A 461373-nucleotide genomic window follows, 5' to 3' on the forward strand; every position below is an offset into this window, starting at 1 on the left:
TGCCATCTTCATGTCGTAGGCTTCAATCTTCTTGCCAATGTATTCGGGCGTACGACCGATCATGAGGCCGGCGATAAACACCGCAAGCAGCGCAAAGACCAGCATGCCGTACAGGCCAGAACCAACGCCTCCGAAGACGACCTCGCCGAGTTGCATCATCAGGATGGGTACCAGACCTCCCAACGGGGTAAGCGAATCGTGCATGTTGTTCACAGCACCACATGACGCAGCGGTCGTCGCCACAGTGAAGATGCCCGAATCGGCAATGCCAAAGCGAACTTCCTTGCCTTCCTGATTGCCCCCTGCCTGCATAGCGGACGCACTCTGGTCGACATTTAGCGATGCAAACATCGGGTTGCCCGCCTGCTCTGCCGAAATCTCACTCCAGCAGGCTACAGCGAACGCGATTGTCATCGCGGCAAGCACTGCGTATCCCTGCCGCCGGTCGCCTACCATGCGACCGAAGACCATGCAAAGCGCCGCGCCGATCGATAGCATCGTGACAAGCTGGACGAAGTTCGAAAGCGGTGTCGGGTTCTCAAACGGGTGCGCCGAATTCGCGTTGAAGAATCCGCCACCGTTGGTACCAAGCATCTTGATTGCTTCCTGCGACGCGACCGGTCCCATCGCGATCGTCTGCCGGTCGGCTTTGACGTCCTGCATCACCGGGTTACCCTTGGCGTCCTTCACGGCATTGCCCTGTGCATCCGTTTTCGGAGTCTGGTACGTCGTGACCTGGACCGTCGAGACGTCCTGGTATGCCTTGAAATTCTGGATCGCTCCCTGGCTGACGAAGAAGATTGCAAGCAGGAACGAGATAGGCAGCAGGATATAGAGTGTCGTGCGAGTCATGTCGACCCAGAAATTGCCAATCGTCTTCACCGAGTGACGGGCAAAGCCGCGGATCAAGGCGACAACGACGGCAATCCCGGTCGCTGCAGACATGAAGTTCTGCACGGTGAACGCAAGCATCTGGGAGAGATAGCTGACAGTCGATTCGCCCGAGTAGTCCTGCCAGTTCGTGTTGGTCACAAAGCTCACCGCCGTATTGAACGCTGCATCCGGTGTCATCGGCCCAAAGGCCTGCGGATTGGCGGGGAGCCATTGCTGCACGCGCAGGATCACGTACACAGCGAGTGCGCCGAGCGCATTGAACAGCAGCACGGCGACCACGTAGTGCTTCCATGACATTTCCGATTCCGGATCAACCCCCGCCACGCGATAAAGCAGATGCTCTAGCGGGCGACCGATCCGGCGCACGACGACCGAAGAGCCGTCGAGTACTCCTGTCATGTAACGACCGAGCGGAATCGCGATCGCGATCAGCACGACGATAAACAGGACCATCTGAAACAGGTTGCTGGCATTCATTCGAGCACCTCAGCACGAAAGAGCGCGTACGCCAGGTACACGAGAAGCAATCCGGTAGAGCCCCCGGCGAGCCACAACATCCAGGCGTTCATGCCCGACCTCCTGACGTGCGGCGATTCAGTTTTTCGCAGCCGGTGGCCAGTGCCAGGCACAGCGAACAGAACGCGACAATGCCGGCGATATAGATAACGTCCATGCTTGGAATCTCCAGTAACGGATCAAACGCGGCTAGGAGAGTAAGAAAAATGGCGTAAACGCGGCGCATAGCCGGAGGGGGTTTGGGTAAAAACGGTGTAAACGTGAAAATGGCAATCCCGCAACTGTGGGGTTATCTGTGGCGAGCACGGTTTGGGGCGAAACGTCCAACAACAATGCCCAGCACTGTCACCACGGTCGCAGGCCGGAGCAATGTCATGTAAGATGCGTGCATGGGTGTCAGCTGCATGTCGCGGCATGACAGGTAAATTGCGCTGGTCGGGCCACCACGCAGGAGTACCTATGCCCACGCAATCAAACTCATCCACATCCTCCCCGTCAGTTCCACAGCGCATCGCGCACAAGGCCTTCACCGCGCTGGAAAACTTCCTGCGAGTTGAAGCGGCCAGTGGCATCGTATTGCTGATCGCTGCTGCGGCCGCACTACTCTGGGCAAATTCACCGCTTTCCGATAGCTACCACAGGCTGTGGGAATGGCCGCTTGTGTTTGGCGCCGGTGATCTGGTGTTCGCAAAGCCGCTTCACTTCTGGATCAACGACGCGCTCATGACCATCTTTTTCCTGGTGGTTGGCATGGAGATACGTCGGGAAATGCACGAAGGGGCGTTGAGCGACCTGAGACAGGCGGTGCTGCCGCTGGCAGCGGCAATAGGCGGCGTAGCAGTACCGGCGCTCATTTACGCCACAATGAACCGCACGCCTGATGCCATTCATGGCTGGGCCATCCCGACCGCCACGGATATTGCTTTTGCTGTTGGGGTACTGGCACTGCTTGGACGCTCGATTCCCGGTAGTGTGCGTGTCTTCCTGCTAACGCTTGCGATTGTCGACGACATCATCGCAGTGCTCGTCATCGCTTTTTTTTACTCGTCTGGATTCGACTTCGCTGGACTCGCCGTTGCACTTGCCGGCATTGGACTGGTATTGGCCATGCAGCGCGCGGGAATTGGCACTGCCCCAGCCTACATCGTTCCGGGCGCCATTATCTGGGTGGGCCTGCTTGTCAGCGGCGCGCATCCTACCCTCGCTGGCGTCGCACTCGGGTTGCTGACGCCGGTTGTCCCGACGCACAGACGTGAACGCGCGCTGGTGGAAATTTCGCGTGCGACGAGCGACGTGACGGGGCCAACCATGGCAGCTACCGTCGACATCAACCGGTTGGCCAAACCTTTGCAAACCCTGCGCCTGGCGCAACGTGAACTGTTACCCCCGGTTGTTCGCGTCCAGTGGGCACTGCACCCCTGGGTCGCATACGGCATCATGCCGCTGTTCGCATTGGCCAACGCCGGGGTGACACTGGGTAGCGTGGATCTATCACGGCCTGAAACTCTCTGGATCGCGGCTGGAATATCGACTGCCCTTGTCGTCGGCAAGCCGGTAGGTGTATTTCTTGTCACGTGGTTGCTGGTCAGGCTCAAACTGTGCCGCCTGCCACCAGGGGTGTCATGGAGCGGACTCGGGCTGATCGCGCTTCTCGCGGGAATCGGCTTCACCATGTCGATCTTCATTGCCACGCTGGCGTTCAATGACGAAGGTGCGTTGAACGTTGCCAAGCTCGGCGTGCTTGCCGGATCGTTTGTCGCAGGAGCACTAGGGCTTGGGTGGGGCATGATCTGCTCACGCTTGAAAATCGGGGATCGTAACCCGGCCGTCCAATAGGGCACCCGCGTTGTCCCGTCCTTCAACGAATCAAATAGGGCACCCGGGTTGTCCCGTCCTTCAACGAATCATCGTGATCGGGACCCCACTCAGACGCGACAGCCGGGCGAACAAACCCCACTTCCGGAAAAAACCCAGACCATTCGCATCAAGCACCATGACATCGGCGCCGTGAGATTTCGCATAGGAAGCGATGGTTTTTCCCGGCGGGCCGAACACGCGCTTCCACGTGTAGGGCACGCCGGCATCCTCAAGAACGGCGCAGGTTCGTGTCAGTGCGTCGCGCATCAGCAACTTCTCATGGCGTCTTAATGCGGCACGCGATTGAAACGCGGCCGCGCGGCCCTCGCCGGTTTCTTCCAGCACCTCAAGCAGTTCGACCTGCGATACGCATTTCTCACCAAAGAGAAAGGCTGCGTGACGCGCGGCTTCAAGCGAGCCAGTCCGGCAAACAACGGGAATAAGCAGCTTTAACATCTTCGGTTTCGCGCAGGAGGATTCGATACACCTCATTACAGTACGTGGCGCATCAAGAAAACGGAAAGCTCCTGATCGACCGTGTAAAAATTGTGTCAATACGGAAGACACGCGACGTGGGTTGCGGCCCCGTCACTTTGCTCAAAATGTGCAGATGCGATCGGGCGCCTTACTGCCAGCGTTGCCGCGATAGGCAAACAGCGTTGCGCAGTATTGTTCAAATGACGCGAACGACCGAGACACACCGAATATTCGCCATATTCCTCGATCGGACGAACGACGCCTCATGGCCGGACAGCGTCCAAGCACGGTCCGGCCGTTGGCCGCTCACACCTCTGTCTGTTCAGCCATTTCGAGCGCGTCGTCAACTTCGATGCCGAGATATCGAACTGTGCTTTCGAGCTTGGTATGGCCGAGCAGCATTTGTACGGCCCGAAGATTTTTCGTCCGGCGGTAGATCAGCGATGCTTTGGTACGGCGCATTGTGTGCGTTCCATACGCGGTGTCGTCGAGTCCGATCGACCGCACCCATCCGTGCACGAGGCGGGCGTACTGACGCGTCGAAAGATGCGGTGAGTCATGGATCCTCCCGGGAAAAAGGAAGTCCGAAGGCGTCAGCCCCGCTGTCCTGATCCAGGTTTCCACGCTATCCCGCGTCTGCTCCGTAATCTCGAACTGCACCGGGCGCTGGGTCTTCTGCTGCATGACTGTCGCTCGAGGCGCCACGCGTGAGCCAAGGCAGACGTCGCTCACCCGTAACCTAGTCAGGTCGCAAGCACGTAGCTTGCTGTCGATCGCGAGATTGAACATCGCAAGATCACGCGTTTTCGCCCCCAGTTGCATGCGGATTCGAATCGCCCAGATTTCCCTGAGCTTCAGCGGTGGCTTCTGCCCGGTTAGCTTGTCCTTGTTCCACGGCACCCGGGGCACGCGGTTGCTCATCGTCGCTTCCATGATGACTCTCCTTTCAAAGGAAGGGAGAATCAGTCTGCGCCCCGCGCCAATGGGCGATGCCCGACCCTTCTGGGACATCGGGTCGCTGCGAGCGAACGGCGGCTCTCGGTGGTCAACAAGACATTGAAGCTCCGATGCTCTTTCTGTCTCACCTCATTTCGTCAACGACTGAAGCAGTCTGGTCAGATCCTGAGGCTGGACACGAATGATCCCGGCGCGTGGGCTATCAATATCCGCGATGAGTGCCAGCGATAACGCGACCGTCACAGGCAGGACCGCAATGAGCAAACCTCTGCGCAGCTCGCCCCTTGTACAGTAACCCTGCAGGACGCAGCCAAAAAGGGCGATGAGGATCATGAGAAACCACGCGCCAGGCGGGATGTGATTGATCCGCGCGGCCTCGGAATAATCCTGCGAGTTGAGCACGTCATTCATTCCTGCAACAACAAGCGCGCCGATCGGTGTGGGCTTCTCCTGCGCTACCTGCGTTGCGAGTCGCCATAGCTCGGACTGGAGCGCCGCCGTATCGCGGCGAATGCGTTCGAGTTCTTGCCTGTCTCGCGTGCGGAAACCGGCCAGTCTCAGTTCAGTGTAGCGGATCAACCCGGCTTTAATCTTCGCACCGACAAGTGCATCGGCCAGATCGGCTCGTGCGTACTCCGTTCCTATCGCGTTAGCTTCGCCTTCTTCAAGGTTCTTGCGCTGGTCGTAGCGACCTACCGCCATTGAGAGGCAGAAGCCGATCAGCAGCGCGAGCAATGTTAGCGTGGCCGTCCGGACAATGTTGAAATCCTCGCGGTCGTCCTCCGGCAGCACGGCAACGCGTCGTAGTGCATAGGCGCCGAATGCTACCGCCCCCATGAACAGTACGAGAAGCACCATAAACACGACAGCCGGATGAGCGACGAACGCAGCCATGCAAGCCTCCAGTTGCAGCGGGTTCATTTCGACCGCGGCGGAAGCGGTCCGAAGAACATCGTCTTGAGTTTATGGTGGCCAATTACCCGGGCCAGCTCCGCGATGACGCAGTACACAAAAATCAGGGTGACGAGGAGAATCTGGACGGCCCAGAACCGCGGCCAGTTCATAGCGGCTAACAGCTGGTGATTTGCGGCCGAAATGCCAGGCGCCTCTTTCCAGTACTCGTAGAGCCGCTCGAGGTAATGCACGACGAGCGCGACGATCGCATAAATCAGTGTCTTCCAGCCGACATTCCAGATCAGCGGTCTTTCCGGAAAGCGGTTGATGAACGGAAGCATGTCCGACACGAGCACCGACTTGCCGGGCACGAGCGATGCGATCAGCACCGATGCGGTCACCGGAACCGGCGCACCGCAAGCCGCTCTTCTCATTCCGACAACTCCAACGATCGCGTCGCAAATCCGGCTAGCCTGTCTTAACCGGTTCGAGAAATCCGACACGCGTGACCGAACTCGTTGACAAGTCCTTGAATTCTGAGGACGCGTAGTCTAGCTAATTCCGCTCCCCTGCACTCTTGTCGGGAAACTGATTTTATTGGGCTGGCGCGCAGTTGGCTAGACTCGAAAGGACGGAACTAACTGGATTACCGAAAAACGCAAGAGCGCAGGACCGCATCGCGGCGCCAATCCGTGTTCCTAGGGCTTTGCTGATGGAGGGCGAGAGACGCTTGGCGACCCAACTGAGACATTCGCGATACGCACGGTGTAAGTCCGGTTTTGAGACGACAACGGTCGTCTACTTTCTACGCTAATTGCTGAATTGAGTCGACGATCGTCTAGATACAACTCGCCACTCTCAAAGTTCAGCCGGCAAGTTTCCGATCTGCGCGGAGGCTGGCTTCGCATCACGATCTCAACGCGCCATCAAGTCTCACTGACAGGCTGAAAGTCTGCATCATCTGAACGCCTGTCTGCGACAGTCGTGGACTGCTGTCGCTCGGCGCGCTACATCAAGAATGCGTCGAACCGTTCAGTCGAGCCTCGTCTACGTTACCGTGCCGTACCGACTGCTTCACAACGGTTATGGCCATCAGCGATGGCTTTGTCGGTGTCCATCGCCCGGTCGCCCCGTATTCGAGTGGCTGCGGCTGTGACGCATCGCGAAGGCCGGTCGGAAATCAACGTGTCGATGCTCTGCACAAGCACCGAGAGCTCCGCTGGTTTGCGAAAAGACGTGGACCAGCACCGAGCGTGTACAGTCGGCTTCCGCTCCGCCGATAACAGGACGATGGAAAAATCAGGGAATGCCGGCCGGCACCGCAGCCGGCGGCGCAACTCGGCAATGCTCATTTCCAGCATCCTGAAGTCCGACAGGATCAGACGCGCAGGTGCACTCGTAAGTTTGTGCGGCGTCTGATGCCCGCTTCCCGCGAGTACGGTGTTGCGGCCGTGCACTTCCGGTACCAGTTGAATGGACCATCGGTTGTCGGGACTGTCGAGACCAGATGTACAGTTGACATGGCGCGGAACTCGATCGAGTCGCGCGTCATGAGTTTATCTGTGAGCGCTGCCCCGTTACGGACCATGCAACGGAATCCCGTGATAAATAACGAAGTGGTGTGCGTTCGCGTGTATAGTGGGACGTGCCATCGGCCGGCAGTTTGCTCGTGTCCGGTTTCGGATCGGGTCCGTAGCCAGTCTTTCCGGGCATAGTTCGCCGGACTTCGCGCAGCAGTTGTCCATGCCGCAGTAGCCCCCCGACGATGACCTACACCGTCTTTGTTTTCATCAGGCGTGCGTGGATGGAACATCGAGGGATATTTATCGAAATGAAAATGCCTAAAAGCACGTGGTATCGAATGCCGATGATCGGCAGGTCGCTCGACGACCGCAAGTGCGGCGTTCAGATGCGTAACGATGAGTCAGGTGTGCTTGCCCGGTTTATCCCGGACGGCGAGCGTCCTATCCAGCTGGAAGGTTCGTTTGCGGACGAAAGCGCGGCGTATGGAGCAGTGATCGCTGAGGTGGGCCGGTACTTTAACGGGGACTATCCTCGCATGGAATCTCGCTTGACGCCCGCTTGAGCCGCACCGGTATGTATCCGGGCCTCCGCGGCCAGAGATTAACGGGTTGCGCAGAACTCTCGGCGGCTCACATTTTTCGGTCTCGTCGACGTCAACCGAGGTGGCCGACCCGCCTATCCGGATTCGGATTTCTGCCGGCACCGCTTACGGCGCAACGCCAATATCCCACTCGCGGGAATCCGGCCCGTCATCGCCATGTCGAGCGGCAGCGACGAACTGTCTGTAATCTTCCGTATCCTGAATGGCGTCGCACTCGTATGGTCTACCGCGTGCATCAAATGAAATAGTATGCACTTCGTAGCATCCGGTAAGCGCGCGGACCATCTGGTCGATAACATATGCCTTGTGTTGCGATGCGTCTATGCTACCCAGGCGCATCGCAAGAACCAGCGCCCTGCGGATCCTTCTGGTTGCCTCTGTCGCAGTCAGCTCCATCTCCATCTCACTTTTCAGTATCCTGCGTGAAAAGATACATCGGGATGTCTGTCGCGAATGCAGCAGCTCGGAGGCCTGCATCCAATCGCAACAGACCGTTTCCGCAGACACCAGATGAATGTCGGAGCAGGCGTTCGAGGCGTCGTCGCCATGGCTCGGCACGTCGCGCGTCAACTATATTTACGACGCCGTCTCGGCACGAGCGGCAACCGGGCCGGCAGCAGTGGCAGCGGTTGTTCATGTTACTACCCGATGACGGGCATAGGCCCGCACGAAACCGAGCGATCGCGTGTCGCACCTTCAGATTCGCTATCGAATTGATTCGAGCTAGTCCGGACACGTTTGACGCAACTCTTCAGAACGCTGACACCCCGAACGTTCAAGTGCGGGCCGAACGGGAGATCGCATACGTCTGCGAAACGGCCCCTTCACCGAACGCGAGCCACACCTCGACGAGGACTAAAGACCGGCCGGCATTCGACGGCGAGGAATTCAGAGCATGGGTAAAACGACGGTGCTGAAGCGGGTTCGCGCCTGCCAGCGTGGATTTGCGATCCGGATCGGCAAGCGTTTGCACGGCCGACATTCGACTTATGGCTCACGACGCGCCTGCGGCATGCTGGGCTCATCGCAGGGGCGCCGAAGAGACCCGCGAGTCATTGGAGAAGGTAGGAGGCTGGCGGCCGGTGTCAGATCAACTGAAATGCTGAGAGCTGTGATCCACTTTCTGGACTTCGAGGACTACCATACGCTCGCGTGCACCGTCGGTCAATTCAATTCGACCGATTGTGCACCGCCCTGCGTTTCCTGTTCCAGAGTATAGTGGGCCTCCTCTCCTCGCGGACTGACCAAGATGACGACACGCGCACTGCTTCTCTATAAGGGGTACGAACTTCATCCTCTCGTATTTCTGCGCACATTCAATCGCTTTGACGGGCATTCGCGTTATGCTGAAGGCTACGACATTGCAGTACGGATCTCTCGTCCAGCCGCGATAACCAGCTCCTCCGAAAGCCGCGTTTTCCGCATCAACGAGCTGCACACGTTCTCCGATCTCGGTATGGCAAGACGCGCCGCCCGGCAGCGGGGAAAAGACATCATCGACGGCAAGGTGGTCGGAGCTTCAGTCGTCGGCATGTGAAAAGCGCTGCTCGAGCGGGTGGCGGCTGAGCTACTGAGCGGCGTGCTGGTCTCCTTAATCGTACCGGGACACGGACAACGTTCCGGCACAGAATCCACTTCTCATTCCGTGCTGGCGGGGGCGGGAACTCGTGCGCTGATCCGCGCTACCGAAAGCGGACGCCGGCACGTCCGTCAACCGGCATATATGACACCATCTACAATGGCCTTATTTGCGTATCGATGGATAATCACAGCGGGCTCCAAATTGGCGTCTCGCGTTCCGCGACGTGACCGGTGAGGTTACTCGATCTCGACCGACTTTCACCGCCTTCAGGCGAACAGGTAAGATCAGTTATTGCCGTTACCATACAGAAGACGCGTCAGGCATGTGCGTCACTGAGAGCATCTGAACAGGCTTGTGAAGATATACATTCCCAAGGCTTATTGCACCGCGCTCAAAAACGGGGCGGCCGGTCAGCCCATACCTCGTCGCACGAGCGAGATAACGGATGCATGTTCTGGATTTGGATCGCTGGTCGGCAACCAGAGGAACTCAATCCGCCGCGGCGAAGCCGATCACAACGGAATAGACGTCGGACACGTCATCCATTGCGACGCATGACAACGAGTGTAAACCGACAGGAACGGAGGATGACGATGAACACGGTGAAGGTATATCGCTTCGAGAAATATGACGTCAACTGCGACGAATGGCAGACGTCGAGACGCTGGGCAACGGAGGAAGCCATCAATGCAGTTGGCGGGCGGCGCAAGGGAGACCCGGTAGAAGTAGACTCCACCATGCTTGGCCAGGAGATCGACGGAATGACCGACAGAAGCTTCAATCCTCACGCTTCACACGGATTTCAACGCACGGTGATGCGCTAGTTTAGTCTTACTGCCCACTTCAAGTCCTGTCCAGCGGCGCTGACTCCTGGTGCTAAAGGATTACTCATTTTGAGCCTCGTCTCGCGGGCGGGGCTTTTTAATGCCGCCTGCATTGCACCTTCGATCCGCCCTGCGCAAACAGTGGACGTCCTCTAATCGACCAACAGAAAGGAGTGACGCGTTGAAAGTTTTATTTGACTTACATGTTGCATCTCTATCGTCGACGCCGCATCCAATCATCCAATCGATATCACATGAAAAAGACAATGCTTGCACTGATTTACCTCGGGACCGCCTCAGCATTTTCGCAAACACTTCACGGCGGCTCGCACTTGAATTCCCCGTACGGAAACCCGATCTTGATGTAATGGCAACGACGAAACGATGAACGGTTACACCCGCAGCAATGGCACCTACGTCCAGCCGCACGACCGCACCGCTCCCGACTCGATTCCAAACAGCAGTTATTCAACGCAAGCAAACCGTCAACCCGTACACCGGTAAGATTGGATATAAGCAGTCTGCGTTTAATGGCGCAAGCGTTCCTTCGCCGCGGGCATCAGCGAAAGCGAAGATGTCGTACGTCCTATCGTCGCACGCACATCGATTTCCGACGCGGGCCAGCGACGGCAACGACAGCGTTGCAACAGAGATTCGCGGTGAAACGACGCGGTGAGGAGACGTCAAGACAAGACATCCAACCTCAAGCGCGCCGACGCCATTGACGACAGCAGGTAGAGCAGATGCATCAGGTCAATGCAAAGCGCACAACGTCCGGGGCTCGACACCGCAGGAAAGCAGAACTGCCGTTTTGCCGTGTCGCGGGGTAAGCGCCCGCCGTGTCGTTGCCTTTTGCGAAGCGACGCCTTTTCATCAGTACCGCCGCTTGTAGTGCCCCTCTCGCCAGAGCGTTGCGCCGACCGAGGTCAGCAGCGCAATTTCCTCTTCGCCCAGCCGGTCCCATGCGCCGGCCAGCCATGCCGCTAGCCCGGCGCACGCGTGATCGAGGTCAACCGTTGCACGTCCTTCCAGGTTGAGTTGTTCGAAAACGGCGGTCACGTCAGTTGGCGTCACGGTGGCTCCCCATTGTTCACCTCGGTCTACTAGACCAGCTTCTGTCGTTGCGTACAGATTGTCCATTTGTTGACCGCGCTTCGGGCTATATCGTACCGCTACTCGAGTCGCGACGAGCGCCATTTTCCATAGGTCCAGCCTCGTCTTCCCGCGGGGCCGTTTTTGATCCGGGTGCCCTGTGTTCGTTACGAAGATTCGACGGCACGCGTAGGTATCCGGCCGGATGTTCGTACAACCAGTACTGGCACGCCGCCGCATGCGATGCAAAGTCGTCTCCGCGCCCGCGCAACACCTCCGCCCAATGTCGAACATGATCGACCGGCACGGTGCCGGGCGCGCTGCTCCATAGCGCAGCCACGAGGAATCGATCAGCTTCTTCAGGGCTATCTGACAGGACTTCCGCAGGTTGTAGCACAAAACGAAAGTGGGACGCCATCGTCAGTCAGAAGAAGATTGAAGGTCAGGTAGTGGAGTGTAGCCAGGACGGCGCCGTAACTGTCGCGATTCGACATTTCAATTTCGCCTGCGCTCGCCTTATTCGATATGCGGTAGCAGGGCGCGCCCCGTTGACCGGATAAACTGGGAGTGCAATGAGTGGAAGCGGCACGGAGCAAGGAACGCGGGGGTCAGTGAACTCCTGCTACCGCAGCGTTCTCCGGCAGCGAGCGTCGCTGCAACGTCTCGATGCTATGGGGCGCGGACGCCACGCTCGCACTGGAGATACTGGAGCGATTGGAAGTACTACCGAGCACTTTCGGACATTCGGGCGACCCGTTTGCATGCGGCCGACGGAAGGTCTTTGCTGCAACGCAAGGTTTTTCGGACATCGGCAGAGGTCGTATTGATTGATGCGGGTCGTCAGGCGCCGAAACTCGTTTGTCGCTTGTAAGCAGGAACGAGGAATGCGGGGTTACCCGAAATAACCGGGATCCCCAGATGTCATTAATTCTGCTTGTGGGCGACGCCGAAGACAACATACGACCACTTCAACTTGTGATGGGCGCGGCCGGTCATCGTCTTCTCAGCGCTGAAAACGGCGAGATCGGCTACGGTATCGCTTCCCGGGAGTACCCTGATCTGATCGTTACTGACTGGGACATGCCCGTCCTGGACGGACGTGGGATGTGCGCACGGCTTGCGCTGCACCCAATCCTCTCGCAAATACCTGTCGTTGTAGTTTCGGCCATGGAGGTTGTCGCTTCGCGTGACATTCGCTGGAACGCCTTCCTTCGTAAACCGGTGAACCCGCTGCAGCTGATCCGGCTGATCGCGTCACTGCTGACCGGTCGTATACCGGTGTCCACGAAGCTTGTGGACGGCATGAAAACGCTGTCATCGAGGCGCCCGGCTGTCAATCCAAAGTGCTGGCCATAAAGCGGAAGCCGGTTACTCAAAAAAACGGCAGCGAGACGAGGCCAGCTAGATCGATCACTTCACGCGCCTGACCTGAACCGGATTCCCGCCGATGGCGCCGAGCCGTTTTCTGTTCCGGCGTCCGGTCCGACCTTTTGCACTTCGCGGCAACCGACTGTCACTTGTCGGCAAGGCGTTTCCAGATGGAACGGCGCAGCAGCTGCTGGCACACACTGAACATTTCTCCCACGATCGGCGATCGGTAGTCGAGACGTCCGCCGTCAGTGAACAGTTGCGCGAGTGTCGCTGCGTCGCTCAGCGCTGGTGCGTTCAGAAAGCTGGGCGCGAGTTCCGCAGACACGCGAGCCAGATGTGCCCGCTCAAACCAGCTGCAATTGGCGCCGTTACTCGCGAGCCAAATTTGCGCTGATTCGACGAGATGGGTGGTTTCGAGCCATACGCCTGTACGCGCCCTGGCGACGAGCTGTCCGGCCACCAGGTAGGTCAGCAGTTCAGCGCGGGCCTCGTCGTCGAGATGCTCGGGGCGTCTTGCAGGATTCATTTGGCGGTTACCGTGGCGAGGGTGCAGAGAGCATACGCTGCAATGCAACATCGCGTGGATATTTTCCAGACGGCTGCGCCTCGCAAAGCTTCTTGTACGCGAAGATGTGTGCGCGTACAGTGATTGTGCTCGCTCTCGTTCCCCGTGGCGAGTAACTCCATAGGCTCCGCCTGCCTTCGCGTACGCGGGGCTGTTTTTTGGCCGCAGTCGTCAGGACGCAAATTCGGAGCGCACCATGGCGCCAGGTGATGTGATCGCCATGTTCGAACAACTCAACCTCGAAGGGCGCGCCACAGTCGACCTCGATCATGCACGCGCGGGGTTCGCCGGATGGCTAGCTGGCGCATGGGATCGGTTGGACTAAGAGGAAATTGCGTTGCTGACGTCGGTCGGCGCAACGCTGTGGCGCGAGGGCCACTACAAGCGGCGGCACTGACGCTTGCGCACAAAGGTTCCCGGCAACGATGTGGGGCCAAATACTGTGCGCGCGTATCAGCTAGGGCCGGGATCGGCCCACGTGCCCATCGGATCCTGCTTGTCATTGTTCTCCGCACGGTCCTGCCCGGCCGATGTCACGCGTACGTAACCGTTCGCCTGGATTTCGACGAGGCCCACGGGCTGTAATAACTGGACGTGGTAGTAGACCTCGGAATCAGAGCATTTTTCTTCAAGCTTGGCGGTCAGCGTATTGATACTCATCGTCCCGCTTTTGTCGTGCACCAGCGTCCGCAGAATCTCTATCGCCAGTTTTTTGTCGCGGCGCATGGAGGGCCTCCGCGTAATTCGAGGACCTCAACGATAGCAGTGTTTTTGCGATCTGATCGAAAAAAAGCCCCGCCGCGAGGCGAGGCCGAACCTATGGACAACTGTTGCGCTCGCATGGTCGGCGAACAACTGTACGATAGGACGCCAAGGGCGGCGCGGCAAGGTTAGCTATCGCCAGACGTGAGGCGCTTGCGCGACTACATAATCCGCTGTGCAAGCGGAGGTCGGATACTGCGGTCCGCAAACGTCGCACCCTCTTCGACGTAGTAGGGCCGGCCCACTTTGACCGGCGGCGGATAGATTTCCCTTGATTGATCCACAGGCGTGCCGTGCGAATTGCCGGCGGTGGATCGAACTCGCGCTTCAGCCATTCATCAAGACGGATCTTCGTATGAAATTTGCCTTGGTCCGAGAGTTAGCTGATGTTCGCGAAGAAACTAGCCGCTGCGCGCTTCACCAGATAGCTTTGCAATGCGGCCGCATCGACCTCAGGCTGCGGATTCCGGCGAACGTGATCACGCTTTCCGCCGGATCGTGATCACGGATTCCGAATGATCGTGATCAGCGGTTCCGGTTGATCGTGATCGTCGATCACAGGTTTCCGAAACGCGTGATCACGATGCCGGAATGAGCGATCACGGGACCGAAACGGGTGATCACGTAACCGGAACGTAATCCGGGTTTGAGTCTGGCGGTGGCGTTGCGCATGTATTCACCGGCGGCGTTAGCCTGCTCCCTTTTTTGCGGGAGAGGCGCTGATGCCGACACCTCGGATGAGCATGCGCAAATTGAAGGAAGTCCTGCGACTGAAGTGGGCGTGTGGCCTGACGCATCGTCAGATCAGCCGGGCCATCGGCATCAGCGTCGGGGCCGTGTCGAAGTTCGCAGCGCAGGCCAACCAGGCGGGACTCGACTGGGCCGCAGCCGAAGCGCTGTCCGACGATGAACTGAACGCGCGCCTGAGGCCTGCGGCAGCCGATGCCACGGCGACAGCGTTGCGACGCATCGAGCCCGACTACGCGGCATTGCATCGCGAACTGCGACGCAAGGGCGTGACGCTGCAACTGCTGTGGGAAGAATACGCTGAAGCGAACCCCGGCCAGCGGACCTACCGCTACACGCAGTTCTGCCAGAAGTACAAGGACTGGGCGAAGTCGATCAAGCGCTCAATGCGCCAGCAGCACCGCGCCGGCGAGAAGCTGTTCGCCGACTTCGCGGGCGCCACCGTGCCGATCCTCGCGCGCAATGGCGGCGTCGAGTTCGAGGCGCACGTGTTCGTTGCCGTGCTCGGCGCATCGAACTACACATTCGCGTGCGCGACGCGCACGGAGACGATGGCGGACTGGATCGGCAGCCTGTGCGACGGGGGGTGCGGCTAAAATCTTGGACTGGTTATGCCAAGATTCCAAGAGTTTCCCGGTATTCAAGTGGGCTGAGAGAGCCGAGCGAGACCTTGATCCGGGTTGCGTTGTACCAGCGGATGTACGAGTCGAGGACTTCAATGAAGTGATCAACGGTCGTAGCCCGCCAGTCGCGAGAATAGAACAGTTCCGTTTTGAGCCGTCCGAAGAAGCCTTCGCAGGCCGCGTTATCAGGTGAACATCCTTTGCGTGACATCGAGCGAACAAGCCTGGCATCGCGCATACGGGATAGCCATCCCGGCCAACGATAGTGCGCACCGCGATCGGAGTGGACCACCGGCCGATCACCGCTATCAGCCACCGCCTCGATGGCCGAATCCAGCATGGCATTGACGAGTTCAGCATCTGGCCGTGTGCCGATTGCCCAGCTCACAACGAGCCCGTCGAAGCAGTCTATTACCGGCGACAGATACACCTTGCCGGCAGGGATCTGGAATTCGGTGATGTCGGTGAGCCATTTCTGATTCGGGGCGACTGCACGGAAATCGCGATTGATGAGATTCTCCGGAGCGGGGCTGATTTCTCCACGATAGGAGCCGTAGCGACGTCGTTTCGTTGTGGCAGCGGCCAAGCCTTCCTGTCGCATCAAACGTCGCACGACCTTCTCTGAGATAAATACCTGCTGCCTGCTCAAGGCTGCCCGGATTCGACGATAGCCGTAGCAGCGGTAATTGCATTCGAAAATGTCTGCAATGACGCGACGCGCGCCAGCATGCCTGTCAGCGACAAGCAGACGTGCACGGTGATAGAAGTAGGAACTGCGGGCTAGCCTCAGGACGGATAACAGATCTGGCAACGGATAGGTTTGCTTCAGGGCATCAACCAGCATCGTCTTCTCCCGGTTGCTCAGGAGCTGCGGGTCGATGCCCATCCCTTTTTTTACCAGTTCGTTCGCTTTCTTGAGGATGTCGCGCTCAAGCTCCAGCTTCCGGATGTCGCGTCGAAGCGACTCGACCTGCTGCTCCAGTTCCGCAATCTCAAGGTTCGGAGCTGGCTTCTTCTGGCGTCTCATGGATGCTGGAGCCTCCCGACCGAGGAGCTGGTTCTTCCAGTTGTACAGCAGAGGCCTGCTCACGCCTGCTCTCTGGGCAACCACGCTTGCGCTTTCATCCCTGGTGCACAGATCAATGACCGCTGCCTGCCTGGCCTCGCGCGATTTCGGAACGCTGCCGGCTACTCTGCCCACCATACGCTTTCCGATCTCGGGACACAATTCTTCGATCCATTTGGCAAACGTTCCGCGACACGGATAGCCTAAAGCCTTCAAGGTCGCAGCAGCACATCGGTCATGGCTCAGGAAGTGATCGACGGCAGTCTGTTTCTGTTCAGCCGAATACCTTGGCGCAGCGCGAATATAGCCGGTTCGCAAACCATGACACTGCTCGTATTCGCGATGCCAGGCCTTCAGAGAATTCTTTGTCGGGTAACCCAGCTGTCTGATGGTCGCCCTGATGCGCTTGCCCAACTTCAAATAAAGCTGAACTGCTCGAATGCGGTCTTCGTACGAGTACATGGACTACCTCCAGGTAGTCCAGGATTTTGTCCGCACCCCCCCTGGGTCCGGATTCCGTGCAAAACAACATCGATGACATCTGAAGCCTCGTCCGGATCGCCCAGATTTCGCGCAGCTTCAACGGGGGCTTCTGGCCAGTCAGCCTTCCTTTGTTCCAAGGTACCCGGCGAGTGCTGGAGGAAGAATTACGCGTTTCCATGTCGACCTCCTCTTCAATGAAGGGAGATCGATTCTGCGCGCTGCGCAGCGGTCGCTCCTCGACCTTTCTCCAGCACATCGGGCATAGGTAGCTGCGCCTCCAGCGCCCCCCCGCGACGGAATGGCTACCATCGCCGGTGGGATCGATCACGACCAGTGCTACGCACGAGACGCCGGTGATGTTCATAAGCTGCTTCACCACATCGTTCACCGTCTCGCGGCCCGGAGCGGTTGCGACGGCCCTTTCGCAGGGACGACAGGCGTTACCAGCTGAACCGGTAGCCCGCCTGTCCAAACACATTGCGGCGATATTCCCCGCCCCAGCTGTGTTCGTATTTCACATTCGCGTACGCCTCGGAGTGCTTGCCGATGCTGCCCGTGATCCCAATGCCGATGTCATACCAGGTCTTCTCGAGTTCATTGCCGAATGACGTGCCGCCAACGGTAGTCTGTCCCGGCGAGAAGAAGTCATGCAGTACGTCGGCCGTGAAATACGGCGTGACGCTCGATGTCTTCGAGTCGTTGCCCAGGTTTGCCTTGAACAACCTGAATCCCAGACGTCCACGCAAGCCGTTCGTCGTATTCGAGCTGATCGGCGAGACGCCGTCATCGAAGCTGTTCAGATGCAGGTATTGGTAGAGCAGTTGAGCTTGCGGCTCGATCGCCACGCCGGTCGAGCCGAGTGCGAACGGCTTGCCGATTTCGCCTGACACACCCGCGCCAAAGCCGTTCTGGCTGCTGCTGTCGCCGAAGATGTCGCCGTAGCGGTTCTGGTAATGCGTCAGTTGTCCGACGCCGTCGAAGTAGCTGCCGTCGGGCAGATACCTGGTCCAGTAACCGCCGATCGATTGCCCCTGCGTTTCAACGGTGCCCGTTGAATCGGATGTGCCGGGTATGTTTCGCGCGCTGTCGCTGAAGTTCGCGGACGTGGAGCCGAATGCCAGCGTCGCACCCGCATGCGTGCTGCCGCCGCTCGCGTCGTGCGACAGCGTCCAGTCCTTGCCGAACTGCGCGAAGAACGTGTGTTCGTCGGCCGAGAACCGGTCGTTCGCGTCGGCGCTGAGATTCTGTCCGCCAATGCGGCCCCACACGCCGTTGTTGTGCGCCGGTTGCGTGGAATCCGCGTTCGGAATATCGCCGACGCGCTCGTGCAGGCGGCCGAGGAGGCTAAAGCCGTAGTCCGCGTTGAGCAGCGGCGTGACGGAATAGCCGACCACCGCCGGGCGATAGGCAATGGGTCCCGTCGCCGCTGCACTGGCCGGTGGCGGAGCCGTCGGGTCGGACGTGTCGCCAGGCGCTGTCTGGGCCGCGAGTTGCGAGCGCAGGTACCAGTCGTTCACGTCCGTCGCACCGCCCTGGAATAGCATGTACTGGAAGGCGCCGGCCTGGACCGGACCTGCCAGATGGAAACTGTTCGCGGCCGAAGTGCCGTTCACCTGCACGAGCTGGATACCATCGCCAACGGTCTGCGCGCCCGCACCCGACTGATTGAGCTTGATGGTCGTCGTGCCGCTTACGTTACCACCGACCACGAGCCTGTCGCTTTGCGATGCCGGGCCGCCTTCGTTGAGCAGCGTGTTGAGCACGACCTGGCCGTTCGTGCCGGTGTAGTTGCCGGCGACGTTCAGCACGTTGCCGATGCGGCCCGACGCGGCTGCGAGATTCACGATACCAGCGTTATTCAGATTGCCGCCGATACTGAAAGCGCCAGTGTTGCCCGATGCAAACGGCGACAGCGCATTCGCTGCCGCAATCGTGCCGCTGTTGTTCACCGAACCCGACACGGTGCCATAGCCACCCAGCGTCGCGCCCGCAGCGACCGTCGTCAGGCCCGAGCCGATGGTTGCATTGGCATGCGCTGCATCGCCGACAGCGAGCGTGCCGGCCAGCACGTTCGTGCCGCCCGAATACGTGTTCGCAGCGGTGAGAACAGTGATGCCTGTGCCCACCTGATTCACCGAACCTGTGCCGCTTACCAGATTGCCGAACGTGAATGCATCGCTACGATTGAAGGCGAGCGTGGCGTTATCGGTGATGGCGCCGAGAACGCTGCCGCTCGTGCCGCCATTGCCGATCTGCAGCGTGCCCTGCTGGATGAACCATGGGGTTGCGGCGGTGCCGGTGCCCGTCAGCGCCCAGGTGCTCGTGCCGGTTTTCTGGAAGACGTTGAAGTTCCGATACTGGGCGGCAGAGCCGATCGAAGAAACATCGAAGACATCATTTGCGGTGCCACCGAGCGTCAATGTGTTGGCGCTTGACGCAGTGTTGGCAATGACGTTGCCGACGATCGTCGAACCTGCCTGTAGTTCGAGCGAGAGTGCACCCGTCCCACCCGTGAACTGGATCGCGTTGGCCTGGCCGGCGCCCGCCTGGAGGGTCCCGCTGTTGATGAGGCTGATGGCCGCATTCCCGCTGACTGCGGCGGCGCCGTTGCCGCCCACGATCGTGCCCGTGTTGACGACCGGCGACGCACCTGCCCGGAGGAAGATCCCTGCGCCGCCCACGTTCGCGCCTGTCAGATCAGAGCCGCCGCGGATCGTGCCGTGATTGATCAATGTCCCGCCGCCCGGCCCCCACGTCACGCCGATGCCGACCGCACCAACGCCTCCGTTGGTGTTCCCACCGAGGATCGTGCCGCTATTGGTTAGCGCTGCGCCATTTTCTACCTCTACACCGGGTCCAGGAGCTCCGGTAGTTAAAGAGCTTCCCCCGCTGATCGTGCCGTTGTTCGTTAGTGTCACCCGGGTCCCGTTCAGCAAGATGCCGATCCCTCCCGTTTGGCCTGCGCCAGCGCCGCCACCGGTCAGAGACCCATTGTTGACGAACGGCGTGCTGCCTGACGGGCTAGTCAGCTGAAAGCTGGCTCCGCCAACGTTGTTCGTCCCTGAACTGACCACTGTTCCGACAATGGTTACCGGCCCCGACCATACGTCGCCGGAGGTCGTTAAAGTGAAGCCCTGCGTATCAAGCGTGATGGGCTTGTTGGGCGTCGTCAGGTTACCGGTGACCTGGAAGCCGCTGCCGAACCGGATGGTCGAACTGGCGTCGGTGGATGAGTTGATCGCGGCAATCGCGTTGGCCAGATCCGTCTGGTTGTTCACCGTGATATCCAGCGCCCACGCCGATTTTGAACGCGTGCCGACAAACGCCAACACGACGCTGAAAGCAGTGAGGAGTACGGCTCGCCTCGCACGCCCGGCAGCGCCCGCCCCGTGTTTCCTTCGTGTGCCGCTGGTTGTCGACGCCGCTCCATCGGCCACCAACAAGTTGGGAAGGCTCCTGCTTACCAGCCGATTTGCTCGATCATTCATTCTTATTTTCTGACGTGTCCGGTACCGCGCGGACGGTACCAGAACTACGCATCTGGATTGTTAGCAAATGTGAATTGCGGCGGGGAAACAACGATCGACGCGCGATGACCCGTTAGCGTCATAAAGCGGTCGTCACCGGCGGATTGACGAACGTCGGAAATTGGCCGATAGTGTTGAAAAACCCTGCTCGGATGGCGATCGTAGTGCCCGTCAGCGCGCGGAGAGGCATGATCGTGTTTCGGAGCATTCAGACATCGAGGGGCTTTCGCCCCTCGCTTCAAGCTAGACAATCATCGCAGCTCTTTCTGTTTCGAGCGGTGCCAACCGCCTGGCCATTCGTCGCAGGTTCTGGGCTGTTGCTGCCAGCAGGAATTCGTCCCGCGCACCACTTAGGCCCCGCAATCGAAGTCGATCGAGCTTCAGAATTCGCTTGAGATGTGCGAACAGCATCTCGACCTTCTTCCGCTCTCGACGCGAGCGTCTGTACTCTGGCGTTGTCGATATCTTTCGCGCCACATCTCGCGCATCTTCATGAATGCTGCGGGCAATCTTGCGGAACGGCATGTTAGGGCAACACTGTTCCTTCATCGAGCAGCCGGTGCAATTGCGCTGGCTCGATCTATAGATGATGGTGTCGGCCTTTGTAATGTGGGTTCGCGGGTTTGCGTATGCTCGCCAATCGCTGCGCATTGCGTGTCCAGCGGGGCATCGATACTCGTTGCGTTGTTCGTCCCAGTGGAACTTGTCTCTCTCGAACGTGCCATCGCGCCGGGTCTTCTCCCAAACCGGAACGTGAGGCGCGATCTTCTTCTGCCCGACCATCCACGCAAGCATCGGTGCCGTGCCATAGGCCGTGTCGCCTACCAGACGGCGAGGCTTTATCGCCAGACGCTGTTCAACCCGGTCCACCATGGTCTTTGTCGATTCCACTTCTTCCGCCCGATTCGCCGGTGTGGCCTCCACATCCATAATGATCCCGGCGTGCAGGTCAATCAGATAGTTGGTCGAATAAGCAAAGAAGGCTGGACCGCCAGGTGCTGCAGTCCAGCGCGCTGCAGGGATCGGTCAGTGAAATGCTCTTTGGCGGAGGTACTGCTTCGACCCCGGTCAAAGCATTACCGCAGGATTGATTGGCCTCGTCCAACGCGGCCAGGTACTCACGTACAGCGCGACTCGGGCCATCACCTTTGCTCCAGTCGACAGTCTGACTTCCCGGTACTGCACGGCTTCGATTCGCGTCGGCTCTGATGACGCTTGCATCAATGGCAAAGCCTTCGCCTTGCACAAGTCCCTCCGCCATGCAGCGCCGCAGGACTGTCTCGAATACGTGGCGCAACACTTCACTGTCACGAAAGCGACCGTGTCGATTCTTGGAGAAAGTCGAGTGATCCGGAATCGGGTCTTCAAGGCCGAGGCGGCAAAACCAGCGATAGGCCAGATTGAGATGGATCTCTTCGCACAAACGTCGTTCAGAACGAATACCAAAGCAATACCCGACGATGAGCATGCGAACCATCAACTCGGGATCGATCGACGGCCGGCCCGTGTTGCTGTAATACGGCGCCAGGTGTTGGCGCAATTCGCTGAGGTCGAAAAACGGATCGATACGGCGCAGCAGATGATCTGAAGGCACATGATCATCGAGGTTGAACGAGTAGAAGAGCTTCTCCTGCGAACCACCTCGTTGACCCATCATGGCTGGCGCCCTCGTTGATTGCTCACATCCCAGGATAGGCGCTCACCACCAGATTTGCAGGGTTTTTCAACACTATCGGCCGACTACTGCCTGATGTCGTCGGCCGTAGCCGCCCCATAAGGGATCGTCGGCTTTCCGCGAAGCGGACATCCGGAGGTCCTGCTAAACCGCGTAGAAACAGTAAAACTGCTCGATTGGGGCTTCTACCGCGAGCGCCTGAAGCGGGAAGCCGCACACCAAGTCTTGAAAATCCGCTGCGTACGATAGCTGTTGCATGAAATATTCCGCGGCACCAACTCTGACGGCGCCATGGCGATCCAGAAATTGCCCCCACAGAGGCATGTTGCGGAATCGCGATTCCGCGACCTTGGCGCTCGCCACGTATCCATCAGGAACACACCGTTGATAAGCGCGTAGGTTATAGAGCCACGAAGTCCCTGCAACGCACGTCGCTTCTTGATGGTTGTGCCTCATGTGATCGAAAAGCGAGCGGAGTTCCGCAAGCCGTACAGGTAAGCGGTCGATGCCCAACGGAGAGGTCGTGGCTGGCTCAATATTCTCGAAGTGAATGCGTACGCATCTCGCATCCTGCATCGCATATGAAAAGCAACCGACCGTCGCGAGCTTGGACTGCGTCTTGGGAACTTCCGTTCTCGCGAGATAGAACCGATATGTCCAATCGCACAAATCGACCGATTTCCTTAAGCCGTCTGTATAGCACCGCCAGATCGGATGGTGTTGGTCAAAGGCACGACCGAGCGCGAAGCGGACGTAGATATTCGTATAGTCGAGCAACGCCTTCTCGATCGGTATGTCAATCAGAGCGGCGACGGTTTGTGCAAACCGGATTTGCAGGTCGAAAAACTCCTTGCTGTATCGCATCCTGGTAGCCTCTTGAGGCGACGATTGTCAGCGAGCCAGCCTGCTATGCGAATCGTCTGCGCTTGGCCCGATCGTTACCAGGCCAGTTTTTCGTAGAGCGACCAGACATAGCCGCTGGCTTCGGACTCTGCATGCTGCCTAACGCGGATAAATGCAAGCGACTCATAATAGGTGCATAGCTTTACGTTGTGGACAGCGCAATCAAGTCGGATAAACGCCGATCCAGGATGCTAAGCTTGTCGCCACACCAATCCAGCATAAAGCTGCCAAGTCCGCGTCTGTGGAAGCCTTTCCGCACGCAAAGCGCATGCACGTACCCGGCTATCGGTTCTTGCGGCCCCGTGCTTTTCATCATCGAGATCGAGCACAAGTGCCGACCGGGTCGCCGTCCAAGTCGACGACATACACGGTTTTTTCAGAGACGTTGTTTCGCACCCACCTCTCAGAGAATCCATCTCCTTCTTTTCCCCAAGCGTAGTCGCGGTGAGTCAGCTTCGTTTCATGTGCATCGTTGCGAATCTGTGTGAGTAAAGACACCTATCTGGAAAATTTTCACGCCTGCAGCCAACTTTTTTGCGACCTTTAGTAAAGGCTTGCCAGATAAGATCGACAATGCTTTGCGAGGGGTGCTCGGTCAAGTATTTTAAGAACTCACAGGGAGCGCGGTGGATCTTCAGTCGATCCTCAGCGGTTCAACAAACAGCAGCGCTGTGCAAGAAACTCAGCTTGACGCAATCGGTTTGGCCATCTCCGTCGTGCCGCTCCACCCGAGGTTCGCGTAAAGATCGCGGCCCGCATCGGTCGCATGAAGAATCGCGTACTGCACGCCACGTCTCGCGAATTCCGTTTCAGCCCGTTGCATCAGATCGCGTGCGAGCCCGCGTCGGCGATACGCGGGCTCGACGAAGACGTTGAGCACATAACCGCGCCGGTCCGATACCGGATGAGACGGATGCGGCGGCCAGTCGATCAGCATCAGGCCGATGCCCGCAACCGGTTCACCCGCTGCGCACAGCAGATAACCGAAATACGTACGGTCGTGGAGACGCGGCCGCAGCCACTCGCGAAAATGCGCGGTCATGGTTTGCAACACGGCTTCGTCGCGGCCGGCCTCGCGAAACATCTGCTCGCGATGACGGCACACGAGTTCGAGATCCGCTTCTTCAAGCGCACGCACGTCCATTCGATGGCTTCTCCCCGATCCCGGCATTCAGAAGGTTCACGCTTCGCGCGGCGTCGCGCTTTCGATCAGTTGTTCCGCGAGCAGATGCGCATGCGGCGTGAGCGCGGCGAAATCGCGCGCGCACAGATGCAGCCGCCGCGCGGTCCACGGCTCCGATAACGGCACGATCGACAGACCGGGCCGGCGCAGCGTGTCGGCCGACGCGAGCGACAGGATCGCGATGCCGATGCCCGCTTCGATCAGCATGCCGATATCGTCGAGACCGCGCATCTGAATGCGGTATTGCAGTTGTTTGCCGAGACGCGATGCGCGTTCGGCCAGATGCGTTTCGAGCGCCGCGTCGGAGAGGCCAACAAACGGTTCGTCGAGAATCTCCGCGAATGCAACCGATTCGGCGCTGCCGATACGATGCGACCGGCTCGCGACGACCACAAGCTGATCCTGCATCAGAAGATGCGTCTGCAACGAACCGAGGTCCGCGATGTCCGCGCCGATGCCGAGATCGGCGCGCCCTTCCGCGAGCGCGGGCACCATCTCCGAAGTCGGCCGTTCGTCGATATCGATCGACAGATCGGGAAAACGCGCGAGAAAACGGCATAGATGCGGCGGCAAAAACGTCGCGAGCGCCGCCGTATTCGACATCAGCCGGATACGGCCTTTGAGGCCGGTCGCATACGGGCGCATTTCGCCGCGCATCTGTTCGACCTGGTCGAGAATCGCGCGCGCATGCCGCATCAGGACGACACCGGCCGGCGTGGCCTGCACGCCGCGGCGATTGCGTTCGAGCAGCGGCGCGCCGAGCGCGGCCTCCATGCCGGCGATACGCTCGCTGACCGATGCGAGCGCCAGGTGCATGGCCTGTGCGCCTTGCGTGAGGCTGCCGCGTTCGACAACCGTCAGGAAAAGCCGCATATCGGTCAGGTCAAAACGCATGCGTTAGCTCTCCTGTGATTGCGGGCGCAGCCATGCCGCGTGCCCGCTTCGGTTTTGCCGAAGTCTAGCATTGGAAATGCCAGATTGTGAGGGCGTCACTTCGTCGTTAGGATCGCGTTCATGGATTCGCGCCGCCTGCTGCAACGCTGAGCGGCGCGGTCGCTCGACCTTTCTCTACGTGAGGAGACCAGGATGTCGGTCCTGCTCGATACGATCGGCTCGCTTGCCATTCTTGTCAGTGTTGCGATGCATCTGACAACGGTGCTGCGCGGGTCGCGCCGCGGTTAGCCAAGCCGGTTTCAAGTTTCGCCGTCGCGCGCCGATATAGGTGTTTAACGTGGCCCGCCGCTTTAGAATCTTCGCGAACTTTCGTGCTGCTTTCGCGAATGGTTCACAGCGAGCGCCACGACTAAACCCGCACCCGACCGCGCATGATGCAACCCACGCATGCACCCCGCGCGTTGCAGCCTGCGCATTGAAATCGGTAACGAAACCCGCGTTCGACCCGGCACTTGAACCCGCGCCCGACTCCAGCCAACACCGCGACGCGTCGCCCGATCGCGCGAGCGCTCGACACCCTGCTTCTGTGCGCGGCGCTTTTCATCGCACTTTGCGCGCCCGCCGCATCGGCTAGCGACGCACACGACGTTCCGCCCGCGCCGCTCAACGAAACCGTCCTGACGGTGCCGGTCGACACGTCGCCGCCGGTGCGCCTGAAAGTTACGCTCTATATGCCGTCGCGCGGCGGACCGTTCCCGCTCGCGCTCGTCAATCACGGCGCCTCGCACGACCCCGCGAATGCGCCGCGCGTCGCCGACGAATTCATTCCCTACTACTTCCTCTCGCGCGGCTACGCGGTCGCGATGCCGATGATGCGCGGCTATGCCGGCTCGGGCGGCCATCTGCGGCCGCATGGGTGCGACGTGACCGCGATCGGACTCGACGCCGCGCGCGATATCCGCAAGGTGCTCGATGTCGTCAAGCAGCAGCCGGGCATCGACGCATCGCGTATCGTCGTGGCGGGCAAAAGCATGGGCGGCTGGAACACGCTCGCGTTCGGCTCGATGAACCCGACCGACGTAAGCGACGTGAAGGGGCTGCTCGATTTCGCGGGCGGCGTGAAGGAAGGCGACTGCCAGACGCCCGATGCGAGTCTCATCAGCGCAGCCGGACAGTTGGGCGCGCGCACGCGCTTGCGCTCGATCTGGTTCTACGGCGAAAACGACCAGATCTTCTCGACCGCGACGTGGCGCCAGATGTACGCGCAATACACCGCCGCGGGCGGCCGCGCGGAACTCGTCGACTACGGCGCGTTCCAGAAGGACGCGCATGCGATGACGGCATCGGGCGCCGGCTTGCCGCTGTGGGTGCAGAAAGCCGATGCATTCCTGCGCGGCATCGGCATGCCGGGCAGCGAGACGTACCCCGAGTATCTGCCCGGCAACGCGCCGAAGTCGACCACCTTTGCGGCGCTGAACGACCTCGCTGCCATTCCGTATCTGACCGACGACCAGAAGGAAAAACTCTATCGCGGCTTTCTGGCCGCGCCGCTGCCGCGCGCGATCGCCATCGGCATGTCGAACGGATCATGGGCGTCCGGCGGCTTCGATCCGGCGAGCGCCGCGCTCAAACGGTGCTGGCAGACCGCGCAGTATTGTCAGTTGTATGCCGTCGACAACACGGTGGTCTGGCCGCGGCTCGCCGATGCGCCGCCGGCCACGGCATTCGCGACGCTCGCTAACGCGTCGGCGGTGCCGTATCTGAGCGCCCAGGGCCGGCTCGCCTACTCGAAATTCCTGACGATGCCCCGGCCGCGCGCCTTCGCGATCGCGCCGGACGGCGCGTGGGGCGCGTCCTCGGGCGTCGATCCGATCAGCGACGCGCTCGTTCAATGCGCGAACGGACACACGAATTGCCGGCTCTATGCGGTGGATGGCGACGTCGTGTGGAGCGGAGCGGACGGCAGATAAAGCGCCGTGTGCGCAAAAAAGACGAAATCGAGCGCTGTGTTTAGTGGATTTCGCGCAAACCGCAGCGCGGTGCGCGCCATCGCCAGCGATTTTTATCGAGGCACTTGACCTTCCGTCATAGGAATGATCGACACTTAGCGTTGAGGCGGCCGCGCTCGACCACGCAGTGGACATGTTCGCGTGCCGCAATCTTTACTCAGCCGAGTACCTCGATGAAATCTGGCTTTTTCCGTCGATTCAGCGTCTGTGCAGTCACGCTGGCATTGACGTTCGCCATGGCGGACGCAGCCGCCGGCTCGACGAGCCGGCCCGCGGCCGATGGCGCAAACAGCACATTCATGTCGTCGTTCAGATGGCACATGCACCGGGTCATGCTGGCCATCAGCAACGCGCCGTACGTCGGCGATATCGACGCCGGCTTTGTTGCTCACCTGGTAGCGCATTTCGAGGCAAGAAACCGATCGGCGCACGATCACGACGCACGCCTGCGGCACATTGCCGAGCAGATTGCCGACGGACGAACGAATGAAATCGATGCGATCAAAAAAGTGTCGGTTCCACCGTACGAGGCGGCGAAAGCACCTGTTCGATAGATGACGGGCAACCGCAATACGACGAGGCGCCGCTCAATCGACGTCGACGTCGGCGTTGTCGATTTCCTTGCGCTCGCGCCGCTCTTCATTGCCGCGACGCGCGCGCAGACGCTGCCGCGACAACCGGGCGATGACTTCGCCGGTGCTCGCGCCCGCGGGGATCTCATTGCGAATGACTTTCGGGACCATCGGTAAGCCCTGGCGTTGCCTGCGCAGTGCCTTCGCGATTGCCGCGCGGCACTCCGAGCCATGGCAGTCCCATTCGTCACGAATTTTTTCGCAGTAAGGGCACTTGTTCATAGCCCACCAGTTTACCCGTAAACCAGGATCGCTTTCTGGTGCGCCGCCGCGGGCGCGCGCGTGCATTCGCCGGTTGAAAGCCGGTGCATGCGCACCGTCGCATCCGATATATGCCGTACTGAACAAATCACTGTTTGTGCGTTCCGCATCAATTCCCCGCGGCCGGCGCGGCAACACCTGTTGCCGCGGGCCAGCGCTGCAATCACGCTACCTGCATCAGCCCGTCAGCCCCACAAAATCATTCTTGTCACGCTTGTCAATGATTGACTATAGTACTGCATCGCACGGCGCTGCAATCTCGCGCCGGCGCTTCCGATACCGATCAAGGAGATGGCAGCATGACCCCCCAACCCATAAACCGGCCCGACCAGAGCGCGGTTCCGTATCAACTCCCGCAACCGCCTTTCATGTCGGGCGATCTCGTGCACAACGGCGCAATCAAGGACTGGCTCGAAGACGACAAGCTGTGGGTGCCGAGCACGCCGACCGTATCGTTCAAGCCTTTGATGTTCAATACGAGCCAGGGCTACTTCATCAATCTGCTGCGCGTGCGCAAGTCCGGCATCGTGTCGCGGCACCGCCATGCAGGCGCGGTTCATGCCATCGTGCTGAAAGGCCGCTGGTACTACCTCGAGCACGACTGGGTCGCCGAGCAGAATTCGTACGCGTTCGAGCCGCCCGGCGAAACGCATACGCTGTACGTCCCCGAGGATGTCGACGAGATGATCACGTGGTTCCATGTCACGGGCGGCTACGTATTTGTTGATCCGCAAGGCGTCGCGCTCGGTTATGAGGATGTCTTCACCAAGCTCGAAACGGCACGCCGCCATTACGAAGCCATCGGGCTCGGCGCCGATTACGTCGAACAGTTCGTCCGTTAAACGCCGCACCATTCAGTAGGAGAGTTGAACGATGACGATTGAACGGAAATCTGTCGACGTCGATGGCGTCGCGGCAAGCTATCTGACCGCCGTCACGCGCAGCGAAGCGGCGCCCGTGGTCCTGCTGCTGCACGGCACGTACTGGAGCCGCGTCTGGCAACCGGTGCTCGAAGACCTCGCCGCCGCGGGCCTGCGGCCGATCGCGGTGGACCTGCCCGGGCTCGGCCGCTCGGCCGGCGAACTCGACGTCGACCATGCGTCGGTGCCGGCGCTCGCCGCATGGGTCGTGCGCTTCGCACAGGCGCTTGGAATCAGCGGCCCCGTGTATCTTGCCGGGCACGACATCGGCGGCGGCATCGCGCAGCAACTGCTCGTCGACGGCCAGCTCGAAGTGAGCCGGCTCGCGCTCGTCAACGGCGTGATGCTCGATTCATGGCCGGCGCCGGCCGTCGCGCGGTATGGCGACCCGGCCGTGGCGGCCGTGACGACACCTGCCGATATCCTCGCCGCGCGCCGCATCTCGGTCATCGCGGCACTCGCGCGCCCGGCATCGGAAGAGGAAATCGCTAAGTATCTGAACCCGTGGACCGACCCGCGCGTCGGGCGCTCGTGGCTCTCGCTGGCCCGCGCGGCCGACGCGCGTTACACGCTCGACCTCGTACCGGCGCTGCGCGCATCGGCGGTGCCGAAGCTGCTCGTATGGGGCGAAGACGATGCATTTCAGCGCGTCGAGTTTGCGGAGCGCTTCGCCAGGGAGATTCCGCATACGGTACTCGTGCGCATCGCCGCGGCCGGCCACATCCCGATGGAAAACAACCCGCAAGCGGTCGCGCGTGCGCTGATCGGCTTCTTCACCTGAGGTCGGGCCGCATCGATACCGCCTGCGCGGGCATCCGCGGACAGGCTCCATCTCTCTACCCCGCTATCGGGATGCGCTATGATCTTCGCCGCAGGCATGAGAACGCGGCACACCGTGACGCATTAGCAGCGCATAAGCCGATAACGGGGAGTGAGAATGACAAAACGCAACCCCGCGTTGCACCGCATTCAGTCCGCAGAACGAATGACGCCCGCGCGCCGGTGGACGCTGATCGCCGTCGTGCTGATCGTGCTCGTGGCGCTGATCTGGGCGGCGTGGTCGTTTGCCGAGCCCGCGGTCCGCAGCCGGATTGTCATCACGACCGGCGCGGACGGCGGCATTTATCGCGGCTTTGCCGAACAGTACGCGCCTCTGCTCAAACGCAAAGGCATCACGCTCGATATCCGACCGTCGTCGGGCTCCGTCCAAAACTATCAGCGCCTCGTCGATCCGGATAGCGAATACGAGATCGGCTTTATCCAGTCCGGCACGATCCACCCTAAGGACACCGACAATCTGCAGACGATCGCCGCGGTTTCGTATGAACCGATCTGGGTGTTCTATCGTGGCGCCGAAACGGTCGACCGGCTGATGCAACTGCGCGGCAAGCGCATTTCGATCGGCGTGCCGGGCAGCGGGTTGCTTAACGTGTCGCAAACGCTGCTCGGCCTCGCCGAAGTGACGCGCGAAAATTCGACGCTCGTCGAACTGGCTGCGGACGACGCGTATCACAGCCTCGAAAACGGCACGCTCGACGCCTCGTTCTTTATCGGCCGCCCCGATGCGCCGATGCAGCAAAAGCTGCTGAACAGCGACCTGAAGCTGATGAGCTTCGCGCTCGCCGACGCGTACGTGCAGAAATTCCCGGCGCTCGCAAAGATCACCTATCCGCGCGGCGCGACGAGCATCGCCCAGGATCGTCCATCCGAAGACGTCACGCTGCTTGCCGCGACCGCGCAACTTGTCGCGAAAGATTCGCTGCATCCGGCACTCGCCTTCGTGTTGCTCGAAGTCGCGAAAACCGTGCATGGCGGCGAAGACTACTTCACGACAGTCGGCGCATTTCCCAATCTGAACACGGCCGAATTTCCGGTTTCCGACGAAAGCGCGCGCTACTTCAAATCGGGCCCGCCGTTCCTGCAGCGCTATCTGCCGTTCTGGCTCGCGAGCTTTATCGAACGGCGCCTGCTGATACTCGTGCCGTTTCTCGCGGTGCTCGTCGGTCTGCTGCAGGCCTTGCCACGCATGCTCGAGGCGCGCGTCAAACTGCGCCTCGTCGTCTGGTACCGCGAGCTCAAGTCGCTCGAAGACGAGATCTGGCGAACCGCCCAGCCGACGTCGGACCAGATCGAACTATGGCGCGAGGAAATCGAAGAGATCGATGCGTACGCCGGGCAAATCCGCATGCCGCAACGTTACTTTCAGGACGTTTACGCATTGAAGCAGGCGATCGCCGTGGTGCGTAGCCGGATTGTGCAGATTGCCGCGCATACCTCACACGCCAACATACCCGACTGATCGTTTGGATAGTTTGACACCATTGTTCACAAATCGGCGATTGTGATTTGCGAACTACCGAGTTTCGTCACCACCCTGAACTGGCCTACATTGAATCCAACGCCGCCGCGCCCGCTAACCAGCGCCGCGAGGCTGGTAAGGATCGTAGGGATCAACAGGAAGAAGAGGTGATGCAATGGTCAAATATGTCGAAGCGATCGGGCTGATCGGCGCAGTCGTGGTGTACCTCGTGCCATCGCTCGAAGCAGATGCGCGCGAACATCGTCACGCGTTCGCCATCACGATGATCAATGTTTTTCTTGGCTGGACCGTGATCGGCTGGTTCGCCGCGTTGCGTGCGGCACGGTCCCCGGACGGCGGCGCACGGCTTGCGCAGATCGCGCGTTCGGCCCGTATCGCGATCGCGCGCGGCACCATCGACAAGCTTGTCAGTCACGCCCAGCATTGCGCACCGTTCAGGCCGCGGCTTGCTGAAGCGAGAATCGTCGAAGTGCATTGCGTGAATCACCATCACCACGTGAAGAAGAGTCACCGCACGCTGCGGTAAGCAAGCTTCGCGTGCCACGCAACGCAGTATTGCGGAGATTGCGCGGAGGAGACAAGCGACGGCCGAGGAGTCATTTCTCCCGGCCGCTTTTTCGTGCGCAGCTTTCTTGAAGCTTGCAAGGTTCCTGTACGGCAATCAGCAGAGAATCCGTGCATTGACGATAATCGGGTGCCTTGTCTTCCCCCGCCGCCCGATATTCGATGCAACCGTCCTCCGGCACGCCGCGCACGTCCGCCGCATTTTTACTGCTCGCGCTCGCGTTCGTCATCAACATGATGGGCACGACGCTTCCCACCGCCGTCTACCGCTACTACCGCATCGCGTACGGCTTCACGCCGGCCACCATCACGGTGATCTACGCGTGCTATGCATTCGGTGTGCTGGCCGCGCTGCTGATGGTCGGCAACTGGTCCGACCAACTGGGCCGCAAGCGGATGCTGACCTATGGGCTCTGCGCATCGGCCGCGTCGGGCGTGGTGTTTCTCACGAGCACGAGCCTCGCGGGCCTGATGGCGGCGCGCCTGATATCGGGCGTGTCCGCCGGCATTTTCACCGGCACCGCGACCGTCGCGGTCATCGAAGCCGCACCGGCGAAGTGGCGCAATGCCGCGACGCTGGCAGCCACCGCATCGAACATGCTGGGCCTCGGCTGCGGACCGGTGCTCGGCGGTCTTATCGTCGAATATCTGCCGGCGCCGATGCGCGCGCCTTTCGCGGTGCATCTCGTGCTTGTCGTCATCGCGCTCTGCGCCGTGCGCAGCGTGCCGGAGACGGCGCGCATCGCCGCCCAGGCAAAGTTGCGCATGCAACGGATTGCGTTGCCGCGGGCCGTGCGCGGCGCCTTCGTGCCCGCCGCGCTGTCGGGCTTCGCCGGTTTCGTCGTGGTCGGATTTTTCGCGGCAGTCTCGCCGCAGTTGATGCGCAGCGAGCTCGGCTTCCATAGCGACCTCGCGATCGGACTTGTCGTATTTCTGCTGTTCGGCTCGTCGGCATGCGGACAGGCCTTGCAAGGCCGGTTCGCGCCGCGCTGGAGACAACCGGCCGGATGCATCGGCCTGATCGCGGGCCTTGCGCTCGTGGCGCTCAGCAGCGTGTGGGACGCAAAGAGCGCGCTGCTCGCGGGCACCGTGCTCGCTGGCCTCGGCCAGGGCGCGAGCTTTCGCGCCGGGCTCGGCGAACTGACCGCGCGCAGCCCGGGGGATGTGCGCGCCGCCATGACGTCCGCCTATTTCGTCGTGCTCTATGTCGCGATCTCGCTGCCTGTTATCGGACTCGGCATCGCGACACAACGAACCGATATCCGTCACGCGACGCTGCTGTTCGCGGCGGTCACGATCGTCGTCGTGATCGCGGCGCTCGCCTTTCTCGTCGGCGGCAAGCGCGATGCGCAGCCCGAGGCCCATGCAGCCGGCGAATAAGAATCGGCGGCGCACGTCGGCACATATAGCGCAAAACGGCCCGATCTCACCGCGCCGAGGGAATAGCGCGCGCATTCGAACGTTCTCGTGAGCATCGGCGGACCATCGCACGGCGCGGCGCCCCGCGCCGGCGCAACGCGATGGTCCGTCATCTGCCCTTGCAACCGTTACCGAGCATTCCTATGAACCTCGCCGACTTCGCCACGCCTTCGTTTCTCGCGAACCCGTACCCCGTCTACGACGCCCTGCGCGAAGAAGGTCCGCTCGTTCCGGTCGGTCCGAACCAGTTCGTCTCGGGGCACTACGACATCGTCGACAAGCTGCTGCACGATCGTCGCATGATTCACAACTTCGAGTCATCAGTGCGCAAACGCTACGGCGAGGAAGGCGCGCAGCAACCGGTCCTGCTCGGCTATAGCCGCATGTTCCTGCTGATGAATCCGCCGGTGCACACGCGGCTGCGCGGCCTGATGATGAAGGCCTTCAACGCGCGGCAGGTCGAATCGATGCGCGATATCGCCCGCACCAGCGCCGATCGTCTGATCGACAGTTTCGAAAGCGACGGCAGCGTCGACATCATGGCCGCGTATGCGATGCCGTTTCCGATCGAGATCATTTGCCGGATGCTGGACGTGCCTGTCGAACATGCGCAGAAGCTCGCCGATGCGATCCAGCACGTGGCGAAAATGCTCGACATGACGCCGGTCGATGACGCGCAGCTCGCCGTGTCGAACGACGCATATCGCACGCTCGACACGTATTTCTCCGAAGTGATCGAAGCACGCCGCAGGCAGCCCGGCACCGATCTGATCTCGATGCTGCTCAAGGTCGAGGAACAAGGCGAAACGCTCACGCACGACGAGATCGTCGCGAACGTGGTCCTGCTTTACCTGGGCGGCCACGAGACTACATCGCACATGATCGGCAATGCGCTGATCTCCCTGCAGCGCCACCCGCAGCAATTCGATGCGCTGCGCAAGGATAGAGCGAAGCTGCCGAACGCGATCATGGAATGTCTGCGTTACGAGGGCTCCGCGCAGCTTTCGGGCCGCACCGCGAGCGAAGACATGGACATTGCCGGCGTGCCGGTGGCGCGTAACTCGATCGTCTATCTGTCGCTCGGCGCGGCCAACCGCGACCCGGCGAAGTTCGATCATCCGGACCAGCTCGATATCGGCCGCGACCTGCCGCGCGTGCTCACGTTCGGCGGCGGCGTGCATCACTGCCTCGGCTATCGGCTCGCCCTGCTCGAACTCGAGACCGCGCTCGGCGCGCTGCTGACACGCCTGCCCAAACTCACGGTCGACGGGCTCGACAATCTGCACTGGAACGGCCGCAGCAGCCTGCGCGGCGTCGAGACGCTGCGGGTGCACTGGTAACCGTTAAAAGCCGGCCAGCGGCGAGCGGAAGGCATCAGAAAGGCAGCCGGGCGATAATCCGTCGTTCATGACCTTGATGGACCTTCACAGCCCTTTCGGGGGCCCTTCCTTCGCGCCCGTTCCGCTCGCCCATGACGTCATCCGATTCGCCGCGCAACGATGCGCAACTGCTGCAGGCCGCCGTCCTGCTCTATACGAACAAGCGCTTCGCCGACGCGCTGACGGCCCTGCAACCGATCCTGCAGCAGCGCACAGCAAGCGCGACGCGCGCGGCGGCGTTCAATCTCGCAGGCGTCTGCGCGCAAAATCTCGAGCGGCTCGCCGATGCCGAACAATTCTGGCAGCGCGCGATCGAGGACAAACCCGACTACGCCGAACCGCATTGCAATCTCGGTAGCCTGTTCAAGCGGCTCGACCGGTTGCCCGACGCCGAAGCGAGCTTTCGCGCGGCCATCGCGTGCCGGGCGGACTACGTCGAAGCGCACTACAACCTCGGTCTGCTGCTGCATCGCGCAGGGCGTCCGCGCGACGCGGAGGCGGCCTATCGCAAGGCCATCGAGCTGCGCCCGAATCTCGCGGCCGCGCACAACAATCTCGGCGTGCTGCTGCACGACGAAAAGCGGCTCGACGAAGCGCAGGCCGCGTACGTGCAGGCGCTGGCCGGCAACCCCGAGTACGGCGAAGCATATTTCAATCTCGGCAAACTGCAGGTCGACCGCGACAAGCTGCGCGAGGCGGAAGTCATGTATCGCGCGGCGCTCGTCGCCGAACCGAACCTCGTGCAGGCGCATCATCATCTCGGCTCGCTGCTGAATCTGCTCAAACGCTTCGATGAATCCGAGGCGTCGCTGCGTCACGCGCTGACGCTCGCGCCGCATCTGCCCGACATTCATACGAGTCTCGGCAGCACGCTGATCGAAACCGATCGTTACGTCGACGCCGAAGCGGCATGCCGCACCGCGCTCGCGTTTCAGGACGACAGCGCAAACGCGTTGCATACGCTCGGCATTGCGCTGTACCGGCAGGGCCGCACCGACGAAGCCGAAGCGGCGTACCGCCGCGCGCTCGAGATCCATCCGGACCTGACATCGGCGAAATTCGGGCTTGCCGCGCTATTGTTGCAGGCGCAACGTTATGACGAAGGCTGGCCGCTGTACGAAGCGCGCCACGAACGCGGCGACGGCCAGAAGCGCGCGCAGGCGCCCGATGTGAGCTGCCCGCGCTGGCAGGGCGAGCCGCTCGCCGGCAAGTCGCTGCTGATCTGGCGCGAGCAGGGTTTCGGCGACGCGCTGCAGTTCGGCCGCTATATCGCGACGCTGAAGGCGCAGGGCGTCGCGCGTCTCACGTTCGCGTGCCCGCCGGCGTTGAGCCGGCTATTCAGGAGCGTCGAAGGCGTCGACGAGGTGTTCGATACGCTCGCGGCCGTTTCGCAAGGCCAGTACGACTACTGGACCTTTCTGCTCAGCGTGCCGGGCCTGCTCGACGACAAGACGCTGCCGCCCGCGCAATTCATCACGCCCGACCCGGGTCTCGTCGATGCATGGCGCGGCCGGCTGGCGGGACTTGCGGGCCGCAAGATCGGACTCGTCTGGAAAGGCAACCCGAAGCATGTGAACGACCACAAGCGCTCGCTGCCGTCGCTCGATACGCTGGCGCCCTTGTGGGACGCGCCGAATGTGAGCTTCGTGAGCCTGCAAAAAGGCGCCGACGAAGACGAAGTGAGCTACGCGCCGGACGAGCGGCCGATTCTGCCGCTCGGCGCGGACCTCACGGATTTCGCCGATGCCGCGGCCGTCGTCGCGCAACTCGATCTCGTGATCAGCGTCGATACGGCGATCGCGCATCTGTCCGGCGCGCTCGGCAAGCCGTGCTGGGTCATGCTGCCCGCCACCGATAACGAATGGCGCTGGACGCATGCGCGCACCGGGCCCGCGTCGCCGTGGTACGCGGACACGATGCGCGCGTTCCGGCAAACGGAGCCCGGCGACTGGGCGCGGGTGGTTCAGGCAATGCGGGCGGAGCTGGACGGGCGCTGAGACGATGCGTGCCGGCATCCTGGATGCTGCGCCGCCGTGGCCTCCTGGAGGCGCGCGGCGCGCATCGTGCCACGACAGGTGGCCGCTGCGCACGTGCTCCGGCCACCGGTGCCGTCTAGTGCACGCGACGCGTCCGCCCTCCTCGTCCGACCCGCCAATCACCCGCCTGACTGACCGCCGCGCCCGCCACCCACATTGCGCTCCATCTCGTCGCGCAGACGCGCTTGCCGGTCGTGCAACTCGGGCGTGAACGTGTCACCGAAATCGGACATCTCGTAGAGCGGGCGTATTTCGATGTCCGAGTCGCTATTCATCGGGTTCGGGCAGCGCTTGACCCATTGCACCGCTTCGTCCATCGATGCGACCTGCCAGAGCCAGAACCCGGCAACGAGCTCGCCGACCTGCGGAAACGGCCCGTCGCTGACGGTGCGCGAACTGCCCGCGAAGCGCACGCGCTTGCCGCGCGAGCTCGGCTGCAGGCCGTCGGCGGCGAGCAACACGCCGGCCTTGGCGAGTTCCTCGTTGAAACGGCCCATGGCCGCGAACATTTCGGTGTCCGGTAGTTGGCCGGCTTCCGATTCGGGCGACGCTTTGACGATCACCATGACACGCATCTTCGTTCTCCTTGACGGGTTGGGGCAGACCGAGGCGCCGGCGCCCGATCCGGCGCGTGCACTGCGGCTTCATCTACGCGACGAATCGACGTGGCCGAAATCGACATCGCGCGCGACAATTCTGCGGGACGTAGGCTGAGCGACGGATTTCGACGGGCCGCGCGTTAAAGGGTAAACGAGCCGATACCCGCCCATACCAACAGGGAGCGAACAGGATGCGCAGCGCGCAGCACACGATCACCCGGCACATCGAACAGGACGCCGCGCATTGAACGACGCCGAACGCGGCCCTGATGCGGGCTCTGACGCGGACCCTGATGCGGGCTCTGATGCGGGCTCTAAAGTGCCCTCTGAAGCAGACCCCGACGCGGCCCTCCTCGCACGAGTCGCCCGCGCCGAGCCTGCCGCGGTGCGCGCGCTCGTCGCGCGCAAGCTGCCGCGGCTGCTCGCGCTTGCGACACGGATGCTCGGAGACCGTATGGAAGCCGAAGATATCGCGCAGGAAGCGTTCGTGCGGATCTGGAAGCACGCGCCGCGCTGGCGCGAAGGCGAGGCGCGCTTCGACACGTGGCTGCACCGCGTCGCGCTGAACCTCTGCTACGACCGCTTGCGCGCGAGCCGCGACGAACCCGTCGACGAACTGCCCGACAGCGTCGATCCGGGCCCGCTGCCCGATGCGCGCCTCGAAGCGCACGCGCGCGACGCAAATGTGCGCGCCGCGCTCGCGGCCCTGCCCGCGCGGCAGCGCGAGGCGATCGTGCTGCAGTACTACCAGGAACTGTCGAATCTCGACGCGGCCGCCGTGATGGGCATCACGGTCGAAGCGCTCGAGAGTTTGCTGTCGCGGGCGCGGCGCAATTTGCGCGCGTCTCTGGCCGCGGCGCCCGCTTCGATGCCGGCATCGCCGGCACAACCGGCCGCGCCACACCTACCCAACACACGCCCAAGGACATCCGATGACACCTGACCGATTCCGCGCGATCGTCGATGCATACGGCGCCGATGCGCGCCACTGGCCAGCCGGCGAGCGCGCGGCCGCGCTCGCGTGGGCCGACGCGCATCAAGACGAAGCGCACGCGCTGCTCAGCGCTTCCGCGCAACTCGACGCATGGCTCGCCACCGACGCGCCGCCGCAACCGGACGCCGCGTTGACACGCCGCATCATCGCCTCCGCCCCGGCATGGGCGCCGGCGCCGCGCGGCCTCGTATCACGCGGTGTGGCGGCGCGCTCGCCGCGCGCACGCGTCTGGTGGTCCGGCGCCGCCTTGATCGGCGCGGGCCTCGCGGGCGTACTGGCCGGCGCGTTCGTCGTCTCGTTCGCGCTGCTCGCGGGCGGCCCGCCGCACGGCACGACGCCCGCTACGGCGTCGGACGCACCGTCGCTCGCTACGAGCTTCGACGGCACCACCGCCGATTGGAGTGGAGAATGAACGGACATTCACTGAAATGGACGCTTATCGCGTCGCTCGTGCTCAACATCTTTCTGCTCGGCGCGATAGCGGGCGGCACCTATCAATGGTTCGCGAGCCGTCCTCACGCCGCCGCGGGCGCCGTCCAAACGCAGGTGCAGACGCAGCAACACGCATTGCGCTTCGCCGCCGCCCAGCTCTCCGACGAACGCCGCCAGCAATTCGCGCAGGACTTGCAGCAGGCGCGCCGCGACGGCCGCACCTATGTGCGCTCCGGCCGCGAAGGACGCCGCGATGTGCTGCGTCTGCTCGGCGAGCCGGAGCTCAACCGCCCCGCGCTCGACGCCGCGCTGGCCCGCACGCGCAATGCCGATGAAGCACTGCGTGCGCGCGTCGAGCAAGGCGTGGCCGATTTCGCCGCCTCGTTGTCGCCGCAAGAGCGCGCGCAGTTCGCGGATAGCCTGCGCGAATACGGTCAATGGCGGCAACCTGCGCCGAAACAACAACCGGCGTCGAACGCGGCCAGCCGATAAATTGTCGAGCGCGGCGACGGATCGGCGCGCGGCTCCCGTTTAACGGACATAGTCGACGCTTCCAGAGGATTGCCGATGAACGATTCAGCTGACGCACACGCCGCTGCCATCGCGCTGAACCGCTTCGGGCTCGGCGCAAAGGCCAACGAGCCCGTGCCGCCCGACCCGAAAGCGTGGCTGCTCGCGCAGTTCGACCACTACGATCCACGGCCGCCGGCATGGTCGCGCGAACCCGATTCGGCAGCGCTGATCGTCGACTACGTGCAGCGGCGTCGCGAAGTGCGCGACATGCGCAGAACCGGAAAGGACGCGGCGGCCTCGGGCGCGATCAGTATGGCGAACAATATGGGAGGCGGCGCGCAGACAGCACAAACAGCGCAATCCACGCAGTCAACGCAAGCGCCACAATCAGCATCCGCGAACGCCGGTGCACCGACCACCGAGGCCCAACAAGCGCGCAAAGCCCTGCGCACCGACATCGTTACCACCTACCGCGACGCGGTCAACGCACGCGTACTAAGCGCGCTAAACACGCAAACGCCGTTCGTCGAACGCCTCGTTCACTTCTGGGCGAACCACTTCGCGATCTCGACGGAAAAGCCGCAAGTCGCCGTGCTGGCCGGCGCATTCGAAGCCGAAGCGATCCGCCCGCATGTGCTCGGCCGCTTCGAAGACATGCTGGTCGCCGTCGAACGCCATCCGGCGATGCAGTTTTTTCTCGACCAGACCAACTCGGTCGGTCCCGACAGCATCGCGGCAATGCGTGCCGCCGAGCGTAATCCGACGCGCCCGCGCGGACTCAATGAAAATCTCGCGCGCGAGATCATGGAACTGCATACGCTCGGTGCGCGCAGCGGCTACACGCAGCAGGACGTCACCGAATTCGCGCGCGCGATGACGGGCTGGAGCGTTGCGTTGCCGCCGGTACGCACAGGCGGCGCAAATGGCGCGGGCGGCCGCGCCAACGCAGCCGAACCGGGCCGCTTCGTGTTCCGTATCGCCCAGCACGAGCCCGGTACGCGCACCATCATCGGCCGCCAGTACGATCAGACCGGCGAAGCACAGCCGCTCGCTGTTCTGCACGACTTCGCATCGTCGCCGGCAACGGCGCATCACGTCGCCGACAAACTCGCGCGCCACTTCATCTCGGACACGCCGCCGCCCGACGTCGTCTCGCGCGTCGCGAACGCGTTCACGCAAAGCGGCGGCGATCTGCCGACCGTCTATCGCGCGTTGATCGAGTCTCCACAAGCATGGTCGCCGGCGTCCGCCAAATTCAAATCGCCGTGGGAGTGGACGATTTCGGCGATGCGCGGTCTCGGCTGGCAGGACCTCGGCGATCTGCAAACTGCGCCGCTCTTCACGCAGCTGGGCCAGCCGATCTGGCGGCCGGGCTCCCCCGCCGGCTACGACGACGTCGCGGCAAGCTGGGCATCGCCCGATGCGCTGCTGCGTCGTGTCGAGCTCGCGCAGCGGCTCGCGTCGCGCGTCGGCGACCGGCTCGATGCGCGCACGCTCGGCGACCATCTGTTCGCGGGCTCGCTCAGCATGCCGACGGCGACGGCCGTGTCGCGCGCCGAAAGCGCATCGACGGCGTTTGCGTTGCTATTCGTGTCACCCGATTTCCAGCGGAGGTAAGCATGGCGATTTCCCGCCGACGTTTTATTCACGTTGCGGCCACCGGCGCGGGCGCGTTGCTGATCTCGCCGCTTTCGATACCGAATGTCGCCTTCGCGCGCGCCGATACCGAACGCCGCTTCGTGTTCGTGATCCAGCGCGGCGCGGCCGATGGACTCAATATCGTGATGCCGTACGGCGACCCCGCGTATGTGCCGCTGCGCGGTTCGCTCGCAATGGATCAGGCGAACACGGTGAAGCTTGACGGCATGTTTGCGCTGCATCCGTCGCTCGCCGAGACCGCAAAGATGTATGCGGCACGCGAAGCTTTATTCGTGCACGCAGTCGCGTCGCCGTATCGCGATCGCTCGCATTTCGACGGACAGAACGTGCTCGAAACCGGCGGCACAACGCCGTATCAGGTGAAGGACGGCTGGCTGAACCGGCTCGCCGGACTGCTGCCGCATGGTCCCGATGCGATCGCCTTCGCGCCGTCGGTGCCGATGGCGCTGCGTGGCAGAACGGCGGTCACGTCATACGCACCCTCCGCATTGCCGCCCGCGCAGGACGACCTGATGATGCGCGTCACCCAGCTCTATCAGCACGACGCGCAATTAAAACCCCTATGGGAAGCGGCGACGGCGACGCGCGCGATGGTCGGCGATTCGGGCACGCGCGCGCGTCAGGACGCCGGCACGCTCGGTAAATTCGCCGCGACGCTGCTCGCACGCGACGACGGGCCGCGCATCGCGATGATCGAAACCGCCGGCTGGGACACGCATAGCGCGCAAACGCAACGTCTCGCGACCACGCTAAAAGGCCTCGATGCGCTGCTCGCCGCACTGCGCGACGGGCTCGGCCCGCAATGGGCGCACACAACCGTGCTGGTCGCCACCGAGTTCGGACGCACCGCGGCCGAAAACGGCACGGGCGGCACCGATCACGGCACCGCATCGGCAGCGATGCTGGTTGGCGGCGCCGTGGCGGGCGGCCGCGTGATCGCGGACTGGCCGGGGCTGCGCAAAGCGGATCTGTACGAAGGACGCGATCTGAAGCCGACGGCCGCGCTCGATACGTTAATTGCGGGCGTGGCCGCGGATAGTTTGCGGCTCGATCCGCAACGCACGGCGGCGGCGCTGTTCGGACAAACGGTCGCGCAGCGGCCGATCGCGGGGCTCGTGCGCGCGTAACAGGCGGCCGCCATCGCATTGCCTGGTGTCGCGCCGCGGCTTTTTCTGGCTGGTTAGAATCGGGCACACCGAATTTGCCCGCACGACCCGCGCCCATGAGGCGCGACCGTGTTACCCGAACCGCGCCCCCCCAACCAGAGCCCCCGCCGATGAGCACCTCGTTCGACTGCAGCTGGCTACTCGCCGACCCTGGAACCGTGCCCGCGCAAGCCGACATGCGCATGACCGTCGAAGCCGGCCGCATTGCCGCGATTACGCCGGCTCCCGACCCGTCCGCATACGCGCAGACACGGCGCGTGGCGCTGCCCGCGCTCAGCAATGCGCACGATCACGGCCGCTATCTGCGCAGCGCGAGCGTCGGCGCATTCGACAAGCCGCTCGAAAGCTGGCTGCCGTTCATGGGTCTCGCACCGGGCGCCGATCCGTATCTGAGCGCCGCGGCCGCATTCGCCCGATCGGTGCGTCACGGCGTAGCGAATCTGATGGTGCATTACACACGCGTGCAGGGCGGCATGCCCTATCTCGACGAAGCACGCGCGGTCGCGCGCGCTGCCCGCGATATCGGCAATCGCATCGGCTTCGCCGTAGCGATGCGCGACCGGCAAGGCATCGCCTATTGCGACGACGCGACCGCGCTTGCCGCGTTGCGCCCCTCCATTCGCAGCGCGGTGGCCGCACAGCTCTCCGTGAAGCCGGTGTCCGTCCAGCAGCAGCTCGCGCTCGTCGACGACCTCGCGCACCTGATCGACAGCGAAGGCTACGGCGAGCATGTGACGGTCCAATACGGTCCGACCGGCGTCCAGTGGTGCTCGACGCCGCTGCTCGAGGCGATCGCGCGCGCGTCGGCCGACCATGACCGCCCGATCCATTTGCATCTGCTCGAAACACGCTATCAGCGCGAATGGGCCGACCGCGCGCATCCGGAAGGTATCGTTCGCTATCTCGACGAACTCGGCCTGCTGAGTCCGCGGCTCACGCTCGCGCATTGCGTCCACGCGCGTCCCGACGAACTCGCGCAGCTCGCCGAGCGCGGCGTGACGATCGCCGTCAACACCAGTTCGAATCTGTATCTGAAATCCGGCATCGCGCCGGTGCCCGACATGGTGCGGCACGCTTGCCAGATCGCGCTCGGCCTCGACTGCACGGGCGTCGACGAAGACAACGACGCGCTGCGCGAGCTGCGCCTCGCTTACCAGCTGCACCGCGGCTGGGGCTTCGACGTGACCATGACGCGCGCGCAGCTGTGGGCGTTCGCCGCGCAAAACGGCCGGCGCAGCGTGCTCGGCGCGCGTGCCGGCGCGCTGCCCGGCGGGCGGCTCGAGCCCGGCGCGGCCGCCGATTTCGTGCTCGTCGACTGGGACGCGCTCGACGACGACGCGCTGTTCCCGGTCGAGCCGTTCGAGCTGTTGCTCGCGCGCGGCAGCGGCGCGCATATCGATACAGTGGTGATCGGCGGGCGCACCGTGGTCGCCGGCGGCCGCCTGCAAGGTATCGACGAGGCGGCGTTGCGCGCCGAACTCGTCGGTCAGTTACGCGCGCGCATCGCCGCGCAACCGTCGGTGCATGCATGGCGCGAGACGCTCGACGCGCTGTCCGAGGATCTCGGCCCGTTCTATCGAACGAGCGCCTGGTTCGGCTGCTGCTGACCGGCAAGGCGCCCGGCCCAGCGGCGCGCAGGCATTGTGCACGGCGCGCGGCGTTCACCGGCACACCCGTAAAACGACGATTTACGCGCGCCGGGCTAGTGCCTCGCCGGCCATCGCGCGCGCGATCGTCGGCTGATCGGTCTCGCGCGCGGGCGCGTCGTACACGATGCGTCCTTCGCTCATGACTGCAATGCGGTCCGCGAGTTCGAGAATCTCGTCGAGGTCTTCCGAGATCAGCAGTACGGCCGCGCCGCGGTTGCGCTGCTCGACGATGCGCGCGCGAATCTCCGCCGCGGACGCGAAGTCGAGACCGAAACACGGATTCGCGACGATCAGCACGTCGACCTCACCGGACAGCTCGCGCGAGAGGATCGCGCGCTGCACATTGCCGCCCGACAGATTGCCGATCGGTTCGTCGGGCGACGCCGTCTTCACGCGATACGCGGCGATCCGGCTCAGCGCATGCCGGCGGATGCGCGCGGGCGACAGCCAGCCGCAAAAGCCGCGCAAACCGGGCTCGTCGAACACGCGAAACGCGATGTTCTCGGCCACCGTCATATGCGCGACCGCGGCATTGCGCAACGGCTCCTCAGGCAGGCAAAACACCTTGCCGGCACGCATCTGCGCGCGGCGCGGCCGATACGCCTTGCCGTCGACGAAAATCCGGCCGCCGCTTGCCGCACGCTGCCCCGACAGCACTTCGACGAGCTGCGCCTGGCCGTTGCCCGACACGCCGGCAACACCGACCACTTCGCCGGCATGCACGGACAGATCCACATCGCGTACCGCGGGTCGGCCGTCGTCGTCAGCCGCGCTCACGCCCTCGAGTTCGAGCGCGACCGCATGCTGCGCGACATCCCACGCGCGCCGCGGCGCGGCTTCGCGCAGCACCGCGTCGCCGACCATCATGCGGCTCATCGCATCGACCGACAATGCGCCGACCGTGCCGGCGCCCGCCAGCTTGCCGCGCCGAAGCACGCTGACTTCGTCCGCGTATTGCGTCACCTCGCGAAACTTGTGGCTGATCATGATGACCGTGAGCCCGTCGCTGCGCGTGAGCGAGCGCAATAGCGCAAGCACCTCGTCGGCCTCGCCGGGCGTCAGCGCCGAAGTCGGCTCGTCGAGTATCAGCAGGCGCCGCGCGAGATAGAGCTGCTTCAGGATTTCGAGCTTTTGCCGCTCGCCCGCCGAAAAGCTCGCGACGCTGCGCTCGAGCGGCAGGCGAAACGGCATGCGTTCGAGAAAGGCGAGCAGATCGCGCTTTTCCGCGCGCCAGTCGATCAGCGATGGCACGTCGGAGCGCGCCATCACCAGATTCTCCGCGGCGCTCAGCGAAGGCACGAGCGTAAAGTGCTGATAGACCATGCCCATGCCGCGCCGGTGGGCGTCGCGGATGCCGTCGATCGACACCTCGCGGTTATCGAGCAGAATCTGTCCGCGCGTCGCTTTATGCTCGCCCATGATGCACTTGACGAGCGTCGACTTGCCCGCGCCGTTCTCGCCGAGCAGCGCGTGAATCGTGCCCGCGCGCACCTTGATCGATACATCGTCGAGCGCGACGTGCGCGCCGAAATGCTTCGCGATGCCGACCGTTTCGAGCACGATCCCGGAACGGCCGGGCGAGTCGCCGGCGAGCGGCGCAGTGGATGCGGCGGAAGATTGCGTCATGGTCGACACCTGGAAAACTCAACGGTATTTCGGAGCGCGGGCGCGTCGGCGCCAGTCCGTTTCATCGGCGCGTAATCGACAGTTCGGCCGGCGCGCCCTTGAGATTGCGGCGCGGCGACGACGAGACGATGAGCACGACGAGCGTCAGCAGATAAGGCGCCGCGTTGAAAAAGTAGTAACCCGACGTCACGCCGATGCTTTGCAACGCGGGGCCGAGCGCGCCCGCCGCGCCGAACAGCAGCGCGGCACCGACACAGCCGAGCGGATGCCAGCGCGCGAAGATCACGAGCGCGACCGCCATCATCCCCTGCCCCGACGACAGTCCCTCGCTCCAGCTGCCCGGATACGACAGCGAGAGAAACGCGCCGCCCACACCGGCCATAAACCCGCCCAGTGCGGTCACCGCGAGCCGCACACTGTCGACCCGATAACCGGCCGCCCGCGCCGCGCTCGCCGAATCGCCGCACATGCGCACGACGAGTCCCCAGCGAGTGCGCCGCAGCGCCCATGTGAACCCGAATGCCAGCGCAATGCCGATCGGAAACAACGGATTGATCTGCAGCGCCGCCCGCACCTGCGGCAGCGCCGACCAGGCGCCAAACGCGAGCGACGGCAGATGCGGCGCATCGGGCTGGATATACGGCTTGCCGAAAAAGAACGCGAGGCCCGTGCCGAACAGCATCATCGCAATGCCGATCGCGATGTCGCTCACGCGCGGCAACCGGCATATCGCGCCGTGCAAAGCGCCGAATGCCGCGCCGGCAAAGCCGGCGCATAGCGTGCCGAGCCATGGAGAATGCGTGTGGAAGCTCACGGCATAGGCCGCCATCGCACCGAACACGAGCGTGCCCTCGAGACCCAGATTGATACGGCCGGACTTCTCGGTCAGACATTCGCCAAGGCTGACGAACAGGAATGGCGTCGAGACGCGGATCGCGCCGGCAAGCATGGCGAGCGGCACCGCCCAGATGCCGATATCGGTCGTGACCATCATGGCTTTCCATCGATGTCGGGCACGCCGCGCGCGGCAGCCCGGAAAATCGCGAAACGCCCATAAAGCGTTTCGCTGACGAGCAGCACCACGAACAGCGTGCCTTGCAGCAGCAGCACGGTCGCATCGGGCAGATCCAGCCGCCGCTGGATCAAGCCGCCCGACGCCGAAATGCCGCCGACCAGGATCGCAACCGGCACGATCGCAAGCGCATGATGGCGTGCGAGAAACGAGACGAGAATGCCGGAAAAGCCGTAGCCCGCCGCAAGCGATGCATTCGCACGGCCCTGCACTGCCGCGACCTCGAAATAACCGGCGAGCCCCGCGCACGCGCCGGCCAGTGCGCAAGCCGCGACGATCAGCCGTCCGACCGGCAGCCCCTGCGCGCGTGCGGCACGCAGGTTGCCGCCGGTGAGCCGCGCCGCGAAGCCGAACGTCGTGCGGCGCATCAGCACCCAGGCGGCAATCGCGAGCACGACGCTTGCCGCCAACCCCCAATGCACGCTCGTGCCGGGAATATTGCCGACCATGTTCGCGTCGCCGATCGGCCGCGTCGACGATTTGATCGGACTGGCCGGATCGCGCAACGGTCCTTCGACGAAGAAGTTCAGGATTGCGATCGCGAGATACGACATCAGCAGGCTCGAGATGGTCTCGTTCACGCCGCGGAAATGCCGGAGTGCGCCAACCGCGCCGATCCACGCGGCGCCACTCGCGAGCGCGGCGGCAACCATCGCGATCGTGACGAGCGCGGGCGCACCGCCGCCGCCGAACGGTAAGGCCGCGCACGCAGCCGCAAAGCCGCCGAGCACGAGTGCGCCCTCGCCGCCAATTACGACCAGACCGAGCTGGGCCGGTATCGCGACGGCCAACGCGGTGAACACGAGCGGCGCAGCCCGCACGAGCGTGTTCTGCAGCGAGAACCACGTGCCGAAGCCGCCACGCCACAACAGTTCGAAGAATTCGCCGGGCGCCACGCCGAGTGCGAGCAGCAGCACGGAAAAGATCGCCGCGGCGCCGCCCACCGCGAGCGCCGAAATCGCCAGCATTTCGGCGCTCTGGCGCACCGGCATGAACCGGTCGCCACGGTCGTGAAGGCCGGCGGCAGTCGCCGGCGACGTAATGGATTGGGTCGACTCGCTCGCCATAACCGGTTGCACAGTGAATGAGAAGCGGGCGTCGATCAGGCGATCGAACCGACCACACCTTCGACGAGGTAGTTGGTCTGGTCGAGGAACGGATCGTAATTGCCGTACGTCCTGTCGATCACGATCTTGCCCGTGTTGCTGCGGATCGGACCGACATAGATCGGCTTGCCCGCTTTCAGATCGGCGATTGCCGCGAGCGCCGCGTTGCGCGCCGCCGGCGTCGCGCCCGCGCCGAACGGCGTGCTCGCGACCAGATCCTTGTCGTATCCCCCGTACAGCGCATTCGGCAGCTTGCGGCCCGCGGCAATATCGGCCGCATAGCCCTTGTACGCGGTGTCCCACTTCGCCTCGGCGCCGGTGATGAAACCTTTCGGCGCGAGCGCCGCCTGCGACGTGTTGTGGCCGCAGCTCTTCACGCCATGCTGCTCCGCCGTTTCGACGACCACCTTCGGACTGTCGACATGGCACGCGATCACATCGCAGCCGCCGGCAATCAGCGCATTGGTCGCTTCGGCTTCGCGCACCGGCAGCGTCCAGTCTCCGGTGAAGATCAATTTGACCGATGCATGCGGATTCACCTTGCGTACGCCAAGCATGAACGAGTTGATCGTGCGCAACACGATGCCGATCGGCTTCGCCGCGACATAGCCGATCTGATTGGTTTTCGTCGACAGGCCAGCAGCCACGCCGTTCACGTAGTGCCCCTGGTCGCGATAGGCGAAATAGCCGCCGAGGTTGTTCGGATGCTTCGCCGGATCCCAGAGCCTGCTCGCGTGGCGGAACTGTACGTCGGGATAGGCGCGCGCGAGCTCCACCATGTAGGGATCGAAGTAGCCGAACGACGTGCCGAGAATCAGCGACGCGCCGTCGAGCTGAACCATCGACTCCATGCTTTTGCGCACGGCGATCGTTTCGGGCACGTTCTCTTCTTCGACCACGTTGACGTTCGGCAGCGACCGCAGCGCTTGCGCCGCAAGCGCATGCGACTGGTTCCAGCCGAAATCGTCGCGCGGCCCGACGTATACGATGCCGATCGTCAGTTTGTCCTTCGCGGCCGCGAGTCGCGGCATCATGCCGGTGGCAAGGCCGACCGCCCCTGCGCCGGACAGCGCGAGAAATTGTCGTCGATTGATCTGCTGCTTCATCTGCGTTCGCTCCAGGCGTTTATCCGATTGGCTCGGTGAGTGTGTTCAGGCGTGTGTGAAAGTAAGGTTGCGTCGCGTAAGACCGGCGCACGGCCTCATGCGCTTCCGGCTCGCTTCGCGGACCGCTCGCGCGCCGCGCGCGGCTTGCGGGCGCCGGCCCCCGCGCGTGCCGGCGACTGGTCGGCGGGCGCAAAAGCGGCTGAATAGCGCCCGAGAATGTCGACGATGTCGGGCCGCGCCGCCTCTGCGCGATCGACCAGCGAACGCGCTTCGAGCGCTTGCAGATGGTCGCTCATCAATTGCTGCGCAAGCGCGACGTCGCGCTTGCGCAGCGCCGCGATCAGCGTGCGGTGCTCGCGCATGCCGCACTCCTGCGACGGCTCGTGCCCATGCACCGCGAGAATCAGCGAGCAACGCGACACGACCTCCGATACGTAGCGCTCCATCAACGCGTTGCCGCTCAGTTGCGCGAGCAGCATGTGGAATTCGCTCGCGACGCGCAGTTCGAGCTTTGCGCCCGCGCCGCGCGCCGCCTCTTCGCGGCGCACATGTTCATCGAGTAACGCGACGAAGGCGGGCTGCCAGTTCTGGGCCACGAGACGCACGACCTCGACCTCGAGGCAGCGGCGCACCTCGAACACCGCCTTCGCTTCCTCGCGGCTGGGCCGCGCCACGGTCGCGCTGCGCTTGTTGCCGGTATCGATCAAGCCTTCGTTCGCGAGCCGCGCGAGCGCCGCGCGAATCAGCGTACGGCTCACGCCGAAATGCGCCGCGAGCGCATCCTCCGGCAGCTTCGTGCCCGGCACGAGCGCCTGCTCGACGATGGCTTGCCGCATCGACAGATAGGCGACATCGGCTCGGCTGACTGACGTCATGAAAGAGATCGGTGAGAGAGACGGGACCGGCCGCGCATTGCGTTGCGCCGGAAAATGGACGCGAAGGATCGCAACATGTATGCCAGATCGATGCGTTTCGTATGCAAGACGTTCTGCAGCCTGATGCGCTCTGCGCGTGCCGTGTACGTCGCATCGGCTTGATCGACGCCGCGATTGCGCCGTATCGGTCGCATCGCGCCCGCTGTTAGCGCGTGAATGCGCCAATTCGGCGAATCTTCACCCCGTTTTGGACCACCTTTTTGACTGCTTGATGGATACGATAAAGCGACGTATTGTCGACAGCGTTTTTCGGGCAAACGCTCAGGACAACCGATCCCGGCGCGGGCGATTTCTTGCGCCGCACGATCCTTGTCACAATCGTCAAAAACATGAAAGAAACCTTCGACGTCCCCACCGCCGGCACGGCTGAGATCGGTCCGCTTGCGACACACGGCCGCTTTTCCTATCGCGCGATCACCGATACCGACACGTTCAGCTGGCCCGGCGACAAACGGCTCGCCGTCTATCTGGGCTTCAATATCGAGCACTTCGCATTCGGCGGCGGTCTGGGCGCCGCGCTCGGGCCGGTATCCCCGGAGCCCGACGTGCTCAATTACAGTTGGCGCGAGTATGGCAACCGGGTCGGCGTGTGGCGCTGCCTCGAGCTGTTCGATCAGCTCGACATGCCGGCCGGCGTGCTGATCAACACCGCGCTGTACGACCATTGTCCCGAAGTGATCGACGCATGCATTGCACGCGGTGACGAACTGATCGGCCACGGCCATACGAATTCACAACGCCAGGGCACGCTTGCGGAAGCCGACGAGCGGGCGCTGCTCGCGCATTGCCGGGACCGGATCGCCGCGCATGCGGGCACGCCGCCGGCCGGCTGGCTGTCGCCATGGATTTCGGAGTCCCACGCAACACCCGATCTGCTTGCCGAGACCGGCTACCGCTATACGCTGAACTGGTGTCACGACGATCGCCCGGTGCGCATGGCCACGCGCAGCGGCCCGCTCTGGTCGATTCCTTATCCGCAGGAACTCAACGATCTGCCGATGATGATCGGCCGCCATCTGGACGGCTGCGCGTTCGCCGACATGATCATCGATCAGTTCGACGAAATGCGCGAGCAGGTGCAGGCGAGCCGGCACCCGCAGGCGCTCGTCATGGGTATTGCGCTGCATCCGTACCTGGTCGGCCAGCCCTACCGGCTGCGGCACCTGCGGCGAGCGCTAAAACATATCGCGGCAGCCCGCGCGCAAGGCGACGTATGGATCACGACGCCCGGCGCGATCGCGCGCCATATGGATGCAATGGAAAGCGCCGGTCTCGTGCGGACAGACGTCAGGCCACGCTAAAGCGCTGCGCGATTCAGCACGAAATCGAACTCGAGCGTGTAAAACGGCGTTGCCATCCGCGTCCCATCCGGCGCCACGCCTGCCTCATGCTGCAACCACGGCGCGATCAGCGACGACCGCACGCCGAACACCGCATCCGAGTCCAGATACGGGTCGCCTTCGCGGAACACATGCGTGACGAGCCGTTCATAACCGGGCGCCGTGATCATGAAATGCAGATGCGCGGGCCGCCACGGATGGCGGCCCAGCGCATCGAGCATGCGGCCGACCGGCCCGTCGTGCGGAATAGGGTACGGCTCGCCGACAATCGAGCGGAAGTGGTAGCTGCCGTCCGCGCGGCTGTGCAGCACGCCGCGGCCGCGATGCTCGCCGTCGTCGGGATATTGAACGTCGTAGAGACCATCGGCGTCGGCCTGCCACACTTCGATGCGCGCATTCGGCACAGGCTCGCCGTAGAGGCCCCTGATTTTCCCCGACACGAAACACGGCACACCCGTTGCGCCGTTCGCGACATCGGCGCCGTTTTCATACTCGGGTGCGCCTTCGACAAAGAACGGGCCGAACACGGTTGCCTCCGTGCAGCCGGCAGGTTTGCGGTTCGCCATCGCGACCACCAGCGTCGACAGGCCGAGCGTGTCCGAGAGCAGGATAAATTCCTGGCGCTTCTCATCGGTCATGTGACCGACGTCGGTGAGAAAGCGAATACCCTGTTCCCATTCGCTTTCGGTGAGGTTCACTTCGCGTGCGAATGCATGCAAGTGACGTACAAGGCTGCCGGCAATCTCCGTCAGCCTCGCGTTGCCCACGTGTTCATGCCTTGCGAGCACGGCATCGGTGATCGTGTTTTCGTCCAGATTACGCATGATGCGTGCCCCTGTGTGAGAAGTGCTTGAGCGCGAACTCAGTGTGGATTGAGCGTCAACCCAGCGTAATCCGATCATGACACAGGCATGGAAGCGCTGCCGGCAACCTGAAACTCCGGTATGCGAAGCAATGTAGCGCCGACGCGAAGTGCTCGCGCCGGCGGCTACGTATCACGTCGACTTAAAAGCGGCCGCGATCGAACTGCGGCAGCACCGGCGTGCCTTCGAGCGCGACCGAATGCAGCAGTTCAGGCTCGAGGCCGAGCACGCGAAGAATGGTCGGCGCAACCTGGGTGGTCAGTACCGGCGCGTCGATCGTGCGGCCCGCATTGTGCGCGCCGTGCGTACCGTGCGCATCAGGCACGTAGACCACCAGACCGAGGTGGCTGTCGTCGGGCGCATTGCCGCCGTGCTCTTCGTCCTTCGACGTGCTCGACGTATAAATCACGCCAGGATTCGGCTGCACGATGATGTCCGGCGTACGGCCAAGCGCCGGATTGCCGAAGCGCGCGGCCAGTTGCGGACCCGACAGGATATAAGCCTGCGGCCCGTCCGCGCAGATGCCCGGCGCGTTGCAGCTGAGGTTGTCCTTCAGCGTCTTCACGACTGCTGCGCGCTGGCTCTGATCGCGCAGCCAGATCAGGCCGACGTCGTCGGTTTGCACGAAGCCGGTATCGACAAGACCGGTACCGTCGTTCAGATTGCCGCTCTTCGTCGCGGCCTGGCCGAAGTTGCCGTTCGGGTCGAGAAAGTTATTCGCTTCGAGCAGCTTCGTCAGCGTGTCGCCGTTTTTCACGAGCTTCGTGTGATCGGTCGGCGACTGGCCGTGCTTCGACGTCACGATGATCGCCGTCGAGGCATACAGGTCGCGCTGTTTGAGTTCGGCCACGACGCGGCCCAGCGAATTATCAATGTAGGTGATCGCCGCGCTCACTTGCGGTCCCGGCGTGAAATCGGCATCGAGATATCCGCCTCCGCTCGCGACCGTCGCCTTCTGCGCCACGCTCAGGGTCTGGAAGTCGGCGCCGAACACGGTGGGCACGGCTGCGCCCGTCTGCCCCGTCGAATCCTTGCCGTCGATCTCGTTGAGCATCTCCTGCACGTGGAAATTATCGAAGGTTTCGGTGTGCGTGAAGACGTCCGTGTAGTCGCTCTTCGTGGCCGGATCGATCGAGTTGATCTCGGTGCGCGCGAGATCGTCGACGCCCCTGCCCGACGGCCCGTTGAGCCAGTCATAACCAAACGCGTGTTTGTCGGACCACGCGGTACGCGCGCCGCGCATGTTTTCTTTGACCACCTCGAAAAGCGTATTCGTCTTCACGTAATTGTGCGGAAACACTTGCACACAGGCGCCATTCACGCGCGCGTGCGGAATCGCCTGCGGGTTGAACGCACCGCCGCCGTCGAGGTGAATCAGCGCCCCGCCGTTTTCCGCGTCGATACCCGTGGTCTCGTCGAACACGACGTTCCACCCCTGCTTGCCCGTGCACTGCGTGTCCGACGGCGCATACAGCGTGCGGTCGTACGACACGTCGTAAAAGAGCCCGGCCGTTTTCGGCGAACCGCCGGTCACCAGCGCGGCAAGACCCGGAAACGAGTCCGACAAACCGGGCGTGTGCGCGTTCGTGTAGGTGGTGCCGTCTTTTGCGAGCAGCGCGAGATTCGGGCAGGCATTCGCGGCGACACAGCGTGCGACGTCCTGTTCGTGCAAGCCGTCGAAGCTGATCAGCAGCACGTGCTTTACCGCCGCGCCATGATGGCCGTTGCCTTCGCTGCCTTCGTTGTGTCCGTTGTGATCCTGTCCGTTGCCCATCATCATCGCAGTACCGGCCGCCGCACCGGCCGTATGCATCGCCGCAAGCGAGACTGCAATCGCGCCAACCATGTACCGCACACGCATCGATTTCCTGATCGTCTTCATGTCTTCGTCCTTTCAGGTGGTGAAGTAATACTTGGTAATCGATGGCGAATGTGAAGGCCGATCAAGTCGTTTCCGTGATTTATCGCTTTCATCTCGCTGAATTGCGCCAATGCACTCGAATATCGAAGCATTTGCGCAACAGCATTTTTTGCTTAAGGTTCTGTTAACCGACAGGCGCGATGCATCGCCTGCCTCTCATGTGCAGTCGCATTGCTGTCGAGGAATTCGCACCTCGTCGAAGCGTTATCCGTATATGTGACAGCGAGGACAACTTATGTGCGGTATTGCAGGATGGGTTGATTACGGACGCAACCTGAAAGACGAGCAGCCCATCGTTCAAACGATGACGGACACGATGGCCTTACGCGGCCCCGACGCACGCGGCATCTGGATCGACGCGCATGCGGCGCTCGGCCATCGCAGGCTGTCGGTGATCGATCTCGAAGGCGGCGCGCAGCCGATGCGCGCCGTCGAAGACAGCAAGACCATTGCGTGCCTCACGTACAGCGGCGAGGTCTACAACTACGTCGAACTGCGCGAGACGCTGAAACGGCATGGACACACGTTTCGAACGAAAAGCGACACCGAAGTCGTGTTACGCGCGTATCTCGAATGGGGCGAAGCGTGCGCCGAGCGATTGGTCGGCATGTTCGCGTTTGCAATCTGGGACGTACGCAAAGAGCAGTTGCTGCTTGTGCGCGACCGGCTCGGCGTCAAGCCGCTGTTTTACCAGCCGTTCGGCCGCGGCGTGCTGTTCGGCTCCGAGCCTAAGGCGATTCTTGCGCATCCGCAGATGCGCCCGCACGTCGGGCTCGACGGGTTGCGGCGCGCGCTCAGCGTGACCCGTATGCCCGGCGACGCGATTTACGACGGCATGCGTGAAGTGAAACCCGGCCATATCGTGCGCGTATCGCGTGATGGCTTGAACGAGCGCTGCTACTGGAAACTGGAAGCACGCGAGCATACCGATTCGCTCGACGTCACGATCGACACCGTGCGCGCGCATCTCGAACGGATCATCGAGCAGCAAACCGTGACGGATGTGCCGCTATGCAGCCTGCTGTCGGGCGGCCTCGATTCATCGGCGGTCACGGCGCTTGCCGATAAGCGCCTGAGGCAGCGCGATGGCCACGCCTTGCGCACCTACTCGGTCGATTTCCCCGAGCGTGGCGTGCCGTTCGGCGCGGATCACTCGCGCGATTCGCGCGATACGCCGTTCGTGCGCGCGTTTGTCGAACAATTGCGCACGCAACATACGGAAATCGTGCTCGATACGGCGCAGATCGCCGCGCCTGAAGTACGGCGCGCAGTCGTCGACGCCTACGATGCGAACTGGAAAATCGGCAGCGATATGTGTCCGTCGGCGTATCTGCTGTTTAACACGGTGCGCCGCGACTCGACGGTTGCGCTTTCAGGCGAAGCGGCCGACGAAGTGTTCGGCGGCTATCGCTGGCACCATCAGCCGCAATTTCTCGAGGCAAAGACGCTGCCCTGGAAAATGGGCCTCGCAGACCCGGCGCGTGTGCTGACGCCCGAGCTTTGCAATGCGCTACGTGTGCCCGAATACTGGGCCGATACGCACGATCAGGTCTGCCACGCAACACCCACGCTGCCGGGCGAAACGGCTCTTGCCCAACGCAGACGCGAGCTTTCTTTTCTCGGCCTGACCTGCTGGCTGCCGAACCTGCTCGATCGCAAGGATCGCCTGAGCATGGCAGTCGGCCTCGAAGTGCGCGTGCCGTACTGCGATCACGAACTCGTGCAGTACCTGTTCAACGTGCCGTGGGAAATGAAAAGCTTCGACGGACGCGAGAAGAGCCTGTTGCGCGCCGCCTGTCGGGACCTGCTGCCCGACGCGATTCTGCAGCGCAAAAAAAGCGCGTATCCGGCGACGCAGGATCCGGCTTATGAACGGATGCTGCAGCAGAGAATGGCCGATCTGCTCGCGAATCCTTCGCCTCGCGTGCAGCAGCAATTCGACCGCGATGCCATGCGCAGCCTGATCGATAAACCGGTGGGGGAATCCAGTATCAACTGGCACAGAGTCGACGTCGATCACACGCTTGCGCTTGTGGATTGGCTCGAGCGCCACGACGTCGAAATCATCGTGTGAGCTTGTCGGGGACACTCGCGTGCGCCGCTCACCGGCGCGGGCCACGCCGGCCGGTGAGCGGATTCGCGGATCAAACTACACGCAACGCGGGGGAGCGAGCGTGTCTACTTCAGCGTACCTAAGTGCGTACCTGAGCGTGTGCCTCAGGCCTTCGCCTTCAGCTCGAGACGGAACTTGTGCAGCAGCGGTTCCGTATACCCGCTCGGCTGCTCACGCCCTTCGAACACAAGCGCGCATGCGGCCTTGAATGCAAGCGACGCATCGTAGTTCGGCGCCATCGGCTGGTAGTGCGAATCGCCGGCATTCTGCTGATCGACCATCTTCGCCATGCGGCGGAACGTCTCTTCGACCTGCTCGCGCGTCACGACGCCGTGATGCAGCCAGTTCGCGATGTGCTGGCTCGAGATACGCAGCGTCGCGCGGTCTTCCATCAGGCCGACGTTATGAATGTCCGGCACCTTCGAGCAGCCGACGCCCTGGTCGATCCAGCGCACCACGTAGCCGAGAATGCCCTGCGCATTGTTCTCGATCTCCTGGCGGATCTCGTCGGCGCTCCACTGCGCTTTCTCGACCACCGGCACCGTCAGCAGGCCGCCCAGCAGTTCGTCGCGCACGCTCGCGTAGTCGGTGCGCTCGAGCTGCTGCTGGACCGCCTGCACGTCGACCTGGTGATAGTGCAGCGCATGCAGCGTCGCTGCGGTCGGCGACGGCACCCACGCCGTGTTCGCGCCGGCCTTCGGATGCACGATCTTCTGTTCGAGCATCGCGGCCATCAGGTCCGGCATGGCCCACATGCCCTTGCCGATCTGCGCGCGGCCGCGCAGGCCCGCCGCCAGACCGACCAGCACGTTGCTGCGCTCGTACGCGGCAATCCATGCGGTCGACTTCATATCGCCCTTGCGCAGCATCGGGCCCGCCTCCATCGACGTATGCATCTCGTCGCCGGTGCGATCGAGGAAGCCCGTGTTGATGAACGCGACACGCGCCGACGCCTGGCCGATACACGCGAGCAGGTTCACGCTCGTGCGGCGCTCCTCGTCCATGATGCCCATTTTCATGGTGTTGCGCGCCAGACCGAGCACGTCTTCGACGCGGCCGAACAGCTCATTGGCGAATGCGACTTCATCGGGGCCGTGCATCTTCGGCTTCACGATATAGATCGAGCCCGTGCGCGAATTCAGCTTGTGCTTGCGATCGTGCAGCGCGCACAGCGTCGTAATCACGCCGTCGAGTATGCCTTCCGGAATCTCGTTGCCGTCGCGATCGACCACGGACGGGTTCGTCATCAGATGGCCGACGTTGCGGATAAACAGCAGCGAGCGGCCGTGCAGCGTGAGCTTCGAGCCGTCCGCACGCTGGTATTCGCGATCCGCGTTCAGGCGCCGCGTAAACGTCTTGCCGCCCTTCGTCACTTCTTCGGTCAGCGTACCGTTCATCAGGCCGAGCCAGTTGCGATAGAGCTCGACCTTGTCGTCGGCATCGACGGCCGCTACCGAGTCTTCGCAATCGATGATCGTCGTCACGGCTGCTTCGACGAGCACATCTTTGACATGTGCGGCATCGGTCTTGCCGATCGAATCGGCTGCATCGATCTGGATTTCGAAATGCAGGCCGTTATGCTTGAGCAGCACTGCGGTCGGCGCCGCCGCGTCGCCCTGGAAGCCCGCGAATTGCGCCGTATCGCGCAGCGCGCTGCTGCCGCTCTTCAGCGTGACGACAAGCTTGCCGCCTTCGACCGCATAGCGCGTCGCATCGGCGTGCGAACCGTTCGCGAGCGGCGCCGCCTGATCGAGGAACGCGCGCGCGTAAGCAATCACGCGTGCGCCGCGCGCCGGGTTGAAGCCGGCCTTGCGTTCGGCGCCGTCGGTATCGGGAATCGCATCGGTGCCGTAGAGCGCGTCATAAAGACTGCCCCAGCGCGCATTCGCGGCGTTCAGCGCATAGCGCGCATTCGACAACGGGACGACGAGCTGCGGGCCCGCCTGTTCGGCGATTTCGGTGTCGACATGGTCGGTCGTGGCCTGCACGCGCGCCGGCGACGGCACGATATAACCGATGTCTTCGAGGAACGTGCGGTACGCCTTCGCGTCGCGCACCGGTCCCGGATGCGCGCGGTGCCACGTGTCGAGCTCGCGCTGCAGGCGCTCGCGCTCGGCGAGCAACGCGCGGTTTTTCGGCGCGAGGTCGTGCACGAGCTTGTCGAAGCCGGCCCAGAACGCGGCGCTTTCGACGCCGGTGCCTGGCAGCGCTTCCTTTTCGATGAACTGGTCGAGATTGGCGGCCACTTGCAGGCCGCCGCGCTGAATCATCTTTGGCTGAGTCATTATCGCTACTTCCTGTCTGCTGTTTCGTTGGGGCGAGTGGGATACCGCTTGTTTACGGCTTTGCTTCCGCTTTATTCCGCTTTGATACCACTGAATTACGCTAACTGACCGCGCGCGGGCTGGGCGCGCGATCCGTCAGCCGGCAACGCTCTGTACGCCGGCGCGGGCGATCTGCGCGTCTTCGGGCGCCTTCACGCCGGACACGCCGACGGCGCCGACCACCTGGCCGTCGACCACGATCGGCACGCCGCCTTCGAGCGCGCCGGCGAGCGGCGCGGACAGAAACGCGGTGCGGCCGCCGTTGATCATGTCCTCGTACTGCTTCGATTCGCGGCGTCCGAGCGCTGCCGTGCGGGCCTTTTCAGTCGCGATATAGGCGCCGATCGGCGCGCAGCCGTCGAGGCGCAGCAGCGCGAGAAGATGGCCTCCGTCGTCGGCAACCGCAATCGTGACGGCCCATTTGTTCTTCTCCGCTTCAGCGCGGGCTGCGTCCAGAATGCGCGTCGTTTCGGCGACGGAAAGCGTGGGCTTGCTCAACATATTCGATTTTCCTTTCGATTATAGATTTGCACTATTTACCACAGGCAATGGCCGTTCCCGGTCAATCACACCGAAATGCGGCCGAAACGCGGGTTCGGGGGCGAGAGTACCACTTTGAAATGCGTTTTGTGTATCGAGCGGGCAGTCGAAAGCCGGCCGACAGCGCGCGACGTCGGCCGCTTGATAGTCACTTGATGGTCGCCTGGTGGCCGGATTGCGGCCGGGTGCCGCCGATTGTTGCGCGAATTTAAAGCAACGAATGCGGCCTGCCCGGGTCTATCGTGAGCATTCGATGCGCACGCATCGGATCAACGCCGCGCGCGATGCAGCTCGCTTCGCGCACTGAACGGCAACCCCTCAGCCAAAGGTGACCACGCATGAGTACGACCCAACAGTATTCGCTTTTCATCAACGGCGACTGGATGCAATCGAAGGGCGGCGAACGCCTGACGATACGCAGTCCAGCGACCGGCGAGACGATCGCCACCGTAGCCGATGCCACCGACGCCGACGTCGATCGCGCAGTTGAGGCGGCGCAAGCCGCGTTTCCCGCATGGAGCCGCCGCACCGCGCTCGAGCGCGCCGATTGTCTGCTGCGCCTCAATGAACTGATGCAACGCGACCGCGAGCACCTTGCGCGCCTGCTCACGAAGGAAGTGGGCAAGCCGATCCGCGAAGCGCGCGGTGAAATCGACTTTGCGATCCAGCTGAACCGCTTTGCCGCTGAAAACGCGCGCCGCATCGAAGGCGATATCGTGCCCGGCAGCCGCCCCGGCGAAAAAATCCTGATCGAAAAGCTGCCGCACGGCGTGATCGGCGGCATCACCGCGTGGAACTTCCCGGCGGCGCTGCTCGCGCGCAAGGTAGCGCCCGCTATCGCGGCCGGCAATACGATCGTGCTGAAGCCACATGAGCTCACGCCCATCACGTCGCTCGAAATCGGCAAGCTGATCGCCGAAGCCGGCATTCCACCGGGCGTCGTCAATATTTTGAGCGGCGGCATCCGCACCGGCGAACGGCTCGTTACGCACCCGGCCGTCAAGCTGATCACGATGACGGGCAGCACGCGCGCCGGCAAGCAGATCATGGCCGCCGCCGCGCCGACGCTGAAGGAAGTTCGGCTCGAACTCGGCGGCAAGGCGCCGTTTATCGTGCTTGCCGATGCGGACCTCGAGCTCGCGGCCACGGCCGCCGTCGAAGCGCGCTTTCTGAACGCGGGCCAGGTGTGCACCGCGAACGAGCGCACGTATGTGCACGAAGCCGTCTATGACCGCTTTCTCGAACTCGTCACAAAGAAGATCAAGGCGATGAAAGTCGGCGACCCGGACGACGAAACGACCGACATGGGCCCGAAGGTCAGCAAGGTCGAAGTCGAAAAGGTCGATGCCATGGTGTCGAAAGCCGTGCAGCAAGGCGCGAAAGTGCATATCGGCGGCGGGCGCCTGACGGGCGGCCTGTACGATCAGGGGCATTTCTATCAGCCGACGCTGCTGACGGGCGTCACGCACCAGATGGAGATCGTGCATGCCGAAGTGTTCGGTCCCGTCGTTTCCGTGCTGAAAATAAAGAACTTCGACGAAGCACTGGAATTCGCGAACGATTCGAACTATGGGCTCTCGGCGTATCTGTTTACGAAGGACATCGGCGTGCTGATGCGCACGTCGGCTGAACTGAACTTCGGAGAGATCTATGTGAACCGGACGAATGGCGAAGCGCCGCAAGGCTTCCATCATGGCTATGGCGATAGCGGCCTCGGCGGTGAGGACGGCAAGTACGGTCTTGAAGCGTATGTGCGCACGAAGACGATTTATCTGAATGCGTGATGTTTGACCCTCGGCGTGACGCTTCGGTGTGACGCTTCAATGCGACCCTTACGTCACACCCATTTGACAATTCGACAGCTTTGCTTCGCCCGACGCAGACTGCCGCGCATGTGCGGCAGTCTGCGTCAGATCAAGAAATGGCCGCGCAATGCGGTCGAAAATTTGCGAAGTGCATCCTATGATTAGTAACTCGTCCAGCGTCGCGAGTCCCGCGGCGGCGCTGCCCGCCGTCATCCGCGACGCATTGCCGCGCGTGCCCGCGTCGCGACACACCGCACACGGAGTCAAACGCCATGGCCGACGACACTCCTCTCGCCCCCTCCCCGCTGCAGTCCGAAGAATTGCGCAACATGGACCGCTACTGGCGGGCCTGCAACTATCTGTCCGCCGGCATGATTTACCTGCGCGCCAACCCGCTGCTGCGCAAGCCGCTCGAGGCAGAACATATCAAGCGGCGTCTGCTCGGCCACTGGGGGTCCGATCCAGGGCAAAGCTTTTTGCTCGTGCATCTGAATCGTGTGATCAGGCAGCGCGACCTGAACATGATCTATATTTCGGGCCCCGGACACGGTGCGCCGGCGACGCTTGCGAATAGCTACCTCGAAGGCCGCTACTCGGAAATCTATCCGGACCGAAGCGAAAACGAGGAAGGCATGGAGCAGTTCTTCCGGCTGTTTTCATTTCCAGGCGGCATCGGCTCGCATTGCACGCCGGAAACGCCGGGATCGATTCACGAAGGCGGCGAACTCGGCTACAGCATTTCGCATGCGTACGGCGCCGCTTTCGACAACCCGGACCTGATCGTGACCGTCGCGGTCGGCGACGGCGAAGCGGAAACCGGGCCGCTCGCCACGTCGTGGCATTCGAACAAATTTCTGAATCCTGTACGCGACGGTGCGGTGCTGCCGGTACTGCATCTGAACGGCTACAAGATCGCGAACCCGACGATCCTCGCGCGCATTCCGCACGAAGAACTCGAAGCGCTGATGACGGGCTACGGTTATAAGCCCTATTTCGTGGAAGGCGACGACCCGCCGACGATGCATCAGAAGATGGCCGCGACACTCGACCGCTGCCTCGACGAAATCCACGCGATTCAACATACGGCGCGCACACAAGGCATCCGCAACCGGCCGCGCTGGCCGATGATCGTACTGCGCACGCCGAAGGGCTGGACCGGGCCACGCGAGCTCGGCGGCCATCAGGTAGAAGGATCGTGGCGCGCGCACCAGGTGCCGATCGCCGATCCGGCGACCCATCGCGAAAGCTTGCGCGCGGTCGAAGCATGGTTGAAGAGCTACGAGCCCGACACGCTGTTCGACGAGCGAGGGCGCCTTGTCGAAGAACTGCGCGCACTTGCGCCGGTCGGCGAGCGCCGCATCAGCGCGAACCCGCATGCAAACGGCGGCGCGCTATGCAAGGCGCTCGATCTGCCGCTGTTTCAGGAATACGCGGTGCCGGTGAAGAAGCCGGCAAGCGACTACGTGTCGACCACCGATGTGCTCGGCAAATTCCTGCGCGACGTAATGCGCCGGAACATGACGAACTTCCGCGTGTTCGGCCCCGACGAAACTGCGAGCAACAAGCTCACCGCGATTTACGAAGTATCGAAGAAAACCTGGTTAGCCGAACTCAAGGAGAGCGATGCGGATGGCGGCGAACTCGCCGTCGACGGCCGCGTGATGGAAATGCTCAGCGAACACACGCTCGAGGGCTGGCTCGAAGGCTATACGCTCACGGGCCGCCACGGGCTTTTCGCGACCTATGAAGCGTTCGTGCATGTGATCGACTCGATGTTCAACCAGCACGCGAAATGGCTTGAAAAGGCCAAGCGCGAGTTGCGCTGGCGGCAGCCGGTGCCGGCGTTGAACCTGCTGATCACATCGCTCGTCTGGCGCCAGGATCACAACGGCTTCACGCACCAGGACCCGGGCTTTCTCGATGTCGTGACGAACAAGAGCCCCGACGTCGTGCGCATTTATCTGCCGCCCGATGCGAACTGCCTGCTTAGCGTGGCCGATCACTGCCTGCGCTCGCGCGATTACGTGAATGTGATCGTCGCGGACAAGCAGCCGCATTTGCAGTACCTCGATATGAACACCGCGATCGCCCACTGCACCAAAGGCATCGGCATCTGGCCGTGGGCCTCGACCGATCAGGGCTTCGAGCCCGACGTCGTGATCGCGTGCGCGGGCGACATCGCGACCATGGAAGCGCTGGCGGCCGTCGAGATACTGAAAGGCTGGTTCGCGGACCTGAAGATCCGCTTCGTCAACGTGGTCGACCTGTTCCGGCTGATGCCGGACACCGATCATCCGCACGGCCTGTCGTCACGCGATTTCGATTCGCTGTTTACGACGAACAAGCCCGTGATTTTCAACTTCCATTCGTATGCGTCGCTCGTGCACAAGCTCACCTACAGACGCACGAATCACGAGAATATTCACGTGCACGGCTATGCGGAGAAAGGCAACATCAATACGCCGCTCGAACTCGCGATGATCAACGGCATCGACCGCTTTACACTGGCGATCGATGCGATCAACCGCGTGCCGCGCCTGCGCGGCATCGGCGATCACGCGAAAGAGCGGCTGCGCGATCAGAAGATCGAGCACCTCAATTACGCGCACACCGAGGGCATCGATCGCGAAGAGATTCGCGACTGGCGCTGGAAGGGGTGAGCGCGTTTCAAGGGGCGTGGGCCTGTGTTCTCAGCGTTGCTGGGTCGCGTGTGCGGAGAACGCGTGGGCGTAGTACGCGCGGCCCGCTTCCAGATGCGAGTCGAACGCAAAGCCGAGCGAAAGCATGTCGTGCATATCGGCGGCGGTGATTTTCATCACATAGCTGTGCTCTGTTGCCACGAGGCGGCAATCGTTCGGCGCCTGATCGGCGCTGAACCACTTGCCGGGGTCCGCGTGGCCGGCCGGGTACGCGCGGCCGTCGGCTTCGATCTGCCAGCCGCCGTCGAGCAGAATCCAGATGTCGTCCTTGTGCTCCGCTGTGGTCGTTGCGCAATCAACGATCACGCTGCCGATCTGTGCTTCCCATTCGCGCGAGTGATCGATGGTCCAGCGCAGTTGCGCGTCGTTCAGCGCAGTAAAGAAAGGCGTTTTGCGCAACAGGTGAAGATAGGTGGTTGAGGGTTTCATCGTACGGTTCTCCGAAGTTTGGACTTGTGCGTTGGCGCGACGGTCGAGGCTGTCGCAAACGACGGCGACGGCAACGAGGGCCAGCGTGGCAACGCAAGCGAAGTAAAAAAATCTGCTCATGAGCGTGGCGCCCTCGCGAAAGGGTTCGCGGCGGCGCTTGCGCTTTCAGATTCGACGGTGGGGGGCATGAGCGCGTCCTTTGAAGAGGTGACGGCTCAATCATCGGCTATTCCATCGCGATGATCATTACCCACGAACGGCGAAGATAATTCCATCGTCTTTAACAACCGCCCCCGCGTAGAACCGGGCGACATTCAAACGGGCGACGCCTCCAGTAGCGAAAACGGCGTCGTGGCTTTCGATGGCATGTGATGGATGAGCCCGTGGTACGAAATGAGGTGAGAAATGAATGCGCCGGTTCCGCGTTGATTCCCTTTCTTAAGCTTGCGTCTCATTGCGTGATCTCTGGCAAAGGATAGGCCTGAACCGGCCTTATCTATAGTGCCGGATGCGACATTTTTCGCATCGTTAGCGTCACACACTCCGTCACACGCCGCGCTGCTCTCATGACCACTCTGCATTTAACTTTACGCATCAGTGCATATGCATGTATAACGGGACCTGGTATCGATTTTTGATGTGTGGTCATGCACAAACCCATCTCCGATTTTCATCGCTCGCTGGTCCTCGGCACGATCATGCTCGCAACCTTCATGGTTTCGATTGAAGCGACGATCGTTGCAACCGCCATGCCGCGCGTGGCCGGCGAACTCGGTGGCTTCTCGTACTACAGCTGGGTGTTCTCGGCTTTTCTGCTCGCGCAGTCGGCAACCACGCCGATCTATGGAAAGCTTTCGGATATGTTCGGCCGCAAGCCGGTGCTGATGGCAGGCATCGTCGTGTTTCTGGCCGGCTCGTTACTGTGCGGCTTCGCCTCGTCGATGCCGTCGCTGATCGCGTTCCGTGTGCTGCAAGGACTCGGCGCGGGTGCGATCTATCCCGTCGCGATGACGGTCATTGGAGACCTGTACCCGCTCGAAGAACGCGGCCACGCACAGGGCATGATCGCCGTTGTCTGGGCCGTTTCGGCGGTCGTCGGGCCGCTCGCCGGCGGCATCATCATCGGCCGGTTCTCGTGGGCGTGGATCTTCTGGGTCAATTTGCCATTCGGTGTGTTCGCGATCGCCGGTTTCCTGCTGCTTCTACGCGAGCAGATCGAGCATCGTCGCGTCGGGATCGACTATGCGGGTGCCGTCCTTTTTTCGGTCGCGATCATCTCGCTGCTGGTCCTTCTCACGGAAACGGACGCGTCCGGCTGGGTGCTCGCCGGCCTCGCGGGTCTGTTTATCGTGACCGGAGCCCTGTTCATCGCCCAGGAGCGGCGCGCCGCTTCGCCGATTATTTCGATCGAGCTCTGGACACGCCGCCTCATCGCGACGAGCAATACCGCAACGCTGCTCGCCGGCATGGCATTGATCGGCCTGACGACGATCCTGCCGATCTACGTGCAAGGTGTGCTCGGCTTTTCACCGATCGTCGCGGGTACGACGTTGACGGCACTGGTCGTCGGCTGGCCGCTTGCCGTGATGCTTTCAGGCCGGTTGTACAAGACCTTCGGCATCCGCCGCAGTGTGCGCGCAGGCAGCCTCGTTTTTCCTCTTGGCGCCGCGGTGCTGCTGTTCCTCACGCCGCATAGCCACCCTGCTGTGGCAGCCGTCGCGTCGTTCCTGATGGGCTTCGGCATGGGGCTCGTCAGCATCACAGGCATCATGCTCGTGCAGGAAAGCGTGGAGTGGTCGATGCGCGGCAGCGCGACCGCGTCGATCATCTTCTCGCGCAGCCTCGGCAACACGCTCGGCGCCGCCGCGCTCGGCGCGATTCTGAATGTGGGCATCGCGCATTACGGCACGGGAGAGCTGGCCGTCAAGCTTCGTCGGCTTCTCAACGAGCCCACCGGGCTTGCTCAGCTGACTGGCCAGCAGGACGTTCGACTGGTTTTATTCCATGCGCTCTACTGGAGCTTCTGGGGCGTCTTCGTGGTCGCGCTGCTTGCGGTGCTGAGCTCGTGGCTCATTCCGGTGGCCACCGGGGTCAACGATGCGTCCGCGCGGGATGAAACGCGTGTGGCACCGCGCGACAAAGTCGATGCAGGCGGCTGAGCGGATTCCCAGCACCGGACTGCGATCATCCGTCAAGACGCCCAACGATCGCAACGCATCGCCATAGCCCTAATCGAGGGCTTGCGCGAAGCTCTTCAGATACTTCATGCCCGTGTCGCACATGATCGTCACGATGGTGGCATTCGGGCCAAGCCGTTCGGCAAGGCGCAACGCACCTGTCACATTCGCGCCCGTGGATGTGCCGCAGAACAGCCCTTCCTCGGCGGCGAGGCGAAACGCCATGGCTCTCGCTTCATCGGTGGAGACGGGTTCGAGTTCGTCGGCAATTCCGTCATGCCAGAGCGGCACGACGTAACCGGCGCCGATCCCGTCGATCTTATGCGCGCCCGTCGGACCGCCCGACAGCACCGCAGACTCCGCCGGCTCGACGCCCACCACATGAATGTGCGAATCGTGCTCGCGCAAGCGGCTCGAAATGCCGCGCAGCGACGCGGCCGTGCCGACGCTTTGAACAAAACCATCGATGCGGCAGTTCGCCTGGTCCCAGATCTCGTCGGCCATCTTCGTATAGGCCGCGAGCTGGTCCGTGTTTTCCATTTGCGCCGTGATGTACGCGCCCATCTGATCCGCGATGCGGTGCGCCTCGTGGATCATGTCCTTCGTCAGTTTTTCGGTTTGCTTGCCGTTGTCGCTCGGGATGATGGTGAGCTTCGCACCGAGCAGACGCATGTGATCGAGCTTCTCCTTCGAGAAGGCATCGGACGTTACGAGATGCAGCGGATGCCCTTTGACGCCGCAAACCAGCGCCAGCGACACGCCCGTGCTGCCGCCCGTGTATTCGACCACTGCGCCGCCGGGCTTCAGACGTCCGTCGCGTTCCGGCGCCTCGATCATCGCGAGCGCGATGCGATCCTTCATGCTTCCAGTCGGATTCTGGCTTTCGAGCTTGAGCAGGATACGCGCGCCATTGGACGGCACGACATGACGCAACTGCAACAGCGACGTACTGCCAATCGTGTCAAGAATGGTGGACGGTGAAGATTTCATCGGTGCAGGCTCCATCGGATGGCAGGCTCCGGCACGCCTATCGACGCCCGGATTGCTTCGCAGTCTAGACGGGCCGCGGGGCGCGCACTATAGTCACAAATGACATTAATAGCGACATTCGCGACATTCCACACCTCATGAAACTGGTTCTCTTCGTGCTTGATGAAGTGTTCGACACCGGCATGACGGTGCTGCTCGATACGTTTGCGACAGCGAACGAACTGGCGGCCGCGCAAGGAATCGACATCGCGCCTTTCGAGGTGAAGCTGGTCGGCACGCGCCGGCGCGTGCGCACGGGGTTGGGTCTTTCGGCGGTGGTCGAGCCGTTGAGCGCCGTTCATCGACCGGACTGGGTGGTCGTGCCGGCGTTGAACGCGAAAACCCCGGAGCGTCTGGAACAAACGCTGCTGCGCAAGGACGTGCGGAGTTCGCTTGCCCATTTACAGAACTGGCACGCCGCGGGGATCAACATCGCAGCGGCCTGTACGGGCACATTCGTCCTCGCCGAAGCCGGGCTTCTGAACGACAGGGACGCCACCACGACATGGTCGCTCGCACCGTTCTTCAGGCAGCGCCATCCGACTGTCAGGCTCGACGATTCGCGCATGGTGGTTGAATCGCGCGGCGTCGTGACGGCAGGCGCCGCGATGGGACATCTCGATCTCGCGCTCTGGCTCGTTCGTCGCGCGACGCCGGAACTGGCGGAAATCGTTGCCCGCTTCCTGCTGATCGACAAACGCTCGTCTCAGGCGCACTACATCATTCCCGATTTTCTCGCGCACAACGATCCGCTTATTTCGAAGTTCGAACGATGGGCGCGGGACAATCTCTCCAAAGGCTTTTCGCTGGCCGATGCAGCCGGCGCGTTAGCGGTTCATTCGCGCACGCTGCAGCGCCGTACCGAAGCGGTGTTGGGCAAAACGCCTCTGGAGTTCTTTCAGGACCTTCGCATTGAGCGCGCGCGGCAGCTCGTTTCGGCGGGTTGCAACCTGGAGATAGTCGCAAGCGAAGTGGGGTATGCGGACTCGGCAACTTTGCGGACGTTATTGCGTCGCAAGCTTGGGCAAGGTGTCAGAGAGCTTCGTGCAGGAATGCTGTAGAAATTCCGTTGATGCAATTGACGGGTCTTTAGTAATTCCACGTTTCTCGCATCACCTTTCTTAATATTCGTAATTCTTCATTCACTGGATTGACACCGATAGTTCGTAGCTTGTGTCGCGCTATACCGGCAGTATTCACTGCCATTATTTCATTAACCTTCGTTTAACCTAATAAACGACAATGAAAGCGACGCTCAGGTTACTTCCTATTGCAGTTATCGTTTCAGCGCTGGCCGGTTGTGGCGGCGACGACCCCAGCTCGCCGCCCGCCAGTACCGGCAGTACCGCGCCTACTCCGGTCAGCAACTTCACGCCGGGCAATCTGCTGGTTTCGCGCTCGTCCTACGATCCGGCGAATGTCGTGAGCGGCACGCTGCCTTTCAACGCGACGCCTGAAACCACGAATTCCGCGCCGATTACCGCTGTCACGCCCGGCACCTTTCCGAATGTATTCACCAACGTCGCGAACGACGCAAACTTCGGCGTAACGTCCGAGGTGCTGCTCGATCAATGGGCACCGGGTGCGACCAGCCCCGCGCAAACGACCGACATTACATCGGTGGCCGCAAAAAGCCAGACCAGTTTCGCGACGAGCTTTTCGTCGAAGTCTGAACTCGCATTGAATGTTTCGCTCGATCACAAATCGTTGACGCTGGTCGCTTATAACAGTCCGATCGACCAGCTCGATATTTCCAATAGCAATACGCCGGGTGTTGTCGATCCAACCAACAACGACGTTTCAACGCCGACTTTCCGTACCGTCGCGCAATTGAATTTCGCCGACAGCAGCATGTCGTTTACCAACACCAATGCTTACAGCGGAGATAACGGCCGCGCGGCGATTCTCGCCAATGGAACGTACTACCTGGTCGGCAATGCCGGTGACTCCGGAAAAACGCCGAAGCCCACCACCGCGCTGCTCGATATGTTGACGACCGATACCGGCGTGCAAAGCATCGCCCAGGGCAGTGCATGTCCGTTTACGCAGGTCATCGGCGCGTTTCAGTCGAGCAGCGGCGGCAGCTATAGCGTCGCACCCGCGGGAACGGCATGTTCGCTCGCGACCATGGGCACCATTACCGGCGGCAATTCCACTGGCGACCAGTTCGGCTTTTCGGTCACCGGTATCGGCCAGCCGGCTGACAAGACGGGTAAGGACGACAACTTCCGTGGCGTGTTCGTGGGTCCGGACGGCACGATGTTCATCACCAAGGGAAGCGGCGGTAACGGTGTGAACACCGTCTATCAGGTGGGCGCAACCGGTGCCCTGGCCAACGGCGGACACTTGCCGCAGAACGCCGCGATTACCATCGTTCCGGGCTTTCCGACGGCATTGGCTGCCAATACACCGCCCACAACGATCACGGGCGTTGAGTTTCCTTTCAGCGTCTGGATTCCGGCGTCGAACCCGTCGATCATGTTCGTCTCCGACGAAGGCGACGGCACGGCGGGCGATCAGGCGTCCGGCAGCGGTGGTCTATGGGTGTATCAGAACCAGAACGGCACGTGGACGCCGATCGCCCATCTGACGACAGGTCTCAACCTTGGGGTCGCCTACGCGGTGACGGATAGCCTTGGCCTGTTCGGCACGACCGGCGCAAGCTACACCACGACACCTGACGGCCTTCGCAGCATCACCGGCGAAACCAATAGCGACGGCTCGTTTACGATCTTCGGGACGACGTCGACGGCCGGCAATAGCCTCGGCGCCAACTTCGATTCGGGTGCCGATTCGAACCAGCTGGTCAAGATCACCGTCAGCGTGAATGGCGCAACCGCCACGTCCGCATCCGGATTCAGCGTGATGCAGACGGCGCCGTTCGGTCAGGTCGAGCGCGGTGTGACGGTTGTTCCGGCGTCCTGAAGCACTTGATCCGCAACCGATCGCCCGGGATAGTCAGCAGTCTCGAACCCAGACGATCATGAAGCGATTGCGTCAGGCCGGCACGCGATACACGGCGCAGAGTTTGTTGCCATCCGGATCGCGCAGATACGCAAGATAAACTCCACCGGGCGCGGCGCCCCGCCGGCCCGGCGGATCCTCGACCGATACGCCGCCATGGGCCAACCCGGCGGCGTGCCAATTCATGACCTCATCGGCAGACTTGCAACTGAAGCCGATCGTGCCGCCGTTCGCGCACGTGGCAGGCTGCCCGTCGATTGGCTGCGTGATGTAAAAGGTTCCCGTGCTCGTGCGATACACATAGCGACGGCGCCGTTCGTTATGGTCGCTGCGTCCCTCCGCGACACCGAGCGCACCCAGCACAGCGTCGTAGAAACGTTTCGCTTTTTCGAGGTCGTTGGTGCCGACCACTACGTGGTTGAACATTGCCTTGATTTTCCTTCGCAAACAAAAGTTCTAACAGGCGGCGCCGCTCAAGCGTCGCTTGAGACCGCGCTACGCATCTCGACCGCAGCGCCGGCAGTTCTTTGCCAGGGCGCCGTCGCGAGCAAGGAGGCTAACACCATCAGGCCGCCTCCGCCCCAACCCCAGACCGTCAACTGCTCACCGAGCCAGGCGTACGCGAACAGCGCGCCAAACGCCGGCTCGCTTCCCATCAGCAGCGCCACGCGCGTCGGGCTGCTGCGCTTGACAGCGAAATTTTGCGCGAAGAATGCGAAGAGCGTGCATGCAAGCACCAAATAAACGACGCTCACCCAGAAGGCACCATGCCCGGTTAGCGACGGCAGTGAATGCCACTGCTGCGATCCCGATACGAACCCGGACATGAACGCCGCGACGAGACTGCCGAGCGCCACGGTGCCGGCCTGAATCGCCGTCACCGACAACGGAGCGAGCGTCGATTCGCGCATCACGCGTCTTGTCACGCACACCATCAGCGCGCGCAGCAGTGCCGCCAGAAGAATCATCGCGTCGCCCACGGTCGGAATGAACACGCCGCCGCTAACCATCACAGCGCCCGCCAGCGACAACACGACGGCCATCCACTCGACACTCGACGGCTTTCTGCGCAGCAGCGCCCATTCGACGAGCGGCGTCATCACGACACACAAACTGATCAGGAATGCTGCGTTCGACGCGCGTGTCAGCGATATGCCGAACGTCTCGGCCATCAGGATGCTTAACAGAAGGCCCCCTGTGCCGATCGCACCGGCTAGTGCGGACGGCTTGACGTGCCGCAGCGAACGCAACGCCGGCAGCAGCACGACAAACGTCAGACCAAACCGCAGCGCGAGCAGCCCTAACACGGGGTAGAACGCGAGCGCGACTTTCGCGACGCCATAGCTCGTGCCCCACACGATTGCCACCGCGAGCAGCATCAGGTCGGATATCCAGAGCAGACGTTTTTGTGTCGACATGGCGAACCTTCGATCTCTCAATTCGAAAGGCTCAAATTGTCGACTATTGCATCCAAAACTATAATCATGGCTCGCGGAACATCTTTTATGTTCCCAGCGCACAAATACCGCGACCCGGCAAACACGACGACGATGAATCCCACTGAGCTTTTTGCGTTGTTGCCGGATATGGCGACCTTTGCCCGCGTCGTCGATGCGGGCAATTTCTCGGTGGCCGCGCGCCAACTGGGCACCACGCCTTCGACGGTCAGCCGGCAGATCAAACGCCTCGAAGAAGCGCTCGGCACGCGCTTGCTGGAGCGGTCGACGCGCAGTGTCCGCGTCACGGATTCGGGCGCGCAAATCTACCGGTATTGCCGCGACATGGTCGGCGCGGCGTCGGGCGCGGTCGACATCGCCGGGCAAGCGGTCGGCGAGCCGCGCGGCAAGGTCAGCGTCAGCGCGCCGATTGCCTTTGCGCGTAACGTGATCCATCCGCTGATCCCGGCGTTTCTGCGCAGCTGGCCCGACGTCGACGTCCAGCTGGTATTCGAGGACCGCGAGATCGATCCGTTACGCGACGATGTCGACATCGTGATCCGGCTGACGCGCTCGCCTCCGCTGGGCCTCGCCGGCCGGCAACTGGGCTCGGCGAAATGGCTGCTTTGCGCGTCGCCGGCTTATCTCGACGCGCACAGCACGCCAGCCGAGCCGCGCGATCTCGCGCGCCACGAATGCCTGTATCTCGGCGAAACGGTCGACGACAATCGATGGCATTTCCGGCGCGGTACGGAGACCCAGTCGCTGGACGTGAGGGGCCGCTATATCGCGAATGATGCGGGCGCACGCCTCGATGCGGCGCTGCAGGATTGGGGCATTGCGAGCTTGCCCGACTTCGCGGCCGCGGATGCGCTGCGGCAAGGCAACCTCGTTCAGGTTCTCGCCGACTGGGAGTTCGAGGCTCGCACGTACATGGGGCCGGTGTGGCTGCTTTATCCGCCGAACCGCTTTCTTCCGTCGAAGGTGCGGGCGCTTATCGATTACCTTGCAATGCACCTGAGCGGCGCCGCAGCCGCGTAACGGTTCAGCCGCCCGTGGCATTCACGTCGGAACAATGCCTCGCGGTTTACGCCTCGATTGCATATAGTCCACAAGCGCCTGCTCCCCTGCTTCGGCATCTGCCGCGATCCATCGCACCGCATGCGACTTTTTTCACCGCGCCTGTCCATCCGCATGCGGTCCGCGCGTCATTGAGACGGCGGCGCATTACAAGTACCGCCTCAACCCCAAAAACGGAGGCTCATATGCAATACCTGTTGCTGATCTATTCGGAGGAAAACCGCTGGAACCAGATGACGGACAGCGAGCGGCAGCAAGGCGTCGCCGCGTATCAGGCGTATACCGAAGCGTTGCAGAAAGCGCAGGCACTGGTCGGCGCCAACCGGCTGCAGCACACGAACACGGCCACCACGGTGCGGCTCGTCGATGCCAAACCGCAGGTGCTCGACGGTCCGTACTCCGATACGAAGGAGCAACTCGCCGGCTACTACCTGATCGACGTCCCGAACCTCGACGCAGCGATCTCGTGGGCGTCGCGTTGTCCCGGCGCGGCGCACGGCACCATGGAAGTGCGCCCTGTCTGGACCGCTCCCAAGGATGCGCGGGCCGCATGAGTCCGGCATGAGTCCCGCATGAGTCCATCCGGTGGCGGCCGCGATACTGACGGCGCCGCGCATGCGATCGCCGAAGCCGTCGCGCGCCGCAGCTACGGCAAGCTCGTCGCGCTGGTGGCGATGCGCACGCGCGACGTCGCCGCGGCCGAAGACGCGCTGGCCGATGCCTTTGCGACCGCGCTCGCCGACTGGCCGGCGCGCGGCTGCCCCGCGAATCCCGAAGCGTGGCTGATGACGGTTGCGCGCCGCCGGGCGATCGACGGCGCGCGCCATCGCCGCGTCGGCGACGACGTAACAAATCAGCTCGCGATTCTCGCCGACGAAATCGACGAGCATGAAGCAGGCGGATTGCCCGACCGCCGGCTTGCCCTGCTGTTCGCGTGCACGCACCCCGCGCTCGAGGCCGCGGTTCGAACGCCGCTGATGCTGCAGGTCGTGCTCGGGCTCGACGCGAAGACAATCGCATCCGCGTTCCTGACGTCGCCTGCCGCGATGAGCAAGCGCCTCGTGCGCGCGAAAAACAAGATCCGCGAAGCGGGCATTCCGTTCTGCGTCCCCGAGCGCGAGGAGTTGCCCGGCCGGCTCGCGGCCGTGCTGGAAGCTGTCTACGCGGCATACACCGAAGGATGGACCGACCCGGTCGGCAGCGACACCGAACGGCGTGATCTCGCGGGCGAAGCGCTGTTTCTCGCGGACATGCTCGCTGAGTTACTGCCCGAGGAGCCCGAGACGCTGGGTCTTTTCGCGCTGATGCTGTACGCGCAGGCCAGGCGCGACGCACGACGCGACGCGGCCGGCGACTACGTGCCGTTGTCAGCCCAGGACCCGGCGACATGGAACACAGCGATGATCGAGGCAGCCGACACATTGCTGCGGCGCGCGAGCGCTTTCAACGCAATTGGACGCTTCCAGCTCGAGGCCGCGCTGCAGTCCGCGCATATACATCGCTGCAGGACACATCGCGCGAACTGGGACGAGATCGTGCAACTCTACGATGCGTTGCTCGATATCGCAGCGTCGCCCGTGGTCGCGGTCAACCGCGCGCTAGCCGTCGCGGAACGGGATAGCCCGCAGGCCGCACTCGACGCGCTCGCTCCGTACGCGGACGATCCGCGCCTGACCGACTATCAACCGTATTGGGCCGCGCGAGCCGATCTGCTTGCACGTGCCGGCGCGACGGCCGAAGCATTCGGCGCGTACGATCTCGCGATCGGTCTCGCCAGCGATCCGGCGGTGCGCCGCTTTTTGCAGCGCAAGCAGACGGCGCTCTGAGCGTCCGGCATCGGGCATCCGGCACGTGGACGGACGCGAAGCGTCCGATGCACAAGCGAAAAAGCGCGTCCTGATCAAGGTTGATGAGACTTCCAGGTCATCGAGCCGCTAACGCAAGGAACACGCCCCTCGCCACCTGCTGCGTTGGCAGAAACGGATCTGCTGTTGGTAAAACCGTCCCCTTACGCCCCTATCGCCGCCCTTTCATACTTCGTCGCATCGTTAGGTCTACCCTGAAGGTGACGAAATGACAGCAGCTTCTACTTCCAGCATTGAGGCAGATCGTTATGGCCGCTGCATCGCGGCTTCCAAACGCGTGCGATGGGACATCGATCAGGACGTTATCCGTGCGCGCTCGTTCGATACCACGCAAAAATTCCTGCCCGACGGCTTGACGCTTCTCGCTGACGTGGATTGGCTATCGGCGGACGACAAGCGGTACCTGAGCCAGATTCAAGGCCGCACCTACGCGAATATGTTTCGCCTCGTCGAACGCTTCGTCAACGCGAAAATCCTCGAGATCACCAACGATCATTGGCTCGGCAATCAGACCGCGCTCGAATCGCTGGTCCGCTTCAGCGACGAGGAGCTCAAGCATCAGGAATTGTTTCGTCGCGTCGAATTGCTGATTGCCAAAGACATGCCGCCGGGCTATTCGTTTGCATGGAATGCAGACGAGATCGGCAAGGTGGTTTTAAGCAAAAGCACGTGGGCGGTGCTTGGGCTCACGCTGCTTATCGAGCTGTTTTCCCAGGTTCACTACCGCCAAAGCATCGAACCCGATGGCAGCCTGTCGCCACTCTTCAAGGACATCTTTCTTTTCCACTGGAGAGAGGAAAGTCAGCACGCCATTCTCGATGAACTCGAATGGGCGCGCATCGATTCGACGACGACCGACGCGGCGCGCGATATTGCGGTCGGCGAGCTGATCGAGCTGATCATGGCGGTCGACGGCGTCGTGCAGGGACAGGCGTCAGCGGATTGCAGCTACTTCAAATTGAACTGCACACGCGCGCTCAGCGACACAGAGGAAAAAAAGCTGCAGGCGCTGTTCCTCCATGCCTACCGATTCCAATACATCTTTTCGGGCGCAAGCCACGCCGAATTCGTCAGCGTGCTGAATCGCCTGACGACGCGCGAACAAAGCGCGCGTTTTTTCGCGGCGGTCGACACACTCCGGTAGCCGTTGGCTATCGGCCAAAGTGCGCCGCCGGTTCGTTTTTCATTCATCACGGAGACAATTGAACATGACCGTTTCAGGCCACCCTACGCAAGGCGACGTCGTCAACGGAATCAACGCCGACGACGTCCGAACGCTGATTGAGGATATAAAGGCCAATCCCGGCCAGGGGATGACGCACTGGCGAGTGAGCAGCCGCTGGCAAGGCGGCACGCGCAGCCAGGCCAGGGTCGATTCGTTCGATATCGGCGGCAAGATGGTGCCGCGCTCGTTCAGTATCGACATCGACGAGCCTGCCGAACTCGGCGGCACCAACACCTATGCGAACCCGCAGGAGTACCTGCTCGCCGCGCTCAACGCATGCATGACGGTCGGATACGCCGCGGTTTGCGCGCTTCATGGGATCAGCATCCGCAAGCTCGAAATCGTCACCGAGGGGGACATCGACTTGCGCGGTTTCCTCGGAATCGCTAAAGATGTCGCGCGAGGCTATGAATCGCTTAAGAGCCGCGTCACGATACAAGCCGATGCCAGCAAGGAACAGTTGCGCGAGATTCACGCGATGGTGTTGGCAAGCTCGCCCAACTTTTACAACATCACGACCGCAGTGCAGATGGAACCGACGTTGGTGGTCGAATAGCGGGTAAGTATCCCGTCGCTTCCTCATATTTTTCGTCTTCTTTAAAGACCGGGGGAACCTCGCTGCCGAAGTCGAGTCTGGACGAAAGTCTCACTTCGCGCGCGAGCGCTTTTCTTTTGTCGGAGCAGTAGCGTATGGCGAAACGCCCTAACGGTCCGGTCAGCGCCTTGATTGTTGCGGTGCCCGAGACGGCTGGGTCGGCACTCTACGGCATGGTCGACGTGCTTTCGGTGACGGGCAACCTTTGGGAAGTGATGAATGGCACAGGCGACGAGCGCAAGCTGTTCGACACGCATATTGTTGCGCGCTCAACCGAATCGTTCCTGTGCAGACACAGCATTCCGGTTAAGCCTGACGTATCGATCCACGACGATCCCTCCGCCGATATTGTGATCTTGCCGGAGATCTGGCTACGCCCCGAGGATTCGATCAAGGGGCGATACGACGACCTGATGGAATGGCTGCGTGCGTGTTATCGCCGGGGAACGTCCATTTACTCGGCTTGCTCCGGGTCGATCATGCTGGCCGAGTCGGGATTGCTGAATGGGCGCCATGCGACATCGCACTGGGGCTATGAGGAACTGTTTCAGCGCGAATATCCGCGCGTGAAATTCGAGTCCACACCGAATATCTGCTTTGCCGATGCAGAGGGGCGCATTGTCACGGCGGGAGGCGTCATGTCGTGGCATGACCTGGCCATCCATATCATTGCGCGGCATTGCAGTCCCGGGGAAGCGGTCAACATCGCCAAGGCGTATCTGCTGAAGTGGCACGGCGAAGGGCAGCTTCCGTACACGAACCTGATGCGACGCCGTCATCATACGGACTCCGTGGTTCGGGTCTGCGAAAGATGGCTGGAGAAGAATTTCCGGTGCCAAGGGGCCGTTGCGGCGGCGGCGCGCGAATCCGGCATTCCAGAGCGCTCGCTTAAGCGGCGATTCCTTGCGGCGACTGGCGTGACGCTGATGGAGCATGTTCAGAGGTTGCGGATGGAAAATGCGAAGCGGCTGCTTGAAACCAGCGCGAAGTCGATCGATGAGATTAGTACCGAGGTCGGATATAAGGAGACGGCGTTCTTTCGGCGACTGTTCAAGCGAAATACGGGGCTGACGCCGACGGAGTATCGGAAGATGTTTACGCCGGATGAGGTCAGTGCGGGGCTCAGGCGAGGCGAGCAAGGGAATGCGTAGCAACAATGTTAGAGGAGGCGCCAATCGGCGCCTCCTCTTCATTCGGACACCGCAGCCACCGGCCGAACTCCTGAATCTATCCTCATCCAACTTGCTCCACCTCGGACGAATCCAGGCCGACGACCTTCGATGTCGGACCAGCGACTGAACCAGATCTTGTGAACAAGCAACCGGCCGGCGCCGCACCGACATCGTCAAATAACGAACCAACTCAAAACGCTCACTCCATCAAAATCTGCACCTTCACATCGGTCGGTTTCCCACTCGCCGCTTCCTCAAACGCCTTGATGCCCTCCGCAAACGGGAACGTTCGCGAAATAAACGGCTTCACATCGATGCGCCCCGACGCGATCAACTGAATCGCACGCGGGAAAATGTTTGCATAACGGAACACCGATTCGACTCGCGCCTCCTTGATCTGCAACGCGACGACATCGAGCGGCACCGGATTCTGCGGCATGCCAACCAGCACCAGGCATCCGCCCGGGCACAACAGATCGATGATCCCCTCGAATGCCCTGGCGCTGCCGCTCGCTTCAAGCACAACATTCGCCCCCCAGCCGTCGGTGAGCCTGTTCACCACATCCTTGACAGACGTGTTACGAATGTCCACCGTCGTGACGCCCGGCGTGTTCCCGATCAACTCGAGCTTCTCCGGCACCAGATCGCAAACAATCGCGCGGCTGCATCCCCCCGCGAGCGCGCCAAGCGCACACATCATGCCGATCGTGCCCGCGCCGAGCACAACCGCCACATCGCCGGGCTTGATTGCCGCTTTCTTCGCCGCCTGCAAGCCGATCGACAACGGCTCGACAATCGCGCCTTCCGCAAAACTCACGTTATCGGGCAGCTTGTACGTAAACGCGGCCGGGTGCACGACAAACGGCGCAAGGCATCCGTGCACAGGCGGCGTCGCCCAGAAGCGCACTTTCGGATCGAGGTTGTACATGCCCTCGCGCGACGCGCGCGACTCCGTATCCGGCACGCCCGGCTCCATACACACGCGATCGCCCGGTTTCAGGCTCGTCACTTCGTCGCCGACCTGCACGACCGTACCGGCCGCCTCGTGCCCGAGCACCATCGGCTCCGTCACCACGAACGGCCCGATGCGGCCATGCTGATAGTAGTGAATATCGCTGCCGCAAATGCCGACCGTGTTGATGCGGATGCGGACATCGCGCGGTCCGACCGCCTGCGGCAAACTGAACGGCCGCAAGCTGATGCGCTGCGCGCTTTCGAGAACCAGAGCTTCCATCGTCGTTCCTTTGCAAGATAAGTAAACCGCTTCAAGCCACTAGCAATCCGCCGTCGACGATCATGCTCACACCATTCACCATGCTCGATTCGTCGGAGAGCAGATACGCAATCGTGTTCGCCACCTCTAGCGGCTGCACAAAACGATGCAGCGGAATACGCGCCAGCACCGGTCCCGATTTGGCCGGATCGCTCCAAGCTTTCTCGCCCATCGGTGTCATCGTGACGGTTGGATTGACCGCGTTCACGCGTATGCCGTGCTCGCCCAGTTCGATTGCCATCACGCGTGTCAAACCGTCGAGGCCTGATTTCGATGCGCAATACGCCGCGTGCAACGGAAAGCCGATTTGAGCCGATACGCTCGACACATTGACAATCGCGCCTTTCACGCCGCGTTCGATCATGCTGCGCGCGCACTGCTGCGAAACAATCAACGCGGCGCGCAAGTTGACGGCGATCGTCCGGTCGAATGCTTCGACAGTGGTGTCAAGAAACGGCTGCAGCTCAACCATGCCCGCGCAATTCACCAGCAGATCGACCGGTTGCGCGGCGCGTGCTGCTTCCAGTGCTGCGGCTGCGTCGGCCAGGTCTACGCATAGCGTTTCACAACCGGTCTCTTCCTTTAGCGTATTCAAGTCGTCCGCCGCGCGGCTTAGCGCGATCACGCGCGCGCCGCGTTGCGCCAGCAGCTTCGCGGTCGTGCGTCCGATTCCTTTGCCCGCGCCGGTGATCAGCACTGTCTTGCCGGCGAATTCCCGGCTGCGATCGAGCTGACCGTGCTCGCCCGGTCGGCTTGCATCGATATCGGACATGATCGTCGCTCCCGTCTCTTCAGTTCATCTCAAGGCTCATCGCACAAACGCCGCGCCGTTTCCTCATCAGTCACCAGCACCGACGCATACCGCCCGCGCAGCGCCGCGCGCGTCACATGAAACTTCTTCGCACCACCCGAAACAAGCACGACATGATCGATATTGCGCAGATCATCGAGCGTAATCGCCACCGTGCGTCGATTCAGCGGATGATCGATCGGCTCGCCGTCCGCATCCATAAAGTGGCCAAGCAGATCGCCGACCGCGCCGGCCTTGCGCAGCATGCGCAATTCGTCGGGCTTGCTGATGCCGTACGTCACGACAAGCGACTCGGTCAGATCTCCGCACGTCAGCAGCGCAAGGTCCGAATGCCGCGCAAGCTCGTACGTGCCGCGTACCGCGTCTTCCTGCAGGATCATGTCGCGCGCTTTCTGACTGCCTACATAAATCGGAGCGGCGAACAGATAACCGTCCGCATGACACAGATTCGCGAAATCGGACACGATGTCGAAAGTATTGATACTCGGGCAATGCGAAAGCCCGCCTTGCAGCGACACCGCGTTCAAGGCGCCGTACGCGCGCTGCGGCATCGCGCGCAGCACCGCGCGAATCGTGCGGCCCCAGCCGATGCCGATCGTGCTGCCGTCTTCGATGCGTGTTGCAAGATAGCCGGCCGCGCCGATGCCGAGCCCCGCCATATTCGCTTCCGCGTTCGCGCCGGTCGGCACGACCACCGCCCCTTCGAGCTCGAATTGCTCGACCAGCTGTTCTTCAAGCGCAATGCACGGCGCGATCCGGCTATTGATCGTGATCTGCACGAGGCCCGATTCGCGGCTCGCCGCCAGCAGCCGGTTCACGCGCACGCGATTACTGCCGATGCGCTGCGCGATTTCCTGCTGCGTCATATTGCCGATGTAGTAATGCCAGGCGACGCGCGCCTGTAACTCCTCTTCGGAATCGATCGCGCCGTCGGACTCAAGCATCATCACGGGCGGGGCCGTTTTACTCATGGGGAATATCGCCTCGAATGAAAGTGACGGGGGCCCTTATACCAGAACCGGATCGCTCCACCGCATCACTTCACCGCGCCCATCGTGAGACCTTGCACGAGCCGCCCCGACACAAGCAGCGCGAACACGACCATCGGCAGCACGATCAGCGTGCCCGTCGCCATGATTTCGCCCCACGGCAGCTCGTAACCGCTCATATAGCTCGTTGCCGCAACCGGCGACGTCACCGCGTCGGTGCGCGTCAGCACGAGCGCATACAGCAGGTCGTTCCACGAAAAGATAAACGCGAAGATCGCCGACACCACAATGCCCGGCATCGCGAGCGGCAGATTGATGCGCCAGAAAATGCGCAACGGCGAGGCGCCATCGAGGCGCGCTGCTTCGTCGAGCTCGACGGGAATATTGCGGAACTGATCGGTGCAGATCCAGATAACGATCGGCAAGCAGAACGTGATGTAAAGCAGGATCAGCACGAGATGCGTATCGACGAGGTCGAGCTTCGTCGCGATCAGAAAGAACGGCACCGCCAGCACGACTGGACTCACCATGCGGTTCGAGATAAACCAGAACCACAGGTCTTCCTTGCCGCGGAATTCATAGCGCGCGAGCGCATAGGCGGCCGGCGTGCCGAGCAGAATCGACGCGACCGTCGTGCAGCTCGCGACGATCAGCGAATTGATCAGGCTCGCGCCCACCTGATGCTCGAAAAGCGCATCCGTGTAGTGCTTGAACGTCGGATGAAACAACCATAACGGCGGATAGGCGAGCGCGTCGGCCTGACTCTTGAGGCTCGTGCTCACCATCCAGTAGAACGGAAATACCGATGACAAAAATACGACGACGAGGCCGAGGAAATGCCAGCCCGTCGCGTTGCGGCGCGCGGCACGCGCACGGCGCGCACGCGCGGTGAGACCCGTAGCGCGCGCCGCGGCGCCGTTTGCAGGTTGCGTCGATGGGGCGTTCACGTAGCCTCCCGATACACGAAGCGGATATACAGGCGCGACAGCACGATGGTCAGGATCAGCAGCAGGATCGCTTGCGCCGACGCCATGCCCTGATCGAACAGCCGGAAGCCGACCCGCTGGATATACACGCTAATGAATTCAGTCGCGGTACCCGGGCCGCCGCGCGTCATCGTGAAGACCGCATCGAACATCTTCAGCATGTCGGCCGAGCGCAGAATCAGAATCGCGGTAAGCCCCGGCAGCAGATACGGCCGCTGCAAGTGCCACAGGATCTTGCTCCACTTCGGCGTTTCGAGCCGCGCGGCCTCCTCCGCCTCTTTCGGCACCATCGCGAGACCAGCCAGCATGATCAGCGCGCAGAACGGCGTCCACTGCCAGATATCCATGATCATCACCGAGACAAACGCGAGCGTCGGATCGGCGAGCCAGTCGAGCGGTTGTATGCCGACAAGGCTCGTGAAGTAATTCGCCACGCCGAACTGCCGGTTGAAGATCAGGCGTCCGATCAAACCGACCACCGCATACGTGGTCGCCATCGGAATCACGAGACTCACGCGTGCGACGGCGCGCATCCACGGCAACTCCACGCGATGCAGCATCAGCGCAGCAAAAAGGCCCAGTGCGACTTCGATCGGCAGCGTCAGGCACAGGAATAGCACCGTGCGCCCGAGCGCGCCCCAGAACGACGGATCGGTCAGCGTCGCGATGTAGTTGTCGAACCAGATAAACGGCGTTCCCGAGCCGAGATTCGCGAGCTGGTACTGATGAAACGAGTTGTACAGCGCGAGCAGTGTCGGGTAGATGCCGATCGCCGCCAGCGTGAAGATCGCCGGAATCAGGAACCAGAAAGCGGGCGAACCGGGCAAACGGAATCGCGCGCGAGGGGCGGCGCGCGGCGCCGCGCGCGCCGCCCCCTGTTCCCGTCGAACCGCATCGTTCAGCATCGGGGCTCCTTCTCCACGTCGCCGTTACTTCAGCAGCGGCTTCTTGCCGCTGTAGTAGCCGGCTTTGTTGAGAATATCTTCGGTTTTCTGACCGATGGTCTGTGCGCCGTCCTTTACCGATACCTGGCCCAGCATCATCTTCGTGCCCCACTCGCCGATCACTTCGGAAATGGCAGGCCACTCGGGGAAACGCGGACGGTAGTCAGGCACGCCGCCCTGCCACGACTCCACCATCGGTTTCACGAACGGGTACTTGTCCTGAATCGCCTTGTCCTGATAGAGCGACGTGCGCGCCGGCACACCGCCCGCCTCGAGATAAGGCTTCGCCATTTCCTCGGACGTAATCCACTGAATGAACAGCCACGACGCGGCCTGCTTCTTCGCATTCGACTTCGCGTTGACCGCAAGCGAGAAGCCGCCGAGCGCCGGCTTCAAACCGGCCGGCCCGCGCGGTTCGGTCGTGATGGCAAGGCAGTTGCCGATCTTCGATTTGCTCGGATCCGTCAATGTCGGATAGAACGCCGACCATTCGGTAATCATCGCGACCTGCCCTTGCGCAAGCGCGTTGACCGCTTCCGCGTGATCGAAATCGACGATGCCCGGCGGCATGTACTTCATGAGCTTCTGCCGGTATTCGAGGCCCGCCTGCGATTGCGGCGACATCAGGTTCGATTTGAATTTCGCGTCGAGCAGCGAGCCGCCGTTCGGCCACAGCACGCGCATAAAGCTATCGGCCGATTGCGTTTCGCCGCGCCGCGATTGCAGCGCGAACGCGTACTGGTTTTTGCTCGCGTTCGTGAGCTTCGGCGCGTAGGCGGTCAGGAGTTCGTCCCACGTCTTCGGCGGCTCGTTGAAACCGGCGTCCTTCAGCATGCACTTGTTGTAGAACATGAGGCCCGAGTAGTTATCGAATGGCAGGCCATAAGTAACTTTGTCCCACGTGCCGAACGAATCGAGCAAAATCGGGAAGAAGCCCGGCAGATTCAGTTTCGGGTCCGCGAGCTTCGGGTTGTCGGTGAAGGTCTTGATCGGCACGAGCCACTTGTTGCTCGCGAATTCCCCAATCCACACGACGTCGACGAGCACGACATCCATATCGCCGCCGCCAACGAAATTGAGCACTTCCTTCTCGCGGGTGCTCTCGTACGGAATCACTTCCCACTTGACGTTGATGCCCGTCTCCTTCTCGAACTGCGGGATCAGTTTTTCCGCGGCCTTATAGCCGGGACGGTCGAGAAAGATCGCCTTGATCGTCGTGCCCGAGTAAGGCTGCGCGGCCTCCTTCAAGGTCCACGCCTGTGCGTTGGCGGCCGCGAAAAGCGACGCCGTTGCGATCGTCAACGCAATGGCGGTGGGCTGCAAGAAGCGTTTGTTCATGCTTGTCTCCGGTGTTGTTTTTACGCGTACTGTGCTTCGTCGAATCGTTCGATTCCCTCGGCTTTGTATCACTTGTAATTTGCGTTTTACAAATGTATATTTTGGCGCACACCTGTTGTCAAGAAGAAAATGACAAGCACTGCATGTTGCAACGCGGTGCGACAGCACAAGGACAACGGGTCTTGCGCATGCATCCGGTAACAGGCATCGCATACGAAATCAGGAGACAACGTATGAGCGCCGTTCATCTGCAGCAGATCCGCAAAACGTTCTCCGGCACCGAGGTGCTGAAGGGTGTCGATATCGAAGTCAACGAACACGAGTTTCTCGTTTTCGTCGGGCCATCGGGCTGTGGAAAGTCGACGCTGCTGCGCAGCATCGCGGGCCTCGAGCGCATCGACTCAGGCCAGGTGGTGATCGAAGGCGAGGACGTCACGGATCTCGAACCGTCGGCACGCGGCGTTGCGATGGTGTTTCAGTCGTACGCGCTGTACCCGCATATGTCGGTGTACGAAAATATCGCGTTCGGGCTGCGCATGATCAAATTGCCCGAAGCCGAGATCAAGGAACGCGTGCATCGCGCCGCGGAAATCCTGCAGATCAATCAGCTGCTCGAGCGCCGGCCGCGCGCGCTATCGGGCGGCCAGCGCCAGCGCGTGGCGATCGGCCGCTCGATCGTGCGCGAACCGAAAGTGTTTCTGTTCGACGAACCGCTGTCCAATCTCGACGCCGCCTTGCGCGTGCAGATGCGGCTCGAGCTGATCAAGCTGCACAAGCAGCTGAACGCGACGATGATCTATGTCACGCACGATCAGACCGAAGCCATGACCATGGCCGATCGCATCGTCGTACTCAATCACGGCAAGGTCGAACAGATCGGCTCGCCGCTCGAGCTCTATCGCAACCCGCACAATGCGTTTGTCGCGGGCTTTATCGGCTCGCCGAAAATGAATTTCCTCGATGTGCGTGTGGCACGCGTGGAGGCGGCGGGCGTCACGATCGAACTGCCCGGCCATACGCCGGGCACGCCGCTGACCGTGCCGTTCGCCGGCGACGGCATCGAAGCCGGCCAAAAACTGATGATGGGGATACGCCCGGAACATTTCGTCGAGGCCGCTGGCGGCGACATCGATAGCGGCCTCACCGGCGAAGTGATGGTGATCGAGCACCTGGGCAGTGAGACGCTGCTGCATGTGCGTCTGGCCGACGACCGCGTGATTCAGGTCAAAGGCTCCGGCGAATCGACGGCCGTCGAAGGGCAGCGCATCAACGCGGGCTTCAGCATCCGGCACGTGCATCTGTTTCGCGAAGACGGCCGCGCGCTCGAGCGCATGCGGCCGATTACGGAAACGATCGGCGCGAACTGAATCGGTGACAATAGTCTCTTTATAGTTTTTCCGGTTCGAGCGCAATGCGTTCGCCGTCATAAGGCGTGACGGTGGACGGCTCGACCGCGCGCAGAATGCGCCATTTTCCCAATTCGAACGCAACACGTATTTGATGTTCGCTCGTGTCGTTTGCGCCAAGACGTGCGCACACGGCGTCATGAGGCAACGCATACGCGCGATAGCCCCAGCCAAAGCCATAGACGGAAAACCAGACAGCGGCGTTCCGGGAAAGAAGCGGCGCAGTCATATGAAGCGGCGACTCGGTCATGGTGTGCACATCCGCGAGAGAGGATCGTGAAACGGCGGGCGGTCTGCCCTGCCTCATTTTATAAGGACGGCCTGCGCTTACGCAGCGAAGCGTTCATCGAAAACCGGCCCTCGCCTATAGCATGCACCGGATACATGGAGGAAAGATTAATTACAGCACCTGTAAGCAATCTGCGTAGATTTCTTAATGATCAGATGATCGAATTGCGCCCGCCACCGAACGATTGACCTTGGTGTCAAACAAAACGTAAGGGATAAGCGAGAGCCGCCCAAGGATCACGCAATCGTCACAGGGGACTGCGGCGCATCGGTACGCGCCGCTCGAACGCGCAGGAAATCGGCCAGTGCGCTCGCTGTCAGTGCCTTGGCGAAGAGCCACCCTTGTCCGTACTGCACGCCGCGCAGCAGCAGATAGTCAACCTGCGCTTCGTGTTCGATTCCTTCCGCGACAATCTCGAGGCCAAGCGCATGCGCCATGGCAATAATGTGCGGCGCGACGATACTCGATGCGGCTTCCTGCGCGATCGTGTCGATAAACGATTTATCGATCTTCAGTACATCCACGCGAAAGTTCTGCAGGTACGCGAGGCTCGAATAGCCGGTTCCGAAGTCGTCGATATAAATGGGGTGGCCCGCGCTGCGAAACGCGGCAATAGTTTGCCGGGTCGCTTCGGCGTCGAGAAAACTGCGCTCGGTGGCTTCGATGCGCAACTGTTGCGGGTGGATATTCGTGCCCGTGAGCCGGGCACGTAGCACATGCAGGAAGCGATCGGTTTGCAGATCCGCGCTGCCGACGTTGATCGATACATAAAACGCAGAGTCGGCCAGCAAATGCGCACCGAGCTCACGCAACACTTTGTCGAGAACAAGGTCGGTTAGCGGCTGAAGCAGTGCGCGTTCTTCGGCAATCGGCACGAACACATCCGGCGCTATGACCTGGCCGTCGAGCTGCCATCTCGCAAGCGCTTCGACACCGACGCATGCGCGGTCGCGCAACCTGACCACCGGCTGGTAATGCACATCGATTTCTTCGCGCCTTATCGCGCGTTCGAGCAGCACCGGCAACGAGCGCTCGCGCGACAACAGCCTTAACGTAAGCCACCCGAGCGTGCCGCCGACGACAATGCCGGCTGACAGCCATACCGCGAGCAGCGTCGTCCATTGACCGAAGAGCCGCGGCCGCGGCGATCTGGCGACAACGCCGAGCGGCCGCGTCGACGAACGCGCAACCGAATAGAGCCAGTGCGGATCATCGAACTCGCCGGCACGCCGCCACGCATTGAGCATCTCGTCGGCGTCGGCGCCTGACGATACGGCAAACACCTTGCCGACATCGACGTTGACGGCAGCGATCGAGCGGCCCGCCGGATCGATCACGTCCACATACGACTGCGGGTCGAGCGTCACATAGTTGCCGCCGCGGCCGATCACGATGGTGTCGCGTGCGACGTCGAGCGGCAGGGTTTGATGGAACCAGACCTGAAAGCCGTCCTTGCTGCGCCAATCCGGTGCAGGCAGCAGATGCGCTCGCGCGGAGACGTCGCCGAGCAACGCGGAACAACGATAGATGCCGTTGCCGTATACGCCGGCGTCCTGCACATAGCGGTAGCTAAAAACAACGCGTCTTAGCGCGTCGGCTTTGTCCGGAGAACAGGCATTGCCCGGTATGCGCGCGATATCCGCGATTGCGGCAAACGCCTGGTAGCTGACGAGTTCCGAACGGATCACCGCCTTTGCCGCGAACTGATGCAGGTCGCGCTGCGCTCTCGCGAGCGCATCCTCGCGTGCCGCATAAAGGCTCGTCAGCACCGGCGCGACGGTGGCCACGCAGGTCAACGCGATGTAAGCAGACGTGACGGTAAGACGGCTCATCGAAGGACCATCCTGCGAATCGTAAGCGGTTCGTGGGCCGCGCTGCCGGTGACGGCCAATTTTTACGATGATAGATCAGGACGCGTATTGGCAATGACCTGTTAGATGGGACGGCAAATGCGGCGAATGCGCTTTGCCTGGCCGCGACCTTCAATCCAGTTAGTCAGGCGGCGCGGCGTTCGCCTGTTCGAAGCGTTTCGCAGCCCAATCCATAAAGACACGCACGCGCGGCGACAACTGCCGCGAACGCTGGTACACGAGCGACACGGGCATCGGCGGCGGTGGCATATCGGCCAGCAACGGCACGAGTGCACCGCTTTTCAGATCTTCTTCGATATGAAAGCGCGGCACCTGCGCGAGCCCCAGGCCAAGCCGTATCGCAGTCAGATAGCTCTCCGTGCCGGTGACCGAGATCGCCGCGGGCAACACGACCGTTTGCGTTGTCGCGCCAACGGTGAAGTGCAGCGGATTCACGTTGCCGCTCGTGATCGAACGTATGCCGACCATCCTGTGTGCCGCGAGCTCATCGAGGTTCGTTGGCAATCCGTATTGCTCGAGATACGCGGGCGTCGCGCAAGTCACATGTTCGAGCATCGCCACCTGCCGCGCGACGAGTTCGCTGTCGCGCAAGTGCCCATAGCGGAGCACGCAATCGACGCCTTCCTGAACGATATCGACCCAGCGGTCGCTCTCGCTCATCGCGATTTCGATCTGCGGGTACTGCGCGAAAAACTCGGGGAGGCCCGGCATCAGAAAGTGCCGCGCAAGCGTGCCCTGCACTTCGATGCGCAGCGTGCCCGTGGGTAGCGCACCGCTAAACGCGCCTTCCGCGTCCTCGATGTCGTCGAGTATCGCGAGGCAGCGCCGGTAATACGCCTCGCCGTCGAGCGTCGGACGCACGACGCGCGTGGTTCGCTGCAGGAGCCGCACGCCGAGACGCCGCTCCATCTGGTGGATCACCTTCGTGACCGTCGAGCGCGGCACTTCCATGTCGTTGGCCGCCAGTGTGAAGCTGCGGCGCTCGACGATGCGCGTGTAGAGACGCATCGCATCCAGTCGGTCCACGCTTTCCCCTTTGTTTCCCTGATAGAAACAGTGCTGGTCATTTGCGGACGATTATATCCGCTACGGGAAAGTACATAGTTCGTTCCATGCCGAGCGCAATCAATCAACGCGAAACGGCGACCGCAATCGAGATACCGGAGAACGGACATGAACACAACGAATCACCCCAAAATCGCGCTCGTTACGGGCGCATCGCGCGGCATCGGCGCCGCCATTGCACGGCAGCTCGCCCGCGACGGCTTTATGGTGCTGATCAACTACGCGAACAATGCGCGCGAAGCGGAAGCGCTCGCCGCGCAAATCGACAAGGCAGGCGGCCATGCGACCACCGTGCAGGCCGACGTCACCGATCCGGCCGCCGTGAAGCGGATGTTCGACGCGGCGGAAGCGACGTTCGGCGGCGTCGACGTGCTCGTCAACAACGCCGGCGTGATGCGCCTCGCTGCGATGGCCGATAGCGACGATCGGTTGTTCGACAGCCAGGTGGCGATCAACCTGAAGGGAACATTCAACACGCTGCGCGAAGCGGCGCGGCGTCTGCGCAACGGCGGACGCATCATCAACACGTCGTCGAGCGTCGTTGGCCTCTATCAACCCACCTATGCGGTTTATGCGGCGACGAAAGCCGGCGTGGAAGCGATGACGCACATCCTGAGCAAGGAAATGCGCGGCCGCAACATCACCGTGAACACCGTGGCGCCCGGCCCGGTCGCGACGGATCTCTTCTTCGAAGGCAAGCCGCAGTCGGTTATCGACCACCTCACCAAACTGACGCCGCTCGAACGATTGGGTAAGCCCGAAGATGTGGCGAACACCGTCGCATTTCTCGCAAGCCCTGCAGGCGGTTGGGTCAATGGACAAACGCTGCGCGCAAACGGCGGCGCGATTTAAGCACGAAGCTGCGGGATCCAAAGCGAATCGTTTACTACAGCGACGTCAATAAAGCAGTTCGACGCAAAACCCTGAACATCTCAGCGCGCATTGGCGCGCAAAGGAACCATCATGAGCAAAGTTATCCTCATTACCGGTGCTTCAAGCGGCTTTGGCCGTTTAACTGCGGAAGCACTTGCCAAGGCTGGGCACACGGTCTATGCATCGATGCGCAATACCACTGGCCGCAATGCACCGGTCGTCACGCAAATGACGGAGTTCGCGAAGGCGCACCACGCGGATCTGCGCACGATCGAGCTCGACGTGCAATCGCAGCCGTCGATCGATGCCGCAGTCGAGCAGATCGTCGCGCAAGCCGGCCGCATCGACGTATTGATGCACAACGCAGGACACATGGCGTTTGGACCCGCCGAAGCCTTCACGCCTGAACAGTACGGACAACTTTATGACGTGAACGTGCTTAGCACGCAACGCGTGAACCGCGCGGTGCTGCCGCATATGCGCAGCCAGGGCAAGGGTCTGCTTGTGTGGGTATCGAGCAGCAGCACAGCCGGCGGCACGCCGCCGTATCTCGCGCCGTACTTTGCAGCGAAGGCCGCGATGGATGCGATCGCCGTGCAATATGCACGCGAGTTGTCGCGCTGGGGTATCGAGACATCGATCATCGTGCCTGGGGCCTTTACGAGCGGCACCAATCACTTTGCCCATACCGAGAAGCCGGCTGACGAGGCGCGTTCTGCCGAATACGAGGCAGGTCCTTATGCAGGCTTCGGCGAGCAGATCCAGCAGGCCTTCAGCGCGATCGTGCCGCCCGATGCGGATGCAAGCCTCGTGGCCGACGCAATCGTTAGCGTCGTAAATGCGCCATTCGGCAAGCGGTCATTCCGTGTGTATATCGACCCAACCGAAGACGGTGCAGAAGTTGGGTTCACCGTTGTCGATCGTGTGCGCGCAGAGATGCTGCATCGCGTAGGCATGTCGGACCTGCTTAAGCCGAAAATGACTGCATAAATGTCCGAATAAGATGTGGCGCTTAGCAGCGGTTCGTGCGATACGTGCCGCTGTTTCAGCGCTTATGCGTAGCATTCGAGTTTGTTTAACGATGCAAAGTGCAAGGGTCGATAACACGCTTCTCCAAATTAGCATATAGTCCAAACTGATTTTGATATCAGATCCGGATGTCGCACTTTGGCGTATGTCCACACGTCCCTCACTCGCTACTTCGACAGATGCGCAGCATTGCACTTCTTATTTTTCCGGGCGTACAGGCCCTCGACGTATTCGGCCCGACCGACGTCTTTTCGGAAGCGAACGTTTTCCTTCCGTCAGAATCGCAGTACCGGCTCAAGCTGATCTCTACCGAACGCGGTGCGTTGCCCTGTTCGAGCGGCTTGCGCATTCACGCGGACGAACACTTTAGCGAAGCGGATCCGCATCATGATCTGCTGCTCGTTGCAGGTGGTCCGGGTATTGTCAGCAAGCCGCTCGAAGACGACGTGCATGCCTGGCTAAGAGAAGCGAGCCGCCATTCACAACGCTTCGGTGCTATCTGCAACGGCACCCTGACACTTGCGCGAGCGGGCCTGCTCGATGGGCGCAACGTCACGACGCACTGGAGCAGTGCAGCGATGCTGTCCTCGCTCTGCCCGACTGCGCGCGTCGAGGCCGACCGCATTTTTATGCAGGACCGCGAGCTTTATACGTCAGCTGGCGTCACCGCGGGCATCGATCTCTCGCTGTATCTGCTGGCACAGGACCACGGTCCCGAGCTCGCCTTACGCGTGGCAAAGCGCATGGTCGTGTTCTTGCAGCGCGCGGGCGGCCAGTCACAATTCAGCCCCTATCTGACGCCATACGCGGAAGACTCTTCGCCAATCGCTCAAGTGCAGCAGTACGTGCTCGCGCACCTTGCGGACGACCTCAGTATTTCGGTGCTCGCGTCGGTCGCGAGAATGAGCATGCGCCACTTCTCGCGCGTATTCGCACGCGATGCGCGCGCGACGCCGGCCGAATTTGTCGAAAGCGCACGCATCGATGCAGCGCGTGTGATGCTCGAAAACAGCTGCTCGCCGTTGAAGACGATCGCGTACCGCTGCGGGCTGCGCGATGCGCACCACCTGCGCGCGGTATTCAAGCGCCGGCTTGGCATCACGCCGCAGCAATACCGTCTGCATTTCGGCACGCCAGAAGCGGGCGCGCAGCCGCCGGAGATCGATGACGAATCGAGCCTGACCGAGACGGCCGGCATAGGCTGAAGCGTTGGAAAACAGCCGCGTCGATGCGTCGTTTTCGATCGCGCGCGGTCTGCTGGACGTTTGGATAGCGCGTTTAGCGCTAGCGTTGCGATGAGCCTTAGCGGCTTGTTTTAGCGTTTCTTTAGCTTTTATTTATCTTTAGGCGATTTTCTTTAACGTCGCGTTTACGCATTCGCGAGAAAAGGACGCCGTTGTCGATAAAGAGAACAATGCGATCGGCTCGAATCGAATCGCCTCTTATACCCGTGCGCCCTGTTCGGTTCCGTCATGCATGACAACGCAGTTTCGCCCTTTGCGTTTTGCTTCGTATAACGCACGGTCGGCCGACTCGATCAGCGACGTCATCGCCGAACCGGCAGTCGGCACCGTCGCCGCGCCGCCGATACTGACCGTCACATGTTGCGCGGCCAACGAGTTGCGATGCGGCAACGCAAGCGCTTCGATCTCGAGCCGGATCTTTTCCGCGAGCAGCCTGGCGCCGCCTGCCGCCGTGCTCGGCAACACGACGAGAAACTCTTCGCCGCCATAGCGCGCGGCGATATCGCCCGCCCGTCCGAGGCACTTTTCGACCGTCGTCGCGATGCGCTTGAGCACTTCGTCGCCGGCCACATGTCCATACGTATCGTTGTACTGCTTGAAGTTGTCGACGTCGATCATCAACATCGCGATTTCCGCATGTTCGCGCGCGCTGCGCCGCCATTCGGCGCTCAGATATTCGTCGAGATAGCGGCGGTTCGACAGCCCCGTCAAACCATCCGAATGCGTGAGACGGCGCAGTTCGAGATTCGCTTCGAGCAACTGCTGCTGCGATTGTCTGAGCGCGCGATACGCTTCATCTCGCTGCAGCAGGTTCACGAACGAACGCGAGTGATAGCGCACGCGTGCGACGAGTTCGATCCGATCGGGCAGCTTCACGAGATAGTCATTCGCGCCGGCTGCAAAGGCGGCGCTCTTGATCACCGGCTCTTCCTTCGCGGACAGTACGATGATCGGCACATCGCGCGTGGCCGGCGTGCTCCGGTAAGCCTTCACGAGCGTGAGACCGTCGACGCCCGGCATCACGAGGTCTTGCAGAATCACGGTCGGCCGCGTGTAGATCACGGCCTTCATCGCCTCTTCGGCTTTCGCGCAGTAGTGAAAGTCGATGCCTTCTTCGCCCGCGAGCGCCTGCCTGACCGCTTCGGCGACGATTGCCTGATCGTCGACGAGCAGCACCATCGCGGGCACGTCCGCTGCGGGCGGCGTGTCGAGCGTGGCGCGTGCCGCTTCGAGGGCGGCATCGGCTTCGTCGGCGACGGCTCGCGGATCGTGTGAGCCGTTGTGATTCATTCCCATATGTGTACCTGTCTAACTGGATTTTCCGTGCGTGGTGCGGTATTCGGTTGTGGTTTTCCGTTGCGGCTGCGGTTGCGGTTGCAGTTACTGTTTCCGTGCTGCCTGACGGCTAACGATGAACGAGCCCGACAAGCTCGCCGGCAATGCGCTCGAGCGCCAGGATGCGCCGCGCCGCGCCGAGCGCGGCCGCCGCTTTCGGCATGCCGTACACGGCGCTCGTCGCTTCGTCCTGCGCGATCGTCTCGTAGCCTTTCGCGCGCATGGCCTTGAGCCCCAATGCGCCGTCGCGCCCCATGCCGGTCAGCAGCACACCCGCTGCTTCGCCATCCCAATGGTCGACGACACTCTGAAAAAATACGTCGACCGACGGCCGGTAGGGTGTCTCGACCGGTTCGCGTGTATAGCGCAACGAACCGCCGCGCGTCAGCAGCAAATGATCGTTGGTCGCCGCCAGCAACGCTTCGCCGGCGCGCGGCCGGATGCCGTCGTGCGCGATGCGCACCGGCAACGGCGATTGCCCGTCGAGCCACTCGGCCATGCCCTGCGCAAAGGCCTTGTCGACGTGCTGAACGATCACAATCGGCGCGGCAAAGTCAGCGGGCAGGCTGCCTAGCACGGCCGCTAGCGCGGTCGGCCCGCCCGCCGACGCGCCGATTGCGATCAGCCACGGCGTGCTCGCGCCGCGCGCCCTGCCCGCGTCGGGCGCCGCCGCGGGCATCAAACGGTTCGCAAGCTGGTAACCGATCTGGTCCAGTTTCTCGAGCAAAGCGTGTGCCGCTTCGCCTGCGTCGTTGCCGCCCGCGAGGGTCGGCGTATCGACCGCGTCGAGCGCGCCCGCGCCCATCGCCTCATAAACGCGCGACGCATTCGCGCCGACGCTGCTCGTCACGACGAGAATCGCACACGGCGCGCGCGCCATGATGCGGCGCGTCGCCTCGACGCCGTCGAGCTTCGGCATGATCAGATCCATCAGCACGACGTCCGGCGGCTGTGCAATGCAAAAATCGACTGCCTGCTCGCCGTCCTCCGCAACCCACAGCACACGATGCTCGGTGCGCCTCGCGAGTGCGCGGCGCAACGCTTCGACAGCCAGTGGCAGATCGTTTGCAATGCCAATGTTCATTGGTTCGCCTCGCCGATCAGATCGCGTACCGCGTCGAGCAGCGCCTCGTCGTGGAAGCTGCCTTTCGCGAGATAGTAGTCGGCGCCCGCGTCGAGCCCGCGGCGGCGATCCTCGTCGCGATCCTTGTACGACACGATCATCACCGGCGTCGACTTCAGTTGCGCATCGCGGCGGATCATCGTGACGAGCTCGATGCCGTCCATGCGCGGCATATCGATATCGGTCACCACCAGGTCGAAGCTCGCGCCTCTTAGCGCATTCCAGCCGTCCATGCCGTCCACCGCGACGGTCACCGCGTAGCCGCGTTTTTCGAGCAGTTTGCGTTCGAGCTCGCGCACCGTGAGCGAATCTTCGACGATCAGCACCTGCTTGCGCTGCACGGCGACCGCGCCCGACGACGCGCGCACGCGCGCAAGCTGCCCCTCGCGCACGAGCTTGTCGACCGAGCGCAGCAGATCTTCGACATCGACGATCAACACCGCTTCGCCGTTATCCATCAACGCGGCCGCCGCGATGTCCTTGATCTTGCCGAGCCTCGCATCGAGCGGCTGCACGACGAGCATGCGTTCGCCAAGGAAACGCTCGACCGCGACGCCGTACGTGCCCCGCTCATCACCGAGCACAACCACCGCGACTTCCTCGGCCGCTTCGCCCGCTTCGAGCCCGAGCAGTTGATGCGCGGCAACGAGCCCGACGCGCTTGCCTTCCAGCGAAAAATGTTGCTGCCCCTCGAGCATATCGATGTCGCTGCGCGCGAGCGCAAGCGTGCGATGCACAGCACCGAGCGGAAACGCATACGCTTCGCCGCCCACCTCGACAAGCAGGCTGCGAATCACCGACAGCGTGAGCGGCAACTGCAGCACGAAGCGCATGCCGGCGCCCGGCTCGTTGACGATGCGCACGGTCCCACGCACCGCTTTCACCATGTCGTGCACCGCATCGAGACCGACGCCGCGCCCCGATACATCGGTCACCTGAGCACGCATCGAAAAACCGGGCAGCAGCAGAAATTCGAGCAGTTCCTGCTCGGAAAGACGCGTGACAGTCGGTTCATCGGCAAGGTGGCGGCGCACGATGGCGGCGCGCAAGTCGGTGAAATCGATGCCGCGGCCGTCGTCGCTGACGCTGATCAGCAGCTTGCCGGCGCTGTGGCGCGCTTCGAGCGTCAGCGTCGCCTCAGCCGGTTTGCCTCGCGCGACGCGCTCGCCCGGCGTTTCGATGCCGTGATCGAGCGCATTACGTAACAGGTGACCGAGCGGCGCATCGAGCATGTCGAGAATGTCGCGATCGACCTGGGTGTTTTCGCCGACGATCGAAAATCGCACCTGTTTACCAAGCGATCGCGCGAGGTCGCGCACGATGCGCGGATACACATGCGTCTCGTCGCCGAACGCGCGCATCCGGCATTGCAGCGCTTCGTCGTACAGCTGTTGCGCGAGATTCGTGCTGCGCCGGTCGTAGCGGTCGAGTTCGTCGATCTGGGTCGCGAGCTGCTGCTGAATCGCGCCGAAGGCGTCGCGCACGCTGTCCAGTGCGGCACTGGCGCGCGCATCGAGTTGACCGTCGAACACCTGCGCAAGCGATTCGTAGACCGTATCGAGCGCGCGGGCGGCTTCGCGCTGCGTGCGCTTCACGCGCAGCATCGAATCGGCAAACGGCTTGAGCCAGCGCGATTCGACGAGCGATTCGCCGGACAGGCTCAGCAGCCGGTCGAGATTGTCGGCGCGCACGCGCAGGATGCGGTCGGGGTCGCGTTGTGTGTTGAGGCCGGCGCGTGCGGGCGATGTCGTCGGTTGCGTCGGTTGCGTCGGTTGCGTCGGTTGCGTCGGTTGCGTCGGTTGCGTCGGTTGCGTCGGTTGCGTCGGTTGCGTCGGTTGCGTTGCGTGCGCAATCGCTTGAGCCTGCGATGAAGCGGCCAAAAGATCCGGCGCGGCGTTCGGCTCGGCTTGACGAAGCCGGGCTTCGCCCGAGTTCGCGGACGCCGGCGGATCTTCGGGCGGCGCGCCGTGCTCGGCTAAAGCAATTGTTTCAGCTTGCGGCGCTGAAGCCGTTTGTGCTTGCGCCTGCAGCATAGCGATGGCGGCGTTGAGCAGCGCATCGGCTGAGTCTGCTTGCGCCGCGGGCGGCGCATCGCCACTCGTGCGCGCGGCCGCATCATGCAAACCCATCAATGTCGAAGCACCGACAAAACCCGCTAACTGTGCGACACATGCCTCGATCTCCGCACGGCTCGCGCGCACCGCCGGTTGATCGTCGGCAACGCGCAGCAACAAGTCGACACCGCGCAGCAACGCATCGATATGCACCGCCGTCAGCGCGAGCGTGCCGTGCTGCGCGGCGACGAAGCACTCCTCCATCGCGTTCGCGATATCGACGCCGTCCTGCAGGCCGATGATGCGTGCCGCGCCTTTGAGCGAATGCGCGGCGCGCATGCATGCTTCGAGCGCCAACGCGTCGGCGGACGCACGCTCGAGCGTAAGCAGTCCATCGGACAGCACGCGCGTCTGCATATGCGCCTCTTCGCTGAAGAGCGCGAGCAGTGACTGGCGGCTCAGATCGTCGTCGGTACTCATTGGAGGCTCTGTGTCAGTGAGGCGAATACGCGCGCGGCATCGAGCACGCCGACCGTTTTACCCTGCCACGCGAGCACGCCAGCCGCATGCGCGGCACTCGAGCGCGTCAGCGTGTCGGGCACGGGCCTGAGCGCGCCGGTCGCATAACGCACAACGCCATGCACTTCGTCGACCGGGAACACCACGGGCTCGCAGTCGTGCGCGACGACGAGCATTCGTGCGTAACGGCCGCTGCGCGACGCGTGCACGCCGGACGCGGCGCCTGGTCTTTCGTTCGAAGCCGCCTTCGCGGCGGCAGTCCGATCGAGACGGAGCAGTTCGCCGAGCGACACGACCACCGTCAGCGCACCGCGCACATTAACGAGGCCCAGCACGACGCGATTGCGCCGATGCGGCAGCGAATGAACCGGCCGCAGATCTTCGATCTGCTTTAACGCTTCCGTAGGCAATGCGAGCCATTCGTCCGCGACGCGGAATACAACCGCCGAATGTGTTCCGGATGACTGAGCGGATTCATTCGAACCCGCGTTGCCCGAACCGTTGGCTTTCGCCATGGCGACCGGTGCATCGCCCGACTGCTCCAGCGAAGCTGCACGCTGCACATGGGCAGCAACCTCATCCATTGCACCGGAGATCGGCCGGTCGAGCAAACGCGCCGCGGCACGCTCGAACACCGGGCAATTGAGGCAGCGCGTCCACTCCTCGAGCGCCGGACACGATTGGTCGCCGCGCGTGCCGATGCGATTCCAGCAGTCGTCGATGCTCGTTTCGATATCCGGAAGATCGTCGACGCGGTCAGTCATGGAAGCCTCGCGTCCGGTTCACGTGATTCACGTGGGTCGCTTTCCGTTCCGGCGCATCGCGCCGCCCCTGCGCCGCACGTTCGGCGCGACGCGTCAGGCGCTCGGCACCGGCCGCGTCGCCCGTCATTTCGAGCAGGGCCGCGAGATGCGTAAGCGCCTCGTAGTGGCTGGGCTCCAGATAAAGCGCCTTGCGGTAATAGTCACCCGCATCGGCGCCGCGGCCGCGTGCGTCCATGATCAAGCCCAGCAGATAGAACGCCGAAGCATCGGGTCCGTGGATATTGACGCACTGGTTCGCCACGCGTTCTGCGTGATCGAACCGGCCTTCGTCGGCAAGACGCGATGCGTCGGCGAGCAAGGCTTCGCGCTTCGTGGGCGCTTCCGACGATGCGGAAGCAGTACGCGTCGCATCGACTTTCGAAGCGGTCGCACGCGCCGCCGCGGCCTGCTTCGCAAATGGCTGCCGCGCGGGCGGAACCGGCCGGATCGGCGGAATCGGCGCGATCGGCGCAATCGGTTTGACCGGCGCCACCGCAATCGCAGACGCGATCGGCGCCGGCCTCGGCGGCCTTGCCTCGTCGGCGGGCGCGCGCGCGAACGCAAACGCTAGCGGGATCCGCGCGGGATTGTACGCATGCCGCATCATCAGGCCCGTCTCGGCGGGTCCGACAAACATCATGCCGTCCTGCGCGAGCCGCGCATCGAGCAGGCGAATCGCGCGATCCTGCGAATCGCGGTCGAAGTAGATCAGCACGTTGCGGCACAGGATAAAGTCGAAACGCGCATCGGCCGGATGCGGCGCGTCGAACAGATTGGCCCGGCCGAAGCGGACAGCATTGCGCACACGTTCGCTGAGTACATAGCGGACATCGCCGGACGCTGCGCCCGCCGCATCGGCTAAGCCCGTATCGTCCGCACAAAAACGGGAATCGGAGCCCGCCGCGCCTGATCCGGCGACCGTGAAATGCCGCTCGCGAAACTCGAGCGCGCGTCCGCGAAACGAATTGCGCCCATATACGCCAGCGCGCGCAATGTCGAGCGCGCGCTCGCTGATATCGATCGCGTCGATCGAAAAGCGCTCCGGCCCGATACCCGCATCGAACAACGCCATCGCAATCGAATAGGGCTCCTCGCCCGTCGAGCAGGGCGCGCTCAGCACGCGCAATACATGCGACGCGTCGCGCACCAGCCGCTCGTTCGCGAGCCGCGCAAGCGCAACAAACGCTTCGCGGTCACGGAAAAACCATGTCTCGGGCACGACGATCAGTTCGACGAGCGCTTGCCGCTCGTCGTGCGATGCATTGAGCAGCTGCCAGTAAGTTTCGAGGTCGCCTTCCGATGCAGCCTCCTGCGTCGCACGCACGCGGTCCCACACCGCGCGCTCGAACGCATGCGCGCCGAGCGTGGGCGCGCTGATGCCGGTCTCGCGCAGGAGCCAGCTTTCGAAGCGTGCGTCGATGCGGGGTTCCGCGTTCATGACGTCGATGCCTGTGCGTGCGATGTGGGCGATGCGTGCGCTACGTGCGATTCCCGCGGAAACAGCAAGGTCTTTACGTCGTCGGTCAGCATGTGCCGCACCTGAACCCATTGCACGAAGCCCTGCCCGTCGTTCGCGACGGGGCCGAGCCAGCGCGCGTGCGGCGTCGCGACACCGGTATCGGCGAATTGCTCGCGCGCGATGCGGCGCGTCTGCGTCGCGCCTTCGACGATCAAGCCAAGCCGATGCGGTGCCTCGGGTGCCTCGCTCGATGCCTCGCTAGCGCGATACTCGACGATCACGAGGCGCGTCGACAGCAAGCGCCGCGCCTCGCGCCCGAGCGCAAGGCGCGGCACATCGATGACGGGCAACGGCTCACTGTGCCGCTCGGCGACACCAGCGACCCAGGCGGGCGCGCCGGGAATCGGCCGTGCCGGCTGCAGCGCGAGCACCTCGACGATCTGCGCAGCGTCGAGCGCGTAACGCTCACCATCGAGGTCGAACAGAAGGAAAAGCATCGCCGTCAAACCGGTTGCGTCGTTTATATGCGGTTGTAAAACTATTATCTGTGGGTATAGCCGGTTACCGCCGGATACCGCTGCTTACCGTCGTCGATCACGCCCCGGCGCGCATCACGCTTCGATCTTGAAGCGCGACACACCCGTGCGCAACTGATTCGCAACCAGCGTCAGATCGTCGATCGCCTGCGACGATTGCCGCAGCGATTCGGCCGTCTGCTGCGCCGCCTCTGACAGCTGCGACAGCGCCTGCGTAATCTGTTCCGCGCCGTTCGCCTGCGTATGCATCCCTTCGTTGACCGCCTGGAAGCGCGGCGCGAGCGCCTGCACCTCCAGGATGATCTGCGAGAGCTGGCCGCCGACCTGCTGCACATCGTGCATGCCGCGGCGCACCTCCTCGGAAAACTTCTCCATGCCCATCACGCCCGCGGACACGGCCGACTGGATTTCCTTCACGGTCTGCTCGATATCGTAGGTCGCCACCGCGGTCTGATCCGCGAGCCGGCGGATTTCGGTCGCGACCACACCAAAGCCGCGGCCGTATTCGCCGGCCTTTTCCGCTTCGATCGCCGCATTCAGCGAAAGCAGATTGGTCTGGTCGGCGACCTTCGTGATCGTCGCGACCACCTGATTGATATTGACCGCCTTCTCGTTGAGCACGGCGAGCTTCGCGTTGACCGAACCGGCCGCCTCCATCACGCTGCGCATCGTGTCTTCCATGCGCGACAGGCCATTCTGGCTCGTGCCCGCGAGCGTCGCCGATTGCTCCGCGACGCGCGACACTTCGTTCATGGTCTGCAGCAGATCGCGCGAAGTCGCGACGATTTCGCGCGACGTCGCGCCGATTTCGGTGGTCGTCGCCGCTGTTTCCGCCGCGGTGGCCTGTTGCTCCTTCGACGTCGCCGCGATCTCCGCCACGGAGGTCGTGACCTGCAACGACGACTTCTGCGCCTGCGCGACGAGACTCGTCAACTCTTCGGCCATCCGGTTAAAGCCGTTCTCGAGCGTGCCGAATTCATCTTGCCGCCGCAACGCAAGACGCTGCGCGAGATTGCCGGTGCGCATCACATCGAGCACGTCGACCACCCGCGCCATCGGCACGGTCACCGCGCGATACAGTGCAAAGCCTGTGCCGAGCGCTACCAGCAGCACGATGCCGAGCGCGACCGCAAGCGTAATTTCGGCCTCCTGCGCGGACTGGCGGATCAGATGCGCCCATTCGTCGGCCTGCGATTTGTCTTCGTCGACCATCGAATTGGCCGCCCGCGTGACTTTTTCCCATGCGGGACTCATCGCGAGCAAAGCACGCTGCGCGTCGGCCCGCGAACCTTGCGCCATACGCAATACTTCGTTGAACTGTGGCAGCGCGTCGGCATAGGCGGTGCGGAATTCCTCGAAACGGGCGGCGTCTTCGGCGCCGTCGACGGTTTGCGGATATTGCGCGACGAGCTTGTCGATCTGCTTCAGCGAAGCGTTGACCTTGTCCAGATCGCTGCGCGACGCGCCTTCATCGCCGTCGACGAAGAGCGCGCGCTGTGACGTCGTCATACTCTCGCTCGACGCGGCGCGGATCGACGTCGATAGAAAAATGCCGAGCACCGACTGACGCTCGAGCTTGTCGGCCTCTTCGTTGATCGCGCGCAGACGCGTGTAGGAAACGATCGCGGTGATCAGCATCAGCAGAAAGATCGCCCCAAAACTGAGCAGGATGCGATTACCGAGCGAAAACCTGTTCAGGGACGCCGTGCCGCTCAGTGAAGCATTACCGCTGCGTGAAGTCGCGATACTCATGGTCCCGTCTGCGTAGAAAGTGATGGATGCGATAAACCGCCCCGGCGCGCATGCGGCTCGCGCACGGCCGATTCGACGCGCAACAGTACCAGTAATGACGCAATATTGTCAGCAAACGTTTCGAGCGCTGTTGCGCCGCGTGCACCGCTTGCCAGCCTTGCGTCTGCGCCGCATTTGCACTGCTTTTGCGCCCCGGTTCGAAGTCGCAAAAGCAGACCATTTCGGTATCAATACAGCAGTGGTTGTTTTGAAATGGAATAAGGGTTTTCGATCATAACCCGCTACAAACCGCGACACGCGCGACTCGTTATGCGAAGTCAATATCTGGCGGTAAAGATGGCAATGGAAGACAGCGTCGCCGGCTCGTCATTCGGTCGATTTTTTCGCTTTTTGTTTTGACCGCTATTGGATTGTTGCGCCAGCGCAGCACGCTTCACGGAGCAACGGGTGCGCGGGACGGCCATTGCGGGCAGCGGCGCCTCTTCAGGCCTGAAAGCGATGTTTGAATAAGCGAGTAATTTTTTCGCTACGGTTACACAATATCCGGCAAGTTTTTATAAATCCGCCGATCGAAACACAGGTATTTTCATGCGTATTTTTCCGGCCATTTAGCCGACCGGGCCGAACCCCGCGCCTGTAAATGCGGCCACTGAACGGATGGACAACTGGCCGAAGTGGAATGGCGCTTAGCCGATAATCGCCTGCTCCGGCTTTTCGCGCGCTTCATCCGCTTCACGGGTGTCACGCTCGACCAGCGCCTTCGCGCGCGGCAGCACCTCTTCGGCAAACAGGCGCATCGACGCTTCGAACGGCTGGAACTGCAACATGAAGAGCTCGACGCCGGCGCGATGAAATCCGGCGATCCGGCGCGCGACCGTATCGTAACTGCCTACGAGCCCCGCGGCTGTGCCGCCGTTCGAGCCGACGCGCGGCGTGCGCGCGTAGGTATGGAACATCACCGCCTTCGGATCGATATTCGCTTTCTGCTTCTCGCGTTGCGGCGCATCTTTCGCCGCCAGTGCAAACAGATGCTCGAGATGCTGCTGGGCGGCTTCGTCGGTTTCGGCCGCGATCACGAACGCGGAGAGCCCGAAGCGCAACGGCGGCGCGCCGGCGGGACGCGGCCGCGCGGCCACATCGGCGATCAGCGCGGCGACGTCGTCGAGCGGTTGTCCGTTGATAAACCACACGTCCCCGTGATCGGCGACGAGCGCGCGCGCCGGCTCCGACTCGCCGCCCACATAGACGCTGGGCCGCGCGCGAAACGGATCGGCGGGTCGCAATACGTAGTCGTCGACATGAAAGTGCCGCCCGTGAAAATGCGTGCGCTCGCCGCGCAACAACGCGTCGACGACGGTGATCCATTCACGGCCGTATTCATAGCGCGCGTCGTGCTCCGCAAAGCCGATGCCGGCGCGTTCGAGTTCAGGCCGGTTCCACGCATTGACGAGATTCAGCGCAAAGCGTCCGCCGCTGATGTGCTCGATCTGTTGCGCCATTTTCGCCAGCACGACCGGGTGATACAGATAAGGCTTGATCGCCGCGATGATCTCGATGCGCTGCGTGAGCGCGGCGAGCGCGGCCGACGCGGTCCATGCTTCGAGCTCATCGAGGTTCTCGTCGTAGGGGTTCATCGTGTGCTGGGCGACCAGCACCGAGTCGTAGCCCAGACGTTCCGCTTCGAGCACGAGCGCGCGATTGCGCGCCCACGAAGCATCGAACGGTTCATCGGGGTCCTGCAATGCGGCGCGGCTGCCATGCACGAGCGCCCAGATGCCAAAGCGGATGGGGGAAGACATCAGCGCAATCTCCTCGCGGGTTCGACGATGCGAACGGCGATGATGCCGCAGCTGGTGCGCTAAAACGCGTGCCGGCGATCTAATTTGTCGCGATATCGATCGATGCAATCGAGCTTTGGCGTACTGCGATGCCTCGCTATAGTCCGTAGCTCATTCGCATCGGGGGCCTGGCCAATGAATGTCATTGCACTTCCCGCGCACCGTCTGTTTCAGTGCATATTCCGGCGTTATCGCGCAGCCGCTTTAGCGTCGTGGTTAGCGCTTGCCGCGCTGTTCGTTGCCAACGTGCTTTGCGCCGAACCGGCGGTTGCGCGCGAGACGGTATCGATCAGCTATCAACGCTCGTCGACCTTGCTGATCCTGCTCAAGCGCACCGGCGACCTTGAAAAGCGCCTGAATGCGCTCGGTTATGACGTGAGCTGGCACGAGTTCACGAATGGTTTGCTCGAATCGCTGAATGCGGGCAGCGTCGATTTGCATGCGGATGTCGCCGACGCTTTCGCGCTGTTCACACAGGCCGCGAACGCACCGCTCACCTACTATGCGGAAGAGACGTCCGCGCCATCGGCACAGGCGATTATCGTGCCGCCGAACTCGCCGATTCGTACGGTCGCCGATCTGAAGGGCAGGCGCGTGGCGGTATCGAAAGGCTCAGGTTGCAATTTCCTGATGCTAGCGGCGCTTAAGCAAGCGGGCATGACGATCGACGATATCCAGGTCCGCTATCTCGAACCGCCCGACGCGCTCGCCGCCTTTCGCGGCGGCAATATCGATGCATGGGTGATCTGGGATCCGTTTCTCGCGGCCGAACAGCGCGACGCGAATGTGCGAGTCATCGCCGACGGCAGCAGCGGTCTCGCGCAATACAACCGCTTCTATACGGCAACGACCGCATTCGCCGACCGGCATCCGGAAGTGCTGCGAGTCGTATTCGACGAACTCAATCGCACCGGCAAATGGGTCAAGGCGCATCCGCAGGAAGCCGCGCAAATTCTGAGCCCGCTATGGGGCAATCTTCCACCGCAGACCGTCGCGCTTGCGAACACGCGCCGCAGCTACGACATCGTGCCCGTGCAAAGAGACCGGCTCGGCGACCAGCAGCGCATTGCGGACACCTACTATGCGGCGCATATGATTCCGAAGACGCTAAAGGCCACCGACCTTCGTATCTGGACGCCGCCGTCCGCGACGTCGCAGCCGTAGGCCTTGATCCGCGCATCATGACGATGCGCGGCCCGCGCGGGGCTCGATATAGTTCGAGCCCCGCGCGGCATCAGGGCATCCGCTCAAGCGACCTTGTCATAGTTCGCCGAGGCGAAATCCCAGTTGATCAGCTTTGCGGTCAGTCCTTTCAGATAGTCGGGACGGCGGTTCTGATAGTCGAGGTAGTACGCGTGCTCCCACACGTCGACGGTCAGAAGCGGCGCCTTGCCCGACGTGAACGGCACATTGGCATTGCTCGTCTTCATCACCGAGAGCTTGCCGTTCTCAACGACGAGCCAACCCCAGCCGCTGCCGAATTGCGACGCGGACACTTTCACCAGTTGTTCATGCAGGTTATCGAGCGAGCCGAAGTCGCGCAGGATCGCGGCCTGCAGCTTCTCGCTCGGCTGCGTCGGCGTCGGGCTCATCGACTTCCAGTAGAAGTTGTGATTCCACGCCTGGCCTGCGTTGTTGAAGATGTCCTCATGCTGCGTGTCGCCATACGTCTTGACGATGATCGTCTCGAGCGTCTGGCCCGCGAACGGCGTGCCGGGGACCAGCTTCGACAGATTCTCGAAATACGCGCGGTGGTGCTTGCCATAGTGCAGGCCGATGGTGCGTGCCGAAATCACCGGTTCCAGCGCGTTCTCGGCGAAAGGCAGCGGCGGCTGCGTTTGCGGTGAAGCGCCGAGATAAGCGGGCACCGCGGCAGAACTCGCAGCCAATGCATCAACGGGCAGTATGCTGGCAGCCGTGCCGGCAATGCTGGCCACGACCGCGCTAGCGGCACCTTTCGTTGTTCTTGCAATAAAGTCGCGTCGTTCAAGGGAGGCGGCAGTCATCAGTTAGCCTTGAGAAAGAGAGGGAGTGGAAACACGCCATACGTGCAGGCATTGCCGCTTTCAATCGAAGCGTCGTCGATCAGATAAACGCAATAGCCGCTCCTTAAAACGGTCGACTCAACCGCGTTATTCCATAACGCGACGGCAAGCTATTCCTCGCTCTCTCTTTACGACTTTAAGTCAGTTATGTGAAAACGCCTGCGCTAATGCATTTGTCAGGATCGCTTTTGTTCAATAGCGCTTCGCATTTGCGCGCCTGAAATTAGTGCATCGCACGGCGCGTTGCACTTCATGCATTTGCGTATGCGGATGGTTTAGCGCGGCGACGGTTCGTCGAGGAAGTTCTGCACCGCATCGAACAGCTGCAATCGGTTCTTCTCCATCAACACGGTATGCGTGCCCTCGCCGATCATGTCGTATTGCTTCCACGGCGCCGCGGTCAATAGTGGAAACAGCGCTTGCGACATATAGGGCGGCGTGTCCTGGTCCCACTCACCCTGGATCAATAGCGTGGGCGCCGTGATCTTGCCCGGGTCGTAGGTGGGCTTGCCCAACATGTAATAAGCGCGAATGTCTTGCGTAACGCCGTTCGGTGCGCGCAGCGCGGGCGGATTCGACGATGCGGCTTTCGGATCGGTCGCCCACGTCGCTTTCTGCCAGGTGTCGAACCATCCCGGCGGAATCAGTTCGGCACGCTTATCTTCCGGTACGCCTTTGTACCAGCGCTCCTTCGCCTGCTCGATCGTTACATGACGATAAGCGCCGAGCCTTGCTTCATCGCCGGTAGGCGGCTTCTCATGCGAGAGCCACACCGGCGCATACAGTACGAGCCGATTGATCTTCTCCGGGTGCTCGGCCGCATAACCGCCCGCGATCGTCGTGCCCCACGACCATCCCATTGCATCGAGCTGGCTCAAGTGGCGACGCGCCAGCACCCAGTCGACCACAGCGCCATAGTCGGCTACCGCCTGCGCCGTGGTTTCGACGGGCTTGCCGGCATCGGCCGGGCCGTTCATGGCCGCAGGACGCGTCGAATGTCCGTAACCGGGCAAGTCGAGCAAGTAGACGTCGTAACCGCGGCGCGCGATGTAATCCATCCACGACATGCCATTCAGTTCGAGATCGAATGACGTGCTTGCCGGATAAGTCGCACCATGCACGAACACAAGCGTATGCGCGGCATCGTAGATCGTCTTGTAGGCCGGATGCTTGTTGCGCACATAGATCCTGATGCCTGGCTGCGGCGACGCGACCATCGCCTCCTCGGTCATCAGCTTGACGGGTGCCGCATGCGCCGATGTTATCGGCGTGGCGCCGATCAGCAGGGAAATGGCAAGTATGGCTAAGGGAGTCGAACGCGAAGTCACGTGAGCAGTAAGCATCTGGATACGCTTCGTTTATGTTTCTGTATGCCGGATGACAGCCGGCGGTCCGGGTGTTCGCCCTTACTGTAGCGCGAGTTCGCAAACGGTGTAGCCGGACGCTAGGTCGTCGCGATCAGAAACTCTTCGCCGCTGGAAGGCCTCAGCCCATCGCTACGGTTCGCGAAGTAATGGTCGATCATCATGCGCGTCGACACATGCTCGCACTTGCGGAACCCCTCCGCTTGCGCGAGCGAGAGCATTTCCGCGGGGCTAAAGAAGCTCACGAACGGCGTGCCGGCCGCCTTCGCGCGTTGATAGACCATCTGATGCTGCGCGCGGTCTTCGGTATCGACAAGGTCGAGCGGCAGCAGGAACGTCATCGCAAACGTGGACCCGTGCGCGAGTTGCGCGACCTGGCGCAGCGTCGCGATGTTCGACTCCCGCGTCAAATACATCGACACCCCGGTCGATGCGACGACGGCCGGCCGGCTCGCATCGAAGCCGGCCGCCGTCACCTGGTCCCACCATGATTGCCCTGCTTCGAAGTCGACGGGTACGAGTTGCAGCTGTTGCGGCACGCCGTAGCCGCATTCGATCAGTCGCTGCCGCTTCCACGCCTGCGCCGCGGGCCGGTCCACTTCGTAGATACGCATCCGCGACGCGGCCTCCGGTCTGCGTTGCGCGAATGTATCGAGGCCGGCGCCGAGAATTACATACTGCGTAACGCCTTGGCTTGCCTGTTCGACCACGAGATCTTCGATCAAGCGCGCACGGCCGACAATTGCCGCGCGGTACCCGCTGATCGCGCGCGGGTTCATGTCGGGGCGCTCACGCCAGTTCACATCGGGTGCGGCCAGTTGCAGGCCGATTTCGTCTTTCAGCACGGACGGTTGCGCATCGATCTCGACGTGCTGCGCGCGCCATAGCGCAACGCGCACGGCCGTGCTGTCCGGCGCTGCGGTTCGCTGATCGTCCATACTGTCTCCTTCTGTGGTTATCGACGTCAGCGCAGTTTACCTTTCGCGACAGGTATTTTCCGCCGTTCGGCGCGCCGCTAGCCCGAACTCGCTGCGCGCCCGGCCACCGGCGTGCGCCGGACCTCCGACAGATAGATCAGAATCAGCGACACCCAGACGATGCCGTAGAGGAACATGAAGCACGTCGAGCGCACCTTGAAGAAGTCGAGCAGGATACCGAACAGAATCGGCAGCAGAAAACCGCCCAGGCCGCCCGCAAGGCCGACAATACCGGTTACCACGCCCATGTTGTCGGCGAAATCGTCGGCCACGTATTTGAAGGTCGACGCCATGCCGAACGCGAACACCGCGCCGAGCACGAAGGTCAGCAACACGAATCCGATCACCGATACGCGCAGATGCAGGCTCGCCGTGCCGTCGATCGTATGGATCACGAAATCGGTCGGCGGATAAGAGAGCAGGAACAGGCAAATCCATGCGACCCATAGCCCCCACCACGTCACGCTATGCGCACCGAAACGGTCCGCGAGCCCACCGCCGACCGCGCGCAACACGGAACCCGGCAGCGAAAAGCCCGCTGCAAATGCCGACGCCATGACGAGCGACATGCCGTATTCGGCCTTCAGATATTGCGGTATCCACAGCGACAGCGCGGTAAAGCCGCCGAACGTGATCGAGTAGTACTGGCACAAGCGCCAGACGTGCGGATCGCGCAGCACCTTGAACGAGTCGAGCCACGAGCCCTTCGACTGCCCCGCACCGGGATCGCGCGCCGATGCAAACCAGAAAATCACCGCGGTGACGATCAGCGCGACCGCATAGACACGCGGCACGAAGCGCCACCCGTAGGCGGCCTGCAACGACGGCGTGACAAACAGATTCACCGCGGCGCCGGCGGTGCCCGCGCCGAAAAAGCCCATCGCGAAGCCACGTCGCTCCGGCGGAAAGAATCGCGCAACATAGGGTGTACCGACCGCGAACGATGCACCGACGCAGCCGAGAAAAAGGCCGATCAACAGAAATTGCCAAAACGCCGTTGCGAAGCTGACGATATACACCGGTATCGCGCAAACGACGAGCAGCGTCGTCATCACGATGCGTCCACCGAAGCGGTCGGTCCATGCGCCGAGCGGCAGGCGCATCAGCGCGCCGGTCAGTACCGGCGTCGACGTGAGCAGGCCGAACTGCGTGCTATTGAGCTGCAGATCCTCGCGCAACTGTACGCCGAGCACACCGAACATCATCCAGACGACGAAGCAGACGAGGAACGCGAGGGTGCTCGCGAACAACACGGACCACGCCTGCGCATTCACAGCCGGCGCCGCGCCGGGAATTTTCAGATTGCCCTGTACGCTCATGATGGGGTCCTTATCTATTGAACCAGCGGGCCGTTCGTTTCCCCGAGGTCGACGCCTTCGATCCGCGCGCGCGACGCGAGCACCGATACGTATTGCTGCATCGCCTTGTGCATGACGCGCTCGCCAAGAAAACGCGCGATGTCCGCTTCGACGGCTTCGAACGGCAACTGCTCGCCTTCGACACGACGATCGATGCGCACGATATGAAAGCCGAAGCGCGTATTGATCAGTCGCGGCAGAATGCCGAGGTCGGGCGTATCGAACAGCGCAAGCTCGAACTCCGGCACGCTGTCGCCGCGCAGCAATTGCCCGAGGCTGCCGCCCACGCCAGCCGACGGACAGTTCGACACTTCTTTCGCGGTGCCTTCGAAGGTCTCGGGCGCCGCAAGCACGCGGCCAAGCGCCGCTTCCGCTTCGTGTCTGAGCAGCGCGAGCGGCACGCGGCCTGTCACGGCGAACAGGATATGACTCGCGTACACGATGTCGTTGCGCCTGAAGCGCGCGAGATGGCCTTCGTAATAGCGCTGGCAATCGGCACGCGTCGCGCTCGGCACGCTGAGATCGCGCGCAAGCAGGCGGTCGACCGCTGCGTCATCGAGTGCATCGCCGTTATCGCCCACCAGTTGCAATTCAACCGCGCGCTGGCGCAGCAGTTCGCGAATCGCCAGCGACTGACGCGCGACGGCGATCGGATCGTCCACGTCCGTGTGCAGTTCGGCTTCTTCCCGAATCGACGCTTCGTCGATCGCGATGCCATTGACGCTGACCGCGCCGCCCTGCTTTTCCAGTTCGATTTTCTCGACGGTGCTCACCGATCCCTCCTCAACGCTTGCGAACCAGCTGATACGGCCGGATCAGATACGCAATCGACGCGATACCGCTCCAGATATGCACGAGCCGCGTAAATGGCGTGACCAGGAAAATCGTGAAGCCGAGCGCGATATGCACCTGATAGGTCAGCGGCACGCCGATCAGCAGGCTCGCATTGTTCGGCCGGAACGTGACCACGCCCTTCACATAGTCGGTGAGCTGTTCGAACATCACGCCGTCCATATGCCGCATCGACAGCACGACGGTGCCGAGCCCAAGCGCAAGCTGCGCCCAAAGCATGAACACGACGAGGATGTCCGATGCACGGCTATTGCGGCGAATCCGCACATCGCCAAGGCGCCGGAAGATCAGGATCGTCAGGCCGATAATCGCGACGAGGCCCGACGCGCCGCCCGCGATCATCGCCGCCAGCTGGTGTCCCGACGCTGACAGGAACGGCGACACGAGCCAATGCGGTGCGAGAAAGCCAGCGAAATGACCGAGCACGACAATCAGCACACCCCAGTGAAACAGATTGCTGCCGAGTCTCAACGCCCCATGCCGCAGCATTTGCGACGAATCGCTTTTCCAGGTGTACTGCTCGCGGTCGAAGCGGACGAGACTGCCGAGCAGCAGCACGGCAAGGCAGATATACGGATAGATGCCGAACACGAACTGATGAAAGTACTCACTCATGGCCATGCTCCCGGTTGCGGTTCTTGGCTGCCGGCGGGACCGCCGCGCTGCGGCGGCTGTCGTAGAAGTGAATCGGTGCTTGAGCAGGCGTCTCGGCGCCGACGAAGCGTACGGGTTCGTCGGCCCACGCGGCATCGAGCGCGCGATAGTCATCGTGCGAAGGCGGCGACTGCGCATCGTCGTCGCCGAGTTCATGCGGCGTGCCGCTGCCAGCCTTACCGGCGCCCGCAAGCGGCAACAGCGCGCCGACGACGAAGCTATACGGACTGCCGCGTTTGGCCAGTTGCGCCGTGATCGATTGCAGGATCTCGCCGGTCTCGGCAAGCAGCGAGCGCGCTTCGGCAGCAGGCAGCCGCGACAGATATTCGAGGAACACGGGCAAGTAATCCGGCAGTTCCCCCGCGCCGAGATGCAAGCCGTGCTGCTCATACATCTGCAGCAGGTCGATCATCGCCTGCCCGCGGTCGCGCGATTCGCCGTGGACATGCTCGAACAGATAGAGCGACGTCGCGCGGCCCCGATCGAACAGCGCGACATAGTTCTCCTGCAGCGTGAACAGATCGCGCTCGCGGCAATAGTCGAAAAAACGCTCGAGCCCGGCGCGCGCGTCGCGCGTCAGCGCGCGCTCGCCCTGTAGCCGGTCGCGCGCTTCCGGCAACGCGTCGATCAACGGCTGCTCCGGATAACTGAGCAACGCGCCGAGTACCGCATACAGCATGCCCTGCGTTGCACCAGACGGGTTGGCTGGGTTCGCTGCCATATCAGAACTCCTGGCGAATCGGAATCTTGCGGTTGCTCTTGCGCGTCGTGAAAAGGCTCGCTTCGGAGCGGCCGTCCGAACAACCGTTACCGAACGAGAAGCCGCACGACGAGCGCAAATCGAACGCGTCCTCTGCATATTCGCGATGCGAGGTCGGGATCACGAAACGGTCCTCGTAGTTCGCGATCGCGAGATAGCGGTACATGTCTTCGACTTGCGCGATGCTGAGCCCGGCCTGCCTGAGCACACCCGGCGCGTCGATCTGGTCGACGTGACGCGCACGCATGAACGCGCGCATCGCGAGCAACCGCTCGAGCGCAAGCTTCACGGGCGCTTCCTTGCCCGCAGTCAGCAGATTCGCCAGATAGCGCAGCGGAATGCGCAGCGATTCGACATCGGGCAGGTAACCGTTCATGCCCAACTCGCCGCTGTTCGCCGCGGCATTGATCGGCGAAAGCGGCGGCACGTACCAGACCATCGGTAGCGTGCGGTACTCGGGATGCAGCGGAAACGCGATCTTCCAGTCGATCGCCATCTTGTAGACGGGCGAGCGCTGCGCACCGTCGATCCACGCCGCCGGCACGCCATCGCGTTCGGCCTGCGCGATCACTTCCGGATCGTGCGGATCGAGAAATACCGATAGTTGCGCCTCGTACAGGTCGGTTTCATGCTCGACGCTGGCGGCTTCGCTGATGCGATCGGCGTCGTACAGCAGCACGCCGAGATAACGGATACGGCCCACGCAGGTTTCGGAGCAGACGGTCGGCTGCCCGACTTCGATGCGCGGATAGCAGAAGATGCATTTCTCGGCCTTGCCGCTATGCCAGTTGAAATAGATCTTCTTGTACGGGCATCCGGAAACACACATGCGCCAGCCGCGGCACTTGTCCTGATCGATCAGCACGATGCCGTCTTCCTCGCGCTTATAGATCGAGCCCGACGGGCACGCTGCGACGCACGCCGGATTCAGACAGTGCTCGCATAGCCGCGGCAGGTACATCATGAATGTGTTTTCGAACTGCCCGTAAATTTCTTTCTGGACGTTCTCGAAGTTATAGTCCTTCGAGCGTTTTTCGAATTCGCCGCCGAGAATCTCTTCCCAGTTCGGCCCCCATTCGATTTTCTGCAGCCGCTCGCCGCTGATCAGCGAACGCGGCCTCGCAACGGGCATTGCCTTGGCGTCGCCCGCATCCTGCAGATGCGCATAGTCGAACGTGAACGGCTCGTAGTAATCGTCGATCTCGGGCAGATGCGGATTCGCGAAAATCTGCGCGAGCAGACGCCACTTGCCGCCGAGGCGCGGCTCGATGCTGCCGTTCGGCTTGCGCGTCCAGCCGCCGCGCCAGCGGTCCTGGTTCTCCCAATCTTTCGGATAACCGATGCCGGGCTTCGTCTCGACATTGTTGAACCATGCGTATTCCATCCCTTCGCGGCTCGTCCAGACGTTCTTGCAGGTCACCGAACACGTATGGCAGCCAATGCATTTGTCGAGATTGAGCACCATCGCGATCTGCGCACGCACTTTCATGAGGTTTCTCCTGCACGTTGCTTGTGCTCGGTGGCGGGGTTCACAGGGTCGGCCGGCGCATCGTCGAGCCAGTTGACCTCTTTCATCTTGCGCACGATCAGAAACTCATCGCGATTCGAGCCGACTGTGCCGTAGTAGTTGAAGCCGTAGGCGAGCTGCGCGTAGCCGCCGATCATATGCGTGGGCTTTAACGACACGCGCGTGACCGAGTTGTGAATGCCGCCGCGTGTGCCGGTGATTTCCGAACCCGGCGTGTTCACGATCTTTTCCTGCGCGTGATACATCATCACCATCCCATGCGGGATGCGCTGGCTCACCACCGCGCGTGCACATAGCGCGCCGTTGGCGTTGTAGCACTCGATCCAGTCGTTATCGACCACGCCGATCTGCTTCGCGTCCGTTTCGGATAGCCACACAATCGGGCCGCCGCGCGACAACGTGAGCATCAGCAGATTGTCCGTGTAGGTGCTGTGAATGCCCCACTTCTGATGCGGCGTAATAAAGTTCAGCACGATCTCGGGATTGCCGTTCGAGCGCGCGCCGAGCATCTTTTCGTAGTTGCCGGTTTCGATCGGCGGCTTGTAGACGCACAGCGATTCGCCGAATGCGCGCATCCACAAGTGGTCTTGATAAAGCTGTTGCCGGCCGCTGATCGTGCGCCATGGGATCAGCTCGTGCACGTTCGTATAGCCCGCGTTGTACGAAACGTGCTCGGATTCGATGCCGCTCCACGTCGGTGAAGAAATGATCTTGCGTGGCTGCGCCTGGATATCGCGAAAGCGGATTTTCTCGTCGGCGCGCGCGTCGGCAAGGTGCGCGTGTTCGATGCCCGTGATCGCCGATACGGCTTGCCACGCTTTAACCGCGACCGCGCCGTTCGTTTCAGGCGCAAGCGAGAGGATGACTTCGGCGGCATCGAGCGCCGTATCGATACGTGGCCGCCCTGCCGCCGTGCTTGCAACCGCGCCGCCGACCCTGCCGTTGCCTTTGCCATTGAACCGGCCGCCGGCGCTTTCGCCTTCGCTTTCCCGGTCGTTATCCGGCACGCGATAGTTAAGCTCGCCAAGCAGCTTCACTTCGTCTTTCGTATCCCAGCTGATTCCCTTGCCGCCGTTGCCAAGCTTGTCCATCAGCGGACCCAGCGATGTATAGCGATCGTAGGTGGCCGGATAGTCTCGCTCGACGACAACCACCGACGGCATTGTCTTGCCCGGCAGCGGCTCACATTCGCCGAGCTTCCAGTCCTTCACATCGAAAGGCTGCGCGAGTTCCGCGGGACTATCGTGCGCAATCGGCGCGAGCACGACGTCACGTTCCACGCCAAGATGCCCGACGCTCAGTTCGGAAAAGCGCTTCGCGATGCCCTTGAAAATCTCCCAGTCGCTTTTCGATTGCCATGCGGGATCGACCGCCGCGGAAAGCGGATGAATAAACGGGTGCATGTCGGACGTATTCATATCGTCCTTCTCGTACCACGTCGCGGTGGGCAGCACGACGTCCGAGTACATGCAGGTAGTCGACATGCGGAAGTCGAGCGTGACCAGCAGATCGAGCTTGCCGCGCGGTGCTTCGTCATGCCACACCACTTCTTCAGGGCGCGGGTGTCCGCTCTTGACGACTTCCTCGCCTTGCACGCCGTGCGTCGTGCCCAGCAGATGCTTGAGGAAATACTCGTGGCCCTTGCCCGACGAGCCCAGCAGATTCGAGCGCCAGACAAACAGATTGCGCGGAAAATTGGCGGGGTTGTCGGGGTCTTCGCACGCCAGCCTCATGCTGCCGGACTTCAGGTTCGCGGCAATGGCGGCAGCCGCTTGCGCGGGATCGTTAAGGCTGCGCCCCACTTCAAGCGGATTCGTGCCAAGCTGCGGCGCCGACGGCAGCCATCCCATGCGCTCGGCACGTACGTTGTAGTCGAGCGGCGTGCCATGAAAGCGTGACTTGTCTTCCAGCGGGGAAAGCAGGGCGCTCGGGTCCATCGGGTCGTAGCGCCATTGATCGGTATGCGCATAGAAAAACGACGTCGAATTCATTTGCCGTGGCGACCGGTGCCAGTCGAGCGCAAAGGCAAGCGCGGTCCAGCCCGTTTGCGGGCGCAGCTTTTCCTGGCCGACGTAATGCGACCAGCCGCCACCCGACTGCCCGACGCAGCCGCACATAATCAGCATGTTGATGATCGCGCGGTACGACATGTCCATATGGAACCAGTGATTGATTCCAGCGCCGATAATCACCATCGACTTGCCGTGCGTCTTGTGCGCGTTCTCCGCGAATTGCCGCGCGACGTTGATCACATCGGCGCGTTTGACACCGGTGATCGCTTCCTGCCAGGCGGGCGTGTACGGCAGATCGTCGTCGTAGCTCGTGGCGACGTGCTCGCCGCCTAAACCTTGATCGAGCCCATAGTTCGCAACGAACAGATCGTAGACAGTCGCGACAAGCATGTCGCCGTTGCGTGTCGCAATGCGGCGCACACCGATTTTGCGCGACAGTTCCGATGCATGCGACGTGTGATTGAAATGCGGATGTTTGATATTGCCGAAGTACGGGAACAGCACGTCGACTACTTCGTCGTGTGCATTGGTAAGCGAGAGCCTCGCCTCAATCGACGCACCGGTCGAGGCCTCCTCCTTCAGATTCCACTTCCCTTTGTCTTCGCCTTCTTTCTGTCCCCAGCGGAAACCGGCCGAGCCGACGGGCACGACAACCTGATTGCTCGTTGCGTCCACAACGACCGTCTTCCAGTCCGCGTTGTTCGCCTGCCCTAACGCATCGTCGAAATCGGACGCGCGTACGAGGCGCTCCGGCACATAACGGTCGCCGCGCGCCACGAGCCGCACAAGACACGGCATATCGGTAAAGCGGCGGCAGTAGTCGACGAAATAGTCGCTCTTGCCCGCAAGATGAAATTCCTTGAGGATCACATGGCCCATCGCAAGCGCAAGCGCGGCGTCGGTGCCCTGCTTCGGATGCAGCCAGATATCGCCGAACTTCGCGCCTTCCGCGTAATCGGGAAACACCGATACGATCTTCGTGCCCTTGTAGCGCACTTCGGTCATGAAGTGCGCGTCGGGCGTGCGCGTCTGCGGAACGTTGGACCCCCACATCATGATGAAGGTCGAGTTGTACCAGTCCGCGGATTCGGGCACGTCGGTCTGCTCACCCCACGTCTGCGGCGAAGCCGGCGGCAGGTCGCAATACCAGTCGTAGAAGCTCAGGCACACGCCGCCGATCAGCGACAGATAGCGCGAGCCGGCCGCGTACGAGACCATCGACATCGCGGGAATCGGGGAAAAACCGATCACTCGATCAGGCCCGTGACGCTTCACCGTATAGACGTTGGCCGCCGCGACAATCTCGTTCACTTCGTCCCACGTCGAACGGATAAAGCCGCCGAGACCGCGCCGGGTCTGATAGCTGCGGCGTGCCGCTTCATCTTCGACGATCGATTGCCATGCATCGACGGGCTCCATCGATGCGCGCTTTTCGCGCCACAGTTTCACGAGCGCGCTGCGCACAAGCGGGTATTTGAGGCGATTCGCGCTATAGAGGTACCACGAGTACGACGCGCCACGCGAGCAGCCGCGCGGCTCGTGATTCGGCATGTCGGGTCGGGTGCGCGGATAGTCGGTCTGCTGGGTTTCCCAGGTGACGATGCCGCCTTTCACATAGATCTTCCACGAGCATGAACCGGTGCAGTTCACGCCGTGCGTCGAGCGCACGATCTTGTCGTGTTGCCATCGCTGACGGTAAGCGTCCTCCCACTTTCTGTCTTCGTCTGTTACTGCGCCGTGGCCGTCCGAGAACTGTGGGCGGGTCGTAGAAAAGTAACGCAACCTGTCCAGAAAGTGACTCATATGAGATCTCGTATCTGTCTGTGGGGGCTGGTCCAGACATTAAAGGATGTGAGCGTGAATAAGTAAAGTTGACACATATTTGTGGGGCGAACGTTGATGCCGGTCAAACAGCATGCGATTCGCATACAGTCCGTTATCAGTGAGTCTGCGTTCGCCGCACCGCGCTGCTGCAAATCCGCAGCAGCAAAACATCACGCAAAAGAATTCTTGACTGTCTACCTAGTAGTAGATAAAGTACGAGCCATGGACACGACAGCAACAGTTCGCGAGCAGATTCTCGATCACGCCATCACGCTGATGATGCTGCATGGCTACAACGGGTTCAGCTATCGCGACCTGTCGGAGCTGGTTGGCGTGAAAACGTCGAGCATTCACTACTACTTCCCGTCGAAGGAAGACCTGGCGCTCGAAGCGGTGAACGAGTACAGCAACCAGATATTCGGCCTGCTGCGCGCGGTCGATGCATCGTTGCCGGCTGATGTGAAGCTCGCGCGGTACACAAAGATGTTTGGCCGCACGCTCGGCGACGGCAATCAGATCTGTCTGTGCGGCATGCTCGCCGCCGACATCGGGTCGCTGCCGGACAATATTCGCGCGGCTGTGCAAGCGTTCTTCAAGACCAACGAAAGCTGGCTGGCGAAGGTGCTGGCGCAAGGTCTCAAGGAACGCACGCTGGTCGTCAACGGTAAGCCGGAGAGCGCGGCGCGCGCGCTGTTCGCCGCGTATCAGGGCAGTGGTCTCGCGAGCCGGTTGTTTCAGACAAAAACGCGGCTCGAGGAAATCGAAGCTTTGTGGAAGGTGTCAAAGTAGTACCGATTCAGCTAACGCAGTCAATGCAGTTGCAGGTCGAGCGGTTCGCCGCTCTTTAGTAGCGCCGGCTGTCTATCTTCTAGTAGATTGAGAGCCGGGCAGCGTGAAGCATTAAGCTGTAACGGGCTTTGGCCAGTCGTCGGGTTGCATCGATAAGCCCACCGTCTAACCCGCTAGCAGCTCCATTTAATTTAACGTTCATCAGGAGTTCATCATGTCGATCGAAAATGTGCTGTACCGCGCTCACGCTCACGCTACCGGCGGCCGCGACGGCCGTGCAACGGTGCAAAACAGCACGCTCGATTTCAAGCTGACCACCCCGCGCGAGCTCGGCGGTGGTGGCGGCGACGGCGCGAATCCGGAGCAGCTGTTCGCAGCCGGCTACAGCGCCTGCTTTATCGGCGCGATGAAGTTCGTCGCGGCGCGCGACAAGATTTCGATGCCGGCCGATGCGTCGATCGATAGCAGCGTCGGTATCGGTCAGATTCCGAATGGCTTCGGCATCGAAGTGGAAATGAAGATCTCGCTGCCGGGCATGGATCGCGCCGCTGCGCAGCAACTGATCGACAAGGCGCACGTCGTGTGTCCGTATTCGAACGCTACGCGCGGCAATATCGACGTGACGCTGACGCTCGTTTAAGCGGTTTTTTCAGGTCTCACACTGAAAGTGCTTCAAGCGCCCGGCACGATCCACGCAGCTTCGATCGTGCCGGGTGTTCACTGCCCGGCTTTATATCCCTCGTTTTTCATTCCCTTATACGCGTTGCGTGACGGAGCGCAGATCATGAGAAGAACCTTGACCGCGTGGCTGCTCGTCGGCGGCGCCAGCCTCACAGCCATTGCACTGGTCGCCGCGACCGCCGCGCTAAGTGCGCCGCAGTTCGCGCCCGAGCTTGCACACGAAGGCGGCGCGGCGCCCGTCTCGCTTAACGCCGCCGCTTCTCCAGCGTAATCGTCTCGAACAGTTCGTAGTTCGGCGTCGGCGTCTGATCCGCGCCGGGCGCGTGATAGTAGTTCATCGTCATGGTCGTTTTGCCGCCGTGGTCGCCCGGGTCGACATCGAATACCGCGATGCCGTAACCGGTGCCCGTATCGCGCTGCGCAGACCAGATCGCATCTTCTAACGCATCCGCGGTGGCGCGCACGAACGTGCCGGCTGTGGTGCCGGGCATGGGCCGGTTCGGCTTCGTGAACACCTGGGCCTGCGGATTGCCGTTGCCCATATCGATGCCGTACACATCGAGCGGCGCGCTCGTGCCGCCGCCGCCAAGAATCAGGTGAATCGTGCCGTGGCTCGTATCGAACTTCGTCGTATCGGCATGCGCATGCGGAACCGGCCGCGGTTGCAGCGTATCGACCGCCTCGCCCGTCTTGACGTCGATACCCGCGTGGCGATTGCAGCCGCGCACCGGATAGCTGCGTTCGTAATCGTGATCGTGGCCGCACACGACGAGGTCGACGCCATAGCGGTCGAATAGCGGCAGCCACGCTTCGCGCAAGCCCTTGTCCGAGCCATTGCCGGTTTTCGACGAACTGAGCGCGTCCTGATGCATCTGCACGACGATCCAGTCGATATCGCGATCGTCGGCCGCGCGGCGCAGCGTTCTTTCGAGCCAGCGCGTCTGCTCGCCGTTGCTGTAGCCGCGCACATAGAACGACGTGCCGGGCGGAATCGGCGCATGGCCCGTGCTCGCGGCCGGCACGAGCGGCGTCGGGCCCGCGACGAACGCGGCGGCGTCCTGATAGACGACGTCGTCGGCATCGAGCGAGACAAACAGCACCGAGCTGACCTGGAAGCTATACCAGCGGCCCGCGAAACGCGAGCCGTTATCGGGCAGCGTATAGCGCGTCAGATACGAATCGAGGCCTTGCGCGCCGTTGTAAAACTCGATCTCGTGATTGCCGGGGCACGGCATCCACGGACGGTTAGCCGACGACGTCTGATTGTTGTTGGCGAAGTCGCGCCACACGTCGGTCTGATGCGTCGGATTCAGATTCGCGTAGCAAAGATCGCCGTTCAGCAGATGAAACAGCGGCTGGAAACGTTCGACCGCATCGACCGCGAAGCGGCTTTGCGGCGACGACAGCACCCACCCTGTATTCGGCGTTGCGAGGTCGCCGTAGCTCGTGAAGCGGAACGGCGCGCGGCCGCGCGGCGCCGTCGTGAAGGTCGCGCTAAACGGCGAGCCTGCCCGGCTGTCGTTGTCCGCGGTCACTTCGTAACGATAGGTCGTTGCGGGCTTCAGGCCGTTGAGCCGCGCATGATAGGTAAAAACGACGACACCGGTCAGCCCGTCGGTATAAGTGCGCTGCACCGCATGCACCGTCTCGCGATGCCCATGATCCGCGCTGATCAGCACGCGCGGCTTCGACGAGGCGGCAAGCGACGCCCACGACACGACCACTTCGCTCGTCGGATCTTCGCCCCACGTCAGATGGATTTGCTCAGGTGTGCCATCGGGTGCCGATGCCACAGCCGTGTCGGCTTTGGCCGCGCCGGCCAGCGCGCCAGCCGCGCTCGCGAAGCTCGACGCGCCGGCGAACTTCAGGAAGCCGCGGCGCGAGACCATCGGCGCGGGCGTAGCGGCTGTTGTTTCAGTCGTGGTGATGGAGTCGGTAAAAGATGCGTCGGGGAGGTCTTTCTTCGTCATGTCGGCTCGCCTCTCGAATCGTGAAGACGACGCATGAGCGCATCCGCCACGCATCGTCGGGAAGCGCGGTGGCAGTCACGCATCGTTGGGGGTGGGTTCACGCGAAACGATGGCGTGTCCTGATGACCTCAGGATGACATTGCGATCGGCAAAAAAAATCGATTACCGCGCTTCAGGCGGCATGCCGCCACGAATCCGGCTGATCTCGATCGCGACATGTTCGAGACGTTCGCGATGGGACGGCACCGTTGCCTGCGATTTCAGCGCGTCGACGCGGCGCTCCCAGTATCCGATATCGACGCGGTAGGCAACGGACAGCATGCGGACCACCTGCTCGAGATGAGCGATGTCCCCTTCAATGATCTGATCCGTTGGATTCATCTACGCTCCGCGAGTTGCTGGGTGTCCTCCATTACCCGGAACAACATTCGCAGGCTAGCAATCGCAACCTTAAGGGAAGCTTAAGGAAAGCTTAAGCATGCGCTGACACGTGCGTTATTAGATGCGTGCGCAACGAGTTTCGTCATAAGTGAATCGGAACGCTAGACGACCAGATAACCGCCGTCGACCGGCAGTACCGTGCCGGTGATAAACGACGCTGCCGGCGAGCATAGAAACGCGACAGCGGGACCGATATCGTCGGGCGTGCCCCAGCGCTTGAGCGGCGTGCGATCGAGTATCGCCTGCGAGCGCGCATCGTCGTTCTGCAGCGCCTGCGTGAGCGGCGTCGCGATCCAGCCGGGCGCGACTGCATTCACGCGAATGGGGTCTGCCGCATAGGCAATCGCCAGCGAACGTGTCAGCTGCGCGACGCCGCCCTTGCTTGCGCTATAGCCGGGCACGAGACCGCCGCCGAAAAAGCTCAGCATCGAAGCGGTATTGACGATCGCGCCGCCGCTTGCGCGCAATAGCGGCCGCGCCGCGGAGCAGGCGCGCATCGTGCCGGTCAGGTTCACGTCGAGCACCTGCGCGAACACGTCCGGGTCGAGTTCTTCGCCGCGACGAATCACGCCCGCGCAGTTCACCAGCACGTCGAGCGACGCGAGCGAGTTGAAGAGCGCATCGACACTCTGCCGCGACGATACATCGAGCGGCGCCGTTTCGATGCCGTCAGCGGCAAGCGTATCGCGCTGCGTCTGCGTCGGTGTGAGCGCGGCGGCGATCACGCGCGCGCCGAGTGCCGCGAACTGCCGCGCGACACCCTCGCCGATCCCCTGCGTGCCGCCCGTCACGACGACGGTTTTGCCGGCGAACAGGTCGCGTTGAAACGTCGTTACAAACGCTGTATTCATGACCTTGTATTCACGAATGAGTCGCCCGTGCCTGAGCGGCCGCGCCAAGGTCGACCGTATCGGCGATCGGCACGCGCACGACGAACATATAAACGAGTGCCGCCGCAAACGATACGGCCGCGCTGATCAGAAACGCATTGACGAACGAATGCGTCCGATCGACCACGACACCCGTGACGAACGGCGCAAACGACCCGCCGAAATAGCCGCCGAAGTTCTGGATGCTGCCGAGCGAAGCGACCAGATGGCGCGGCGCCGATACGCTGACGAGCGCCCACGCGGCGCCGCTCGCGAGATTGACGAAGTACATTGCGGCGGACAGATAAACGAGCGCAAGCGTAAGGTTCGGCGTATAAGCGGCTGGCACCGTGAACAGGGCCGCACCGATCAGCCCGGTGCAGATCGGCCACTTGCGGCTACGCATCGGCGCCATGCCGCGCGCCATCAGACCGTCGGCAATGAATCCGCTCGACAGCATGCCGAGCGTACCGAACAGATAAGGAATCGAGACGATCCAGCCGGTCTTCGCAATCGTCAGATGCCGCTCATGTTCGAGATACGCGGGCAGCCACGTCAGATACAGCCACACCATATAGATCACGCCCATAAAGCCGAAAATCATGCCCCACGTGGTCGCCTTGCCGAACAGGCCGCGCCACTCGGCAAAGGTCATCCGGCGCTCGGCGCGCGCAAGCGGCTCCTCTTCGGTCAGATGCCGCACTTCATGCGCGTCGAGCGTAACTTCCGCGCGATTACGATAGATCAGATACCAGCCGATCGCGACGGCAATGCCGAGCACGCCCATCACGACGAACATCCAGCGCCAGCCGAACCCGAGCAGCAGCACGGTGAGAATCGGCGGCGCAAGCGCGGGGCCGATGGTCGACGAGGTCGTGAAGATTCCCGTTGGCCGGCCGCGTTCGCGCAACGCATACCATTCGCTGACGACTTTCGCACCAGCCGGAAATTGCGGCGCTTCGCCGATGCCGAGCGCGATGCGCGCTGCCAGAAACTGCGGCAGCGTCTGCACGAGACCGCCGCATAGCTGCGCGCACGACCAGACGAACATGCCGAGGCCGAGCATCAACCGCGCGCCGAATCGATCGAGCAGCGCGCCGACCGGCAACTGCGAAAATGCATACGCAAACGAAAACGCCGATAAAAGCAGGCCCATTTGCGATGCGCTCAAGCCCAATTCGCCGCTGACCGAATGATTGGCGATCGACAGCGTACTGCGATCGAGATAATTGACGATGCCGGCAAGCGTCAGAAACGCGATTGCGATCCATTGAATGCGCCTAAGACGCGGCGTCTTTGCTTCCATTGCTTTGTCTCCCCCTGGGTGCTCTTGCGAGTCTGTGCGGGTGATTCGCTTCGGGTGATTCGCTCTACATCGCGCGGCTTTCAGCTAGCGGACGAACTGGTCGACATAATCCGCACCGAGCCCGACCTTCTGATAATGCTCGCGGCACATATCGAGCTTGGTGAACACGTCTTCATAGCCGGTGTACTTGCCATGCGGATCGCAGTAGTACATCACGCCGTTCACCTGAAAATACGTGATCATCTCTTCGACGTCTTCAGGCACATAAAGCGTATGCGTCTCGCCGGGCGGCTCGAACACGTAGCTGCCTTCGTTGGCGATCCAGTCGTGTTCGAGATAGAGCCAGCGGCCCTTGAGCACGAAACCATGCACCGCTTGCGGGTGACGATGGCGGCTTAGCACCCCGGACTTGCGCACGCGCAGCAGGTTCATCCAGTAGCCTGACGACACATTGAGGCATAGAGGACGGAACCAGACGTTCTCGGCTTGCGGCACCCACAAGCGCTCATCCTGTGGAATCGCGGAATCGACGACGATCTCGCGTAACGCCTCCGGCGGATTCGGAAGCTGATAAGGCGTCATGGCAGCGGCGTCTTTGGCGGGGGCCGGCATCGTGTCTCCTTGATCGTTCGCGCTGCACATGTTGTGCAGCGGTGTCCAGATTGTGAACAGCGTGTCTTCTATCGTTCTTATGAATGGATGGTTGACCCGTTCACGTCCTGTGTCAAGTTACGCGGCGCGCATCGCGCATCAAAATCTGGCGCAGCCAGCCTTGCCCGTTCACCACGATCAATCCGATCAGCACGAACACCGAGCCCACCATAAAGGCAATCGACACGCGCTCATGCAACAGCACAATGCCGAGCGCGACGCCGAAGAGCGGCGTCAGAAACGACAGCACGCCGAGCTTCGCGGCGAAGTATTTCCGCAATAGCCAGAACCACGTCAGATAGCTCAAGAACGAAATCACGACGGACTGGAACGCGAGGCTTCCCCATACGAGCGCCGTGCCGTGAAAATGCGTATCGCCGATCGCGAATGCAAACGGCAGCAGTAGAACGAACCCGACCGCAAGCTGATAAAACAGCGTCTGCGCCGCCGGCGCCTCGCTCAGGCGAGTCGTGCGAATCACGACGGTCGTGAGTCCCCACGATGCGCCCGCGCATAGACCGATGAAGTCGCCGAGCAGCCAGTCGCGCGACGCGGCATGCGCGTCGCTGCTGCCGAAGGCCGGCGCAAGAAAGGCAACGGCAAGGCCTGCAAATGCGAGACCGATGCCGACCCATTGCAGCAGCGTCAAGCGTTCGTCAGGAATCCGCAGATGCAGACCGACGGCCGCGAACATCGGCGCGGTGTAGATCAGCACCGCCATATGCGATGCATTCGTGCGGCGCAGTCCTTCGGCGATAAACAGGAACTCGAGCGCAAACAGAATGCCTGCCACGAGGCCCGAGCGCAGCGCAAGGCCCGGCAACCACCGCTCGCGCGCAACGAGGCGGCTGAAAACCCAGACGAGCAGCGCCGCGATGCCGCAACGCACGGCCACCTGCAGCATCGGCGATACGTCCGCGATGACCGCCTTGATCGCGACCTGCTGCAGGCCCCAGGCGAGGCACAGTACGATCATCACTGCCGCGGCGAATCCGTCGATCGGTTTTCTCATGCTCGTGGGTACCCGTTAACGCTGTTCTTGTCAGGAGGGAGAGTCGAAGCATAAAGCTTACGCGCGCGCAACGCGATACGCGGCGCAGCGCGCTTGGGACCTCAGGCCGTCCCGAACTTCTGCGCATACAGCTCGCAAAGCCAGTCGACGAACACGCGCACGCGCGGCGACAGCTGCCGCCGGTACGGATACATCGCGGACACGACCAGCTCGCGGCTCGTCCATCGCGCCAGCACTTCGACGAGACGCCCCTCGCGCAGTTCGTCCTCCACATGAAAACGCGGCACCTGGATCAGCCCGCAACCGCGCAGCGCACAGACCACATTGTTTTCCGCGTCGTTGACCGACATCCAGCCGCCGATCGCGTACTCGCGAATTGCGCCGTCGACGGTCAATTCGAACGGATAGTCGCTGCCGCCGCCGCTCGCAAAGAATCGCACCGCCTGATGCGCGGCAAGTTCTTCGGGATGCCGCGGCGTGCCGTGCCGCGCCAGATAGTCGGGGCTCGCGCAAATCACCTGCGGCATCGACGCGAGGCGCCGCGCCACGAGACTCGAATCGCGCGGATTGCCGGCGCGTATCACGCAATCGACGCCTTCCCGCACCAGATCGACAAGGCGGTCGCCGCTGCTGACGACGAGTTCGACATTCGGATAGCGGCTGCGAAACTCGTCGATGCGCGTTAGCACGATGCGCGTCGCATGCGTGCCGTGCATATCGACGCGCAATACGCCGCGTGGATTGGACGCGACATGGCGTAACGACGCTTCCGCATCGTCAAGTTCGCTGAGCACCTGCACGCAGCGCTCGTAAAACGCCTGACCGTCTAGCGTGGGCCGCACCTGGCGCGTGGTCCGCTCGAGTAGACGCGTGCCGAGCCGGGCCTCGAGTTCCTTGATCGCGTAGGTCGCCGTCGCGCGCGGAATGTCGAGCATGTCCGCGGCGCGGCTAAAGCTCTGTACTTCGACGATCCGGGTAAAGAGCTGCAGTGCGTCGAGTCGGTCCATGGGGGTCTTTATTCAGTCGAATGGAATGATGGTGCGCAACTAACGCCTATTTATCACATTCGTAGAATTTTTTCCCGAAAGCACGACTCCATTATTGAGTCTCATTGAATTTAATTGCCAATCGACGGCCATTTATCCTGACCGGCTAAATGACAACAATGCTCATCAAGCAGACACCATCCATATCACTTGAGGAGCAGACATATGTCCACCACCACCCAGAAAGTGGCGATCGTCACCGGCGGCTCGCGCGGCATCGGCCAGGCCATCGCCATCCGGCTCGCGGCTGACGGTTTCGCCATTGCCATTCACTACGCAAGCAACGGCGCCAAGGCGGAAGAAACCGTCCACGCGATCCGCACGGTCGGCGGCACGGCGATCGCGATTCAGGGCGACGTCAGCGACCAGCACGATGTCGCGCGCCTGTTCCGCCAGACCATGCACGAGTTCGGCCGCATCGACGTCGTGGTCAATAGCGCCGGCGTCATGCCGATGGCGAAGATCGACGTCGATAACCTCGGCACACTGGACAAGACGGTCACGACGAACCTGCGCGGCGCGTTCAACGTGATGGCGCAGGCGGCCGCGCATCTCGACGACGGCGGCCGGATCATCGTGCTCTCGTCGAGCGTCATCGCGAAGTCGTTTCCCGGCTACGGCCCATACATCGCGAGCAAAGCCGCCGTCGAATCGCTCGTGCCGGTGCTCGCGAACGAGCTGCGCGGTCGCGCGATCACCGTCAATGCGATTGCGCCGGGACCGGTCGGCACCGACCTGTTCCTCGAAGGCAAGTCGGAAGAGCTGATCACGTACCTCGCGAAACTCGCGCCGCTCGAACGGATCGGCAAGCCCGACGAGATCGCCTCGGCCGTGTCGTTCCTCGCCGGCCCCGACGGCGCATGGGTCAACGCACAGGTCGTGCGTGTGAACGGCGGCTATGCATAAGCGCTCGTATCAGAACGCTCACACTCGAAAAAATGGGCAAGGCGCCGAAGCGGGAATAGACCCACGAGAGCCGCGACCAGACCAGAACCGCACGTTCCCGCATAAAAAGAAAATTGGCCGTGCTTACGGAACATGCTAGAAATTTGAAAGCAGCATACTGGCGCTCCATCTGGCGGTCCGGCGGCCAGGCGCTCCGGTGCTGCTTTGCCTTCGTTCGCAGGATGCTTGCGCCGGCGGATTTACCTTTCCCACAATAAGCTTTCACGGAGGTCGCTCAATGTCGTCTCCTGGTCCGTCGCGCAAGCCTAACCCTCATCCGCTTCCGGCCTTAGCCGCCATCGCGCTTATCGTCGTCGTGCTGTTGCTGCTGTTCGCATGGGCAGGCGGTTGGCTCACGCCGAACCGCACGAGCGGCTCGACCCTCGTCAACATCCTTCAATTCAATGCCGGCAGGATCTATCCGGGTTTCAGACGCGCGCATGCGAAGGGCATCTGCGTAAGCGGTCACTTCGAGTCGAACGGCGCGGGCACGGCCCTCTCCAGCGCCGCGTTGTTCACGCAGGGCTCGGTGCCCGTGATCGGCCGCTTCAACACCGGCAGCGGGGTGCCGACCAGCAACGACGACGAGCAGATCTTTCACGGGCTCGGCTTGCGCTTCCAGTTGCCCGACGGCGAGGAATGGCGCATGGCGCTCGACCAGACGCCGATTTTCATCGTATCGAAGCCGGCCGACTTTATCGCGCTGCAGGTCGCATCGAAACCGGACCCGGCCACGCACAAGCCCGATCCGGACAAGATGAAGGCGTTTTTGTCGACGCATCCTGAGACGGTGCGCTTTCTCGACTGGCTCGGCAAAAATCCGATGCCGTCGAGCTTCGCGAACGGCACGTATCACAGCATCAATGCATTTCGCTTCACCACCGGCACCGGCACGATCCGTTATGTGCGCTGGCAGTTCGAACCCGAACAGCCGTTCACGGCGCTCGACAAGAGCAAGGCGAGCGCGCTCGGGCCGAACTTCCTGTACAACGACCTGCTGCAGCGCGTCCACAACGGTCCGGTGAAGTGGCACATGATCCTGATACCGGCCAACCCCGGCGATCAGACCGACAACGCGACGATCGAATGGACCCCTGATCATCAGCGCATCGATGCCGGCACGCTCGTGTTCGATCAGATCGCGACGGAAGAAGACGGCAACTGCCGCGACTACAACTACGATCCGCTGATTCTGCCGAAGGGCGTCGCGCGTTCCGAAGACCCGCTGCTGCCCGCGCGCTCGGCCGCTTACTCGGCCTCGTTCAGGCGCCGCGCGGCCGAAGGTCCGCGCCCTGATGCCATCACCATCGAACTGCAGAAAAACGGAGGCGCGCAATGAACACGCCGAACAATGTCTCGCGGCAGGCTCCCGTCTCGCCGCCCGCCCCCGCCCGCCGCCTCGAAGGCGAGCGCTTCGTGCTGCCCGCGCGCATCCTGCACTGGCTGATGGCGATCCTGATTCTCGCGATGCTTTATGTCGGCGCGGGGATGGTGTCGACGGTCAGCGCCCGTTATCCGGAGTTGCTCGCGTGGCACCGGCCGCTCGGCATCGCGGTGCTGATTCTTGCGCTGATCCGTCTCGGCGTGCGGGTCACGCATCGCCCACCGCCGCTGCCCTCCGATCTGCACCCGGTGCAGGCGGCCGGAGCAAAGGCGTCACACTACCTGCTCTACGCACTGATGATCGCGATGCCGCTGATCGGCTGGGCGATGCAGTCCGCGGGCGGATACCCGGTCATCATGTGGAAAGGCTTCGAGCTGCCGCCGATCCTGCCGCACGATATCGTTGTCTACGGTCAGTTGCGCCGTGCGCACGGCTTGCTCGGCTATGCGTTTTTCCTGCTGATTCTCGGGCATATGGCCGCCGGGCTGATGCATGCCTGGGTTCGCCGCGACGGTGTGTTCGAGAGCATGGCCGGCGGCGGCGATTCGTAGGATCTCCGTACCGCGCCTGAGGGCTCGTGCGCGCGCTGCAACCTTGGCCTGTTCGGCCGCGCGGCGGCGCATATCTTCGGTGGTTTCTCCGTTGCCGTCGGGCAGCCAGCCCGGCGGCCGGAAGATATGTTTCAGCGCGACGCCCACATTCCGCGCGTTCACCACATCGCGCACGAGCGACGTCCAGTGCTCGAATTCGACGACGAACGGATTGCGCGAATGCGTCGGCGTGACGAGGCCGTAGCGGCACGGCAGGTCTTTACGCTCGCCCACATACGTGCCGAACAGCCGGTCGAAAATAATCAGTACGCCGCCGTAATTCGCATCGAGGTATTCGAGATTCGATGCATGATGCACGCGGTGCGCGGACGGCGTGTTGAAGATGTATTCGAGGAATCCGAGCTTCGGCGTCCACGTATTGTGAATCCAGAACTGGTACCAGAGGTTGATCGACAGCACGAGCATGGCGATATGCGGCTGCACGCCGAGCCAGACGAGCGGCACGAAGAAGAGTCCCATGCCGGAGAAGTTGGTCGTCCAGCCAAGCCGGTAGGCCGTCGCGAGCGTGAGCTGGTTCGGCGAGTGGTGGACCGCGTGGGTCGCCCACATCAAACGCACGCGGTGCGCCGTGCGGTGATACCAGTAGTAGCAGAACTCCTGCGCGAGAAACACGAGCAGCAGCGTCGGGACCGAATGCATTGCGACCGTATGGATGCGGTGGCGCCATGCGAACGCGAGCATCGGCGCCGCGAGCGTGAACGGCACGAGGTCGATCAGCTTGCGGCCGACGATGTCGATCAGCGACAGCCGCATTTCATTCCAGTCGAACCGCTCGCCGCCGCGGTGCTGATGCCGCCATTGAAGCACGAACGCCTCGATCAGCGATATGCCGACGAAGACCATCGTGACGATGTAAGTGAGCTTGAGAGTAGGTGCCATGATCGTAGAGAGAGCAAACAGTTTCAGGGCCGGGAAAGTCGCGTCGGCTGGCTGAATTGCTGCGTGCGCGCCGTCGCGTCCCACACCGGCACTCTAGAAAGCGAAGCGGTTAAAAACCATCGACAAACTATGTCGAGGTGTGTCATGGCTTGGGCGCTTACGGGCAGGGGCGATGGCGCGGACATGGCGCCGCCGCGGCGACCATACGGCGACATACGGCGACATAAGTTTTGCGGCAACGGGCGGCCGCTCACGCGGTCGCCGCGATCTGCGCGACCGCGGCGACGGTATGAACTGATGAATGGGAAGTAAAGCGCGGGAAGCCTGAAGAAGGCCGAGGGAAAGCGAAAAGAAAGCGTGCTGCCGGGGTCAGCGCAACGATGCTGGCAGCAGATTCCACTGCCGTATCGCGCGAATATCGCGCTCGAAACCGAGGATGCTGACCGACGCGGTGTCCAGGTATAGATGCGCGCCGAATCGGACCGAATTCGCGACCCAGCATCCTGCCAGCGAGCGCAGGAAATGCGAATGCGAGAAGAGCGCGGTGCGCCCCGGCATCGCGAGCAGGCGCTCGATCAGCGCGCTTGCGCGCGCCTGCACCTGTTCGGCGCTCTCGCCTTCCGGAATCGGCGAATGCCAGACGGTCCAGTCGGGCGCGCTTTCGCGAATCTCTTTGGTGGTGCGTCCTTCGTAGATGCCATAGTCCCATTCGCGCAAGTCGGGCTCTATCTGAACGTGCTCGCCAAGCCCAGCGAGATGACAGGTGTCGAGCGCGCGCGAGCGCGGGCTCGAAAAAACCGAGTCGAAATGCACGTCGCGAAGCAGCGGGACAAGCGCGCGCGCCTGCTCGCGCCCATGTTCGGTCAGCGGAATGTCGGTGCGACCGGTGTGATTGCCATTGCGGCTCCACTCGGTTTCGCCATGACGGATCAGCCAGATCTCGCGGTGGCTGGTCGACTCGTGTTCATGTTCTGCGGCGGTGTTCATCGTTTGACTCCCTGATTCATGGCTCATTCGCGTACCGCATTAGCGTAATGCCGGTGTGAGCAGGTCGAAGGGGCAATCTCGCGGTGTTCGATTTTATGTCAGCGGCGCAATCGCCGCCTCCGCACGGGCGAACGCCTGATGGGCATTGGTGCGGACTCACCGTGCAATCTTTTATTATCGAGGAGGCGTCCACTTTAACGGGTGTGCTTCATGCGAAGCGGATCGACAGGATCGTATCGACGTTGGGCCGGTCTTTGCCAGTGCGGCGGCGTGTGCCGCTGCGGGTGCGACCACCGGATTACGCAGCAGATCTGCACGCGCCTGACCGAACAGATGTCGCGGCGGTCGGTGCTTCGAGCGCTGGGCGCGAGCTTCGCCGCTGCGGCAATGGGATGGGCGCCGGCGGCACTCGCACAGCCGGCGGCGCGTCCCATCCTCCTCAAAGGCGCGCGCCTTTTCGACGGCAAAGCGGCCATGCTGATCAACGGCCGCGACGTGCTCGTGGAAGGCAACCGCATCACCGCCCTGGTGCCGGCGGGACAAACTATCGACAACGCACAGGTCGTCGATTGCACGGGCACGGTCATCATGCCGGGCCTGATCGACGTGCACTGGCATTCGCTTCTCGCGGCCATTCCGCTCAACGTCGCGATGACGTCCGACGTCGCGTATGTGCATCTCGTCGCCGCGCAGGAGGCGCAGCGCACGCTGATGCGCGGCTTTACGAGCGTGCGCGACGTCGGCGGTCCGTCGTTCGCGCTCAAGCGCGCCGTCGACGAAAACCGTTTGCCGGGGCCGCGCATCTATCCTTCGGGCGCGATGCTCTCGCAGACCGCGGGCCACGGCGATTTTCGCTTGCCCAGCGATTTACCGGGCAGCGCGCTGTGTTCGCTCAGTGCAGCCGAAGTGGCCGGTGTGTCGTCGATCGCGGATGGCGTGCCCGACGTGCTGAAACGCACGCGCGAGCAGCTGATGCAGGGCGCGAGCCAGATCAAGATTATGGCTGGCGGCGGCGTGTCGTCGATGTTCGATCCGCTCGATTCGATCCAGTACACGCCGGCCGAAATGCGCGCGGCCGTCGATGCAGCCGCCGATTGGGGCACCTATGTGTGCGCGCATGTCTACACATCGGCCGGTATCGATCGTGCGCTGACGTGCGGCGTGAAATCGATCGAACATGGCCAGCTCGCCAACGAGGACACGGTAAAACGCATCGCCGATGCGGGCGCCTGGTGGAGCATCCAGCCGTTCCTCGCCGACGAGGACGCAAACCCGAAGTCGAACCCGATACAACAGGCGCAGCAGCGCGAAATCGCGCAAGGCACGGTGCGCGCATTCGAACTGGGCCAGAAGCACAAGGTGAAGATGGCCTGGGGCACCGACATTCTGTTTTCACCGGCCGGAACGGCCACGCAAGGGCGGCAGCTCGCGAAAATCGCGCGCTGGTTTTCGAATGCCGACGTGCTGCGGCTCGCGACAAGCCGCAATGCGGAACTGCTCGCGCTATCGGGAGCGCGCAATCCCTATCCGGGCAAACTCGGCGTGATCGAAACGGGCGCGCTCGCGGATCTGCTGGTTATCGACGGCAATCCGCTCGAGAACATCAATCTGATCTCGGACCCCGAGGCCCATATGAAGATCATCATGAAAGATGGCCGCATCTATAAAAACACGCTTGCGGCTTGATGACGGAACGAAAGGAACGGCCGATGTCACCCGGAAATGGTCCGTGCGGTTTCATAAACGACGACTGCATGGAACGGCGACACTGCTCGTTGATTCGACGCATCGACCCGCAAACAGGACATTGAATGGGTCATTCAAAGGAGTGCAAATATGCAATCGAAGACCAAACCGCATTCGACTATTGCCGCATGGGCGGCGACGCTTCTGCTCACCCTATCGGGTGATGCGTTCGCGCAAAGCGCCGGATTGCCGCCTGTGCAAACGCAAGGCGACATCAGTTATGTCTCGGGCGGCATCGGCCACGACGAGGCCGAAGCGCTGCGCCACGATGAAAACCAGTGGCCGCTCGCAATCGGCTTCTTCGGCCCGACCGCCGACTATCTTGCCGACGTGCACGTGCGCATCGCCGATTCCAAAGGTACCGAACTCATGCAGGCCGATTCGCGCGGACCTTATATGCTGGTGAAACTGCCTGCGGGCAGCTATAACGTTTATGCGCGCTACAAGACCGAAGAGAAGCATCAGATGGTCAATGTGTCGGGCAATGGGCACCAGCGCGTGTCGTTCCGCTTCAGCATCCAATAATGCGTTCTCACGGCGTGGACACGGAGGGCATCATGCGGCTCGATTCGATCAGAACAACAATCGCTGTGGTCGTTTGCGGCGCGCTGCTCGCCGCGTGCGCGTCCCAGCAGGAACGTGCGAGCGCAAAGGACGACATGCTCGCCGCCGCGGGCTTCACGATTCTGCCGGCCAACACGGCTCAACGCAGGCTCGAATTGCAGACCTTGCCGCCGAATAAGGTCGTACAGAAAGTTCAGGGCGATAAGGTCGTGTTCCTTTATGCGGACCCGTATGCGTGCGGATGCCTCTATATCGGCGATCAGGCCGCGTGGAATACCTATCGCAAGCAGCAGTTCGAGGCGAACCTCGCGCGCGAGCAGCAGATGACCGCGCAGATGAACGAACAGGCAGCGTGGGATTGGGGCCCGTGGGGACCGGGGTGGTGGCGGTATTGATGCAATGCGCCGCGGTGATGCGCGTTTGATGCGCTGGGCATCGGACGCGGTGCTCGTACGCTTAAGTGCGCAGTCGCGGTGCGAGCGACGTGAGATAAAGCGTTATCGCGGCGCAATTGCGATTGCGCCTCTGACGAACGCATGCGCCAGCATCACGCCTCCGATCGCAACGACGACCACGCCGATCATGCGTGCAACACGCCCGCCGTTCGGCGCGAGCCGTTCCGCGGTAATCGCCGCGGTGACGGCCGCCATCACACGCAGATCCATCATGCCGGCTGCAAGCAGAACCGCCGTCGAGCCCGCGCAACAGCATGCGCAGTGAAGACCGCGGCGCACTCCATGGCGCCATGCATGTGCGACATCCGCTGCGGCGGATGACCGCCCCCGCCCCTGCTCTACCACGCAATGCGACGTATCCCGGCAGCACGCCAGATGACGCGCCCTCCATGCACTGAACTGCAGCATGCCGGCAATCAGCACCGCCGCGCCAATCGCCACTGGAACACTGCGCGCAAACGCGGGCCACTGCATCGCGAGCCCGGCCAAGGCAGCGCCCGGTGGAAACACGGCAGCGCCGAGTGCGGCCCAGACCATGAAGTAGCCCAAGCCGACGCAAGCCGTCAGACGCCCCGCGCGTGAATGTCCCAGACGGCCGGCCGTCTCGTGATAACGCCACAGCATCGGCGCAAGCGACGGCAGCATCATCGCGACCATCATCACGATCCACATGCCGATAAACGATGCCGCCGCGCGCGGCCACGTCTGTCCGCACATCCGCGACCACGTCATCGACATCGACCAGCCGCCGGGCATCGGCGTCTCGCCCATCGCCGACATCGAAACGCATGCGATTGCCATCAGCGCCGCGCTCGCGATAAACAGCGAGGCGCAGACGCCGAAGAACAGACGCCGCGAAGCCGCTGTCGACAACGACGTGGTCGAACCTTCGCTGCCGCCCGAGGCGGCGGTGGTGTCAATGGCGGCGACATGCCATTCAAGCCGCCGCGCATCGGTTGTGCGGACAACGTTCACGATTCACCCCACCGCTTTCCCTTGGGTTCCGTGCCGATTTCCTTGTTTGTCACGCGTGTCATTCTTGTCGTATTTGTCGTATTCGTCGTGCCGGCGCCACCAGACGCCTGTTTCGTTGCGCCCTTTCGGCGCACGGTCGAGCCACTGATACATGCCCCACACGCCGTCCACGCCACGCGCGTAGGTCGAGTAAGCGTGATAGACCACGCTATCCTCGAGCACGAAAGTACTGACGCCCGGCCGGTCGAGCGAGTAAGTCGCCGCATCGGTGCCGCAGCGCGCGGCGAATTCGGCGACGGGCGCGGGCGGCGGCGTGACATCCATCGCATGGCCGCCGCGTTCGTAGTTGTAGTCGACGCTCCCCGAGCGCTGCTGTTGTTCGGTGAACGACACGTTGAAGTCGAAGTTGAAGTCGCTGTCGACCGACGAGGCCCACGGGAACGACCAGCCCATACGCTGCCGGTAGGCATGCAGTTTGGCGAGCGGCGCGCGCGACACCGCGGTCAGCATGACGTCGTGATGCGCGAGATGGACCGCGATGCCGTCGAAGCCATCGGCCACCGCCGAGCACGACGGGCAGCCGGCCTTGTAGTCGGGCCCGAACATGAAGTGATAGACGATCAGCTGCGAGCGCCCTTTGAAGAGCTCGGGCAACGTGACCGTTCCGTCATCGGTGTCGAAGCGATAGGTCTTGTCGATGCGCACCCACGGCAGCGCCTGGCGGCGCCGCGCGAGTTCGTCGCCGCGCCGCGTGTATTCCTTTTCCGCTTCGAGCAGATCGACGCGGGCCGCGAGCCATTGGTCGCGCGTGGCGGTTGCATGTGTCGTCATTTTGCGTTCCTCCTTTCGGTATCCTTCGTCAGATGTTCGGCTAACGAAACAGCGGAACCAGCGTGGCGCCGATGTCGTGATGCCAGACTAATGCGCGCAGCCGCCATGGAGGGAGTGACAAGTGTGTCGGGATTCGTATAGATGGACTCGCTGATCACCTCGGCGGCGCGCGCCCTCGCCGCCGGCGACCCGCTCGGCGCGCTCAATCGCGTTGCATTGCGCGACGACGCGCCGGCGCTCGCGCTGCGCGGCATCGCGATGGCACAACTCGGCGAGTTCACGCGTGCACGAGTGCTTGTGCGCAGTGCAGCACGCGCCTTCGGCGCGCGGGAGGCAGTCGCGCGTGCACGATGCGCGGTGGCCGAAGCGGAGATCGCGCTCGCGTTGCGCGATCTGCACTGGCCGACTAAAGCGCTCGACGCGGCCTGCGCGACGCTCGACGCGCACGGCGACCGCGTGAATGCGGCGCATGCGCGATATCTGTCGGTCCGTCGGTTGTTGCTGATCGGCCGCCTGCAGGACGCCGCGCGCGCGCTTGGCGCGCTCGATCCTGCCGCGCTGCCGCCGGCGCTCCGTGCCGCGCATGAACTGATGGTGGCTGGCCTTGCGATGCGGCGGCTGCAAAGCGAGCCGGCCCGTGCGGCGCTCGCGCGCGCCCGGCAGGCTGCGCGCGAAGCCGGCATTCCCGCGCTGAACGCGGAAGTGGCGAGCGCGACGCGGTTGCTCGAGGCGCCCGCCGCACGGCAAATCGTGCGAGGCGAAGAACGGCTGCTATTGCTCGATGAAGTGGAAGCCGTGCTCGAATCGCCGGCGCTGGTCGTCGATGCGTGCAGGTACGTGGTGCGCGATGCGCATACGGTGGTGTCGCTGGCGCGGCGGCCGGTGCTGTTCACGCTGGCACGCGCGCTTGCCGAAGCATGGCCCGCCGACGTGCCGCGCGACGTGCTGATCGCGCGTGCGTTTCGCACGAAGCACGCGGACGAAACGCATCGCGCCCGGCTGCGCGTCGAGCTGGGGCGCTTGCGCTCGATGCTGCGGACCTTCGCCGGCATCGACGCGACGCAGCGCGGCTTCGTGCTCGCGCCGCGCGGCCCGCGCGAGGTAGTCGTGCTCGCGCAGCCTGTCGAAGGCGAGCACGCGGCGCTGCTCGCGTTTCTGTCCGACGGCGAATCGTGGTCGAGTTCGGCGCTTGCGCTCGCGTCGGGCGCGAGCCAGCGGACTGTGCAGCGCGCGCTCGAGCAGCTTGCGCAGACGGGCAAGGTGCAGTCGTTTGGGCAGGGACGCGCGCGGCGCTGGATGACGCCGGGTGTGCCGGGGTTTTCGGCGATGTTGTTGTTGCCGGCGTTGCTGGAGGGTTGAACATCCGCCTGCAACGTAGCGCCTGCAATCCAGCCAAACATCTCAATCCGAGATACACCAAATCACATCAATTCATTTTTTAAGATACGGGTTTACGCCTATCCTACGTTGGACGTCAGTGCGGCGAGCAAAACGCAAGCGCGTGACAAGCATTCATTGATATTGATGTGATTAAACGTCGTGTGTCGCCGCACCATGTGAACCAGCGGCGAGCCGCACCCCAACATGAAGGTTCAATGGCTCTTTCCGTCAACACCATGAAGCAGGCACCCGTGCCGCAGCCCGCACCCGCCAGCTACGTCGTGCGCAACCAGTCGTACTGGAAGCGCAATCTCGCCGTCTGCGTGTTCGGCTCGTTCACCACGCTGGTGAGCCTCTCGATGCTGCTGCCGTTTCTGCCGCTCTATGTCGCGCAGCTCGGCGCGAAGTCGCCGGCCGCGGTCGTCCAGTGGTCGGGCGTCGCGTTCGGCGCGACCTTTTTCGGCACCGCGATCACCGCGCCGGTCTGGGGGCGCCTCGCCGACCGCTTCGGACGCAAACCGATGCTCGTGCGCGCCGCCATCGGCATGGCCGTCGTGATGTCGCTGATCGGCGTCGCGCACAACGTTGCCGAGCTCGTCACGCTGCGTCTGATTGCCGGCCTGGTCGGCGGCTATGCGTCGGCATCGATCGTCATGATCGGCACGCAGGCACCGCGCGAGCGCGCCGGCTGGGCGCTCGGCGTGCTGTCGACGGGCGCCTTGTCGGGCAACCTGATCGGGCCGCTCATCGGCGGCTTCCTGCCGGACCTCGTCGGCATTCGCGGCACATTTTTCGTCGGCGGCGCGATGATTGCCGTCGCCGCCGCCGCGACGATTTTCCTCGTCCGTGAAGACTTCGACCGCCACGCCGATACGAAGCCCAGCGCACATTCCGCCGGCGCGCACAATCCAGCCGCGCATCGCCTGCTGATCGGCGTGCTGCTCATCACCGCGATGATGGTGCTGTTCGCCAATATGTCGATCGAGCCGATCATCACCGTCTATGTCGGCCAGCTCGGCGTGCCGCACGAGCATCTCGCGCGCATGGCCGGCATCATCATGGCGGCGGCCGCATTCGGCAGCATGCTGACCGCGCCGCGTCTGGGCGCACTCGCCGATCGCATCGGCAGCTGGAACGTGATCATCGGCTGCCTCGCGGTGACCGGCCTCGTCATGCTGCCGCAGGCGTTCGTCACGCAGTGGTGGCAACTCGCGCTGCTGCGCGGCCTGATGGGCATGACAATCGCGGGCCTGCTGCCGTCAATCGCGAAGATGGTGCGGCATCTCGTCGACGAAAGCCATTCCGGCAAGACGCTCGGCTATCTGCAATCGGCGCAGTTCTCGGGCCAGGTGATCGGCCCGCTCGTCGGCGGACAGATCGGCGCGCATGTCGGCATTCATCAGGTGTTCTTCGTGACCGGCACGCTGCTCGTGCTGTGCGCGGGGCTGAACTACTGGGTGCATAAGCGGGACGCGTGAGGCGCGGCGCGTAGATCGCGGGCCGCACACCGTGCGGCATCGGTCGTCGCCTCCCGGTGAATCGTGATTCACGGATTCAAGCATTCAAGAATTCACGACGGTCTTGTTACTCCCCTGCTCCGCTGTCGAACGGCTAGGATGCGTGCATCGACCATCCACATCGGCCGCACAACCGAGGAGCCCGCCATGAAACGATCACCCGCCGAAGTCGTTCACGAATACGGCCCGTTCCCCGGGGTCGACAAGGTGCACGGCGTCACGTACGACGGCACGCGCGTCTGGATCGCGGCCGGCGCATCGCTCAAGGCATTCGATCCCGCCAGCGGCAACACGCTGCACTCGATCGACGTCGCCGCCGACGCGGGCACCGCCTTCGACGGCCGCCACCTGTTCCAGATCGCCGACAGCCGCATCCAGAAGATCGATCCGCAAACGGGCCGCGTGCTTGCAACGATTCCGGCTCCAGGCAACGGCGGCGATTCGGGGCTGACGTGGGCCGAGGGAACACTGTGGGTCGGCGTGTACCGCGAACGGAAGATCCATCAGATCGATCCGCAGACCGGCGCGATTCTGCGCACGATCGAATCGAACCGCTTTGTGACGGGTGTCACGTGGGTCGATAACGAGCTATGGCACGGCACGTGGGAAGGCGACGAGAGCGAATTGCGGCATATCGATGCGCAGACCGGAGAGGTGCGCGAAAGACTCGACATGCCTGAAGGTACCGGTGTGTCGGGGCTCGAATCGAACGGCGCCGACCTGTTTTACTGCGGAGGCGGCGCGAGCGGCAAGGTGCGGGCGGTGCGCAAGCCGAAGAAGTAAGCGCCCCGTCGCCCCCGCCCGCGGCTCGCTCAATCAGAAGGGCGCATCGCCTTCGATCGTCGTTCGATACATTTTGCGCCGCAGATGGTCGGGCGTACCCGCCGCAAGATGCATCAGCGAGCGGTTGTCCCAGAACACGATATCGTGTGCGCGCCATGCGTGGCGATAGAGATGTTCCGCCCGCACGCTGTGCGCAAACAGCTCATCGAGCAGCGCACGGCTTTCGTCTTCGGGCAGGCCGACGATGCGCGTCGTAAAGTGCTCGCTGACGAAAATCGCCTTGCGGCCCGTTTCCGGATGCGTGCGAACCACGGGGTGCACGACCGGCTTCACTTCGGCGATCTGTTCCGGTGTCAGGTTCGGGCGCCACGGGCTGCGCGCCTGCAACTCCGCATAGCGCGCGAGATACGTATGCTCGGCGCGCAGTCCAGCGACCGCTTTGCGCAGATGCTCGGGCAGCGAGTCATACGCCGCGTGCATGTTCGCGAAGAGCGTATCGCCGCCTTCGGCCGGCAGCTCCTGCGCATGCAGCAGCGAGCCCATGCTCGGCTTTTCCTTGTACGACAGGTCCGAATGCCAGAAGTGGCCCGCATCGCCGAGGCCAATCGGTTTGCCGTTCTCGACGATGTTCGACACGATCAGCACTTCCGGATGGCCAGGCAACGCGAACTGGCGCAGCACGTGGCTCTGCAGCGGGCCGAAACGGCGGCTGAACGCAACGTGTTCGTCGGGCGTGATGCGCTGGTCGCGGAACACCAGCACGTGGTAGTCGAGGTGCGCGCGATGGATGCGCGCAAAGTCGATATCGGAGAGCGGTTGGGACAGATCGAGACCAATCACTTCGGCGCCGAGCGGCGCGTCGAACGCAACGATGTCGAAGTCCTGCTGAAGCCGGGCGGATGGATTCGCAGACTCCGCGGCAAAAGCGGGAGTGGACACGAAAGGTGCTCCGTCGAAAGAAAACCGTGAATCTACGGCGGTGTGTTGCTGTGCGTCAACGAAGCAAAAGGGATACGTTTATACGCGGATGTCATAAGGGCGTAAGAACGTAAGGGCGCGCGGGGCACGGCAACGGCGAACGAACCGCCGCTTTCGAACAGATTTTGTCGCACCGCCCTGTCATTCCCTCGCTCCAGCAACGACCAACACATGCCCATCCTCATACGGAGTTCGATCATGTTCCGTCGTCTGTTCACCAGCATGGCCGCTTTTGCCACGTTGCTTGGCGCACTGCCCGCTGCAAACGCCGCAACGCCAGCATCAGCAGCACCCATAACCCGCCCCGTCGTCGTCGAACTCTTCACCTCCGAAGGCTGCTCATCCTGCCCACCGGCCGAAGCCTTCCTCTCCGAGCTCAGCCATCAACGCGACGATCTCCTGCCGCTCGCATTTCACGTCACTTACTGGGACGGCCTCGGCTGGAAAGATCCCTATTCGCTCGACCTCGCGACGCAGCGTCAGGAGGCCTACACCCGGCAGTTCGGCGACTCATCGTCCTATACGCCCGAGATGGTCGTCGACGGCGCGGTCGGCTTTGTCGGCTCGAACCGCTCGACAGCGGAAGTGGCGTTTCGACAGGCAAAAGATGCGGGCGCAACGGCCGCGACGGTAACCGGCGTGCGCCACGGCAACGCGATCACGGTGACGGTCGGCGGCGGCGCGGGTAGCGCGCGCGTCGTGCTGGTCGGCTACGATCCGCAGCATGTGACCGCGATCGGCCGTGGCGAAAACGGTGGACGCACGCTGACCGAGTCGAACGTCGTGCGCTCGCTCGAACCGGTCGGACAATGGTCGGGCAAGCCCGCCGTGTTCAATCCGCCCGCGCCCGCCGGAGAAAAAACGGCGGTATTGCTCGAAGCGCCCGATGGCCGGATCGTCGGCGCCGCGCGCGTGTCGGATGCACAGTAGATGCGCCGGCGCACATCCACACCCGCACGTCCACACCATAAACAACTGGCTATATCCAGCCAAAGTTTGTTTAATTATTCCTGACCGGGCGCACCACCCTACACTCAGGAGATTCACGTCCGGCGGGCCCGTGCAACCGAGTCCCGCCGGCAGCAGGCACAGCCTTCGCTACGCAGCTTCAGCCGCATCTCAAGCTGCATCCCCTCAAAACCTCTCCAACGCAAAGGAGATGATGCCGGCCAGCCCGGACATCAGCCCCCATGTCCCCGACCCTCATCTACACGCACGACGCCTGTCTGAACCATCAACCGGGCCCCGGCCATCCCGAGTCGCCTGAGCGCCTGAAAACCGTGCTGCGCACGCTGCGTGCGCCCGGGTTCGAAGCGCTCGAATGGCGCGAGGCGCCGCTCGGCACGATCGAACAGGTCGAACTCGTGCATAGCCGCGACTTTATCGATGAAGTGGCCGAGATCGCGCCGAAACAGGGCTATGTGCCGCTCGATGCCGGCGACACGGTGATGTCGCCGGGTTCGTGGGATGCCGTGATGCGCTGCGTCGGCGCCGCGTGCGCGGGCGTCGATGCGGTGCTCAACGGCGATGCGCGCAACGTGTTCTGCGCGACGCGCCCCTGCGGCCACCACGCGGAACCGTCGCGCGCAATGGGCTTTTGCATCTTCAATCAGGCGGCGATCGCCGCAGCCTATGCGTATGAAGTGCATAAGCTCGAGCGCGTCGCTGTCGTCGACTTCGACGTCCATCACGGCAACGGCACTCAGGCCGCGTTCTTCGATCGCCCCGAACTGTTTTATGCGTCGAGCCATCAATCGCCGCTTTATCCCGGCACGGGCGCGGCCTCCGAAACCGGCGTCGCACATAACATCGTCAATGTGCCGCTGCCGCCCGGCTGCGATTCGGCGAATTTCCGCGCGCGTATCGCCGCCGCGATGTTGCCCGCCGTGCGCGACTTCAATCCCGAACTCATCATCATCTCCGCGGGCTTCGATGCGCACCGTCTCGATCCGCTCGCCGGCCTCGGTCTCGAAGACGACGATTTCCACTGGGTCACACGCGAGCTCGTCAAGATCGCCGACGAAACCTGCGAAGGCCGTGTCGTGTCGATTCTCGAAGGCGGTTACAGCATGGAAGGTCTCGCCAACGGCACGCGCGCGCATGTGCTCGCGCTAATGGGCGAGGAGGCATAAGTCCCCGCGTAGTCTCGCGAGGACCGTACCGGGGTGCCCGACGTGGATCGCCGATTGCGGTGATACTCACACCTTCGCCAATCAACATCGCGAGGGCACCTTCATGGCATTCGATTTCAACGGAAAGCGCGTCGTCGTTGCAGGCGGTTCACGCGGCATCGGCCGCGGTATCGCACTTGCGTTCGCGCAGTCCGGCGCCGCGGTTTCTGTGTGCGCGCGCAATCCCGACAGTCTGAAAGCCATCGATGCCGAATTGCGCACGCACGGCCATCCCGTTCATACCGCGACGTGCGATCTCGCGGTCGCCGAGCAGATCGCCCGGTATATCGCCGCGGCAGGCGATGCGCTCGGCGGCATCGATATCCTGATCAATAACGCATCGGGTTTCGGCGGCGGCGATAGCGAAGCCGGCTGGGAGGCGGGCTTTAATGTCGACCTCATGGCGACCGTACGCGCGGGGCACGCCGCGCTGCCGTTCCTGCGGCAATCGGAGAGCGGCGCGATCGTCAATGTGACGTCGATTGCGGCGCTTCACCCAAGCACGCGAACCACGTCGTATGCGGCAATCAAGGCCGCGGTCGCGCACTACACGGCCTCTCACGCGCTGGCGCTCGCCCCCGATCGGATTCGCGTGAATGCGGTCGCGCCGGGTTCGGTCGAATTCCCGGGCGGCTCATGGGAACAACGCAAAACCACCGATCCGAAGCTCTACGAAGGCACATTGCGCCACATCCCTTACGGGCGCTTCGGCACGCCCGACGATATCGCCAACGCGGTGCTGTTTCTCGCGAGCCCCTACGCGGGCTGGGTCACCGGTCAATCGCTGGTGGTCGACGGCGGACAGACGCTGACGTAATTTATACCGCGGCCGCAATCTGCTCACGCAGCCATTGATGCGCCGGGTCGCGATGCGAGCGCTCATGCCAGAGCATCGTCATCTCGTAGCCCGGCACATCGATCGGCGGCGCGCACGCCTGCAGCTGACCGGTGTCGCGCACGAGCCGCGACGGCAGCATCGCAACGAGATCGCTCCCGGCCAGCACCGACTCCACCACCAGAAAATGCGGCACCGATAGCACTACGCGGCGCTCGAGCCCAACCGCGGCGAGCGCATCGTCGGTGACACCGTGAAAGGCGCCGCCGCCCGGCGAGACGATCACGTGCTCGAGCTTGCAGAACTGCGCAAGCGTGGGCCGCCGTTTGAGCTTCGGATGGCCCGCACGGCTGACCAGCACGTACTGCTCCTTGAATAGCGGGCGCGCGCGCAATTCGGGCGGCGCGTCGTCGGTCGTATGAAACGCAAGATCGAGTTCGCCCTGTTCCGCCTGCTTCGCGGTGCGGCCCGGAATCAGCGGCAGCACCGCGAGCCGCGTACGCGGCGCCGCGCGACGTATCGCATCGAGCGCGGGTAGCACGATCGTCATTTCGCCATAGTCGGCCGCGCCGACGCGCCAAGTCCGGTCGGCTGCGGCGGGATCGAACGGATGCTCGGGCGCGATTGCGCGCTCGAGCGATTCGAGCGCCTGCCGCAATGGTTCGCGCAGCGAAAGCGCGCGCGCAGTCGGCCGCATGCCGCGCGGGCCCGGCAACAACAACGGGTCGCCGAAAATCTCCCGTAGTTTCGCCAGATGAACGCTGACCGACGGCTGCGAAAAATTGAGCCGCTGCGCCGCGCGCGTGACGTTGTGCTCGGCGAGCAGCACGTCGAGCGTGACCAGCAGGTTGAGGTCGAGACGCCGTAACGTATTGTCCACGTATTACTTTCTCCAATACCTCAAATTCGTACAATTCATTTCAAATATACCTGACGAAGGCCTACGCTGCGTGCATTGATCATTCACTTATCGAGGTCTTCGTCATGAACGTTCTGATCGTCTATGCCCATCCTGAGCCGCGCTCGTTGAACGGATCGCTGCGCAACTTCGCGGTGCAGCGTCTCGAACAGGCCGGCCACACAGTACAGGTATCGGACCTGTATGCGATGAACTGGAAAACCACGCTCGATGCGCACGACTTTCCGTCGCGCGACGCCGACGCGCGCTTCAATCCAGCGGCCGAGTCAGGGCATGCCTACGCCAACGGTCTGCAGCGCGAAGACGTCGCGCGCGAACAGGACAAGCTGCGTTGGGCCGACGCGGTGCTGCTGCAGTTTCCGCTCTGGTGGTTTTCGATGCCGGCGATCCTGAAAGGATGGTTCGAACGCGTCTATGCGTATGGTTTTGCTTATGGCGTCGGCGAGCATTCCAATCAACACTGGGGCGACCGTTACGGCGAAGGCATGTTCGCGGGCAAGCGCGCGATGCTGATCGTCACGGCCGGCGGATGGGAGTCACACTACGCGCAGCGCGGCATTAATGGCCCGATCGACGACATCCTCTTTCCGATCCAGCACGGCATGCTCTACTACCCCGGCTTCGACGTGCTGCCGCCGTTTGTCGCCTACCGTATGAACGGAATCGACGACGCGCGGTATGCAACGGTGCGCGACGCGCTCGGCGAGCGTCTCGATGCACTCTTCACGCACGCGCCGATTCCGTATCGTCCGCAAAACCGCGGCGCATACGATATTCCGGCGCTGACGTTAAAGGCCGATATCGCGCCGGAGAAAACCGGGTTCGCGGCGCATCTGCAAGATCAGATCACGGCGGATCGCGCCGCAACGGATCGTGTCACGGAAGAAGTCGAATAGTCGAGTAAGCGCGCCGCAACCGTGCACGCGAGCCAACGATCGACGCGAGGCTGAGCCCAGCGCTCAACCCGCGTTGATCTCTTCGAGCACCGTGTCCAGCACGATCTCGGTCAAACGGCGCACGACCAGGCTCGCGTCCTGATCCTTCCGGTGCAACGACAGCGGAATCGGAGGCAACACGGGCAAGCCCGTTGCCAGCGGATCGAGCACGGCGAGCGTGCGCGGCATCGCGATTGTCGTGCGCACGGTGATGCCGAGCCCCGCCTCGGCAGCGGCCCAGAGCCCGGACAGGCTTGGACTGGTAAAGACGAGCCGCCATGGAATGCTCGCCTCGTCGAGCGCGGCAATACCTGCCGAACGAAACGAGCACGGCGGCTCGAATGCGACAAGCGGCAGCGGATCGGCGCCGGCGCTGCCGCCAAGGCTGCGGACATTGCCCGAGTCCGGCAATCCCACCCACGCGATTGCCAGATTCGCGACCCACTCCGCGAACGGCGTGCCACTGCTGTTACCCCATGCGAGCGCGACGTCGAGATCGCCTCTCAGCGTCTTTTCGATCAGCCGCGCACTCGCGTCGACCTGCACTTCAACGCGCACCTTCGGATGCGCCCTCGCAAAGCGTCCGAGCACCGACGGCAAAAACGTATCGGCAAAATCCTGCGGCAAACCCAGACGCACCCATCCTTCGAGGTCCGCGCCGCGGATCGTCTCCACGGCTTCGTCATTGAGCTCGAGCAATCGCTTGGCATAGCTGAGCAGCGATTCGCCGGCCGTCGTCAGCGCGAGGCCGCGGCCCGACTTCTGCACGAGCGGCGTGCCGATCTGATCTTCGAGCTTGTGCAATTGCGCGCTCACCGCCGATTGCGAACGGCCGAGACGGTCCGCCGCCCGCGCGAAGCTACCGAGTTCAAAGCCCAACACGAAGGTGCGCAGCACATCCATGTCGAGGTTGGTGCGAGCCGCCATAGTTCGATTTTTCCGATGCGATAGTTTGAAAGTTTGCGATTTTCGCGAACCGTGTTCTTCCGTATTCTCGATGCAAGGCAAGGCTCGCGTAACCGGCGCAAGCGAACGCGGCGGTTTGGCGGGCTGATGTGGGCGGCGCGTGACTGTCGTCGCAGCGCCGTCGCATCGCCGTCGAGCATTGTTTGCATTGTATGCGCAGCAGATGATCCATTCGGCGTTTGAGTGCGCAAAGCTATTGCTGTTCGCGAACGGAGACTGCCATGCCGCTTGTCCGAATTTCGTTGCAGAAAGGCCGGACGCCCGCGCAGTTGCGCGAGATCGCCGACACCATTCATCAGGCTTTGGTCGATACCTATAACGTGCCGCCCGACGATCGATTCCAGATCATCGAGCAGCGCGAGCCCGCGGAGATCATTTACGACGCACACTACCTGGGCATTGAACGGACCGACGGCCTCGTGTTCATTCATATTGTGGCGGGCCGCTGGCGCGATACGGAGACCAAGCAGGCGCTTTATCGCACACTCGCCGCGCGGCTTTCGGCCAATGTCGGCATCCGGCCCGAAGACGTACAGGTGGTGCTGTCGCCGAACGACAGGGACGACTGGTCGTTTGGAAACGGCCTTGCGTCATATGTGAAGGAAGCGTGAGCCGTTGCAGCGTTGCAAGGAGGCAACTATGTTCATCATGCAATATTCGATCGCGCTGCCCGCCGAGTACGACATGCAGGCGATCCGCGCGCGCGTCGCGAGCAAGGGTCCGGCATTTGATACGTTAGACGGGCTCGGCCTCAAATGCTTTCTGATTCGCGAACGCGGCCGGTTCGGCGCGCAAAGCAATGAGTACGCGCCGGCGTATCTGTGGCCGCATATCGACTCGATGTGGGGCTTCCTGGCCGGCGCCGGATTCGCCGGCATCAAGGAATCTTTCGGCACGCCGCCGGTTGAGACATGGCCAGCCCTCGCCTATGCGCGCTCGGCGCGGCTGACCAACCCGCGCGCCATCGTTGCGCTCACACGCGAAGACGAGACGCTGGGTACCGACGCGAATCTGGTCGAACGGCGCGAGCGGGAAACCGATGCCGCGCTCGATGCCGTCGAGCGCACGCCGGGTCTGCTTGCCCGTGCGGTGGGGCTCGACCCGTCGAACTGGCGGCTTGTCCGCTTCGACTACTGGGTGCTGCCGCAACAAGAACTACCCACGCAATCGCGCAGCTATGAGGTGCTGCACGTTTCAGCTCCGGCGTTCGCCGAACTGCACGCATAAGCGTTCGCATATTCGCGCGGCGTCACGCCGTACTTCTGCCTGAAAAGACGGCTGAAGTGCGCGGCACTCGCGAACCCGCATCGGTTTGCAACGTCCTTGATCGCGAGATCCGGCGTTTCGGCAAGCAGCCGGCCCGCGTGTTCGAGCCGCAGCGAGTACGCGTAGCGCATCGGCGACAAGCCACGCTGCCGGAACGCGCGCGTGAGCGAACTGATCGACAGATTGAGCTGGCCTGCAAGGCTCGCGATGCTCAAGTCCGGATCGGCCAGACGTCGGGTGATCAGCTGCGCGGCGCGCGCGACGACCCATTTCGCGCCGCGGCCTGTTTGCGTCGCGCCGCTGTGTTCGAGCAACACGTCCATCAAGTCGAGAAACTGATGACCGACCCGCTCGATCAATGCGTCGCTGGCGTTGTCGACATGGGCCGTGAACGCCAGCAACAGCGCACGCACGGCGGTGACGTCGCCGTTTTCGTGAACCGGCTGGCAGGCGCTTGCAAATTGCCACGACAATCCGCGCTCCCTTAGCGCCCGCTTCGGGATATGCACGACTGAAACCTGCGTGGGCTCGCGGAACGAACGGCTGAATGCATGCGACGGCTCGACGAGCAACATGTCGCCCGGATCGAAGATCCGCGTTTCTCCGTTCTGTTCGATTGTCATCCGGCCGCGGCGGACGATCTCGAGCCTTAGATGGCGCCCATCGTCGCGCCATCCGTGGCGCTTGCCTGCGAGCGCTTCAAGCGGTGATTCCGGTGAAGACTCAAGTTCACCCATCGGGCCTTCGCCACCAAGTTCGACATGGGTGATAAAGATTTTCCCTGAGCGCCCGCATGAAGCAGCGCCCGTGCCGGAACAAAGGATGCCTGAACGGCGCGACTTGCCTGACTCTCGCATTTTTCGATCCGTGTCTGCCGATCGAAAAATCTGCGCCGCCGCGAGCCTGTTGAGCTGGGTGAAACACGTGCATCATTTCGACGAATTCCCAAGACGTTTTGAATTCATCGCCGCCCCTCGAGTGTTGACGGAGTTTCGCTGCTCTAATGAATTCGGGTTACCCAATCGTTAGCGTGGTAACTCACGTTAGTATCTTCCTGAGAAGATATTTCGTCAAGAAAACACACTGATCTGGCAAGCGGGACAATACCGATGCCGACGCACGAATCCGCGGCAGGGGCGCCGGCTATCGATCAAACCGGTCAGAACGCCACCGACAGAATGCGCCTGAGGTAGGAGTCCGCCTCGCTATACTCGTCGTCGCTCATGCCGATCCCCTCGCGCAATACGCCGAGCCCTTGCGCAATATGGTCCATCCCCGCATCGGCCGCTTTAACGCCTGCCTGGGTGAGCATGATCCTCGACGAACGGAGATCCTCATCGTCGGGCATGCGCGCGACGAGCTTCGCGCGCTCGAGCCGGTCGATACGCTTCGTCATGGCACCCGAAGTGACGAGCAGCGCCCGGAACAGATCGGTCGGACGCATTGCATACGGCGCACCGACGCGGCGCAACGCAAGCAGTACATGCAATTCGCCGACATCGACGCCCACCGATTGCGAAATCATCGTGAGGCGACGCTCGTGCATGTAATGCGCCTGTTTGATTCGCATGAACAGGCCCATGAGGCTCAGATCGAGGTCCGGACGTTCGCGCGCCCATGCGAGCGCGACCTCATCGAGCTTGTCGGTCTGCACGCGTTTTTTCGGACGGCTTCGTTTGATGCGCTGGCTCAGTTCGTCCGCCGCCGTGCCGTAGCCCTTACCCAACCACCAGTCGTGCGAACGTTCGATCGCCTGCCGGTAATCGAGTACCGCGAGACCATCGGCGCGCGCGTGATCGTCGGCCTTGCCGAGCAGGATTTCCTCATACCTGCCTGATCCGACGAATACGCGCGCGTGCCATGTGCCCGAACGCGCGCCCTTGTAGTAGCCGAGATGGCGGCCCGTATCGACCGCGTGCCAATACGGCTTGCGCCGCGGCGCAAGCGCCGCGCGCGCTTCGCGCGTCGCGAGCCATGCATCGCTTGCGGGTTCGGCGCCCGCCAGATCCGGCGCCACCTGCTCGTTGCTGTCCATGCTGTTTTGCCTCAAATCGACCTATCGCTGGCTTCCCATATTACCCAACTTACCCAATTTCTTCAAATTCGCCGTCCGTCTCGCGCGAGTTCATGGCGGTTTCGATGCGTGCGTATCGCACTGCTTAACCGATCGTATAAACGGTAGATATGATGATGTCCCCGCATCTTCCGATCGTCCGATAGCCGAGTTGCCTCTACGTTTTTAACATCCACCTCAATGCGCATGACGGCCGAGCGCCTCGTGCAATCGCGCAGCATTCCGAACCACGTATTGAGGTTGAACATGACAAATATGTCGAGACGCAGGGCAATGATCGGCGCGGCCACGGCCGCAATCGCTGCAGGCGTCGCTGTTACTGCAAAGGCTGCATCGTTTGGCAATCCCGATGGTCCAGGCGAAGGCGCGATCAACGCGCGCAATCCACAGGATCTGACGGACCCGGGTCCGCAAAACCCGGCACTGGCAAACCAGTTCCCATCGATCCAGAATCCGCCCGCCACCGACGTCAACGGTATGCCGCTGTACTGGTCGTCGTTTAACACCGCACACAAGCGCATCCAGAACGGTGGCTGGGCTCGCGAAGTGACGCAATCAGACTTCGCAATTTCGACGGAAATCTCCGGCGTCAACATGCGCCTTTCCGCAGGCGGCATTCGCGAGATGCATTGGCATCAACAAGCCGAATGGGCCATCATGCTCGACGGCAATTGCCGCATCACGACGCTCGACGAGCAGGGCCGGCCCTCCGTACAGGACGTAAAAGCGGGCGACCTCTGGTATTTCCCGGCGGGCCTGCCGCATTCGCTGCAAGGCATCGGCAGCACGGGCGCCGAATTTCTGATCGCATTCGATAACGGCACGGCGTCGGAATTCAACACGCTGCTTCTCACCGACTGGATCGCGCATACGCCGCTCGACGTGCTCGCCGCAAATTTCGGCGTGCCGGTTGAAGCGTTCAGGAACATCCCGCTGCACAACCTGTGGATTTTCCAGGGCAAGGAGCCGGGCGCGCTGGCCGCCGACCAGCGCGCAGCCGCATCGAAGAAAGGGCCACCCGCCATGCCCGTGATCTTCTCATTGGCCGGTTCAAAGTACGTGCGCCAGACGCGCGGCGGCCACGTGCAGATCGCGGACAGCACGAACTTCCCCATTTCGAAGACGATCGCAGCGGCGCTCGTCACCGTGCACCCGGGCGGCATCCGCGAAATGCACTGGCATCCGAATGCCGATGAATGGCAGTACTACATCAAGGGCAAAGGCCGCGTGACCGTATTCGACACGGGCCCGAAGGCGCTCACGGCCGACTTCGGCTCAGGCGATATCGGTTACGTGCGTAAAGGTCTTGGCCACTATGTGCAGAACATGGGCGACACGGACCTGATCTTCCTCGAGGTGTTCAGGAGCGACCATTTCGCCGAGGTCTCGTTGTCCGACTGGCTCACGCATACGCCGCCCGAGATGGTCATGCAGACGCTGAACATCAGTGCGGAAACGCTCGCGCAATTTCCGCGCGACCGGCCCGATGTGATGCCCGAGTAACCCGGCAACGGCAAGCGGAGCACCCCCCCATGCAGACCCTCTCCACCACGCGCGACGGCGTAGCGGCCGTTGCCGTCAATCTCACGCAGCGCACCGAATACTCGGTCCGCGCCGCACTCGAAGGGCGCAGCACAGGCCTCGGCGCATTCCTGCCGTTCGTCGGACCTGCGCTGATCGCGTCGGTCGGCTATATGGACCCGGGCAACTTCGCCACCAATATCGAAGCCGGCTCGCGATACGGATATGGTCTGCTGTGGGTCGTTTTGATTTCCAGCGCCGTAGCTATGCTGTTTCAGGCGTTATCCGCGCGGCTCGGCATCGTGACGGGGCTCAATCTCGCGGAGTTATGCCGCGAGCACTTTCCGCGTCCCGTCACGCTGGCGATGTGGGTCGCATCCGAAATCGCCGCTATCGCAACGGACTTAGCCGAGTTTCTCGGCGGCGCACTCGCGCTCGCGCTGCTGTTTCACCTGCCGATGCTCGTCGCGATGGGCGTCATCGCCATTGCGACCTGGGCGATCCTGTCGTTGGAAAAACACGGCTTCCGGCCGCTCGAAATCGCGATCGCCGCGCTCGTTACGGTCATCGGCGCCACCTATCTTTGCGAGCTTTTTATCGCCCCGCCCGACTGGCCCGCGGTGATCGCGCATACGTTCGTTCCGCATCTGCAGGACAGCGGCGCGCTGACGCTCGCGGTCGGCATCGTCGGCGCGACGATCATGCCGCATACGCTTTATCTGCATTCGGGGCTCACGCAAAAGCGCGTGGTCGCGCGGAGTACGGACGAACGCCGCAAGCTGATCCGCTTTTCGAATCGTGAAGTGATGATCGCGCTCGGCGCGGCTGCGTTCGTCAATCTCGCCATGGTCGTGATGGCGGCAACCGTGTTTCATCACACGGCGCCGGACACGAGCGATATCGGCGCGGCCTACCGTACGCTCGTTCCGTTGCTGGGCACCGGTGCGGCCGGCCTCTTCCTTGTCGCGCTACTGGCAAGCGGCGTATCGAGTTCGGTGGTCGGCACGATGGCCGGGCAAGTGATCATGCAGGGATTCGTGCGCTTCCGCATTCCGGTGACAGTGCGGCGGCTCGTGACTGTTGTGCCTTCGTTCGCGGTGGTCGCGCTCGGTTGCAACGTCACGCACGCGATGGTCATCAGTCAGGTCGTGCTGAGTATGGCGTTGCCGTTGCCGATGGTTGCGCTGCTGATCTTATCGGGCAAGCAGTCTGTTATGGGCGCGTTTGCAATCCGTAAAGGGACGATTGCAATTGCCGGCGCGGCGGCGCTGTTGATCGTCGCGTTGAATGTCGTGCTGGTTTATCAGGCGATCGTGTGAGCACAACGGATGTTCGTGAGACGGCAGCTGATTTCTCTCGCGATTCGCCCTTTCGCCTTTCGCTTCGCCGCAACGTCAAGGATGTTCAGCATGCACCGCCGGACGGCGGCCGCTTCACGCTTCTACGCACCACGGCAAAGCTGATCGGCACCGCGCCGCGTGCCGTGGTGCGTTCGGGTTCGGTCAGCTGCTCGAAATCGTCATTGCGTGGCGCAGACGTCGTCAACGGACGGTACAGCGAAGGACGCCGCGCCGTGCGCCAAAGCTGCACAACGCGCGCATTGGCGAGCGCAAGGTCGATGTCGACCGAGACGATGCCGCGGCAATCGATCGAATCGGCAAGCACTGCGCCGTGCGGGTCGACCATCATGGCGGCGCACTTGCCGCCGGACTTACGGTTAAGCGCATCGTCGCGCCCTGCCACTAATGCGATAAACGTGCCGTTATCGAGCGCGCGCCCCGGCAACGCACGACGCAGCGATTCGATCGAGCCCGCGCCCGCGAGTTCGCACCGATACGGCGCAAGCAATAGCGTCGCGCCCATCAATGCCGTCACACGCGCATTTTCAACGAGATCATTGTCAGCGCCGATCAGAATGCCGACGCGTACGCCCCATTGCGTATCGAACACAGTGAACCGGTTTCCGCTGCCGAGCGGGCTTCCGTTTGCGTGCAGCTTGCGGTGGCAATGGCGCGCACCATGCGGCATGCAGACTACGTAGCTGTTGAAGAAGCGCCCCTCGGCGCTGCGCTCGATCCAGCCGACGCCCGCCGCGACACCGGTTCGCTCGACCGCCTGCGCGACGGCATTGATCGACGGACCATCAAGTGGTTCGGCGATTGCGCGCAGTGCTTCGCGTGGGGATGTTGCATCCCCGGATGCACCACTCCCGGACGCGCCACTAATACACAGTTCAGGAAACACCGCGAGCGCAACGCCCGCGCGTGCAGCCTCTTCAAGCAAAGCAACGATTCGCGAGATGTTATCGCGCACCTCGCCGTCACGCGAAACAAACGAAATAGCGGCGACCCGCAGCGTCGAACCGGAAGGCGATGTCATGATGCACTCCAACAGATAACGCACCCATTGAACTCCCACCGCATCAATAAGTAAAATGAATGTTTTGACGCATCCGATCGCCTTTTGGAATGGAACTTCGCCTGCTTCGCGCGTTTGTCACCGTCGCCCGCATGAAGCACTTCGGCCGCGCGGCCGATTCGCTTGCGCTGAGCCAGCCCGCGCTGAGCAAGCAGATTGCCGCGCTCGAAGAAAGCGTCGGCGCGAAGCTATTCGAGCGCGGCAGACATGGCGCCGAACTGACCGTATTCGGTGAGACGTTCCTTGCGGACGCCGAAATGCTGGTCCGCGATGCCGATAACGTACTCGTGCGCGCACGCGAAGCAAGCAGCGGCAAACGTGGGTTTCTGCGGGTCGGATTAGGGTTGTCGACACTCACGGTCGCGCCACGGCTGATCGCCGAGTTCCGCCAGCAGCATCCGGATATCAGCGTGACCTTGCACGATTTGTCGTCGGTGGAACAGACGCGGCGGCTACTGGGCGGTCAGCTCGAGGTCGGCTTTCTGCGCTTGCCGGCCGATCACGGGCTTTCCACGTTTCGCGTGATCGACGAGACGCTCGCGCTTGCTGTGCCCGAGCACGTGCACTGGAAGCGCCTGCCGTCGAATCTGCAGGCGCTAAACGAGCTCGGTTTGATTGCGCTGTCGCGGCGTCAGGGCCCGGGGCTCGCCGCGCAAATCGATCAGTGGTGCAGCGAGCATCAATTCGTGCCGAACATCGTGCAGCAAGCAGACGACATCCAGTCCATTCTGGCTGCAGTAGCGGCTGGCGTCGGCGCGGCGTTTCTGCCGTCACGCACGCAATATCTGCTGCGCGACGCGCGGATCATTCCGTTACGCGATGAATCCGCACGCTGGCAAATCGGCCTCGGATGGCAAAGCGATCGCGACAACGCGGTGGTCAGACGCTTCGTCGATTTCGTGCGCGCCGATCTGGCGCGCACGGCACAAGCTAAAACAGTCAGCGCGCCTCGAACTTCGCAATCGCGGCGTCCGTCATCCCCGCCGCGCGCGCCGCGTCGATAATCTGCGTCCAGCTCGTCAGATCGACCGGAATGCCCTTCGCGGTGCGCTCGCGGCGTATCGCCTCTTCGCGTTCGCCCGGCAGCAGCACTTCGTCGACGCCTTCGACGCGCCGCGTCGCTTTCAGCCAGTCGACGAACGCATCAGCTTCCTTATCCTTGTTCGGCGCATCGAATGCGGCCGGGTCGATGATGACCGACAACATGCAGTTGACGATCGCATTGCTCGTCACAATCGTTTCGGTTCGCGAAGTAAAACCGCCGCTTAGCGCGCCCGCGAAAATCTCGCACATCGCCGCGAGCCCCGATCCTTTGTGTCCGGCCACCGCGCCGCCGAATGCGAGCAGCGCGCCATGCTGGCCTTCGCTGAACAGTGCGCCGGGATCGCGCGTCGGACGACCGTCGACGTCGATCAACGCGCCCGCGGGCGTCTCGATGCCCTTGTTGAACGCGACGCGCACCTTGCCGGCCGCCACCGCGCTCGTCGCGAAGTCGAGCACAAGCGGCGCGCGCCCTTCGCGCGGAAACGCCGCGCAAAATGGATTCGTGCCGAAGCGCCGGTCGATACCGCCGAACGGCGCAACGAGCGGATCGCCTGCGACGTTCACGAAGTGAAACGACACGAGCCCCGCGCGCGCGCATTGTTCGGCCCAATGTCCGATACGCCCGATGTGATGTGCGTTACGCAGGCCGACGGCGCAGATGCCGAGCTGCTTCGCGCGTTCGATGCCGTGTTGCATCGCTTCGAACGCGATGACCTGCCCGAACCCGCGGCCGCCCTCCACGGTGAGCACGGCACCCGCATCGCGCACGAGCTGCGCGTGCGCGTTAAGCTTCAGTTCGCCTTCTCGGCATGCGCGGATATAGCGTGGAATCATGCCGACGCCATGCGAATCGTGGCCTGACCGGCTCGCTTCAACGAGATGGTCGGCCACGAGCGTGGCCTCGCGCGGCGCGCTGCCCGCCGCCTGCCAGATCGACACGACGAGCGCATGCAACGCGTCCACGCCGACGATTACTTCGGAATACGATGAGGCGTCATCTTTCGACATGGTCAGCACGCAAAGGTGAACAGGTGGCGCGCAAAGCCTGCGCGATGACATGAGGTATGCATTACAGCGTTACTGCATGACTGCGCAATCGCGCTACGTATGGCGCGCGTACGTCTCGTGCTCGACCGCATCGGTACGCTTCGTATCCAGCGGTTCCACCCGGCCCACGATAAACAGATAGTTCACCGCACCCAGCACACAGAATACGCCAGCCACCACGAGCGGAATCGTGAACGAGCCTTTGGTCAGCTGCAGCATGACGCCCGTGAATGTGGTCAGCGCAATGCCGGCGAGATTCGACGCGAAATTCTGGATGCCCGCCAGAGACGCGACATGCTGCGGCGTCGGCGCGACGTCCGCCGGCAGCGACCAGATGCTTGCGGCCGCGGCCGCGAGACTGCCGTAAGCGACGGCGAAAAGCGCAAGCATCTCGTAGATGCCGGGCACGACCGCGGTCAGCGTGATCACCGAAGAGAGCAGCATGCCGCCGACGATGCAGGTCTTGCGCGCGGCGGTGGCGCTCCAGCCGCGCTTCACGAGGGTATCGGAGAGCCAGCCGCCGAACCACCCGCCCGGAATCGACGCGATCGCGGGCAAAGTGCCGAGTGTGCCGAGCGACTTCAGCGAGAAGCCGCGCACCTCGACGAGATAGCTCGGGAACCACGTGATAAAGAAATAGATGACGAAGTTCAGGCAAAAGAAGCCGAACATCATGCCCCACACGGTGCGATAGCGGAACAGCGAGCTCCAGCGGATCGCGGGTACGGCAGGCGCGGCGCCCGATTGCGCGGCGACATGCTCAGCCGCCGGCTTGCGCCGCTCGAAAGCCGCATTCGCGGCGGGCTCGCGATACAGCGCGATCCAGCCCAGAATCCACACCGCGCCAAGCACGCCGGTAATGACGAACGATGCCTTCCACCCTAAAGCCGCGATGATCGCGGCGACGATCGGCAACGACAAGGCGGAACCGGTGCGCGAGCCGCTATCGTAGATGCTCGTCGCAAGCGCCCGCTCGTCGCGCGCAAACCATTGGCTCACGAGCTTCGCACACGACGGGTAAGCGCCCGCCTCGCCGGCGCCGAGCATCAGGCGGCAGCCGAACATCGCGGCAAAGCCGCTCGCCACCGCCGTTGCCGCGGTAAAGACGGACCACCATCCAACCGCAAGCGGCAGCGCGATGCGCGCGCCGATCCGGTCGATAAACCAGCCGAACGGCAACTGCATGACCGCATAGGTCCAGAAAAAGCCGCTTAGCAGCAGGCCCATGCCGGCTGGCCCGATGCCGAGATCCTTCATGATGTGAGGCGCAGCGACCGCGAGATTCGCGCGATCGATGTAGTTGACTGCGATCGCCAGAAAGCAGAAGAAAATCACCAGCCAGCGGGCCTTTTCCTTCATCGCATCGTCTCCTCCTGAACCCGGCCTGAGCCCCGGTCTGAGCCCATTCATGTCGTAGCCGCGTGCGCGCGGTCAATGCCGATCTCGCGGCATGCGTGCCGCATGCGCCATGCCATGATCGTTTGGCTCAAGGTCGATGTCGAACCGACCCCGAGCAGCGCCAAACGAAATTAAACGACCGCTGCAACGCGGTCAACCGGGTAATCCCTGGCACAGCAGTGCATGGCGAAGAGGATTTTTGACGCGCGTGAGAAGTATCGCGCCGAACAGAAACCGGGCGTCAGGTGCCGCTGGAAAGCTGATCGTAGGCGTCCATCGCGCGCCCTGAGAAAGCGAGCGCTGCACCCGCGTTCATCGCGACGGCCACGCCTAGCGCCTCTGCGAGCTCCCCTTGCGTGACACCGAGATCGATCGCCTTTTTCACATGGTTCGCGATGCAGCTGTCGCATCGCGTCGTCACCGCTACAGCCAGCGCGATCAACTCGCGCGTTTTCGGATCGAGAAGTCCGCTCTCCGTTCCGGCCTCGTGCAACAGCCGATAGCCGGCGACAGTGTCCGGCGTCAGTTCCTTGAGTCCCTTCATGCTTTGCCCGATCTTCGGCAAAAACGCCTTCCAGTCCATCAACATGATTCGCTCCCCGGGAAAAAGTTAACGTGAATGCGAGACGTATAGCGCAACGCGCAGCAAAGCGAGGTCGCCGGAAACCCGGCGACCTCGCTCGCAACTACGCACAATACGTTAACTTCGCGCTCAGAACGAATGCTGAATGCCCGCGTACACGCCCGACTGGCTATGCCCGCTAAGCGGGTTATCCGTCGCAACCGTATTGCCTGCGTTGTTCGCGTTCAGGCCGAAGTTCGCCGTGCTGCTGTTCTGCACCGTGGCGACCTGGAAGTCGAGCAAGGTCCGCTTCGACAGGTTGTAGCTGCCGCCTACCGTATACAGCGTCGCGTTGCCGGCGCCCTTGTTCGCGTTCACGTGATACACGGCTGCGATCAGCGCGGCCGCAGGCGAAATCTGCCACGTCACGCCGCCCCATTCATGATCGAGCGAAGTCGGCGATACGCCCGAGGTGGCCGGCGCACCCGACGTACGGATCGCCTGATACGCGCCCTGAATCTTGAACGGGCCGAAGAACAGGTTGACCGCCGCCGTGTACTCGCGCGACGCCGTGAACGGATCGTCGAGCAAGCCGTTCTGCGAATCGCGGATTTCGTCGTAGATGCCGCGCACCTGCACATGCGCGGTCGTGTACGTGAGTTGCAGCCCGTCCCAACGGCCTTGCGGCGTCGTACCGTTGCCGTTGAAGTTGGTCGCGTTCGAGAGCGCGTACTGGCCGAACGCATCGAAGCCCGAGAGGTTCGGCGTCTGGAACGAGATCGTGTTGCTCGAATGCAGCCAGTTACGGCCGCGCACCAGCGACGCCGACGACCAGTTCGACTGACCGAACGGATCGAAGTCCCATACACCGTTCGAGATAAACAGTTCGCGGCCGAGCAGCAGCGTACCGAAGCGCTGGCTCGCAATACCGACCGTCGCGTAGCGATCGAAGAGCCCGTCGGTACTGCCGGCGCCGGTCATGGTGTTGAACGCGCCTTCGAGGTGGAAGACCGCGGCATAACCGCCGCCGAGGTCTTCGGTGCCCTTCAAGCCCCACAGGCTCGTGCCCCAGTCGCCGCTCTCGGCGCGAAACCGCGAGGACTCGTGAGTCGCGACACCGTTCGGACCCGAGCCGGCCGGGACGCCGTTCATATACTCGAGGCCGGAGTCGATCCGGCCATACAGCGTGACAGAAGACTGCGCGTGAGCAGCCGATGCGAGAAGCAAAGCGAGAACGCCGAATGCCGCGTTCTTTTTCATAGTTGTCTCCTAAGCGCGAAGGCTTATGGATGTTTTTTGGTCCAATACCACCGCGCAATGCGACCTTGAAAGTGGTCAGTTCCTTTAACTATACGGATTACAAGTTATTTGTAACGTTCGGCTCAAATATTGGTATTTTCGTCTGGCGCGAAATGACAGCCCAATTAAATGGGCTTCGAATTAAAACAAGTCGGAATTCTACACATTTGTCGGCGTAATGCGAGATGAATTAAGCGATTGTCCGAAAACCGGACAAAATTGGAAAATCGCGAAGCTTTGAAATGAGCGCGTTAAAAGAACGCGCGGCGCACACTAACGCGTTCAATTAGTGGGACGCCAGGGAGGCACCCGCGGACACGCCGCGTCAGTGAGACTGCATAAGTGACGCTGCATGAGCAGCGCGCTTATCGCGCCTCGCGGGCGGCGGGGATTTCCTGCGTGTAATCGGCGCCCGGCAGCGGATCGATCATCCGTTCCTCGATCATGATTTCCTGCACGAATTCAGCGAATGCATTGACCGCGCGCGGGATGTGCCGGTGCGTCAGGTAGACGAAATAGATGCGTACGTCGCGATACGCGTAGCCGGGCAGCACCGCCTGCAACTGGCCGTCGCGCAGACACGGTTCTGTCATGAACGCCGGCACCAGCGCGATGCCGAGCCCCGCGAGCGCGGCGTTCAGTTGCGCGCGCGCCGTGCTCACCTGGAAGCGGCCGCGGACCGCGAACTGGTCGCGGCGGCCGTCCGGGCCGTCGAGCTTCCATAGCACGGGCGCGCCGTTCGCGCCCGGCGAGACGATGCATTCGTGCGAGGAAAGATCGGCGGGCGTGGCGGGCGCGCCATGCGCGCGCAGATAAGCCGGGCTGGCCACGAGCGTCTTGTGGGTCGAGCCGAACTGACGGGTCACCAGCATCGGCTCGTGAATCGGACCGGTGCGGATCGCGATGTCGATATTGCGGTCGAGCAGGTCCACGTACGCGTCGCCAAGCTCGAACTCGAGGGCGACCTTCGGGTAATCCGCGAGAAATCGGGCGACGCGATCGAGCGGAAACCAATGGAAGAAATCGGCCGGCGCCGCGACGCGAACGCGTCCGCAGACCGAGCCGCGAGCGTCGAGCATCTGCTTCGCCGATTCCGCCAGGGCATCGACCTGTGCCGCGCAACGCTGAAAGAATTCCTGCCCGGCGCCGGTCAGCGCCAGGCGCCGCGTCGAGCGCTGGATCAGCCGCACGCCCAGATCGCGCTCGAGCTGCTGGATGCGCCGGCTGCAGGTACTGGGCGGCATACCCAGACGGCGCCCCGCTTCCGCGAGGCTACCGGCACGAACGACTTGCACAAATAAGGAGACGTCATTGAGGTCCATCGTCCGTTATTCCCGGTTAGCCCGATCCGGACACATGCAGGGTGTCATTGCGGGTCACATCCGGGTCTCATTCTATCGCCGGGCGGGAAAAAGCATCGGATCTCTAACATCCGATCAATTCAGTGCGTCCTCGTGCTCCGGATCGACATATAGGAAAGCCGATTATCCAGATGCAAAGGAATACCTAAAATAAGCAATGCGAGGTGCGAAATAAATAATCAGCCGGCGATTATCAATCCGGCGCCCGGGATTATTTGACCGATTCGCTCGCATTTCCCAGTCAAACGCCATTTATCTCTGATTTAATCCGGCTTCGCTTCTGGAGCCGATTATTCCGACCTGTCGGCTGCCCGCCAGAACCGTTTGGTGAAATAGACGCCTCGCCTGAAATTCCCGGAGGACAATTCGGATGCAACAGCGGACATGGCTAGGCAGTCTCGATGCTTATCAGAAAGGAACGATCGAAATCGTCAACGGCAGCGCGGAGCATTTCGCGATGTCCAATGTGTTTGAAGTCGCGAGCGGCGCGCAACCTTACGAGAAGATCGTCGTCGGCCGCAATCTGGACTATGTGATCGAGGCGCTCAAAGCGCATCGCACCTCCACATGGTTTGCGGCGGCGCATGACGAATTCGCGATCGTGCTCGACGGCACGATCGACGTGCAGTTCGTCAAAGCGGCCAAAGCACCGCTCGTCGATCCCTCCACAAAGGGCAGCGTGCGTTTCGATGAACAACCGCAAGGGCAATCGATGGGCTACGTGCGCTTGCGGCGCGGGCATCAGGCGTTGCTGCCGGCGGGCGCGGCCTATCGCTTTGTCGCCGTGCACGACGGCGTGCTGCTGTTGCAGACGATGCTCGGGCAGCATTCGGTGCAGAAGTGGGACGAAATCTGCATCAGATAGCGTTCTCGGCCCACTGCATCAAGCCACGCTTTGCCGCGCAATACAGCACGGCCTCGCGCGATTCCAGCATCTTTTCCGGAGCTCACGATGAGCAGCAATCCTACTTTGTCCAACGCCGGCGTCGACGCGAGCGAGCCCGACACGGCGACCGGCTATCGCGCGTTCAAGCTAGGCGATTTCGAATTCAGCCGCGACGCCTATTTCGCCACGATCCGCTGGCACGCGAACGGCGCACGCCACTCGCATCAGATGCGCGTCGACGACTTTCTACGCGCGACGATGCGCGACGTCGCGTGGGATTTCTTCTACGGCTGGGTCAATTTCGACGACGTGATCGGCACGCGCAACCACTATGGCAGCGTCGATCTGTTTGCGGGCGCGTATAACGCGAGCTACCGGCACGCGCGCATCGACCACACGCAGCGCTTCGACACGCCGCACATCCTCGCCACTTTCAAGGCAATGCTGCGGGACTGGGTCAACGAGGGCTTCGATCCGTTTGCCGCGCCGGAAGAAACGGGCTCCGCCTTCGGCCCGAAGCGCGGAGACAACATCGCGGCGATCGAGCGCCGCCGCATCGGCACCACGCGCATGCCCGGCATGCCCGGCGACTCGCCTCTGCGCGACGCACTGCCGATCAACCGTCAGTTCGCCGACATCGACCAGGACGAGCCGGAAATTCACGCGCAGCCGGGCTTCGAGCACGAACTGCATGCGTTCAATCTGTTCAAGTATCTGTCGCGCTCGGACGTCACGTGGAATCCGTCCGTGACTTCCGTCTGCGGGCATAGCCTCTTTTGCCCGACTACCGAGGAATTCGTGCTGCCGGTCTTTCACGGCAACGACCGTGTCGAATGGTTTCTGCAGCTATCGGATCAGATCGTCTGGGACGTCGCCGACAAGAACACGGGCGAGCCGCGCGCCCGCATCACGATGAACCCCGGCGATATCGCGGCGATGCCGGCCGATATCCGCCACAAGGGCTATTCGCAGAAGCGCTCGATGCTGCTGGTGTGGGAAAACGTGACGCCCGAACTGCACAAACGGTACGAATGCGGCGAACTGCCGCCGCATCCGATCCGGTTTTGAACGCGGCGTAAGCCGCGAAGGGACTTGTCAGTCTGATCGCCCAGCAGAATAGCGGCGCGTCAGCCTTCTTCGCTGGCACTGCCACCGCGCCGCTTCAGCATATACGTATCCATGATCCACCCGTGCCGCTGCCGTGCGTCGGCACGGGTGCGCTCGATTTCGTCCATCACGTCATGCAGTTTCCCGGCGATCAGAATTTCGTCAGGCGTACCGACATACGCGCCCCAGTACATGTCGAGATCTTCGCCGGCGACCTGCTTGTACGCGTTCTGCGCATCGAGCATCACAACAACGCTATCGACGTTCTCCGGAAAACCTTCGGCAAGCGTGCGTCCGTTCGTGATCTGTAGCGGGCGGCCGATCGCATTGAGCGCGACGCGGTGCTTCGCCGCCAGCGCCTGCACGCTGCTGATGCCCGGAATCACGTCGTATTCGAACGCGTGCCGGCCGCTTTGCGCAATCGCCGCGACGATGCGCATCGTACTGTCGTACAGCGACGGATCGCCCCAGACGAGAAACGCGCCGCACTCGCCGTCTTTGAGCTCTTCGCCGATCAGGCGCTCGAAAACCTGCTGCTTGTCGCGGTTCAGATCTTCGACCGTGCGTACATAGTCGCTTTCGGCGAGACGGCGCTCGGGATTCGTCGCCTCGACGATGCGGTAATCGCGATCCTTCACATAGCGCTCGATAATCTCCTTACGCAACGCAATCAGCTTTTCCTTCGCCGTGCCCTTGTCCATCACGAAAAAGACGTCGACCTCGTTGAGCGCGTTGACCGCCTGAATCGTCACATACTCGGGGTTACCGGCTCCGATGCCGATGATCAATAGTTTTTTCATGATCTGTAAGAGTTCTTTCCACGCTAGCGGGAAGCCAATATCGAACGATATCGAAAGAGTACACGTTAAGCCAATCCGGTTCGACATCGGCGCAGGCAGGCGCGGGCCGCTTTACTCGACGGCCGGCCGGACAGTACACTGAGACTCGCGACTACCGGGAACGCCCATGAGTGACGACGCCATCAACGCTTCCGCTCCAGCACCCTATCCTATCCAGCATATCTTCGTGCTGATGCTCGAGAACCGGTCGTTCGATCACCTGTTCGCACTATCGGGTATCCCCGGCATCGTCGCGGCCACGTCCGCGAATACGAATAGGTACGAAGACATCGTTTATCGGTTCGAGAGCGGCGCGCCGGAGCAGCTGCCGAGCGACCCCGGACACGAATTCGCCGACGTCGTCGAACAGCTTTGCGGCGAAGGCGCGCAATTTAGTAAAGGGCGACCGTACCCGCCCATCGACAATTCAGGCTTTGCCGCTAACTACGCGACCTCGCAAACCGAGGGCCCCATCCCACCGCAAGCCGATATCGGCGACGTGATGCGTGCCATCGATACGCGTACACAGGCGCCGGCACTGTATGCGCTTGCGACCGAATTCGTGCTCTGCGACGGCTGGCATTCGTCGATGCCGGGACCGACGTGGCCGAACCGGTTCTTCCTGCACGGCGCGTCGGCGGCGGGCCTCGATCACACGCCGACCGATAGCGAACTGGCCGAATGGGAAATCTTCGACGGCTTCACCTACCCGCGCGGCTCGATCTTTGACGCGCTCGGCGAAGACGCCTGGCAGCTCTACCAGGATCAGACCGGCGCGCTATCGGGCCGCATACCGCAAGTCTCGTCGCTCAAGGGCATCGACTTCTTCGACGTCGACGACCTGTCGCACTTCGAAGCCGATCTGGCGCAAGGCTATACGGCCCGCTATACGCTGATCGAGCCGAACTACGGCGACATGATTCACCAGACCTACGAAAACGGCACCTCGCAGCATCCGATGGACAGCATCGCGGCCGGCGATCAGCTCGTTGCGCGCGTCTATAACGCGATCCGCCAGTCGCCGCTGTGGGACAAAAGCCTGTTCGTGATTCTGTACGACGAACACGGCGGCTTGTACGATTCCGTCAAACCGGGCACCGCGCCGCCGCCGAACGACGGCGACGGCGCTTCGGCGAAACTGAACGCATCAGGCTTCGCTTTCGACGTTTATGGTGTGCGTGTGCCGGCCATCGTCGTGTCGCCATGGGTCGCGAAAGGCTATGTCGACCACACGGTGTACGATCACAGTTCCATACTCGCGACCATCGAACGCCTGTTCGGCATCGCACCGCTGACCGATCGCGACGGCAAGGCGCACGACCTGCTGCCGCTTGTCACCACAAGCTTCCGCACCGACTGCCCGGGATGGATCGGCTCATGACCAATACGACGCACAAGGCTGCAGACCCACGCGACGCGGAACCCGTACGCGACGGCTCGAGGCTGATGGTCTTCCTGCATGTTCTAAGGAAAGCGCATCGAGCACTGGTCGGCGAAGTCAAAGCGCGACAGCGGTTCGCGAAGATCGTCACGTGCGGCGAAGCGAGGCGGTACATCGAGGAAGTGATGCCGGAATTGCTGCGCGAGCGTGAGAAGCGCCGGCAGCAGCGACGGCGCCGCGCTCACGGCAATCGTTCGACATGATGAACCGATCGAGCCCACGTTTTTCTCGCGCAAAGCTTGCGGCATCGTGCATCACGATTGCCGCGTCCGCTGCGTCGCTCGCTTCGTGCGGCGGCAGCTTCTGCGTCGGCGTGGATGGATGTACGGGCCCGAATACGCTGCCGAACGTGACCGTTTCCGGCACGGCAGCGACAGGCAGCGCACTGGCGAGCGCGAACGTCTTCGCCAGTTGCGCGCAAGGTTCGGGCAGCGTGCTCTCGGACGGCGGCGGAAACTACCGCCTCACGTTCAATGCCGCGCTACCGTGCCTGATCACCGTAACGTCGGGCAACACGGCGCTGCATTCGGTCGCTTACTCGAGCGGCACCTTCAATACGACGCCGGAAACCGACCTGATGCTCGTCTATCTCGTGGCACAGCTCGGCACGAACGAAAGCGGCCTGATTGCAGGCTTTCAGACGAATGGGACGTTCCAGCAGGCGCTCGCGAATCAGAACAATGTGCTTGCCGCACAAGCGGCCGTCGTCACGAATCTGCAGCAGCGCTACGCGATTGCGATTGCAACGCCGACGTTTCTGACCACGCCATTTGTGGTCGGGCAGCCGGGCGTCGATAGCGATCTCAATGCACTCGCCGCGGCGGGCGCAATCGACGCGAACGGCATGCCGGACCCGGCTGCCGTTTCGCTGCTCGCGGCGGCCGGTAGCTCGCGTCCGCTTGGTCAATAACGCGGCTAACGATCGGCCGCAAGCGCCGTATCAATCAATATCGTCAGCAGATCCGAATATTCGATTCCGCCAGCCTTCCAGATTTGCGGATATTGCGACATCGCCGTCATGCCGGGCATCGTGTTCACTTCATTGACGACGGGCACCACACCGCCGCTGCCGTCAGCCTCAGGCCTCAGAAAGAAATCCACGCGCAGCATGCCCTTGCAATCGAGCGTGCGAAACACCTCGATCGCAAGCTCATGCAGCCGTTCGGTGAGTTGCGGATCGAGCTCGGCCGGAATCCGGAACTCGACAGCGTCGTTCTCGTACTTCGCGCCATAGTCGAAGAAATCGACCGAGCCGGGCAGCACGATTTCGAGCGGCGGCCCTGCGACCAGCGTGCCATCCGGATACTCGAGCACGGCGACATCGACTTCACGGCCCGGCACCGCGCGCTCGACGAGCACCTTCGAATCGCTCTCGCGCGCCAGTTCGAGCGCCGCATCGAGATCGGACCAGCGATTGACCTTCGTCACACCAAAACTGGACCCGCTGCGCGCCGGCTTGACGAACACAGGCAGCCCGAGACGCGCGCGCGTGGCTTCGTCGATCGCGGTATCGCCGGGCCCAAGCACGACGCCGTCCGCTACCGTCAAGCCATCGGCTGCCAGCAGGCGCTTCGTTTGCTGCTTGTCCATACCCGCTGCGCTCGCGAACACGCCGTTGCCGACATAAGGCACGCGCGCCAGTTCGAGCAAGGCCTGCACCGTGCCATCTTCGCCATAACGGCCATGCAGAACCGGAAACACGACGTCCATCCGCGCGAGCGATGCAACGGCGGCGGCGACGCTCGCGCCGACCGATGAAGCCGCACGGCTTAGCTCGTCGCGCGTCGAATGCAGCAGATGTGCTTCGTCGATCACCGTGCCCTGCTCAGATCCGATCTCTTCTCCGACAATCCACACGCTCTCGCGCGTAATGCGAACCGGCGTCACGCTAAACCGCTCGCGATTCAACGCGCGCACGACATTGGCCGCCGAATGGCACGACACGTCGTATTCGTCACTCGGGCCGCCGAACAGCACGGCCACGCGCTGCCGCGCGTTTGCATTCACGGACATAAACTGGTGTTCCTGTGCGATTAAACAGACGCGATCAGCACGGTGCGCGCAGATACTGCCTTGCGACTCGCGCACCGACTCGTGTCAAGACTTCATGAGGATTGGTCTGCGCCCATTGCGCCCAATCGGCGGCGGTAGGCTCGCCGTCGTTGCCCGGGCCGAACAGGATCGCGGTGTCGCCGATCCGCACGCGTGCATCGCCCACGTCGACCACAAACTGATCCATGGCGATACGCCCCGCGATCGGATAGCGCACGCCACCGATGGCGACGCTCGCTTCGCGCCACGTGCACCGCATGACGCCATCGGCAAAACCGAGCGGCACGAGCGCAAGCGTCGTTTCGCGCGGCGTCGCATAGGAGAAGCCGTACGACACGCGTGTGCCGGCGGGTACACGTTTGGTGAGGATGACCTGCGCCTTTAGCGTCATGGCGGGGCGCAGTCCGAAGCGCCGTCCCGCTACCGGTTCGATGCCGTATAGCGCGATGCCCGCACGCGTGAGATCGAAGCGTAGTTCGGGCACCTGAAAGAGTGCGGCGGAATTCGAAATATGGCGCATCGCGGGCGTGATGCCCGCCTGTTGCGCGACCTCGAGCGCGCGTTGATAAGCGCGCGCCTGTTCGATATGGTGCGGATCGGACGGATCTTCGGCATTGCCGAGATGCGACCAGATGCCGGCGATGCGAAGCACGCCGCGCGCCTCGAGTTGCCGCGCCGCTTTCACCAGCACCGGCCAGTCGCCGGGCAATGCGCCGCTGCGCGACAGACCCGTGTCGACTTTAAGATGCACGGCCGCGGCACGCCCAGTTCTGTAGGCTGCATTAGCGACGCATTGCAGATGAGGGATCGACGCAACCGATACGTCGATATTGGCCATCACCGCATTCGCTAAATCGTCGCCCGGCGCGTAGAGCCACATCAGCATCGGCGCATCGATGCCTTCGTTTCTGAGTTGCAGCGCTTCCGCTTGAGTCGTGACACCAAGCCACGATGCACCATGCGCGAGCGCGGTGCGCGCGACCTGCGCGGCACCATGGCCGAAACCATTCGCCTTGACGACGGCCATCACACGGGCATTGCCCGCGGCCTTTGCGATAAGTGCGGTGTTGTGGGCGATCGCCGCGAGATCGATGGTGGCCACGCTTAGGCCTTGCATCGCAGTGGCCGCCGTGTCGTTATCGACAGGCGCGTGATCGCGATGACCGAATGTCCTCTTCGTGCCGTTCGCGCTGCTCGTGCCGTTCGTTAATGCAATGGAATCGCAGACGGAAAACCTGGGCTGAGCATGCATGCCGCTACTCACTGTATTGACCGTTTTTCTTGAATGACCTTTCGGGACAATACCGCAGTGCTGACAAATAAATGATTAAATTTGGCAGGCATTTGGTTGTGCTTCTAATGATTAGTGCCACGCCAATGAATTGGATACGCCGTTTTGCGCCAGCGAGCAGGCACTTGCGTGTGCGGTGAGCGCTTTACCGATAGCCTCGATTAGAATTTTGATTTTTCTTTTATAGCGTTAGCGCGAGCGCCAAGCATTAACAACGCGTGAGATTTACATCGGGCAATTCATCAACGTTTCTGCCGCAACGCAAGCGCAACCCCGCTCAACGTCAGCACCATGGCGAGCGCCGTTCGCAGTCCAAGCGGTTCTCCAATCGACAGCGCCGCCGCGACAATGCCAAGTACAGGCACGAGCAGCATGCCGATCGACGCCACTTCCGCGGGCAACCGGCGCAGCGTTTCGAACCACGCGATATAGCACACGCACATCGGCACAAGCGCCATATAAACCATCACAGCCCAGCCGTCCGCATGCAACGCGGCAAAGCGCGGATGCTCCACTGCAAGCCCATACAGCACCATCGGCACGCAGCCGATCACAACTTGCCATGCGACGAGCGCGAGCGGCCCCATCGGTATCGGCTCGCGATTCGCGACCGTGCCGAACGCAAACAGCACTGCGGCCAGCAGCGCGCAAACGATGCCGACAAGCCGGTCCGCGTCGACTGAAATGCCATGGCCGCCAAGCAGCACGACGACGCCCGCGAGACCGAGCGCGAGCGCGCAGAATCCGCCCACCGACGGACGGCGCGACAGCATCGGCCACGCGAACAGCATCGACCACAACGGCATCGTATAAACGAGCAGCGCGGCCTCGTTGACCGGCAGCCACACCATCGACATCGTTGACAGGCCCATCCACGCGAGCACATTCGTGCAAGCGGCAAGCAGCAGTCTGGGCAGCCATTTGCCGGGAACGCGGATCGATTCGCCGCGTAGCCACGCGAGCAGGAACAACAGCAATGCCGCTGCACAGCCGGCGACGCCGCGCGAAAACAGCGGCGGCCACTCGCGCAGCAACATCTTCATCGCGGGCCAGTTGATGGCCCAGCCGACGGCAGTGGTGAGAAGAAAAAGAAAACCTGACAGACGTGACGATGCGTGTGTGCTGGACATGCTCGGTTGAGGCCGCGGCAGCGCCTTGTTTCCGGCAGTTTGCGCGACCGTTCTGGATGCGATGCTGCGATGGTGCCACAGGCAGGCCACACCTTGCTGTCATTGCATGATTTTCGACGCTGCCGCGGTCAGCCGTCATTGCTTAATCAACGCGAGCAGATCCGCCTTCATCTTGCCGGCGTGTGTCGCACACATGCTGTGCGGCACGCCGGTCATGCACGATCAAGTTTCGACGTCGTCGAGACTGAAGACTTCCGATTGATCGTTATACGAAAAAATCTCGCCGTAGCGCCCCCAGTTGATCACCGCGTCGAGCGTTTCTTCAGCGGCGCTATCAGAGAGGAAGTCTTCGAGTTCCTGCTCGAAGCGCACGCGCGGCGCGCGATGTCCCGGCCGTTCGTTGAGCACCTTCTTGATCCGCGCCGCGAGCGGCACATGCTTGAGCAGGTGATCGGCGAACATCAGCTTGCGCTCCTGCGTGCCGAACTCGGCGAACACGCGCGCCGGCGGTGTCAGGAAAATGTCGCCTTCGCGCACATCGGCAAAGCCCAGGTTCTGCAGCACTTCGGCGATCGGGAACAGATCGTCCACCTCGAGATGCAGCGTGCGCGCGATTTCCGGCATGTCCGCGCGGCCGCGGTACGGCGCGGCAGCGAGGGTTTCGATCAGACCCGCCATCAGGTTCGTCGACACGTGAGGCAGCCGGCTATGCAGCTCGAGGCCCTTGCGCGTGGTCTCGCCGGTCTGGCGCGCGGTCATCTTCGCGTAGATGTCGTCCACCAGCTGGCGGAACGCCGGGTCGAGACGGTTGCGCGGATGCTTGAACGGCACCTTGATCTCGGCAATCACGCGCCCCGGGTTCGACGACAGCACCAGAATGCGGTCGCACATGAACACCGCCTCCTCGATGTTGTGCGTGACGATCAACACCGACTTGATCGGCATGCGGCCCTGCGTCCACAAATCCAGAAGGTCGGTACGCAGCGTTTCGGCGGTCAGCACGTCGAGTGCGGAGAACGGCTCGTCCATCAGCAGCAGCGTCGGGTCGACCACGAGCGCACGCGCGAAACCCACGCGCTGACGCATGCCGCCCGACAACTCGCGCGGATACGCATTTTCGAAGCCATCAAGACCGATCAGGTCGATCGCCGCAAGCGCACGTTCGCGCCGCTCGCGTGCCGGGACACCCTGCGCTTCGAGCCCTGCTTCCACGTTCTGCAGAACCGTCAGCCAAGGAAACAGCGCGAACGTCTGAAACACCATCGCGACGCCTTCGGCCGGCCCTTCGAGCGGCTTGCCCATATACGTCACTTCGCCGTCGGTTGGCTCGATGAGCCCCGCGATAATACGCAGCAACGTCGACTTGCCCGAGCCCGAGCGGCCGAGCAGGCCGACGATTTCGCCTTCGCGCAGCGACAGATCAACGCCGTCGAGCACGAGCTGTTCGCCCTGCATTCTGTTGAAACCGTGGCGTGCGTGGTCGACGCGCAAGACTTCGACGCCGGCTTGCGGCGCCTGGTCGACCGCTTCATTCAATAGCAGTTCAGCATTCATTTCGAACCTCTCTCAATCGAGCCGGAGTCGGGACTCGGCGTAGGCATAGAGCGGGCGCCACAGCGCGCGGTTGAATAGCGTCACGTACAACGACATAACGGCAATGCCGAGCACAATCTTTGGAAAATCGCCGTCGGCCGTGGTCTGCGCGATATACGCGCCGAGGCCATGCGCGGCCAGCTTCGTGTCGCCCCATTGCACGGCTTCGGCAACGATGCTCGCATTCCACGCGCCACCCGATGCGGTGATCGCGCCCGTGATGAAGTACGGGAAGATGCCGGGCAGCATGACGCGGCGCCACCATTGCCAGCCGCGGATATGAAAATTCGCCGCCGCTTCGCGGTAGTCGTTCGGATAGGCGCTCGCGCCGGCGATTACATTGAAAAGGATGTACCACTGCGTGCCGAGCACGAGCAGCGGCGAAAGCCACACATCCGGGTTCAGCTGCCAACGGACGATCACGATGACGAACACCGGAAACAGCAGATTCGCCGGGAACGCAGCGAGAAACTGCGCAAGCGGCTGGATCTTTTCAGCCAGCTTGGGGCGCAGCCCGATCAGCACGCCAAGCGGCACCCAGATCAACGACGAAAGTACGATCAATGAAAACACGCGCAAAAGCGTGATCGCGCCGAGTACGAACACATGGCCGACATCGCTGGCCGTGACGCCCGTGCGCACATAGCTGACCACGCGAAACAGCGCGTACAACGCGGCAGCGAACACGAGGACCGACCAGACCGCGTCGCCGAGCTTCTTCGCGTCGCGGCGCGCGCCGTTTGCTGCCATCGCGGGTCGTGGCATCAGCGGCGGCGGCATGCGCAGCGGCCAGCGCGCCGCGTTCGCGAGCAGCACGCCCGCCGGCAACAACATGCGGTGCACGAGCCGCGTGCTGCGGATCAGGTCGAGCAGCCACGACTGCGGCGCGTCGCTCGAGCGCGTCGTTTCCATGCGGAACTTGTCCGACCACGCGACGAGCGGCCGGAACAGAAACTGGTCGTACACGAGTATTACGACCGTCATCGCGAGAATCGCCCAGCCGACTGCCGCAAGATTCTTCTGGCCGATCGCTTGCGCGAGATACGCGCCGACGCCGGGCAAAACGATCGTGTTATTGCCGACCGTAATCGCTTCCGACGCGACGACGAAAAACCAGCCGCCCGACATCGACATCATCATGTTCCAGACGAGGCCCGGCATCGAGAACGGCACTTCGAGCTTCCAGAAACGCTGCCAGCCGGTCAGATGAAAGCCGCGCGACACTTCGGTCAGATCGCGCGGCACCGTGCGCAGCGACTGGTAGAAGCTGAACGTCATGTTCCACGCCTGGCTCGTGAAGATCGCGAAGATGGTGGCGAGCTCGGCGCCGAGCACGCGGCCCGGAAACAGCGCGAGAAAGAACGTGACCGTGAACGAGATATAACCGAGCACCGGCACCGACTGCAGGATGTCGAGAATCGGCACGAGCACTTTCTCGGCGCGGCGGCTTTTCGCCGCGAGCGTGCCGTACACAAGCGTGAATACAAGCGAGGCGGCCATCGCCGCCAGCATGCGCAGCGTGGTGCGCAGCGCGTACTCGGGCAGGTTCGCGGGATCCAGCGACACCGAATGGTCGTGCAGCGTCGACATCGGTGCCCACGTCTGATGCAGGCCGCTTGCCGCCATCGCGATCGCGCAGAAAATCAGCGGGAACGCGACAAAGTCCCAGCGGTTCGGCAGCATGCGCGTGGCCGATGCGGCGAGCGTCGGGTTCGTATGGAGTTTGAAATTCATCGTGCGTCACCGGACACTGTTTTTTATGCGGGAGAAGCAATCCGATGTTTCGCTCAAGGCCTGCGCGGGTCGGCAAAACATCGGTGCGGGGCACGGCGCCGCTTTCGCGGCGACGGCAGCGTGACGAACGGGAAGGACGTCGCCGGAGGTGCGTCGCCGGACCGGCGCCGCGCCCGCATGACACGAACGGCTTCGTGTCAGCGACCGCCCGATTTCAGCCGCCGCCAGAAGGCGATCAGCCGATGGGCCGCGCGCGGCCGCGCAGCGGGCATCGCGTCGAACGAGTCGTGCGACGCGAGAATGTCAGGCAATTGAGGCAACAGAAGAGCGAAGTTCATGAGGTTTCTCCAGCGTCCTGCGGACGCAACATGCCGAAGCACGCTCTGACGGAGACCGCGCACCTCACTTCGCTGAGGCGAGGTGAACGTCTACCGGGTGGCTTCGGCCAGACACAAACGGAATGTGAATGGGCTCAATGAGCGTATGGGATAACTGTCACTGTCTGGCATTTCGACATCCTTACCGATGAGAGTGGGCATACAGGCTTAAGCACGACGCCGCTTAATGCTAACGGCGACCGCGTAAAGCGGACATAAATATTCGGCCCATGCAAAGGAAACCGCGGGGCCACTGCAGGGCCACACTGCGAATGCGAATTCGCAATGACCCGTCATCCGGACGTGCGAAAGCCACGTCCGAATAGACTCAACAGGTGCACGGGGAGATATTGCAAGACGCGCACCGCCTGCCTGAAGGCAGAACGGCGGCTATGAAACTGCTGGAAGCGAAGCGCGGACGTTCTGTCGTTCAGACCGGAAAACTGTTCGAAGATCGACTACTGCTGGAGTCCAATGACGGCCCCTTTTGTGAAGACTCGCGGATTTTAATCAGGCGGACATTGCCGAGTCAACCTTATCCTCGAGCGAATGTCCGATAAACCACTAAGCCTTCAAAGCTTACGGCGCTCAAGCGGCCCGCCCAGCTGGACGCGCCTCGGCGAGACGCGTTTCGTTCAACGCGGCCGCGTGGTATTGATCGCACACGTTGACGAAATTTCTGCTTGCGGCTTTAGCGCGGCCGTGAATAAAATCCGCCCGCTTGCGGTTCCGCGCGCCTGCTTTGTCTGACCGTTTCCGCAAGCTCCCCATGACGTGGAAATGGCCGCGTTTCGACGTCACCTGTCCGCAACGGACAAGCTGGACAGAGGTGTCTATGTTCACGAAGAAGCGCAAACCGCGCGCCTGGTCCCTGAAATTCGGTCGCACCTTCGGCTTTGCGATGCCGTTCGCGTTCTGCAGCGCGCAGGCCATCGCGCAGTCCGACGATGCGAGCCCCGCCGTGCGGGCACCGGCACCGCCTTCCGCACAAACCGCGCCGCAAAATGCCGCGCAAAACGCGGCACCTGACTCAGCGCCGGCTGCGGTGCCGACGGACCTCTGGAATCGCGCAACCTTGTTCGGCGATATCGGCGGGCTGCGCCCGTGGCTTGGCCGGTACGGCGTGTCCTTCGGCTTGCAGGAAACCAGCGAATATCTGAACAACCTCTCTGGCGGCACCGCGCGCGGCGGCGCCTATGACGGACTGACCGAATTCAGCCTTGGCGTGGACACGCAAAAAGCGTTCGGTCTGCCTGGCGGCATCTTCAACGTGTCCGGCCTGCAGATTCACGGTACGAACCTGAGCACGCGCAATCTGCAGACCTTGCAGTTCGCAAGCGGCATCGAGGCCGATGCGTCGACGCGTCTGTGGGAGCTCTGGTATCAGCAGTCGCTCGCGGGCGGCCGCGTCGATATCAAGGTCGGCGAACAAAGCGTCGACCAGGAATTCATGACGAGCGAATACGCAAACACGTTCATGAATGCGACGTTCGGCTGGTCCGCGCTGCCGTCGGTCGATCTGCCCGCCGGCGGCCCGTCGTATCCACTCGCATCGCCGGGGGTGCGCGTGCGCGCGACGCCGAGCGACAAGATCACCGTGCTGGCGGGTGTATTCGGCAGCAATCCGGCTGGCAACGGCACGGGCGACCCGCAGCAGCTGAACGCGCATGGCACGAACTTCAGCCTGCGCGACGGTGCGTTGATCATCGGCGAGATCCAGTACGCGTTCAATCCGCCGCCCGCCAGTTCCGCAGACCCGGCCGACGCGCAAGCCGCGGGCTTGCCCGGCACATGGAAGCTTGGCTTCTGGTACGACACGCAGTCGTTCGACGATCAGGGCATTGCGAGCAACGGCGTATCGCTCGCGAGCCCCGCAAGCAGCGGCATACCGCTCAGCCATCACGGCAACTGGAGTGTCTATGCGGTGGCGGACCAGATGGTCTGGCGCGACAGCAACGGCGGCCCGCGCTCGGTCGGCGTGTTCGCCCGGCTCATGGGCGCGCCTGGCGATCGCAATCTGGTCGACTTCGGCATGAATGCCGGCGTTACGCTCAAGGCGCCGTTCAAAGGACGCGACAACGATGTGGCCGGCATCGCAGTCGGTTATACGCATATCGGTTCGCATGCACGCGATCTCGCGAGCGCTACCGCACAAACCACGCCCGGTTTTCCGTCGCGCAGCGCCGAAACGGTGATCGAAGCGACGTACGATTATCAGATCGCGCCGTGGTGGCAATTGCAGGGCGATGCGCAGTACTTTTTCCGGCCGTCCGGCGGCATTCCGAATCCGGACAATCCGCCTGAGCGCATCGGCAACGAGTTCGTGATCGGCGTGCGCACGACGCTGACGTTCTAAACTGGTGAGATCCGATCGCACTTGCGCGCCGCTGCGCGACTCGCGCGATCGTGCGATTTCGCCAATCCTGCGCGCATACGCTAAGTCTGCGCTCATTGCGATGTCCGATCATGGTGCCGAGGGTGACGAGGGTGCCGCTGGTGCCAAGAATGCATCAGGGACCGGAAGACCGGCGAAACGACAACAATCGATGCCGCGCGATGCGACCCATGACGCCGCTCCCGCCACCATCCATTCAACCGGAGCCGTCTACATGACCACGATCGCCAAGCCTCCCGCTACCAAATCGCCCGCCGCCAGAGCGTCTGTTATCAGTTCATTGGGTTCGAATCCCTACGGCGTCTTCGTCTGCCTGATGGCTGCGCTGGCCGGGCTGCTGTTCGGGCTCGATATCGGCGTGATCTCCGGCGCGCTGCCGTTTATCGCGAAGCAGTTCATGCTCAACGACCACGTGCAGGAGTGGATCGTCAGCTCGATGATGGTCGGCGCGGCGATCGGCGCAATCGGCGCCGGCTGGCTGGCGTGGCATATCGGGCGCCGCTATGCGCTCGGGCTCGCCGCGGTGCTGTTCGTGATCGGCTCGCTGTGGTCCGGCTTCGCGGGCAACCCCGATCACCTGATCGCCGCGCGGCTGGTGCTCGGTCTCGCGGTCGGCGTCGCCTCGTTCACGGCGCCGCTCTATCTGTCGGAAGTCGCGCCGCGGCAAGTGCGGGGCGCGATGATCTCGACCTACCAGCTGATGATCACGGTCGGCATTCTCGCGGCCTTTCTGTCGAACATCGGACTTTCGTATGTGGCCGACTGGCGCTGGATGCTCGGCGTGATTGCGATTCCCGCCGTGCTGTTCCTGCTCGGCGTGATCGCGCTGCCCGATAGCCCGCGCTGGCTCATGGCACGCGGCCGCATGCCCGAAGCGCAGGCGGTGCTGCAACGTCTCTACGACGACCCGGCCGATGTCGAAGCCGAAATTCGCGAGGTCACCGAACAGAATGCGCAGCCGAAGCAGGGCTGGGGCCTGTTGCGCGTGAATTCGAATTTTCGCCGCTCGGTCGCGCTTGGCGCCGTGCTGCAGATCTTCCAGCAGCTTACGGGCATTAACGTCGTGATGTACTACGCGCCGCGCATCTTCGGGCTTGCGGGTTTTGCGACGCACGAGCAGCAGTTGTGGGCGACGGTCGTCGTCGGGCTTGTCAATGTGATTGCCACGTTCGGTGCGATCGCGTTTGTCGACCGCTGGGGCCGCAAGCCGATTCTCTATGCCGGTTGCGCAGTCATGGCGGCCGGGATGGGTGTGCTCGGACTGCTACTGCATATCGGCATTACGAGCACGGCCGCGCAAGCTGTCGCTGTCGCTTCGCTGCTGCTCTTTATCGCGGGTTTCGCGATGTCCGCGGGACCGCTCGTGTGGATTCTGTGCTCTGAAATCCAGCCGCAGCAAGGGCGCGACTTCGGTATCGCCGTGTCGACGTTCGTAAACTGGGCAGCCAATATGGTGGTGGCCGCAACCTTCCTTAGCTTGCTCTCGTCGCTTGGCGAATCGAATACGTTCCTGCTTTACGCGATACTGAATATCGCGTTCGGCGTCGCTGTGTTTCTCTACGTGCCGGAAACGCGCGGCGTGTCGCTCGAGCGGCTCGGTCGGAATCTGCTCGCGGGCAAGCGGCTGCGCGACCTCGGCAAGATCGATTGACCCCATCCAATCCATGCATATGCGCGACGCGTGAAAACGCGCTCGCGCTCGCGCTTGCGCTGCGCACGAACCGGAAATACGCTCGATCTCTCGTTACACAGGATTGACCTGTACGACGAAAGTTGCAACCATCGTCGCGGTCATCCATTGACGGGGGGACGTTCGATGAGAGCGCAGCACACGCTGTTCTGTCCATGTTGTACCGATCCTTCTCAACGCGGCCTCGATTGGCACATCACACGACGGCAATTCCTTGCCGCCGCTGCCGCGCTCGCCGCCGCACCGGGTCTTGCAAGTGCGCAGACCGTTCCTTCGATTTCCTACGAGTCGGTTCCCAATCCGGTCACGCTGCCGAACGATATCTACTTCGGCGAATGCTCGGGTGTCGCGGTCAATTCGCACGGCCACGTGTTCGTGCTGTCGCGCGGCAACTCCATCGGCCCCGCCTATGGCGCCGCGGCCGCGCAGTTGCTCGAATTCGCGCCGAACGGCAAGTTCGTTCGCGAGATCGGCCATCACCTCTATGCATGGTCGTTTGCGCATACGGTCAAGATCGATCGTCACGACAATATCTGGGTAACCGACAAGGGCTCGGACATGATCATCAAGTTCACGCCTGAAGGGCGCGTTGCGATGGTGTTCGGCCGCAAGCAGGAAGCCTCCGATGAGGAAACGGCGCCGCTCAAGCATCCGAATCCGCCGCTGCCCGCGGAACCGGGGCGCTTCCGCCAGGTGACGGACGTGGCATGGGACTCGTCCGATAACACGTACATCAGCGACGGCTATATCAACTCGCGCGTCGCGAAGGTGGACAGCAACGGCAACTGGCTTAAATCATGGGGCGATCGCGGCACGGGGCCGGGACAGTTTCATACGCCGCACAGCATCGCCGTGGACCGGAACAACCACATCTACGTGGCCGATCGCAGCAACCGGCGCATCCAGGTGTTTGACACCGATGGCAACTTTCTGCGGCAATTCACGATCGACGTGCCCGTGCCTTCGGGCGCGCGCCCTGCGATCGGCAATATTCCGAGTGAAGCGGAAGTCGCGGCCGGCACGTTCGCGCCGGGCTCACCGTGGGCGATCTGCATCTCGCCGGGGCCGAATCAGGTGCTCTATAGCGCGGACGCGTGGCCTGGGCGCATCTACAAGCTGACGCTTGATGGTCAGTTGCTTGGCGTACTGGGCGAGTCCGGCAAGCAGCTCAAGCAGTTCGGCTGGATACACGAGATGGCGTGTCCATCCGAAAACGTGCTGTGGGTTGGCGAGCTGTTGAACTGGCGCGTGCAGAAGCTGATTCTGCACGCGTGACAAGTCACGCTTTGCAGGCAGGCGAACGCGCTCGCGAATGAGGCATTGGTACGGACGCACGACCGTGGACGCACCACCGCGGAAGCGCCACTGCTGCAGCGCGATTGCGGCAGTGTTACTGCACGCCCGGCTGGGTCGGCGCGTGGTGAGCGGGCGGCGTGAACCGCGTCGATTCCCTCACCAGTTGCTCGGTCATCGCTGCGGCAACCGGATTCGCGCCACCGTGCGACGATGTATTCGAAGCATCGTTTACCGAAACGGACTTCGACATATCGGGCGGCGGCAAATTCGGATCGAGCACCGCCGACTGCCTGACAAGCGCCTCGGTCATCGCAGCGGAAACCGAGTTTGAGCCTGAATTTGAGCCATTGTTCGAACGTGCATCGACCGCGGGTCGCTCGCGACGCGAAGCGACACTCGTTTTTGTATCGGCGGATTTTTGCGCATTCGTCACGTCGACGGTCTTGACCGCTTGTTGACGCACGGCAACGCGCTGCTCGCTCGCATTGCCCGTGGCTGCATTGCCCGGCACGCCAGGCGCCGGAGTGGGCGCAATTTGAGGCGCGGCTGCCACCGCTGTCGAGGTGGATTTGCCGTCGAGCAGCACATTCGGAACCGCGACAGGTTTCGGAGGCGGTACCGCTGCAATACGACTCGCATTCGATGCTGCGGGTGGCGGCGCCGTTACAACACGCCCCGCACTCGTTGTTGCGGCTGATGGCGCCGTAACTGGTGGTGCTGTAACAACGCGTCCGGCATCCGATGTCGAATTCGGCGTGTCGGAGTCGGCCATATTGCCCGCAATTGAACCCGACGCCACCTGCGGGCCTTTGCTTGCATTCGCAATCACACCCGCTTCAAGTTCGGCTCCTTTTGCCGCTGCCTCTGCGGCGTCGTCACTTTTACTGCGTGAATGCTCGGTTTGCGGGGACATAATGTAAAAAACGAACGCCAGGTCCACCGCGACCAGCACTCCGATGAGCGTCTTACCTACTTTCGTCATATCTGCACCTACGGACGACGGCCCTTTGCAAACGATCCTTTCATGATAGCCGACGCTTTCCGCAAACACGCCTTTTGGCGCCGCGGAAAAAAATTGCACGATACCGACGATTCAGTCTGAAGAAAAACGAAAAATATCGCGGAAATAAAGGGGGAATATCGTTTTGCCGAACTCAGGACGCCGTGCGCATCGCGCGATATTCACGCCGTACGATGTCCATCAGCTCGGCCACCGATGTGCTCGCCGCCTCGCGTTGATACGTGACGCGGCCTCGCTGCATCAGCATCACGCGATCGGCAATGTCGAGCGTCTGCGCGTAGTTGTGCATGATCATGATGATCGACAGATCGCCCTTTGCCTTCAAACGCAGGATCAGATCGATGATCAATCCGGCTTCGCGCGCGCCCATCGCCGCAAGCGGTTCGTCGAGCAGCAGGATCTTCGCGTTCGAATGAACCGCCCGCGCGACGGCAATCGCCTGCCGCTGCCCACCCGATAATTGCTCGACCGGCAGATCGACCGACGGCACATGCACGCCGATCTCTTCGAGAAACTCCGCCGCGCGGTTACGCATCGCGCGATTGTTGAGCAGCGGAATCGGTCCGCGATGAATGATCTCGCGGTTGAGGAACATGTTGTGATAGATGCTCAGCGAATTGGCGAGCGCGAGATCCTGATACACGCACTCGATACCCAGCGCGCGCGCGTGATCGACCGAGCGCAGCATCGTTTCGACGCCGTTCAGGAACAGCTTGCCGCTCGTCTGCTGATGAAACCCGGTGAGAATCTTGATCAGCGTCGACTTGCCGGCGCCGTTGTCGCCGAGTATGCCGAGAATCTCACCTTTTTTGAGGGTCAACGATACGCCGTCGAGCGCGGTCACCGCGCCGAACCGTTTGACGATATCGTCGCCGCGCAGCGCTTCGACCGACGCCGCATCGGGTGTGGCGACCGGCACCTCAGGCACGTCGGACATCAGAGCTCTCCCTTGCGTGCCAGCCGGACCACATGGATATTGAAGATCATCGCCGCAAGAATCGCCGCGCCGAGAATCATATTGAATGTGAACGCGTTGATGCCGATCAGCGTGAACCCGTCGCTGAGAATACCGAGCACCGCGGCGCCGATCAGGCCGCCGATAATCGTGCCCGAACCGCCCGCGAGCGGGGTGCCGCCGATCACACCCGCGGCGACCGCGAGGAACATGATCTGATTACCGCCCGCTTGAGGATCGATCGATGCAATGCGATGGCATTCGAGAATGCCAGTCAGCCCGGCCAGCATCGCGGCAATCACGAAGTTGCCGAGTTTGAGCCGCTTGATACGAATACCGGCTTCGCTCGAGCCAAGCGGATTCGCGCCCGATGCAACCGTGTGCAGGCCCCAACGCGTGTGCCTGAGCAACACATGCATGATCGCCGCGAGCGCGACGGCCCAGATGATCTCGCTATAGCCCCACTCGCCCATGAAGTGGGCGAGCCATGTACCTTGCGGCGACGGAACCGGCGTGCCCTGCGAAATCGTCAACGTGAAACCGTTCACGAAGAACAGCGTACCAAGCGTCGTGACAAACGACGGAATGCGCAGATAGACCGTTACCGCACCGTTGATGAAACCGACCACGCCCGCGGCGGCAAGACCCGCGAGTATCGAGAGCCAGACCGGAAAGCCCGCCTCGATGCCGAAATACATGATGAACGGCGCGAACGCAAACACCATCCCGGCGGACAGATCGATCTCGCCGCCGATCATCAGCATGATTTCGCCGAACGCAATGAGTGCAACCGGCGCAATGTATTGCGACAGGTTCTGCAGGCTGGCGCTCGACAGCAGAAAATCGTGATTAACGAACTGGAAGTACGCGCACAGAATCAGCGCGACCACGAAGATGCGCACTTCGCTCGAGCGAATCAGCGACCGCGATAACAATCGCGGTCGCCGGCGAGCCTTATGTTGATCCGCGACCGAAGACGTCACCCTTTAATCGCTCCCGTGCGTGGAACAATTTGCGGCTTCGTGCTCTTGCCTTCGTAACGCGTCGACGTCGTCAGATACGGATCGACGGAGCCCTTGGTGACGAACTTGAGGCCGGTATTGATATTGGCCGGCCCGACCAGTCCGCCCGATGCGAGATACGTAAACGCCTCGACCACCGTATAGAAGCCCTGCACGTAGGGCTGCTGATCGATCGTGAAATCGAGGAAGCCGTCGTGAATCAGCTGGACCGTGGTCGGCAGCAGGTCGAAGCCGCCGCCATGCACGCCCTTCGACGGGAGATTGTTCTCCTTCATCACCTGCGCGACACCTTGCGTGCTGCCCGCGTCGACCGCGAACATGCCCTTCAGGTCCTGGTGGCCAAGGTAGAACGATTTGATCTTCGACAGTTCTTCGTTGACGGTCGCACCGGTCGCGATGGTCTGCACGTCGATCTTCTTGCCGGACTTCTTGATCGCCGCTACAGCGCCGTCGAGGCGCGGCTGGATATTGAGCTGGCCCGGCGTCGCGATAAACAGTGCAACGAGACCGCTATCGACGAGACTCGCAATGCGCTCGCCCATCTGATAGCCGGACAGATAGAGGTCCTGCCCGATATACGCGAGGCGCGGATTGCTCGAGCCCTGCGGGGCGTCGGCGTTGTACGAGAACACCGGAATGCCCGCGTCAAGCGCAGCCTGGATCGGTTTATCGAATGCTTTCGGATCGACGATCGGCACCGCGATCGCGTCGGCCTTGGCGGCCACCGCGGCGTTGACCGCATTCACCATCTCGCCGATATCGGCGTTGGCCGAACCGGTCCACTGGTAGTCCATGCCGAGCAACGCGGTGGAGTCCTGAATGCCGTATTGCGTCGGCACGAAAAACGGGTTCGTCGTCACGTGATTGACGAAGACGATTTTCCAGCGCTTGTGACTTGGGAACGGCGCGCCTTCCGCGGCCTGCGCCGGCGTGATTGCTCCCCCCAGCAGCGCCAGTGCGGCGCCTAAGCCTGCACCTTGCAACAATCCACGGCGCATTTCCTGCACTTCTTCCCCATCGCGTTCCGGCTTCCCGGCCATGTCATCCTCCAGTCTCTTAGTTATTGACTTGCTGTGTGCATGACGGCGCAGGCCAGAAAAGCGCCGGAGCCGGACATCAATACACCTTACAAACGACGACGGCCCGCATGCGTTGCATGCGTGTGCTTCTGGACAACTGCGGAAAATCCTATAACACGGCCTCTAGCCGAATAATCAATGTATACCCTAAAGTAGTCCGACTATTGGGATGCGGCGTTTCCGCAGCGTCTGCCGGGTTAGCCTGGCGGGCTAGTTTTGCGGGGTTAGTTTTGCGAAGTGAGCTCCCCGCCTCAACTTCCCTGATAGATGTCGCACGACAATCCGACGACGCAGCGTGCTCCGTTCCTGCCGCGTCCGCTACCGCTCGATCCACCCGGCTGCGGACCCGTCGCGTCGCTTTCGTAGCGGTTCGTTCGAGATGGGTCGGTGTTCGGCTGCGACATGGTCGAGCCCGGCGCGGCTTGCGGATCGGCATTGGCGGGCGACTGCCATGTCTGCGAAAAAGCGACACCGGAAATAGAAAAAAGCGCGGTTGCCGCCAACACTGGAACATAAAGAGCTTTCATTTTCTTCACCTGCATCCGGAATGCAATCCGCCTTCATCCGATAAGGATGTCAAAGCGAATTGCCTGGGTTGAAAAATGAGTCTAAAAATAAGCTGGAGAGTGATTGGGAAAAACAGCCACTGAAAGCATTTTGTATCGACGAAGCTGCTGCTTGCCAATTGCAGAAAAGAGGAGTCCGCACCGGCCAGGCCCAAGATGCGCTCCTGAAGCGGCGGAACGCGAAAGCACGATGAAAGACGGTACGTGTCAGGCAGATACGTACAGCGTGGCCGGATTTCTATAATTAATGCACGCACCGGAGAGCCAATAATGAAGCTCTATTCATGGAAGCCGTTTGTTCTTTTTTTAAGGTTATAGGCCTGTGCCGGTCGAAAATCCAGCCGCGCATTTAAAAACCGGATATGCGGCTTACTCGCGAGGCTCGATCGGCCGCGCCAACGCGGTTACGCTTTTTCTTCGGCAAGGATTTGCCGCAACGCCTGCTCGAACGCTTCGACCGGCTGCCCGCCGGACACGAGATAGCGGCGGTTGAAAATGATCGCGGGCACCGAGTGGATGCCCATCGCCTGGGTTTCCTGTTCGTCGGCGCGCACCGCGTCGGCATAGTCATCGCTCTGCAATATGCGGCGCGCTTCCTGCGCATCGAGCCCGACCGATCGCGCGGCTTCAACCAGAACATCGTGGTCGCTCACGTCGTTACCGTTGCCGTGATAGGCCTGCATCAACGCTTTCTCGAGCGCGAGTTGCTTGCCAGGCTGCTCGCCTTGCTGTTTGTCTTCTTCACCGGCCCACTGCAGCAGACGGTGCGCGTCGAACGTGTTGTAGACGAACTTGCGCTCACCGAACGCAAAGCCGACGCTCGCGCCGCGCTCGCGTATCACCGCCTGCGTCTCGGCGATCTGCGCCGGCGTGCGGCCGTATTTATTGCCGAGGTACTCGACGATGTTCTGGCCTTCCGGGCCCATCTGCGGGTTCAGTTCAAACGGGTGCATGACCCATTCGGCGCGAACCTCGTCGTTGAGGTTGGCAAGCGCCTGTTGCAGCGACGCGAGGCCGACCGCGCACCACGGGCACGCGATATCGGAGATGTAGTCGATTCGTAGCGGAGTCATCGTATTCCTGTTGAGGACATCTGTTTCAGGCGCCGCCGTTGACGTTTAAAAGCGGCGCTAGCGAAACAGGTTAACGCGATTCGAAAAGTTCTGCTCTGCATACACACAATGCGCAAACCGTCGAATTCGGCGACACTCGAACTAATGCCGTCTGTCGACCGCGCGCGTGCGGTTCATATGACGTATGACGCTACCGCATGGAACAGTCCGTTATTTTACCGGTTACCGGTTACATCATTACAAGGAGGAACCGACATGGGACTCTCATGGCAACAAGGCCCGCTCGCGTCCGGAGCGATCGGCCGCTTTCTCGTCCCCGATCCGCTACCCAAGCGCCTGCTCTATGCCGAGCCGCTGCGCCGCCGCATGCGCGTGCATTTCGGCGGCAAGTGGATTGCCGATAGCGAAAACGTCGTGCTGCTTTTCGAACCGGCGCGCTACCCGGTGGCGTATTTCCCGGAAAGCGATATCGCTGCCGGTGTGCTCGAACGCCTCGAGCATACGACGCGCCACCAGGACCTCGGCCCGACCACATGGTTCGCGGTACGCGCAGGCGAACAGGTCGCGCAGCGCGGCGCGTGGCAGCACACGGGCTTACCGGAGCATGCGAATGTGCTCGACAATCGCGTCGCATTCGCATGGCGCATGATGGACGCGTTCTATGAGGAAGACGAACGGATCGTCGGCCACGCGGCGGACCCGTATCACCGCATCGATATTCGCGAGACGTCGCGGCACCTTGTGGTCCGTCACCACGACCGCGTGATTGCGGATACGATGCGGCCACTTGCGCTTTACGAATCAGGCTTCGCGCCGCGCTGGTATGTACCGCGCGACGATATCGACCTATCCGCGCTGACGAGCGTCGAAACGAAAACCTTTTGCCCGTACAAGGGCGTATGCAGCTACTACGACATCGGCGATGCGCGCCTTGCCGCATGGACCTATCCGGAAACTTATCCGGAAGTGAACCGCGTCACGAACTACGTGTCGTTCGAGCCCGATATCGTCAGCGTGCATCTCGACGGCAAGGAGCTTCATCTCGAGCCGGGGCAAACGGTGATTCCGCATGGCGTCGATCGCGAGCTCACGGTGCACGAAGTGCAGTTGCGTGAGCGGCCATCGGCCTAGACGCAGCAACGCTCAACATCGATGCGGAGAGGAAACATGGGTCGGCTACTATCGGTCAACGTCGGAATGCCGCGCAATATCGAATGGAAAGGCCGCACCGTGTACACCGGTATCTGGAAGGATCCGGTGCAGGGCCGCTGCCGCGCGAGCCGCCTCAATCTTGCCGGCGACGGCCAGGGCGATACCGGTGGGCATGGCGGCGAGCAGCGCGCCGTGTTCGTCTATCAGATCGAATCATATCGCCACTGGCAGCAGCAATTGAATCGCAGCGATTTTACGTATGGGCAGTTCGGCGAGAACTTCACGATCGAAGGGTTGCCCGATTCCGACGTCTGCATCGGCGACCGTTATCAGATTGGCGACGCGTTGTTCGAAGTCACGCAGCCGCGTGTAACCTGTTATCGCGTCGGTATCCGGACCAACGAACCGCGTATGGCGGCGTTGCTCACATCGAGCGGCCGCCCCGGTTTTTATCTGCGTGTGTTGCAGGAAGGCGAGGTCGGCGCCGGCGACGAAATCATCAAGGTCGGCGAGGCCGACGACCGGATGACAGTCGCCGAGATCAACGCCCTGCTCTATTCGCCGCATCATCCGCGCGACAAACTCGAGCGCGCGTTGCGGATCAAGGCCCTGTCGCCGGGCTGGCGCTGGTCTTTCGATGCGCTGCTGCGCGAGCAGTCTGACGGCAAGCCGGACGGCACGAAGGGCGGCAACGCGGGGCTTGCGCCAGCCGCCGCGTCGCATCCGGTTGCGCCGGGTTTTCGCTCGCTCGTCGTGGCCGCACTCGATCAGGAGTCGGCCGACGTTCTGTCGATCACGCTGGAAAGCACCGACGGCGAACCGCTGCCGATGGCACTGCCCGGTCAGTATGTCGTGCTGCGTTTGCCGCGTCCCGACGGCGGCTCGCCGTTTTTTCGCAGCTACTCGCTCTCCGGCGCGCTTTCGACGCAGCGCTATCGGATCAGCGTCAAGCTCGAACCGAACGGTGCGGGCGGCATGTACCTGCATCGGCAGCTGCACGTCGGCGACAGGCTCGATGTGAGCGCGCCGCGAGGAAGCTTTGTTCTGCAAGCGGGCGACGGTCCGGTGGTTTTGCTAAGCGCCGGTATCGGCGCGACGCCGGTGCTCGCGATGCTGCACGCGCTCTCGGCGGCTCAGTCGACGCGCCGCGTATGGTGGCTGCATGGCGCTCACGACGGGCGCCACCATGCATTCGCAGACGAAGCGCGGCGTCTGTCTCGCGCGCTTGCGCACGGCAAAAGCTACGTCTGCTACAGCAAGCCCGATTCGAACGACCATCCCGGTGAGCATTTCGATGCGGTAGGCCGCCTGTCGCGCGCCGTTTTCGAGGAAGCCGGTATCGAGCGCAATGCGGATTTTTATCTGTGCGGGCCGGCTCGCTTTATGGCGGAGATGAAGGACACGCTTGCGGCGATGAACGTCGCGCCCGGCAGGATCCATGCGGAAATTTTCAACGGCGGCGAATCGTTGAACCCCGGTATCGTCGGCGCCAAGGCGCGCGCGCCGCATCTGCCGGAAGACGATGCGAAGACCGGCGCACTGGTTTCGTTCGCGCGCAGCGGCATTGCCGCACACTGGAATGCGGCCGTGTATCCGAGCATTCTCGAGCTTGCCGAGGCGTGCGACGTGCCGGTCCGGTGGTCATGCCGGACCGGCGTATGCCATAACTGCGAAAGCGGACTGGTGTCGGGAAACGTCGCGTACGGGCCGGAGCCGCTCGACAAGCCCGCGGATGGCAACCTGCTTATCTGCTGCTCGCAGCCCGTCGGCGACGTGGTGATCGACCTTTGAGTGGACCCTTATGTGGACCCTTAAGCGGGCCCTTAGCGGACCCTCGTGCGGCTGCTTAAGCGGCCCCTTAAGCGGCCTTGTTCAAGCGCGTCAATCAGAACGTGTGACGCAGCCCCAGCGTGACCGCAACCTGATTCGGCGTCGTCGACGCGGCCGGCAAGCCGCTGATAATCGCGCCGAGCGGCAGCCCGTCCTGCGCGATGTGCTGATACTCGGTCTGCAGATAGACCTGTGTGCGGACCGAGAGTAGATACGCGGCCTGGACATTGACCTGATCCCAGTGCGGCCGTGCCGCGTCGATGCTGCCGTCGGTATGCACGTAGCCGACGGCAATCGTCCACGGCGAGCCGAGCGTATAGCGTCCATTCACTTCGTAGTTGTTAAAGCGCGCGCTGCCGCCGTTCAGGCCGAACCCGCCCGATACGCCCGACTCTCCCGCCGAAATGCCGAGCGCGTTGTTGAGCAGCGTCGTCGTATAGACAAAGTCTGTCGTGAACGGACCGAACGAGTATTTCACGCCGGCGCCCCAGATTCTTTGCCGGCCGGCAAAAAAGGTCGCGTCGCCGTTGAGCGCTCCATTCGTGTTCGAGATCGACGCGGTGGTCAGGTTCTGGTTGATCTGCAGATAGGCCGCCGCGACCGTCACGCCTTTGAACGCATACGATGCGCCGAAGCTGTACGCGCGATTGTTGGCGAAGTCGCCCGCATCGTTCGAGAAGCCATACAACGCGCCGGCCTGCAGTCCGCGGAAATTCGGGCTTTGAAACTTGACCGAATTGTTGACGCGAAAGTCGTTGTCGAGGTTGTCGTTATCGAACGGGTGCGCAAAGAAAGTGCCGCCGTACTGCGTGCCCGTCAACGCGAGCGGGCCGAGATAATCGACGACGCTATCGTATTGCCGACCTAACGTGATCGTGCCGAATTGCGACGACGCGAGCCCGACGTACGCTTGCCGTCCAAACAGACGGCCGCCCTGACGCAGGTTGCCGTTGGCCGCGCTAAAGCCGTTTTCGAGCCGGAAAATTGCCTGAAGTCCGCCGCCGAGATCTTCGTTACCGCGCAATCCAAAGCGGCTCGTATTAATTGCGCCATCGGTTTCCTGCCAGGTGCTGTGCCCGGCCTGGTTATTCGTATAGGTGATTCCTTCGTCGATGATGCCGTACAACGTGACACTGCTTTGGGCATAGGCGTGACCGGCAAATGCACCGGTCACCGCGAGAGCCGCCGTCATCTTCTTCATCTTGTCTCCAAAGCGCGAAATGAAATGTCAGGCCATGCGCGTCCTGTACGACCCGACGGGCGCGACATGTCGTGAACAGGCTGTAGGGGGATTTCAAGGATCAGGAGGCGCGTTGAAAACATCGACGGTGCGACGCCGCGACGAGGTGACGCGCTTCTTGACCGCAGGCATAGAGCAGAGCATTGCAAGCGGGTTCCGGGCGTTCCGCCCGCCTCCCGCTTTGTAAGCCCGGGCAACTTGACTGCGCCGGTTTGCAGTGAGGCGTCAGATGCTTGATTTGCTTGAACTAGTTATGCTTCTTTGTCTCTGGTGTTCAAGATCGAAACGGCGATGGCTTTCAACGGAAACATCGCTTTGATAGTCACGGCTGCGCATCGCGCTGAATGCGTTTTGTTGATCGTCCGTGTCCTTTTCGCTTTTAGAGAGATCCATGCGCCGTTTACGCACGAAATCGAAATGTAGGCGATGCCGGTCGCAGCAAACACGTCCGCTCTTGACGGTCTGTGCGGCCGGTCACACCAGCGGTGCGAATCCGCCTGGCGCGAAACCGCTGACCGACACTTCACCGATAAACTTCGTCATCCGTATAAACGCACGAGGCGGGTCACCGATGCTTTGCATTACGCAGGATGCCTGAAGTAAAGCCAACATCTTGCGATGGTGGCGCAGCGCACATACACGGCTTGCGACGCCATTATTTTTCTGTACGGACGTACGCGCACTACCGGTTAAAATTCTGCATTTGCCTTTCTGCTTCTTTTCAGACGAATGAGCAGGCCCGCCGAACGGAGCGCCGATGCCGGCCGCGACCGGCCGGCCATGATACGGAACCCCGGAATAGTGAAACCGATTTACCACCAGACAGGCGGCATACGAGCAGTCGCCACCGGCCGGCGCATCGCGCTCGCCATTGCGTCCCTCGCCTGCGTAGCCGGGCTGTGCGCCGTGCCGTCGGGCGCGGCGGTTGCCGCTCAGGATTGCCACACCGAAATACCCGCAGCCCAGTTTTCGGGCTCGGGCGAGTATCGCTTTCTCGGTTTGCATCTGTACGATGCGCAATTGTGGAGCGCGCGCCTGCCGGTCAGCTTCGATAACCGCTTTGCACTGCAATTGACGTACACCACGTCCGCCACGCGCGAACGCCTCGCCACGCTCGGTCTGAACGAGATGAAGCGGCTCGCGCCGACGCCTTTGTCCGATGCGCTCGTCGCGCGCTGGCGCGACGACATGTTGAAGGCGTTCGTCGATGTCGCGCCGGGCGACTGGTTGTGCGGCGTGTTTTTGCCGGGCACCGGCGTGCGCTTCTTTGCGAATGGCGAACCGACCGCGACAATCGAAGATCCCGAATTCGCGCGCGCGTTCTTCAATATCTGGTTCGATCCGGAAACGCGTGCGAAGACGCTGAGAGCCAGGTTGCTTGGCGGCCAGGCAGGCAGTTAAGCGATTCTGGCTGAGCGTGCCACTTACGAGCGCGGCGCCGTTGCGAGCCGCGTACCCGCAAACGGGTCCTTGCTCCAGTCGACAGCCGGCTGACGTTGCGTCTGCGTAGCGGGCTTTTCCGATCCGATCACGGCAAAGTGCTGCAATGATTGCCCGGCGCTCGTGGCCTGCTGCAGCCATTGCGGCATGGCGCCTTTGCCGTCCCACGCATCGCCGAATGCGTTGCGATAGCGCACCGACCGCTGACGCAACTGATCTTCCTTGAGCGCGGCTGCAATGTCGGCCGCCTTCATTCCCACCTTGGCCATGCGGCCGCGCAGATAGGCAATCATGCTTTCGCGTTTACGCTCGTCCATTTTCGTTACCTCCAGGTTTCTTTTCTGATCGACTTGTCGCGCCGTCGTGGTGAGGCGCTTGTGCCGTGAGGAAAGTATCGCTATCCGCAACGGCTGCGTCGAGTTGCGTTCGCCAAAAACACTGTTGCTGCAGGAACATCAGTCGGTGCTAGCGCTGCAATGCGCCGCGGCGTCGCGCATTGCAGCAATTGCCCATCAGTGAATATGGAACCTGCCGCTAATGCCGACGCTAACCGGCGGCCCGTAGTAGTAGCCCGGCGCATAGCCGTAATAAGCGGGCGCGGGATAGCCATAGCCGTAACCGTAACCGGGCGGCGCAACGACGCAGCCGCACAGGCCGCTAATCAGAGTGAAAGCAATGAGAAGGCGTGTCATCGGCTTGTCCCGCCAATTGAAATAGACAGTTCAAGTCTAGTGCCGCGCCTTCTTTGGCAGGTTTCGCCTGCACTTACACGTGTTACCTGGTGTGACTGCTGAAATGTTGCCCAGCAAGGCGCGGCCGGGTGCGGCCGGGTGCTGCTTCGCAGCAAACTTCTTTTCCGCCAATTGCATGCGCGCGCCGCGCTAACGGTTTCCTCAAACTCGCTTTCATTCAAGTTTCGGGTAAAGCCGGCCGTTAGTAACAATGTTGAATGCACGCAGACCAATAAGCGGCCACTAACGCAGGGCCTCGCAAGAGTGTCCGGCTTCGGGCGTCGCCCCTATTCCGACTGCCACGATGACCACCATCTCCTCGCTCAATACGGCGAATGCGTTCGCTTCGCTTTATGACACAAGCGTGACAAAGAAGCCGACGTCCGCAGACGATACGCCGGCGGCTTCGACCACGCAGCCTTCGACGGCCGTTTCGATCGGACAGTCCGTCAGCATCACGCCCGTTTACGCGCTTCCCGGTATCGCGCCGGTCGAGGCAGCGCCGGTTTGGGAGGGGGCGACCAACAATGCGGTGTCGTTGCTGATGGCCGGCAACTTTGCGGCGCTTTCGGGCGCTCAGCAGTTTCAGGGACTCGGCGCCGCGCTTCTGAATCAGATTGGCGCCGGCGGCGGCGACTACTCGCAGTCGGTGCTGACTCCCGGCGCGAACGCGAGCCCGACCGCCGTCGCGAATGCGCAAGCGCGGCTGCACGGTTCGGCCTCGAATCAGATCACGCTCGAGGTGACGACGACGTCCGGCACCCAGGTCGAAATTTCACTCGACAGCAGCTCAAACGGACTAGCCGTCTCGATCGACGTGAAGAACGGCACGCTAAGCGCGTCGGATCGAAGCGCACTCAACGACCTTTCTAAAGCATTTCAATCCGCGATCGACGGACTGACATCGACCAGCAACCCGACGCTCGATCTGAGCGGACTCGAGCAGTTCGATTCGAGCGCGATCGCGTCGATCGATTTCCATGCCAGCGTGCCTGGCGACGGCGGCACACAGACCGTCGACTTTCACGTTGATAACCAGGTGCGCAAGCTCAGTACGAGCGGTCCCGATGGCGCGATCAACCTGACCGTGAATACGGCGGACACGATGATCATCGGCGACGCGCAGCAACAGCAGAATGCGATCACCAGCTACCTGCAGCAGTTTCAGAACGAACAGAAGCGCGGCAACGGCAACGAAGCGTTGATGTCGATGTTCGAAGGCGCGTTCGCCGCGTTGAACAGCAACTACAACGTTGCGACGCCGCAGGAACGCAGCCTCAACGCGATGCTCTCGACCATTCCGGCCGCCGGCCAGAGCCTGATTACCGGCCTCGCCGATTTTTCGGCCTCCGTGGTGCAAACGAAGAAGTACAGCAATCCGTATCAGCCCGGCGAGGTCGATTCGTTCTCGTATCAGGTGTCGCAAACCTCCGAGGTCGACAATTCGAACCCGTTGAATCTCTCCGTCACGCAACGGCAGAACTCGCATCTGACGGCGAGTTTTCACAAGGCATTGCCCGGCCCCAATAGCACCCTCCACCTGACGAAGAACATCGAATCGCAAAACTACGATTACTTTCAGATCGACGACTCTGCATCGAGCGCCGCGCAAGTCGGCTATCACAAAGGCCTGCTGGTGAAGGCAACCTTGACACATTCGGCCAGCCAGTCGACGCACAAGCAGGAGTACGTGCAAGGCGTAAAGACCGAAGACACGACAACGCCGGCCGAGCAGTCGTGGTCGAAGGATTTTCTGCCGCTGCTGGACACTGCGCAGCTTGGCTCCCGATTTGACACGCCGAAGTCGGTCGAACGCGCGCAACTGACGTTGCAGGCCATCAACCGGCTCGTGGTTCTGCAGATGGATCCGCAGGCGGTTGAATCGACGGCCGGGCGGACCGTGCAATAAGCGCGAGATGCAACCCCATCGGCAGCCGCGGTCGCGCGTTCAGGCCTCGAGCGTGGCCGACGCGCGCGCCGGCAGAACAAGTGTGGCGATCAGGCCGCGTTGACCGTCGTGCCGGTTTTCGAGCGAAACGGAACCGCCATGCTTCGCCACCACCGACTTCACGATCGATAACCCGAGGCCGCTGCCTTCGACCGTTTCGGCATTCAGCCTGAAAAAGCGGTCGAATACGCGGCCCAGCGCGTCCTCCGGAATGCCGGGGCCCGTGTCGGTCACGCGCACGATGGCGCCCGCCTGATCTTCGAATACATCGATATCGACGCTGCCGCTTGCAGGCGTATAGCGCAGCGCGTTTTCGACGAGATTGCGCACCGCCATGCGCAACTCGCCCGCATGCGCCTTCACATGCGCGGCTTCGAAACGCTTGACGCCAAGATCGATCGAACGCGAATCCGCAACGGGCAGCAGATCCGCGACCAGCGCCTGAACCATCTGACGCACGTCGACGCTGTCCGATGCCGCGCCCGGATCGGGTTGCGCGTCCGCGCGGGCCAGTTCGAGCAGCTGCCGGATCATCGTGGCCGTGCGCACGATCGCTTCACGCAGCTCGCGCAGGCGTTCGCCGCGCGCGTTCGTATCGGGCGCATTTTCGAGGTTATCGATGCGCAATTGCAACGCCGCGATCGGCGTGCGCAGTTCATGCGCCGCATCGGCAATAAAGCGCTTTTCGCCGTCGATGCCGACCTGCAGACGCCCGATCATGCGGTTGATCGAATCGGCAAACGGACGCACTTCATCGGGCACATGCGATACATCGAGCGGCGTCAAATGGCTGATACCGACGGCCTCCGCATCCGAACTCGCGCGCCCGAGCGAAGCGAACGCCGCATTGACGACGATCGGAATCGCAATCCATACGAGCACGATCAGGCACACGGTCGGCACGAGGCTTTCGATAGCCGCGCGTTCCGCGGTCTGCTCCCGATAGGAAACCGGTTGGCCGACCTGATAGATCAAACCGTCGGCGTCCTTTCTTAGCGTATAGATGCGGTAGTGATGGCCGTTGATCAGTTCGACCGAGTAACCGCCCGGCTCGTTGCGATTGAACGTGACTTCGGGATCCGTATTGTCGGTCGGCGTGGCGCGCCCTGCTTCCCAGATTTGCCCGACGAAGCCGTCGATCGAATGTTGCGGCGGCCCGTTCGTGCCGATCGTGCCGACCCTGCCGGCCGCGAGCCAGACGGCCGCGCCCTGCAGATGCACGTCGAGCAGTTCGTCGATATGCCGCATCGACAGCCAATACGTGATGCACGCGTCGACCACGCCAACCGCGGCGAACAGCACGATCAATGTTCCGATAATTCGGCTCTTAAGCGATTTCATGCCGGACGGCTCCGCTGACTGGTTCGACCGCTATCGATGCGGCCAGACGATTTTCCATACGTTGTCCGACTCTTTGACCACGTAGTCGCCGCCGGTAAAGCGGCCGGCTGCCGCAGCGTCGACGAAGCGCCGAAAAATGACACTCGTGTCGACGATCACGCTCGCCACAACGTTGCGATACCGGTGCGAGGCATCCGTCATCCAGCCGATCGCCTTGACGTGCCGGCAACGCGAAGCGGCGGCGATCACCGTGTCGTTCGCGTCGGCGACAACGATATCGGCGCCCGCCCGAATCTGTCGCTCGGTCAGTTCCCTCGTGCGCTTGCGGTCGCCCCAGTCGCCGGTCCAGTCGATCAGCACTTGCGCATCGGGCGCTGCATCGAGCACGGCTTGCCTGAAGCGTTTTGCCTCGACGCCATCGACCGATTCAACGCCGCCCACGAAGCCGACGATCTTCGTCGCGGTCGTGCGCGCGGCGACCTGGCCCGCGAGCGCGCCGCCAAGCGGCTCGCAGTCCACACAGTAGTTGATCACGTTGGGGCCGCGCGCCGAGCCCGCTACCGTGGCGAAAAATGCGTCCGGATAGCGCGCCGCCGCGGCCGTCGTCGCTGCGCTGAGTTCGGAGCCGGCCAGAATGAAGCCGCGCGCACCTGCTGCATAGCGCTCGCCGATCGTCGCAAGCATCTGACTCTCGCTCAGGCTGTCCGCATCGCGGACCACGTCGATCCGGTAGCCGTCGCGCCGCAATGCCGCGTAGCCGCGATAAGCGGCTTCGCTAAAGCCGAGATCATGTTCGCCGAACGGAATAAAGAGCACGGTGCTAAAGCCATGCGCGGCCTGGTATTTCGCGGCGTCCTCGGAACGCGACGCCGCGTGGCTCGCCGCGAGCGCGCCGAATGCGGCAAGGCCGATCAGCGCATGCGTGATGCGCCGGCGCGAAGCGCGATGCCGCGGCTGGCCATCGCCCATGCGCTTTGGATAGCCACCGGTCATCGCTTCGCCTCCGCTCTAGCCCAACGGCTTAACGCCGATCAACCATCCATGCAGAAAGAACACAAAGATGGCCCATGCAATGGCGCCGGCCACGACGGCCTTCACATCGCTCGACAAGGTTCCCTTTGGATATTCGATCTGTGCGGCACGATCGCGCCGCCGCGCGGCCGCGAAATCGACGATCGCCCAGACCAGAAACGCGCCAAACAGCACAAGTGCGTTTAGCGTTCCGTTTGCAACCAGATGTGCAAACGCCCAAAGCGCGACACCGATTACCATCGGGTGCTTGAGCGCCGATTTGAAGTGATTGCCCGGCATATGCGCGGCCGGAAAGAGGATGAACGCGATCAGCGTGAGCAGTGCGGCAAGGTGCGGCGCCCATATCGGCGGCGCCCACAGCACGGTCGGCTCGCGCCGGGCAATGCCGTAGCCCCAGATAATGAGCACGAGTCCGACAATCGATGCGATCGAATACGCGGCTTTCCAGCGCTTCTCGCCCATCTGCGCGATGCGGGCCTCGCGCCAGTCTTCCGCGAAAATCCGCACCGAGTGCGCACCAAGAAATATCAGCAACCCCAGGACCAATACCGTCATCGCAGGCTCCATGTGTCTAATGCCGACAAATCGCCGCGATTGTCTCGCATGATGGCAGTTATGCCAATACGCCTCGCGGCGATTCAGGACGGCCTTGTCGTTGCTTTGTCCGCTTCGTTGTTATAGCTGCGCTTCGATTGCGGCTTTGTCGATCACCGACCAAACCTGCACAATTTTCCCCGCCTGAAACTCGTAAAACACGTTCTCGCTAAAGGACACCCTTTTCCCGTGAACGGGCAATCCGAGAAACATGCCTTCAGGCGTGCAGTCGAACTGCAAGCGGCTTGCCACTAATGGCGGCTCGGTAACGAGCAACGCAATCCTGAAGTGAAGATCGGGAATCTCGCGGAAGTCGCGCTCCAGCATCCGTCGGTAACCCGACAGGCCGATGCGCTGGCCATTGTATTTCACGTCGTCGTCGACGAACTGCGCCAGCGACGGCCAGTCCTGTCCGTTCAGACACGCAATATAGCGGTGGTAAACCTCAGCGAGACCGATCTCAGCCATGGCGAGCCCTCCTCTTTCATAACGCAATCATGGACCAATTCCAAATGCTATTCATGGCTCTTGGACCCCGGTCATGCGGTTTGTAGACTGACTTCGGATCCGCCAGCCCGCATCGCATATTTTCCGGCCCAAACTTTGGGCACCTTGATAACAACATCGGCAACCGCGCCGGCGGCAACGCAACACCCCCTACCGGATACACGATGAAGATTCTGCATGTTAGCTGCAGCCCTCGCGGGTCTGCCTCCGAGAGCCATCGCCTGTCTCTAAAGATCGTCCAGCATCTGCTTTTGAAGCACCCGTCGGCGCAGGTCATCCGCCGGCACCTCAGCGACGAAGCGATCTCGCACATCGACGAAGATTTCGCGATTTCAATGCATTCGCGTAGCGACCGCTCGCAGGAAGGTTCGGCCGCACGGTCCAACGCGCTGATTCGCGAACTGGACGGTTCCGACATCGTAGTCATCGGGACACCGATGCATAACTTCACCGTGCCCTCCGCGTTGAAGGTGTGGATCGATCATGTCGTGCGGGTTCGCCGCACATTCAATGTGACGCCGCAGGGGAAAGTGGGCACGCTGCGCGACCGGCCGGTGTTTGTCGCCATCGCTTCAGGCGGACGGTTTTCAGGCGACCATGCACGTCAACCGGATTTTCTGACGCCCTATCTGAAAGCCGTGTTCGGTATTATCGGCCTGCATAACCTGACCTTCTTCTCCATTCAGGGGACTGTGTTGAGCGAAGAAGTGGTCGCGGAAGCAAGGAACAAAACGCACGAGGCAATTGAAGAATATTTCTCGACGTACCGCTTCCGGGAGCCGGTTAATGAGCCCGGCGGGCAAGCACGTCTGCAACCAGACGTAAAGCTCGGCGTCGTACAATAAAGTCTTAAAGCCGAAGGAATTTGATGATCAACGCGATCTGCGTATATTGCGGCTCCGCACCCGGCGCGCGGCCTGTTTTTGCCGACGCTGCGCGCGCGTTAGGCCACGCGCTGGCGCAGGCGAACATTGCGCTAGTCTACGGCGGCGGGCGCGTCGGCCTGATGGGTCTGATCGCAGACGAAGTGCTTGCACACGGCGGCCGCGCGCTCGGCGTAATTCCCGAGCTGCTGCTAAACAGGGAAGTCGGCCATACGGGCCTCACCGAATTGCACGTCGTGCCCGACATGCATGCGCGCAAGAAGAAAATGGCAGACCTGGCGGACGCGTTTATCGCTATGCCGGGCGGCATCGGCACCTTCGAAGAGCTGTTCGAAATCTATACGTGGGCCAAGCTCGGCTATCACGAGAAGCCGATTGCGCTACTCGACGTCGATGGATACTACGATCCGTTGCTCGCCATGCTACGACGGACCGTCGACGAGGGTTTCATGTCGCGCGTCTATCTCGACATGCTGCACGTAAGCGCGCAGCCGGCCACGCTGATCGACAACATGCAGCGATCAGCGCCGACCACGCACGACAAGTGGACGGAAGCGCGCGACGCTGTGTGAGATCAGCTTGCATCGGCTGCGGCTTTGTCGGCTTTAGCCACAGCGGCAGGTTTCGGACGAAATGCCACTCCGAGCCGGTTGAACGCATTCATCAAGCCGATCACGTAGGTCAGGTCGGCGAGTTCCTTGTCGTTGAACTCGGCCGCGGCGGCGTCATAGTCGGCATCGGGAATACCGGTCTCGGCCACCCGCGTGACCGTTTCCGCCCACGCGAGCGCGGCGCGTTCGCGAACGGTAAATACCTTGCCCGCTTCATGCCAGACCGGCACCAGCACGAGCTTGTCGACGTCGAGTCCCGCCTTCAACAGGTCTCGCGAGTGCATATCGATACAGAACGCGCAGCCGTTGATTTGCGAAACACGCAGGTACACAAGGTTGATCAGCGTTTTCGGCAAACCGCATTTCTGTAGCGTGACGTGCACATTTCCCAGTGCCTCGTAGCCTGCGGGCGAAGCTATTGCGTAGTCGATCCGGTTGCTCATAGATAGTCCTCGAATGGAACAGTGAAGGACTCCATGGTGCAAGAATATGGCCTGGCCGTTAAGAACCATGATCAGGCTTTGATGCCAGGCCATGATCAGCCCGCTAAAGCGCGGCGGCTCTCTTGGCCACAGCGGGCCACAGCGGGCCACAGCGGGCTACAGCAGCTTCAGGATGCGCGCCGCCAGTTGCTCCGCGGTATGCTCCGAATCGATATTCGTAAAGCCGACCAGCACGGCCGACATCGCCTCGCCATCCATCGTCCAGTCGTTCAAGGCCGAGGCAAACAGGCCGTCTTCCGCCATGCGCGCCGCCAGACGGCGATCCGACCGCCGCCCGTTCAGGCGCAGGACCAGGTGCATGCCGCCCGGTTGGGCCTCGACCAGCACATGTTTGCCGAGCACGGCGGCAAGCCCCGCCGCTGCTGCTTCGCGCCGCTCCGCATAGAGTTTGCGCATGCGTTGAATATGGCGCGCGAAATGCCCTTCCTTGATGAAAGCGGTCACGATAGCCTGCGTCAGGTCCGGACCGCCGCCGGAAAGCGCTTGAATGGTCTGCTCGAAGTGCTCGACCTGCGCGTGCGGCACGACGAGATACGCGAGCCTCAGGCTCGGAAAAAGCACCTTGCTAAAGGTGCCTGCATAGAGCACCCGTCCGTCGCGGTCGAGGCTTTTGAGCGCAGGTAAAGGGCGGCTCACATAGCGGTACTCGCCGTCGTAATCGTCTTCGATAATCCAGGCGTTGTTTCGCGTTGCCCAGTCGAGTAGCGCGACGCGCCTCGGCAAGGATAACGACACGCATAGCGGGCTTTGATGCGCGGGCGTAACGACCGCCGCGCGCGCCCGAGGCGCCGACTTGAGTGCCTCGGCAACGACGATGCCTTCGGCGTCCACGCGCACCGGCACGGCGGCCATATTCAATCTGCGCAACAGTTCGCGCGTGGGCGGATAGCCGGGGTTTTCGAGCCACACCTTGTCGCCCGGCTTCAACAACGCATAGGCAATCAACTCGAGCGTGTGCCGATAACCCGAGGTGACGAAAACCTGCGATGGCGAGCAGTTGATTCCGCGCGAAACCTGAAGATAGGCCGCGATCTCGGTGCGTAGCGCCTGCAGACCGGCATTCGACGGATGGTCCATATCGACGGGCTGCATCGCCCGGACACTGCGTGCGGCAACGCGCGCCCAGATCTTGCGCGGAAACTCATCGAGGGCCGGCAAGCCCATCTGGAACGGCAAAAGCGCATTGAAGTGGACGCCGGGCGGTGCCATGGTGCGGCGAACCTCAGGCAGCGCATTGGAAGCCGGCAAACGCGGCTTGAGGCCCGGCGTCACAATCGTGCCGGCCTGGCCACGCGCGACGATATAGCCTTCCGCGGCCAGCAGGGAATACGCGGCTTCGATGGTGCCTCGCGCGAGACCCAGCTCTTTGGTCAGTGCGCGTGCCGATGGAATGCGATCGCCCGGTTTCAGTACGCCACTTGCAATGGCGTTGCGAAACCGGTCGTAAATCTGGCGGTAAAACGGGACTGCAGCCGCGGGATCCAACGGCGAAATGGGACTCGCAGGCGGGCTGGCGATCGGACTGGCAAGCGGGCTAACCTTTGCGACGGTCGTCGACGGGTTCATCTGGCGGGTGCATAGCGAATAATCCCGTCATATTGACCGACACTTACGGCTCATGCAAATCGGGTAAAGATCAGCGAGGGATCAGCTCCTCGGTAAAGCCCATCGCGCGAGCGAGCAGCCCCTGGCTAAAGTAAAAACGCTGCGCGTGCGGCATGTGCAGGCCCGTGTCGAGCACGAACTGGCGACAGCCTTGTTCCCGTGCGTAATCGCGCGCTGTGGAAAGCAGTCGCGCGCCGATCCCGTGGCTGCGGAAGTCGTGATGCACGACAAGGTCGTCGACAAATACGAAGGTGCCGTACAGCAGGTTTTCCTGCAGCCGGTAACCAATCGCACCAATCACGCGGTCATTGATCCACGCGGCAGAAAGACGATATCCGCGGTCGCGCTGACGCATCACCTGCTGGACAAAGCAGTCGACATCTTTCAGATGCGGACGCAGTTCGGCCATGACCTCATAGCAGGCAGCAATATCGTCGGCCTGCTCGATTGATCGAATGTCGATTTCCTGACTCATGAAGACTCCGTTGAGGCGAACGACGTAGCGCATTCTGCACGGCTATTCCCGAACGGCTCGTGGTTTGCCTTAGTTAGTTTGGCAAATTTAACCGGCCTATTCTTCTGCAGGGTGACGGTATGACGGAAGATCCAAGATCGGACTTGTTTTTTGGGCCATGATTGATGCGGCCGCGCTTCGTGAGGTGAAGCGCGGCCGCACACGGACCGCGTGCTAGCCGGCTGGGTGTTACTTGCCGGTCGGCGGGCATGCCAGGACGCGCTTGACTCACGCTCGCCGAAACGTCTGCAATCAGATCGCTTTGAGCAAGTGCGCGGCAACCCTCTCCCTTCAGGGGGAGAAAGGATAGCGGGGACGCCAGCGGCGTCCTTCCAGGGCCTTAGTGCGGCGTCTGCTGCTGCTCGATGTAGCGGCGTATCACGTCGATTGGAGCGCCGCCGCACGAGCCCGCAAAATAGGACGGCGACCATAGCGCACCGCCCCACAGCTTGCGCCGGATGCCCGGATAGTTCTTCTGGCGAATCATCCGGCTCGAAACACCCTTCAGGCTATTCACGAGCGCCGAAACGGCGACCTTCGGCGGATAGTTTACGAGCAGATGCACGTGGTCGTGCTCGCCGTCGAACTCAACGAGTTCCGCTTCGAAGTCGCGGCAGACGTTCGCGAAGATCACGCGCAGTTCATCGATCACTTCGCCAGTGAAGACCCCGCGACGGTATTTCGTAACGAAGACCAAATGCACGTGCATCATAAAGACGCAATGCCTTCCATGCCTCAAGTCGGGGTCCGTGCTGCGTGGACGGCCCATGATTTCCCCTTGCGGTAGTTTCAAAGGCCAAAATATACTACGGCCACCATGCAACGACTCCAGGCCTTCCGATTCGAACTCATGCCGACCGGCGAGCAGGCGCGCAAGATGCGCCAGTTCTCGGGCGCGTGCCGGTTCGTCTATAACAAGGCGCTGGCGTTGCAGCAGGAAAATCACAAGGCTGGCGGGAAGTTCATCGGCGGCTTTGCGATGAAGAAGCGCTTCACCGAATGGCGCAGCAGTGCGCAGACGCCGTGGCTTTCGGATGCGCCCCGCCATCCCTGCGACGAGGCAATACTCGCGCTCGACCGCGCCTTCAAAAACTTCTTCGAAGGCCGCATGTCGTACCCGCGTTTCAAGCGCAAGGGTCAGCGCGACGGCTTCACGTACCCCGACAGGAAACAGATCAGGCTCGACCGCGAGAACGGCCGCGTATTCATGCCGAAGCTCGGATACGTGCGATACCGCAGCAGCCGCGACGTGCCCGGCGAAGTCCGCAGCGCGACCGTATCGCTGCGCGCGGGCAAGTGGTACGTGTCCATCCTCACGGCGCGCGAGGTAGATGCGCCGGTTCCGCAAGGCCCGGCAGTCGGTATCGACGTGGGCGTGGCGCGCTTCGCCACCATGAGCGACGGCACGTATATCGCGCCGCTCGCCAGCTTCAGGAAACACGAGCAGAGGCTCGCGAAGCATCAGCGCCGCATGGCCCGAAAGGTCAAAGGCAGCAGCAACTGGAAGAAAGCGAAGTCCCGCATTCAGCGCATCCATGCGCGCATCGTGGACGCTCGCGCAGACTTTCTGCACAAGGCTTCGAACAGCATCAGCAAAAACCACGCAATGATCGCCGTCGAAGACCTGAAAGTCCGCAACATGACGAAGTCGGCCAGTGGCACGGTCGCAGCGCCGGGGCGCAATGTCCGCGCGAAGTCGGGGCTCAACAGGTCCATCCTGGATCAGGGATGGGGCGAGTTCCGTCGCCAGCTGGAATATAAGACGGCGTGGCGCGGCGGCTATTTCGTCGCCGTAGACCCGAAGAACACGAGCAGGACGTGCCCATGCTGCGGCCATATCTCGGCCGGGAATCGCAAGACACAGGCGCTTTTCGCCTGTATCAGGTGCGGGCACGAAGCGAATGCCGACCACGTCGGCGCACTCAACGTTTTAGCGGCAGGACATGCCGTCATTGCCTGTGGAGGGATGGCGCAGTCGGGCCGCCCGTCGAAGCAGGAGCCCACCGAAGCGCAAGCCCTCGCGGCCTAAGCGCAGTAGGCATTCTCGGCCTTCAGGCCGGGGAGGATGTCAACAAGCCCAATTGCGTGAGCGCAGTGACCCCGTCGTCGAGACCGATCTCTTCGGCGATCTTCCCGTCCTTCAAACGCAGCACTGTCGTGCCGGTGAAGTGCATCTTGCGGCCCGATGCCGCGGGCAGCATGCCCGCGCGAAAATCCGTGAATGCCGAACCGGTATGCGTGCCGCCGCCCTCCCATTGACCAACCACGTAGTCGCCCTCGGCGATCAGGTCCGCGACGCCCCAAAAGTTGAGATCAGGAAAGGCCGCACGGAAATCGGTCATAAACGACTTGATGTCCTCGCGGCCGCGGCGCGGATCGTGCAGCGAATATTTGAGCAGCATGTCCGGCGCCGCGATCTCGTCGACGATGCTCAAGTCGCACTGCTCGCCCCAGAAGCGCGTGAACCAGCGGCCCACGATTGCCTTGTTGTCCTGTTCCTTCGACATGTTCAACTCCTTGCTGATTTCGATGGCCGGCGAAGCGGAATTGCTTCACCTGGAACCCACGTTATCAGCCGGGATGCCGCGCTGATATCCGTTTCTTGCGGTGAAATCTTGCGTGTGCGGTAGTGCAGCGGCGAGGCTCGAAGCGCACGGCTAGCGTCGATTGACGTAGCAAGAGACGGGGTTTTTTCCGTTGACTAACTAACTAGCATGACTCGAATGACAAACGAGGATCGACCCATGCAACTGTCTCTAAGCCATCTGCAATCGCCGCTCGGCGACATGCTGCTCGCCACCGATGCGCAGCAAACGATCCGTGCGCTCGAATTCGCCGATCACCAGGCGCATTTTCGCCGCTGCCTGCGCGAGCATTGCGGCAGCGTCGAACTCACCGACGCACCGGCGCCGGCCGCCGTCGCGCAGGCGCTTGCCCGCTACTTCGCGGGCGAACTGAATGCGCTCGACAGGCTGCCGACGGTCACCGCCGGCTCGACGCTGCAGCGCCGCGTATGGGCGGCGTTGCGTGAGATACCGGCCGGCACCACGACGACTTACGGCAAGCTCGCGAAGCAATTGGGCTTCGACGATCCGCGTGCGGCTATCGATATCGGTGCGGCCAACGGCGCGAATCCGATTGCGATCGTCGTACCGTGTCATCGCGTCATTGCAAGCAACGGCGAACTCAAGGGCTATGCGTGGGGCCTGCAGCGTAAGCGCTGGCTGCTCGAACATGAAAAGGCGATCGCGCCCAGGGCCGATGGCGGTTCGCCGACGGCAACGCTTCCGGGATTTTGATGCGCCGCGAGAACACATGTAACGACAGCACATGTAACGGCTGATGAAAGCACCCGCGTGTGCGAGGTAAACCCTTCGAACATCTGGTTGCCTTGCGCACTGCCGGCACCTACATTGTTTAGAGATCGCCGCCAAAGTCTTTTGCTTCCCACCGCTATCGCGCGCGCTTGCGCATCGTCATGGTCGAGTTCATTCAGCCGTTACGGAGGAATGCATGTGCCCTGTCATCGTCAACGTAACGGAGCAAAACCGTTTGAACGAAGCGCGCGAAGCACACGTGCCGTGGAAAAAGTGGGGGCCCTACCTGAGTGAACGTCAGTGGGGAACGGTCCGGGAAGACTATAGCGATAACGGCGACGCGTGGAATTACTTTACGCATGACCATTCGCGGTCGCGCGCCTACCGTTGGGGCGAAGACGGGCTCGGCGGACTATGCGACGACCATCAGCGCCTGTGCTTTGCGCTCGCGCTATGGAACGGGCGGGATCCCATCCTCAAAGAGCGCCTGTTCGGCCTCACGAACAGCGAGGGCAATCACGGCGAGGACGTGAAGGAATATTACTTCTACGTCGACAGCACGCCTACGCACTCGTACATGAAATACCTGTACAAGTACCCGCAACGCGAATACCCGTATCGCGATCTCGTCGAGACCAATCAGCGGCGCTCGCGCGACGAGATGGAGTACGAACTGCTCGACACCGGCATCTTCAACGACGACCGCTATTTCGACGTCTTCGTCGAATACGCGAAGGACACACCCGACGACGTGCTGGTGCGCATCACCATCCATAATCGCGGTCCGGAAGCCGCGCCATTGCATGTTCTGCCGACGCTGTGGTTTCGCAATACGTGGTCGTGGGGTGAAGAAAACTACAAACCGTCGATGCATGAAACAGGCACAGGCGTGATTCGTGCGGAGCACGCCGCGCTCGGTGAACACTGGCTCTATTGCGAAGGCGCAGCGGAATTGCTGTTCACGGAAAACGAGAGCAATGCGCAGCGTTTGTGGAATCAGCCGAATCCGTCGCCTTACGTCAAGGACGCATTTCACGCGTATGTCGTCTCCGGACAGCGCGACGCAGTGAATCCCGCTAAAACCGGGACCAAGGGCGCAGCGCTCTATGTGTGCGATGTCCCCGCCGGCGGCAGCGCCACGATCCGGTTGCGCCTGACCGCATCGCAGCTCGCCGACGCGTTCGGCAGCTTCGACAGGACGTTCGACACGCGTCTCGCGGAGGCGAACGAATTCTACGAACACATTACGCCTGCCCACCTTACCGACGACGAGCGGCGCGTCCATCGCCAGGCGCTTGCCGGCATGCTATGGGGCAAGCAGTACTACTACTTCGATCTCGAACTATGGCTGCGCGAACACGGCAGCCACCCGCTGCTCGATCGCAACCGCGGCAACGTGCGCAATACGGAGTGGTTTCATATGCTCAACGCCGACATCATCTCGATGCCGGACAAGTGGGAATACCCATGGTATGCGGCCTGGGACCTCGCTTTTCATACAGTCGCGCTCGCGCTCGTCGATTTCGATTTCGCTAAAGACCAGCTGCTGCTGATGCTGCGCAGCCTGTATGTGCACCCGAACGGCCAGCTTCCCGCATACGAATGGAATTTCGGCGACGTGAATCCGCCGGTGCACGCCGCGGCGACGCTCTGGCTATACAAGTATGAAAAAGAGTTGGGACGCGCCGACCCGCGTTTTCTCGAGCGCTCGTTTCAGGGCTTGATGCTCAATTTCAACTGGTGGGTCAACCGCAAGGATCCGATGGGCCGCAATGTATTTGCCGGCGGCTTTCTCGGTCTCGACAATATTGGCGTATTCGATCGCAGCGCGCCGCTACCGAATGGCGGTTCGCTCGAGCAGGCCGACGGCACTGCGTGGATGGCGTTCTACTGCCAGTGCATGCTCGAGATGGCGATCAACCTGACCGAATACGACCCGATGTACGAGGAGGTCGCGTTCAAGTTTATCCAGCATTTCATGTGGATCACCTATGCGATGGATCGCCGGGGCGAGCATCACGACGAGATGTGGGACGAAGAAGACGGCTTTTTCTACGACCTGCTGCGGCTGCCCGACGGCCGAACGATGCGTCTGAAGATCAGGTCGCTGGTCGGCTTGCTGCCGCTGTGCGCATCGACGGTGTTCGAGGCGCCATCCGTGGCGCGCTATCCGAAGCTGATGGAATTGATTGTGCAGTTTCGCACGCGTTATCCGGAGCTGATCGAACAGGTCGCACCGACTGACGGCAGTTTCATCGGTTACAACGGGCGCCGGCTTCTATCGGTGCTCAACAAACACAAACTCGAACGGGTGCTCCGCTATTTGCTCGATGAGAACGAATTCCTTGGACCGCACGGAATCCGTTCGCTATCCCAGCATCATTTGAGGCATCCGTATTCAATCGACGTCGGCGGGCACATCTACACGGTCGACTATTTGCCTGCGGAGTCGAATACGGGCATGTTCGGCGGCAATTCGAACTGGCGCGGACCCGTGTGGATGCCGGTCAACCTGCTGATCGTGCGCGCGCTGCTGAACCTGTACAGCTTTTACGGCAACGACTTCAAGGTCGAATGCCCGACCGGGTCGGGACGACAGATGACGCTGTTCGAAGTGGCGCAGGAAATCGTTCGCCGCCTGACCTCCACTTTCCTGCGCGGCGCCGACGGACGCCGGGCCGTCTACGGCGGAACCGAGAAATTCCAGAACGACCCGCACTGGCGCGATCTCGTTCTGTTCTACGAATATTTCCACGGCGACAATGGCGCGGGCCTCGGGGCTAGCCACCAGACTGGGTGGACGGGCCTCATCGCACCGATGATCGATCTCTTCGGGCGAATCGACGCGACGTTCGCGCTCGAAAGCGATCGCAGCCGCGTGGTGGGTCAGATGGGCAAGACGCAAGTGAGCCCGGAACCGGCCCGCGCGGCATAGGCCGTTCGCGTAAGCGCTGCCCCTCGCCAGACCTGACACCGCGCCACCCTCGAATTCATTTTGCCGACGGCGTCCGTTGCGAACGGACGTTCGTTGCGGCTTCGCGCCTTTCAAAATCCCGCTGCAAAGCTTCCACTTCTCAACGCAATCCAGCCCCTTTTTTCTGGTAGTTAAACCGCAAATTGCCTGTCGGCTGCCATTTCTATCGCGTTATGGTCATTTTCTTCGCATTACAGGCCATCATTTCGCCTTCAAATTTTTACAGTTGCAAATGACAACGATTCGCAACTAGAATGCGGTCTCAATTTTTACGGAAACATTCCGTAACTTTCCGCGCCCCCGCGCGGACCGCATTCGATGAGCGAAGGAACCGGGAAATCATGGCTTTAGCTGGATTACGCTGCGCACCGATTGGAAAACTGACTCCTTACGCGGCAGCGGCCGCCATTCTGTTCTTCGCCATGCCGGGCGGCGCCTTTGCGGACGACGTCACGCCCCAGAAGGAAGCCACCGGCTCGAAAGACGACAAAACGACGGTACTCGATCCGATCTCGGTGTCGGGCGACTGGCTCGGCTCCGGCCTGCAGAACAGCGTGAAGACATTCGCGGGCGCGCGCGACATCGTCGACAGGAAAGAGATCGAGCAAAGCGGCGCGACCAGCATCGGTGACGTGATGCGGCGCATTCCGGGCGTGCAGGCGACCAACAACTCGGGCACCGCGGGCAGTTCGATTTCGTTGAGCATTGGCGTGCGCGGCCTGACCGGACGCTACACGCCGCGCTCAACGGTGCTGCTCGACGGCATACCGCTCGCGTTTGCGCCGTACGGCCAGCCGCAGCTTTCGTTTGCGCCGGTGAGCCTCGGCAATATCGAATCGATCGACGTCGTGCGTAGCGGCGGCTCGGTGCGTTACGGGCCGCAGAACGTCGGCGGCGTGATCAACTTCGAAACGCGCTCGATTCCGAACAAAGCCGGTTTGACCGCCGATGCTTCGGTGCGCGAAAACATCTACACCGAAGGCGGCGGCGCCAATACGCAATACAACACGTTCCTCGGCACGCAACTCGACAATGGTCTCGGCGTCGCGCTGCTCTACTCCGGCCAGCAGGGCCGCGACTGGCGCGAAGGCAGCAGGGACTGGTACAACGATCTGCAGCTCAAGTACCGCTACGAACTGACGCCGACATCCGAGATTTACGGCAAGTTCTCATACTACGACGTGAAGTCGCGCACGCCGGGCGGCCTCACGGTCGCGCAGTTCAATCAGGATCCGTTCCAGAACACACGGCCGACCGACTTCTGGCAAGGCGATCGCAAGGCGTTCGATATCGGTTACCTGAACACGATTTCGTCGACGCAGGAATTCGAAATCCGCACCTTCTACAACGAGAGCTACCGCAACAGCGTGCTGATCAATTCGACAGCCACGCAATTGCAGCACCAGCCGCGCAATTACTCGGTGTTCGGTATCGAACCGCGCTTCACGCAGCGTTTGCGCGTCGGACCGACCACCAATGACGTGACGGTCGGTTACCGCTATGTGCGCGAACGCGGCGACGACGCGAGCTTCAACCAGTCGATCGCAACCGGACTCAACGGACCGAGCGCGAAATTCGACAATTCGACCGATGCGAGCGCCGTGTATATCGACGACCGCATTGCATACGAGCGCTGGCGCATCACGCCGGGCATCCGCTTCGAGCATATCGAATCGTCGCGTATCGAGGACGCGACCAACCGGTCATTCGACAACAACAACAACCGCGGGCTGCCCGCGATCAGCGTCGCGTATCTGCTGACGCCGGCGCTGACACTGTTCACCGACTACGACACCTCGTTCGGTCCCGTGCAGAACCTGCAGCTCAATTCGCTATCGGCGACGAACCCGCTGCAGCCGGAAGTCGCGAAGACCTATGAAGTGGGCGCGCGCTGGTCGAGCCGCAACCTGCATGCCGAAGTGACGGCATTCAACCTGCACTTCGATAACCAGATCGAACAGATCGCGGGCACGCAGCCACCGCTGTTCCAGAACGTCGGCGAGACGCGCCACCAGGGCGTCGAAACGGCGATCGACTATCAGTTCAGCGAAGATAGCGTGCTGCGCGGCTTCGATGCTTACGCGAACTTCACGTATACGAAGGCGATTCAGCTACAAGGCATCAATGCCGGCAAGGACGTGCCGTTCTATTCGCGCATCACCGATACGATGGGACTGCGCTATACGCTCAACGCGTGGACTTTCAATGTGTCGACGACGCACCAGAGCTCACAGTATTCCGATGCCGCGAATACGGTGGCCGAAACGCCCGATGCGCGCGTGGGACGGGTGCCGGGCTTCCGCGTCTGGGATCTGCAAGCCGACTGGAAAATTCCGAACTGGAAAGGCAGCGATCTCGCGGTCGGCATTAACAATGTCGCCGATAAGCGGTACTACACGCGGAATGTGGACGGCAACGCCGGGCGAATGGTCGGTGCGCCGCGGATGGTTTATGTGCAGGCACACCTTGTTTACTAATGCTTGCTGACGCGGAATGCGGAATGTGAATTTAACGGTGACTTCTTTTCACTTCACGGTGTGCGCGCATGATGCGACGACTGCGTGATCTCTGGCTTGGCGCGCATCGATGGTTTGCCCTAAGCCTCGGCTGGGTGCTCGGCTTGATGGGGCTCACCGGGGCGTTGCTCGTCATAGCGCCGCCGCTCGATGAACAGTTGCATCCGCAACTGTTCAAGGTCGTCACGCACGATGCTTCGGGTATTGCCGACCATCGTGCGACGTTGCCGCTCGAAGCGATCCGGAGCAGGCTTGGCGCCGAGTTCGGCAAAAAAGCGGGTTTGTCTTTTTTGCCGCCGCGCGAAGCCGACGACAGCCTGTCCGTGCTCGTGCGCGGCGGCGCGTGGAAAGGCACCGTTTATATCGATCCGCTTAGCGGCGCTGAACTTGGGCGGCGTGGCGAGAACGAAGGCATCGTCAACTTTCTGTTCAAGCTGCACAGTTCGCTGTTTATGGACGACGTCGGCCGATCGGTGCTTGCCGTCATCGCGCTGTGTTATCTGCTGCTGCTCGTCACAGGTCTGATCCTGTGGTGGCCGCGCGCCGGACAGTCGGGATGGCGCATCGAGTTGCGCAAAGGTCTGGTTCGCAGCCTCTTCGATTTGCATCGCGTGGCGGGCGCGACGCTTGGCGTGCTGATCGCGATTTCTGTCGCGACCGGTGTCTATATGGCGTGGCAGCCGCTAAGAGGATTCGTTACGACGCTAAGCGGTGACAAACCGATGCGCGCGCCAGCGTTGCCTTTGGCGTCGCGCGGCGCCGCTGGCGCGAGGCTGCCGCTCGATACGCTCGTCGATGCGGCGCGCGCGGAGTTTCCGCAAAGCCGCGTTTATCTCGTGCAAGTGCCGGCTAAAGCGGATCTGCCCGTGCACGTACGGCTGCATGTTCCCGACGATCCGCATCCGAACGGGCGCACATTGGTCTGGGTCGATCCTGTGACCGGGAAGGTTTTGGCGGCGCAGCGATGGAACAAGCTCGATATCGGGGCGCGAGCCGTGGCGGTCGTTTATCCGCTGCATACCGGGGTGCTTGGCGGACCGGTGCTCGAGGGCGTCGTGATGGTGAATGGCGTGACGCTCGCGGGGATGGCGGTGACAGGGTTGTGGCTGTGGTGGCGCCGGCGTGCGATGCGCAGCGCGCGGCGCGTGAGTCGGGTTGCGGCGGGTGATGGGCGGAATGTGCGTTGATGGCCGAGATCGCTGTGAGGCTGCTTATAGGATGGAAACTTGCAGCGCCCCAAGCGCTATGTCAGCTCGAATAGCGACGCCCCACAAATCGCTCAACCTGCGCCTTTAGCCTCGGGCCGGCATCGAAGCTAAAGCCGACTGCGCCCGCTGCAGCCATTCGCGATTGTGTTCCTTCGCGTGGCGCGGCCAGTATTTGGCGTCCTGCACGATATCGGCGTACAGGCTGCGCGCCCTTTCCCGGTCCGCCTGATCGGCCTGCTTGAGAAGCCAGTCGGCGAACAGACACCGCGGTGCCGCATCGCTTGCGCATTTGAGCGCAGCCTCATAAGCCGCGCGCGTACCGGCCGCGCCGAGCGCATCGAGCGTGCGCGCGTAAAGCAACGCAGGCTCGCCCTGATTGCGCGCCTGCGGATTGGCTGCGAAAAGGCGCGTCAAAGTAGCCTCCGCGGCTGAAGCCTGGCCGACCGCGAACTGCGCTTGCGCCAGGCCGAGCAACAGGCCCGGATCGTCGGCAAACGGGCCGTTGGCTGCCGCCTGATACTGTTCGAGCGCCTCGCCGGCACGGCCGGCCTGAAGCAACGCCGCACCGAGGCGCATTCTGTGCTGCACCGTCGGCGCGCGCTCGAAATCGGCGCGCGCCTCGCGCAACGCGCGATCGGGGTCGACCAGTTGCGAGATCGCCCGCGACGCCGCATAGCCGCCGCGCGACTGGCGCATAGCCGGCAGGCAGACGGCAAAGAAATAAACGAGGCTGCCGAGCAGCGGAAAGGCAAAAAGAATAAAAAGCCAGTAAATATTCTGCCGCGTATGCACGGCGTGGATCGCAAAGCCGATTGCGATAATGACGTGTAAACCAATTCCGAAATAGGACATAGAGATTCAACTTTGGAGCCCGTCATCGAATGCGACAGGCTCGCGGTGTTGGGACGAGCGTCATTTTACTGCGTTGCTCCGATGCTGCCAGCGAATAGCCGGCGCGCCGCTCCGCACAATCGTGCGCGCGTCGATGTGCGTTGTCGCTACTCGCGTAGAATAGCCGCTCGCATCCGGCATGACCCGCCGCCGCATCCATTCATCGCCTCGCTCACCATCCGTATGAACTCAACACCTGACTCCTCGCGCGACACGACCGGCTCGCACGACACTGCCGACACCGATGACGTCGTCCACGAAGACCGCCTCTGGCGCGATAACGGCTGGACGTGCCGCGTGATCAAGAACGAAGAGGACGACGGCTGGGCCGTCGAGATGACGAAGGAAGGCGAGGCGGAACCCGCCCTCGTCGGCCCGTGGACGATGGGCCGCGACAAGAAAAACCCGAAGCCGCTCGACGTCTCGGCCTTCAACACGCTCGTGAAGACGGCATCGGAAGTGTTGCGCCGCCACGAGCAGCAGTTGCATGCGCAACTTCACAAGCAGGTGTGGGTCGATACGGCCAACGACCGCATTAGCGTGACGCTCGATATCGTGCCCGACGAAGACGACCCGCATGCGCTGCTCGCGGCCGAAAACGCGTCCGGCGAATCCCTCGCAAAGATACGCGTCGCACCGACGTTCAAGCTGTCGGTGCGCAGCGCATCGGAGTGGATAGAAAGCGGCTATGCGAAGCCGCGATAACCGGCTTTACGCGATGCTTTCCCATGCGCCCGTTTGAGCGGAGCGGAAAACCGCATCGATCACGCGCATGTTCGCGCGTGCGTCTTCGAGCGGAATAGCCTGTTGCCCGCCGCTCAAGATCGCCTCCGCGAACACCGTGGCCGCCACGCCATATTGATCGCACACCGGAATATCGATCCAGCGCTCATTCGCGGTTCCATCGCTCGCCACCTCGCTGACCAGCAAACGCGTCGGCCGATCGTTCGGCGCATTGAACGGAATTTCGACTTCGATCCGGCCTTGCGTGCCATGGAACTGCATGCGCTGATAGCCGTGGAGCTGCGTCGAGTAGAAGAAGTTCGCCTGCACGCCGTCGAAATCCATCAACACTGAACCCACGCGGTCAGTTTTGAAGTTCGGGTCGCGCTCGAGCATCGCCACCACTCGCCGCGGCTCACGCCTCGTGACGAAGCGCGACGTGGTAATCGGGTAGCAACCGATATCGAGCAGACCACCGCCGCCAATCGCAGCCTGATTGCGGATATCGTTCGGGTCCGTGTTGCTGTAGGTGAAGCCGCCCGATATGGCGCGCAGTTCGCCGATCACCCCCTCTTCGATCAGGGCGCGCACTTTCAGCCATTGCGGGTGCGTGCGCACCATAAACGCTTCCTGGATGTACTTCCCGCTCTTGTCGCGGACGGCGATCAGGCGTTCGGCCTGCGCGGCATCGAGCCCGATCGGCTTTTCGCACAGCACGTGCTTGCCCGCTTCGACGGCCTTGATCGTCCATTCGACGTGAACGTGATTGGGCAACGGAATATAAACCGCGTCGATTTCGGGGTCGGCCAGCAGTGCCTCGTAACTGCCATACGCGACGGCAAGACCATATTTCGCCGCGGCGCTTTTCGCCTTCTGCGGATCGCGTGACGCGATGCCTTTTACGCGGCACTTAGGCGCCTTGTGCATCGGCACGACGACCTTGTCGTTGATATTGGCCGCGCCGAGCACTCCCCAGACAATCTCATCTTTTGCCATGACGTTCCCTTTCGAATTCCGTATGTGAAAAATGGACCGGACGAGAGCACCACGGGACCGCGCGCTCCAGTGGCCCCAGTCTACACCGCGCACCGGCGCAAGGCGGCACTGAATTTAACGCGATATTAGCGAAACACGCTGACGATTTTGCAAGGCCGAAATGCGCGAAATGATGCAATGAACGTTGCAGCGAAGAGGCTTGGAGAGGCTCTGTTGCAGCGTTCATTCGAAGCGAGGTCGGTCGACCGGTTCCGTATTGCGGGTGCGGTAATGCGCGAACCGCTTCGAATGCTTTTTCTTCGCACCCCTGTCAAGGTTCGCGTATTGTTGCGTCCCGAATGGCCCGTGCATGCCGATGCATGCGCGGCTGAACGTTATCGCGCGATTGCAGACGATATCCACCGGCAAGGCTGGTCGGATCAGCCGCACTTCCTCTCTGCGGCGCTGACGCGCGCGCTCGAAGCGGAATGCCGCGCGTTGGCTCACGCTGGCGCGCTCTCGGCCGCCGAAGTCGGCCGCGGCGCGGCCCGCGCGTGCCGGCCCGACGTGCGCGGCGACCGCATCTGCTGGATCAAGGCGCGGCAATCGGCGGCATGCGATGCGTGGCTCGCGCAAGTACGCGCGTTGCGGCTCGCGCTGAACCGCGAACTCTGCGCGGGGCTCGGGGACTACGAGGGACATTTCGCGTGGTTCGCGCCAGGCACCGCCTATGTGCGGCACCGCGACCGGTTTCGCAACGACGACAGCCGCGTCATGACGGTGATCGCTTACCTGAACGATCGATGGCAACCCGAGCATGGCGGCGCGCTGCGTTTGCATCGCGACGATCAGGGCGTTCACGATATTGCGCCGGCCGCCGGCCGCGTCGTGGTGTTTCTGTCGGCCGATATCGAGCATGAGGTGCTGCTCACGACGCGTAACCGGTTATCCATCGCCGGGTGGTTTACGCGGCAGCGTGTGTGATGCGTTACGTCGCTTTAGCTAAAGCGCTCGCACGAGAACATCGAAAGATCGACGCCGCTCTCGCCTTTCACGATACGCTCGGCCAATGCGTTGCCAATCGCACTAGCGAACTTGAATCCGTGCCCCGAAAAGCCCGTTGCGACATGCACGTTCGGGCAAGCGGGTATCCGGTCGATGATGAAGTCCGTATCGGGCGTCACATCGTATTCGCAAACCTTGCCGATACGCAGTTTGCCCGCTGCCGGCAAATGCAATTGCAGGAAGCTTTGCAGGTCGGCCAGATCCGATGCTTCGTCACCGAACGGTGCAAGCGCCGCGTCTTCAGAGACGGGCTGGCCTTCGTCGTGGCGCCCGATCTTCAGGCCGCTGCCGTCGAGGTCGGGAAAGCCATAAAACTGGCCGACCGCCGACTCGGCAATGAAACCTGCAAATACGCCCGGCGCAAAGACCTTCTGCGTGGATTCAAACCACGCGAAACACTTGCGAAGCCGGGTAACGGGCACATCAAGGCCTAAAGGCGCAAGCAACCGGCGGGTCCGCTTACCGGCACATACGATGATGTTGCGCCCTGTGAACCGCTCGCCTGTGTCGGTCAACACACTGACGTTGTCCTGACCATGCACTTCGATGCGCGTGACCTGCGTATCCGGCAGCAGCGTCGCACCGAGCGCGGTCGCGAGCTCGCGATAACTGCGGATGGCGCGCTCGCAAAACAGCACACCGGCATCGGGTTCGAAGCACACCAACTGCTCGCTGGAAAGTCGCCACGCGGGCCAGCGTTTGCTCGCCTCAACACCGCTCAGCGTTTCCAGATGCAAGTCGTATTGCGTTGCGCTCTGCTGGACCTCTTGCAGAAATGGGTCGCTCGCCAGACCGATGTTCGTCACGCCAGTGCGCGTAAAGACGGTTGTGCGCGCCTGCTGCTCCAGTTCGTGCCAAAGCTGTTGCGCGTGCAAAGCGAGCGGAACGTACGCTGCGCCCTCTCCGTACGCGTGACGGATCAGACGCGTGCTTCCGTGATGCGCGCCGCTATCGTGAGGCGGATTTGCGGCGTCGATCAGCAGCACCTTGTTTCCCGCTTTACTGAGGTAATAGCCGGCTGCCATGCCCATCGATCCCGCGCCGATGATGAGCGTGTCGAACGTGCCATTGCTCGCGCTTGAATTCTGCATGAAGTCTGTCGCCTGTCGTACGGTCAAGTGCTTCGATTGTCCGCAATTCGCGCGGAACTGTCGATAGCGGGCCGCACGCCGTACGCTTTCATCGCCGATTCGATCTGCGCCGCCTCGGATGTCTGCGGATAGAGCCGATAGCTCGGTGCAACGATCGGCTCGACGGACATGACAGTGACAACGAATAGAGACGCAAACGGAAACCGCGGGCCGGCCATTTGCGCAAGCGGATCCGCGAATTCGCTAAAGCTATCGTCGGCTGCATGAACGAGCCGCGCCGATCCTTTGATTTTGAATCCCTTCTGCACGAACGGATCGACAAAGCTCACGCATACTGGAGCATGAGCGGCGACGTTGCGTGCACTGCCCGGCGATGCAATATTGGCGATCAGAAGTGTGTCGCGCCCATGCGCACAGAAAATCTCTTTAGGCGTGACGTTGGGGCAACCGTCCGCATCCACGGTTGCCAGCCAGCACAAGACGCTCTTTCGCATGGCCGCAAGGACCGCATCGTCCAACATGTTGGGATCCCCCGTTTTGATCGAAGCCTGAAGGCTCGATTGTTAACGGTTTTTCCCAACGCGTCGAATGATTGTGTCCCGTGTTTCGCCGTAGGGAAGCCTATGCGGGCGGCATGTGCGGGCTGGGGCGACGTCGGCGTCTATTGCAACGTGTACCCGTTATCGACAACCAGATCCTGACCGTAGATGCCACGCGCCGCATTCGACAGCAGGAAGAGAATCGCATCGGCAATCTCAGCGGGCTCAAGAAAGCGCCCGGGCAACAAACGCTGGCTCACGCGTCCTGCCACTTCGGAGAGCGTTTCGTCCGGCAAGCCTAGCGACGACCAGATCGGCGTCGCGGTCGGGCCCGGCGAGACCACGTTGATCCTGATCTGCTGCGCGGCCAGTTCCACCGCCAGCGTTTTCGCATAGGTCTTGAGCGCCGCCTTCGATGCGATATACGCGGCCAACCCGGGGAACGTGGTCTGCGACAGAAACGTGCCGATAAACACCACCGAGGCCGGCTTCGCGAGGAGCGGCCGGATAGCCGACAAGGTGTTGAGCGCTCCCGTCGCGTTCACGGCCGCCTGGCGCTCGAAGGCCGCCGTTTCCATACCGTCCGCGAGTTGTGCAATGCCCGCATTCGGCACCAGAAAATCGACCGGGCCCAGTTGCCGCGCCTGCGCGGCAAGTGCCTCGAGGTGAGCGCGTTGGGTCACATCGCCGGCCATCCATATCAGCCGCTCGCCGTGCTGCGATTGCACGCGGTCGAGCTCGCCGAGCGTGCGGCTCATCGCGAGCACACGCGCGCCGTTCTCGAGCAAACGACGCGTCGTTTCCAGGCCAATGCCCGAGCTCGCTCCAGTCACCACTGCAACGCGATTTTCAAATTCATGAAACATAGAGAGTGTCCTTGTTGATGGATCCGTTTTCGCCGCACTCGCCAGTCGGCGGTCGTCGCGACGCAAATCCATAGAACAAGAATCAAGCCAGGCCGACGGTCAGTGATTTTTCAACTACTTAGGATTACCACGCGTGGATTCGACCTGAGTCGGCATGACTGCATCGCAGTCGCATCGACGACGCATCACATCGCGGCGCACCCATCGTCGCGCGTCAATCGGCCGCACGGCGATACTTCGCCACATATCGCGCCTGCACGATGATCTTCCCGTGCATCTGATAGGCAACGAGCGCGGGACTCGACTTCTTCTCGACGTCGAGGTGCGCAACATCGAGTGCGGAGACGGTCACGATGTATCGATGCGATGTGCCTTGAGGCGGACAAGGTCCACCGTATTTCGATTCGCCGAAATCGGTCAGCGTCTCGATAGCGCCCGCCGGCAACCTCCCTGCGTTGCCCGATGCGCCCTTTTCAAGCGACGCTTGCGACGCCGGTATGTTGACGACTTCCCAATGCGTCCAACCTAAACCACCGGTCGGCGCATCGGGGTCGTAGATCGTCACGACAATGCTCTTTGCAGCAGCCGGAGGACGACTCCATGAAATATGCGGCGAGACATTGTCGCCGTGACATCCGAATCCGCCGTACACCTGCTCGTTGGCAAAGCGCCCATGAGCGAGATTGCCGACCTTTACTGTGAATGGCTCCGCGTGAGCGACGACAGACGTCATCGTCATCGTGATAACCGCGGAGATAAGGAGTGTGCTTCTTAGCGTGTGCGCCGATCGCATGGTTCGCTCCGTCGTGGAAAGAAACGTGTGCCTCGATCGGCACAATAGGTTTCAACGAAGCACTGCGGAAGGCGCCCTCACGAATCAGCGCGTTGTCTTTCGGGCAACGCGATAGGCAAGGACAGAGCGGTTAACGACGAACGGAGCTGAGACCCCGAATGGGACCATCAACTCCGCCATGGTGATGCATATCCGTATCGGCAATCAGGCTTTCGCGCGAGAACGCTTGAACCATTCGTCGAAGCCGATGCGTCCAAGGCGGGCATCGCCTAAAGGCACCAGCGATTGATCGTCGACGAGGCCGCCGAAATAACGCGCGTCGGGGTCGCGCACGACTTCGCGCGGATCGCCGACCGCCTTCAGATAGCGTGCGACGATTTCGTTGAACGGCCCGCGTTCGGGGCCTCCGATATCGATGATGCCGTTCTTCGGCGATGCGAGGGCCACGTCGGCGACGATCGCAGCGACGTCGTCCGATGCGATCGGCTGGAACAGACCCGGCGAGACCCTGACCTTGCCGCCGTCCATCGCACTGTCGGCGATGCCGCCGAGAAATTCGAGGAACTGCGTCGACCGGACGATCGTATAGGGGATGCCCGAGCGCTCGATCAGTTTTTCCTGTGCGACTTTCGCACGGAAATAGCCATTCTCAGGCGTCCGTTCGATTCCGACAATCGAGAGCGCGACATGATGCTTCACACCGGCAGCGGTTTCCGCCGGCAACAGATTGCGGCTCGACGTTTCGAAGAACTCGAGCACGGCCTTGTCTTCAAAGGATGGCGAATTGGCAAGATCGACCACGACCTGGGTGCCGGCCAACGCGTCCTTCACGCCTTCGCCCGTGATCGTGTTGATACCGTTTCGAGGGGATGCGGCGAGAACATCATGGCCGCTTTCACGCAGAATCGTGACCACCTTCGAGCCGATCAGCCCGGTGCCGCCGATAACGACAATTTTCATGAGTAGCCTCTTTTGTCGAAGACTGGGCCCTTGATTGCAGCCCATTGGTTGCGGTGCATAAGCTGGTTTTTCAGCATAGGCCGAATACCGCCAAATGCAAGGCTAAAGAAAGTAATGCGGTAAGCGTCATCGTAGGCAGGCGACGCGGCGCGCAGTAGACACACGAACCGGCTCGCGGTGTTGTCTTATATGCACCAATCCAGAATGCAAGCGCGAGCGCGGCCCCTCAGAAAGGGACCGCGCTCATGCTAACTAGTGCTTGAAATGTATTGCCCGCTCACGCCTGCTGGAACGACCGGAAGCTTTCGCGAACTTCCGCTGTAAATTCCACGGGCTGTTCCCAGGCGGCAAAGTGCCCACCCTTGGGCAGACGGTTATAGTGAATCAGCTTTGGATACGCCTTCTCGGTCCAGCTGCGCGGCGCCGCATAGATCTCATCGGGGAACACGCTCACGGCAACCGGAATCGCGACATGCTTCGGCGCAAAGAAGTTCAGCTTGTTTTCCCAGTACAGCCGAGCCGATGACACGCCTGTGTTGGTAAGCCAGTACAGCGTGATGTTGTCGAGAATGTCGTCGCGCGAAAGGCCCTCGGTCTGGCCGGCGAAAACCCGCTGGATCAGGGCCTCGCTCGCCGCGTCGTGATCGATCATCCACGCGGCAAGGCCGATCGGCGAATCTTCGATGCCATACAACGTCTGCGGACGGTTCGCCATTTCCTGCGCATAACCAAGGCCATGCTTATAGAAGTAAGCGAGCTGATCGAATGCGTGCTGCTCGTCGGGCGTGAGACCGGCGGGCGGCGGATTGCCGTATTTGAGCGCCTCTGCAATATTGTCCGGCACCGTGGCCGGCATGTTCGTGTGAATGGCCAGCAGCTCCGGCGGCGCAATCAGCGCCATCTGCTCGGTCACCGCGTTGCCCCAATCGCCGCCCTGCGCGACATAACGCGTATAGCCAAGACGCTTCATCAGCGCGACCCATGCGTGGGCAATGCGCTGCGGATCCCAGCCGGTCTGAGTCGGTTTGCCGGAGAAGCCGTAACCGGGCAGTGACGGAATCACGAGGTCGAACGCATCCGATGCACTGCCGCCATGCGCGGTCGGGTTCGTCAGCGGATCGATGATCTTCATCTGCTCGATGATCGAGCCGGGCCAGCCATGCGTGACAATCATCGGCAGCGCGTTTTCGTGCTTCGAGCGCACATGGATGAAATGGATGTCGAGCCCGTCAATCTCCGTGACGAATTGCGGCAGCGCGTTCAATCGCGCTTCGACCTTGCGCCAGTCGTAACTGGTGCTCCAGTATTGCGCGAGGCTTTGCATCGTCGCGAGCTGGACGCCTTGCGATGTATCGGTGACGGTTTCGCGCTCAGGCCATTTCGTCGCTTTGATTCGTCTGCGCAAATCGGTTAGTTGAGCTTCCGGCGCATGCACGCGCAAACGGCGAATCGCTGTTTTATCGCCGCCCTTCGGTTGCGCCACTTCAGCGATCGTCTGATTCGTATCGGCAAACGCGAGCTTGCTCAATGTGCCCGCTGCAACAGCCGCCGCCGCCACACCGAGAAAGCGACGGCGGGACGGGACCGAGGGAAAGGTATCGTTAGACATTTCTGCTCCTTAACATCGTTGTCTGCAAACGGTAGTTCACAGAAGATGGCGTGATTGTGCGTACACACGCGAGGAGCGTAAATGCATTCAGTTGAACATCACTTGTACCTTACAGGTAAAAAACGTCGACCTATGTGATGGCCGGTTCGAGATAGCCGGTGAGGATCAGCGCCGCCTGCGCCGCGCCGAACAGCACGATAACGAGTGCACCTGCTACCGCGAACACACGTTGCGCCGTTTTCATTTTCGAACGAATGCGAATGCCACGCGCGCTGATCAGGCGATTCGCACCGATCGCGCCAAGGCCGAACAGCGTCACCGTTAGCGCGACGCCAGCACCGATGGCGAAGGTCGCCGCGATGCCGACAAACGGCGTGTGTGCCGCAATCGCGGCGATCAGCACGAAGATCGATCCCACGCATGGCCGCACGCCCGATGCGAACCCGGTCGCGAGAATTTGCGAGGCGGTCGAGCGTTTGGAGCGCGCGAACATGCTTTGGCTTGAGGAGCGCCGCGCGTGGAACTGCAGTTTATTGCCCAGATACGCCGGTTCGTCGAGCGACTCGGCGCTTTGCGACCTGATAGACCGCTCATCGGGCACGAGCTTCAATGTGCCGGCATCATCGCAACAGTCGTGGCGCGCAAGCGTCGTGTATATCGTCCAGCCGCCTGCAAGGCAGAGCAGCAGACAACTCGTCACGTCGAGCGACGCCGCATTCGAAAGCACATTCGACATGCCCTGCTTCGCGAACCATGCGGCGCCGAATACGAGCACGATCGCGCTCATCGCCTGCACCGTCGCGGTCCATGCCGCGAGCGAAACCGCTTCGGCGACGCGCGTATTGCGCGAGCCGAGATACGTGCCGGTGACGAGCTTGCCGTGCCCCGGTCCGACCGCATGCAACACGCCATAGGCGAATGCGAGGCCAATCAACGTGAGCCACGTGAATGCCGTTGATGAACGATGCAAGTCTGCAGCGGCATCGGCGAGCCTCGCGTTAAGTCTGCCCTGCCAGACAATCGAGAAGGCCAATACCTTGCGAGCAAATTCAGGCAGCACGAACTTGTGTGCGGGCTCCGCGACGGGCGTTGTGCCGGTCGTACTCGACGCATTTGAATCGTTCGCCGTCGCGGACGTTGACGGCGCTTGAACCGGGCGGCCGAATACATCGACGTGCGATGTTGCCGCAATAGATGTTGCCGCATTAGCCGGCGTAATCCACGCAAAGGTTATTGCCGCAATACACAGCGCGAGCAGAACGCCCAGCATCGAGCGATTGAATGTCAGCATGAGATCGCCATCGCCTGTGGCACGACGATGCCGTTGAAAATGGGATGTGCGTGATCCGTGAACGGCTTCGCGGTACAGGTCGCTGCGGCGTGTCCTTCGATCGTGACGGCATTCGCACCATCGGGCTCGTAGTCGACAAAGAACGAATCGTCCCAGATGCCAAGCGAGACTTTGTGTGCCTTCACGTCTATGGGCATCTTTAGCGGCAATACGAACGTATAGACAAGCTTGCCATGATCGACCGATACGCGAAAGCCGGTGGGGTCGCCGAAATCCAGCGCTTGTCCGTCTGCAAAGAGATGGCTGAAGTATTGCGCGCCCGCGAGCGACGAAAAGGCCTGTTCGCGGAAAATTGCGGTCTGCTTTGCGTCGAGTGGCCCGTTATCGGGCAACGCATCAACGCCGACCAATTGAACGGGAAAACCTTCCGAAAAGCGCCACATTTCCGCTATTGAAATCACGCGCGTGCCTTGCATTTGCACACGCGCCGCAAACCGGATCCACACATGCGGATGCGCGACAACCGTGCCCGACACAAGCAATATGGCAATCGACAACAACAGCCGGATGACGCGCGGATTCAACATCGCATTCGCTTGCTGGTTCAATCATGACGCGGCATTCTCGCATGACTGAGAAACGGTGCGGAACGCAATGTGGTGAAATCGCGGCTATGCGATTTCATTAAATTTTTACGCGCGCCGATTAGATCGCCATTGCAAACGTTTGCGCTATCACTTAGTAGCCTTGTCGGAAAAGAATCTTGTTTGTATGATCGACGCGGCGACGGTCATAAGAAGTCAACCTATTACAACACCTCGCCAAAGACTGCTCACCTGAGAGCAATGACGGTATGCATTGCCGCCGCCATGTAGAGCTGAAAGCTGAAAACAAAAATCGAAAGCATAGAGCGGCGAGCATGCCATTGGCATAGCACACAGCGACATCAGTCGCACGGGGGCCGATATGGAATCAACGGACAAGTTGCTACGTGGCATCTACGCAAAGGCAGACTGGCTGATGCTCGCCATCGTGTGGTGTCTGGTGGGCGTCTCAGCGGTGCTTGCGACTTATAGCTTCACGTGGTCCGCAGTCATGTGGGTTGCACTGCCTACCGGGGTCATCGCGTCGGCCATGGTGTTCTGGTATGCAGGCGCACTCGTCACACGTCTCGTTCTCGCCGCCAGCCTCATGACGCTGGCCGCATTGCAGATTCATCAGGCGCGCGGGCTCGGCGAACTGCATTTCGGCGTATTCGTTTTGATGTCTTTTTTGCTCGCGTATCGCGACTGGCGGCCCATCGTCTGCGCGGCCGCGGTGATCGCCGTGCATCACTTCACGTTCAATTATCTGCAGCTTGCCGGCTTCGGCGTGTACTGCTTCACCCAGCCCGCGTTATCGACGGTTCTGTTGCACGCCGCCTACGTGATCGCTCAAACGACTCTGCTCGTCTTCATTGCATTGCAGATGAAAACCGACGCGCGGGCGGGACGCGAACTCGCGATGCTTGGCGAAAGTCTGTCGCGCGAAGAAGGCCGTTTCGATCTGCGCTTCCCGCCGATGACGCTCAAGGGCGAAAGCAGCCGCACCTTCAAGAGCACGCTCGACGCGATCCATCACGTGATGCGCGAAATCACGCTGACGATCGACCGGATAGCCGCTTCGTCGGAAAACATTGCTTCCGAAAATCAGACGCTGTTGAACGATATCGCCACGCAAGCGAACGGGCTCAAGTCGACGAACGTCGCGATGGCGCAGATCGCCAAACGCGTGCGCGCCAGCGCCGAGCACGCGGCCAGTGCCGACCGCCTCGCGAAACAGACGTCGTCGGTTGCGCAGCAAAGCGGCGCGACCGTGGGTGAAGTCGTCAATACGATGACCGAGATCGACGAAGCGGTGAACCGCATGGGCGACATGATTGCGACGATCGAGGGCATTGCGTTTCAAACCAACATTCTTGCGCTGAATGCGTCGGTCGAAGCTGCGCGCGCGGGCGAACACGGCCGAGGTTTCGCGGTCGTGGCTGATGAAGTGCGCAAGCTCGCACAAAGAAGCGCCGGCGCCGCGCACGATATCAAGGCACTGATCACCGATTCTCTGCAGCGTGTGCAGCGCGGTTCTTCGCTTGCCACGCAGGCCGGCGACGCGATGCGTCATGTGGTCGGACAGGTCGAGAATGTAGCGGAACTGATTCAGCAAATCAGTTCGACCAGCGACGAGCAGAGCCGCGATGTCGACCGGTTTAGCGAAGGCATCGACAATATGGACTCTGCGCTCGGCGGCAATGTCGAGCACGTGAAGGGCGTTGTGTCGGCATCGGGCAGCTTGCGCGAGCAGGCGAAACAGCTGCGTGGCGCGATGTCGGCGTTTCTGGTTGAACAGGGTTGCTAATCGCGGGGCTTCAGGTCGACCATCGAACTTAAGCCGCCGTCAGCTCTAAACCCTCGTCGAGCCAACCGGTGATCCCGCCGATCATCACCTTCACCGGCCGCCCCAACTTCGCCAGTTGTATCGCCCCTCGGGTCGCGCCATTACAGTGAGGTCCAGCGCAGTACGTTACGAAGAGCGTATCGAGTGGATAACCGCTGAGCTTCGACGCGACGATCTTTCCGTGAGGCAGATTGATGGCACCGGGCACATGACCTGTCGCGAACATCGTCGGACTGCGGACGTCGAGCAATACGAACCCCGGCTTACCGCTGCGGAACGCTGCAGCGACATCGGAGCAGTCGGTTTCGAGTCGCAGCGACGCCTGGAAATGAGCGAGTGCGGCCGCGCTGTCTGCCGCGGCCATCGAGGTGACGGAGTTGAGTTCGTTGATGGTCGACATGTTTGACGTCCGATAAACGTGAGGGTCGTGGAGATTCTGGCGAAACGATTCAGGCGTTCTTATTTTGTCTACTGACCGTTCGCACGATAAGTGGCGCAATCGCCAATCTCCGGTAACATCGCGCCATGAACAATCATCTTGTCGTGGCGCTGGCTTACGACCATCTCTGCACGTTCGAATTCGGCTGCGTAACCGAATTGTTTGCGCTCGAGCGGCCGGAACTTGATGTCGACTGGTATCAGTTCGCTGTCTGCGCAATTGAACCCGGACCGCTTCGCGCGGCCGGCGGCGTCACGATCTCGGCGCCCTACAAACTCAAGTTGCTTGAGCGCGCGGATACAATCGTAGTGCCCGGTTGGCGTGATATGAACGAACTGCCACCCGAGCCTCTGCTAAAGAAGATTCGCGCCGCTTATCAACGTGGCGCACGGCTTTGCTCGATCTGTTCCGGCGTATTCGTGCTTGCTGCGGCGGGTGTGCTCGACGGCAAAACCGTCACCACCCATTGGCGCTATGCCGCCGCCTTGCAGGAACGCTACCCGCATATCCGCGTGCGGCCCGACGCTCTTTACGCTGACGAAGGACAAGTCATCACATCGGCCGGATCAGCCGCCGGACTCGATATGCTGCTTCATCTCGTGCGATGCGACTATGGCAGTACCGTGGCGAATCGAGTTGCACAACGCCTCGTGTTACCGCCCCATCGCGAGGGCGGTCAAGCCCAATTTGTCCCCCGCCCTATGCCGCAGGATGAAGGCGGGCGTCTCGCGAAATTGATGGACTGGGTGCGCGAGCATCCCGCATTGCCGCACACACTTCGCTCGCTTGCCGATCGTGCGGCGGTTAGCCCGCGCACACTGCAACGGCAGTTTCACGATGCCACCGGCATGGCGCCCTATGAATGGCTGATACGTGAACGCGTTGGCGTCGCCCGTGAATTGCTCGAAGGAAAAGCGTCCTTGCCTATTGCCTGCGTTGCGGAGCTAGCGGGCTTCGGGTCAGAGGAGTCTATGCGCAGACACTTCCGCCGAATAGCATTTACCAGTCCGGTCGCGTATCGACAAAAGTTCGGCAACCGCGCGATTCCTTAACGCTCACGTTCGCCACAAGCGCGAATACCGTCCCGCTCAATCGCGCGCATGCGTCTCTCAAGTTCCGCAAGATCGCACGCACACGAAAGGTAATCGACGCAGCGGCGTTCGTGCGCCCGCCCGATCCACTCACCCAGCTTTTCAAGTAAAAACGCAAACATGATCTACTCCAACGCATAAAAAACGCCCGGCGTCCCGTTGTCAGCGGAAGCTTTGCCGGATGTTCGTACTATGCGCCGTCGTTAGCCATTTATTATCTGCGCCGAATCGCCATCACCTTTCCATTCACAAAAATAATGGCAAGGCGAGACCGGCGAGAGATATCAGCTGCTGAATGCGTCGAGCTTCAATTCATATGATTGACCGATCCAGATTGCAGCATCGCGATGGTCGCTCAGCGAATCTCCCGTGTTCGGATGGATGAACACGTCAAGCGCACCATGATTGAGCGTCAGCCACGACACGATCGCGGCGAAGCGCTCAGGCGCGAATGCAAGTTGATACGACCACTGCGGATGAGGTCCGACAGGCCGCTCATGAAAACGCCCAAGCTCGATGCCTGCGCCAAGTTCCTGCTCGATTACTTGCCGCAAGACCCAGGCTGCGTCGCGGCTATCGGCATCGAAATAGACATGAGCGTGCCAGCTTTTGATCACGCTCGTGCTGCGTGTAGACATAGCAGTGTCCAAAAAAAATGACCCATATGGTCCCTGAAACTTCGACCGTCACCGGCTCATTATCGCGCTGCTAGCAGATACACGCGCTCTTGCGGCCGAACTTCTCCGCAAGAGCGCGACGGCGCTGGCTTCCTCAGGGAGACCCGCGCCGTCGCCTTATCGACCCACCTCAAGCGGCATTGGCAATACGCACCAACTTGCGGTTCAGGAATTCACCCATACCGTGTTCGGACAGCTCCCGCCCAAAGCCGGAATTCTTCACGCCGCCAAAAGGCAAGCCCGGTGAATCGACGAAGCACGAATTGATGTACACCATGCCGGCTTCGATAAGAGACGCAACATGCTGCGCGTGCCCGATATCGGCAGAGAAAACGAACGCACCCAAACCATATTTGGTCGCGTTGGCTAACTTGATCGCCTCTTCTTCGCTGTTCACGATATAGAAGGACAGCACCGGTCCAAACGCTTCCTGCTGATGAAGCGGATTGTCCACTGCAATATCCGTGACGATTGTCGGCTCGAGAAAGAACCCCGGGCGATCGACACGCTTGCCGCCATGGACGATCGTCGCGCCCGCTGCCCTGGCTGCCGCAACCTGGTTAAGCAGACCTTCAAGCGCGCGCTCGCTGACAATCGGGCCAAGCTGCGTCTTTTCGTCGGTCGGGTCGCCAACCCGGATTGCCGCGAACCGCTGCTTCAGTTCGGCCAGCATTTTTTCGCCACGCGCCTTGCCCACCACAATTACGCGCTTGATATTGACGCAACCCTGCCCTCCGTTGAACGTGCGGCCCATCACGATCTGTTCGACCGCATGGTCCATCGGCGCGTCTTCGAGAATAAGCGCGGGGTCGCTGCCGCCGAGTTCGAGAATCACCTTCTTCAGATTGCGTCCTGCACGTTCGGCCACGGACGTCCCTGCTCTTTCGCTGCCGGTCAGTGCAACGCCGCGCACGCGGAAATCGTCGACGAGTTTCGCAACCTGGTCGATGCTGATGAAGAGGTTCGTATAGACGCCCTCCGGCGCACCCGCTTCTTCGAACAGCCGCGCGAACGCGAGCGCGCATTGCGGCACGTTTTCAGCGTGTTTCATCATCACAACGTTGCCCGCGATGATTTGCGGCGCGGCGACACGGGCCAACTGATAGTACGGGAAATTCCACGGCTCGATCGCGAGAATGACGCCGACCGGCTCCGACACGACAGTGGCGCCCGGCTCGCCAGGCACCGGCTGCGGCCGGAGGAATTGTTCCGCGTTTTTCGCGTAGTAGTCGAGAATGTCGGCGACGAGATCGACTTCTGCGTAACTTTGCGCGGTGACCTTGCCCATCTCGAGGGTCGGATATGTGGCGTATTCGTCGCGCTTCTCGCGCAGAATTCGCGCGGCGCGCGCGACGATCCTTGCCCGCTCGGCGACCGGCCTGTGCCGCCAGTCCTCGCGATAACGCTGATCCGCGGTGGTCAGCGCGTTGAAGACCTGCTCGTCCGATTGAAGCGGAAATTCCTTGACTACCTTGCCCGTTGCCGGGTTGACAGTACTAAAGCTCATGATCTGCTCCTTGAAGCATCCATCTTCTCAATGAAAGGAAAGTAGCAATCGGCCTTTCGAAACCGATTTCGCTAGAATATACAAACTAAGTTGAGATTCTTCAAGAAGGCTGCAGAACATGACTTCGAAATCGTTTTTTCAAATTTCCAGACAATCGAGCGAATCCTGCGAGCGCAGGCGGTCTTTCGCTGCCGCGACGAAGTGAAACGCGCCGCCCTCCGCATAGGCGAACTCGCCGGTACTGAACCAGCCGCCTATCGAGAAAACTTGAGATGTCGCCTTCGGGTCGTGCAGATAGCCGGCCATCACGTTGTAGCCGCGCAGTTGCAATTCACCTTGTTGCCCGTCGGGCAAGGCGGCGCCGCTTACGCGATCGACAATTCGAAACTCGATATCTGCGGAATCGAGCGCACCGCTGGGCACGCCGCATTGCAACGCCTCATCCTCGCGACTACACATGACTGGCATCGCCAGGCATTCGGACATGCCGTATAACGCAGTGAGCTTTACGCCCCGCGACTTCCATGCCTGAGTGGCAACACGACGCCCAAGCCCCCCGCGCTCGCGGAATGCCCCACGCCGCCAACTGGCGAGCGGGTAGTCGCCAACATTGAGTACCGCGTCCATCATCGTGTCCGAGCCAAAGAAATGCGTAACACGGTGCCGCTCGATCGTGGCGGCTATGTGCTCGGTCCGGCATGCCGGCATTAACATGCAGGCAGCACCGGACGCCAGCGCCGTCATGACATGCGCAAACCCGAGCGCGTTATCAAGAGGGAGCGCGCAGAGCGCAACATCTCTCTCGCGCATGTCATTGAACCGCGCGAGCGTGTGCGCGTGCCGCGCAATGCCGCCCGCGGTGTGAACTGCAAGCCGCGGTGTGTCATTCGTTTCGCACGTAGTGAACGCACATAGCAAATCGGTCTCCCGGCCCTCCCGGCGGGAGTAAGGCTTCAACGAACTCCATTCGAAGCTGTCGAACCGCGCGACCTCGACGATGTGCTGCAAGGTGATACACGAAGCCTTGATTTCTTTCGCAGCACCAACGTAGTCGAAATCGGAAAATTTTTGCGGAACCATGAGTGCGCGCGCTTTCGCACGCTTGACGACGTGCAGCACCTGCTGTGATTGAAGCCGTGCGTTCACAGGCACCATCAAAATGCCGAGTTGCGCAGCCGCAAAGAACAATTGCATCCACACGGCGCCCTCGGGTAACCATACCGCGACGATATCGCCTCTCCCCAACCCGAGCCCGCGCAGGAAAGCGGCAGCACGCCGCGATTCGGTTCTTAGCTCGCCGCGCGTAAATGTCCGGTCGCCATAATGCAAGGCAACCAACCCAGCGTTGTGCGACTCGAGCAGGTCAAAAGCCATCGCGATCTACGTTCGCGGCGACCGCCGGGCGCAGCAGCTGAAACATTTCACCGATCTGCGCGTAGTCGGCGACGTAACCGGCGCGCAATATCGGCTGCGCGGCATGCGTGTCGAACAGGCCATCCTTCAGATACGCCTTCTGAATGTGCACGCCCACCACCTGCCCTAGTGCAAGCCAGTTCTCCGTCAGTTCGCCGCCGAGGTCACGCAACTGAATGATTTGCAGCAACCTGCATTCGAGCGCCGCCGGCGATTCGCCAACGCGCGGTACCGACACGTTGCGCCCTTCAACTGGTGTAAGGCCGGCCAGCTTGAACTCATCGACATCAGGCGGGACGGACGCCGCCGTCAGGTTCATCTGCTCCGCAAGCGGGCGCGTGGCAAGGTTCCAGACAAACTCGCGTGTTTGCTCGACATTGCGGATGCTGTCTTTGAAGCCTTCACTGCTAAAGCCGATGATTGACGGATAGGTCGCGAATGCGCCGCAGAAGCTATAGGGCGCGAGATTTGGCTGCCCCGCCGGCGAACGCGTCGATATCCACCCGATGAGGCGCGGCGCGACGATCGCCTTGAATGGGTTGTAGGGCAGGCCGCAGCCTGCGGCCGGGTCGTAGAAGATCGCGCCCGAGCCGAAGGCTTCGTCTGCCGGACTACTTGTCATACTCATCTCCGGGAGATCACTGAATCGCTATCCGAAATCGATTTCGACAAAAGATAACAGCGATTCCAACAAAATTCAAGGCGACACCTTTCGGAATACGACTTGATCATCGAAGTAAAGCGAAATCGCCGCGCATAATTGCACGGCTCGCCGCTTTTTTACCGGCACGACGGCGTAGAATTCACGGAAAAATCGTTTTCGAAAAAAATGTCCGATGGGGGCCCCGGAGAAGACACCGCATGAACATCCACGAATTCGCGACAAAGCTAAAGCTTTCCGTCAGCACCGTCTCCAAGGCCTTGAACAATCGGGAAGATGTGAGTTCCGCGACGCGTCAACGTGTACTCGACGCGGCCGACCGGTTTGGCTTCTGCCCGGACCCGGCTGCGCGCCGCTTGCGCCGGCAGGCATCGGATACGATCGGGTTCGTCGTGTCGGCGCCGCAGACATCGTTCGCGCATCCGTTCTTTCTGGACATGCTGATTGGTGTAAATGACGCCCTCGACGAAAGCGGCTATCAGGTGATCGTCGCATCGGCGCGAAGCGTCGAAGCCGAAATCGATCTGTTCAAACGCCTTGCCGAGCGCCAGCGCGTCGATGGACTACTCTTCGGTCGCACACGCCGGCACGACGAACGCATCGCCTATCTGCTCGAACGCGATATCCCCTTCGTCGCTTTCGGCAGAAGCGAGACTTCGAACGACTACCCTTACGTCGATATCGATCATCGCGTGCTGGGGCGCACCGGCTGCGGGCGGCTTATTTCGCTGGGGCATCGTCGGATCGCGCTGCTCCATGCGCCCGACTATCTGATGTTCAGCCACTTCGAGCGCCTCGGGTATCGCGAAGCATTGCGCGCCGCGGGCATTCGCTTCGACAGCAGTCTTTGTGTCGAAACGACAATATCGGAGGATAGCGGCGCACAGGCCGCTCATCGGCTGCTTGAGCTCGCGGATCCGCCCACGGCTATCCTCTGCGGTCACGACCTGATCGCGATGGGCGTCATGCGCGGCATCGCGGAAACAGGCAAAGCGCCAGGCCGCGATGTCGCCGTGATTGGCGGCGACAATCATCCGTTCAGTCGCTACGTCCAGCCTGCTCTCACCACCTTTTCCGCTGACACGCATCGCGCGGGCAAGCGCATGGCCCAAATGCTGCTTGATCGTTTAGCGGGCAAACCCGCCAGGGAGCTCCAGGAAATCTGGGCGCCCGAGCTGATTTCCCGCGCCTCGGATGGTGCCCGGCGCGACGAGCTAGCCGCTCATCGCACGCCTCTTTCCACCCGTCATCTGGCCGCGTTCTGAACTGCCGCATCCGATGCCGGCCGTTGCGGCCAGCCGCCCGCGAGTGCCCGGTACAGCGAAACCGCGGCATTGGCGCTACGCGTACGGCCATCGGCGAAAGCGTCTTGCGCCTGCAACATCTGCCGTTCGGCATCGAGTACTTCGAACAGGTCGATAAGGCCTTCCTGATAGCGAATGCGCGCGAGACGCGCGGCCTCCTCACCATCGTTTGCGGCGCGCTCGAGCTGTTTGTCTTCTGCCTGGGCGCGCGCATAGATAATCAGCGCATTCTCCGTATCTTCGAGCGCGAGCAACACGGTCTGCTGATATTGCGCGAGCGAACCCGCAGCATCGGAGCGCGCGGCGACGATGCGCGCGCGCACACGCCCCACGTCGAGAAACGACCAGTCGACGCCGAACGCGATCAGGCTCGCCTGGCTGTCCGCAGTAAATAGCGAGCTTGCGGCAAAGGCCTGTGTGCCGATCAACCCCACGATGCTCAGGCGCGGAAACAGATCGGCGGTTGCGACGCCGACACGCGCCGTCGCGGCGTGAAGACGGTATTCCGCTGCGGCGACATCAGGACGTCTACGCAACAGGTTAGCGGGCGTGCCTGGGTCGATCGATGCCGGCAACGCGGGCAATGGTTTAGGCGCATCGAGTCCGGGCAGCGTGCCCGGCTGATTGCCGGTTAGCACCGCAAGGCGATGTTCGTCGACGGCAATTCGGGCCTCGAGCGCCGGAACGCGCGCTAACGTCGATTCGTATTGCTCGCGCGCGCGGGCAATATCGAAGTCGGAGCCCCTGCCGGCATCAAAGCGCTTTTGCACGATCTGCAGGGTCTGCATCTGGTTGTCCGCGTTTTCACGCGCAACGCGCAAACGCTCCTGCGTGCCTCGAAGATCGACATACGTGCTTGCGACCTGCCCGACAATCGCTACTTGTAGCGCGCTAAAGTCTGCAGCGCTTGCGCCAGTTTGCGCACGCGCCGCTTCCACGCCGCGCTGTACGCGCCCGAACAGATCGAGCTCCCATGTTGCATTGGACTGGAGGCTAAACGTATAGGTATTGCGCTCGTCGAGCGGTGCGCCAAACGCCTGATCCTTGCTCAAGCGTTGGTGCCCGGCCTGACCGCTTGCCGTGACGATCGGATACTGCTCAAGCTTTGCCTCACGCAGCAGCGCATTCGACGCATCGTAGTTCGCGAGCGCGGTTCGCAAATCGTTGTTTGCGCCGAGCGCGCGCTCCACGAGTTCCGTCAGCTGCGGATCGTTAAAGCTTTGCCAGAATGCCTGATCCGAAGCAGGTTCGGCAGTCGCGGCACGATTCGCTTCGCCATGTGCCTCGTCACGCGCAAAATGCGACGAGGTTTGCGTCACCGGCGCCTCGAAGTCCGGCCCAACCGCGCAGCCGGTAAGCACGCCTGTCACCACGAGCGACGTAATCAGCTTATTCATGGTGCACCTCTGCCGCGACCTCGCTACCCTCCTGCGTGACCTTGTTGCCTCCAAATCCCTGCGACAGCTTGCGGATCACGACATAGAACACGGGCGTCAAAAACAGTCCGAATAACGTCACGCCTAACATTCCCGAGAAAACCGTTACACCCGTGGCTTTACGCACTTCGCTGCCGGCTCCATGACCGAGGAGAAGCGGCACCGACCCGGCGATAAACGCCACCGATGTCATCACAATAGGACGCAAGCGAAGGCGACATGCTTCAAGCGCCGCCGCAACCGCCGTTTTGCCCTGCATTTCAAGCTCGCGCGCGAATTCGACAATCAGAATCGCGTTCTTGCATGCAAGCCCCATCAGCACGACAAGCCCCACCTGAACGAACACGTTGTTGTCTCCGTCCGTGAGCCACACCCCTGAAAGCGCCGCGCACATGCACACGGGCACGATCAGGATGACCGCTAGCGGTAACGACCAGCTCTCATAGAGCGCCGCGAGCACCAGATAGACGAGCATCACCGCCAGCGGAAAAACGATCATCGCTGCATTGCTTTGCTTCACCTGCTGATAGCTAAGATCCGTGTACTCGAGCTTGATGCCGCGCGGCAAGACTTCCCTGGCGATCTCGTTCAGCTTGTCGATGACTTCGGCCGAGGACAGCACGCGGGGGTCCGCGTCGCCGATGAGGTCCGCGGCCGGATAGCCGTTGTAGCGCATGACCGGATCGGGACCGTAAGTCGGAACGATCGTCACCATCGACCCGATCGGCACCATTTCGCCTCGCGAATTACGCGTGCGCAAGTTCGCGATATCGGCCGCATGCTGGCGGTAGCCGGTATCGGCCTGTGCCATGACACGATAGACGCGTCCGAATTTGTTGAAGTCGTTCACGTACATCGAGCCGAGATACGTCTGCAACGTATCGAACAGATCGGATAGCGCCACGCCTTGCGCCTTGGCTTTGACGCGATCGACCTTCACCTCCAGCTGCGGGATATTGGCCTGATAGGAACTGACGGGATACGTCATGCCCGGCGTCTTAGCGACAGCCGCGCGGAACGTATCGAGCGCGTTTTGCAAGGCACCGTAGCCTAGACCGGCGCGATCCTCGAGGTACAGCGAATAGCCGGAGCCATTGCCGAGCCCTTGAATAGGCGGCGGCATCAACGCGTAAGCAAAGCCGTCCTGAATCTGCGCGAACTTCTGGTTCAGCTCCGCATTAATTTGCTGCGCGCTTCGTTTGCGTTGATCGAACGGCTTGAGGATGACGTAAGACGCCGAGAGATTGGGCGTATTGACCGTCTGCAAAGCGTTAAAGCCAACGTAGCCGGGCACGAGTTCGACGCCGTCGACGCTATGCGCGATATCGGACATCTTGCGCGCCACGGCAACGGTGCGCTGAAGCGATGCACCTTCCGGCAGTTTTGCGCCGGAGAACAGATACAGCTTGTCCTGTGTCGGTATGAAGCCGCCTGGCACGTTGTGAAACAGCAGCGCCGTCATTCCGAGTAATGCGGCATAAACGACAAAAACCGCACCGCGACGTTTGAACGTCTTTTCCACCGCATGCTGGTAACGCTCGGACGATCGGTTGAAAAAGCGGTTGAATGGGTGGAACAGCCAACCGAGTGCTTTGTCGAGCGCAAGTGTAAGCACGTCGCCACGGCTTTGATGGCTTCTGAGCAGCTTCGCCGCCAGCGCGGGAGACAACGTCAGCGAATTGATCGCCGAGATGACGGTGGATATGGCGATCGTCACCGCGAACTGCTTGTAAAACTGGCCAGTAACACCCGTCAGAAACGTCATCGGCACGAACACCGAGCACAGCACGAGCGCAATCGCGATGATCGGGCCCGAGACTTCGCGCATCGCCTTATGCGCGGCCTCACGCGGTTCGAACCCCTGAGCGATGTACCGTTCGACGTTTTCGACCACCACGATCGCATCGTCGACGACGATACCGATAGCGAGCACCAGGCCGAACAGCGTCAGCGTATTGATCGAGAAGCCGAGAATGTAGAGCCACGCAAACGTGCCCACCACCGAGACCGGCACGGCCACGAGCGGGATGATCGACGCGCGCCACGTTTGCAGAAACAGGATGACGACGAGCACCACCAGCACGACTGCTTCGAACAGCGTCTGTTGCACCTCGCGTATCGAATCGCGTACGAATACGGTCGGATCCCAAACGGCCTGATACGTGATGCCCGGCGGGAAACTCTCCGACAGCTCCTTAAGCTTCGCGTAGACGGCGTCCGCGACAGCCAGCGAGTTGGCTCCCGGCGAAAGAAAAATCCCGACGGCCGCTGAGTTCTGCTGGTCCTTCAACGTCAGCATCGTGTAGTCGCCGGCGGCCAGCTCGATGCGCGCGACATCGGACAGATGCACAACCTGGCCCTGTTCGCCATCCTTGACAACGATGTTGCCGAATTCCTGTTCGGATTCAAGCCGCCCGTGCACGTTGATCGAGACGAGCAGATCGGTACCTGCCGGCGACGGTTCCGCGCCGAGCTGACCGGCGGACACCTGCACGTTCTGCTCGCGAATCGCGTTGACGGCATCGCTTGCGGTTAGCCCGCGCGAATTGAGCTTGTTCGGATCGAGCCAGACGCGCATCGCGTACTCGCCCGAACCATACACACCGACGTCGCCGATCCCCTGGATACGCGACAACTCATCCTTGACATGCAAGATCAGATAGTTACGCATGTAAAGCGAGTCGTAGCGGCCGTCGGGCGAAGCGAGATTCACGTACATCAGCGGCGTCGGCGACTGCTTTTGCGTCGTGACGCCGTACTGGCGCACCTGATCCGGCAGGCGGCTCAACGCCTGGCTCACGCGGTTCTGCACGCGCACGGCGGCGGTATCGGGATCGACGCCGGGCAGGAACGTCACGACCACCTGCAGGCTGCCGTCGGAACCCGACACCGACTTCATGTACATGATGCCCTCGACGCCGTTGATCGCTTCTTCAAGCGGTGTCGCAACGGACTCTGCCGTCTCTTTAGGGTTAGCGCCCGGATAGGTTGCATGCACAACCACCGTCGGCGGAATGACTTCCGGGTACTCGCCGGACGGCAAAAGCGGAATCGCAATCAGCCCGACCGCAAAGATGATGATCGACAGCACCACGGCGAAGATTGGCCGGTCGATAAAGAACTTCGAGAAATCCATCTGGGAGCCTCTATCAGTCGACCGTCGTTTCGCGCGTAGGTGCAGCATTCACGCTTGCGTGCGTTGCATCGGCGGTAGCCGCGGGCTTGCCCATCGATGCGGGTGTGGGCTTGACCGGCGCGCCGGGGAAATAGACCCTTTGCAGGCCCGTCACGATGACCTTGTCGCCGGCGCTGAGACCCGACTCGACCACGCGAAGGCCATCAATCGTCCGGCCGAGCGTCACGTCCTTGCGTAACGCTTTATCGCCGGGCCCCAACACGTAGACGTACTGGCGGTTCTGGTCGGTGAGCACGGCCTTTTCGTCGATCAATAGCGCACTGTACTGATCGCTTCCCGGGAATTGCACATGCGCATAGAGGCCCGGCGTCAGAATGCGATCCGGATTCGGAACTACTGCTCGCGCGCGTATCGTGCCCGTCGCCGCATCGACCTGGTTGTCGAGAAAGTTGACGGTGCCGGCGTGCGGGAAGCCGTCCTCGTTGGCAAGGCCGACTTGCACCTTTTGAGCGGCGCCGTGCCGGCTGCCGCCACCTGCTTTCTTCGCACGCTCGAGATAACGCAGATAACTGTGCTCATCGGCGTCGAAGTAGACGTACATCGGGTTTTGCGACACGACGGTGGTCAGTAGCGACTGGTCGGCCTGCGCGAGATTGCCGATGGTGAGCATCGCCCTGCCCGCGCGGCCATCGATGGGCGAACGCACTTCGGTAAAGCCGAGATTCAGACGGGCTGTCGCAACGGCAGCTTCAGCAGCTTGCACGTCCGCGTTCGATTGTTCGAATGTCGCGTGGCGCGTTTCGACTTCTTCGACAGAAATGGCCTTGCTTTGAATCAGCGTTTGCGCACGACGGTCTTGCGCGAGTGCGAGCGCAGCGGTAGCGCGCGCGTGTGCAAGCTGCGCTTCGGCACTTGCTAGAGCGTCGCGATAAGGCCGCTGGTCGATGATAAAGAGAACGTCGCCCTTCCTGACATCGTCGCCTTCCTTATAGACGACGCGTTCAACATAGCCGCTGACGCGAGGACGCAGCTCGACGGTATCGATCGCACTGACGCGGCCGTTGAACTGATCCCATTCCTGCACGGTTTTGGGCATCACGGTCGCGACGCCTACTGTTGGCAGGGGCGGCGCGGAAGCAGCGGATCCTTCCGGGTTTCGACATGCGCTAAATACGAGAGCGATTGAGCCGATAGCGGCGAAGCGGAGCATTTGTGCCAAAGCGCGCGGCGGCGTGAGCGTGGGCGCGACAGCAGTAAACGGCGTTTTTTGTTCCATGGTCTTCATGGTTTCGAGGGCAATACGGGGCCAGGCCGCCGGTTGCCGGCAGCTCACGTCGTGGTTTCGGATGTCCTTCAGGACGCTTTCGAAATTGATTTCGCAGGCACGATACCATTAGTTATAAATTTATGCTCTAAGGGTGCAAAAAGACCCCGAAAACGTTGCGTGAGAGTTGTTGAGGATTGGAGATGAAATGGGGCGCCGCCGGGCAGAGAAACGCGAGACGGGCTGAAAAATGCCATGAAAGCGTCCGCACATTGCGTGCGCAACGATCGACGCTATGCTTTCAGGAAGGCTAAGGGAGATAAGTCGGGTGCAAACGCATCCGGAACAGGCACAGGCTTAAGCGGCAGCATGGGCGCCCTGGGTGGCACCACTCACGCCGCCGACGACCCCGCATCGCTCTGCGCCAGTTCCACGCGATTCCCACCGCGCGCCTTAGCGCTGTACAAGGCTTCGTCCGCAGCGGACAAAAGATCGGCGAGCGTCGAAGCTTCGCGTCCAGACTGCGCGAGGCCAATACTGACCGTGGCGCGCACGCCCACCCGATTCGAGCCCTGCGTAATCGTCTCGGCGAAGCGCCTGACCACCGCCTCGCCCACCACTTTCGCATCGCCGCTGTCATGGTCAGGCAGCAGCGCGACGAACTCTTCGCCGCCGATGCGCGCGACGATCGCGTCGGACCCCACGCCACTGCGTACCACGTCCGCAAATGACCTGAGCACCGCGTCCCCTGTCTCGTGGCCGTATTGATCGTTAATTGTCTTGAAGTGGTCGAGGTCGAACGCAAGCAGCGAGACCGGACGCGATGTGCCCGCATCGCGCATCACTCGCGCACCCTCTGCGAAAAACCATCTGCGATTGCCGAGCCCGGTCAGATAGTCCGTTTGCGATTCCCGCAGAAGCTGGCCATGCGCTTCCTCACGCACGAGTTTGAGCAAAGTCATCGGGAGAACGACCGAATACAGCACGCCCTCATACATCGTGACGACGCTCGACGCCATCAGCGCGTCTTTGCCGTATCGGACCCCGAGCCACGGCAAGATAAACGCCCTGAAGGCATAAAAGACGGCATGGATACCCGACACGATCGCCGCAATGTACTGCGACTGGAGGCGTTTCCGACCGTTGTCGCGCAGCAGTTCAAACGCCGTGAGGCCCGACACCACCGCAATCGGCAATGCGCTGACGTAGGCCCACATCGTCTCCTGCCAACGCGTGCCGGAGATCGCCCATGCGAGCGCATTGACGGCAAGCAGGACCATCGAAGCCGCTCCGTATCGCCTGCCGTTTAGCGAGGCGACGCCGTGGAGGATCAGCAGATAGCCGGTAAAAATGACGAGATTGCTAAGCGCGGAACCGATGACGCCCGGCACGCTGTGACGGTACAGGGCCGCCGCGCAGCCAATGGCTAGCGTCGCGTACGCCGCCGCCAGTATCTTCAGCTCCTTGCTGCGCGTCGAATGGGCGCGTTGCTCCCACACCGTCATCGCCGAGCTGGCGAGTAGCGTCCCGACCGCAAGAAGGTAGAGAGTGATTAGGTCGACATGCATCGATAGCGTAGCGGCACTCCGCCGGCACACATCGCGGCGGGAGTCGCATTTTACGCTGAAAATAAGTCGCTTCCGGACGGAAACGTTTGCGAGTCCACGTCGGCGTTGTCGATCCGGTCACTTTTACACGTCTATCATTCAGCGAGCCGAAGCATTCATCGCGACCACAACATCGAGCGCGCCGCTCACCATCTGCCGCACAACCGGTTCGACCTTCTGCGCGACGTCCGGCAAATAATCGAACGGAGCGTCTTCGCTCATATACGTCGATTGGCACATCTCGAGTTGCACCGCATGAATGCCGTCGTGCGGCGCGCCGAAATGGCGCGTGATAAAGCCGCCCTTGAAGCGCCCATTCGCGATCCACGTGAGCGGGCCCGCGGCCGCCGCCTGTTTCACCGCGTCGAGCACCGGCGCGGCGGCCGTCCGGCCATCCTGAGTGCCGATATTCAGATCGGGCAGTTTGCCGTCGAAAAGACGCGGCAGCACGCTCGCGATCGAATGCGCTTCCCATAGCAGCACATTCGCGTGCTGAGTGCGCAGGTGTTGCAGCTCCGCTCGCAATGCATCGTGGTATGGCTGCCAGAAGGTCGCAACGCGTCGCTCGCGCTCGGCTTTGTTCGGCGCGTGTCCCTCGCGATAGAGTGGCTCCCCGCGAAACGATTCGGTCGGACACAGCGACGTGGTCGTTTGGCCCGGATACAGGCTTTCGTCGTTCGACGGCCGGTTCAGGTCGATCACATAGCGCGATACACGCGCGCCGAGCATTGTCGCACCCAGCGCCTTGCCGAACGCGTAGAGGCGATCGAGATGCCAGTCCGTATCGGCGACCGTTAGCGCGATATCGGTGTACTGGTCGCGCATCGCATCGGGAATGCGCGTGCCCAGATGCGGAATCGAAATCAGCAGCGGCGCCGTGCCGCGCTCGAGAAAAAACAGTTCGCTCATGGGGTAAGTCTCCGTTCAGGTGATAGCGCGTTCACGCGCCGCTAAGGAGATGCGAGAGCGCCTTACGATAGTCCGCATAGAGGCGCGCTTCATCGCGGTGGCGGCGCTGATGCACCACCCGCTCGCCGCCCGTATAGACGTCGAGAACCTGCGTTTCGCCGTGCTCGCCAAACACGATCGAAGAAAGCCACGTCTCCGATGTCTGTTCCGCGAGGGTCGGATGCTGCGCGTCGAGCACGAGCCAGTCGGCGCGCGCGCCGCGCTTCAATGCGCCGACCGCGCGGCCGGTCGCCAGTGCGCCGCCCGTAAGCGCGCCGTGAAAAAGCCGGTCTGCGACGTGCGCCGTCTGCGACGACGCGAGAACATTGCGTTGACGCCGTGCAAGCCGCTGCCCGTATTCGAGCAAGCGCAGTTCCGAGCGCCAGTCGACGCCAATATGACTGTCCGAGCCGATGCCGAATACGCCGCCCGCGTCGAGATACTCATGCGCGGGGAAGATGCCGTCGCCAAGATTCGCTTCCGTGGTCAGGCACAGACCGGCGACTGCGCCGCGCTTTGCAAGCCCGGCCGTTTCATTTGCATCGATATGCGTCGCATGCACGAGACACCAGCGCCCCGTCACATCGAAACGATCGAGCAGCCATTGCACAGGCCGTGCGCCTTCGGCGGCAAGACATGCGTCCACTTCCGCAGTCTGCTCGGCGATATGAATATGCACGGGCGCATCGGGCGATAGGGCGTCGAGCCCTTCGATCAGCGCCCGCAGCGATGCGTCGGAAACCGCGCGCAACGAGTGCGGTGCGACGCCATAGCGCAGCCCGCCATGCTCGGGCCTCGCTTGCCTTAGTGTTTCGAGAATCGAAAGAAGTTGCTCAGGCGTATTGATAAAGCGCCGCTGATCGTCGCGCGGCGGCTGCGAGCCAAAACCGCTGTACTGGTACGAAACAGGCAGCATTGTCATACCGATGCCGGTCTCGCTCGCCGCATCGACGACGCGTTGTGCGAGTTCCGCCGGATTCGCGTAGCGCTGTCCGTCTGCCGCGTGATGCACGTAGTGAAACTCGCAGACCGACGTGTACCCTGCCTTCAGCATTTCGACGTACAGCCAGCGCGCGATCGCGCCCAGCGTGTCGGGCGTGATGCGCGCGGCGAAGCGGTACATCAGGTCACGCCAGCTCCAGAAGCTGTCGGTCGGATTCGCGCGATATTCGGTCAGGCCTGCCATGGCGCGCTGGAATGCGTGCGAATGAAGATTCGGCATGCCCGGCACGATCGGACCTGATGCCCTGGCGACATGTGCCGGCACTTCATGCACGTCCGGCGTGACGTTGAGCAGCGCGCCCTGCTCGTTCCATTCGAGCAGCACGTTGCGGCGCCATCCATCGGGCAGCAAGGCGTGCTCGGCAAAGATCGCGCGAGTTGATTGATTCATGGTCGCTAACTCCAAAGACTGGCGCACGTCGAATGATTGAACGGCGTGCCGCATTGCATCAGCATGGCATCGGCATGGCGCCTGGACACATCATGCGCGCGACAGCACCGCCTGCAGGAACGTCCTGGTGCGCGGCTGCGACGGCGCCGAAAAAATAGTCGCGGGCGGACCTGCCTCGACAATTTCACCGCCATCCATCACCACAACAACATCGGCCACTTCCTTCGCGAAGCCCATTTCATGCGTGACGACAAGCATCGTCATGCCTTCCGATGCGAGCAGCTTCATCACCTGCAGCACTTCGCCGACGAGTTCGGGATCGAGCGCGGACGTCGGTTCGTCGAAAAGCATCACACGCGGCTGCATCGCCAGGGCACGTGCAATCGCAACGCGTTGCTTCTGTCCGCCGGAAAGACTCGCGGGCATCGCATGGGCCTTGTGTTCGAGCCCAACTTTTTTCAGCAGCGCGAGCGCGGCCGCATCGGCATCGGCTTTCGATGCACCGCGCAACATGCGTGGCCCGACCGTGATGTTATGCAGCACCGACAAATGCGGAAACAGATTGAACGATTGAAACACCATGCCGACTTCAGTGCGCAATGCATTGAGCGCGCGGTCTTTCAGCATCGCGCCCTGATCGACGAGGCGATGGCCGCAGATATCGACCGTACCGCTTTCCGGCTGCTCGAGTCCATTGCAACAGCGCAGGAAGGTGCTTTTTCCTGAGCCGCTCGGCCCAATCACCACGACCACCTGTTGCGGCTGAATATCGAAGTCGATGCCGTTCAGCACGCGATGCGCGCCGAACGATTTCATGAGTCCGCGAATGCTGACGATAGGTTCGGTTGAGCCGCTCACTGGACCATTCCTCCTGCGCGCAAACGGCGCTCGACGCGATGAAGCATGTAATTGGTCGCCTGCGTCAGCACGAGATAAACGAGCGCGATAACCAGATACACCTCAAGCGAACGATACGACACGCTGATGATCTTCTGGCCTTCGTGCATCAGGTCGTCGATAGTCAGCAGCGACACAAGCGCGGAGTTTTTGATCAGCGCGATAAACTCGTTGCCGAGCGGAGGAATCATGCGCACGATCGCTTGCGGCAAGATGATCGCCCGCATGGCCTGCGGCGCCGACATACCGATCGAGCGCGCTGCTTCCATTTGCCCGCGATCCACGGATTGAATCGCGCCGCGCACGATTTCGGACACGTAAGCGGCCGAATAGAGCCCGAGCCCCAACATGCCGCACACGAAAGCCGGCAGCAGAATGTTGAATTGCGGCAAGCCGAAGAACAGCAGGAATAGTTGCACGAGCAACGGCGTGCCGCGGAAGAACACCAGATACGCAGTGCAAAAACCATAGATCAGTTTATGCCGCGGATTGAGCCGGCCGATACCGATCAACAGGCCAAGCGCGCAGCTCAGCACCAGCGCGGCGGCGGTCACTTCGACGGTGACGAGCGCGCCGTGCGCGATGTCGGCCCAGCCGGCGAAGGCCGGCGTGAAGTCGAGTTGCATAGGTCAGATCCGCGCGGTTACTTCGCGGTCGTGCCGAACCACTTCTGCACGATCGCAGCGTAAGTGCCGTCCGCCTTGATCTTCGCGAGTGCGGCGTTCAGCTGATCGCGCAACTGCGGCTCATCCTTGCGCACCGCGATGCCGTACTCTTCCTTCGTCAGCTCCTTGTCGAGCACACGGAAGCCCGGACGCGTACGCGCGAACTGATAGGCGGCCGGCTTGCCGGTCACGGCCGCGTCGGCGCGGCCGATGCCGACCAGATCGAACATCTCCTGATTCTTTTCGACTTCGACGCGCTGCACTTGCGGATAGTTGTCGCGCAGGAAGTTGACCGACTTCGTGCCGACCTGCACCGTGACCTTCTTGCCGTTCAGGTCGGCAGGCGCCTTGATCGAAGAGTCGGCCTTCACGAGCACCGACAGACCGCCCGCGAAATACGTCTGCGTGAAATCGACCACCTGGCTGCGCTCCGGCGTGATGTAGATGCCCGAGATCGCCGCATCGAAGCGATGCGCGATAAGGCCCGGAATCAGGCCTTTGAAATCGATATCGGTCCATTTGACCTCTTTGCCCATCGCTTTGGCGAGCGCATTCATCAGGTCGATATCGAAGCCGGTGCGCTGGCCTTTGTCGACGAACTCCATCGGCGGGAACGTCGCGTCGGTGGCGACGCTCAGCACATTGGAGTCTTGCGCGGCGGCGCTGCCCGGTGCAACAGCGCAAGCCATCGCGATGCTCACGCAGGCGGCTGAAAGGACTTTGTGCAGTTTGATCATCGGTGGTTCCTCTTCCCCAAAGTGGTTTGCTGGTTTGCGTCAGGCGTTGCGTTGGAATGATTCGGCTTGCAGACGGACTGAGATGCTTTGTGCGGTGCGCACGGTCCAGTCGGCGAGTTGCTGTTCGCGTCCCGCGGCGCGTGAAGAAGGCGCCATCAGCGTGATCGAGGCGCTTGCTGTTGCACTTGCATGCCCGTTCGTACCGCGCGCGGCACGGCGGAAAACAGGAACGCTTACGCCCCATACGCCCGGGTCGACTTCGCTATCGCTGACTGCATAGCCGCGGCTGCGGATCTCGTTCAATTCGGCTTCGATGGCCTTGCGGCCTGTCGGATCGTTCGCGAATTGGCGGTCTAGTGTGTCGTTGCGTGCTTTGTCGGGCATGAAGGCAAGCAGGGACTTCGCGGAAGCGCCAGCCCTTAGCGGCACCGCGCGGCCTTTTTCAAACGAGCAGCGTAGCGAATGCGTGCTTTCGATCATCTCGAGGCAGATCACCTGATCGTTGACCGCGACGACAAGGCCGACGCTTTCCTGCGTGGTGCGCGACAGTTGCGTCATGCCGTCGCGGCTCGACTCGACGAGTAACGAATTGATGTCGAAGCCGACGGCGAGCTGCAGGCTCACGGGTCCGGGCGCGTAGTAGCCGGCGTCTTCGGCGACAAAGCCCCAGCGCTTGAGCAACGCGACCTGGCGATAGAGCGTGCTTTGCGCGAGGCCCGTGACAGCCAGCATGTCTTTAACCGACATGGCTTTGCCGTGGCTCGCCAGTGCGGTGAGCACGAGAAGCAACCGTTCGGCGCCGGTGACGCTTGGGTCTTGGTTCACGGTAAGGGCTTAAAACTGGGGCAATGCGAGGAGCATGCCACGATATTCCCGGCGATCAAAAAACCGATTCTCAATCAGTGGGAATAACCGACCAGGGTTTTCCCCCCCGCCGATGTTCTTCGCGTGATGTCAGGCGAGCGCGCTGGACAGCGCGTATTGACGTATCAGGTGTGCGGATCGCAAGAGGTGCGGATAGTCCGCGAGCACTTCGGGCGGCACCGCCTTCCCTTTTGCAAGCGCGCGCAGAACGGCCAGCCGGTGCGCCGCGCGCGCGGACGCGAGCCCTGCCGCGGAGTAGCATCCGCCGCAAAACAGCTGCTTCGAGGCCAGATGCAGTTGCGGCACCTCGGAGAATTTCAGGGATGCGCGCAGAACGCGAGTTGCAAGCAGCAGGTCTGCAGAAAGACCGTTGCCTCTCAGTTCGGGCGCCAGCGTGACAAGGTCGCAGCCCTCTTGCCTGCGGACGACAAAGCCGACACGGCTATCGCCGTTCCGCAATACCGCCACCTGACGAATATGGGGAACCCGCGACTTCAGCAAATGGACGGTAAGCTCTGATTCACCCGGAAGTTTGACCGCCGCGAATGGGTCGATCGGAAGCCACTGAGTTTCTTTTTTAAGCTGCTCAAATGGTTCGAAGTCCGGCAGGATCGCGTGACGCGTGCCGAGGAAGTCATCGAGTGTGACGCACCACGCCTCTGCCACCTCTTGCCATGAGTACGGCATGACAAGTTCCAATGGGCATGCCCGCCCTTGTGGTTAGACGGCTAGCGTAGGCGCTTCCGCATAAACTCCATGCAAAATTATGGCCGACGGATGAAAAACATGTGTAAAGCGCACACATCGCTATCCCGTCACACCCATCATTCTCGCAGCGAATCAATTCCTTTAAGTCGCCCTTAAAAAAAGCAAATTTATTTGAGAAATGATCTGAAAGCTTCTACGATGTAATCGCTTTTAAATCATTAAATCTTTTGCATCAAACACCGCCAATAATCGATGTAAATCGCATAGACACTCAACCGGAAAGCTGGGGACAAGTTAATTGAATCCAATAGCTAATACACGGGTACGGCATGAGGCCTATCGGCGCTGCGAAATTGACTTTCAACTGGAACTCGCCCGGGGGACGTCATTTATTGCCAGCAGCATGTGTGAAGCGACGCTCCGCTGCCTGGTGGACGAAACGGTACGTGACTTCGTGCAAGCGCATGGCTCAACCGCGGCAGTTGCATTTTGCAACGTACTGTCAGATCGCCTCGTCAGGCGCCAGCGACCTGATGCCGCCGCGGCTGTCATCACATCGCTCGTAGAGGCAACGTCGGCGTCCAGACCGGTTTCGCGTGGCCGTTCCTGAGCCGATCCCCGCGCGCAAATTCGCATCGGATTGCCCGATAGCGAGTCAGGCGTCGCGCGAGTCGCGTATCAATGCCGGATTCTGAATAGATAAAACGGCTCGCTCGCAATCGGACTCCGGCTCGGTAGGGTATCCGAATTACATTTATATTCCGCTAGCAACGTGCAGAATCGTCGCTCATCGAAATCGTTAATTGCCCTCCGATGGTCGGTGCGAACGAATTACCCGCCCAGCGCGATAATCGCCATTGTCAGCAGAATACCAAGCACAGCCATCGCGAAGCCCGCTTTCATTGCACCTGCGCCTGTGTAGCGTCCGAGCGCAAAGCCTGCGATGAAAAGTATCGCGAGTGTCAGCACGCGCGAGGCGATGAGTGCCGCTCTGACATCGTCGACGACGAGAAACGGAATGGCGACCGGAAAGGTTCCGAGGACAACGAGTAGAAAGATGCCCAGCGCCCCGACGAAGTCGCCACGCACCAGATTCGCGCGAGGAGGCAGCGTCGACACAGCCGAAAGACGAGCACGAATCCGCGCGAGGTCAGCGTCTTCGACGAGTTGTCCCAGCCTCTCGGGCAAGGCGTCACGCAGAGCACGCACGGCGATGGTCTCGTCCTGCTCCCGCTGCACGGTCAGCGCGAGCTTCAGCCGCTGTCCCCGCTCGGCGAGCGTGCGCACGAGATACATCACGGCGTCGGCAAGGCCCCACGCGAGATTGCATCCTAACGCGGTGACGAACAGTTTGTACCCGGCGTCTTCGCCGGCGGTAGCCGCCTTGACAGCGCCGACAAACGTCAAAGCCATGAACAGACCAAAACACAATTCGCAGACGCGGTCGACGGTATTGAGAATCCGTTCCCGTTGTGCGGGTTCTGCGTGTCCGGCCGGTGTGATCGTACTCATTTAGCCGCGACTCAGGATAGACACGCGACGTTGTGCTTAACGTCCGCGTGGATGGTCGGTATGAGCAGTATATGAAACAGATGAGGGATTGGCGCCCTTGTTTTGATCCATCGGCGGCCGACCGGCGGACAGCGGACGTGTGCCGCACATTGTCGGCTTCGGTTACTCGACCACGCCGATAAGATGGTCGATTTCCTTCTGTATGCGGGTTCGTGCCTCATGTATGGCGTGCTCGCGGGTCGTGGCAACCAGCGGAAGCATCAATCCCGAGCCCTTGTATTCGGCCTGAAATTGCACCCAGGCCGCGTAAGCGTAGATACCCGAATTCTTGCGCGTGACGTTGAGCGTGACATCGTATGTGCGACGCTGGCCGTGACCACGGGTGTACTGAAAGCGGCTTACTTCAGGCATATGCATGGCGTTCCTCCGTTGAGCGGTTCAAGGTTGGCCTTCGGGTCGGCGCTATTCCACAGCACATTGCTTCCAGCACAAGCAAAGCGGCTTGCCCATGCATCCGCTCATTGCCTTTCGGGGTCGGCGCAGAACGGCTTGCGAGGCAACGGTTTGCCATCGACGAAAGCAGTCGCGCAACGCAGCGCGAACGCATAAGCGCAGCTGCGGCTTGCGAACTGCCCGAGATCTTCGAGCGATACGGGTTCACCGTCGTCCTTCAGAACGCAAGCGTGGGCGACGAAGGTGTTGCCGCGTCGGGTGCTGGAGGGCCAGATTGCAGCGCCGCAGTGATATAGGACCATTTGCTCGTCGGGCAATTTTTAGTGAAAGGTGATTGTAATTTCAAGATAGCTTTTCTGCCCGACTGTTACGTTTCTGCAAAAGCCGCTTAAATCTGGCAATTGAGCGGCAGCGGCGCGTCGACAACCTCGAGTCAGTCAGCGATCGAGCCATCGATATTGAACCGCGAGGGAAATGGCCTTGTAGTCCCCTCCGGCCCGCACAACCAGCCCCTTCGACAGGGCCAGCTTGGCCGACCAGTTGCGCGTAATGGGTACGGACAGCGTGACGCCGTAGCGAATATTGTTTTGCCGGTCGTCATTGGCAACGCCGTTGACCGTGGTCACGCCGCCGGAATAGAAGCCCACATCGCCGGCAAGCCACAGGCCCGGACGGAAGGTATACCCACCGTGAAGCTGAAGCACGGGCATGGGTGCCTGGCTGCGGTGGGCATTGCCGAGAAACGCCGTGTTGTCCGTAAAGAGCCATACACCGACGGCCATCTCGGCAAACCAGTTTCCAATCGGCTGGGAAATGCCGAACTCAGGCTTGAAGGCCCATCGGTTGGCGCCGATGTTGATCAGCCGGCCCGGCACATACTGGCCGGTAGGTGCGACGACCGTGAGACTCGCGCCGACGATCGTTTGCGGAACCAGTCGCGCGAATTCCTCCGGCGTAAGCGCCGGTCCCCCAAGCAGATCAATTGCGAACCGGAATCGCATGTCGCCGAGACCTGCCCGATATACCTGATTGGGCGCATCGAAAACCTTGCCGGACACATTGCCGCTTGCAAACGGCGCCACCAGACCAAGCGACGCGCTACGACCGCCCAGATCGATGACGCGTACATATCCAAGCGCGAACGCATTGATCACCGCATGGATATCCGTGACGGGTAGTGATGGATCCGTGAGAACCTGGCCGTCCAGGCGCGAATAATTGGCCACCAGAAAATTGGTCCCTGCGGGCGCGGCGGAATACGCTCGAGGTTCAAGTTCCTGAGCGTCCGCGTCGTGGAGGGCGAGGACATACACGAGCAGCAGAGGCCGGAAAGCGGCCGCAAAAGCGCCGCGCTTTCCAGCGCGCCCCGCGCGGCCCGAATCCGCATGACGCCGGATATGAAAAGCGGAATGCTTTGCCTGCATTTGCCGCTCGTCTCCATGGCACTGCGCTCGATGCCGGCATTCTGTTTAGCGCGTTAAAAGCGTGCGTTAAAAACATTAAAGGCAGCAGCGATTGAAGTTGCAAACAGGCTTTTGCACCGGCGTTATGCAACTGACGCAAGCCGGCCCGGGCACCGCAGTGCGTTCGCCAGGCAATTCATTCGCATCGACGATTTGATCTGCACATACGCTTTGACAGACTGTCGCTTTGCCCGTTGGCATCGGTCGAAGCGCCGACGACGCCGGGTTCGTTGAACTGTCCGTGCTGGGAATCCATGTATAGCGATTTGCCGAACCGGCGGCGCCGGAATTTTCTGTCGCTTCTTGGGCGCACGGCTGCCGTTGCGCTAGTGCCAGCGGCGGCACAATCATCTGCAGTCGAAGATGCGCCGGGAAATGTCCTCTGCAGTGCATCGCCTCTTGACCAAACGTCCCACGGCGACGCACTCGTTGATCCGCCGCAAATACGCAGCAAGCGCGGCACGCTCGAAACGACGATCACTGCGGCGATCGGTCAAGTACAGCTTGGGCCGTTTTCATTCGCGGGGCGGCTGTACAACGGTGAGTACATCCCCCCTGTTCTCCGCGTCGGGTTGGGCGACACGTTGAAGATCCGGTTCAACAATCGTCTTCCAGACCAGCCGAGCAATCTCCACTTTCATGGCATGAGCGTCTCGCCACGCGGACATAGCGACAACGTCTTTATCCACGTCCATCCGGGCGAAACTTTCGACTACCTCGTGAAGGTCCCGGCGCACGACCGGCAAAGTCCCGGCATGTTCTGGTATCACCCGCATGCACATGGTGTAGTGGCGCCTCAGATACTCGGCGGCATGTCGGGAGGACTCGTCGTGGATGGCATCGACGAGCGTTTCCCGATTCTGAAAGCGATGCCTGAGCGCATGCTTCTGATCAAGCACGTGGAGCACGAGAAACATGAGGTCGTTTCAATCAACGGACAGATCAATCCGGTCATTTCAATCAGGCCCGGCGAACTCCAGTTCTGGCGCATCGCGCATATCGGAGCGACGCTGTTCGTCAAATTCGCACTGGATGGTCTGCCGTTTTACGTGGTCGCCACGGATGGCCACGCTTTGTCGAGTCCGCGCCGCACGACCGAATTCTTCATGGGTCCAGGGCAACGCTACGACGTCATTGTTGTCGGCCCGCCGGCGGGCGAGTACACGATGCGCACCGTCTCCTTCCAGAATGAAGCGTGGCTCGCGCCAGAGCCTGCCCAGCAGATTGCGACGGTCATCTCTTCAGGACCGGCGGTGCAAGCTTCGTCGATTGAAGAGCACGTGCTTGCGCAGAAGATAAACGGACCGCGCTGGATCGACGACGTGCGAGGCGCATCCATCGCGCGGCGCCGCACGCTCGACTATTCGCGCACGCCGGACCGGAAGATGTTCATGATCGACGGCCGCACGATGGACGAAAACCGTGTCGACCAGACGGTACGGCTCGGCGACACCGAAGAGTGGACGATCGTCAACACCGATCAGCAATTCCACAGCTTTCATATCCATCAGACTGCGTTTCTGGTCACGGAAGTCAATGGCGTGGCGCAGCACAGGGACAGCTTGCACGACACGTATTCCATTCCGCCCGCAACCGATCTCGGACCCGGTTCACTCAAGGTCGTGATTCCGTTTACCGATCCGGTCATCGTCGGCCGCTTCGTGTACCACTGTCACTCGGTCAATCACGAGGACAAAGGCATGATGGGAATCGTCGAGGTCGTGGGCTAACGCGTACCGTACCCGTCAAACCGGCTGGAACGCATGACCCCGTTCGGCCTCGGCGTCACTATCTCCGGTCCGCAAACGCCTGCGTGACCTCGTGAGCCATTGCGACAAACGCGCGCACCGCCGCCGACCGATACCCGCCGCGCCGTTGCAGCAACGCCGCGTGCCGCAGTTCGAGTTCCGGCCGAAACCTCACCGTAGCCAGTTCGGCGTCCGCAATGTTCTCCGGAAGGATGGTCGCCAGACCCGTGTGCCGGATCACCTGCATCAGCGCGAGCAGAGAGTTCGCTTCCACCGCAACCGTCGGATGCAGACGCCGGCTTCTGAAGTAGCGGTCCACGAGCCTGCGGGTCGAGAACGACGTGTCGAGTAACGCGAGCGGCATCGCCGCCACCTCGGCGGCCGTGACGGCGGCCTTGTTCGTGAGCGGATGCCCCTTTCCGACGAGCAGCGCGAGCCGCTCCTTGTGCAGCAGCGTCGCTTCGATGTCTTCCGCGGGCAAGTCGCCGAAACCGATGCCCAGATCCAGTTCGTCGTTTCTAAGCGCGGGCTCGATCTCCTCTTCCTGCGCCGCGACGCGAATCGACAGCGTGATTCCCGGATACGCCGATCTGAAGCGCTGCAACAGCGGGCCGAGCAGATAGGCCGCCACGCTCGGCGTGACCCCGAGCCGCAGCGACCCGGCCGAAAGATCCTCGACGTCGCGCACCGCGCGCGCCGCTTCGTCCAGTTGCTCGAGCACGTGAGAGACATAACGCAGATACACGGCGCCGAGATCCGTGGGGCGGACCTGGCGGCCGCTGCGATCGAGCAGTTGCGCGCCGAGACTCGCTTCGAGTTCCTTGATCTGCTGCGACAACGCCGGCTGCGACACATGCAGCATCTGCGCGGCCCGTGTGAAGCCGCCCTGGTCGACAACAGCCTTGAAATACCGGATATGGCGGAGAAGCATCGCTATAAGCCCTGCTTATGGGAAGCATCGGAAATGAGTCTTTGAAGCTTATACGTTCCGTTTCTATTCTGCTGTCAGACGCGCGACGCATTGCGCTGATTCCGGGATGGCGGAAGGATCCATCGAATGGCTGACAAATGGCTAACCTCCGCGACAGGAGCCATGTGCAGCCGCAAATCAAGGAGCGTTGAAATGCAAAAGTTTGCCCGAGTTCTCGTGAAAGACCATGCCGTTCCCGTCATCATCGTCGGCGACGAACATCTGGACCTGCGCCCGATCGTGGCCGACATCACGCCTGATGCCATTGCCAGCGGCGTTCTGAACCACGTCGATACAAGCGCGCTCACGCCGCTGCAAGGCGCATTCACCTACCTCGCGCCGATCGAAGGTGTCCGGCAGATCGCGGCGACCGGCTTCAACTACCGGAAGCACATCGAGGAGTTCAAGATGAAGCCGCCGACGGAACCCGAAGTCTTTCTCAAAGCAGTGACGTCGCTCGCCGGACCTAACGACCCGATCTCACGCGGCCCGAACCCCGACGTGAAACTCGATTGGGAGGTCGAACTGGCGATCGTCGTGAGCCGCGAGGCGCGTGATATCGCAACGGCCGATGCAGCCGGCTATATCTTCGGCTTTGTCTGCATCAACGACGTCTCGAACCGCACCACTCAGGTGGACGCGGAAGGCCAGCAGCATCTGGTGCGCGCGAAATCGCGGCCGGGCTACTCGCCGATCGGCCCGTACCTCGTCACCGGCGTCGACGGCATGAAGCTCGATCTGTGGACGAAGCTGAACGGCCGGCTCGAGCAGCAGGGCAACACGAGCGATATGCTGTTTTCGGTCGACGAGATGCTCGCGTATTTCTCGGCTCATATGACGCTGCTTCCCGGCGACCTGCTTGCGACCGGAACGCCGCCTGGTGTGGGTTTCGGCAAGAACCGCTTCATGCAGGAAGGCGATGTGCTCGAATGCGGTATCGAGCATCTCGGTAGCCAGCGCCACGAGATCCTGCGATGAATGCCCTGACGGGCTTCATGCCGTCCAGGCACGCGATGTGCAACGGCTTGGCATCGGAACGCGTGCATGGAGCCCGCCTACATGATGTTGTGGAAGAACTGCCTCGCCGCTGCGCTTTACGCCGCTGCCGCCGCGTTTGTGCCTGCGAGCGCGCAGACGCAGGTCGAGGGTGTGGTGCAGCCCGCGGTTCGGCCGGCGCCACCCGCTCCGGCCTCGCCACCGGTCGTACATGCCGTTCCTTTGCACCCGCCCGCGTCTGCTCCACAGTCCGCTCCTCAGAAACCTGCGGAACAGACTACTGAAAAACCTGCGGAAAAGCCGGCTGCAACGCCGCCTGAAAAGTCCGCCGAGAAGCCGCCTGAGAAAGCCGCTGAAAAACCGGCAACAAAGACGCCTGAAAAGCCTGCTGCAAAACCTGCCGCAAAGTCCGCAGAAAAACCCGTTCATAAGCCCGCGCGTAAGCGTGATCGTGATCGTGAGCATGAGCCCGCTTACAAGGCCGCTCCGCCGCCCACCGCGCAACCAGCCCCGCCGCTACTCCCCGTTCCGGCGCCACAGCCGCAGCCCGCGGAGCAGCAGGCGCCCGCGCCTCAGCCCTATCCACAACCAGCGCCGGCCCCGCAGCCCTACGCGCAACCACAACCGGCGCCGGCCCCGCAGCCCTACGCGCAACCACAACCGGCACAACCAACGCCCACGCCGCTGGCCCCCGCGCAGCCGACACCAACGCCTGCGCCCGCCGCACAGGCCGGTGTGCCGACCGGCACGCAACCCGTAGTCAACTGGACGCTGCAGGTGATTCGCGATGGTCAGGAGATCGATTCATTCGACGGAACGACCGCGGTCGGCCAGACCCGGACCGACAAGCATCACAAGGTCGTCACGCACAACGTCGGCTGCAAGAACGAACCCGCGGGCAGCATCGACCTGCAGCGCACGATCACGGTCTCGCCGGTGCGGGCCAATTCGGGCGAGGTGGTTCTCGCCATCGACGCGCAGGATACGGTCGAAAGCAATACCACGCGCAAAACCCGCAGCGGCTGCAGGCTGCCGCCGCAGCCGAGCCAGGTGAACGCGAAGCATCCGGGGCTGATCGTTCCGGCGGGTCAATGGGTAAGCTGGCAAATCGTCAATCAGGATCCTTCGCTGTCGTACCGGGTGCGCGCAAGCCTCGCGCCGTCGTCCGCACAGCCGTGATCGACGTCTAGGATTCGGTCCCGCGGCGCGGCGTGCCGTGAACCGCGAGGAACCGATCGAGTTGACTCGCGAACGCTTTGCTGTCGCGCGTGCTGAAGGGCGCGGGGCCGCCCGTATCGATACCCGCGCTGCGAAGTTGATCCATCACATCGCGCATCGTCAGGCGTTCGCGGATGTTTTCAGGCGTGAACCACACTCCGCGCGGATCGAGCGCATGCCCGCCCTTGTCGAGTACCGCGGCAGCGAGCGGTATGTCCGCGGTGATCACGAGGTCGCCCGACGCAACCAGTTCGACGATGCGGGCATCGGCCGCGTCGAAACCGGCCGGCACCTGAATCGCCTTGATAAACGGAGACCGCGGCGTACGCAAAAACTGGTTCGCGACCAGCGTCACCATCACTTCGGTACGCCGTGCAGCCCGGAACAACATGTCTTTGATAACAGCGGGACACGCGTCGGCATCGATAAAGACTTGCATGAAGGGCATTCCAGTTCATTGAGCGGCAACGATCATATCAAGAGGTGCGTAATGGCCATTGCTCTTCGCACCGCGTTCGATTGCTGTCACACCTCGTACAATACGGCGTCACCGATTCCAACCGCGAGATCCCGTCACATGGCAATGAAAAAGACCGACCTTGAAAAGAACAAGGCGCTCAAACTCACTCACTCGATGAAGCAGGCGCACTCGGAGCGCTTCGGCAAAGGCACCGCTGACATGCCGCTCGACCGGCGCGAGCAACGCAAGCTCGATCAGGCTCAAGGACTCGTGCCGTTTGCGTGCAAGCTCAACAGCGAACTGGTCGAAGCGCTCAAGGCGCGTGCGGCCACCCATCCTGCGGGGATGACCGGCCTGCTCGACGAGTTGCTGCGGCGCGGGCTCGCCGCCAACGACTGACTGACGCTTGCGCCTGAACGAAGCCCGCTTGAACACGGTCCGCCGGGCACCGTTACCTCGTCCCAAAACAACCGCATAAACGACCGACGCGAGGTGCATAGCCGGGAATAGGATTACCCCTCTTTTGAGCACGCGTCGCGGACGCGATGGTTTTGTCTACTTGTCTCGACCTATGAGTGGGTGTCTCGGCGCTGCGTGCCCGGCTTGCGGCGCGATATTCATCGAAGATGAATGGGAAGTCCTGCTGGAAAAAGTGGTTCACTCCATTGCCTGCCACGCGTGCCGCAGCGTCGTGCACGCCAGCTGGTTCGAGTGCGAAGCCTGCGTGGCTGACAACCTGATTGCATCGCTATCCGCACAGGACTGCCTCGATCGCACCTGCAGACAGTGCGGGCACAGCCCGGACGACGCCGGCGCCTCGTGACTTTTCGTGCAAAACGCCGTCGCGCCCTGTCATAACTCACGCGCTGATCCGACCAACGCGTTGTCTTCCACCCGACGTACCGGGGAAACAACGCCATGGTCAAACCCGCCGATGCTTCACAGCAGAACGATGTCGAGCACGCGCTTCGGGCACTGCTGAAGCGATCGTTCGACGGCGATCGCGCCGCGTACCGCGCCTTTCTCGAGGCGCTCGCGCTCCATTTGCACACTTACCTGCGCCGGCGACTCTACCCCGTCCTCGACGATATCGACGACCTTGTCCAGGAGATCATGCTCGCGGTCCACAATGCGCGCGCCACCTACCGGTGGAGCGAACCGCTTACGGCGTGGGTGTACGCGATCGCGCGCTACAAGCTAACGGACTACTGGCGCGCGAAATCGCGTTGGGCCGCGCTGCATCACATGCTCGATACCGGTGACGAACTCCACGGCACGTCGGACACCGAACGCGCCGATGCCAGGCGCGACATCGAAACCATGCTCGGGAAGCTGCCACGCAAGCAACAGGTCCTGATTGTGTGGATCAAGCTGCAAGGCCTCTCGGTCATCGAAGCCGAACAACGGACGGGCTGGTCGCAAGCGGCCATCAAGGCCAGCCTCAATCGCGGCATGAAAAGCCTGACGAGACGGATGGAAGCGTCACACGCGCCATCGGCAACGAGCGCGTCATAAGTCGGTTGGGAAGAATTCCATGTAGCGCTCATGCGCTTGCGTCAGCGACGACGACACAGCGTAGTGCGCTTCGATTGACGAGAGCGCGTCTACGGTGGCTCGCCGGTTCGAAACGAACTGCCATTGCGAGGCAGGCAATGCGGATATGTCATCGCCCTGGAGGCGCTCGAGCGCCTTAAGCATCACGTCGCGCTCGAACGCATAGATCACAAAGCCTTCGTTAGCGAGCGCCGCATGCGACACGCCGAGATACGCACAAAGGCGTTCCTTGAGCGGCGCGTCCTGTGCGGCGGCAGATCTCGAGGCCTGGATCACCTCGACGGTTTCCGCATCGGTCACGCGTCCGTCTGCAAAGAACACCGGCTTGTCCGCAGCCCATGCTTCAGGCGGGCAAGCTTTTGACACAGGTGTCAACGGAATGAAAGGATTGACCTCGGCCGGATAGATCCGGCAAACACGCGGCCGCTGCTCATAAGCGCCGCAACGTCCATCGGATTGCAAATTCGGGCATGCGCCGTCGAACGCGGCCACGACGGTGACGACCACACGGATCGGCAATGCGCCGCACGCTACAGGAAAGGAAAGCCTGCGTTTGTGCATTGCCTGCGCGTCGCTTTCCGGCGGCTCGTCGGGCCACGGAATCGCTTCGCAAAACAGCTCGATATCGCCGCCCCGTCGAAGCCATGCTGAAGCTTCCGCGAGGCTCAGCGGAAGCCTCAGGTTGTGACAGCACTTGCCGCATTGGGTACAACTGAAGTGAATCGTCATCGGATCTCGTCGATGTTTCGTGAATGCTTTCAAATACGTAACCGGTAAAACGCCTGATTCCGGCGGACCGAGACGGTTCGCACATAGTATCCGCCCCACTGCTAATTCGCACGAGACGCGAATCAGGTTGCAGTTATTTTTCCGCGCAACAGAAGATGTAGCGGCGCGTCAGTCTTTGCTTGGCAGGCTCATATCCCGCAGCTTAAGATTGCCGCTCCAAAATATAGGCGGCGGGACGATGACGGGGTTGGCTCATGAGTACGATAACGAAATCGTCTATACGCATGGCTATTGCGACGAACTGAATCCGCTGCGCGCGAGGCTGCCGCTGCTCCATGCGGGGTTCGACTATCCGGTCATACGCAATGCATGCGAGCTGGGGTTCGGCTTCGGTGTCAGCGCGAACATTCATGCGGCCGGTTCGGACGTTCATTGGTACGGCGTCGACGCCGACCCAAGGCACTCCGCTTTCGCGCAGCAACTCGCGGACGATGCGCAAACGCCCGCGCATCTCTTCCCCGGACGTTTCGCCGAGTTTTGCCGGCGCGACGATTTGCCGGATTTCGAATTTATCGGCCTGCATGGCGTCTGGAGCTGGATCCCCGACGAAGACCGCGCAACGATCGCCGGCTTTATCAACCGCAAACTGAAACCCGGCGGCGTGCTGTATATCAGTTACAACACGCAGCCTGGATGGGCCGCGATGATGCCGGTTCGCGAGCTGATGCATGGTCATTTCATGGCGAGCCGCTCACATCACACCGGCGGCAACGCACCGGACGAGCGGCACGCCACCGAGCGCATCAAGGCTGCCGTCGCGTTTGCACAAAAGGTGATGGCTGCACGGCCCGGTTACGCACACGTCAATCCTTCGGTGATCGAGCGTGTGAACCGTTTGTGCGAGGAGAACCCGCGCTATCTTTCGCACGAGTACTTTGCGCACAACTGGTATCCGGCGTCGTTTCTTCAGGTTGCGCAGGCGCTCGAGCCGGCCGGGGTGACTTACCTTGCGTCGGCGGACTATCGCGATCACGTCGATTCGATCAATCTGCTTGATGCGCAGCGCGACCTGCTTGCGGACATCGACGATCTGACATTGAGCGAGACCACTCGCGATCTGTGCATCAACCGCTCGTTTCGCCGCGATTATTGGATCAAGCAGCCGCGCGCGCTCGAACCTAATGAACGGCTCGCGGCGCTACGCGCGCATCGCTTGATACTCCCGGTGCCGGAATGGGCGGTTTCGCTAAAGATACGAGGCGCCCTTGGGGAAACCACGCTGCCGGAAGCGGTGTATCGACCCGTTCTGCAGGCGATGGCCGACGCTCGCGTGACCACCCTGGGCGCGATTGAACGCGAAGTCAGCAAGGCGGGGATCACGCTCGAGCAGGTGATTGAGGCAGTCAAGCTGCTGATTGCGGCGGGCCCCGTGCTCAATGCGCAGGATGAACAGCAGATACAGGTGGCTCAGAGTTCCGCAAGACGGCTAAACACGGTTATTTGCGAGCGCGCGTACGACAGTGACGCGCTTCAGTTTCTGGCCAGCCCGGTGTCGGGATCAGGCGTTGCCGTTCCGCATGTCGCGCAACTGTTTTTGCTGGCGGCAATGCGCGGATTCAAGGAGCCGCGGCAATGGGCTGAATTTGCCCAGTCCGCGCTAAGCGGTACCCAAGCAAACGACGGCGCGGCAAATATGCCCGCCCCGCTCACGCCCGACCACGAACTGGTTGAGAAGGCGGTTCGATTTGCCGAGGTCTTTGTGCCGGCGCTGAAGATGTTGCTCATTGGCGAGGTCGACTGACGGCGGCCAATCCTCATTTGTAATTTTTGAAATGTGCAGTTACCAACTGCATCAGTTATTTCTTAGCCGCTTGCTTACGATGATTTCCATAGACCCGTCAAACGGGGAAACGGAGAGTCATCATGAAACGCGCAGCACTTGTCTTGTTGTTAATCGGTAGCTTGTCGGTCGCTCAGCAGGCATCGGCGCACGGGCGCGGCGGCTGGGGCCATGGTCACGGCCACGGCGGCGGCAATGGCGGCGCCATCGTGGGCGCGCTGATCGGCGGCGCGGTGCTCGGCGCGCTTGTGACGTCGGTTGCCAGCGCGCAGCCCGCTTACGCGCAGCCGGTCTATCAGCAACCCGCTTATGCGCAGCCGGTTTATCAGCAACCGGCGGCGGCGGCCTGCTACGACAGCTATCAACGCGCCTATGTGCCTTGCCAGGGCGGTTACGGGTATTGATGGCAGTTGAAGCGCGCGGTTAAAGATCGCAGTTAAGGCGCGCAGCGGTCATCAATGAAAAAGCGCCGCGGTCACTTCAGAAGTGACCGCGGGCGCTTTTCTGTTCAATGCGTGCCTCGCTTACTGCTTGAACTGCGCGGGCACTTGCGTCATATCGATCTTGACGATCTCGCCGAAGTCCTGGGTCTTGCCGTCCGGCAGGAACTTCTCGCTAGGCGGGAACGGATTCGAGGCCGTGGCCATCGGCACCGTGGCGGGCTCGTCCGTAATGCCGAAGTCCGAATCGTTCGAAATATAGATCTTGGTCGGATCGGCCGGATCGACGGCCACGCCTTCCACCTTGTCGTGGCCGAAGTACATGCCCTTCGGATCGATGGAGGTAAACAGCGCGGCGTAGTTGAGGAACATGCCCTCGGCGCCGACCGCGAGGCCCGCGGCGCTAAGCGCTTGTACGGCGGCCGGGGCGTCAACGGTGCCCGCAAGATCCTCAATGGTCTTGCCGCCCACCGTGAGACCGTTGTTCGAATCGTAAGCGACTACGCCGCCGGCGATGGTGGTGCCGATCAGCGGCGATTTCGGACCGACGTCGGTGGCGTGAGTCAGATCGAGCTTCCACAGATTCTTGTCGGCCTTGGCCTTGCCGCTCGCGGTGCCGTCGCTGGTGCCCTCGAAGTTGCCGTCGCGCTCGTCGACGATAAACGTACCGTCGGGCATCGCGGTGATCTCGCTGACGGCCTGACCCTCGGGATTACCGGCGCCGTTCGTGTGCAGCGAATAGAGGTATTCGTGCACATCGTTGGTCGGGTCGGCGAGCGATACCTTCACGACCCGCGTAATGGCCGCCTTGCCGGAGGCAACCGCAGCCGAGCCGTTCTTGTCCAGCGGCGACTGCATGATGCCGACGAGATACTTGCCGTCGGGCGTGAGCGTCAGGCCTTCCATACCCTTGTTCGGCTTGCGCTTCTTGAGTTCGCCGGGCAGCGCCACGTCGTTGCCCGACGTCGCGGTGGAGTACGGATTGAGCCGCGAGATTTCCTTGCCGGTCGCGTCGAAGTGCACGATGTACGGGCCGTACTCGTCGGAGACCCAGAAGGTGCCGTCGGCCATGGCGACGAGGCCCTCCGGATCCAGACCCGCTGCGCTCGTGGACAGCACGTTGCCGTCCACGTCGTAGATGGTCTCGGCGGTGTTGGCTTCGGGATTGACGCGGCCGTTCATCGGCGTGCCGTCGGCCAGCGCAAGACCGATCACCTTCGAAACGTTGGCCTTGCCGTTGACGAGCTGGAACAGCGCGATGGCCGGCTGGAAAGCGAGGAACGGCTCGATCTTGTTGGTGCCGTCGGGCGCGGTGACGTTGGGGCCGCGATCGGTCATGCCGTAGAAGAAACCTGGCTGATTCGGTGCGGCCGCCAGCGCGGAACCGAAGCCTGTGCCGACGATCGGCACGTTGCCCCAACTCGTGTACGGCGCAATAGTCTGGCTGAAGAGCTGGGTGCCCTGCTGCGTCTGGGGCGCGGTGTTACCCGTGTTGGCGGGCGTGGAAGCCGCGGGCGGATCGTCGCCGCCGCAGGCGGCGAGCGCCAGGGTCAAAGCGAGGCCTACGCAAGTCTTCTTGTCGAGCATTCTCCAGTCTCCTTTTTATGTTGCGTTGTTTGAAGACCGGAAAGCTTATATTTAGAAAATGAAAAGTTTGTGGCAAGGAATTCGTTTGTCAATTGTTGGGATGCAGGCCGACGCAGGGAGCGGTTGCCCTTCAAAATAATTCTGGGCTAATTGCGCGGCGCTATAGTTCGCGTGCTCATTTTGGCGTGCTCATTTCCGCGTTCCTAACGGGCTCACGGCGGAGTAATGTCAGTCATGCATTCGCTCAACAACGCTTCCCTCGTTCGTCAGTTCTCGAACTACGCAGTGCCAACCGTGCTCGCCGCATGGGCGTACTGCATGCACTCGGTCATCAGCGGCGTATTCATCGGACGCTACGTCGGCGCCGATGCGCTGGCCGCATTGAACCTGCTCGTCCCGTTGCTTTACCTGCCTTACGCGTTCAGCGTCATGATCGGCGTCGGCGGATCGACGCTGGTGTCGCGATTGCTGGGAGAGCGGCGCGAGCGCGATGCCGCCGCGGCGTTCACCCAGGCCTTGTATCTGCTTGGCTTCTGCGGCGTCGCATTTGCACTGGCAATCCATTTCGAAGCCGACACGTTCGTGCAATGGACCGGCGCGCGCGGCGAACTGGCGCGCCTCGCAAAAGACTTTCTGCACGCCTATGCCCCGTTCGTGCTGTTCCCGACCGCTTGCTATGCGCTCGAACTCTTTCTACGCATCGAAGGCGCGGCCAAATTCGGACTCGCCTGCCTTGTCGCGGGCGGCATTGTCGATGTCGGATTGACATGGTGGATGGTGAGCCACCTGCATTGGGGTATGCGCGGTGCGGCGCTCGCCTCGGGCATCAGTCAGGCGCTCGCATGCATACCGATGCTCGCTTATCACTTCGTCAAGGCGCAACGCGTGCGTCCGATCGCGCATGCCTTTGCGCAGCTCGATCACGCGTGGCGGATGGCCTATAACGGCAGCTCGGAGTTTCTCGGCGAGATTGCGCCGAGCGTCACGATTTTCGCGTTCAATCACGCGATATTGCGCTTACTCGGCGACACGGGTCTGGTCGCATTCGCGGTGGTCGAATATATGTCGATGATCGCGTCGGTCACGATGATTGCGCTCGTGCAAAGCATGCAGCCGATCGTGAGCTTCGAGCGCGGCGCGGGCAACGGGCATGCCGTGTCACGCGCATTCACGCTCGGCATCGCGGTGACGGCGGGATTTGCGCTTTGCACGGCCCTGGTGACGCTGACTGTCGCGCATCCGCTCGGCACGCTGTTCGTGCCCAACAGTCCGGCCGCGCAAGCGCTGTTGCGCGTGGCATTGCCATGGTGTGCGCTGGCGTTCGTGCCCGCCGCAATCAATCTGGCGATCAGCGGCTATCTAACGGCCATCGAGGCGCCGCTCGCATCGTTGATCGTCGCCCTGCTGCGCAGCTGGCTCCTGCTGCTCGCGATGCTCTGGCTTCTGCCCGCATGGCTCGGGCCGCACGGCATCTGGATGACCGTCGCCGTGACCGAACTGACGACGCTCATTGCAAGCATCGTGCTCTATCGCACGCGAGGGCGTCGCCTCGAACTGTCCACGCCCGCGATCAAGCGGTCCGCGACATTGAGCTAAACAAGGCAAGCTCGGCGACGTTTTAATTAACGCTGCCGTAGAGCGGCAAGACGCTGGATTCGAGCATGGCGATCGACTGGACGGCGAGTTGCGAAAGCGTGTGCTTCGTACTCGTCGCGATCGCGAGCCGGCTGAAGAGCGTCGGTTCCGAGATGCGCAGAATGCGGAAGTGCTGATCCTGCGCGGTGCCCGATGTCGCCTTCAAAGGCAGCACCGCATAGCCGATGCCTTCCTTGACGAGATCGAGTATCGACGCGACGGCGTCGACTTCGAGCGCGATGCGCAGGCGCACGCCCTGCTCGGCCGCTGCGGATTCGACCATGCGGCGGATCGCGTGCATCCGTCCGGGAATAATCAACGGATATTTCACGATGTCGCGCAGCGGCACCATCGACGGACCGGCGATGCACGGCTGATCATCCTGACTATCGTTATCGCCCGTGCGAGGACCAATCAGAAACAGTTCCTCGGTGTGCACCGTGCGCTTGTCGATAAGCGGTGTGTCGAACGTGTCGTAAAGCACCGCGACGTCGATACGGCCCATCATCAGCCATTCGATCAGGTGCGTGGATAAGCCTTGCGCCACCGATATCGTCGCCCCCGGAAACGACTCGCGAAAACTGTGCACGAGCTTGTTCGTGGCGACCTTCGCAAAACTCGGCGTGACCCCCACGCCGAAATGCCCGCCGGACGTGCCGCGAAGTTCGTCGAGGTCCTGAGACGCGCGCTGCACCTGCTGCAGAATGCCCTTCGCGTGCGACAGCATGCGCTGGCCGGCTGACGTCAGCGATACGCCGCGTCCATTTCTTTCCAGCAGGTTATGGCGCAATTCAACTTCGAGTTGCCGCACGAGACGGCTTAACGCCGGTTGATTGGTGTCGAGCGTAATGGCCGCTCGCGTAAAGCTGCCCAGCTCCGCGACATGCACGAACGCCTCGAGTTGTTTCAGGTCCATTCGATCAATCTATGTGAAATTCACATATCAGCTAGTTGGGTATGACGATTGTAGGCGAACAACCGAACTCTCACAATTCAATCCGCACACTAAGATGCGTCCCGCAGCCCGCGCGGATGCCGCTTCAAGCTGAGACAAGTCATACCCCGATGAAATCCTGCCTGCCTCCCGATCCCAATCCCATCAAGCCGTCCCATCAACTGCCTGCCGGCGCCTGCGACGCTCATTGCCATGTTTTCGGGCCCGCCGACGTGTTCCCGTATTCGCCGGATCGCAGCTATACGCCGCCGGACGCGCCGTTCGAACGTCTCGTTGCCCTGCATGATTTCCTCGGGCTGAGCCGCGGCGTGATCGTCCAGGCGAGCTGCCACGGCACCGACAACACCGCGATGCTCGACACGATTGCGCGCGGCAACGGACGGTATCGCGGCGTGGCGATCGTCGATGGCGACGTGACCGACGAGCAGCTTGCCGATCTCGATGCGCAGGGCGTGCGCGGCGTGCGCTTCAATTTCGTCGCGCACCTGGGCGGTGCACCCGATCTCGACGTCTTCGATCGCGTGCTCGAACGCATTCAGGACCTGGGCTGGCATGTCGTGCTGCATCTCGACGCACAGGACATCGTGCAGTACGCCGAACGGATTGCCCGCATCAAGGTACCGTTCGTGATCGACCATATGGGCCGTGTGCGCGCGGAAGCCGGCGTCGACCAGCAGCCGTTCCAGCAGTTGCTCGAACTGATGCGCAATCCGCTCGCATGGGTCAAAGTCTGCGGTTCGGAGCGGGTGTCGCGCGGCAAACGCCCGTTCGACGACGCGATTCCGTTCGCGCGCACCTTGATCGAAGCTGCGCCGGACCGCGTGCTGTGGGGCACCGATTGGCCGCACCCGAACATCAGCAAGGACATGCCGAACGACGGCGAGCTCGTCGATCTGATGTTTCAGTTCTGTCCTGACGCCGAGTTGCGCGACAAGCTACTCGTAAGGAATCCGGCGAAATTGTACGGCTTTTAAAGCCGGCAACGTTTAGGTCCAGAAAATTTAATCTGGGCCTCGCGAACCCGGCATAGAAAGAAAAGGTCAACAAGAACCGCCCTGAGGCGGCCCCGCTTGTGAAAAGGAGACTACGAAGATGTACACAATTGATCATACCTTGCTGTCGCGAGACGCATCATGAACGAGACGGCAGTCATGAGCGCCTCCGCCCAGCGCCGCGTGAAGAAGCCTTTCTATCGCGCACTTTATTTTCATGTGCTCCTCGCGATTGTGCTTGGCGTGCTGCTCGGGCATTTCGATCCGTCGCTCGCGATCAAGATGAAGCCGCTTGGCGACGCATTTATCAAGCTCATCAAGATGGTGATCGGGCCGATCATCTTCTGCACCGTGGTGACCGGCATCGCCGGCATGGGCGACATGAAGAAGGTTGGCCGCGTCGGCGGCAAGGCGCTGCTGTACTTCGAAGTGGTCTCCACGTTTTCGCTCGTGATCGGTCTGATCGCAGGGCACATTTTCAAGCCGGGCAAGGGCTTCAATCTGAACCCGGCGACCATCGATACGAAAGAGCTCAGCGCCTTCACGACGGCGGCGCACAACATGAGCGCGGTCGATTTCCTCGTGCATCTGATTCCCGAAACGGTCTCCAGTGCCTTCACGACCGGCAACGTGCTGCAGATCCTGCTGGTCTCGGTGCTGTTCGGCGCGGCGCTGGCCGCGCTCGGTGAACGCGGCGCGCCGCTGACGAAGATGATCGATCAGATCGCGCACACGTTCTTCGGCATCGTGCACATCATCATGAAAGTGGCGGCGATCGGCGCGTTCGGTTCGATCGCCTTCACGATCGGCACGTTCGGCATCGAAGCGGTCATTCCTCTGCTCAAACTGATCGGCTCGTTTTATCTGACGCTCGTGATTTTCGTGCTGGTCGTGCTCGGCGCAATCTCGCGTGCGCTCGGCATCAATATCGTGCGCTTCATGGGTTATATCCGCGAGGAAATCCTGATCGTGCTCGGCACGAGTTCGTCCGAAGCCGCACTGCCGCAGATGCTCGAAAAGCTCGAGCGCATCGGCTGCTCGAAGTCGGTCGTCGGTCTCGTGATTCCGGCCGGTTACTCGTTCAACCTGGACGGCACCAACATCTATCTGTCGATGGCCGTGCTGTTTATCGCGCAGGCGTTCAACGTCGAACTCACGCTGACCCAGCAGTTGACGCTGGTCGGTGTGGCGATGCTGACCTCCAAGGGAGCGAGCGGCGTGGCCGGTGCGGCTTTCGTCATGTTGACGTCGACGCTGCTCGTATTTCCGATCATTCCCGTGTCGGGCATGGTGCTGATTCTCGGCATCCACCGTTTCATGGGCACCGGTCTCGCGATCGCCAACACCATCGGCAATGGCGTCGCAACGCTGGTCGTCGCCGCATGGGAAAAGGAACTCGATCGCTCGAAGATGAACGAGGTCATGTCGCAGCAGCGCGCCAACTAGTCACGCGCTAATCAACCGCCAATCAACCACTAAATACTCATCACTCGTTTCAGTCTGCGTGGCGTAAGACCACGCAGCGGGGACATTTTCGCGCCAAAAAAACGACAAGTCTGGAGACTGCCTTGAAATTCAGAACAAACAAATCAACGCGAGCGATGGTGCTTCGCGGCTTCTGCGCGACGTGCGTCTGCGTGGCGGTAACGCATGGAAACGCCTACGCCGGCGACTCCTCGCAGGCTGCGGCCGGCGCGGCGCAGATGGTCACGCCCGGCGTGGAAATGTACGGGCTCATCGGTCAGTACATCGATAGCACCAAACTCAGCTCGACAGCGAAAAGCACCGTGCAGCAAGGCGGCGGCGGGATGACGACTTCCTTCTGGGGCATCCGCGGCCGCGAAGACCTCGGCGGCGGCTATGCCGCGATATTCAGCGTCGAGAGCTTCTTCCGCCCCAACACCGGCCAGCTCGGACGCAACACGACGGACGGCCTCTTTTCGCGCAATGCCTATGCTGGCCTGACCGGCCCGTACGGCACGGTCAAGCTCGGCGAACAGACCAACCCGACTTACCTGAACCAGCAGTTCGTCAATCCGTTCGGCTCTTCGGTGGTGTTCTCGCCGCTGATCGTCCAGTCGTACACGGCGGCCTTCAGTAACACGGAAATTGGCGACACCGTGTGGCGCAATGCGCTCGAATACGTGTCGCCGAACTTCAGCGGACTGACCGCGGCGGTCATCTATGGCGTGAGCGATACGACCGGGCACCAGGGGCACGACAACCTCGGCGTGCACCTCACGTACATCCACGGACCAATGACGGCCGTGTTCTCCGCGCAGCGTGTGCGGTCGTCGGTCCTCGCGCCGGTCGTGGCGCCGCAGAACCTCTACCTGCTGGGCGGCGCTTACGACTTCAGAGTGATCAAGCTGTACGCCGCCGCGCAGATGACGAGCAACAACAACGCGGAAACCGGCTCGCACACTTACGAGGCCGGCTTCACGCTGCCCATCAATGCGGTCAACGACATCCGGGCCGAATGGGCACGCACGAATCACACTGCCCCGCGCGATACCGGCAACGTGCGCAACACCGGCACCGTCGCCTACGACTACATCCTGTCCAAGCGGACTTACGTCTACGCCTTGTACATGTACGACAAGCAGTCGGCTAAACCGTCGGGCAGCACCTTCGGCGTGGGCATTCAGCACACCTTCTAGTTCACGTTATCAGCAAGGAAGCGCTCTTATGACGATCGACATTCACGGCCCCTGCGCGACCGCGCTCAAGGCGCTAAAAGCGTGGCGCAACCGCGCGATGCGCAAAGCGGATGTAAGCGGAGGGTCGCGCCATGTCGACTGAGCGTGTACTGACCGGCATTTCATCGATGGCGACGCGCGGCTTGCTCGCCGATCTGACCGCGCTGTATCAGCGGGAGACGCAGCAGCGCGTTGCGATCGAATCCGTGGGCGGCGTCGAAGCGGCCAAACGGGTGGAAAGCGGCGAGGCATTCGACATTGTCATGCTTGCATCGGACGCATTGGCCCGTCTCGCGGATGCGGGCCATGTCGCGCGCGATAGCCTGGTGGAGGTGGTGCGCTCGTCGATTGCCGTGGCGGTCAAAGCCGGCGCGGCGGCGCCCGATATCGGCAGTGAAGCAGGCCTTCGCGAAGCGGTGCTGCGCGCCAGAACGGTGGGGTATTCGACTGGACCAAGCGGTGCGCATGTGCTGCGGCTGCTCGAACAATGGGGCGTTTCGGGTAACGAAGGGCCGCGCGTTATTCAGGCGAAGCCTGGCGTGCCGGTCGGCTCGCTGATTGCAAGCGGTGAGGTCGAGATCGGCTTCCAGCAGCTGAGCGAACTGATGCACGTGGAAGGGATCACTGTGCTCGGAACGCTGCCTTCCGCGATTGCATCGATTACGGTGTTCAGCGCGGCCATCACGTCTGCTTGCGCGAATCCCGGACTCGCTGCGTCTTTTCTTGCCTTCATCACGTCGGACAAAGCGGCAAGCTTCGTGCGCCGTCATGGAATGGAACCGGCCTGATCGACGCCGGTTCGACTTGAAGCGGCCTTGAATCGCTCTTGAGGTGGCGAGCATCACCTGCGGTTGGATGTCCGCAAGACGCACGCTTGCGGACTTTCAATCGAGGCGCTTTTCGAACCAGTGATGTGCATAGGGCTCTGCGTTGAACGCATCGACTTCGACGTATCCCGATTGCCGGTATAGCGAAATCGCCTCGCGCAGTGTTCGATTCGTCTCGAGGCGAATCACGGTCAACGCTGGGCTGACCTATCGACGCAGCGCGAGGCTTTCGCCGATAATGGCGTTCATTCACGGGCAGGCGCCGTGCGCCGGCTTGGGCATTCGATCGTCACGGGGGGTCGTTATGCATCTCGCCGGCACCATACTTCCGATCTTCGCGATTATCCTGGCGGGATGGCTTGCCGGCGTCTCCGGATACCTGCCGCGAGAGCTAGCCGCGCCGCTGATGCGCTTCGCGTATTACGTCGCGATGCCAGCCTTAGTGTTCCTGACGATCGCCGACGAGACGCTTCACTCGCTACTCGACTGGCGCTTCGTGGCTGCGTTCGGCGGCGGTTCGATGCTCTGCTTTGCGGCTGTCATGCTATTCGAGCGCATTGCGCGCGGAAATAGCGCGCGCAACAGCGCGATGCTGGCCGCCGCTGTTTCGATGACCAACACCGGTTTCGTCGCCCTGCCGATTCTGAAGACGCTGTTCGGCCAGCCCGGCGTGCTCGCGGCGGCCATCGCGACGATCTTCGTCGGCGCGGTCCTCTTTCCGGTGCTGGTCGTGATTCTCGAAATCGATCGCCGCGGCGCGTCGCGCGGCGTGAGCGGAGCGGCACTGATCCGGCAGATCGCCACCAACCCCGTGATTCTCGCGACACTTTGCGCACTGGCCTGGTCGATCGTCGGCGTGAGGTTGCCGGGACCGGTCGTGTCGTTGCTCACGATACTCGGCGAAGCGTTGACGCCTTGTGCGCTTTTCTCAATCGGACTCGATCTGACGCTCGGCGAGCTGCGCGAACGCGTGCGGCTCTACGCGCTACTCACCGTGCTCAAGCTCGCGATCGTGCCGCTCGTCGTGTACGCGTTGTGCCTCGCGGCGCGGCTCGATCACACGGCAACTGTCGCGGCGGTCGTGTGCGCCGCCGTGCCGACCGCGAAAAGCGCCTATGTACTGGCCGTGGAATACGATGTCGAAAAGCCCGTCGTGAGCGGCGTGATTTCGATGACCACGCTGTTCTCAGTCGTCACGCTGCTCGGCTGGTTGCATATTCTCTAGCGGCCCTTCGCTATCCGTTAATACGATCCCGAACCACTGCCTCGCACGGCAGAATCCGGTCGGCCTCGTCAAGCTCCGTCGCGTGATGGATTCCCCATTCGATCAGGGAATTCAGCACGGGCCGCAGGCTTTCGCCCAGCGCAGTCAGCCGATATTCAATTCCCTGACTATCCTGCGCCCGCGCTTGCCGGCTCACCATCCCATGCTCCTCCAGCGCGCGCAGTTGCTCGATCAGCACTTTCTGCGAGATGCCGACGATGCGGTTCTCCAGTTCGCACGTGCGTTGCGGGCCGTCCAGAAGCACATAAAGGATGACCGCCTTCCAGCGTCCTGAAACGACGGCTAGCGCACGCTCGACCGGCAAGCCCGGCAGCCTGTTGATGACCTTCATCGCCAACTCCTGAGCAAAGCGTATGGGGATGGAAAAGCCTATGGTAGACCTGTTCGAAGCTTCCCCGCTTGCGAGCGGTGTCAACGGACAAGCGATCCGCACATCCACGCCCATGCAGCCCGCACGCGTCGGCCGCGGTCTTCGAAGAGCCAGGAGGCGGTGAGCGCCAGCAGGCCCGAAGTCACGCCTGTGACAATCGGCTCGGCAAACACGAAGCCATAGTGACTCGTATGCGAGTAGGCATCGCCGAGCATCGTGAGGAAGCCCACGATAAGCGCATTGCCGTAACGGTTTGCGTAGAGCTTCGCAGCGGGTGTGAAAGTCAGCAGCACAGCCAGAATTCCGGTGGCCACTCCGGTATGAAGTGCGACTGCCCAATGGGCAAGGCTTGGAAAATTGGCCCAGCTCCCGGGCATGCAGGTCATGCACGCGCAGGTGGGCTGCCAGAGACGCTGGACAAACAGTCTGACGCGGCCTCTCCAGTCGCTCGGGTTCATGTTTCCCCCAGACGTTCGTATCACGCGACGCGTGAACGGTTCTGCCCGCAAATCTCCGGGCACCTGCGCGCGGCGCGTTGATTCAGTTTAGGTGATCGGTGCGGTTTGTTTTATGACGAGACCGACCATATGCCTCGCGTAATACTGGCCCAGCGACTTCCCAGCGCACCCCCACCTGGCGTTAACCCTATCAAGACAACAGCGCCCACTACCCCTATTCTTTGGATACAGAGTTCAGAACACGAAACTCGGAGTGCGACAAGGAACACCACAACTTGATCGCACCTCCCCATCAATCATCGGAGAAAGGACATGAGCATCAAGTCGGAGAAGATGGACGAGCAGAAGCACACGGGCGGCGGCTCTACAACCGTTGCGAAGAAGCTGATCCCTTACGGCGGGTATTACACGAACAAGGTGCCCGACCACGATCCAGAACTGACCGAAACCGGTCCCGGCACGCCGATGGGCGAATTCATGCGGCGTTTCTGGCAGCCGGTGTGCATGTCCATCGAGCTCACCGACACGCCGCGGTTTCTGAAGATCCTCACTGAAGAACTCGTCGCGTTCCGCGACAAGAGCGGCCGCGTCGGCGTGCTGCATGCCCACTGCGTGCATCGCGGCGCATCGCTCGAATACGGCGCCATTCAGGAGCACGGCATCATGTGCTGCTATCACGGCATGGTGTTCGACGTCGACGGTACGTGTCTGCATGTGCCTTTCCCGAAAGGCGAGGAAAAGGAAGCCGAAAAATTCGCCTGCTCGATCCGTCAAGGCGCCTATAAGGCAGTCGAGCGAAACGGGCTCGTGTTCGCGTATATGGGTCCGCCGGAAGAAGAGCCGCCGTTCCCCGAGTGGGAGGGCGATTTCACGGTGATGGAAGGCGACGAGCTGGTTCCGTATAGCAATTTCCAGCACTGCAACTGGCTGCAGGTGCAGGACAACGCCGCCGACAACTACCACCCCACTGCCCTGCATGCCGGCAAGAACGTGGTGGACGGCCACTATCAGGGCACCACGTTCGACGAAGTCGGCGCAGCGTCGATGGAAGTGGCGCCGGACATGAATTTCGTGCCCGTGCAGGGCGGCCGCAGCCTCGCCTGCGCAGGCGCGCGGCGAGTCGACAAGGACAAGCTTTTCGTGCGCGTCCAGCATCAGGTCCTGCCCAACCTGAGCCTGCACGCCTACACCTCCGAAGACGGCTCGCAAAAGAAGCTGTTCAGCCGCTTCCACATCATTCGCTGGACGGTGCCGGTCGACGACGAGAACAGCAAGATGATCGGCTGGCGCGTCATGGGCCCGGGCATCGATACGCGTGGCGTCGGCAATAAGGCGCTGGTGGGCTACGAGACCATCGACTTTCTCGAAGGCCAGGTCGCGATGCGTCGTCCCGAACGCTTCGGTCAATACAAGCTGGAAGATCTGCCGCCTATCCCGTCGAACCATCGCGAGCGGGCGAACTACAAGGACACGCAGTACGCACCGGGCGACTACGAAGCGATCATCAGTCAGCGGCCGATCGCCGTTCACGCGCTCGAACATCCGACACGGTTCGATGCAGGCCTCTACCAGTTCCGCAAGATGCTGCGCGACGCGGTGCGCGGCACCAACGCCGCCGCGTCCGCCCAAGGCTTTGCCGAGTGGTTCCGTGCGCTCGGCGGTTCACCGAACAGCTACTGCTCGGGCAATGTCTTCGAGGTCGCGGAAGGCGAAACGGTCGAAGAGGAAGTCACGCGGCGCCGCAAGGTGCTCAAATCGGTCGTATCGATCCTTACCGAAAGTGAAGCCTTGAAGGGCAAAGAACGCGCTGAGTTTGTGCGCGGCAAATTCGACGAGCTCGAGCAGTCGATGAAGAGCCGGAGCTAACGATGGAAACCTCGCTGGAAGCAGAAGAGGCCGTTCAGGATATCGAAGCAGGCACGCTTGATGTTCGCGTGAAGCAGGTGCGTTACGAAGGCAAAGGCATTCACTCGTACGAGTTCACGAGTCTGACGGGCGAGCCGTTGCCGCCTTTCGAAGCGGGCTCGCATATCGATATCCACCTGAAAAATGGCGTGATCCGTCAATACTCGCTGTGCAATTCGCCTGCCGAGCGCAACCGCTACGTGATTGCGGTGCTCAGGGATGAAGCCGGTCGCGGCGGTTCGCGCGCGATGCACGATGAGGTGGCGGCGGGAAGCATCGTCACCATCAGCAGGCCGCGCAACCACTTCGCGCTCGATGGCAACGCGAAGCGCGTCGTTCTGATTGCAGGCGGTATCGGCGTGACGCCGCTCAAGGCGATGGCTCACGAACTCGACACGCACCACGTCGAGTTCGAAATGCACTACTGCGCACGCAATCGCGACGCTGCCGCGTTCGGCGAAGAATTTTCCGCGATGGAACGCGATGGCAGATTGCACTATCACTTCGACGACGGCGCGAAGCACAACCAGCTCGATATCGCGAAGCTGCTTGCGCGGCCGGCGCCAGGTACGCACGTCTACTACTGCGGCCCCGCGGGTTTTATGAAGGCATGCGCCGATGCGGCAAGCCACTGGCCGAAGGGCACCGTGCATTTCGAGCATTTCAAGGCGCCGGAGCAACCGAAGCGCGCACCGGCACCGGTTAGCACGGAGTCCACGGGCGGATGCGACGTGACCATCGCCAGCACCGGTCAGGTGGTCCATCTGAGTGCGGATCAAAGCCTGGCCGATGCACTCAACGCGGCCGGCGTCGAGGTTCCGACCTCGTGCTGTGCGGGCCTCTGCGCAACCTGCAAGGTTCGTTACCGCGAAGGAGAAGTCGAGCACAACGACTTCATCCTCAGCGACGAAGAACGGCGCGAATACCTCACGACGTGCGTCTCGAGGCCGATCGGCAAGACGCTGGCCCTCGATCTGTAACCGCCTCTGGCCAGCGGCGCACTGGTCAACCGCTCGAAAAACTGACGTTCAATTCACGCCACTCAAGGCTTTTTAAATTCCCACTCAATATGTAGGAGGACTGGCATATGTCTACCGCTATCGCAGAACCTTTGGCCGAATCGATTGTGAAGCCCGGCAAGGTTTCCATCTATCAACCGGATCAGGAAGGGCTGATCTTCCCGGAGTTGCCGCAGTTCACCTCGGCGGAAGCGCATCGTCAGCACCTGAAGGAACGGCTCGTTGCAGCCTGCCGCGCGTTCGCGATCGAGGGCTTCGATTACGGCTTCGCCGGTCATTTGACGATTCGCGATCCGGAGCGGCCGGGCCTGTACTGGACCAACCCGATGTGCGTGCATTTCGATCAGGTCAAGGTGTCGAACCTGATCTGCGCGGACCATAAGGGCAATGTCGTCGAAGGCAAGTACGCGATCAATCGCGCGGGCTTCGTGCTGCATGCCGCCGTGCATGAGCAACATCCGGATATCGTCGCGATGTGTCACGCCCACACGGTCTACGGCACCGCGTTCGCTTCGCTCGGCAAACCGCTCGCGCCGATCTCGCAGGACGCCGCTGCGTTTTACGAAGACCACGTCGTCATTGGCGACGAGGCTGGCAAGGTCGCAGTCGAGGTTAAGGGCGGCAACAAGGTGGCAAACGCATTCGCCGGCGTAAAGGCGGCCATCCATCAGAACCACGGCCTGTTGACGGCCAGCCGCCACAGCATCGACGCCGCCGCATTCTGGTTTATCGCGCTCGAACGGTGCTGCCAGCAACAACTGATGATCGAAGCCACCGGCATCACACCGCGGGAGGTCACACCGGAACGCGCACGCTACAGCCGTGAACACGTCGGTAGCGAATATATCGGCTGGCTGCACTTCCAGACCATCTGGAACGACCTCGTGGCGACACAGCCGGACATGTTCGACTAAACATCGCGTCGGACTCGCCTGCCGCGGCGACCCAAACGGGAACCGCGGCAGGTTACTAAAGGGTGGGCATAACAGCATAACGACGACGCGGCCCCCACTTCAACAGAAGGCCCCCAGGAGACAACCCAATGAGTTCCCACAGTCCGGCCGTATATCTTGAGGAAAGCGAATCGTCCGCATTTGCGAAAGCAGCGTGGCGGCTTATCCCGTTTCTTTTTCTCTGCTATCTCTCCGCCTACCTCGATCGAATTAACGTCGCTTTCGCCAAGCTACAGATGCTAGGCGATCTCGGCTTCAGCGAGGCGGTGTATGGATTCGGCGCCAGTGTCTTTTTCGTCGGCTACCTGCTCTTTGAAATTCCCAGCAATCTGATTCTTTTGCGTGTCGGTCCACGCCGGTGGATTGCACGCATCATGGTGACCTGGGGCGTGATCTCGGTCGGCATGATGTTCGTGAAGACGCCGACGGCGTTTTACATCATGCGCTTCCTGCTAGGCGTTGCCGAAGCCGGTTTCTTCCCCGCCATCGTGCTTTATCTGACCTACTGGTTTCCGGCGTCGCGCCGCTCGAAGATGACCGCGCTCTTTATGACGGGCATTCCGATGTCCGGTGTGATCGGCGGTCCGCTGTCCGGCTGGCTGATGACCGAGCTTGCGGGCGCGCATGGAATGGCGGGCTGGCAATGGCTCTTTTTGCTGGAAGGATTACCGACGGTCGTTTTAGGGGTAGTGGCCTACCTGTACCTCGATGACAAGGTCCAGGACGCGACGTGGCTAAGCGACGAGCAAAAAGCCGTCATCGAGCGAAAGCTCGAAGACGAAAAACCAGCGGACATGCTGCATTCCGTTAAAGACGGGCTGTTCAATCCAAAGATTCTGCTCGTCAGCGGCGTCTACTTCTTCTACACGATGGGGCTGTACGGCGTGAGCTTCTGGCTGCCGACGCTGATCAAATCGAGCGGTGTCTCGGACACGCTGCACGTCGGTCTGCTGACGTCGATTCCGTATGCCGTCGGGGCTATCGCGATGGTGCTTGTCAGCCAGAGCTCGGACCGGACCGGCGAGCGGCGCTGGCATCTGATCGTGCCGGGCCTCGCGGGCGCGTTGGGCCTCGCGCTGAGCGTGTGGTTCTCGCATTCGACCGTTCTGGCGATGATTGCGCTGACGATTGGCACGATGGGTGTCATGACGACCATTTCGCAATTCTGGGTGCTTCCGCCCGCCTTTCTGGGCGGCGCGGCGGCCGCTGCGGGGCTGGCCTTTGCGAACTCGGTCGGCAGCATTTCCGGGGTGGTCAGTCCGTCGCTGATCGGCGTTGTCAAAGATGCGACCGGCTCCGCGGGTGCGGGCGTGCTCGTGCTGTCGGTGAGTCTTTTGATTGCAGGCGTGCTTGTTCTGTTCGTGCCGCCAACTTTGGTTAACCGCAGACGCTAGCCGGAACGGAAATAACAAATGGAAACGCCGCTGCAATGTGACGCAGCGGCGTCTTCTTTGGCAACCCTTAGCACTATCCGAAGCACTACTCGATCGGCTACCGGGCTCGGCGCTCTAACGTGCTCACGTCGGGAAGCGCCTTAGCCATATTCTCGACAAGATTCTTCCGCGCAAATTCGGTGTGCTGCAGGCTAAGTTTCGCAGCGAGCTCTTCATCGCCTTGAGCGATCGCATCGGCAATCGCCGCATGTTCGTCCCAGACGCTCCTGCGTTGGCCAATCACCTGATGGACCGCGCCCATCACGCGCCGCAAATGCATCCAGTGAAGACGCGCTGATTCCGCGATCAGCGGATTGCCCGAAGCTGCGTAGATCGCCGTATGGAACGCCATATCGGCTTCGATCATCGCGCGGATGTCATTGCCCTTGGACACCTTGCGGCCCGTTGCGACGAGCGACTTGTCGATCTTGACCTGTTTGCGTGCTGCAAGGCGCGCGGCGAGGCTGTCCAACGCACCCCGAAACTCGTACAGGTGACTGACACGCGCCGCGTCGAGCGGTGTGACCTGCAGACCGCGCCCGGGCGCGTCTTCGACGAGGCCGTCCTTCTTGAGCAGCCGGAACGCTTGCAGAACGGGCGAGCGCGACACGGACAACTGTTCAGCGATCTCTTCCTGGACAATCCGCGTTCCGGGGGCGATTGAACCCTCACTGATCGCATCGAGCAGGACCTTATAGACCTCGTCGACGTAGTCGGTCCGCGACTGAATTTTAAGGAGGTTGGCTGCCATGGCTGGGAGAAGCTGTGGATACTGAATACTATCAAGCTTACCAGCAATCACTAACACGCTTGAGAAAAGGGGTATCAGAGGGTTTCCGGGTTACCTGATCGCTCACGCCTTTTCCAGAAGGCTCGCAAGCCAGACCGGAAATTCAGCCTGCGCCACGGAAAAGAGCCGATTCGATTCAGGGATATTCGTCGCAAAGGCACGTTGAAGCGCCTCGCGTCCGCGCTTTGCGTCCCCGTCGTTGCTTGCCTGCACGAAAATAACCACGTTCACTGCGCCATAGCGTTTCGCCGCGGCAATCGCGAGCTCGGCATCGTCGGCAAGTTGCGTGGGCGTGGTGTTGCGGGCATCGCGCACCGCAATCGACACGAGGCCGCAAGCGCTGCCGGCCAGCACCCATTCCGAAGACGGCGCACGCGCCGCGCGCGCCTGCTCCGGAACACCGATGAGGCCGACGATATCCTTGAACTGAGGATGACGCTCGAGCACGTTCCGTGCGCCGGCAGGAATGCCGTGGCCATCCATCCACGCGTCTAGCGCAGCGGGCGGACGTTCGCGGTCGCCAAATGAAAAACCTGTGTCGCCAATGGTGAATCGCTCCGGACGATGCTCCCCTGCCGGGTGCGCCATCAGAAAGTCAGGCCCTTTCATCTCGTCTCCATTATTTATCCGGGGGAAGCTATCGCGAGTTCAGCGCAACGAAAAGTGCGTATGCATGCCGCACTCTGAACTCCGTATACAAAGAGAGTAAGAGCTAGGCCGATCGCGGACTATCAGTGGAAGTACCAACGCGTGATGAGTGAGCGCGATGACTCTTTTATCGTGGGCAGGACGTAGTTGGGCCTATAGCGGGGACGGTCATAATCGCCGCGCCCCTTAGGTGTTTGCCCGCATTCTTACAAGAACCGCTTGAAGGAAAACTAGCCGCGACTTATCTTGCATATCTTGTCTATACAACCGGCCTCAATTACTTTGGAGAACCCATGTCATCCGCCGACTATCTGCAAGGCGCGTGTGTGTGGAACGGTGTCGAAATGTACGACAACCCGCGATGGGTTAAAGACTTTCCGCCAGTCGTGCTGGACGAGATCGATGTCGCGGTCGGCAAGTCGGCCGGTATTGAGTGGGCGAAAATCGACCGCGATAACTTTCCGCTGCCCAGCTCGGAGGCCTTCTTCGACGACGTGCGCGAAGAACTGGAAAACGGCTCGGGGATGGTGAAAATCCGCGGCCTCGATGTCAGCCGCTACGATCAGGAACAGCTGCGCCGCATCTGGTACGCACTGGGACGTCATCTCGGCACGCCGATGTTCCAGAATCGCCGCGGCGAACTGATGCGCGAGATCAAGGACGAAGGCGCGGGCGTCGGCGCCAAACTGTACGGCGCGACCGTGGACGCATCGGGTAAGGAATTTCTATCATCGGGCGCGCGCACGCTGTCGCCCGGCGAATTGCGCTTTCACACGGACCGCTGCGACGTGGTCGGCTTGCTGTGCGTGCGGCAGGCCTCGGAAGGCGGCGTCAGCAAGCTCGCGAGCAGCGCGACCGTCTACAACGAAATGCTCAAGCGCAGACCGGATTTGCATGCGCTGCTGTGTAAGCCGATCCCTCGCAGCCGCTTCGGCGAGGAAGCCGGCGGCCAGTACGTGTCCTACGATCTGCCGGTGTTCGGGGTACGGGACGGCAAGCTCACGAGTCACTTTTCGCTGACCTACATCGAGAACGCGCAGTTGCTTTCGGCTGTGCGCAAATTGACTGATGCGGAGCACGAAGCATTGCGGATGCTGCTGCAACTCGCGCAGGAGCAGTGCTTCGAAATGCGCTTCGCGCCGGGCGATATCCAGCTTCTTAACAACCACATCGTCTATCACGGGCGGACGGCGTTCAAGGACGACGCGACGACGGGCCAGGACCGGATGCTGATGAGGCTGTGGTTGTCGGTGCCCAACTCGCGCGCGCTACCGGAAGATCACGCGATTCTCTGGGGCGATGTATCGGGCGGCATGCCTCATGGTGGCATCGCGCAGCCCGCCACGCCTTGCATGTAGTAGCCGGAAATTTGTAGACGTATAGTCGGTCGGTCGTTGACGATGCAACCACCCACAATTGAGGAGACTAACGTGAAGAAGAACAGCATGCCTCTTGCAGGAAAGGCAGAAAAAGCGGAGAAACGTGGAACGTGGCTTTATCGGGCGGCGGTCTACGTCGCTTTGAGCGCCGTCACCGCAACCGCCTTCGCTGCGCAGGATTTCGGCAAATGCGAAGTGACCGGGCAAAAAGGCTCAGTCAAACTGACGACTGTCGTGCCAGGCACGCTTTCCGTGCGCCCGGTGCTCGGCGTGCCGGGCTGGTGGAACGGCGACTCTCCGGACACGATCAAGGACGGCTTCGAATACTGCATGGCCGCCAATATGGCTTATCGCGCGGGCCTCGACCACGTGGCGCTGGTATCCCGGTCTTTCCAGCAGATTCTCACCGGCAAATCGGAGGGATTCGATATCGCCCTGAGCGAGATCACGATCACCGAGCCGCGCAAGCAAGTGGTCAATTTCACCGTGCCGTACTTCAATTCCGATCAGGGGATTCTGGTTAAGGCGGGCACCAAGGTCGACAAGAAGAATCTCAGCAGTCTTCGCTATGCGGTCGAGCGCGGCACCACGGCTTACGACTACATCGTCGAAAAAGTGAGACCCACCGAGCAGCCGAAAGTGTTCAACGATCCGCCGTCGATGTACACGGCGCTGGCCGCGGGGCAAGTCGACGCCGTGGTCTACGACACGCCGAATGTCCTTTTGCGCGCGAAGAACTCGAATGGCGCACTCGAAGTGGTCGGCCGTTTCGATACCGGTGAAAAGTGGGGCGGACTGGTCAACAAGGATTCGCCGAATCTGGCTGCCTTTAACCAGCTGATCGAAGGCATGAAGAAGGACGGTACGTTCGAGAAACTGACCAGCAAGTACCTGACGCCCGAGCTCGGCGCGGATCCGACCAAAGTGCCGGTGCTGAACCCTTAAGCGCCCTACCCCGGCCCCCGACTCAAGACTCAACGAGCCTTAGCCATGAGCAATGCAACGCAACAGACCGGCGACGTCATGCCGGGCCCCACAGGCACGGGGCGCCGCTTGAAAATGGGCGGCATGCCATGCGCGCCCAGGTCGTTAGTGCTCGCATCAATCGTGGCGGTGGCAGTCGTCGTTCTGGGAAGCTGGTACACCATTGCCGTCATACGCGCCGCATTCCTCGCGACGCATTTCGATGGCGCGTGGGTGAATCCGGGTGCGGCGGTTCTCGCGTTGCTTTCCGTTGCGGTCGTGTTGCCGGTGGTCCGGGCGCTCAAAGCGTGTGGCCGTATTCGCGATGCCGCTGCGCATCAGGACGTCGCGGAAGCGCGCGGCGCTCGCTCCGCGGCTCGCGATCAGTGCTTTATCGCGCTCGGCTATGCATTGGCGCAACTGGTCGTGGTCCTTGTTTTCCAGTTCTTTCTGGTCAACCATCAGGCGGTAGCCAAGACGTTTTTCCTGGTACCCCTGATGGTGAAGACCTTCCCATTAGTCCTTACCGCCTTCTGGACGAACGTCAAGATTTCGATCATCACGGAAATACTGGTGTTGATCTGGGGGTTGATCGTCGCGCTCGCGATGTTCGCACCGGGAATCGCGGGTAAGCCGGTTCGTCTGATTGCCACTGCGTACGTCGATATCTTCCGTGCCATACCTGCGGTGCTGGTGATCTATCTGGTCGGCTTCGGCATTCCTTTGACCGGCATCCCGTTTCTTAAAGATTTTTCGCTGACGGTCTTTGTCATCGTCGCGTTGACGTTAACCGTGGGCGCTTATGTCGCGGAGATTTACCGCGCCGGCATTTTGAGCATTCACTGGAGCCAGAGCGCCGCGGCGCGTTCGCTCGGCCTCTCCCACTTTCAGACGCTACGTTTCGTGATCGTTCCGCAAGGCATCCGGCAGATCATCCCGCCGCTGCTCAATGCTTTTATCTCGCTGCAGAAAGATACGGCGCTGGTGTCGGTGGTGGGCGTGATCGACTCGTTCAATCAGTCGATGTTGATTGCGTCGAACTACTACAATCTGTCCGCCGTCAGCACGGTGGCGCTGCTGTTCATCATCGTATCGATTCCGCAAACGCGCTTCGTCGAGCGGATGATGCGACGCGATCGCGCGCGTATGCGCGCGGGCGAAGCCTGAGGGAGATGCCATGTCGTTTATCGACATTCGCGACATTTCGAAATCGTACGGCGAAGTGCCCGTCATCAAACGCCTCGCGATGACGGTCGGCGAGCACGACGTCGTGAGCCTGATCGGGCCGTCCGGGTCGGGGAAGTCGACGCTGCTGCGTTGTATCAACGGCCTCGAGTCGATCGATGACGGCGAAATACTGGTCCATGGAGACCGTATCACCGGTCCCGGCGTCGACGTCGATGCATTGCGCCGCGACATCGGCATCGTGTTTCAAGGCTATAACCTGTTTCCGCATATGAGCGTGCTCGACAACATCACGCTCGCTCCGGTTCGCGTTCTGAAACAGAAAAGGGACCAGGCTGAAGAACGCGCAATGACACTCCTCAAGCGCGTGGGCCTTGCGCACAAGGCGAAGGAATATCCGGACCGGCTGTCGGGCGGACAACAGCAGCGCGTGGCAATCGTGCGCGCGCTCGCGATGGATCCGATGGTGCTGTTGCTCGATGAAATCACGTCGGCACTCGACCCCGAACTGGTTTCCGAAGTGCTGAACATCGTGCGCGATCTCGCCAGCGAGGGTATGACGATGCTGCTCGCAACGCATGAGATGGGCTTCGCGCGCGAGGTTTCGTCGAAGGTGTGTTTTCTGTGCGAGGGCGCCGTTTATGAAGAAGGCCCGCCGGAGCAGATCTTTGGCGATCCGACGCGCGACAGGACCCGTGCGTTTCTCAAGAGCATTCGGGAAGCGAAGCGTATCTGAGCGATATCGCCGCGCCATCGGCGATCTTCAGCAAGGCTTAGCGATCAGGCTTGCTCTCGATCACAAGCTCCAGGAAGCCGGTCGCAGGATCGAGCTTCCTCGCGAAACGATGTTCGGGAAGTAGCGCGAGCAGCAGTTCCGCAGTGGTGCGAACCATGCATCCGCTCGCCACATGGCCACCGAATACCTGCCCTCGCGCATCCGCAACCGACATATGCAGATGTGCGCCGTCAGGCGATACCGATCCGGCCAGCGACACTATTTCGAGGTCGCCTCTCAGCTCGCTCGGCGCTTCGGCTCCGGCAAATCGCAATTGCGCGACACTGAGGCTGCCGATGCCCTGGATGACGAAGGCAGCGTGTAAGTCACGCTGACGCAGCACATCTTCCACGGCGGCGCGCAGATCGTCGCCGGGAGCGAGACGCAAAGGGTGGGCTTGCATGTTCATTTCCCTGTCCGGTAGATCCCAAACGAATCTGATTAGCACCCAATCATCTACATCGTACCGGGTCGGCGATATCGGCGAGACACAAACAAAAAGGCCACTGCCCTCGCGGACAGCGGCCTTCAGGTGATGCGCGGCAAAATTGCCGTTACTGGGCAGGCGACGTGGTGCTCGGCCTGGCCAGCGTGTTGTTGACTCCGTAAGCGGTAGTGTTGGCGGCCGAGCTCGTGTTCGTGCCCTTCGGCGCGCCCGCGTTCGACGTGCCGGCGCTCGTACCGCTGTCCGAGCCGGTGGCGCCAGGCGTGCCGTATCCGTTCGTCGCAGTGGCTGCGGCTGCGGCAGGCGACACGACGCTCGGCGTTGCCAGCGTGTTGTTCTGTGCAAAAGCGCTGCCGGACAAAGCGAGTGCGGCGGCGGCCGCGATGAATGTGTAGATTGCCTTGTTCAAGGTTTGTCTCTCCATGATTGGGCTGGAATATTGACGCAGCCGATCGCCATCTGCCTGACCGTGGATTGAGCAATCACGAGCCGCGCTCGCCGCTTACGATTTCGGCATCGGCACCCACTATACGAAGCGTCGCGTCAACGAAGTCGACGCGAGCGAACCCATGCAGTCAGCATGCGTAGTTGGATGGCACGAGAGGCGCTATATCTGGTGGCTGCAGCACATGACTGCTCGATTCCAAGGGCAAGCAAAACACCTAATCGATCGAGTTTCTTAAGTACTTGCTGCAGTATAGGTCAAGCAGGAAAAGCTTGCTGGCGGTGACGCAGGATTGCCAATGATCTGCACACCTGTTGGGACCACTGTGCGTGGACACAGCACCACGATCCTACTATTTGGGCATTCCCAATGCTTAGACCAGCCCTTCAACATACAGAAAGATGCGAGCACAACGAACTATGAGCTGACAGTCACACCCGGTGAGTAACACGATTGTCAGCGACTCCGTCTATCGGACGCTCAGGCCGCGACGGCAGCCACCTTCCACCGGCAAGCTGCGTTGCGGGTAGCCGCTGTCTCGCACCGATTTCGTAGAGCGCCATCTGCGCGAGCGCGCCTTCGAAAAACACAGAAGCTTGCCGCAGCTGAAAATCTCCGCACCCCACTTCGTAGCGGTTCAACTGCTCGAACAATTCACGCGGAACATTCCAGACTTCACCCCAGACAGGCGCCGCCGCGTGATCGAGCACGAGCGCGGGGCAATGTCCGAGATCGTAAAGGCGCCCTGCCACCCATCCTTCTCCGAGATAGACCGGTGCAGGTTCGTAGCGGGAAAGATCCTGGCGGTGACCGCGCATCAGCGTACCGTAGACGAACAACCGGATGGCACTCATGCTGGATCCTCCCTGGCTTAGGTAACCAGCGAACTGACCGCTACAGCGAGGTAGAGCCAATAGACGGGAAGCTTCAGCTTGCCGAGCGTAAAAAGGCTTGCGCCAGCGAGCAAAACGTCAACGCTCGTGGCGGGAATATTCGGCAGAAGCCGCAGCACGGCGTCAGCAAGAAACGCGGTCGCCGCCGCGCGCGAATAACCTAAGGCGTGCTCGAACCGGGGCGACTGCCGCAGAATGCCGAGCCACCGATGCGCGAACACCGCGAGCGCGCCCGTAGGCGCGAAGAACGCCATCGTGGCAAGCACGGCCCCGGACACACCGCCGCACAGCTGGCCGAGAAAGGGCACCACATTCAGCAGCGGGCCCGGCACGATCGCGGAGAGCGTGAAGGCCGTGTTGAACGTATCGGCGCTCACGCCGTGCGCGCCGCCCACAAACAGCGACCGCAGAATCGGGAAAGCGGAGAATCCGCCACCAAAGAGACTCAGGCTTGCGCCGACCTGCCGCAGCGTGTCGATCGTTCTGCTTGGCACCGCATCGAGCGGCACTAGCGCGAAAACGGTGAGCGCCACGGCATAGAAGCCGAATGCAGCCCATTCGTGCCGCGCCAATGACGGCAATCTCGCACGTGCGTCCCTGCCCCTGCGAGGCCCCGTCAACCAGCCAAAGGCGAATGCCCCGCACAGTACGCCGACGAAGACCGCCGGCGCGGGCTCAAGCCACAGCAGCAGCGTGGCGATAGCCGCAATCGCCTGCTCCGGACGTTTCTTCAGCAACGAACGCGACTGGCGCCACAGCGTGACAGCGATAAGACAGACGAGCACCACGCGAAATCGCGGCAACACGGCGGGATTGAGAACAGCGGGGAGTGAATGGTGCAGGTAAGCGAGTGCGAGCGCGACCATCGCGATAAAAAACGGGATGACACTGGCAAGTCCTGCGACGAGCGCTCCGAGCGAACCGCGCAACGCGTAACCGAGCCCGACAGCGACGTTGCAGGCAACCGGTCCGGGCACTGCCCATGCGATTGCGACGAGGTCGGCGAATGCCTCCTGCGTGAGCAGCGGCTTGCGCTCGACATAACGGCGCTCCAGTTGCGCCATCAAAGCAAGACCTCCCCAGGAAGTCGCGCTTAGGCCCAGCACCGCAAAAAACAGCGTGATCAACCGTTCCCTGACCACGATCTGCTGGACATCTACGCGGTCGCACACTTCGTGAATGTCTAGTGGTTGCATCAAACCGCCCTAAACGTTGCGACGCGACATCCCGATCTGCGAGCGACTGCGAGAGAACCCACTGCGGACAGGCACGAACCCGTTGTTCAGAATGTTAGCGAGGTGCGGCCAGGCCGTTAGGCGCTTTAACGCAGCCCGCTCACACCAGGCGAAGCGAAATAAAGAGTAGAGGCGCAAAGTCATGCGCTTAAGCGATGAATCCTGATAGCTGTATAGCGCGCAATTAATGGCTTTTAAATCGACGGCCTTTTCTTAAAGGACTTCGGCACGCGGGAATCGATTCTAAGGTTAAAGATCCGCTGTTCGCCTGGAATTCACAAAAGTTCAGAATGCTTTGCGCGTTACGCTAAAGCAAAACGGCTCTTAGCCCGTGTCATGCGTGTCTTGCGCAGGCGTCTCCGATGAAGGAGACGCCCGACCTTTGACGAACACCTACAACAGCATCAAGCGGCAAGGCATATTCAGTCCCGGCGACCGATTACCGCCACAGCGGGCGATCGCGAGGGATCTGCGCTTTCACCTGAACACGATCAACGCGGCGTTTCGCGAAGCTGCGCGACGCGGCCTGATACGCGGGCATGCGGGCCGCGGCACGATCGTGCTCGCGCATGCGAAGTGTGTTTCGCGGATGCTTTAGCGGAAGTAGCAACCGCCTCTGCTACGCCAGCCGCAACCCCCACAACACATCAAGCACGTGTTGCGTAGAGCGCTCAACGTACCCTGCACGATGGGCAATGCCGAGCCGACGCCACAGCGCCGGACGCAGCGGACGCATGACAACGCGCTGGTCGGGCAATGGCGTCGTGGCCTCATGCGGCAACAACGCCGCACCGTAACCGGCTCCGACCAGACTCTTGATCGCGTCGTTGTAGTTGAGCTGAATGCGCGGCACAGGGTGGTGTCCCGCGGTCGCGAACCACTCCGCGGTCAGACGCGAAAGACGCGTGGTCGCGTCATTGAGAATGAGCGGCCGGGACGCAAGCCATTCCGGCGTGACACGTGCCGGACATGCCCAATGCGCCGGCACAAACGCCATCACGGGGTCGCGGCGCCAGGGCTTGATCACGAGTCCAGCCACTGGCGGCTGAGGTAGTGCGACGAGCCCGACATCGAGCGTTCCATCCGCCAGCCGCGACAGCGTTTCCTGCGAAGTCAGTACTGCAACCTGAATGTCGATACCGGGATGGTGCTCGCGCAGCACCTCGAGCGCTTGCGGCAACAAATGCGCGATTGCGCCGGTCGACGCACCGAGCCGCGCGCGCCCTTCAAGCCCCTGCACCTGACGTTGAATATCGTCTAGCGCCTGCTCTGCGTCAGCCAGCAACCGGCGCGCGCGCTCCACCAGCACCTCGCCAATCGCCGATGGCCTGACATGTCCGCGCTTGCGCGACAGCAGCGGAGCCCCAATGCGGTCTTCAAGTTCGGCGATGTGAAGGCTCACGGTCGGCGGCGCCAGATTCAATGCACGCGCCGCATCGGCAAATGAGCCACGGTCGGCAATCGCGACCAGTGTGCGCAAGCGGTCGAGGCTGATCTCTCGCATGTCGGCGTCCTCATTCAGAAAAACTGAATATCCACGTTATGAAATTCAACTTTCCCTATTCTAGCCGCTCAAGGAATATGGAGCCCTTGCTAGCACCTACCCCTCACCGCCACCGGAGCATTCCACGTATGAGCTCTCCCGTTGTGTTTATCGACGGCGACCAAGGCACCACCGGCTTGCAAATCCACGAACGGCTGCGCAACCGGACCGACCTTAGCCTGCTCACGCTCGCCGCCGCAGAGCGCAAAGATCCGCGGCGTCGCGCGGAGGCCATCAACGCCTGCGACATCGCCATCCTCTGTTTGCCGGATGCTGCCGCGCGCGAAGCCGTGGAGTCCATTGTCAATCCCGCCGTCCGGGTGATCGACGCCAGTTCCGCGCATCGCACGCAGCCGGACTGGACCTACGGCTTTCCGGAAATGACGCAGGGACAGGCCGAGCGCATCGCCAACGCACGCCGGGTCACCAATCCAGGTTGCTATCCGACCGGTGCGATTGGCCTATTGCGTCCGCTGTTGCAGGCTGGACTCATACCTGGCGATTACCCTCTCAGCATCCACGCGGTGTCCGGCTACTCAGGCCGCGGGCGTGCCGGCGTGGAGGAGCACGAGGGACCAGGCGCCGCCCACGCATCTTCATTCCAGGTATATGGTCTCGAACTCGAGCACAAGCACGCCCCGGAGATCCAGCAGCATGCCGGGCTCGCGCAGCGTCCCATCTTCGTCCCTGCGTATGGTTCGTTCCGTCAGGGCATTGTGCTAACGGTACCGCTGGCGACGCGGCTGCTGGCGCCGGGCGTGGATGGCGCCACGTTGCATGCATGCCTCGCGAGCCACTATGCCGAGGCGGCCCACGTACGTGTCGTGCCGCTGAACGAATCGCGTGGCTTGAAACATCTGGATCCGCAAGCGCTGAACGGCACGAACGACATGCGCTTGAGCGTATTTCCCAACATGGAACACGGGCATGTCCTGCTGTCCGCGGTTTTCGATAACCTTGGCAAAGGCGCGTCCGGCGCAGCGGTTCAGAACCTGAATCTGATGCTCACGCGGCAATAGTGGCCGATGGCCTGGGCCCATCCCTACACCCACGGCTTGCCCGCGTTCTCACTTCGCCGTCCCCGTCTTTTCGTTCAAGACGATGCGACTCAAGCGCTCGGCCGCATCGGCGCGTCACGCCCGTGCGCGCCGTCCAGTTGGCGAAGAGAGCACGTTGCACTATGCTCATAGCAAGCAGGACGCAGCCGGCGAAGCCCGTTCTGCTCGCGCAAATTCAAAGCCTTGTCGATGTCGATCGCGAACCCGAAGGTAGCCAGTTTTAACCCAGCGAGGGCGAAATGCGGCGAACCCTGTCCCGGTATGCGCTTGCCTTGATGGCCCTGATGTCTTTGGGAAGCTTTTCGCAGTTTGTCTCGGCGCAGTCGGAGTGCGCAGCGACAAACCAGAACGATGACCAGATATGCAGCGTGAGTTGTCCGCTCGGCGAGACCGCTTCCTGCAACGGCGGCATAGGCTCCAGCGCGCCAAAGTGCGCTTGCTCCGGCGGGAGCACCTCACTTGACTCCACTGTTAGCGAATACCGCGAAACCAGTACGTCGCGTAACAATGGGCGCTGAAGACAAACCCCTCTCGTTGTCGCCCAGCACGAACCGTCTTTTTGCATACCATCAGCATTCCTGAACCCTGCGATCGTCGGTCCATCTAATCCGGATAGCGATTCCTCTCGACGCATCAGGTTCTCTTTCGCAGACGCGACAAGGAGACGGCCATGGTGTTTCTGAACGACCCGGACGGCAAGCGGCTTCCGATCAAGCTCGACACGACCACCAACGGCGAATTCATGCCGATTCCGCTCGAGCCGGTTCATCATGAGGCGCGTCGCCTCGCATTCGACGCCGCGGGCGATCATGCAAAACGCCTCGCGCTCGACAGACGCAGTTTTCTCGTCACCGCCTGCGGGGCGGCGACCGCGCTGCTCGGCATGAACGATGCCTACGCCAAAGCCGGCCTGACCGGCGGATTCTTCGATGTGCCTTCCGAAGCCGCGCGCGATCTGCAACTTGCGCGCTCAACGCTCGACGGATCGGAGTTTATCTTCGACGTGCAAGGGCACTTCGTGAATCCAACCGGCGCGTGGACCAAGCGGCTGCCGCCCGGCGCGAGGCCGCTGCGGTTTCCGAAAACGGCGCATTGCGCTGCGGCGCCAGGCGCGGGGCGGCTCGGCTATCTGCAGTGCATCGGGTCCGACGAATTCGTCAAGGACATCTTCCTCGACTCCGACACCGACCTGATTGTGCTGTCGTTCGTCCCATCGACGCGCGAGGACGAACCGCTCACGATCGAGGAAGCGCAAGCGACGGCCCGCATTGTCGAGCGACTCGACGGCACGCACCGCGTCTATATTCACGGCCGCGTCAATCCGAACCAGCCGGGCGACCTCGAAGGCATGGACGAACTCGCCGAACGCTACAAAATCTCGGCGTGGAAAACGTACACGCAATGGGGTCCCACGGGCGTGGGCTTCTTCATGGACGACGATCCCGGCATCGCGATGATCGAGAAAGCGCGCAAGCTTGGCGTGAAGAACATCGCGATCCATAAGGGCATTCCGTTCGGCGAGAGATCGTATGAGCACTCGACGTGCGTCGACATCGGGCGGGTAGCCAAACGCTATCCGGACGTCAACTTCCTGATCTATCACTCGGGCTTCGTGCCGGGCGCCGGCGAGGGACCGTACGACCCACGCCGTCCCGACGGCGTCGACGCACTCGTCACCAGCCTGCGCGAAAACGACGTGAAGCCGGGCTCGAACGTCTATGCGGAACTCGGATCGACGTGGCGTTTCGCGATGCGCGACCCCAACACCGCCGCGCATACGCTAGGCAAGCTACTGAAGTCGTGCGGCGAGAAGAATGTGCTGTGGGGCACGGATTCGATCTGGTATGGCTCGCCGCAGGATCAGATTCAGGCCTTCCGCACGTTTCAGATTGCAGCGCCATTGCGCGACAAGTATGGCTACCCGGAGATCACGCCGGCGCTGCGCGCGAACATTTTCGGGCTCAACGCACTGAAGATCTATCCGGTTCCGGACGACGTACTGCGCAAGTATGTGAAAAGCGACAGGATCGCCGCCGAACGTCACGAATATCTCGCCGAGCGGCCGGATCCAAGCTTCGTGACGCACGGTCCGAGAACACGTCGCGAGTTTTTGAATCTGAAGGCGTGGGGAGCGTGAGCACAAGCTCCGCGCAAACCGGCTACATCGGATCCGGCTCTACCCGCCCCGCTCTTCTTTCAACCAGTCACGAAGGCTGCAAAGCGCCTTATCCGACCGATTGCTCATCGCGCAGAAAGCGAAGACAGCGCCGCTCGGTTGGAAGCCAAGTGGGGCAACCAGCCTTTCTTGCGACAGTTCGCGCTCGACGAGCAATGCAGGTGCGATCGCGACACCGAGACCAGCGGCCGCCGCTTCGAGAAGCAACGACAAGTGGTCAAAGCGGCGGCCACCCGCAAACATGGCGGGATCGACTTCATTGCGGGACGCCCAGTCCTCCCACGCCTGAGGGCGCGATGTGGTGTGCAGGAGCGGTTGGCCTCGCAGATCTGTCGGCGATGCAATTCGATGCGGCCAGTCCGGCGCGCAGACCGGGCCGATGGTTTCTTCGAACAGGCTCACTGCCTCGACCTCCGCCGGCCAGCTTCGGTCGCTAACGATCAGGCAATCGACGACATGTCGCTGCAAATCATCGATCGTCGTACTGGTCTGCAGACGGATTCGAACGTCGGGATGCGCCGCCTCGAATCGGTCGAGCCGCGGGATCAGCCAGTTCGACAGAAAACTGCCGGGCGCGCCTAGAACGATTTCGGTTATCGCGGCTTGTTCGGCAATCTCCGCGCAACGGGTTTCGAGCAGCGCGAACGCATGTTCGGTAGCGAGCTTCAGGCTCTGCCCTTCAGCGGTCAACCGCACGCCGCCCGCGTGGCGCACGAACATCGCTTTGCCAAGCCACTGCTCGAGTTGACGAATCTGATGGCTCACCGCGCTGTGGGTCACGTGCAGTTCCTGCGCGGCCGCGGAAAGGCTGAGTTGGCGGGCTGCTGCATCGAAGGCGCGCAGCGCATTGAGCGGGGGAAGTCGGCGCATGAGGGAAAGACGTCGATTTAATTCACATCATTGTGCACAAATTTATCGTTACCCTGCCGATCGCTCTCGCGGTTAGAGTCAAGTCGACACCCCGCAATCAGGAGGCTTGAGTGCACGACAAAGACATTCCCTTGGCCAATGCCAAGGTTCTCTATAAAACACTGCTCACGGAGCAGGGCTATGCGGTCTCGCAAACCACGGTCCGCGCCGGCGGCGAAACACAGTGGCACCACCATACGCATGTGAGAGATCGCTTCGTCGTCGTGCAAGGCGTCTTGACGGTCGAAACGAAAACAGGCGAGCTTGTCGACAGAATGCAAGTTCACGATCACTACACTGTCGAGCCCGGTGTCGTACACCACGTCATGAACGAGACGGCCGACGACGTGGTGTACATCATGATTCAATCGGGCGGAGCACGCGACATCGTGCTCACATGAGGACAAGATTCGCAGGTCGCTTGTTGTGACGGTATCGGTCAATTGACCGATACCGCTATGTGCTGCGCAACATTAGCTTTTCTTAATCAAAGTTAGGTAAATTAGCTTTTCTGGTTTCGGTCGTAGCGGCACACTGGGCCATCCGCGTCTTGCTCCTATGCAAGGTCAGGAGGCAATCATGGCTATTTATACCGGGAAGCTCGCCAGGTTCTACAGTGCAATTCAGCATCGACGTGAACCGGTTATATACGCATCCACGATAGGTCCCGCCAACAGGCTCGGGCTCTATGCAGCGCTGGCGGACAATCCGTCGTCGGCAGAAGAGCTCGCAAGTCAAACCAGAACAGAATTGCGCTGCGTGCGAGAGTGGCTGGCCGACCTCGCTGCTTCCGGCTATCTCCAGTACGACGCAGCTAGCGAACGATACTGGATGACCGAGCAGCAGGCCCATGCGCTCGCCCACAAGGCTGGCGACGCTTTCATCAAAGGCGCATTTGCGACCTGGCGCAACGCGAAGCTATTCGCGAGATGAAGCAACCCGATCGACGCTCCGCGACTTAGCGGTGGGTTGCGACGCCCACCGAGCCCGTCAAACGCGCGCGCACAAAGCCGACATGCTCCCTCAACACATAGAGGGCGTCGGCATAGACAAGCGGTATCCGTAGCGCGTTGATCGCCACTTCCATGTTATCGAGTTCCGCGAGCAGGGTTCGTCTCTCCTCGGGCGTCGTATTACTCAAAGCGCGCCGCTCAAGCGCAATCAGGAGGCCGTAGAACCGATATATCTTCGACTTCATGCGCCAGCTGATCAGCGCGGGAAGGTAGCGAATGGCGGGCAAGATCAGGACCATCGCCGGCAGCAGCAACACCAGCAGGCGGTCGGCGACGGTGGCAAGCCAGAACGGCAGATACCGGTAAAGAAAGCCCTTGCCGGAGCGGTAGTAGCGCAACGCGTCGTCGCTTATGCGAAAGCCGCGCGCCATCGGGCTCGGAAACTCGCCGGCGCGCTGCAGCAATCCCGCCCGGCCGTTCACCTCTTGAGCCGCCTCGATGATGAGGTCGGAGATCGCGGGATGAAGGCGGCTTTGCGCGATGATCTCGACGGTCGGACTGATCAGATGCACAGTCTGCGGCGGAAGGATGCGGCGCAGATCGAGCACGCCGCGCGGCAAGTCAACCTCGCTCAGGTACGGAAACAGGCGTGTGTAGGCCGCGGCCTCGGAGAAGTTCATCAGCGTCAAGCTGGGCGTCTCGTGCAGTTTCAGGAGCAACGCGCGAGTCGTCGAGTCTCCGCTGAAGAGCGCCGCGTCGATGCTTCCTTCTGTCAGCGCGTTGGCTGCCTCCTGCGCGTCGAGCGTCAACAAGGTGGTCTTACCGCCCGGCACGATTCCGCTGGCGGCAAGCAATGCGAGCGCAAGCACGTGCGTCCCGCTCCCCTCCGGGCCGACCGCCACCCGCTTGCCCTCGAGCTGCGACAGGTCGGTGAGGCTACCACCGCCGCGCGAGAAAACGATGAGCGGCACATAGAAGACGCTGCCGAGCGACACCAGCGAATCGGTCGACATTCCCTGCCCGATGCCGCTTTGCACAAACGCGATATCAACCCGGCTATGAGGCTCGAGCAGCTGTTTCAGGTTTTCGACCGAGCCGCCGGATTCGACGATTTCGAGGTTCACGCCCTTGCGCGCCAGGACCTGCTTGTACTGCAGCGCCGTCTGCATGAAGACGCTGTTGCGCGGCCCTGCGCTCATCGTGATCGAGCGCGGCGGTGCGGGATCGATCCACCAGACGAGCGCGGAGATCACGAGCGCCACGGCGAGCGCAATCGGCAACGCTGTCCGCGCGATCTCGTGCCAGAGCAGATGGTGGGGATGACGCGGGCCATGGCTGGAGCTGCCGTGCCAGAAGTCTCGTTTCATGAGTGCAATGGGAGCGGATGACGAGCTGGCGCGTTCAAGGGCGCGGGCGCGAACGCGGGCCGTACGGCGTCAGGTTCGCGGGCGTTGTGTGACCGTATGAACGTATCTTAGGGCCTGTTCACGCCAATGCCAGGCCCACGGCTTGCCGAACGTTGATTCGCTTGGCTATTAGCGATACCTTTACATCGATCCTGGTCGTCTGATGCTGGTCAACGAGGGGGAATCGTTTCGTGAAGAAAACGTGGGCTGTCTCCTGCATCGTCATCTTGAGCGCGATCCTCGGGGGATGCGGCAAGCAAGGATCGCAAAACGGCGCTGAGGCATCATCGGAGGCATCGGCAAGTCAGGCACCGGCTCAGCCAGCTTCGGGCGCGAGCGCTGCGCCTGCAGCATCAGGCGCGCAACAGAAGGCCGTGCTGGGCACGATCACCAAGGCGCAGTTACCGGCGGAAGCAGCCGACACACTGCGGCTGATCAAAGCGGGCGGTCCCTATCCTTTTAGTGAGGATGGCGTGCTGTTCCGTAACAGTGCGCTTTTGCTGCCGGAGCATCCGCGCGGCTACTACCACGCATACACGGTTCGCACGCCCGGCTCGACGGATCGCGGGCAGCGCCGGATCGTATGCGGCGGGCCGCGCAAGCAGATCGCCGAATGCTATTACACCGACGATTACTACGCGAGCTTGAAGCGCATCGCAGAGTGAAGACGGGGCTCGGTGTTTTGTATGAAGTTTTCGTCGTGTTAGCAGACGAATGAACTTCGCGAGTTCCCAGTCCGCGCCGGCAAAAAAGAGGCTCGTTTCGAATCGGCAAATCGACGAAAAGAGGCCTGAAAAAAGGCCTATTCGCGACGTAAGCGCACGTACCGGACCGATAGGATTTCGTCCTATATCCACTACGCACCATCACGCGTCCGATACCAGTCGGAGCGCGCTCTCACATCGGATTTGCGGTCAATTCAACATGACACGGCTCGCACGGCACTACGTCCCAGAACAACCGCAACACGTTATCTTGCAGGGTCTTACCGGGCCCGCATTTCTCGACGAAGGAGACTACCTGTACTTCATCGCCTGCCTGGCGGACGCCGCGCGCGTCGCCGGCCTGGCGGTCCACGCATGGGTACTAATGCCTGAGGCGGTGCAGTTCCTCGTTACGCCTTCGTACGAGTCGAGTGTGGCAATGGTGATGCAGGCGGTCGGCCGCCGCTATGTCGAGACGTTCAACCGCCGCCATGGACGCCGCGGTATGGTGTGGCGCGGTGGGTACCGGGCAACCGTGATCGAGCCTGAGCGGTATTTCCTGCTCGCAAGCCAGGTCATCGATCATGCGCCGGTGCGCAACCGGCTTGTCGCCGAGCCCGGGACATACCCGTGGTCGAGCTATACGCATCACATCGGGATGCGTGTCGATAGCTTTATCAAGGATCATTCGCTCTATTCGGCGCTCGGCGATACACCGTTCGAGCGACAGCGGGCTTACCGCGATCTGGGTGAACGGCCTCTTGATGAACATGAGGTGGATAACCTGATGCAGTCGACGCTCAAGGGCTGGGTGCTCGGGAGCGCTGCGTATTGCGAGTGGGCGGCGCAGACGGCTAATCGGAGGTTGATGCCGTTGCTGTTGCGGGATCGGGCGGTGAAGGGTGGTACGGCGCGGGCGCTTGCGCACGTGGGGTAAGCGATTGATTTGTGAGCGCCAATTCTTCACGTGCTTTAAGACGTAGTCACAAACTCAGAGCCGCTGGACGCTTTCCAACACAACGCATTCGGGCTATACGGAATCCGCCACCAGACGAGCACGTATCCAGTCGATGAAGGTGGACATATCCTCGGGCAGCATTCGGCCCGCCGCAGGCAGCGCCATAAAGCCGAATGGAAGTTCGACGAAGCCCCACGGCGCGATCAATTGCCGGTCTTCGAGTTCCTTTCGCACAAACCTCTTTTCGACAAGCGCAACTCCGAGTCCAGAAAGTGCAGCCTCGATACAAAGATGAGTATGCGGGAACGTGATTTCCTCACCCGTTGCGATTCTTTCCTTGCTCTGCTTATCCCATTGCAGCCAGGCAGTTGAGTTGAAATCGTGGCCAATGCGGGTGCCGGCCTTGGCCGCACGCCTGTAGGCAGGCGCGCATACGGGGCCGAAAGCGGCGGGCGCAAGGCGGATGGCACGTTCGCGGTCGCTCTCGGGATATGACGTGAGATCCCATGCAATGACGAGATCGGCACCTTCGGTGCGGATCTCGCGCGCTGAGGTCATCGACAGCCGGATGCGAATGTCTGGCCAGGAGCGATAGAAGTCGGCCAGGTTAGGCACGAGCCAACGCATCGCGAACGTTGCGCTGCACGCCACGTGCAGACCCGATTGCCGCGCCTGCTCACGGACCCTGGCGTAGCCATGCTCGAGCTGCTCGAAAACTGAACTCACAAGCGCATACAGCGCCTGCCCGTTCTGATTCAGTTTGAGTCCCGTTCCTTCCTTGGAGAAAAGCGGTGCGCCGACATGCGCCTGAAGCAGTTTCAACTGCCGACTGACCGCACCATGGGTTCGACAGAGTTCCTCGGCGGCTCGGGTCACCGATTGATTTCTGGCGGTTGACTCGAACGCTCGCAGGGATGAGAGCGGAGGAAGAGCGCGCACCTACTGTCCTTGGTTAAAAAAACTCACAGATATCGTAGAAAAAATCGATTTTCGGATAGTACCCTGGACGCGTATCTTGCACTTCGGCAAAGCACCGGGCTGGATTCGCCGAACGGCCAAAACGAGGTGCTTGACACAACATTTTGGGCTCCGTTGCGAAGCACATCCGTCGCCGCGTGACTGCTCATTACCCGTCAAGCACACGTCGCAATTCGACAGAATCTTTGCCGAATGCAATGCAGATCGGGAATAGGATTTTTTAGCATGAAAGGGGATCGGACAATGCCGCAAGAACGGCCTCTGACTTCTCGTTCGCCTGTGTCGTTGGATCAGCGTCTACAGGCATTGCTACAGCACATGCTAGGAGCATGGCCTGACGATCCGGGTCGGGCTGGCTGGGGGCGCCGCAACTACTTCATGACGAGACCGGGCAAAGTCGATGATGCATTCCAAGAGCTTGTCGCCATTGGGATGGCTTATGTCGGCAGTCGTATGGCAGAGGATATTCGCGTCTATCACGCTACGGAAAAAGGATGTCGCGCAATCGGGTTGAATCAAGCTCAGGTAAGGCGGGCAATCGACGCGGCCAGGCAGTCTCAGCCCGCGTCGTCGTAATCGGCATCAGCGGGAAGGCGGCCGAAACTGAATTGCTAGCGCTGGAGTGTCGCCATGAGGTGTCCGCGGTAGTCGCAGTCTCCAGCCGTACCAAACGCCGCCGAATAATCCCTCCTGTTAGATCCTGATGAGAATGGTCCGTATGGTTCAATCGTCGGGCGCTTCCGCCTGACCGCTCGACATGCGCCAACTATACGGTGGGCTTGCGCCACCCGTGTTCTGCGTAGCAACGGATCACAATTCCGCTCCAGACGACGTTACGTACTTCGATAGCGCTTCTGAGAAACGCTCAAGGCCTTCGCTATTCCCGCGCAAGGTGACTGGCACGCCATCTAGCGTGAGAGAAAGGCTGCTCCCCACTTTGTTGAACGGATCTCGAACGCGAACTCCTTCGTATGGGTAAGAGCGCGCAGTCATAAAGCAAACCACAAGATAGCGTTCGTAGAGGCTAAAGCGATAGAACGCTCCGCCAGAGCGCAAATAGGGACCACCAAACGAGGCGATAACGCGAACCTGTGCCAAACGCCGTCCACCAGCTTTGTCCAACATCCTTGGCAAACCAGGTAGCACAGCGAATACGATTACAGCAAACGCGAGCACTATCGAAATCGTGACGAATGCTTCGAATGGGCTCAGCGTTCCATGGCTAAGAAGGGTCATTTCTTGTTCGCTCGGCGATTGATAGGTGCGGTCAATAGTGACGTTGATTGGACACTAACGCCTGTACCAATACCGAGTGACAAGCCGTTGATGTACCGGTAGGATCGCACCAAGTTTTTCGATCAAGCCGCAACGTTGCCAAGCGTTAGCTAAAGAAGAACTTCTTGATCGCTATTCCGCCAATAGTTAAAAACATGATTGCAACGCAAATCCAGTAGACGGTTTTCTGCTTCGGAGTGAATTTTTCGTACTCTTCTTGAGTCGGCCCTCGGACCATTTTCTGACCTCATTTATTCGGCTGGATCACTGAAACACCGTGGCTGCGAAGCGTAACTCCGACGTTCAATCTCCCCGGAGAGCCGGCACCAATCTCAAGCGCAGTCGAACCTGAAGCTCGACGCTGCGACCGATCTTCATCACTTTATCGCTTTCTGGCACAGGCTTATTTAAGGTCTTCGATCACATTCTTCTCATTCGGATGCAACTGCCGATTGTATAAATCTAGGTTTCACCACCAAGGAGAAGACAGCAATATCCACTTCACCCGCTGACGCCCCTCAACACTTGACAACAAGTCAATCGGGCGTTGCTGATCCAGCATTGGGACTTCGCGGTACAACCAGCGGAGCGCGTCGGACTTCAAGCACCCCCAAATCACCTTGGCTAAGCCTTCATCGGGAACCAACTTCAGCAACTCTTCGGTAACGCTATTAACCTGCCACTCTGGGGCAAGTGCCTCGACAAACCCATCCCAACCCTCAAGTTCAAAATTCACGTGCCCCCTCCACTCAAGGATTTAAACGAAATCAAATTCGCCCCACCTGCATTCTGAGCAGATGGGGCCAATATGGCTTGCTACCCTTGGTCACGGGCCCACGCACTCAATGCCTGCGCAACATCGTATGATCCGCCACCGTGCGAAGCATTTGTCAACTGATCTACCGTGACGCCAAGTGCTTGACGTGCGGCAGGATTTGTTAGGTCAGCAGTTCCGACTGATATTGCCTCCCACAACTCCAACTATTTGGATAGCTGCGTACAGACGCCTCCAGTTCACTTCCGGTCTCCCGTATGACTTTCGTGTAGGTTGCCCTCGTGCTTTTGCAGCACGAGTATCTCGCTCCCTCCGCTTTCTTTTGAAACAGCACGGACGGCGGCACAGTCGGATTTGCTGTTTCAGCTAAAGAAAACGCTTTTCACCACCACGTACACGACGAAGCCCATAATTGCGATGAAGACAATAACTCCAATGATCGTTTGACCGCGTGTCTTAGGAGACGAGCCCGGAATTCCAACCATGCTTACCACCTGAATCCTGTTGCGCCAAGCCTGTTGCTTGGCGCCATCAGTGATGTTGATCGCGCCGCCCATTCCACCCTGCTTCCCATCATATGTGGGAGCTGCCTTCGTTATACCGAGGACCGCTTTCTCCCCCCATCCGCCAGGATCACCGGCCCATGTGCTCAGAGTAGCCGGGTTCAAACTGCGAAGCCGCGTGTGTATTCAGGGGGAAAAGAGGGAAGGCTCATCATTACGCCTGCTTGAGCGATGCACAAGTAACGAACCCAGCCGCAGCAAGGTTCATCGCTTCTGCTCGTTCAGTTCTTGAACCAAGGACCGAAGCGTTCAGAGTCGTCGCTCAACATACCGGCCTTGCGGAGATGCTTCGGTAGCAGTCTGATGAAGACCACCATTAATATCAGGAACAACGGCAGCCCAATTGCCGAGAATGCGATGTCCTCGTCCAGATTGAATGTCACACAACGAGGAACGACCAGCAACCCGCACCAATCGTGGCCACTAAAAAAACCATGACGTAAATTTGAAACACTGCATACGCTCGACGCCAGTTCATTTCTTGTCCCCTGCGCTGCGGAATTCGGCCGTCGAACTTGTATCGCGACTGATGCCCGCGACCGCTTCCGCAGCCGTAGACCCCGTCCATTGCTGCTTTACTCCATCGGAGATGGTGATGGCCCCGCCCAGCGCTTGCAACCACATATGACACTTGTCGTCTAAGCGTACAAGAGTTCCCTCAGCCGATTTTGGAGATCAGCGGTTTCCTCCGAAACAAAGCAATGCTCAGAAACACAAATTTCCACAACGTCCTTAGGGAGCTCTGTTGTGCAAATCCAGTCAGTCGACCTTACACGGTTGCTACGATCTCGCCCTACTCGATCCCAAAACAACTTGCTCAACCACATAGTGGCCCCGATAGCCTCGACATAGCCGGACCGCAACACCCAGCGCCCAGGGTTATTGGATGTATCAATCTCCATCTGCTGAAGTGGAGGAGGCAATCCGTTCGACTTCATGGGCAGATGCGTGAAATCTCGACCGGCAATTTCATACTCGATTGGATCTTTCGCATTTTGCCAATGGTTATATTCAACGTCGACCACCCATCCCTGCACAAAACCGTTCAACACCACGAATGGCGTCGCCCACTCCTTCCAACTACCAGCTGCATTACAGATTTTTTCTCGTATAGAGACAAAGCAATGCTCGTAGGAACCAGCAATCCCATACTGGAGAGAGAGATCGGTGGTCTGCACGTGTCCCCATGTCGCTTTCCTCTCGACTCCCTTGAGAAGCGACGTCGCCGATACGGTCTTTTTGCCTTGAGTAAACGTTGTATCGATACCCAACGCACGCATTCTCCCAATGACTAAGTTGAGAGCATCTAAGGGTGTGATCGACCCAGTTCCTGTTTGAAACTTCACCCGATCTGCGCCAAAGATCGCTTCCGACCAGGAAGCAACATCTTTCAGGGTAAAAACGAGCGTCAACTCTTCCGTTCTGCCACGTATCGTCACGGATACATTAGTCCTTTCTGTTACACCTTCTCAATGACTGAGCAACTGCAGCGCTACTGGTGTTGACGCGTTCGATGAATGATGCCCAAGTCGAGCCGCGGGTCTAGTTGCCGACCCTCGTGCCTACCAACTCTCTCGATAGACCCGCCGCTCTCAACCGCCGCGCTCCTTTATATCCGGTCTGCCCGGTCCAACATACAAGCCATCTCCACTAACAAAGATGGGCCAGTTTCCCACTAGAGACGCGTTGATATCTCCCGTAGCTAAAAATTCCACCGATTGATAAGGGAAATACCAGCCTCGCTCGTTCTCGACTATTCGAGATTCAACTATAGAGCAGGGTACGCCTCCAAACTTTGCTTCCTGCTCTAACAGAAATTTGAGTGCCAGCTCTCTGGCGGAATTAAAGTCCAATCTCATGGCAACACCCCAAACTGAAAATTGGAGAAAATCCGCCGCTACCCGCGCTGATGCCGCTTTGCTGGTTCACCGACTGGAAATTGTACTTGATCGTCTGATCGCTCGTATTCGCGCTGCCGCTCACCGTTTGTCCATAGCAGAACGGCGGCACGCAGATACTCGCCTGGAACCCGGCGCTCGCCTGCTGGCTGTTATACGCATTCGTATCCTGCACACTCTGGATGTTCAGGTCGCGGCCGATGTTGGCGTCAACCGTATTGCCCGCTACTTCCGCACCGCGCCCTGCACCGTCACATCCTGCTTTGCGTCCAGCGTCACGTTGCCGTTGCCGCACCTCGGTATGCGAAGAGCCCTCGAAGCGGAGCTACCTGAGCGGTATGAATTCAACCTGCGCGGTTTGCCCCTATCTCTCGCTGAAGCAGCGCGGCGAGTTCCGCTCCACGCTCGTTATGCCGATTCCGTTCATCGTCGGACTTGAACCTCGAATCCGGAGGATAGTCGTCGGAGAACGTCTGTTGAAACTCCACATTCCAAGCCTCCAACTGAGCAAGGAGGTGAGGCGAGATGTAAAGTTCCGACGGCTCAACGTAGCCCATCTCTTCGATATCGGCATTGAAGATAGGTGGAGCGCCGCAAACGGCGCCCAAGCGAAGAGTCTTCATTTCAAAGGCTTCCATGTGCTAACCGGGTTGGCGCGAACGATGAACCCATTTGAACTCACACCAACCGAGATGCATTTTGTAGCACCGTCATACGTGATTCGATAGACGGGAGCGGAGTCATTCGTTCCCACAATCGTCCCCTGGGTTACAGGCTCCATAAAAACGGAAGAGATGTCGGGCTGAGCAATGCTCTTGTTCGCGAAGTCGGCACCATGCCTTTCGATGATATGTTGAAGACCGCGTCAGTTAAACCTTGACTGAGATGAAAAAATCAGGACCAAGCTCATCCTGTAGTTGATCAGCGAGTTGCGTACCCCGCGCTTTGAAAGCTGCCTCTGCCGCCTCGCTCTTGAATCCGGACTTCGCCGGGTCCGCCATATCCAATGTTTCGTCGAACTCGCGTGCCCAATCGGTGAGCATTTGCCTCAACTCCGCCGAGATCGGCAACGTGCCAGGATCAATGTCGCCATAGCTCCCTGGTGACATGTCCCAAAGGGGGTGACATTGATAATCGGCCATCAACTTTATCTTTTTCATTTCACACTCCCACGTGGGTTCGCACCCACGATGAATCCATTGCTTCCGACTGTAACCGCTATCTGATGTTGCTGACCATTGACCGTTACTTCGTAGATCGGCCGCCCAGTCCCAGAGCCTTGATAGCCGACAATCTTGCCTTGCGTTACGGCTTGCATGACGACGTCAGGGATTTGAGCTGGCGATACCCCCATATTTGCGAACTCCGCACCATGTTCTTCGATGATATGTTGGAGCCCAGCGCTTGAACTACCGGTTTCAAGGAATACAATCTGGCCGCTGGGAGTCGTCCCGGTTGCCACAACATTTTGCAGCGTAAACTTCACGCCGTTAGCTGCCAGTATTTCCAGATCGGCTTGCTTAACCGCATTGTTTGCAGCATTGCCCGCCTTTTGCACAAGCCCTTCGATAGCCAACCCCGGCGTCATCGAATCCGTCGCAATCGCCGCCGCCGTCTCCACCGTGATGATGCCAGCATTCACCGCCGCAGCCGGATTTGCCAACGCAAGTGCCAAAGCGTCAGGCGCCAGCCCCGCCAACGCAGGCACTGCCGCCACCATCGCAGCCGCCGTCACACCACCGGCCACAATCATCGCGTTATTGCCGCTCGCCTCGTTCATCTGGTTCTGCACCTGAACCAGCAGCTTCACCTGCTCGTCAGTGCACGTGCCAGTCGCACAGTACGTTTTCACCAGATCGACCGACAGCGGATTCTTCTTCGGTCCAAGAATGCCAACCTGATTGTTCTGCGCTTCAATCTGTCCCGCGCCCGCGGCCGCGGCAGTGTCCGCACCGCTCGCACCAATACTCGTTGCCAGCCCCGCTATCAAGCTATTGACGAGGTTTTCACGAACCAGCCGCTCCTCGGCCGTCATGTTGTCCGTCGGCTTCAGCAAACTTCCAATCACCGAACTCGCCGCCGCCCCCATTGCACCCGCACCGCAACTCGCCCCCGACCCCGCCGCGCCCGCGCAACCCACAATCGCGTGCAATGCCGCGCGCGCCGTTTCGCCTTCCGGCGTCTGATCAAGGCTGAGTGTATTGATCAGCGCCTTGACCTGGCTTGCCCCAAGCTCCTGCAGATAGGTCACCGTCGCAGCCTGTGCATACTGACCGACCCCACCGGTCACATTCCCGCCTGCCGCAACCGTCAACGCCGTCAGCACCTGACGATACGAACCACCCGGTCCCCAATCCTTGTTGAGCTCATCTGCGCGTTGCTGCGCTTCAGCTCTTTGCTCAGGCGTCAGACTCGGATCGTTCGCAGCCTTGCTCGCGGCGTCCGCCTCCTTCGCCCGGTCGGATACGAACGTCCCAACCTGATTGATGAACTGGCTGGTGATATCAAACCCAGCCTCAATCTTGTCCTTATCGAAGATCGGCGCGATCGTTGCCTGCGTACCGGTCGTATCCCGGTTGATACTGGCCACCGCCTCCTCAGCGGTCTGGCCGGTCAGTTGCTGTTGCTTGGTCCCATCGGTAATGTTGATGGCGCCGCCGCTGATCGCACTCTTTGTCGTCGAACTGGCATCGCCCGATGCGCTCAACGCGATCGGCGGCGCGACAGCAAAGCCGCCCTTGTCGCCACCGGTATTGGGCAAGGTCGTACCCGGCACCGGGTTGATGTTCGTTGCCACACCCGTCTGGGTCTTACCGAGATCGACGCCATACCCACCGCTGACCCCGACGGACGACCCATCATACGAGGCTTGATTCTCGATATCGCTGTGCGTAAGCGTCGCAGTCGTCAGCGAGTTCAGCCCATTTTCAATCGCAACATCGCTACTCGAAATCACACCGCCTTTCAGATCGGTGTTGCCCTTCACGTTAATCTGGAAGCCACCATCCCCGGCATGAACGCCAGATTGCTCAGTCACGCTCGCGTAGTCGCTATTGAGCTTCTCCTGACTGAAGTTCGCCGCCACACTCGACCCAGCGCCATAACAAATAGGCGGCACACAAACACTAATCGACACCCCGCCACTAACCTGCTTCGAGTCGTAGTGACTCGTATCCTGCAGGCTCGCGATGTTCAGATCGCCGCCCACATTCGCAACCACCTGCTGAGCGTCGGCAACAGCACCAATCAGATTCGTATCCCCACCCGACTGCAACGTAAGCGTGTTCCCCGCACTGACATGCGTATTCGTCCACGTCGTATCGCTGCTGTTGCCGTTACCCTTGGTGCCCGATACACCCAGCTGGAACGACAGGCCGTTCTGCTGTCCCAAGCTCAACGTCGCGCCGATACTTGCGCTCGAGCCACTGTTCGTGCTCGACACGCTATCGGAGTTCTGCGCCGCGTGAAGGTTGATATCACCCGCAGCGATCAACGTCGTGTTATTGCCAGCCGAGAGATTGCTGCCGATCACATTGATGTCGCTGTCAGCGCCCGCACCGGCGGCCGCAATCGTCAGGTTGTGCCCGGCGGTGATCGAACTGCCAGCCGCAGTGCTCGATGACGCGCTCGAATTGCTATTGCTATGACTCGTACCGAGCGACACACTGATGCCGATGCCGCCGACAGCCGACGGGTTGCTTGCCACCGCATCGATCGCATTCTTCACGGCGAGTCCAGTGGTCACCGCCGCAAGCGCATCGAGCCGCGCGTCGCCATTGGTGTGCTTCACATCCTGCCGCATCTGGTTCGCCGTCATCGCGGCCGCAATCACCGGGTTGCTGATGCCCGCGGTAATCGCCGTCTGACTGAACGATTGCTGCTCGCTCTGGCTAAACGTGTTCTGGGCCGCGTCGATCGTGACCGTCTTGCCGGCAAGCCCCAGGTCATTCGCGGCATACAGGATGGCGTCCGTCGCGTGCAGATCGTTACCGGCCACCACCGTCAGATTGCCGTTCACCGAACCGATCATGCTGCTGTTGTTCGTCACCTGGGTCATCTGCTGCGCGTCGGTCGTCTTGCGCACGCCGAAGCTGTAACCCTGCAGGCCGCCGTCCAGCTGGTTCAGCGCCGTCATCCCCGACAGGAACCCCCATTCACGCTTGCTGTAATCGGTCTGCGTGCTTTCGGTATCCTGTGAAGTCGTGATCGTGACGTCGTGCACCGCCTTCAGCGTTACGTCGTTCGTGCCGACAATGTTGCTGCCCGTGACATTGATATCGTGGCCGCTAACCACGTTGACGCTATCGGCAGAAATCATGCTGCCTTGATTCAGCGTCATCGTCTGATCGATGCTGCTCGACACCTTCGAGCCAGCGATGACCTCGCTGTGGCTGTGCGTTTCGTGCGAATTCAGCTCGTGCGTTTCACTCGCCGCGCCGATATTCACATTGCCTGTCGCCACGAGGTTGGCGCTTCCTTTGTCGAGGCTGATCGCGCTGCCGCTGACCGTGATGTCCTTGCCCGAAACGATATTCAGCGTATCGCCGCTCTCGAGCATCGTGCCGGTCAGCGCCTGATCCGACGTGTGCAGCGTCTCCGCATAGCTCCGCGTACCCTCAGACCGTTACTGTCGACGGGCTGGCTCGGACGAACGAGCCTTCAAGATCCGATTCTTGCATCCGCGTGACCTTTCAGCACAGACAGTCGATCATTACACCGCTTTTTTCCTATGCCTTAAAACAACAAATCCAGTTCTTAGACTGGGTTTGTTGTTTCAGGTTTTATCTTGCTCTTCGCCCCTCGCTCCATAGGTCTTTCGTGCCTTTTCGTAGCTATTGTCGAAGGGTTTGATTTTCAATAAATGTGCCCTACTCGCATACCCGCCGATAGCGGCAATACCGAACCCCAACAGTAGCAGGAAACCTCCAAACGGTGCCGGCGGCACATATTCATACGCGACGACCATTATTAAAATACCGACAGCAAGTAGGCTAGTCCGTATCCATCGTGCGAAATTCCCATCTTCAAAGAGTCGGATCTTCATCGCTTGCTGCTCCAATAGTTGGCGAAGTCAGACCAGTATTTATCCAAGGAATTTTGCACCTGCTGACCCGTGCTGCTACTGTTGAACGTGTTTGCAGTCTCGTTTATCGCTGGCCCCAGTGCAGGAAGCCGATCCGACAAGCTTTCTGCAATCAACCCTGTGGTACTCGTTACAGCGTACTGGCCTACGTCCGGTTTGACGAGTTGTGCTAAAGCGTCAGCCGTAAATCCAACGACCGTTGCAGTATAAGCTGCAGCTGTGAGCCCACCTGAAAACATCGATGGAATGCTGGCTGCTGCGCCGAACCCCGTCGACCCCACCCCCGTGACGGACGTCGCGCCCGGCCCGCCATTCTTCGCATGTCTGCGAGGCCGCCGTGCGTGAGGGCGACTACAAGACCGCTCAGAACCGCAATAAATACGAATCACCCATACCCGTGCCGCATATCAGGCTCATGGGCAAATGGCTTCAGCAGGCGGGGTTCGAACCGCGCAGCCGCGTGTGCGTGCAGGTCGAAGAACGGCGGTTCGTCATTACGCCAGCTTGAACGAGAGCCACAAACAGCAAACCCAGCCGATGGCTGGGTTTGTTCAGACTGCTGACCAACCCCACGTTTTTCGGAGCGTGGGGTTTGTTGTTTGTGGAGTGGGGCGTTTCAGGCGAAACGCAGAGGCAATGCGCTGCGGCGTGTCACCAGCGTGCGGCGGGCAGATGTCAGGCCGTGGGCCGCTTCGGCGTGCATGGCCGCAGCGATCAGGCGCAATAAAAGGCGCGCCAGCGCCAGAGCGATCGTCTTCATGTTCTGCGCGGCCGCCGCCAGCAGGCACTGCTCCATCACCCGTTTGAGCCCGCGCATGCGGGCATAACGATGTCCATGCAGCTGTTCGCATCCGCGAAGCTGCGCTCCACCGTTTCCTTGCGCCGTTTGTAGATGCGCCTGCCCCACTCAGTCAGGCGTCGCGCCTCCACCCGTTCCTTCGCGCGCTCCCACAGGTGACGCACCACGAGCTTCACCGCATTGGCACTGCCCGTGCATTGCGTGCGCACTGCACAGCGCCGGCAGATACGTGCATCGGAGCGGTACTCGCGGTAACCATTGCGGTTGGTCGTACTGTAGGGCAGCGCCTGGCCCTGCGGGCAGAGGTATTCGTCGCGAAACGCGTCGTAGTGGTACTGCCGTTTGTAGAACATGCCCGGCTTGTGGTTGGGCGTGCGGTAACCCATCACTCCAGCAATGCCCCGTTGCTCCAGCCCCTGACACACCATCGGCGTGAAGTACCCCGCATCCAGCCCCACCGCCTGCACCTCGAAGCCAAAGTGCTCGCGCCGCCGGTCCAGCCGCGCCAGATACGGCTGGCTGTCGTGTACCGAGGCCGGCGTCACGTGCGTGTCGGTGATGATCGAATGTCTTGCATCCACCGTGCGGTGGTCCAGGTAGAAGAAGCCCGTGGGCTTGTCGTCGCGCACCATGAAGCCGCTGTCCGGATCGGTGCGGCTCACCTTGATCTCTTTCGTGTCCCCCGCCGGTGAGCCGCCATCGCCATCGTCGTGCCCGCTGTCACGTTTGAGCGGCTTCTTCCCCTGGGTGGCCCGATCGGCGTCCACTGCCGCATCGAGCTGCGCCAGATACGCCGAGGGCGCCTGCTCCACCTTCACCACGTCAAACTTCTGCCGGTTCGCGTTGGCCTTCAGATGGGTGCTGTCCGTGTACAGCACCCGGCCCTCGACCATGCCGTGGCCGATCGCCTGGCGCACGATCTCATCGAAGATCGCCTGATAGACCGACACGTCGGTGAAACGCCGCCGACGGTTCTGCGAGAACGTCGAGGCGTCGGGCACCTTGTCGGTGAGCCTGAAACGCGCAAACCAGCGGTACGCCACGTTCACCTGCACTTCGCGCATGAGCTGCCGCTCGCTGCGCACCCCGAACAGGTAGCCGATGAACAGCAGCCTGAACATCACCACCGGATCGAGCGCCGGGCGACCGTTGTCCGCACAGTACAAATGCGCGACCTTCTCACGGATGAATTCGAAATCCACTGCCGCATCGATCTTGCGAAGCAGGTGGTCCTTCGGCACAAGCTCCTCGAGTGTGGCCATCTCGAGTTCGTGCTGGGTCGGTGTCGGTTTCTTCAGCATGACACCCATTAAACGACAAAGCCCCGGTCTAAACCAGGGCTTTGTCAGCAGTCTGAGCAAACCCAGCCGATGGCTGGGTTTGTTTTTACTGCTTCGATTCCTTTGGTGCCGATTCCTGCTCCTCACGCTTCAAGGAACGCAACTCCTTTATGAATTGATAGGTAGCCCCACCAAGCAGAAGCAAATACACGGGGATTCCAGGAACAAGGCCCGCGCCTCCAGCGCCCTTGTAAATCGACAGCGCAAGAATCATTAATGGGATTCCCAACAAGCAAAAGTAGCCTACTAAGAACTTTCGATAGAGCGCTTTTCGTTTTGCAGATGTGTGTTCCATCTTACTTGCTCGCCTTACCGTTGTTTTCTATGACTGCTTGCGCAGGGCCAGGCAAAATCTGCATCCATGTATCAAATGCTCTCCCCATAGGGCCAGGCAAGATAGCCTTGCCACCAGCGCCCAATATCGTTGCTCCCGTACCAATTCCGCCCGACAGATCAGGGCTGCTAGACGGGTTCGTAATAGCTGTCGTCCCAAACGCACCTGTTCCAACCAGCAACGCATTGTAGAGACTCACGACCGCCTTGCTTGTCGTTGACGCACCCAAAGCCCCAATGGGCAACGCAAACGGCGATAATCCCGCTGCAACTGCTCCAGCGGTCGTTGCATTCTGGTAGCTCGGCTGATCCCTCGACAGCCCGCTCTGATAGCTGACTGCATCACCCATATAAGTGAACGCCGTACCCGTCGACCAAGCCGCCGCCATATCAGCCAGCAGCGTTCCAGCGGCCAAGCCTCCTGCCACCGATCCAGCAAGAATCGTCGCGCCTGTGCGCGCAATCGTATTGCCATACGGATCCTTGTCGTAATTGGCATTAACGAGCTGATCGTGCGTCTTGCCCGTATCAAACTGCGTCCGTCCCATCAGGTTCGCCGCCTGATTGTCCGCGATGTATTGGCTGTTGTAGTTATGGTCCGCGTAATACGGGTCGTTCTTGTAGCCGTCGCAGTTCAGATTCTGGCAACCGACAATGGAACGCACTTCATAGTCATGCACTCCACCCGACGCATCTGCCGTCTGCTTATCCGAATTACGCAGCATCTCCGCCACGATCCGACCTTCAGCTTCCTCTTGGCTAATACCGAGTTGCATTGCGACGAGCTTCGCGTCCTTTTCAGCGCGCTTGTATTCATCCGGATGCAACTGCCGATTGTACAAATCCGCACCCAACGCCCCATTCGCCCCGCTCATCGCACCGCCGGCACCACCCAGCGCACCGCCAGCCAAAGCCCCCGCCGCACCCGAAGCGATGTTGCCAGCCAGCGCCCCGCCGCCCGCATGTGCTGCCGCATCACCAGCAATATCCCCTGCCACCGTCCCGCCCACCGCACCCGCAACGTTTCCGCCACCCAACGCCGCACCGATTGCCGCCACAGCTGCATGTGAACCGATCCGTCCCGCACCGTCGTTGCCCCACAGCGCGTACTGCTGTGATGCTGCGTTGTAGTCCGCTTGCGCCTTCGCCATGCCTTCGGAATCGCCTGCTTGCTGCGCCTTCAGGTAGTCCTTGTACGCCTGCACCTGCGCATCCTGCGCCCTATGCTCCAACGCTTGAGCGATATCACCCACCACCTGCATGCCGACCTGCACCACCCCTTGCTGGACCGCCATGTCGTTCGACACATTCTGCGCATCGAACGTGTTCGCCACCGACCCATTCGCGTTTGCCGTGTCGCGGCTCAACCCGGCCGTACTGTCGTGCCCGGTACCCGCATCACCACGCACGGTAATCGTCCCGGGGCTTACCGCCGCGTACGTCGTACCCGACGCGTCGTCACTTACACCCGACGCACCGAAACCACTCGGCCCCATTCCCGCAATGCCGGTTGTACCCCCACCACTGTTCGTGCTGACACCAAAGCTGACAGTCGAACCCGAGTACTCCGCCTGGTTCTGCAGGTTCGTATAGTCGAGCGTCTGCGTCGACAGCGAGTTCTTGTCCGGCGATGCGGTACTGGCGATAACGCCGCCATCCAGCTGCGTGTGGTTACCGACGTAAATGTCAAACCCACCGCTACCCGCGCTGATACCGCTTTGCTGGTTCACCGACTGGAAGTTGTCCTTGATGGTCTGATCGCTCGCATTCGCGCTGCCGCTGACCGTCTGTCCATAGCAGAACGGCGGCACGCAGATGCTCGCCTGGAACCCGGCGCTCGCCTGCTGGCTGTTATACGCATTCGTATCCTGCACACTCTGGATGTTCAGGTCACGGCCTACGTTGGCATCAACCGTATTGCCCGCTACTTCCGCACCGCGCAGGTTCGTATCGCGCCCGCTCGTGATGGCGACCGTGCCGCTCGCATTGATCTGCGTATCGTGGTTCGTCGTGCCGTTGCCATTGGCGTTACCCTTCGCGCCATTCGCGGCCAGTTCGAGCGTAAAGCCATTCTGCGCGCCGCCCAGCCCAAAGCCGACGCCGATACTCGCATTAGTGCTGCTGTTGCTGCTCGTCTGCTGGCTCGTATCCTTCGCACTTTGCAGATTGATGTCGCGGGCCGCGTTCAGCGCCACATCATGCGCGGTGATTTGCGTACCACGCGCATTGATGTCGCCGTCCGTCGCATAGCCCGCTCCATCCTTGTTGCCGCTTCCGGTCGCGACGAGCGTCGCCGTACCACCAGCCGTGAGCGTACTGCCACTGTTCGTGGTCGAACTGCTTTGAGCTTCGGCGTGGCTAGTACCGCCACCAACACTCACAGTCGCCTTGATCACTGCCGGCGCCTGGCCACTAGCCGCCGCGCCGGGTGCGTTGTACACGGCGAGCGCCGCCTGGGCCACATCGAGCGCCGCAAGACGCGAGTCGCCCGCATGGCTTGCCTGGTTCAAGCTGCGATTGACGGTTGCCGCCGTATCCCCCGCCACACCGCCCAGCGCAAACGTGACGCCAAACTGGCTCGCGCTCTGGCTCATGCTGCTTTGCTGCGCGTCCGTGCCGGGATCGAGGTTCAGGTTCTTCCCGATCAACGTCAGGTCCTGACCCGCGTACAGGTCGGAGCCCTGCACCGTCACATCCTGCTTTGCGTCCAGCGTCACGTTGCCGTTGCCGCTCACAATCTGGCTGCGGATTGTGCTCTGCGTCTGCGCGGCCGTGTCCTGCACCATGTGGCTGTTCGATACACCCTGGCTGAAGCCGGTGCCGGTACCGTTGCTACCCAGATCGCCGAACTGGTGACTGCTCGACTCCTCATGGTTCGTGCTGGTTTCGGTGCCCGCCAGCACATTGATCGCCCCTTGGGTAGCGATAAGGTCGACGCCCTGTGTTCCGCTAATGCCAGAACCCACCACGTCGATATCGCCCGTGTGACTCTTCACGATCACGCTGTTGCCACTCACCACGCTGGCAGTCTGTGTCGTCGCCGAGCCATTGCTGTCCGCATTACCGCGCCCGGCGTTATAAAGCGACGAACTGATGCCGCTACTGTTCGGCCCGCCGGTGACCCAACGCACGAAATCGCCAACCTGATTACTTCTCCCAACCAGTTATTGGCGGAGCCGTAATGATAAAAGCGGTATGCTCGGGTAGTTTCGAACGAATGAATTCGATTGCAGCCAAGTTGTTTTCGTGTGCAGAACTTCGGTCTATCGGTGGATCGGCGCCATCCCATATGCAGTCGATGCGCGCCTCGAACTTGGGGTTGTGCCAAATGCCCCCTTCAATTCGAGCGACAAGTAACCCTCGCCGTGCCGCTTGTTCGCAGACGGCAATTGCCGCCTCGGCCGTGAGCTTCATAACAACACTTCCATGAAGCAAGAAGAAATCTTCTGGATCGGTGTAACGCCTTGACCGATCAACAAGGGTATTTCTAGTCCGACTCATTTTGAATTACTCCACTTAATCCGACCGTCCGCCACCCAATCCGGATCGGTCTTATCGCTGACCTGAACAACTTCACCTGTTCTGTCATTGACAACAACGTAGCCATTCGGCGATCCATATACTGTCGCAGGATCACTCCTGGCTACACCGTCTGGCGACTTCCCGGCAGACCGGTTGTCAACACTTGTTCCAGTTGGGCCGTTCTTGATAGCTGCCTGAATATCGCTCTCGGTCCAGCCTCGTTCCCCGAGTTGATCGGCAATTTTTTTGTCGATTACAGGCTTTACATCTCCCATAGTCAGTGGACCGCTCAAGAGGCCATTGAGCACGTCATCCACTATTGACGTAATAAGCCCCTCCACGGTTGCCTGCACTCCCTGAGGCGTCACCAACGGACTTGGCTTGATCGTAGGATCAAGTTCCGTCGCCGGGTCGACAATCACGCCATCGCCCTTGCTTGCCGCCTCACCCTTAAGTCCTGGCACTTTAATAAGTCCCGCCAGCCACGGCGCCGTCGAGGTCTGCATCAACTGATTGTTCTCAACCTCGACCTTACCGCCCCCAGTCGCCGCCGTCGCGTCCAGACCTGCCGTCACCGCGATACCCGCGATAAGGCTCGTCACCACATTTTCACGCGCCTCACGTTCCGACGCCGTCAGATTGTCTGTTGATTTAAGTAAACTTCCTATCACCGAACTCGCCGCCGCCCCCATCGCACCCGCACCGCAACTCGCCCCCGACCCCGCCGCGCCCGCGCAACCCACAATCGCGTGCAATGCCGCGCGCGCCGTTTCGCCTTCCGGCGTCTGATCAAGGCTGAGTGTATTGATCAGCGCCTTGACCTGGCTTGCCCCAAGCTCCTGCAGATAGGTCACCGTCGCAGCCTGTGCATACTGACCGACCCCACCGGTCACATTCCCGCCTGCCGCAACCGTCAACGCCGTCAGCACCTGACGATACGAACCACCCGGTCCCCAATCCTTGTTGAGCTCATCTGCGCGTTGCTGCGCTTCAGCTCTTTGCTCAGGCGTCAGACTCGGATCGTTCGCAGCCTTGCTCGCGGCGTCCGCCTCCTTCGCCCGGTCGGATACGAACGTCCCAACCTGATTGATGAACTGGCTGGTGATATCAAACCCAGCCTCAATCTTGTCCTTATCGAAGATCGGCGCGATCGTTGCCTGCGTACCGGTCGTATCCCGGTTGATACTGGCCACCGCCTCCTCAGCGGTCTGGCCGGTCAGTTGCTGTTGCTTGGTCCCATCGGTAATGTTGATGGCGCCGCCGCTGATCGCACTCTTTGTCGTCGAACTGGCATCGCCCGATGCGCTCAACGCGATCGGCGGCGCGACAGCAAAGCCGCCCTTGTCGCCACCGGTATTGGGCAAGGTCGTACCCGGCACCGGGTTGATGTTCGTTGCCACACCCGTCTGGGTCTTACCGAGATCGACGCCATACCCACCGCTGACCCCGACGGACGACCCATCATACGAGGCTTGATTCTCGATATCGCTGTGCGTAAGCGTCGCAGTCGTCAGCGAGTTCAGCCCATTTTCAATCGCAACATCGCTACTCGAAATCACACCGCCTTTCAGATCGGTGTTGCCCTTCACGTTAATCTGGAAGCCACCATCCCCGGCATGAACGCCAGATTGCTCAGTCACGCTCGCGTAGTCGCTATTGAGCTTCTCCTGACTGAAGTTCGCCGCCACACTCGACCCAGCGCCATAACAAATAGGCGGCACACAAACACTAATCGACACCCCGCCACTAACCTGCTTCGAGTCGTAGTGACTCGTATCCTGCAGGCTCGCGATGTTCAGATCGCCGCCCACATTCGCAACCACCTGCTGAGCGTCGGCAACAGCACCAATCAGATTCGTATCCCCACCCGACTGCAACGTAAGCGTGTTCCCCGCACTGACATGCGTATTCGTCCACGTCGTATCGCTGCTGTTGCCGTTACCCTTGGTGCCCGATACACCCAGCTGGAACGACAGGCCGTTCTGCTGTCCCAAGCTCAACGTCGCGCCGATACTTGCGCTCGAGCCACTGTTCGTGCTCGACACGCTATCGGAGTTCTGCGCCGCGTGAAGGTTGATATCACCCGCAGCGATCAACGTCGTGTTATTGCCAGCCGAGAGATTGCTGCCGATCACATTGATGTCGCTGTCAGCGCCCGCACCGGCGGCCGCAATCGTCAGGTTGTGCCCGGCGGTGATCGAACTGCCAGCCGCAGTGCTCGATGACGCGCTCGAATTGCTATTGCTATGACTCGTACCGAGCGACACACTGATGCCGATGCCGCCGACAGCCGACGGGTTGCTTGCCACCGCATCGATCGCATTCTTCACGGCGAGTCCAGTGGTCACCGCCGCAAGCGCATCGAGCCGCGCGTCGCCATTGGTGTGCTTCACATCCTGCCGCATCTGGTTCGCCGTCATCGCGGCCGCAATCACCGGGTTGCTGATGCCCGCGGTAATCGCCGTCTGACTGAACGATTGCTGCTCGCTCTGGCTAAACGTGTTCTGGGCCGCGTCGATCGTGACCGTCTTGCCGGCAAGCCCCAGGTCATTCGCGGCATACAGGATGGCGTCCGTCGCGTGCAGATCGTTACCGGCCACCACCGTCAGATTGCCGTTCACCGAACCGATCATGCTGCTGTTGTTCGTCACCTGGGTCATCTGCTGCGCGTCGGTCGTCTTGCGCACGCCGAAGCTGTAACCCTGCAGGCCGCCGTCCAGCTGGTTCAGCGCCGTCATCCCCGACAGGAACCCCCATTCACGCTTGCTGTAGTCGGTCTGTGTGCTTTCGGTATCCTGTGAAGTCGTGATGGTGACGTCGTGTGCCGCCTTCAGCGTCACGTCGTTCGTGCCGACAATGTTGCTGCCCGTGACGTTGATGTCGTGGCCGCTAGCCACGTTGACGCTATCAACCGAAACGCTGCTGATGTAGCGCGTAACGTCGTGCCATGATTTTTCTGCCGCGCCGGTACATTACCGGGTGTCGGCGTTAAAATTCGTGAACATCAAAACGAAGTTCCATCCAGCTACGCAGCAATCAACGTATTTTCCCCGGCGATGAACACAGACGATAAACGACTCGACGAGATCAGCAAATATCTTAGTTATGTACTTCGCCATGAGCCTCAGACGATTGGCCTGCAGCTCGATGCCGAAGGCTGGGCCAGTATTGATTCTTTGATTACCAGCGCAGCCAAATACGGGCGTTCTCTCGACCGAACAACAATTCAAACGGTTGTCGCGAACAACGACAAGAAGAGATTTTCCATTTCTGACGATGGTAAGCGAATCCGTGCTATACAGGGTCATTCCACGCCAGCCGTACAACGCAAATATTCCGAAAAGGAGCCACCCGAAGTTCTTTATCACGGCACGGCAACTCGCTTTTTAAAATCTATCCACGAACTGGGACTGAAAGCAGGCGCCCGCCACCATGTGCACTTATCGCAAGATATACCCACGGCACTTGCCGTTGGCCAACGATATGGAAAACCGGCGGTTCTCGAGATTCAAGCAATGCGAATGCATCGACAGGGTTTCAAATTTTTTCTGGCTGAGAACGGCGTCTGGCTAACCCAAGGCGTGCCGGCTGAATTCCTCAACACACTTGACAAGCTCAGTTCTTGAGCGTGACCCCTCCGGCAAACGCGATCAGTAAAAGATTCTCCGATAAAAACGCGATGCTATAGTGTCGAACCACACGGGAGCCACCAAAATGTTGCGCCCAAGCGATGGCCGCTTCCGAGTCAGGATATTCGACGAGAGCACCTTGTAAGATGGGAGCCGCGTCGCCTTTATCGATGCCGAGCATGGAAGGTCCCGGAAACACCTGGACATAAAACGAGCAAACAGAAGTAAAACGCAATTCTCGTTCACACAAGCCGGTTTCTCCGTCATAGGCCACAGTAACTACCAGTTCAGTTCCCTCTGTCCTGATTTTTACGCCGCTCTCCCCGTAGCCCGGAAGCCACTCGTATGGATCAAGAATCTCCAAGCTGCGACCGATCTTCATCATTTTGTCCCTTTTGGCACGTTAGGAGTGCCCGTCGGCGGTAACTTGTTTCGCGCCAATTGACGAGCAGCCAAGTAATCGAATGTCGTTCCAGCTGACATGCCCGGCACCTGTAAACCGGTTTGGTTCGCACCATACCATTGCGACTGAGGAACTCCTGCGCGGCTCAACGCGACGGAGGTGCGCGTATTCAGTATTAGTTGCGTTCCATCGGCAGTAACCACGTAATCGACCGGTAGCTGGCTTGGGCTGATCAGTCCGCTTTTGATCGCTGCAGCCAAATCGTCGACAGTGTTGATCGGCATCCCGGCAATTTGGCTATATTTCGCCGCCCCTTCAATGCTAAACGCCTCAGCTGCATTTATGGACGATTGTGCGAAATTAGCGTTTGCTACCGATCCGACGACCGCGCTGTTTGCTGCCGCTGCGTCGAATATCGCACCGAGTACCCCCGACACAATTTTACCCGCCATCCCGCCAAGTGCGATATTTTCAAGCGGATACGTCGGCGACACTGATCCGTTCAGCGTCGACGCCTGCTGCAACGTGCTCTGTTCCAGCCACTGGATCTGCTGTTGGACTGTTGCGTTCCCGATTGGCTGCCAACCCGTCGTCGCTAGCGTATTTCCCGGTCCAAATTGATTTAGCGAGCCCAGCGGACCGTTCGCAAACAGTGTCGTGTCGCTAGCCTGCGCCGGCGTTGATTGGAACGAGCTCACGACAGAACCATCCGCAACAATCGGATTACCCGTTGTACCGTAGAGCGGCTGACCGGCCATCGACTGAACCGTCTGTTGAGCGATATTAAGGTCGCTGAGGAATCGATCCAGAGGAGCGTAGTTCCCGGACGCCTGCGCCGCCTGCGTCAGTTGGTCCACATAGGCATTCAACTGCTGAGCCGCCTGCGTATCGACATCGGCACTCGCGGCAACCGTCAGCATGGAGTTCCAGTATTGGGCTATAGTCGCCTGGTCCTGCGGATTCTGGGCAATATTGGCGGCGATCTCATTCGCCTTCTGCTGCAGTTTTTGCTTCTCATCCGGATGCAACTGCCGATTGTACAAATCCGCACCCAACGCCCCATTCGCCCCGCTCATCGCACCGCCGGCACCACCCAGCGCACCACCTGCCAAAGCCCCCGCCGCACCCGAAGCGATGTTGCCAGCCAGTGCCCCACCGCCCGCGTGTGCTGCCGCATTTCCAGCAATATCCCCCGCCACCGTCCCACCGACAGCGCCCGCAACGTTCCCACCGCCCAGCGCCGCACCCAGCGCAGCCACAGCCGCATGGGACGCGATCCGCGCTGCACTGTCCTCTTCCCAATGCTCTGCACGACCGATATCACCCACCACCTGCATGCCGACCTGCACCACCCCTTGCTGGACCGCCATGTCGTTCGACACATTCTGCGCATCGAACGTGTTCGCCACCGACCCATTCGCGTTTGCCGTGTCGCGGCTCAACCCGGCCGTACTGTCGTGCCCGGTACCCGCATCACCACGCACGGTAATCGTCCCGGGGCTTACCGCCGCGTACGTCGTACCCGACGCGTCGTCACTTACACCCGACGCACCGAAACCACTCGGCCCCATTCCCGCAATGCCGGTTGTACCCCCACCACTGTTCGTGCTGACACCAAAGCTGACAGTCGAACCCGAGTACTCCGCCTGGTTCTGCAGGTTCGTATAGTCGAGCGTCTGCGTCGACAGCGAGTTCTTGTCCGGCGATGCGGTACTGGCGATAACGCCGCCATCCAGCTGCGTGTGGTTACCGACGTAAATGTCAAACCCACCGCTACCCGCGCTGATACCGCTTTGCTGGTTCACCGACTGGAAGTTGTCCTTGATGGTCTGATCGCTCGCATTCGCGCTGCCGCTGACCGTCTGTCCATAGCAGAACGGCGGCACGCAGATGCTCGCCTGGAACCCGGCGCTCGCCTGCTGGCTGTTATACGCATTCGTATCCTGCACACTCTGGATGTTCAGGTCACGGCCTACGTTGGCATCAACCGTATTGCCCGCTACTTCCGCACCGCGCAGGTTCGTATCGCGCCCGCTCGTGATGGCGACCGTGCCGCTCGCATTGATCTGCGTATCGTGGTTCGTCGTGCCGTTGCCATTGGCGTTACCCTTCGCGCCATTCGCGGCCAGTTCGAGCGTAAAGCCATTCTGCGCGCCGCCCAGCCCAAAGCCGACGCCGATACTCGCATTAGTGCTGCTGTTGCTGCTCGTCTGCTGGCTCGTATCCTTCGCACTTTGCAGATTGATGTCGCGGGCCGCGTTCAGCGCCACATCATGCGCGGTGATTTGCGTACCACGCGCATTGATGTCGCCGTCCGTCGCATAGCCCGCTCCATCCTTGTTGCCGCTTCCGGTCGCGACGAGCGTCGCCGTACCACCAGCCGTGAGCGTACTGCCACTGTTCGTGGTCGAACTGCTTTGAGCTTCGGCGTGGCTAGTACCGCCACCAACACTCACAGTCGCCTTGATCACTGCCGGCGCCTGGCCACTAGCCGCCGCGCCGGGTGCGTTGTACACGGCGAGCGCCGCCTGGGCCACATCGAGCGCCGCAAGACGCGAGTCGCCCGCATGGCTTGCCTGGTTCAAGCTGCGATTGACGGTTGCCGCCGTATCCCCCGCCACACCGCCCAGCGCAAACGTGACGCCAAACTGGCTCGCGCTCTGGCTCATGCTGCTTTGCTGCGCGTCCGTGCCGGGATCGAGGTTCAGGTTCTTCCCGATCAACGTCAGGTCCTGACCCGCGTACAGGTCGGAGCCCTGCACCGTCACATCCTGCTTTGCGTCCAGCGTCACGTTGCCGTTGCCGCTCACAATCTGGCTGCGGATTGTGCTCTGCGTCTGCGCGGCCGTGTCCTGCACCATGTGGCTGTTCGATACACCCTGGCTGAAGCCGGTGCCGGTACCGTTGCTACCCAGATCGCCGAACTGGTGACTGCTCGACTCCTCATGGTTCGTGCTGGTTTCGGTGCCCGCCAGCACATTGATCGCCCCTTGGGTAGCGATAAGGTCGACGCCCTGTGTTCCGCTAATGCCAGAACCCACCACGTCGATATCGCCCGTGTGACTCTTCACGATCACGCTGTTGCCACTCACCACGCTGGCAGTCTGTGTCGTCGCCGAGCCATTGCTGTCTGCATTACCGCGCCCGGCGTTATAGGGCGACGAACTAACGCCGCTACTGTTCGGTCCGCCGGTGACCCAACGCACGAAATCGCCCGGGCTTGGGCTAGCAAGCTGGAAGCTCGTGCTCGAACTTTCTGACTGGGTGCTTTGCTGCAGCTGGTTTGTCGATGCCTGCAGTATCACGTTGCGATTCGCATCCAGCGTGGTCGTGCCACCCGCCGAAATCGTCGAACCGATCACGGCAATATTTCCGTCGAGCGGGTTACCGTTTGCATCACGGAGCGCTCCACCTGTTGCCGTCACGCTCACGTTGCCCGCGCCGCGAATCGTGCTGCCGGCATTCGACATGCTCGATACGACCGTAGTACTCGAGCTGCTGCTGTGGCTGAAGGTTGCCGTCACAGACGGCGTGTCGAGACCACTCGCGGTTAGCTCGTTACCGACGCCCTGGGCCCGCTGATATGCGTTGCCCGACGAACCTGCCGATTGCAAATTGCGCACGGTATCGAGCGGCGTGCCCGTCACCGCCAACGTCAAGCCGCTCGAACGCTGCTCCTGGTGATCGTTCGACTGCGCAGTGTCCTGGCTCGGATCGATCGTAACGTTCTGGCCGACAATGCCGATGTTGCCCGTCGCGCCCGTGACGTCCCCCGCCGCCCTACCAGCGACAATGTCGCTTCCGCCGATATGGACATCCTTGCCCGCGGAAATTACAACGTTGCCCTCGACGCTGCCCACAATGCTGCGCGACTGACTCTGCGTCACCGAACTGGCGTTATATCGGTCGCTCTGCTCGCTCGACCCGATCGTGAAGCCGATACCGCCCGAACCGGAGAGTCCCGAGTGCTTCACCTGGTGATACTCGCTATCCTGCCAGGTGTCGGTTGCGGCCAGGATGTTGACGTTGCCCGCCGCAGCGAGACCAACGCCATACGTACCAACGATGTTGCTGCCGGTCACGTTGATATCTTTTCCGCTGATCACCGACACACCGTCCGCCGAGATCGTGCTGCCATCGGCATAGGTCGCGCTTTGATCAACCTGGTTGACGGCACTCGTATGGCTCGCCACGCCGCTATGGCTATGAGTCTCGTAGGTATCAGAGACGTGCGTTTCCGTCGCCGCGCCCACGTTCACGCTTCCCGCCGCCATCAGCAGCGCATTCCCCTTGTCGAGGGAAACCGTGCTGCCCGTTACGTTGATGTCCTTGCCCGACACGACACTCAGGCTGTCACCGCTTTGCAGCGTTGTAGCCGTGAGGCTGTCGTCGGATGTATGCAGCGTCTCTGAGTAGCTGCCGTGATGGTCGGTGCCCGAACTGTTGCTGTCCACCGTCGAAGTCGCGGTTGCCGCCTGCAGCGTTACGTTGCCTCCCGCGATGATCGTGCCGCCGCCTCCGAGGCTCATGTTCGCACCGGTCGCCGTGAGGTCGCCGCCCACTGCAAGCAAGGACGCTCCACCCACCTTCACCGAACTCCCCACCACCTGATTGATATCGGTATCCGACACCCCATTCGCGCGCTCAACAACCTTGTGTTCACCGGTCTGCTGCACACCAAGATTCCAATCCCCGCCAACGCTCATCCCAAGCGCCCCGCCCACGTTGAGGCTACCCGCGTTCTGCTCGAAATCCCCGCCCGTCACAATCACCGCATTACCGGCCACATTGATACTGGCCGCCGGCCCCATCGTCGTCGTCACGCGCGTCGCGCCCGTGTCACTCACCTGGCTAACCGTCTTCACCGACGTATCCAGAATCAGATTCCCGCCCGATTGCAGCGCAAGGCTGCCGGCATTCAACGTCGCCGACGTCAGATTGATATCCCCCGCCGTCACCAGCGCCATCTGCCCACCGGCCTGCAACGTGCCAAACGAACTATCGATACTCTGCGCACCGATCGAGAAGTTATTCGCCGCGCTGATCGTGCCGCTGTTGGTCACCGACTTCGCATTTTGCAGATCGATATTCGTCGCCGCGATAACCGGGCCGTTGCCCATGTTGTCCTGGCTCGCCTGCGCGAGATAGACAACCGGCACAAGCACCGTCTGCCCATCAACCACCTGGCTCTGCATGATCACGACGTTGCTCGTCAACTGCGCCACCTGCTCCGGCGACAGCCCCGTACCGGGCGCGAGATTGAGCGACTGCGCGAGTTGCGCCCCGGACGTCATCAGCGCCTTGAACTCGTCCTGCGTATCGGCGTAGTTCGTCAGCACCGACTTCCCGGTCATCGACATGATCTGGTCCTGCACGAGCTTCTGCTCGTAGAACCCGTCGCCGAGCCGCAACTGGATCTGCCCGGGATTCATGCCCATCTGCTGGAAGTAGTAGTCGCTCGACAGCCACTGCTGCTGGCTCGTGAACGCGGGATTCGTCTCAACGAGATACGGTGAATTCGGCGCGCTATTGACGCTGAACAGGCCACCGCGCGGCAACGTAATGTTGCTCAGTACGTTGCCCGCCGTCGCGGCCGCGATAGTCGGGTTGTCGAAATTCGAAGGGCCACCCTGCACGCTCCCGCCGCCATGGGCGCTGATCGTCCCGCTCACGGCGCCCGCGCCGGTGCCCGACACGCTCTGCCCCGGTGGCAGGCCGAGCGGCGTCACGGAGGCATTGCCGGCCGTGTTATTAATCGTGACGCCCGTGCCGCTTAGCGTTCCGCCCGCCGTAAACCTCGATTCGTATGCCGGCAGCGCGTACGTGCGAATGTCAGCCGGCGCCACCTGCGAGTAGCCACCCGGACGCGAGCCGACGAACGGTGCATCCCCAAACGGCAACTGCCAGTCGTGCTCGCTGTTGTCGTAGTTGTTGTAGTGATATTGGCCCGAGTAAGTCACCTGCACCTGCGGTGCGCTTTGCCCTTGCCAGCTGTTCTGATCGAGCACAGCGGGCATCGCGATGTTGCCTGCCGCCGCCACCTGGCTCCAGTAATTCTGGAATATTCCGACCGACGCTGCATTCAGGTTGCCGCCCGCGATGATCTGCGATTCCGGGCTGATGGTAGTGACGGTACTGGCAACCGCTACGCCCGTGTAGGTCGTGAACTGATAAGTGCTGTTCCACTGACCGCCGTGAGGTGGCTCGACATAGACGCCGCCAATACTGTCGGGATCTTTCACGCCCACCTGACCTGTTTGTCCTGACAGACTGATGCCAAGACTCGCCAACAGGTCCGGATTGACCGCCGACGTAAAGCCCGACGTTCCCATCGCACGCCGCGTATTCGTCACCTGGTTCGCGGCGATCTGCATGTCGCCGCTCGACTGGATCAACCCCGACTGGTTGCGGACAAGATTGGCATTGGTGTAATTCCCGTTCGCGTCCTTGCCGCCGGCGAGGACCACCTGGCCCAAACCGTAGATGGCCGTCATCGCCTGCGCGTCGGTGGCGGTCGTGTCGTCGCGGTTCTCGATGTCCGCCGAAAGCAGTTCGAGCTTGCCCGCGCTATCCGTCGCGCCGATCAACGCGCTCGTGCCGAGATTCGACAACGTTTGTACTGCGCTCAGCGATACGCTGCCGCCCACGATCGTGCCTGTGTTGGTCAGCGTATTCGAATGCGTGCTCAGCAAACCGCCCGCCGCGAGCGTGCCGGAGTTGGCGATGTCGCCCGCGTTAACCGTCAGGCCGTTTACTGCAGCGAACGCACCGGCATTACTGAACGTGCCCGGCAAGGTGAACGTGAGGTTGTGGCCTGCAGTGAAGCTATAGTTCGGATCCGTCGCGAAACTGCCCTGCAGATTCAACGTGAGGTCGTTGACTGCGCTGTACCTGCCGCCGCCCAGCAACGTACTCGCGGCCACCGAAAGATTGCGCGACGCGTTGATCTGGCCGTTCGTCACGTTCAAGGTGCCCGTCGTAATGCCGACATCGCCTGACGTGTTGGCGACGTTGCCGATCGCTCCACCGCTGCTATCGAGATTGCTGGCGTTGATCAGCAGATTCGCGCCGCTCAGTTGCCCGCCCTGTGTGTTCGACACCGACGATGCGCTCAAGCTAACGTTGCCGTTGCCGCTGATCGAGCCCATGCCCGCGACGCCGCCGGCATTGCGATTGACGATCTGGCTGCCGCCGTTGATCGTCGTCGCACCAGTCCCGACATTGGTAACCGCGCCGCCCGAGTTATCGATCGATGCTGCCGTGACGTTCAGCGTGCTATCGGTCACAGCCCCGCCCGCGCCGATCACACCGCCCGCGTTCAGCAAGGCGCCACCGCTTGAAACTGTCAACGCCGAGCCGGACGACAGCCGGCCGTTCGTGTTGTTCAAAACCGCCTGAACGATGGCGGACATCGCGCCCTGCGAAGCCAGCGTACCGCCCGTGTTATCGAGGCTGCCGACCCGCACCGACGCCAACCCGTTGGTCACGATGCGGCCGCCGACGTTGGTCAGCGATCCCGCGCCATTGCCCGGCTCGATCGTCAACGTGCCCGCGCCGGCATGGGTAATCGTCCCGCCGTTATTGTTGATCGAAGCCGATGCGAGACTCAGGTCGGTGCTGTTCGTCTGAATCACGCCGCCGTTCGAGTTATCGATCGCGTTGCTGACATCGAAGCCCATCGCGTTCGCGCCGAGCTGCGTCAACGATCCACGCTCGTTGGTCAGGTTCGTCGCGGTCAAATCAAGCTGATTCGCGATGATCTTGCCATTGCTGTTGTCGAGCTGAGGAACCGTCATCGACACGCTGTTGCCGCTCACCACCCCATCTGCATTCGTGAACGAGGCGGCACGGGTCGTCACGGTCTGCGCACTGAGCGTGCCGCCGCTGTTGTCGAGCGCACCCGCAACGGTGGTATCGAGCGTCTGCGCTGCAGTCACGCTTCCACCCGTGTTATCGACGCTGCCCGCGGACACCGCCATCCGCCCGTTGCTGACGATCGCTCCGCCCACGTTCGAGACCGCGCCTGAGCCGTTAGCGGTATCGATCGTCAACGTGCCGGTACCCGCATGGGTGATCGTGCCGCCGTTGTTGTTCAACGAAGCCGGCGCAAGCGTCAGGTCCGTGCTGTTCGTCTGGATGACACCGCCGTTCGCGTTGTCGAGCGTCCCGCTGATATCGAGGCCCATTGCGCCCGATCCGAGCTGGGTCAGTTTGCCGTGTGCGTTCGTCAGATTCGATGCGCTCACGGTGAGCTGATTGGCGGCGATCTGGCCGCCGCTGTTATCGAACTGAGGCACGGTCATCGCAACCGTATTGGCGCTGATCGCCCCGTTCGCGTTCTTCAGCGAAGCAGCGTTCGCCGCCAGCGTGGCGCCGCTCAGCGTACCGCCGCTGTTATCGAGGGTGCCCAAAGCGGTCACGGCCAGATGCTGCGCAGCCGTGACGGTCCCGTTATTCGTCAGCGACGCAGCTTTGATGTCCACGTTGCCGTTACCGCCAATCACGCCACCCGTCGCCGCTTGCGCCGTGGTGCCGGCCGCGTTCGTGATCTGTCCGCTCGCCGTTAGCGTTAGACCGTCCGTGTTGTCGGAGACGATGCGCCCCGCGCTGTTCTGTACGTTCGCAGCCGACACGTTCACCGCGCCCGCCGCTTCCAGTTGACCCGCCGTGTTGTCGATGTCGCCGCTCGCCGCATTGACGGTCAAGCTGCCGCCAGCCTGCAGCGCCGCGCCTGTATGCGCGAGGTTGCCGGTGTCGCCGCCGGCGCCCGTCGCGGTCAAGGACACATTGCCTTTCGCCAGCGTCTGCGACCCTGCCATGTTCAGGCTGCTGCCCGACATCGCGAGATTGCCGCCCGCAATCTGTTGACCCGTGGCGCTGACCGATCCCGCGCCCGTCACCGCGAGACTGCCGGCCCCAGTCACATTGCCATTCGCGTCGACGCCCGCACCGAGCGCGCCGGTCGAATTCACGCTCGCGCCCGTGATGCTTGTATTGCCCAGCGCCGCGACCGTACCACTGTTGTCCACCTGGCTCTGGCTGTTCACTGCGGTGTTCTGCGTCGCATAGACGGAGCCGCTGTTCGCAACATCGCCCGCGCCGGAGATCGTCACATTGCCATTGGCGCTCGTCGTACCCGACAAGCTCACCTTGCCCTGGCTGTTGAGCTGAAGGTCGCCCGCTTGCGATGCGATGGTGCCGGCGCTATTAACCCCGACGCCCGTCTCGGTACCGACAAGACGGATCTTGCCGGCGTACATGCCGCCCAGTTGCGCGACGTCGATCGCCACGCCCGGACTGTTGCCATCGGGGCCAAGCCATTGCGCGCTCAGATCGTCGTGGCGAACGTCGTTGTTGCCCGCCACCACATTGAGCGACTGCCCCGCCCACGCCTTGCCGTTGATCGCGACGCTGCGCGCGATCAGGTCGACCTGATCGGCCTGACTGCCGTCGAGACCCGCCGCGCCAATCTGGATCTGCCCGCCGGTCACGTGAAACGCGTCGAGGCTGCCCGTTCCGCCGAACACGGGCGTACCCGTCGTCAGAATGCCGCGGCTCGTATTGATGAAGCCGCAACCATTGCAGTAGATGCCGGCAGGGTTGGCGATCACCACTTCGGCTCTCTGGCCTGCTACCTCGGTATAGCCCAGCAACTGACTCGGGCTTCCGCCGATCACCTGGTTCAGGATCACGCGCGCGCTACCCGATGCAAGATTCGGATTGCCGGTTACATAACCCGCCTGTTGCGTGAGCACGTTGCCTGGCGAATTGTTCAGGATCAGGCCTTGCGGGCCCACGTTGTACTGCGTGTACGCATTGTTCGACACACCCGCGCCATTCGGCGTCGCGATCTGAACGACCGGCAAGCCATTGGCCGTCACGCCCACGATCGGTTTGCTGCCGGCCGACGTAGGCGCCGCCGTCACCTGCGCGTCGATCTGCAGCGGTTGCATGCCGAGCGCACAGAGTGCTGCGAACGCGATATGCCGCATCGACAGCATGTCGACGAAGCGCCAGTCACAAGCCGCATTGAAGATGGCGCGATACGTATTCTTTTTCATAGCAGGAAGCTCACGCTGAAGCCCGCAACCGGCCAGTGGTTGGGGAAACCGGCGGGCTGATACAACGGGCCGCCAATAAAGACGTCGTAATTAACGTGCTGGAACGCGCCGCCACGTATGCCGACCACCGCTCCGGCAAGACGACGGCCGAGCAGGTCGTCGGCTGAAGGACCAAAGACTTCACCGCCGTCGATGCCGACATACAGCGCCAGCCCGAAACGCGAAAAGGGAATCTCGAGGTCGTTGCGCATAAACACGCCCTTCTCGGCCGCGAGCATCGTGTTGCCGTCGAAGCCGCGCACGGTGTAGCGGCTGCCGATCGAGATGTATTCGGTGGGGTACAGCACGTCGGGCGTGTTCTGCGCACGCACGGTGGCCGTATAGCGCAATGGAATGCCGCCGATCGCGAACGGCACGCTCAACGTCGCGTCGAGCGTTTCCATGTGGTAGTAGGACGTCGGCGCACCGAAGCCCACACCCGGCAGATCGGGCTGCGCGCCGAGCCACGGCACGCCCCACCGATAGGCGATCGTGCTGTCGAATTGCGCGGCGCCGATGTAATGCTTATGTTCCCAGCCGATTTCGGCGTAGGTGTTGTCGCGATGCTGCACGTCGATTTGCGTGCCGTCGATAAACGCATCGCTATAGCGCTTGCCGACGCGAAATTCGAGCGTGTTCTTCTGCACCTGATTGCGATAGAACTGGTACTCGGTCTTCACGTCGAAGGTTTCGGAGTTGCCGCTCGACACCAGTGTCGAGAATGCGCCCGCGATCTGCTGGTGATAGTCGTACTGGCTCGCCGTCGCGGTGAAGGTCCAGTTGCCCCACGGAATCGAGTAATAGGCGTTGCTACCGTGTGTGCCGTAGCTGCTCGCGTGGCCGTTCAGATCGTGGCTGTAACCGATGTTCAGGATGTCTGATAGCCCGAGCGGATTGTCGACGGTCAGGCTTACGCTGCCCTGCAGCTGCCCGGTCGATTTAAGCCCGCTGTCGTCGACGCTGAAGGCCAGCGACCACGGCTTCTGCCGCTTGACTGCGATCACGATGTCGCTTTCGCCGGTCGACGGGCCCGGCACGATCTGCATGTCGACGTCCTGATTCGGCACGCGCTTCATCTGCTCGAGACCCTGCTCGAGATTGCGCAGATTCAGCAGATCGCCGGCGCGCGTTGGAAACGCGGTGCGCCATGTGCCGTATGTCGATGGATCGGCAAAGCGGATTTCGCTGATCACACCTGGAATCAATTGAAGCTTGAGCTTGCCCGTGGACAGATCCTGCGGTGCGATCACGACGCGCGTAGTCGAGTAGCCCTTCTCGATGATTCGCGCCATCACGCGATGCACGATCAGGTTGAGCCCGTCGCGTCCGACGCATTGACCGCGATAGCGTTGCAGGTAGTCGCTGGCGAAGGTCAGTTCGCCGGGAAACAGCGGATTGGGCGATAGTGCGCGTGCGCCGGCGGCCTCGACGGTAGTGCTTAGACCGGGCGGCACTTCCAGCGTTAGCTCCTCGAGCTTGAAGCACGGCGTTTCTTCAGGCACTTTACCGTCGTCGATCTCGGGGACCGCGGCAGATTGAAGCTCGACCTTGGGCGCCTGCAGCGTGCGTTCGCGTTCGATAGCCTGCTCTTGCGCGCGCCGGCGCTGCTCCTGTTCAGCGAGCGGATCCGCGACCTGCGCATGGGCTAACTGCACGCATGCAGCGGCAATGAGCACGCCGCAAAGACGAGTCAGTTCACGTCGTTTCGGCTGTGATACGAAGCGTGCGATCTTCGTTACGCGCGTGCGCCAGCCGGGTCGGGCGACCCGACCAGGTGTGTTGTTCTTCACTGGGGAGAACTACTGCGTCGCGTGTGCGTGCGCGACCGGCTGTGTGCTGATCAGCGCTTCACATCCACCGCACAGGGCGGCGATTCTTTTACTCTGATTGTGCGTGTCGGTTGCCGTGATGGTTAAGTCGACAGCGTCCCACATACCCCGTATCCGGCCTGGTCGAAACCGGTAAGCATATCTGTTCATTTTTATTCATCTGACAATGCGAAAGCGCGCGTAAACTATCAGAAAACCACGCATGACAAGTGTCAAAAGACGTAAAGCTGACGTGGTAGAACAACATATCCATGCAGGATGCATAGACCACTGAAGAAAGTCTCGCCCTTCAGAAATTTTAAGAATCAATTGACCGTCATAGCGGTTTATCGCGCTTGCCCAGCTGACGGACCGACGTCATTGCGACGCCCCCTTCGATCGCCACGCGAGCACCCTAAATATCTTCTTTTTGGCTTCTTTCGCGAAAGCACATCTTGCAAAGCGCACATTGCGAAGTTGCTTCGGCAAGCCAGAATTCATCGCCGATATTGGAAGAAAAATCTAATAGAACTACCTGTGTGAACGCACTTCATCAACAAATCCCCCCATCGGAATATTTAGTAACCGGCCAGTGTTATTGCTGATCGAAGGAATAACCGAAACAGATAGTCGCATTCCGCCCATCGCTGCGGCGGGTTTATCGCCTTTTCACTGTTTTGCGCCTAAAGGAATAAAGCAATGCGTGAGCAGAAACATCATGAGCATTGAAAAAATCAATCTCGACATTCATAAGATTCTCGCCCTTCTGCCGCATCGTTACCCGATCCTGCTGGTTGATCGTGTGCTCGAAATCGAACCGCACAGGAGCATCAAGGCGCTAAAGAACGTCTCGATCAATGAACCGTTCGTTCAAGGACATTTCCCGGCGCGGCCGGTCATGCCAGGCGTGCTGATCCTCGAAGCCCTCGCGCAGACCGCGGCGCTATTAACGCTATCAGGCAAGCCCGGTGATCCGGCGAACACGCTGTACCTGTTCGCCGGCATCGATAACGCGCGCTTCAAGCGCGTCGTGGAGCCGGGCGATCAACTGATCCTGCACTGCACGTTCGAGCGTCACCTGCATGGCATCTCGAAGTTCAAGGCGCGCGCCGAGGTCGATGGCGCCGTCGCGGCGGAAGCCGATCTGATGTGCGCGGAGCGCCACACCAACAAGGACAAGTCAAGCGAGGACGCATGAGCAGGATCCATCCCACTGCGCTCATCGAAGCGGGCGCGCAGCTTGACGAATCCGTCGACGTCGGGCCGTATTCCGTGATCGGCGCACACGTGACGATCGGCGCGCGCAGCACGGTCGGCTCGCATAGCGTGATCGAAGGCCACACGACGATCGGCGAAGACAACCATATCGGCCATTACGCATCGGTCGGCGATCGTCCACAGGACATGAAGTACCGCGACGAGCCGACCCGGCTCGTGATCGGCAACCGCAATACGATCCGCGAGTTCACGACCATCCACACCGGCACGGTGCAGGATGCGGGCGTCACCACGATCGGCGACGACAACTGGATCATGGCCTATGTGCACATCGGGCACGACTGCCGCATCGGCCACCACGTGACGCTGTCGAGCAACGCACAGATGGCCGGCCACGTGACGATCGGCGACTACGCGCTCATCGGCGAGATGTCGGGCGTGCATCAGTTCGTGCGCATCGGTACGCATGCCGTGCTTGGCGCTTCAACGGCGCTTGGGCAGGATGTGCCGCCTTATGTGATCGCCGGGGGCAATCGGATTGTCGAGCCGCACGGCATCAACGTCGAAGGGCTACGCCGCCACGGCTTCCCGGCGGGTTCGATTTCGGTGCTGCGCACCGCGTATCGCGTGCTCTACGAGGACGGCCTGTCGCTTGAAGAAGCGAAGGTGCAATTGAAGAAACTCGGCTCGGCCGGCGGTGAGGGCGACGTGCCGGTGCAGACGCTGCTCGCGTTTGTCGAAGCGTCGCAGCGTGGGATCTTGCGCTAAGCCGGCGGCTTTCAGGTCATCTTGGGGCGATGCTCTTGAAGAACCGTATCAAGCGGTGAGGAGCAGCACGACTGTCCCTGTGATTTGCCGTGATACTCCGCCGGGTATCGCCCGCCCGCTTTGAAGGCCCCTGACACGTTTTTCTCCCGCTTTGTCCTGTTGGCGCCCGCAGCGCTACACTCACGCCAAGGACAGCCTCCGGGAGACAAGCGATGCAAGACGACAGACCGCCGCCACGGCGCATGACATACGAGAAAGGGATCCGGATCGGTGGCTCCGGATGGTTCAGCCGATTGCTGGCCGTTGTCGTGGGCACGATCATGCTTGTGGCGGCCGCGCTTGTGTCGGTGGTGCTGCTCGCCGTGCTGTTCGGTGTGGGCGCGGTCGTGTTCGGCTATCTCTGGTGGAAGACGCGCGCGCTGCGCCGGCAGGCGCGTGAGTTCGGCGACGACGGTCGGACTGTCGACGTCGAGGTCGTGCCAAAGGAATCGTCTGACGACGACTCCACGAAACGCTAACGCCCCCGACCACGCCGCTCGTCTTAACGCCACCCCAGCGCCGGTGCGACATGAGTCAGGATCGATCCGATAACGTGAGCGCAGTACTCCACACCCAGTTGATTCGGCACCGTCAAAAGTAAGGTATCGGCCTCAGCAATGGCCTCATCTTTTGCCAGTTGCGTGACGAGCGCATCAGGCTCCGCCGCGTAACTGCGCCCGAAAATCGCCCGGATGTTTTCATCGAGCATACCGATCGTATCCTCGCTGTGCGTGTCGCGTCCAAAGTACATCCGGTCGCGATCGTTCATCAGAGCAAAAATACTGCGGCTGACCGACACGCGCGGCTCGCGGCTATGGCCGGCTTCTTTCCACGCCTGCCGGTAAGCGCGAATCTGCTCGGCCTGCTGAATGTGAAGCGGACGGCCCGATTCATCGTTCTTCAGCGTCGAGCACTGCAGGTTCATCCCCATCTTGCCCGCCCAGACCGCCGTGGCATCGGAGCCCGAGCCCCACCAGATCCGCTCGCGAAGGCCCTCGGAATGCGGCTCGACACGCAGCAGGCCCGGCGGATTCGCGAACATCGGCCGCGGATTCGGTTGAGCAAAGCCCTCGCCGCGCAGCACCTCGTAGAACACCTCGGTATGGCGCCGCGCCAGATCGGCATGGGTCTCGCCTTCCTCGGGCGCATAGCCGAAATAACGCCAGCCATCGATCACCTGTTCGCCAGAGCCGCGACTGATGCCAAGCTGCAGCCGCCCTCCCGCGATCAGATCTGCCGCGCCGGCATCCTCCGCCATATAGAGCGGGTTTTCGTAGCGCATGTCGATCACGGCTGTGCCGATTTCAATCCTGCTGGTTCTAGCGCCGACGGCAGCAAGCAGCGGAAAAGGCGACCCCAACTGCCGGGCAAAATGATGAACGCGAAAATACGCGCCATCCGCGCCGAGTTCCTCGGCTGCAACCGCCAGGTCGATGGATTGCAGCAGGACATCGGATGCCGATCGTGCCTGCGAATGCGGGGAATTGGCCCAGTGGCCGAACGAGAGAAAACCGATCTTTTTCATGTCAGACGTCGCGTGAACGCGTTCAAATGCAAGCTAGCGGAGTACCGATCGGAAAAGCATAGCGTGAAAACGCCATGTCTCGCTGGTGAGGCGTTTGTGCGTCGCTGGTGCGTCGCTCGCTCGGTGCGAAGGCAAAGTGGTCGTCAGCAAGGACCTCGCGCTTGCCCTATCATAGGCGCCGCGCCCGTCGCCTACCTGCGATCCTCGCATCGTATGCGTGCGGCGTCTCCGGTTCACCTACCTCCACATGTCCTCGCTTCCTTCGCGTTCCAGGCAGATCTCGATTCTGCTCACCGTCTCGTGCGGTTTCATCATGGCGATGCTTGACGTGACTGTCGTCAATGTCGCGCTCTCCGATATTCAGCATGATTTCTCGGTGCGGCTGGCTTCGCTGGTCTGGGTCGTCGACGCCTATACGCTGACATTCGCCGCATTGCTGCTGCTCGGCGGCGCACTCGCCGACCGGCTCGGCGCGCGACGCGTCTACGTGCTCGGCCTCGCGCTCTTTATCTGCGCGTCGGCGCTATGCGGCGCGGCCGGATCGGTCGCCATGCTGATCGGCGCGCGCCTGGCGCAAGGCGTGGCTGCCGCGCTATTCGTGCCAAGTTCTCTAAGCCTCCTGACCGAGTCGTTCGAGGACCGCCATGTACGCGCGAAGATAGTCGGGATCTGGAGTGCGATCGTCAGTGTCGCGTTTGCATCGGGGCCGCTCGTTGGCGGCGTGCTCGTGCATCGCTTTGGCTGGCGCAGCATTTTCTATCTGAACCTGCCAGTGGGGCTGATTGGTATCGCGCTGGCCTTTGCGTTCCTGCATCGGTCGCGCCGCAAATCGCACGCGCTCGACATGCCTAGCCATGCGCTCGTGATGATCGCGCTCGCGGCACTGAGCTTCGTGCTGATCGAAGGGCCGGTGTTCGGATGGTCCAGCCCCGCGATTGTCGGCGCCGCCCTGTTGGTGCCTGTCGTGCTGCTGGTCGCGATCGTCCGTGAACGCCGCGCCACGACGCCTGTCATTCCCGTGGACCTCGCTCGCAATGCCACGTTCTGGGCGCTCAATGGAATCGGCGCGTGCATGAACGTCGTGGTGTTCGGCGAGATTTTCGTGTTGAGCCTGTTTATACAGAAGGTCGATGGCGAGACCGCGCTCGGCGCCGGCGTCCGGATGCTTCCGGTGATGGCCGTGTTCGCGATCGCCAATTTCTGCTCAGGGCATCTGTCCGCGCGTCTCGGCGCCCGCAGGCTGCTGCTCGGCGGTATCGGACTCGCGGCTATCGCGTCGCTTGCCGCCACCGTGCTCGGCACGGGGCTCCCGTATGGCTGGTTGATCGTGCCGATCGCGCTGGTGAACGTAGGGGTCGGATTCGCGGTGCCGGCGATGACGGCCGCCGTGATGCACGAGGCCGGTCAGCGCAACGCGAATATCGGCGCCGCGGTGCTGAATGCGAACCGGCAGATCGGCGCGCTGGCCGGCGTCGCCGGGCTCGGCATCGTCCAGCATCTGACTGGCGACTGGGCGGAATCGCTGCGTATCGGCTTTGCGATTTTTGTGGTGTGTCTCGCGATCGCGTTCATGCTCGCGTGGTGGCGTGTGCATGCGGCGCCGAAAGAAATGGAAGCGGCCGAAGCATCGGCCGTGCACTGAAGGCGTTCCTGGCGCGCCGCGTGATGACGACGCGCCATTGCGCGTTTTCGATTAAGCCCTGCGGCTTCGATGCCGCGCCATTTGTTCGCATGTTGAAAGCTCGTTTGAAGATATCCGCGTTGTAAACCACCGATACAATTCAGCGCGAACCCCCGCTTGCAGTCTCTTTCTTACGATTCAACAGGGAGACTGCAATGCTCAAACATACTCTGGCAATTGGAGCTACCGCGCTTTTGCTCACCGGCTGTGTCGCCGCACCGCCGGGTTACGGCTATGGCTATGACCCTTACGCCTCGGGGTACGACTATGGGTATGGCCCAGGCTATTACGGGCCGGCCTACCCCGCCTACGGTGGCGTGGATATCGGAATAGTGGGCGGTGGCCGTTGCTGTTACGGTCACCACGATCACTTTGACCATCACGACTTTCATCACGGTGGGTTTCATCACGACGGTGGGTTTCACGGCGGGCACCACGGAGGCGGACATGGTGGCGGACATGGTGGCGGTGGGCACGGCGGAGGTGGACACGGCGGAGGCCGGTAGTCGGCGAGGGCGAAGCGTCCCGTATCGAACTTATGACAGGAAGCGCGACTGTCGGCGGATGGAAGTCCCTCAATAACACCACTCAGCGCCATCCGCCGCGGCGGATCTAGTTCGCGGTCGCGGGGTAGGCAATGTAGCGAATGATCTTCCAGCTGCCATCAGGTTGACGACCGAACACGTCGAGCCCCGTCTCGTCATGGGTGACGTGTTTGCCACGCTTGTCGGTCTCAGTCGATATCCAGGTGAGGCGGACGATGGCGAGGTGGTTGGAGACGATGATCTCCTTGATTGCCAGGCCGTAGTGGATCGATTGCGCCGTGTTGGCCAGCGCGCGATGCAAGCGGTCGCAGAGCAACGGGTACGTCTGCTCGGGCAAGCCTTGAAAATCGTAACGGAGATCCGGCGCGAAGAGGTCGCAGATATGCGCCGCACGTCGTGCGTTGAAATCATCTCGCCATTGTTCCAGGGCATTGCGAATGATCGCCGCTGGATCTTCGTCTACCGTCTTCGCGCTAGCCACACTCGAGAATGCCGCGAACGCGATTGCGGTCATCGCGAAGCAGATGTGGTGTATCTGTCGTCTCATTGAGGCCCCTCACACACATGCCGCTCGACATGTCCGGTTCGCTAAAACGGGTGAAACGCATACAGTCGATGCAACACGGATTGCATTCAGCATATAAACAGGACTACACGCTGCTTTTAGCTTGATTACCGTTTGCTATCGAACGCTTTCGCACTAAGATTGACGCGTCTTACGTATTAGCAATCGCGTAAAGACGAACACAAAAACAATCAGGAGACGTTCATTGAAACGGCTATTTCTGGCAGCGTCATGTGCGATCGTGATGACGGGTTGTGGCGGCGGTGACGATGGAAGTACAAACAGCACAGCAAGCGTGAACAGCGCGCCGATGGTAATCGTCGACAGCGACTACAACACGCTTAGCGATGACGGACAACTCGGCGTGATGGCGGCACAACTGCAGGCACAGAACAAGATCAACGTGCTGGGCATTACGGTCGTGTCCGGCAACCAGTGGCTTAAGCAAGGCGTGGCCGATGCTTTGAAGTCGATGGAGCAAATCGGTGCGGATAAGCGGATCGGCATCTACGTAGGTGCGAACTATGCACTGTCGCATCCGTATTCCGAGATTCAGCAGGAGCTCGCGCAGTTTCCCGGTGGCGATGGATATCTGGGTGCGTGGGACACACCTGAACCGACCTCCGACGCCGACCTCGTCGCACCGCCTGACGGCTTTGCAACGCATACGCAGGTACAGAGCAAGAGCGCGGTTGATTTCATTGTCGACTCGGTCAAGGCACACCCAAACCAGGTGACGATACTCGCCATTGGTCCAATGACAAATATTGCAATGGCCACGCAGCAACACCCCGAAATCGTGCCGATGATCAAGCAGATTATCTACATGGGCGGCGCGATCGATGTGGCCGGCAATACGACGCCGACGGCCGAATTCAACTGGTGGTTCGATCCTGAAGCCGTGCGCGACGTGCTGCGTTTGCCCATCAAACAGACGGTGATTCCACTCGACGTGACCAACACGGTGCAGATGGACAAGACCGTCTATGACCGCGTGGCACACGACCCGAACAAGCAGACCATCATCACGCAGCTCTTCAAGCAGCTGAACGGCTTCGGGTTCGACGGGAAAAGCGGCTTTGAAAACGATCCGAGTTATACGACCGACATCTGGGACACGCTGACCATCGCGTACCTGATGGACCCGACGCTCGCGACCCAGACGGAGGAGCGCTGGGTCGATGTGGACACAACCTTTGGTGCGAACGACGGCAAGGCGACGGGCTACGCCAGTTCGCCGCCTGTGGGCCTGCAGAAGATGACCATCGTCAAGGCGTTCGACAATGCGCGCTTCTTCGATCTTTACGTCGATCTGCTGACGCGGCCCGTGCCGGTGAATCTGCCGTGATTGGCCCCGTTGCGATGCGGACGCGCGGTTATCCACGCATTTCGCGTCCGTCCTCTGCACGCGTGAAGCGACACGGTCTAACGCCTGTACGGCGGTTCGAAGCGGACGCATGCTCGGCCGCCTGCCAGGCGAGCAGTCCCGGCACGTAGATCAGCAGATCGCGTATTCGCCTCGCGCCCGCGAGGGCAAGGCAGATCTCCGGACTCAGACCCAGCAAGCCGCCGATCAGCACGAAGCCGCCTTCCTGTACACCGAGCCCGGCCGGTACGAGAAAGGCCACGCTACTCAGCATCTGGATCAACGCCTCGAGCACAAACGCTTGCGCCATGCTCACATCGGTGCCGAGGAAATGAAGCGCCAGCCATAGTTCGAATGCAAAGCCGATGCATTGCAGCGTCTGCCAGAGACACAGATAGCGCACGACCACGCCGCGCTGCCTCCAGATCAGCTTCACCGACTGATCAATGCGCGCGGAGCGGCCAACCAGCGCAAGCAGCTTGCCGCTCGTCATCCGGTTAAGCACGCGAGCCGCCCGTTCAAAAGGGCGCGCGTGCTGAACGAGTGCGAAGAGCAGCAGGACCGGCACGACTACAGCGACGACACCGGCCAGGCGTTCCATCACGGCCGTCGCTTCCGCGGACGCGTGATAGAGCACATAGCACGCAGCAGCGAGCGCAAAAACCAGCTGGCTGATCAGCGTGAGCTGCATATCGACAACAAGACTCGCCACAACGGTGGCCGGCCGCACACCGAGACGTCCGAGCAGACGGAACGAAACGATTTCTCCGCCGATGCGGGCGACCGGCAGCAGGCCGTTCACCGACTCCCGGATCCACACCACCTTCAGCATGGTCGACAGCCGCGGCCGTTGTGCCTTCCGGATCAGTGAGCGCCAGTCCCATGCGTTCGCCAGCATCGGCAGCACATGAACGAGCCCGGCCAGCACGAGCCCGGCGCCCGCATCTTTCAGCAGCCGGAACACGGTAGCCGGATGTTCGCGCCATACGAGCCATGCCGCGGCGATAAGACCGATCAGGGCTAACGCCCGTCCGAGATATTTCATTGAGCTGATTCTTCGTGTGCCGGCGACAGGAGGCCTTCTTCGTCGACTTCGAATCTGAAGCCGCGCCACTCGACACGGGACGAGAAGAAGCTCGCGACGTAGATACCGAACGATAACGCATCCCACATCGGCAGCAGCCAGATTCCTCGATGCGTCTGCTGTACGGCATTGTCGGACCGCCACTTGAGCGCGAGACGCGCGACTAGTGCAATACCGGCAAGCACCCACGCCCACGCCGCGCCTTCCGACATCAGTACCGCCAGCATGGCAAATGGAATCGGATGCATCAGCACGGAGCCCAGATGCCCTGCCCTGTCGACCGCGCGGATCGTACGGCTCCAGCGCAATTCGTGCGCGACGAACTTCGCGAAGCTCGTCTCGACGCACGCATGCCGTACCGTGAACGGCGGGATGGCGACGGTCGCACCGGTGCGCCGCACCGCGTCGCCGATCGCGTGATCCTCTGCGAGATGATGGGCGAACTGCGTGAGGCCGCCGATGCGCTCGAGCATCGTCCGTTCCATTGCGATGGTCTGACCAAAACAGGGACGCGCCCGTCCGATCGCAAGGCCCGTGACGACCCCGGGCAGGAAATGATAGTTCGTCGCGGCCGCGGAAAAACGCGGCCACCAGCCTGGCGCGCACAAGCCGCGATACACGCAAGTCACGAGTCCGACGCCGGGACCTTGCAATGCGCCGACGACGTGCCGCAGATAACTGCGCTCCACGGTCACGTCGCTGTCGGCGAAGCAGAGCACATCATGCTCCGCATGCTCGAGCATATTGACGAGATTGCCGATCTTCCGGTTAGGCCCGTAAAGCCGCGAGTCGATCACCACGCTGACCTGCGCATGCGGATACTGCGCGCGTAGTCTCTCGACAGTTGCGAGTGCGACGTCCGCGGGGTCGTGCACGCCAAACACGAACTGGACCGGACCCGGATAATCCTGCTCGAAAAAACTGACGAGATTGTGTTCGAGATTCCACTCGTCGCCACACAAGGGCTTGACGAGCGTCACACCGGGAAAGCTCGAAGGCTGCGCACATGCGCGCGCGAAGAAGCGGCGCACGAACTCGCCGGCAAGCCATGTGTAACCAATCCCTAGCGCAGCCAGCGCGGCGCATATACCCGCGAGACCCACACACAGCACATGGGCGATATGCGACGCAAAGTCGTTCGACTCCGCCACCCGCACAAGCCCGATCGGTATGCACAGGAACAAGGCCGCACGCAGCGCGTGCATGTAACTCTTCGAGCGTCCCCTGCTCGCGTTTGATTCATCGCTGCGCGCGTTCATCGCATCCTTTGTATGCGCGGTAACCTGATTAACCCTTTATTTGCGCAACGTGTGCAAGGAAGGCGCAAGAGGCTGCGTCGTCGTCGCTTGCTGTTCGTCTTTCAGATGCAGGGTGTCACGGAACCGTCCGGTCGAGGAGCCGGCTGTTAAGTTTGAGATAGAAGACCACCAGCAAGCGGTGTGGACATTGCGGCGACATCGACACCGTATGCCGCCGCCAACCGTTCACACTGACATGCCCACTCGCAACGGCGGACCTGAATGCCGAACGCAAACGCCCGCGAATAAAAAGAACGATGCAGACGACGGCCACCAGCATGCCGACGCGAAACGACGGCAACATGAAAATGCGAGCGGGGACGCGAAAAATGAGCATTGAAATCAGCACCAGCACCTGGATCATCGCGGCGGCAAGCGACGCAAGGACGAGATGGGCGCGCAACTGCTCGATCGTCGACGGTCTCATGGTGAAGTTCGGGTTCGACACAGCACAGTCATCCGTGGTGTGAGCACAGTGTTTCGAAATGCCTGCAGATCGCTTCCAGAATGACGACGCTTCTGAGCGTTCATACGAACGTGTAGCGTCGTCTAGCGAGAAGCGATGGTACGCGCGCATATCTGAAGGAATTCTTAAGCACTGCCGCGCTAACTGACCTTTTGCGTAAAGCTCTCGTTTTCGCGTGCTATCGATTCGCATTCGCGGGCCGACGACCGATCCGGTCGACGCTCGAAGCCGTCGCTATTTCCCGTGGGCACTTTACAAATGCATGTCTGCCGACTCGAAGCGCAGCACGATGCGGCAGCCCGGCTGGTTGTCGAGAATCACCAGCGACGCATCGTGCACGCGCGCGATCGCGGCGACGAGGCTCAGGCCAAGACCGTGCCCCGGCGTCGAACAGGTTGCGTTACAACGGCTTCGATAGAACGGCCTCAACACCGCTTTGCGTTCAGCGGGATCGATACCCGGACCGGTATCGGCGACGTGTAAGGTCGGACAGCCGCCATCGAGCAACACGCCGAGTGAGATATGTCCACCACGCGGCGTAAATTTGAGCGCATTGTCGAGCAGGTTTTCGATGGCGCCGAACAGCAGATCGGAGTCTCCCGTCACCTCGACCGGCATCGGTGTATGAACGGTCAGTGACAACCCGCGATGCTCGGCCAGCGGCTCGTACAGTTCGGCGACATCGTGCAGCACCGCATCAAGTGCAAGCTTGCTGAAACTCGCACGGCGGCTGCCGGATTCGATCTCTGCAATGCGCAGCAACGCCGTGAAGCGGCTCAGCACGACATCCGACTGCGCGATGGCGGCGTCGACGGCCTGCGCATAGGCTTCGGTCGTGCTGGCGCGTCGCTGTGCGCGCTCGAGTCCCGCGCGCAAATGCGTCATCGGTGTGCGCAAATCGTGCGCGATGCCTGTGCATACGCCGCGTACCTCATCGACGAGACGCTCGATTTCTTCGAGCATCGTGTTGACGATGTCCGCGAGCCGGTCGAGGTCGTCATTCGTGCCGCGCGTCGGCAAGCGCCGGTTCAGCTTGCCCGCCATGATCTCGCGCCCGTCTCGCTGATTGCGCGGATGCGGCGGTTCGACATCGTGTTGAGCGCGGCGCCGCACGCGATCGCGAGCAGAATCGCCAGCGCCACGCCGGCGCACAGCGTCTTCACAAGCGTCTGGTCGAAATCGAGCACTTCGTCGATCGAATGCCCGACGACAATCTTCAGGCCGCTCGTCGTCGGAATGATGACGCCGCGATAGTGCGCGAGCACGTTTGCCCCGCCTTCGCGAACCACCTGCGTGTAGTTGAAAGGCTGGCGATCGGCCTCATCAGGCAGCATGGCGACGTTGCCCGCGAGCCATCTGCCCGACGCATCGAAGAGACCATATGGCCGGCTCCTTGCAATATCGCGCCGGCTGAGCGCGGCGATATTCGCAATCGCTTCAGCGCGGCCGATCTGATGAAACTCCGCATACTCGCCGCGCAAGCGTTCGTCGACTTCGTGAAACAGGTACCCGCGCGTGAGCCAGTAGAGCAAACCGAACAGCACGATCGCCGAGCAGATAAACACCGCCAGCAGCCCGCCGATGCTGCGCATGTGAGTGCGCGATACTCGTTTAGGCGCATGCATGAATGATGTAGCCCGCGTTGCGCACCGTCGTGATCATCGCCGAGGTCTGGCCGTTCAGGCTGATCTTGCGGCGCAGATTGCTGATATGCATGTCGATCACGTTCGTGTTCGCGTTGAAGTGGTAATTCCAGACCGCTTCGAGCAGCATGGTCCGCGTCACGACCTGGCCCACATGTCGCATCATGAACTCGAGCAGTTTGTATTCGCGCGGCTTCAGATCGATGGCCTGCCCTGCGCGCCGCACATCGCCGGTGGTCGGATCGAGCGTCAGATCGTCGACGCACAACAGCGCCGGATCGTTGCCGTTCAGTGAACGCCGCCGCAACAGCGCGTTCAGGCGCGCGTTGAGTTCGAGCGCATCGAACGGCTTCACGACATAGTCGTCGCCGCCGGCGCGCAACCCGCGCACGCGCTCGTCGACCGCATCGAGCGCGCTCAGGATCAGCACCGGCGTTTGCTTGCCGATATTGCGCAGCGTCGACAGGATCGACAGGCCGTCGATATCGGGCAGCATGCGATCGAGCACCACCGCATCGAACGTGCCATTGGTCGCGCGCAGCAGCCCCTGGAAGCCGGTCGGCACGCCTTCGACTTCGAAGCCGAAATCCTCGAGCGCGGCGCTCACTTCGAGCCGCGCGCAGTCGTCGTCTTCGACGACCAGCACGCACGGCTTGCTGCTCGGCGGACAGACCATCAGCGATTCACCTCGCGGACGATGGAGTGGCCATCGGCGCGATAGACGCCGCCACGTCGGCGCTCGCCGAAGCCTTCGGCGGCCACCAGTGCGCGTCCGGCAACGGCGCCGTGCCCTCCTGCGCCACCGCCTGCAGCAGGTCAGGCTGCAAGCCGAGCGCGGCCAGAATGGTCGGCGCCACCTGGGTCGTCGATACCGGCCAGGTCACCTGCCGATCCGTACCGGCGAGACGCGGATTGGACAGGAGCAGCGCGACATGCACGTCATCGTCGTGAAAGCCGCCGTGTTCGGTGAGCTTGCCGTCATGCGGCGGCGTAAAGATCACGCCCTTGCGCGACACGATCACGATATCGGGCGTGCGGCTGTCCGCGGTCGGCGCGGGAAACTGCAGCGCGAGCCGTGCGCCGCTCAACACGTCGGCAATGCCGAGCGCGTGGGCATGCGCGCGCAGCGCGGCAGTCACCGCTTCGGTCGCCGAGGCATCATGCAGCCAGATCAGCGCGCCGTAGTCGGTCGTCATTTGCGCGAGCGCACCGGGCGCCGCGGCATCGATCACGTTCGCCAGGCGGTGCTCGTCGATCTTCTCGAGGCGCGTGCGGTCGATCGGGCCATTGCCATGTTTGGCCGTGACGATCACGAGCGTGTCGTCGCGCAGATGGCGGCGCTCGAGTTCGGCGACGAAGCCGCCGAGCAGCTTGTCGACACTACCGATCGCGTCGTCGAGGCCGGGCGTCAGCGCGCCGTCGCTATCGCGATAGCCGTACAGCTTCTGCCCGACGTTGACGGCCTGCAGGTTCAGGCCAAACACGTTCGGCACGGCCGCGTGCGCGCTGCCGTCGTGCGTCATGCCGTCGATTTCATTCACGACTGCGCGCGCCTTCATGGCGTCGTAGTTTTCGGTGTACGCAAGCGACCCGGTGATCTGATCGGTGGCGGCGTGACTCGTCCCCTCGAAGTTCGCGCCGATCTCCGGCAGGAACAGATCGTCGACGCCGTGACCGGACGGTCCTTCGACCAGTTCGTAAGTCGGGTGCTTGTCGACCCACGCCGTGTACCCGCCCGCGCCGCGCACGGCTTCGAAGATCGTGTTGACGCGCAAGTACGCGTGCGGATAAACGGGCGCACAGGCATGCCGCGGATCGCGCGGCAGTTTTGCCGGGTCGATCGCATCGTGACCGTGGCCGTCGTCGAGGTCCAGCGACTCGTCGTAGCGCACCCGCGTGCCGCTGCGGCTGCAATCGCTGCCCGGTGCGGCGAGCGCTCGGTCATACGAGTCGTCGTAGTAGACGCCGGTCACGGCCGGCGTGCCGCCGGTCACGAGCGCGAGCAGCCCGGGAAAGGAATCCGCCGGCACGACGCCGCGCGCATTCGTATAGTTGACGCCCTGCGCCGCGAGTTGCGCGAACGTGCTGTCCGGATGCGCGGCGATATAGCGGACCATATCGCCGGCATGCAGGCCGTCGACGCTGACCAGCAGCACATGATGAACCGGCGCACCGGCAGGCAGCGTGGGCGCGGCCGGCGCAGCGTCGCTCGGCTCCGCGGACATGGCGGTGGTCGCACACAGCGCGAACGCGGTGACTAGCGGGAAAAACAAGGTGGAAAAAATCGGTTTCATTCGTGATCTTGCAAATTGAAGTTGACCCACAGTTGTTCTGAAAGCGTCTTGCCGGCAAACGCCGGTTCGGGCTTCGGACAGTTCGCGTCGCGCACGGCCGCGAGCGCCGCGCGATCGAGCATCGCCATCCCGCTCGAGGCGACGACGGTCACGTCAGAGACCACGCCGTCACGGTAGTGAAAGGCGACGCGCGTACGGCCCGACATGCCCGCCATGCGCGCGGCTTCCGGGTAGTGCAGCGCGGCCTGTATCGCCGCGCGCAACGCCCCTTCGAAGCTCGGCGTCGGTCCGGCGGGCGCGGCCGGCGCGGCGACCGGCGGCGGCGACGGCGGCGGCGCTTCGGTGGACACCGCGGATGGCAGCGGTGCAGCCGGTACGGCAGCCGGCATCGGCGCAGGTGCCGGGGCAGGCGCAGGCGGCGCGGCGTGCTGCGGCCGCGCCGTGCGCACGACGTGCTGCGCGGGCGCTGCGGCATGCACGGGCGCCGGCCGCGGCAGCGGTTGCGGCTTGGTCTGCGGTGCGGGCGCAGTAACGGGCTTGGGCGGCGCAGGCTGCACGGCCGGCGCAAGCGTGACCGTCACAGGCGGACGAAGCGGTGCGGGCGGCGGCGCTGGTTTGTGACTCACCCACACCCACGCGCCACCGAGCACGGCCAGTTCCGCCAATAGCGCAATCGCCGCCGCGAGACCGAATCGCCGCTGCTCGGTCAAAACGCCGAAAGTAGGAACAGTCGCCATCTCACCTTGCCACCGGTTGCGCGGCCAACGCGACCTGCGATACGCCCGCCGCGCGGCACGCGTCCATCACGGTCACCAGATGCTGCAAGGTCGCGCGCGCCGAGCCCGCGACCGTGACCACGGTATGCGACGGGTCCGGTTGCGCGGCGAGCATCGCGGTCAGCTGTGCCGGTGTCAGCACACGGCCGTCGACGGTGACCGTGCCGTCATCGGCGAGCGTGACGGTGACTTTCGGCGGCGTCAGCGGCTGCGCGCTCGTGCTCGACGGCAGACGCGTGCTGAGCCCCGCGTTCGGAATCATGTGCAGCGTGATCATGATGAAAAACACCAGCAGGAAAAACATGATGTCGATCATCGGAATGATCTCGATGCGCGCCTTGCGCGCTTCGAAGTACTTCATCGTCACGCTCCCTGTCCGGCCAGCGACGACTGCGCTTCGACCGTTTCTTGCGGCACGCTGTGCGGCACGCCCGTCATCCGGTTGACGAGCGACGCCTTCAGCGTTTCGAGCTGATGCATGGCGAACCGTACGCGGTTATGCAGTCCGTTGAAAAAGACCAGCCCCACCATCGCGACGAAGAGACCCGATGCCGTGGCGACGAGCGCCTCCGCAACGCCGCCGGTTACCTGCGTCGGCGCGTTGCCCGGGTCCGACAGCACCTGGAACGCGTTGAACATGCCGATGATCGTGCCGAACAGACCGAGCAGCGGCGCAAGCGTGACAATCGTGTCAAGCACCCAGAGAAACCGGTCGATACGCGGCGCTTCGCGCATGATCACTTCGTCGAGCGATGCATCGAGCGATTCGCGGCGCAGTGCCGGACCATGAAGCCGCGCCGCGGCCGACAGAATCCGCTCGACCGGCAGACCACGATGACGGGCCGCCAGCGCAGCAAGCGAGCCGCGGTCGAGGTGATCGAGCCGGTCGAGCTGATCGAGCGCGGCGCGGCCGCCTTGTGCGACACGCCGCAGGAACAGCGCACGCTCGACGATCACCGTCAACGCGATAAACAGCATGACCGCGATGACGTACAGCACACCGGCGGAATCGCGCGCGAGATGCATGAGAGTGGCGGCAGACATTAGCTTGAACTCCTGTCGAAATCAGAAATCGGTGGAAAGGGTGGCGATAAACGCGCGCCCGGGAATCGTCCAGTACAGCGGCGTGTTGTTGGCGACCGTGAAGCCGGCCAGCGCATCGATGCTGGTGCGGTTGAACACGTTGTCGATCTCGAAGCCGAGGCGCGTGTTGTGCATCCAGCGGGTCGGCGACTTGATCGTGTAGGCCGTCGCGAGGTTCGTGACCGTGAAACCGCCGATCGGCTGCTGGTTACCGGTCGTGCCGAACTGATGGCCAACGAACTTGGTGATCACCGAACCGTGCAGCGGGCCCTTGTCATAGATCACGCCGAGCGCCGCGGTCGATTGCGGCGCATTCGGCAGCCAGTCGCCGGTGCCCTTCTGCTTCGCGGAGTTGAACGTCAGGTTGCCGTAGAGGCTAAAGCCGTAACCGGCGTAAAACGTGCCTTCGGTTTCGACGCCCTTGTAGTACGCGCCGCCCGCATTCGAAAAGATCGTATTGCCGCCGATCGTCGTGCTCGTCACCGCATTGCGGAAATTGATGTAGTAGACGTCGGCGGAGACGGTAAAGCGATCGGTCTTGAAGGTCGTACCGATCTGATAGTTATCGGTCTGCTCCGGATCAGGCTGGCCGGACACCGACGTGTTCGGCACGAAGAACACGTTCAGGTTCGGCGCGAGAAAGCCCTGTGCGTACTGCACATAGGCGCTCCAGTACGGATTGATCTGCTCGTGCACCGTCAGCGACGGCAACACCTTGTTCCACGTATGGCTGAAGTCCGCGGGCAGCCCGGTCTTCTGGTTATCCTGCGAATCGATGCTGCGATTGAACGACACCAGCTTGACGCCGGGCGTGATGGTCAGGCCGTGCGGCAACTGCCATTCGTACTGGACCCACGGCTGAAACGTGAGGAACGAGTCGGTTAGCGAGAAGTTGGTCTGCAACAGCGCAAAGTTCAGCGTGTCGTCGACATTGAGGTTGTCGCGAAAGTTCGACTGGTGCGTAATCCATGCACCGAACTGCAGATTGCCCGGGCCGAGCCGATGATCGGCCTTGATGATGTCGCCGAACGCGCGGTAGTTGTTCGCGATCTGCTGGCCGGGCACGTTGTTCGGTCCCAACGCGGTGCCGTTCGGCGTCTCTCCGTTCGGATCGAGGCCGTTGAAGCCGTCGTGGTAGTACCCGTACGTGTAGAGCTTGTTATCGATGGTCCAGCCGCCGAGGTGCGTCGTGAGCCCGATGTACTCGAAGTCGGTGTTGATGCGGTCGAAGTTGTATCCGAAGAAAGACTGGCTCGCCGGGTTACCGCTTAGTGCAAAGTCCGGCCCGAACTGATGGATCTGCGCAGCCGTTGCGCCAAGCGACACGTTCTGGTGAATGCGGTTGTAATCCGCGAAGAGCGTCACCAACGTGTTGTCGCCGAGCGGCTTTTCCAGCTTGAAGTAGAAGTTGTCGCGCCGCTGCCCGGAATTCTCCAGATAGCCGTCACTGCTCACATGATCGTAGCCGACCACCGCGCGCGCATCGCCCCACTGCTGCAGGTCGCCGGTATTGAACTGCGCGCCGGTGAGCCACGTGTCCCAGCTGCCATATGAGCCCAGCACGGAGAACGCCGGTGTCAGCGACGGTTCGATCGACGAAATCGCAATCGTGCCGCCGAAAGTGGCGAAGCCGACTTGCGATGCGTCGCCGGGGCCGCGGTCCACCGCGATGCCGCCGATATTCTGCGAGTTGAAAAACGAAGTTGAATGGTGCGTGAAATCGTTCGAGTCGCCGAACGGAATGCCGTCGAACGTCACGTTGTACTGGCCGTCCTGAAAGCCGCGAATCGTGAGGCTCTGCGTCTCCATCAGACCGGCGCCGTTCGGATTGATGCTCGACACGCTGGGCGCGATCTGCACGATATCGCTGTAGTTCGAGGTCGGCGCAGTGCTGTTGCGGATGTAGTTTTCGTTGATGATCGACTTCGGCTCGGTCGCGCTCAACGAACCTTGCGTCGGCGCCTGGGCCGGTGCGGATTGCGGATTGGAAGACGTCGCGTCGCCTATTGAAGACGCGGACGACGCGCTGCTTTGCACTGAGCCGAGATCGCCTGATGTCTGCGCAAAGGCAAGCTGCGTTCCAGACGCGCAGAGTGAAGCGAGAATCCATCCCGCGAGAGGCTTGACGCGGAACCGTAAGTTATCGTGTCGCATGCTAAGGCATCCTAGTTTTAGATTGACCGTGCTTTGCCGGGTCGGGTGCAATCCTATGGATGACGCATGGCTGGACCATGATGGGTTACTTACGAAGTTAAGCGATCGGGTACGCGCGGATCGTTGTTGAGCGCAATTCAAGGCAGACGATGCAATGCGATGGAATCGATGGATCTGCGAACAAAATAAAAAAGCGTGGAGTCGATCTCACAAGACGCCGTGATCGACGCGACGCTATCGCATCTTGCGAAGCGCCTGTTTCAGCTAAAAGACGTTCCGCTTACGTTCATAAATTGATGCGAGTTATTTTTTGTTTTTGCTTTGAGGTGTTGTGCGCGGACTTATAGCAGCAGCCTTAGCAACACCGGCAAAACCAGTAGCACGAGCGGCAACTGAACGATCAGCCCCGAGATGATCGCGACCGCCAACGGCTGCTGCATGGCCGAGCCCTGACCGAGCGCAAAGGCGAGCGGCAACAGCGCGAGAATCGCAGCGATGGTGGTCATCGCGATCGGCCGCAAGCGGTTACGGCCCGCGAGAATCAGCGCGACGCGTGGCGGCAATCCTTCTTCATGCACGAGTCCTTGAAACTCCGATACATAAAAAATGGCCACCTCGGTCACGATGCCGACGATCATCGTCATGCCCATCATCGCCGATATGTTCAGTTCAATACCGGCCGCCCACAAGCCGATGAACACCGCGCACGTCGCAAATAGCGGCATCGTCATCACCGCAAGCGCAATCCGAAAGCGTTCGTAAAGAAACAGCAAGAGCCCGAACACAAGCGCGACCGCTGCACCGAATACGGCAATCAGCCCCTTGAAAGCGATCTGCTGTTGTTGATACAGGCCACCGAGCTCGTAATAGACGCCGGCCGGCAGAAGGCCCGATGCATCGAGCGCCTGCCGCACGTCCGCAATCGTCGATCCAAGATCGCGGCCGTCGATCCGCGCGGTTACCGCCACCATCCGCTTGAGGTTGTCGCGGCTGATCTCCGGCTGCCTGCTCACCGCGATGCGATCGGCCACACGCGAGAGCGCGAACAGGTGGCCATCGGGCGCACGAATCTGCAGGCGCCCAAGCGCGGTATCGGTCAGCCGCTCTACGCCGGCCACGCGCACCCGCACGCCGATCGTCTTCGGTCCGCTCTGGTACTGCGTCGCGACATTGCCCTCGATCATGTCCGACACCTGCTGCGCGATCGATTGCGGGTCCATGCCCTCGGCGGCCGCCGCATCGGGACGGATATGCAGATCGATCGCGTCGCCGGCCGGATTGATCCCGTCATTCACATCGACCACGCCGGCGATCTTGCCGATGCGCGCGGCAACGTGCTGTGCAGTTGTATCGAGCACCTGCTGGTCATCCGAATAGATCTTGATCTGCACCGGCTGCGGCACGGCGGTCAGGTCGCCGATCAGATCTTCCATCAGTTGGGCGAGTTCGATGCTGACGCCCGGCACCTGGGCTTCGATGCGCGAGCGGATTTCCTCCATCACGACGTCGATCGGCTCGCGCGAGCCCGACTTGAGCCGCACGAAAAAATCGCCTTTGTTCGGCTCGTTGAGGTCGCCGCCGAGTCCCGCGCCGGTGCGCCGCGAGTATGTCGCGACGTTCGGATTCGCGCGGATGATGGCCTCGATCTGCCGCATCAGCCGATCGGTCTCCGTCACCGATGTGCCGGGACTCGTGTGGTAGTCGAGCACGAAGCCGCCCTCGTCCATGGTCGGCATAAAGCCGCTGCCGACGCGCGTGAACGCAAACGCGGCCACGATCGCGAGCGGCACGATGCCCGCAAGAACCCACCATGGCCGTGCGCTGACACGCTCGATCAGCCGCGCGTAACCGCGCGTCAACCATCGCCCGACACGCGTTTCCGCGTGTTCCTGCGCGTCCTTCGCGGACAGCCACCGGTCGCATAGAATCGGAATCGCAAGCCATGTCACGGCAAACGAAATAAACAGCGCGCTGGCCATCGTCACCGACAGCGCCTTGAAGAACGCGCCCGTGACACCGGACAGAAACGCAAGCGGCACAAAAATGATCAGCGTCGCCGCTGACGATCCCGCGAGCGGTCGCGTGAATTCGAGCGCGGCGCTCATCACGCGGCCGTGGAACGCATGCTCCCCGGCCTCGCGCATGCGACGCGCGATGTGCTCGATCATCACGATTGCGTCGTCGATCACGAGGCCGACCGCGGCCGCCATTCCGCCCAGCGTCATGATGTTGAAGCCCATGCCGAACACGTCGAGCAGCAGGATCGTCGCCGCCATCACGACCGGCACCAGCGCAACCGCAATAACCGTCACTTTCATGTTGCGCAGGAAGACGAATAAAGTGAGCGCCGCGAGCACGACGCCGATCATGATCGCGTCGCGCACACTGGTTGCCGATGCGATCACGAGCTGGCTCTGGTCGTACCAGTTCGCGAGATGCACGTCCGCGGGCATGCGTTTGCGGAAGTCGTCGAGCCGCGCGCGAATCGCGGCGGCCATCGCGACGCTGTTCGCGCCGGGCTGCTGATAGACATTGATCAGCACGGCATCGTGACCGTCGGCGGTGACGCGAATCCATTGCGGGACCACGCCGCGTTGCACGGTGGCGATATCGCCGAGCCGCACCTGTGCGCCGCCCGTCGACGCCACGACCACGTCGCGCAGATCGCGCAATCCGGCCAGCGCCGTATCCGCGACCACGAGATACAGCTTGTAGTGATCCTCGATGCGCCCCGTCGCCATCAGCACGTTGCCCGCGCCGATCGCCTTGCCGACGTCGGCAATCGACAGCTTGTAAGCCGCGAGCCGTTGCGGATCGATCGCCACCTCAAGTTCGTCGCGCGCGCCGCCGGCGACGTCGACGCGAGCGACGCCGTCGACCGACGACAGCAGCGGCCGCATCTGGAACTGCGCGAGGTCGTAGAGCTGCGAAAGCGATTCGCGCGACGACGTGAGGCTATAGGCCAGCACCGGGAATACGGTCGGATCCATGCGCCGCACCTGCATCGACGTGCCCGGCGGCAAGGTCGCGAGAATCTCGCTGATCGCCGATTGCGCCTGCGGCGTCGCCTGGGCCATATCGGTGCCCCAGTCAAAATTCAGCGAGATTTCCGCGGACCCGCGGCTCGTGCGCGATTCGACGTCGCGCACATTCGGCACACGCCGCAGCGCCTCCTCCACCGGCATCGTGACAAGCGCGGCCATCTGCTCGGCCGGGCGATCGCCGGCATCGAGCGAGACCACCGCGCGTGGGAACGATACGTTCGGGAACAGCGAGATCGGCAAACGAAATGCAGTCAGCGCGCCGGCGAGTGCGGCAAGCGCGATCGCGAACAGCAGCGAGCGCCGGTGCCGCTGCATCCATTGACCGAAATTCATGGCGCGGTGCCCTTCGTGGCGCGCACCGCCATGCCGTCCGTCAACTCGTAGTTGCCGGTGATGACGAGCGGCCGCGCTGCGTCGAGCGCGCCATCGACGCCATAGCTGCGATCGTTTTCCACGCGAATCGATACTGCGACGCGATGGGCTTTCTCGTCGGGTGCGACCTGAAACACGTAGGCACCGTGATCGTCGCGCAGCACGGCAGAGCGCGGCACGACCCACCAGTCGCCGCGTTTCGTCTCGATGTCGGCGCGTACATGCGTACCGGGAATGAACGATGTGCCCGCGAGCGGCACGCTTGCACCGACGTTGACGAGTTGACTCTGCGTATCGACCGACGCGCCCACCATCACGATGCTGCCGTTCGCCGTCGCCTTGTCGAGCCCGGTGGCAAGCGCGTGCAGTGCGATACGGTCGCCGTCGTGGATCGACATCGCATCGGCGGGTTCGACACCGAGCGTTACGTTCGCGACATGGTCGGCACCGGCGCTGGCATTAGCGTTAGCGCCCGCGTTCGCGTTCGTCGCGATCAACTGCAAGATCGGCGCGCCTGCCTGCAACTGATCGCCGGGCGCGGCCGTTAGCTGCGCGACGACGCCCCCCACCGGCGCGGCGATCGTGATGGCGCCCGCGGACACGCCGAGCGCGCGTTGCGCGGCGAGCGCCTGCTGTGCGTCGCTCAGCGCCTTCTGCGCGGAGGCGAGTTGCGACTGCGTCGCGAGCCCGTCGCGATACAGCGATTCGGTACGCGCGAGTTCGCCGCGCGCGAGCGTTTGCGCGCCTTGCGCTTGCGTCAAGGCGACCACCGCCGACGGATCGGCCTGCACCACGGCCAGCGGTGCGCCGCGCGCGACACGTTGCCCCGGCTGCACCCGCAGACTGCGAATGCGCGCGATATACGGCAAGCTGACCGTATCCGCATTGGCTGCGGCGGACGCGACCACGCCGTATGCGTGTACCTGCTGCGCGACCGGCTCGCGCGTGACGTGCGCGAGCACGACCGAGACTGCGGCGGGTTCGTCGGCACGCGCCAACCGCGCGGTGGCCGCGTTCAGAAAGAGCCATACACACAGCGCCGGCACGCAGGCCGCGCTCAGCGTTCGAAGACGGTTTTGCATGACATCAACGTGAGAGGGAATCTGACGAGCCGGGATCGGGAATCGCGCTGCCAAGCAGCGCCTGCAAACCGATGCGCTGTTCGGCGAGCGCTTCGTCGAGCGTCGCGACGTCGACGCGCCGCGTAAGCATCGCGGTTTGCGCATCGACGTACTGGCCGAACACGATGTCATGTGCCGCGTAAGCTTGCCGCGCGCGCTGCGCGGCCTGCTCCAGTTCCGGCAAGGCATGCTCGCTCGTCGAAAGCTGGGCGGCGAGAAGCGCGCTGTCCGCACGCAAATGCACGATATCGCCGTAAGCGGTGTTTAAACGCGTCTGGTATTCATCGCTTAGCCGTTGCCGCGTGGCCTGTTCGATGGCAACGTTGCCGCGATTGCGGTTGAAGATCGGCAGGCTCAGATTGATCTGGAAGCCGCTTGTATAGATTTCCGATGTGTCGCGCGCACGCACGAAACCCACCGATAGACTCGGAAACTGGTTCAGCACCGCGGCGCGGTACTTCTGCTCCTGCGCTTCGTAGCCTGCCCGCAGCGCGATCAGATCCGGTCGGCGTGCCGGCAGTTGCGTGAGCGCTGCGTCAATCGACTCATCCGGTGGCGGTGTGACGCGGTCGGATCCGGTCAGTGTTAGCTCAACGTCGGGCGCGAGCCCCAGTAGCGCGTTCAGATCGTGCCGCGTCTGTTCACGCGCGCGCTGCATGTCGTCGTCCTGTTTGCGCGCATCGTTGGATGCGATTAGCGCGGCGGCGACGCTATCGTGGGTCGCGTTGTGCGCTTGCGCCGCGTGCGCAATGCGTTCGTAACGTTCGCGGGCTAGTTCGCGTTGCCGATCGAGTAGTGGAAGTGCGACGTCCTGAAAGCGCGCCTTCACGAACAGCTGTTTGGCCTGTGCGATGACCTGCCATTCCTGCCACAACAAGCCGAGGTCGATTTTCTGAACCGTCGCGTCCGCGGACCGTTTGTTCGCGTCGCGTGTCACGACGGCCATCACGTCCATGCTCAAGCCGTAGCTAAAAGCCCGGTCGAAACCCAGTTGCCCTGGATAGTCGCTCGACACACTCAGTTGAGGATCGGGCAACAAGCCCGCTGAAAACGCCTGCGCCTGCGCAATGCCGAGATCGTCACGCGCGAGCTTCAGGTCCGGATTGTTGGCAACCGCGAGCATCGCGACTTCTTCGATGTCGAGGCCATTGGATGGATCGAAGCGATGCGCGGCAAGCGCGGGTAATGGCATCGCTGCGGGGTCGATCTGCATGCTTGCAAGTTGCGCTGGTGTGGTCAGCGTGTTGGATGTTGCCAGCGGCTGAGGTCGATACCACGTACAACCGGCGAGCAGCAGCGCGACGCCCGTACTGCACGCAAAGGCGTACGCAGTTGCGGCGAACCTGCCATGCAATGCGCGCACAGGCATCGCGCGGTGCGAAGGGTGAAACAACTGAGGCTCCTTGTTGAGAACCGTCGGCGTAGCGGCCGATCAACAAGGGCTGATTCTGTTGGATGCTTGCTTAGCAGGTGCTTAAGATAACGCTTAAAAGCGAAGCGTAAGGCGGGCGGTGTGGTTACTGTCAGGCGCAATGCGATTTGCTGCTAAGCGCTTCTTAAGTAAAGCCTGTGCGTCTCGATGCAAAACTGGCTTTCAGTTATCGGACGTATGCATTAGAGAAAGTTATCGCGTATGTATAGCGACTATGTACTTCGGACGGCCTGATTGCGAGGCGAATCAAGCCGATCGAAAGGCTTCGCTCAACAGTTCATGCAGGCGCATTGAAACCGGATCTTCCAGCGATCGTTATGCCAGAAAGCGGCTCAGTTCGCGACGCGAGCCATCTTCGTCGCCGATCTTTGCGAGCACGAACGCAAGCGCGACCGAATGCTGTGTATAGTTGTAAAAACCCAAACCTCCCTTCGACAGATAGCGTCGCAGCCATTCGAATGCCGCAACAACGTCTTCGATGGAATTGACGCGTTGCCAAAATTCGTCGGCGCACGCCACTGCCTTCTCGACAACCGCCGCCGAGCTTTGCACGATGGCCTGCTCCCCGTGAATGAGGCTAATTTCCATAGCGCTGTCGCGTGCATCGACCGTCAGATCAAACATCGCGGACTTGTTGGTGCGATGCCATCGAACAGGGTTACCAGAGACGTGCGGCACAAAATCAAAGGAGAGACCCCAACGCGGAGCCATTACGCCGCCTTTCCAGGCGGGAAAGGCAAACATCTGGCGTATGGGCGTTCCGTCAAATCTCACCCACCTTAACGGCGCGACCTCTTCGAATCCCTTCCCGTCTACAGCAGCATTAACGATGGGCGAGATGAGACGGTGCGCAGTTTCCAAAGTCACCATTTCAAAGGGCGCGGCCTTATGACGATTTTTATGAATGCGCTCAACCCACTTGCTGATGCTCATAGTTATATTGTGTGGTCGGGAAGGAGATTGGCTGCGTCGACTGGAGATAGTCGGATGTCGGCATTTGAGTACCTCAGCTACACGAATGCGCCCGCACGATATCCGGATTGAACGAGGAATGACCCGGGCTAATCTGTGCTGAAACGAGCATCGCGTGTTTGCCGTCAGGCACAAACCACGTCACCAAGGCGGTGAGTTCAGTTCCGTTCTCTGCCTTCATCCAACGTACCATTCGAACCTGATATGGAAAACATGTCGTCGCAGCCGCACTGTCGTCCCCTATGACACCGTACTTGTCGAAAGTCTGCTTCATCGCGTCCGTCACTTGCGCACGCGATAGTTCTGATTTAAGCGCATCCGATGCGCTGTCGTAGATAGCGTCGAAATTTCGCTCGTTATACTGACGGATCATCGCATTCTCTGCTGCATCTGCGGCAGCCTTGTCATCCGCGAAACGCCCAAACCGGACGTGCACCTTAGCCGCGACCAATATTCCTGTTATAACGACTATGGCTACCAAGCCTATCGTCCATTTTGATTTGCGAAGCTTTAACACCGGCACGTTCCTCTTATTTGTATTTTCCGGCATGCTAACCTACCTGAGTTCGCAGGCCAATTCCGCGTCAAGGAATGCATGGTTCATGAAAAGAGCGGTATGGATTTTCAATGATCTGAGCGCCAATGTCGAATGACCTTTCATGGCCCACGACTGTCTGGCATCCATGCCGCATATACCAAAGCCGTCATCGCGGCGTGAGCCATTCATGCTGCTGTCACCCAACCCTGTTGCAATGCCCTCGACACCAAATAGGGGCGGCTATGCCGCCCATTTCTTTTTCTATGCCAGGGGGAAACCACGATGAGAAAAATATCGATCATTCTGTCCGCTGCGATGCTGCTGTACGGCGGCTCTGCCGCGCAGGCTCAAACATCGCGCACCAGCTGGGTCGTTACGCAAATCTACGACTACAACCACCCGTTTGCGGCAACGGACAGCACGGATCTGGCAACCAAGATGGCGACCATGGCGGGCGACGCTTTCTCTTTCTATCGCGGAACGGCTCACATCTTCTATCAGGACATGCGCACTCTGCCGGCATCGAAATACACGACGACGCAGACAGGCTTGACCTGGATTGGCGGCGATGCCCACATCGGCAACTTCGGTGCCTGGCAGGATAGCAGCGGCAACAACGTGTTTTCCGTTGACGATTTCGATGAAGGCTACCTCGGCCAATACGTTTGGGATCTGCGCCGGCTGGCCACCAGCATGGTGCTCGTGGGCCGCGCGAATAATATTGCCGATAGCGATATCACCACCGCGATCAATACGATGGTGGCCGCTTACGTGAAGGAAATGAACACCTTTATGGGCAGTAGCGATGAACTCAGCTTCCAGCTCAAGAACGGCAATACATCCGGTGTCGTGCAGGACACCATTGGCGACTCCAAGGGCGATAGCCGTTCCAGTCTGTTGAACAAGTACACGCAGGTGACGAACGGCGCGCGCAGCTTCCAGAACATTGCCAACACACTGGTCGCGGTGAACAGTACGACCTATAACAACATCGCTAACTCGATGAGCAGTTACATCAGCTCGATTGCTTCATCCAAGCAATACTCGTCGAGCTATTACAAGGTGAAGGACATTCACCAGAAGCTAGGCTCCGGCGTCGGCAGTCTTGGCAAACTGCGCTACTACGTCCTGATCGAAGGACCCTCTACGTCCACATCGGACGACGTGATTCTCGAGATCAAGCAGGAGACATCCAGCGCAGTATCTGAAGCCAGCAGCAATGGAGCGACGCTGCTTTCAGCCGATGACGGCAACGATGCCGCGCGCGTCGCCATGACCAACAAAGCGCAGACGCTCAATGCCGACGTGCTAGTCGGTTATGCGACTATTAACGGCATGAACTTCTACTTCCACGAAAAGTCACCGTTCGAAGAAGACTTCGACTACACGCAGCTGACCAGCGCCGGCAAGCTCAACACCGCCGCGTCCTATCTGGGACAAGCGCTCGCGTCGGCTCACGCGATCTCGGATCAGGACTACAACAGCGCGATCGTTCAGTACAGCATCGACAAGCAGGTCACCAACGCGGTCACGAGTACGAGCGGACTGGAGTCGGAAATCTCGACGTTCGCGTTCAGCTACGCGGCGCAGGTCAACCTGGACTGGCAGTCATTCGTCGGCGCTTATCAATCCGGCACGTCGTTGTACTGATATCGGCTGGCTACACAGACGGCGCCGGGGATGAGCCTTGCGTCGTCTGTGGATGCCTAAATCTAAACCGTCCGCAACATCCCACCGTCGACGAAATACGTCGATCCAACGCTATAGCTCGCGCGCTCCGAACAGAGAAACACGATGAAGTCCGCCAGTTCCTCCGGCGTTGCAAAGCGCCGGATCGGCGCGAACTCGTCGGCCACCTGTTGCAGGTGCCCTTCCCAATCGCCGCCCGTATTTTGCGTTAGCGCTTTCGCGGTCTTCACCCAATCCGGCGTTAGAACGAGGCCCGGATTGATCGTATTCACGCGGATATTGTCTTTCACCACCTCGTTTGCGAGGTTCTTCGAGAACATCATCAGCGCGGCTTTAGTGACGTTGTAGATCGGCTCGTAGCCGAGCGGCTGCGCCGCGCAAATCGACGCGTTATGCAGGATCGCTCCACCGCCTCTCCGCTTCATCGACGGCACGAGCCCACGTGCGAGCCGCACCGCCGCCATCACATGCAGGTCCCAATACGCCTGCCACTTTTCGTCGGGCGCTTCCATGATCGTTTCGTTACTGCCGGTGCCCGCATTGTTGAACAGGATATCGGCGCCGTTGAAGTGCTGGTTCGCCGCGGCGACCAACGCGTCGACGCCGTCGATCGTCGCGACATCGCATGCAACCGGAACGACACGCACGCCGTGGCGCTGTGCGATATCCGCCGCGACCTGTTCGAGCCGTTCGCGTTGCCGCGCGGCCAGCACAAGATTCACGCCCTCGGCGGCGAAGCCTTCCGCGACCGCCAATCCGATGCCGACGCTTGCGCCCGTCAGCACTGCCACTTTCCCACGCAAGTTCAGATCCATTGTTTGTCTCCACTCCAAGGGGCTGACATCGTCCGTATTGTAGGCGCCATCCATCTGCGCTACCTCGGGCCTCAAAACGCCGGTGGGTTTGCGCAAACCTTCGGCGACGGGTGATTCTGCGGATATGCTCATCTACAAGATATCTGCAGCACAAGTAATCTGCTATTCAATTCCACTCACGCCTTTCAAATCTAATTCGCTTAATTTACTACCTCAAAAATTCTTAAGTACCCGTTAAGCGAACCTCCTGCATTGTTCAGTCGGCAATAGGCACTCGCGGTCAGAACCCCCAGCGATCGCAGTCTCGCAGGGCTTTCCACCTCTCAACCAGTCAGTCGCAATCGACAAGCGGCGGTATGTGCACGCCTGACGAAACGGTGATTCATGCAGACATCTTATTACTCTCCACCCACGAGGAAATCTTGATGAAATAAACACATTGATCGATTGGAAATTCGGTAATTCCGGAATGCGTATTGCGCCGCAATACGTATTGATGGGACGCCATTCGCCATCGAATTGATCGATGGTTGGAGAAGACTTTGGAGACAAAAATGAAGAGACGAATCCCCCGGCAGGTTCTGCTTGTTGCCGTTTGCTCAATCGCGGCTTGTCTGGTGACGGCATGTGGCGGCTCGGATAGCAACAACACCAGCAATCCGACGCCCACTGCAACGTCGAGTGGCCCACACCTGATCACCAACATTGCGGTGCCCAACGCGGCCAGTCCCGCTTTCAGCTTCGATATCAGCTTTGCGGATCACGGCCGCTACTTTCTGGCCGACCGCAACAACAAGGCCGTCGACGTGGTGGACACGAGCAGTAACCAGCTGATCGCGCAGATTCCGGGCAACTTCACAGGCATCGGCGCTTCCACCGAAAACTCGGGTCCTGACGGCCTCGTCGGATTGCCCGGCACGAGCACGTTGTACGTCGGCGACGTGAACGCGGTCAAAATTCTCGACACGACCGCGCAAACACTGACCAAAACGATCCCCCTCACCGCTTCCGGCAACCGCGTGGACGAAGGCTGCTTCGACCCGACGGACCATCTGGTGCTGATGGCTAATCCCGGTGATTCGCCGCCCTTTATCAGCTTCATCAGCACGGACACGCAGACGGTCGTCACGCAGCTCTCCTTTCCAGGCTCGTCGGGACTCGAGGCCTGCGAATACGACGCGGGCACGCAGAGCTTCCTGATCAACAATGACGGTACCACCGCCAATCCGAACGGTGAACTCGACGTGATTCCGGCTAGCTCCGTGCTAAGCGGGCACCCGGCCGTCACGCAGGCCTTTCCGCTCGGCAACTGCGCGCCGGCCGGCATCGCGCTCGGTCCGAACAAGGACGTGATGGTCGGTTGCGATCCGGCAGCGGGCAGCCCGTTGATCACGCTGATCCTCGATCGCACCAACGGCACGGTGCTCGCGAAGCTGCCGTTCGGCGGCGTCGATCAGATTACCTACGATCCGACGTCGAACCGCTACTTCCTGCCCGCGCGACACTGGACCGCAAACGGCATCGCGGCGGCCTCCGGTTTCACACCGCAAATGGCAGTGATCGACGGGACCAGCCGCTCGATCGTCGCGCAGATCGCGGTCGGAACCGGTGCGCACTCCGTAGCAGTCGACGGACCGTCGGGACAGGTCTATGTGCCATTCCAGGCGGGCAGCGGCGCATTTCCTAACGGTGGGATTTCTGTCTTCACTGTGCGCTAGACGCAGCGATCATGCGTAAGGCGCGGCACCGCGCAGCGCATGATCGTGGTCTGCTTGAAGCGGGGATGGACGATGCGGTTGCTAACCTTTCCGATGGGCCAGTCCTGTCATAGAGTGCTATGGCTCGGTTAAACGTTGCGAGCACATCTTGTCCATGCCTCGCATGTTGTCACACGTGCGGAGCGTGTTCCGACTCACATGCGAGCTAGCAGAAGCAGAAGGCTTAGCGGACCAGACCTGCTACGAGCACGAGAGCAAGTCGACACTGAGTGGCAAGGGCTTGAAATCGTCTTCTAGCGGTGCTGCGGTCGGCCAGCAGCACCGGGCAAGGGGAATGCCATGTTTGTATTGCTAGCCGCGATTTTTCTCACATCGTCGGGATTTCTTGTTAGCACCTTGTTCACGCCGGCCACGCCGACAACGATCGCGCCAAGCGCGACAGAGGCGAGAGAAGCGATTGCGCCAGCCTCCGCTCCCAGTTCTGGCGAGGACATAGCTGCACGATCCCCCAACTAAGCCACGAATACTCCAAGGCGAACGCCCCATTGCCCTGGCAATCTCCCGATGCAGTCACGCCGGTGGACGTGCGCGCCTAGACGTCGCTACGATCCTTTTCTCCCCGGCAGCCGCATTTTTGCGCGGTGTTTATGTTGAGGCGCTTATGCTCGTCGGCATGAGCACCTCCACGATTCCGAAGTGACCCGGCGTGACCCGAAGTGACCGTCTACCGGGACTCATGTTACGTCTAAGCGAAGTCAAACTTCCCCTCGACCATGCCCCAAGCGATCTCGAAACCGCGATTCGCGCGCGCCTCGCGGATCTCGGCGTGACGGCAAACGGGCTTGTCCGCTACACCGTGTTCCGCCGAGCGCACGATGCACGCAAGCGCTCCGACATCAGGCTGACCTATATCGTCGATGTCGAAGTCAAGGACGAAGCGACCGTGCGCACGCGGCTCGCCGGCAAGCCGCATTGCGGGTTGACGCCGGACATGACATACCGCTTTGTCGCGAAGGCCGCGGCACACACGGTCGCCCTCCGTCCGGTGGTAATCGGCATGGGGCCGTGCGGCCTGTTCGCAGGACTTATCCTCGCGCAGATGGGATTCCAACCCATCATCATCGAACGTGGCAAAGCCGTGCGCGAGCGCACCAAAGACACTTTCGGCCTGTGGCGCAAGGCCGTGCTCAACCCTGAATCCAATGTGCAGTTCGGCGAAGGCGGAGCCGGAACGTTTTCCGATGGCAAGCTGTACAGCCAGATCAAGGATCCGAATCACTATGGCCGCAAGGTGCTGGACGAATTCGTCAAGGCAGGTGCGCCGGAAAACATCCTGTATCTGAGCCGACCACACATCGGCACGTTCCGTCTCGTCAGCATGGTCGAAAAAATGCGCGCGACCATCCAGGCGCTGGGGGGTGAAGTGCGCTTCCAAACCAGGGCCGACGACATCGAAATCGATCAGGGCAAGGTGCGTTCGCTCAAGCTCTCGAATGGCGAGGCGCTGCGGTGCGATCACGTGGTGCTGGCCGTGGGTCACAGCGCGCGCGACACTTTCCAGATGCTGCACGATCGCGGCGTTTATATGGAAGCCAAGCCGTTCTCGCTGGGATTTCGCATCGAACATCCGCAGGGGCTTATCGATCGCAGCCGCTTCGGCAAGTTTGCGGGCCACAAACAGCTCGGCGCGGCCGACTACAAGGTGGTCCATCACTGCCGTAATGGGCGGTCGGTTTACAGCTTTTGCATGTGTCCTGGAGGCACGGTGGTTGCGGCGACCTCCGAGCCGGGCCGCGTGGTCACCAATGGCATGAGCCAGTATTCCCGAGCCGAGCGCAACGCGAATGCGGGCATCGTCGTCGGCATCACCCCGGAAGACTATCCCGGCGGTCCGCTGGCGGGTGTCGCGTTCCAGCGCAAATGGGAAGAGCGCGCATTCGAACTCGGCGGCGGCGATTATCGCGCGCCGGGTCAACTGGTCGGCGATTTTATCGCCGGCCGGCCATCCACGTCGCTTGGCTCCGTGGTGCCGTCGTTCAAGCCGGGCGTGCGCCCGACCGATCTCCGCAGCGCGCTCCCGGACTACGTGATCGAAGCCATTCGTGAAGCACTACCCCAGATCGACAAGAGGATCGCGGGCTTCGCGATGCACGACGCAGTGCTCACCGGCGTGGAGACGCGCACTTCGTCACCGGTCCGGATTCGACGTAGAGACGATTACCAAAGCATCAACGTCGACGGTCTGTATCCGGCCGGCGAAGGCGCGGGGTATGCGGGCGGTATCTATTCGGCTGCCATTGACGGCATCGAAGTCGCGCAAGCGTTGGCACTCAAACTGACGGCGGGGCATGCGTCGTGATGGGCCGGACAGGATCGGCGCGGCGAGGTCCGTTGATTGAGTGACGCTGATATTTGAATGTCAGCACGAATGCTTAGCCAAGGATGTTGATGGCCGACTAACGTCTAATGCGGCGTGCAAAGGAAGTTTAAACGTATCGAGTCGGCGACGGGACGCACGCGACCCTGAACATCAACACATGCGCAGCAAATTCAAACTTCGCGATTCGCGCCACATCCTGCACAAAAGCTCGCGGTTTGTGTTCGAAGTGGCTTTCCGCAGGTGGCGCAGAGTGGCCCATATACGGCAGCTCCGACCTGCCAGCGAAAGCCGATCGCTCCGCTAAACTCGCCGTCCCAGATCCACCCAGGTAGCCTCTTGAGGCGATGATTGTCAACGAGCCAGCCTGCTATGCGAATCGTCTGCTCTTGGCCCGATCGTTACCGAGCCAGAGATTCTTGATTTTCGTGGTCAGCGCGGGTCACGTCGCGAGCGGACGCCTGTTTTCAAGGGAGGGACGCCGTCCCTACATCATGTAATCGAGCGGGATCGAGATGCCCGCTGATTCGCGCAAGACCTGAAACGATATCGCTCACGCTGCTACCGACCGGAAAGCACGCCGCGACGCCGGCGGCCTGCAATATACGCGTGCTCTCGCCATCGAGGTTTCCGCCGACCACGACGGGCATTGCGGCGCCGCGTATGCGCAATTGCTCGAGCAACTCGAGCACCAATGCGCCGTGCGCGCCGGAGAGCGACGACACGCCGATCACGTCCGCCTGGGCCGCGATCGCCTGCGAGCAGACGTCGGCCGCCGGCGCGAACAGCGGGCTCGCGACGACATCGAAGCCCGCGTCGGTCAGCGCGGCGGCGACCACGCGTGCGCCACGGTCATGGCCGTCCTGGCCGAGCTTGGTCATCAACACGCGCGGCCGCCGGCCGAACGCCGCGCCCACGCGCGCGACCGCATCGCATGCGGCGCGCCATGCGGGGTCGTCCGATAGCGCATCGTGATAGGCACCGGCGCCGACCTGCAGCGCCACCGTATGCCGCGGCCATACGGCTTCGAGCGCGCGCGTGCATTCGCCGACCGTCGCTCGCGCGCGCATGCATTCGATGGTCAACGCGAGCAGATTGCCGGCGCCGTCGCGCGCCGCCTGTTCGAGCGCACGAAGCGCGGCGCCGACGCGCCCGGCGTCCCGTTTCGCTTTCACGCCGGCTATCCGGCGCGCCTGGTGCCGTGCGACTTGCGCCGCACCGAGACCCGGCCCGCGCGCAGCGCCACTCTCGTCCGGCACATCGTCTTCCTGACGGTAGCCGTTCACGCCGACGATCGCGCGCTCGCCGCTTTCGATCTGCGCCTGCACCTCGAGCGCACATCGGTCGAGGCGCTCGCGCACCCATCCCGAGCGGATTGCGCCGACTATGCCGCCCTGGCCGTCGATCTCGCCGAGCAACGCGTGCACGCGCGCGGCGATATCGGCGGTCAGCGATTCCATCATGTACGAGCCGGCCCACGGATCGATCACATCGCAAATGCCGGTTTCGTGCTGCAGCACCAGTTGCGTGTCGCGCGCGACCCGCGCGGACGCCGCGCAGGGCAGGGCCAACGCTTCATCGTAGGCATTTGTGTGCAGCGACTGGGTTCCGCCGAACACCGCGGCGAGCGCTTCGACGGTGGTGCGCACGACATTGTTCAGCGGCTTTTGCGCGGTCAGCGACCAGCCCGACGTCTGGCAGTGCATGCGCAGCGCACGCGCGCGGGCGGAACGCGCGCCGCATTGTGCGGCAAGCGTCGACCAGACGAGCCGCGCCGCGCGCAGTTTGGCGATCTCCGCATAGAAATCGGTGCCGACGCCGAAGAAAAAGCTGATGTGCTCGCATACGTCGTCCGCGCCCATGCCGCGCTCGACGAGCGTGAGCACATACGCGCGCGCATCGGCCATCGTCAGCGCGAGTTCGAGCACCGGGTCGGCGCCCGCTTCCTGAAAGTGATAGCCCGACACCGATAACGCATGAAAGCGCGGCGCATGGCTCGCCAGATACTCGACGACGTCCGCCGCGATGCGCAACGACGGTTCGGGCGCGAAGATGCACGTATTGCGTGTGATGAACTCCTTGAGAATGTCGTTCTGGATCGTGCCGGTCAACTGCGCCGCCGCCACGCCGCGCTCTTCCGCAACGACGATGAATGCGGCCAGCACGGGCAGCACCGCGCCGTTCATCGTCATCGAGACCGAGGTGCGTTCGAGCGCGATATCGGCGAAGAGCCGCGCCATGTCCTCGACGGTGTCGATCGCGACGCCGGTCACGCCGACATCCGCTGCCACCTGGGGATCGTCGGAGTCGTAGCCGCGCTGCGTCGGCAGATCGAACGCGACCGACAGGCCCTGCGCTCCCTCGGCTAGCGCAGTGCGAAACGCGAGGTTGGTGTCGGCCGCTTGCGCATAGCCCGCGTACTGGCGGATCGTCCAGCGCCGGCCGGTGTACATCGACGTATAGGGCCCGCGCACGAACGGCGCTTCGCCGGGCAGACTGTCCAGATGGGCGAGACCTTCGGTGTCCGCGCGCGTGTAAAGCGGCTTGAGCGAAACGGTGTGGCGACGCCTGCGCTCGAACGGTCGCTTCATCGCCGCCTCCAGTGTTTTTCGGTCATGACGTCGGCGATCTTGCGGCCATCGCTCGTGCGGCGCACTTCGCTCCAGTGCGCGATGCCGCGCTCGCCGGTGCGCTCGCCGATCACATGCACGGTCAGCGCGTCGCCGAGGTCGACGTTGCCGTAGTAATACAGCGCGCGGCTTGCGACGACCGGCGGCTCAGGGAAGCGATGGCGCTGCCACTCGGCACGATCGACGAAAGACTGGAAGTTCGCGAAATACAGAAAATCCGCACCGTTGAAGTCGCTGTTCGGACACGGCAGGAACTCGGCGGGCGCGCAACCGGTGGCCGGTAACGCTTTGACGAGCGCCGCGTCGCCCGCGCGCATGCGCTTGCCGAGTTCGATCATCGGCACGGCTTCGTCGGGCACCGGGCTTACGTCGCCCGCCAGCGCCGATAGCGCCGCACGCGCCACAGAGCGGTTGCCGCGCGCGCCGCCGCGCGTGACGAACGTCGACGACATCGATACCTGTGCAAGCGGCGCGCCGCCGCGTTGCACACGATGCGTGCTCACATGCCGCACCGCGCCGGTCCGATGCAAGGTGCTGCCGATCTCGAACTCGTCGTTCTCGCATAACGAATCGAAGCCGAACGCCTGCAACCGGATCGCGGTAAAGGCCGCGTACGAGCGGTGTCCGCCGTCGTCGCCGAAGTCGTGCGTCGCGCGGCCCGCATGCACCGCGAGCGCTTCCCAATGCCGATGCCCGCACTCCTTGAGCAGCCAGTTTTCCGACAGGCCTGTGTACGTCAACTGCGGCATGCCGGCCCGATAGCGGTCGGGCGGCATCATGCGGCGAGGCTCGCGGACGTCGTCTGCGAAGCCGTCGCGGACGCGCGAATCGCATCGACCACGTGCTCGGCGTCGCAGGCAATGCCCGAGAAGCGTCCGGAGCCCCACGTATGCAGCCATGGCAAGCCGATGAAGTACAGCCCCGCTTGCGGCGTGATCCCGCGCGTATGCGCCGGGTAGCCGCGCCCGTTGAACACCGGCGCGTCGAGCCAGCTGAAGTCCGGTGTAAAGCCGATGCACCAGATCACCGATGTGATGCCGCTCGTTGCAAGATCGAGCGACGTGCGCTCGTGCCGCGGCCGCCACGCGGGCTGATACGGTTCGCCCGGCGGCGCGTCGATGCGTTGCCTGTCGATGAACGCGTCGATGCTCGCGTTGATCCGGTTGTACGTGTCGTCGGCGCTGTCGAGGTTCGCGGTCAGATTCGGCGCGAATTGCAGACAACCGTCGCGCAGATCGTCGAGCCGGCCATACAGCTCCATGCCTTCCTGCGCGAAACGCCGCAGGTCGATATCGCGGCCGCCGTCGCGGCCGGTCACGTAGTGATTGGTGTTGTCGCGCACGCCTTCGCGCAGCGGATGCTGTTCGACCGGCATATCGTAATAGCGCATGTCGGCGAGCCAGTCGACCACGTCGCGGCCGCGATAGAAGCGCGCGCAGCGCGGCGCCTCGCCGACCGCGAGATAGACCTTGCGGCCCGCGAGGTGCAAATCCTCCGCGATCTGCGCGCCGGACTGGCCCGAGCCGACCACCAGCACCGCGCCGTCGCGCAGGCTTTGCGGGTTGCGGTAAGCCGACGATTGCCATTGCGCGATGTCCGCCGGCAGCCGCTCGGCCATACGCGGCACGATCGGCGTGTGGTAACCGCCCGACGCCACCACCACGTGATCGGCAGTCCAATCGCCGTTCGACGTCGCAACCGCGAAACGTCCGTCGGCCTGCCGCTTGACCCGTTTCACTTCGGTCTGCTCGAGCACCGGTGCATCGAGCTTCGCGATGAAACCGTCGAGATACGCGACGATCTCGTCCTTCTTCATGAAGCCGTGCGGATCGTCGCCGCGATACGGATGACCGGGCAGCGCGCACTGCCAGTTCGGCGTGACGAGACAGAACGTGTCCCAGCGCTGCGTGCGCCACGAGTGCGCGAGCGTCGCTTTTTCGATCACCAGATGATCGATGCCCGCCGCCTTCAGGTAGTAGCTGATCGATAGTCCAGCCTGTCCGCCGCCGACCACGATCACCGTGCGATGCGGCACGTCGCCTTGGGATGGCGTCGCCAACGATATGTTCGACATGATGCTTGCCCCATTCACGAGAGTTCGATCACTTTCACTTCGGCAGCCGGGTCGGCGGCGAAGCGGTCCGCATGCTGTTCGATCTGCGCGAGCTGGTCGAGCGCGGCCGAACAGGCGAAGCCGTACTTTTCGCGCACGCGCTCGGAGCCGATATGCAGCGCCTCGCGGGCGCGCGACACAAAATCGGCAAGCGGATAGCGCTGGCCGGGGACGAAGAAGTCGGCGACCACCGTCGACGGCGAGTAACAGTTGACCTCTTCGCCATTGGGCCACTGGACCCGGAAATGCATGACTGGCATCAGGTTCTCCTCTAGATTGGAATTCAGACCGGGGCCGGCTGCATGCAATCGCGATACAGCGCGAGATGGCGCAGCGCGCTCGCCCGCCAGCTGAAGCGTTGCAGCAGGGCGGACACCGCATCGGTGAAATCGATGTCGCGACGATCGTCGAATGCCTGCTGCAGGGCCGCGGCGATGCTGTGCGCGTCGTGCGGCTGCGCCCAGTAGCAGACGCGTTCGTTCAGATACTCGGTGAACGGCGCGATCTGCGATACGACGACGGGCACGCCCGATGACAGGGCTTCAAGCACGACGAGGCCGAAGCCTTCGCGCAGCGATACCATCGCGACCGCATCGGCGCGTCGCATCAGTGCCGGAATCGCATCGTCGTCGAGCGCGCCGGTGACGACGACCGCTTCGCCGAGGCCGATCGGCAGACCCAGTTCGGCCGCGCGCGCGGCGAAGCGGCGCGTGTACGCGTCGTGGTCGAGCAGACTCGCGCCGCCGGCAATGACGAGCTGCGCATCGCGCCGCGTCTTTCTCAGCAGCGCAAACGCTTCGAGCAATTGCAGCGTGTTCTTGCGTTCCTCGATCCCGCCGACCGCCAGCACGACCGGGTCGCCGCGCACGCCGAGTTCCGCGGGCAGCATCACATCGTCCAGTTCGCGCGCCGCGCGAAAACGCTGCACGTCGACGCCGTTGCTTACCGTGACTGCTTCGACGCCGAAGCGCGTTTTCATCATCTGCGTCCACACTTCGCTCACGCAGAACACGGCGTCCGCATCGGCATACGCGCGGCGCTGCCATTGCGCAAGGCGTGGGTCGCGAAAAGCGTCGAGATGATGAACGGTGCGCACGAAGCCGCGAATTGCGCCTTCGGCGCGCAGTTCGGCGAGCGCGTTGCCGCTGATGCTGTCCTGTGCGTGTAGCACGTCGAAGCCGGCCGGCTCCTGCGCGCGCAGCGTGACTTTCAAGGCGCTTTTCAGCGCGTCGATACGCGTTTGCACCATCGATGCCGTATCGACCGCGCGCGATGCGACGTTCGCCAGCACTAGCCGGCAAGGTGACGGACGAAACATCGGCGCACCGTTCTCGGTCGGCGCGAAAATCGTCACGTCGTGCCCTTCGTCGACCAGCGCGCGGCCGAGTTCGAGCGTATGCACGACTCCACCGCGCGGGTTCACCGAATGCGTGAACAGGGCAATACGCAAAGGCGTGTCGTTCATGCCGGCTCCTTGTGCGGCGCGTCGGCCGCTGGTGCGTTTGCGGCCTGGTTCGAAGGCGCGCCGATAAACGGACTGTTCGCGAAATTCCACAGCAGCGCCGCGTGATCGTTCTGCGTGACGACCACTTCGTGCGAGGCGTCGACGGTGCCGATTGCCGCGCAGGCAAGACCGCGCTCGCGAAACCGCGCGAGCACCGTCTCGACCTGCGGCTTGCGCACCGACAGCACGAAGCCGAAGCTCGGAAACGCGCTGAGCCAGCGCTCGAAATCGACGCCGTCAGGGCACGGGATCGCATCGAGATCGATCCGCGCGCCGACGCCCGAGCATTCGAGCAGCATCAGCGAGGTGCCCAGCGCGCCGGCCATGCTGATGTCTTTGGCGGCGTCGCACAGGCCGCTTTCGGCGAGCATCGGCAGCAGTTCGAGGTCGGCCCGCAAGCGCTCGGCCGGCGCGCCGACCGACGCGTTCCAGAACGGATACGGATCTTCGAAGCGGCCGCGCAGGTCGACCGCCATCACGAGGCGATCGCCCGCGCGCGCATTGAAGCTCGACAGCAGCCGGCACGCGCGCCCGATGATCGATACCGCGAGCTGCGGTTGCGCGCTACGCGTATTGCTGTGGCCGCCGACCACCGGCACGCCGTACGCGGACGAGGCGGCGGCGATGCCCGCGAGCATGTCGCGCGCTCGCGCGGAGCCGTCGCTCCAGAGCGCATCGACGACGGCGAGCGGCCGTCCGCCCATCGCGTAGATATCGCTGACGTTGACCATCACGCTGCTATAGCCGGCGAACCACGGCATCGCTTCGACGAAATCGCTGACGAGCCCTTCGATGGCAAACAGCAGATAACCGTCGCGATCCGTGATGGCCGCGCAATCGTCGCCGACCGCCACCGCCTGGCCGAGCGCGGCGACGCCGCCCGGCAAGCGCTCGGACAGTGACGCGACCACCTCGGCGATATCGGTCTTGTGGCGAAAGCCGCGGCTCTCGCGCAGTCGTTGCACCAGCGCGTCGAGGCTCATGAACGCCCCCGCGCTCCGGACGTGACGAACCCGCTTTCGGGGGTGTGGCACGGCGGATACCAGGCGAGGTCCGCCTGCATCCGATGATGACGCCGGCCGAATAGCGTCTCTTCGGCGACCGTTTGCCAATGCAGGCGCCGGAACAATGGCACGTTCTGACCTTGCACATGCGCAAGAAACGTGTCGCAGCCGAGTGCATGTGCGCTGCAAACGGCGAGCCGGATCAGCGTCGAACCGAGCCGTCCGTGCGAACGGAACGCCGCATGGACCGCGAGGCGCGAGCCGAGCCACTCGCGCGGCGCGGTCTCGTGAATCCGCACGGTGCCGACTACCTGCTCGGGCATGCCGGCGACGCAGCTCAGCGCGACGAGCAGCTTTGCGTGACCGTCGATTTCATCGCGATCGTCGCCGACGAAAATGCCCTGCTCGATGCAGAACACGGCGCGCCGCAGCGCATACGCGCCGTCGCTTTCCCACGGCAGCGTCGCCCACTTGATGCGATATTCGGCCGGCGTGAATTCGAGCGGCGGCGCGGCGTCGGCCAGATCGAAAGTGTCGCAATACATGGCTCAGGCCTCGTACGATGCAAGCGACGAACACGCGCCGCATTTGCCGCAACCGGCCTTGATATCGGTGGAACGCATCCGCGCGGCGCCCAGCATCGCACCGAGCGGCGCGAGGATCGACTTCATGAATTCCGGAGTCGGTGCGGGGTGATCTTCGAGCGGCGTGCCGCTGATCGGCACGAACGGCACGACGAACGGATAGACGCCGAGTGCGATCAGTTCGCGCGACATCGACAAAATTGCGTCCGCGCTGTCGCCGAGGCCCGCGAGAATATACGTGCTGACCTGGCCGCGGCCGAACACCGCGACGGCGGCGCGGAACGCTTCCATGTAGCGCGACACCGGCACGCTCGCCTTGCCGGGCATGATGCGTTCGCGAACCGCCGGCGTAACTGCTTCGAGATGCATGCCGAGCGTGTCGATGCCGCTTGCCTTCATCCGCTCGAACCAGCGGTCGTCGTCGGGCGGCTCGCATTGCGCCTGGATCGGCAGGTCGACCGCCGCCTTGATCGCAAAGGCGCTTTCGCAGAGAATCTGCGCGCCGCGATCGGGCGTCGGCGGTGTCCCGGTGGTCAGCACCATATGTTTGACGCCATCGAGCAGCACCGCGGCGCGTGCGACTTCGGCAAGCTGCTCCGGTGTCTTGCGCGCAATCGTGCGGCCTGCCGCAAGCGACTGGCCGATCGCGCAGAACTTGCAGCTTTTCTTGCGACTTTCGTAGCGAATACAGGTTTGCAGTACCGTCGTTGCGAGCACGTCGGCGCCGTGCAGCGTCGCGATGTGCGAGTAGGGCACGCCGTCGAGCGTTTGCAGCCGCGTGAAACGCGGCGCTTGCGCAAAGCTGACGGTCGCGATCGGAATCGTGCCGCGCATCAGCGTGCTCGCACCGGACGCGTCCGGCGCGCCGGCGACAAACGGCGAATCCCACGCGGAACTCGTATGGACCGGCACCATGATCGTCACGCCGTCGACGATCACCGCCTTGTGATCGGACGGACCCGCGCCGCCGCGACGGCTCGCGGCGCCCGCGTGTGGGTCGATGAGCCGCAGGCCGGTTGATTGCAGTTCGGTGCGCAGGTCCATCATGCGCTGCTCACCGGCGTGCGCATCAACCGGCGACAGGTTCGTGCTGGCGTTCATGCCGGCCTCCTGATGTGGGATCGGTAGTCGCGGTTAGCGGCTCGGCGGATGCGGCGGGTTGCATCGGATCCGATGCGGGTTCAAATGCCGGTTCACGCGCGGGCTCAAATGCGGCGGCGGCAGCCATCGGCATCGAGGTCACCGCCGGGCGGTCGTTGATGGCGAGGCTCAGCAATTCGGGCCGCGCGTAGTGGCCGACCGAATCCATCATCCGTTTGCGCTTGGTGATCAGCGCCATATCGAGGTCCGCGATCACCATGCCTTCGCCCTCGCGCAGCGGCTCCGCTAGATGCTGGCCTTCGGGCGACACGATCGCCGTATGGCAGCCGCCGCGCAGCGCTTTTTGCAGCTTCGGATCGGCCGTCACCGATTCGATCTGCGCGTCGCTTAGCCATCCCGTCGAATTGACGACGAAGCAGCCAGATTCGAGCGCATGGTGGCGGATCGTCACATCGATCTGCTCGGCGAAAATCGGCCCGACAAGCGAACCGGGGAACTGGCTGCAGTGGATTTCCTCGTGCTGGGTCATCAGCGCATAGCGCGCGAGCGGGTTGTAGTGCTCCCAGCACGCTAGCGCCCCGACGCGCGCATAGTCGGTCTGCACCACCTTCAGGCCGGCCGCGTCGCCCTGGCCCCAGATCATCCGCTCGTGAAACGTCGGCGTGAGCTTGCGGCGCTTGAGCGCGAGGCGGCCGTCCGTGTCGAACACGAGCTGCGTGTTGTACAGACTGCCGTAATCGCGCTCGTTCACGCCGAGCACGACGACCATGCGGTGGCGCCGCGCGCGTTCCGCGACTGCCTGCGTGACAGGGCCCGGCACCGCCACCGCGAGCTCGTACAGGCGCATGTGATCGGCGCCCGACGCAACCGGTGGACGCACGAACGAAAAGTACGGGTAGTACGGCACGAACGTCTCGGGAAAGACGGCGAGCTGCACGCCTTTCGCCGCGGCTTCGTCGAGCGCGTCGCACACCTTGTCGAGCGTGCCGCCGGGCCGCTCCAACTCGGGCGCGATCTGCACCGCCGCCGCACGAATGATTCGCTGGTCGGACATGAAGGTACCCGGCTTGGTTAGACGGTCCACGTATGGATGATCAGTGCGTCTTCCTTGCGATGCAGCAGCTGGAGATCGAGCACGTCGAGCGGGTTGATCGGGCGGATGCCTTCGATCAGCGACGCTTCGCCGTGGCCGTACAGCGCCTGCAAGGCGAAACGGCACGCATAGACCTTGCCGCCTTCTTCCATGAACTTCATCAGTTGCTTGTTGAAGTTCAGATGGCCGGGAAACGCTTCGTCGCCGAGTGTCGGAAAGCCGCGCTGCAGACCGAGCGTGACGCCCGGGCCGTAGAGCAGCACCGATGTATCGAAGCCCTTGCGCTGCAGACGCGTGGCTTGCAGCAGGTTGACGAAACCGATCGAGCCTTCGAATGCGACCGTATGAAACGTGACGAGCGCCTTTTCACCGGGTTCGGCTTTGACGTCGGGAAAAACCTTCTCTTCATAGTCGACCAGATAATCGCCTTTCTGATGCAACGGTTGCGTGACGGCAGGCATGGCGCGCTCTCCAGTAAATCGCGTGAGGAATCGAATGAATGAATCGGTCCGCATGAATGTGCGGGCCGGCGCGCTTCATTACGCAACGGCTATGCCAATTTCCGGCGCGGTTCATGCAATCAATTGCCGATCAATCAGCGCCGAAACGTTCGAACGACCCGAAAATTTCTTCGCGACGCTTGCTGGATGGGGCTGTGCGGCTGATTGCACCGATTGCGCGCGCACCGTCTCAGCGCAGCGGCGAGTCGCGCTGTGCGTGCCCGTGGTGCGCGACATCCCGCGGACGTGCACTGATGCGATCAATGCAATCAGGACGCGCGGTGGTTCAAAGAAAATTGTTTTCCGGTGAGGACGTCGTGTTACTTTTTAGCGACCGTTGCGCGACCCGTTAAGGAATGCATATCGTGGACAGTCTCACGCATCACTGGCTGAAGCGGCTGACTGAAAGCCGTAAGCCCGCCTATCTCGTGATTCCGGATCTGATCGAGGAAGACCTCGCGAGCGGGCGTTTGCGCCCGCGCGACCGTCTGCCAGGGCTGCGCGATCTGGCGTGCGCGCTGCAGCTGAACTACACGACGATCGCGCGCGCCTATGCGGAGGCGCGCAAGCGGGGGCTGCTCGATGCACGCGCGGGCAGCGGCACGTTCGTGCGAGGCCGCACGCAGACCTTGCCGCTTGCGGGCGGCAGCAGCGTCGAGATGTCGATGAACATGCCGCCTGAGCCGCCTGAACTGGTTGCGCGCCTGCGCGATTCGGCATCCCGGCTTTTTGCGCAGGCCGATCCGTACCGGCTGCTGCGCTATCAGGATTTTGGCGGCACGCCGGATGACCGCGCTGCGGGGCGCACGTGGCTCAAGGACAGGCTGCCCGATTGCACGGAAGACACGGTGCTCGTCTGCCCGGGCATTCATAGCGCGCTGGTGGCGCTCGTGTCGCAACTCGCGCGGCCCGGCGAAACGATCTGCCTCGATACGCTCGCCTATCCGGGCATCAAGGCGATTGCGTCGCAACTGGGCGTGCGCCTGCAACCGCTGCCGCGCGACGACGAAGGACCGTTGCCGCACGCGTTCGAAGCGCTCTGCAAGAGTGAAAAGCCCGGTGCGTTCTATTGCAATCCGACCTTGCAGAATCCGAGCACGTTGACGCTGTCAACGCAGCGGCGCGAAGCGCTCGCGGACGTCGCATTGCGCTACAGCGTGCCGATCGTCGAAGACGATGCATACGGCTGGCTGCCGGCACGCAAGCCGATCGCACTGGCAACGCTTGCACCGGATCTGACCTACTACGTGACCGGATTCTCGAAGACGTTCGGAGCGGGGCTACGTGTCGCCTATCTCCGTGCGCCGAATGCGCGGCAGGCACAGCGCGTGTCGGGTGCATTACGCGCAACCACCGTGATGCCCAGTCCCTTCACGGTGATGCTCGCGACGCAGTGGGTCAACGACGGCACCGCGCACGAAATGCTATCGGCGATCCGCGGCGAAGCGAATGCGCGTCAAGACATCGCGGCGGAAGAGCTCGACGAGTGGCGCTATGATGCGCAGAGCGACGGCTTTCATCTGTGGCTCGGCATTCCTTCGTACTGCAACTGGAGCGCGCCGGAGCTTGCGCTGCAACTGCGCAACCAGGGCGTGGGCACGGTGGCGGGCGCGGCGTTTTCGACCGACGGCAATCCGCCCAATGCGATTCGCGTGTGTCTCGGCGGCCCTCAAGATCGCGACGACTGCCGCGAGGCGCTGAAACGCGTCGCCGAAACGCTCAGCAATCCGCATCATCTGCGTATTCCGATGATGTGATCTGACTGAAAATCCTCAACCACACCCGGACCCTGCTGCCGACGCAATACAAAACTCGTACTGGCGTTTTCAACGTCGGTCGAAAAAAGCACGTCATTGACTGCCGTTGGCCGTGCCCCACGTCGCTCCGCTCGTAACCACATAACTACAGCGGCTGGTTACAACTTAGCAGCGCTTCGTTGTATCGCCACGCACTTGATTTCGGCTAGTAAGCCGGGATGTGCAAGCTCCGATACCCCGATCGCAGTCCAAGCACACTTTCCACGCGGAAAAACGCGGTTCTTCACCTCGCGGAAGACCGACATGTGTACGCTCATTTGTACGTGGTAAGTCGTCATCTCGACAACGTCCTCAAACGTACAGCCTGCCGCATCTCTAAAGCGGCCATCCGTCGCATCCGACCGAATGTCTTCGATTGGCCGATCAGTGACGATAGACTTCAAATAGCCATGAGGAACTCTGGCTGCAATATTTGACCAAGCCGCGCTTTCTGCCAGCACGGAATCCGGCCTGCTCAAAGAAACGGTGCGCATGAATGCAATGCGTCGAGCTAAGGAGGATCATCTTCGAGCAATCCGATTCTTTGCAAAACCTTTCAGCCTCCGGCCGCAACGCATGCCCGATGCCATTTCCCCTCCATCCCTTCTGAACGGTGAGATTTTCCACGACTGCGAAGGGCTGTCGAGCATACATCGCGTCCGCACAAAGACAGACCAGCACGTCCCACGAACCTGATTGCCAATCTCGCAAGCCAGGAGCCGAAAGCGTGCGACCGGCTCAAGGGTATGGATCTGGGACGGTGTGACACACCCGTTGTCGTCAAATTGCTTTCGATGCTTCAAGCACTTCAGCGTCGCACAGTCGAACTGGAATACGTAGCGTGATCGACGTGTTTTGCTCCTCATGAGCCCAAGGTCACTCATCGGGAGTGGCAGGGGCGCGCATATCTTGTTGGTGAAACGGGTGATGCGCAAACAGCAGAGTTACATCAATGGCAAATATCGACAGCGCCCAGGCTTCGTCAGATCCGCACGAGCTATTCGGCATCGGCAAAGACGATGCCAGGATGTTCAGGTTGATCTTCGGCTCCAACGCGTCGCAGATCCTTCGCCGGTTGCGTACATTGGCTATCGCCAGGCTTCAGCGAGTCACTGACTACCATGGGGTAACTTTAGCGAAGCGATCAGGACGGGCGCGCAGCACCGCTGTGACAAGCCTAACCGGGGACGCGCTCCATGTCTAAACTGAAACGCCGCCATTTCGTCTTTGGGGCGGCGGTTGCCGCCGGTGCACTGATCATCGGTTGGGCTGCGTTACCGGCTCGGCAACGGCTTATGCCGGACAGTCCACTCCCTACCGCGGCCGGGCAATATGCCCTGAATGGTTGGGTCAAGATTTCGGACGACGGCACGATCACGGTCGTGATGGCGCAGGTTGAAATGGGCCAGGGCGCGCAAACCGGACTCGCCATGCTGCTCGCCGACGAGATGGATGCTGACTGGGCGCGCGTGAAGCTCGAGCCGTCCACATACGACCGCATCTACAACAACCAGGCCGCCATCGTCGATGAACTGCCTTTCAGACCCGATGATCACAGCATCGTCAAACGCGTGTCCGGTCACCTCGCACGGCGGATCTTGCGCGAAATCCCCGGTCTGCAGGGCACTGGCGGCTCATCAAGCATCGCGGACCAGTGGCTGCCGATGCGCGAAGCTGGCGCGGCCGCACGCGCGATGCTGGTGGCCGCTGCCGCATCCCGCTGGCAGGTGCCAGCAGACAGCTGTACGGTCGCGCTTGGCGTAGTACGGCATCCGTCCGGCAGGGATGCGTCGTTTGGCGAACTTGCGGCCTCTGCAGCGCATATGCCGGTGCCCCACAACGTCAAGCTGAAAAACGTCACCGATTTCCGTCTGATCGGTCAGCCGGTGCGGCGACTCGACAATGCGGCCAAGCTGGACGGCTCGGCGCGATTCGGCATCGACTCTGTGCCGCCAGGCCTCCTCTATGCAAGCATCCTCATGTGCCCAACGCTCGGCGGACGTGTGGCGCGCTTCGACGGGAGCGCGGCAAAGGCGCTGCGCGGCGTCAGGCATATCGTCGCGCTCGAACCGGTACCCGGTGGTCTCGGTAGCACCGGAGCCACGTCCGGGGGCGTTGCTGTTATTGCAGATACGCCCTTTCACGCAATACAGGCGCTCGACCACATCTCAGTCGAATGGGATCATGGCGCGGCGTACACGCAGTCCAGCCGTGCGATCGACGTCGCGCTGACTCACGCGCTCAACAACGGCGATGGCAAAACCCATTTCGAAGCCGGCGACGTGAAGAACGCGCTGGCATCGGCTACGCAAACCATTAGCGCCGAATATCTCGTGCCGCTGCTCGCGCATGCCGCGATGGAGCCGATGAACTGCACGGTCCAGTTCAAGGATGGCCGCGCGACGGTGTGGGCCGGAACGCAGACACAGGGATTCGCGCGTAGGGCCGCCGCTAAGGCTCTCGGAATCGACACCGACCGTGTCGACCTTCGCGTGCCGTTCATCGGCGGCGGATTCGGCCGCCGCCACATCTCCGATGTGATCGTACAGGCCGCCTGGCTCGCGCGTCTGACTGACGGCGCGCCGGTCCAGTTGCTCTGGACGCGTGAGCAAGACATGACGCACGACTACTATCGGCCCGCGTATCTGTCGCGTTGCACGGCGGGCTTCGATTCCACAAGGCGGCTTATCGTATGGCACGTCACATCGGCGGGATCGAGCATGGGGGCGCCGTCATTTCTCGATGCGTCGACCGAAGGTGCGTTTGACACTGCTTACGCATTTCCGAACGCGCGCGTTGCGCACCAGACCGTCGAGCCGGGAATCCCGCTGGGAATCTGGCGTTCCGTCAACCACTCGCAAAACGGCTTCTTCACCGAGAGCTTCATCGACGAATGTGCTGCCGCCGCACAGCGCGACCCGATTGCATTCCGAGCCGATCTGTTGCGTGACGACGAGCGACATCTGCATGTGCTGCGACGAGTCGCCGAACTTTCGCAATGGAACGCTCCGCTTGCAGCAGCGTCCGATGGCACGCCGCGCGCGCGTGGCGTTGCAATACACCGTAGCTTCGGCACGATCGTCGCGCAGGTGGCTGAGGTATCGGTCACATCGAATCAGCAGATTCGCGTGCATCGTATCGTGTGCGTGGTCGACTGCGGGATGCCGGTGAACCCCAATCTGATACGCCAGCAAATGGAGGGGGCAATTGTGTTCGGACTCTCGGCTGCGCTACATGGCGAGATCACTGTCGAAAACGGCACAGTACAACAGCGCAATTTCGATGGTTACGCGCCGGTGCGCATGGACGAGTGCCCGCAAATCGACGTCGACATCGTGCCCAGCACACTTGCGCCGGGTGGCGTCGGCGAACCGGGCACGCCACCTGTCGCTCCCGCTGTGGCCAACGCATTATTCGCCCTGACCGGTCAGCGGCTCCGTAGTCTGCCGCTGCGGCTGGCCTGATACCCCACGAAATCACTGCCCATGACGATCATACTGAACATCAACGGTGCCGACGTACCGGTCGATGCCGAGGCGGATACGCCGCTACTTTGGGTCTTGCGCGGCGAATTGAAACTCACCGGCACGAAATTTGGCTGTGGCCGGGGACTGTGCGGCGCATGCACCGTCCATCTGGACGATAAGGCCGTACGCTCCTGCGTCCTGCCGCTTTCCAAAATTGGCAGCGGTCAGCGCATCACAACCATCGAAGGATTGCATGGCGTCGAAGCGGACGCGCTGCGTGCGGCATGGACCGAGGTCGATGTCGTTCAATGCGGCTATTGCCAGAGCGGACAACTCATGTCCGCATGGGCGTTGCTTAGGTTCAACCGTCATCCAGCGGCGGCCGATGTGAATGCCGCTATGCGCGGCAATATTTGTCGATGCGGCACCTACCCGCGCATTCGCCGCGCCATCGACATCGCCGCTTCCAGGCTGCAAAAACGGGAACCCGATCTATAGTACGGTCCGGTTCCCGCCCTGTGCAAATGAAGCCGTGCTCATCTCGCTCCAGTTCAATGGGCAACCAGTTGTTCTTTGCCTTTGCTCCAATCATCAGGAATAGCGCGTCGGCGGTTCGAGTGCGGGCCTGACCAGTAACCTTCACGCATTCACTTTCGTGCGCGCGCAAGCAGATGATCGATCGAGATCGCGCCTGGGCCATAAGCCGCGATACCCAGCGCCATGGCCGCCCACGTGATGTGAATCGGCCAGCCGTCCGGCACCGTCAGTTCGATCACGCACGTCATCAGCAACAGGCCCACGGCTGCGAAGCGCGTGCCTAAACCCAGCACCAGCAGCACCGGAAACCCCACCTCGCCGCACGCAGAAAGGAACGCCACGACGGCCGGCTCGGGAAACGAAAAGGGGCCACCAGGAAGATGCAGTTTGAACTCGTCCGTGAACAGATCGATCGCCGTGTCGTTCAGCTGCAAAAACCCGTGCCATTTCAGAATGCCCGACCTCCAGAACGGCACGGCCAGCGCCAGCCGCAACACCAGTTGCGTCAGCCATGGCCGGGCCAGTTGTGAAATGCAACGGCTGGCACAGTTGATCCCGGTGGCAAGGGTACCGGCTAGCGCTGGCGGCGCGTCTTGTCTGCCCGACATCGTCATCATTCTCCAGGTGAAATGGCGCTGAACACGCCTGATGCAATCATCCCCGCCAGATTGGCAGGGATGTCGAAAGATGGCGCGTCGTCAAATGCCGCCGCTGCAGCGACGCCCAACGGCTCGCCGTCGATGAGACTGTTCAGAAACACCGCTGCCCCTTCGGGCAAGCGGGACACCAGCACGTCCTGTGCGGACCTGGTCACGAGCGCGTCTTCGCTGTCGCTCGAACACAGTGGCTCGACCGGGCCGTCCTGCCGGTTCATCGCGAAGATCGCGACCGCCGGATACGCGGAGCGCACAATCCGCGCAGCCGGATGCGGTGTGAAACACAGGCCGCCCAGCCGCTCGGGATCGATTTTCGCGAACATCTGCGCCGCCAACACGGGCCGGTCGGCGGCGTGATACGCGTCCAGCCACGCGCGCTCGATGCGCGCCACGTCCGCGAGCCACGGCATCTGCTGCGCGTATTCGTAGGCTTCGATAAAGCCGGGAAAGCCGCGGCCGTATTCGAACAGCAGTGGCGAAACCGGCGGCGTGGCGCGCACGTAGGAACGCGCCATCGCGCGGAAGAACTCGCTGCCGGTGATGCGCTGAACTGCAGGATAGATTGCGGCAACGGCGTCGATCAGACTGACCGTCACGTTGTTGCGGTAGACGTCGTAACGCTTGACTACGCCTTTTCCGGCATCGGCGATGAGCTGTGCGGGCGGCACCACTGACGGGTCCGTCAAGCCGCTCGCGAATGCCGTGGCGAAATCGTTGGCTTCCGTGGAGCGCGGTTGCGCGCGGTCTTCACGCTTCATCGTCCATGTCCGCGGTGGCGGGAAGGCGATGTCTTTCCATCCGCTGCATGGCAGCCCGTGCCTCGCTGCGTAGTACAGACCATGCGGGCAGGCTGCTGTCCCATTCGATTAACGTCGCGGTAGGCCCGATGCGGGCGATTACCTCTTCGTATAGCGTCCATACCGGATCGGCGACGGCGCAATCGTGACTGTCGATCAACAACGGTTCGTCTTCGTCGTCGCGCTGCCTGCTATGGCCCGCGAGATGTATCTCGCCGACACTGGCGAGCGGCAACTGCTCGAGATAAGCCCGCGCCGAATAGCCGTGATTGGTGGCAGACACAAATACATTGTTGATATCCAGCAGAAGCCCGCAGCCCGTGCGGCGTACGATCTCCGCGATAAAGTCGGCCTCGCTCATCGTCGACGAATCGAATGCGACGTATGTGGACGGATTTTCCAGCAGCAGTGGTCGCCGGATCGCCTCCTGCACTTCGTCGATGTGCTCGCACACGCGGGCCAGCGTCTGGGCAGAATACGGCAGGGGCAGCAGATCGTTATAGAAGGTTCCGGCGTGCGTCGACCATGCAAGATGCTCGGAAACCAGCATGGGCTCATAGCGCGCAACCAGTTCGCGAAAGCGCGCAAGGTGTACGCCGTTCAGCGGCTCGTTAGCGCCGATCGACATGCATACGCCATGAATCGAAATCGGATACGCGTCGCGGATTGCCGCGATCGCGCGATGCGGTGGGCCACCTGCGCCCATATAGTTTTCTGCGTGAACTTCGAAAAACAGGCCATCTTCGACACCGTCGGCCAGAATCGCCGCGCGGTGCTCATGCTTGAAACTGGTGCCAGCAAGCAAAGTGTGTTGCGGCATCATGCGACAGGGATCATTAGCTGCAGCCACCGTCACGATACGGTACGGTTCAGATCGCTCAAGACAGCCCCCGTCTTTCCGCCGCGGATTACGACTTGATCGGCGTCAGCGAACCATGGCCACCGCCCGGCACCGAAATTTTGGTGCATGTGCCGCCTTGCACGAACTTCCACGAATTGGGCTGAAAGTCCGTCGTCGACGTACCCTGGCAGGTCGTGCCCGGGCCAGCGGCGCAATCGTTCTGGCCTTTGAGCGCGACGCCGAAGCACTTTTCCTTGTGAGCAGCGACAGCCGCCTTGGCTTCCGCGTCGGTCAACGGCGCAGCGTGCGCAGCGGACGCAAGCAGGCTAGCCAATGCGCTTGCAAGGAGGGCGGAACTAACAGCAGTCTTCTTTGCAGACATCAAAACTTCCCCTTAACGTAAAGGTCCAACATTGAGATGGATGCTAGTCGTATTGCCGGGAGCAACTATGTGAATCCACCGCGCACGATGCTCAAAAAGCGACTCACCAAGACCGACGAGGGAAGACTCATTTCGCAGCGCCTTCAATCACCTTCGCCGGGTGGAACGACGTATCAATGGCTCCCCAACAAGCCAGACAGCGCCGGCTGTGTACTATAAATCACGCACCCACGTGTCGCCTTACCTCTTCGTCTCGTTTACTTGATCTATCGTACGATCGCCGGCACGGACGATAACCAACGCGCGCTCTCGCATGGGGATGTCCTTCTGCACCCCATATGGCGACTGAGCGGCGCGATGGAGGCACTGCAAGAAGTTAGATTCGATCGCACCGGGAAAAATGAAGCGGCAACGCGCAGCGCGACTGGACGTCGATCAGTCGGCGACTGAGTCGACACGCGAATGTGCTCTGGTGGGAATGTATTCTGCACTCGACTGCGCGCCTGCGACCGGAGGCCTTCATGTGAGCGACATCGGAAGACTTATGGCTCGCGTTAAACAAAGGAATAGCAGGCAACGTCTCAACGTTATACGAAGGGTAGTGACGCAGGGCTATCGCGGTCTCCATAAGCGTGACACATCGTCACTTCAGCAGTGCCTGTAAGCGAAGCGTCCTGTACGACCACTTTGACGAAATGGTGAACGATGGAACCAGCGATAGATCCCGGCGTAACCGGCAACTCCCAGGATGCGCGTCGGATTCTGCAACGAACCAGAGGGAAAGCCACGGGATCGATTACCCGGCTGGCCAGCCCATCGGATATAGGACGATTGATCAAGCCGTTCGTATTCCTGGACTATATCGACGTTAAATCGCCGATCGAGGTCAACGGTCCCCTGCACCCCCATTCGGGCATCGCAACGCTCACGGCGCTCGTGGAAGGATCGTTCCATCATCAAGACAGCAAGGGGCAGCCGAAATCAATGAAGGCCGGCGGCATGGAATGGATGCAGGCGGGTCGCGGCATATGGCATGGGGGCCCCGCCGGAACCTCTGGCGCAGCAAAGCTCTATCAGCTGTGGATTGCGCTGCCGCCAACGCTTGAATTGAGTGCGCCGTATGAAATGTTCCTGGAACCGGACGAAGTGCCCTCGAATGGCCCCGCTCGGGTCATGATGGGCCGTATCGAAGGCGAGGCAAGTCCGGTAAGCGAGCCGCGGCCTATCACCTACCTGAACGTTCGCCTGAGAAAAGGCGAGCGTTGGCGCTACACGCCCCCGCGCGATCACGACGTGCTATGGATTTCCGTATATTCCGGATCTCTCGATGCGGGCGAGCAAGTTTCGGAAGGCGAATTAGTGGTATTCGAGCATTCCGAGCGTAGCGTCGACTTCTTTGCAAAAGAGGACTGTGGTTTTGTGCTTGGCTCAGCAACACACAGTCCATTCGATCTGGTCGAAGGCTATTACTCCGTGCATACGAATCCTGCCGCTCTGCAATCGGGTGAGCAGGAGATCGAGCGTCTGGGAGCACAACTATGCGCAGACGGCCGGCTCACTCCTGAACGGGCTGCTCAGGTTGCACACCAGATGTCGACAGTCACTACGAAGAGCTAGCCCCCGATCGGATCACGTGTCTAAAAAGGACCTTCAATCAGTGCATCCTCTGACAACCCGGTGCGGACTCACCATCGGGTGACTCGACGGCTCCGATCGCCATGGGCCAGCGTTAACCGCGTCGAATTCCAGGCTTCCCCGGTAGTGCCCACTCCACGTCCCGCCGATCACGCCTGAATACCAGTTGCCGCTGCGCTCGAGAGACCAGTGCAGAGTGGCAACATCGCCAGGCTTGACATCCACATGCGATGGGCCGCCGGTTGAATACGCATTTTGCCGCACCGTTACGGTACCGCGCTCGTGCCCGGTGTTACGCACCTTCACGTTGAGCTTGCGTTCGTGTTTGTCGTATGTAACCTCCACTTCCGGTTTGAAGCCCATGCGACGTGCGGTGTCGCGCAATTCACCGACTGCGTCGCGCGAATGCCACCCCGTAAACCGCGGTTCTGATGAGCGGCATTCTGTCGTCCGAAAGCTCGATTCCATCGATGAGGTTGGTCGGCAGGAACAGCAAATCTTTTTGCACTTCGCGGCTGTTGGAGAGGGTCTCGTGAAGCGTCAACGTGCCCAGGTCCACCACCTCGCGATCGTTGGGCCAAAGCTGACTTGGATCTTTGGTCTGATCGCCGCCTTCGGCAAGTTGGGCCGTGAGATGGAAGACGGCCGGCTTCTTCGCGAGGCGCTGCGGCAGATCGTCGATCAGAAAATCGGGAGATTGCTTGGCGGCCTCGTCGGCGGTCAGATACACGACCTGCTCTGGGGCCATGATGTACCGCACCGCCTGCCTGCGCCCAGCCTTGTCGACGAAGATAAAGGCGTTGAGGCCAAGGTACTCCTCGTGCGCAAAACTGTCAGGCGTACCCGCGGTATCGAAGGATGCGGAGACCGTCGGGTGGCGGGCCGCGAATTCATCGAAACGGGTCGGCTTGGGCGCGCCTTCGGGACTCTCGCTAATGGCCATCAGCAAGTCGCGAAATCCCTCTCCGGTCGCCATGGGGAAGGTCTTGACCGCGAGCATCACGATGTCGACTTCGGCCCCACCGGGCATATGGAACTTGACGGCCATGCCTTTGATATTACCAGGCGCGCCGTCCGGAATCGCCGGAATGCCGCCGTCGTTCGAACAGCGCACGGTGACGGGAATGCTGCTGCCGTCGAACAGCGCGGCGCGGCTCAATGCCGCCGCTGCGGGCGTGGCGACGAAGTTGCCTTTTGCGACGATGCCTTTTGCGTGGTTAACCCGGAAGCCCGGATGGGTTCCGTAGATCTTGTAGAAGATGTCGACGATCTGGGTTGCGAGGGCGGTGTAATCGTCGTCGGGTGCGGCCGGGGTTGGCTGGCTTTCCGCGGGGGCTTGGCTCATGGGGAACCTCCGGCTTGATCGTCGGGTGGGGGCTGCTGCCAAACGAAATCGGGCGTGCTAATCAAGTATGCACGGGGGCGTCGGTGTGCGATTGTCTGGAAACAAAGGTTTGTTCGAGCAGCCCGTGAATCTGTTCGGTTACAAGTTCGGCCCAGCGTCGATACTGTGAGCGCCCCGGGTGGAATCCGTCCTCCGCCATGTCTTCGGGGTGCGCGGCCCACTCGAGGGAGACGTAGCGCGCCGTCGGATCTCGTTCTATCCAATTCCGCAATGCCCGGTCTAATCGGATCGCGCAGCGGCCCAGATACCAGCGCAACGGATGAGGCGCAGCGGGGAGGATTCGCAGCGGCGGAAGCCCGGTCGCAACCAGGCCGACGGCGCCCGTTTGCTTGCGGAGTGTGTCTGCGAGCAGAACGTAATCGCGCAAGAATTGAGTTGGGTTGCGCTGCGACGTGACGTCATTCGTGCCGAGGGCTGTGATCAGGTAGTCGACCGGACAGAGTTTTCTATGCGTCAGTAGCTCTAGCGCCTCGCTTGTATTGACGCCGGATTTGGCGATCAATTGCCACGCGACGGACCTTCCCGTTCTCATCGCCAGGAGCTTCGCTACAGGCTGCGCCAACGCTTCAGCCTGGCTGCTCACTCCGACACCCGCGGCCGAGGAGTCGCCGACCACCAGGATGCGCAATGGCGCTGCCTCGGAATCGTATCCGCCCTCAACGCCGCTGCGAGGGCCAGTCGCTTCTGGCAAGCGCAATGCCGTTCGCCGTAGCCAGCGCGCCTGCACCAGCAAAATTGGGCCAAGTGCGATCTTATAAATTTTCAACATTGGTCATCATCGAGACGGAAAGTGAGCACGTCCTGCATAGCGGAATGGAAAGACGATAAGCAAATGGCGAGCGAGTTAGCTCACCGCATCGCATCATAGAACTGACTATGCGCCTCAGGAAGCGGCACAAAATGCCATCGTTCCGCTTCCGGATCGAATAGCGCCACCTGCATGCACTGATCAAGCTTGCCTCCGGTGGTCTTGATCGACTTCAATGCGATATCAGCCGCGCGGTGAATTCGCTCCGGCTGCCAGTCATGCAGAAGGGCATATGTTTCTCGCCATGCAAACAGGCCTGCCGCCTGATAAAGGCGATCGAGTTCACCGAGCACGATGTCGTCGAACGCCAATATCAGAGGGGGTTCCATTACGTGATACATCGCGCGACGATAAGTGGCAAACGTGCCCCTTGGATGCTGCAACAACTTCCCACCTATGGCCGGCCACGCCAGATGCACTTTGGCTAGCATGCCCCTCCCGTCCGGATCTCGAAACGTTTCCGGCGGCAGCTGGGAGGCCGGTACCGCCCAGCATTTATGCTTGGCGCGGTAAGACTGTTTGGCATCGATCACCGCGTCTACGGGAGACAAGTGGCAAACGATCGCGCGTCCGAATTCCGTTGCGTCGGTCCAAATACACACGCCACCGTCGTCATCGTTAAACGCAATGACATAGGCCGGCAAAATTTCGTAGAGGCGGCCGCTCCGCGAGCGGTAACTTTTCGTTTTCGGTTCCATCATGATGAAGACAAGGTCAATTGAGACGTGCGAGTTGGCGACGAGTTCGATATACCCGCAGTAGCGCAAGGCGGCTCGCTTATGTGGCGAGGCCTTAGATAGCCACTACTGTCTATGTTCAGAAAGCCGGCTCGGGAATCGTGCACGTACAAGTCGAAGAAACGAACCAGAAAGCGCGACAGCGTTGGGGGGTTTAGCCATGCTTCCCAATAGGCCTGCTCTGCTGCTGAGAGCGGTCGGTTTGCCGCGCTATTGCCGCCTGCGGTGGCGATTGTTCGGTCATACTCCGGCCGATCGGAGTTCCACAACTGCGTCAGATACGATCGCCAGTTGAGGGTGTCGGCGTCCACCTTCATACGCTCGTGAAACTGCTGGATGCGCTTCAGCTGCGCGTTGACTTCCGGGTTCGTTGAACAAGCATCTTTATAGAGCTCACATGGGTTGCGGCCGAAGCGGGCCTTCAGCCACCCGTAGTAGAGGCGCATGTGGGCGAATAGCTGATTCTCTAGTGTGCCGGTTTCTTTTACTGTTGCCATGTATTCGTTAAACAGCACTTTTACGGTCTCGTCGTATTCGAACAAGTCGTTGATCTTTGCGTCCGCGATTTTCGGGGCGATAAACGGCACGCCGCTGATTGCGGCTTCGAGACGCATACGATTCAATGCGATGCGCGCGAGCATATCGGAGCGCCCCTGCTCTTCAGGTTGATATCCACCGCCGACGTCAGAATGGACACCGGGCAGCACGATCTCCTCGCAGCATGCGCTATCGTTTCCCACGGATGTGAGTGGGAAGCAGGCACGCAACTCGTGCCCGGCGACCAGGTGCACGCACCGCTCTACTTGCTCAGGAATACGCAGGCGCAAGTCGGAAAGGTTATGAGCGGGCAAGCCGATCGATTCGACCGTGTCGAATAAGCCGAGGAAGCGAATGTGTAATGGCGCGGATTCGCCGTCGAGCGCTGTGTCGCACGGCCAGTGAGGGACGCCCTCTTTCATCGTGCATCGATCGAGCAAGCGGTTCACGAACGCGCGTGCTAGTGTCGCACCGCGCGAGAAGCCGAAGACGGCGATGTCGATGCGGGTTACTTTGTGGTTCAGCAGAAGGCCTTCTTCAAAATCAGTCACAGCCTTTGCTAAGCGCACGTCACAGCCAAGTCCAGCGCTCGCTCCGAGTACCTCGCTGTCGCGCACCTGTTCCCACCAGCTCGGGTTACTTGCATTGAGTTGGGTCCCCACGCCCGGATAGTAGAAGCTGTTGATAAGCGTGCCCTCATTCGGTACATGTCCCAAGTACAAGCGCGCTATATTCGACAGCTTCTGCTTTGGTTCATCCTCTTTTTGACTATTGCCCGTTCCATCGAAAAAGAAGGTAACCCAAGGCTTTTGTTCGCAGGTTGTGCAAGTCTGCAATTCTTCCGCATGAAGCTGTGTCGCCGTCTTCATCGACGCCAAGAAGGACATCGGTCTATCGGTTAGCCAGTCTTGCATCCTTAGTCTCCCATTTGACGCATAACACGGCGCCCGTAGATCAATTGATCAAGCCGCGAACTTGGCCGTCCGCCTAGCCCTATCAAGCTCCACATGAGTTCAGCCTCAACCTCATGTTCCGGAAAGAAGCGAACGACCAAGCGGTTCACTGCCTTCGGATCGCTTGATGTCTCCCCCCTCACAACGACCGCCTTGCGAAATGTCTTCCAGTTCGCCTCAGCTTCGTGGCGACCGCCGACTCGCCATTCGATGATCATTGTTTGGCCAGCCCCTGGAATTGGCGCGCAACACTCATTTTTACTGAGCCCCCCTTTCGAGAATTCTTGAACCTGGACACCCCCCATTCCTGTGGGATCACCGGAGGCGGTCAGAACGGAGAAATCCGGAACATAGTCTTCGCTGTAGTTCACGGCAGACACCCGGGCATCTACATACCCATGCGATCGCACAGACGCACATCCTGACAGCAGCCCCACAATTCCCAAGCAAAACACCAAGCAAACAATCCGTTTCATTCACCACGTCCTTACGATTCAAAGAAATTTCCCGCATCCCTTCACGGCTGCTACCACCGCCGCCACATCGGCTCTGGATCAGGCGGCTCGGCATGCATACTGATAGACACGCCGCCGCCGTAAAGAAACGTCACGATCGCCAAGCCTTCCCCTTCTGCACGCGGCAGCTCCCCTCGTACGACCGTGTCGTACGAGCATTCCCCGTATTGCACCCACCTCACCGTGACCTGTCTCCCCGGCACCGGTACATACGCAGACGCGATCTCCCTTCCGCGTTCGTGGCCAATACCGCTTTCTTCGATGCCACCAAGCGAAGCATGTGTGACGGTGCCCCGGCTGTCTCTCGTCGTGAGTTGCACGTTACGTTTGCCGTTACCCGCATCGTTGACTAGCCAAACTCGTACCGATACCTTTCCGAGCTGGCGCACTTCCTGTTGATACGCAAGCGTCGCCGCCTCGGTCGCGCGCTGCTTCGCCGTCACCGCGACTTCCGTCCAGACGTCTTCACCCACTGCCGCATACGCATCGGTAAGCGTCGTCTTTTTCGCGGCAAATCCGCCAAGTACCGCCTGCAACGCGGGATGATCGTCATAGCGTTCGCCGTAAAGAAGGCCATAGGCCGCGTACGTACACAGATCAATCTTTCGACTGATGCCATACGCAAGCGCACGCTCAACATGCGGTGAAACCTGCTTCAATTGCTTGTTCGCATGGAACAGGTGATTAAGCAGTTCTGGGCGCACTCGCCTCATCCATGCGTGAACTTGCATCGGTGACCCAACCCGCTGAAGCTCGCTGACCACATGTTCCGGTATCGGCAACGCATCCAATGCCTTAGGGATCGGCGAATTGTCTCCGGCCAGTTCGATCATTTCCTCGCGATGATTGATGCACCACCACGCCAGACATGGACCGAACATGTAGGCTCGCGCTTCGTCCGGAAGCGAACGATGGAGAGCCTCGAGATACGCAGGCTGGTAAAAGAAGAACCAAACGTCATCGCCGTCCGGCCCCAACCGCGCCTGCAGCAACGTTTGAAGATGCGCGACAAGCGGTTCGATATCGTGCGTAGACCACAACCACGAAGTAAACCTGCAATCGCGCTCGGTTAGTCCCAGCAACGACCGCTGCACCTTCAGCGACTCGACACAATCGGGTTTCGGACACGCAATCAGGAACGGACCGTTCTCCGAAAGGTCCTCCAGACCAGTGTCGCCGTACAAAGAGAAGCGCGGCAGGTCATTGATACCCTCGAGCAAACTACGCTTCCAGCTCGGCGGCATCGCTGCAAAGTCAACCAGCGCATATAGCCGCATCGTGGGATGCGTAGATTCGAACGCGGCATATTGCTCGCGAATGCGATCGAGCAATGGCTCGTCAAAACGAAATGTCATGGGTGTGGAAAAGAGAATGCAGTGTCAGATACGCGCGAAAGGGACGCTAGCGTGGCTCGCATGACGCGCGCACTCGATCCCGATCGGTTGAGGAAGCACAGGCAAATCCGAAGGCATGGTCCGTGGTCCCTCGCCGTGCAGGCCACTAGCCCGCCAGGTACGATTGCCCTTCGTTCCGTCCTCGATACCGGAGGACGTAATGCAGATATAAGAGCCCCCGCATTTCAGGATTAGCTTCTCCTTCGCCTCGATCACAACGCTCCCGTTGGAACTGGTGATGGTCGTATTCTTGTTCGATGCGATCCTGATCTCGTCGCTGTGCGCCTGAATATCGATGTTGCCGCGCGACGCAAAGAGCTTGATGCCAAGCCGATGAACGAACATCGACAACATGCCCCCCGCGGCAACGACTACATTCTTCATCGCGCTCACGTTAAATGCGGATGACGTCGCAGCGCTGATGTCGTTACCCGCAGCAACGAGCACTCGGTTAGGCGTGGACAAACCAATTCCGTCCGGTGCCGACAAGGCAATCACCGCTTTCTTAAGGCCCGCCAATTCCTCTTTAAGCCATCGGTTTTCCCCCTTTACGTCAACGTTTTCCGCTTGCGCGGCGCGTGCGACGTCAGCCAGTTCCTGTGCCTGCGCAAGGGTGGCGCGAAAGTGGTCGAGTGCGGCCTCCATGTCCGTCTGTTCGCCGACAGCACGCGCCTGCATATACGCTGACAAAAGCATGCCGCCGCCAGCCCGGACGCAGCCTTTAAGATCGGTGCGCAGTTCGAATCCGTTGCCGCGAAACTTGCGGTCGCGATTCACCGTATAGCCGAGGTTGAGTTGCGTTTTGCCTTGCTCGGTGGCGACCTTGATGTGTTCCTCGCCGGGCCAGTCTTCGAACTCGAACGTGTTGTTCGATCGCGTGCGTAGCGTGCTGCGGCTGTTCCAGCGCCGCGTCGATACGATCGGGTCCGGGTCGCGCGAATTGTGAAGCACCTGGCTGATGTACGGCATATCCGGATTGCCGTGATGGAAGGCAACCGTGACCTCGGCACCTTCTACCAGACCAAAGTGGAAGCCGGTTTCATCGGCGCCGGCAAACGGCTTGGCAAGCCGCATCGGGCAGCTATTCAAACCGGGACGACGTTCGTCGCGATCGAGGTGAAGACTAACGATGTACTCACCGTTCTCGTCGACGTAAGGCTCCTTGTAATCGCCCGGCGACGCGATATAGCCGGTGATCGAGCCGTGAATCCTGGGCCATGTGTGCTCCATCAACGGGAGACGGTAGAGCCGATCGCAGGGAATCGCGGTGAAGGCCACATGGTACGAACTGCTGCGCGAGGCACTGCACTTCACGCTGACAGCCAGAAGACCATACTTCGCGTCGGGCAAATCGCGATTGGACAGCTTGACGACGCTCGCCGGCGTCAGATCCAGCATATCGCCCGTGCCTTCGTATAGAACCTGGCCGGCTAGCGCGGCCTCGCGCCTAAGGAGCGCTTCCTGTTCCGCTTCTGCTTTGCTCAAGCGAGCCGTGCCCCATGTATACGTTTCGCCGTAGGTGGTGCGGTCGTCGTGAATCAGGTTGGTGCTTTCAACCGGGATAGGCGCGTTGCGATAGTCGTATGCACGCACCGCGTAACTGGCGGGGATCGTTTTCGCGTGCATTTTGAGCGTGTGGACGGACTCGGCACCGTTGCTGTTCAGACCGCTGTATTCCTTGTGCAGTACGGTCAGGTTCGGTACGCGCCGGTAGTGCGTCAGGTCGTCGCCAAAGCGCACGGTTTCGCAGTGCTTGCCCTCCTCGCATACGAACCAGATTCCGCTGCGGCGGCATAGGCGCGTGATGAAGGTCAGATCGTCTTCTTCCCATTGCATGACGAACGCACGCTTTCGATATTCGCGGTACAGATTGAATTCGAAACGTCCGAGGATCATGTCGAACTGATGTTCACGCAGAATTTTCTCGATGATTTCCGGAAAGCTCGCATCGAGAAAAAATCGACTTTTCGGGGCGTTGCGTAGCAGCGCGAGACGCGACTCCAATACCACCTCGTAGGTGCTTTGGTCGCGACTACTTTGCTGTTGAGTGAAGCCGGTAATCACGCCTTGCACGCGTCGCTCCGGTTCGGGCTCTCGCGTGTGGGACGGGTCGTGACGCGGTTGAATGACCAGTGATGCCGGCTTGTTGAGATATTCGCTGCGTGAAAGATCGTGGCTCGTGTGGGTAAAGCGGATTACATAGCGGGTCGGCTGTCCGATTGCGCGCTCGCCGTCGAAGCTAAAGATGTCGGCTTGGTCGGCACTGCGGGCTTGCGGTACGTCGAGGCGGTATTGGCGGTGCGGGTGTGTCGTTGCGTTGGCGCTGGTCATTTTCGTTTAAAGCTCAGGTGTTAGCTTGTCGATAAACCTCAACCCGGGGGCGTAGCGAGCGACGACTCGCGGGTTTTCGTGACACCCGCAAGCCACGTAATCGCCGCTGATCGCCTGCTTCAAACCGCCTAATGCCTGGTTGGTGGGACGCATGTCCATCGACATGCCCGAGCCACCGACGATCACGCCCATCGACTTGCATTGCGCGCACCACGCGCTGTGCCCGACGTATGCGATATTTCGCTTCTTCCCCTGATCGTCTTCGACTGTGTCTTGATGCGGTGGCACCATCACGTAACCACCGCTCGTTAGCGGATCGCCGTCTACGATGGCGTAAAAGATTCGCGTCATGTTTGGTGCTCCGGCTTATTGACGCGTGATTGCGACGCTGGTGCCGATATGGCGTGGCCTGAGATAGCCGCTGCTGTCGATATTCAAAAAGCCGGCGCGGGAATCATGCACGTACAAGTCGAAGAAACGGATCAGGTTGCGCGACAACGTTGGAGGGTTTAGCCATGCTTCCCAATAGGCTTGCTCCGCTGCTGACAACGGCCGGTTCGTCACCGTGTCGCCGCCCGCGGTGGCGATCGTGCGGTCGTATTCCGGCCGATCGGATTGCCACAACTGCGTCAGATACGCTCGCCAATTGAGCGTGTCGGCATCCACCTTCATACGCTCGTGAAACTGCTGGATCCGCTTCAGCTGGGCGTCGACTTCCGGGTTCGTTGAACAGGCATCTTTGTAGAGCTCGCATGGGTTGCGGCCGAAGCGGGCCTTCAGCCAACCGTAGTACAGGCGCATGTGGGCGAATAGCTGATGCTCCAGTGTGCCGTTCTCTTTCACTGCTCCCATGTATTCGTTAAACAGCGCTTTTACGGTCTCGTCGTATTCGAACAGGTTGTTCACTTCTTTTTCCGCGAGCTTTGGGGCGGTAAACGGTACGCCGCTGATTGCGGCCTCGAGACGCATACGATTCAACGCGATGCGCGCGAGCATATCGGAGCGCCCCTGCTCTTCAGGTTGATATCCGCCGCCGACGTCGGAATGAACACCGGGCAACACGATCTCCTCGCATGCGCTGCCGTTACCCACGGCAGTCAGCGGGAAGCAGGCACGCAGTTCGTGACCGGCTACCAAGTGCACGCACCGCTCTACCTGCTCAGGAATACGCAGGCGCAAGTCGGAAAGGTTATGAGCGGGCATGCCGATCGATTCGACTGTGTCGAATAAGCCGAGAAAGCGAATGTGTAACGGCGCGGATTCGCCGTCGAGTGCTGTGTCGCACGGCCAATGAAGGACGCTGTCTTTCATCGTGCATCGGTCGAGCAATCGGTTCACGAACGCGCGTGCTAGTGTCGCGCCGCGCGAGAAGCCGAAGACGGCGATGTCGATGCGGGTTACTTTGTTGTTCTTGCGAAGGTTAAAGTAAAAATCAGACTCAGCCCGCACTAACCGCGCGTCGCTGCCAAGCCCGGCGCCAGCCCCCAATACCTCGCTGTCACGGACGTTTTCCCACCAGCCCGCATCGCCTGCGTTGAGTGGACTCCCAACGCCTGGGTAATAGAAGCGATTGATGAGTGGCGTCTCCTCAAAGGCATGCCCCGAATACAAGCGGGCGATATTCGACAGCTTGTGTTTGGGTTCATCGATGCGAGAATTGTTGCCTGTTCCGTCGAAGAAGAAGGTGAACCACGGCTGTTGCTCACAAGTAGCGCAGGTCGAAAACTCTTCAGCATGAAGTTGCGTTGCCGTCTTCATCGACCTTAAAAAGTCCGTCGGACTATCAGTTAGCCAGTCCTGCATCGTCATTCCCCTAGCTGTCGCATCACACGGTGTCCATAAAACAATTGGTCGACCCGTGGACTTGATTTGGCATATGGCTTTGCCCACTCCCAAACGAATTCGGCCTCTACCTCATGTTGAGGGAAAAAACGGATGATCAGAAAATTTCCGGTCTCAGGGTCGTTTGATGTCTCTCCCTTCACCACGACGTCCTTACTAAATGTCTTCCACGTCGCTTCAGCATCGTTATGCCCTCCAACGCGCCAGACCACTTTGATTGTCTGACCTACGCCGGGGACCGAGGCGTAGCCCATGTGGCCACCGCTGGTTCCTCCCCTCGAGAATTCACTAACCTGGATACCTTCTAGTCCGGTTCGCTGGCCTGATTCGGTAAGAACCCAAAACTCCTGGACGTAGTCCTCGGTGTAGTTTGCAGCCCACGCCGGTGCACTAACATAACCGCGCGACTGTACCGATGCGCATCCGTAGGTAAGAGACATCACGACGATGAAAAGCGATAAGTAAGCAATTCGCGCGAATGAAATACCCATTCATGTGCTCCTAAGCGGCAAACAAACAATTCGTCTCACTCACTAGTCTCCCATTTGCCGCATGACGCGGCGCCCGTAGAGCAACTGATCAAGGCGCGGGCTTGGTTGTCCATGCGGACCCGTCCACTCCCACATGAATTCAGCCTCTACCTGATGCTCGGGAAAGAAGCGAACGACCAGATAGTTCGTCGCTTTCGGATCGCTTGATGTCTCCCCTCTCACAACGATCGCTTTTCGAAACGTATTCCAGTTCGACTCAGCTTCTTGACGACCGCCGATGCGCCACTCGACAATCATCGTTCGGCCAGCATTAGGGATTGGCGCGCAACACTCGGTTCCGCTCTGACCTCCTTTTGAGAACTCCTGAACCTGGATGCCTCCCATTCCCGTACGCTCGCCGGCCGCAGTCAAAATCGAGAAATCTGGAACATAGTCTTCGCTGTAATTCACCGCAGACACAGATGCCGTCACGTAGTTACCGGATCGCGCAGACGCGCACGCGCAGAGCATCGCCGCGATCTCCACGTAAAGCATCAAGCAAATAATTCGTTTCACTCACTAGTCTCCCATTTGACGCATGACGCGGCGCCCGTAAAACAGCTGATCAAGCCGCGGACTTGGCTCACCGTGTGGTCCTGGCGCTTCCCAGACGAATTCGGCCTCCACTTGCTGTTCTGGAAAGAAGCGAACAATGAGAAGATTCCACGCGTTCGGACCGCTTAATGCCTCCCCCCGTACAACAATGGCTTTGCGAAATGTCTTCCAGTTCGCTTCGGGTTCGTGGTGACGACCCACGCGCCATTCGACAAGCAGGGTTTGGCCCGGTCCCGGAATCGGTGCACAACATTCTTGTTTACTGAGGCCGCCTTTTGAAAACTCCTGAACCTGGTCCCCTCCCATTCCCGTATGCTTGCCGGTCGGAGTGAGAATCGAAAAGTCAGGAACATAGTCTTCGGAGTAGTTCACTCCGGTCACCCGTGCATCTACATAGCCATGTGATCGCACAGACGCACATCCGCAAAGCAGCCCGGCAATCCCCAAGCAAAACAACAAGCAAACAATCCGTTTCATTCACCACGTCCCTTTAGTCAAAAAGTCCGGCATCCATTCAAAGTTTTTCCAACTGCCACGACACAAGCGCTAGATCAAGCTGCGGCGCCGCGCTCATCGACCGGAACGAATTCCATCGAAAGGCAAGGCGTGCGATGAGGGCTATCGGTGATCACGTCACCGTTCTCGAGCATGCTTCCGACCACAGCAAACGCGAGCTGCTCATTGCCACGCATGCCGACGCCGGTGACCACGCGCGCGCGGCTTCCGTCCTGATACTCCACGCAATCGCCGATACGGGCAGCCTTGCGGTCCGTTCCCGGCACCTCCCAATCGCTGGTTGCGTGCGTGAGCACGCCGCCGCGCGCGGTCGTCGATCCGCGAACGACAAAACGGTGATCAGGTCCGCGTGACGGCGGCGTCCACGCTGCATCGAACAAGCCTGGAATCACTTTCCCGTCCGGAACAAACAAGGTCATGCGAAGGCTTTGCCAAGGCGTTTCGATGATCCGGTCGCCGTTGCTCAGACTGCTCCCGACCAGCGCCGCGGGACGATTACCGATGACACGCGCAGCGCCAGCACCGTCCGTGACGACGGCTTCGCTTCCGCCGGCATAGGTCACCACATCGCCGACGCGCGCAATGCCGAGGCCACCGATTGAGACCATCGATCCGGTCGTGACGCGTCCGCCTCGCTCCGTGAGCGCGCCGACGGTTGCATAGCAATACGTCTTCCCTTTCTGTTCTTGTTCTGACATGTCCATTTCTTAGTGCGTGGATGAATCGCGCTGACGGTCTTAGCACTTGCTTATCTCGAACGAGATAAGCACGACAAATTACGCGAGCTAAGACGCCACGTCTATTGGACGATTCTTAGCGTTTCTAATGCTGTTTTTGAATTTCTTTGGACACGGAGAGAAACTGCTTACTGCACGGGGGATTGCGAGGTTTTGATTGCTTCAAGCAGGCTTTAAGACTTCGCTTGTTGGGATTATCTTTAGCCCGTACAAGTCATTGCATTCATGCATCCGATCATCGAAAATATGATGAATCGCTAAAGAACGTGAAGCGCGTTCTTTCCACAGCAAACGGAATGAGAAGAAGGGAGAGCAGGAAGGAGATAGAGCGCGGGTCGCAAGGGTTGCAGCCCTCACGGCCCGCTAACCACAACCAACTCATGAAGGGAGTTGACCATGGCTAAACGCAATCATAAAACAGAGGACGGCAATTCGGTTCGCTACTTGACCGTGTCGAGACTACGCCAGCCGTTTTATCGGCCGAAGGGATGGCCGTTTTGGAAGAACACGCCCGCGGATTATCCGCCTGCGCCCTGGATTCGTCTGTCGGGGCAATGGCTGAGAGAGGCGGGGTTTGAGATTTCCGACAAGGTGCGCGTGGAAGTGCAGAAGGGGAAGTTGGTGATTACGCCGGCTTGATTTGAGGGGGGAGGACCAGAGGGTGGTAGGCTCTGGTCCACAACGGATCTACCCGGCTTCGTCAAGACTTAGACCCTCAGGTCATTGCGTCGCTTGGAGATTCGCTTGCTACTCCATCTCGGACGGTCACTCATGCCTTGCGGGATGAGGTAAATTTGCAGCGGCTAGCCTCATTTCCTCGCAAGCGCCTTAAATAGGTGCTCCAAGCTGTGATGTTTCTCATTTTAGAACTCGATTACCCCATCGCTACGAAGATACGCTAGGGCAGTCGCGTTCACACCCGGTTCCAACTTCCCCTTAAAAGTAATCGGGCACGCAAGCCACGCATTGGTGTCGTGGATTTCCCATGCGACTACAGCTTCCGAGATGCATCAACACCTTTGCCTCTACAGATGTCGCTAGTTGATCTCTGACACGGCTCGCAAAATCCGGCGAAACATCGAGTACGCGAATACCGCCATTGGCTCCGACAACATGAAGTCACTTCAAGCTCCTGGATTAGACTGGCGCGCGAAGGTGCGCGCCCACCCTAGGTTGCCTAGTAAAATATGCGAGCGCGTATCTGCAAGCCAGCGCCCCACGAGCGCTGTAACGGCGGATACAGGCCAATTTGGAATTGACACATGGCGCTCAGATTCCGTACGGGAAATTAGTGCAATGACTGTATGGTCAGCCGCTCGGCAACTTTCAGGGAAAGACTGGCTGCAGTTGGAGCTCGGGGGTGCTTTCCCGGCGCGTGTTCGTCGTTCATGGTCATGACGGCGAGGCGCGCGAGCTGGTTGCCCGCTTTCTGAGGCCAATGGATTTCGATCCGATCATCCCGCATGAGCAGGCCAACCAGGGCGGCACGGTCATCGAGAAGTTCGAGGCGAACAGCGACGTCGCCTTCGCGGTGGTACTGCTGACTCCAGACGATGTGGGCCGCAGCATCAAGAAGGAGAAACTGAAGCCGCGGGCACGCCAGACTGTAGTGCTTGAGCTCGGCTATTTCATCGGCCATCTTGGTCGTGACAAGGTGTGTGCGCTCAGGCGCGGTGATGTCGAGCTCCCCAGTGATTATGTCGGTGTCGTCTGGGAAAAGATGGACGACGGTGGGAGCTGGAAGCTGGCACTGGCCCGTGAACTAAAGGCCGCGGGTCACGAGGTGGATCTGAACAAGGCGTTCTCGCTGTGAATCCGCTTGCTGCACTCGATCGCATTTCCGCGCCGGCACTAGTTGTCGCCACCGGCGAGCGCGCTAGTGTGCGCTTTCTGGAGTTGTTCGCGGCGGCGATCCGCGATCCGCACACGCGGCGCGCGTATGCGCGCGCCGCGGGGGATTTTCGCATAGCGCTAATACGCCTGTCGGCACCACGACGGTCCGTTAAGGAGTAAATTCGCCACTCAAATTACTTCGCGACGACCGCAATCAACGGCGGCACGTCGAATACAAGGTCAGCGGTTTACGCCCTAGTCGATGACTGGACCGAACTTCCATAGCCGGACCAGATGCGGACGCTCGCCCGCTCCGCCTGAATGTCCGTTTATCGCACGATGCTTTGATTCAGCCCGGCCTACCTCGTCGTCAATAACTTTCTCCAAGGGCTTCTACGGACCTTCTAACGCCATCGCTCATTCACGCCGCAAAGCAGTCACCTAAAATCAGGCTACGGCTGCAGATCCTCGTCTTTGAGAAGGTTTTTTGCCACAACAGCCTCATCAAAAGCTTTCACGAGATTTTTGGTGTGGGCCTTTAAGTTCTCGACAAAGTTGTAGTTCAACAAAAAATATCCATTTTGAATTTTTATATCAGGATATTTGCCATTGAAGTCGCTTGGCGCCTTTCCGTCCGCATGCACCAAATAATGCCTGACTTCGAGATATGGGAGCGCCGAATCAATTAGCCCATGGTCAACACCAAGTGCCAACTTGTTGGATATTTTCTCGAGCAATTTGAGTGTACTCTTTTCGGCTTCGAGTGCCTGAAAAACTGAATCTGTTATTAATCTAGCAACAGATCTCCAGTCGCCAGCGATTAGAATGGCCTTTGCGTCAAATTTTACTGAATGCTCGCCAATGATTCTGCCTGCGTCAAAGCCGTTGGCTGCGGATTTTTCAAGTATAGTTCTCAGATAATGCGTTACTTCTTCGTAGAGATCCTTGACGTACGAAGAGTAGACTGTTTGTCTGAGGTGATTGATGAGTAGCTTTCTACTTGCATCCGAATTCTTTCTCCGGGTGAGATGGTGGTGTTTATCTTTGTCGAGATTCTTTAGAACATGTTTTGAATTCTCGTCCGTCAGTTCTCCGTTTATAACGTTTGCACGAATTATATCAATCACAGTAACGTCGTCATCAAAATAAATGATTTTCTGCTCGAATGCATGATAGGCTTTAGTTTTCATTGTTCAACTTTAAGTTATTTTCTCGCCAAATGCGTGCACGCCTATGATTTCCCCGGCTAGACGTGCCGCATTACTTTTGACCACTAGGTTGAGTAACCCCGGGTATCGCTATAGAAGAAGTTTAGGGTTACTTCCGGGTATTATTGATTCAATCCCCTTTGCAAAACAAGCTGCTCTTGCCTGACTCGACATTTCGAAGGCAAACAATGGGAGCCAGCTATCAACTCAGGGATTCGTCGAGACGGTGTGAGCACGACAACTCTGCACCTTCGCACGGCGAGTAATGCCCCTTTTCACAAAGTGAAGTAGCTCAGAGAGACCCAAATTTAAGCACATCATACATGCATACGAGTTTATAGAAATTTGTTGCGACGTTCGTTTTTGGGCTACCCATCAACGAAATGTTCTGTGTTAGGAACTCGTGAAGTTGTTGCGGCTTCAATGCTTTTTCAGGCAACAATCCAGCGTAGTTAACAACCATTTCGGGGTCACTTTGCTTCGCATAAGAAGCGAAGTCCTTGCTATATGCAGCTATCGCGTCAGCGGTTCTGCGGCCGACGCTCGTCGGACGAAAATCAGAAATGGCCTTTTTACTCGCCTTCGTTACTCGTGGTCCAATCTGACTTGCATCCCATTTGGGTGTACCCTGGGCGGCCTGGAGATATTTAAAGACCGGGACATAAGGAGTCTTTTTTAACAGCTCCGGCAAAGTGTCGCGCACAATAACATCTGCGAGATAGCCCCCGTCGTTGAAAAGCACATCCCTAACGATGTCGGGGCGGCTGATTGCCGTGTAACCCTTGTCGCGTAGCCGCTCTTGTATACCTACACCGATTGCAACCTCAATCGCGCTGACGTCGGTCGAATCATCGATGTCTTTCACGTATACACGTTCGTTAGGCGTCGTAGTATGTACGAGGTCAAAAACTTGTTGCTTGAGGATACGGAGAATCTTCGCCGGAATTCTTCGCTTAATCTTTGTGAGCGCAGCGAGGACGGTTGCCATATCGAAAGTCGTGACCTGAAATACGGGCAATGATCTCCCGTCGTTGGACAAAATTGTTCGCTCGAACCTGTCCTCTGTACTATATCGATCCCACTGCACGAAGATCAATCGGTCAGCAAGTTTTTCGACGTTCCGCGGTGACAGACAATTTAGTACCGAATGAATGATGTCAAGAATGTTTTTATCCGTGAGTGAGTATCCAAGGAATACAATAGGATTCTCGACAAAAAACGTCAGCAGCTTAGAGGCGAGGTAGGGGTTGCGCCGATGAAACTCGTTGTAGTCAGAAGACGTGAGGACCAGTGAATTCGGGTCGTCATAAGAGCCGTGAATCTTATAAATTTCGCCGATCCCTTGAATCTGTGCAAACAACAGTTCTTCCTGACCAACGTATATTTTGTAGTCAGGGAACAAGGCCTCCAATAATCCGTCCCAGTTGGTAGTTACGATGCCATCGACCACGACCTGCTTGAAAAGCTCAAGTTCAGCTAGCAGTCCCGCGTCTTTGGTAACCGTCCCCGCTGATGTAATATACTTAGCTATTTCGAACTTCAAGGCTGATTCGTCATTACTTGCCTGCTTTGAAAATTGATCTCGAGAGTCTTTGTACTTTTTTTCCTTCCACCATTTTTGGTGAAACTCCTTGGCCATGGCGGACGCCAACGCCGGTAAATCGCCGTTTGCGCTGCTACTCAAAAAGCCATAGTCAAGGTCATGCAATTCGCATTGCTTCTCCAGAAGCCCTTTCCAATTCTCCAATCCAAGATAGCGGCGCGCTATGCCTGAACCGACAAAGAGATAGGGGGGGGATGCGAACCCTCTGAGGTGAGCTTCGATTTGGTCTGTCAGACTCATTATTGGACTCTACTGTATCTGGTCTCGGAACATTGCTAACGAGAATATAACAGCGCCGAGACGAAGCAGCAGGCCGACTTCGATATTCGAACATCATTGACACTTCCGATAGTGGAAAATCAATGCGTATCGCATATCAAGCGTTTGCGAGCGGATATAGCTCTTGCGTCCAACCGCCCAGGCATGCATTGGGCTAGGAATGTCGGCGATTACCCTATAACTCGGTGCATGACTCTAATTGTTCGTTGCTGTTACCCTATGCTTAACAAAACGTGCGGACCGGCCCTAGGCTGAACTGCGTTGACATTCGGGGAGTATCATGGGGTTTATGAATTGCAGATGGGTAGCCATCCATATTCGCGCAGACTTGGGGCAGTGTGCATGACAGCCTTAGTCAAGCATAGCGCGCCAGGCCCCTATCTGGGTTTCGCGCTGCAGCCAGTCCGGCTCTGCTACTACCTCCTCAGCAGCCCAGCGGATTCGAGTGTCTCCTTAGAATTTCTGGACGATGTCGCCGTTCATTACTCAGATGGCAATGTCCTTTTAGAGCAGTGCAAGAGCGCACTGTCTCACAACGCACTTTCTGATTGGTCCGAGGATCTTTGGAAGACCATTGCGAATTGGTTTACCGCAGTCGAGTCCAAGAAGGTGGACGGTAGCCAAGCAACGTTTCGCCTGTATGTGACACCACCGAAGTCCGGAAAGGTCAGCTCAGCCATTCATGATGCGACGTCCCCGGATGCCGTGCACCGGTTGCTCAAACACGTCAAAAACAAGCTCAGCAAGAAGGCCGAACCGCCAAAGTGCATGTCGCACGTGCAGAGATTTCTTGACGTGACAACTAGTCTTCGCAATCAAGTCATCTGCAAGACCTCGGTTTGCAGCAGCGATGTCGATCCGATACAACCTATTCGAGCTCTGCTGGCGCCCACTGTTCCGGACGGGTCAATTGACCTCATTTGCGAAGCTGCCATTGGCATGGCACTGGCGAGAGCAGACCGCCTCATTCGCGATGGCATGCCCGCTCTGATTGGTGTCGGAGAGTTTCGGAAGAGTTTTCACGCCTTCGTTCAGCAGAACAACATGCCCGGCTACCTTACGTCGCTATCCGCGGTTCCAACGACAGCTGACATGAAGGCAGTGCTCACCAGTAGACCGATGTTTGTGCGGCAACTGCAGTTAATCGACGCCACGGAGGCGCAGCAACTTCGGGCGGCAAGTGATCTCATGCGAACGTCCGGTGACAAGGTGAGGTGGGCCGAAGCCGGATTTATCTACGACGACACTCTAAAAGATTGGGAGGACTCGTTGCTTCGTCGGCACGATGCGTTTGCCGGCGAGGTAAAAGACCTCCATTCGGACAAGCCGGAAGTCGTGCGAGGCCGACTCATCTACGGCCGATGCTCGGTCTTGGAAGTGCCCATAGGTAGCCGCACCGTACCTAGCTATTTCACCCACGGAGCGTTCAATGATCTGGCGGACAAGCGAGAGCTCGGCTGGCATCCAGAACATAAAGTGCTCCTAGATAAAGAGGACGGAGCATGAACGAGGTCGTTCAGCTACGCCGCCTTAGCGAGGCGGCACTGGTTCAGAACCCGGCGTTGGGTGCCTACGCGCTTTGGAAGTTTGGCCTTGGATACCAAGATCGTGACGGCGAAGCAACGACGCTGCCCCTTGCATTCCTTGTCCTTCCGCTGGTCCTGCATAGCTCGACATTGGCGATGGTGCTGAGCACGCATAAAGCTTCGGGCTTGCATTTGTTCGCCGGCAAGCTCGGGGATCAGCGGGAAGACCTCATTGCGATTCACAGTCGGGCGATGGCGTTAAGACGACTGAGCTTGGACTCACTAGTGTCCGCGGAGCAGTCCGGTCTCATTCGGATCGAACCGATGACGGCCACGATCTGGTCAAATGGTCCGTACGACGACTTTCGCATACCTGTACTGCCGGAGCGAATTCGACGCCTTGGGCCAGCTTGCGAAAGGATCGGCTACTGGTTCGCGGGGCTCACTGATCAGCAGGTAGTGCGCACACTGAAAGTGGAGTTTTGATGTATTTTCAATTGCGACAGCTCATTTTATGGCCACGACGCGGTGGCCAACCGCGCGTTGTAGAGTTTGAGCCCGGTGTGGTCAACGTCATCAGCGGGGCATCGAAGACCGGCAAGTCGTCGGTAATACCGATAATTGACTATTGCTTGGGATCAGAAAAATGCACTATCCCAGTGGGCGTGATTCGCGAGAGTTGTTCCTGGTTTGGAGTGCTGGTCGATACTCTTGAGGGACAAAAATTGATTGCCCGCCGGGAGCCCGGCGATTTGAAGGCTTCTGGCGACATGTTGCTTTTGGAGGGAGCGGAAGTCGAGCCGCCTCCCGCCGTCCTAGAGAAGAACCAAACAGTTGATTACGTCAAGGCAGTCTTGAATCGCCTCGCCGGTCTGTCAAACCTGCAATTCGAGCCTAGTAGCGAGGATCGATTCAAGTCACGGCCAAGCTTCCGAGATTTGATGGCTTTCATTTTTCAGCCTCAGAACATCGTCGCGAACCCCGACGTCATGTTCTTCAAGGCTGACACTACAGAGCATCGAGAAAAACTAAAAACCATCTTCCCTTACGTGCTTGGCGCAATCAGCCCTGAGCTTCTGCAAGCACGCCACGAGTTGGAGCGTATCTCACGGCAACTCCGCCGAAAGGAAGGCGAGTTGAAGGCTCGGCAAGCTTCGGGCGCTTCCTGGCAACGAGAGGGCTTCGCTTGGGTACGTCTTGCGATTGAGTACGGCCTGCTACCGGCGCACACGACTGTCCCGAACGACTGGTCCTCGATCGTAGACCTACTTCGAGCCGCAATGCAAAGCGACACTCAAGCCGCGGCCCCAACGCTGGCCTCCATGGACGTCACACTGGCGCGGCTCACTGAGCTGCGGACTGCTGAATCCACGCTTGTGATGAATCTGAATCACTCTCGTAATCGACTGCACGAACTGCGACGCCTGGAGGAAAGCAGTGACGCGTTTCGCGATGGCCTCCACGTCCAGCGTGACCGGTTGGAATTGTCGAGATGGATTCGCGGACTAGCCACTGAGCGTCCAGCAGCGGTACTTGAACCGAGCGAAGCTGGAAGAGCGCGGATTGATCAACTCTGCGAGGCGCTTGATGGCATAGAACTTCGGCTGCGATCGCATCCGGGGGTTACGGAATCCTTGGGAAGAGAAACGCTGCGTCAGCGAGAAGCGTTGGATACGATCCTTGCAGAGCTCGCGGTAGTGCGCCAAGAGATGCGGACACTGGAAGGCCAATCGGAGGAAGCGCGCAAGGTGACAACTCGTGGCGAGGAAATCTCACGTTTCCTCGGCAGACTACAAGAAGCACTGAGGTTGTATGAAACGCTCGACACATCTTCAGCGCTTAATGAAGAGATCTCATCGCTGAAGATGCAAGTTGAGGTCCTGAACAAGCTGATATCCGAACACGAAATAGGCCGGAAAACGGAAAACGCTCTGGATACCATCCAGTCCATTTCTTCGCGGCTAGTTCCACAGCTTGATGGGGAGTGGCCGGATGCCCCTATTCGGCTCAATATCCAAGATCTCACGGTAAAGGTCATTCGTGGTACGCGCGATGATTTCCTTTGGGAGATTGGTAGTGGTGCAAATTGGCTCGCATACCATGTGGCGCTCACTCTATCCCTGCAAGGGTACTTTCTTAGCAAACTAAATCATCCAGTGCCGGGATTGCTAATCTATGACCAACCAAGCCAAGTCTACTTTCCAACACTACGATCTGGAAAGGCGTCAGAAGAGAACGTAGACCCGGAATGGGACAACGAGGACGTAGCTGCAGTACGTAAGGTATTCACACTTTTCGATAGCATCATCACAAAAACCGCAGGTCGGTTGCAGATCATCGTACTTGATCACGCTGCCGAAGAAGTCTGGGGGGGACTGGCCAATGTCCAGCGCGTTGAAGAGTGGCGCGGACAAGGCCTAGTTCCCACTGAATGGATCTAGGTTCCCGACAAGCCATGCGAAAGACCGCAGGTCGTGAAGACCCATTCGATGGCCGTAAGAGTTGATATTTGCCGACACTGGTTTGCGAATGGCCGCAAAGGAGCAGCTGGCCGCCCGACGTCACCCCTTCTCCGACCGCCTGCTGTGGCCGAATAAGGCGTGTTCGGTTTCGACAATCGAATGCCCGGTTACTAGGCAAAGCCGACAACAAAACGTCCGATTGCTGATGCATGTGAACGGCAGCTTGTGGGCCGATGGTGGTCCATCAAGCGGACCGCACAATTCGCTGTGCTGTCTCGGAGAGCGGCTAAAATCCACAAATAGCTCACGAGTTCGAATCGCTGTACGTCCCAATTGTCATTCGCCGCAGGGTTCTGCATAAACGCCCCTCTCTTTCTCCAAGCTTTCACGCCATGCCAAAGAACCGCCCCCACCCGAGCGACCCCAAGCGCACAGCGAAAGCCCGCGTATCGGAGCCTCCCCCGCAGCCGGTAGATGAGCCAAGCCAACCGGATCTGAAGCGCGGCTCCACCCTCTCCGACCTCGCCACCCTCCGCGACGCCCTAAAAAAGCAATCCCAACACCAACAGCAACAACAAGCCCGCGCCCGCGAAGCGAAGCGCGCGGCCGACGCCGACTCCAACCTCTTCCGCCGCGAGCTAGGCGAAGGGGTAACGCCACTGGAAACAAAACCCCGCGCCACCCTCCCCCGCAACCCACCGGACCCGCTCCCAGTCCAAACGCGTCTAGACGAAGCCGCCGTCCTAACCGAAGCCATCTCCGACGAATTCGACCCCGAGATGCTTCTAGACACAGACGAATCGCTCTTCTACTGCCGCCCGGGCATCGCCCAGGAGGTAGTCCGCAAGCTCCGCCGCGGCGCATGGATAGTCCAAGCGCAACTGGATTTACACGGCATGCGAAGAGAAGAAGCCCGCGAATCCCTAGCCGAATTCATCCGCGAATCGAGCAAAAAAGGCCTGCGCTGCCTCAGAGTCATCCACGGCAAGGGCTTAGGTTCAATCGGCAAAGAGCCCGTCCTAAAAGGCAAAGTCCGCGCATGGCTCGTACAAAAGGAAGAAGTGATAGCCTTCTGCCAGGCCCGACCGCACGACGGCGGCGCAGGCGCCGTCCTCGTCCTGCTGCAACCAGGCGCACCAACAAACCAGCCCAAAGCCTGAACGAGGCCTGAACGCAGCCCGAATAAAGCGAAAGCAACAAAGCAAAACGCACAAACCAAAATGCACCCGCGCCTAACCCTAGCCCTTGCCGTCATGGAGGCAATCGGCATCCTCGCGTACGCCATTTCGGGCTTTATCGAAGCCCGCGCGCGCCGTCTGGATCCAATCGGTACATTTCTGGTCGCCATGGCCACCGCCTTTGGCGGCGGCACGGTACGAGACATCCTGCTCGAGCATCGCCCGTTCTACTGGGTCCAGCATCAGGACTATGTGATAGCGCTTTTCGTGGTGTCGTTCTTCGCGCCCATGTTGCTCAAGGCCGCCTCGGGCCTCTTCTCGGAGCGAGTGCTCCTGGTAGCCGACGCAATCGGCCTCGGCCTCTTCAGCGTCTCAGGCACATCGCTCGCCTTGGACGCCCAACTCCCCGGCTTCACCGCAGCGATGATGGGCGTCACCACCGGCGTCTTCGGCGGCGTGATCCGCGACGTGCTGTGCAACGAAGTCCCGCTGATCCTGCGCGACTCCCGCCCCTACGCAACCTGCGCGTTCGTCGGTTGCCTGCTTTATGTCTTTCTCGATCACATCAACTTCGACAACGTCTACAGCGTGCTCATCGCGACCATGTTCATCCTGATCGCGCGGCTCGTCACGTTCAAACTCAACATCCGCCTACCGCATTAGCGCATGGCAACGTGGTCAATGCCGTGTATCGTTTGCGGCAACCACAAACACATCCTTACCGTGATGCGCCTCCTGCTGCGCCTGCCGCTTCATCACGCGCCCACCTAACAGATTCTCGAACATATCCAGATCGAGCTGCGATTGCGCCTCGGCATCGGCCGCCACCTGCCCTAACAGCGCGAGCAGCCGAACCCGATCCACCGCCGGCGTCTCCGGACTTTCAATCGCACGCGCCAGCGCCGCGAGTTGCGCGAACTGGCGCTGATGTCGCCGCCCCGTCACCAGCGCTTCCTGCAGCAGCGCGCCAAGCAGATCGACACGCTTCTGCGACAGCGGCTTTTTGGGAGCAGAAGAATCGGACGTCATGATGCAGTCTCCTAAATGCTCATCAAAAAAGGCCCTAGCGTCATCGCACGCCTAGGGCCTTGGCATAGTCCGTCGGCAAAAATCCTTAGGCAATCCGTTCTTCGGTCGCCGGATCGAACAGCACGGCCTTCGACACGTCGAACAGCAGCGACATATTCTGGTCCGGCTGCGGATTCGCGCCCGGGTGCACGCGGCTCACAATGCGCTTGCCGTTCACTTGCGCAAACACCAGCGTATCCGGCCCCGTCGGCTCGATCACATCCACCCGCACCTCAACCTCCTGCAGCTTGCCACCTTCCGCATTGTGCGCATGGCGCGGATCGGTAATCCGCTCCGGCCGCAAGCCAAGAATCACTTCCTTGCCAATATGCGACTTCACCTGCCCGTCGAACGGCAGATTGAGCACCGTTTTCTTGACACCAGTGTCGAGCTCCATGCCCACGCCGGAACCCTGCTCCACGACCTTGCCCTGAATAAAATTCATCGGCGGCGCCCCGATAAAGCCCGCCACAAACAGATTCGAAGGCGAATCATAAATATCCTGCGGCGCGCCGAACTGCTGCACGATGCCGTCCTTCATCACCGCAATACGGTCGCCGAGCGTCATCGCCTCGATCTGATCGTGCGTCACATACACGATCGTCGTGCCGAGGCGCTGATGCAGCAGCTTGATTTCCGATCGCATTTCGATACGCAGCTTCGCATCGAGGTTCGACAGCGGCTCGTCGAACAGGAACATCACCGGGTCGCGCGCCAGGGCACGCCCCATCGCCACACGCTGACGCTGGCCGCCCGACAGTTGCCCCGGCTTGCGATCGAGCAAATGCTGGATTTGCAGCATGTTCGACACGCGATCGACAATCTGCGTCTGCTCGCTCTTCGGCACCTTGCGGATATTCAGGCCGAACGAAATGTTGTCGCGCACCGTCATCGACGGATACAACGCATACGACTGGAACACCATCGCGATATCGCGATCCTTCGGCGACAGATCATTGACAGTCTTGCCATCAATCTGAATCTCGCCCTTGGTCACGGTCTCGAGGCCGGCAATCATATTGAGCAGCGTCGACTTCCCGCACCCCGATCCGCCCACCAGGATCAGGAACTGACCATCTTCGATGTCGATGTTGACACCCTTCAAGACCGGCACCCCGTTCGGGTAGGTCTTGTACACGTCACGGATGGAAAGGCTTGCCATGCTGTGAATCCTCTTGTCTCTTAACCTGCTCGATTAACCCTTCACCGCGCCCGCCGTCAGGCCGCGCACGAAATAGCGGCCGGCGATCACATAGACCAGCAGCGTCGGCAGCGCCGCGATAATCGCGCCTGCCATGTCGACGTTGTATTCCTTCACGCCGGTCGACGTATTGACGAGGTTGTTCAGCGCCACCGTGATCGGCATCGAATCGACGCCCGAAAACACAATACCGAACAGGAAGTCATTCCAGATCTGCGTGAATTGCCAGATCAGACACACCATGAAAATCGGCAGCGACACCGGCATCAGAATCTTCGTGAAGATCATGAAGAAACCCGCGCCGTCAATGCGCGCCGCCTTCACCAGCTCCGCCGGAATGCTCACGTAGAAGTTGCGGAAGAACATCGTGGTGAACGCAATACCGTAGACCACGTGCACCACCACCAGACCGGTCGTCGTATTCGACAGGCCGAAGAAGCCTTCGAGACGCGCCATCGGCAGCAGAATCGCCTGGAACGGAATAAAGCAGCCGACCAGCAGCATCGTGAAGATCGCGTCCGCGCCGCGGAAGCGCCAGTGCGTGAGCACGTAACCGTTGAACGCGCCGATAATCGACGAAATCAGCACGGCCGGAATCACCATGCGCACCGAGTTCATGAAGAACGGTTCCATGCCGTCGCAGCGCACGCCCGTACACGCCTGGCTCCATGCCTTGATCCACGGCGCAAACGTCCACTGGGTCGGCGGCGTCAGCAGGTTGCCGTGGCGCAGCTGATCGATGTCCTTGAACGACGTCGACAGCATCACGTACAGCGGGAACAGGAAGTAAAGCGCAAACAGAATCAGCACCGCGTAAATCACGGCGCGGTTCAGGTTCATCTTAGGCTGCATTGCGGGTACCTCGCGATTCCAGATACATCAGCGGCACCAGCACGGCGACCACCGTCGCCAGCATCATCATCGACGACGCCGCTCCCACTCCCAACTGCCCGCGGTTAAACGAAAACGTGTACATGAACATCGCCGGCAAATTCGACGACGTGCCCGGCCCGCCCGCCGTCAACGCGACGACAAGGTCGAAGGTCTTGATCGTGATGTGACACAGAATGAGCAGCACCGAGAAAAACACGGGCCGCATGCTCGGAATCACGATCTTGCGGTAGATGGTCGGCAGCGTCGCGCCGTCCACTTGCGCCGCCTTGAAAATCTCACTGTCCACGCCGCGCAAACCGGCCAGGAACAGCGCCATCACAAAGCCTGTGGATTGCCAGACCGCCGCAATCACCACGCAGAAAATGGCCTTGTCCGGATCGCCGAGCCAGCCGAACGTAAAGCTCGTCCAGCCCCAGTCGTTGATCACCTTCTGAAAGCCAAGGTCCGGATTCAAAATCCACTGCCACGCAGTACCCGTCACGATGAACGACAGCGCCATCGGATACAGAAACACCGCGCGCAACGCGCCTTCATTGCGAATGCGCTGGTCGAGCAGAATCGCAAGGAACAGGCCCAGGCCGATGCAGATCGCAATAAACGGAATGCCGAACCAGCCGAGATTTTTTGCCGACGTCCAGAAGACATCGTTGTCGAACAGTTCGCGGTAACGCGCTAAACCGGCGAAGTCGTAACGCGGCAACAGTCGCGAATTCGACAGCGACAGATAGCCGGTAACGAGAATAAAACCATAGACGAAGACCAGACTGATCACGATGCTGGGCGACAACACCAGCTTCGGAATCCAGCGGTCGGCGAGTGCCGCCATCGGCGACGTGCGGCGCGCCACGGAAACCGTGCGCTTTGCGTTTCCGCTAATAGAAGCAGTCACAACTCGACTCCTGGAACTATGCCGCGAGAGCCGGCACGCTTTTCGTCGGAAGATCCGGAAAAGTGCGGCCCGTCGATTCGGCCGAGGGCGCGACTGTCGTCGAACCGTCTAGGCCCGGAGCGCATCCATGCGATTAGCACAGACGCGACCCCGGGCATCCTGCTACTGCATACCACTACTGTAGTGCGTGCAGCGCGAATTACTTGGTCTTCGCGGCCTTCGCGAGCGCTTCAACCGCGGTCTTCGTGTCTTCCTGCGAGTTCATGAACTTCGTCACGACGTCGCTGATCGCGCCTGCGGTCGCATCGGCTTGAGCCATGCCGTGAGCGAGCGACGGCACATAGCCACCTGCCTTGATCGCAGCCTGTTCATCCGCGTACGACTTCTTCGCGCAGTCGTCGAACTTGGCCATCGACACACCGAGGCGAACCGGGATCGAGCCCTTGTACAGGCTGAACTGTTCCTGAAAGCCCGGGCTCATGATCGTCTTCGCGAGTGCGAGCTGACCCGGCGTTGCAGCCGATTGGCCCTTCTGCTGGAAGAACACGAACGAGTCGACGTTGAACGTGTAGGCCTTTTCCGTGCCCGGCACTGCTGCGCAGATATAGTCCGAGCCCGACTTCTTGCCCGCGTTCGCGAACTCGCCCTTCGCCCAGTCGCCCATGAACTGCATGCCGGCCTTGCCGTTGATGACCATGGCCGTGGCGAGGTTCCAGTCACGACCCGTACGGCCGCTGTCGAAGTAGCCCTGGATCTTGCGGACCGTGTCGAACACCTGAGCCATTTGCGGCGACGTCAGCGTCTTCTGGTCGAGGTCGACGAGCGCCTTCTTGTAGAAGTCCGCGCCTTGCGACAGCACGACGTCTTCCCACAGCGTCAGGTCTTGCCACGGCTGGCCGCCCATCGCGATCGGCTGAATACCGGCGGCTTTCATCTTGTCGGCCACGGTGAAGAACTCAGCCCACGTGGTCGGTACCTTGCCGCCTGCCTTGTCGAGCGCGGCCTTGTTGATGTACAGCCAGTTGACGCGGTGCACCGAGAACGGCGCGGCCACGTAGTGACCGTCCGCGTGCATGATCTTGTCGATTTCCGGCGGGAGCTCTTTCTTCCAGTCGGTCGCGGCGGAGTCGATATTGACGAGCACGCCTTGCGATGCCCAGTCCTGAATCAGCGGACCCTTGATCTGAGCCGCGCTCGGCGCGTTGCCCGCGATCACCTGGGTCTTCAGTGCGGTCATGGCCGCTGCGCCGGCGCCGCCGGCCACTGCGAAGTCCTTCCAGACGTAACCCTGCTTCTGCAGATCATCCTTCAGCACGCCGATAGCCTTCGATTCGCCGCCCGAGGTCCACCAGTGCAGCACTTCAACCTGTTCGGCCGCTTGCGCTGCAGCGGCGCCACACATCAGACCTGCGGCGCACAGGGCGCCCATGATCGCACGAACTTTCATTGCTTATCTCCTCCAGACACCTGACTTAAACACGTAGAGCCCCTGCTGGACAGGGAGCGGTTATGGTCGAATCAAACAGGCAAACAACCTGATCACTGCGGGAACACTTGCGGAACGAACAGGCATCGACGGGCGCTTCGCTTATTGGCGCGCGCCTGCTAGCCGAAGTCCGGCCGCGGATGCTCAAGAGATGAGTGACTCGGAATGCAAAGAACGTCTCCTCTTTTGCTTTTGTGCCTGCCCGCGTCGCGCGTTGCAGACTCGAGGCGCTTTGACTCCCCCGCACGCCCTTCGTTAAAGCCCTTGATGCCGCGACCGCCTAAGGGTGCGCGCCACATCAAAACGCATTTGTCGATAACATGCCGGGAAGCTTGTTTGACTCGGTGAAAACGCGCATTCCTGCAGGCCCCGCACGCTTTTTTCATCGAATTCACGCTACCTCTTGATTTGGATTGTAGTTAAACTACAATTCAGTGTCAAAAAAAATTTTATCGCACTACGGCCTGCTTTCAGCGCCTTCCAAGGGCATCGCGGAGACACATGCAAACGGATTCCAGTTTCACCTTTGTGCTGTTTGGCGGCACCGGCGATCTGTCGATGCGCAAGATCCTGCCCGCGCTCTATGAAGCGCATCGCGCAGGCATGCTGGCAGCGGGCGGCAAGATCTTTGCGGTGGCGCGTCATATCGATGGCCGCGAGCAATACCTGCAATGGGTCAATGAGCACGTGCGCGCGCATGTGGCCAATGCACAGTTCACGGAAGACACTTGGCTCACGTTCCTCGAACGTATCGAGTTTGTCGCCATCGACCTCGGCAAAGCCGAAGACTTCGTGTTGCTGCGCGATGCGATTGCGAATCTGCCCGGCTGCCGCGTGTTCTATCTGGCAACCGGTCCTTCGCTGTTCGTGCCGATCTGTCGCGCGCTGGCTTCGGTTGGGCTTAACGAGCGTTCGCGCATCGTGCTCGAAAAGCCGTTGGGCTACGACCTGCGTTCGTCGAATGCGATCAACGATGCAGTCGGCGAGATGTTTGCCGAAGAGCAGATTTATCGGATTGACCACTATCTGGGCAAAGAGCCCGTGCAGAACCTGTTGGCGCTGCGTTTCGGCAATGCGCTGTTCGAGCCGCTGTGGCGCCGCGAATGGGTCGAGAGCATTCAGATCACGATTGCCGAAGAACTCGGCGTGGAAGCGCGCGGCGATTTCTACGACAATACGGGCGCCTTGCGCGACATGGTGCAAAACCATTTGCTGCAGCTGCTTTCGATTGTCGCGATGGAACCGCCGCATTCGATGGATTCGGATTCGGTCCGCGATGAAAAGCTGCGCGTGCTGCGCGCGTTGAAGCCGACCGATCCGCGCGATATCAGCCGCGTGGCCGTGCGCGGCCAATATCACGCCGGTGTGATTCGCGGCGCGTCGGTGCCGGCCTATGCGAATGAATCGGGCGTGCGGCCTGACAGCACCACCGAAACCTTCGTCGCGCTCAAAGCGGAAATCGAAAACTGGCGTTGGGCCGGTGTGCCGTTCTTCCTGCGCACGGGCAAGCGTCTGGCCGATCGTGTGGCGGAAATCGTCGTGAACTTCCGCGCCGTGCCGCATTCGGCGCTCGGTGCAACCGCGTTGCGCGCCGGCGCCAATCGTTTGGTCATCCGCTTGCAACCGAACGAAACGATCCGCTTGTACTGCCTCGCGAAAAAGCCCGGCGAAGGGATGAACCTGTCGAGCGTTCACCTCGATCTCGCGTTCGATCAGTTCTTCCGCGAAGGTCAGATGGAAGCGTATCAACGGCTGTTGCTCGATGTGATCAACGGCCGGCTCGCGCTGTTTGTGCGCCGCGACGAGCAGGAAGCCGCGTGGCGCTGGGTCGAGCCTATTCTTAACGAATGGGCTGCGTCGGGCACGAAGCCGAAGCCTTATGCGGCCGGCACGTGGGGCCCGGCGGCGGCCAGCGCGATGCTCGCGCAGCACGGCACCTGCTGGTTAGAGGAAGAGAACTGATTCAAGGCGGCGCTGAGCATCGTGCGTGGCGCCGCCGAGTTTTTGTAACAGAAAAGTGTGCGATTTCCGATGTCATTTATCTCGCTGTTCTTAGACTAAACAAGAAAGCAGCACGGAGGAGAAATCCATGATCCAGCTACATGCTTTCGACGACCAGGCCGCGCAATCCGCTGCCTTGGCTAAAGCCGTGGGCCACGCATTGCAGGCGTCGCTCGCCGCGCAAACCGCCACGCCCGGCGTGAGCGGCGGCCGCGTGACCTTTGCCGTGTCGGGCGGCACGAGCCCGCGTCCATTCCTGCAAACGTTATCCCATGAGCCGTTCGACTGGTCGCGCGTCGACGTGACGCTGGTCGACGACCGGTGGGTGCCCGATAACGACAGCGCCAGCAACTCGCGTCTCGTGCACGAGACGCTGCTGCAGAACGCGGCCGCGAATGCGAGCTATCTGCCGCTCGTCGATACGTCGACCACGTTGGAAGCGCGCGTCGCCGCGTTGAACGGCGACCCGAAACGGCGCGTGCCGAACGTCGCCGTGCTCGGCATGGGCGAAGACGGGCACACCGCGTCGATTTTCGCGGACGCGCCCGAGTGGGACTTCGCGATCACCACGACCGATCACTTCGTCGCCGTGCATCCGGGCAGCGCGCCGCATGCACGCGTGAGCTGGTCGATGTCGGCGTTGAAGAAGGTCGATCATCTGTTCCTGCTGATCGCCGGACCGAAGAAGATGGACGTGTTGAACGAAGCGTCCGCCACCCTGCAAAAAAAAGCCATTTCTCAGCTCGCAAACGACAAGGGGGTAAGACTCGATGTCTACTGGTGTGCAAACTAAAGCTGCCCCGCAAGCGGGCCAGCACGCCGATGGACCGAGGCTTCTCGCCGATGTCGGCGGGACCAATGCGCGATTCGCGCTCGAGACCAGACCGGGGGAGATTTCTCAGGTGCACGTTTATCCGTGTGCCGACTATCCGGGCATCGCGGAAGTCATCAAGAAGTACCTGAAAGATACGAAGATCGGCCGCGTGAATCACGCGGCAGTCGCCATTGCGAATCCGGTCGACGGGGACCAGGTTCGGATGACGAATCATGATTGGCATTTTTCGATCGAAGCGACGCGTCGTGCCTTGGGCTTCGATACGCTGCTGGTGGTCAACGACTTCACCGCGCTTGCGATGGCGTTGCCGGGGTTGACCGATACGCAGCGCGTGCAGGTAGGCGGTGGCACGCGGCGGCCGCATAGCGTAATCGGGCTGCTTGGGCCCGGTACGGGGATGGGCGTGTCCGGTTTGATTCCGGCCGACGACCGGTGGATTGCGCTCGGCAGCGAAGGCGGTCATGCGTCGTTCGCGCCTTCCGATGAGCGCGAAGACCTCGTGCTGCAGTACGCACGCAAGAAGTGGTCGCATGTGTCGTTTGAACGCGTGGCGGCAGGGCCCGGCATCGAGATCATTTATCGTGCGCTGGCGGCTCGCGACAAGAAGCGCGTGCCGTCAACTCTGGATGTGTCGGAAATCTCGAAGCGCGGGCTCGAAGGCGATCCGCTCGCGGCTGAAACGCTCGAAGTGTTCTGCGGCATTCTCGGCACGTTTGCCGGCAATATCGCGGTGACGCTCGGCGCGCTGGGCGGTATCTACATTGGCGGCGGCGTGGTGCCGCGGCTGGGCGAGTTCTTTGAGAAGTCGTCGTTCCGTCAGCGCTTTGAAGCGAAAGGCCGCTTCGAAGACTATCTGAAGAACGTGCCGACGTTTGTGATTACCGCCGAATATCCGGCGTTTCTCGGCGTCTCGGCGATTCTCGCGGAGCAGTTGTCGAATCGCTCGGGCGGCAGTTCTTCTGCTGTGTTCGAACGCATTCGGCAGATGCGCGATGCGCTGACGCCGGCCGAGCGCCGCGTGGCCGATCTCGCTTTGAACCATCCGCGTTCGATCATCAACGATCCAATTGTCGATATCGCGCGCAAGGCCGATGTGAGCCAGCCGACGGTGATTCGCTTCTGCCGGTCGCTGGGCTGCCAGGGCTTGTCCGATTTCAAGCTGAAGCTCGCAACCGGTTTGACCGGCACGATTCCGGTTAGCCATAGCCAGGTGCATCTCGGCGATACGGCAACCGACTTCGGCGCGAAGGTGCTCGATAACACGGTGTCCGCGATTTTGCAGTTGCGCGAGCATCTGAACTTCGATCATGTCGAAACGGCGATCGATCTGCTGAATACCGCGCGACGGATCGAGTTTTATGGGCTCGGTAATTCGAATATCGTCGCGCAGGACGCGCACTACAAGTTCTTCCGCTTTGGCATTCCGACAATTGCTTATGGCGATCTGTATATGCAGGCCGCTTCGGCTGCGTTGCTCGGCAAGGGCGATGTGATTGTCGCGGTGTCGAAGTCCGGTCGCGCGCCTGAGTTGCTGCGTGTGCTCGATGTCGCGATGCAGGCGGGCGCGAAGGTAATCGCGATTACGTCGAGCAATACGCCGCTCGCGAAACGTGCGACCGTCGCGCTCGAAACCGATCACATCGAGATTCGCGATTCGCAGCTTTCGATGATCTCGCGCATCCTGCATCTGCTGATGATCGATATTCTCGCGGTGGGCGTGGCGATTCGTCGTGCGGTGCCGGAAGCAGAAGTGACCGATGCGGTGGCCAAGGCGCGCGACGGTGCGGATGAAGAGACGAGCGCGGTGCTCGACTGGTTGAGTCATGGGGCGGCCGCTACGCCTAAGGACTAAGACCACAGGCTGCGCGTCGTTTCGGAGCGCGCAGCGTTCGTTTGTTAAAAAGCCAACCTCTTGCAGGTTGGCTTTTTGTTTGCGCTCCAAGCTCTAAGCTCTGGCTCTAAGCGTCCACACCCACCACGCTATCGCTCGCCTTCGCTTCCGCAATCAGCCATGAACGCAACGCGGCGATCTTGCGCGAATGCCCTCGCCCATCGGGCAGCACGAGGTAATAAGCGAGATCGTCGCGCTTCAAAGGCGATTCAAATGGCCGCACAAGCAGGCCTGCTTTGACATCGGCGGCAAGCAGTTGCACTTGCCCCATCACCACGCCCATCCCTTGAATCGCAGCCTGATACGCGAGAAACGAATTCTGAAAGATGCCTTTCTGCGCACGCACATGATCGTCGAGATCCGCGCGTCCTTGCGCGTGCAACCAATCGAGCCAATCGCGTTTCCGGTAACGCGATTGCAATAGCCGATGCTTTTTCAAGTCGTCGATCGACTTGATGCGCGGCCCCTGCTTGAGCAGAGCCGGACTGCACATCGGTTCGATCACATCCGCAAACAGAAATTCGCTCGATGCGCCGGGCCAATTGCCGTCGCCGATCTGAATCGCCGCGTCGATGTCCTGCTTGTTGAAGTTGACGGGCGATACGGTGGTGCTGATTTCGATGGTAATGGTCGGATAGCGTTCTTCGAAGCGATGCAGACGCTGCATCAGCCATTTGGCCGCGAACGTCGCATAGACGCATAGGCGGAGCGGCTGTCCATCAGCCGAGCCTTTTAGCGTGGCTGTTGCACTTGAAATGGCATCGAATGCGGGACCGATCTGCGCGAAGTAGCGCTCGCCGACCGTAGTGAGCACGACGCCGCGTGGCCCGCGCTCGAATAGTTCGACCCCGAGATACGCCTCGAGCGTCGCGAGTTGCCGGCTCACCGCGGAGTGCGTAACCGACAGTTCCGCCGCGGCGCGCGTGAGGCTGCCGAGCCGTGCGACGGCATCGAACACATGCAGCGGATTGAGCGGCGGGACCGGACGCATGGAGGAGCTGTGACTAAAACTCACAGCAACTTACGCTATACGAAGTGCCCTGTCAAACCGCGACCTGAAACAATTTAGCCGCATTCCCTTCGACTCTCAGACGACGCGCGCGTCGCGGATAAGCAATGGATTTTCAACTGACAGAATCACAACAGGCGTTTAGCGATGCAGTACGTCGCTTCGCGCACGACCGTCTCAAGGAAGGCGCGCTGCAGCGCGCGCATCAACGCGGCTTCCCGTTCGAGACCGCGCGTCAGCTCGCGGAACAAGGCTTGCTCGGCATCACCGTCAGCGAGGAAGATGGCGGCCAGGGCGGCACGTTGATGGACGCGGTGATCGCGATTCAGGAGGTCGCGCTGGCGTGCCCACGCAGTGCGGATATCGTGCAGTCCGGCAATTTCGGGCCGATTCGTACCTTCGTCGAATATGCAACGGCCGAGCAGAAGCAGCGCTTTCTGCGCGACCTGCTGCTAGGCCGCAAGGTGATTTCGCTTGGCATGACCGAACCCGGTGCGGGCTCCGCAGTCACGCAGCTCACGACCACCGCGCGCAAGGAAGGCGATGAGTACGTGCTGAATGGCACGAAAGTGTTTTCGACGCATAGCCCCGACGCAGACCTGTTTCTGATCTATTGCCGCTTTGGTCCGGGCCTCGACAACATCGGTTCGGTGCTGATCGAAAAAGGCACACCGGGCTTTACGGTCGGCCAGCCGTCGAGCTTTATGAGCGGCGAGGAATGGTCACAGCTTTATATGGAAGAGTGCCGCATTCCCGCTGAAAACCTGCTGCTTGGGCCTGGTGGGTTCAAGAAACAGATGTCGGGCTTTAACGTCGAGCGGATCGGCAATGCGTCGCGTGCGCTTGCGCTGGGCCGCTATGCGTTCAATGCAGCCAGGGAACATGCGTTGATGCGCGAACAGTTTGGACGCCCGCTATGCGAGTTTCAAGGCATTCAATGGAAGTTCGCCGAGATGGCAATCAAGCTCGAAGCCGCGCAACTGCTGCTCTACCGCGCGGCGTCGCAACCTGACGGCGCGTTGCCGTCGGCTTACGATACAGCCGTAGCAAAGGCACATTGCAATCTGACCGGCTGGGAAGTGGCGAACGAAGCGTTGCAGGTGATGGGCGGCCTCGGCTATAGCCAGGAGGCGCTCGTTGAGTATTGCGTGCGGCGCACGCGCGGCTGGATGATCGCGGGCGGCTCGATCGAAATGTTGAAGAATCGCATTGCGGAGTGCGTATTCGAACGGCGCTTCGATCAGCGTAAATCCTGAGCACCATAAGGCATCACCACAAGGCATCACAACCATGGCAAGCGAAGTGAATCGCAATCGGCCCACGCTTCATCTCGTGCAGCCCGATGAACGCGGCGCGCAAGACAAGCGTAACGACAACGATGCGGACAGCGACACGTTTCGCCGCGATACGCTCAGACATGCACTGCTAGCACCGCGCAGTGTCGCGCTGATCGGCCAGTCGGACGATGCATCGAAAACGACGGGCCGTCCGTTGCGCTTTTTGCGGCAGGCCGGTTACGCGGGCCGCGTGTATCCGGTGAACCCCAAGCGCGATACGGTGCTTGGCGAACGCGCATGGCCGTCGCTCGATGCACTGCCGGAAGCGCCGGATCACGCGTATATCCTGACGCCGACCGATATGGCGATCGACGCGCTCGAGGCTTGCGCGAAACGCGGGATACCGGTTGCGACCGTGCTGGCCGCGGGCTTTTCCGAAACCGGCGCCGTGGGCGCGGCGCGTGAAGCGCGTGTGGCGCGGATTGTGAAGGAAACCGGCATACGTGTGCTGGGGCCGAGTTGCCTCGGTATGGTCAATCTGCACGAAAAGCTGACGTTGACCGCGAATGCCGCGTTTGCGGAACCGGATTTGCCGGTTGGCGGCATCTTCGCGGCTTCGCATAGCGGCAGCATGATCGGTGCATTGGTGTCGCGTGGCAAGGCGCGCGGTATTGGATATGCGGGGCTTGTGTCGGTGGGCAACGAAGTCGACTTGAGTCTTGGTGAGATTTGCAGCGCAACGCTCGATGATCCACGTATCACCGGTTACATGCTATTTCTTGAAACGCTGCGGCATGCCAACGCATTGCGGCGCTTTGCGTTCGAAGCCGCGCAACGCGGCAAACCGGTGATTGCTTATAAGCTCGGACGGTCGAGCGCGGCTGCTGAGCTTGCGGTATCGCATACCGGCGCGCTGGCGGGTGAAGATGATATTGCCGACGCGTTTTTGAAGGACTGTGGGATCGCTCGCGTCGGCACGCTTGAAGCGCTGTTTGAAGGGCTGCCGTTGCTGGCGAGCATGGCAGCGCCGAAGGCGCGATCGGGTTCAAGCGTGGGTTGCGGCTCGCGTTCGAAGTCAGCCACCGCTGCCGCTTCGCGTGCAGGTTTGGACTCGCGCTCAGGTGCGGATGCCACTTCGCGCGCCAATTCGACCACGCGCGATGGCGCAGCTTTGACCAATCGCAACAAAGCCGCTGCGGCCGCCGGCGACAGCACCGCACACCTTCCGCCCCGCGCGCCACGCGTCGCGGTCGTCACGACAACAGGCGGCGGCGCCGCGATGGTCGTCGATCAACTCGGCGTGCGCGGCATCAGCGTGGAGGCGCCGAGCGCCGACACGCACGCGCGGCTCGCCGAAGCCGGCGTCGAAGCAGCGCCCGGCAGAATCGTCGACTTGACGCTAGCGGGCGTGCGCTACGACGTGATGAGCGCTGCGCTTCGCGTGCTGCGCACCGCGCCGGAGTTCGACCTCGTGATTGCCGTGGCCGGATCGTCCGCGCGCTTCAATCCGGATCTGCTGGTGCGGCCGATTATCGATAGCGCTCAAGAGCAGCGCGATAACTTGTGCCCGCTCGCATCGTTTATCGTGCCCGACGCGCCGCTTGCACTCGCCGAGTTGACGCAAGCGGGCGTGCCCTGCTTTCGCACGCCGGAAGCGTGTGCCGATGCAGTCGAAGCCGCGTTTGCACGCCGTGCGCCCGCGACGCCGCTTGCGGATGCGTCCGCTAGCGCCATGCAATGGCAAGCGGCGCACAGCAGCGACGGCAACGGCAACGATAATGGCAAGGCCTATGTGCTAGACGAACTCGACGCCTATACGTTGCTCTGCGACGTCGGCCTCACCGCGCCGCGCTGCATCACGCTCGATGCCGCGCAACCGCGCTTGCCCGACAGCAGCAGCGATACGATCCCCTATCCCGTTGTCGCAAAGGTTTTGTCGGCGGCATTGCCGCACAAATCCGATGTGGGCGGCGTCGTGTTGAACATTCCCGATGACGCGCACCTGCTCGCCGCCGTCGAAACGATCCGGCAACGCGTCGCGGCAAGCGGCGCTGGCGTACCTGTCGAACGCATCCTCGTGCAGCCGATGGTGCACGGCATCGGCGAAGTGCTGATCGGCTATCGCGTCGACGCGCAAGTCGGCCCGATCGTGATGCTCGCCGCGGGCGGCGTGCTGACCGAAATCTACCGCGACCGCGCATTGCGTCTGGCACCGATCGACCGCTCCACCGCGTTCGAGATGATCGACGAAGTGCACGCACTGCGAGCGCTTGGCGGCTATCGCGGCAAGCCGCGCGGCGATCTCGATGCCTTGGCCGATGCGCTCGTCGCGCTATCGCAACTCGCCACCAGGCCCGCCCTGCGTGTGCTCGAAGCCGAGATCAACCCGTTGATCGTGCGCGCCGAAGGCGAAGGCGTCGTACCCGTCGACGCCCTGGTGCGCGTCGCAGCATCGATGCGCAACGTATGAGACGATTAAGGCATCGATAACGCACTCTTTCCTGCAGCATGGCCGACCTTATTTCTGTCCCCGCGGCGGCTTTGGCCGAAGGCCGCGCAACGCTCGCGCGACTCGATGCGCGCGCGACGCATCATCGCTATCGCCTCGCTTCCGGTGTGCGCGTGGTGTGGCGCGCATTCGGCAGCGGCAAGCCGCTGGTGCTCATGCACGGCGGACATGGCAGCTGGACGCATTGGGTTCGCAACATCGAAGCGCTCGCCGCCATCCGCGCGGTATGGGTGCCCGATTTGCCCGGCTACGGCGATTCGGATGCATTGCCGCTAGGCGCCGATTTCGAAGCATTCCTTGCGGCCACGCTCGAATCGATTGATGGCTTGGTCGGCGCATCGACGGAAATCGATCTGGGCGGCTTTTCGTTTGGCGGCGTCGTTGCGTCGACGCTTGCGTGCCGCAGGCCCGTGGGCAAGCTCGCGCTCGTCGGCAGCGCGGGGCATGGCGGCAAGCGGCGCCAGCAGCGCGAGTTGCTGAACTGGAAAAAGGTCGAAGCGGAAGACGAACGTCGCGCGCTATTCGATGCGAACCTGAAATCGTTCATGCTGTATGCCCCCGGCAACGCCGATTCGCTCGCGTTGACCGTCTACGAAGAGGCATGCCTGAAGACGCGCTTTCGCAGCAAGGATGTGTCGCTGGCGAATACGCTCGGGCCGCTGCTCAAAACCGCCGATGTCGATCCGCTGCTGCTGTGGGGCACGCACGATGTCACCGCAGCGGACCCGCAGGCGTTTTCGGATCAACTGCATGCGCAAGGCGTTCGGCACCGGTTCGGGCTAGTGGCGAACGCAGGGCACTGGGCCCAGTTCGAAGCGGCCGACGAGGTAAACCGGCGCGTGATCGAATATCTGTCCGAAGCGCGTGAAGCGGGCGAAGCGGACAAAGCCAGCGCCTAACCGCTGTGCTGTGAGTTTTTGGAACACGACTGTGCGCGATTCGAAGTAGTAGGCACGCGTCGAACCCAACAGAATGTATTGAAGGCCGGATAGTCGGTCACTCCGCCTGACACCCGGCTATAGACCGGCGCGAGCCGCGCAACGCAATGCTCGGCGATACATTCAACTGGGATCGGACCAGGCATTGAAGCGCCACCTCCGATCGACAGGAGGCGACAACGTGTCTTACCAGGAATTCACGGCCGATTCCGTCCACGAGGCGCGCCGCGACAATGTCATCCGCGCGCGCGTTGCCGGATGCGCGGGTCATGCGATCGAATGGTTCGACTTTTCGATCTACGCGAACTTCGCGATCTTCTTCGGCCGTCAACTTTTTCCATCGACGGATCAGACGTCTGCACTGCTCGCCGCATTCGGCGTCTATGCGATCGGCTTTGTCATGCGTCCCGCGGGCGGATGGCTGCTCGGCGTGTATGCGGATCGACACGGCCGCCGCGCCGCGCTCGCGCTCTCTGTGACGATGATGTCGATCGGCTCGCTGGTGATGGCATTACTGCCCACTTACGCGGCAATCGGCCTCGCCGCGCCGGTGCTCGCGACGCTCGCTCGTCTGCTGCAAGGACTTTCCGTCGGTGGCGAATTTGCCGCCGCCTGTTCGTTTCTCGCTGAAACGGCGCCTAAAAACCGGCGCGGTTTTCACGGCAGTTTTCTGTTCTTCGGCACTGGCGTCGGCCTGATTTGCGCGTCCGGCATGACGTGGCTGCTTAGCCGCTTGCTCGATCATGCGCAGATGGTGTCGTTCGGCTGGCGCATTCCGTTTCTGGTCGGCGCACTCGGCAGCCTGCTCGCGTTCTGGATCCGGATGCGTGTCGGCGAAACCGAAGCGTTTACCAAGGCGCAGCGCAAACATGGCGACACGCAAGCGTCGTTGCGTCTGCTGTTCACGCAATACGGCAAGCAATTGTGGACGCTCGTGGGTATCAGCATTCTTGGGGCGTTCAGCTTTTACCTGTTTATCGTCTATGTGCCGGTGTATGCGATTCATCGCAGCGGCGCCGCGCCTGCAGTGGCCTATGCGGCGAGTACCGTGAGCCTCATTGTTTTTACCGCGGTGCAGCCGTTGTTCGGCATGCTGTCGGACCGCTTCGGACGGCGTCCGCAGATGATCGTGATGGCGGCGGCTTATGTGGTGTTTCTGTACCCCGTCGTGCTCTCGACGGGCAGCACGTTCTGGAGCATTCTGCCGGTCGAGCTATTCGGCACGCTGTTTTACGCGCTTTTCACGGCGATTGCGCCCGCAGTGTTCGCCGAGCTGTTCGGCACCGAAGTGCGTTCGCTCGGCATCGGGCTGCCGTTCAATCTCGTCGTCGCGCTGCTCGGCGGTACGACGCCCTATCTGATGACGTGGCTGCAAAGCCACGGGCATGAGCGATGGTTTCTCGTCTACGTGTGCGTCGGCTCGGCGGTGAGTCTGATCACCTATGTGCTGATGAAGGAAACCGCGCATATCGCGTTGCGCGATCATGACCATGACTAGCCGCGTTCGTTGATGGTCCGATGAAGGTTCCGCGCCCACCGCTTCCGTTCAGTTGTTGTTAGGTACTTATCCAGGCATTCGCCTCGAACAAACCATGATCCTCGAACAATTCGCCAGCTACGTTGCCGATGAAGCTCGGCGCGACCTGTCACCGGAGACAAAGCACGCGGCCAAACGCGTGTTGATCGACTGGTTCTCTGCGCTGTTTCCCGGCACGCGCGTGAGCCCTGCGACGAACCTTGTGCGCGCGCACGCGGCAGAACTCGGCACCGGCACATCGAGCTTGCCCGGCTTCGCGACCACCGCGCATGCCGCACTGGCCGCGTGGATCAACGGCAGCGCCTCGCATGCAGTCGAATTCGACGACATCTTTCGCGACGCTGTCTATCATCCGGGCTGCCCGGTGATTGCCGCGGCACTCGCGCTTGCTGAGCAGCAAAATGCGACGGGCGAGGCGCTGCTCAAAGCGATCACGGCCGGCTATGAAGTTTCGACGCGCATCGGCGCTGCAATTCAACCCGCCCACTATCGCTACTTTCATACGACGGGCACGGCCGGTTCGTTTGGCTCCGCTGCCGCCAGCGCAGCACTGATGGATGCCGGCTCCGCGCCCGTCGCGCTGCATGCGCTCGCAACATCAGCCACGTTCGCATCGGGCCTGCAGCAGGCATTCCGCTCTGACGCAATGACGAAGGCCCTGCACGCAGGACACGCGGCATGGGTCGGCGTGATGTCGGCGCAAGGGGCAGCGGCAGGCGTGACCGGCGTCGCGGATATGCTCGAAGGCGATGCAGGTTTTGGTGCGGCAATGTGCGGCTCGCCCGATTGGTCGGGCGTAACGGACGGTCTTGGCGAGCGGTACAACATCGAACGCATCACGCAGAAAAATCACGGCTGCTGCGGACACACGTTCGCCGCGATCGACGCCGCGTTAGCCATCGTTGACGAACACAAGGTCACGCCGCGCGATATCCGTTCGATCACGGTGCGCACGTATCGGGCGGCGCTGGACGTTGCAGGCATTCGCGAGCCGCGCTCGGCGTTCGAAGCGAAGTTCAGCCTTTACTATGTGCTCGCGCATGCGGTGCTGTACGGCGCGGTGCGTCTCAATGCATTCAGCGCGGCGCGACTCGAAGACCGTGCGTTGCGCGAGTTGATGACGAAGGTGCACGTCGAAGCAGACGCAGAGCTCACGGAGAAATTTCCGCGCATGCGAGCGGCACGCGTTGAAATCGCGCTCGAAGACGGCACGAAGCTCCAGCATTTCGCGCCCTACCGTCGCGGCGATCCGGAAGCGCCGTTGACGGACGCGGAACTTGAGGGCAAGTTTATCGAGCTGTCGGAACCGGTGATTGGTTCGCGCGCGGCAAAGGATTTGCTCGCGGCGTTATGGCGTATTGATAGCAGTACGCCGCGTGAACTGGGACTGGCGAGGCTAAGCGCGGCGCAAGCGGCTGCGGCATAAGCCTGGTTTGTTGCGCTGGCCTGGCCGCCGGTTGCCGGTTGCCGGTTGCCGGTTGCCGGTTGCCGGTTGCCGGTTGCCGGTTGCCGGTTGCCGGTTGCCGGTTGCCGGTTGCCGGTTGCCGGTTGCCGGTTGCCGCTTGCCGGTCGCCGCTTGCCGGTCGCCGCTTGCTGGATGCCGCCTGCTGGATGCCGCTTGACGGATACCAGTGGACGCTCATCGGTTGCTAGCGCCTCGCCCCGCCTTAGCCACGCAGCCGCGCGACCATTACCTCGCTTGCGCCGCCGCAACCGGCCGCGCATGCCACCGCACTATCAACACCCGCCCGAGATAACAAAGCAAACCGCAGACGGCGATCGTCACGCCCATCCCTTGTGGCGACCCGTCGCGCCACAACCCGACCGCGAGACTCGCCAGCGCGCCGAACCCGAACTGCACCGCGCCGAACAATGCCGCAGCCGCGCCCGCGCTAGTCGGATACCGATGCATAAGGTCCGTCACGCAATTCGCCGACAACAGCCCCACCATACTGACGACGAAGAACAAGCCAAACACGATCGACCACAACCCGCCCCACCCGGTCAGACACACCAGCGCGACGAATAGCGACGCAACGCAACTGACCGTCCCCGCGACAACGATGATCCGCACCGGCCCATGCCGCCCGACCATCCGCGTATTGATGAAATTGCCGCCCATGATGCCGATGATATTGAGGCCGAACAGAAAACCGTAGTGCTGCGCGGACACATGGAAGTAGTCGATATAAACGAACGGCGTCGCGGTGATATACGAAAACATCGATGCGAACGCCATCCCGCCGCACAGCAAATGTCCCCAAGCCACCGGGTCTTTCAGCAGCGTCCCGTATGCCGCGAACGACTTCAGCAGCGCTGAATTCGCGCGCTTCTCACGCGGCCATGTTTCCGGCACGCGTAAAAACGCGGTGACAGCACAAAATGCGCCGAACAGCGTCAGCACGATAAACACGACGCGCCAGCCGCCGAGCAACAGCAACTGCCCACCGATCAGCGGCGCGAGCAGCGGCCCGACCGACGTCACGATCGCCATCATCGACATCACGCGCGCCGCTTCGGCCGGCTCGTGCGCATCGCGCGCAATCGCACGCGCAAGCACCGATGCGGCGCCCGCGCCCAGCGCCTGCACAAAGCGGAACACGACGAGTGAGCCGATCGAGAACGACAGCGCGCAGGCAATGGTCGAGAGCACATACATGATGATGCCGCCGAGCAGCACCGGCCGCCTGCCGAGCGAATCGGAGAGCGGCCCGTACAGCAGCATGCCGATCGAAAAACCGAACATGAAGCTCGTCAGCGTGGTCTGTGCGGCGCTTGCGGTGATGGAGAACGCCTGCGTGAGCGACGGCAGGCTCGGCAAATACATGTCGATTGAAATCGGCCCGCAGGCGGCGAGCGCGCCAAGCAGCAGAATCAGCCGGAAATCAGGCCGGCCTTTGATGGGGTGGGACATGGAATGTCAAGTGAAGCGCTAGATGACGCGTGATGCGGCTCGCCTGCATCTCCGCAAATCCACAGACAAACAAAATTGGATGCGGATGCAACGAACGGCGAGTGACGGTGTAGCGGATTCGTAATTGTATCTGACGCGAAGTCGAAAGCTATTTCGCTTCGCTTGCCGCAACGGCGGCGGCAAGGGCATGCCGAGTTAGCGCCGGTGCTTTCGGTTAAGCTCCGGCTTCGACGACGCCGCTTGGCGTGTGCCCGCCGCTTCGTACTTTCACTGCTCGGCGTCGGCGTCCCCCTGGCTTCGCCTTCGCCGCATCACTGCATCACCTATTCGTCGACAGAAACCATCATGACCGCCTTCCTGCTGATCTGGAGCCCCAAGAAGTGGCCTTGGCCCGAATTGCCCGATATTGCGAAACGCGTCGCGGCCGGCGAAGCGGTCACCGACGTCTGGGGCTGCGGCGTCGCGCGCAGCATCCTGCCCGGCGATCGGGTGTTCGTGCATCGCGTCGCGCAGGAGCCGAAGGGGCTGTTCGCGTCCGGCTATGTGACGCGCGCGCCGTATGAGGTGCCCGATGAGGCGAGCAAGCGCGGCCACCGGCTGTGCATCGATTTCGTCTACGACTGGCTCGTCGATGCGCACACGGACGTGGTAATCCCGCGCGACGCGTTGCGCACGCATCCGTTTTCCGTGCAAACGTGGGACGCGCAGAGTTCGGGCACGTCAATCAAGCCGATGGTGGAAGGCGCGCTCGAGAAGCGCTGGAAGGAACTGACCGGCTCGCGCGCCCGGCCAGCGATCGCGGCAATGGCGGCGTTATCCGGCGTGACGGGAACAGGAATGCCCCCCGCCACCGACCTCGCGCCGCCGAAACCCGCGCAATCGACCAAAGCCTCCGCGCATGCGGCGGCAAAAAAGCGGGTCAGGCCGGCCGCGTCGACGCGGCAGAAAAGCGGCCAATAAGCGTCAAACCCCGCGCCATGCCGCCACAGGCCGATCCGGCGCGAGTCCGGTACAATTTCACGCAACCATTGAGCCGCCGCGGCCCGCCCGCATCACAAGGCGTGCCGGCCGCCGGCTCTGATCGCGGCGCCACGGGTGCTTGATACGTACCGGCGCATAACAGCGCTTAACGGCGCGTATTACCGCGACCCGCGCCACCAGCGCGCCGCGCGCACCGTCCGCACCACCCGCTCCAATTACATTAGGCAGGTCCAAGCCATGTCCAGGAACCAAGCTCTCTTCGAACGCGCGCAACAGACGATCCCCGGCGGCGTGAACTCACCGGTGCGCGCATTCCGGTCGGTCGGCGGCACGCCGCGCTTTATCGAACGCGCGCAAGGCGCGTACTTCTGGGACGCCGATGGCCAGCGCTATATCGACTACATCGGCTCGTGGGGGCCGATGATCGTCGGCCACGTGCATCCGGAAGTGCTCGAAGCAGTGCAGCGCGTGCTCGTCGACGGCTTTTCGTTCGGCGCGCCGACAGAAGCCGAAGTCGAAATCGCCGAGGAAATCTGCAAACTGGTGCCGTCGATCGAACAGGTGCGCATGGTATCGAGCGGCACCGAAGCGACCATGAGTGCGCTGCGCCTCGCGCGCGGCTTTACGAACCGCAGCCGCATCGTCAAGTTCGAAGGCTGCTACCACGGCCATGCCGACAGCCTGCTCGTGAAGGCCGGCTCGGGGCTACTCACGTTCGGCAATCCGACTTCGGCGGGCGTGCCGGTCGATATCGCGAAGCACACGACGGTGCTCGAATACAACAACGTCGAGGCGCTCGAAGAAGCATTCAAGGCGTTCGGCGACGAGATCGCGTCGGTGATCGTCGAGCCCGTGGCCGGCAATATGAACCTCGTCCGCGCCACGCCGGAATTCCTTCAGGCATTGCGGCGCCTCACGAACGAATACGGCTCGGTGCTGATTTTCGACGAAGTGATGTGCGGCTTCCGCGTCGCGCTCGGCGGCGCGCAGCAGGTGTACGGCATTACGCCGGACCTCACGTGTCTGGGCAAGGTGATCGGCGGCGGCATGCCCGCGGCGGCCTTCGGCGGACGACGCGACATCATGGCCCATCTCGCGCCGCTAGGCGGCGTCTACCAGGCCGGCACGCTATCGGGCAATCCGATCGCTGTTGCGGCTGGCCTGAAGACGCTGCAACTGATTCAGGCGCCGGGCTTCTATGACGCGCTCACGCGGCAGACCGCGCGCCTCGTCAGCGGCATGACCGAAGCGGCGCGTGCGGCGAAAGTGCCGTTCGCGGCGGATTCGATCGGCGGCATGTTCGGCCTTTACTTCACCGATGCGATTCCGCGCAGCTTCGCGGAGATCTCGCATTGCGATGTGCCGCGCTTCAATACGTTTTTCCACAAGATGCTCGATGCAGGCGTGTATTTTGCGCCGTCCGCGTATGAGGCGGGTTTTGTGTCGAGCGCGCATGACGATGCCGTGGTTGACACGACCGTCGAAATTGCACGCAAGGCGTTTGCAGCATTGCACGCGTAACAGGACACCGATGTTCTCGCAAACCGATTTCGTTCATATGGAGCGCGCGCTCGTGCTTGCGGCGCGCGGCATGTACACGACCGATCCGAACCCGCGCGTGGGCTGCGTCATCGTTAAGGATGGCGCCGTGATCGGCGAAGGCTTTACGCAGCCGGCCGGCCAGGACCATGCGGAAATCCGCGCGATGAAGGACGCGCGAGCGCGCGGACACGATCTGCGCGGCGCGACCGTCTATGTGACGCTCGAGCCGTGCAGCCACTTCGGCCGCACGCCGCCGTGTGCGAATGCGCTGATCGAAGCGAAAGTCGCGCGTGTGGTGGCGGCAATGGAAGATCCGAATCCGCTTGTGTCGGGGCGCGGGCTGTCGATGTTGCGCGATGCGGGGATCGAAGTGCGCTGCGAGTTGCTCGCGAATGAAGCGCGTGAGCTCAATATCGGGTTTGTGTCGCGTATGACGCGCAATCGTCCGTGGGTGCGGATGAAGGTCGCGGCGTCGCTCGATGGCCGCACGGGTTTGCCGTCCGGCGAAAGCCAGTGGATTACGAGCGAAGAGGCGCGCGCGGATGGGCATGCATGGCGTGCGCGCGCGTCGGCGATTCTGACGGGCATCGGCACGATTCGCGAAGATAACCCACGCATGACAGTGCGCGCGGTGGATACACCGCGGCAGCCGAAACGCGTGCTGATCGACAGCCGGCTCGAAGTGCCGCCCGAGGCGCACATTCTGGCGGGCGCACCGACGCTGATTATCTGCGGTCATCTCGACGCGCGGCTCGAAGAGCGCGCGGCTGCGTTGCGCGACCGCGGCGCGGAGATCGTGCCGCTTCCGAACGCGGACGGTAAGGTCGATTTGCCGGCCATGCTGAAGGAGCTCGCGGCACGCGGCACGAACGAGCTGCATGTCGAAGCGGGATACAAGCTCAATGGCTCGCTGCTGCGCGAGGGCTGCGTCGATGAACTGCTCGTTTATCTGGCGCCTAGTCTGCTGGGCTCGGATTCGATGAGCATGTTTAACCTTGTTGCACCGGCGTCGCTTGAAAAGCGCGTGCAGCTCGAGTATCAATCGGTGGATCGGATTGGCACGGATATTCGCGTACTCGCGCGGCTCGTCCCGCCTCCGCCCTTGCACTGAACAGGAAACGACAACGATGTTTACTGGAATCGTCGCGGCCGTCGGCCGTATTGCTTCGATCAAGCCGCTTGGCAACGAGCCGGAAGCGGGTGTGCGATTGACCGTCGAAGCGGGTGCGCTCGATCTTGATGATGTGCAGCTCGGCGATAGTATTTCGATTCAAGGCGCGTGCATGACGGTGATTGGGAAGACTGATCATTCGTTTGACGTCGACGTGTCGCGGGAAAGTTTGAATCTGACTTCGGGCTTGGCCCAGACCGGCGAAGTGAACCTTGAAAAAGCGCTGCGTGCGCATGACCGGCTCGGCGGACATATCGTGTCGGGCCACGTCGATGGAATGGGGACGGTCACGCGCTTTGCGCCTGTGGGTGAGTCGCATGAGTTGCGGGTGCTTGCGACTAAAGAGATTGGGCGCTATCTCGCGTACAAGGGGTCGATTACGGTGAATGGTGTGAGCCTCACCGTCAACTCGGTCAACGATCGTGCGGACGGCTGCGAGTTTTCGATCAATCTGATTCCGCATACGGTGCAGGTGACGACGCTTAAGCACCTCAAGGAAGGTTCGCGCGTGAATCTGGAGATTGATTTGATTGCGCGGTATGTGGAGAGGATGCTCAGCGCGTCTCCCGATGGCTCGATCAGCCTATAAATAACGGATACCAGCGCGCGACAATGGACGGGAATCGGTCAGGAAGCGCGCTGTGCGCCATGCCAGGCAAGGGCCTCGGCCACGAAGGGTGCATTGCGTCGTCTGTCGCGCGGGGCCGTCTGGCGAAACAGTTACAAGTTTAGTATTGACGCCGGCCGACCCGACGGGTACTGTCTCGTCCGAAGTTCAAGAAGCTCGATTGCTGTTCATCAATTGCTCGCTCCTCCTCAGCGGTATTCGTTGTCCTCTCCCTCCTTGAAGCTTCACGCGCTTGTTAATAGCGCAACTCTCATATTTTTTCTCAAGGATTGTTCATGGAAACCGGCACCGTTAAGTGGTTCAACGACAGCAAAGGCTTTGGCTTCATCACCCCGGACAAGGGCGGCGACGACCTGTTCGCTCACTTCTCCGAAATCAGGAGCGACGGCTTCAAGACGCTGGCTGAAAATCAGAAGGTGACCTTCGAAACGAAGCAAGGCCCGAAGGGCCTGCAAGCGGCTAACATCAAGCCGCTGTAAAGTTGAAGAGCCCGGCCTCCGCTGACGGACGCCGGGTTGCAGCGACCCCTCGCGAAGCCTTGTCCCCTTCCGTTGGCGCGATCGATCCTGATTTGATCCTGATTGGCATCTGTTTTGTTGAGCAGCTTGCCCAGCGCCAACCGTCTCGTTGCACGTCATTCTCTCCTCAGGCTTCAACGCCTTTTTCGCCTTTCGACTCGTTCAGAATTCGACTCGAATCGCTTTGAATCGGCGCACCCGTGCACTTTTCGCGCGGCATGGTGCGCACTCCAATATCATTAAAACTAAAATGCGAAACAAACACATTCAGCAATACAACGGCTATGCCGTCCAACCCTCGGCGCATCGTTTGCCCGACGGTAGCTTTTCATCCAACCTGCTGCTCGAATGTATCGACAGCGCACGCGCCGAAGGGCGCTATTCGTTCTATTCGCTCGACTACTTCAAGAATGAGGAGCAGGCGTTGCAGCACTCAGCCCAGTGGGCTCGAAACTGGGTCGACACGCGCGGTTAACGACAGGCGCATCGTCGTAACGTATGGCGGAGAACACCCCTTCCTGCTCGCTTCGCCGATAGTAACGGGGCGAATGGCGGCCTTCGGTTACAATACGGGATCAGTTCGCTTTGCACAGCACCGAAAAGCGCGTGTTGATTAGTTGCGAATGTTCCTTTGATTGACAGTCCAGTAAGGCCAGCGATAACCATGTTCGCTGGACTGCACGCCCAGACTCGCATCGGTTCGGTATAACGAGCCGCCGCGTCTGGCTCATCCCCTAGCGTACCCAATTCGCCGCCCGGACAGGGCGGCCCATGATTCCGGGACGTAAGGGCTCCCCAACAAATCTCACGCTTCCCACTCCCGCGCGAGCACCTGTCGATCAGCGCTCGCGGCTTCTTCCTCGATGGGACATCCGAGCCCATGTCCCGTCAATTGATCAGGAACCTTGAATGGCCAAAGAAGAACTGCTGGAACTCGACGGTATCGTTGATGAAGTGCTGCCGGACAGCCGCTACCGCGTCACGCTCGACAACGGCGTGGTGGTTGGGGCGTACGCGTCCGGCCGTATTCGCAAGAATCACATCCGCATCCTGGCGGGCGATCGCGTCACGCTGGAACTTTCGGTGTACGACTTGACGAAAGGACGAATCAATTTTCGCCACAAGGATGAACGGAGCGGTGGCGCAACGCCAAGACCCGCGTTTCGTCGCCGTTGATGGCGCGATGCGCGACGGTCGGCTGTGACCCTAACCCGCGCCACGACGCCGCGTGCATATCGCCCTCACCATTCGCCATCGCTGCCGCATCTCAACCTCGACCAAGGAACAAATTGACTACGATAATTCTGAAACCCGACGAGCCCGTCGAAGTTGCATTACGCCGTTTCCGTCGCGCGATCGAGCGCACCGGCTTGATTCCGGAGCTTCGCACCCGGACAGCCTATGAAAAACCTACCGCAGAACGAAAGCGTAAAAAGGCTGCCGCCGTGGCACGCCTGCGCAAGCAGATCAAACGGTCGTTGCCGCCGAAAAAGCGCTACTGAAGCGGGACTGCCGGGCAGCCACGCTTCAAGTGGTCGTCTGGTATTTTGTCCCGCACCTCTCGGGGCGCTCAGAAAACAAGGAACGACGTATGTCACGTGCCGAACGTCTCCTTCAACTCCTGCAAGTGTTACGTCGTTATCGACGTCCCGTGAGCGGCCAGGCCCTCTCTGACGAGCTGGGCGTGAGCATCCGCACGCTATACCGGGACATCGCCAGTTTGCAGGCGCAAGGAGCAATGATTGAGGGAGAGCCAGGCATTGGCTACGTGATGAAACCTGGTTTCATGCTTCCACCGATCATGCTCGGCTCAGAGGAACTCGATGCCCTAGTGCTTGGCATGCGCTGGGTAGCCGATCGCTGCGACAAGACGCTATCGTCCGGTGCGCTAAGCGCGCTTGCGAAGATAGCTGCAGTACTGCCCGCTGAGTTGCATCGCGAACTGGAGGAATCTTCGCTGCTGGTCGGCGCGCCTTTGACGAGACCGACCCACACGATCTCGCCGGATCTTCTGCGTGCCGCGGTCCGTGCAGAGCAAAAGCTCGATATTACTTACGTGAACGGCGCTGGTATTCACTCCCGGCGTATCGTTTGGCCTTTTGCCTTGGTGTATTTCGACCAATCGCGCGTACTCATGTGTTGGTGCGAGCTTCGAGCGGATTTTCGGAATTTCCGTTCGGATCGGATCTTGAGCGTCGAGCAGATGGAGGAACGCTACCCAAAGAAGCGTTCCACACTGCTTCGTGAGTGGCGGAAGTTCAATCAGGTCGCCAGTCGCACGATACTGCCAGAATCTGACAGCATCGATCGTTAGACTGAAGCTCCTTTTTTGGCGAGGAGCTCAAAATGAAGTTCGCATCGGTTCGAGTAGTTACCCGGGATATCGAAAGGCTGGTCGCGTTTTATCAGAGGCTTTCCGGAATCGAGGCTGTCCATCTGGCCGATGGGTTTGCCGAAATGCGATTCGAGGGCTCGACGCTAGCGATCTCATCTGAGCACCTGATCAGGCTTTTCAATGCCGGTGCGGCCACTGCCGCAGCCAATCAATCGGCAATCCTCGAGTTCGAAGTGCAGGACGTTGACGCGGTGTTCGAACGGATGAAAGCGTCCGGAACAACCGTCGTGATGCCGGCGACATTGATGCCTTGGGGCAATCGCTCGCTCCTGCTGCGTGACCCGGATGGGAATCTCGTCAACCTGTTTTCTCGACCCGGGCGTTGAGAAACGTGTCGTCACGGTGGCCCGCTGCTCGTTCTCGAATGTGCAGTAAAAGCGTGGCTTCGTGCCAAAACGTTTGGGCTACTCGACTGTGCATTGACGTCACAATTGTTCAAAATCGAAGCGTTTGATTTCGGCTATGGTGAATTGTCGTTCCGTGATGAAAGCCCTATGCATAGGCACTAAAAAGCCCAAAGCCAATTCAAGCGAGATATTCGATGACTACTCCCGTTACCTTGATGGATCCGAATTCAAATTTGTATCTGTCAGCTAAAGATGTGGGCGGTGGATCTTTTGTCGTCGCGTTAAGCAGCAACGCCACAGCATGGTATTTGAATACTTCGGCAAGCGTCGGCGTAACGATCGTGTCGACGCTGTCTTATCGCGACAATGCGAGTGGGAATATTCTCTACATGGCGGGTGACATGAGCCTGTTGAAGGCTGCCGGAAGTTGCCCTCTCGTTCTGTCGCCCTCGACGGCCACTGTGTTTGCGATCGGTGGCGTTCCGATCAACGGTCTACAACCGGTCGTTGTAAACGGTGACCTCCCTGCCGCGTTAGCGATCAGTTCAGAGCTTGCGATTCTCGAAAAGAATAGCGGCCAGGGCTGGAAGATTTTCGTTAGCAACGCCTGAACGATTCCAGCGGCCGCCGTTGCAGAGCTTCGATGCGTGTAGCCAGAATCAGTGGACAGGCTGGCAACCAAACTGCGACAGCGGTCTAGTCTGTCCGCTCTGAGGCAAGCGCCGCGCTGCGCTCATCAGCCGCCATCAATTGATCGAGTATCTGCTCGCAGTCGCTCGGAAACAGGCAGGCCAGCGTGTACTCGCTGAGAAATACGCCATGACCTCGCGGCAGAATATCCAGAACGCCTGGAAATTTTTCGCGAATGATAAATCCGACGCAGGTCACCGCGGACAATACGACGGCAGAAAACGCCACCTTCTCGAGAACGCGATAATTCAACTGCATAACGGCACCCCCCGTATCAGTTGCATCAAACTCGCGAGGACACGGTTTTCCGGAGACAATATTATTACAATAGTCTTTCAGTTTTTGGATTGTCAAACGGAAGTTGAGGGTTTATGTCTCCCCGCAGTCATTCGGACAACGCTACTTGAGGCGTGCAGGGCAATGACGTGCGGCGTCCAGTTGGAGCAGCCGTCTAGGCATTGAACAACTCGCTGCGCGCCGCATCCATGATCATCGCGACCGCCGGATGACTGATGCGACGCTCGATCGAGATCGCGAAGAATTCTTCGACAATGGTGTTGATCTGTCCGACCATTGTCAGTTTGTGCTCCGCCTGTAACTGGCCCTCCAGCACGGTTGGCGCGAACAGCACGCCCCGCCCTTCGCGACCGAACGCCATGGTCATCGCTCCATCGTCGAATTCGCCGACGATATGCGGCGCAATGGTATGCAATGCCAACCAGTGGTCCAGCTTGCGACGCACAGCGGAGTCGGTACCGGGCAACAAGACCGGCACCTGACCGAGCAGTTTCGGGAAGCTTTGTTTGTTGCGTTGCATCAGCGTAGACGCGCCAAAACAGCCTAGTGACGAACGACCGAGCCGGTGATTGAACGCCTTGATGTTCACGTCGGCAGGAATCGGCGCATCGGCGATGATCAGATCGAGCCGGTGCACCGCCAGTTGCGCAAGCAGCGCATGCAGTTTGCCTTCATGGCAGATCATGCGCAGCGACATCGCGGTGCCCAGCGCCGGTTCCAGCAGCCGGTAAGCGATTGCCTTCGGCACCGAATCCGCAATCCCCACACGAAACCGCGTTTGCGCCCCGGATTCGCTCTCACGGCGCGCCGCATTCTCGAGTTCTGAGCCCAACGAGAATATTTCGTCTGCGTAGCCGAGCGTCACGCGGCCCACATCGGTCAGCTCGAGCGTGCGCCCATTTTTCCTGAACAGCTTCTTGTCTAGCGCTTCTTCGAGCAGCTTGATCTGGCCGCTGAGCGTCTGCGGCGAGATATGCAATTGCTCGCCGGCGCGGGCAATGCCGCCTGCGTGCGCTGCCACCCAGAAGTAATGCAAATGCTTAAAGTTCATGCGGCCTCCTCAATGAACCAAAGCTACGGTTTTTTCGAATGATTGACAACAAAAATACGAATTTTATGTTCTACCGGCTTCGGTTAGATTCAGATATCGCGCCCGGACGCCAGTGGGCGCTAACGATCGAAGAGAGAGGTGACCTATGGCATCGGTTGAGCAATTCCTTCGTTCAAAGCTTTCGCAGACAGTGTGGTCGACCCAGGCGACCGCATCGGTGTACGACGCGATTGCGACCATGTCGCACCGGCAAGTTGGAGCGTTGATCGTCGCGCACGAAGGGCGCATGGCCGGCATTGTCACCGAGCGCGATTACGCCCGGAAAGTCGTCCTGATGGACCGTTCGTCAAGGAATACGCAGGTACGCGAAATCATGTCGACTACGGTTCGCTACGTCAGCCCGCAGCAGTCAACCGACGAATGCATGGCGCTGATGACTGAGCACCGGATACGTTATCTGCCCGTGATCATGGCTGGGCAAGTGATCGGGATGGTGTCGATCGGCGATCTCGTCAAGAGCCAGATGGCCGAGCAGGAGCGCACGATCCAGCAACTGGTGCGCTACATACACGGCCACGGCTTTCAGCGCGGCCACGGCGAATTGAAGACTCAATCGGCGGCAAATTATGTAAGCCAATAACTTTGCTATCCGTATTGTTTTCACGTGGCTGTGCAAAACACGTGACGACGCAGGTACCCCGAATTAACAGAAGAGGCTTCTTATGTTCAAGAACTTTATCAATCAAGTTAGGCACGCGGCTGGTGCGATAACGCGCGGAACCGCAGCGCTCGGTCTGGCAGGCGTGCTTGCTCTCGGCGCGGTGGCCGCCAACGATGCCGAAGCGAAGCGCGTAGGCGGCAGCCAAAGTATCGGTCGTCAGTCGCAAGCGGCGCCGCAGTCCGGGCAGACGCAACGCAGCCAGCAAGCGCAGCCTGCGCAGCAAGCCGCACAGTCGCCTGCCGCCGCGGCTGGTAACCGTTGGATGGGACCGCTAGCCGGTCTCGCCGCTGGCCTCGGCATTGCGGCGTTGCTGTCGTCGTTTGGCCTCGGTGAAGGGCTCGCGCAATTGCTGTCGAATGCGCTGCTGATCGGGTTGGTCATCTTCGGCGGCATGTTGCTGTATCGCTTCATCGCCAACCGCCGTCGTCCGGATCTCGCTTACGGGCCAGGGGCTGCAGGCCGCCAGCAAACGAATGGCTCGCCATTCCTGAATCGGATCGGGCAACCTCATCCCGAAGCGAATCCGGGCGGCTGGGGACGCCCGGCAGCGGGGGCGGTTGCACCTGCAGCCTTTTCGTCAACGGCTGAGCAGACCGCTTTTCTGGTCTCGGCGAAAGACATGTTCATGCGTCTTCAGAGCGCATGGGACCGGAACGACCAGGGTGACATGTTCGAGCTGACGACGCCCGAGATGTTTATGCAGCTCAAGCAAGACCTCGAAGCGCGCGGCCACGAGCGCAGCGTAACGGAAGTCACGCGGCTCGACGCCGAAGTGCTGTCCACGGAAGGCAATGTGGACGAGACGCTGGTAAGCGTGCGCTTCCATGGTCAAATGCGCGAGGATGACAATCCGACCGCAGAGCCGTTCCAGGAGATCTGGAATCTGGTCAAGAGCACGCGCGGCGATCAAACGTGGCGACTGGCTGGGATCCAGCAAATGAACCGTTAAAGAAGGCGCTAACGGGGGGGACACAACCGGCGGCGGATGCCGCCGGTTGTCGCATTCAGGCCTTTATTGCTCGATGGCTGCAAAGCTTCAAAGAGTTTCCGCCGCGCCAGAAGCCCGGCAGCTTTAGCATCATCGATGCGATGCAGGCGCTGGACGCGACGGGAAGAAACTGAAAGCGGTGTTGCTACGAATCGATCGTCGTCCCGGCCCGATGTATGGATAAATCACGACGGAGTCTAAAGATCCTCTCGTTGATCAAGGCGTGAGCCCTCTGCATGACCTTGCTGAGCACGGCGAAACGTGTTCGGCGACATTCCAAAGGCCGACTTGAACAACCGGCTGAAGTGGGCGACATCACTAAAGCCCCACGAAAGCGCGATCTCGGTGATCGTCCGACGACTACCGCTATCAGCCAGTTCGGCTCGGCACTTCGCCAGACGCCGCGCCCGGCGCCAACCGCTTACCGTAAGCTGCCTTTCGCTGAAAATCCTGTGCAAGTAGCGCACCGAAATGCCGAAGTGCTGCGCAATCATGGCCGGCGTCAGCGTTGGGTCATCGAGCCGGCCGTCGATATAGCGCATGACACGCAGCAGCAGATCTTGAGCCCTCGTCGCGTTTGGCTTGCGGACATGCGCGGTGATGGTTGCCGCCAGCACACCAAGCGTCGTGTCGACGCTCGATACCAAGGGCGCATGGCGCTGCGTCATCACTTGGTCCGCGAGAGCGGTAAGCCAGCTGCCAAGCAGTGTTCCGGAATGGCTTGCCGCGTCGATGCGCAGACCGTCGAGCGACGCCGCGTTCGGCAAGTCCAACTCGAACTCTGAGACCGGAACGAGCATGCAGAGCTTACGGAACGGCTCGGGCATCGCGAACTGCGCAGAATGCGCGCTATGCCAGATGGCGATGTCACCCGCACGCACGTCGACCTGCTGCTTGCCGAATTCATAAACCGTGCAACCGACACGCTGATAAAGAATGCCGATGTACGCGTTGTCGTCGCGCGCCAGTTCCAGCGGACCGCGCCGCGCCGTCACCGGCTCGCCCCAGATCGACATCAACTTCGCGGTGCCCGCATCGCGCGGCAAGATGCCTACCGACAATGGATCCGCGCGCTTCCGGGATACATCCCAACTGACGTTGCTCGCGCGCAGCGCGTCGTGCAATTCGTCGTCCTCGCGGTACAGATGCGCAAACTGCGCTTCGTGCGCAGAAAGACTTGCGGTCATACGTATCCTTGCTGCTTTGGTTAGAAAGTATCCCGCGGCGATCAGGCTCCAGGATCGACACCAACCTGGCGCGTCGCCGGATGCGCGCGGCATTCGCATGGGCACTGTCGTTCAACAGATTGTGCAGTCGCATACATGCTCGAATGGTGTGCCGCACTCTATCATCGGAGCACTCATCGCTGCCGGATGTGTTGCGTAGCGAAACCGAAGGAATTTCGAATGCGTATCGTATGTCTCGCAGCAGATAAATTCGGTATCCCCTTCTTTGCTAAGAGGTAACTGATGACGACGGCGATCGGCGACGTAACCGCAAGCGGATTCATTCCCGGAACCACTACGCACGACCTTTTTTCGAACAACGCCACGTCAAAGCAGGCGCAGCGCACATCTGCGGCGGATGCGAGTAGCGGCACGGCAAGCACAACGTCAGGCACACAGGCGACAAACGCCAATGCCACGGCGGCGTCGAAGGCATCCAGTAGTTCAGGCGGCGCCTCGAGCGGTGGCAGCTCAGGCTCGGGAGCTGCCGCGGCTCAGGCGCTCAAGCAATTGATCAATCGTCTGCAACAGATGTTGGCCCAGATCGAGGCGCAAATAACGGCTGCCGCCGCCCGGAGCGGACGCGGCGGCTCACCGAATGCGGCGCTCAGCTCATTGCAAGCCGAGGCTTCGATGATTCAAGGCCAGATTTCCGCAGCCACCGCGAAGTTGGCGGAAATGCTTATGTCACAGGGACAAACCGTCGGGGGACTCGTCAACAGCCAGGCGTAGTCGTGCCTAGCCTCAGCCGAACCCAGGACGCACGACGTCCGGATATTAATTTGAGGACCATATGTCTGTCTCATCCATCAATCCAGCGACTGCACAAACCCACAAACATGCGCGAGGTGGCTCTTCCGGCACGTCCAGTGCATCGGGAACGTCCGGTGCAGCGGCGACCTCAGGAAGCACGGCGGCGTCTACGTCCGCAGATGCGCCGGCATCCTCGACCATCGTCACGCTTAGTCCCGATGCACAGACCCTCGCCTCGCTTGCGGCGGAGGGTGTCAGCTTTTCATTAACCAGCATGGCGAGTCTGGGTATCTCCGCCAGCGACATCGCCAACGCCACGACACCCGCGCAACAATATGCACTGGCGCAGCGGGTACACCAGGGCCTCATCAGTCACGGAGACTTGATGACACCGGGCGGTTCAGTGTCGCAGTCGGGCTTCGAAAACCTGGTGACCCAATTCGGTGGGACGAAAACGCAAGCTGACCAGCTCTTTCAGAGTCTCGACACGAACGGCGACGGCTCAGTCTCGACTGACGAGTTTCTGGACGGCATGGGCAGTACATCCGGGGACAGTCCGGTCGCCCAATCGCTTCTTGAACTGATGGACACCGACAGCAGCGGCTCGGTCAACTCGTCGGAATTTATCAACTTCGAGATGGCGTTCGCACAAACAGAAAACGGAAAAGCCTGAAGGAGATTTTGCGGGAGGAGACGATTGCGCGCAGCGGATGCAGCGTGTCCCACGCGCTCTTTACAGGACCTACGTGCCGCCGGCGGCGGCCGTGGGTCCGATGACCGACAAACGCGTCCGTCAAGAATCGGCCTTCTGCAACCATGAGCATATTGAGCCTTTAATTGACCCCTGCTCGTCTCGAAACAACTGCCGCCTGGTCGTAACCTGCACCTATCGAACACTTGATTGAAAGGACAAGTTATGACCACCGACCTCTTCGAAACCGCTCAGACCGACAACGCAACCGACGCTCTCGTCATGACCCATGCAGTCATCGAAGCCGCTCGGACCCGCAATGCTGCCGAAGGTCTCGTTATGACCAATGCGGTCATCGAAACCATGCTGAGTCGCAGCGCGACGAAGTACTACGATCCCGAGGCTGTGCTGACCGACGAACAGATTGCCGCTCTTGTCGAGATCGGCACATCGGCGCCGACTTCGTTCAACCTGCAGAACTGGCGTTTCGTCGCCGTGCGCTCGCCCGAGGCGAAGGCGCGGCTGCGCCCGATTGCCTGGAACCAGGCGATGACGACCGAAGCGGCCGTGACATTCGTTATCGTCGGTCAGCTCGCTGATGCGAGCACCGTACCCGCGGTCTTTGCCCCAATGGTGGAAGCGGGCTACATGCGGAAGGACCACGTTCCCGAAGCGGAAAAGGGCGCACGCAGCATTTACGACGACAACCCGCAGCAGCAGCGGGACGAGGCGATCCGCACCGCTACTTTCGGCGCGGCGGCGATCATTTACGCTGCGCGGTCGATGGGCTGGGGTTCGACGCCGATGATCGGTTTTGACGCCGCCGCAGTGAGAACGGAATACGGTCTCGCGAACAACGAGATCCCCGTGATGCTTCTCTCGGTCGGGCCGATGCGGGAGGGGAACTGGCCGTCGAAGCCGCGCCGGCCCGTGCTGGACGTGCTGAGCTTCCGTTGAACCGTGGAGCGTGGCGGGGATGCAATAACGCTTCGGCCATTGCAATGCGAAGGGCGGCGGGGAACTTCTCAACTCCCCCGCCGCCTGATCTCGAAAGATAACCCTACGACTTCTTCACATCCTTCGGAGCTGGCTTCGCCGCAGGAGCGGGCTTGCCCGGCGCCGCGACGTGCGCAACCGGCCTGGCGTTGGGCATCGGATGGTTTTGCGCCATTGCATGAGGATGTTCCGCCGGGCCATGCGCGGCTATCGCATGATCGGGCAAATGGCCGCCGTGACTCATCATGGTCTTGTGCAGTTCATCCCTGCGCCGGAAGACATCTTCCCGATGATCGCCATGAGCGTAGAGACGCCGATGCCGCACTCCGTCCGGCCCGACCACCCAGATATACGTATTGCCGCCTACAAACACGACGTCCTTGTCGACAACCGTCGAGACGTAAACGTCATTTGGCATCGGCTGATAGGCCTCTTCGACAACCTCCGGCGGCGGCGGTGGCGGCGGACTCAGCGCGCCCGCTAAGACTTCGTTTACCTTGTTCGGATCCACAACGAGTTGACCTTGCTCGTTGGTCGCACACCCCGCGAGGAACATCGCGCAAATGACCGATGCGAGAGAAACTCTCAATGTTGTTCTCAAAATATCCCCGGTTACTGTTTTTTTAATGCCCGATTTTGATAACGGCTGCCGCACTTATGTACTTGACGGCTCCGGGGATGATCCTTACAGAGCGAATATTTCTTTGCGTTACTGGTCTGCCCATGTCTCGGCCAATATCGGCCCTTCGACGCGTTGGGCCAAATCGGCGACAATGTCTGGCATGCTTTGATGCATCGACGCGCAGCCATGGGACAAGGAGCCACGATACAGATGCCAAAAACCATCTACTGTTGGCGCTGCAAGACAGATGTAGCGATGCTCACGGAAGACGAGTGGCAATTGGTTAATCCTGAGACTTTGCTCGAGCAGATCAAGCAATATCGAAAAGAGACCGGAGTTTCCTTAGCAGAAGCCTATCGAAACAACACGGGTCTTCCTGCTTTAGTAGCGTACGAACGCATTACGGGATTTCGCGAGAGTAATCAAGCGATGAGAATCGCCGCGTCACAATTATCGTGCGGTACTAGGCTGGCGCTCACCGGCTAGCTATACTGTTCGACATTGCATTCCGTCAACCGCGCGCACTCAAAGGATGCAGGCCATGCATATCGGACTTATAGGCGGCATCGGACCCGCGGCGACCGAAGTCTATTACCGAAGGCTGGTACGCCTGCACGCCGACGCAAAGCGACGGCTTTCGCTGACTATCGCTCACGCCGACTCCAGTGAGCTGATCGCTAATCTCGAAGCAGGTTGTGCCGTCGAGCAGGCGCTTATCTTCGCGAGGCACATCGATCAGCTGCGCGCAGGGGGCTGCGAAGCAGTGGCTCTTACATCAATGGGGGCTCACTTCTGCATCAAGGATCTGGCAGCCGTCTCCAGCCTGCCGCTGATCAGCGCCATTCCGGTTCTGGACGCCTATTTTGCCGACACGGGCTGGTATAAAGTCGGCGTGCTCGGCACGCGGGCCGTGATGGAGTCTGGTCTCTACGGTGTTTCCTCGGCCGACGTCGTGACGGTCGACTCCGACGAAATCGACCGTATTCAAGCCTGCTACGTAGCGATAGCAGTTGCAGGAGTCGCAACGCCTCAGCAGCGCGGCTATTTGTACGAGGCAGGCCGCAAGCTTTGCGAGGACAAGGGGGCGGAAGTGATTGTCCTCGGCGGCACGGACCTGTCGCTCGCATTTGACGGTGAGGATCCTGGCTATCCGACGGTCGACAGCGCAATCATCCACGCAGACGCAATCGCGCGCGTCGCGATGGACCTGGCGTCGCCTCGATAGGGCTCGGATCAGCGCCTGAGGACTCGACGCGATCTAGCCAGTTCTGTTTGATCGGCAACTCTGTAGACTGCTTGACCTTCTGCAACGGTAAATCGGTTTTCGTCGTCTGCACGCCGATGGCCCGAACGAGATGCGTGCTTTGAAATTGCCGATAGGCGTCGATGTGGGCGGCAACGACGCGAAGCAGCGCATCGCATTCACCTTCATCAAAACGGACGAGTTCACGGAGCTGCGTCAGGTCCTGTTCGGGATTCGCTGCGATCCAATGACGGACCACACTTGCACGCAGCGCTCGATACTCCGCAACCAGCTGGACAAGGGAAAATCCCTGAGCCAGCCGGTCTTCCGCGTGCTTCCGTGCAACTTCGGTTACTCCTGGACTGTTCTCCGGTCGCCTGCCGATGCTCTTTGCCTCGCGGTGCGACGTGGCCACCCGGTATTCGAAGGGCCTTGGCCTGTGCTTTGGCATCCGATCGATGCTCCCGGTGATGGCCGAAGCTTTCGTCAATCTCCTGCTATTCGCCCTCATGCGCCCCGAGCTAAAGTCCAATCAGAGGCTGCGAGACAACACGATCCGCCAACCCATCGACATTAGGATCATGAATCTGTCGGTGACCTGCACGGGCTTCGAATCCCAGGTGGACTACAAGCACGCAGCATTCAAGGCGTATCACACGTTGGTAAATGAGAGAAACGACCTGCTTCATGGCGACCGTTTTCGAGAATCCTATCTGACCGCTTCGGGGTCGGCCACTGCCAATCACACGCTGCAGCGTGCGGCACAGAACCGCCACTCGGAAATACCAGGTCGAGCAACTGCCTCCGGTCCGATAAGACTCGTTCATCACACACTGGATGCAGACCGCCATCGAGAGACCGGCGACTCAGGTGATAACCGCTAGAATTGCAGCTTTAGCCCGGAATACGCCGATGTCTTTTGCCTCACTTGGCCTGATCGATCCCTTGCTGCGCAATGTGCAGGATCTCAATTACCAGACGCCTACACCGGTGCAGGCCAAGGCGATTCCTGCTGTGCTGAGTGGCAAGGACGTCATGGCCGCCGCACAGACCGGCACGGGCAAAACGGCGGGTTTTGCGTTGCCGCTGTTGCAACGGCTAGTGCAACACGGCCCCGCGGTGTCCAGCAACCGCGCGCGTGTTCTGGTGCTGGTGCCCACGCGTGAACTGGCCGAACAGGTGCTGCAAAGTTTTATCCAGTACGGCAAAGGCCTCGACTTGCGATTTCTCGCCGCCTACGGCGGTGTGAGCATCAACCCACAGATGATGTCGTTGCGCAAAGGCGTGGATGTGCTCGTTGCCACGCCGGGCCGTTTGCTCGATCTCAATCGCCAGAACGCCGTGCAGTTTGATCAGGTACAAACGCTGGTGCTGGATGAAGCCGACCGCATGCTGGATCTGGGCTTTGCGCGCGAACTCAATGCCGTCTTCGCTGCCCTACCCGCTCAGCGCCAGACCCTGTTGTTCTCCGCGACGTTTACCGATGATATCCGCGCCATGGCGGCGGGCATCCTACGCAACCCGCTCAATATCAGCGTCAGCCCGCCCAATGCCACGGCCAGCAAGATCAAGCAGTGGGTGGTCCCGGTGGACAAAAGGAACAAGCCCGACCTCTTCATGCACCTTGTGGCTGAGAACAACTGGGAGCACGCGCTGGTGTTCGTCAAAACCCGCAATGGCGTGGATTACCTGGCAGCCATGCTGGATGAAGCGGGTTATGCGGTCGACACCATCCACGGCGATAAACCGCAACCCGCACGCCTGCGTGCGCTGGAGCGCTTCAAGACGCGTGAAGTACAGATGCTGGTCGCCACCGACGTAGCTGCGCGTGGGCTGGATATCGACGACCTGCCGTTGGTGATTAACGTCGATCTGCCGATCGTGGCGCAAGACTATGTGCACCGTATTGGCCGTACCGGCCGCGCGGGCGCCAGCGGCGTGGCGGTGTCCCTGGCGTGTGCCGACGAAGCGCCACAACTCGCCGCGATTGAAGCGCTGATCCGGCAAACGCTGCCCCGTGAAGAAGAGCCAGGTTTTGAAGCCGAACACCGCGTGCCGCAAACGAGCGCGACGGGCCAGATCATCAAGAAACCTAAGAAACCGAAGAAGCCCAAAGTGCCGCAAGCTGCGCCTGGCACCTTGCAGGTGCCCAGCAAGAAATCGCGCTCGCAAGGTGGTGAAAATAAAAGCAAGCCTGCGGCGCCACGCGCTGTGGCTGCGGGTAAAGGCACAAGTTTCTCCAGCGGTAGCCCATTCAGCGTGCAAAAGCCGCGCAGCAAAGCCGCCAGCAAGCCAGTTGCGGGTTCACCCAAGCCGGCTGGCAAACCCGCTGGTGGCCGCGGCAAACGCCAACCCTGATCTGTGGCGCCTGGTCATTCCGTGACCTTGACATGCCGCGTTCCCGTCACCTCCTCGTGGTAGTGCGGCTTCGTCAGTTCGTCCGCCATGACAACGGGATTAGCAAGGATCGTTTCGGTCGTCAGGGTGGACCGCGACCGGTCGAACCAGCAGGCGAGCGCCGAATTCCGGTTACCGTGCAGATCCACGATGAGCCGACGCAACTGGTCCACAGATGCGTCCTGGGGCGGTTTGGGCGGAAAAAACTTCGGCGGAAGGACGAGCGCGTCGCCAGGTGCGACCCATAGATCCGCGAGAAAAATCTCGTTGACATAGGGACGCCAGCGGGCAACGGAAATGACCAGCGGCAGGGATTTGTCCTGCGAGAAAAAGACGTGCGCAAAGGCATGGTACTCGAGGTCAGTCGGGTTCCAGCTCAACAGTTCGCGCCGCCGGGACGGCCCGAGATAGGGCGATTGATGGGCGGCCCATTTGCTGTATGCGTGTTTTGCGCGTACGAGGCCATCGTACTGAAATGGTATCGATTGCCCGCTTCTCAGCAAGGTCATGCCAAATGCCTGCGCGCTTTCATAGGTCGCGTGCAACGCTTCGTAATGCACTTCGTCCTGGCGAAAATCGAACAGTGTGATGTCATACGGCGGTTCGTCGGGGACCGTCTTCCGCACATGACCGATCCCGGTATAACGGGTGCCGAGTTCGAGATCGGGGTCATCGGGAGCGAGTTCGATTGGCGTTCCTCTCGGTCCGGAAAAGAATTTGGGAGTACCACATGCGTTAAACAGGTAGCGCTTGCCTTCGACATCGGGCAGTGGCGTGGCACTGCCTTCGAAAATGAACGCAACCGGATCGAATACATTGGGGTACATAGTGAATCGGTTTCCCTGTCGTGGCGAGGTGGCGGTTAACTGTCAATTGCAGTGGTCCGGGCGGGGCTTCGAACCGCGCTGGTCTACCGGCACTTTGCAGTTGTTGACTCGCTGCTCATCGCTGGCCTTGTCTCCCAGACGCTCCTTCAGCGTTTTAGGGTCTGCCTTCTCCGGCAGACCCTCTGCAGCGGATTGGTTCGATGCTGCCTTTTCTTCGGCTGCGTTTGCGACATTCGTTACCGGTGCAACTGCCAGCACGACCACAACGTAGAGTTCCAGAATCGCACGCATATGCGCGTCTCCTGCCCGAATTCGCTGATCGAAGTATTGTCAGGCGTTTCGTGCAATCCTGCCCTCCGCTTTCTTGCGCTCATTTTCGTGAAAGCTCAAAGCGTGGACGACTGTGGCAGCGGTAAATTGTCGAGTAAGCTTACCTTGAGTTCGTGGCGTTAAGGAGGTGTCCGATGGCTGGGATCATTCATCCTTTTTACGAGTCGCATCGCGCTGACATGGAGGCCGCCATGCGGCATCGCCTCGACCTTGCCGAAGCGATGCTGCGTGCGCGCGCGCATCTAACCGATATGGATGGGATCAAGCGTGAGGTGATGGACGAATTCGAAATCGTGCTCACTCAAATGCCCTATGTCGGCGGCACGGCAAGTCGTATGAGCGATTTCTTTATGCGCCTGATGGGATTCATCGCTATCGGCCGGGTGCTCCGGCGACACGGCGTTTCGCTATCGGTGATTGGCGAAATCGAGCGGGAAACCTATAAGGCGCAATTGCTCACCGTGCCCGAGGCCGAACGTTTTGCGTCCGGGCGTGAATTCATGTCGTCAGAGAATCAGACTTTGCTGCGCGAGCAGGCAGCAAAAAGTCATCAGAACGGGTTCCCGGAAGATTTCGTCTACGATTTTGTCGAGCCGGGCCCGGATGACAATTTTGAGTTCGGCATCAACTACACCGCTTGTGGCTTTTGCAAATTCGCGGCTCGCCATGGAGACAAAGAAATCTTGCCGAGCATCTGCGGACTTGATTTCGACGCCTATGCGACGCGAGGTATCCGCCTGGAAAGGACGCAAACCCTGGCAGGCGGCGCGAGTCATTGCAATTTCCGATTCTCGCGGGTTTCGAAGGATTAGGATGATGTATGCGTGGGCTTCGAACGGGCGCTCTTGGGGAAGCTAAACGACCGGGACGGGTCGTTTAGCTGCGTGCGTCGTCGGGCCGACATCTCACTGCTGCCGAATCCCCCCCGGCCCCTTCCCCGTCCACCGCTTCAGCGCTCTGCGGAAATTCGCTGTATCGCTAAAGCCGAGCAGCATGGCGACATCTTCAGTGCTCATTCTGGTCGTCTTCAGGTATTCAGTTGCCAACGAGCAGCGCACATCATCAACGATCGCCAGAAACGATGTACCTTCTGCCTCGAGCCGCCGACGTAGCGTTCTGCTGGTCATCTTCAGAACAGCGGCGACCGTTTCCATATCCGGAAACTCGCCGGGTTTGCGCATCAACTCCTGATAAACCTCGCCGGATACGCCGAACGATGTTTTGGCTTGCCCAATCAGCCGGTCGCACGTTTCCTGAAGCAGTGCCGCCGAGTGCCGGTGCGCCAGCTGCGGTCTGAACTCGAGTATCGCGCTGTCGTAGATCAGCTCGCACTGTTGCGCGTCGAATTCACAAGGGCAGCCGAGATACTCCGGATAGATGCTTGCATGAGGCGGCGCCGGATACGAAAAGCGTGCCTTCAATGGTGGACACGTTCTTCCTGCAACGTCCTGCAAGTGCGTGACGTGCTGCGTGTATTGCTGCTCGAGCAAAAACTGCTGCACATCGCGCGGCAGGTTCGAAGCGAATGCATCCGGAAACGTCCAGACGGAGCTGTCCGGATACTCGGTCCATTCGATCGTCAGCGTCGGCGTGGCGAGGCGATGGTATTTCACGCCCAGCCTGAAGTAGTCGCGCAGCGAGAGACACGACATCAGCGCATACCCGTACATGCCGTACGCCGCGAGGTGGAGACGCGAACCGGTCCTGAAAGGTGTGGCCGGGCTCGATGAGAGGTTGACCGCATTGCGGCAAACAGCGGCGTATTGACGTACCGATGTCAGGCACGACGCGTCGTATATCTGGCTGGGCGCGATGCCGCTTCCGTTCAGGCTCTCCTCCGCGCTAATGCCCTGTTCCGCGAGAACCTCAACCAGCGCCGCGATCTTATACGGCGCATAAATGCGCTCGTTCAATAACGGAAGTTTCGAAGACAAACCGCCTCCTCAGGATGTCCTCCAGGGACACCACTCTGTCCGGAATAGACCTTACCGGGCAGATCGTATCTAACTATCATCGGCACAACAAGATACGGGCGCCTGTGCTGAACGGCAGCCCGCAAACATATCGGAGACAGACATGGACGCTCTCAGAGCGCGCTGAACAATGACCGACACGAATCGCAAGGTCATCATTACGTGTGCGGTAACAGGTTCCGCGCATGTCCCCTCAATGTCGGAATATCTGCCGTTCAAGCCTGCCGACATCGAGGCTCAGGCAATTGAAGCGGCGCAGGCCGGCGCGGCCATTCTGCATCTGCACGCACGCCATCCCGACGATGGTCGGCCGACGCCCTCCCCTGAAATATTCAAGCAGTTCGTGCCGGCCATTGCCCGGCAAACCGACGCCGTCATCAATATCTCGACCGGCGGCAGCACGCGCATGACGCTTGAAGAACGGCTGGCCTACGCGCGCATCGCGAAGCCCGAGATGTGCTCGCTCAACATGGGCTCGATGAACTTCTCGTTGCACCCCATCGCGGCCAGGATGCCATCGTGGCGCTTCGACTGGGAGAAGGACTACGTCGAAGGCATGGAGGACATGATCTTCCGTAACACCTTTCTCGACATCAAAAATATCCTGACCGAGTTTCGCGAGTACGGTACGCGCTTCGAGTTCGAGTGTTATGACGTCGGGCACCTCTACAGCCTCGCCCATTTCGTCGACATCGGGCTCGTCAAGCCGCCGTTCTTTATTCAATCGGTGATCGGCATTCTCGGCGGAATCGGCCCCGACCCGGAGAACCTCAATGTGATGCGTTCGACGGCCGACCGCCTGTTCGGCCGCGATCACTATCAGTTCTCCGTGCTCGGCGCCGGTCGTCACCAGATGTCCCTCGTGACCATGGGCGCGATCATGGGCGGCAATGTTCGTGTCGGACTCGAAGACAGCGTCTACCTGTCGAAGGGCGTCAAAGCAAAGACGAACGCCGAACAGGTCCGGAAGATTCGCCGGATTCTTGAAGATCTGTCGTTCGACATTGCGACGCCCGCGGACGCTCGCGCAATACTCGGGTTGAAGGGACGCGACAACGTTTCGCTGTGAGCGAGAACTTCTGGAGACGCTATGAATGCCACTACCGTTGATCAAGACGCGGGCATCACTCATCGACTTGCCACGCACAAGGCGATGGTCAGGCTCATTCCATTGATGTGCGCCATCTATTTCCTGTCCTTCATCGACCGCACGAATGTCGCGCTCGCCAAGACCGCGCTCGCTGCGGACCTGGGGATCAGTGCCGCCGCATATGGACTCGGCGCGGGTATTTTCTTTATCGGCTATGCACTGCTTGAAGTGCCGAGCAATCTGGCGGCCCATCGCGTCGGACCGCGCAGATGGATCGCGCGCATTGCCGTGAGCTGGGGGATTCTGTCGACCGCGATGATGTTCGTGCAAGGAGAGTGGTCGTTCTACATTCTTCGCGTGCTGCTTGGCGTCGCGGAGGCCGGACTGTTCCCGGCGCTGATGTACATGGTGACCTTATGGTTCGCGCCGAAAGATCGTGCTGTCGCCGTCGGCTGGATTTATACCGCGCCGTCCGTCGCGCTCATCATCGGCAACCCGCTCGGCGCGGCACTGATGCAACTGGGCGGCACAGGCGGCCTGCACGGGTGGCAATGGATGTTTCTGCTGGAAGGCGTGCCGACCATCGTGGCGGGCATCGTCCTTTATTTCAAGCTTCCCGACCGGCCGACTGCCGTCAGGTGGCTAACGGCGCAGGAAGCGCAAGCCCTCGAAACGCACGCAGTCATCGACAATCACGGTCATGCGGAGCTCTTCTCCGCAGACTGGCTCGCTGCAATCAGGCGGCCCACCACCATCCTCATCAGTCTGATTTACTTCCTGAATCAGGTGGCGTTCGTTGGCCTGTACTTCTTCACGCCAGCCATCGTCGGCCAGATGCATGTTTCGTCGCCACTGCTTATCGGCTTGCTGTCGAGTAGCGTCGGCTTCGGCTTCCTGTTCGGTGTGCTCGTGCTGCCGCGCATTCACCGTCGCATAAGCAACGACTGCGCGTTTCTTGGCAGCCTGACCGCGGGCCTCGTACTCAGCGGTTGTGCGTTCATCGCGACCGCAAATCAGACGCTCCAAATCATCCTGCTCGGCGCAACCGGCTTCTTCGCGGGCGGCATCCTGCCGTCGTACTGGGCAGTTGCCATGAAGCGTCTCCAGGGTATCCAGGCTGCCGCCGGCCTCGCCTTTATCAACACGGTCGGACTGTTGGGCGGATTTGCCGGGCCCTATCTTTTCGGATTGGCCGAAACGCTAACCCGAAGAAGCGATGCGGGCTTTAACGTCATCGTCGCGGCGTCCGTCATCGGCCTGTGTCTGGTGCCGCTTCTCGCAAAGGCGATTCGCGCTGAAGAACGGCCCGTCGCCGGGCATGCCGCCGCAGTTCAGTTGTAGACGTCGAAGGTCGACTTGCCGGGCTGATCTGTCCGGTACGCCTTCGCTGGATTTCTGCGGGATTTCTTTGGATCAACGATTCGATCAGGAAGCCATATGAACGTTCTTGAACGCCTGAAGCCGCGACCTGGGCTGCGCGTACTGATCTCAGGTGCGGCGTCCGGTATCGGAGCGGCGATTGCAGAGGCGTTTCTCGAAGCCGACGCCAACGTCTATATCTGCGACGTCGACCGCTCGGCTATCGAGCGCGCCAAAGAGCGGCATCCGGCGCTTCACGCCGGCGTAGCCGACGTGGGCAACCGCGAGCAGGTCGACGCGATTATCGACGACGCGCGCACGAGGCTGGGCGGTCTCGACATCCTCGTCAACAACGCAGGTATCGCCGGCCCGACAGGTGAGGTCGAAGCAATCAGCCCGGACGAGTGGGACCGTACCATCTCGACGAACCTCAACAGCCAGTACTACTTTCTGCGCAAGGCGGTTCCCGTGCTGAAGGAAACCTCGGATTGCGCCGGCATCGTCGCGATGTCGTCGGTGGCCGGCCGCCTCGGCTACGCGTTTCGCACGCCGTATGCCGCCACCAAATGGGCCATTGTCGGGCTTGTGAAGTCGCTCGCGATCGAGCTCGGACCGTCCAACATCCGCGTCAACACGATCCTGCCCGGCGTCGTGCAGGGTGAACGGATGGACCGCGTGATTGCCGCGCGCGCCGCATCGACAGGTGTCACCTTCGAAGCGATGAAGGAAGAATACCTTCGCAAGATTTCGCTTCGCCGGATGGTCACGGTCGACGATATCGCGGCCATGACCCTCTTCCTCGCGTCGCCGGCGGGTCAGCACATCTCAGGACAGGCCATCAGCGTCGACGGCAACGTCGAATACCTCTAGAAAAAGCCGTTTCCCGGCATCCCCTCAAAACCCCGACGCAATCCTGCTAAAACAAACAGCGGAGACATCATGACAGCGATACATTCCGGTCGTCCGATCGTCGTGCGCGTGGCCTGTCTCATAGTCGTTCTGGTTCTTGCAGGTTGCGGCGGCGATGACGACAGCGCTTCTACACCGGCGGCGACAGGCATTGCGTGTGAACAGCTCGCGGGCCTCACGGTGCCCGCTTCCGCGATCGGGTTGCCCACGACGGGCGCGACGGTAACCGCGGCGAAAACGGTCGCCGCCAGCGGAACGGGCGCCGCTCAATTGCCCGAATACTGCGCGGTGACGGCACAGATTGCCCCCGTCGATCCGTCGGCGCCCAATATCAAGTTCGCGGTCGCGCTGCCCACACAATGGAACCGCAAGGTCGTGATGTTTGGAGGCGGTGGCTTCGATGGAACCATCCCCGATGTGACCGGGAACGTGCCCAACGGTCCGGTCGACAAACTCACGCCGCTCGGTCGCGGCTATGCGACTTTCGCCAGCGACTCGGGCCATCAGGCTAATGCGCTGGCGTCTCAGGACGGGCGCTTCGGATTGAACGACGAAGCCGTGGCGAATTTCGGCGGGGATGCGATAAAGAAAACGCACGACGCGGCGCTCGCGATCATCAAGGCGCGCTACGCAAATACGCCGAACAAGGCCTATTTTGCCGGCGGATCGACGGGCGGCCGCGAAGCCCTCGCGGCGATTCAGCGCTGGCCGTCGGACTGGGACGGCGCCATCGCGTGGTATCCGGCATGGGACGATGCGGCCGCGCTGCTCGGCGGTCACCGCATGAACCGGGCACTCGCGCAGCCGGGCGCTTATCTCTCCGTCGGTAAACGCGCGACGCTGTACGACGCCGCGATGCAGGCGTGCGACACGCTCGACGGCGTCGCTGACGGCCTGATCAGCAATCAGCAGCAATGCAATGCGCAGTTCGATCCGACCACCGCCACCCTCAATGGCGTTCCGCTACGCTGCGCCAACGGCGCGGACACCGGCGACAATTGCCTGTCCGATGCGCAAATCGGCGCGTTGGAGACGATCAATACGCCCACCAACTTCGGCTTTTCCCTCGCAAGCGGTGAGACGCAATATCCGGGCTACAACGTTTGGGGCGCAGATCTCGGCATCACGACCCGTACCTCACCGATCGAACCTGAAGTCACGTTCCTCGCGTTCGGCACCTCACAGCCGGCTCAGCCCATGCCGGCAACAGCGCCGTACATCAGCGTCCTGACCGACCAGTGGCTCAAATATTCGGTCACGCGCGATCCCAGCTTCGATTCGTTATCGCTCGACCCGGAGCAACCCGGCGTGTGGGCCAACCGTATCAGTGCGCTCAGTTCGCAACTCGATACGCCTACCGATCTCTCCGCCTTCAAGGCGCGCGGCGGCAAGTTGCTGCTCGCACATGGATTGGTCGACGTGCTGGTGAGTACTCGCGCAACGGAGCAGTACTACCAGCGACTTCAATCGCAGATGGGCGCCGATCAGGTCGACACGTTCGTGCGTTACTACGAAATTCCCGGCATGGGCCATGCAGCGAGCAGCGTCTTCAATGCGACCTGGGATTCGCTAACGGCCCTCGAGCAATGGGCGGAGGCGGGAGTCGCGCCCGTCGGACAGGTGACGACCGACACGGCCGGCGTGCCCGGCCGCACGCGACCGTTATGCGATTACCCCGAATGGCCGCAATACAAGGGAGGCGACGTCAATTCGGCAGCCTCGTTCCAGTGCGTGCAATGAGGCGATAAGCGCTGCACGGGTGATGATCGGGGCGCTTGAAGTTGCCGCATGGCACGCCCCACGCTCAGCGCACAGTCGCGTTACGCCCCTGGCGATCGAGCTCGTCGAACTGTTCATCGGTCAGCTTGACGCCGGCGCCGGCCACGTTTTCGAGCAGATGATCGACGCTGCCCGTGCCCGGGATCGGAAGCATGACCCGGGAGCGCTTGAGCAGCCACGCAACCGCAATCGCACCGGTCGTCACACCGTGCGCTTCTGCAATATTGCTGACGACGGAACCCGGTTTGGCGAGTTCGCCCGCCGCTAGCGGAAACCATGGGATAAAGCCGATGTTGTGCGCCTCGCAGTAGTCGAGTATGTCCTCGCTTTTGCGATCCACGAGGTTGTACTGGTTTTGCACGGTCACGACCTTGAAGTGCTTTTGCGCGGCTTCGATGTCGTCCACCGGCACTTCGCTAAGACCGACATGCCGGATCAGGCCTTCACGCTGCATCGCCGCCACGGCATCGAACTGCTCGTCGCGCGGCACTTTCGGATCGACGCGGTGCAGTTGCCATAGATCGATCCGCTCGACGCCAAGGCGCCGAAGACTCATCAACACACACTGCCGCAAATATTCGGGTCGACCGACCGGCGCCCAGAGATCCGGGCCGTGCCGCGTAAATCCTCCCTTGGTGGCAATCAGCAGACCTTTATACGGATGCAGCGCCTCCTTGATGAGTTCTTCGCTGACGTCGGGTCCGTAACTGTCGGCCGTATCAATGAGGTTGATTTGCAGCTCGGGGAGGCGCTTGAGCGTCTTGATCGCCGCGTCGCGATTGGCAGGCGGCCCCCAGATGCCGCGCCCGGTAATTCGCATCGCGCCGAAACCAAGGCGGTTAACGGTCAGGTCACCGCCGATCGTGAAGGTGCCCGCGGCGGATGCGGAAACTGAGACAGTCTGTGACATGGATGCTCCTTTCTGGAAATCGACCCGCGTCAGTGCATGACGAAAGTTTTACCCGTCACGCATTCAACAGGCTATTGCAAGGCCGGATCAGCGCTGCGCTTGTCGGCAAGTCAGCAGGTCGGCAAAGAGGATGTGTATTTCGGAGGACAGCAAAGCGTCATCGGCGGGAATCTCCGATCGGCCATGCCGCGAAAAAAAGTCTAGTACACGCGCGTGGGTCTTGCCGGGCACGAACTGAGTGTTGCCGCCATCGTCCGACACGCTGGCATTGGACCAAAGTCCACTTGTCTTCGGGCGTCATGCAAACCAGGATTGATCCAAACCTCCAGATTCACGCCTGAAATATGGCTTCCCGCATCGGACTATCGGAGTATTCGCCATGCTACGAATCGTTCGACATTTGGCTGGTCTTACGATCGCATCGATCGCGCTAGCCGCCACCGCGCAGCAACCCATCTTCTATCCGGCCAAAGGGCAAAGCCCTGAGCGCCAGCGTACCGATACCGGCGAGTGCCAGTCGTGGGCGCAACAGACCACCGGCGTCAATCCGGCGATGCTCGCGGAGCAGATGGCAAACAGCCCACCGCCTCAGCAACAGGGAGGCCGGCTGTTTCGCGGCGCGGGTGGCGGCGCGCTATTCGGAACCTTGATCGGCGGCGCCGCGGGGGGACATTGGGGCGAAGGCGCGGGAATCGGCGCGCTGGTCGGCACGATGGGAAGCGGCATGCGAATGAGGCGCGAACAGCAGCAGGCAAGCATGCAGCAAACCAGCATGCATGAGCAGGCATCAGGACAACTGGCGACGTACAACCGCGCGGTCGATGCATGCATGACGGGACGTGGCTACACCGCGGGCTAGACAAAAGGCGTGCTTACGGCGCGCAACAGGAGGCTCCATGTCGAAAACGCTGCCGGCGATGGTCCTCGCCGCCGTGGTTTGCTCCGCACCTGCATGGGTGCAGGGCGCAGACTTCGACGGCTCCAAACCGCTGTTATGCGCCACCATCGATGCGCACTTCTGCGACATCGGCGAAGTGTGCTATCGAACGCTGCCCGAAATCCTCGGCGCGCCCCAGTTCCTCCGGATCAACTTTGCAAAGAAAACCATTACCGGCGCGCAGCAGCGCACCACCGAGATCCGCTACATGGAACCCGGCGATGGCCAGCTCGTATTGCAAGGGACGGAATTGGGTTACGGCTGGAGCCTTGCGCTCGATACGAAGACCGGCGCGATGAGCGCGACGCTCGTCAACCGCGACGACGTCTTTGTACTGTTCGGAGCCTGTACGCCGTCTTGACCGATACCGGCGCCGACGGGGCCCGCGCCGCGGTACGTGGTGCGCGTGCCGCCGTCACCGACCGCTACCTGTCGTCGTCCGCCTTCCCGCGGATCAGTGCTTCCGGGTGACGTTCGAGATAGTCCGCGAGGTTGCGCAGCGCCACTGCCGTACGCGTGAGTTCGCGCAGCGTGACATTCACGTCTTGCGACAGCTCGGAATTGGGTTGCAAGGTCCGGTTGATCGTTTCGAGCGACGTGCGCGCGGTAATCAATGCCGACTTCGCTTCGGGTGCGACATTGGTGTCGAGCGTGGTGAGCAGCTTGCTCGCCTCCTGCAGCGCCCGGCGCAAGTCGTTGCCGATCCCTTCAAAAGGCACCCTTTCCAGCCTTGCAACCAGCGCGAGAAGCGAGTCCTGCAGCGATTGCAGCCCACTCGGAACGGTTGGAACTTCAGGAGGACGCGCGTTCCAGTCCATCGTCGCCTTCGGCGCGTCAGGGAAGAAATCCAGCGCGACATACCGCTGCCCGGACAGCACGCTCGCCATGCGCAATTGACCGCGCAAGCCGTTTTCGACGAGCCATTGAGCAAGCTTGCGGGGATCGTCCGTGACTCTGCCGCCCTTCTTGCCCGATGCGTAACGCGACGTAAAGCGCTCCGGGAAAAAGTGGATCTCGACCGGAATGCTGAATTGCATCTTCTCGCGGTCGAAGCGGGTGTTAATCGCAGCGACTTCGCCAACCGTAATGCCGCGAAAATCGACCGGTGCGCCAACAGTCAAGCCGCGCACCGATTCCTTGAAATTGAGCACGTAGGTATCGACAATCCGGTCATGGCGCTGCATCGCCTCAATGCGGTCGTGATACAGCGTGAATTCGGTTAGCGCCGCCGCCGGGGTGGTATCGACTGAATCGGACGGGGTCTGAAAGGCGAGCCCACCCACGAGGATGGCGACGAGCGACTCGGTATTGAGCTTCACGCCGGCCGCACTGAGCGACAGATCGATGCCGCTCGCCTGCCAGAAGCGCGTGTCGTCCTCGACGAACCGGTCATACGGCGAATTGATAAACACGTTCAGCGTGACGCCCTTGCCGTCGGGGTCGAGCCGATACGAGACGACCTGACCCACCTGCAGCCGCCTGAAGTAGATGGGCGAGCCGACGTCGAGCGAACCCATGTCTTCGGCCTTCAGCACAAACTCGCGGCCGGGCACGTCCTTCGCGAGCACCGGCGGTATTTCGAGGCCGATAAAGTCATGCCTCACCTTTGTTGAGGTACCGGCATCCATGCCGATGTACGAGCCGGACAACAACGTACCGAGACCCGATACCGTCCCGCCCGAAATGCGCGGCCGCACGACCCAGAAGCGCGCGTCGTCGACCAGCATGGCCGCTGCGTTTTTGGTCAGCTCGGCCATCACCACCACGCTTCGATGGTCGGACGCCAACGTCACGGACTTGACTGTGCCGACCTCGACATCCTTGTACTTGATTTTGGTCTTGCCGGCCTCGAGACCTTCGCCCGTCTTGAAGAGAATCGTGATGGTCGGGCCTTTTTCGAGAATCGCGTGCACCGCGAGCCAGCCGCCGACCAATAGCGCCACGAGCGGCACGAGCCAGACCAGTTGCACACGCCAGCGCGAGCGCTCAACCGTATGCACCTCGGGAAAATCGTGCGGACCGGTTTCACCAGGCCCGCCCGGCGGACTAGCCATGATCGCGCTCCGCAGCGTCCCAGATCAGCCGCGGATCGAACGACATCGCGGCAAACATCGTCAGCACCACGACCGCGCCGAACGCGATCGCACCGGGGCCCGCCTGAATCGTCGCAAGTGCACTGAATTGCACGAGCGCCACGAGAATCGTAATGACGTAGATGTCGAGCATCGACCAGCGTCCGACGAGTTCGACGATCCGATAGATCGCCGTGCGCCGCTTTTGCAGCCATGTCGAGCGCAACTGGACAGACACGACAAGGAACACGAGGGCGAGGATTTTCAGCATCGGCACCGCGATGCTCGCGACAAACACGATGATCGCGAGCGGCCAGGAGCCCGACGTCCAGAGGTACACCACGCCGCTGAGAATCGTGTCCTTCTCCGAACCGAACAGCGAACTGGTGTTCATCACCGGCAGCACGTTGGCCGGAATATAGAGCACGACCGCCGACATGATGAACGCCCAGGTTCGCGAGATACTCGCTACCTTGCGAAAATGCAGAGCAGCACCGCAACGCGAACAGTGGACACCATGTGTGTGCCGGCCCGCCCTCGACAGCAAGCCGCATTCATGACAGACGAGCAGGCCGGCGCCTGCCGCCGTCGCCGTCGCCGCCGATGCCGGTATCGGCGGTTCGTCGCTCGCCGTTGCCGGTTGTATGCGCGCCCAGCATTCACGCGGATCGAACGCGGAAGCCGCCGCGGCGAGCAGCACCATGACCGCGCCGAACGCCCATAGCGAAACACCCGGCACGACGCTCGCGATGACCGCAAGCTTCACCAAAGCGACCAGCATGCCGAGAATCAGCACCTCGACCATCGCCCATGGCCGCGCAAGATGAAGCAGGTGGAATGCAAGGTTGTGCGCGAGCGGCACGCGGCCTAACCACAGCGGCAACAACAGGTAAATCATCGCGAGCATCTGCAGAAGCGGCATCACGACGGTGGTGACAAAAACCAGACCCGCGATCGGCCACATGCCGTCGCGATACAGTGCGTCCGCCGCGCCGATCAGCGAGGTCTCGACGAGGTCGCCCTTTACCGACAGTCCGACGATCGGAAAGGCATTCGCGACCGCGAACAGGATCACCGCCCCTAACGTATAGGCGAGTGCGCGATCGATGCTGTTCGGCTGATGGCGATAGAGTTCCGCGCCGCATCGCGCGCAACGTGCGGTCGCTCCGCGCAGCAAGGGCTTCTCATACTGCAGCAGGTCGCATTCATGACAGGCAATCAGTCGCGCGCGGGTCATCGCAGTGCTTCCCCGGGCGCGCCGGTATCGCGTTGGGTGATCGTCATCGCGGTCGTTCCGTTAATCAGACGATTCACATCACGGCGTGAAACGCACTTCCGTGCAATTGACTTTCTGCTTAGCTGAATAGTTGTAATGTCGATCCGGAAAAACAATGAGACTTTGGTCCTATACATCGAGTCCCAAAGATCGATTTTTTCCGGTCGTGCTGTATGTCGCAGGCGCCGCTGAATGGCGCGTCACTGCTTGTGCTTTCTCGCAAGACCCGCAATCTCGCGCTCGAGCGCCGCAAGAAACACATTGACGCGGTTAGGCACATATTGCCTGCTAGGAATCACGGCCCAGACCGACAGGTCTTCCATCGCCGCATCCTGCAGATGCACCTGCACGAGCGACTGATCGGACAACTGCCTGAAGACATCCCAGTACGTCAGCATGGCGAGACCCAAGCCCTGCACGGCAGCGGTAATCGACGCCTCGACACTGGTTGTCGTAACCGCCGCTTCCACACGCCGACGCGTCATCACTCCATCGACAACAAGTGGCCACCGCCGCACCGCATTCAGCCCGACGCACCGATGCGCATCGAGCTCCGCCACACTCGTCGGCACCCCATGCTTCTTCAAATACGCAGGCGCGGCACAAATAAGCCGTGGATTCGCCGTCACCTTCTTCGCAATCAGCTCCGAATCCTCCAACGGCGCGATGCGCAATGCCAGATCCAAACCCTGCCCCACGATATCAACCTGACGATCCGAAAGATCGAGATCGATATGCAGCTCGGGGTTCTCTTCCAGTAACCGCGAAAGCATCGGCAACACAACCGATTGCCCAAATCCGCTCGGCGCCGTCATCCGCAGGACCCCTGACGCAGACTTCGGCAGCGGACTCAATTCCGCACGTGCAGTCGCTTCTGCATCAACCAGCGTTCGCGCATACGGTAGAAACCCCTCGCCTTCCGCGGTCAAGGTCAGGGACCGCGTCGTCCGGTGAAAAAGACGCACGCCAAGGTCCTCTTCAAGCGCCGCAATCCGCCGCGATACCTGCATCGGCACCACGTCCAGCTGGCGTGCCGCGGCCGACAGGCTCCCCGCGGACGCAACCGCCAGAAAGGTTCGAACGTCCGGAAGAAGCATGTTTATATCCAGAAGTGTTAGGGCGCCTTCACGTTCCGATGCCTGTTTCCCGCTCGTCTCGACTCCTAAGATGCAGTCACCTTCTCTTTAAGACGAGCTGCAAAATGACCGACACGAACTCTCTGATCCTTTCCCCGTTCGACATCAACGGCGTCGCGGTGCGTAACCGGATTGCAGTCGCTCCGATGACACGCATCACGGCGACGGAAGACGGCCACCCGACGCAAACCATGTTCGACTATTACCTGCGTTTCGCGAAGGGCGGCTTCGGTCTAGTGACGACCGAAGGGATCTATACCGACAAGGCGTTCTCGCAAGGATACCGGTTTCAACCTGGCTTATCAGATAGCGCGCAGGCACAAGGCTGGGCAGCGTTCAATCGAGCCATGCAAGCGCAAGGGGCGCATGTATTCGCACAGTTGATGCACGCCGGTGCGTTGAGCCAGGGCAATATTTATCGCACGCATACGGTGGGGCCGTCGGCTGTTCGCCCGAAAGGCAAGCAGATGGAGTTCTATCACGGCGAGGGTCTTTACCACGAACCCAAGCCGATGACCGATGCCGAGATCGACGAAGCGCTTCAGGGTTACGTGGATGCCGCGCAGCGGGCGGTGAAAATCGCCGGCTTTAGCGGCGTGGAAATCCACGGCGCCAATGGTTATCTCCTCGATCAGTTTCTGACGGCGGAGACCAACCTCAGAACCGATCGTTGGGGTGGCGAGACAAAGGCGCGCGTCCGCTTGCTCGCCGATGTCGTGAGCGCGGTTAAGCACAACGTCGGTGACGCTGTTCCGGTCGGCATCCGGATCTCGCAAGGCAAGGTCAACGACTACGTATCCAAGTGGCAAGGCGGCGAAGCCGACGCTGAAATCATCTTCGGCACGCTCGCCGATGCCGGCGCGAACTTTATCCACGTGACGGAATATGAAGCGTGGAAGCCCGCGTTCGAAGGCACGCAGGATAGTCTCGTCACGCTGGCACGCCGCTATGCGCCGAACGTGACGATCATCGCCAATGGCAGCTTGCACACGGCGGAGCGGATCTCGAACGTGCTCTCGAGCGGCGCGGACATCGTCACGGTAGGACGTGGCGCACTGGCCAACCCCGATCTGCCGAAAGTGCTCGCAAGCAAGCGCGAACCGAAGACATTCGATGGCACGATTCTTCATCCGGTCGCGAGCATCAAGGATGGCGAACTCGCGATGCTGTCCGATGCGTGAACATGCCTGAGCGTTTGAACGCGGCGCGGCGTAGGGGCTTAGCCCCTATGCCTCTTTCCACCGCTTGACGATATCCGTTTCGATATCGAACAGATCGAGCAGCCGCCCAACGGTATGATTGACAATATCGTCGAGCGACTGCGGCCGCGAATAAAAGGCCGGCACAAGCGGTGCCACTACCGCGCCCATATCGGATAACTGCAGCATCGTCCGCAAATGCCCGCTATGCAGTGGCGTCTCGCGCACACCCAGTACCAGCCGGCGCCGCTCTTTCAACGCCACATCGGCTGCGCGACTCATCAGCGTACCCGTCACCCCGGTCGCAATCTCGCTCATCGTGCGAACCGAACACGGCACGATCAGCATCCCCATGGTCCGGAAGGATCCCGAAGAAACCGCCGCACCGATATCGCCCGACGCGTACCACACTGAAGCCAGCGCGCGCAGGTCGTTGGACTTGAGGTCGGTCTCATACGTCATCGTCAGCTCGGCGGCCTTGCTAAGAATCAGGTGCGTCTCGATACCCGCCTGCTTCAGCACCTCGAGCGCACGAATCCCATACGCGATTCCCGATGCCCCTGTAATGCCAACGACCAGACGCCGCGCTGCTGTATTGCTCATTGCTTTCCCGTTTCAGAACCGCGTATGGAGGCCCACGCGAAACACCTCCTGGTTCGGCCCGCTCGCCGGCGCCGTCGCGCCGAGCAGCCCGTCGATATTCGCGCGGAAGCCATCATTCGTGCGCTGCCACGCGCCGAGCGCATAGACCGAAGTCCGCTTCGACAACGCATAGTCGACAATGCCTGCGATCTCGTTCGCGTGCTGGTTGCTCAACGCTTCGTTGCCCTTCTGGTACATGTAGCTGAAGCCGAGCGACCACAGCGGCGTAACGTGATACATCGCGCCGGCCGAATACGACGCCGCGGCGGTGCCGTTCGCGACATTGCGCACTGTCGTGATCAAGGCCGTCATAAACACCGGGCCCCACGTATAGCGCGAACCCACTGCCCCGTTGCGAATCGTGACGTCAGGACCGGGCGTGCCGACGTGTTTGGTGGTCGTGTACGCCGCATCGGCGCCGAACGTGCCATGCTCGTAGCTAACCAGAAAGCTCGAGCCATTGCCCGCGCCGATCGAACCCGCAACATTGCCGAACCCGTACATCGCGCCGACATGGAAGCCCGCGAATGACGGCGATTCGTATCTGACCGAATTCGAAATCGGCGTGCCGGTCAGGCGGCTCCAGTCGAAGCTGCCCGACGGATTGCCCGGGATCGCGAGCTTGGTAAAAATCCCGCCTGGATAGGAATAAAGGTGGCCGGAGATTTCAGCCGGCGAGTCCTTCACCATGTCGCGCATGAAGTCGTACTGCTCGCCGGCCGTCATCACACCGTAGCGCTCGTTTTTCATGCCGACGTACGCCGACTTGGACCAGAGGCTCTGCCCATTGAGAATCGAGCCGGTGCCGATCACGATCTGGTCGCGCAACAGGAAAATGGTCTTCCAGCCGCCGCCGAGATCTTCGGTTCCCGTAATGCCCCACAGGTTAGGCGAGTTTTGCCCATCCTTGAATTGCAACGACGAGTGGCCGCTCATGTTGCTGATATAGGTCAAGCCCACATCGAGCAAGCCATAGATCGTCACGCTGCTTTGCGCGCTCGCCTGAGTCGACACTAGCGCGAGCGCCGCTGCGCAAGCGGCCCAGGTCCATTTCTTTTTCAATTGCTGTCTCCGTTTTGTATTTGTTCACACCCTTGCGGGTGCCGTGCGATCAGTTTTCACACGTTATTTCGTTTGCTTTCTCATCGGCTTTTTAAATTTGCAATGCGAATTAATGTAAGCAGATCGACATCTCGATTCGAGTGCGCTTCGTTACCAGGCCGTACCGTCCACGCGATACCAGTCGAGCATGCGCAGCAGCGGTTCGTCGGACACGCGCAATAGCAGCGCGTCGTCGCTCGCTTCGATGCGGTACTCGTTCCAGCCAGGCACTGCGAACATGTCGCCTGCGGCCCAATGAAATTCGCGACCGGCCACCCGCGTGACGCCCTTGCCTTCTACAACCGTGAAGATGCGATTGGCCGTGGTGCGCACGCACTGCCATTGCGTACCGGCGAAGAGATGCAGCACCACACGGTCGAACGTCACGAGCGATGGCGGCCCGAGTTCCAGGCTGCGAACACCCGACGCGATCTCGGCCGATTCGAGCAGGCGCGGGCGGTAGTCCGCGTAGGCGAAGCGCATCGGCGAATGCGCATCGACACGATGGCTCTTTTCAAGCTCGTCGGGATGAACTTCGAAGAACATCGGGTTCAAATGCTGGACAAGCGGCGCATCGAGGAAATCGATCCAGTAGCCTTCCTGGTCCGATTCGCTCAGGTGACCGTGGTAACAACCGTTCGGCGTCAGCAGAATGTCGCCGGCCAGCATCGGAATCTTCACGCCGTCGACGATCGTGTACATGTTCGGCGCGCCTTCGAGCACTACGCGCATGGCATTCGGCGTATGCCGGTGGCTGCGCGCGGATTCATACCCCTTGATCATCTGATACGCGCCGACCAGCGTGCGCACCGTGGCGTAGTCGTTACCCGGAATCGGATTGGCCATGATCAGGTTGCGCCGCTCGGCCCATTCGGTGCCAACGAGCCGCCCCGCCGCATGCAAGGCCGCGCGCGCATCGCGATAGCGCCAATGCGCGGGCACGAAGGTCTGCTTCGGTTGCGGATACAACGAAGGCGTGGGCTTGGCCCAGCCGTTCTTCATTTGCACGTGCTCGAGCAGCGCGTGCAAGGCGGGCAGATCCTGCGCTGAATCGAAATCCACTTCGGCATGCTCGGCTTGCGACATCGGAATCATCCTCTGGGTTGGAAGCGGAGAACGGATGCGGCACAACGCTTTCCGGCCGCAGGCAATTGCTGTCGGCACCGTTTCGCCCTGGTCTCCTGTGCTTGAGTGCTGCTTGGGTGCTGCTGTTTTGCTCTGTTTCTTGTTATTCGCAATGCGAATTTCAATCTGTGCAGCAAATTATATCGAGTTCGTTCGATCTGTCAATTCGTTTAGGCAAATTCGCCACGCATCGATCGAACAAAGTGGGCACTGCCCCGACAAGCGCACGAAGCCTTGGCTTTACGCGAAAAGGCCGTGCAAGGCGCCAGCCAAGCACCAATTCACCTTGCGAATAAGCTATCCTCTGTGTGAATATCCGTGTCGCCGCGTTCGCGGCACCGGATGGCGGTGGCAGCGCACTTCATCGACGCTGCGCGACGTCGATGAAGTGCGCTGCTTATAATTCGGCACGTAAGAAGAATCGACCCGAACAATCGACCCGACGAAGTAACCGAAGAGCCAGGCCGGGGACATGCCATCGAGGGCGGCCTTTGCGCCGCATTCCGCGTTTGCCATGAGCGCACTGCGCTTTATCTAGTTCGCGCACAACAGGATTGCCAAATTGACAGAACGAAAACCAGCTAAAAAAACAACCACTGCCAAGGCGAAGAGCGAAGACGAGATCGCTCCGGAAAAAGACCGCCAGTTCGTGACCGCGCTGGCCCGAGGACTCGACGTATTGCGCTGCTTCACGCGCGCGACTCCGGCGCTCGGCACGGCCGATATCGCGCGCATGACCGGCCTTGCGCAGCCGACTGTCTGGCGGCTTTGCTACACGCTGATCCAGGAGGGCTATCTCGTGCAGACGGACCGCGGCGGCCGTCTGCGTCCCGGCATTTCGGTGCTCGGCCTCGGGCAGGCGGCGATCGCCAGCATGCCGATCGCCGAACTCGCACGCGACGATATGCAGACGCTCGCGAGCCGCTATCAATGCGCCGTCTCGCTCGGCATGCGCGACGGGCACTACATGGTCTATATGCAGCGCATGCAGGGCTCGCAGATCATCCTGCGCGATCTCGAAGTCGGTTCGCGCGTGCCGCTGTCGTCGTCGGCCACGGGCTGGGCGTACCTTGCCGGTCTGCCCGACGAGGAACGCGAGCAGGTCTTCAAGGAGCTGCAGGAGATCGAGAAAAAGCGCTGGACCACGCTGCTGCCCAAGATCAAGCAATCGATCACGCAGTACAAGCGCACGGGTTACATCATCAACAAGGGCTCGTTGCATGCGCAGATCAATGCGGTCGCGGTGCCGGTCATGTCGTCGGACGGCAACGTGCTGCTGTCGCTGAGCGCGGGCGGCATCAGCCTCGTGTTCGACGACGAAACGCTCGTCAAGGTCGGCAACGAATTGAAGCGGCTCGCCACGCGCTTCGCCTCGGCGCTCGATACGATGAGATAAGCAGCGGCGCCAAACGCGGCGGCGGCGCGGTCCGGGCCACCCGGACCAACCGCCGCCGCGGCGCTTGCGCATCACGTCACTGCTGCGCAGCGAGCGCGCTCACGTTCTCGTTGAAACGCTGAAAGAACGTCGCCGCCAGCTTGTTCGCCACCGACGACACGAGGCGCGTGCCGATCTGCGCCAGCTTGCCGCCCACTTCCGCGTAGGCGACATACGACAGCACGGTGTCCTCGCCTTCGTCGCTAAGCGCCACCTCGGCGTTCATCTTGCCGAAGCCCGCGATACCGCCTTCGCCCTGACCGACAATCCGATACCCTTGCGGCTCGACACGGTCCGACAGCTTCAGATTGCCCTTGAAGTTGGCTTTGACCGGACCGACCGCAAGGGTCACCGTCGCGAGAAACGTGTCTTCACCTTCCGCAGTAAATGACTGGCAACCCGGCACGCAGTTCTTCAGCACGTCCGGATCATTCAGGCATTTCCACACGAGGCTGCGCGGCGCCTTGATCGTTTCCGATCCCTTGAAATCCATAGCGGTCTCCTAGCGGACGTCCAGCGTCATCTCTCCGACGTGGTCGATCGCAATACGCATGCGATCGCCGCGTTGCACAGGGCCGACGCCGGCCGGCGTGCCCGCCGCGATGATGTCGCCAGGATACAGCGTCGCGACGCGCGAGATCAGCTCGATCATGCCGGGAATGTCGACAATCAGGTCTTTCGTGTTCGAGTCTTGCCGCAACTCGTCGTTGACCCACAGGCGCGTTTGCAGATTGGCCGGATCCGGCACTTCGTCGGCGGTAACGATCCAAGGTCCGAACGGGCAGAACGTGTCGTACGACTTGCGCATCACGCGCTCTTCCTTGCCGCGCACGACCATGTCGATCAGGCACGCATAGCCGAAGATGTGATCGTAGGCATCCGCGCGGCTGATGTTGCGGCCGCCCTTGCCGATCACGATACCGAGCTCGCACTCGTGGTGAATTTCGCGGCCGGGCAGATCGGGCAGCACCACCGCGTCGTTCGGGCCCGACAGCGACGAGTTCGCTTTCAGGAAGAAGCCGTTCAGATCCGCGCGATTGGCCGAGTTCATTTCGGCGCCGTGCGCGACGTAATTGACAGGCAGCGCGAGCAGCTTGTTCGGCCATTCGATCGGCACGAGCAGACGCACGGAGGCGAGATCGATGCGGCGCGTCTTCGGATGATCAAGGACGGCTGGCGCCGATTCGCTGAACTGGCGAATCACCTGCACCATCTGCACGGGCGGCCACATCTGCGTATCGATGCCGAGCGCGTCGGTGATGTCGTAACTCTCGTTGCCGGATTGAACGCCGATCCGGCCGTCGTCGAAGCGAAACAGTTTCATTGTTTTTCCTTCTTTCCAGAAATCGTTGCCAAAAGTGCCATCGGCGCCATCGGATCGGCGGGAAGCGTGTCGCCGCGCCAGGCGACGTGGCCGTCGGGACGCACAAGCACGTGATGCTTTTCGTAGAGCGCGGCCACGGCCGGTTCGTCGAGCGTGTGTAGCGTGAGCGGCACGCGTGCATCGCGCGCGGCGTCGGCAAGGCGCTGCGGCGTGTTGTCCTTCACGAAGCTCAGCAGCACGTAGCCGCGGCCGAACAGGTCGAGCGTCGAGCGGCCGTCGGCAAGCCATGCATGCGGCGCGCGAACTCCCGGACGCGTCGTGGGCCGATAGTTCACTCCATCGTTGTACTCGGCGACGATCTGCTCGCGGTCCTCCTGCTCGGGATACACGCAGATCGGCGAATCGACGTAGCGATTGCCGAGGTGCATGTTCAGCGAGAACCACTCGCGCTTCAGGCCTTCGCCGAGCGCGTGGCCCACCTTGATCCGCTCGGCCGCCCCCACTTCGCTGTCTTCTTCGAGCCGGTGGCTGTTGCTTGCCTGCTTCATCGTTTCGAGATTGCCGGTCGAGAAGCGCGTGATGCGTTCAGCGATCGGTCTGCGCTCGATCTCGTATGCGTCGAACAATGCCGGCCCGCCCCACCCTTGCACCGCAGCGTCGAGCTTCCACGACAGGTCGACGGCATCGCCAATACCGGTGTTCATGCCGAGGCCGCCGGTCGGCGACGTCAGGTGACACGCATCGCCGCAAATAAATACACGATCGCGGCCGTAGTGATCGGCGACGAGTTCCTCGCGCGTCCAGTTCAGCACGCTCAGAATCTCGGGCTCGAACGTGCGGCCAAGCGCGCGGCAAGCGAAGGCCGTCAGTTCTTCATTCGTATAGCGCTTGCGTTCATCTGCGTTGCCGACGATCGACATGCGCCAGCAATCCTTGCCATTGATGGCAACGATGGTCGCCCAAACGCCCGTGTGATTGACGAACATGTAACGGTAACCGGGCGCCTTGTCGTGCAGGCTGTTGAATTCGGCGCAACGGAAGATCACGTTGGTGGTGTACGTCAGGACGCCCTTGCCTTTCATGCCGATGCCGAGCTGCTCGCGCACCGCGCTTCGTCCGCCATCGCAACCGACCAGATACTTCGCGCGGATTTCGAACGCGTGGTTATCGGACTGCCGCACGACCTTCGCTGTCACGCCGCTGGCGTCTTCTTCGAACGACACGTATTCGTGCTCGTAGAGCATCTGCACGCCGGCCTGCGATTCGGCGAACTTGCGCAGAATCGGATCGAACATGTTCTGCGGACAACGCTCGCGCTTTTGCGGGCTTTCCGGCGGCGGCAGTTCCGCGCGCATCGACGGCATCGCCTGGCGGCCCAGTTCGTAACCGTTCAACGACGTCAGATAGACGTTGTCCTGTGGATAGTCGCGATCGTAAGGGCTTGCCTCCACGTCGCCGACGATGCCCCAGCGGCGGCAAAACTCCATCGTGCGAATGCCGACGAGGTCCATCTTCGGCTGAAACACCGAGCCGTCGCCGCGATCGACGACGATGCACTGGCGTCCCCTCCAGCCCAGGTCTCCCGCCAGCGCCAGTCCGACTGGTCC

At 61.2% G+C, this 461373-nt stretch carries 413 protein-coding genes and 8 pseudogenes (2 of these 421 cut by a window edge); 173 read left to right on the top strand and 248 right to left on the bottom strand.

The window, feature by feature from the left end:
* Positions 1-1371: the 5' portion of a potassium-transporting ATPase subunit KdpA gene (kdpA, locus tag KZJ38_RS17020; RefSeq protein WP_219797374.1), read on the bottom strand. Its footprint begins 438 nt before the window's first position; 1371 of the gene's 1809 nt are visible here — the first part of the coding sequence; the start codon lies at positions 1369-1371; its stop codon lies off the left edge, out of view.
* A 498-nt stretch (positions 1372-1869) separates the two neighbouring features.
* On the opposite strand from kdpA, the gene nhaA reads away from it, so the two are divergent.
* Entirely contained in the window at positions 1870-3246 is a 1377-nt protein-coding gene (nhaA, locus tag KZJ38_RS17025; protein ID WP_219797375.1) for a Na+/H+ antiporter NhaA, read from the top strand.
* Positions 3247-3306: 60 nt separating this feature from the next.
* Here nhaA and KZJ38_RS17030 read toward each other — a convergent pair whose 3' ends face one another.
* From KZJ38_RS17030 to KZJ38_RS17045, 4 genes are all read right to left on the bottom strand, one after another.
* A complete protein-coding gene (locus KZJ38_RS17030) occupies positions 3307-3723 on the bottom strand; it encodes a universal stress protein (protein WP_219797376.1) in 417 nt (138 codons plus the stop codon).
* A 327-nt stretch (positions 3724-4050) separates the two neighbouring features.
* Complete coding sequence (locus KZJ38_RS17035; RefSeq protein WP_219797377.1) at positions 4051-4677, bottom strand: tyrosine-type recombinase/integrase; 627 nt, start codon at positions 4675-4677, stop codon at positions 4051-4053.
* Between the two features lie 153 nt (positions 4678-4830).
* Complete coding sequence (locus tag KZJ38_RS17040) at positions 4831-5595, bottom strand: bestrophin-like domain (RefSeq protein ID WP_219797378.1); 765 nt, start codon at positions 5593-5595, stop codon at positions 4831-4833.
* A 23-nt stretch (positions 5596-5618) separates the two neighbouring features.
* Positions 5619-6029, bottom strand: coding sequence for a hypothetical protein (locus KZJ38_RS17045; RefSeq protein WP_219797379.1), 411 nt, complete (start codon positions 6027-6029; stop codon positions 5619-5621).
* 1331 nt (positions 6030-7360) lie between these two features.
* Here KZJ38_RS17045 and KZJ38_RS17050 point away from each other — a divergent pair.
* Positions 7361-7681, top strand: coding sequence for a hypothetical protein (locus tag KZJ38_RS17050; RefSeq protein WP_219797380.1), 321 nt, complete (start codon positions 7361-7363; stop codon positions 7679-7681).
* A gap of 814 nt (positions 7682-8495) precedes the next feature.
* On the opposite strand, the gene KZJ38_RS17055 is transcribed toward KZJ38_RS17050, so the two are convergent.
* Positions 8496-8702, bottom strand: coding sequence for a hypothetical protein (locus KZJ38_RS17055; RefSeq protein ID WP_219797381.1), 207 nt, complete (start codon positions 8700-8702; stop codon positions 8496-8498).
* A 267-nt stretch (positions 8703-8969) separates the two neighbouring features.
* On the opposite strand from KZJ38_RS17055, the gene KZJ38_RS17060 reads away from it, so the two are divergent.
* Positions 8970-9257, top strand: a complete 288-nt coding sequence (locus KZJ38_RS17060; RefSeq protein WP_219797382.1) for a hypothetical protein — start codon at positions 8970-8972, stop codon at positions 9255-9257.
* A gap of 638 nt (positions 9258-9895) precedes the next feature.
* Positions 9896-10126, top strand: coding sequence for a hypothetical protein (locus KZJ38_RS36620; protein WP_246641518.1), 231 nt, complete (start codon positions 9896-9898; stop codon positions 10124-10126).
* 873 nt (positions 10127-10999) lie between these two features.
* Here KZJ38_RS36620 and KZJ38_RS17070 read toward each other — a convergent pair.
* Positions 11000-11266, bottom strand: a complete 267-nt coding sequence (locus tag KZJ38_RS17070) for a hypothetical protein (protein WP_425518255.1) — start codon at positions 11264-11266, stop codon at positions 11000-11002.
* A gap of 870 nt (positions 11267-12136) precedes the next feature.
* Here KZJ38_RS17070 and KZJ38_RS17075 point away from each other — a divergent pair.
* The gene (locus KZJ38_RS17075) at positions 12137-12574 is read left to right on the top strand and encodes a response regulator (protein WP_219797383.1); all 438 of its coding nucleotides are present in this window, start codon (positions 12137-12139) and stop codon (positions 12572-12574) included.
* Between the two features lie 157 nt (positions 12575-12731).
* Here KZJ38_RS17075 and KZJ38_RS17080 read toward each other — a convergent pair whose 3' ends face one another.
* Positions 12732-13115: a hypothetical protein gene (locus KZJ38_RS17080; RefSeq protein ID WP_219797384.1), complete on the bottom strand. Its 384-nt coding sequence runs from the start codon at positions 13113-13115 to the stop codon at positions 12732-12734.
* A 235-nt stretch (positions 13116-13350) separates the two neighbouring features.
* Here KZJ38_RS17080 and KZJ38_RS37155 point away from each other — a divergent pair, with 235 nt between their 5' ends.
* Entirely contained in the window at positions 13351-13479 is a 129-nt protein-coding gene (locus KZJ38_RS37155) for a hypothetical protein (RefSeq protein ID WP_425518256.1), read from the top strand.
* A gap of 128 nt (positions 13480-13607) precedes the next feature.
* On the opposite strand, the gene KZJ38_RS17090 is transcribed toward KZJ38_RS37155, so the two are convergent.
* Entirely contained in the window at positions 13608-13880 is a 273-nt protein-coding gene (locus tag KZJ38_RS17090; protein ID WP_219797385.1) for a hypothetical protein, read from the bottom strand.
* A 197-nt stretch (positions 13881-14077) separates the two neighbouring features.
* Positions 14078-14251: an excisionase gene (locus KZJ38_RS17095; protein WP_246641519.1), complete on the bottom strand. Its 174-nt coding sequence runs from the start codon at positions 14249-14251 to the stop codon at positions 14078-14080.
* Positions 14252-14638: 387 nt separating this feature from the next.
* Here KZJ38_RS17095 and KZJ38_RS17100 point away from each other — a divergent pair.
* Positions 14639-15244 (top strand): annotated as a pseudogene (locus KZJ38_RS17100) (IS21 family transposase); the annotation flags it as partial.
* Between the two features lie 28 nt (positions 15245-15272).
* Here KZJ38_RS17100 and KZJ38_RS17105 read toward each other — a convergent pair.
* The 7 genes and pseudogenes from KZJ38_RS17105 to KZJ38_RS17130 all read right to left on the bottom strand — a co-directional run bounded on the left by KZJ38_RS17105 (position 15273) and on the right by KZJ38_RS17130 (position 25017).
* Positions 15273-16814, bottom strand: a complete 1542-nt coding sequence (locus KZJ38_RS17105; protein WP_219797386.1) for an IS3 family transposase — start codon at positions 16812-16814, stop codon at positions 15273-15275.
* A gap of 73 nt (positions 16815-16887) precedes the next feature.
* Positions 16888-17013: pseudogene (locus KZJ38_RS36625) on the bottom strand (integrase); the annotation flags it as partial.
* A gap of 262 nt (positions 17014-17275) precedes the next feature.
* Positions 17276-20113 carry an autotransporter family protein gene (locus KZJ38_RS17110; RefSeq protein WP_219797387.1) on the bottom strand — a complete coding sequence of 946 codons (2838 nt, stop codon included), beginning with the start codon at positions 20111-20113 and terminating at the stop codon, positions 17276-17278.
* Between the two features lie 492 nt (positions 20114-20605).
* A pseudogene (locus KZJ38_RS17115) lies at positions 20606-22019 on the bottom strand (IS1182 family transposase).
* A 162-nt stretch (positions 22020-22181) separates the two neighbouring features.
* On the bottom strand, positions 22182-22901 hold the full coding sequence (locus KZJ38_RS17120) for a hypothetical protein (protein ID WP_219797388.1): 720 nt from the start codon (positions 22899-22901) through the stop codon (positions 22182-22184).
* 721 nt (positions 22902-23622) lie between these two features.
* Complete coding sequence (locus KZJ38_RS17125; protein WP_219797389.1) at positions 23623-24084, bottom strand: GNAT family N-acetyltransferase; 462 nt, start codon at positions 24082-24084, stop codon at positions 23623-23625.
* A gap of 36 nt (positions 24085-24120) precedes the next feature.
* Positions 24121-25017 carry a LysR substrate-binding domain-containing protein gene (locus tag KZJ38_RS17130; protein ID WP_219797390.1) on the bottom strand — a complete coding sequence of 299 codons (897 nt, stop codon included), beginning with the start codon at positions 25015-25017 and terminating at the stop codon, positions 24121-24123.
* Positions 25018-25529: 512 nt separating this feature from the next.
* Here KZJ38_RS17130 and KZJ38_RS17135 point away from each other — a divergent pair.
* Entirely contained in the window at positions 25530-26987 is a 1458-nt protein-coding gene (locus KZJ38_RS17135) for a dienelactone hydrolase family protein (protein WP_219797391.1), read from the top strand.
* A gap of 196 nt (positions 26988-27183) precedes the next feature.
* Here the strand turns inward: KZJ38_RS17135 and KZJ38_RS17140 are convergent, their stop codons facing one another.
* Complete coding sequence (locus KZJ38_RS17140; protein WP_219797392.1) at positions 27184-27369, bottom strand: hypothetical protein; 186 nt, start codon at positions 27367-27369, stop codon at positions 27184-27186.
* Here KZJ38_RS17140 and KZJ38_RS17145 point away from each other — a divergent pair.
* Positions 27359-27580 (top strand): hypothetical protein, encoded by a 222-nt coding sequence (locus KZJ38_RS17145; RefSeq protein WP_219797393.1) that lies wholly within the window; start codon positions 27359-27361, stop codon positions 27578-27580. The genes KZJ38_RS17140 and KZJ38_RS17145 overlap by 11 nt on opposite strands.
* A 33-nt stretch (positions 27581-27613) precedes the next feature.
* Here the strand turns inward: KZJ38_RS17145 and KZJ38_RS17150 are convergent, their stop codons facing one another.
* Positions 27614-27880, bottom strand: coding sequence for a hypothetical protein (locus tag KZJ38_RS17150; protein ID WP_219800409.1), 267 nt, complete (start codon positions 27878-27880; stop codon positions 27614-27616).
* Positions 27881-28218: 338 nt separating this feature from the next.
* On the opposite strand from KZJ38_RS17150, the gene KZJ38_RS17155 reads away from it, so the two are divergent.
* The 7 genes from KZJ38_RS17155 (at position 28219) to KZJ38_RS17185 (ending at position 36518) form a co-directional block, all read left to right on the top strand.
* A complete protein-coding gene (locus KZJ38_RS17155; protein ID WP_219797394.1) occupies positions 28219-28761 on the top strand; it encodes a 2,4'-dihydroxyacetophenone dioxygenase family protein in 543 nt (180 codons plus the stop codon).
* Positions 28762-28792: 31 nt separating this feature from the next.
* Positions 28793-29620, top strand: a complete 828-nt coding sequence (locus KZJ38_RS17160; protein ID WP_246641520.1) for an alpha/beta fold hydrolase — start codon at positions 28793-28795, stop codon at positions 29618-29620.
* A 156-nt stretch (positions 29621-29776) separates the two neighbouring features.
* The gene (locus tag KZJ38_RS17165) at positions 29777-31138 is read left to right on the top strand and encodes a TAXI family TRAP transporter solute-binding subunit (RefSeq protein WP_246641521.1); all 1362 of its coding nucleotides are present in this window, start codon (positions 29777-29779) and stop codon (positions 31136-31138) included.
* A gap of 175 nt (positions 31139-31313) precedes the next feature.
* Complete coding sequence (locus tag KZJ38_RS17170; protein ID WP_219797395.1) at positions 31314-31685, top strand: superinfection immunity protein; 372 nt, start codon at positions 31314-31316, stop codon at positions 31683-31685.
* A 200-nt stretch (positions 31686-31885) separates the two neighbouring features.
* Positions 31886-33103: an MFS transporter gene (locus KZJ38_RS17175; RefSeq protein WP_219797396.1), complete on the top strand. Its 1218-nt coding sequence runs from the start codon at positions 31886-31888 to the stop codon at positions 33101-33103.
* Between the two features lie 182 nt (positions 33104-33285).
* Positions 33286-34482 (top strand): cytochrome P450, encoded by a 1197-nt coding sequence (locus KZJ38_RS17180; protein ID WP_219797397.1) that lies wholly within the window; start codon positions 33286-33288, stop codon positions 34480-34482.
* 131 nt (positions 34483-34613) lie between these two features.
* Positions 34614-36518 carry a tetratricopeptide repeat protein gene (locus KZJ38_RS17185; RefSeq protein WP_219797398.1) on the top strand — a complete coding sequence of 635 codons (1905 nt, stop codon included), beginning with the start codon at positions 34614-34616 and terminating at the stop codon, positions 36516-36518.
* Positions 36519-36676: 158 nt separating this feature from the next.
* Here the strand turns inward: KZJ38_RS17185 and KZJ38_RS17190 are convergent, their stop codons facing one another.
* Entirely contained in the window at positions 36677-37132 is a 456-nt protein-coding gene (locus KZJ38_RS17190) for a YciI family protein (RefSeq protein ID WP_219797399.1), read from the bottom strand.
* Between the two features lie 343 nt (positions 37133-37475).
* Here KZJ38_RS17190 and KZJ38_RS17195 point away from each other — a divergent pair, with 343 nt between their 5' ends.
* From KZJ38_RS17195 to KZJ38_RS17220, 6 genes are all read left to right on the top strand, one after another.
* Complete coding sequence (locus KZJ38_RS17195) at positions 37476-38099, top strand: RNA polymerase sigma factor (RefSeq protein WP_219800413.1); 624 nt, start codon at positions 37476-37478, stop codon at positions 38097-38099.
* A complete protein-coding gene (locus KZJ38_RS17200) occupies positions 38089-38562 on the top strand; it encodes a hypothetical protein (protein ID WP_219797400.1) in 474 nt (157 codons plus the stop codon). The genes KZJ38_RS17195 and KZJ38_RS17200 overlap by 11 nt, the downstream gene beginning before the upstream one ends.
* Positions 38559-39074, top strand: coding sequence for a periplasmic heavy metal sensor (locus KZJ38_RS17205; RefSeq protein ID WP_219797401.1), 516 nt, complete (start codon positions 38559-38561; stop codon positions 39072-39074). The genes KZJ38_RS17200 and KZJ38_RS17205 overlap by 4 nt, the downstream gene beginning before the upstream one ends.
* Positions 39075-39149: 75 nt before the next feature.
* A complete protein-coding gene (locus tag KZJ38_RS17210) occupies positions 39150-40712 on the top strand; it encodes a DUF1800 domain-containing protein (protein ID WP_219797402.1) in 1563 nt (520 codons plus the stop codon).
* A 2-nt stretch (positions 40713-40714) separates the two neighbouring features.
* Complete coding sequence (locus tag KZJ38_RS17215; protein WP_219797403.1) at positions 40715-41881, top strand: DUF1501 domain-containing protein; 1167 nt, start codon at positions 40715-40717, stop codon at positions 41879-41881.
* A 149-nt stretch (positions 41882-42030) separates the two neighbouring features.
* Positions 42031-43527, top strand: coding sequence for an amidohydrolase family protein (locus tag KZJ38_RS17220; protein ID WP_219797404.1), 1497 nt, complete (start codon positions 42031-42033; stop codon positions 43525-43527).
* 81 nt (positions 43528-43608) lie between these two features.
* On the opposite strand, the gene KZJ38_RS17225 is transcribed toward KZJ38_RS17220, so the two are convergent.
* The 5 genes from KZJ38_RS17225 to KZJ38_RS17245 form a co-directional block, all read right to left on the bottom strand.
* Positions 43609-45195 carry an ABC transporter ATP-binding protein gene (locus tag KZJ38_RS17225; RefSeq protein ID WP_246641522.1) on the bottom strand — a complete coding sequence of 529 codons (1587 nt, stop codon included), beginning with the start codon at positions 45193-45195 and terminating at the stop codon, positions 43609-43611.
* 61 nt (positions 45196-45256) lie between these two features.
* Complete coding sequence (locus tag KZJ38_RS17230) at positions 45257-46186, bottom strand: ABC transporter permease (RefSeq protein ID WP_246641791.1); 930 nt, start codon at positions 46184-46186, stop codon at positions 45257-45259.
* On the bottom strand, positions 46186-47334 hold the full coding sequence (locus tag KZJ38_RS17235; RefSeq protein WP_219797405.1) for an ABC transporter permease: 1149 nt from the start codon (positions 47332-47334) through the stop codon (positions 46186-46188). The genes KZJ38_RS17230 and KZJ38_RS17235 overlap by 1 nt, the downstream gene beginning before the upstream one ends.
* Before the next feature lie 35 nt (positions 47335-47369).
* A complete protein-coding gene (locus tag KZJ38_RS17240; RefSeq protein ID WP_219797406.1) occupies positions 47370-48479 on the bottom strand; it encodes a BMP family ABC transporter substrate-binding protein in 1110 nt (369 codons plus the stop codon).
* A gap of 95 nt (positions 48480-48574) precedes the next feature.
* Entirely contained in the window at positions 48575-49354 is a 780-nt protein-coding gene (locus KZJ38_RS17245) for a GntR family transcriptional regulator (RefSeq protein ID WP_219797407.1), read from the bottom strand.
* Between the two features lie 389 nt (positions 49355-49743).
* On the opposite strand from KZJ38_RS17245, the gene KZJ38_RS17250 reads away from it, so the two are divergent.
* Positions 49744-50715 carry a polysaccharide deacetylase family protein gene (locus KZJ38_RS17250; RefSeq protein ID WP_219797408.1) on the top strand — a complete coding sequence of 324 codons (972 nt, stop codon included), beginning with the start codon at positions 49744-49746 and terminating at the stop codon, positions 50713-50715.
* Here KZJ38_RS17250 and KZJ38_RS17255 read toward each other — a convergent pair.
* Complete coding sequence (locus KZJ38_RS17255) at positions 50712-51578, bottom strand: intradiol ring-cleavage dioxygenase (RefSeq protein ID WP_219797409.1); 867 nt, start codon at positions 51576-51578, stop codon at positions 50712-50714. The genes KZJ38_RS17250 and KZJ38_RS17255 overlap by 4 nt on opposite strands.
* A 181-nt stretch (positions 51579-51759) precedes the next feature.
* On the bottom strand, positions 51760-53499 hold the full coding sequence (locus tag KZJ38_RS17260; RefSeq protein WP_246641523.1) for an alkaline phosphatase family protein: 1740 nt from the start codon (positions 53497-53499) through the stop codon (positions 51760-51762).
* Between the two features lie 274 nt (positions 53500-53773).
* On the opposite strand from KZJ38_RS17260, the gene asnB reads away from it, so the two are divergent.
* A complete protein-coding gene (asnB, locus tag KZJ38_RS17265; RefSeq protein WP_219797410.1) occupies positions 53774-55612 on the top strand; it encodes an asparagine synthase (glutamine-hydrolyzing) in 1839 nt (612 codons plus the stop codon).
* A 143-nt stretch (positions 55613-55755) separates the two neighbouring features.
* Here asnB and KZJ38_RS17270 read toward each other — a convergent pair whose 3' ends face one another.
* Both KZJ38_RS17270 and KZJ38_RS17275 read right to left on the bottom strand, forming a co-directional pair.
* Complete coding sequence (locus KZJ38_RS17270; RefSeq protein WP_219797411.1) at positions 55756-57936, bottom strand: malate synthase G; 2181 nt, start codon at positions 57934-57936, stop codon at positions 55756-55758.
* A 135-nt stretch (positions 57937-58071) separates the two neighbouring features.
* Positions 58072-58476, bottom strand: coding sequence for a heme-binding protein (locus KZJ38_RS17275; RefSeq protein ID WP_219797412.1), 405 nt, complete (start codon positions 58474-58476; stop codon positions 58072-58074).
* 377 nt (positions 58477-58853) lie between these two features.
* On the opposite strand from KZJ38_RS17275, the gene aldA reads away from it, so the two are divergent.
* Together aldA and KZJ38_RS17285 are read left to right on the top strand one after the other, a co-directional pair.
* Positions 58854-60299 (top strand): aldehyde dehydrogenase, encoded by a 1446-nt coding sequence (gene aldA, locus KZJ38_RS17280; protein WP_219797413.1) that lies wholly within the window; start codon positions 58854-58856, stop codon positions 60297-60299.
* A 293-nt stretch (positions 60300-60592) separates the two neighbouring features.
* Positions 60593-62980 (top strand): phosphoketolase family protein, encoded by a 2388-nt coding sequence (locus KZJ38_RS17285; RefSeq protein WP_219797414.1) that lies wholly within the window; start codon positions 60593-60595, stop codon positions 62978-62980.
* A 30-nt stretch (positions 62981-63010) separates the two neighbouring features.
* Here the strand turns inward: KZJ38_RS17285 and KZJ38_RS17290 are convergent, their stop codons facing one another.
* A complete protein-coding gene (locus KZJ38_RS17290) occupies positions 63011-63448 on the bottom strand; it encodes a hypothetical protein (RefSeq protein WP_219797415.1) in 438 nt (145 codons plus the stop codon).
* 647 nt (positions 63449-64095) lie between these two features.
* Between KZJ38_RS17290 and KZJ38_RS17295 the strand changes: the two genes are divergently transcribed.
* On the top strand, positions 64096-65607 hold the full coding sequence (locus KZJ38_RS17295; RefSeq protein ID WP_246641524.1) for an MDR family MFS transporter: 1512 nt from the start codon (positions 64096-64098) through the stop codon (positions 65605-65607).
* A 69-nt stretch (positions 65608-65676) separates the two neighbouring features.
* On the opposite strand, the gene KZJ38_RS17300 is transcribed toward KZJ38_RS17295, so the two are convergent.
* A complete protein-coding gene (locus KZJ38_RS17300) occupies positions 65677-66615 on the bottom strand; it encodes a PLP-dependent cysteine synthase family protein (protein ID WP_219797416.1) in 939 nt (312 codons plus the stop codon).
* Between the two features lie 137 nt (positions 66616-66752).
* On the opposite strand from KZJ38_RS17300, the gene KZJ38_RS17305 reads away from it, so the two are divergent.
* The gene (locus KZJ38_RS17305) at positions 66753-67715 is read left to right on the top strand and encodes a GlxA family transcriptional regulator (protein WP_219797417.1); all 963 of its coding nucleotides are present in this window, start codon (positions 66753-66755) and stop codon (positions 67713-67715) included.
* 181 nt (positions 67716-67896) lie between these two features.
* A complete protein-coding gene (locus tag KZJ38_RS17310) occupies positions 67897-69579 on the top strand; it encodes a hypothetical protein (RefSeq protein WP_219797418.1) in 1683 nt (560 codons plus the stop codon).
* A 72-nt stretch (positions 69580-69651) separates the two neighbouring features.
* On the opposite strand, the gene KZJ38_RS17315 is transcribed toward KZJ38_RS17310, so the two are convergent.
* Positions 69652-70044: a VOC family protein gene (locus tag KZJ38_RS17315; protein ID WP_219797419.1), complete on the bottom strand. Its 393-nt coding sequence runs from the start codon at positions 70042-70044 to the stop codon at positions 69652-69654.
* A 47-nt stretch (positions 70045-70091) separates the two neighbouring features.
* On the bottom strand, positions 70092-71036 hold the full coding sequence (locus KZJ38_RS17320) for a DMT family transporter (protein ID WP_219797420.1): 945 nt from the start codon (positions 71034-71036) through the stop codon (positions 70092-70094).
* A gap of 132 nt (positions 71037-71168) precedes the next feature.
* Between KZJ38_RS17320 and KZJ38_RS17325 the strand changes: the two genes are divergently transcribed.
* From KZJ38_RS17325 to KZJ38_RS17350, 6 genes are all read left to right on the top strand, one after another.
* Positions 71169-72095 (top strand): LysR family transcriptional regulator, encoded by a 927-nt coding sequence (locus tag KZJ38_RS17325; RefSeq protein WP_219800421.1) that lies wholly within the window; start codon positions 71169-71171, stop codon positions 72093-72095.
* Between the two features lie 224 nt (positions 72096-72319).
* On the top strand, positions 72320-72688 hold the full coding sequence (locus KZJ38_RS17330) for a YciI family protein (RefSeq protein WP_219797421.1): 369 nt from the start codon (positions 72320-72322) through the stop codon (positions 72686-72688).
* Between the two features lie 18 nt (positions 72689-72706).
* Positions 72707-73960: an RNA polymerase sigma factor gene (locus tag KZJ38_RS17335; RefSeq protein ID WP_219797422.1), complete on the top strand. Its 1254-nt coding sequence runs from the start codon at positions 72707-72709 to the stop codon at positions 73958-73960.
* Between the two features lie 247 nt (positions 73961-74207).
* A complete protein-coding gene (locus KZJ38_RS17340; RefSeq protein ID WP_219797423.1) occupies positions 74208-75143 on the top strand; it encodes a hypothetical protein in 936 nt (311 codons plus the stop codon).
* 64 nt (positions 75144-75207) lie between these two features.
* Entirely contained in the window at positions 75208-75780 is a 573-nt protein-coding gene (locus KZJ38_RS17345; protein WP_219797424.1) for an OsmC family protein, read from the top strand.
* A 134-nt stretch (positions 75781-75914) separates the two neighbouring features.
* Positions 75915-76970 (top strand): GlxA family transcriptional regulator, encoded by a 1056-nt coding sequence (locus KZJ38_RS17350; protein ID WP_219797425.1) that lies wholly within the window; start codon positions 75915-75917, stop codon positions 76968-76970.
* Between the two features lie 220 nt (positions 76971-77190).
* Here the strand turns inward: KZJ38_RS17350 and KZJ38_RS17355 are convergent, their stop codons facing one another.
* The 6 genes from KZJ38_RS17355 to KZJ38_RS17380 form a co-directional block, all read right to left on the bottom strand.
* Complete coding sequence (locus KZJ38_RS17355; RefSeq protein ID WP_219797426.1) at positions 77191-78225, bottom strand: NAD(P)-dependent alcohol dehydrogenase; 1035 nt, start codon at positions 78223-78225, stop codon at positions 77191-77193.
* Between the two features lie 31 nt (positions 78226-78256).
* On the bottom strand, positions 78257-79036 hold the full coding sequence (locus tag KZJ38_RS17360; RefSeq protein WP_219797427.1) for an SDR family oxidoreductase: 780 nt from the start codon (positions 79034-79036) through the stop codon (positions 78257-78259).
* Between the two features lie 29 nt (positions 79037-79065).
* Positions 79066-80046, bottom strand: coding sequence for a sugar-binding transcriptional regulator (locus tag KZJ38_RS17365; RefSeq protein ID WP_219797428.1), 981 nt, complete (start codon positions 80044-80046; stop codon positions 79066-79068).
* A 65-nt stretch (positions 80047-80111) separates the two neighbouring features.
* Positions 80112-81011, bottom strand: coding sequence for a carbohydrate ABC transporter permease (locus KZJ38_RS17370; RefSeq protein WP_219797429.1), 900 nt, complete (start codon positions 81009-81011; stop codon positions 80112-80114).
* Positions 81008-81955, bottom strand: coding sequence for a carbohydrate ABC transporter permease (locus KZJ38_RS17375; protein ID WP_246641525.1), 948 nt, complete (start codon positions 81953-81955; stop codon positions 81008-81010). Before KZJ38_RS17375 ends, KZJ38_RS17370 begins: the two co-directional genes overlap by 4 nt.
* A gap of 24 nt (positions 81956-81979) precedes the next feature.
* Complete coding sequence (locus KZJ38_RS17380) at positions 81980-83332, bottom strand: ABC transporter substrate-binding protein (protein ID WP_219797430.1); 1353 nt, start codon at positions 83330-83332, stop codon at positions 81980-81982.
* A 233-nt stretch (positions 83333-83565) separates the two neighbouring features.
* Between KZJ38_RS17380 and KZJ38_RS17385 the strand changes: the two genes are divergently transcribed.
* Positions 83566-84699 carry an ABC transporter ATP-binding protein gene (locus KZJ38_RS17385; RefSeq protein WP_219797431.1) on the top strand — a complete coding sequence of 378 codons (1134 nt, stop codon included), beginning with the start codon at positions 83566-83568 and terminating at the stop codon, positions 84697-84699.
* Positions 84700-84718: 19 nt separating this feature from the next.
* Here the strand turns inward: KZJ38_RS17385 and KZJ38_RS17390 are convergent, their stop codons facing one another.
* From KZJ38_RS17390 to KZJ38_RS17400, 3 genes are all read right to left on the bottom strand, one after another.
* Positions 84719-84988, bottom strand: coding sequence for a hypothetical protein (locus KZJ38_RS17390; protein WP_219797432.1), 270 nt, complete (start codon positions 84986-84988; stop codon positions 84719-84721).
* Positions 84989-85263: 275 nt separating this feature from the next.
* Positions 85264-86859, bottom strand: a complete 1596-nt coding sequence (locus KZJ38_RS17395) for an EAL domain-containing protein (protein ID WP_219797433.1) — start codon at positions 86857-86859, stop codon at positions 85264-85266.
* A gap of 159 nt (positions 86860-87018) precedes the next feature.
* Complete coding sequence (locus tag KZJ38_RS17400) at positions 87019-87924, bottom strand: LysR family transcriptional regulator (RefSeq protein WP_219797434.1); 906 nt, start codon at positions 87922-87924, stop codon at positions 87019-87021.
* Positions 87925-88071: 147 nt separating this feature from the next.
* Here KZJ38_RS17400 and KZJ38_RS17405 point away from each other — a divergent pair, with 147 nt between their 5' ends.
* The 3 genes from KZJ38_RS17405 (at position 88072) to KZJ38_RS17415 (ending at position 91070) form a co-directional block, all read left to right on the top strand.
* A complete protein-coding gene (locus KZJ38_RS17405; RefSeq protein ID WP_219797435.1) occupies positions 88072-88815 on the top strand; it encodes an SDR family oxidoreductase in 744 nt (247 codons plus the stop codon).
* A 111-nt stretch (positions 88816-88926) separates the two neighbouring features.
* Positions 88927-89826: an SDR family oxidoreductase gene (locus KZJ38_RS17410; RefSeq protein ID WP_219797436.1), complete on the top strand. Its 900-nt coding sequence runs from the start codon at positions 88927-88929 to the stop codon at positions 89824-89826.
* Positions 89827-90044: 218 nt separating this feature from the next.
* Positions 90045-91070, top strand: a complete 1026-nt coding sequence (locus KZJ38_RS17415; RefSeq protein WP_219797437.1) for a GlxA family transcriptional regulator — start codon at positions 90045-90047, stop codon at positions 91068-91070.
* A gap of 237 nt (positions 91071-91307) precedes the next feature.
* Here the strand turns inward: KZJ38_RS17415 and KZJ38_RS17420 are convergent, their stop codons facing one another.
* The 8 genes from KZJ38_RS17420 to KZJ38_RS17455 form a co-directional block, all read right to left on the bottom strand.
* Positions 91308-92405: a diguanylate cyclase domain-containing protein gene (locus KZJ38_RS17420; protein ID WP_219797438.1), complete on the bottom strand. Its 1098-nt coding sequence runs from the start codon at positions 92403-92405 to the stop codon at positions 91308-91310.
* Between the two features lie 109 nt (positions 92406-92514).
* On the bottom strand, positions 92515-93528 hold the full coding sequence (cheB, locus tag KZJ38_RS17425; protein WP_219797439.1) for a chemotaxis response regulator protein-glutamate methylesterase: 1014 nt from the start codon (positions 93526-93528) through the stop codon (positions 92515-92517).
* A complete protein-coding gene (locus KZJ38_RS17430; RefSeq protein WP_219797440.1) occupies positions 93525-96101 on the bottom strand; it encodes a hybrid sensor histidine kinase/response regulator in 2577 nt (858 codons plus the stop codon). Before KZJ38_RS17430 ends, cheB begins: the two co-directional genes overlap by 4 nt.
* Positions 96098-96904: a chemotaxis protein CheW gene (locus tag KZJ38_RS17435; protein WP_219797441.1), complete on the bottom strand. Its 807-nt coding sequence runs from the start codon at positions 96902-96904 to the stop codon at positions 96098-96100. Before KZJ38_RS17435 ends, KZJ38_RS17430 begins: the two co-directional genes overlap by 4 nt.
* A complete protein-coding gene (locus tag KZJ38_RS17440; protein ID WP_219797442.1) occupies positions 96897-98381 on the bottom strand; it encodes a CheR family methyltransferase in 1485 nt (494 codons plus the stop codon). The genes KZJ38_RS17435 and KZJ38_RS17440 overlap by 8 nt, the downstream gene beginning before the upstream one ends.
* On the bottom strand, positions 98378-98899 hold the full coding sequence (locus tag KZJ38_RS17445) for a chemotaxis protein CheW (protein ID WP_219800423.1): 522 nt from the start codon (positions 98897-98899) through the stop codon (positions 98378-98380). Before KZJ38_RS17445 ends, KZJ38_RS17440 begins: the two co-directional genes overlap by 4 nt.
* 114 nt (positions 98900-99013) lie before the next feature.
* The gene (locus KZJ38_RS17450) at positions 99014-100690 is read right to left on the bottom strand and encodes a methyl-accepting chemotaxis protein (protein WP_219797443.1); all 1677 of its coding nucleotides are present in this window, start codon (positions 100688-100690) and stop codon (positions 99014-99016) included.
* Positions 100691-101376: 686 nt separating this feature from the next.
* Positions 101377-102489, bottom strand: a complete 1113-nt coding sequence (locus tag KZJ38_RS17455) for an LLM class flavin-dependent oxidoreductase (RefSeq protein WP_219797444.1) — start codon at positions 102487-102489, stop codon at positions 101377-101379.
* 174 nt (positions 102490-102663) lie between these two features.
* On the opposite strand from KZJ38_RS17455, the gene KZJ38_RS17460 reads away from it, so the two are divergent.
* On the top strand, positions 102664-103692 hold the full coding sequence (locus tag KZJ38_RS17460; protein ID WP_219797445.1) for an aliphatic sulfonate ABC transporter substrate-binding protein: 1029 nt from the start codon (positions 102664-102666) through the stop codon (positions 103690-103692).
* Between the two features lie 83 nt (positions 103693-103775).
* On the opposite strand, the gene KZJ38_RS17465 is transcribed toward KZJ38_RS17460, so the two are convergent.
* From KZJ38_RS17465 to KZJ38_RS17505, 9 genes are all read right to left on the bottom strand, one after another.
* Positions 103776-104396 carry a superoxide dismutase gene (locus KZJ38_RS17465; RefSeq protein ID WP_246641793.1) on the bottom strand — a complete coding sequence of 207 codons (621 nt, stop codon included), beginning with the start codon at positions 104394-104396 and terminating at the stop codon, positions 103776-103778.
* A gap of 452 nt (positions 104397-104848) precedes the next feature.
* Positions 104849-105916: an alpha/beta hydrolase gene (locus KZJ38_RS17470; RefSeq protein WP_219797447.1), complete on the bottom strand. Its 1068-nt coding sequence runs from the start codon at positions 105914-105916 to the stop codon at positions 104849-104851.
* Positions 105917-106017: 101 nt separating this feature from the next.
* Positions 106018-106875: a class I SAM-dependent methyltransferase gene (locus KZJ38_RS17475; protein WP_219797448.1), complete on the bottom strand. Its 858-nt coding sequence runs from the start codon at positions 106873-106875 to the stop codon at positions 106018-106020.
* Positions 106876-106952: 77 nt separating this feature from the next.
* The gene (locus tag KZJ38_RS17480; RefSeq protein ID WP_219797449.1) at positions 106953-108233 is read right to left on the bottom strand and encodes an MFS transporter; all 1281 of its coding nucleotides are present in this window, start codon (positions 108231-108233) and stop codon (positions 106953-106955) included.
* Between the two features lie 14 nt (positions 108234-108247).
* Complete coding sequence (locus KZJ38_RS17485; RefSeq protein ID WP_219797450.1) at positions 108248-109045, bottom strand: peptidylprolyl isomerase; 798 nt, start codon at positions 109043-109045, stop codon at positions 108248-108250.
* Positions 109046-109055: 10 nt separating this feature from the next.
* Entirely contained in the window at positions 109056-109739 is a 684-nt protein-coding gene (gene narI / locus KZJ38_RS17490) for a respiratory nitrate reductase subunit gamma (RefSeq protein ID WP_219797451.1), read from the bottom strand.
* A complete protein-coding gene (gene narJ, locus KZJ38_RS17495; RefSeq protein WP_219797452.1) occupies positions 109732-110499 on the bottom strand; it encodes a nitrate reductase molybdenum cofactor assembly chaperone in 768 nt (255 codons plus the stop codon). Before narJ ends, narI begins: the two co-directional genes overlap by 8 nt.
* Position 110500: 1 nt before the next feature.
* Entirely contained in the window at positions 110501-112027 is a 1527-nt protein-coding gene (gene narH / locus KZJ38_RS17500; RefSeq protein ID WP_219797453.1) for a nitrate reductase subunit beta, read from the bottom strand.
* Entirely contained in the window at positions 112024-115881 is a 3858-nt protein-coding gene (locus KZJ38_RS17505; RefSeq protein ID WP_219797454.1) for a nitrate reductase subunit alpha, read from the bottom strand. Before KZJ38_RS17505 ends, narH begins: the two co-directional genes overlap by 4 nt.
* A 243-nt stretch (positions 115882-116124) precedes the next feature.
* Here KZJ38_RS17505 and KZJ38_RS17510 point away from each other — a divergent pair, with 243 nt between their 5' ends.
* From KZJ38_RS17510 to KZJ38_RS17520, 3 genes are all read left to right on the top strand, one after another.
* Positions 116125-116691, top strand: a complete 567-nt coding sequence (locus KZJ38_RS17510; protein WP_219797455.1) for a TetR/AcrR family transcriptional regulator — start codon at positions 116125-116127, stop codon at positions 116689-116691.
* A 214-nt stretch (positions 116692-116905) separates the two neighbouring features.
* The gene (locus KZJ38_RS17515) at positions 116906-117331 is read left to right on the top strand and encodes an organic hydroperoxide resistance protein (RefSeq protein WP_219797456.1); all 426 of its coding nucleotides are present in this window, start codon (positions 116906-116908) and stop codon (positions 117329-117331) included.
* Between the two features lie 144 nt (positions 117332-117475).
* Entirely contained in the window at positions 117476-117643 is a 168-nt protein-coding gene (locus tag KZJ38_RS17520; protein ID WP_219797457.1) for a hypothetical protein, read from the top strand.
* Here the strand turns inward: KZJ38_RS17520 and KZJ38_RS17525 are convergent.
* The 7 genes from KZJ38_RS17525 to KZJ38_RS17555 form a co-directional block, all read right to left on the bottom strand.
* Positions 117618-119342, bottom strand: a complete 1725-nt coding sequence (locus KZJ38_RS17525) for a purple acid phosphatase family protein (RefSeq protein ID WP_219797458.1) — start codon at positions 119340-119342, stop codon at positions 117618-117620. The two genes, KZJ38_RS17520 and KZJ38_RS17525, sit on opposite strands and share 26 nt — an antisense overlap.
* Before the next feature lie 162 nt (positions 119343-119504).
* Positions 119505-119723 carry a hypothetical protein gene (locus KZJ38_RS17530; protein WP_219797459.1) on the bottom strand — a complete coding sequence of 73 codons (219 nt, stop codon included), beginning with the start codon at positions 119721-119723 and terminating at the stop codon, positions 119505-119507.
* 161 nt (positions 119724-119884) lie between these two features.
* A complete protein-coding gene (locus tag KZJ38_RS17535; protein WP_219797460.1) occupies positions 119885-120634 on the bottom strand; it encodes an SDR family NAD(P)-dependent oxidoreductase in 750 nt (249 codons plus the stop codon).
* A 10-nt stretch (positions 120635-120644) separates the two neighbouring features.
* Positions 120645-121958 (bottom strand): MFS transporter, encoded by a 1314-nt coding sequence (locus KZJ38_RS17540; protein ID WP_219797461.1) that lies wholly within the window; start codon positions 121956-121958, stop codon positions 120645-120647.
* A gap of 84 nt (positions 121959-122042) precedes the next feature.
* Positions 122043-122570 (bottom strand): 2,4'-dihydroxyacetophenone dioxygenase family protein, encoded by a 528-nt coding sequence (locus KZJ38_RS17545; RefSeq protein ID WP_219797462.1) that lies wholly within the window; start codon positions 122568-122570, stop codon positions 122043-122045.
* 112 nt (positions 122571-122682) lie between these two features.
* Complete coding sequence (locus KZJ38_RS17550; protein WP_219797463.1) at positions 122683-123621, bottom strand: DMT family transporter; 939 nt, start codon at positions 123619-123621, stop codon at positions 122683-122685.
* Positions 123622-123722: 101 nt separating this feature from the next.
* Positions 123723-124628 carry a LysR family transcriptional regulator gene (locus KZJ38_RS17555; protein WP_219797464.1) on the bottom strand — a complete coding sequence of 302 codons (906 nt, stop codon included), beginning with the start codon at positions 124626-124628 and terminating at the stop codon, positions 123723-123725.
* Between the two features lie 204 nt (positions 124629-124832).
* Between KZJ38_RS17555 and KZJ38_RS17560 the strand changes: the two genes are divergently transcribed.
* From KZJ38_RS17560 to KZJ38_RS17570, 3 genes are all read left to right on the top strand, one after another.
* Positions 124833-125573, top strand: a complete 741-nt coding sequence (locus tag KZJ38_RS17560; protein ID WP_219797465.1) for an SDR family oxidoreductase — start codon at positions 124833-124835, stop codon at positions 125571-125573.
* A 277-nt stretch (positions 125574-125850) separates the two neighbouring features.
* The gene (locus KZJ38_RS17565; protein WP_219797466.1) at positions 125851-126951 is read left to right on the top strand and encodes a catalase family peroxidase; all 1101 of its coding nucleotides are present in this window, start codon (positions 125851-125853) and stop codon (positions 126949-126951) included.
* Positions 126952-127058: 107 nt separating this feature from the next.
* On the top strand, positions 127059-127547 hold the full coding sequence (locus tag KZJ38_RS17570; RefSeq protein WP_246641796.1) for a cytochrome b: 489 nt from the start codon (positions 127059-127061) through the stop codon (positions 127545-127547).
* A gap of 336 nt (positions 127548-127883) precedes the next feature.
* On the opposite strand, the pseudogene KZJ38_RS17575 reads toward KZJ38_RS17570, so the two are convergent.
* Both KZJ38_RS17575 and KZJ38_RS17580 read right to left on the bottom strand, forming a co-directional pair.
* A pseudogene (locus tag KZJ38_RS17575) lies at positions 127884-128486 on the bottom strand (sterol desaturase family protein); the annotation flags it as partial.
* A gap of 369 nt (positions 128487-128855) precedes the next feature.
* A complete protein-coding gene (locus KZJ38_RS17580) occupies positions 128856-129473 on the bottom strand; it encodes a histidine phosphatase family protein (RefSeq protein ID WP_219797468.1) in 618 nt (205 codons plus the stop codon).
* Positions 129474-129821: 348 nt separating this feature from the next.
* Between KZJ38_RS17580 and KZJ38_RS17585 the strand changes: the two genes are divergently transcribed.
* The 3 genes from KZJ38_RS17585 to KZJ38_RS17595 all read left to right on the top strand — a co-directional run bounded on the left by KZJ38_RS17585 (position 129822) and on the right by KZJ38_RS17595 (position 132178).
* Entirely contained in the window at positions 129822-131159 is a 1338-nt protein-coding gene (locus tag KZJ38_RS17585; RefSeq protein WP_246641526.1) for a metal-dependent hydrolase family protein, read from the top strand.
* Between the two features lie 150 nt (positions 131160-131309).
* The gene (locus KZJ38_RS17590) at positions 131310-131744 is read left to right on the top strand and encodes a carboxypeptidase regulatory-like domain-containing protein (protein ID WP_219797470.1); all 435 of its coding nucleotides are present in this window, start codon (positions 131310-131312) and stop codon (positions 131742-131744) included.
* Between the two features lie 32 nt (positions 131745-131776).
* Complete coding sequence (locus KZJ38_RS17595) at positions 131777-132178, top strand: hypothetical protein (RefSeq protein ID WP_219797471.1); 402 nt, start codon at positions 131777-131779, stop codon at positions 132176-132178.
* Positions 132179-132280: 102 nt separating this feature from the next.
* Here the strand turns inward: KZJ38_RS17595 and KZJ38_RS17600 are convergent, their stop codons facing one another.
* Positions 132281-133213 carry a DUF2182 domain-containing protein gene (locus tag KZJ38_RS17600; RefSeq protein ID WP_246641527.1) on the bottom strand — a complete coding sequence of 311 codons (933 nt, stop codon included), beginning with the start codon at positions 133211-133213 and terminating at the stop codon, positions 132281-132283.
* A gap of 78 nt (positions 133214-133291) precedes the next feature.
* Positions 133292-134044: pseudogene (locus KZJ38_RS17605) on the bottom strand (DUF899 domain-containing protein); the annotation flags it as partial.
* Between the two features lie 141 nt (positions 134045-134185).
* Between KZJ38_RS17605 and KZJ38_RS17610 the strand changes: the two are divergent.
* The 3 genes from KZJ38_RS17610 to KZJ38_RS17620 all read left to right on the top strand — a co-directional run bounded on the left by KZJ38_RS17610 (position 134186) and on the right by KZJ38_RS17620 (position 137724).
* Entirely contained in the window at positions 134186-135403 is a 1218-nt protein-coding gene (locus KZJ38_RS17610; RefSeq protein ID WP_219797473.1) for a helix-turn-helix domain-containing protein, read from the top strand.
* 236 nt (positions 135404-135639) lie between these two features.
* Positions 135640-136902 (top strand): MFS transporter, encoded by a 1263-nt coding sequence (locus KZJ38_RS17615; protein ID WP_219797474.1) that lies wholly within the window; start codon positions 135640-135642, stop codon positions 136900-136902.
* A gap of 186 nt (positions 136903-137088) precedes the next feature.
* The gene (locus KZJ38_RS17620; protein ID WP_219797475.1) at positions 137089-137724 is read left to right on the top strand and encodes a Vgb family protein; all 636 of its coding nucleotides are present in this window, start codon (positions 137089-137091) and stop codon (positions 137722-137724) included.
* A gap of 33 nt (positions 137725-137757) precedes the next feature.
* Here KZJ38_RS17620 and KZJ38_RS17625 read toward each other — a convergent pair whose 3' ends face one another.
* A complete protein-coding gene (locus tag KZJ38_RS17625; RefSeq protein ID WP_219797476.1) occupies positions 137758-138663 on the bottom strand; it encodes a TauD/TfdA dioxygenase family protein in 906 nt (301 codons plus the stop codon).
* A gap of 237 nt (positions 138664-138900) precedes the next feature.
* On the opposite strand from KZJ38_RS17625, the gene KZJ38_RS17630 reads away from it, so the two are divergent.
* From KZJ38_RS17630 to KZJ38_RS17640, 3 genes are all read left to right on the top strand, one after another.
* A complete protein-coding gene (locus tag KZJ38_RS17630) occupies positions 138901-139632 on the top strand; it encodes a DUF1223 domain-containing protein (RefSeq protein WP_219797477.1) in 732 nt (243 codons plus the stop codon).
* 260 nt (positions 139633-139892) lie between these two features.
* Positions 139893-140834 carry a histone deacetylase family protein gene (locus KZJ38_RS17635; protein WP_219797478.1) on the top strand — a complete coding sequence of 314 codons (942 nt, stop codon included), beginning with the start codon at positions 139893-139895 and terminating at the stop codon, positions 140832-140834.
* Between the two features lie 103 nt (positions 140835-140937).
* Positions 140938-141690, top strand: coding sequence for an SDR family NAD(P)-dependent oxidoreductase (locus tag KZJ38_RS17640; protein WP_219797479.1), 753 nt, complete (start codon positions 140938-140940; stop codon positions 141688-141690).
* 1 nt (position 141691) lies between these two features.
* Here KZJ38_RS17640 and KZJ38_RS17645 read toward each other — a convergent pair whose 3' ends face one another.
* The gene (locus KZJ38_RS17645) at positions 141692-142588 is read right to left on the bottom strand and encodes a LysR family transcriptional regulator (RefSeq protein WP_219797480.1); all 897 of its coding nucleotides are present in this window, start codon (positions 142586-142588) and stop codon (positions 141692-141694) included.
* Positions 142589-142692: 104 nt separating this feature from the next.
* Between KZJ38_RS17645 and KZJ38_RS17650 the strand changes: the two genes are divergently transcribed.
* Positions 142693-143523, top strand: a complete 831-nt coding sequence (locus KZJ38_RS17650) for an NAD(P)H-dependent oxidoreductase (RefSeq protein ID WP_219797481.1) — start codon at positions 142693-142695, stop codon at positions 143521-143523.
* 63 nt (positions 143524-143586) lie between these two features.
* On the opposite strand, the gene KZJ38_RS17655 is transcribed toward KZJ38_RS17650, so the two are convergent.
* Positions 143587-144489: a LysR substrate-binding domain-containing protein gene (locus KZJ38_RS17655; RefSeq protein ID WP_219797482.1), complete on the bottom strand. Its 903-nt coding sequence runs from the start codon at positions 144487-144489 to the stop codon at positions 143587-143589.
* A 260-nt stretch (positions 144490-144749) separates the two neighbouring features.
* Between KZJ38_RS17655 and KZJ38_RS17660 the strand changes: the two genes are divergently transcribed.
* Together KZJ38_RS17660 and KZJ38_RS17665 are read left to right on the top strand one after the other, a co-directional pair.
* Entirely contained in the window at positions 144750-145139 is a 390-nt protein-coding gene (locus KZJ38_RS17660; RefSeq protein ID WP_219797483.1) for a tautomerase family protein, read from the top strand.
* A gap of 28 nt (positions 145140-145167) precedes the next feature.
* On the top strand, positions 145168-145755 hold the full coding sequence (locus KZJ38_RS17665) for a DUF4865 family protein (RefSeq protein ID WP_219797484.1): 588 nt from the start codon (positions 145168-145170) through the stop codon (positions 145753-145755).
* Here the strand turns inward: KZJ38_RS17665 and KZJ38_RS17670 are convergent.
* Together KZJ38_RS17670 and KZJ38_RS17675 are read right to left on the bottom strand one after the other, a co-directional pair.
* Positions 145704-146531 (bottom strand): AraC family transcriptional regulator, encoded by an 828-nt coding sequence (locus tag KZJ38_RS17670; protein ID WP_219797485.1) that lies wholly within the window; start codon positions 146529-146531, stop codon positions 145704-145706. The two genes, KZJ38_RS17665 and KZJ38_RS17670, sit on opposite strands and share 52 nt — an antisense overlap.
* Positions 146532-146953: 422 nt before the next feature.
* Positions 146954-147829, bottom strand: coding sequence for a MarR family winged helix-turn-helix transcriptional regulator (locus KZJ38_RS17675; protein WP_219797486.1), 876 nt, complete (start codon positions 147827-147829; stop codon positions 146954-146956).
* A gap of 285 nt (positions 147830-148114) precedes the next feature.
* On the opposite strand from KZJ38_RS17675, the gene KZJ38_RS17680 reads away from it, so the two are divergent.
* Positions 148115-149371: a cupin domain-containing protein gene (locus tag KZJ38_RS17680; RefSeq protein ID WP_219797487.1), complete on the top strand. Its 1257-nt coding sequence runs from the start codon at positions 148115-148117 to the stop codon at positions 149369-149371.
* 29 nt (positions 149372-149400) lie between these two features.
* The gene (locus KZJ38_RS17685) at positions 149401-150708 is read left to right on the top strand and encodes an Nramp family divalent metal transporter (RefSeq protein ID WP_219797488.1); all 1308 of its coding nucleotides are present in this window, start codon (positions 149401-149403) and stop codon (positions 150706-150708) included.
* Between the two features lie 85 nt (positions 150709-150793).
* Here the strand turns inward: KZJ38_RS17685 and KZJ38_RS17690 are convergent, their stop codons facing one another.
* The gene (locus tag KZJ38_RS17690) at positions 150794-151768 is read right to left on the bottom strand and encodes a nitrilase-related carbon-nitrogen hydrolase (protein ID WP_219797489.1); all 975 of its coding nucleotides are present in this window, start codon (positions 151766-151768) and stop codon (positions 150794-150796) included.
* Between the two features lie 89 nt (positions 151769-151857).
* Here KZJ38_RS17690 and KZJ38_RS17695 point away from each other — a divergent pair, with 89 nt between their 5' ends.
* Positions 151858-152811 carry a LysR substrate-binding domain-containing protein gene (locus KZJ38_RS17695; RefSeq protein WP_219797490.1) on the top strand — a complete coding sequence of 318 codons (954 nt, stop codon included), beginning with the start codon at positions 151858-151860 and terminating at the stop codon, positions 152809-152811.
* Here KZJ38_RS17695 and KZJ38_RS17700 read toward each other — a convergent pair.
* The 5 genes from KZJ38_RS17700 to KZJ38_RS17720 form a co-directional block, all read right to left on the bottom strand.
* The gene (locus KZJ38_RS17700; protein WP_219797491.1) at positions 152747-153859 is read right to left on the bottom strand and encodes a malate/lactate/ureidoglycolate dehydrogenase; all 1113 of its coding nucleotides are present in this window, start codon (positions 153857-153859) and stop codon (positions 152747-152749) included. The genes KZJ38_RS17695 and KZJ38_RS17700 overlap by 65 nt on opposite strands.
* Before the next feature lie 93 nt (positions 153860-153952).
* Positions 153953-155257 carry an MFS transporter gene (locus KZJ38_RS17705; protein WP_219797492.1) on the bottom strand — a complete coding sequence of 435 codons (1305 nt, stop codon included), beginning with the start codon at positions 155255-155257 and terminating at the stop codon, positions 153953-153955.
* A 280-nt stretch (positions 155258-155537) separates the two neighbouring features.
* On the bottom strand, positions 155538-155882 hold the full coding sequence (locus tag KZJ38_RS17710) for a carboxymuconolactone decarboxylase family protein (RefSeq protein WP_425518366.1): 345 nt from the start codon (positions 155880-155882) through the stop codon (positions 155538-155540).
* 126 nt (positions 155883-156008) lie between these two features.
* Positions 156009-157118, bottom strand: a complete 1110-nt coding sequence (locus tag KZJ38_RS17715; protein ID WP_219797494.1) for a porin — start codon at positions 157116-157118, stop codon at positions 156009-156011.
* Between the two features lie 404 nt (positions 157119-157522).
* Positions 157523-158479, bottom strand: coding sequence for a LysR family transcriptional regulator (locus KZJ38_RS17720; RefSeq protein ID WP_219797495.1), 957 nt, complete (start codon positions 158477-158479; stop codon positions 157523-157525).
* 409 nt (positions 158480-158888) lie between these two features.
* On the opposite strand from KZJ38_RS17720, the gene KZJ38_RS17725 reads away from it, so the two are divergent.
* Complete coding sequence (locus KZJ38_RS17725; RefSeq protein WP_219797496.1) at positions 158889-159383, top strand: cupin domain-containing protein; 495 nt, start codon at positions 158889-158891, stop codon at positions 159381-159383.
* Between the two features lie 87 nt (positions 159384-159470).
* Positions 159471-160472 carry a hydroxyquinol 1,2-dioxygenase gene (locus KZJ38_RS17730; protein ID WP_219797497.1) on the top strand — a complete coding sequence of 334 codons (1002 nt, stop codon included), beginning with the start codon at positions 159471-159473 and terminating at the stop codon, positions 160470-160472.
* Between the two features lie 59 nt (positions 160473-160531).
* On the opposite strand, the gene cobF is transcribed toward KZJ38_RS17730, so the two are convergent.
* Entirely contained in the window at positions 160532-161311 is a 780-nt protein-coding gene (gene cobF / locus KZJ38_RS17735; protein WP_219797498.1) for a precorrin-6A synthase (deacetylating), read from the bottom strand.
* Positions 161312-161477: 166 nt separating this feature from the next.
* Between cobF and KZJ38_RS17740 the strand changes: the two genes are divergently transcribed.
* Genes KZJ38_RS17740 through KZJ38_RS17750 form a run of 3 tightly spaced genes read left to right on the top strand, consistent with a single transcriptional unit; the run spans position 161478 to position 163701 of the window.
* Positions 161478-162731 (top strand): alkaline phosphatase family protein, encoded by a 1254-nt coding sequence (locus tag KZJ38_RS17740; protein ID WP_219797499.1) that lies wholly within the window; start codon positions 161478-161480, stop codon positions 162729-162731.
* Positions 162728-162994, top strand: coding sequence for a hypothetical protein (locus KZJ38_RS17745; RefSeq protein ID WP_219797500.1), 267 nt, complete (start codon positions 162728-162730; stop codon positions 162992-162994). Before KZJ38_RS17740 ends, KZJ38_RS17745 begins: the two co-directional genes overlap by 4 nt.
* On the top strand, positions 162994-163701 hold the full coding sequence (locus KZJ38_RS17750; RefSeq protein WP_219800426.1) for a hypothetical protein: 708 nt from the start codon (positions 162994-162996) through the stop codon (positions 163699-163701). Before KZJ38_RS17745 ends, KZJ38_RS17750 begins: the two co-directional genes overlap by 1 nt.
* Positions 163702-163706: 5 nt before the next feature.
* On the opposite strand, the gene KZJ38_RS17755 is transcribed toward KZJ38_RS17750, so the two are convergent.
* From KZJ38_RS17755 to KZJ38_RS17780, 6 genes are all read right to left on the bottom strand, one after another.
* The gene (locus tag KZJ38_RS17755; protein WP_219797501.1) at positions 163707-164804 is read right to left on the bottom strand and encodes a D-alanine--D-alanine ligase family protein; all 1098 of its coding nucleotides are present in this window, start codon (positions 164802-164804) and stop codon (positions 163707-163709) included.
* 34 nt (positions 164805-164838) lie between these two features.
* Positions 164839-166095 (bottom strand): alanine racemase, encoded by a 1257-nt coding sequence (alr, locus tag KZJ38_RS17760; protein ID WP_219797502.1) that lies wholly within the window; start codon positions 166093-166095, stop codon positions 164839-164841.
* Between the two features lie 281 nt (positions 166096-166376).
* Positions 166377-167264, bottom strand: coding sequence for a DMT family transporter (locus KZJ38_RS17765; protein WP_219797503.1), 888 nt, complete (start codon positions 167262-167264; stop codon positions 166377-166379).
* A gap of 222 nt (positions 167265-167486) precedes the next feature.
* A complete protein-coding gene (locus KZJ38_RS17770; RefSeq protein ID WP_219797504.1) occupies positions 167487-168818 on the bottom strand; it encodes an ABC transporter ATP-binding protein in 1332 nt (443 codons plus the stop codon).
* Positions 168819-168830: 12 nt separating this feature from the next.
* A complete protein-coding gene (locus KZJ38_RS17775; protein ID WP_219797505.1) occupies positions 168831-170591 on the bottom strand; it encodes an ABC transporter permease in 1761 nt (586 codons plus the stop codon).
* Positions 170592-170788: 197 nt separating this feature from the next.
* A complete protein-coding gene (locus KZJ38_RS17780) occupies positions 170789-170929 on the bottom strand; it encodes a hypothetical protein (RefSeq protein WP_219797506.1) in 141 nt (46 codons plus the stop codon).
* A 940-nt stretch (positions 170930-171869) separates the two neighbouring features.
* Between KZJ38_RS17780 and KZJ38_RS17785 the strand changes: the two genes are divergently transcribed.
* The 3 genes from KZJ38_RS17785 to KZJ38_RS17795 all read left to right on the top strand — a co-directional run bounded on the left by KZJ38_RS17785 (position 171870) and on the right by KZJ38_RS17795 (position 176328).
* Positions 171870-173324, top strand: a complete 1455-nt coding sequence (locus KZJ38_RS17785) for a carbohydrate porin (protein WP_219800427.1) — start codon at positions 171870-171872, stop codon at positions 173322-173324.
* A gap of 253 nt (positions 173325-173577) precedes the next feature.
* Complete coding sequence (locus KZJ38_RS17790) at positions 173578-175014, top strand: sugar porter family MFS transporter (protein WP_219797507.1); 1437 nt, start codon at positions 173578-173580, stop codon at positions 175012-175014.
* 165 nt (positions 175015-175179) lie between these two features.
* Positions 175180-176328 carry a peptidyl-alpha-hydroxyglycine alpha-amidating lyase family protein gene (locus tag KZJ38_RS17795; protein ID WP_219797508.1) on the top strand — a complete coding sequence of 383 codons (1149 nt, stop codon included), beginning with the start codon at positions 175180-175182 and terminating at the stop codon, positions 176326-176328.
* A 115-nt stretch (positions 176329-176443) separates the two neighbouring features.
* On the opposite strand, the gene KZJ38_RS17800 is transcribed toward KZJ38_RS17795, so the two are convergent.
* The 6 genes from KZJ38_RS17800 to KZJ38_RS17825 all read right to left on the bottom strand — a co-directional run bounded on the left by KZJ38_RS17800 (position 176444) and on the right by KZJ38_RS17825 (position 182065).
* Positions 176444-176860 carry a hypothetical protein gene (locus KZJ38_RS17800; RefSeq protein WP_219797509.1) on the bottom strand — a complete coding sequence of 139 codons (417 nt, stop codon included), beginning with the start codon at positions 176858-176860 and terminating at the stop codon, positions 176444-176446.
* Between the two features lie 643 nt (positions 176861-177503).
* Positions 177504-178307, bottom strand: coding sequence for an ATP-binding cassette domain-containing protein (locus KZJ38_RS17805; RefSeq protein ID WP_219797510.1), 804 nt, complete (start codon positions 178305-178307; stop codon positions 177504-177506).
* Positions 178307-179260, bottom strand: coding sequence for an ABC transporter permease (locus KZJ38_RS17810; RefSeq protein WP_246641528.1), 954 nt, complete (start codon positions 179258-179260; stop codon positions 178307-178309). The genes KZJ38_RS17805 and KZJ38_RS17810 overlap by 1 nt, the downstream gene beginning before the upstream one ends.
* Positions 179261-179304: 44 nt before the next feature.
* Complete coding sequence (locus tag KZJ38_RS17815; RefSeq protein ID WP_219797512.1) at positions 179305-180387, bottom strand: sugar ABC transporter substrate-binding protein; 1083 nt, start codon at positions 180385-180387, stop codon at positions 179305-179307.
* A gap of 290 nt (positions 180388-180677) precedes the next feature.
* Positions 180678-180953: a hypothetical protein gene (locus KZJ38_RS17820; RefSeq protein ID WP_219797513.1), complete on the bottom strand. Its 276-nt coding sequence runs from the start codon at positions 180951-180953 to the stop codon at positions 180678-180680.
* Positions 180954-181396: 443 nt separating this feature from the next.
* Complete coding sequence (locus KZJ38_RS17825) at positions 181397-182065, bottom strand: DsbA family oxidoreductase (protein ID WP_219797514.1); 669 nt, start codon at positions 182063-182065, stop codon at positions 181397-181399.
* Positions 182066-182320: 255 nt separating this feature from the next.
* On the opposite strand from KZJ38_RS17825, the gene KZJ38_RS17830 reads away from it, so the two are divergent.
* Both KZJ38_RS17830 and KZJ38_RS17835 read left to right on the top strand, forming a co-directional pair.
* Positions 182321-183196 (top strand): DUF427 domain-containing protein, encoded by an 876-nt coding sequence (locus KZJ38_RS17830; RefSeq protein WP_219797515.1) that lies wholly within the window; start codon positions 182321-182323, stop codon positions 183194-183196.
* Positions 183197-183232: 36 nt separating this feature from the next.
* Positions 183233-185008, top strand: coding sequence for an MOSC and FAD-binding oxidoreductase domain-containing protein (locus KZJ38_RS17835; RefSeq protein ID WP_219797516.1), 1776 nt, complete (start codon positions 183233-183235; stop codon positions 185006-185008).
* Positions 185009-185102: 94 nt separating this feature from the next.
* Here the strand turns inward: KZJ38_RS17835 and KZJ38_RS17840 are convergent, their stop codons facing one another.
* On the bottom strand, positions 185103-186248 hold the full coding sequence (locus KZJ38_RS17840) for a porin (protein ID WP_219797517.1): 1146 nt from the start codon (positions 186246-186248) through the stop codon (positions 185103-185105).
* A gap of 840 nt (positions 186249-187088) precedes the next feature.
* Here KZJ38_RS17840 and KZJ38_RS17845 point away from each other — a divergent pair.
* Entirely contained in the window at positions 187089-187688 is a 600-nt protein-coding gene (locus KZJ38_RS17845; protein ID WP_246641529.1) for a chalcone isomerase family protein, read from the top strand.
* Positions 187689-187711: 23 nt separating this feature from the next.
* Here KZJ38_RS17845 and KZJ38_RS17850 read toward each other — a convergent pair whose 3' ends face one another.
* Both KZJ38_RS17850 and KZJ38_RS17855 read right to left on the bottom strand, forming a co-directional pair.
* A complete protein-coding gene (locus KZJ38_RS17850) occupies positions 187712-188044 on the bottom strand; it encodes an H-NS family nucleoid-associated regulatory protein (RefSeq protein WP_219797519.1) in 333 nt (110 codons plus the stop codon).
* Positions 188045-188239: 195 nt separating this feature from the next.
* A complete protein-coding gene (locus tag KZJ38_RS17855; RefSeq protein ID WP_219797520.1) occupies positions 188240-188419 on the bottom strand; it encodes a hypothetical protein in 180 nt (59 codons plus the stop codon).
* A gap of 343 nt (positions 188420-188762) precedes the next feature.
* On the opposite strand from KZJ38_RS17855, the gene KZJ38_RS17860 reads away from it, so the two are divergent.
* Positions 188763-190367 carry a hypothetical protein gene (locus tag KZJ38_RS17860; RefSeq protein WP_219797521.1) on the top strand — a complete coding sequence of 535 codons (1605 nt, stop codon included), beginning with the start codon at positions 188763-188765 and terminating at the stop codon, positions 190365-190367.
* Positions 190368-190406: 39 nt separating this feature from the next.
* Here KZJ38_RS17860 and KZJ38_RS17865 read toward each other — a convergent pair whose 3' ends face one another.
* From KZJ38_RS17865 to KZJ38_RS17880, 4 genes are all read right to left on the bottom strand, one after another.
* Positions 190407-191747, bottom strand: a complete 1341-nt coding sequence (locus KZJ38_RS17865; protein ID WP_219797522.1) for a sensor histidine kinase — start codon at positions 191745-191747, stop codon at positions 190407-190409.
* A 30-nt stretch (positions 191748-191777) separates the two neighbouring features.
* A complete protein-coding gene (locus KZJ38_RS17870; protein ID WP_246641530.1) occupies positions 191778-192740 on the bottom strand; it encodes a BMP family ABC transporter substrate-binding protein in 963 nt (320 codons plus the stop codon).
* Positions 192741-192755: 15 nt separating this feature from the next.
* Positions 192756-193334 carry an NnrU family protein gene (locus tag KZJ38_RS17875; protein ID WP_219797523.1) on the bottom strand — a complete coding sequence of 193 codons (579 nt, stop codon included), beginning with the start codon at positions 193332-193334 and terminating at the stop codon, positions 192756-192758.
* 120 nt (positions 193335-193454) lie between these two features.
* Positions 193455-193841: an ester cyclase gene (locus KZJ38_RS17880; protein WP_219797524.1), complete on the bottom strand. Its 387-nt coding sequence runs from the start codon at positions 193839-193841 to the stop codon at positions 193455-193457.
* A gap of 203 nt (positions 193842-194044) precedes the next feature.
* Here KZJ38_RS17880 and KZJ38_RS17885 point away from each other — a divergent pair, with 203 nt between their 5' ends.
* On the top strand, positions 194045-194725 hold the full coding sequence (locus KZJ38_RS17885; RefSeq protein ID WP_219797525.1) for an FMN-dependent NADH-azoreductase: 681 nt from the start codon (positions 194045-194047) through the stop codon (positions 194723-194725).
* Between the two features lie 26 nt (positions 194726-194751).
* Positions 194752-195336, top strand: coding sequence for an LOG family protein (locus KZJ38_RS17890; protein ID WP_219800432.1), 585 nt, complete (start codon positions 194752-194754; stop codon positions 195334-195336).
* A 2-nt stretch (positions 195337-195338) separates the two neighbouring features.
* Here the strand turns inward: KZJ38_RS17890 and KZJ38_RS17895 are convergent, their stop codons facing one another.
* From KZJ38_RS17895 to tnpA, 4 genes are all read right to left on the bottom strand, one after another.
* Positions 195339-195818, bottom strand: a complete 480-nt coding sequence (locus tag KZJ38_RS17895; protein WP_219800434.1) for a carboxymuconolactone decarboxylase family protein — start codon at positions 195816-195818, stop codon at positions 195339-195341.
* Positions 195819-195974: 156 nt separating this feature from the next.
* Positions 195975-197444 carry a MocR-like pyridoxine biosynthesis transcription factor PdxR gene (gene pdxR, locus KZJ38_RS17900; RefSeq protein WP_219797526.1) on the bottom strand — a complete coding sequence of 490 codons (1470 nt, stop codon included), beginning with the start codon at positions 197442-197444 and terminating at the stop codon, positions 195975-195977.
* 70 nt (positions 197445-197514) lie between these two features.
* Positions 197515-197958, bottom strand: coding sequence for a GNAT family N-acetyltransferase (locus KZJ38_RS17905; RefSeq protein ID WP_219797527.1), 444 nt, complete (start codon positions 197956-197958; stop codon positions 197515-197517).
* A gap of 379 nt (positions 197959-198337) precedes the next feature.
* Positions 198338-198766, bottom strand: coding sequence for an IS200/IS605 family transposase (gene tnpA, locus KZJ38_RS17910; RefSeq protein ID WP_219797528.1), 429 nt, complete (start codon positions 198764-198766; stop codon positions 198338-198340).
* 48 nt (positions 198767-198814) lie between these two features.
* On the opposite strand from tnpA, the gene KZJ38_RS17915 reads away from it, so the two are divergent.
* Positions 198815-200026: an RNA-guided endonuclease InsQ/TnpB family protein gene (locus tag KZJ38_RS17915; protein ID WP_219797529.1), complete on the top strand. Its 1212-nt coding sequence runs from the start codon at positions 198815-198817 to the stop codon at positions 200024-200026.
* Positions 200027-200048: 22 nt separating this feature from the next.
* Here KZJ38_RS17915 and KZJ38_RS17920 read toward each other — a convergent pair whose 3' ends face one another.
* Positions 200049-200504 (bottom strand): ester cyclase, encoded by a 456-nt coding sequence (locus KZJ38_RS17920; RefSeq protein WP_219797530.1) that lies wholly within the window; start codon positions 200502-200504, stop codon positions 200049-200051.
* Between the two features lie 237 nt (positions 200505-200741).
* On the opposite strand from KZJ38_RS17920, the gene KZJ38_RS17925 reads away from it, so the two are divergent.
* The 4 genes from KZJ38_RS17925 (at position 200742) to KZJ38_RS17940 (ending at position 207991) form a co-directional block, all read left to right on the top strand.
* On the top strand, positions 200742-201296 hold the full coding sequence (locus KZJ38_RS17925) for a methylated-DNA--[protein]-cysteine S-methyltransferase (RefSeq protein ID WP_219797531.1): 555 nt from the start codon (positions 200742-200744) through the stop codon (positions 201294-201296).
* A 214-nt stretch (positions 201297-201510) separates the two neighbouring features.
* The gene (locus tag KZJ38_RS17930) at positions 201511-204249 is read left to right on the top strand and encodes an MGH1-like glycoside hydrolase domain-containing protein (protein WP_219797532.1); all 2739 of its coding nucleotides are present in this window, start codon (positions 201511-201513) and stop codon (positions 204247-204249) included.
* A gap of 380 nt (positions 204250-204629) precedes the next feature.
* Positions 204630-206765 (top strand): TonB-dependent receptor family protein, encoded by a 2136-nt coding sequence (locus KZJ38_RS17935; protein ID WP_246641531.1) that lies wholly within the window; start codon positions 204630-204632, stop codon positions 206763-206765.
* Positions 206766-206833: 68 nt separating this feature from the next.
* Entirely contained in the window at positions 206834-207991 is a 1158-nt protein-coding gene (locus KZJ38_RS17940) for a PepSY-associated TM helix domain-containing protein (protein ID WP_343223836.1), read from the top strand.
* Between the two features lie 105 nt (positions 207992-208096).
* On the opposite strand, the gene KZJ38_RS17945 is transcribed toward KZJ38_RS17940, so the two are convergent.
* Positions 208097-208864 carry a tetratricopeptide repeat protein gene (locus KZJ38_RS17945; RefSeq protein WP_219797533.1) on the bottom strand — a complete coding sequence of 256 codons (768 nt, stop codon included), beginning with the start codon at positions 208862-208864 and terminating at the stop codon, positions 208097-208099.
* Between the two features lie 222 nt (positions 208865-209086).
* Between KZJ38_RS17945 and KZJ38_RS17950 the strand changes: the two genes are divergently transcribed.
* Positions 209087-209608 carry a hypothetical protein gene (locus tag KZJ38_RS17950; protein WP_219797534.1) on the top strand — a complete coding sequence of 174 codons (522 nt, stop codon included), beginning with the start codon at positions 209087-209089 and terminating at the stop codon, positions 209606-209608.
* A 6-nt stretch (positions 209609-209614) separates the two neighbouring features.
* Here the strand turns inward: KZJ38_RS17950 and KZJ38_RS17955 are convergent, their stop codons facing one another.
* Positions 209615-210622 (bottom strand): Gfo/Idh/MocA family protein, encoded by a 1008-nt coding sequence (locus KZJ38_RS17955; protein WP_219797535.1) that lies wholly within the window; start codon positions 210620-210622, stop codon positions 209615-209617.
* Between the two features lie 288 nt (positions 210623-210910).
* Here KZJ38_RS17955 and KZJ38_RS17960 point away from each other — a divergent pair, with 288 nt between their 5' ends.
* Positions 210911-211585 carry a 2OG-Fe(II) oxygenase gene (locus KZJ38_RS17960; protein ID WP_219797536.1) on the top strand — a complete coding sequence of 225 codons (675 nt, stop codon included), beginning with the start codon at positions 210911-210913 and terminating at the stop codon, positions 211583-211585.
* Between the two features lie 14 nt (positions 211586-211599).
* Here KZJ38_RS17960 and solA read toward each other — a convergent pair whose 3' ends face one another.
* The 8 genes from solA to KZJ38_RS18000 form a co-directional block, all read right to left on the bottom strand.
* Positions 211600-212757 (bottom strand): N-methyl-L-tryptophan oxidase, encoded by a 1158-nt coding sequence (gene solA, locus KZJ38_RS17965; RefSeq protein ID WP_219797537.1) that lies wholly within the window; start codon positions 212755-212757, stop codon positions 211600-211602.
* A 23-nt stretch (positions 212758-212780) separates the two neighbouring features.
* Positions 212781-213278: a pyridoxamine 5'-phosphate oxidase family protein gene (locus KZJ38_RS17970; RefSeq protein ID WP_219797538.1), complete on the bottom strand. Its 498-nt coding sequence runs from the start codon at positions 213276-213278 to the stop codon at positions 212781-212783.
* A 140-nt stretch (positions 213279-213418) separates the two neighbouring features.
* Entirely contained in the window at positions 213419-214162 is a 744-nt protein-coding gene (locus tag KZJ38_RS17975; protein ID WP_219797539.1) for an SDR family NAD(P)-dependent oxidoreductase, read from the bottom strand.
* A 214-nt stretch (positions 214163-214376) separates the two neighbouring features.
* Positions 214377-214955, bottom strand: a complete 579-nt coding sequence (locus KZJ38_RS17980; protein WP_219797540.1) for a YbhB/YbcL family Raf kinase inhibitor-like protein — start codon at positions 214953-214955, stop codon at positions 214377-214379.
* 204 nt (positions 214956-215159) lie between these two features.
* Positions 215160-215915, bottom strand: coding sequence for an SDR family oxidoreductase (locus KZJ38_RS17985; RefSeq protein WP_219797541.1), 756 nt, complete (start codon positions 215913-215915; stop codon positions 215160-215162).
* A 277-nt stretch (positions 215916-216192) separates the two neighbouring features.
* Positions 216193-217524, bottom strand: coding sequence for an epoxide hydrolase family protein (locus KZJ38_RS17990; RefSeq protein ID WP_219797542.1), 1332 nt, complete (start codon positions 217522-217524; stop codon positions 216193-216195).
* 130 nt (positions 217525-217654) lie between these two features.
* A complete protein-coding gene (locus KZJ38_RS17995; RefSeq protein WP_219797543.1) occupies positions 217655-218815 on the bottom strand; it encodes a nickel/cobalt transporter in 1161 nt (386 codons plus the stop codon).
* Positions 218809-219423 carry a DUF1007 family protein gene (locus tag KZJ38_RS18000; protein ID WP_246641532.1) on the bottom strand — a complete coding sequence of 205 codons (615 nt, stop codon included), beginning with the start codon at positions 219421-219423 and terminating at the stop codon, positions 218809-218811. The genes KZJ38_RS17995 and KZJ38_RS18000 overlap by 7 nt, the downstream gene beginning before the upstream one ends.
* 1141 nt (positions 219424-220564) lie before the next feature.
* Here KZJ38_RS18000 and KZJ38_RS37160 point away from each other — a divergent pair.
* A complete protein-coding gene (locus tag KZJ38_RS37160; RefSeq protein WP_425518367.1) occupies positions 220565-221206 on the top strand; it encodes a methyl-accepting chemotaxis protein in 642 nt (213 codons plus the stop codon).
* 28 nt (positions 221207-221234) lie between these two features.
* Here the strand turns inward: KZJ38_RS37160 and KZJ38_RS18010 are convergent, their stop codons facing one another.
* Positions 221235-221645 (bottom strand): rhodanese-like domain-containing protein, encoded by a 411-nt coding sequence (locus KZJ38_RS18010; RefSeq protein ID WP_219797545.1) that lies wholly within the window; start codon positions 221643-221645, stop codon positions 221235-221237.
* A 125-nt stretch (positions 221646-221770) separates the two neighbouring features.
* Here KZJ38_RS18010 and ftrA point away from each other — a divergent pair, with 125 nt between their 5' ends.
* Entirely contained in the window at positions 221771-222736 is a 966-nt protein-coding gene (gene ftrA / locus KZJ38_RS18015; RefSeq protein WP_219797546.1) for a transcriptional regulator FtrA, read from the top strand.
* A 323-nt stretch (positions 222737-223059) separates the two neighbouring features.
* Here ftrA and KZJ38_RS18020 read toward each other — a convergent pair whose 3' ends face one another.
* The 4 genes from KZJ38_RS18020 to KZJ38_RS18035 all read right to left on the bottom strand — a co-directional run bounded on the left by KZJ38_RS18020 (position 223060) and on the right by KZJ38_RS18035 (position 226994).
* A complete protein-coding gene (locus tag KZJ38_RS18020) occupies positions 223060-223413 on the bottom strand; it encodes a DOPA 4,5-dioxygenase family protein (RefSeq protein WP_219797547.1) in 354 nt (117 codons plus the stop codon).
* Positions 223414-223582: 169 nt separating this feature from the next.
* Complete coding sequence (locus KZJ38_RS18025; protein ID WP_219797548.1) at positions 223583-224959, bottom strand: aldehyde dehydrogenase family protein; 1377 nt, start codon at positions 224957-224959, stop codon at positions 223583-223585.
* A 138-nt stretch (positions 224960-225097) separates the two neighbouring features.
* On the bottom strand, positions 225098-226333 hold the full coding sequence (locus tag KZJ38_RS18030; RefSeq protein ID WP_219797549.1) for an AMP-binding protein: 1236 nt from the start codon (positions 226331-226333) through the stop codon (positions 225098-225100).
* Positions 226323-226994, bottom strand: a complete 672-nt coding sequence (locus tag KZJ38_RS18035; protein ID WP_219797550.1) for a flavin reductase family protein — start codon at positions 226992-226994, stop codon at positions 226323-226325. The genes KZJ38_RS18030 and KZJ38_RS18035 overlap by 11 nt, the downstream gene beginning before the upstream one ends.
* A 239-nt stretch (positions 226995-227233) precedes the next feature.
* Between KZJ38_RS18035 and KZJ38_RS18040 the strand changes: the two genes are divergently transcribed.
* Positions 227234-228298 carry a LacI family DNA-binding transcriptional regulator gene (locus KZJ38_RS18040; protein WP_219797551.1) on the top strand — a complete coding sequence of 355 codons (1065 nt, stop codon included), beginning with the start codon at positions 227234-227236 and terminating at the stop codon, positions 228296-228298.
* Here the strand turns inward: KZJ38_RS18040 and KZJ38_RS18045 are convergent.
* The 14 genes from KZJ38_RS18045 to KZJ38_RS18110 form a co-directional block, all read right to left on the bottom strand.
* A complete protein-coding gene (locus KZJ38_RS18045; protein ID WP_219797552.1) occupies positions 228280-229734 on the bottom strand; it encodes an efflux transporter outer membrane subunit in 1455 nt (484 codons plus the stop codon). The genes KZJ38_RS18040 and KZJ38_RS18045 overlap by 19 nt on opposite strands.
* Complete coding sequence (locus KZJ38_RS18050; protein WP_219797553.1) at positions 229727-232909, bottom strand: efflux RND transporter permease subunit; 3183 nt, start codon at positions 232907-232909, stop codon at positions 229727-229729. The genes KZJ38_RS18045 and KZJ38_RS18050 overlap by 8 nt, the downstream gene beginning before the upstream one ends.
* Before the next feature lie 13 nt (positions 232910-232922).
* Positions 232923-234119, bottom strand: coding sequence for an efflux RND transporter periplasmic adaptor subunit (locus KZJ38_RS18055; protein WP_219800440.1), 1197 nt, complete (start codon positions 234117-234119; stop codon positions 232923-232925).
* A gap of 446 nt (positions 234120-234565) precedes the next feature.
* Entirely contained in the window at positions 234566-235741 is a 1176-nt protein-coding gene (locus KZJ38_RS18060; protein WP_219797554.1) for a GGDEF domain-containing protein, read from the bottom strand.
* Between the two features lie 138 nt (positions 235742-235879).
* Positions 235880-236689 (bottom strand): N-formylglutamate deformylase, encoded by an 810-nt coding sequence (gene hutG / locus KZJ38_RS18065; protein ID WP_219797555.1) that lies wholly within the window; start codon positions 236687-236689, stop codon positions 235880-235882.
* A 31-nt stretch (positions 236690-236720) separates the two neighbouring features.
* The gene (locus KZJ38_RS18070; protein WP_219797556.1) at positions 236721-238121 is read right to left on the bottom strand and encodes a formimidoylglutamate deiminase; all 1401 of its coding nucleotides are present in this window, start codon (positions 238119-238121) and stop codon (positions 236721-236723) included.
* A gap of 90 nt (positions 238122-238211) precedes the next feature.
* A complete protein-coding gene (locus KZJ38_RS18075; protein ID WP_281425829.1) occupies positions 238212-238937 on the bottom strand; it encodes an amino acid ABC transporter ATP-binding protein in 726 nt (241 codons plus the stop codon).
* Positions 238938-238975: 38 nt separating this feature from the next.
* Entirely contained in the window at positions 238976-239644 is a 669-nt protein-coding gene (locus KZJ38_RS18080) for an amino acid ABC transporter permease (RefSeq protein ID WP_219797557.1), read from the bottom strand.
* Between the two features lie 17 nt (positions 239645-239661).
* Entirely contained in the window at positions 239662-240417 is a 756-nt protein-coding gene (locus KZJ38_RS18085) for a transporter substrate-binding domain-containing protein (protein WP_246641801.1), read from the bottom strand.
* Between the two features lie 42 nt (positions 240418-240459).
* Positions 240460-241245: an IclR family transcriptional regulator gene (locus KZJ38_RS18090; protein WP_219797558.1), complete on the bottom strand. Its 786-nt coding sequence runs from the start codon at positions 241243-241245 to the stop codon at positions 240460-240462.
* A gap of 129 nt (positions 241246-241374) precedes the next feature.
* A complete protein-coding gene (locus KZJ38_RS18095; RefSeq protein ID WP_219797559.1) occupies positions 241375-241971 on the bottom strand; it encodes a hypothetical protein in 597 nt (198 codons plus the stop codon).
* 852 nt (positions 241972-242823) lie between these two features.
* Positions 242824-243504, bottom strand: a complete 681-nt coding sequence (locus KZJ38_RS18100) for a VIT1/CCC1 transporter family protein (RefSeq protein ID WP_219797560.1) — start codon at positions 243502-243504, stop codon at positions 242824-242826.
* Between the two features lie 162 nt (positions 243505-243666).
* A complete protein-coding gene (locus KZJ38_RS18105; RefSeq protein ID WP_219797561.1) occupies positions 243667-243921 on the bottom strand; it encodes a hypothetical protein in 255 nt (84 codons plus the stop codon).
* A 473-nt stretch (positions 243922-244394) separates the two neighbouring features.
* Positions 244395-245381 (bottom strand): transporter, encoded by a 987-nt coding sequence (locus KZJ38_RS18110; RefSeq protein ID WP_219797562.1) that lies wholly within the window; start codon positions 245379-245381, stop codon positions 244395-244397.
* A 293-nt stretch (positions 245382-245674) separates the two neighbouring features.
* On the opposite strand from KZJ38_RS18110, the gene KZJ38_RS18115 reads away from it, so the two are divergent.
* Positions 245675-247150, top strand: a complete 1476-nt coding sequence (locus KZJ38_RS18115) for a multicopper oxidase family protein (protein ID WP_219797563.1) — start codon at positions 245675-245677, stop codon at positions 247148-247150.
* A 58-nt stretch (positions 247151-247208) separates the two neighbouring features.
* On the opposite strand, the gene cynR is transcribed toward KZJ38_RS18115, so the two are convergent.
* Positions 247209-248099 (bottom strand): transcriptional regulator CynR, encoded by an 891-nt coding sequence (gene cynR, locus KZJ38_RS18120; protein ID WP_219797564.1) that lies wholly within the window; start codon positions 248097-248099, stop codon positions 247209-247211.
* Between the two features lie 192 nt (positions 248100-248291).
* On the opposite strand from cynR, the gene KZJ38_RS18125 reads away from it, so the two are divergent.
* Together KZJ38_RS18125 and KZJ38_RS18130 are read left to right on the top strand one after the other, a co-directional pair.
* Positions 248292-249116, top strand: a complete 825-nt coding sequence (locus KZJ38_RS18125; protein ID WP_219797565.1) for a fumarylacetoacetate hydrolase family protein — start codon at positions 248292-248294, stop codon at positions 249114-249116.
* Between the two features lie 753 nt (positions 249117-249869).
* Positions 249870-250313, top strand: a complete 444-nt coding sequence (locus tag KZJ38_RS18130; protein ID WP_219797566.1) for a hypothetical protein — start codon at positions 249870-249872, stop codon at positions 250311-250313.
* Positions 250314-250320: 7 nt separating this feature from the next.
* Here KZJ38_RS18130 and KZJ38_RS18135 read toward each other — a convergent pair whose 3' ends face one another.
* Complete coding sequence (locus KZJ38_RS18135; protein WP_219797567.1) at positions 250321-250791, bottom strand: YaiI/YqxD family protein; 471 nt, start codon at positions 250789-250791, stop codon at positions 250321-250323.
* Positions 250792-250929: 138 nt separating this feature from the next.
* On the opposite strand from KZJ38_RS18135, the gene KZJ38_RS18140 reads away from it, so the two are divergent.
* Positions 250930-251211, top strand: a complete 282-nt coding sequence (locus tag KZJ38_RS18140; protein ID WP_219797568.1) for a hypothetical protein — start codon at positions 250930-250932, stop codon at positions 251209-251211.
* 519 nt (positions 251212-251730) lie between these two features.
* Positions 251731-252327 (top strand): sigma-70 family RNA polymerase sigma factor, encoded by a 597-nt coding sequence (locus KZJ38_RS18145; RefSeq protein WP_219797569.1) that lies wholly within the window; start codon positions 251731-251733, stop codon positions 252325-252327.
* On the opposite strand, the gene KZJ38_RS18150 is transcribed toward KZJ38_RS18145, so the two are convergent.
* On the bottom strand, positions 252322-253095 hold the full coding sequence (locus tag KZJ38_RS18150; RefSeq protein ID WP_219797570.1) for a YkgJ family cysteine cluster protein: 774 nt from the start codon (positions 253093-253095) through the stop codon (positions 252322-252324). The two genes, KZJ38_RS18145 and KZJ38_RS18150, sit on opposite strands and share 6 nt — an antisense overlap.
* 238 nt (positions 253096-253333) lie before the next feature.
* Here KZJ38_RS18150 and KZJ38_RS18155 point away from each other — a divergent pair, with 238 nt between their 5' ends.
* Complete coding sequence (locus KZJ38_RS18155; protein ID WP_219797571.1) at positions 253334-254896, top strand: methyltransferase regulatory domain-containing protein; 1563 nt, start codon at positions 253334-253336, stop codon at positions 254894-254896.
* A 122-nt stretch (positions 254897-255018) separates the two neighbouring features.
* Positions 255019-255339 carry a hypothetical protein gene (locus KZJ38_RS18160; protein ID WP_219797572.1) on the top strand — a complete coding sequence of 107 codons (321 nt, stop codon included), beginning with the start codon at positions 255019-255021 and terminating at the stop codon, positions 255337-255339.
* A gap of 120 nt (positions 255340-255459) precedes the next feature.
* Here the strand turns inward: KZJ38_RS18160 and KZJ38_RS18165 are convergent, their stop codons facing one another.
* A complete protein-coding gene (locus tag KZJ38_RS18165) occupies positions 255460-256962 on the bottom strand; it encodes an esterase-like activity of phytase family protein (protein WP_219797573.1) in 1503 nt (500 codons plus the stop codon).
* 225 nt (positions 256963-257187) lie between these two features.
* Between KZJ38_RS18165 and KZJ38_RS18170 the strand changes: the two genes are divergently transcribed.
* Positions 257188-258558 carry an MATE family efflux transporter gene (locus KZJ38_RS18170; RefSeq protein ID WP_246641533.1) on the top strand — a complete coding sequence of 457 codons (1371 nt, stop codon included), beginning with the start codon at positions 257188-257190 and terminating at the stop codon, positions 258556-258558.
* 22 nt (positions 258559-258580) lie between these two features.
* Here KZJ38_RS18170 and KZJ38_RS18175 read toward each other — a convergent pair whose 3' ends face one another.
* The gene (locus KZJ38_RS18175; protein ID WP_219797574.1) at positions 258581-259513 is read right to left on the bottom strand and encodes a LysR family transcriptional regulator; all 933 of its coding nucleotides are present in this window, start codon (positions 259511-259513) and stop codon (positions 258581-258583) included.
* Positions 259514-259662: 149 nt separating this feature from the next.
* On the opposite strand from KZJ38_RS18175, the gene KZJ38_RS18180 reads away from it, so the two are divergent.
* The 4 genes from KZJ38_RS18180 (at position 259663) to KZJ38_RS18195 (ending at position 264031) form a co-directional block, all read left to right on the top strand.
* Complete coding sequence (locus KZJ38_RS18180; RefSeq protein ID WP_219797575.1) at positions 259663-260526, top strand: amidohydrolase family protein; 864 nt, start codon at positions 259663-259665, stop codon at positions 260524-260526.
* 201 nt (positions 260527-260727) lie between these two features.
* Positions 260728-261990, top strand: coding sequence for a dicarboxylate/amino acid:cation symporter (locus KZJ38_RS18185; protein WP_219800446.1), 1263 nt, complete (start codon positions 260728-260730; stop codon positions 261988-261990).
* Positions 261991-262145: 155 nt separating this feature from the next.
* Positions 262146-263204, top strand: coding sequence for a porin (locus KZJ38_RS18190; RefSeq protein WP_219800448.1), 1059 nt, complete (start codon positions 262146-262148; stop codon positions 263202-263204).
* A gap of 131 nt (positions 263205-263335) precedes the next feature.
* Positions 263336-264031, top strand: a complete 696-nt coding sequence (locus tag KZJ38_RS18195) for a substrate-binding domain-containing protein (RefSeq protein WP_219797576.1) — start codon at positions 263336-263338, stop codon at positions 264029-264031.
* 96 nt (positions 264032-264127) lie between these two features.
* Here KZJ38_RS18195 and KZJ38_RS18200 read toward each other — a convergent pair whose 3' ends face one another.
* Positions 264128-264265, bottom strand: a complete 138-nt coding sequence (locus KZJ38_RS18200) for a hypothetical protein (RefSeq protein WP_246641534.1) — start codon at positions 264263-264265, stop codon at positions 264128-264130.
* Between the two features lie 109 nt (positions 264266-264374).
* Between KZJ38_RS18200 and KZJ38_RS18205 the strand changes: the two genes are divergently transcribed.
* Positions 264375-265295, top strand: coding sequence for an AEC family transporter (locus KZJ38_RS18205; RefSeq protein WP_219797577.1), 921 nt, complete (start codon positions 264375-264377; stop codon positions 265293-265295).
* Positions 265296-265305: 10 nt separating this feature from the next.
* Here KZJ38_RS18205 and KZJ38_RS18210 read toward each other — a convergent pair whose 3' ends face one another.
* On the bottom strand, positions 265306-265686 hold the full coding sequence (locus tag KZJ38_RS18210) for a winged helix-turn-helix transcriptional regulator (RefSeq protein WP_219797578.1): 381 nt from the start codon (positions 265684-265686) through the stop codon (positions 265306-265308).
* A gap of 80 nt (positions 265687-265766) precedes the next feature.
* On the bottom strand, positions 265767-266183 hold the full coding sequence (locus tag KZJ38_RS18215) for a hypothetical protein (protein WP_219797579.1): 417 nt from the start codon (positions 266181-266183) through the stop codon (positions 265767-265769).
* 312 nt (positions 266184-266495) lie between these two features.
* Between KZJ38_RS18215 and KZJ38_RS18220 the strand changes: the two genes are divergently transcribed.
* The 4 genes from KZJ38_RS18220 to KZJ38_RS18235 all read left to right on the top strand — a co-directional run bounded on the left by KZJ38_RS18220 (position 266496) and on the right by KZJ38_RS18235 (position 271454).
* Positions 266496-268049 carry a Rieske 2Fe-2S domain-containing protein gene (locus KZJ38_RS18220; RefSeq protein ID WP_219797580.1) on the top strand — a complete coding sequence of 518 codons (1554 nt, stop codon included), beginning with the start codon at positions 266496-266498 and terminating at the stop codon, positions 268047-268049.
* Between the two features lie 2 nt (positions 268050-268051).
* A complete protein-coding gene (locus tag KZJ38_RS18225; protein ID WP_219797581.1) occupies positions 268052-269068 on the top strand; it encodes a PDR/VanB family oxidoreductase in 1017 nt (338 codons plus the stop codon).
* 107 nt (positions 269069-269175) lie between these two features.
* Complete coding sequence (locus tag KZJ38_RS18230; RefSeq protein WP_219797582.1) at positions 269176-270021, top strand: class II aldolase/adducin family protein; 846 nt, start codon at positions 269176-269178, stop codon at positions 270019-270021.
* Positions 270022-270149: 128 nt separating this feature from the next.
* Entirely contained in the window at positions 270150-271454 is a 1305-nt protein-coding gene (locus KZJ38_RS18235; RefSeq protein WP_219797583.1) for an MFS transporter, read from the top strand.
* Positions 271455-271551: 97 nt separating this feature from the next.
* Here the strand turns inward: KZJ38_RS18235 and KZJ38_RS18240 are convergent, their stop codons facing one another.
* On the bottom strand, positions 271552-272244 hold the full coding sequence (locus KZJ38_RS18240; RefSeq protein ID WP_219800449.1) for a GntR family transcriptional regulator: 693 nt from the start codon (positions 272242-272244) through the stop codon (positions 271552-271554).
* 102 nt (positions 272245-272346) lie between these two features.
* Complete coding sequence (locus tag KZJ38_RS18245) at positions 272347-272892, bottom strand: hypothetical protein (protein ID WP_219797584.1); 546 nt, start codon at positions 272890-272892, stop codon at positions 272347-272349.
* 332 nt (positions 272893-273224) lie between these two features.
* Between KZJ38_RS18245 and KZJ38_RS18250 the strand changes: the two genes are divergently transcribed.
* From KZJ38_RS18250 to KZJ38_RS18265, 4 genes are all read left to right on the top strand, one after another.
* Positions 273225-274289: a TauD/TfdA family dioxygenase gene (locus KZJ38_RS18250; RefSeq protein WP_219797585.1), complete on the top strand. Its 1065-nt coding sequence runs from the start codon at positions 273225-273227 to the stop codon at positions 274287-274289.
* An 87-nt stretch (positions 274290-274376) separates the two neighbouring features.
* On the top strand, positions 274377-275255 hold the full coding sequence (locus KZJ38_RS18255) for an ABC transporter substrate-binding protein (RefSeq protein WP_219797586.1): 879 nt from the start codon (positions 274377-274379) through the stop codon (positions 275253-275255).
* A 45-nt stretch (positions 275256-275300) separates the two neighbouring features.
* Positions 275301-276440 (top strand): amino acid ABC transporter permease, encoded by a 1140-nt coding sequence (locus tag KZJ38_RS18260; RefSeq protein WP_219797587.1) that lies wholly within the window; start codon positions 275301-275303, stop codon positions 276438-276440.
* Between the two features lie 10 nt (positions 276441-276450).
* On the top strand, positions 276451-277194 hold the full coding sequence (locus tag KZJ38_RS18265) for an amino acid ABC transporter ATP-binding protein (RefSeq protein WP_219797588.1): 744 nt from the start codon (positions 276451-276453) through the stop codon (positions 277192-277194).
* Positions 277195-277231: 37 nt separating this feature from the next.
* Here KZJ38_RS18265 and KZJ38_RS18270 read toward each other — a convergent pair whose 3' ends face one another.
* The 4 genes from KZJ38_RS18270 to KZJ38_RS18285 form a co-directional block, all read right to left on the bottom strand.
* Positions 277232-277636, bottom strand: a complete 405-nt coding sequence (locus KZJ38_RS18270) for a PPC domain-containing DNA-binding protein (protein WP_219797589.1) — start codon at positions 277634-277636, stop codon at positions 277232-277234.
* 151 nt (positions 277637-277787) lie between these two features.
* A complete protein-coding gene (locus tag KZJ38_RS18275) occupies positions 277788-278087 on the bottom strand; it encodes a hypothetical protein (RefSeq protein ID WP_219797590.1) in 300 nt (99 codons plus the stop codon).
* A 467-nt stretch (positions 278088-278554) separates the two neighbouring features.
* On the bottom strand, positions 278555-278977 hold the full coding sequence (locus KZJ38_RS18280; RefSeq protein WP_219797591.1) for a gamma-glutamylcyclotransferase family protein: 423 nt from the start codon (positions 278975-278977) through the stop codon (positions 278555-278557).
* Positions 278978-278994: 17 nt separating this feature from the next.
* A complete protein-coding gene (locus KZJ38_RS18285) occupies positions 278995-280212 on the bottom strand; it encodes a chromate transporter (RefSeq protein ID WP_219797592.1) in 1218 nt (405 codons plus the stop codon).
* A gap of 421 nt (positions 280213-280633) precedes the next feature.
* Between KZJ38_RS18285 and KZJ38_RS18290 the strand changes: the two genes are divergently transcribed.
* A complete protein-coding gene (locus tag KZJ38_RS18290) occupies positions 280634-280849 on the top strand; it encodes a GntR family transcriptional regulator (RefSeq protein ID WP_246641535.1) in 216 nt (71 codons plus the stop codon).
* 21 nt (positions 280850-280870) lie between these two features.
* Here KZJ38_RS18290 and KZJ38_RS18295 read toward each other — a convergent pair whose 3' ends face one another.
* Positions 280871-281755, bottom strand: coding sequence for a LysR family transcriptional regulator (locus KZJ38_RS18295; protein ID WP_219797594.1), 885 nt, complete (start codon positions 281753-281755; stop codon positions 280871-280873).
* Between the two features lie 128 nt (positions 281756-281883).
* On the opposite strand from KZJ38_RS18295, the gene argC reads away from it, so the two are divergent.
* Together argC and KZJ38_RS18305 are read left to right on the top strand one after the other, a co-directional pair.
* Positions 281884-282813, top strand: coding sequence for an N-acetyl-gamma-glutamyl-phosphate reductase (gene argC, locus KZJ38_RS18300; protein ID WP_219800450.1), 930 nt, complete (start codon positions 281884-281886; stop codon positions 282811-282813).
* A gap of 709 nt (positions 282814-283522) precedes the next feature.
* Positions 283523-284989: an amidohydrolase family protein gene (locus tag KZJ38_RS18305; protein WP_219797595.1), complete on the top strand. Its 1467-nt coding sequence runs from the start codon at positions 283523-283525 to the stop codon at positions 284987-284989.
* A 39-nt stretch (positions 284990-285028) separates the two neighbouring features.
* Here the strand turns inward: KZJ38_RS18305 and KZJ38_RS18310 are convergent, their stop codons facing one another.
* The gene (locus KZJ38_RS18310) at positions 285029-285898 is read right to left on the bottom strand and encodes a LysR substrate-binding domain-containing protein (RefSeq protein WP_219797596.1); all 870 of its coding nucleotides are present in this window, start codon (positions 285896-285898) and stop codon (positions 285029-285031) included.
* Between the two features lie 110 nt (positions 285899-286008).
* Here KZJ38_RS18310 and KZJ38_RS18315 point away from each other — a divergent pair, with 110 nt between their 5' ends.
* Both KZJ38_RS18315 and KZJ38_RS18320 read left to right on the top strand, forming a co-directional pair.
* A complete protein-coding gene (locus KZJ38_RS18315) occupies positions 286009-286338 on the top strand; it encodes a cupin domain-containing protein (RefSeq protein ID WP_219797597.1) in 330 nt (109 codons plus the stop codon).
* Between the two features lie 178 nt (positions 286339-286516).
* Complete coding sequence (locus KZJ38_RS18320) at positions 286517-286870, top strand: hypothetical protein (protein ID WP_219797598.1); 354 nt, start codon at positions 286517-286519, stop codon at positions 286868-286870.
* A gap of 25 nt (positions 286871-286895) precedes the next feature.
* Here KZJ38_RS18320 and KZJ38_RS18325 read toward each other — a convergent pair whose 3' ends face one another.
* Positions 286896-288257, bottom strand: a complete 1362-nt coding sequence (locus tag KZJ38_RS18325) for a TAXI family TRAP transporter solute-binding subunit (protein ID WP_219797599.1) — start codon at positions 288255-288257, stop codon at positions 286896-286898.
* A 230-nt stretch (positions 288258-288487) separates the two neighbouring features.
* On the opposite strand from KZJ38_RS18325, the gene KZJ38_RS18330 reads away from it, so the two are divergent.
* On the top strand, positions 288488-288961 hold the full coding sequence (locus KZJ38_RS18330) for a ribonuclease (RefSeq protein ID WP_219797600.1): 474 nt from the start codon (positions 288488-288490) through the stop codon (positions 288959-288961).
* A gap of 259 nt (positions 288962-289220) precedes the next feature.
* Positions 289221-289937: a transposase gene (locus KZJ38_RS18335; protein WP_219797601.1), complete on the top strand. Its 717-nt coding sequence runs from the start codon at positions 289221-289223 to the stop codon at positions 289935-289937.
* A gap of 93 nt (positions 289938-290030) precedes the next feature.
* Here KZJ38_RS18335 and KZJ38_RS18340 read toward each other — a convergent pair whose 3' ends face one another.
* The 11 genes from KZJ38_RS18340 to KZJ38_RS18390 all read right to left on the bottom strand — a co-directional run bounded on the left by KZJ38_RS18340 (position 290031) and on the right by KZJ38_RS18390 (position 300491).
* Positions 290031-290897: a LysR substrate-binding domain-containing protein gene (locus KZJ38_RS18340; protein WP_219797602.1), complete on the bottom strand. Its 867-nt coding sequence runs from the start codon at positions 290895-290897 to the stop codon at positions 290031-290033.
* 849 nt (positions 290898-291746) lie between these two features.
* Positions 291747-292172, bottom strand: a complete 426-nt coding sequence (locus KZJ38_RS18345; protein WP_219797603.1) for a hypothetical protein — start codon at positions 292170-292172, stop codon at positions 291747-291749.
* Between the two features lie 508 nt (positions 292173-292680).
* On the bottom strand, positions 292681-292947 hold the full coding sequence (locus KZJ38_RS18350; RefSeq protein ID WP_219797604.1) for an MbcA/ParS/Xre antitoxin family protein: 267 nt from the start codon (positions 292945-292947) through the stop codon (positions 292681-292683).
* A gap of 401 nt (positions 292948-293348) precedes the next feature.
* Entirely contained in the window at positions 293349-293543 is a 195-nt protein-coding gene (locus KZJ38_RS18355; protein ID WP_219797605.1) for a hypothetical protein, read from the bottom strand.
* Between the two features lie 644 nt (positions 293544-294187).
* Positions 294188-294988, bottom strand: coding sequence for a hypothetical protein (locus KZJ38_RS18360; protein WP_219797606.1), 801 nt, complete (start codon positions 294986-294988; stop codon positions 294188-294190).
* 153 nt (positions 294989-295141) lie between these two features.
* Positions 295142-295408: a YrhB domain-containing protein gene (locus KZJ38_RS37165; protein ID WP_219797607.1), complete on the bottom strand. Its 267-nt coding sequence runs from the start codon at positions 295406-295408 to the stop codon at positions 295142-295144.
* On the bottom strand, positions 295392-295742 hold the full coding sequence (locus tag KZJ38_RS18370; protein WP_219797608.1) for a hemagglutinin repeat-containing protein: 351 nt from the start codon (positions 295740-295742) through the stop codon (positions 295392-295394). The genes KZJ38_RS37165 and KZJ38_RS18370 overlap by 17 nt, the downstream gene beginning before the upstream one ends.
* A gap of 49 nt (positions 295743-295791) precedes the next feature.
* Complete coding sequence (locus tag KZJ38_RS18375) at positions 295792-296085, bottom strand: hypothetical protein (RefSeq protein WP_219797609.1); 294 nt, start codon at positions 296083-296085, stop codon at positions 295792-295794.
* 231 nt (positions 296086-296316) lie between these two features.
* A complete protein-coding gene (locus KZJ38_RS18380; protein WP_219797610.1) occupies positions 296317-296607 on the bottom strand; it encodes a hypothetical protein in 291 nt (96 codons plus the stop codon).
* A complete protein-coding gene (locus KZJ38_RS18385; protein WP_219797611.1) occupies positions 296604-300005 on the bottom strand; it encodes a hemagglutinin repeat-containing protein in 3402 nt (1133 codons plus the stop codon). Before KZJ38_RS18385 ends, KZJ38_RS18380 begins: the two co-directional genes overlap by 4 nt.
* Before the next feature lie 216 nt (positions 300006-300221).
* Entirely contained in the window at positions 300222-300491 is a 270-nt protein-coding gene (locus tag KZJ38_RS18390) for a hypothetical protein (protein WP_219797612.1), read from the bottom strand.
* Between the two features lie 454 nt (positions 300492-300945).
* Here KZJ38_RS18390 and KZJ38_RS37170 point away from each other — a divergent pair, with 454 nt between their 5' ends.
* On the top strand, positions 300946-301038 hold the full coding sequence (locus tag KZJ38_RS37170; RefSeq protein ID WP_425518368.1) for a SymE family type I addiction module toxin: 93 nt from the start codon (positions 300946-300948) through the stop codon (positions 301036-301038).
* Between the two features lie 108 nt (positions 301039-301146).
* Here KZJ38_RS37170 and KZJ38_RS18405 read toward each other — a convergent pair.
* The 5 genes and pseudogenes from KZJ38_RS18405 to KZJ38_RS18425 all read right to left on the bottom strand — a co-directional run.
* Positions 301147-302630, bottom strand: a protein-coding gene (locus tag KZJ38_RS18405) for an IS1182 family transposase (RefSeq protein ID WP_246641536.1) whose coding sequence is annotated in 2 segments (ribosomal slippage) — positions 301147-301376 and positions 301376-302630 — 1485 coding nt in all. Because the reading frame shifts where the segments join, the coding sequence is not laid out codon by codon here.
* 85 nt (positions 302631-302715) lie between these two features.
* On the bottom strand, positions 302716-302964 hold the full coding sequence (locus KZJ38_RS18410; RefSeq protein ID WP_219797614.1) for a hypothetical protein: 249 nt from the start codon (positions 302962-302964) through the stop codon (positions 302716-302718).
* 1 nt (position 302965) lies between these two features.
* On the bottom strand, positions 302966-306133 hold the full coding sequence (locus tag KZJ38_RS18415) for a hemagglutinin repeat-containing protein (protein WP_246641537.1): 3168 nt from the start codon (positions 306131-306133) through the stop codon (positions 302966-302968).
* A gap of 16 nt (positions 306134-306149) precedes the next feature.
* On the bottom strand, positions 306150-306416 hold the full coding sequence (locus KZJ38_RS18420) for a colicin immunity protein (protein WP_246641538.1): 267 nt from the start codon (positions 306414-306416) through the stop codon (positions 306150-306152).
* A gap of 83 nt (positions 306417-306499) precedes the next feature.
* Positions 306500-309448 (bottom strand): annotated as a pseudogene (locus tag KZJ38_RS18425) (hemagglutinin repeat-containing protein); the annotation flags it as partial.
* A gap of 132 nt (positions 309449-309580) precedes the next feature.
* On the opposite strand from KZJ38_RS18425, the gene KZJ38_RS18430 reads away from it, so the two are divergent.
* Entirely contained in the window at positions 309581-310150 is a 570-nt protein-coding gene (locus tag KZJ38_RS18430; RefSeq protein ID WP_219797616.1) for an RNA 2'-phosphotransferase, read from the top strand.
* Here the strand turns inward: KZJ38_RS18430 and KZJ38_RS18435 are convergent.
* From KZJ38_RS18435 to KZJ38_RS18445, 3 genes are read right to left on the bottom strand one after another with little or no spacing between them, the layout of a single operon-like run.
* Positions 310140-310538, bottom strand: coding sequence for a hypothetical protein (locus tag KZJ38_RS18435; RefSeq protein WP_246641539.1), 399 nt, complete (start codon positions 310536-310538; stop codon positions 310140-310142). The two genes, KZJ38_RS18430 and KZJ38_RS18435, sit on opposite strands and share 11 nt — an antisense overlap.
* A complete protein-coding gene (locus KZJ38_RS18440; protein WP_246641540.1) occupies positions 310535-320617 on the bottom strand; it encodes a hemagglutinin repeat-containing protein in 10083 nt (3360 codons plus the stop codon). The genes KZJ38_RS18435 and KZJ38_RS18440 overlap by 4 nt, the downstream gene beginning before the upstream one ends.
* Positions 320614-322311, bottom strand: coding sequence for a ShlB/FhaC/HecB family hemolysin secretion/activation protein (locus tag KZJ38_RS18445; protein ID WP_246641541.1), 1698 nt, complete (start codon positions 322309-322311; stop codon positions 320614-320616). Before KZJ38_RS18445 ends, KZJ38_RS18440 begins: the two co-directional genes overlap by 4 nt.
* Positions 322312-323182: 871 nt before the next feature.
* Here KZJ38_RS18445 and fabZ point away from each other — a divergent pair.
* The 3 genes from fabZ to KZJ38_RS18460 all read left to right on the top strand — a co-directional run bounded on the left by fabZ (position 323183) and on the right by KZJ38_RS18460 (position 324968).
* Positions 323183-323662, top strand: a complete 480-nt coding sequence (gene fabZ / locus KZJ38_RS18450; RefSeq protein ID WP_219800458.1) for a 3-hydroxyacyl-ACP dehydratase FabZ — start codon at positions 323183-323185, stop codon at positions 323660-323662.
* Complete coding sequence (lpxA, locus tag KZJ38_RS18455) at positions 323659-324450, top strand: acyl-ACP--UDP-N-acetylglucosamine O-acyltransferase (RefSeq protein ID WP_219797617.1); 792 nt, start codon at positions 323659-323661, stop codon at positions 324448-324450. Before fabZ ends, lpxA begins: the two co-directional genes overlap by 4 nt.
* 212 nt (positions 324451-324662) lie before the next feature.
* Positions 324663-324968 carry a hypothetical protein gene (locus KZJ38_RS18460; RefSeq protein WP_219797618.1) on the top strand — a complete coding sequence of 102 codons (306 nt, stop codon included), beginning with the start codon at positions 324663-324665 and terminating at the stop codon, positions 324966-324968.
* A gap of 23 nt (positions 324969-324991) precedes the next feature.
* On the opposite strand, the gene KZJ38_RS18465 is transcribed toward KZJ38_RS18460, so the two are convergent.
* On the bottom strand, positions 324992-326014 hold the full coding sequence (locus tag KZJ38_RS18465) for an LLM class flavin-dependent oxidoreductase (protein ID WP_219797619.1): 1023 nt from the start codon (positions 326012-326014) through the stop codon (positions 324992-324994).
* 247 nt (positions 326015-326261) lie between these two features.
* Between KZJ38_RS18465 and KZJ38_RS18470 the strand changes: the two genes are divergently transcribed.
* Positions 326262-327656 carry an MFS transporter gene (locus KZJ38_RS18470; protein WP_219797620.1) on the top strand — a complete coding sequence of 465 codons (1395 nt, stop codon included), beginning with the start codon at positions 326262-326264 and terminating at the stop codon, positions 327654-327656.
* Positions 327657-328307: 651 nt separating this feature from the next.
* Here the strand turns inward: KZJ38_RS18470 and KZJ38_RS18475 are convergent.
* Positions 328308-328787, bottom strand: coding sequence for a YybH family protein (locus tag KZJ38_RS18475; protein ID WP_219797621.1), 480 nt, complete (start codon positions 328785-328787; stop codon positions 328308-328310).
* A gap of 223 nt (positions 328788-329010) precedes the next feature.
* On the opposite strand from KZJ38_RS18475, the gene KZJ38_RS18480 reads away from it, so the two are divergent.
* On the top strand, positions 329011-330153 hold the full coding sequence (locus tag KZJ38_RS18480; protein ID WP_425518257.1) for a nucleoside hydrolase: 1143 nt from the start codon (positions 329011-329013) through the stop codon (positions 330151-330153).
* A 28-nt stretch (positions 330154-330181) separates the two neighbouring features.
* Here the strand turns inward: KZJ38_RS18480 and KZJ38_RS18485 are convergent, their stop codons facing one another.
* The 16 genes from KZJ38_RS18485 to KZJ38_RS18560 all read right to left on the bottom strand — a co-directional run bounded on the left by KZJ38_RS18485 (position 330182) and on the right by KZJ38_RS18560 (position 348460).
* Positions 330182-331216 carry a lysylphosphatidylglycerol synthase domain-containing protein gene (locus KZJ38_RS18485; protein ID WP_219797622.1) on the bottom strand — a complete coding sequence of 345 codons (1035 nt, stop codon included), beginning with the start codon at positions 331214-331216 and terminating at the stop codon, positions 330182-330184.
* Positions 331213-332460, bottom strand: coding sequence for a bacteriohopanetetrol glucosamine biosynthesis glycosyltransferase HpnI (hpnI, locus tag KZJ38_RS18490; RefSeq protein WP_219797623.1), 1248 nt, complete (start codon positions 332458-332460; stop codon positions 331213-331215). Before hpnI ends, KZJ38_RS18485 begins: the two co-directional genes overlap by 4 nt.
* Positions 332461-332629: 169 nt before the next feature.
* Positions 332630-333211 carry a hypothetical protein gene (locus KZJ38_RS18495; protein WP_219797624.1) on the bottom strand — a complete coding sequence of 194 codons (582 nt, stop codon included), beginning with the start codon at positions 333209-333211 and terminating at the stop codon, positions 332630-332632.
* A gap of 60 nt (positions 333212-333271) precedes the next feature.
* Entirely contained in the window at positions 333272-334063 is a 792-nt protein-coding gene (locus KZJ38_RS18500) for a sensor histidine kinase (protein ID WP_219797625.1), read from the bottom strand.
* Positions 334048-334611, bottom strand: coding sequence for a hypothetical protein (locus KZJ38_RS18505; RefSeq protein ID WP_219797626.1), 564 nt, complete (start codon positions 334609-334611; stop codon positions 334048-334050). The genes KZJ38_RS18500 and KZJ38_RS18505 overlap by 16 nt, the downstream gene beginning before the upstream one ends.
* A 19-nt stretch (positions 334612-334630) precedes the next feature.
* On the bottom strand, positions 334631-335338 hold the full coding sequence (locus KZJ38_RS18510; protein ID WP_219797627.1) for a response regulator transcription factor: 708 nt from the start codon (positions 335336-335338) through the stop codon (positions 334631-334633).
* Between the two features lie 7 nt (positions 335339-335345).
* Positions 335346-336956: an alkaline phosphatase family protein gene (locus KZJ38_RS18515; protein ID WP_219797628.1), complete on the bottom strand. Its 1611-nt coding sequence runs from the start codon at positions 336954-336956 to the stop codon at positions 335346-335348.
* Positions 336953-337693, bottom strand: coding sequence for an energy transducer TonB (locus KZJ38_RS36930; protein WP_219797629.1), 741 nt, complete (start codon positions 337691-337693; stop codon positions 336953-336955). The genes KZJ38_RS18515 and KZJ38_RS36930 overlap by 4 nt, the downstream gene beginning before the upstream one ends.
* A gap of 1 nt (position 337694) precedes the next feature.
* Positions 337695-338093 (bottom strand): ExbD/TolR family protein, encoded by a 399-nt coding sequence (locus KZJ38_RS18525; protein ID WP_219797630.1) that lies wholly within the window; start codon positions 338091-338093, stop codon positions 337695-337697.
* Between the two features lie 2 nt (positions 338094-338095).
* Positions 338096-338776 (bottom strand): MotA/TolQ/ExbB proton channel family protein, encoded by a 681-nt coding sequence (locus KZJ38_RS18530; protein WP_219797631.1) that lies wholly within the window; start codon positions 338774-338776, stop codon positions 338096-338098.
* A 21-nt stretch (positions 338777-338797) separates the two neighbouring features.
* Positions 338798-340969, bottom strand: coding sequence for a TonB-dependent receptor (locus KZJ38_RS18535; protein WP_219797632.1), 2172 nt, complete (start codon positions 340967-340969; stop codon positions 338798-338800).
* A 341-nt stretch (positions 340970-341310) separates the two neighbouring features.
* Complete coding sequence (locus tag KZJ38_RS18540; protein ID WP_219797633.1) at positions 341311-344346, bottom strand: efflux RND transporter permease subunit; 3036 nt, start codon at positions 344344-344346, stop codon at positions 341311-341313.
* Positions 344343-345467: an efflux RND transporter periplasmic adaptor subunit gene (locus KZJ38_RS18545; protein ID WP_219797634.1), complete on the bottom strand. Its 1125-nt coding sequence runs from the start codon at positions 345465-345467 to the stop codon at positions 344343-344345. The genes KZJ38_RS18540 and KZJ38_RS18545 overlap by 4 nt, the downstream gene beginning before the upstream one ends.
* Positions 345468-345471: 4 nt before the next feature.
* Positions 345472-346899 (bottom strand): TolC family protein, encoded by a 1428-nt coding sequence (locus tag KZJ38_RS18550; protein WP_246641542.1) that lies wholly within the window; start codon positions 346897-346899, stop codon positions 345472-345474.
* A 354-nt stretch (positions 346900-347253) separates the two neighbouring features.
* Positions 347254-347871 carry a hypothetical protein gene (locus tag KZJ38_RS18555; RefSeq protein WP_219797635.1) on the bottom strand — a complete coding sequence of 206 codons (618 nt, stop codon included), beginning with the start codon at positions 347869-347871 and terminating at the stop codon, positions 347254-347256.
* 73 nt (positions 347872-347944) lie between these two features.
* Positions 347945-348460, bottom strand: coding sequence for a DUF3887 domain-containing protein (locus tag KZJ38_RS18560; protein WP_219797636.1), 516 nt, complete (start codon positions 348458-348460; stop codon positions 347945-347947).
* Positions 348461-348730: 270 nt separating this feature from the next.
* Between KZJ38_RS18560 and KZJ38_RS18565 the strand changes: the two genes are divergently transcribed.
* Positions 348731-350098, top strand: coding sequence for a DUF2252 domain-containing protein (locus KZJ38_RS18565; RefSeq protein ID WP_246641543.1), 1368 nt, complete (start codon positions 348731-348733; stop codon positions 350096-350098).
* A gap of 62 nt (positions 350099-350160) precedes the next feature.
* On the opposite strand, the gene KZJ38_RS18570 is transcribed toward KZJ38_RS18565, so the two are convergent.
* Positions 350161-350952, bottom strand: coding sequence for an SDR family NAD(P)-dependent oxidoreductase (locus KZJ38_RS18570; RefSeq protein ID WP_219797637.1), 792 nt, complete (start codon positions 350950-350952; stop codon positions 350161-350163).
* A 554-nt stretch (positions 350953-351506) separates the two neighbouring features.
* Here KZJ38_RS18570 and KZJ38_RS18575 point away from each other — a divergent pair.
* Together KZJ38_RS18575 and KZJ38_RS18580 are read left to right on the top strand one after the other, a co-directional pair.
* Positions 351507-352670, top strand: a complete 1164-nt coding sequence (locus KZJ38_RS18575) for a YncE family protein (protein WP_246641544.1) — start codon at positions 351507-351509, stop codon at positions 352668-352670.
* A 736-nt stretch (positions 352671-353406) separates the two neighbouring features.
* A complete protein-coding gene (locus KZJ38_RS18580; RefSeq protein WP_219797638.1) occupies positions 353407-355029 on the top strand; it encodes an NAD(P)/FAD-dependent oxidoreductase in 1623 nt (540 codons plus the stop codon).
* 485 nt (positions 355030-355514) lie between these two features.
* Here the strand turns inward: KZJ38_RS18580 and scpA are convergent, their stop codons facing one another.
* From scpA to KZJ38_RS18630, 10 genes are read right to left on the bottom strand one after another with little or no spacing between them, the layout of a single operon-like run.
* Positions 355515-357638: a methylmalonyl-CoA mutase gene (scpA, locus tag KZJ38_RS18585; RefSeq protein WP_219797639.1), complete on the bottom strand. Its 2124-nt coding sequence runs from the start codon at positions 357636-357638 to the stop codon at positions 355515-355517.
* Complete coding sequence (locus KZJ38_RS18590; RefSeq protein ID WP_425518258.1) at positions 357635-358456, bottom strand: Pnap_2097 family protein; 822 nt, start codon at positions 358454-358456, stop codon at positions 357635-357637. The genes scpA and KZJ38_RS18590 overlap by 4 nt, the downstream gene beginning before the upstream one ends.
* Complete coding sequence (locus KZJ38_RS18595; RefSeq protein WP_219797640.1) at positions 358453-359751, bottom strand: MSMEG_0569 family flavin-dependent oxidoreductase; 1299 nt, start codon at positions 359749-359751, stop codon at positions 358453-358455. Before KZJ38_RS18595 ends, KZJ38_RS18590 begins: the two co-directional genes overlap by 4 nt.
* 14 nt (positions 359752-359765) lie before the next feature.
* Positions 359766-360050, bottom strand: coding sequence for an MSMEG_0570 family nitrogen starvation response protein (locus KZJ38_RS18600; RefSeq protein WP_219797641.1), 285 nt, complete (start codon positions 360048-360050; stop codon positions 359766-359768).
* 23 nt (positions 360051-360073) lie between these two features.
* A complete protein-coding gene (locus KZJ38_RS18605) occupies positions 360074-361255 on the bottom strand; it encodes an MSMEG_0565 family glycosyltransferase (RefSeq protein WP_219797642.1) in 1182 nt (393 codons plus the stop codon).
* The gene (locus KZJ38_RS18610) at positions 361252-362277 is read right to left on the bottom strand and encodes a sll0787 family AIR synthase-like protein (RefSeq protein WP_219797643.1); all 1026 of its coding nucleotides are present in this window, start codon (positions 362275-362277) and stop codon (positions 361252-361254) included. The genes KZJ38_RS18605 and KZJ38_RS18610 overlap by 4 nt, the downstream gene beginning before the upstream one ends.
* Positions 362274-362843 (bottom strand): MSMEG_0567/Sll0786 family nitrogen starvation N-acetyltransferase, encoded by a 570-nt coding sequence (locus tag KZJ38_RS18615; protein WP_219797644.1) that lies wholly within the window; start codon positions 362841-362843, stop codon positions 362274-362276. Before KZJ38_RS18615 ends, KZJ38_RS18610 begins: the two co-directional genes overlap by 4 nt.
* Positions 362844-362846: 3 nt before the next feature.
* Complete coding sequence (locus tag KZJ38_RS18620) at positions 362847-363983, bottom strand: MSMEG_0568 family radical SAM protein (protein WP_219797645.1); 1137 nt, start codon at positions 363981-363983, stop codon at positions 362847-362849.
* Positions 363952-365037 (bottom strand): Nit6803 family nitrilase, encoded by a 1086-nt coding sequence (locus KZJ38_RS18625; RefSeq protein ID WP_219797646.1) that lies wholly within the window; start codon positions 365035-365037, stop codon positions 363952-363954. Before KZJ38_RS18625 ends, KZJ38_RS18620 begins: the two co-directional genes overlap by 32 nt.
* 17 nt (positions 365038-365054) lie before the next feature.
* Entirely contained in the window at positions 365055-365537 is a 483-nt protein-coding gene (locus KZJ38_RS18630) for an MSMEG_0572/Sll0783 family nitrogen starvation response protein (RefSeq protein ID WP_219797647.1), read from the bottom strand.
* A 34-nt stretch (positions 365538-365571) separates the two neighbouring features.
* Here KZJ38_RS18630 and KZJ38_RS18635 point away from each other — a divergent pair, with 34 nt between their 5' ends.
* Together KZJ38_RS18635 and KZJ38_RS18640 are read left to right on the top strand one after the other, a co-directional pair.
* Entirely contained in the window at positions 365572-365886 is a 315-nt protein-coding gene (locus tag KZJ38_RS18635) for a hypothetical protein (protein ID WP_219797648.1), read from the top strand.
* A gap of 55 nt (positions 365887-365941) precedes the next feature.
* On the top strand, positions 365942-367333 hold the full coding sequence (locus KZJ38_RS18640; RefSeq protein WP_219797649.1) for an aminotransferase-like domain-containing protein: 1392 nt from the start codon (positions 365942-365944) through the stop codon (positions 367331-367333).
* Between the two features lie 158 nt (positions 367334-367491).
* On the opposite strand, the gene KZJ38_RS36935 is transcribed toward KZJ38_RS18640, so the two are convergent.
* The 3 genes from KZJ38_RS36935 to KZJ38_RS18655 all read right to left on the bottom strand — a co-directional run bounded on the left by KZJ38_RS36935 (position 367492) and on the right by KZJ38_RS18655 (position 368425).
* Positions 367492-367866, bottom strand: a complete 375-nt coding sequence (locus KZJ38_RS36935; protein ID WP_219797650.1) for a Rid family hydrolase — start codon at positions 367864-367866, stop codon at positions 367492-367494.
* Complete coding sequence (locus KZJ38_RS37175) at positions 367757-368026, bottom strand: GNAT family N-acetyltransferase (RefSeq protein ID WP_425518369.1); 270 nt, start codon at positions 368024-368026, stop codon at positions 367757-367759. Before KZJ38_RS37175 ends, KZJ38_RS36935 begins: the two co-directional genes overlap by 110 nt.
* 222 nt (positions 368027-368248) lie before the next feature.
* Positions 368249-368425 carry a hypothetical protein gene (locus KZJ38_RS18655; protein WP_219797652.1) on the bottom strand — a complete coding sequence of 59 codons (177 nt, stop codon included), beginning with the start codon at positions 368423-368425 and terminating at the stop codon, positions 368249-368251.
* Between the two features lie 143 nt (positions 368426-368568).
* On the opposite strand from KZJ38_RS18655, the gene KZJ38_RS18660 reads away from it, so the two are divergent.
* Positions 368569-370836 carry a xanthine dehydrogenase family protein molybdopterin-binding subunit gene (locus KZJ38_RS18660; protein WP_219797653.1) on the top strand — a complete coding sequence of 756 codons (2268 nt, stop codon included), beginning with the start codon at positions 368569-368571 and terminating at the stop codon, positions 370834-370836.
* A gap of 21 nt (positions 370837-370857) precedes the next feature.
* Positions 370858-371337, top strand: a complete 480-nt coding sequence (locus KZJ38_RS18665; RefSeq protein WP_219797654.1) for a (2Fe-2S)-binding protein — start codon at positions 370858-370860, stop codon at positions 371335-371337.
* 149 nt (positions 371338-371486) lie between these two features.
* Here KZJ38_RS18665 and KZJ38_RS18670 read toward each other — a convergent pair whose 3' ends face one another.
* The 4 genes from KZJ38_RS18670 to KZJ38_RS18685 form a co-directional block, all read right to left on the bottom strand.
* Positions 371487-371984, bottom strand: coding sequence for a DoxX family protein (locus tag KZJ38_RS18670; RefSeq protein ID WP_219800465.1), 498 nt, complete (start codon positions 371982-371984; stop codon positions 371487-371489).
* A gap of 5 nt (positions 371985-371989) precedes the next feature.
* Positions 371990-372790 carry an HvfC/BufC N-terminal domain-containing protein gene (locus KZJ38_RS18675; protein WP_219797655.1) on the bottom strand — a complete coding sequence of 267 codons (801 nt, stop codon included), beginning with the start codon at positions 372788-372790 and terminating at the stop codon, positions 371990-371992.
* On the bottom strand, positions 372780-373649 hold the full coding sequence (gene bufB, locus KZJ38_RS18680; protein WP_219800467.1) for an MNIO family bufferin maturase: 870 nt from the start codon (positions 373647-373649) through the stop codon (positions 372780-372782). The genes KZJ38_RS18675 and bufB overlap by 11 nt, the downstream gene beginning before the upstream one ends.
* Positions 373650-373737: 88 nt before the next feature.
* Positions 373738-374052, bottom strand: coding sequence for a BufA1 family periplasmic bufferin-type metallophore (locus KZJ38_RS18685; protein WP_219797656.1), 315 nt, complete (start codon positions 374050-374052; stop codon positions 373738-373740).
* Positions 374053-374883: 831 nt separating this feature from the next.
* Here KZJ38_RS18685 and KZJ38_RS18690 point away from each other — a divergent pair.
* On the top strand, positions 374884-375669 hold the full coding sequence (locus KZJ38_RS18690) for a pirin family protein (RefSeq protein ID WP_246641547.1): 786 nt from the start codon (positions 374884-374886) through the stop codon (positions 375667-375669).
* A 33-nt stretch (positions 375670-375702) separates the two neighbouring features.
* On the opposite strand, the gene KZJ38_RS37180 is transcribed toward KZJ38_RS18690, so the two are convergent.
* From KZJ38_RS37180 to KZJ38_RS18760, 14 genes are all read right to left on the bottom strand, one after another.
* On the bottom strand, positions 375703-376155 hold the full coding sequence (locus KZJ38_RS37180) for a phospholipase domain-containing protein (RefSeq protein ID WP_425518259.1): 453 nt from the start codon (positions 376153-376155) through the stop codon (positions 375703-375705).
* On the bottom strand, positions 376073-377032 hold the full coding sequence (locus KZJ38_RS18700; RefSeq protein WP_219797659.1) for a catalase family peroxidase: 960 nt from the start codon (positions 377030-377032) through the stop codon (positions 376073-376075). The genes KZJ38_RS37180 and KZJ38_RS18700 overlap by 83 nt, the downstream gene beginning before the upstream one ends.
* A gap of 61 nt (positions 377033-377093) precedes the next feature.
* On the bottom strand, positions 377094-377861 hold the full coding sequence (locus tag KZJ38_RS18705; protein ID WP_219797660.1) for an SGNH/GDSL hydrolase family protein: 768 nt from the start codon (positions 377859-377861) through the stop codon (positions 377094-377096).
* An 80-nt stretch (positions 377862-377941) separates the two neighbouring features.
* A complete protein-coding gene (locus KZJ38_RS18710) occupies positions 377942-378601 on the bottom strand; it encodes a hypothetical protein (RefSeq protein ID WP_219797661.1) in 660 nt (219 codons plus the stop codon).
* A complete protein-coding gene (locus tag KZJ38_RS18715) occupies positions 378598-380061 on the bottom strand; it encodes a T6SS phospholipase effector Tle1-like catalytic domain-containing protein (protein ID WP_246641548.1) in 1464 nt (487 codons plus the stop codon). Before KZJ38_RS18715 ends, KZJ38_RS18710 begins: the two co-directional genes overlap by 4 nt.
* Positions 380062-380090: 29 nt before the next feature.
* Entirely contained in the window at positions 380091-380498 is a 408-nt protein-coding gene (locus tag KZJ38_RS18720) for a DUF3304 domain-containing protein (protein WP_246641549.1), read from the bottom strand.
* Positions 380499-380653: 155 nt separating this feature from the next.
* Complete coding sequence (locus KZJ38_RS18725) at positions 380654-381997, bottom strand: DUF4123 domain-containing protein (protein WP_219797664.1); 1344 nt, start codon at positions 381995-381997, stop codon at positions 380654-380656.
* A 24-nt stretch (positions 381998-382021) separates the two neighbouring features.
* Complete coding sequence (locus KZJ38_RS18730; RefSeq protein ID WP_219797665.1) at positions 382022-384367, bottom strand: type VI secretion system Vgr family protein; 2346 nt, start codon at positions 384365-384367, stop codon at positions 382022-382024.
* Positions 384368-384373: 6 nt separating this feature from the next.
* Positions 384374-384718 carry a PAAR domain-containing protein gene (locus tag KZJ38_RS18735; RefSeq protein ID WP_219797666.1) on the bottom strand — a complete coding sequence of 115 codons (345 nt, stop codon included), beginning with the start codon at positions 384716-384718 and terminating at the stop codon, positions 384374-384376.
* A gap of 15 nt (positions 384719-384733) precedes the next feature.
* Positions 384734-386125, bottom strand: coding sequence for a T6SS phospholipase effector Tle1-like catalytic domain-containing protein (locus KZJ38_RS18740; RefSeq protein WP_246641550.1), 1392 nt, complete (start codon positions 386123-386125; stop codon positions 384734-384736).
* A gap of 47 nt (positions 386126-386172) precedes the next feature.
* Entirely contained in the window at positions 386173-386700 is a 528-nt protein-coding gene (locus KZJ38_RS18745; protein ID WP_219797667.1) for a hypothetical protein, read from the bottom strand.
* Between the two features lie 42 nt (positions 386701-386742).
* Complete coding sequence (locus KZJ38_RS18750; protein WP_246641551.1) at positions 386743-387255, bottom strand: DUF3304 domain-containing protein; 513 nt, start codon at positions 387253-387255, stop codon at positions 386743-386745.
* Between the two features lie 3 nt (positions 387256-387258).
* Positions 387259-387666, bottom strand: coding sequence for a DUF3304 domain-containing protein (locus KZJ38_RS18755; RefSeq protein ID WP_219797668.1), 408 nt, complete (start codon positions 387664-387666; stop codon positions 387259-387261).
* 179 nt (positions 387667-387845) lie between these two features.
* A complete protein-coding gene (locus KZJ38_RS18760) occupies positions 387846-388508 on the bottom strand; it encodes a PAAR domain-containing protein (RefSeq protein WP_219797669.1) in 663 nt (220 codons plus the stop codon).
* Positions 388509-388943: 435 nt separating this feature from the next.
* Here KZJ38_RS18760 and KZJ38_RS18765 point away from each other — a divergent pair, with 435 nt between their 5' ends.
* From KZJ38_RS18765 to KZJ38_RS36655, 3 genes and pseudogenes are all read left to right on the top strand, one after another.
* Positions 388944-389186 carry a SymE family type I addiction module toxin gene (locus tag KZJ38_RS18765; protein ID WP_219797670.1) on the top strand — a complete coding sequence of 81 codons (243 nt, stop codon included), beginning with the start codon at positions 388944-388946 and terminating at the stop codon, positions 389184-389186.
* A 721-nt stretch (positions 389187-389907) separates the two neighbouring features.
* Positions 389908-390360 (top strand): TIR domain-containing protein, encoded by a 453-nt coding sequence (locus KZJ38_RS18770; RefSeq protein ID WP_246641552.1) that lies wholly within the window; start codon positions 389908-389910, stop codon positions 390358-390360.
* Positions 390357-390509, top strand: a pseudogene (locus KZJ38_RS36655) (tyrosine-type recombinase/integrase); the annotation flags it as partial. The gene KZJ38_RS18770 and the pseudogene KZJ38_RS36655, both read left to right, overlap by 4 nt.
* A 323-nt stretch (positions 390510-390832) precedes the next feature.
* Here KZJ38_RS36655 and KZJ38_RS18775 read toward each other — a convergent pair.
* Both KZJ38_RS18775 and KZJ38_RS18780 read right to left on the bottom strand, forming a co-directional pair.
* Positions 390833-391570, bottom strand: a complete 738-nt coding sequence (locus tag KZJ38_RS18775; protein ID WP_219797671.1) for a hypothetical protein — start codon at positions 391568-391570, stop codon at positions 390833-390835.
* Positions 391571-391880: 310 nt separating this feature from the next.
* Positions 391881-393431, bottom strand: a complete 1551-nt coding sequence (locus tag KZJ38_RS18780) for an SIR2 family protein (RefSeq protein ID WP_219797672.1) — start codon at positions 393429-393431, stop codon at positions 391881-391883.
* A 381-nt stretch (positions 393432-393812) separates the two neighbouring features.
* On the opposite strand from KZJ38_RS18780, the gene KZJ38_RS18785 reads away from it, so the two are divergent.
* From KZJ38_RS18785 to KZJ38_RS18805, 5 genes are all read left to right on the top strand, one after another.
* A complete protein-coding gene (locus tag KZJ38_RS18785; protein WP_219797673.1) occupies positions 393813-394976 on the top strand; it encodes an ABC-three component system protein in 1164 nt (387 codons plus the stop codon).
* Positions 394973-395482 carry a three component ABC system middle component gene (locus KZJ38_RS18790; RefSeq protein WP_219797674.1) on the top strand — a complete coding sequence of 170 codons (510 nt, stop codon included), beginning with the start codon at positions 394973-394975 and terminating at the stop codon, positions 395480-395482. The genes KZJ38_RS18785 and KZJ38_RS18790 overlap by 4 nt, the downstream gene beginning before the upstream one ends.
* Positions 395482-397437 (top strand): DUF3732 domain-containing protein, encoded by a 1956-nt coding sequence (locus tag KZJ38_RS18795; RefSeq protein ID WP_219797675.1) that lies wholly within the window; start codon positions 395482-395484, stop codon positions 397435-397437. The genes KZJ38_RS18790 and KZJ38_RS18795 overlap by 1 nt, the downstream gene beginning before the upstream one ends.
* Positions 397438-397850: 413 nt before the next feature.
* On the top strand, positions 397851-398618 hold the full coding sequence (locus KZJ38_RS18800; protein WP_219797676.1) for a Smr/MutS family protein: 768 nt from the start codon (positions 397851-397853) through the stop codon (positions 398616-398618).
* Positions 398619-398678: 60 nt separating this feature from the next.
* Positions 398679-399299, top strand: a complete 621-nt coding sequence (locus tag KZJ38_RS18805; RefSeq protein WP_219797677.1) for a trimeric intracellular cation channel family protein — start codon at positions 398679-398681, stop codon at positions 399297-399299.
* Between the two features lie 15 nt (positions 399300-399314).
* On the opposite strand, the gene KZJ38_RS18810 is transcribed toward KZJ38_RS18805, so the two are convergent.
* The 5 genes from KZJ38_RS18810 to KZJ38_RS18830 form a co-directional block, all read right to left on the bottom strand.
* Positions 399315-399665, bottom strand: coding sequence for a hypothetical protein (locus KZJ38_RS18810; protein WP_219797678.1), 351 nt, complete (start codon positions 399663-399665; stop codon positions 399315-399317).
* Between the two features lie 85 nt (positions 399666-399750).
* Positions 399751-400866 (bottom strand): ABC transporter ATP-binding protein, encoded by a 1116-nt coding sequence (locus tag KZJ38_RS18815; RefSeq protein WP_219797679.1) that lies wholly within the window; start codon positions 400864-400866, stop codon positions 399751-399753.
* 33 nt (positions 400867-400899) lie between these two features.
* Positions 400900-401757 (bottom strand): carbohydrate ABC transporter permease, encoded by an 858-nt coding sequence (locus tag KZJ38_RS18820; protein WP_219797680.1) that lies wholly within the window; start codon positions 401755-401757, stop codon positions 400900-400902.
* Positions 401747-402688 carry a carbohydrate ABC transporter permease gene (locus KZJ38_RS18825; RefSeq protein WP_219797681.1) on the bottom strand — a complete coding sequence of 314 codons (942 nt, stop codon included), beginning with the start codon at positions 402686-402688 and terminating at the stop codon, positions 401747-401749. The genes KZJ38_RS18820 and KZJ38_RS18825 overlap by 11 nt, the downstream gene beginning before the upstream one ends.
* A 199-nt stretch (positions 402689-402887) precedes the next feature.
* Positions 402888-404135: an ABC transporter substrate-binding protein gene (locus tag KZJ38_RS18830; protein WP_219797682.1), complete on the bottom strand. Its 1248-nt coding sequence runs from the start codon at positions 404133-404135 to the stop codon at positions 402888-402890.
* Positions 404136-404675: 540 nt separating this feature from the next.
* Here KZJ38_RS18830 and zwf point away from each other — a divergent pair.
* The 3 genes and pseudogenes from zwf to KZJ38_RS18845 all read left to right on the top strand — a co-directional run bounded on the left by zwf (position 404676) and on the right by KZJ38_RS18845 (position 408862).
* Positions 404676-406136 carry a glucose-6-phosphate dehydrogenase gene (gene zwf / locus KZJ38_RS18835; RefSeq protein ID WP_219797683.1) on the top strand — a complete coding sequence of 487 codons (1461 nt, stop codon included), beginning with the start codon at positions 404676-404678 and terminating at the stop codon, positions 406134-406136.
* 123 nt (positions 406137-406259) lie between these two features.
* Positions 406260-406968: pseudogene (gene pgl, locus KZJ38_RS18840) on the top strand (6-phosphogluconolactonase).
* Positions 406946-408862 (top strand): bifunctional transcriptional regulator/glucokinase, encoded by a 1917-nt coding sequence (locus KZJ38_RS18845; protein ID WP_219797685.1) that lies wholly within the window; start codon positions 406946-406948, stop codon positions 408860-408862. The pseudogene pgl and the gene KZJ38_RS18845 overlap by 23 nt, the downstream one beginning before the upstream one ends.
* A 106-nt stretch (positions 408863-408968) precedes the next feature.
* Here the strand turns inward: KZJ38_RS18845 and gcvA are convergent, their stop codons facing one another.
* Positions 408969-409892, bottom strand: coding sequence for a transcriptional regulator GcvA (gcvA, locus tag KZJ38_RS18850; RefSeq protein ID WP_219797686.1), 924 nt, complete (start codon positions 409890-409892; stop codon positions 408969-408971).
* Positions 409893-410017: 125 nt separating this feature from the next.
* On the opposite strand from gcvA, the gene KZJ38_RS18855 reads away from it, so the two are divergent.
* The 5 genes from KZJ38_RS18855 (at position 410018) to KZJ38_RS18875 (ending at position 417597) form a co-directional block, all read left to right on the top strand.
* On the top strand, positions 410018-411166 hold the full coding sequence (locus KZJ38_RS18855; protein ID WP_219797687.1) for an acyl-CoA dehydrogenase family protein: 1149 nt from the start codon (positions 410018-410020) through the stop codon (positions 411164-411166).
* 34 nt (positions 411167-411200) lie between these two features.
* Positions 411201-413657, top strand: a complete 2457-nt coding sequence (locus tag KZJ38_RS18860; protein ID WP_219797688.1) for an acetate--CoA ligase family protein — start codon at positions 411201-411203, stop codon at positions 413655-413657.
* 38 nt (positions 413658-413695) lie between these two features.
* Positions 413696-414595: an alpha/beta fold hydrolase gene (locus tag KZJ38_RS18865; RefSeq protein WP_219797689.1), complete on the top strand. Its 900-nt coding sequence runs from the start codon at positions 413696-413698 to the stop codon at positions 414593-414595.
* A 220-nt stretch (positions 414596-414815) separates the two neighbouring features.
* Complete coding sequence (locus KZJ38_RS18870) at positions 414816-416132, top strand: MFS transporter (protein ID WP_246641553.1); 1317 nt, start codon at positions 414816-414818, stop codon at positions 416130-416132.
* A gap of 94 nt (positions 416133-416226) precedes the next feature.
* Complete coding sequence (locus KZJ38_RS18875) at positions 416227-417597, top strand: MmgE/PrpD family protein (RefSeq protein WP_219797690.1); 1371 nt, start codon at positions 416227-416229, stop codon at positions 417595-417597.
* 264 nt (positions 417598-417861) lie between these two features.
* Here the strand turns inward: KZJ38_RS18875 and KZJ38_RS18880 are convergent, their stop codons facing one another.
* The gene (locus KZJ38_RS18880; RefSeq protein ID WP_219797691.1) at positions 417862-419085 is read right to left on the bottom strand and encodes a Bcr/CflA family multidrug efflux MFS transporter; all 1224 of its coding nucleotides are present in this window, start codon (positions 419083-419085) and stop codon (positions 417862-417864) included.
* Positions 419086-419430: 345 nt separating this feature from the next.
* Here KZJ38_RS18880 and KZJ38_RS18885 point away from each other — a divergent pair, with 345 nt between their 5' ends.
* From KZJ38_RS18885 to KZJ38_RS18935, 11 genes are all read left to right on the top strand, one after another.
* The gene (locus KZJ38_RS18885) at positions 419431-420045 is read left to right on the top strand and encodes a hypothetical protein (protein WP_219797692.1); all 615 of its coding nucleotides are present in this window, start codon (positions 419431-419433) and stop codon (positions 420043-420045) included.
* A gap of 258 nt (positions 420046-420303) precedes the next feature.
* Complete coding sequence (gene hemL / locus KZJ38_RS18890; RefSeq protein ID WP_219797693.1) at positions 420304-421587, top strand: glutamate-1-semialdehyde 2,1-aminomutase; 1284 nt, start codon at positions 420304-420306, stop codon at positions 421585-421587.
* Between the two features lie 10 nt (positions 421588-421597).
* Positions 421598-422719, top strand: coding sequence for a bifunctional diaminohydroxyphosphoribosylaminopyrimidine deaminase/5-amino-6-(5-phosphoribosylamino)uracil reductase RibD (gene ribD, locus KZJ38_RS18895; RefSeq protein ID WP_219797694.1), 1122 nt, complete (start codon positions 421598-421600; stop codon positions 422717-422719).
* A gap of 16 nt (positions 422720-422735) precedes the next feature.
* The gene (locus tag KZJ38_RS18900; RefSeq protein WP_219797695.1) at positions 422736-423368 is read left to right on the top strand and encodes a riboflavin synthase; all 633 of its coding nucleotides are present in this window, start codon (positions 422736-422738) and stop codon (positions 423366-423368) included.
* A gap of 314 nt (positions 423369-423682) precedes the next feature.
* Entirely contained in the window at positions 423683-423886 is a 204-nt protein-coding gene (locus KZJ38_RS18905) for a cold-shock protein (protein ID WP_219797696.1), read from the top strand.
* A gap of 289 nt (positions 423887-424175) precedes the next feature.
* Entirely contained in the window at positions 424176-424400 is a 225-nt protein-coding gene (locus KZJ38_RS18910; RefSeq protein WP_219797697.1) for a hypothetical protein, read from the top strand.
* 434 nt (positions 424401-424834) lie between these two features.
* Positions 424835-425101, top strand: coding sequence for a translation initiation factor IF-1 (gene infA / locus KZJ38_RS18915; RefSeq protein ID WP_219797698.1), 267 nt, complete (start codon positions 424835-424837; stop codon positions 425099-425101).
* 113 nt (positions 425102-425214) lie between these two features.
* Positions 425215-425427 carry a 30S ribosomal protein S21 gene (gene rpsU / locus KZJ38_RS18920; protein WP_219797699.1) on the top strand — a complete coding sequence of 71 codons (213 nt, stop codon included), beginning with the start codon at positions 425215-425217 and terminating at the stop codon, positions 425425-425427.
* Between the two features lie 89 nt (positions 425428-425516).
* Positions 425517-426239, top strand: coding sequence for a helix-turn-helix transcriptional regulator (locus KZJ38_RS18925; protein ID WP_219797700.1), 723 nt, complete (start codon positions 425517-425519; stop codon positions 426237-426239).
* Between the two features lie 32 nt (positions 426240-426271).
* Positions 426272-426646 carry a VOC family protein gene (locus KZJ38_RS18930; protein WP_219797701.1) on the top strand — a complete coding sequence of 125 codons (375 nt, stop codon included), beginning with the start codon at positions 426272-426274 and terminating at the stop codon, positions 426644-426646.
* Positions 426647-426861: 215 nt separating this feature from the next.
* On the top strand, positions 426862-427278 hold the full coding sequence (locus KZJ38_RS18935; RefSeq protein ID WP_219797702.1) for a hypothetical protein: 417 nt from the start codon (positions 426862-426864) through the stop codon (positions 427276-427278).
* A gap of 85 nt (positions 427279-427363) precedes the next feature.
* Here KZJ38_RS18935 and KZJ38_RS18940 read toward each other — a convergent pair whose 3' ends face one another.
* Both KZJ38_RS18940 and nhaR read right to left on the bottom strand, forming a co-directional pair.
* Entirely contained in the window at positions 427364-427615 is a 252-nt protein-coding gene (locus KZJ38_RS18940; RefSeq protein ID WP_219797703.1) for a hypothetical protein, read from the bottom strand.
* A 193-nt stretch (positions 427616-427808) separates the two neighbouring features.
* On the bottom strand, positions 427809-428705 hold the full coding sequence (gene nhaR / locus KZJ38_RS18945; RefSeq protein ID WP_219797704.1) for a transcriptional activator NhaR: 897 nt from the start codon (positions 428703-428705) through the stop codon (positions 427809-427811).
* A gap of 145 nt (positions 428706-428850) precedes the next feature.
* On the opposite strand from nhaR, the gene KZJ38_RS18950 reads away from it, so the two are divergent.
* Both KZJ38_RS18950 and KZJ38_RS18955 read left to right on the top strand, forming a co-directional pair.
* On the top strand, positions 428851-429345 hold the full coding sequence (locus KZJ38_RS18950) for a CBS domain-containing protein (RefSeq protein WP_219797705.1): 495 nt from the start codon (positions 428851-428853) through the stop codon (positions 429343-429345).
* An 82-nt stretch (positions 429346-429427) separates the two neighbouring features.
* Entirely contained in the window at positions 429428-430375 is a 948-nt protein-coding gene (locus KZJ38_RS18955) for a Tim44 domain-containing protein (protein ID WP_219797706.1), read from the top strand.
* A 236-nt stretch (positions 430376-430611) separates the two neighbouring features.
* Here KZJ38_RS18955 and KZJ38_RS18960 read toward each other — a convergent pair whose 3' ends face one another.
* A complete protein-coding gene (locus KZJ38_RS18960) occupies positions 430612-431694 on the bottom strand; it encodes a helix-turn-helix domain-containing protein (protein WP_219797707.1) in 1083 nt (360 codons plus the stop codon).
* A gap of 189 nt (positions 431695-431883) precedes the next feature.
* On the opposite strand from KZJ38_RS18960, the gene KZJ38_RS18965 reads away from it, so the two are divergent.
* The 3 genes from KZJ38_RS18965 to KZJ38_RS18975 all read left to right on the top strand — a co-directional run bounded on the left by KZJ38_RS18965 (position 431884) and on the right by KZJ38_RS18975 (position 434041).
* Complete coding sequence (locus tag KZJ38_RS18965; RefSeq protein WP_219797708.1) at positions 431884-432372, top strand: hypothetical protein; 489 nt, start codon at positions 431884-431886, stop codon at positions 432370-432372.
* A 61-nt stretch (positions 432373-432433) separates the two neighbouring features.
* A complete protein-coding gene (locus KZJ38_RS18970) occupies positions 432434-433066 on the top strand; it encodes an EF-hand domain-containing protein (RefSeq protein ID WP_219797709.1) in 633 nt (210 codons plus the stop codon).
* Positions 433067-433423: 357 nt separating this feature from the next.
* Positions 433424-434041, top strand: coding sequence for a nitroreductase family protein (locus KZJ38_RS18975; RefSeq protein WP_219800473.1), 618 nt, complete (start codon positions 433424-433426; stop codon positions 434039-434041).
* A 103-nt stretch (positions 434042-434144) separates the two neighbouring features.
* Here KZJ38_RS18975 and KZJ38_RS18980 read toward each other — a convergent pair whose 3' ends face one another.
* On the bottom strand, positions 434145-434735 hold the full coding sequence (locus KZJ38_RS18980) for a hypothetical protein (RefSeq protein WP_246641554.1): 591 nt from the start codon (positions 434733-434735) through the stop codon (positions 434145-434147).
* Between the two features lie 177 nt (positions 434736-434912).
* Between KZJ38_RS18980 and KZJ38_RS18985 the strand changes: the two genes are divergently transcribed.
* Both KZJ38_RS18985 and KZJ38_RS18990 read left to right on the top strand, forming a co-directional pair.
* Positions 434913-435188, top strand: coding sequence for a hypothetical protein (locus KZJ38_RS18985; protein ID WP_219797710.1), 276 nt, complete (start codon positions 434913-434915; stop codon positions 435186-435188).
* Positions 435189-435243: 55 nt separating this feature from the next.
* Positions 435244-435927 (top strand): aspartate/glutamate racemase family protein, encoded by a 684-nt coding sequence (locus KZJ38_RS18990; RefSeq protein WP_219797711.1) that lies wholly within the window; start codon positions 435244-435246, stop codon positions 435925-435927.
* Here the strand turns inward: KZJ38_RS18990 and KZJ38_RS18995 are convergent.
* Positions 435872-436360 (bottom strand): Lrp/AsnC ligand binding domain-containing protein, encoded by a 489-nt coding sequence (locus KZJ38_RS18995; RefSeq protein WP_219797712.1) that lies wholly within the window; start codon positions 436358-436360, stop codon positions 435872-435874. The genes KZJ38_RS18990 and KZJ38_RS18995 overlap by 56 nt on opposite strands.
* Positions 436361-436415: 55 nt before the next feature.
* On the opposite strand from KZJ38_RS18995, the gene KZJ38_RS36660 reads away from it, so the two are divergent.
* Positions 436416-436829, top strand: coding sequence for a hypothetical protein (locus KZJ38_RS36660; RefSeq protein ID WP_246641555.1), 414 nt, complete (start codon positions 436416-436418; stop codon positions 436827-436829).
* Positions 436830-436857: 28 nt separating this feature from the next.
* Positions 436858-438303: a DEAD/DEAH box helicase gene (locus KZJ38_RS19005; protein ID WP_219797713.1), complete on the top strand. Its 1446-nt coding sequence runs from the start codon at positions 436858-436860 to the stop codon at positions 438301-438303.
* A 14-nt stretch (positions 438304-438317) separates the two neighbouring features.
* On the opposite strand, the gene KZJ38_RS19010 is transcribed toward KZJ38_RS19005, so the two are convergent.
* Positions 438318-439169 (bottom strand): hypothetical protein, encoded by an 852-nt coding sequence (locus KZJ38_RS19010; RefSeq protein WP_219797714.1) that lies wholly within the window; start codon positions 439167-439169, stop codon positions 438318-438320.
* 42 nt (positions 439170-439211) lie between these two features.
* On the bottom strand, positions 439212-439460 hold the full coding sequence (locus KZJ38_RS19015; RefSeq protein WP_219797715.1) for a hypothetical protein: 249 nt from the start codon (positions 439458-439460) through the stop codon (positions 439212-439214).
* A gap of 173 nt (positions 439461-439633) precedes the next feature.
* On the opposite strand from KZJ38_RS19015, the gene KZJ38_RS19020 reads away from it, so the two are divergent.
* Entirely contained in the window at positions 439634-440311 is a 678-nt protein-coding gene (locus tag KZJ38_RS19020) for an L-2-amino-thiazoline-4-carboxylic acid hydrolase (RefSeq protein WP_219797716.1), read from the top strand.
* Between the two features lie 93 nt (positions 440312-440404).
* On the opposite strand, the gene KZJ38_RS19025 is transcribed toward KZJ38_RS19020, so the two are convergent.
* Positions 440405-441433 carry an AraC family transcriptional regulator gene (locus KZJ38_RS19025; RefSeq protein WP_219797717.1) on the bottom strand — a complete coding sequence of 343 codons (1029 nt, stop codon included), beginning with the start codon at positions 441431-441433 and terminating at the stop codon, positions 440405-440407.
* Between the two features lie 169 nt (positions 441434-441602).
* Between KZJ38_RS19025 and kce the strand changes: the two genes are divergently transcribed.
* From kce to KZJ38_RS19045, 4 genes are all read left to right on the top strand, one after another.
* On the top strand, positions 441603-442541 hold the full coding sequence (kce, locus tag KZJ38_RS19030; RefSeq protein WP_219797718.1) for a 3,5-dioxohexanoate:acetyl-CoA acetone transferase: 939 nt from the start codon (positions 441603-441605) through the stop codon (positions 442539-442541).
* A 21-nt stretch (positions 442542-442562) separates the two neighbouring features.
* Entirely contained in the window at positions 442563-443903 is a 1341-nt protein-coding gene (locus KZJ38_RS19035; protein WP_219797719.1) for an MFS transporter, read from the top strand.
* Between the two features lie 96 nt (positions 443904-443999).
* A complete protein-coding gene (locus KZJ38_RS19040; RefSeq protein ID WP_219797720.1) occupies positions 444000-444791 on the top strand; it encodes an SDR family oxidoreductase in 792 nt (263 codons plus the stop codon).
* A 69-nt stretch (positions 444792-444860) separates the two neighbouring features.
* The gene (locus KZJ38_RS19045) at positions 444861-446570 is read left to right on the top strand and encodes a tannase/feruloyl esterase family alpha/beta hydrolase (protein WP_219797721.1); all 1710 of its coding nucleotides are present in this window, start codon (positions 444861-444863) and stop codon (positions 446568-446570) included.
* A 64-nt stretch (positions 446571-446634) separates the two neighbouring features.
* Here the strand turns inward: KZJ38_RS19045 and KZJ38_RS19050 are convergent, their stop codons facing one another.
* Positions 446635-447519, bottom strand: a complete 885-nt coding sequence (locus KZJ38_RS19050) for an aldo/keto reductase (protein WP_219797722.1) — start codon at positions 447517-447519, stop codon at positions 446635-446637.
* Between the two features lie 379 nt (positions 447520-447898).
* Here KZJ38_RS19050 and KZJ38_RS19055 point away from each other — a divergent pair, with 379 nt between their 5' ends.
* Both KZJ38_RS19055 and KZJ38_RS19060 read left to right on the top strand, forming a co-directional pair.
* On the top strand, positions 447899-448378 hold the full coding sequence (locus KZJ38_RS19055; protein ID WP_219797723.1) for a glycine zipper family protein: 480 nt from the start codon (positions 447899-447901) through the stop codon (positions 448376-448378).
* A 37-nt stretch (positions 448379-448415) separates the two neighbouring features.
* Positions 448416-448817, top strand: coding sequence for a hypothetical protein (locus tag KZJ38_RS19060; RefSeq protein WP_219797724.1), 402 nt, complete (start codon positions 448416-448418; stop codon positions 448815-448817).
* A 64-nt stretch (positions 448818-448881) separates the two neighbouring features.
* Here the strand turns inward: KZJ38_RS19060 and KZJ38_RS19065 are convergent, their stop codons facing one another.
* The 3 genes from KZJ38_RS19065 to KZJ38_RS19075 form a co-directional block, all read right to left on the bottom strand.
* Positions 448882-450510, bottom strand: a complete 1629-nt coding sequence (locus tag KZJ38_RS19065) for a PqiB family protein (RefSeq protein ID WP_219797725.1) — start codon at positions 450508-450510, stop codon at positions 448882-448884.
* Positions 450503-451765 (bottom strand): paraquat-inducible protein A, encoded by a 1263-nt coding sequence (locus KZJ38_RS19070; RefSeq protein WP_219797726.1) that lies wholly within the window; start codon positions 451763-451765, stop codon positions 450503-450505. Before KZJ38_RS19070 ends, KZJ38_RS19065 begins: the two co-directional genes overlap by 8 nt.
* A 239-nt stretch (positions 451766-452004) precedes the next feature.
* The gene (locus tag KZJ38_RS19075; protein ID WP_219797727.1) at positions 452005-452901 is read right to left on the bottom strand and encodes a LysR family transcriptional regulator; all 897 of its coding nucleotides are present in this window, start codon (positions 452899-452901) and stop codon (positions 452005-452007) included.
* 104 nt (positions 452902-453005) lie between these two features.
* Here KZJ38_RS19075 and KZJ38_RS19080 point away from each other — a divergent pair, with 104 nt between their 5' ends.
* The gene (locus tag KZJ38_RS19080; RefSeq protein WP_219797728.1) at positions 453006-454121 is read left to right on the top strand and encodes an NADH:flavin oxidoreductase; all 1116 of its coding nucleotides are present in this window, start codon (positions 453006-453008) and stop codon (positions 454119-454121) included.
* 45 nt (positions 454122-454166) lie between these two features.
* On the opposite strand, the gene KZJ38_RS19085 is transcribed toward KZJ38_RS19080, so the two are convergent.
* From KZJ38_RS19085 to KZJ38_RS19095, 3 genes are all read right to left on the bottom strand, one after another.
* Positions 454167-454742 (bottom strand): UbiX family flavin prenyltransferase, encoded by a 576-nt coding sequence (locus KZJ38_RS19085; protein ID WP_219797729.1) that lies wholly within the window; start codon positions 454740-454742, stop codon positions 454167-454169.
* A gap of 12 nt (positions 454743-454754) precedes the next feature.
* Complete coding sequence (locus tag KZJ38_RS19090) at positions 454755-455843, bottom strand: porin (RefSeq protein WP_219797730.1); 1089 nt, start codon at positions 455841-455843, stop codon at positions 454755-454757.
* Between the two features lie 150 nt (positions 455844-455993).
* A complete protein-coding gene (locus KZJ38_RS19095) occupies positions 455994-456968 on the bottom strand; it encodes a cupin domain-containing protein (RefSeq protein ID WP_219797731.1) in 975 nt (324 codons plus the stop codon).
* Between the two features lie 601 nt (positions 456969-457569).
* Here KZJ38_RS19095 and KZJ38_RS19100 point away from each other — a divergent pair.
* A complete protein-coding gene (locus KZJ38_RS19100) occupies positions 457570-458403 on the top strand; it encodes an IclR family transcriptional regulator (protein ID WP_219797732.1) in 834 nt (277 codons plus the stop codon).
* A 76-nt stretch (positions 458404-458479) separates the two neighbouring features.
* Here the strand turns inward: KZJ38_RS19100 and KZJ38_RS19105 are convergent, their stop codons facing one another.
* The 3 genes in view from KZJ38_RS19105 to KZJ38_RS19115 are tightly spaced (at most 9 nt apart) and all read right to left on the bottom strand, a layout consistent with a single transcriptional unit that may run on beyond the window.
* Positions 458480-458935 (bottom strand): SRPBCC family protein, encoded by a 456-nt coding sequence (locus KZJ38_RS19105; protein ID WP_219797733.1) that lies wholly within the window; start codon positions 458933-458935, stop codon positions 458480-458482.
* 9 nt (positions 458936-458944) lie between these two features.
* Positions 458945-459766, bottom strand: a complete 822-nt coding sequence (locus KZJ38_RS19110; RefSeq protein WP_219797734.1) for a fumarylacetoacetate hydrolase family protein — start codon at positions 459764-459766, stop codon at positions 458945-458947.
* On the bottom strand, positions 459763-461373 hold the 3' portion of the coding sequence (locus KZJ38_RS19115; RefSeq protein WP_219797735.1) for an FAD-dependent oxidoreductase. Its footprint extends 30 nt past the window's final position; 1611 of the gene's 1641 nt are visible here — the last part of the coding sequence; its start codon lies beyond the right edge, outside the window; its stop codon occupies positions 459763-459765. The genes KZJ38_RS19110 and KZJ38_RS19115 overlap by 4 nt, the downstream gene beginning before the upstream one ends.

Source organism: Paraburkholderia edwinii (assembly GCF_019428685.1).
GTDB classification, from domain to species: Bacteria; Pseudomonadota; Gammaproteobacteria; order Burkholderiales; family Burkholderiaceae; genus Paraburkholderia; species Paraburkholderia edwinii.

What these genes read in the sequence shown, in the direction of transcription:
- KZJ38_RS18465 (WP_219797619.1), bottom strand. Translation starts at nt 326,014, where the DNA reads ATGAAAAAGATCGGTTTTCTCTCGTTCGGCCACTGGGCCAATTCCCCG.
- KZJ38_RS17350 (WP_219797425.1), top strand. Translation starts at nt 75,915, where the DNA reads ATGGCGAAACGCCCTAACGGTCCGGTCAGCGCCTTGATTGTTGCGGTG.
- KZJ38_RS17670 (WP_219797485.1), bottom strand. Translation starts at nt 146,531, where the DNA reads ATGGGTGAACTTGAGTCTTCACCGGAATCACCGCTTGAAGCGCTCGCA.
- KZJ38_RS17675 (WP_219797486.1), bottom strand. Translation starts at nt 147,829, where the DNA reads ATGGACAGCAACGAGCAGGTGGCGCCGGATCTGGCGGGCGCCGAACCC.
- KZJ38_RS18095 (WP_219797559.1), bottom strand. Translation starts at nt 241,971, where the DNA reads ATGCCGTACTCATGGCAAGAGGTGGCAGAGGCGTGGTGCGTCACACTC.
- KZJ38_RS17695 (WP_219797490.1), top strand. Translation starts at nt 151,858, where the DNA reads ATGGAACTTCGCCTGCTTCGCGCGTTTGTCACCGTCGCCCGCATGAAG.
- KZJ38_RS18305 (WP_219797595.1), top strand. Translation starts at nt 283,523, where the DNA reads ATGGTGTTTCTGAACGACCCGGACGGCAAGCGGCTTCCGATCAAGCTC.
- KZJ38_RS18190 (WP_219800448.1), top strand. Translation starts at nt 262,146, where the DNA reads ATGGTGCTTCGCGGCTTCTGCGCGACGTGCGTCTGCGTGGCGGTAACG.
- KZJ38_RS17090 (WP_219797385.1), bottom strand. Translation starts at nt 13,880, where the DNA reads ATGCGCCGCGACAAAAAACTGGCGATAGAGATTCTGCGGACGCTGGTG.
- KZJ38_RS18215 (WP_219797579.1), bottom strand. Translation starts at nt 266,183, where the DNA reads ATGAACCCGAGCGACTGGAGAGGCCGCGTCAGACTGTTTGTCCAGCGT.
- KZJ38_RS18020 (WP_219797547.1), bottom strand. Translation starts at nt 223,413, where the DNA reads ATGTCTACACGCAGCACGAGCGTGATCAAAAGCTGGCACGCTCATGTC.
- ftrA (WP_219797546.1), top strand. Translation starts at nt 221,771, where the DNA reads ATGAACAATCATCTTGTCGTGGCGCTGGCTTACGACCATCTCTGCACG.
- KZJ38_RS17165 (WP_246641521.1), top strand. Translation starts at nt 29,777, where the DNA reads ATGACAAAACGCAACCCCGCGTTGCACCGCATTCAGTCCGCAGAACGA.
- KZJ38_RS18785 (WP_219797673.1), top strand. Translation starts at nt 393,813, where the DNA reads ATGACAGCCTTAGTCAAGCATAGCGCGCCAGGCCCCTATCTGGGTTTC.
- KZJ38_RS18855 (WP_219797687.1), top strand. Translation starts at nt 410,018, where the DNA reads ATGGATTTTCAACTGACAGAATCACAACAGGCGTTTAGCGATGCAGTA.
- KZJ38_RS17865 (WP_219797522.1), bottom strand. Translation starts at nt 191,747, where the DNA reads ATGAAATCGCTTAAGAGCCGAATTATCGGAACATTGATCGTGCTGTTC.
- KZJ38_RS17780 (WP_219797506.1), bottom strand. Translation starts at nt 170,929, where the DNA reads ATGAACTTCGCTCTTCTGTTGCCTCAATTGCCTGACATTCTCGCGTCG.
- KZJ38_RS17635 (WP_219797478.1), top strand. Translation starts at nt 139,893, where the DNA reads ATGTCCCCGACCCTCATCTACACGCACGACGCCTGTCTGAACCATCAA.
- KZJ38_RS18600 (WP_219797641.1), bottom strand. Translation starts at nt 360,050, where the DNA reads ATGCCAGTCATGCATTTCCGGGTCCAGTGGCCCAATGGCGAAGAGGTC.
- KZJ38_RS17740 (WP_219797499.1), top strand. Translation starts at nt 161,478, where the DNA reads ATGAGTGACGACGCCATCAACGCTTCCGCTCCAGCACCCTATCCTATC.
- KZJ38_RS19005 (WP_219797713.1), top strand. Translation starts at nt 436,858, where the DNA reads ATGTCTTTTGCCTCACTTGGCCTGATCGATCCCTTGCTGCGCAATGTG.
- KZJ38_RS18240 (WP_219800449.1), bottom strand. Translation starts at nt 272,244, where the DNA reads ATGGCAGCCAACCTCCTTAAAATTCAGTCGCGGACCGACTACGTCGAC.
- KZJ38_RS17140 (WP_219797392.1), bottom strand. Translation starts at nt 27,369, where the DNA reads ATGGCCAGCATGACCCGGTGCATGTGCCATCTGAACGACGACATGAAT.
- KZJ38_RS17295 (WP_246641524.1), top strand. Translation starts at nt 64,096, where the DNA reads ATGCACAAACCCATCTCCGATTTTCATCGCTCGCTGGTCCTCGGCACG.
- KZJ38_RS18740 (WP_246641550.1), bottom strand. Translation starts at nt 386,125, where the DNA reads ATGAAGACGGCAACGCAACTTCATGCTGAAGAGTTTTCGACCTGCGCT.
- kce (WP_219797718.1), top strand. Translation starts at nt 441,603, where the DNA reads ATGACCGACACGAATCGCAAGGTCATCATTACGTGTGCGGTAACAGGT.
- KZJ38_RS17950 (WP_219797534.1), top strand. Translation starts at nt 209,087, where the DNA reads ATGAACTCAACACCTGACTCCTCGCGCGACACGACCGGCTCGCACGAC.
- KZJ38_RS17655 (WP_219797482.1), bottom strand. Translation starts at nt 144,489, where the DNA reads ATGGCGGCTCGCACCAACCTCGACATGGATGTGCTGCGCACCTTCGTG.
- KZJ38_RS17220 (WP_219797404.1), top strand. Translation starts at nt 42,031, where the DNA reads ATGAGCACCTCGTTCGACTGCAGCTGGCTACTCGCCGACCCTGGAACC.
- KZJ38_RS18765 (WP_219797670.1), top strand. Translation starts at nt 388,944, where the DNA reads ATGGCTAAACGCAATCATAAAACAGAGGACGGCAATTCGGTTCGCTAC.
- KZJ38_RS18225 (WP_219797581.1), top strand. Translation starts at nt 268,052, where the DNA reads ATGGAAACCTCGCTGGAAGCAGAAGAGGCCGTTCAGGATATCGAAGCA.
- KZJ38_RS18575 (WP_246641544.1), top strand. Translation starts at nt 351,507, where the DNA reads ATGAAGAGACGAATCCCCCGGCAGGTTCTGCTTGTTGCCGTTTGCTCA.
- KZJ38_RS18535 (WP_219797632.1), bottom strand. Translation starts at nt 340,969, where the DNA reads ATGCGACACGATAACTTACGGTTCCGCGTCAAGCCTCTCGCGGGATGG.
- KZJ38_RS18040 (WP_219797551.1), top strand. Translation starts at nt 227,234, where the DNA reads ATGAACATCCACGAATTCGCGACAAAGCTAAAGCTTTCCGTCAGCACC.
- KZJ38_RS17255 (WP_219797409.1), bottom strand. Translation starts at nt 51,578, where the DNA reads ATGCGTAATCTGGACGAAAACACGATCACCGATGCCGTGCTCGCAAGG.
- KZJ38_RS18420 (WP_246641538.1), bottom strand. Translation starts at nt 306,416, where the DNA reads ATGAAGCTCACGGCCGAGGCGGCAATTGCCGTCTGCGAACAAGCGGCA.
- KZJ38_RS18070 (WP_219797556.1), bottom strand. Translation starts at nt 238,121, where the DNA reads ATGAATCAATCAACTCGCGCGATCTTTGCCGAGCACGCCTTGCTGCCC.
- KZJ38_RS19065 (WP_219797725.1), bottom strand. Translation starts at nt 450,510, where the DNA reads ATGGCTAGTCCGCCGGGCGGGCCTGGTGAAACCGGTCCGCACGATTTT.
- lpxA (WP_219797617.1), top strand. Translation starts at nt 323,659, where the DNA reads ATGAGCAGGATCCATCCCACTGCGCTCATCGAAGCGGGCGCGCAGCTT.
- KZJ38_RS18545 (WP_219797634.1), bottom strand. Translation starts at nt 345,467, where the DNA reads ATGCAAAACCGTCTTCGAACGCTGAGCGCGGCCTGCGTGCCGGCGCTG.
- KZJ38_RS18485 (WP_219797622.1), bottom strand. Translation starts at nt 331,216, where the DNA reads ATGAAATATCTCGGACGGGCGTTAGCCCTGATCGGTCTTATCGCCGCG.
- KZJ38_RS18440 (WP_246641540.1), bottom strand. Translation starts at nt 320,617, where the DNA reads ATGAAAAAGAATACGTATCGCGCCATCTTCAATGCGGCTTGTGACTGG.
- aldA (WP_219797413.1), top strand. Translation starts at nt 58,854, where the DNA reads ATGAGTACGACCCAACAGTATTCGCTTTTCATCAACGGCGACTGGATG.
- KZJ38_RS18965 (WP_219797708.1), top strand. Translation starts at nt 431,884, where the DNA reads ATGACGACGGCGATCGGCGACGTAACCGCAAGCGGATTCATTCCCGGA.
- KZJ38_RS18525 (WP_219797630.1), bottom strand. Translation starts at nt 338,093, where the DNA reads ATGAAGTACTTCGAAGCGCGCAAGGCGCGCATCGAGATCATTCCGATG.
- KZJ38_RS18355 (WP_219797605.1), bottom strand. Translation starts at nt 293,543, where the DNA reads ATGGGCGGCGCGATCAACATCACTGATGGCGCCAAGCAACAGGCTTGG.
- KZJ38_RS19015 (WP_219797715.1), bottom strand. Translation starts at nt 439,460, where the DNA reads ATGCGTGCGATTCTGGAACTCTACGTTGTGGTCGTGCTGGCAGTTGCA.
- KZJ38_RS17715 (WP_219797494.1), bottom strand. Translation starts at nt 157,118, where the DNA reads ATGAAAAAGAACGCGGCATTCGGCGTTCTCGCTTTGCTTCTCGCATCG.
- KZJ38_RS18235 (WP_219797583.1), top strand. Translation starts at nt 270,150, where the DNA reads ATGAGTTCCCACAGTCCGGCCGTATATCTTGAGGAAAGCGAATCGTCC.
- KZJ38_RS17775 (WP_219797505.1), bottom strand. Translation starts at nt 170,591, where the DNA reads ATGAATTTCAAACTCCATACGAACCCGACGCTCGCCGCATCGGCCACG.
- KZJ38_RS19045 (WP_219797721.1), top strand. Translation starts at nt 444,861, where the DNA reads ATGACAGCGATACATTCCGGTCGTCCGATCGTCGTGCGCGTGGCCTGT.
- KZJ38_RS19105 (WP_219797733.1), bottom strand. Translation starts at nt 458,935, where the DNA reads ATGGATTTCAAGGGATCGGAAACGATCAAGGCGCCGCGCAGCCTCGTG.
- KZJ38_RS17505 (WP_219797454.1), bottom strand. Translation starts at nt 115,881, where the DNA reads ATGAGTCACTTTCTGGACAGGTTGCGTTACTTTTCTACGACCCGCCCA.
- KZJ38_RS17870 (WP_246641530.1), bottom strand. Translation starts at nt 192,740, where the DNA reads ATGACCGGTGGCTATCCAAAGCGCATGGGCGATGGCCAGCCGCGGCAT.
- KZJ38_RS17720 (WP_219797495.1), bottom strand. Translation starts at nt 158,479, where the DNA reads ATGGACCTCAATGACGTCTCCTTATTTGTGCAAGTCGTTCGTGCCGGT.
- KZJ38_RS17045 (WP_219797379.1), bottom strand. Translation starts at nt 6,029, where the DNA reads ATGAGAAGAGCGGCTTGCGGTGCGCCGGTTCCGGTGACCGCATCGGTG.
- KZJ38_RS17345 (WP_219797424.1), top strand. Translation starts at nt 75,208, where the DNA reads ATGACCGTTTCAGGCCACCCTACGCAAGGCGACGTCGTCAACGGAATC.
- KZJ38_RS17885 (WP_219797525.1), top strand. Translation starts at nt 194,045, where the DNA reads ATGAAGATTCTGCATGTTAGCTGCAGCCCTCGCGGGTCTGCCTCCGAG.
- KZJ38_RS17595 (WP_219797471.1), top strand. Translation starts at nt 131,777, where the DNA reads ATGCGGCTCGATTCGATCAGAACAACAATCGCTGTGGTCGTTTGCGGC.
- KZJ38_RS36935 (WP_219797650.1), bottom strand. Translation starts at nt 367,866, where the DNA reads ATGCGCACCGTTTCTTTGAGCAGGCCGGATTCCGTGCTGGCAGAAAGC.
- KZJ38_RS18560 (WP_219797636.1), bottom strand. Translation starts at nt 348,460, where the DNA reads ATGCCGGAAAATACAAATAAGAGGAACGTGCCGGTGTTAAAGCTTCGC.
- KZJ38_RS17905 (WP_219797527.1), bottom strand. Translation starts at nt 197,958, where the DNA reads ATGAGTCAGGAAATCGACATTCGATCAATCGAGCAGGCCGACGATATT.
- KZJ38_RS17850 (WP_219797519.1), bottom strand. Translation starts at nt 188,044, where the DNA reads ATGGACGAGCGTAAACGCGAAAGCATGATTGCCTATCTGCGCGGCCGC.
- KZJ38_RS18810 (WP_219797678.1), bottom strand. Translation starts at nt 399,665, where the DNA reads ATGACGTCCGATTCTTCTGCTCCCAAAAAGCCGCTGTCGCAGAAGCGT.
- KZJ38_RS17305 (WP_219797417.1), top strand. Translation starts at nt 66,753, where the DNA reads ATGAAACTGGTTCTCTTCGTGCTTGATGAAGTGTTCGACACCGGCATG.
- KZJ38_RS18875 (WP_219797690.1), top strand. Translation starts at nt 416,227, where the DNA reads ATGATCCTCGAACAATTCGCCAGCTACGTTGCCGATGAAGCTCGGCGC.
- KZJ38_RS17300 (WP_219797416.1), bottom strand. Translation starts at nt 66,615, where the DNA reads ATGAAATCTTCACCGTCCACCATTCTTGACACGATTGGCAGTACGTCG.
- narH (WP_219797453.1), bottom strand. Translation starts at nt 112,027, where the DNA reads ATGAAAGTGCGTGCGCAGATCGCGATGGTGCTCAATCTCGACAAATGC.
- KZJ38_RS17105 (WP_219797386.1), bottom strand. Translation starts at nt 16,814, where the DNA reads ATGTACTCGTACGAAGACCGCATTCGAGCAGTTCAGCTTTATTTGAAG.
- KZJ38_RS17825 (WP_219797514.1), bottom strand. Translation starts at nt 182,065, where the DNA reads ATGACTCCGCTACGAATCGACTACATCTCCGATATCGCGTGCCCGTGG.
- KZJ38_RS17035 (WP_219797377.1), bottom strand. Translation starts at nt 4,677, where the DNA reads ATGGAAGCGACGATGAGCAACCGCGTGCCCCGGGTGCCGTGGAACAAG.
- KZJ38_RS19070 (WP_219797726.1), bottom strand. Translation starts at nt 451,765, where the DNA reads ATGACCCGCGCGCGACTGATTGCCTGTCATGAATGCGACCTGCTGCAG.
- KZJ38_RS37175 (WP_425518369.1), bottom strand. Translation starts at nt 368,026, where the DNA reads ATGTATGCTCGACAGCCCTTCGCAGTCGTGGAAAATCTCACCGTTCAG.
- KZJ38_RS17360 (WP_219797427.1), bottom strand. Translation starts at nt 79,036, where the DNA reads ATGTCCGATATCGATGCAAGCCGACCGGGCGAGCACGGTCAGCTCGAT.
- KZJ38_RS18320 (WP_219797598.1), top strand. Translation starts at nt 286,517, where the DNA reads ATGGCTATTTATACCGGGAAGCTCGCCAGGTTCTACAGTGCAATTCAG.
- KZJ38_RS17565 (WP_219797466.1), top strand. Translation starts at nt 125,851, where the DNA reads ATGTCGTCTCCTGGTCCGTCGCGCAAGCCTAACCCTCATCCGCTTCCG.
- gcvA (WP_219797686.1), bottom strand. Translation starts at nt 409,892, where the DNA reads ATGCGTCCGGTCCCGCCGCTCAATCCGCTGCATGTGTTCGATGCCGTC.
- KZJ38_RS18160 (WP_219797572.1), top strand. Translation starts at nt 255,019, where the DNA reads ATGAAACGCGCAGCACTTGTCTTGTTGTTAATCGGTAGCTTGTCGGTC.
- KZJ38_RS18735 (WP_219797666.1), bottom strand. Translation starts at nt 384,718, where the DNA reads ATGACGCGAATCTTTTACGCCATCGTAGACGGCGATCCGCTAACGAGC.
- KZJ38_RS17120 (WP_219797388.1), bottom strand. Translation starts at nt 22,901, where the DNA reads ATGCGATACAGCAAGGAGTTTTTCGACCTGCAAATCCGGTTTGCACAA.
- KZJ38_RS17855 (WP_219797520.1), bottom strand. Translation starts at nt 188,419, where the DNA reads ATGACACGCCTTCTCATTGCTTTCACTCTGATTAGCGGCCTGTGCGGC.
- KZJ38_RS17250 (WP_219797408.1), top strand. Translation starts at nt 49,744, where the DNA reads ATGAAAGAAACCTTCGACGTCCCCACCGCCGGCACGGCTGAGATCGGT.
- KZJ38_RS18910 (WP_219797697.1), top strand. Translation starts at nt 424,176, where the DNA reads ATGCGAAACAAACACATTCAGCAATACAACGGCTATGCCGTCCAACCC.
- KZJ38_RS18125 (WP_219797565.1), top strand. Translation starts at nt 248,292, where the DNA reads ATGCAAAAGTTTGCCCGAGTTCTCGTGAAAGACCATGCCGTTCCCGTC.
- KZJ38_RS17285 (WP_219797414.1), top strand. Translation starts at nt 60,593, where the DNA reads ATGGCCGACGACACTCCTCTCGCCCCCTCCCCGCTGCAGTCCGAAGAA.
- KZJ38_RS17320 (WP_219797420.1), bottom strand. Translation starts at nt 71,036, where the DNA reads ATGTCGACACAAAAACGTCTGCTCTGGATATCCGACCTGATGCTGCTC.
- KZJ38_RS18075 (WP_281425829.1), bottom strand. Translation starts at nt 238,937, where the DNA reads ATGAAATCGTTCGGCGCGCATCGCGTGCTGAACGGCATCGACTTCGAT.
- KZJ38_RS17210 (WP_219797402.1), top strand. Translation starts at nt 39,150, where the DNA reads ATGAACGATTCAGCTGACGCACACGCCGCTGCCATCGCGCTGAACCGC.
- KZJ38_RS17615 (WP_219797474.1), top strand. Translation starts at nt 135,640, where the DNA reads ATGGCTCTTTCCGTCAACACCATGAAGCAGGCACCCGTGCCGCAGCCC.
- KZJ38_RS17230 (WP_246641791.1), bottom strand. Translation starts at nt 46,186, where the DNA reads ATGGTCACGACCGATATCGGCATCTGGGCGGTGCCGCTCGCCATGCTT.
- KZJ38_RS18985 (WP_219797710.1), top strand. Translation starts at nt 434,913, where the DNA reads ATGCCAAAAACCATCTACTGTTGGCGCTGCAAGACAGATGTAGCGATG.
- KZJ38_RS18180 (WP_219797575.1), top strand. Translation starts at nt 259,663, where the DNA reads ATGAAATCCTGCCTGCCTCCCGATCCCAATCCCATCAAGCCGTCCCAT.
- fabZ (WP_219800458.1), top strand. Translation starts at nt 323,183, where the DNA reads ATGAGCATTGAAAAAATCAATCTCGACATTCATAAGATTCTCGCCCTT.
- KZJ38_RS17365 (WP_219797428.1), bottom strand. Translation starts at nt 80,046, where the DNA reads ATGAGTAAAACGGCCCCGCCCGTGATGATGCTTGAGTCCGACGGCGCG.
- KZJ38_RS19080 (WP_219797728.1), top strand. Translation starts at nt 453,006, where the DNA reads ATGACCGACACGAACTCTCTGATCCTTTCCCCGTTCGACATCAACGGC.
- KZJ38_RS17630 (WP_219797477.1), top strand. Translation starts at nt 138,901, where the DNA reads ATGTTCCGTCGTCTGTTCACCAGCATGGCCGCTTTTGCCACGTTGCTT.
- KZJ38_RS17580 (WP_219797468.1), bottom strand. Translation starts at nt 129,473, where the DNA reads ATGAACACCGCCGCAGAACATGAACACGAGTCGACCAGCCACCGCGAG.
- KZJ38_RS17835 (WP_219797516.1), top strand. Translation starts at nt 183,233, where the DNA reads ATGGGTCGGCTACTATCGGTCAACGTCGGAATGCCGCGCAATATCGAA.
- KZJ38_RS18940 (WP_219797703.1), bottom strand. Translation starts at nt 427,615, where the DNA reads ATGCAGTTGAATTATCGCGTTCTCGAGAAGGTGGCGTTTTCTGCCGTC.
- KZJ38_RS19020 (WP_219797716.1), top strand. Translation starts at nt 439,634, where the DNA reads ATGGCTGGGATCATTCATCCTTTTTACGAGTCGCATCGCGCTGACATG.
- KZJ38_RS18025 (WP_219797548.1), bottom strand. Translation starts at nt 224,959, where the DNA reads ATGAGCTTTAGTACTGTCAACCCGGCAACGGGCAAGGTAGTCAAGGAA.
- KZJ38_RS18385 (WP_219797611.1), bottom strand. Translation starts at nt 300,005, where the DNA reads ATGCTCGAGAGCGGCGATACGCTGAATATCGTTTCGGGCAAGGACATC.
- KZJ38_RS17915 (WP_219797529.1), top strand. Translation starts at nt 198,815, where the DNA reads ATGCAACGACTCCAGGCCTTCCGATTCGAACTCATGCCGACCGGCGAG.
- zwf (WP_219797683.1), top strand. Translation starts at nt 404,676, where the DNA reads ATGCAAACGGATTCCAGTTTCACCTTTGTGCTGTTTGGCGGCACCGGC.
- KZJ38_RS17415 (WP_219797437.1), top strand. Translation starts at nt 90,045, where the DNA reads ATGCGCAGCATTGCACTTCTTATTTTTCCGGGCGTACAGGCCCTCGAC.
- KZJ38_RS18135 (WP_219797567.1), bottom strand. Translation starts at nt 250,791, where the DNA reads ATGCAAGTCTTTATCGATGCCGACGCGTGTCCCGCTGTTATCAAAGAC.
- KZJ38_RS18775 (WP_219797671.1), bottom strand. Translation starts at nt 391,570, where the DNA reads ATGAAAACTAAAGCCTATCATGCATTCGAGCAGAAAATCATTTATTTT.
- KZJ38_RS18345 (WP_219797603.1), bottom strand. Translation starts at nt 292,172, where the DNA reads ATGACCCTTCTTAGCCATGGAACGCTGAGCCCATTCGAAGCATTCGTC.
- KZJ38_RS17795 (WP_219797508.1), top strand. Translation starts at nt 175,180, where the DNA reads ATGAGAGCGCAGCACACGCTGTTCTGTCCATGTTGTACCGATCCTTCT.
- infA (WP_219797698.1), top strand. Translation starts at nt 424,835, where the DNA reads ATGGCCAAAGAAGAACTGCTGGAACTCGACGGTATCGTTGATGAAGTG.
- solA (WP_219797537.1), bottom strand. Translation starts at nt 212,757, where the DNA reads ATGCAGAATTCAAGCGCGAGCAATGGCACGTTCGACACGCTCATCATC.
- KZJ38_RS19075 (WP_219797727.1), bottom strand. Translation starts at nt 452,901, where the DNA reads ATGCTTCTTCCGGACGTTCGAACCTTTCTGGCGGTTGCGTCCGCGGGG.
- asnB (WP_219797410.1), top strand. Translation starts at nt 53,774, where the DNA reads ATGTGCGGTATTGCAGGATGGGTTGATTACGGACGCAACCTGAAAGAC.
- KZJ38_RS17525 (WP_219797458.1), bottom strand. Translation starts at nt 119,342, where the DNA reads ATGACGAAGAAAGACCTCCCCGACGCATCTTTTACCGACTCCATCACC.
- KZJ38_RS18860 (WP_219797688.1), top strand. Translation starts at nt 411,201, where the DNA reads ATGGCAAGCGAAGTGAATCGCAATCGGCCCACGCTTCATCTCGTGCAG.
- KZJ38_RS17995 (WP_219797543.1), bottom strand. Translation starts at nt 218,815, where the DNA reads ATGCTGACATTCAATCGCTCGATGCTGGGCGTTCTGCTCGCGCTGTGT.
- KZJ38_RS17075 (WP_219797383.1), top strand. Translation starts at nt 12,137, where the DNA reads ATGTCATTAATTCTGCTTGTGGGCGACGCCGAAGACAACATACGACCA.
- KZJ38_RS18715 (WP_246641548.1), bottom strand. Translation starts at nt 380,061, where the DNA reads ATGTCCTTCTTGGCGTCGATGAAGACGGCGACACAGCTTCATGCGGAA.
- KZJ38_RS17030 (WP_219797376.1), bottom strand. Translation starts at nt 3,723, where the DNA reads ATGTTAAAGCTGCTTATTCCCGTTGTTTGCCGGACTGGCTCGCTTGAA.
- KZJ38_RS37180 (WP_425518259.1), bottom strand. Translation starts at nt 376,155, where the DNA reads ATGGAATCGAGCTTTCGGACGACAGAATGCCGCTCATCAGAACCGCGG.
- KZJ38_RS17690 (WP_219797489.1), bottom strand. Translation starts at nt 151,768, where the DNA reads ATGACATCGCCTTCCGGTTCGACGCTGCGGGTCGCCGCTATTTCGTTT.
- KZJ38_RS18615 (WP_219797644.1), bottom strand. Translation starts at nt 362,843, where the DNA reads ATGTATTGCGACACTTTCGATCTGGCCGACGCCGCGCCGCCGCTCGAA.
- KZJ38_RS17725 (WP_219797496.1), top strand. Translation starts at nt 158,889, where the DNA reads ATGCAACAGCGGACATGGCTAGGCAGTCTCGATGCTTATCAGAAAGGA.
- KZJ38_RS17180 (WP_219797397.1), top strand. Translation starts at nt 33,286, where the DNA reads ATGAACCTCGCCGACTTCGCCACGCCTTCGTTTCTCGCGAACCCGTAC.
- KZJ38_RS17550 (WP_219797463.1), bottom strand. Translation starts at nt 123,621, where the DNA reads ATGAGAAAACCGATCGACGGATTCGCCGCGGCAGTGATGATCGTACTG.
- KZJ38_RS18410 (WP_219797614.1), bottom strand. Translation starts at nt 302,964, where the DNA reads ATGGAACACACATCTGCAAAACGAAAAGCGCTCTATCGAAAGTTCTTA.
- KZJ38_RS17440 (WP_219797442.1), bottom strand. Translation starts at nt 98,381, where the DNA reads ATGAACGCGGAACCCCGCATCGACGCACGCTTCGAAAGCTGGCTCCTG.
- KZJ38_RS17095 (WP_246641519.1), bottom strand. Translation starts at nt 14,251, where the DNA reads ATGGCTGAAGCGCGAGTTCGATCCACCGCCGGCAATTCGCACGGCACG.
- KZJ38_RS37160 (WP_425518367.1), top strand. Translation starts at nt 220,565, where the DNA reads ATGGCGCAGATCGCCAAACGCGTGCGCGCCAGCGCCGAGCACGCGGCC.
- KZJ38_RS17730 (WP_219797497.1), top strand. Translation starts at nt 159,471, where the DNA reads ATGAGCAGCAATCCTACTTTGTCCAACGCCGGCGTCGACGCGAGCGAG.
- KZJ38_RS18460 (WP_219797618.1), top strand. Translation starts at nt 324,663, where the DNA reads ATGCAAGACGACAGACCGCCGCCACGGCGCATGACATACGAGAAAGGG.
- KZJ38_RS17745 (WP_219797500.1), top strand. Translation starts at nt 162,728, where the DNA reads ATGACCAATACGACGCACAAGGCTGCAGACCCACGCGACGCGGAACCC.
- KZJ38_RS18115 (WP_219797563.1), top strand. Translation starts at nt 245,675, where the DNA reads ATGTATAGCGATTTGCCGAACCGGCGGCGCCGGAATTTTCTGTCGCTT.
- KZJ38_RS17765 (WP_219797503.1), bottom strand. Translation starts at nt 167,264, where the DNA reads ATGTCCAGCACACACGCATCGTCACGTCTGTCAGGTTTTCTTTTTCTT.
- KZJ38_RS19055 (WP_219797723.1), top strand. Translation starts at nt 447,899, where the DNA reads ATGCTACGAATCGTTCGACATTTGGCTGGTCTTACGATCGCATCGATC.
- KZJ38_RS18150 (WP_219797570.1), bottom strand. Translation starts at nt 253,095, where the DNA reads ATGACGATTCACTTCAGTTGTACCCAATGCGGCAAGTGCTGTCACAAC.
- KZJ38_RS17785 (WP_219800427.1), top strand. Translation starts at nt 171,870, where the DNA reads ATGCCGTTCGCGTTCTGCAGCGCGCAGGCCATCGCGCAGTCCGACGAT.
- KZJ38_RS17235 (WP_219797405.1), bottom strand. Translation starts at nt 47,334, where the DNA reads ATGGCGAGCGAGTCGACCCAATCCATTACGTCGCCGGCGACTGCCGCC.
- KZJ38_RS18780 (WP_219797672.1), bottom strand. Translation starts at nt 393,431, where the DNA reads ATGAGTCTGACAGACCAAATCGAAGCTCACCTCAGAGGGTTCGCATCC.
- KZJ38_RS18760 (WP_219797669.1), bottom strand. Translation starts at nt 388,508, where the DNA reads ATGTCAGAACAAGAACAGAAAGGGAAGACGTATTGCTATGCAACCGTC.
- KZJ38_RS19110 (WP_219797734.1), bottom strand. Translation starts at nt 459,766, where the DNA reads ATGAAACTGTTTCGCTTCGACGACGGCCGGATCGGCGTTCAATCCGGC.
- KZJ38_RS18280 (WP_219797591.1), bottom strand. Translation starts at nt 278,977, where the DNA reads ATGAGTGCCATCCGGTTGTTCGTCTACGGTACGCTGATGCGCGGTCAC.
- KZJ38_RS17125 (WP_219797389.1), bottom strand. Translation starts at nt 24,084, where the DNA reads ATGGACGTGCGTGCGCTTGAAGAAGCGGATCTCGAACTCGTGTGCCGT.
- KZJ38_RS18565 (WP_246641543.1), top strand. Translation starts at nt 348,731, where the DNA reads ATGAGAAAAATATCGATCATTCTGTCCGCTGCGATGCTGCTGTACGGC.
- KZJ38_RS17185 (WP_219797398.1), top strand. Translation starts at nt 34,614, where the DNA reads ATGACGTCATCCGATTCGCCGCGCAACGATGCGCAACTGCTGCAGGCC.
- KZJ38_RS17375 (WP_246641525.1), bottom strand. Translation starts at nt 81,955, where the DNA reads ATGCTGAACGATGCGGTTCGACGGGAACAGGGGGCGGCGCGCGCGGCG.
- KZJ38_RS18900 (WP_219797695.1), top strand. Translation starts at nt 422,736, where the DNA reads ATGTTTACTGGAATCGTCGCGGCCGTCGGCCGTATTGCTTCGATCAAG.
- KZJ38_RS18730 (WP_219797665.1), bottom strand. Translation starts at nt 384,367, where the DNA reads ATGACCAGCGCCAACGCAACGACACACCCGCACCGCCAATACCGCCTC.
- KZJ38_RS18795 (WP_219797675.1), top strand. Translation starts at nt 395,482, where the DNA reads ATGTATTTTCAATTGCGACAGCTCATTTTATGGCCACGACGCGGTGGC.
- KZJ38_RS17510 (WP_219797455.1), top strand. Translation starts at nt 116,125, where the DNA reads ATGGACACGACAGCAACAGTTCGCGAGCAGATTCTCGATCACGCCATC.
- KZJ38_RS18390 (WP_219797612.1), bottom strand. Translation starts at nt 300,491, where the DNA reads ATGAAGATCCGACTCTTTGAAGATGGGAATTTCGCACGATGGATACGG.
- KZJ38_RS18505 (WP_219797626.1), bottom strand. Translation starts at nt 334,611, where the DNA reads ATGCGCAGCATCGGCGGGCTGCTGGCGGTGTTTATCTGCTCGGCGATC.
- KZJ38_RS18055 (WP_219800440.1), bottom strand. Translation starts at nt 234,119, where the DNA reads ATGCTCCGCTTCGCCGCTATCGGCTCAATCGCTCTCGTATTTAGCGCA.
- KZJ38_RS18950 (WP_219797705.1), top strand. Translation starts at nt 428,851, where the DNA reads ATGGCATCGGTTGAGCAATTCCTTCGTTCAAAGCTTTCGCAGACAGTG.
- KZJ38_RS18295 (WP_219797594.1), bottom strand. Translation starts at nt 281,755, where the DNA reads ATGCGAGAGATCAGCCTCGACCGCTTGCGCACACTGGTCGCGATTGCC.
- KZJ38_RS18155 (WP_219797571.1), top strand. Translation starts at nt 253,334, where the DNA reads ATGACGGGGTTGGCTCATGAGTACGATAACGAAATCGTCTATACGCAT.
- KZJ38_RS19040 (WP_219797720.1), top strand. Translation starts at nt 444,000, where the DNA reads ATGAACGTTCTTGAACGCCTGAAGCCGCGACCTGGGCTGCGCGTACTG.
- KZJ38_RS17040 (WP_219797378.1), bottom strand. Translation starts at nt 5,595, where the DNA reads ATGGCTGCGTTCGTCGCTCATCCGGCTGTCGTGTTTATGGTGCTTCTC.
- KZJ38_RS17750 (WP_219800426.1), top strand. Translation starts at nt 162,994, where the DNA reads ATGAACCGATCGAGCCCACGTTTTTCTCGCGCAAAGCTTGCGGCATCG.
- KZJ38_RS18990 (WP_219797711.1), top strand. Translation starts at nt 435,244, where the DNA reads ATGCATATCGGACTTATAGGCGGCATCGGACCCGCGGCGACCGAAGTC.
- KZJ38_RS17880 (WP_219797524.1), bottom strand. Translation starts at nt 193,841, where the DNA reads ATGGCTGAGATCGGTCTCGCTGAGGTTTACCACCGCTATATTGCGTGT.
- KZJ38_RS17150 (WP_219800409.1), bottom strand. Translation starts at nt 27,880, where the DNA reads ATGAACAAGTGCCCTTACTGCGAAAAAATTCGTGACGAATGGGACTGC.
- KZJ38_RS18905 (WP_219797696.1), top strand. Translation starts at nt 423,683, where the DNA reads ATGGAAACCGGCACCGTTAAGTGGTTCAACGACAGCAAAGGCTTTGGC.
- KZJ38_RS18105 (WP_219797561.1), bottom strand. Translation starts at nt 243,921, where the DNA reads ATGCATATGCCTGAAGTAAGCCGCTTTCAGTACACCCGTGGTCACGGC.
- KZJ38_RS17395 (WP_219797433.1), bottom strand. Translation starts at nt 86,859, where the DNA reads ATGAGCCGTCTTACCGTCACGTCTGCTTACATCGCGTTGACCTGCGTG.
- KZJ38_RS17330 (WP_219797421.1), top strand. Translation starts at nt 72,320, where the DNA reads ATGCAATACCTGTTGCTGATCTATTCGGAGGAAAACCGCTGGAACCAG.
- KZJ38_RS17145 (WP_219797393.1), top strand. Translation starts at nt 27,359, where the DNA reads ATGCTGGCCATCAGCAACGCGCCGTACGTCGGCGATATCGACGCCGGC.
- nhaA (WP_219797375.1), top strand. Translation starts at nt 1,870, where the DNA reads ATGCCCACGCAATCAAACTCATCCACATCCTCCCCGTCAGTTCCACAG.
- KZJ38_RS18310 (WP_219797596.1), bottom strand. Translation starts at nt 285,898, where the DNA reads ATGCGCCGACTTCCCCCGCTCAATGCGCTGCGCGCCTTCGATGCAGCA.
- argC (WP_219800450.1), top strand. Translation starts at nt 281,884, where the DNA reads ATGAGCTCTCCCGTTGTGTTTATCGACGGCGACCAAGGCACCACCGGC.
- KZJ38_RS18605 (WP_219797642.1), bottom strand. Translation starts at nt 361,255, where the DNA reads ATGAACGACACGCCTTTGCGTATTGCCCTGTTCACGCATTCGGTGAAC.
- KZJ38_RS18805 (WP_219797677.1), top strand. Translation starts at nt 398,679, where the DNA reads ATGCACCCGCGCCTAACCCTAGCCCTTGCCGTCATGGAGGCAATCGGC.
- KZJ38_RS17985 (WP_219797541.1), bottom strand. Translation starts at nt 215,915, where the DNA reads ATGAAAATTGTCGTTATCGGCGGCACCGGGCTGATCGGCTCGAAGGTG.
- KZJ38_RS17990 (WP_219797542.1), bottom strand. Translation starts at nt 217,524, where the DNA reads ATGTCTAACGATACCTTTCCCTCGGTCCCGTCCCGCCGTCGCTTTCTC.
- KZJ38_RS17480 (WP_219797449.1), bottom strand. Translation starts at nt 108,233, where the DNA reads ATGAGCGTACAGGGCAATCTGAAAATTCCCGGCGCGGCGCCGGCTGTG.
- KZJ38_RS17620 (WP_219797475.1), top strand. Translation starts at nt 137,089, where the DNA reads ATGAAACGATCACCCGCCGAAGTCGTTCACGAATACGGCCCGTTCCCC.
- KZJ38_RS18885 (WP_219797692.1), top strand. Translation starts at nt 419,431, where the DNA reads ATGACCGCCTTCCTGCTGATCTGGAGCCCCAAGAAGTGGCCTTGGCCC.
- KZJ38_RS17515 (WP_219797456.1), top strand. Translation starts at nt 116,906, where the DNA reads ATGTCGATCGAAAATGTGCTGTACCGCGCTCACGCTCACGCTACCGGC.
- KZJ38_RS18100 (WP_219797560.1), bottom strand. Translation starts at nt 243,504, where the DNA reads ATGAGTACGATCACACCGGCCGGACACGCAGAACCCGCACAACGGGAA.
- KZJ38_RS36930 (WP_219797629.1), bottom strand. Translation starts at nt 337,693, where the DNA reads ATGGCGACTGTTCCTACTTTCGGCGTTTTGACCGAGCAGCGGCGATTC.
- KZJ38_RS18625 (WP_219797646.1), bottom strand. Translation starts at nt 365,037, where the DNA reads ATGTCCGACCAGCGAATCATTCGTGCGGCGGCGGTGCAGATCGCGCCC.
- KZJ38_RS17930 (WP_219797532.1), top strand. Translation starts at nt 201,511, where the DNA reads ATGTGCCCTGTCATCGTCAACGTAACGGAGCAAAACCGTTTGAACGAA.
- hpnI (WP_219797623.1), bottom strand. Translation starts at nt 332,460, where the DNA reads ATGCACGCGCTGCGTGCGGCCTTGTTCCTGTGCATACCGATCGGGCTT.
- KZJ38_RS17335 (WP_219797422.1), top strand. Translation starts at nt 72,707, where the DNA reads ATGAGTCCATCCGGTGGCGGCCGCGATACTGACGGCGCCGCGCATGCG.
- KZJ38_RS17685 (WP_219797488.1), top strand. Translation starts at nt 149,401, where the DNA reads ATGCAGACCCTCTCCACCACGCGCGACGGCGTAGCGGCCGTTGCCGTC.
- KZJ38_RS18260 (WP_219797587.1), top strand. Translation starts at nt 275,301, where the DNA reads ATGAGCAATGCAACGCAACAGACCGGCGACGTCATGCCGGGCCCCACA.
- KZJ38_RS18080 (WP_219797557.1), bottom strand. Translation starts at nt 239,644, where the DNA reads ATGCAACTCGACTTCACGCCGGCCTTCGCCGGCTGGGCCGACATCGCG.
- KZJ38_RS17190 (WP_219797399.1), bottom strand. Translation starts at nt 37,132, where the DNA reads ATGCGTGTCATGGTGATCGTCAAAGCGTCGCCCGAATCGGAAGCCGGC.
- KZJ38_RS18540 (WP_219797633.1), bottom strand. Translation starts at nt 344,346, where the DNA reads ATGAATTTCGGTCAATGGATGCAGCGGCACCGGCGCTCGCTGCTGTTC.
- KZJ38_RS19085 (WP_219797729.1), bottom strand. Translation starts at nt 454,742, where the DNA reads ATGAGCAATACAGCAGCGCGGCGTCTGGTCGTTGGCATTACAGGGGCA.
- KZJ38_RS17705 (WP_219797492.1), bottom strand. Translation starts at nt 155,257, where the DNA reads ATGAAGGAAAAGGCCCGCTGGCTGGTGATTTTCTTCTGCTTTCTGGCG.
- KZJ38_RS18375 (WP_219797609.1), bottom strand. Translation starts at nt 296,085, where the DNA reads ATGGAAGCCTTTGAAATGAAGACTCTTCGCTTGGGCGCCGTTTGCGGC.
- KZJ38_RS18470 (WP_219797620.1), top strand. Translation starts at nt 326,262, where the DNA reads ATGTCCTCGCTTCCTTCGCGTTCCAGGCAGATCTCGATTCTGCTCACC.
- KZJ38_RS18620 (WP_219797645.1), bottom strand. Translation starts at nt 363,983, where the DNA reads ATGAACGCCAGCACGAACCTGTCGCCGGTTGATGCGCACGCCGGTGAG.
- KZJ38_RS17410 (WP_219797436.1), top strand. Translation starts at nt 88,927, where the DNA reads ATGAGCAAAGTTATCCTCATTACCGGTGCTTCAAGCGGCTTTGGCCGT.
- KZJ38_RS18935 (WP_219797702.1), top strand. Translation starts at nt 426,862, where the DNA reads ATGACTACTCCCGTTACCTTGATGGATCCGAATTCAAATTTGTATCTG.
- KZJ38_RS17450 (WP_219797443.1), bottom strand. Translation starts at nt 100,690, where the DNA reads ATGAGTATCGCGACTTCACGCAGCGGTAATGCTTCACTGAGCGGCACG.
- KZJ38_RS18170 (WP_246641533.1), top strand. Translation starts at nt 257,188, where the DNA reads ATGTCAGTCATGCATTCGCTCAACAACGCTTCCCTCGTTCGTCAGTTC.
- KZJ38_RS17445 (WP_219800423.1), bottom strand. Translation starts at nt 98,899, where the DNA reads ATGCTTTTCCTTCTGTTCGACCTCGATGGTGAGCGTTACGCGCTCGAC.
- bufB (WP_219800467.1), bottom strand. Translation starts at nt 373,649, where the DNA reads ATGCCGCAACACACTTTGCTTGCTGGCACCAGTTTCAAGCATGAGCAC.
- KZJ38_RS17840 (WP_219797517.1), bottom strand. Translation starts at nt 186,248, where the DNA reads ATGAAGAAGATGACGGCGGCTCTCGCGGTGACCGGTGCATTTGCCGGT.
- KZJ38_RS17610 (WP_219797473.1), top strand. Translation starts at nt 134,186, where the DNA reads ATGGACTCGCTGATCACCTCGGCGGCGCGCGCCCTCGCCGCCGGCGAC.
- KZJ38_RS17960 (WP_219797536.1), top strand. Translation starts at nt 210,911, where the DNA reads ATGCTTTTTCTTCGCACCCCTGTCAAGGTTCGCGTATTGTTGCGTCCC.
- KZJ38_RS17815 (WP_219797512.1), bottom strand. Translation starts at nt 180,387, where the DNA reads ATGGCCGGGAAGCCGGAACGCGATGGGGAAGAAGTGCAGGAAATGCGC.
- KZJ38_RS17245 (WP_219797407.1), bottom strand. Translation starts at nt 49,354, where the DNA reads ATGACGTCAGTCAGCCGAGCCGATGTCGCCTATCTGTCGATGCGGCAA.
- KZJ38_RS18500 (WP_219797625.1), bottom strand. Translation starts at nt 334,063, where the DNA reads ATGGCGGGCAAGCTGAACCGGCGCTTGCCGACGCGCGGCACGAATGAC.
- KZJ38_RS18205 (WP_219797577.1), top strand. Translation starts at nt 264,375, where the DNA reads ATGCATCTCGCCGGCACCATACTTCCGATCTTCGCGATTATCCTGGCG.
- KZJ38_RS18050 (WP_219797553.1), bottom strand. Translation starts at nt 232,909, where the DNA reads ATGGATTTCTCGAAGTTCTTTATCGACCGGCCAATCTTCGCCGTGGTG.
- KZJ38_RS17980 (WP_219797540.1), bottom strand. Translation starts at nt 214,955, where the DNA reads ATGCGATCGGCGCACACGCTAAGAAGCACACTCCTTATCTCCGCGGTT.
- KZJ38_RS18800 (WP_219797676.1), top strand. Translation starts at nt 397,851, where the DNA reads ATGCCAAAGAACCGCCCCCACCCGAGCGACCCCAAGCGCACAGCGAAA.
- KZJ38_RS17680 (WP_219797487.1), top strand. Translation starts at nt 148,115, where the DNA reads ATGACAAATATGTCGAGACGCAGGGCAATGATCGGCGCGGCCACGGCC.
- KZJ38_RS37170 (WP_425518368.1), top strand. Translation starts at nt 300,946, where the DNA reads ATGGGCAAATGGCTTCAGCAGGCGGGGTTCGAACCGCGCAGCCGCGTG.
- KZJ38_RS18510 (WP_219797627.1), bottom strand. Translation starts at nt 335,338, where the DNA reads ATGGTCTGTCCGCCGAGCAGCAAGCCGTGCGTGCTGGTCGTCGAAGAC.
- KZJ38_RS17650 (WP_219797481.1), top strand. Translation starts at nt 142,693, where the DNA reads ATGAACGTTCTGATCGTCTATGCCCATCCTGAGCCGCGCTCGTTGAAC.
- KZJ38_RS18380 (WP_219797610.1), bottom strand. Translation starts at nt 296,607, where the DNA reads ATGAAAAAGATAAAGTTGATGGCCGATTATCAATGTCACCCCCTTTGG.
- KZJ38_RS18140 (WP_219797568.1), top strand. Translation starts at nt 250,930, where the DNA reads ATGGCAATGAAAAAGACCGACCTTGAAAAGAACAAGGCGCTCAAACTC.
- KZJ38_RS18285 (WP_219797592.1), bottom strand. Translation starts at nt 280,212, where the DNA reads ATGCAACCACTAGACATTCACGAAGTGTGCGACCGCGTAGATGTCCAG.
- KZJ38_RS17200 (WP_219797400.1), top strand. Translation starts at nt 38,089, where the DNA reads ATGACACCTGACCGATTCCGCGCGATCGTCGATGCATACGGCGCCGAT.
- KZJ38_RS18230 (WP_219797582.1), top strand. Translation starts at nt 269,176, where the DNA reads ATGTCTACCGCTATCGCAGAACCTTTGGCCGAATCGATTGTGAAGCCC.
- KZJ38_RS17860 (WP_219797521.1), top strand. Translation starts at nt 188,763, where the DNA reads ATGACCACCATCTCCTCGCTCAATACGGCGAATGCGTTCGCTTCGCTT.
- KZJ38_RS17325 (WP_219800421.1), top strand. Translation starts at nt 71,169, where the DNA reads ATGAATCCCACTGAGCTTTTTGCGTTGTTGCCGGATATGGCGACCTTT.
- KZJ38_RS17520 (WP_219797457.1), top strand. Translation starts at nt 117,476, where the DNA reads ATGAGAAGAACCTTGACCGCGTGGCTGCTCGTCGGCGGCGCCAGCCTC.
- KZJ38_RS17055 (WP_219797381.1), bottom strand. Translation starts at nt 8,702, where the DNA reads ATGTCGGCCGTGCAAACGCTTGCCGATCCGGATCGCAAATCCACGCTG.
- KZJ38_RS17535 (WP_219797460.1), bottom strand. Translation starts at nt 120,634, where the DNA reads ATGAATACAGCGTTTGTAACGACGTTTCAACGCGACCTGTTCGCCGGC.
- KZJ38_RS17560 (WP_219797465.1), top strand. Translation starts at nt 124,833, where the DNA reads ATGTCCACCACCACCCAGAAAGTGGCGATCGTCACCGGCGGCTCGCGC.
- KZJ38_RS17205 (WP_219797401.1), top strand. Translation starts at nt 38,559, where the DNA reads ATGAACGGACATTCACTGAAATGGACGCTTATCGCGTCGCTCGTGCTC.
- KZJ38_RS18865 (WP_219797689.1), top strand. Translation starts at nt 413,696, where the DNA reads ATGGCCGACCTTATTTCTGTCCCCGCGGCGGCTTTGGCCGAAGGCCGC.
- KZJ38_RS17340 (WP_219797423.1), top strand. Translation starts at nt 74,208, where the DNA reads ATGACAGCAGCTTCTACTTCCAGCATTGAGGCAGATCGTTATGGCCGC.
- KZJ38_RS17545 (WP_219797462.1), bottom strand. Translation starts at nt 122,570, where the DNA reads ATGCCGGCCCCCGCCAAAGACGCCGCTGCCATGACGCCTTATCAGCTT.
- KZJ38_RS18175 (WP_219797574.1), bottom strand. Translation starts at nt 259,513, where the DNA reads ATGGACCTGAAACAACTCGAGGCGTTCGTGCATGTCGCGGAGCTGGGC.
- KZJ38_RS18325 (WP_219797599.1), bottom strand. Translation starts at nt 288,257, where the DNA reads ATGAAACGAGACTTCTGGCACGGCAGCTCCAGCCATGGCCCGCGTCAT.
- KZJ38_RS17080 (WP_219797384.1), bottom strand. Translation starts at nt 13,115, where the DNA reads ATGAATCCTGCAAGACGCCCCGAGCATCTCGACGACGAGGCCCGCGCT.
- KZJ38_RS18335 (WP_219797601.1), top strand. Translation starts at nt 289,221, where the DNA reads ATGACACGGCTCGCACGGCACTACGTCCCAGAACAACCGCAACACGTT.
- KZJ38_RS18045 (WP_219797552.1), bottom strand. Translation starts at nt 229,734, where the DNA reads ATGAATAAGCTGATTACGTCGCTCGTGGTGACAGGCGTGCTTACCGGC.
- KZJ38_RS17270 (WP_219797411.1), bottom strand. Translation starts at nt 57,936, where the DNA reads ATGACTCAGCCAAAGATGATTCAGCGCGGCGGCCTGCAAGTGGCCGCC.
- cynR (WP_219797564.1), bottom strand. Translation starts at nt 248,099, where the DNA reads ATGCTTCTCCGCCATATCCGGTATTTCAAGGCTGTTGTCGACCAGGGC.
- KZJ38_RS18430 (WP_219797616.1), top strand. Translation starts at nt 309,581, where the DNA reads ATGAACACAGACGATAAACGACTCGACGAGATCAGCAAATATCTTAGT.
- KZJ38_RS18815 (WP_219797679.1), bottom strand. Translation starts at nt 400,866, where the DNA reads ATGGCAAGCCTTTCCATCCGTGACGTGTACAAGACCTACCCGAACGGG.
- KZJ38_RS17460 (WP_219797445.1), top strand. Translation starts at nt 102,664, where the DNA reads ATGAATGTCATTGCACTTCCCGCGCACCGTCTGTTTCAGTGCATATTC.
- KZJ38_RS17430 (WP_219797440.1), bottom strand. Translation starts at nt 96,101, where the DNA reads ATGAGTACCGACGACGATCTGAGCCGCCAGTCACTGCTCGCGCTCTTC.
- KZJ38_RS17310 (WP_219797418.1), top strand. Translation starts at nt 67,897, where the DNA reads ATGAAAGCGACGCTCAGGTTACTTCCTATTGCAGTTATCGTTTCAGCG.
- KZJ38_RS18245 (WP_219797584.1), bottom strand. Translation starts at nt 272,892, where the DNA reads ATGAAAGGGCCTGACTTTCTGATGGCGCACCCGGCAGGGGAGCATCGT.
- KZJ38_RS18925 (WP_219797700.1), top strand. Translation starts at nt 425,517, where the DNA reads ATGTCACGTGCCGAACGTCTCCTTCAACTCCTGCAAGTGTTACGTCGT.
- KZJ38_RS17455 (WP_219797444.1), bottom strand. Translation starts at nt 102,489, where the DNA reads ATGTCTTCCCCCATCCGCTTTGGCATCTGGGCGCTCGTGCATGGCAGC.
- KZJ38_RS18790 (WP_219797674.1), top strand. Translation starts at nt 394,973, where the DNA reads ATGAACGAGGTCGTTCAGCTACGCCGCCTTAGCGAGGCGGCACTGGTT.
- narI (WP_219797451.1), bottom strand. Translation starts at nt 109,739, where the DNA reads ATGAGTGAGTACTTTCATCAGTTCGTGTTCGGCATCTATCCGTATATC.
- KZJ38_RS18570 (WP_219797637.1), bottom strand. Translation starts at nt 350,952, where the DNA reads ATGGATCTGAACTTGCGTGGGAAAGTGGCAGTGCTGACGGGCGCAAGC.
- ribD (WP_219797694.1), top strand. Translation starts at nt 421,598, where the DNA reads ATGTTCTCGCAAACCGATTTCGTTCATATGGAGCGCGCGCTCGTGCTT.
- KZJ38_RS17215 (WP_219797403.1), top strand. Translation starts at nt 40,715, where the DNA reads ATGGCGATTTCCCGCCGACGTTTTATTCACGTTGCGGCCACCGGCGCG.
- KZJ38_RS18700 (WP_219797659.1), bottom strand. Translation starts at nt 377,032, where the DNA reads ATGAGCCAAGCCCCCGCGGAAAGCCAGCCAACCCCGGCCGCACCCGAC.
- KZJ38_RS18250 (WP_219797585.1), top strand. Translation starts at nt 273,225, where the DNA reads ATGTCATCCGCCGACTATCTGCAAGGCGCGTGTGTGTGGAACGGTGTC.
- KZJ38_RS17665 (WP_219797484.1), top strand. Translation starts at nt 145,168, where the DNA reads ATGTTCATCATGCAATATTCGATCGCGCTGCCCGCCGAGTACGACATG.
- KZJ38_RS37155 (WP_425518256.1), top strand. Translation starts at nt 13,351, where the DNA reads ATGGCGCCAGGTGATGTGATCGCCATGTTCGAACAACTCAACCTCGAA.
- tnpA (WP_219797528.1), bottom strand. Translation starts at nt 198,766, where the DNA reads ATGGGCCGTCCACGCAGCACGGACCCCGACTTGAGGCATGGAAGGCAT.
- KZJ38_RS17770 (WP_219797504.1), bottom strand. Translation starts at nt 168,818, where the DNA reads ATGAATGCTGAACTGCTATTGAATGAAGCGGTCGACCAGGCGCCGCAA.
- KZJ38_RS17070 (WP_425518255.1), bottom strand. Translation starts at nt 11,266, where the DNA reads ATGGACAATCTGTACGCAACGACAGAAGCTGGTCTAGTAGACCGAGGT.
- KZJ38_RS18675 (WP_219797655.1), bottom strand. Translation starts at nt 372,790, where the DNA reads ATGAAGCGTGAAGACCGCGCGCAACCGCGCTCCACGGAAGCCAACGAT.
- alr (WP_219797502.1), bottom strand. Translation starts at nt 166,095, where the DNA reads ATGCATGCTCAGCCCAGGTTTTCCGTCTGCGATTCCATTGCATTAACG.
- KZJ38_RS18210 (WP_219797578.1), bottom strand. Translation starts at nt 265,686, where the DNA reads ATGAAGGTCATCAACAGGCTGCCGGGCTTGCCGGTCGAGCGTGCGCTA.
- KZJ38_RS18705 (WP_219797660.1), bottom strand. Translation starts at nt 377,861, where the DNA reads ATGTTGAAAATTTATAAGATCGCACTTGGCCCAATTTTGCTGGTGCAG.
- KZJ38_RS19035 (WP_219797719.1), top strand. Translation starts at nt 442,563, where the DNA reads ATGAATGCCACTACCGTTGATCAAGACGCGGGCATCACTCATCGACTT.
- KZJ38_RS18255 (WP_219797586.1), top strand. Translation starts at nt 274,377, where the DNA reads ATGCCTCTTGCAGGAAAGGCAGAAAAAGCGGAGAAACGTGGAACGTGG.
- KZJ38_RS17975 (WP_219797539.1), bottom strand. Translation starts at nt 214,162, where the DNA reads ATGTTTCATGAATTTGAAAATCGCGTTGCAGTGGTGACTGGAGCGAGC.
- KZJ38_RS18270 (WP_219797589.1), bottom strand. Translation starts at nt 277,636, where the DNA reads ATGCAAGCCCACCCTTTGCGTCTCGCTCCCGGCGACGATCTGCGCGCC.
- KZJ38_RS36620 (WP_246641518.1), top strand. Translation starts at nt 9,896, where the DNA reads ATGAACACGGTGAAGGTATATCGCTTCGAGAAATATGACGTCAACTGC.
- KZJ38_RS17700 (WP_219797491.1), bottom strand. Translation starts at nt 153,859, where the DNA reads ATGTCGAAAGATGACGCCTCATCGTATTCCGAAGTAATCGTCGGCGTG.
- KZJ38_RS18010 (WP_219797545.1), bottom strand. Translation starts at nt 221,645, where the DNA reads ATGTCGACCATCAACGAACTCAACTCCGTCACCTCGATGGCCGCGGCA.
- KZJ38_RS17355 (WP_219797426.1), bottom strand. Translation starts at nt 78,225, where the DNA reads ATGGAAGCTCTGGTTCTCGAAAGCGCGCAGCGCATCAGCTTGCGGCCG.
- KZJ38_RS17660 (WP_219797483.1), top strand. Translation starts at nt 144,750, where the DNA reads ATGCCGCTTGTCCGAATTTCGTTGCAGAAAGGCCGGACGCCCGCGCAG.
- KZJ38_RS17420 (WP_219797438.1), bottom strand. Translation starts at nt 92,405, where the DNA reads ATGGGAATGAATCACAACGGCTCACACGATCCGCGAGCCGTCGCCGAC.
- KZJ38_RS18670 (WP_219800465.1), bottom strand. Translation starts at nt 371,984, where the DNA reads ATGTCGGGCAGACAAGACGCGCCGCCAGCGCTAGCCGGTACCCTTGCC.
- KZJ38_RS18555 (WP_219797635.1), bottom strand. Translation starts at nt 347,871, where the DNA reads ATGAGCATCAGCAAGTGGGTTGAGCGCATTCATAAAAATCGTCATAAG.
- KZJ38_RS18975 (WP_219800473.1), top strand. Translation starts at nt 433,424, where the DNA reads ATGACCAATGCGGTCATCGAAACCATGCTGAGTCGCAGCGCGACGAAG.
- KZJ38_RS17060 (WP_219797382.1), top strand. Translation starts at nt 8,970, where the DNA reads ATGACGACACGCGCACTGCTTCTCTATAAGGGGTACGAACTTCATCCT.
- KZJ38_RS18880 (WP_219797691.1), bottom strand. Translation starts at nt 419,085, where the DNA reads ATGTCCCACCCCATCAAAGGCCGGCCTGATTTCCGGCTGATTCTGCTG.
- KZJ38_RS18435 (WP_246641539.1), bottom strand. Translation starts at nt 310,538, where the DNA reads ATGATGAAGATCGGTCGCAGCTTGGAGATTCTTGATCCATACGAGTGG.
- cheB (WP_219797439.1), bottom strand. Translation starts at nt 93,528, where the DNA reads ATGAACATTGGCATTGCAAACGATCTGCCACTGGCTGTCGAAGCGTTG.
- KZJ38_RS18820 (WP_219797680.1), bottom strand. Translation starts at nt 401,757, where the DNA reads ATGCAGCCTAAGATGAACCTGAACCGCGCCGTGATTTACGCGGTGCTG.
- KZJ38_RS18580 (WP_219797638.1), top strand. Translation starts at nt 353,407, where the DNA reads ATGTTACGTCTAAGCGAAGTCAAACTTCCCCTCGACCATGCCCCAAGC.
- KZJ38_RS17920 (WP_219797530.1), bottom strand. Translation starts at nt 200,504, where the DNA reads ATGTCGAAGGAACAGGACAACAAGGCAATCGTGGGCCGCTGGTTCACG.
- KZJ38_RS18110 (WP_219797562.1), bottom strand. Translation starts at nt 245,381, where the DNA reads ATGCAGGCAAAGCATTCCGCTTTTCATATCCGGCGTCATGCGGATTCG.
- KZJ38_RS18970 (WP_219797709.1), top strand. Translation starts at nt 432,434, where the DNA reads ATGTCTGTCTCATCCATCAATCCAGCGACTGCACAAACCCACAAACAT.
- hutG (WP_219797555.1), bottom strand. Translation starts at nt 236,689, where the DNA reads ATGAGCGAACTGTTTTTTCTCGAGCGCGGCACGGCGCCGCTGCTGATT.
- KZJ38_RS17820 (WP_219797513.1), bottom strand. Translation starts at nt 180,953, where the DNA reads ATGAAAGCTCTTTATGTTCCAGTGTTGGCGGCAACCGCGCTTTTTTCT.
- cobF (WP_219797498.1), bottom strand. Translation starts at nt 161,311, where the DNA reads ATGAAAAAACTATTGATCATCGGCATCGGAGCCGGTAACCCCGAGTAT.
- KZJ38_RS19095 (WP_219797731.1), bottom strand. Translation starts at nt 456,968, where the DNA reads ATGTCGCAAGCCGAGCATGCCGAAGTGGATTTCGATTCAGCGCAGGAT.
- KZJ38_RS17925 (WP_219797531.1), top strand. Translation starts at nt 200,742, where the DNA reads ATGCAACTGTCTCTAAGCCATCTGCAATCGCCGCTCGGCGACATGCTG.
- KZJ38_RS18745 (WP_219797667.1), bottom strand. Translation starts at nt 386,700, where the DNA reads ATGGGTATTTCATTCGCGCGAATTGCTTACTTATCGCTTTTCATCGTC.
- KZJ38_RS17540 (WP_219797461.1), bottom strand. Translation starts at nt 121,958, where the DNA reads ATGGAAGCAAAGACGCCGCGTCTTAGGCGCATTCAATGGATCGCAATC.
- KZJ38_RS17755 (WP_219797501.1), bottom strand. Translation starts at nt 164,804, where the DNA reads ATGTCCGTGAATGCAAACGCGCGGCAGCGCGTGGCCGTGCTGTTCGGC.
- KZJ38_RS17945 (WP_219797533.1), bottom strand. Translation starts at nt 208,864, where the DNA reads ATGTCCTATTTCGGAATTGGTTTACACGTCATTATCGCAATCGGCTTT.
- KZJ38_RS18845 (WP_219797685.1), top strand. Translation starts at nt 406,946, where the DNA reads ATGTCTACTGGTGTGCAAACTAAAGCTGCCCCGCAAGCGGGCCAGCAC.
- KZJ38_RS17130 (WP_219797390.1), bottom strand. Translation starts at nt 25,017, where the DNA reads ATGCGTTTTGACCTGACCGATATGCGGCTTTTCCTGACGGTTGTCGAA.
- KZJ38_RS17385 (WP_219797431.1), top strand. Translation starts at nt 83,566, where the DNA reads ATGAGCGCCGTTCATCTGCAGCAGATCCGCAAAACGTTCTCCGGCACC.
- KZJ38_RS17470 (WP_219797447.1), bottom strand. Translation starts at nt 105,916, where the DNA reads ATGCTTACTGCTCACGTGACTTCGCGTTCGACTCCCTTAGCCATACTT.
- scpA (WP_219797639.1), bottom strand. Translation starts at nt 357,638, where the DNA reads ATGAAGCGACCGTTCGAGCGCAGGCGTCGCCACACCGTTTCGCTCAAG.
- KZJ38_RS17935 (WP_246641531.1), top strand. Translation starts at nt 204,630, where the DNA reads ATGGCTTTAGCTGGATTACGCTGCGCACCGATTGGAAAACTGACTCCT.
- KZJ38_RS18220 (WP_219797580.1), top strand. Translation starts at nt 266,496, where the DNA reads ATGAGCATCAAGTCGGAGAAGATGGACGAGCAGAAGCACACGGGCGGC.
- KZJ38_RS17555 (WP_219797464.1), bottom strand. Translation starts at nt 124,628, where the DNA reads ATGGACCGACTCGACGCACTGCAGCTCTTTACCCGGATCGTCGAAGTA.
- KZJ38_RS17155 (WP_219797394.1), top strand. Translation starts at nt 28,219, where the DNA reads ATGACCCCCCAACCCATAAACCGGCCCGACCAGAGCGCGGTTCCGTAT.
- KZJ38_RS18955 (WP_219797706.1), top strand. Translation starts at nt 429,428, where the DNA reads ATGTTCAAGAACTTTATCAATCAAGTTAGGCACGCGGCTGGTGCGATA.
- KZJ38_RS17435 (WP_219797441.1), bottom strand. Translation starts at nt 96,904, where the DNA reads ATGACTGACCGCGTCGACGATCTTCCGGATATCGAAACGAGCATCGAC.
- KZJ38_RS37165 (WP_219797607.1), bottom strand. Translation starts at nt 295,408, where the DNA reads ATGAGATTGGACTTTAATTCCGCCAGAGAGCTGGCACTCAAATTTCTG.
- KZJ38_RS19010 (WP_219797714.1), bottom strand. Translation starts at nt 439,169, where the DNA reads ATGTACCCCAATGTATTCGATCCGGTTGCGTTCATTTTCGAAGGCAGT.
- KZJ38_RS18530 (WP_219797631.1), bottom strand. Translation starts at nt 338,776, where the DNA reads ATGTCTGCCGCCACTCTCATGCATCTCGCGCGCGATTCCGCCGGTGTG.
- KZJ38_RS19060 (WP_219797724.1), top strand. Translation starts at nt 448,416, where the DNA reads ATGTCGAAAACGCTGCCGGCGATGGTCCTCGCCGCCGTGGTTTGCTCC.
- narJ (WP_219797452.1), bottom strand. Translation starts at nt 110,499, where the DNA reads ATGGCAGCGAACCCAGCCAACCCGTCTGGTGCAACGCAGGGCATGCTG.
- hemL (WP_219797693.1), top strand. Translation starts at nt 420,304, where the DNA reads ATGTCCAGGAACCAAGCTCTCTTCGAACGCGCGCAACAGACGATCCCC.
- KZJ38_RS17530 (WP_219797459.1), bottom strand. Translation starts at nt 119,723, where the DNA reads ATGAATCCAACGGATCAGATCATTGAAGGGGACATCGCTCATCTCGAG.
- KZJ38_RS17570 (WP_246641796.1), top strand. Translation starts at nt 127,059, where the DNA reads ATGGCGATCCTGATTCTCGCGATGCTTTATGTCGGCGCGGGGATGGTG.
- KZJ38_RS17260 (WP_246641523.1), bottom strand. Translation starts at nt 53,499, where the DNA reads ATGAAGACGATCAGGAAATCGATGCGTGTGCGGTACATGGTTGGCGCG.
- KZJ38_RS18475 (WP_219797621.1), bottom strand. Translation starts at nt 328,787, where the DNA reads ATGAGACGACAGATACACCACATCTGCTTCGCGATGACCGCAATCGCG.
- KZJ38_RS36660 (WP_246641555.1), top strand. Translation starts at nt 436,416, where the DNA reads ATGGCCGAAGCTTTCGTCAATCTCCTGCTATTCGCCCTCATGCGCCCC.
- nhaR (WP_219797704.1), bottom strand. Translation starts at nt 428,705, where the DNA reads ATGAACTTTAAGCATTTGCATTACTTCTGGGTGGCAGCGCACGCAGGC.
- KZJ38_RS17240 (WP_219797406.1), bottom strand. Translation starts at nt 48,479, where the DNA reads ATGAAGCAGCAGATCAATCGACGACAATTTCTCGCGCTGTCCGGCGCA.
- KZJ38_RS18630 (WP_219797647.1), bottom strand. Translation starts at nt 365,537, where the DNA reads ATGCCTGCCGTCACGCAACCGTTGCATCAGAAAGGCGATTATCTGGTC.
- KZJ38_RS17830 (WP_219797515.1), top strand. Translation starts at nt 182,321, where the DNA reads ATGGGACTCTCATGGCAACAAGGCCCGCTCGCGTCCGGAGCGATCGGC.
- KZJ38_RS17050 (WP_219797380.1), top strand. Translation starts at nt 7,361, where the DNA reads ATGACCTACACCGTCTTTGTTTTCATCAGGCGTGCGTGGATGGAACAT.
- KZJ38_RS18660 (WP_219797653.1), top strand. Translation starts at nt 368,569, where the DNA reads ATGTCTAAACTGAAACGCCGCCATTTCGTCTTTGGGGCGGCGGTTGCC.
- KZJ38_RS17895 (WP_219800434.1), bottom strand. Translation starts at nt 195,818, where the DNA reads ATGAGCAACCGGATCGACTACGCAATAGCTTCGCCCGCAGGCTACGAG.
- KZJ38_RS18665 (WP_219797654.1), top strand. Translation starts at nt 370,858, where the DNA reads ATGACGATCATACTGAACATCAACGGTGCCGACGTACCGGTCGATGCC.
- KZJ38_RS17805 (WP_219797510.1), bottom strand. Translation starts at nt 178,307, where the DNA reads ATGTCCGACGTGCCTGAGGTGCCGGTCGCCACACCCGATGCGGCGTCG.
- KZJ38_RS18035 (WP_219797550.1), bottom strand. Translation starts at nt 226,994, where the DNA reads ATGACAAGTAGTCCGGCAGACGAAGCCTTCGGCTCGGGCGCGATCTTC.
- KZJ38_RS18710 (WP_219797661.1), bottom strand. Translation starts at nt 378,601, where the DNA reads ATGATGGAACCGAAAACGAAAAGTTACCGCTCGCGGAGCGGCCGCCTC.
- KZJ38_RS17170 (WP_219797395.1), top strand. Translation starts at nt 31,314, where the DNA reads ATGGTCAAATATGTCGAAGCGATCGGGCTGATCGGCGCAGTCGTGGTG.
- KZJ38_RS17790 (WP_219797507.1), top strand. Translation starts at nt 173,578, where the DNA reads ATGACCACGATCGCCAAGCCTCCCGCTACCAAATCGCCCGCCGCCAGA.
- KZJ38_RS18495 (WP_219797624.1), bottom strand. Translation starts at nt 333,211, where the DNA reads ATGCGAATCGATAGCACGCGAAAACGAGAGCTTTACGCAAAAGGTCAG.
- pdxR (WP_219797526.1), bottom strand. Translation starts at nt 197,444, where the DNA reads ATGAACCCGTCGACGACCGTCGCAAAGGTTAGCCCGCTTGCCAGTCCG.
- KZJ38_RS18960 (WP_219797707.1), bottom strand. Translation starts at nt 431,694, where the DNA reads ATGCCGCGCGCATCCGGCGACGCGCCAGGTTGGTGTCGATCCTGGAGC.
- KZJ38_RS17955 (WP_219797535.1), bottom strand. Translation starts at nt 210,622, where the DNA reads ATGGCAAAAGATGAGATTGTCTGGGGAGTGCTCGGCGCGGCCAATATC.
- KZJ38_RS17875 (WP_219797523.1), bottom strand. Translation starts at nt 193,334, where the DNA reads ATGACGGTATTGGTCCTGGGGTTGCTGATATTTCTTGGTGCGCACTCG.
- KZJ38_RS18635 (WP_219797648.1), top strand. Translation starts at nt 365,572, where the DNA reads ATGAATGAATCGGTCCGCATGAATGTGCGGGCCGGCGCGCTTCATTAC.
- KZJ38_RS17275 (WP_219797412.1), bottom strand. Translation starts at nt 58,476, where the DNA reads ATGTTGAGCAAGCCCACGCTTTCCGTCGCCGAAACGACGCGCATTCTG.
- KZJ38_RS18725 (WP_219797664.1), bottom strand. Translation starts at nt 381,997, where the DNA reads ATGACATTTCGTTTTGACGAGCCATTGCTCGATCGCATTCGCGAGCAA.
- KZJ38_RS17175 (WP_219797396.1), top strand. Translation starts at nt 31,886, where the DNA reads ATGCAACCGTCCTCCGGCACGCCGCGCACGTCCGCCGCATTTTTACTG.
- KZJ38_RS17590 (WP_219797470.1), top strand. Translation starts at nt 131,310, where the DNA reads ATGCAATCGAAGACCAAACCGCATTCGACTATTGCCGCATGGGCGGCG.
- KZJ38_RS17475 (WP_219797448.1), bottom strand. Translation starts at nt 106,875, where the DNA reads ATGGACGATCAGCGAACCGCAGCGCCGGACAGCACGGCCGTGCGCGTT.
- KZJ38_RS18195 (WP_219797576.1), top strand. Translation starts at nt 263,336, where the DNA reads ATGTCGACTGAGCGTGTACTGACCGGCATTTCATCGATGGCGACGCGC.
- KZJ38_RS18145 (WP_219797569.1), top strand. Translation starts at nt 251,731, where the DNA reads ATGGTCAAACCCGCCGATGCTTCACAGCAGAACGATGTCGAGCACGCG.
- KZJ38_RS18165 (WP_219797573.1), bottom strand. Translation starts at nt 256,962, where the DNA reads ATGCTCGACAAGAAGACTTGCGTAGGCCTCGCTTTGACCCTGGCGCTC.
- KZJ38_RS17315 (WP_219797419.1), bottom strand. Translation starts at nt 70,044, where the DNA reads ATGTTCAACCACGTAGTGGTCGGCACCAACGACCTCGAAAAAGCGAAA.
- KZJ38_RS17405 (WP_219797435.1), top strand. Translation starts at nt 88,072, where the DNA reads ATGAACACAACGAATCACCCCAAAATCGCGCTCGTTACGGGCGCATCG.
- KZJ38_RS18060 (WP_219797554.1), bottom strand. Translation starts at nt 235,741, where the DNA reads ATGCATGTCGACCTAATCACTCTCTACCTTCTTGCGGTCGGGACGCTA.
- KZJ38_RS18685 (WP_219797656.1), bottom strand. Translation starts at nt 374,052, where the DNA reads ATGTCTGCAAAGAAGACTGCTGTTAGTTCCGCCCTCCTTGCAAGCGCA.
- KZJ38_RS18930 (WP_219797701.1), top strand. Translation starts at nt 426,272, where the DNA reads ATGAAGTTCGCATCGGTTCGAGTAGTTACCCGGGATATCGAAAGGCTG.
- KZJ38_RS17225 (WP_246641522.1), bottom strand. Translation starts at nt 45,195, where the DNA reads ATGACGCAATCTTCCGCCGCATCCACTGCGCCGCTCGCCGGCGACTCG.
- KZJ38_RS18830 (WP_219797682.1), bottom strand. Translation starts at nt 404,135, where the DNA reads ATGAAAGTTCGTGCGATCATGGGCGCCCTGTGCGCCGCAGGTCTGATG.
- KZJ38_RS18265 (WP_219797588.1), top strand. Translation starts at nt 276,451, where the DNA reads ATGTCGTTTATCGACATTCGCGACATTTCGAAATCGTACGGCGAAGTG.
- KZJ38_RS18610 (WP_219797643.1), bottom strand. Translation starts at nt 362,277, where the DNA reads ATGAGCCTCGACGCGCTGGTGCAACGACTGCGCGAGAGCCGCGGCTTT.
- KZJ38_RS17380 (WP_219797430.1), bottom strand. Translation starts at nt 83,332, where the DNA reads ATGAACAAACGCTTCTTGCAGCCCACCGCCATTGCGTTGACGATCGCA.
- KZJ38_RS17640 (WP_219797479.1), top strand. Translation starts at nt 140,938, where the DNA reads ATGGCATTCGATTTCAACGGAAAGCGCGTCGTCGTTGCAGGCGGTTCA.
- KZJ38_RS19050 (WP_219797722.1), bottom strand. Translation starts at nt 447,519, where the DNA reads ATGTCACAGACTGTCTCAGTTTCCGCATCCGCCGCGGGCACCTTCACG.
- KZJ38_RS18595 (WP_219797640.1), bottom strand. Translation starts at nt 359,751, where the DNA reads ATGTCGAACATATCGTTGGCGACGCCATCCCAAGGCGACGTGCCGCAT.
- KZJ38_RS17970 (WP_219797538.1), bottom strand. Translation starts at nt 213,278, where the DNA reads ATGTTGGACGATGCGGTCCTTGCGGCCATGCGAAAGAGCGTCTTGTGC.
- KZJ38_RS18030 (WP_219797549.1), bottom strand. Translation starts at nt 226,333, where the DNA reads ATGGCTTTTGACCTGCTCGAGTCGCACAACGCTGGGTTGGTTGCCTTG.
- KZJ38_RS17290 (WP_219797415.1), bottom strand. Translation starts at nt 63,448, where the DNA reads ATGAAACCCTCAACCACCTATCTTCACCTGTTGCGCAAAACGCCTTTC.
- KZJ38_RS18515 (WP_219797628.1), bottom strand. Translation starts at nt 336,956, where the DNA reads ATGAAACCGATTTTTTCCACCTTGTTTTTCCCGCTAGTCACCGCGTTC.
- KZJ38_RS17390 (WP_219797432.1), bottom strand. Translation starts at nt 84,988, where the DNA reads ATGACCGAGTCGCCGCTTCATATGACTGCGCCGCTTCTTTCCCGGAAC.
- KZJ38_RS17160 (WP_246641520.1), top strand. Translation starts at nt 28,793, where the DNA reads ATGACGATTGAACGGAAATCTGTCGACGTCGATGGCGTCGCGGCAAGC.
- KZJ38_RS17940 (WP_343223836.1), top strand. Translation starts at nt 206,834, where the DNA reads ATGATGCGACGACTGCGTGATCTCTGGCTTGGCGCGCATCGATGGTTT.
- KZJ38_RS18590 (WP_425518258.1), bottom strand. Translation starts at nt 358,456, where the DNA reads ATGATGCCGCCCGACCGCTATCGGGCCGGCATGCCGCAGTTGACGTAC.